Annotated in this window: 369 protein-coding genes, 11 pseudogenes, 3 riboswitches and 1 other annotated feature (2 of these 384 running past the window's edge); of the genes and pseudogenes, 288 read left to right on the top strand and 92 right to left on the bottom strand. The window is 45.3% G+C overall.

The window, feature by feature from the left end:
* Positions 1–725 carry the 3' portion of a dioxygenase family protein gene (locus tag ACU1JV_RS09225; RefSeq protein WP_013369511.1) on the top strand. It extends 67 nt beyond the left edge of the window, so only the last 725 of its 792 coding nucleotides appear in the window; its start codon lies off the left edge, out of view; it ends in the stop codon at positions 723–725.
* 72 nt (positions 726–797) lie between these two features.
* Here ACU1JV_RS09225 and ACU1JV_RS09220 read toward each other — a convergent pair whose 3' ends face one another.
* Both ACU1JV_RS09220 and ACU1JV_RS09215 read right to left on the bottom strand, forming a co-directional pair.
* Positions 798–1,721: a hypothetical protein gene (locus tag ACU1JV_RS09220; protein ID WP_413985596.1), complete on the bottom strand. Its 924-nt coding sequence runs from the start codon at positions 1,719–1,721 to the stop codon at positions 798–800.
* A gap of 263 nt (positions 1,722–1,984) precedes the next feature.
* The gene (locus ACU1JV_RS09215) at positions 1,985–2,503 is read right to left on the bottom strand and encodes a DoxX family membrane protein (RefSeq protein ID WP_013369513.1); all 519 of its coding nucleotides are present in this window, start codon (positions 2,501–2,503) and stop codon (positions 1,985–1,987) included.
* A gap of 251 nt (positions 2,504–2,754) precedes the next feature.
* Between ACU1JV_RS09215 and ACU1JV_RS09210 the strand changes: the two genes are divergently transcribed.
* From ACU1JV_RS09210 to corA, 7 genes are all read left to right on the top strand, one after another.
* A complete protein-coding gene (locus ACU1JV_RS09210) occupies positions 2,755–3,849 on the top strand; it encodes a DUF3048 domain-containing protein (protein ID WP_413985597.1) in 1,095 nt (364 codons plus the stop codon).
* A 188-nt stretch (positions 3,850–4,037) separates the two neighbouring features.
* The gene (locus ACU1JV_RS09205; RefSeq protein ID WP_007428879.1) at positions 4,038–4,652 is read left to right on the top strand and encodes a DUF47 domain-containing protein; all 615 of its coding nucleotides are present in this window, start codon (positions 4,038–4,040) and stop codon (positions 4,650–4,652) included.
* A 14-nt stretch (positions 4,653–4,666) separates the two neighbouring features.
* The gene (locus ACU1JV_RS09200; RefSeq protein WP_013369516.1) at positions 4,667–5,656 is read left to right on the top strand and encodes an inorganic phosphate transporter; all 990 of its coding nucleotides are present in this window, start codon (positions 4,667–4,669) and stop codon (positions 5,654–5,656) included.
* 241 nt (positions 5,657–5,897) lie between these two features.
* A complete protein-coding gene (locus ACU1JV_RS09195) occupies positions 5,898–7,346 on the top strand; it encodes an amino acid ABC transporter substrate-binding protein/permease (protein ID WP_064962574.1) in 1,449 nt (482 codons plus the stop codon).
* Positions 7,339–8,067, top strand: a complete 729-nt coding sequence (locus ACU1JV_RS09190; RefSeq protein ID WP_013369518.1) for an amino acid ABC transporter ATP-binding protein — start codon at positions 7,339–7,341, stop codon at positions 8,065–8,067. The genes ACU1JV_RS09195 and ACU1JV_RS09190 overlap by 8 nt, the downstream gene beginning before the upstream one ends.
* A 20-nt stretch (positions 8,068–8,087) precedes the next feature.
* Entirely contained in the window at positions 8,088–8,258 is a 171-nt protein-coding gene (locus ACU1JV_RS09185; RefSeq protein ID WP_434954072.1) for a hypothetical protein, read from the top strand.
* A gap of 373 nt (positions 8,259–8,631) precedes the next feature.
* Positions 8,632–9,591, top strand: a complete 960-nt coding sequence (corA, locus tag ACU1JV_RS09180) for a magnesium/cobalt transporter CorA (protein WP_413985598.1) — start codon at positions 8,632–8,634, stop codon at positions 9,589–9,591.
* A gap of 6 nt (positions 9,592–9,597) precedes the next feature.
* On the opposite strand, the gene ACU1JV_RS09175 is transcribed toward corA, so the two are convergent.
* Positions 9,598–10,104 (bottom strand): hypothetical protein, encoded by a 507-nt coding sequence (locus ACU1JV_RS09175; protein WP_064962572.1) that lies wholly within the window; start codon positions 10,102–10,104, stop codon positions 9,598–9,600.
* A gap of 229 nt (positions 10,105–10,333) precedes the next feature.
* Here ACU1JV_RS09175 and ACU1JV_RS09170 point away from each other — a divergent pair, with 229 nt between their 5' ends.
* The 8 genes and pseudogenes from ACU1JV_RS09170 (at position 10,334) to ACU1JV_RS09135 (ending at position 17,171) form a co-directional block, all read left to right on the top strand.
* Positions 10,334–10,624 (top strand): YerC/YecD family TrpR-related protein, encoded by a 291-nt coding sequence (locus tag ACU1JV_RS09170; RefSeq protein WP_007428885.1) that lies wholly within the window; start codon positions 10,334–10,336, stop codon positions 10,622–10,624.
* Positions 10,624–11,412, top strand: coding sequence for a sirohydrochlorin chelatase (locus tag ACU1JV_RS09165; RefSeq protein WP_413985599.1), 789 nt, complete (start codon positions 10,624–10,626; stop codon positions 11,410–11,412). The genes ACU1JV_RS09170 and ACU1JV_RS09165 overlap by 1 nt, the downstream gene beginning before the upstream one ends.
* 172 nt (positions 11,413–11,584) lie before the next feature.
* Positions 11,585–12,466, top strand: a complete 882-nt coding sequence (locus tag ACU1JV_RS09160) for a diacylglycerol kinase (protein ID WP_264216743.1) — start codon at positions 11,585–11,587, stop codon at positions 12,464–12,466.
* 224 nt (positions 12,467–12,690) lie between these two features.
* Entirely contained in the window at positions 12,691–14,448 is a 1,758-nt protein-coding gene (gene rlmD, locus ACU1JV_RS09155; RefSeq protein ID WP_413985600.1) for a 23S rRNA (uracil(1939)-C(5))-methyltransferase RlmD, read from the top strand.
* A 19-nt stretch (positions 14,449–14,467) separates the two neighbouring features.
* Positions 14,468–14,665, top strand: a pseudogene (locus ACU1JV_RS09150) (N-6 DNA methylase); the annotation flags it as partial.
* A gap of 345 nt (positions 14,666–15,010) precedes the next feature.
* On the top strand, positions 15,011–16,000 hold the full coding sequence (locus ACU1JV_RS09145; RefSeq protein WP_413985601.1) for a tRNA dihydrouridine synthase: 990 nt from the start codon (positions 15,011–15,013) through the stop codon (positions 15,998–16,000).
* 53 nt (positions 16,001–16,053) lie between these two features.
* Positions 16,054–16,623, top strand: a complete 570-nt coding sequence (locus tag ACU1JV_RS09140; RefSeq protein WP_413985602.1) for an SF0329 family protein — start codon at positions 16,054–16,056, stop codon at positions 16,621–16,623.
* A gap of 158 nt (positions 16,624–16,781) precedes the next feature.
* Positions 16,782–17,171, top strand: a pseudogene (locus ACU1JV_RS09135) (DUF1259 domain-containing protein).
* A gap of 370 nt (positions 17,172–17,541) precedes the next feature.
* Here ACU1JV_RS09135 and ACU1JV_RS09130 read toward each other — a convergent pair.
* The gene (locus ACU1JV_RS09130) at positions 17,542–17,616 is read right to left on the bottom strand and encodes a putative holin-like toxin (protein WP_434954074.1); all 75 of its coding nucleotides are present in this window, start codon (positions 17,614–17,616) and stop codon (positions 17,542–17,544) included.
* Between the two features lie 294 nt (positions 17,617–17,910).
* On the opposite strand from ACU1JV_RS09130, the pseudogene ACU1JV_RS09125 reads away from it, so the two are divergent.
* The 8 genes and pseudogenes from ACU1JV_RS09125 to ACU1JV_RS09090 form a co-directional block, all read left to right on the top strand.
* Positions 17,911–18,192 (top strand): annotated as a pseudogene (locus ACU1JV_RS09125) (hypothetical protein); the annotation flags it as partial.
* A gap of 241 nt (positions 18,193–18,433) precedes the next feature.
* Positions 18,434–21,679 carry a type I restriction-modification system endonuclease gene (gene hsdR / locus ACU1JV_RS09120; protein WP_413985603.1) on the top strand — a complete coding sequence of 1,082 codons (3,246 nt, stop codon included), beginning with the start codon at positions 18,434–18,436 and terminating at the stop codon, positions 21,677–21,679.
* Positions 21,679–23,178, top strand: coding sequence for a class I SAM-dependent DNA methyltransferase (locus ACU1JV_RS09115; protein WP_025364072.1), 1,500 nt, complete (start codon positions 21,679–21,681; stop codon positions 23,176–23,178). The genes hsdR and ACU1JV_RS09115 overlap by 1 nt, the downstream gene beginning before the upstream one ends.
* On the top strand, positions 23,175–24,602 hold the full coding sequence (locus ACU1JV_RS09110; RefSeq protein WP_413985604.1) for a restriction endonuclease subunit S: 1,428 nt from the start codon (positions 23,175–23,177) through the stop codon (positions 24,600–24,602). The genes ACU1JV_RS09115 and ACU1JV_RS09110 overlap by 4 nt, the downstream gene beginning before the upstream one ends.
* Positions 24,603–24,672: 70 nt before the next feature.
* Positions 24,673–25,653 (top strand): annotated as a pseudogene (locus tag ACU1JV_RS09105) (N-6 DNA methylase).
* Positions 25,654–26,263: 610 nt separating this feature from the next.
* Entirely contained in the window at positions 26,264–28,489 is a 2,226-nt protein-coding gene (locus tag ACU1JV_RS09100; protein WP_413985605.1) for an MrcB family domain-containing protein, read from the top strand.
* A complete protein-coding gene (locus ACU1JV_RS09095) occupies positions 28,461–30,872 on the top strand; it encodes a DUF2357 domain-containing protein (protein ID WP_413985606.1) in 2,412 nt (803 codons plus the stop codon). The genes ACU1JV_RS09100 and ACU1JV_RS09095 overlap by 29 nt, the downstream gene beginning before the upstream one ends.
* 30 nt (positions 30,873–30,902) lie before the next feature.
* On the top strand, positions 30,903–31,985 hold the full coding sequence (locus ACU1JV_RS09090; RefSeq protein WP_413985607.1) for an endonuclease NucS domain-containing protein: 1,083 nt from the start codon (positions 30,903–30,905) through the stop codon (positions 31,983–31,985).
* Positions 31,986–32,127: 142 nt separating this feature from the next.
* Here the strand turns inward: ACU1JV_RS09090 and ACU1JV_RS09085 are convergent, their stop codons facing one another.
* Positions 32,128–33,069: an AraC family transcriptional regulator gene (locus ACU1JV_RS09085; RefSeq protein ID WP_413985608.1), complete on the bottom strand. Its 942-nt coding sequence runs from the start codon at positions 33,067–33,069 to the stop codon at positions 32,128–32,130.
* A gap of 229 nt (positions 33,070–33,298) precedes the next feature.
* On the opposite strand from ACU1JV_RS09085, the gene ACU1JV_RS09080 reads away from it, so the two are divergent.
* The 3 genes from ACU1JV_RS09080 (at position 33,299) to ACU1JV_RS09070 (ending at position 37,027) form a co-directional block, all read left to right on the top strand.
* Positions 33,299–34,318 carry a glycoside hydrolase family 88/105 protein gene (locus ACU1JV_RS09080; RefSeq protein ID WP_413987547.1) on the top strand — a complete coding sequence of 340 codons (1,020 nt, stop codon included), beginning with the start codon at positions 33,299–33,301 and terminating at the stop codon, positions 34,316–34,318.
* A gap of 12 nt (positions 34,319–34,330) precedes the next feature.
* A complete protein-coding gene (gnpA, locus tag ACU1JV_RS09075) occupies positions 34,331–36,505 on the top strand; it encodes a 1,3-beta-galactosyl-N-acetylhexosamine phosphorylase (protein ID WP_413985609.1) in 2,175 nt (724 codons plus the stop codon).
* A 150-nt stretch (positions 36,506–36,655) separates the two neighbouring features.
* Positions 36,656–37,027: a hypothetical protein gene (locus ACU1JV_RS09070; protein ID WP_225683773.1), complete on the top strand. Its 372-nt coding sequence runs from the start codon at positions 36,656–36,658 to the stop codon at positions 37,025–37,027.
* A gap of 90 nt (positions 37,028–37,117) precedes the next feature.
* Here ACU1JV_RS09070 and ACU1JV_RS09065 read toward each other — a convergent pair whose 3' ends face one another.
* Positions 37,118–38,056: a helix-turn-helix transcriptional regulator gene (locus ACU1JV_RS09065; protein ID WP_413985610.1), complete on the bottom strand. Its 939-nt coding sequence runs from the start codon at positions 38,054–38,056 to the stop codon at positions 37,118–37,120.
* Between the two features lie 124 nt (positions 38,057–38,180).
* Here ACU1JV_RS09065 and ACU1JV_RS09060 point away from each other — a divergent pair, with 124 nt between their 5' ends.
* Complete coding sequence (locus ACU1JV_RS09060; protein ID WP_413985611.1) at positions 38,181–38,630, top strand: VOC family protein; 450 nt, start codon at positions 38,181–38,183, stop codon at positions 38,628–38,630.
* 108 nt (positions 38,631–38,738) lie between these two features.
* The gene (locus ACU1JV_RS09055; RefSeq protein WP_413985612.1) at positions 38,739–40,217 is read left to right on the top strand and encodes a protein adenylyltransferase SelO; all 1,479 of its coding nucleotides are present in this window, start codon (positions 38,739–38,741) and stop codon (positions 40,215–40,217) included.
* A gap of 109 nt (positions 40,218–40,326) precedes the next feature.
* Here the strand turns inward: ACU1JV_RS09055 and ACU1JV_RS09050 are convergent, their stop codons facing one another.
* Positions 40,327–41,091: an SDR family oxidoreductase gene (locus tag ACU1JV_RS09050; RefSeq protein ID WP_064962559.1), complete on the bottom strand. Its 765-nt coding sequence runs from the start codon at positions 41,089–41,091 to the stop codon at positions 40,327–40,329.
* A gap of 487 nt (positions 41,092–41,578) precedes the next feature.
* Here ACU1JV_RS09050 and ACU1JV_RS09045 point away from each other — a divergent pair, with 487 nt between their 5' ends.
* The gene (locus ACU1JV_RS09045) at positions 41,579–42,961 is read left to right on the top strand and encodes an amino acid permease (protein ID WP_025677367.1); all 1,383 of its coding nucleotides are present in this window, start codon (positions 41,579–41,581) and stop codon (positions 42,959–42,961) included.
* A 124-nt stretch (positions 42,962–43,085) separates the two neighbouring features.
* Here the strand turns inward: ACU1JV_RS09045 and ACU1JV_RS09040 are convergent, their stop codons facing one another.
* Entirely contained in the window at positions 43,086–43,292 is a 207-nt protein-coding gene (locus tag ACU1JV_RS09040) for a DUF3953 domain-containing protein (protein WP_446724543.1), read from the bottom strand.
* A 529-nt stretch (positions 43,293–43,821) separates the two neighbouring features.
* On the opposite strand from ACU1JV_RS09040, the gene ACU1JV_RS09035 reads away from it, so the two are divergent.
* The 3 genes from ACU1JV_RS09035 to ACU1JV_RS09025 all read left to right on the top strand — a co-directional run bounded on the left by ACU1JV_RS09035 (position 43,822) and on the right by ACU1JV_RS09025 (position 48,899).
* Complete coding sequence (locus ACU1JV_RS09035) at positions 43,822–44,778, top strand: hypothetical protein (RefSeq protein WP_264216724.1); 957 nt, start codon at positions 43,822–43,824, stop codon at positions 44,776–44,778.
* 113 nt (positions 44,779–44,891) lie between these two features.
* Entirely contained in the window at positions 44,892–45,599 is a 708-nt protein-coding gene (locus ACU1JV_RS09030) for a hypothetical protein (RefSeq protein ID WP_264216723.1), read from the top strand.
* A gap of 417 nt (positions 45,600–46,016) precedes the next feature.
* Positions 46,017–48,899, top strand: coding sequence for an S-layer homology domain-containing protein (locus ACU1JV_RS09025; protein WP_413985614.1), 2,883 nt, complete (start codon positions 46,017–46,019; stop codon positions 48,897–48,899).
* Between the two features lie 112 nt (positions 48,900–49,011).
* Here the strand turns inward: ACU1JV_RS09025 and ACU1JV_RS09020 are convergent, their stop codons facing one another.
* Entirely contained in the window at positions 49,012–49,686 is a 675-nt protein-coding gene (locus tag ACU1JV_RS09020; protein ID WP_413985615.1) for an NAD(P)H-dependent oxidoreductase, read from the bottom strand.
* A gap of 142 nt (positions 49,687–49,828) precedes the next feature.
* Between ACU1JV_RS09020 and ACU1JV_RS09015 the strand changes: the two genes are divergently transcribed.
* The 3 genes from ACU1JV_RS09015 to ACU1JV_RS09005 all read left to right on the top strand — a co-directional run bounded on the left by ACU1JV_RS09015 (position 49,829) and on the right by ACU1JV_RS09005 (position 52,555).
* Positions 49,829–50,221: a winged helix-turn-helix transcriptional regulator gene (locus tag ACU1JV_RS09015; RefSeq protein ID WP_013369546.1), complete on the top strand. Its 393-nt coding sequence runs from the start codon at positions 49,829–49,831 to the stop codon at positions 50,219–50,221.
* Between the two features lie 189 nt (positions 50,222–50,410).
* Positions 50,411–51,403, top strand: a complete 993-nt coding sequence (locus ACU1JV_RS09010; protein ID WP_413985616.1) for an ABC transporter substrate-binding protein — start codon at positions 50,411–50,413, stop codon at positions 51,401–51,403.
* 168 nt (positions 51,404–51,571) lie between these two features.
* A complete protein-coding gene (locus ACU1JV_RS09005; RefSeq protein ID WP_126666039.1) occupies positions 51,572–52,555 on the top strand; it encodes a phosphotransferase in 984 nt (327 codons plus the stop codon).
* Positions 52,556–52,679: 124 nt separating this feature from the next.
* Here the strand turns inward: ACU1JV_RS09005 and ACU1JV_RS09000 are convergent, their stop codons facing one another.
* The 3 genes from ACU1JV_RS09000 to ACU1JV_RS08990 form a co-directional block, all read right to left on the bottom strand.
* Complete coding sequence (locus ACU1JV_RS09000; protein ID WP_413985617.1) at positions 52,680–54,182, bottom strand: stalk domain-containing protein; 1,503 nt, start codon at positions 54,180–54,182, stop codon at positions 52,680–52,682.
* 225 nt (positions 54,183–54,407) lie between these two features.
* Positions 54,408–55,043: a cyclodeaminase/cyclohydrolase family protein gene (locus ACU1JV_RS08995; protein ID WP_413985618.1), complete on the bottom strand. Its 636-nt coding sequence runs from the start codon at positions 55,041–55,043 to the stop codon at positions 54,408–54,410.
* The gene (locus tag ACU1JV_RS08990; RefSeq protein WP_413985619.1) at positions 55,040–55,906 is read right to left on the bottom strand and encodes a bifunctional 5,10-methylenetetrahydrofolate dehydrogenase/5,10-methenyltetrahydrofolate cyclohydrolase; all 867 of its coding nucleotides are present in this window, start codon (positions 55,904–55,906) and stop codon (positions 55,040–55,042) included. The genes ACU1JV_RS08995 and ACU1JV_RS08990 overlap by 4 nt, the downstream gene beginning before the upstream one ends.
* A gap of 113 nt (positions 55,907–56,019) precedes the next feature.
* A riboswitch (ZMP/ZTP riboswitch) is annotated at positions 56,020–56,104 on the bottom strand.
* 212 nt (positions 56,105–56,316) lie between these two features.
* On the opposite strand from ACU1JV_RS08990, the gene ACU1JV_RS08985 reads away from it, so the two are divergent.
* The 8 genes from ACU1JV_RS08985 to ACU1JV_RS08950 all read left to right on the top strand — a co-directional run bounded on the left by ACU1JV_RS08985 (position 56,317) and on the right by ACU1JV_RS08950 (position 64,979).
* Entirely contained in the window at positions 56,317–57,378 is a 1,062-nt protein-coding gene (locus ACU1JV_RS08985; protein WP_413985620.1) for a fatty acid desaturase, read from the top strand.
* A 60-nt stretch (positions 57,379–57,438) separates the two neighbouring features.
* Positions 57,439–58,572 (top strand): sensor histidine kinase, encoded by a 1,134-nt coding sequence (locus ACU1JV_RS08980; protein ID WP_040102072.1) that lies wholly within the window; start codon positions 57,439–57,441, stop codon positions 58,570–58,572.
* Positions 58,569–59,168 carry a response regulator transcription factor gene (locus ACU1JV_RS08975; protein WP_013369555.1) on the top strand — a complete coding sequence of 200 codons (600 nt, stop codon included), beginning with the start codon at positions 58,569–58,571 and terminating at the stop codon, positions 59,166–59,168. The genes ACU1JV_RS08980 and ACU1JV_RS08975 overlap by 4 nt, the downstream gene beginning before the upstream one ends.
* A gap of 169 nt (positions 59,169–59,337) precedes the next feature.
* Positions 59,338–59,958, top strand: coding sequence for a deoxynucleoside kinase (locus ACU1JV_RS08970; protein ID WP_014599501.1), 621 nt, complete (start codon positions 59,338–59,340; stop codon positions 59,956–59,958).
* A complete protein-coding gene (locus ACU1JV_RS08965; RefSeq protein WP_058828977.1) occupies positions 59,958–60,599 on the top strand; it encodes a deoxynucleoside kinase in 642 nt (213 codons plus the stop codon). Before ACU1JV_RS08970 ends, ACU1JV_RS08965 begins: the two co-directional genes overlap by 1 nt.
* 191 nt (positions 60,600–60,790) lie before the next feature.
* Positions 60,791–61,792: a Gfo/Idh/MocA family protein gene (locus tag ACU1JV_RS08960; protein WP_013369558.1), complete on the top strand. Its 1,002-nt coding sequence runs from the start codon at positions 60,791–60,793 to the stop codon at positions 61,790–61,792.
* Between the two features lie 277 nt (positions 61,793–62,069).
* Complete coding sequence (locus ACU1JV_RS08955) at positions 62,070–63,506, top strand: metallophosphoesterase (RefSeq protein WP_413985622.1); 1,437 nt, start codon at positions 62,070–62,072, stop codon at positions 63,504–63,506.
* Positions 63,507–63,752: 246 nt separating this feature from the next.
* Positions 63,753–64,979 carry an RtcB family protein gene (locus ACU1JV_RS08950; RefSeq protein WP_413985623.1) on the top strand — a complete coding sequence of 409 codons (1,227 nt, stop codon included), beginning with the start codon at positions 63,753–63,755 and terminating at the stop codon, positions 64,977–64,979.
* 148 nt (positions 64,980–65,127) lie between these two features.
* Here the strand turns inward: ACU1JV_RS08950 and ACU1JV_RS08945 are convergent, their stop codons facing one another.
* Both ACU1JV_RS08945 and ACU1JV_RS08940 read right to left on the bottom strand, forming a co-directional pair.
* Entirely contained in the window at positions 65,128–66,018 is an 891-nt protein-coding gene (locus ACU1JV_RS08945) for a shikimate dehydrogenase (protein ID WP_013369561.1), read from the bottom strand.
* A gap of 27 nt (positions 66,019–66,045) precedes the next feature.
* On the bottom strand, positions 66,046–67,236 hold the full coding sequence (locus tag ACU1JV_RS08940) for an MFS transporter (protein WP_413985624.1): 1,191 nt from the start codon (positions 67,234–67,236) through the stop codon (positions 66,046–66,048).
* Between the two features lie 216 nt (positions 67,237–67,452).
* Here ACU1JV_RS08940 and ACU1JV_RS08935 point away from each other — a divergent pair, with 216 nt between their 5' ends.
* From ACU1JV_RS08935 to aroD, 3 genes are all read left to right on the top strand, one after another.
* The gene (locus tag ACU1JV_RS08935; protein WP_413985625.1) at positions 67,453–68,364 is read left to right on the top strand and encodes a LysR family transcriptional regulator; all 912 of its coding nucleotides are present in this window, start codon (positions 67,453–67,455) and stop codon (positions 68,362–68,364) included.
* Between the two features lie 132 nt (positions 68,365–68,496).
* Positions 68,497–69,747 (top strand): MFS transporter, encoded by a 1,251-nt coding sequence (locus ACU1JV_RS08930; protein ID WP_446724542.1) that lies wholly within the window; start codon positions 68,497–68,499, stop codon positions 69,745–69,747.
* Positions 69,748–69,850: 103 nt separating this feature from the next.
* Positions 69,851–70,615, top strand: a complete 765-nt coding sequence (gene aroD / locus ACU1JV_RS08925) for a type I 3-dehydroquinate dehydratase (protein ID WP_137077914.1) — start codon at positions 69,851–69,853, stop codon at positions 70,613–70,615.
* A gap of 100 nt (positions 70,616–70,715) precedes the next feature.
* Here aroD and ACU1JV_RS08920 read toward each other — a convergent pair whose 3' ends face one another.
* Positions 70,716–71,288 carry a shikimate kinase gene (locus ACU1JV_RS08920; protein ID WP_025677396.1) on the bottom strand — a complete coding sequence of 191 codons (573 nt, stop codon included), beginning with the start codon at positions 71,286–71,288 and terminating at the stop codon, positions 70,716–70,718.
* Positions 71,289–71,821: 533 nt separating this feature from the next.
* Between ACU1JV_RS08920 and ACU1JV_RS08915 the strand changes: the two genes are divergently transcribed.
* From ACU1JV_RS08915 to ACU1JV_RS08905, 3 genes are all read left to right on the top strand, one after another.
* The gene (locus tag ACU1JV_RS08915; protein ID WP_153794755.1) at positions 71,822–72,514 is read left to right on the top strand and encodes a pectate lyase; all 693 of its coding nucleotides are present in this window, start codon (positions 71,822–71,824) and stop codon (positions 72,512–72,514) included.
* 187 nt (positions 72,515–72,701) lie between these two features.
* Entirely contained in the window at positions 72,702–73,706 is a 1,005-nt protein-coding gene (locus ACU1JV_RS08910) for an aminoglycoside phosphotransferase family protein (protein WP_413985626.1), read from the top strand.
* 56 nt (positions 73,707–73,762) lie between these two features.
* On the top strand, positions 73,763–74,761 hold the full coding sequence (locus ACU1JV_RS08905) for a glycosyltransferase (protein WP_025721310.1): 999 nt from the start codon (positions 73,763–73,765) through the stop codon (positions 74,759–74,761).
* Positions 74,762–74,834: 73 nt separating this feature from the next.
* Here ACU1JV_RS08905 and ACU1JV_RS08900 read toward each other — a convergent pair whose 3' ends face one another.
* The gene (locus tag ACU1JV_RS08900) at positions 74,835–76,043 is read right to left on the bottom strand and encodes an MFS transporter (protein WP_413985627.1); all 1,209 of its coding nucleotides are present in this window, start codon (positions 76,041–76,043) and stop codon (positions 74,835–74,837) included.
* Between the two features lie 216 nt (positions 76,044–76,259).
* Here ACU1JV_RS08900 and cysK point away from each other — a divergent pair, with 216 nt between their 5' ends.
* Positions 76,260–77,183, top strand: coding sequence for a cysteine synthase A (gene cysK / locus ACU1JV_RS08895; RefSeq protein ID WP_058828983.1), 924 nt, complete (start codon positions 76,260–76,262; stop codon positions 77,181–77,183).
* Positions 77,184–77,560: 377 nt separating this feature from the next.
* Here the strand turns inward: cysK and ACU1JV_RS08890 are convergent, their stop codons facing one another.
* Positions 77,561–77,686 carry a hypothetical protein gene (locus ACU1JV_RS08890; protein ID WP_269203440.1) on the bottom strand — a complete coding sequence of 42 codons (126 nt, stop codon included), beginning with the start codon at positions 77,684–77,686 and terminating at the stop codon, positions 77,561–77,563.
* Between the two features lie 316 nt (positions 77,687–78,002).
* Here ACU1JV_RS08890 and ACU1JV_RS08885 point away from each other — a divergent pair, with 316 nt between their 5' ends.
* The 11 genes from ACU1JV_RS08885 to ACU1JV_RS08835 all read left to right on the top strand — a co-directional run bounded on the left by ACU1JV_RS08885 (position 78,003) and on the right by ACU1JV_RS08835 (position 90,692).
* Positions 78,003–78,164, top strand: a complete 162-nt coding sequence (locus tag ACU1JV_RS08885) for an epilancin family lantibiotic (RefSeq protein WP_080561132.1) — start codon at positions 78,003–78,005, stop codon at positions 78,162–78,164.
* A 66-nt stretch (positions 78,165–78,230) separates the two neighbouring features.
* Entirely contained in the window at positions 78,231–79,172 is a 942-nt protein-coding gene (locus tag ACU1JV_RS08880) for a S8 family peptidase (RefSeq protein WP_249507247.1), read from the top strand.
* A gap of 4 nt (positions 79,173–79,176) precedes the next feature.
* Complete coding sequence (locus tag ACU1JV_RS08875; RefSeq protein WP_064962539.1) at positions 79,177–82,260, top strand: lantibiotic dehydratase; 3,084 nt, start codon at positions 79,177–79,179, stop codon at positions 82,258–82,260.
* A 10-nt stretch (positions 82,261–82,270) separates the two neighbouring features.
* Entirely contained in the window at positions 82,271–83,542 is a 1,272-nt protein-coding gene (locus ACU1JV_RS08870) for a lanthionine synthetase C family protein (RefSeq protein ID WP_017426262.1), read from the top strand.
* Between the two features lie 15 nt (positions 83,543–83,557).
* Positions 83,558–84,115 (top strand): DUF5823 family protein, encoded by a 558-nt coding sequence (locus tag ACU1JV_RS08865; protein ID WP_017426263.1) that lies wholly within the window; start codon positions 83,558–83,560, stop codon positions 84,113–84,115.
* A 14-nt stretch (positions 84,116–84,129) separates the two neighbouring features.
* Positions 84,130–85,923, top strand: coding sequence for an ABC transporter ATP-binding protein (locus ACU1JV_RS08860; protein ID WP_017426264.1), 1,794 nt, complete (start codon positions 84,130–84,132; stop codon positions 85,921–85,923).
* A gap of 15 nt (positions 85,924–85,938) precedes the next feature.
* Positions 85,939–86,529, top strand: coding sequence for an accessory gene regulator AgrB (locus tag ACU1JV_RS08855; RefSeq protein ID WP_064962538.1), 591 nt, complete (start codon positions 85,939–85,941; stop codon positions 86,527–86,529).
* Positions 86,530–86,667: 138 nt separating this feature from the next.
* A complete protein-coding gene (locus tag ACU1JV_RS08850; RefSeq protein WP_090736710.1) occupies positions 86,668–87,996 on the top strand; it encodes a sensor histidine kinase in 1,329 nt (442 codons plus the stop codon).
* Positions 87,993–88,772, top strand: coding sequence for a LytR/AlgR family response regulator transcription factor (locus ACU1JV_RS08845; protein WP_017426267.1), 780 nt, complete (start codon positions 87,993–87,995; stop codon positions 88,770–88,772). The genes ACU1JV_RS08850 and ACU1JV_RS08845 overlap by 4 nt, the downstream gene beginning before the upstream one ends.
* A gap of 46 nt (positions 88,773–88,818) precedes the next feature.
* Entirely contained in the window at positions 88,819–89,577 is a 759-nt protein-coding gene (locus ACU1JV_RS08840) for a TraX family protein (RefSeq protein ID WP_017426268.1), read from the top strand.
* A 137-nt stretch (positions 89,578–89,714) separates the two neighbouring features.
* Complete coding sequence (locus ACU1JV_RS08835) at positions 89,715–90,692, top strand: aldo/keto reductase (protein WP_413985628.1); 978 nt, start codon at positions 89,715–89,717, stop codon at positions 90,690–90,692.
* Positions 90,693–90,775: 83 nt separating this feature from the next.
* Here the strand turns inward: ACU1JV_RS08835 and ACU1JV_RS08830 are convergent, their stop codons facing one another.
* Together ACU1JV_RS08830 and ACU1JV_RS08825 are read right to left on the bottom strand one after the other, a co-directional pair.
* Complete coding sequence (locus ACU1JV_RS08830; protein ID WP_413985629.1) at positions 90,776–91,576, bottom strand: WYL domain-containing protein; 801 nt, start codon at positions 91,574–91,576, stop codon at positions 90,776–90,778.
* On the bottom strand, positions 91,551–92,876 hold the full coding sequence (locus tag ACU1JV_RS08825; protein ID WP_040102059.1) for a helix-turn-helix transcriptional regulator: 1,326 nt from the start codon (positions 92,874–92,876) through the stop codon (positions 91,551–91,553). Before ACU1JV_RS08825 ends, ACU1JV_RS08830 begins: the two co-directional genes overlap by 26 nt.
* 198 nt (positions 92,877–93,074) lie before the next feature.
* Between ACU1JV_RS08825 and ACU1JV_RS08820 the strand changes: the two genes are divergently transcribed.
* The 19 genes from ACU1JV_RS08820 (at position 93,075) to ACU1JV_RS08730 (ending at position 120,169) form a co-directional block, all read left to right on the top strand.
* Positions 93,075–94,643, top strand: coding sequence for a limonene hydroxylase (locus tag ACU1JV_RS08820; RefSeq protein ID WP_413985630.1), 1,569 nt, complete (start codon positions 93,075–93,077; stop codon positions 94,641–94,643).
* A 19-nt stretch (positions 94,644–94,662) separates the two neighbouring features.
* Positions 94,663–95,481, top strand: coding sequence for a nucleotidyltransferase domain-containing protein (locus ACU1JV_RS08815; protein WP_413985631.1), 819 nt, complete (start codon positions 94,663–94,665; stop codon positions 95,479–95,481).
* A gap of 21 nt (positions 95,482–95,502) precedes the next feature.
* On the top strand, positions 95,503–96,942 hold the full coding sequence (locus tag ACU1JV_RS08810) for a 3' terminal RNA ribose 2'-O-methyltransferase Hen1 (protein ID WP_413985632.1): 1,440 nt from the start codon (positions 95,503–95,505) through the stop codon (positions 96,940–96,942).
* Positions 96,939–99,548, top strand: a complete 2,610-nt coding sequence (locus ACU1JV_RS08805) for a polynucleotide kinase-phosphatase (protein WP_413985633.1) — start codon at positions 96,939–96,941, stop codon at positions 99,546–99,548. The genes ACU1JV_RS08810 and ACU1JV_RS08805 overlap by 4 nt, the downstream gene beginning before the upstream one ends.
* A 20-nt stretch (positions 99,549–99,568) precedes the next feature.
* Positions 99,569–100,366 (top strand): TatD family hydrolase, encoded by a 798-nt coding sequence (locus ACU1JV_RS08800; RefSeq protein WP_413985634.1) that lies wholly within the window; start codon positions 99,569–99,571, stop codon positions 100,364–100,366.
* Between the two features lie 452 nt (positions 100,367–100,818).
* A complete protein-coding gene (locus ACU1JV_RS08795) occupies positions 100,819–101,415 on the top strand; it encodes an ECF transporter S component (protein WP_413985635.1) in 597 nt (198 codons plus the stop codon).
* The gene (locus tag ACU1JV_RS08790; protein WP_413985636.1) at positions 101,415–102,899 is read left to right on the top strand and encodes an ABC transporter ATP-binding protein; all 1,485 of its coding nucleotides are present in this window, start codon (positions 101,415–101,417) and stop codon (positions 102,897–102,899) included. The genes ACU1JV_RS08795 and ACU1JV_RS08790 overlap by 1 nt, the downstream gene beginning before the upstream one ends.
* Positions 102,874–103,665 (top strand): energy-coupling factor transporter transmembrane component T family protein, encoded by a 792-nt coding sequence (locus tag ACU1JV_RS08785; protein WP_013369582.1) that lies wholly within the window; start codon positions 102,874–102,876, stop codon positions 103,663–103,665. The genes ACU1JV_RS08790 and ACU1JV_RS08785 overlap by 26 nt, the downstream gene beginning before the upstream one ends.
* A 137-nt stretch (positions 103,666–103,802) precedes the next feature.
* On the top strand, positions 103,803–104,528 hold the full coding sequence (locus ACU1JV_RS08780; protein ID WP_058828989.1) for a methionine ABC transporter ATP-binding protein: 726 nt from the start codon (positions 103,803–103,805) through the stop codon (positions 104,526–104,528).
* On the top strand, positions 104,521–105,192 hold the full coding sequence (locus tag ACU1JV_RS08775) for a methionine ABC transporter permease (protein ID WP_013369584.1): 672 nt from the start codon (positions 104,521–104,523) through the stop codon (positions 105,190–105,192). The genes ACU1JV_RS08780 and ACU1JV_RS08775 overlap by 8 nt, the downstream gene beginning before the upstream one ends.
* A gap of 142 nt (positions 105,193–105,334) precedes the next feature.
* The gene (locus tag ACU1JV_RS08770) at positions 105,335–106,192 is read left to right on the top strand and encodes a MetQ/NlpA family ABC transporter substrate-binding protein (protein WP_413985637.1); all 858 of its coding nucleotides are present in this window, start codon (positions 105,335–105,337) and stop codon (positions 106,190–106,192) included.
* 346 nt (positions 106,193–106,538) lie between these two features.
* The gene (locus tag ACU1JV_RS08765) at positions 106,539–106,958 is read left to right on the top strand and encodes a hypothetical protein (RefSeq protein WP_413985638.1); all 420 of its coding nucleotides are present in this window, start codon (positions 106,539–106,541) and stop codon (positions 106,956–106,958) included.
* Positions 106,959–106,973: 15 nt separating this feature from the next.
* Positions 106,974–111,941: a DUF4132 domain-containing protein gene (locus ACU1JV_RS08760; RefSeq protein WP_413985639.1), complete on the top strand. Its 4,968-nt coding sequence runs from the start codon at positions 106,974–106,976 to the stop codon at positions 111,939–111,941.
* 236 nt (positions 111,942–112,177) lie between these two features.
* Complete coding sequence (locus ACU1JV_RS08755; protein WP_058828993.1) at positions 112,178–112,672, top strand: GNAT family N-acetyltransferase; 495 nt, start codon at positions 112,178–112,180, stop codon at positions 112,670–112,672.
* Positions 112,673–112,866: 194 nt separating this feature from the next.
* Positions 112,867–113,850, top strand: coding sequence for a Gfo/Idh/MocA family protein (locus tag ACU1JV_RS08750; RefSeq protein WP_413985640.1), 984 nt, complete (start codon positions 112,867–112,869; stop codon positions 113,848–113,850).
* A 494-nt stretch (positions 113,851–114,344) separates the two neighbouring features.
* A complete protein-coding gene (locus ACU1JV_RS08745; RefSeq protein WP_413985641.1) occupies positions 114,345–117,074 on the top strand; it encodes a glycoside hydrolase family 3 C-terminal domain-containing protein in 2,730 nt (909 codons plus the stop codon).
* Positions 117,075–117,251: 177 nt separating this feature from the next.
* The gene (locus ACU1JV_RS08740) at positions 117,252–118,769 is read left to right on the top strand and encodes a glycoside hydrolase family 30 protein (RefSeq protein WP_413985642.1); all 1,518 of its coding nucleotides are present in this window, start codon (positions 117,252–117,254) and stop codon (positions 118,767–118,769) included.
* Positions 118,770–118,979: 210 nt separating this feature from the next.
* Positions 118,980–119,579, top strand: coding sequence for an S-layer homology domain-containing protein (locus ACU1JV_RS08735; RefSeq protein ID WP_413985643.1), 600 nt, complete (start codon positions 118,980–118,982; stop codon positions 119,577–119,579).
* A gap of 221 nt (positions 119,580–119,800) precedes the next feature.
* Positions 119,801–120,169 (top strand): RTX toxin, encoded by a 369-nt coding sequence (locus ACU1JV_RS08730; protein WP_413985644.1) that lies wholly within the window; start codon positions 119,801–119,803, stop codon positions 120,167–120,169.
* Positions 120,170–120,535: 366 nt separating this feature from the next.
* On the opposite strand, the gene ACU1JV_RS08725 is transcribed toward ACU1JV_RS08730, so the two are convergent.
* The gene (locus ACU1JV_RS08725; protein ID WP_058829602.1) at positions 120,536–121,330 is read right to left on the bottom strand and encodes a tyrosine-protein phosphatase; all 795 of its coding nucleotides are present in this window, start codon (positions 121,328–121,330) and stop codon (positions 120,536–120,538) included.
* 308 nt (positions 121,331–121,638) lie between these two features.
* On the opposite strand from ACU1JV_RS08725, the gene ACU1JV_RS08720 reads away from it, so the two are divergent.
* The 3 genes from ACU1JV_RS08720 to ACU1JV_RS08710 all read left to right on the top strand — a co-directional run bounded on the left by ACU1JV_RS08720 (position 121,639) and on the right by ACU1JV_RS08710 (position 123,552).
* Positions 121,639–122,199 (top strand): MFS transporter, encoded by a 561-nt coding sequence (locus ACU1JV_RS08720; protein WP_264216686.1) that lies wholly within the window; start codon positions 121,639–121,641, stop codon positions 122,197–122,199.
* A 24-nt stretch (positions 122,200–122,223) separates the two neighbouring features.
* The gene (locus tag ACU1JV_RS08715) at positions 122,224–122,502 is read left to right on the top strand and encodes a DUF1648 domain-containing protein (protein ID WP_040102041.1); all 279 of its coding nucleotides are present in this window, start codon (positions 122,224–122,226) and stop codon (positions 122,500–122,502) included.
* Positions 122,503–122,655: 153 nt separating this feature from the next.
* Positions 122,656–123,552, top strand: coding sequence for a TetR/AcrR family transcriptional regulator (locus ACU1JV_RS08710; RefSeq protein WP_165082695.1), 897 nt, complete (start codon positions 122,656–122,658; stop codon positions 123,550–123,552).
* Between the two features lie 576 nt (positions 123,553–124,128).
* Here ACU1JV_RS08710 and ACU1JV_RS08705 read toward each other — a convergent pair.
* Positions 124,129–124,283: pseudogene (locus tag ACU1JV_RS08705) on the bottom strand (cupin domain-containing protein); the annotation flags it as partial.
* A gap of 145 nt (positions 124,284–124,428) precedes the next feature.
* On the opposite strand from ACU1JV_RS08705, the pseudogene ACU1JV_RS08700 reads away from it, so the two are divergent.
* Positions 124,429–124,650 (top strand): annotated as a pseudogene (locus ACU1JV_RS08700) (IS5/IS1182 family transposase); the annotation flags it as partial.
* Between the two features lie 70 nt (positions 124,651–124,720).
* Entirely contained in the window at positions 124,721–125,200 is a 480-nt protein-coding gene (locus tag ACU1JV_RS08695; RefSeq protein ID WP_165082691.1) for a GNAT family N-acetyltransferase, read from the top strand.
* A gap of 169 nt (positions 125,201–125,369) precedes the next feature.
* Here the strand turns inward: ACU1JV_RS08695 and ACU1JV_RS08690 are convergent, their stop codons facing one another.
* Positions 125,370–125,876, bottom strand: coding sequence for a hypothetical protein (locus tag ACU1JV_RS08690; RefSeq protein WP_413985645.1), 507 nt, complete (start codon positions 125,874–125,876; stop codon positions 125,370–125,372).
* A gap of 75 nt (positions 125,877–125,951) precedes the next feature.
* On the opposite strand from ACU1JV_RS08690, the gene ACU1JV_RS08685 reads away from it, so the two are divergent.
* The 7 genes from ACU1JV_RS08685 (at position 125,952) to ACU1JV_RS08655 (ending at position 131,738) form a co-directional block, all read left to right on the top strand.
* On the top strand, positions 125,952–126,782 hold the full coding sequence (locus ACU1JV_RS08685) for a hypothetical protein (protein WP_264216683.1): 831 nt from the start codon (positions 125,952–125,954) through the stop codon (positions 126,780–126,782).
* A 247-nt stretch (positions 126,783–127,029) separates the two neighbouring features.
* Complete coding sequence (locus ACU1JV_RS08680) at positions 127,030–127,368, top strand: iron-sulfur cluster biosynthesis family protein (protein ID WP_107734970.1); 339 nt, start codon at positions 127,030–127,032, stop codon at positions 127,366–127,368.
* Between the two features lie 145 nt (positions 127,369–127,513).
* Positions 127,514–128,074 (top strand): SLOG family protein, encoded by a 561-nt coding sequence (locus ACU1JV_RS08675; RefSeq protein ID WP_025679708.1) that lies wholly within the window; start codon positions 127,514–127,516, stop codon positions 128,072–128,074.
* Positions 128,075–128,230: 156 nt separating this feature from the next.
* Positions 128,231–130,096: a rhamnogalacturonan lyase gene (locus tag ACU1JV_RS08670; RefSeq protein ID WP_413985646.1), complete on the top strand. Its 1,866-nt coding sequence runs from the start codon at positions 128,231–128,233 to the stop codon at positions 130,094–130,096.
* Positions 130,097–130,270: 174 nt separating this feature from the next.
* Positions 130,271–130,504, top strand: coding sequence for a hypothetical protein (locus tag ACU1JV_RS08665; RefSeq protein ID WP_013369600.1), 234 nt, complete (start codon positions 130,271–130,273; stop codon positions 130,502–130,504).
* Positions 130,505–130,615: 111 nt separating this feature from the next.
* Positions 130,616–131,401: a DL-endopeptidase inhibitor IseA family protein gene (locus ACU1JV_RS08660; protein ID WP_413985647.1), complete on the top strand. Its 786-nt coding sequence runs from the start codon at positions 130,616–130,618 to the stop codon at positions 131,399–131,401.
* Positions 131,402–131,492: 91 nt separating this feature from the next.
* Entirely contained in the window at positions 131,493–131,738 is a 246-nt protein-coding gene (locus tag ACU1JV_RS08655; RefSeq protein WP_016819915.1) for an HPr family phosphocarrier protein, read from the top strand.
* 90 nt (positions 131,739–131,828) lie between these two features.
* Here ACU1JV_RS08655 and ACU1JV_RS08650 read toward each other — a convergent pair whose 3' ends face one another.
* The gene (locus ACU1JV_RS08650) at positions 131,829–132,617 is read right to left on the bottom strand and encodes a formate/nitrite transporter family protein (RefSeq protein ID WP_013369604.1); all 789 of its coding nucleotides are present in this window, start codon (positions 132,615–132,617) and stop codon (positions 131,829–131,831) included.
* 88 nt (positions 132,618–132,705) lie between these two features.
* Positions 132,706–133,488 carry a Cof-type HAD-IIB family hydrolase gene (locus tag ACU1JV_RS08645; RefSeq protein ID WP_413985648.1) on the bottom strand — a complete coding sequence of 261 codons (783 nt, stop codon included), beginning with the start codon at positions 133,486–133,488 and terminating at the stop codon, positions 132,706–132,708.
* A 198-nt stretch (positions 133,489–133,686) separates the two neighbouring features.
* Here ACU1JV_RS08645 and ACU1JV_RS08640 point away from each other — a divergent pair, with 198 nt between their 5' ends.
* The 6 genes from ACU1JV_RS08640 (at position 133,687) to ACU1JV_RS08615 (ending at position 174,241) form a co-directional block, all read left to right on the top strand.
* Positions 133,687–134,706, top strand: a complete 1,020-nt coding sequence (locus ACU1JV_RS08640) for a WXG100 family type VII secretion target (protein WP_434954054.1) — start codon at positions 133,687–133,689, stop codon at positions 134,704–134,706.
* Positions 134,707–135,505: 799 nt separating this feature from the next.
* Entirely contained in the window at positions 135,506–136,738 is a 1,233-nt protein-coding gene (gene fabD, locus ACU1JV_RS08635) for an ACP S-malonyltransferase (RefSeq protein WP_413985650.1), read from the top strand.
* Positions 136,739–136,818: 80 nt separating this feature from the next.
* Complete coding sequence (locus tag ACU1JV_RS08630; RefSeq protein WP_413985651.1) at positions 136,819–152,568, top strand: amino acid adenylation domain-containing protein; 15,750 nt, start codon at positions 136,819–136,821, stop codon at positions 152,566–152,568.
* 16 nt (positions 152,569–152,584) lie between these two features.
* On the top strand, positions 152,585–160,351 hold the full coding sequence (locus ACU1JV_RS08625; RefSeq protein WP_413985652.1) for an amino acid adenylation domain-containing protein: 7,767 nt from the start codon (positions 152,585–152,587) through the stop codon (positions 160,349–160,351).
* A gap of 10 nt (positions 160,352–160,361) precedes the next feature.
* The gene (locus tag ACU1JV_RS08620) at positions 160,362–172,904 is read left to right on the top strand and encodes an amino acid adenylation domain-containing protein (protein WP_413985653.1); all 12,543 of its coding nucleotides are present in this window, start codon (positions 160,362–160,364) and stop codon (positions 172,902–172,904) included.
* A gap of 29 nt (positions 172,905–172,933) precedes the next feature.
* A complete protein-coding gene (locus ACU1JV_RS08615; protein ID WP_165080192.1) occupies positions 172,934–174,241 on the top strand; it encodes an MFS transporter in 1,308 nt (435 codons plus the stop codon).
* 81 nt (positions 174,242–174,322) lie between these two features.
* On the opposite strand, the gene ACU1JV_RS08610 is transcribed toward ACU1JV_RS08615, so the two are convergent.
* Genes ACU1JV_RS08610 through ACU1JV_RS08600 form a run of 3 tightly spaced genes read right to left on the bottom strand, consistent with a single transcriptional unit; the run spans position 174,323 to position 176,900 of the window.
* Positions 174,323–175,021, bottom strand: a complete 699-nt coding sequence (locus ACU1JV_RS08610) for a DUF4097 family beta strand repeat-containing protein (RefSeq protein WP_040102028.1) — start codon at positions 175,019–175,021, stop codon at positions 174,323–174,325.
* 35 nt (positions 175,022–175,056) lie between these two features.
* Positions 175,057–175,992, bottom strand: coding sequence for an ABC transporter permease (locus tag ACU1JV_RS08605; protein WP_016821476.1), 936 nt, complete (start codon positions 175,990–175,992; stop codon positions 175,057–175,059).
* Entirely contained in the window at positions 175,989–176,900 is a 912-nt protein-coding gene (locus tag ACU1JV_RS08600; RefSeq protein WP_025679827.1) for an ABC transporter ATP-binding protein, read from the bottom strand. The genes ACU1JV_RS08605 and ACU1JV_RS08600 overlap by 4 nt, the downstream gene beginning before the upstream one ends.
* Positions 176,901–177,046: 146 nt before the next feature.
* Between ACU1JV_RS08600 and ACU1JV_RS08595 the strand changes: the two genes are divergently transcribed.
* The 16 genes from ACU1JV_RS08595 to ACU1JV_RS08520 all read left to right on the top strand — a co-directional run bounded on the left by ACU1JV_RS08595 (position 177,047) and on the right by ACU1JV_RS08520 (position 193,072).
* Positions 177,047–178,831, top strand: coding sequence for a hybrid sensor histidine kinase/response regulator transcription factor (locus ACU1JV_RS08595; RefSeq protein ID WP_025679829.1), 1,785 nt, complete (start codon positions 177,047–177,049; stop codon positions 178,829–178,831).
* A gap of 485 nt (positions 178,832–179,316) precedes the next feature.
* The gene (locus tag ACU1JV_RS08590) at positions 179,317–179,763 is read left to right on the top strand and encodes a tellurite resistance TerB family protein (protein ID WP_013369616.1); all 447 of its coding nucleotides are present in this window, start codon (positions 179,317–179,319) and stop codon (positions 179,761–179,763) included.
* A 28-nt stretch (positions 179,764–179,791) separates the two neighbouring features.
* Positions 179,792–180,385, top strand: a complete 594-nt coding sequence (locus ACU1JV_RS08585; protein ID WP_013369617.1) for a TerD family protein — start codon at positions 179,792–179,794, stop codon at positions 180,383–180,385.
* Positions 180,386–180,430: 45 nt separating this feature from the next.
* The gene (locus ACU1JV_RS08580; RefSeq protein WP_013369618.1) at positions 180,431–181,006 is read left to right on the top strand and encodes a TerD family protein; all 576 of its coding nucleotides are present in this window, start codon (positions 180,431–180,433) and stop codon (positions 181,004–181,006) included.
* Positions 181,007–181,038: 32 nt separating this feature from the next.
* On the top strand, positions 181,039–181,620 hold the full coding sequence (locus ACU1JV_RS08575; RefSeq protein WP_013369619.1) for a TerD family protein: 582 nt from the start codon (positions 181,039–181,041) through the stop codon (positions 181,618–181,620).
* A 101-nt stretch (positions 181,621–181,721) separates the two neighbouring features.
* The gene (locus tag ACU1JV_RS08570; RefSeq protein WP_413985654.1) at positions 181,722–182,987 is read left to right on the top strand and encodes a TerD family protein; all 1,266 of its coding nucleotides are present in this window, start codon (positions 181,722–181,724) and stop codon (positions 182,985–182,987) included.
* 26 nt (positions 182,988–183,013) lie between these two features.
* The gene (locus ACU1JV_RS08565) at positions 183,014–183,748 is read left to right on the top strand and encodes a TerC family protein (RefSeq protein WP_013369621.1); all 735 of its coding nucleotides are present in this window, start codon (positions 183,014–183,016) and stop codon (positions 183,746–183,748) included.
* A gap of 167 nt (positions 183,749–183,915) precedes the next feature.
* On the top strand, positions 183,916–185,103 hold the full coding sequence (locus ACU1JV_RS08560) for an HpcH/HpaI aldolase/citrate lyase family protein (protein WP_165080197.1): 1,188 nt from the start codon (positions 183,916–183,918) through the stop codon (positions 185,101–185,103).
* Between the two features lie 52 nt (positions 185,104–185,155).
* On the top strand, positions 185,156–186,499 hold the full coding sequence (locus ACU1JV_RS08555) for a phosphoribosyltransferase family protein (RefSeq protein WP_165080565.1): 1,344 nt from the start codon (positions 185,156–185,158) through the stop codon (positions 186,497–186,499).
* Complete coding sequence (locus tag ACU1JV_RS08550) at positions 186,496–187,647, top strand: cysteine protease StiP family protein (protein ID WP_165080199.1); 1,152 nt, start codon at positions 186,496–186,498, stop codon at positions 187,645–187,647. The genes ACU1JV_RS08555 and ACU1JV_RS08550 overlap by 4 nt, the downstream gene beginning before the upstream one ends.
* Complete coding sequence (locus tag ACU1JV_RS08545; protein WP_165080201.1) at positions 187,644–188,471, top strand: HAD family hydrolase; 828 nt, start codon at positions 187,644–187,646, stop codon at positions 188,469–188,471. Before ACU1JV_RS08550 ends, ACU1JV_RS08545 begins: the two co-directional genes overlap by 4 nt.
* 25 nt (positions 188,472–188,496) lie before the next feature.
* Positions 188,497–189,528, top strand: coding sequence for an ATP-grasp domain-containing protein (locus ACU1JV_RS08540; RefSeq protein ID WP_165080203.1), 1,032 nt, complete (start codon positions 188,497–188,499; stop codon positions 189,526–189,528).
* A gap of 58 nt (positions 189,529–189,586) precedes the next feature.
* Positions 189,587–190,267 carry a hypothetical protein gene (locus ACU1JV_RS08535; protein ID WP_413985655.1) on the top strand — a complete coding sequence of 227 codons (681 nt, stop codon included), beginning with the start codon at positions 189,587–189,589 and terminating at the stop codon, positions 190,265–190,267.
* Between the two features lie 95 nt (positions 190,268–190,362).
* Positions 190,363–191,463, top strand: coding sequence for a toxic anion resistance protein (locus ACU1JV_RS08530; protein WP_058711024.1), 1,101 nt, complete (start codon positions 190,363–190,365; stop codon positions 191,461–191,463).
* A 339-nt stretch (positions 191,464–191,802) separates the two neighbouring features.
* Positions 191,803–192,351 (top strand): hypothetical protein, encoded by a 549-nt coding sequence (locus ACU1JV_RS08525; protein ID WP_013369629.1) that lies wholly within the window; start codon positions 191,803–191,805, stop codon positions 192,349–192,351.
* 43 nt (positions 192,352–192,394) lie between these two features.
* Complete coding sequence (locus ACU1JV_RS08520) at positions 192,395–193,072, top strand: vWA domain-containing protein (protein ID WP_025676162.1); 678 nt, start codon at positions 192,395–192,397, stop codon at positions 193,070–193,072.
* Positions 193,073–193,317: 245 nt separating this feature from the next.
* Here ACU1JV_RS08520 and ACU1JV_RS08515 read toward each other — a convergent pair whose 3' ends face one another.
* The 4 genes from ACU1JV_RS08515 to ACU1JV_RS08500 all read right to left on the bottom strand — a co-directional run bounded on the left by ACU1JV_RS08515 (position 193,318) and on the right by ACU1JV_RS08500 (position 197,402).
* Positions 193,318–193,698 carry a DUF3899 domain-containing protein gene (locus ACU1JV_RS08515; RefSeq protein ID WP_090736593.1) on the bottom strand — a complete coding sequence of 127 codons (381 nt, stop codon included), beginning with the start codon at positions 193,696–193,698 and terminating at the stop codon, positions 193,318–193,320.
* The gene (locus tag ACU1JV_RS08510; RefSeq protein WP_413985656.1) at positions 193,698–195,341 is read right to left on the bottom strand and encodes a peptide ABC transporter substrate-binding protein; all 1,644 of its coding nucleotides are present in this window, start codon (positions 195,339–195,341) and stop codon (positions 193,698–193,700) included. The genes ACU1JV_RS08515 and ACU1JV_RS08510 overlap by 1 nt, the downstream gene beginning before the upstream one ends.
* Before the next feature lie 182 nt (positions 195,342–195,523).
* A complete protein-coding gene (locus tag ACU1JV_RS08505; RefSeq protein ID WP_264216666.1) occupies positions 195,524–196,474 on the bottom strand; it encodes an ABC transporter permease in 951 nt (316 codons plus the stop codon).
* Between the two features lies 1 nt (position 196,475).
* Complete coding sequence (locus tag ACU1JV_RS08500; RefSeq protein ID WP_013369634.1) at positions 196,476–197,402, bottom strand: ABC transporter permease; 927 nt, start codon at positions 197,400–197,402, stop codon at positions 196,476–196,478.
* Positions 197,403–197,720: 318 nt separating this feature from the next.
* On the opposite strand from ACU1JV_RS08500, the gene ACU1JV_RS08495 reads away from it, so the two are divergent.
* The 3 genes from ACU1JV_RS08495 to ACU1JV_RS08485 are packed head-to-tail and all read left to right on the top strand — an operon-like array spanning position 197,721 to position 199,956.
* Entirely contained in the window at positions 197,721–198,488 is a 768-nt protein-coding gene (locus ACU1JV_RS08495; RefSeq protein WP_058829018.1) for an amino acid ABC transporter substrate-binding protein, read from the top strand.
* Positions 198,489–198,528: 40 nt separating this feature from the next.
* Positions 198,529–199,188 (top strand): amino acid ABC transporter permease, encoded by a 660-nt coding sequence (locus ACU1JV_RS08490; protein ID WP_013369636.1) that lies wholly within the window; start codon positions 198,529–198,531, stop codon positions 199,186–199,188.
* Positions 199,189–199,203: 15 nt separating this feature from the next.
* A complete protein-coding gene (locus tag ACU1JV_RS08485) occupies positions 199,204–199,956 on the top strand; it encodes an amino acid ABC transporter ATP-binding protein (protein ID WP_013369637.1) in 753 nt (250 codons plus the stop codon).
* Positions 199,957–200,185: 229 nt separating this feature from the next.
* Here the strand turns inward: ACU1JV_RS08485 and ACU1JV_RS08480 are convergent, their stop codons facing one another.
* Complete coding sequence (locus tag ACU1JV_RS08480) at positions 200,186–201,085, bottom strand: AraC family transcriptional regulator (RefSeq protein WP_413985657.1); 900 nt, start codon at positions 201,083–201,085, stop codon at positions 200,186–200,188.
* Between the two features lie 158 nt (positions 201,086–201,243).
* Here ACU1JV_RS08480 and ACU1JV_RS08475 point away from each other — a divergent pair, with 158 nt between their 5' ends.
* Both ACU1JV_RS08475 and csaA read left to right on the top strand, forming a co-directional pair.
* Entirely contained in the window at positions 201,244–202,146 is a 903-nt protein-coding gene (locus tag ACU1JV_RS08475) for a DMT family transporter (RefSeq protein WP_058829020.1), read from the top strand.
* A gap of 59 nt (positions 202,147–202,205) precedes the next feature.
* Positions 202,206–202,538, top strand: a complete 333-nt coding sequence (csaA, locus tag ACU1JV_RS08470) for a chaperone CsaA (protein ID WP_040102014.1) — start codon at positions 202,206–202,208, stop codon at positions 202,536–202,538.
* Positions 202,539–202,651: 113 nt separating this feature from the next.
* Here the strand turns inward: csaA and ACU1JV_RS08465 are convergent, their stop codons facing one another.
* Positions 202,652–203,200 (bottom strand): TetR/AcrR family transcriptional regulator, encoded by a 549-nt coding sequence (locus ACU1JV_RS08465; RefSeq protein WP_013369642.1) that lies wholly within the window; start codon positions 203,198–203,200, stop codon positions 202,652–202,654.
* A 200-nt stretch (positions 203,201–203,400) separates the two neighbouring features.
* Here ACU1JV_RS08465 and ACU1JV_RS08460 point away from each other — a divergent pair, with 200 nt between their 5' ends.
* Both ACU1JV_RS08460 and ACU1JV_RS08455 read left to right on the top strand, forming a co-directional pair.
* Positions 203,401–204,570: an MFS transporter gene (locus tag ACU1JV_RS08460; protein WP_413985658.1), complete on the top strand. Its 1,170-nt coding sequence runs from the start codon at positions 203,401–203,403 to the stop codon at positions 204,568–204,570.
* 82 nt (positions 204,571–204,652) lie between these two features.
* On the top strand, positions 204,653–205,702 hold the full coding sequence (locus ACU1JV_RS08455) for an NAD(P)-dependent alcohol dehydrogenase (protein WP_413985659.1): 1,050 nt from the start codon (positions 204,653–204,655) through the stop codon (positions 205,700–205,702).
* A 145-nt stretch (positions 205,703–205,847) separates the two neighbouring features.
* Here the strand turns inward: ACU1JV_RS08455 and ACU1JV_RS08450 are convergent, their stop codons facing one another.
* Positions 205,848–206,750 carry an EamA family transporter gene (locus ACU1JV_RS08450; protein WP_413985660.1) on the bottom strand — a complete coding sequence of 301 codons (903 nt, stop codon included), beginning with the start codon at positions 206,748–206,750 and terminating at the stop codon, positions 205,848–205,850.
* 109 nt (positions 206,751–206,859) lie between these two features.
* On the opposite strand from ACU1JV_RS08450, the gene ACU1JV_RS08445 reads away from it, so the two are divergent.
* The 7 genes from ACU1JV_RS08445 (at position 206,860) to ACU1JV_RS08415 (ending at position 211,351) form a co-directional block, all read left to right on the top strand.
* Entirely contained in the window at positions 206,860–207,747 is an 888-nt protein-coding gene (locus ACU1JV_RS08445) for an AraC family transcriptional regulator (protein WP_413985661.1), read from the top strand.
* 388 nt (positions 207,748–208,135) lie between these two features.
* Entirely contained in the window at positions 208,136–208,591 is a 456-nt protein-coding gene (locus ACU1JV_RS08440) for a DinB family protein (RefSeq protein ID WP_337681954.1), read from the top strand.
* A 143-nt stretch (positions 208,592–208,734) separates the two neighbouring features.
* Positions 208,735–209,040, top strand: coding sequence for a hypothetical protein (locus ACU1JV_RS08435; RefSeq protein ID WP_337681955.1), 306 nt, complete (start codon positions 208,735–208,737; stop codon positions 209,038–209,040).
* The gene (locus ACU1JV_RS08430; protein WP_413985662.1) at positions 208,994–209,278 is read left to right on the top strand and encodes a hypothetical protein; all 285 of its coding nucleotides are present in this window, start codon (positions 208,994–208,996) and stop codon (positions 209,276–209,278) included. The genes ACU1JV_RS08435 and ACU1JV_RS08430 overlap by 47 nt, the downstream gene beginning before the upstream one ends.
* Positions 209,279–209,456: 178 nt before the next feature.
* The gene (locus ACU1JV_RS08425; RefSeq protein WP_446724538.1) at positions 209,457–210,044 is read left to right on the top strand and encodes an HAD-IA family hydrolase; all 588 of its coding nucleotides are present in this window, start codon (positions 209,457–209,459) and stop codon (positions 210,042–210,044) included.
* Between the two features lie 53 nt (positions 210,045–210,097).
* On the top strand, positions 210,098–210,844 hold the full coding sequence (locus tag ACU1JV_RS08420) for an SDR family NAD(P)-dependent oxidoreductase (protein ID WP_025676179.1): 747 nt from the start codon (positions 210,098–210,100) through the stop codon (positions 210,842–210,844).
* A gap of 159 nt (positions 210,845–211,003) precedes the next feature.
* On the top strand, positions 211,004–211,351 hold the full coding sequence (locus ACU1JV_RS08415) for a winged helix-turn-helix transcriptional regulator (RefSeq protein ID WP_019685981.1): 348 nt from the start codon (positions 211,004–211,006) through the stop codon (positions 211,349–211,351).
* Between the two features lie 502 nt (positions 211,352–211,853).
* On the opposite strand, the gene ACU1JV_RS08410 is transcribed toward ACU1JV_RS08415, so the two are convergent.
* On the bottom strand, positions 211,854–212,681 hold the full coding sequence (locus tag ACU1JV_RS08410; RefSeq protein WP_413985664.1) for an HAD-IIB family hydrolase: 828 nt from the start codon (positions 212,679–212,681) through the stop codon (positions 211,854–211,856).
* An 85-nt stretch (positions 212,682–212,766) separates the two neighbouring features.
* Here ACU1JV_RS08410 and ACU1JV_RS08405 point away from each other — a divergent pair, with 85 nt between their 5' ends.
* Both ACU1JV_RS08405 and ACU1JV_RS08400 read left to right on the top strand, forming a co-directional pair.
* Positions 212,767–213,750: a LacI family DNA-binding transcriptional regulator gene (locus ACU1JV_RS08405; protein WP_434954079.1), complete on the top strand. Its 984-nt coding sequence runs from the start codon at positions 212,767–212,769 to the stop codon at positions 213,748–213,750.
* A gap of 632 nt (positions 213,751–214,382) precedes the next feature.
* Positions 214,383–215,465: a collagen-like protein gene (locus ACU1JV_RS08400; RefSeq protein ID WP_413987549.1), complete on the top strand. Its 1,083-nt coding sequence runs from the start codon at positions 214,383–214,385 to the stop codon at positions 215,463–215,465.
* A gap of 409 nt (positions 215,466–215,874) precedes the next feature.
* On the opposite strand, the pseudogene ACU1JV_RS08395 reads toward ACU1JV_RS08400, so the two are convergent.
* Positions 215,875–217,191, bottom strand: a pseudogene (locus ACU1JV_RS08395) (erythromycin esterase family protein).
* Between the two features lie 276 nt (positions 217,192–217,467).
* On the opposite strand from ACU1JV_RS08395, the gene ACU1JV_RS08390 reads away from it, so the two are divergent.
* From ACU1JV_RS08390 to ACU1JV_RS08375, 4 genes are all read left to right on the top strand, one after another.
* The gene (locus ACU1JV_RS08390; protein ID WP_413985666.1) at positions 217,468–221,493 is read left to right on the top strand and encodes a DUF5695 domain-containing protein; all 4,026 of its coding nucleotides are present in this window, start codon (positions 217,468–217,470) and stop codon (positions 221,491–221,493) included.
* 135 nt (positions 221,494–221,628) lie between these two features.
* Positions 221,629–222,927, top strand: coding sequence for an alpha-glucosidase/alpha-galactosidase (gene melA / locus ACU1JV_RS08385; RefSeq protein WP_413987550.1), 1,299 nt, complete (start codon positions 221,629–221,631; stop codon positions 222,925–222,927).
* A 472-nt stretch (positions 222,928–223,399) separates the two neighbouring features.
* On the top strand, positions 223,400–224,344 hold the full coding sequence (locus tag ACU1JV_RS08380) for a copper amine oxidase N-terminal domain-containing protein (RefSeq protein ID WP_025676185.1): 945 nt from the start codon (positions 223,400–223,402) through the stop codon (positions 224,342–224,344).
* A 4-nt stretch (positions 224,345–224,348) separates the two neighbouring features.
* Positions 224,349–227,624 (top strand): DUF5704 domain-containing protein, encoded by a 3,276-nt coding sequence (locus ACU1JV_RS08375; RefSeq protein WP_413985667.1) that lies wholly within the window; start codon positions 224,349–224,351, stop codon positions 227,622–227,624.
* A 277-nt stretch (positions 227,625–227,901) separates the two neighbouring features.
* Here ACU1JV_RS08375 and ACU1JV_RS08370 read toward each other — a convergent pair whose 3' ends face one another.
* From ACU1JV_RS08370 to ACU1JV_RS08360, 3 genes are read right to left on the bottom strand one after another with little or no spacing between them, the layout of a single operon-like run.
* Positions 227,902–228,903 (bottom strand): DUF5643 domain-containing protein, encoded by a 1,002-nt coding sequence (locus ACU1JV_RS08370; protein WP_413985668.1) that lies wholly within the window; start codon positions 228,901–228,903, stop codon positions 227,902–227,904.
* 53 nt (positions 228,904–228,956) lie between these two features.
* A complete protein-coding gene (locus ACU1JV_RS08365) occupies positions 228,957–230,156 on the bottom strand; it encodes a DUF4179 domain-containing protein (RefSeq protein WP_413985669.1) in 1,200 nt (399 codons plus the stop codon).
* Positions 230,128–230,712, bottom strand: a complete 585-nt coding sequence (locus ACU1JV_RS08360; protein ID WP_013369662.1) for an RNA polymerase sigma factor — start codon at positions 230,710–230,712, stop codon at positions 230,128–230,130. Before ACU1JV_RS08360 ends, ACU1JV_RS08365 begins: the two co-directional genes overlap by 29 nt.
* A 369-nt stretch (positions 230,713–231,081) precedes the next feature.
* Between ACU1JV_RS08360 and ACU1JV_RS08355 the strand changes: the two genes are divergently transcribed.
* Positions 231,082–233,520, top strand: a complete 2,439-nt coding sequence (locus ACU1JV_RS08355; protein WP_413985670.1) for a rhamnogalacturonan lyase — start codon at positions 231,082–231,084, stop codon at positions 233,518–233,520.
* Between the two features lie 300 nt (positions 233,521–233,820).
* Here the strand turns inward: ACU1JV_RS08355 and ACU1JV_RS08350 are convergent, their stop codons facing one another.
* Positions 233,821–234,858, bottom strand: a complete 1,038-nt coding sequence (locus ACU1JV_RS08350; RefSeq protein ID WP_413985671.1) for a substrate-binding domain-containing protein — start codon at positions 234,856–234,858, stop codon at positions 233,821–233,823.
* Positions 234,859–235,371: 513 nt separating this feature from the next.
* Between ACU1JV_RS08350 and ACU1JV_RS08345 the strand changes: the two genes are divergently transcribed.
* From ACU1JV_RS08345 to ACU1JV_RS08295, 11 genes are all read left to right on the top strand, one after another.
* Positions 235,372–236,334: an ABC transporter permease gene (locus tag ACU1JV_RS08345; RefSeq protein WP_013369665.1), complete on the top strand. Its 963-nt coding sequence runs from the start codon at positions 235,372–235,374 to the stop codon at positions 236,332–236,334.
* A 15-nt stretch (positions 236,335–236,349) separates the two neighbouring features.
* On the top strand, positions 236,350–237,231 hold the full coding sequence (locus ACU1JV_RS08340) for a carbohydrate ABC transporter permease (protein ID WP_013369666.1): 882 nt from the start codon (positions 236,350–236,352) through the stop codon (positions 237,229–237,231).
* Between the two features lie 62 nt (positions 237,232–237,293).
* A complete protein-coding gene (locus ACU1JV_RS08335) occupies positions 237,294–238,883 on the top strand; it encodes an ABC transporter substrate-binding protein (RefSeq protein ID WP_058829037.1) in 1,590 nt (529 codons plus the stop codon).
* A gap of 26 nt (positions 238,884–238,909) precedes the next feature.
* Positions 238,910–240,367 carry a glycoside hydrolase family 32 protein gene (locus tag ACU1JV_RS08330; RefSeq protein WP_337681977.1) on the top strand — a complete coding sequence of 486 codons (1,458 nt, stop codon included), beginning with the start codon at positions 238,910–238,912 and terminating at the stop codon, positions 240,365–240,367.
* 41 nt (positions 240,368–240,408) lie between these two features.
* Positions 240,409–243,666 carry a GH32 C-terminal domain-containing protein gene (locus ACU1JV_RS08325; RefSeq protein ID WP_413985672.1) on the top strand — a complete coding sequence of 1,086 codons (3,258 nt, stop codon included), beginning with the start codon at positions 240,409–240,411 and terminating at the stop codon, positions 243,664–243,666.
* 232 nt (positions 243,667–243,898) lie between these two features.
* The gene (locus ACU1JV_RS08320) at positions 243,899–245,635 is read left to right on the top strand and encodes an ABC transporter ATP-binding protein (protein ID WP_081317844.1); all 1,737 of its coding nucleotides are present in this window, start codon (positions 243,899–243,901) and stop codon (positions 245,633–245,635) included.
* Positions 245,616–247,454: an ABC transporter ATP-binding protein gene (locus ACU1JV_RS08315; protein WP_058829041.1), complete on the top strand. Its 1,839-nt coding sequence runs from the start codon at positions 245,616–245,618 to the stop codon at positions 247,452–247,454. Before ACU1JV_RS08320 ends, ACU1JV_RS08315 begins: the two co-directional genes overlap by 20 nt.
* 172 nt (positions 247,455–247,626) lie before the next feature.
* A complete protein-coding gene (locus tag ACU1JV_RS08310) occupies positions 247,627–248,283 on the top strand; it encodes a DJ-1/PfpI family protein (protein WP_346835299.1) in 657 nt (218 codons plus the stop codon).
* Positions 248,284–248,426: 143 nt separating this feature from the next.
* Complete coding sequence (locus ACU1JV_RS08305; RefSeq protein ID WP_025675781.1) at positions 248,427–249,626, top strand: MFS transporter; 1,200 nt, start codon at positions 248,427–248,429, stop codon at positions 249,624–249,626.
* Complete coding sequence (locus tag ACU1JV_RS08300) at positions 249,619–250,263, top strand: TetR/AcrR family transcriptional regulator (protein ID WP_413985673.1); 645 nt, start codon at positions 249,619–249,621, stop codon at positions 250,261–250,263. The genes ACU1JV_RS08305 and ACU1JV_RS08300 overlap by 8 nt, the downstream gene beginning before the upstream one ends.
* A 146-nt stretch (positions 250,264–250,409) precedes the next feature.
* The gene (locus ACU1JV_RS08295; protein ID WP_413985674.1) at positions 250,410–251,321 is read left to right on the top strand and encodes a helix-turn-helix domain-containing protein; all 912 of its coding nucleotides are present in this window, start codon (positions 250,410–250,412) and stop codon (positions 251,319–251,321) included.
* A gap of 107 nt (positions 251,322–251,428) precedes the next feature.
* On the opposite strand, the gene ACU1JV_RS08290 is transcribed toward ACU1JV_RS08295, so the two are convergent.
* The 5 genes from ACU1JV_RS08290 to ACU1JV_RS08270 all read right to left on the bottom strand — a co-directional run bounded on the left by ACU1JV_RS08290 (position 251,429) and on the right by ACU1JV_RS08270 (position 257,972).
* On the bottom strand, positions 251,429–252,829 hold the full coding sequence (locus ACU1JV_RS08290; RefSeq protein ID WP_025675784.1) for a sugar porter family MFS transporter: 1,401 nt from the start codon (positions 252,827–252,829) through the stop codon (positions 251,429–251,431).
* A gap of 225 nt (positions 252,830–253,054) precedes the next feature.
* A complete protein-coding gene (locus tag ACU1JV_RS08285) occupies positions 253,055–254,392 on the bottom strand; it encodes a response regulator (RefSeq protein ID WP_064962466.1) in 1,338 nt (445 codons plus the stop codon).
* The gene (locus ACU1JV_RS08280; protein WP_413985675.1) at positions 254,367–255,818 is read right to left on the bottom strand and encodes a sensor histidine kinase; all 1,452 of its coding nucleotides are present in this window, start codon (positions 255,816–255,818) and stop codon (positions 254,367–254,369) included. The genes ACU1JV_RS08285 and ACU1JV_RS08280 overlap by 26 nt, the downstream gene beginning before the upstream one ends.
* A complete protein-coding gene (locus ACU1JV_RS08275; protein ID WP_413985676.1) occupies positions 255,815–256,813 on the bottom strand; it encodes a substrate-binding domain-containing protein in 999 nt (332 codons plus the stop codon). The genes ACU1JV_RS08280 and ACU1JV_RS08275 overlap by 4 nt, the downstream gene beginning before the upstream one ends.
* 313 nt (positions 256,814–257,126) lie before the next feature.
* The gene (locus ACU1JV_RS08270) at positions 257,127–257,972 is read right to left on the bottom strand and encodes a Cof-type HAD-IIB family hydrolase (protein ID WP_413985677.1); all 846 of its coding nucleotides are present in this window, start codon (positions 257,970–257,972) and stop codon (positions 257,127–257,129) included.
* Between the two features lie 264 nt (positions 257,973–258,236).
* Between ACU1JV_RS08270 and melA (ACU1JV_RS08265) the strand changes: the two genes are divergently transcribed.
* The 12 genes from melA (ACU1JV_RS08265) to ACU1JV_RS08210 all read left to right on the top strand — a co-directional run bounded on the left by melA (ACU1JV_RS08265) (position 258,237) and on the right by ACU1JV_RS08210 (position 275,390).
* Positions 258,237–259,751, top strand: coding sequence for an alpha-glucosidase/alpha-galactosidase (melA, locus tag ACU1JV_RS08265; RefSeq protein ID WP_413985678.1), 1,515 nt, complete (start codon positions 258,237–258,239; stop codon positions 259,749–259,751).
* Positions 259,752–260,336: 585 nt separating this feature from the next.
* Positions 260,337–262,490 (top strand): glycoside hydrolase family 6 protein, encoded by a 2,154-nt coding sequence (locus ACU1JV_RS08260; RefSeq protein ID WP_413985679.1) that lies wholly within the window; start codon positions 260,337–260,339, stop codon positions 262,488–262,490.
* 175 nt (positions 262,491–262,665) lie between these two features.
* Complete coding sequence (locus ACU1JV_RS08255; protein ID WP_129548808.1) at positions 262,666–263,601, top strand: nucleoside hydrolase; 936 nt, start codon at positions 262,666–262,668, stop codon at positions 263,599–263,601.
* 165 nt (positions 263,602–263,766) lie between these two features.
* Positions 263,767–266,442 (top strand): PAS domain S-box protein, encoded by a 2,676-nt coding sequence (locus ACU1JV_RS08250; protein WP_165080312.1) that lies wholly within the window; start codon positions 263,767–263,769, stop codon positions 266,440–266,442.
* Between the two features lie 163 nt (positions 266,443–266,605).
* Positions 266,606–266,995: a GntR family transcriptional regulator gene (locus tag ACU1JV_RS08245; RefSeq protein ID WP_016821396.1), complete on the top strand. Its 390-nt coding sequence runs from the start codon at positions 266,606–266,608 to the stop codon at positions 266,993–266,995.
* Complete coding sequence (locus ACU1JV_RS08240; protein ID WP_029516088.1) at positions 266,988–267,890, top strand: ABC transporter ATP-binding protein; 903 nt, start codon at positions 266,988–266,990, stop codon at positions 267,888–267,890. Before ACU1JV_RS08245 ends, ACU1JV_RS08240 begins: the two co-directional genes overlap by 8 nt.
* Positions 267,865–269,961: a multidrug ABC transporter permease gene (locus ACU1JV_RS08235; protein ID WP_413985680.1), complete on the top strand. Its 2,097-nt coding sequence runs from the start codon at positions 267,865–267,867 to the stop codon at positions 269,959–269,961. Before ACU1JV_RS08240 ends, ACU1JV_RS08235 begins: the two co-directional genes overlap by 26 nt.
* A gap of 176 nt (positions 269,962–270,137) precedes the next feature.
* Positions 270,138–270,902 (top strand): class I SAM-dependent methyltransferase, encoded by a 765-nt coding sequence (locus ACU1JV_RS08230; RefSeq protein ID WP_413985681.1) that lies wholly within the window; start codon positions 270,138–270,140, stop codon positions 270,900–270,902.
* A 152-nt stretch (positions 270,903–271,054) separates the two neighbouring features.
* Positions 271,055–272,509, top strand: coding sequence for a PstS family phosphate ABC transporter substrate-binding protein (locus ACU1JV_RS08225; protein ID WP_413985682.1), 1,455 nt, complete (start codon positions 271,055–271,057; stop codon positions 272,507–272,509).
* A 159-nt stretch (positions 272,510–272,668) separates the two neighbouring features.
* Positions 272,669–273,961, top strand: a complete 1,293-nt coding sequence (locus ACU1JV_RS08220; protein WP_064962457.1) for a WD40/YVTN/BNR-like repeat-containing protein — start codon at positions 272,669–272,671, stop codon at positions 273,959–273,961.
* 13 nt (positions 273,962–273,974) lie between these two features.
* Positions 273,975–274,838 carry an aldo/keto reductase gene (locus ACU1JV_RS08215; RefSeq protein ID WP_058829055.1) on the top strand — a complete coding sequence of 288 codons (864 nt, stop codon included), beginning with the start codon at positions 273,975–273,977 and terminating at the stop codon, positions 274,836–274,838.
* A 15-nt stretch (positions 274,839–274,853) separates the two neighbouring features.
* Positions 274,854–275,390: a mismatch-specific DNA-glycosylase gene (locus ACU1JV_RS08210; RefSeq protein ID WP_025675796.1), complete on the top strand. Its 537-nt coding sequence runs from the start codon at positions 274,854–274,856 to the stop codon at positions 275,388–275,390.
* Positions 275,391–275,485: 95 nt separating this feature from the next.
* Here the strand turns inward: ACU1JV_RS08210 and ald are convergent, their stop codons facing one another.
* A complete protein-coding gene (ald, locus tag ACU1JV_RS08205; RefSeq protein WP_064962454.1) occupies positions 275,486–276,616 on the bottom strand; it encodes an alanine dehydrogenase in 1,131 nt (376 codons plus the stop codon).
* A 382-nt stretch (positions 276,617–276,998) separates the two neighbouring features.
* Between ald and ACU1JV_RS08200 the strand changes: the two genes are divergently transcribed.
* The 7 genes from ACU1JV_RS08200 to ACU1JV_RS08170 all read left to right on the top strand — a co-directional run bounded on the left by ACU1JV_RS08200 (position 276,999) and on the right by ACU1JV_RS08170 (position 286,734).
* Positions 276,999–278,663 carry a PucR family transcriptional regulator gene (locus tag ACU1JV_RS08200; protein ID WP_013369694.1) on the top strand — a complete coding sequence of 555 codons (1,665 nt, stop codon included), beginning with the start codon at positions 276,999–277,001 and terminating at the stop codon, positions 278,661–278,663.
* Positions 278,664–278,764: 101 nt separating this feature from the next.
* On the top strand, positions 278,765–280,288 hold the full coding sequence (locus ACU1JV_RS08195) for a copper amine oxidase N-terminal domain-containing protein (RefSeq protein WP_413985683.1): 1,524 nt from the start codon (positions 278,765–278,767) through the stop codon (positions 280,286–280,288).
* Between the two features lie 245 nt (positions 280,289–280,533).
* On the top strand, positions 280,534–281,844 hold the full coding sequence (locus ACU1JV_RS08190; RefSeq protein ID WP_025675494.1) for a galactokinase: 1,311 nt from the start codon (positions 280,534–280,536) through the stop codon (positions 281,842–281,844).
* 113 nt (positions 281,845–281,957) lie between these two features.
* Positions 281,958–282,875 carry a RecB family exonuclease gene (locus tag ACU1JV_RS08185; protein WP_025675495.1) on the top strand — a complete coding sequence of 306 codons (918 nt, stop codon included), beginning with the start codon at positions 281,958–281,960 and terminating at the stop codon, positions 282,873–282,875.
* 177 nt (positions 282,876–283,052) lie between these two features.
* Positions 283,053–283,712 (top strand): SGNH/GDSL hydrolase family protein, encoded by a 660-nt coding sequence (locus tag ACU1JV_RS08180; RefSeq protein WP_040101980.1) that lies wholly within the window; start codon positions 283,053–283,055, stop codon positions 283,710–283,712.
* A gap of 141 nt (positions 283,713–283,853) precedes the next feature.
* Entirely contained in the window at positions 283,854–285,197 is a 1,344-nt protein-coding gene (locus ACU1JV_RS08175) for a hemolysin family protein (RefSeq protein WP_058711162.1), read from the top strand.
* Positions 285,198–285,459: 262 nt separating this feature from the next.
* Positions 285,460–286,734: a methyl-accepting chemotaxis protein gene (locus ACU1JV_RS08170; RefSeq protein ID WP_025675498.1), complete on the top strand. Its 1,275-nt coding sequence runs from the start codon at positions 285,460–285,462 to the stop codon at positions 286,732–286,734.
* Between the two features lie 89 nt (positions 286,735–286,823).
* On the opposite strand, the gene ACU1JV_RS08165 is transcribed toward ACU1JV_RS08170, so the two are convergent.
* Positions 286,824–287,036, bottom strand: coding sequence for a hypothetical protein (locus ACU1JV_RS08165; RefSeq protein WP_025675499.1), 213 nt, complete (start codon positions 287,034–287,036; stop codon positions 286,824–286,826).
* Positions 287,037–287,176: 140 nt separating this feature from the next.
* Between ACU1JV_RS08165 and ACU1JV_RS08160 the strand changes: the two genes are divergently transcribed.
* Entirely contained in the window at positions 287,177–287,959 is a 783-nt protein-coding gene (locus ACU1JV_RS08160; protein ID WP_413985684.1) for a YwaF family protein, read from the top strand.
* Positions 287,960–288,082: 123 nt separating this feature from the next.
* On the opposite strand, the gene ACU1JV_RS08155 is transcribed toward ACU1JV_RS08160, so the two are convergent.
* Complete coding sequence (locus ACU1JV_RS08155; RefSeq protein WP_413985685.1) at positions 288,083–288,874, bottom strand: SDR family oxidoreductase; 792 nt, start codon at positions 288,872–288,874, stop codon at positions 288,083–288,085.
* Between the two features lie 203 nt (positions 288,875–289,077).
* On the opposite strand from ACU1JV_RS08155, the gene ACU1JV_RS08150 reads away from it, so the two are divergent.
* Both ACU1JV_RS08150 and ACU1JV_RS08145 read left to right on the top strand, forming a co-directional pair.
* Positions 289,078–290,511 (top strand): N-acyl-D-glucosamine 2-epimerase, encoded by a 1,434-nt coding sequence (locus ACU1JV_RS08150; protein WP_413985686.1) that lies wholly within the window; start codon positions 289,078–289,080, stop codon positions 290,509–290,511.
* A 114-nt stretch (positions 290,512–290,625) separates the two neighbouring features.
* Positions 290,626–291,297, top strand: coding sequence for an MgtC/SapB family protein (locus tag ACU1JV_RS08145; RefSeq protein ID WP_025678842.1), 672 nt, complete (start codon positions 290,626–290,628; stop codon positions 291,295–291,297).
* Between the two features lie 217 nt (positions 291,298–291,514).
* Here ACU1JV_RS08145 and ACU1JV_RS08140 read toward each other — a convergent pair whose 3' ends face one another.
* Complete coding sequence (locus tag ACU1JV_RS08140) at positions 291,515–292,192, bottom strand: peptidylprolyl isomerase (protein ID WP_013369710.1); 678 nt, start codon at positions 292,190–292,192, stop codon at positions 291,515–291,517.
* A 330-nt stretch (positions 292,193–292,522) separates the two neighbouring features.
* A complete protein-coding gene (locus ACU1JV_RS08135; protein ID WP_013369713.1) occupies positions 292,523–292,780 on the bottom strand; it encodes a YqkE family protein in 258 nt (85 codons plus the stop codon).
* A 131-nt stretch (positions 292,781–292,911) separates the two neighbouring features.
* Here ACU1JV_RS08135 and ACU1JV_RS08130 point away from each other — a divergent pair, with 131 nt between their 5' ends.
* Together ACU1JV_RS08130 and ACU1JV_RS08125 are read left to right on the top strand one after the other, a co-directional pair.
* Complete coding sequence (locus ACU1JV_RS08130) at positions 292,912–294,144, top strand: MFS transporter (RefSeq protein ID WP_165080332.1); 1,233 nt, start codon at positions 292,912–292,914, stop codon at positions 294,142–294,144.
* A gap of 87 nt (positions 294,145–294,231) precedes the next feature.
* The gene (locus ACU1JV_RS08125) at positions 294,232–294,411 is read left to right on the top strand and encodes an aspartyl-phosphate phosphatase Spo0E family protein (RefSeq protein ID WP_013369715.1); all 180 of its coding nucleotides are present in this window, start codon (positions 294,232–294,234) and stop codon (positions 294,409–294,411) included.
* A 67-nt stretch (positions 294,412–294,478) separates the two neighbouring features.
* Here ACU1JV_RS08125 and ACU1JV_RS08120 read toward each other — a convergent pair whose 3' ends face one another.
* Positions 294,479–295,381: a DMT family transporter gene (locus ACU1JV_RS08120; protein ID WP_165080334.1), complete on the bottom strand. Its 903-nt coding sequence runs from the start codon at positions 295,379–295,381 to the stop codon at positions 294,479–294,481.
* A gap of 155 nt (positions 295,382–295,536) precedes the next feature.
* Between ACU1JV_RS08120 and ACU1JV_RS08115 the strand changes: the two genes are divergently transcribed.
* On the top strand, positions 295,537–296,397 hold the full coding sequence (locus ACU1JV_RS08115) for a TrmB family transcriptional regulator (protein ID WP_165080336.1): 861 nt from the start codon (positions 295,537–295,539) through the stop codon (positions 296,395–296,397).
* 139 nt (positions 296,398–296,536) lie between these two features.
* Here ACU1JV_RS08115 and ACU1JV_RS08110 read toward each other — a convergent pair whose 3' ends face one another.
* On the bottom strand, positions 296,537–297,619 hold the full coding sequence (locus tag ACU1JV_RS08110) for a bifunctional 3-deoxy-7-phosphoheptulonate synthase/chorismate mutase (protein WP_013369718.1): 1,083 nt from the start codon (positions 297,617–297,619) through the stop codon (positions 296,537–296,539).
* 83 nt (positions 297,620–297,702) lie between these two features.
* Positions 297,703–297,976 (bottom strand) — a binding site (T-box leader).
* A gap of 368 nt (positions 297,977–298,344) precedes the next feature.
* Positions 298,345–298,605 carry a hypothetical protein gene (locus ACU1JV_RS08105; RefSeq protein WP_013369720.1) on the bottom strand — a complete coding sequence of 87 codons (261 nt, stop codon included), beginning with the start codon at positions 298,603–298,605 and terminating at the stop codon, positions 298,345–298,347.
* 183 nt (positions 298,606–298,788) lie between these two features.
* Here ACU1JV_RS08105 and ACU1JV_RS08100 point away from each other — a divergent pair, with 183 nt between their 5' ends.
* Positions 298,789–299,076 (top strand): hypothetical protein, encoded by a 288-nt coding sequence (locus ACU1JV_RS08100; RefSeq protein ID WP_013369721.1) that lies wholly within the window; start codon positions 298,789–298,791, stop codon positions 299,074–299,076.
* 132 nt (positions 299,077–299,208) lie between these two features.
* On the top strand, positions 299,209–301,098 hold the full coding sequence (locus tag ACU1JV_RS08095) for an ATP-binding protein (protein ID WP_013369722.1): 1,890 nt from the start codon (positions 299,209–299,211) through the stop codon (positions 301,096–301,098).
* 99 nt (positions 301,099–301,197) lie between these two features.
* Here the strand turns inward: ACU1JV_RS08095 and ACU1JV_RS08090 are convergent, their stop codons facing one another.
* The 4 genes and pseudogenes from ACU1JV_RS08090 to ACU1JV_RS08075 form a co-directional block, all read right to left on the bottom strand.
* Complete coding sequence (locus ACU1JV_RS08090) at positions 301,198–301,434, bottom strand: NHLP leader peptide family RiPP precursor (protein WP_025678851.1); 237 nt, start codon at positions 301,432–301,434, stop codon at positions 301,198–301,200.
* Between the two features lie 75 nt (positions 301,435–301,509).
* Positions 301,510–302,445 (bottom strand): hypothetical protein, encoded by a 936-nt coding sequence (locus ACU1JV_RS08085; protein ID WP_165080340.1) that lies wholly within the window; start codon positions 302,443–302,445, stop codon positions 301,510–301,512.
* A gap of 178 nt (positions 302,446–302,623) precedes the next feature.
* A complete protein-coding gene (locus tag ACU1JV_RS08080; protein WP_413985688.1) occupies positions 302,624–303,661 on the bottom strand; it encodes a polysaccharide deacetylase family protein in 1,038 nt (345 codons plus the stop codon).
* 105 nt (positions 303,662–303,766) lie between these two features.
* Positions 303,767–304,251, bottom strand: a pseudogene (locus tag ACU1JV_RS08075) (glycoside hydrolase family 11 protein); the annotation flags it as partial.
* A 334-nt stretch (positions 304,252–304,585) separates the two neighbouring features.
* On the opposite strand from ACU1JV_RS08075, the gene ACU1JV_RS08070 reads away from it, so the two are divergent.
* Positions 304,586–305,080: a hypothetical protein gene (locus ACU1JV_RS08070; RefSeq protein ID WP_165080342.1), complete on the top strand. Its 495-nt coding sequence runs from the start codon at positions 304,586–304,588 to the stop codon at positions 305,078–305,080.
* Between the two features lie 50 nt (positions 305,081–305,130).
* Here ACU1JV_RS08070 and ACU1JV_RS08065 read toward each other — a convergent pair whose 3' ends face one another.
* The 3 genes from ACU1JV_RS08065 to ACU1JV_RS08055 form a co-directional block, all read right to left on the bottom strand.
* Positions 305,131–305,625 (bottom strand): hypothetical protein, encoded by a 495-nt coding sequence (locus tag ACU1JV_RS08065; protein WP_165080344.1) that lies wholly within the window; start codon positions 305,623–305,625, stop codon positions 305,131–305,133.
* An 86-nt stretch (positions 305,626–305,711) separates the two neighbouring features.
* Positions 305,712–306,218, bottom strand: a complete 507-nt coding sequence (locus ACU1JV_RS08060; protein ID WP_165080346.1) for a DJ-1/PfpI family protein — start codon at positions 306,216–306,218, stop codon at positions 305,712–305,714.
* A 246-nt stretch (positions 306,219–306,464) separates the two neighbouring features.
* A complete protein-coding gene (locus tag ACU1JV_RS08055; RefSeq protein WP_238791015.1) occupies positions 306,465–306,914 on the bottom strand; it encodes an AbrB/MazE/SpoVT family DNA-binding domain-containing protein in 450 nt (149 codons plus the stop codon).
* Positions 306,915–307,116: 202 nt separating this feature from the next.
* On the opposite strand from ACU1JV_RS08055, the gene ACU1JV_RS08050 reads away from it, so the two are divergent.
* Positions 307,117–308,517 (top strand): helix-turn-helix domain-containing protein, encoded by a 1,401-nt coding sequence (locus ACU1JV_RS08050; protein ID WP_025678864.1) that lies wholly within the window; start codon positions 307,117–307,119, stop codon positions 308,515–308,517.
* Between the two features lie 226 nt (positions 308,518–308,743).
* Positions 308,744–308,998, top strand: a complete 255-nt coding sequence (locus tag ACU1JV_RS08045) for an aspartyl-phosphate phosphatase Spo0E family protein (protein WP_025678866.1) — start codon at positions 308,744–308,746, stop codon at positions 308,996–308,998.
* 199 nt (positions 308,999–309,197) lie between these two features.
* On the opposite strand, the gene ACU1JV_RS08040 is transcribed toward ACU1JV_RS08045, so the two are convergent.
* A complete protein-coding gene (locus tag ACU1JV_RS08040) occupies positions 309,198–310,421 on the bottom strand; it encodes an acyltransferase (RefSeq protein ID WP_165080350.1) in 1,224 nt (407 codons plus the stop codon).
* Between the two features lie 218 nt (positions 310,422–310,639).
* Here ACU1JV_RS08040 and ACU1JV_RS08035 point away from each other — a divergent pair, with 218 nt between their 5' ends.
* The 4 genes from ACU1JV_RS08035 (at position 310,640) to hcp (ending at position 316,369) form a co-directional block, all read left to right on the top strand.
* Entirely contained in the window at positions 310,640–311,647 is a 1,008-nt protein-coding gene (locus ACU1JV_RS08035; RefSeq protein ID WP_165080352.1) for a substrate-binding domain-containing protein, read from the top strand.
* A gap of 34 nt (positions 311,648–311,681) precedes the next feature.
* Positions 311,682–313,682, top strand: a complete 2,001-nt coding sequence (locus tag ACU1JV_RS08030; RefSeq protein WP_413985689.1) for a cache domain-containing sensor histidine kinase — start codon at positions 311,682–311,684, stop codon at positions 313,680–313,682.
* Positions 313,633–314,934: a response regulator gene (locus ACU1JV_RS08025; protein WP_165080356.1), complete on the top strand. Its 1,302-nt coding sequence runs from the start codon at positions 313,633–313,635 to the stop codon at positions 314,932–314,934. The genes ACU1JV_RS08030 and ACU1JV_RS08025 overlap by 50 nt, the downstream gene beginning before the upstream one ends.
* 142 nt (positions 314,935–315,076) lie before the next feature.
* A complete protein-coding gene (gene hcp, locus ACU1JV_RS08020; RefSeq protein WP_058829076.1) occupies positions 315,077–316,369 on the top strand; it encodes a hydroxylamine reductase in 1,293 nt (430 codons plus the stop codon).
* A gap of 49 nt (positions 316,370–316,418) precedes the next feature.
* On the opposite strand, the gene ACU1JV_RS08015 is transcribed toward hcp, so the two are convergent.
* Positions 316,419–316,766, bottom strand: coding sequence for a helix-turn-helix domain-containing protein (locus ACU1JV_RS08015; protein ID WP_058829077.1), 348 nt, complete (start codon positions 316,764–316,766; stop codon positions 316,419–316,421).
* A 210-nt stretch (positions 316,767–316,976) separates the two neighbouring features.
* Between ACU1JV_RS08015 and ACU1JV_RS08010 the strand changes: the two genes are divergently transcribed.
* The 6 genes from ACU1JV_RS08010 (at position 316,977) to mmsB (ending at position 324,671) form a co-directional block, all read left to right on the top strand.
* The gene (locus ACU1JV_RS08010; RefSeq protein WP_058829078.1) at positions 316,977–317,480 is read left to right on the top strand and encodes a hypothetical protein; all 504 of its coding nucleotides are present in this window, start codon (positions 316,977–316,979) and stop codon (positions 317,478–317,480) included.
* Positions 317,481–317,834: 354 nt separating this feature from the next.
* Positions 317,835–318,737, top strand: a complete 903-nt coding sequence (locus ACU1JV_RS08005) for a Cthe_2314 family HEPN domain-containing protein (RefSeq protein ID WP_058829079.1) — start codon at positions 317,835–317,837, stop codon at positions 318,735–318,737.
* Between the two features lie 100 nt (positions 318,738–318,837).
* Positions 318,838–320,469 (top strand): reverse transcriptase domain-containing protein, encoded by a 1,632-nt coding sequence (locus ACU1JV_RS08000; protein ID WP_081317825.1) that lies wholly within the window; start codon positions 318,838–318,840, stop codon positions 320,467–320,469.
* Between the two features lie 386 nt (positions 320,470–320,855).
* On the top strand, positions 320,856–321,941 hold the full coding sequence (gene chvE, locus ACU1JV_RS07995; protein WP_413985690.1) for a multiple monosaccharide ABC transporter substrate-binding protein: 1,086 nt from the start codon (positions 320,856–320,858) through the stop codon (positions 321,939–321,941).
* A gap of 32 nt (positions 321,942–321,973) precedes the next feature.
* The gene (mmsA, locus tag ACU1JV_RS07990; RefSeq protein ID WP_025678894.1) at positions 321,974–323,524 is read left to right on the top strand and encodes a multiple monosaccharide ABC transporter ATP-binding protein; all 1,551 of its coding nucleotides are present in this window, start codon (positions 321,974–321,976) and stop codon (positions 323,522–323,524) included.
* Positions 323,508–324,671 carry a multiple monosaccharide ABC transporter permease gene (gene mmsB / locus ACU1JV_RS07985; protein WP_013369743.1) on the top strand — a complete coding sequence of 388 codons (1,164 nt, stop codon included), beginning with the start codon at positions 323,508–323,510 and terminating at the stop codon, positions 324,669–324,671. The genes mmsA and mmsB overlap by 17 nt, the downstream gene beginning before the upstream one ends.
* A gap of 105 nt (positions 324,672–324,776) precedes the next feature.
* Here the strand turns inward: mmsB and ACU1JV_RS07980 are convergent, their stop codons facing one another.
* Together ACU1JV_RS07980 and ACU1JV_RS07975 are read right to left on the bottom strand one after the other, a co-directional pair.
* On the bottom strand, positions 324,777–325,682 hold the full coding sequence (locus ACU1JV_RS07980; RefSeq protein ID WP_413985691.1) for an SDR family oxidoreductase: 906 nt from the start codon (positions 325,680–325,682) through the stop codon (positions 324,777–324,779).
* A 79-nt stretch (positions 325,683–325,761) separates the two neighbouring features.
* Positions 325,762–326,514 (bottom strand): MBL fold metallo-hydrolase, encoded by a 753-nt coding sequence (locus tag ACU1JV_RS07975; protein ID WP_413985692.1) that lies wholly within the window; start codon positions 326,512–326,514, stop codon positions 325,762–325,764.
* Positions 326,515–326,673: 159 nt separating this feature from the next.
* Between ACU1JV_RS07975 and ACU1JV_RS07970 the strand changes: the two genes are divergently transcribed.
* The gene (locus tag ACU1JV_RS07970) at positions 326,674–327,099 is read left to right on the top strand and encodes an Lrp/AsnC family transcriptional regulator (RefSeq protein WP_413985693.1); all 426 of its coding nucleotides are present in this window, start codon (positions 326,674–326,676) and stop codon (positions 327,097–327,099) included.
* A 62-nt stretch (positions 327,100–327,161) separates the two neighbouring features.
* On the opposite strand, the gene ACU1JV_RS07965 is transcribed toward ACU1JV_RS07970, so the two are convergent.
* Positions 327,162–327,638, bottom strand: coding sequence for a GNAT family N-acetyltransferase (locus ACU1JV_RS07965; RefSeq protein WP_413987551.1), 477 nt, complete (start codon positions 327,636–327,638; stop codon positions 327,162–327,164).
* Positions 327,639–327,771: 133 nt separating this feature from the next.
* Here ACU1JV_RS07965 and ACU1JV_RS07960 point away from each other — a divergent pair, with 133 nt between their 5' ends.
* Positions 327,772–328,695, top strand: coding sequence for an EcsC family protein (locus ACU1JV_RS07960; RefSeq protein WP_413985694.1), 924 nt, complete (start codon positions 327,772–327,774; stop codon positions 328,693–328,695).
* 112 nt (positions 328,696–328,807) lie between these two features.
* Here ACU1JV_RS07960 and ACU1JV_RS07955 read toward each other — a convergent pair whose 3' ends face one another.
* Positions 328,808–330,076 carry an MFS transporter gene (locus tag ACU1JV_RS07955; protein WP_040101949.1) on the bottom strand — a complete coding sequence of 423 codons (1,269 nt, stop codon included), beginning with the start codon at positions 330,074–330,076 and terminating at the stop codon, positions 328,808–328,810.
* Between the two features lie 376 nt (positions 330,077–330,452).
* On the bottom strand, positions 330,453–330,755 hold the full coding sequence (locus tag ACU1JV_RS07950; protein ID WP_413985695.1) for a hypothetical protein: 303 nt from the start codon (positions 330,753–330,755) through the stop codon (positions 330,453–330,455).
* A gap of 392 nt (positions 330,756–331,147) precedes the next feature.
* On the opposite strand from ACU1JV_RS07950, the gene ACU1JV_RS07945 reads away from it, so the two are divergent.
* The 5 genes from ACU1JV_RS07945 (at position 331,148) to ACU1JV_RS07925 (ending at position 339,311) form a co-directional block, all read left to right on the top strand.
* Positions 331,148–332,917 (top strand): acid phosphatase, encoded by a 1,770-nt coding sequence (locus ACU1JV_RS07945; RefSeq protein WP_413985696.1) that lies wholly within the window; start codon positions 331,148–331,150, stop codon positions 332,915–332,917.
* Between the two features lie 276 nt (positions 332,918–333,193).
* Complete coding sequence (locus ACU1JV_RS07940; RefSeq protein ID WP_413985697.1) at positions 333,194–334,600, top strand: sucrose-specific PTS transporter subunit IIBC; 1,407 nt, start codon at positions 333,194–333,196, stop codon at positions 334,598–334,600.
* Positions 334,601–334,618: 18 nt separating this feature from the next.
* Complete coding sequence (gene bglX / locus ACU1JV_RS07935) at positions 334,619–336,877, top strand: beta-glucosidase BglX (RefSeq protein WP_413985698.1); 2,259 nt, start codon at positions 334,619–334,621, stop codon at positions 336,875–336,877.
* A complete protein-coding gene (locus tag ACU1JV_RS07930; RefSeq protein ID WP_434954068.1) occupies positions 336,870–338,261 on the top strand; it encodes a glycoside hydrolase family 32 protein in 1,392 nt (463 codons plus the stop codon). Before bglX ends, ACU1JV_RS07930 begins: the two co-directional genes overlap by 8 nt.
* A 216-nt stretch (positions 338,262–338,477) precedes the next feature.
* Complete coding sequence (locus ACU1JV_RS07925; RefSeq protein ID WP_040101943.1) at positions 338,478–339,311, top strand: AraC family transcriptional regulator; 834 nt, start codon at positions 338,478–338,480, stop codon at positions 339,309–339,311.
* Between the two features lie 129 nt (positions 339,312–339,440).
* On the opposite strand, the gene queF is transcribed toward ACU1JV_RS07925, so the two are convergent.
* The 6 genes from queF to ACU1JV_RS07895 all read right to left on the bottom strand — a co-directional run bounded on the left by queF (position 339,441) and on the right by ACU1JV_RS07895 (position 343,704).
* Positions 339,441–339,938 carry a preQ(1) synthase gene (queF, locus tag ACU1JV_RS07920; protein ID WP_017426398.1) on the bottom strand — a complete coding sequence of 166 codons (498 nt, stop codon included), beginning with the start codon at positions 339,936–339,938 and terminating at the stop codon, positions 339,441–339,443.
* Positions 339,939–340,311: 373 nt separating this feature from the next.
* Positions 340,312–341,109, bottom strand: a complete 798-nt coding sequence (gene queE, locus ACU1JV_RS07915) for a 7-carboxy-7-deazaguanine synthase QueE (RefSeq protein WP_413985700.1) — start codon at positions 341,107–341,109, stop codon at positions 340,312–340,314.
* Positions 341,102–341,593 carry a 6-carboxytetrahydropterin synthase QueD gene (queD, locus tag ACU1JV_RS07910; protein ID WP_064962417.1) on the bottom strand — a complete coding sequence of 164 codons (492 nt, stop codon included), beginning with the start codon at positions 341,591–341,593 and terminating at the stop codon, positions 341,102–341,104. Before queD ends, queE begins: the two co-directional genes overlap by 8 nt.
* Positions 341,586–342,269, bottom strand: a complete 684-nt coding sequence (queC, locus tag ACU1JV_RS07905; protein WP_013369760.1) for a 7-cyano-7-deazaguanine synthase QueC — start codon at positions 342,267–342,269, stop codon at positions 341,586–341,588. The genes queD and queC overlap by 8 nt, the downstream gene beginning before the upstream one ends.
* A 135-nt stretch (positions 342,270–342,404) precedes the next feature.
* Positions 342,405–342,448, bottom strand: a riboswitch (PreQ1 riboswitch).
* An 85-nt stretch (positions 342,449–342,533) separates the two neighbouring features.
* Entirely contained in the window at positions 342,534–343,238 is a 705-nt protein-coding gene (locus ACU1JV_RS07900; protein ID WP_064962416.1) for an AIM24 family protein, read from the bottom strand.
* A gap of 25 nt (positions 343,239–343,263) precedes the next feature.
* Positions 343,264–343,704 carry a hypothetical protein gene (locus tag ACU1JV_RS07895; RefSeq protein WP_346835328.1) on the bottom strand — a complete coding sequence of 147 codons (441 nt, stop codon included), beginning with the start codon at positions 343,702–343,704 and terminating at the stop codon, positions 343,264–343,266.
* 312 nt (positions 343,705–344,016) lie between these two features.
* On the opposite strand from ACU1JV_RS07895, the gene ACU1JV_RS07890 reads away from it, so the two are divergent.
* The 3 genes from ACU1JV_RS07890 to ACU1JV_RS07880 all read left to right on the top strand — a co-directional run bounded on the left by ACU1JV_RS07890 (position 344,017) and on the right by ACU1JV_RS07880 (position 346,219).
* Positions 344,017–344,172, top strand: a complete 156-nt coding sequence (locus tag ACU1JV_RS07890) for a hypothetical protein (RefSeq protein WP_013369763.1) — start codon at positions 344,017–344,019, stop codon at positions 344,170–344,172.
* Positions 344,173–344,396: 224 nt separating this feature from the next.
* The gene (locus ACU1JV_RS07885) at positions 344,397–345,164 is read left to right on the top strand and encodes a hypothetical protein (protein WP_013369764.1); all 768 of its coding nucleotides are present in this window, start codon (positions 344,397–344,399) and stop codon (positions 345,162–345,164) included.
* 71 nt (positions 345,165–345,235) lie between these two features.
* On the top strand, positions 345,236–346,219 hold the full coding sequence (locus ACU1JV_RS07880; protein WP_013369765.1) for a helix-turn-helix transcriptional regulator: 984 nt from the start codon (positions 345,236–345,238) through the stop codon (positions 346,217–346,219).
* Between the two features lie 42 nt (positions 346,220–346,261).
* On the opposite strand, the gene ACU1JV_RS07875 is transcribed toward ACU1JV_RS07880, so the two are convergent.
* The 4 genes from ACU1JV_RS07875 to ACU1JV_RS07860 all read right to left on the bottom strand — a co-directional run bounded on the left by ACU1JV_RS07875 (position 346,262) and on the right by ACU1JV_RS07860 (position 350,187).
* Complete coding sequence (locus ACU1JV_RS07875; RefSeq protein WP_013369766.1) at positions 346,262–346,933, bottom strand: 3'-5' exonuclease; 672 nt, start codon at positions 346,931–346,933, stop codon at positions 346,262–346,264.
* A 245-nt stretch (positions 346,934–347,178) separates the two neighbouring features.
* The gene (locus ACU1JV_RS07870) at positions 347,179–349,080 is read right to left on the bottom strand and encodes a 5'-nucleotidase C-terminal domain-containing protein (protein ID WP_413985701.1); all 1,902 of its coding nucleotides are present in this window, start codon (positions 349,078–349,080) and stop codon (positions 347,179–347,181) included.
* A gap of 196 nt (positions 349,081–349,276) precedes the next feature.
* On the bottom strand, positions 349,277–349,702 hold the full coding sequence (locus ACU1JV_RS07865; protein ID WP_090736441.1) for an ImmA/IrrE family metallo-endopeptidase: 426 nt from the start codon (positions 349,700–349,702) through the stop codon (positions 349,277–349,279).
* 11 nt (positions 349,703–349,713) lie between these two features.
* Positions 349,714–350,187 carry a helix-turn-helix domain-containing protein gene (locus tag ACU1JV_RS07860; RefSeq protein WP_013369769.1) on the bottom strand — a complete coding sequence of 158 codons (474 nt, stop codon included), beginning with the start codon at positions 350,185–350,187 and terminating at the stop codon, positions 349,714–349,716.
* Between the two features lie 276 nt (positions 350,188–350,463).
* Here ACU1JV_RS07860 and ACU1JV_RS07855 point away from each other — a divergent pair, with 276 nt between their 5' ends.
* The 23 genes and pseudogenes from ACU1JV_RS07855 to nikC all read left to right on the top strand — a co-directional run bounded on the left by ACU1JV_RS07855 (position 350,464) and on the right by nikC (position 372,459).
* Positions 350,464–350,952 (top strand): ArpU family phage packaging/lysis transcriptional regulator, encoded by a 489-nt coding sequence (locus ACU1JV_RS07855; RefSeq protein ID WP_013369770.1) that lies wholly within the window; start codon positions 350,464–350,466, stop codon positions 350,950–350,952.
* 106 nt (positions 350,953–351,058) lie between these two features.
* A pseudogene (gene ant(6) / locus ACU1JV_RS07850) lies at positions 351,059–351,911 on the top strand (aminoglycoside 6-adenylyltransferase).
* A 345-nt stretch (positions 351,912–352,256) separates the two neighbouring features.
* On the top strand, positions 352,257–353,225 hold the full coding sequence (locus ACU1JV_RS07845; protein WP_413985702.1) for a hypothetical protein: 969 nt from the start codon (positions 352,257–352,259) through the stop codon (positions 353,223–353,225).
* Positions 353,226–353,235: 10 nt separating this feature from the next.
* Positions 353,236–353,454: a hypothetical protein gene (locus ACU1JV_RS07840; protein ID WP_413985703.1), complete on the top strand. Its 219-nt coding sequence runs from the start codon at positions 353,236–353,238 to the stop codon at positions 353,452–353,454.
* Between the two features lie 2 nt (positions 353,455–353,456).
* On the top strand, positions 353,457–354,923 hold the full coding sequence (locus tag ACU1JV_RS07835) for a phage tail sheath family protein (protein ID WP_413985704.1): 1,467 nt from the start codon (positions 353,457–353,459) through the stop codon (positions 354,921–354,923).
* Between the two features lie 122 nt (positions 354,924–355,045).
* Positions 355,046–355,453, top strand: coding sequence for a phage tail tube protein (locus tag ACU1JV_RS07830; protein ID WP_016821317.1), 408 nt, complete (start codon positions 355,046–355,048; stop codon positions 355,451–355,453).
* A 99-nt stretch (positions 355,454–355,552) separates the two neighbouring features.
* A complete protein-coding gene (locus ACU1JV_RS07825; RefSeq protein WP_007429164.1) occupies positions 355,553–355,987 on the top strand; it encodes a phage tail assembly chaperone in 435 nt (144 codons plus the stop codon).
* 23 nt (positions 355,988–356,010) lie between these two features.
* Entirely contained in the window at positions 356,011–356,142 is a 132-nt protein-coding gene (locus tag ACU1JV_RS07820) for a hypothetical protein (RefSeq protein WP_019686368.1), read from the top strand.
* Between the two features lie 21 nt (positions 356,143–356,163).
* Entirely contained in the window at positions 356,164–358,200 is a 2,037-nt protein-coding gene (locus tag ACU1JV_RS07815) for a hypothetical protein (protein WP_413985705.1), read from the top strand.
* A 36-nt stretch (positions 358,201–358,236) separates the two neighbouring features.
* On the top strand, positions 358,237–358,878 hold the full coding sequence (locus tag ACU1JV_RS07810; RefSeq protein ID WP_413985706.1) for a LysM peptidoglycan-binding domain-containing protein: 642 nt from the start codon (positions 358,237–358,239) through the stop codon (positions 358,876–358,878).
* A complete protein-coding gene (locus ACU1JV_RS07805) occupies positions 358,875–359,852 on the top strand; it encodes an XkdQ/YqbQ family protein (protein ID WP_058829097.1) in 978 nt (325 codons plus the stop codon). Before ACU1JV_RS07810 ends, ACU1JV_RS07805 begins: the two co-directional genes overlap by 4 nt.
* Positions 359,845–360,252 (top strand): hypothetical protein, encoded by a 408-nt coding sequence (locus ACU1JV_RS07800; protein WP_013369781.1) that lies wholly within the window; start codon positions 359,845–359,847, stop codon positions 360,250–360,252. Before ACU1JV_RS07805 ends, ACU1JV_RS07800 begins: the two co-directional genes overlap by 8 nt.
* Positions 360,239–360,709, top strand: a complete 471-nt coding sequence (locus ACU1JV_RS07795; RefSeq protein ID WP_013369782.1) for a DUF2634 domain-containing protein — start codon at positions 360,239–360,241, stop codon at positions 360,707–360,709. Before ACU1JV_RS07800 ends, ACU1JV_RS07795 begins: the two co-directional genes overlap by 14 nt.
* Entirely contained in the window at positions 360,709–361,860 is a 1,152-nt protein-coding gene (locus ACU1JV_RS07790; RefSeq protein ID WP_058829098.1) for a baseplate J/gp47 family protein, read from the top strand. Before ACU1JV_RS07795 ends, ACU1JV_RS07790 begins: the two co-directional genes overlap by 1 nt.
* Positions 361,853–362,527: a YmfQ family protein gene (locus tag ACU1JV_RS07785; protein WP_058829099.1), complete on the top strand. Its 675-nt coding sequence runs from the start codon at positions 361,853–361,855 to the stop codon at positions 362,525–362,527. Before ACU1JV_RS07790 ends, ACU1JV_RS07785 begins: the two co-directional genes overlap by 8 nt.
* Before the next feature lies 1 nt (position 362,528).
* Positions 362,529–365,111, top strand: a complete 2,583-nt coding sequence (locus ACU1JV_RS07780; RefSeq protein WP_058829100.1) for a hypothetical protein — start codon at positions 362,529–362,531, stop codon at positions 365,109–365,111.
* 13 nt (positions 365,112–365,124) lie between these two features.
* On the top strand, positions 365,125–365,736 hold the full coding sequence (locus ACU1JV_RS07775) for a hypothetical protein (protein WP_413985707.1): 612 nt from the start codon (positions 365,125–365,127) through the stop codon (positions 365,734–365,736).
* 59 nt (positions 365,737–365,795) lie between these two features.
* A complete protein-coding gene (locus ACU1JV_RS07770) occupies positions 365,796–366,062 on the top strand; it encodes a hypothetical protein (RefSeq protein WP_165080410.1) in 267 nt (88 codons plus the stop codon).
* An 86-nt stretch (positions 366,063–366,148) separates the two neighbouring features.
* The gene (locus ACU1JV_RS07765) at positions 366,149–366,595 is read left to right on the top strand and encodes a phage holin family protein (RefSeq protein WP_013369788.1); all 447 of its coding nucleotides are present in this window, start codon (positions 366,149–366,151) and stop codon (positions 366,593–366,595) included.
* A 152-nt stretch (positions 366,596–366,747) separates the two neighbouring features.
* A complete protein-coding gene (locus tag ACU1JV_RS07760) occupies positions 366,748–367,713 on the top strand; it encodes a glycoside hydrolase family 25 protein (protein WP_413985708.1) in 966 nt (321 codons plus the stop codon).
* A gap of 1,109 nt (positions 367,714–368,822) precedes the next feature.
* A complete protein-coding gene (locus tag ACU1JV_RS07755; RefSeq protein WP_413985709.1) occupies positions 368,823–370,478 on the top strand; it encodes an ABC transporter substrate-binding protein in 1,656 nt (551 codons plus the stop codon).
* 29 nt (positions 370,479–370,507) lie between these two features.
* Positions 370,508–371,512 (top strand): ABC transporter permease, encoded by a 1,005-nt coding sequence (locus ACU1JV_RS07750; protein WP_013369795.1) that lies wholly within the window; start codon positions 370,508–370,510, stop codon positions 371,510–371,512.
* A 35-nt stretch (positions 371,513–371,547) separates the two neighbouring features.
* Entirely contained in the window at positions 371,548–372,459 is a 912-nt protein-coding gene (nikC, locus tag ACU1JV_RS07745) for a nickel transporter permease (RefSeq protein WP_413985710.1), read from the top strand.
* A gap of 217 nt (positions 372,460–372,676) precedes the next feature.
* Here the strand turns inward: nikC and ACU1JV_RS07740 are convergent.
* A pseudogene (locus ACU1JV_RS07740) lies at positions 372,677–372,952 on the bottom strand (transposase); the annotation flags it as partial.
* Between ACU1JV_RS07740 and ACU1JV_RS07735 the strand changes: the two are divergent.
* Positions 372,953–373,087 (top strand): annotated as a pseudogene (locus ACU1JV_RS07735) (ISL3 family transposase); the annotation flags it as partial.
* 13 nt (positions 373,088–373,100) lie between these two features.
* Here the strand turns inward: ACU1JV_RS07735 and ACU1JV_RS07730 are convergent.
* Both ACU1JV_RS07730 and ACU1JV_RS07725 read right to left on the bottom strand, forming a co-directional pair.
* Positions 373,101–374,819: an ABC transporter ATP-binding protein gene (locus ACU1JV_RS07730; protein ID WP_413985711.1), complete on the bottom strand. Its 1,719-nt coding sequence runs from the start codon at positions 374,817–374,819 to the stop codon at positions 373,101–373,103.
* On the bottom strand, positions 374,819–375,382 hold the full coding sequence (locus tag ACU1JV_RS07725) for a GNAT family N-acetyltransferase (RefSeq protein ID WP_413985712.1): 564 nt from the start codon (positions 375,380–375,382) through the stop codon (positions 374,819–374,821). Before ACU1JV_RS07725 ends, ACU1JV_RS07730 begins: the two co-directional genes overlap by 1 nt.
* A 304-nt stretch (positions 375,383–375,686) precedes the next feature.
* Between ACU1JV_RS07725 and ACU1JV_RS07720 the strand changes: the two genes are divergently transcribed.
* The 4 genes from ACU1JV_RS07720 to ACU1JV_RS07705 all read left to right on the top strand — a co-directional run bounded on the left by ACU1JV_RS07720 (position 375,687) and on the right by ACU1JV_RS07705 (position 380,392).
* Complete coding sequence (locus ACU1JV_RS07720; RefSeq protein WP_413985713.1) at positions 375,687–376,529, top strand: MerR family transcriptional regulator; 843 nt, start codon at positions 375,687–375,689, stop codon at positions 376,527–376,529.
* 423 nt (positions 376,530–376,952) lie between these two features.
* Complete coding sequence (locus tag ACU1JV_RS07715; RefSeq protein ID WP_413985714.1) at positions 376,953–378,368, top strand: deoxyguanosinetriphosphate triphosphohydrolase family protein; 1,416 nt, start codon at positions 376,953–376,955, stop codon at positions 378,366–378,368.
* A gap of 71 nt (positions 378,369–378,439) precedes the next feature.
* On the top strand, positions 378,440–379,384 hold the full coding sequence (locus tag ACU1JV_RS07710) for an MsnO8 family LLM class oxidoreductase (RefSeq protein WP_013369802.1): 945 nt from the start codon (positions 378,440–378,442) through the stop codon (positions 379,382–379,384).
* Between the two features lie 21 nt (positions 379,385–379,405).
* Positions 379,406–380,392 carry an RNA methyltransferase gene (locus ACU1JV_RS07705; protein WP_413985715.1) on the top strand — a complete coding sequence of 329 codons (987 nt, stop codon included), beginning with the start codon at positions 379,406–379,408 and terminating at the stop codon, positions 380,390–380,392.
* A 4-nt stretch (positions 380,393–380,396) separates the two neighbouring features.
* Here the strand turns inward: ACU1JV_RS07705 and ACU1JV_RS07700 are convergent, their stop codons facing one another.
* On the bottom strand, positions 380,397–381,353 hold the full coding sequence (locus ACU1JV_RS07700; RefSeq protein ID WP_413985716.1) for a D-2-hydroxyacid dehydrogenase: 957 nt from the start codon (positions 381,351–381,353) through the stop codon (positions 380,397–380,399).
* A gap of 225 nt (positions 381,354–381,578) precedes the next feature.
* Here ACU1JV_RS07700 and thpR point away from each other — a divergent pair, with 225 nt between their 5' ends.
* The 24 genes from thpR to ACU1JV_RS07580 all read left to right on the top strand — a co-directional run bounded on the left by thpR (position 381,579) and on the right by ACU1JV_RS07580 (position 413,254).
* Positions 381,579–382,145 (top strand): RNA 2',3'-cyclic phosphodiesterase, encoded by a 567-nt coding sequence (gene thpR, locus ACU1JV_RS07695; protein ID WP_025678637.1) that lies wholly within the window; start codon positions 381,579–381,581, stop codon positions 382,143–382,145.
* Between the two features lie 111 nt (positions 382,146–382,256).
* A complete protein-coding gene (locus ACU1JV_RS07690; protein ID WP_058710832.1) occupies positions 382,257–383,069 on the top strand; it encodes a cell wall hydrolase in 813 nt (270 codons plus the stop codon).
* 169 nt (positions 383,070–383,238) lie between these two features.
* On the top strand, positions 383,239–383,922 hold the full coding sequence (locus ACU1JV_RS07685; RefSeq protein WP_413985717.1) for a metal-dependent hydrolase: 684 nt from the start codon (positions 383,239–383,241) through the stop codon (positions 383,920–383,922).
* A 460-nt stretch (positions 383,923–384,382) separates the two neighbouring features.
* On the top strand, positions 384,383–388,981 hold the full coding sequence (gene gltB / locus ACU1JV_RS07680; protein ID WP_413985718.1) for a glutamate synthase large subunit: 4,599 nt from the start codon (positions 384,383–384,385) through the stop codon (positions 388,979–388,981).
* A 321-nt stretch (positions 388,982–389,302) separates the two neighbouring features.
* Positions 389,303–390,940 (top strand): sensor histidine kinase, encoded by a 1,638-nt coding sequence (locus ACU1JV_RS07675; protein WP_413985719.1) that lies wholly within the window; start codon positions 389,303–389,305, stop codon positions 390,938–390,940.
* A 116-nt stretch (positions 390,941–391,056) separates the two neighbouring features.
* Complete coding sequence (locus ACU1JV_RS07670) at positions 391,057–391,701, top strand: response regulator (protein ID WP_013369811.1); 645 nt, start codon at positions 391,057–391,059, stop codon at positions 391,699–391,701.
* A 276-nt stretch (positions 391,702–391,977) separates the two neighbouring features.
* Complete coding sequence (locus ACU1JV_RS07665) at positions 391,978–392,721, top strand: YveK family protein (protein WP_013369812.1); 744 nt, start codon at positions 391,978–391,980, stop codon at positions 392,719–392,721.
* Positions 392,705–393,343 carry a CpsD/CapB family tyrosine-protein kinase gene (locus tag ACU1JV_RS07660; protein WP_413985720.1) on the top strand — a complete coding sequence of 213 codons (639 nt, stop codon included), beginning with the start codon at positions 392,705–392,707 and terminating at the stop codon, positions 393,341–393,343. The genes ACU1JV_RS07665 and ACU1JV_RS07660 overlap by 17 nt, the downstream gene beginning before the upstream one ends.
* A gap of 41 nt (positions 393,344–393,384) precedes the next feature.
* Positions 393,385–394,275: a UTP--glucose-1-phosphate uridylyltransferase GalU gene (gene galU, locus ACU1JV_RS07655; RefSeq protein ID WP_025364257.1), complete on the top strand. Its 891-nt coding sequence runs from the start codon at positions 393,385–393,387 to the stop codon at positions 394,273–394,275.
* Positions 394,276–394,291: 16 nt separating this feature from the next.
* On the top strand, positions 394,292–394,990 hold the full coding sequence (locus ACU1JV_RS07650) for a sugar transferase (protein WP_013369815.1): 699 nt from the start codon (positions 394,292–394,294) through the stop codon (positions 394,988–394,990).
* Positions 394,990–395,925: a glycosyltransferase gene (locus tag ACU1JV_RS07645; protein ID WP_413985721.1), complete on the top strand. Its 936-nt coding sequence runs from the start codon at positions 394,990–394,992 to the stop codon at positions 395,923–395,925. Before ACU1JV_RS07650 ends, ACU1JV_RS07645 begins: the two co-directional genes overlap by 1 nt.
* A 10-nt stretch (positions 395,926–395,935) precedes the next feature.
* Positions 395,936–397,273 (top strand): O-antigen ligase family protein, encoded by a 1,338-nt coding sequence (locus tag ACU1JV_RS07640; RefSeq protein WP_413985722.1) that lies wholly within the window; start codon positions 395,936–395,938, stop codon positions 397,271–397,273.
* Between the two features lie 4 nt (positions 397,274–397,277).
* Entirely contained in the window at positions 397,278–398,048 is a 771-nt protein-coding gene (locus tag ACU1JV_RS07635) for a WecB/TagA/CpsF family glycosyltransferase (protein WP_014599532.1), read from the top strand.
* 5 nt (positions 398,049–398,053) lie between these two features.
* On the top strand, positions 398,054–399,496 hold the full coding sequence (locus ACU1JV_RS07630) for an O-antigen ligase family protein (RefSeq protein WP_026065389.1): 1,443 nt from the start codon (positions 398,054–398,056) through the stop codon (positions 399,494–399,496).
* 5 nt (positions 399,497–399,501) lie between these two features.
* Positions 399,502–400,881, top strand: a complete 1,380-nt coding sequence (locus tag ACU1JV_RS07625; RefSeq protein WP_014599533.1) for a lipopolysaccharide biosynthesis protein — start codon at positions 399,502–399,504, stop codon at positions 400,879–400,881.
* Between the two features lie 22 nt (positions 400,882–400,903).
* Positions 400,904–401,743, top strand: a complete 840-nt coding sequence (locus ACU1JV_RS07620) for a glycosyltransferase family 2 protein (RefSeq protein WP_013369821.1) — start codon at positions 400,904–400,906, stop codon at positions 401,741–401,743.
* On the top strand, positions 401,730–402,917 hold the full coding sequence (locus tag ACU1JV_RS07615) for a glycosyltransferase family 4 protein (RefSeq protein ID WP_013369822.1): 1,188 nt from the start codon (positions 401,730–401,732) through the stop codon (positions 402,915–402,917). The genes ACU1JV_RS07620 and ACU1JV_RS07615 overlap by 14 nt, the downstream gene beginning before the upstream one ends.
* The gene (locus ACU1JV_RS07610; RefSeq protein WP_413985723.1) at positions 402,914–404,062 is read left to right on the top strand and encodes a glycosyltransferase family 4 protein; all 1,149 of its coding nucleotides are present in this window, start codon (positions 402,914–402,916) and stop codon (positions 404,060–404,062) included. Before ACU1JV_RS07615 ends, ACU1JV_RS07610 begins: the two co-directional genes overlap by 4 nt.
* A gap of 28 nt (positions 404,063–404,090) precedes the next feature.
* Entirely contained in the window at positions 404,091–405,191 is a 1,101-nt protein-coding gene (locus ACU1JV_RS07605; RefSeq protein WP_013369824.1) for a glycosyltransferase, read from the top strand.
* A gap of 5 nt (positions 405,192–405,196) precedes the next feature.
* Positions 405,197–406,525, top strand: coding sequence for a UDP-glucose dehydrogenase family protein (locus tag ACU1JV_RS07600; RefSeq protein ID WP_013369825.1), 1,329 nt, complete (start codon positions 405,197–405,199; stop codon positions 406,523–406,525).
* A gap of 665 nt (positions 406,526–407,190) precedes the next feature.
* Positions 407,191–408,567, top strand: a complete 1,377-nt coding sequence (locus tag ACU1JV_RS07595) for a sugar phosphate nucleotidyltransferase (RefSeq protein ID WP_025678054.1) — start codon at positions 407,191–407,193, stop codon at positions 408,565–408,567.
* A 155-nt stretch (positions 408,568–408,722) separates the two neighbouring features.
* A riboswitch (cyclic di-GMP riboswitch) is annotated at positions 408,723–408,804 on the top strand.
* Positions 408,805–408,817: 13 nt separating this feature from the next.
* The gene (locus ACU1JV_RS07590) at positions 408,818–410,419 is read left to right on the top strand and encodes a glycosyl hydrolase (protein ID WP_413985724.1); all 1,602 of its coding nucleotides are present in this window, start codon (positions 408,818–408,820) and stop codon (positions 410,417–410,419) included.
* A gap of 48 nt (positions 410,420–410,467) precedes the next feature.
* Positions 410,468–412,762, top strand: coding sequence for a hypothetical protein (locus tag ACU1JV_RS07585; RefSeq protein ID WP_413985725.1), 2,295 nt, complete (start codon positions 410,468–410,470; stop codon positions 412,760–412,762).
* A gap of 309 nt (positions 412,763–413,071) precedes the next feature.
* A complete protein-coding gene (locus ACU1JV_RS07580) occupies positions 413,072–413,254 on the top strand; it encodes a hypothetical protein (protein WP_013369830.1) in 183 nt (60 codons plus the stop codon).
* Positions 413,255–413,305: 51 nt separating this feature from the next.
* On the opposite strand, the gene ACU1JV_RS07575 is transcribed toward ACU1JV_RS07580, so the two are convergent.
* Positions 413,306–413,674: a helix-turn-helix domain-containing protein gene (locus ACU1JV_RS07575; RefSeq protein ID WP_013369831.1), complete on the bottom strand. Its 369-nt coding sequence runs from the start codon at positions 413,672–413,674 to the stop codon at positions 413,306–413,308.
* A gap of 328 nt (positions 413,675–414,002) precedes the next feature.
* On the opposite strand from ACU1JV_RS07575, the gene ACU1JV_RS07570 reads away from it, so the two are divergent.
* The 16 genes from ACU1JV_RS07570 (at position 414,003) to ACU1JV_RS07495 (ending at position 430,950) form a co-directional block, all read left to right on the top strand.
* Positions 414,003–414,752: a YveK family protein gene (locus ACU1JV_RS07570; RefSeq protein WP_013369832.1), complete on the top strand. Its 750-nt coding sequence runs from the start codon at positions 414,003–414,005 to the stop codon at positions 414,750–414,752.
* Positions 414,733–415,410, top strand: coding sequence for a CpsD/CapB family tyrosine-protein kinase (locus ACU1JV_RS07565; protein WP_025678062.1), 678 nt, complete (start codon positions 414,733–414,735; stop codon positions 415,408–415,410). Before ACU1JV_RS07570 ends, ACU1JV_RS07565 begins: the two co-directional genes overlap by 20 nt.
* An 84-nt stretch (positions 415,411–415,494) precedes the next feature.
* Positions 415,495–416,193, top strand: a complete 699-nt coding sequence (locus tag ACU1JV_RS07560; RefSeq protein ID WP_413985726.1) for a sugar transferase — start codon at positions 415,495–415,497, stop codon at positions 416,191–416,193.
* A gap of 33 nt (positions 416,194–416,226) precedes the next feature.
* On the top strand, positions 416,227–417,165 hold the full coding sequence (locus ACU1JV_RS07555; protein WP_025678064.1) for a GDP-L-fucose synthase family protein: 939 nt from the start codon (positions 416,227–416,229) through the stop codon (positions 417,163–417,165).
* Positions 417,166–417,185: 20 nt separating this feature from the next.
* Complete coding sequence (gene gmd / locus ACU1JV_RS07550; RefSeq protein WP_013369836.1) at positions 417,186–418,175, top strand: GDP-mannose 4,6-dehydratase; 990 nt, start codon at positions 417,186–417,188, stop codon at positions 418,173–418,175.
* A 121-nt stretch (positions 418,176–418,296) separates the two neighbouring features.
* Complete coding sequence (locus ACU1JV_RS07545) at positions 418,297–419,640, top strand: flippase (protein ID WP_013369837.1); 1,344 nt, start codon at positions 418,297–418,299, stop codon at positions 419,638–419,640.
* Entirely contained in the window at positions 419,627–420,895 is a 1,269-nt protein-coding gene (locus ACU1JV_RS07540) for a hypothetical protein (protein WP_413985727.1), read from the top strand. The genes ACU1JV_RS07545 and ACU1JV_RS07540 overlap by 14 nt, the downstream gene beginning before the upstream one ends.
* Positions 420,896–421,594: 699 nt before the next feature.
* Positions 421,595–422,809 carry a glycosyltransferase family 4 protein gene (locus ACU1JV_RS07535; protein WP_413987552.1) on the top strand — a complete coding sequence of 405 codons (1,215 nt, stop codon included), beginning with the start codon at positions 421,595–421,597 and terminating at the stop codon, positions 422,807–422,809.
* Positions 422,806–424,047 (top strand): glycosyltransferase family 4 protein, encoded by a 1,242-nt coding sequence (locus ACU1JV_RS07530; RefSeq protein ID WP_413985728.1) that lies wholly within the window; start codon positions 422,806–422,808, stop codon positions 424,045–424,047. Before ACU1JV_RS07535 ends, ACU1JV_RS07530 begins: the two co-directional genes overlap by 4 nt.
* Entirely contained in the window at positions 424,025–424,834 is an 810-nt protein-coding gene (locus ACU1JV_RS07525; RefSeq protein ID WP_413985729.1) for a WecB/TagA/CpsF family glycosyltransferase, read from the top strand. Before ACU1JV_RS07530 ends, ACU1JV_RS07525 begins: the two co-directional genes overlap by 23 nt.
* Before the next feature lie 53 nt (positions 424,835–424,887).
* Positions 424,888–426,228: a UDP-glucose dehydrogenase family protein gene (locus ACU1JV_RS07520; protein ID WP_413985730.1), complete on the top strand. Its 1,341-nt coding sequence runs from the start codon at positions 424,888–424,890 to the stop codon at positions 426,226–426,228.
* A gap of 13 nt (positions 426,229–426,241) precedes the next feature.
* Complete coding sequence (locus ACU1JV_RS07515; RefSeq protein WP_413985731.1) at positions 426,242–427,219, top strand: LCP family glycopolymer transferase; 978 nt, start codon at positions 426,242–426,244, stop codon at positions 427,217–427,219.
* 118 nt (positions 427,220–427,337) lie between these two features.
* Positions 427,338–427,835: a hypothetical protein gene (locus ACU1JV_RS07510; RefSeq protein WP_025678077.1), complete on the top strand. Its 498-nt coding sequence runs from the start codon at positions 427,338–427,340 to the stop codon at positions 427,833–427,835.
* 115 nt (positions 427,836–427,950) lie between these two features.
* Positions 427,951–428,871 (top strand): ABC transporter ATP-binding protein, encoded by a 921-nt coding sequence (locus ACU1JV_RS07505; protein WP_013369845.1) that lies wholly within the window; start codon positions 427,951–427,953, stop codon positions 428,869–428,871.
* Positions 428,864–429,646, top strand: a complete 783-nt coding sequence (locus tag ACU1JV_RS07500) for an ABC transporter permease (protein WP_090736341.1) — start codon at positions 428,864–428,866, stop codon at positions 429,644–429,646. The genes ACU1JV_RS07505 and ACU1JV_RS07500 overlap by 8 nt, the downstream gene beginning before the upstream one ends.
* Positions 429,647–429,864: 218 nt before the next feature.
* A complete protein-coding gene (locus tag ACU1JV_RS07495) occupies positions 429,865–430,950 on the top strand; it encodes an AI-2E family transporter (RefSeq protein ID WP_413985732.1) in 1,086 nt (361 codons plus the stop codon).
* Between the two features lie 39 nt (positions 430,951–430,989).
* Here ACU1JV_RS07495 and ACU1JV_RS07490 read toward each other — a convergent pair whose 3' ends face one another.
* Both ACU1JV_RS07490 and ACU1JV_RS07485 read right to left on the bottom strand, forming a co-directional pair.
* Complete coding sequence (locus ACU1JV_RS07490; RefSeq protein WP_137078044.1) at positions 430,990–431,451, bottom strand: bactofilin family protein; 462 nt, start codon at positions 431,449–431,451, stop codon at positions 430,990–430,992.
* Positions 431,452–431,496: 45 nt separating this feature from the next.
* A complete protein-coding gene (locus tag ACU1JV_RS07485; protein WP_014599540.1) occupies positions 431,497–432,528 on the bottom strand; it encodes a M23 family metallopeptidase in 1,032 nt (343 codons plus the stop codon).
* 122 nt (positions 432,529–432,650) lie between these two features.
* On the opposite strand from ACU1JV_RS07485, the gene cls reads away from it, so the two are divergent.
* Together cls and ACU1JV_RS07475 are read left to right on the top strand one after the other, a co-directional pair.
* Complete coding sequence (gene cls / locus ACU1JV_RS07480; RefSeq protein ID WP_413985733.1) at positions 432,651–434,081, top strand: cardiolipin synthase; 1,431 nt, start codon at positions 432,651–432,653, stop codon at positions 434,079–434,081.
* Between the two features lie 194 nt (positions 434,082–434,275).
* Positions 434,276–435,220: a YitT family protein gene (locus ACU1JV_RS07475; protein ID WP_013369852.1), complete on the top strand. Its 945-nt coding sequence runs from the start codon at positions 434,276–434,278 to the stop codon at positions 435,218–435,220.
* A 68-nt stretch (positions 435,221–435,288) separates the two neighbouring features.
* Here ACU1JV_RS07475 and ligD read toward each other — a convergent pair whose 3' ends face one another.
* On the bottom strand, positions 435,289–436,191 hold the full coding sequence (gene ligD, locus ACU1JV_RS07470) for a non-homologous end-joining DNA ligase (RefSeq protein WP_413985734.1): 903 nt from the start codon (positions 436,189–436,191) through the stop codon (positions 435,289–435,291).
* Between the two features lie 206 nt (positions 436,192–436,397).
* Here ligD and ACU1JV_RS07465 point away from each other — a divergent pair, with 206 nt between their 5' ends.
* The 8 genes from ACU1JV_RS07465 to ACU1JV_RS07430 all read left to right on the top strand — a co-directional run bounded on the left by ACU1JV_RS07465 (position 436,398) and on the right by ACU1JV_RS07430 (position 445,180).
* A complete protein-coding gene (locus tag ACU1JV_RS07465; protein ID WP_014599541.1) occupies positions 436,398–437,669 on the top strand; it encodes a sulfotransferase family protein in 1,272 nt (423 codons plus the stop codon).
* Positions 437,666–439,591: an asparagine synthase-related protein gene (locus ACU1JV_RS07460; protein WP_413985735.1), complete on the top strand. Its 1,926-nt coding sequence runs from the start codon at positions 437,666–437,668 to the stop codon at positions 439,589–439,591. The genes ACU1JV_RS07465 and ACU1JV_RS07460 overlap by 4 nt, the downstream gene beginning before the upstream one ends.
* 53 nt (positions 439,592–439,644) lie before the next feature.
* Positions 439,645–439,773 (top strand): paeninodin family lasso peptide, encoded by a 129-nt coding sequence (locus ACU1JV_RS07455; protein ID WP_013369856.1) that lies wholly within the window; start codon positions 439,645–439,647, stop codon positions 439,771–439,773.
* A 137-nt stretch (positions 439,774–439,910) separates the two neighbouring features.
* Positions 439,911–440,954, top strand: a complete 1,044-nt coding sequence (locus ACU1JV_RS07450; protein ID WP_413985736.1) for a serine kinase — start codon at positions 439,911–439,913, stop codon at positions 440,952–440,954.
* Positions 440,941–441,243: a lasso peptide biosynthesis PqqD family chaperone gene (locus ACU1JV_RS07445; protein WP_040101899.1), complete on the top strand. Its 303-nt coding sequence runs from the start codon at positions 440,941–440,943 to the stop codon at positions 441,241–441,243. The genes ACU1JV_RS07450 and ACU1JV_RS07445 overlap by 14 nt, the downstream gene beginning before the upstream one ends.
* 1 nt (position 441,244) lies before the next feature.
* On the top strand, positions 441,245–441,730 hold the full coding sequence (locus ACU1JV_RS07440) for a lasso peptide biosynthesis B2 protein (RefSeq protein ID WP_064962369.1): 486 nt from the start codon (positions 441,245–441,247) through the stop codon (positions 441,728–441,730).
* Positions 441,731–441,773: 43 nt separating this feature from the next.
* The gene (locus tag ACU1JV_RS07435; RefSeq protein ID WP_413985737.1) at positions 441,774–443,300 is read left to right on the top strand and encodes a nucleotidyltransferase domain-containing protein; all 1,527 of its coding nucleotides are present in this window, start codon (positions 441,774–441,776) and stop codon (positions 443,298–443,300) included.
* A 20-nt stretch (positions 443,301–443,320) separates the two neighbouring features.
* Positions 443,321–445,180 (top strand): ABC transporter ATP-binding protein, encoded by a 1,860-nt coding sequence (locus ACU1JV_RS07430; protein ID WP_413985738.1) that lies wholly within the window; start codon positions 443,321–443,323, stop codon positions 445,178–445,180.
* Between the two features lie 19 nt (positions 445,181–445,199).
* Here the strand turns inward: ACU1JV_RS07430 and ku are convergent, their stop codons facing one another.
* On the bottom strand, positions 445,200–446,114 hold the full coding sequence (ku, locus tag ACU1JV_RS07425) for a non-homologous end joining protein Ku (protein WP_064962366.1): 915 nt from the start codon (positions 446,112–446,114) through the stop codon (positions 445,200–445,202).
* A 208-nt stretch (positions 446,115–446,322) separates the two neighbouring features.
* On the opposite strand from ku, the gene ACU1JV_RS07420 reads away from it, so the two are divergent.
* Both ACU1JV_RS07420 and ACU1JV_RS07415 read left to right on the top strand, forming a co-directional pair.
* Entirely contained in the window at positions 446,323–446,562 is a 240-nt protein-coding gene (locus tag ACU1JV_RS07420) for a hypothetical protein (RefSeq protein WP_013369863.1), read from the top strand.
* A 51-nt stretch (positions 446,563–446,613) separates the two neighbouring features.
* Positions 446,614–446,793 carry an H-type small acid-soluble spore protein gene (locus tag ACU1JV_RS07415; RefSeq protein ID WP_013369864.1) on the top strand — a complete coding sequence of 60 codons (180 nt, stop codon included), beginning with the start codon at positions 446,614–446,616 and terminating at the stop codon, positions 446,791–446,793.
* A 132-nt stretch (positions 446,794–446,925) separates the two neighbouring features.
* On the opposite strand, the gene ACU1JV_RS07410 is transcribed toward ACU1JV_RS07415, so the two are convergent.
* From ACU1JV_RS07410 to ACU1JV_RS07390, 5 genes are all read right to left on the bottom strand, one after another.
* The gene (locus tag ACU1JV_RS07410) at positions 446,926–447,582 is read right to left on the bottom strand and encodes a 3-oxoacid CoA-transferase subunit B (protein ID WP_039276907.1); all 657 of its coding nucleotides are present in this window, start codon (positions 447,580–447,582) and stop codon (positions 446,926–446,928) included.
* A complete protein-coding gene (locus ACU1JV_RS07405) occupies positions 447,575–448,243 on the bottom strand; it encodes a CoA transferase subunit A (protein WP_013369866.1) in 669 nt (222 codons plus the stop codon). Before ACU1JV_RS07405 ends, ACU1JV_RS07410 begins: the two co-directional genes overlap by 8 nt.
* 37 nt (positions 448,244–448,280) lie before the next feature.
* Positions 448,281–449,021: an acetoacetate decarboxylase gene (locus tag ACU1JV_RS07400; protein ID WP_413985740.1), complete on the bottom strand. Its 741-nt coding sequence runs from the start codon at positions 449,019–449,021 to the stop codon at positions 448,281–448,283.
* 53 nt (positions 449,022–449,074) lie between these two features.
* Positions 449,075–450,259 carry an acetyl-CoA C-acetyltransferase gene (locus ACU1JV_RS07395; RefSeq protein WP_025674939.1) on the bottom strand — a complete coding sequence of 395 codons (1,185 nt, stop codon included), beginning with the start codon at positions 450,257–450,259 and terminating at the stop codon, positions 449,075–449,077.
* Between the two features lie 656 nt (positions 450,260–450,915).
* Entirely contained in the window at positions 450,916–451,446 is a 531-nt protein-coding gene (locus ACU1JV_RS07390; RefSeq protein WP_413985741.1) for a cysteine hydrolase family protein, read from the bottom strand.
* A 135-nt stretch (positions 451,447–451,581) separates the two neighbouring features.
* Here ACU1JV_RS07390 and tsaE point away from each other — a divergent pair, with 135 nt between their 5' ends.
* From tsaE to tsaD, 4 genes are read left to right on the top strand one after another with little or no spacing between them, the layout of a single operon-like run.
* Positions 451,582–452,061 (top strand): tRNA (adenosine(37)-N6)-threonylcarbamoyltransferase complex ATPase subunit type 1 TsaE, encoded by a 480-nt coding sequence (gene tsaE / locus ACU1JV_RS07385; protein WP_013369870.1) that lies wholly within the window; start codon positions 451,582–451,584, stop codon positions 452,059–452,061.
* 3 nt (positions 452,062–452,064) lie between these two features.
* Positions 452,065–452,901 carry a tRNA (adenosine(37)-N6)-threonylcarbamoyltransferase complex dimerization subunit type 1 TsaB gene (tsaB, locus tag ACU1JV_RS07380; RefSeq protein ID WP_413985742.1) on the top strand — a complete coding sequence of 279 codons (837 nt, stop codon included), beginning with the start codon at positions 452,065–452,067 and terminating at the stop codon, positions 452,899–452,901.
* Positions 452,902–452,917: 16 nt separating this feature from the next.
* Positions 452,918–453,433 carry a ribosomal protein S18-alanine N-acetyltransferase gene (rimI, locus tag ACU1JV_RS07375; RefSeq protein WP_413985743.1) on the top strand — a complete coding sequence of 172 codons (516 nt, stop codon included), beginning with the start codon at positions 452,918–452,920 and terminating at the stop codon, positions 453,431–453,433.
* Complete coding sequence (gene tsaD, locus ACU1JV_RS07370) at positions 453,430–454,494, top strand: tRNA (adenosine(37)-N6)-threonylcarbamoyltransferase complex transferase subunit TsaD (RefSeq protein ID WP_013369873.1); 1,065 nt, start codon at positions 453,430–453,432, stop codon at positions 454,492–454,494. Before rimI ends, tsaD begins: the two co-directional genes overlap by 4 nt.
* 547 nt (positions 454,495–455,041) lie before the next feature.
* On the opposite strand, the gene ACU1JV_RS07365 is transcribed toward tsaD, so the two are convergent.
* Entirely contained in the window at positions 455,042–457,006 is a 1,965-nt protein-coding gene (locus tag ACU1JV_RS07365; protein WP_413987553.1) for an ABC-F family ATP-binding cassette domain-containing protein, read from the bottom strand.
* A 269-nt stretch (positions 457,007–457,275) separates the two neighbouring features.
* On the opposite strand from ACU1JV_RS07365, the gene ACU1JV_RS07360 reads away from it, so the two are divergent.
* From ACU1JV_RS07360 to groL, 7 genes are all read left to right on the top strand, one after another.
* A complete protein-coding gene (locus tag ACU1JV_RS07360) occupies positions 457,276–457,929 on the top strand; it encodes a 5-formyltetrahydrofolate cyclo-ligase (protein ID WP_013369875.1) in 654 nt (217 codons plus the stop codon).
* A gap of 38 nt (positions 457,930–457,967) precedes the next feature.
* A complete protein-coding gene (moaC, locus tag ACU1JV_RS07355) occupies positions 457,968–458,456 on the top strand; it encodes a cyclic pyranopterin monophosphate synthase MoaC (protein WP_013369876.1) in 489 nt (162 codons plus the stop codon).
* 113 nt (positions 458,457–458,569) lie between these two features.
* Positions 458,570–459,052, top strand: a complete 483-nt coding sequence (locus tag ACU1JV_RS07350; RefSeq protein WP_013369877.1) for a MogA/MoaB family molybdenum cofactor biosynthesis protein — start codon at positions 458,570–458,572, stop codon at positions 459,050–459,052.
* 102 nt (positions 459,053–459,154) lie between these two features.
* On the top strand, positions 459,155–459,406 hold the full coding sequence (locus tag ACU1JV_RS07345) for a twin-arginine translocase TatA/TatE family subunit (RefSeq protein ID WP_025674943.1): 252 nt from the start codon (positions 459,155–459,157) through the stop codon (positions 459,404–459,406).
* A 112-nt stretch (positions 459,407–459,518) separates the two neighbouring features.
* Positions 459,519–460,286, top strand: a complete 768-nt coding sequence (gene tatC / locus ACU1JV_RS07340; protein WP_013369879.1) for a twin-arginine translocase subunit TatC — start codon at positions 459,519–459,521, stop codon at positions 460,284–460,286.
* A gap of 291 nt (positions 460,287–460,577) precedes the next feature.
* Positions 460,578–460,859, top strand: coding sequence for a co-chaperone GroES (gene groES / locus ACU1JV_RS07335; protein WP_007429271.1), 282 nt, complete (start codon positions 460,578–460,580; stop codon positions 460,857–460,859).
* Between the two features lie 73 nt (positions 460,860–460,932).
* Positions 460,933–461,373 carry the beginning of a chaperonin GroEL gene (gene groL, locus ACU1JV_RS07330; protein WP_013369880.1) on the top strand. Its footprint extends 1,188 nt past the window's final position, so only the first 441 of its 1,629 coding nucleotides appear in the window; the start codon lies at positions 460,933–460,935; its stop codon lies beyond the right edge, outside the window.

Genomic DNA, 461,373 nt, shown 5'->3' with positions numbered 1-461,373 from the left:
CCAGCTTTCTTGCAAAGCTGGGCGCGAGCCTGCCCCGACCCAAAGGAATCATCATTTTTTCCGCGCATTGGGATAGCCCCGATCAATGTATCGGCGCGGATGATCAGCATGCAGCGTTGCACGATTTCTACGGCTTTCCCGAAGAAATGTACTCACTTGATTACCCTGCACCAGGCGATCCCAAGCTGTATGAGGAGATAGGGCATCTGTTCAGTCAGCATAACCTGTTCCACCAGCCGGTTCGGAACCGGGGACTGGATCATGGAGCATGGGTGGTTTTGCGGCATATATATCCTGATGCGGACATACCGGTTGTACCCTTATCCATTGATTCACGGCGCGATCCTCAGGAGCAATATGAGATTGGACGGATGCTGGCGCCACTGCGTGAACAAGGGATTTTGATCCTTGGTAGTGGAGGCTTGGTCCACAACTTGCGTACACTCAAGCAGACGAGTGAGCCAGCCGATTGGGCCGTTCAATATGATGACTGGATCGCACAGCAGCTTCAAGACTGGAATTTGCGTCATCTATTCCAATATGACAAGAAGGCTCCATATGCCAAGCAGGCGGTCCCTTCGTATGGAATAGAGCACTTTTCGCCTTTGTTTTACGTGATGGGGGCTGCCGATCATGATCGCTCCGCGCGTAAGCTTTTTCAGTCGTATGTCCTTGGCTCATTGAGCCTCAATTGTTGGGCTTTTGGTCAAGAAAATGATCTGTAAATGTAAGAAAAAGAACTTCCGAAACCACATGGTGTGTGGGGTTGGAAGTTCTTTTGGTGTGTTCTTCTGTGATTAATTAGCAGGCACGTTCTTTTTTAGCCAGGCGGATACTTGCGGAGTTCGCTTATCTTCATTTTGATCCAATAGTGTCATAAATGCCTTCAGCTTTTGAATGTAGGTACTCTTCGAATCCCTGTTGCGTTGAACGACGAGCTGATACCCTTTTTTGGCATTGGGGCGAATCTTCCCGGTGTCATCATCGAATAGTGGTGTATTGTTCGTACCATAAAAAGTATAGAAGAAATAGAGATCATGTAATGATTTCACTGCCTGTGTACGATTGGAATGTGGATATTGGGTTATAAATGACTCTTGCGCCAGCGCCCTTCCGGCTAACTGTTGATAACCGATGTGTAATGCCGCATCCTTGGTAGCCGGCTGTCCAGATTCCGTCGCCATGATGTCAATATAGCTGCGGATATCTGCGGTAATGTCATTTCCGAATACTTTATATTTTTCATAGTTGATGACTGGGTAAAACATGCCTTCTGCGGTTTCAAGTTTGTAGCCGGCATCTCCGGGTTGAGTGAGTAATTTTTTCAGTTTTGCATCGTTTGTCCGACTGATTACATTAGTGAACGAATCACCGGGTTTATAGACTTGATTAATCTTAGTTTGAACAGAGGTCGGATATAAGGTCTGTGCATATGAATCCAATTGCTGTTTCTGTGCATTTTCCAAATGTAGCACTAGGATGGTAGCTTGAGAGGCAGGAATGGATTGGATATGTTTTTGCAAATAAGTGAATGCCTGAGGTAGCTTACCTGGTTGGCGAAGTAGCTGCTCGAAGGTTTTGGAAATATGTTGTACACCTTCTGCTTGAGATATTGTAGTAGATGTCGCTGCTTTGGCTGATGTCGTAGATCCCAATCCGATCGTCTGTACTGTGAAAGTTACTGCTGCGAGCATGAGATAGGCTTTGGTGATTTTTTCCATGGTATAACCCTCCATTAGGTTCTTTGATGTAACTGTAGTGTACAAGGTAAATGTATCGTGAACATTCCATGTTGTATCCAACTTGTAAACGTTTGGGGAGAAGATGAACCCGAAAAAGGAGTCTCCAAGTCAGGATGGACTTGAGGACTCCTTTGTTCACTTAAATAGAGGAGGGTGCAGCATAGCCACACATTAAAGAGAAGCAGCATGGCTGAACAAAAAAACAACCATTTTCCAGAGGATAACGGTTGTTTTTTGGATAGTTAAGCTATTTTTCGATTGGGGTCCGTTTGATAAGTGTCTTTATTTTTACCAAACAGTCCACGCAGGAAGGGCAGTACCCAACGGTCAAAGCCGATTCTTCCGGCATTTGCACCAGCAACGATAAGGAAGATTTCAACCAGCAGGTAGATTGCATTGGTGCTTACTGTACCCGAGAACAAGAACGAGAAGTTCATAACCATAGCCATCAAAGTAGCCAGTGTAGTCAATGTACCAAGCAGCAGGCCAACCCCGACTAAGAACTCACCCAATGGGATCAGTACGTTGAACAAACCGACATTCGGCAGGGCAAAGGCTTCAAGGAACGATCCCCACCAGCCTTGTACAGCGGGGTGATCTCCGCCTGTTTTAGCAATGGCCCCCGAAATAAATCCACCTGCATCGAATCCGCCAGTCAGCTTCTCAAGTCCGTGGGTCATCCATTCATAACCTAGATAAACCCGTACTACAGTCAGCAGCCACATTGCTACTTTGTTCTCACGTAACCAGTTGTTAAACATTCAAATCACTCCTCTTTCTTAATCTATAATGATGGGTTGTATTTCAATTTGTTTGGGATGATCATCTTTGCTACACCTTTATTGTATTAGGTTCAGTTACAGATATTTGTGATAAAAATCACAAAGTTCGAATATTTTTTAAATTTTAATGTCTTTAGATAAGTATTCTATAGAGAGGCCATGCTTCAATCAAGACAAAAACAGGAAGAAAAGCTTATAATGAGAAAAATAAACGAAGTGGAGGGATGAACTTGTCCGGGCCCATTTCTCAGCGAAATCATTGGTTGCGTGTGATGGCCTCAGCTCTGTTATGCATGACAATGATATCTTGTTCTGCTTTGTCCAATACGGGTGAATCTGAATCCGTTCCCCAACCGAACCAGCAAGAAACAGAGAAGAAGGTGCTTGAACCGCCTAAGGAGCCATCTGTTCCGGCATTTACAGCTCCGCTTACCGGGCTTCCGGTGGAGCAGCCTGTTTTGGAGCGGCCACTGGCTGTCATGATTAACAATGCCCCGGCTGCGCGTCCACAGGCAGGGCTTAGCGAGGCAGATATGGTATATGAGATTCTTGCAGAAGGCGGAATTACCCGTTTGGTAGCTTTTTTCCAAAGTCATGGTGGAGATGTGAAGATCGGTCCGGTCCGCAGTATTCGGCCATATTTGATTGAACTGGGCGAAACCTATGGTGCGTTGCCGATACATGCAGGGGGAAGTACAGATGCCTATGCGATTTTACAGCAGCAGCGGAAGGAACATCTGGATGAGATTTCAAATGGAGGGGCTTATTTTTGGCGAAGCAAAGACCGTCGTCCACCACATAATTTATACACAGATGTGAGCAGGCTACGTAAAGGAAGCGAAAGCAAAGGATATACCAAGCAGACGGAAGTTCCAGTGTATCCTTATCTCAAAACCGGCGAAACTCCAGTTATGGTGGACGAGAGTGCCGCATCTGTGCACATCCGGTTTTTGCTGAAAAGCTATCGCGTATCTTATACCTATGATCGAGCCGATCAACGATATAAACGTTTTGTGAACGAAAAGTCACATCTAGATCAAAATAATAACCAACAGCTCTCAGCGGCTAATGTTATTGTGATGAGCACGAGGCATCGAACGCTGGATGATGTAGGCAGACTAAGCGTTGAACTGGACGGTAGCGGAGAGGCCATGGTGTTTCAACAAGGACAGTTAATACGTGCTGAATGGCAGCATACATCTGGCGATGCGATTCGGTTTATGAAAAATGGGGTTGAAATCCCGTTAACACCAGGTACATCCTATATACATGTAGTACCTGCAGATACTTCACTAACGGAACATGTAACGTTTGAAGCGAATTAGAAAACGTAATACACCTATTTAGGAAAAAATTGTCGGATAATGACTCTCTATGTCGGGCATTGTATACGTATATCTAGAAATTTGCTTTTACAAACATTACAAAAACATTGATGAGTGTGATAAGATAGCAAAGGTTGTCTATTGCAGTCGAAACAGGTTGCGGATATTTTCGTAAAGGGGTAATCGTTATGAGATTGAAGAAAAAGGATATATTCTTCGAGACGTTGGAAAATATGGCAGATACGATCGTGCAAGCAGCCGATTATTTTGCCCAACATACTTCAAATTTACAAGATGTGACTTTGTTTACCAATGAGATGAAGAAGTATGAAAATAAGTGTGATGATTACACACACACGATTATTACTGAGTTGAACAAGACCTTCATTACGCCGCTGGAACGCGACGACATCATGGAACTGACAACGACCATGGATGATGTGCTGGACGGTCTTGAAGCGACAGCCTCTCGTTTTTATATGTACAACATTACAGAGCCGGACGAGTATATTGTGCAGTTCGCTGATATTTTGCGTCAATCAGCTTACGAAATTCAGAAGGCTGTACATTTGCTTTCACAGAAAAAATTATTGGCTATTCGTGAATACACCATTCGCCTAAATGATTTGGAAAATCAGGGGGATGAATTATTGCGTATTTGCATCAAAAACCTGTTTGCAACTGTAACTGATCCTATTGAACTGATTAAACGTAAAGAATTGTACGAACGCCTTGAAACGACAACGGATTCATGCGAGGATGTTGCAAATATGCTGGAATCCATCATTATGCGTAACTCGTAAGGGAGTCCTTTTACATGGATACAAGTTTACTGGTACTAGGTATTGTTATTTTTCTTGCTCTGGCATTTGATTTTATTAATGGATTTCATGATACGGCGAACGCGATTGCTACTTCGGTCTCGACCCGTGCATTGACGCCGCGACGTGCGATTATTATGGCTGCGGTTATGAACTTTCTCGGAGCTATCTTGTTTACCGGGGTTGCCAAGACCATTGGTGGAAGTGTCGCTGACCCTACCAAGCTTACAAACGGTATTGATATCGTTATTGCGACGCTGATCGCTGCGATTATCTGGAATCTTCTAACCTGGTGGTTTGGTATTCCTTCATCCTCCTCTCATGCATTGATTGGTGCGCTGGCAGGGGCGGTGTATGTAGGTGCGGGACAGGATAAATTAAATTGGAGCGGCTTCATCGGGATTGTGGAGGGGCTTATTTTCTCCCCGTTGATTGCTTTTGTTGTCGGTTACATTGTGATGATGATTTTGAAATACATCTTTGCTTATCGTAGTCCGCATACAGTGAACAAAGGTTTCCGCACCATGCAGGTCATTACGGCAGCTATCCAGTCGTTTACGCATGGTACGAATGATGCTCAGAAGGCGATGGGGATTATCACATTCGCACTCGTCTCTGCAGGTTATCAAGACCATTTGGAAGTACCCATGTGGGTGAAAATTTCAGCTGCAACCGCTATGGCACTGGGTACGTCTATTGGTGGTTGGAAGATCATCAAAACGATGGGAACCAAGATTTTTAAAATTGAGCCAATCAATGGATTCGCAGCCGACGTTTCGGGAGCTTCTGTTATTTTTACAGCTACCATGCTCCATTTACCAGTAAGTACCACTCATGCCATTACTTCGGCGATTCTGGGTGTTGGTTCTGCGAAGCGCTTTAGCGCAGTTCGCTGGTCATTAGCTGGTCGTATTGTAATAACCTGGGTAATAACGATTCCAATTTCTGCGCTGTTGTCAGGTTTAATTTTCAAAATTCTTTTCTAGTTTTCTTCATGAATCCCTGAAAAAGAACATACAATATAGGATACACAATAAGCTTCCGTCCGCTTTTTGCGGCAGGGGCTTATTGGCATTCTGGGGCAAAAATACATCTTCAGAGTTCACACATCCAGATAGTTCCATGAGATGTTTTTTAAAAAATACCTGACATCAAAGTAGTCAATTTTTAATAACTCCTGTAGAATAAACAGAAAACTTTGAACCGTTCAACTGACTGGAGGATCTTATGCAAAAACCAAGAAAACTAATAGCACTCATGATTTGTTTGTTTTCTGTGGTTGCCCTGGCCGGTAATTTCGGTGTAGTGGCTCACGCAGAAAATAAAACAAAGTATGATATCGGCACGGATACAACGTTCGCGCCTTTTGAGTTTGAAGATGTAAATGGGAAATTTGTCGGAATCGACATGGATTTACTGGCAGCTATTGCTAAGGATCAGAATTTTGAGTATACCATTAAGCCACTTGGCTTTAACGCGGCAGTGCAGGCCCTTGAAACGAATCAAGTGGATGGTGTCATTGCTGGGATGAGTATTACCGATGAACGCAAGCAAAAATTTGATTTTTCTGAACCCTATTTTGACTCAGGTGTTGTCATGGCGGTCCGTAAGGATAATGATACGATTAAACGCTATGAGGACTTGAAAGGACAGCGTGTCGCTGTCAAAACAGGAACAGAAGGCTACACGTTCGCGGAATCCATTAAGGCGAAATATGGCTTCACTACAGTTCCGTTCGACGATTCTTCTCAGATGTATGATGAAGTTAAAACAGGTAATTCGGTTGCCTGCTTTGATGATTATCCGGTACTGGCATACGGTGTGACTCAGAATAATGGTCTTAAGCTGGTGACTGATAAGGAAAAAGGCGGTTCTTACGGTTTTGCTGTCAACCAAGGCAAAAATGCGGAGCTGCTGGAGAAATTTAATGCAGGGCTTGTGAATCTTCGCAACAGCGGGGAATATGACAAGATTATGTCGAAATACCTTGGTGAATCTGGCAAAGGTGTGGCCCCTGTAGAACGTAGCCGCTGGGAGCTCATTTCCGCTTCGCTGCCTGCGTTGATTAAAGGGATGGGGAATACGCTGTTGTACACCCTGGTATCCTTGCTCGTAGCCTTTGTGCTGGGACTAGTGTTTGGCTTTATGAAAGTTAGCCATAACAAGGTGTTCCGCGGTATTGCAACTGTTTTCGTTGATGTATTCCGCGGTATTCCACTGATCGTACTTGCATTCTTTATTTACTTCGGTATCCCACAGGCACTCGATTTTAAAATGCCGCTTTTTGTCGCGGCGGTGTTGACGTTATCTCTAAACGCTGGTGCTTATGTGACCGAAATTATCCGCGGGGGTATTCAGTCCATTGATCCAGGACAAATGGAAGCAGCTCGTTCGCTTGGTTTGCCATACCGGACAGCCATGCTGAAGATCATTTTGCCACAAGCAGTGAAAATCATGATCCCGTCGTTTATCAATCAGTTGGTTATTACGTTGAAGGATACGTCGATTTTGTCAGTTATCGGTCTGGTTGAATTGACCCAATCGGGCAAAATCATTATTGCGCGGACGTTCCAATCCTTTGATATTTGGCTGGTCGTTGCGGTGATGTATCTTATCGTCATTACAGTCCTGACCAAAATTTCCAACCGTCTTGAAGGGAGAGTTCGCCGTGGGTAAAATTATCGTTAAAAACCTGAAAAAAAGCTATGGCAGTAACCAGGTGCTAAAAGGCATTGACATGCAAGTACGGGAAGGCGAAGTTGTATGCGTCATTGGCCCTTCTGGTTCAGGGAAAAGTACGTTTTTGCGTTGTATGAATATGCTGGAGGAAATTACAGCTGGTGAGGTCATCGTTGATGACTACAAATTGGGTGACAAAAACGTGGACATTAACAAGGTCCGTGAAAATATAGGTATGGTGTTTCAGCATTTCAATCTGTTCCCGCATATGACGGTGCTCAAGAACATTATGTTCGCACCGACTGAGCTGGGCAAACAGACGAAGACAGAGGCCCGCGAGACAGCTATGAAACTGCTGGATCGCGTAGGTTTGGCCGATAAGGCAGATGCATTGCCAGGACAGCTTTCCGGCGGTCAGAAGCAACGTGTGGCGATTGCACGTGCGCTGGCAATGAACCCAGACATTATGCTGTTCGATGAGCCAACCTCGGCGCTTGATCCTGAAATGGTGGGCGAAGTGCTCGGCGTAATGAAAGATCTGGCTCGCGAAGGCATGACGATGATGATCGTAACGCATGAGATGGGCTTTGCGCGAGAAGTAAGCGACCGTGTCGTATTTATGGACGGTGGCTACATCGTGGAAGAAGGAACACCGCAAGAGGTATTTGGTAATCCGAAAAACGAGCGGACCATTAGTTTCTTGGAGAAAGTATTGTAAGTGGGAGAGGGGGTGTGAATGTGAGTCGGGGTGCTCGTTGTGAGTCGCTCCACAATCCATTTGATCTTTCGATCGCTGTTGCCCTTGAATTTTTTGATTATATAAGACCTTATAAGGTGAAATTTCAAGGGCAAAGGCGAACGCTGGCGCTTCTACAGATTCAAATGGACCGCTACGCTACGATTTGCTGAACCTACTTCTTTCTTCGCAAAAGCCTGCCCCACTTTTAAATGAGTGGGTGCAGGCAGAGGGAATTGGCGCAGCGCTTTGCTTGCTGCGCCAAGGGAAATAGCGATACAAGCAACATATGACTATCGGGGTGAACGACTGAATGCACATTATTTTTATCGCCGATTAGGGTATGAAGCGACAAGCATAGATTTTTTGAAAAATATAATGCGTGGATTATTGTATAAGGATATCTTCGGGAGCGTGCTGGCCCGGAGATATCCTTTTCTTATTTAGTGTATGGGAATGTAGAGCGTGAGATTTGTATAATGTTGAATGGCTTATATAAAATATAAATAACATATTAGACGGCAGTATAAGCGAGGGGGACGTACGGTGATACGTACATTGGCTATAAGTCATGATCATCAGGTGACGGTGGGACAACCATTGGAGCAGATTGTCATGGAAGATTACATATGGATCTGGGCTGACTTTAACGAGCCTACAGATCAAGAGTCAGAGCTGCTGACGAGTTATTTTCATTTTCACCCGCTGGCTGTAGAGGATTGTATGCATGTTCTGCAACGTCCCAAGTTGGATTATTACGAGAATGTACAGTTTCTGGTGGTACATGCGCTTGATGTAGATACATTAGAGGCGGAAGAGGTAGATATGTTTATTAGCAGCCGTTTTTTGGTTACATATCACCATCATGAACTGGAGGAGCTGGATCAGGCCTGGGAGCGGATTGTCGAGCATGCGAACGAGCGCAAAATATGGTCTCGCGGACCGCTGGCTGCAGCTTATACGGTGATGGACAAGCTGGTAGACAACTATTTTCCGAGTCTTTTCATCATTGAGGATGAATTAGCTGAGCTTGAAGGTTTGGGTGCACACGAATCGGTAGAGGAATTAATGAAGCAGGTATTTGACCTGCGTGGCAGGTTGCTCAAGCTGCGTCGCACGATCGTACCGATGCGTGATCTGATGTACCGAGTTTTGAATTCACAGCATGTGCAGGGTCAGGGGGATCATATGGCTTATTTTACAGATATCTATGATCATTTATTGAAGCTGACGGACATGCTGGAGGCCGACCGCGAGATGACAGCCGACCTGAGAGACAGTTACATATCGCTTAATTCCAATCGCATGAATTCAATTATGAAGACGCTGACTGTAATTACGACCGTTTTTATGCCCTTGACGCTGATTGCAGGAATTTATGGTATGAATTTTTCGTATATGCCCGAACTGAGCTGGAAATATGGATATTTTGGCGTATTGTTCTTTATGTTCTTATTGATTGTTGCAATGGTGGTGTGGTTTATGCGCCGAGGTTGGTTTAAATAAAATAGCCTACTTTCTTGTGCGTTTGCGCGGACGTCTGCGTGGGGTATTGGTACTTTTGCGCTGTGTCTTTTTCCGGCGTCGACGTGGTGGAGTATATTCATCCAGTTCCTCAGTAATTGGTATTGTCGTTTTTTTGCTTGCGTTTTTGTTGAATGCTGGGAGCGAGCCCATAATCAGTTTTGCCATCGGAGCAAATTGCTGCACGCTAGACATAATCTTTTGTACCTTGCCGACCGTAGCAACAATCCCGTCAATACCGCCCATACGGTCAATAATACCTTTAATATCGTTGAGATTACCAAGACCGCCAAGCAGCCCTCCTTTGGCTGGGGCGGGGTCTGGCGTGACCACGGCGGAATCTGTTATACTCGCTGGTGCCTCATAAGGCACCACGGCGGAGGAATCGACTTGCGGAACCTCGCTGTATGGATCGAGTCCAGGATAAGGAGTTGAACTATACGGATCGGAAATGGAACGCGTTTGCGCCCTCCGATGATAGTAATGTCCAGGCATGAGATCACATTCCTTTGCAGATTGATACTCTACTGTATGTTACAAACGCACAGTGGGTTTAGGCGCGTGTCCCGAAATTAGGTATAAAAGCGGATTTGGGCATTCGCACAGTATGTTTCTGTAGTCATGTAATGTTGTTCTGTAATGCGTGAAACCGTTAATGCTTGAAAAACTGACTATTTGTCGAGTACAATGAGGAGAGATTGTAACCTTTGGGAGATGATAATCTATGCAGCTTAAAAAGCTTAATGATAAAAGTATTGATCAATTGTTTGAAGCTATTTTAACTCTTAAAAATTTGGAAGAGTGCTATGTATTTTTTGATGATCTGTGCACAATTAATGAAATTCAATCCCTCTCCCAACGTCTGGAAGTTGCCCGTATGCTTGGCAAAGGCAGCACATATAATCAGATTGAAGCTGAGACAGGCGCCAGTACAGCCACCATTTCACGTGTGAAGCGTTGTCTGAACTATGGGAATGACGGGTATAAAATGACTCTGGAACGTCTGGGTCGCTAATGCGGAGCCCTGGGATACTAGTCATCAGCCATGGCTCTAGAGAGCCATATTGGGTGGAACAGGTGGATCAGGCAGTTGCAAAGCTTCAATTGCTGGAAGAAATGCCGGTAGAGGTTTCATTTTTGGAAACGGTTAAAGGAAGATTGATTCAAAATGGGATTGACCGTCTGGAAGCCTTGGGGGTAACAGATTTACTGGTTATTCCTTTGTTCGTGTCGTCAGGCAGTACGCATGTAGATGAAATTAGCTATGCGCTGGGAGTCAAAGCTGCGCCAGACAAAGAAACAGATTTGGAGCCGTTTCGATTGAAGGCACGTGTGCATTTTGGCAGTCCATTGGATGACGGCGAAGATGTTGCCCGCATGGTGTGGGACAAGGTTCGCCCGTTGTCGGTCGATCCTGCGCGCGAGGTCATTTTACTCGTAGGACACGGCAGCGCGCACAACGGCTTTCTTCAGCGCTGGGAGCAAGGGATTTCCTCGTTGGCCCGTACGGTGCAAAATGTGAGTGGCATCATTACGGACCACGCTTTGCTAAATCCTGAGGGTGTGCATGATAAGGCGGCGTACTGGAATCAGGAACGGGGTCATGATGTTATTGTGGCACCGCTGTTTTTGAGTTCGGGATATTTTACAAGTCATATGATTCCTAAACGCTTACAGGGGCTGGATTACCGTTATTCAGGAGACCCTATATTGCCGCATCCTTTGCTCACAAGCTGGATGGACAGACAAATTCGTGAGCTGTTACAGAGCATGAAGACGCAAGCAAGGACCGATAATAATTAACCTGAATTTGGCGATAGTGTTTCCAACCTGAAATTCCCTTATTTGGATAGTGAATGGCTTCTTTTATTGTAAAAGAGGTCTTTTTCCAGTATGATGATATTTTGTACAGACTGAATGTGATGAACTGCGATGTGAATATAAATATCATTAAATATACGGGTGGCGTAACGGAATGAAAAGAGCTAGATTAATCTATAACCCGACCTCTGGGCGTGAGGAAATGAAGCGTCGCCTTGCGGATGTCTTGCAGCGCCTGGATGAAGGTGGTATTGAGGCCTCTTGTCATGCAACTACAGGGGAAGGGGACGCAACGCGTGCCGCAACAGAGGCCGTTGAGCGTGGCTATGATATGATTATTGCCGCTGGTGGCGATGGTACATTGTATGAGGTCATTAACGGGATGGCTGAAAGGGAAAACCGCCCGCCTCTGGGTGTGTTTCCTCTGGGAACGACGAATGATTTTGCCAGAGCACTGGGCATTCCCAAGCACTGGGAAGATTATTGTGACCTCGTTATTCGTCAAAATCCGAAGCCACTGGATATCGGAAAAGCCAATGACCGCTACTTTATCAACATCGCAGGCGGTGGAACTTTAACCGAGCTTACATATGAAGTTCCAAGCAAGCTCAAAACGATGATTGGCCAATTGGCCTATTATTTTAAAGGTATGGAGAAGATGGTCAGCCTTGCTCCACAGGAGCTGATCATCAAGGCATCGGGTCAGGAAGTGATCCACGACGAATTTATGCTTTTCCTGATCGCAAATACAAATTCGGTCGGCGGGTTTGAAAAGCTTGCTCCTGGGGCGACAATAGATGATGGACTGCTCGATGTCATCGCTGTGCGCAAATGCAATCTGGCGGAAATGATCCGCTTGGTTACACTTGCGCTGCGCGGAGAGCACTTGCAGGACAAGAAAATCGTTTATTTCAGAACCGATTACATGGAAGTGACCTCACCTGGCTATGTCCAGCTTAATCTGGATGGCGAATTAGGAGGCACACTGCCAGCGACCTTCCGAAATCTTCCGCATCATTTGAATGTGTTTCGGTAGGAAGAGGATCGGAAATGATTTTATTTCCGGTTGGTTGAGTAGTTCGATATACAGAACGCAGAGTGGATAGTTGTTTTTTGTAGGGAACATATCGGTCCTTGCCGTTCTCCGTGGGGAGTAACGGCATTTTCGAGTTGATGTTTAAACATCGTCTAGATGACGATTTGAATGATGTGGCTGAATGAAGATAAGCATGAAAAGAAGAACAGAAAGAAGTGACCATCATGACGAATAACCGTAGCGGACGTGGAAAAAGCCGCCGGAATACAGCAACAGCAACTCCAGTTCAAGGAAAGCAGCACCACAAGACCATACAGGCGAAAAAAGAGAGAGAACTGGAACAGTCACGAGTTGGAGCTGGGAATAGAAAGCTTCGGGCTGGAACCGAAAGCAAAAGTGGAAATATGGATAATTCGGATCGAAAAATGCGGGGGGATGAACGGAAATCTCGTCATTTTTCCAAAGGTGAACGGAGTAACGATAGACGGAATCAGGAAGCTTCCAATCGTAGCAGGTCTAATGCAGAGCGTAGCGATCTGCCTGTGCAAAAGAATGATGAGGCCGTGATAGACATCATCGGCATGAACCATGATGGCGAGGGTGTAGGGCGTGTCGAGGGTTTTACGCTGTTCGTTCCGGGCGCGTTACCGGGTGAAAAAGTACGGGTCAAGGTGCTGAAAACAAAAAAGCAATATGGCTATGCCAAGCTTCTGGATATCGCGCAATCTAGCCCTGACCGGATCGTAGCTCCGTGCGCCATCTACGATCAATGTGGCGGTTGTCAGATCCAGCATATGAGCTACGAAGCGCAGCTAGGCTGGAAGCGACAGCATGTGGTGGATGTGCTGGAACGTATCGGAAAGCTGAGTGTGGCTACGGAGTCCAGTGAGCATACTGCAGAGATTTTGGCTGACTCTGCGGATGGAAGTGCAGACCACATGTCGCGTGTACAAGGCGTAGTCGTGCATCCTACACTCGGTATGAGTGAGCCTTGGCGGTATCGCAACAAAGCCCAGGTGCCGATTGGTGTCACCGAAGGTGGGCTTGTCGGCGGCTTCTACGCACGCGGCAGCCATCGCATCGTGGATATGAACACTTGTCTCATTCAAGACGAGCGCAATGACGAAGTTGTCGCACGTGTGAAAGAGATTGGCCGAATGCTGGGCATCAGTGCATATAATGAAGAAACCGGACGCGGGCTATTGCGCCATGTCGTGGTGAAGACTGCTTTCCGCACAGGTGAAATGATGCTGGTGCTCGTCACGAATGGACGAGATATCCCGCACGCAGACGCGTGGATCGGAAGTATCCGTGAGCATATCCCACACGTGGCAAGCATATGCCAAAACGTGAACACGAAGCGAACGAACGTTATTTTCGGCGACGAGACTCGTGTACTGTGGGGACGTGATGTGATCTACGATTACATTGGAAACGTCCAGTTTGCGATTTCCGCGCGATCCTTTTATCAGGTGAATCCCGTACAAACGGAAGTACTGTATGGCAAAACCGTCGAATATGCCGGTCTCACGGGCAAAGAAACGGTAATTGATGCGTATTGCGGCATCGGTACGATTTCTTTGTTTCTCGCCCAGCATGCGGACCAGGTGTATGGGGTGGAGATCGTCAAAGAAGCCATCGACGATGCACGGAGTAATGCGCTATTGAACGAAATGCGTAATGTGAAATTTGAGGTAGGCGCGTCCGAAGATGTCATTCCTGCATGGAAAGAGCAAGGTATCACCGCCGACGTCATCGTCGTCGATCCACCCCGCAAGGGCTGCGATCCACGCCTGCTCGACACCATTCTGGAGATGAAGCCAGAGCGTGTAGTGTATGTATCCTGTAATCCAAGCACACTGGCGCGGGATTTAAGGATATTGGAGGATGGCGGATACAGTACAGTGGAAGTGCAACCCGTAGATATGTTTCCGCATACGGTTCATGTGGAAAGTGTTGCTCTGTTGGTCAGAAAAGACTAATAGTTGAGGTGTATTGGCGTTTGAAAAAGGTAAAAATCAAAACAAACTTACTGATAAAAACATCAATAAGATTATCGAAACGTACCGAAATCGTGTAGATGTTGATAAATATGCTCACGTGGCATCACTTGAAGAAATAGAGCAAGATAAACAAGAAATCGCTGAACTTGAAGCCAAAATCAATGGACAGCTGAAAATGTTGGGTATTCATGTGTAGAATTTGACGATAAGGGTCAAGGATATTATTCCTCGGCTCTTTTTTTAAATCTCTTGGGAACGGCGTAGGCTGGGGGAAGTTATGCCGTGCAGTATTTTTATGAACTGCGGCGCAGTACGGGCAAGGAGGGGAGAGGCTCTTCCTTTTTTTGTGAGTCTTTTGGGGAGTATGCTCCTCTATTGGGTATGGTATACTCATTTAGATGTCTATGCTTAACATATACTGCCGTTTGAACTACGTTGCTTAAACATATTATATGTGAAGAAGAAGCAAGGACATGAACAGGTTAGCTTTACCATTTTGGGACCAAAGATTTGTCCTGGTATTTATAGAGGAGTTTTTGATATGACGAATAATTTTTGGCGTGATTTGCCACGACCTTTTTTTATACTGGCACCGATGGAAGATGTGACGGATGTTGTGTTTCGCCATGTCGTAAGTGAAGCAGCCAGACCGGATGTGTTTTTTACGGAGTTTGCGAATACAGAGAGTTATTGTCACCCGGAGGGGAACAAAAGTGTACGCGGGCGTTTGACTTTTACAGAGGATGAACAGCCCATGGTGGCCCATATCTGGGGAGATAAGCAGGAATATTTCCGTGAAATGAGCATCGGTATGGCGAAAGAAGGCTTCAAAGGCATCGATATTAATATGGGATGTCCTGTAGCGAATGTAGCCGAGAATGGGAAGGGAAGCGGCCTGATCTGCCGTCCCGAAATCGCAGCGGATATCATTCAGGCCGCCAAAGCCGGGGGACTGCCCGTTAGTGTAAAAACAAGGCTCGGTTTCACTGCCGTAGATGAATGGCGCGACTGGTTAACCCATATTTTGAAACAAGACATTGTGAATTTGTCCATTCATCTGCGGACAAGAGAGGAAATGAGCAAAGTAGACGCTCACTGGGAACTGATTCCGGAGATTAAGAAACTTCGTGATGAGGTGGCGCCAGATACATTGCTGACCATTAACGGGGATATCCCTGACCGTCAGACCGGATTGAAGCTCGCTGAGCAATATGGAGTGGATGGCATTATGATTGGGCGTGGTATTTTCCAGAATCCATTTGCGTTTGAGAAGGAGCCGAAGGAACACAGCAGTGAAGAATTGCTTGAACTGCTGCGGCTTCATCTAGATCTCCATGATCATTATTCAGCACAGGAGCCACGTTCGTTCAGCCCTCTCGCCCGCTTCTTCAAAATATATGTCCGTGGATTCCGAGGGGCAAGTGAACTCAGAAACAGCTTAATGAACGCCAAATCAACAAGTGAAGTGCGTACAATGCTTGATGAGTTTGGAAGCAAGGATCATGATGAGGTAGAGGAACGTGGAAATTAAATTGCCAAGTTGGGGACGGGCTGTTAATAGGCATTAAAAACATAGGAGGATATATGTCCTGGAGTAAATTGAAGCAACAACTGGAGAGCTTCCTCTGTCCTGCGTTAGACGGTAGGGTCGAATACCGGGCAACCAGTTACCGTTATTTGCCTGATAAATCTGGAGTTTGTTATATTGCTGTAGATAAGAAGAACATACTCAATATGAATGATATCACTAGTCCAATCAAGTGGTATCAGACGGAGTTGGAAATCAAGAATGATTCCAATATCCAAGTTCCTATTAGCAATGAAGAAATTGAAACGATCAGAAAAGATACTAATGGGAACGTTCCGGAGGATCGTCTACAAGTAATTGCAAGAGGTAGAAAAATATCAGAGCATGCAAAGGAGCTTTTATCAGCACAGGCCTCATTAAGCAAGTCTAATTTTAATGTTGTAGCTAATAAGTTTTTAACTACTTCTATAGAGGACAGCTTAGAGAGTAATGATATCTTATTGAATATTCTAGCTTTAGTGGACAGACGAGTAGGAAAAAAGCGAATTTTAAACATGTCTGAGAAGATGAAGTTAAAGCATCCGATTGTGCGGTATTTTTATGAACTACGGCGTAGTACGTTATGAAAAAATAACTTTCAATGAAAAGTATTCTTTAGCCAAAACCGGATTCTCCCTGAAAATAAAGGTAGTATGATAAGAGGTTACGTAGTATTGGACAATAATCTCGATCAATCCTGTTTCTGTATTCATACCTTAAATGATAACAGGGGAGGGGAAGAAGTATGCCCAATAGTCTTTCGCTTTGTGAGAGATTTTCAAGGATTATCGGGAGGAATCAGGCCTTGCTGGCGGAAAATGTGTCTCGACAATAAATCGCAATCAAATAAGAGCTACAATTTTGAAAAAAAAGGTTTAGAGTAACATCTTCATTTTCGTTCGAATCATTAAATAAAAGAACTGGAAAAGCGCTTTATTTAGGAAGAGCGGTATTCTTAGAGAAGGAAGTCAATAAATTCATTAGGGCTATTCGTGATCAAGGTATAAAGGTGACGTTTGTTCGCAAGGAATGGCTATTCGAGCAGCCACGTTTAATTTATATCAATATTAAAGCAGTTTATAGACCACTTGTTTTCGCAAGAAAAGTCAGGATCGCATTGAATGCTGTTCGTTAGTGAGCAGTGACTGAAAAGATGGATTAAAGAATGCACTCTCCAACACGCTTTGTTCTGCTGTTTACTCAAGATATGTAGAGAGTGTGGCTTTGTTGTTCGTCATTAACAAAGATCAAAAAAAGGCGACCGAATCAGTTTAAGAAATATGGAAGCTACAACTGGTTTACGATTTTCGCGGTTAGCTTGAAAGAACATACGTCCGTGGATTGAAATTCACATCCATCGTGTTATAGTAAGGGCAGGAATATCTTACAATGCAAAGAGAGCCGTGTGCTAACACGACTTCCCGAGCAATAGCCGCTTTTAAGGGCGGTTGGCTTAACAAGAGGATATACGATCAAAGCAGACCGCGACCTTATGGGGGGGCGGTCTACTTGTGTTTATTGGATAGTAGAGCTACAATCAGCGAACCGAAGGTAAGCATCAGCATAACCGCTTCAAACACTGTCACAAGGCATCACCTCCCTTACGGGAGATTAGCCGACCGCTTATATCATCCTTTCTATTGCTTCTGCGGTTATATCATGTTGAAGATATTTTAGGAATATACTGACGCGAGTATACAATTGATACATTGATATAAATTTGATGTGAAATTAAAACAAGACCTAATATGATAGGAGATATGAAAACGACTGCTCCGGGAATAGTGGCAGGCGCGATGGCAAAGCTATTGGCTGCGTACCATCAAAGGCTTCATATATAGCTGGAAAATGTTTAATATTTCCGCTAATAATTTGAAAATATTCATCCGTTCCAGGATGGCAATGGCTGGGTTGGCAGGATCATCATGATTAAAGAATGTTTGCAGCATAATATTATGCCCTTTATTATTGACCATGAGCATAAGCTGTTTTATTATCGCGGTCTGAAGGAGTACCGTTCGGAAAAAGGATACTTGATGGATACCTGCCAGTCAGCTCAGGATCGCTATGAAGCGCAGGTAGATTATTTCTTCCCAGAGTTGAGAAACTCCGGGCACGAGCCGGAGACTCATCCGGGACCGAACCAATCGTTGTAGCTGCCTCGATAAACAACAATATTGGAGTTGTTTTTACCAAATGATGTCAATTATACTGAGCGCTTTTTGGCGCTTTTTCTTTTTCATGAAGCAGAGTTTGATTCATTTTCACAACTGGAAGTCCAGTCGTATGAGAATTTTTATGGTAAAATGATCCTAGTAATAAACTGTTATGTTTTTCAAGTGTTTGGTACATAAGTCTTATAGTCACATCCTAAAAAACAGAAGTAGGTGAACTGACATGGCATCGCAAAATTTTAACTTTTTGGCTCCACAATGGGAAGTACTTGATAAGGTAGCCGAAACAGCAGAACGTAATATCTATCAAGATCCGAATACGGCTATCTCCAAAATACGTACATTTGCTGAAACTATGGCAAAGTATATCTCTGCGTTTGAAGAAATTCGTGAGGCACACACGACAACACAAGACCATCGCTTGAAACAATTTAAATATCAGCAAATCGTACCGCGTGAAATGATCGATTTGTTTCATACCATTCGTCAGAAAGGGAATAATGCTGTTCATAATCCGGCATATGGTGATACGGATGAAGCCAAAGCCCTGCTACAGATGGCATTTCGATTGTCAGTATGGTTTATGGAGGTATATGGAGACTGGCAGTTTAAAGCACCGGCTTACCAAGAACCTACTGAAGGGAGTTTTATTTCAGAAGCTGAACTAGTAGAAATAACACAGACCTATGAAGACAAGCTTGCCCAAATGGAGGAAGAACTTGAAAGAGTTCGTTCTGAACAACTATATGTAAATGGAAAAGATAAGGAGCGAAGACGTAAACGTTCTATGAGGGCTGGTAGTAATATTCAGTTAACTGAAGAGGAAACGCGCATACTGATTGATCAACAGTTAACTGAGGCAGGCTGGGAAGTGGACTCCAAAAATCTGAGGTTTGCTCAAGGGGCACGGCCAGAGAAGGGTAAAAATCGTGCGATTGCGGAGTGGCCGCTTAAGAAAGGGTTTGCTGATTATGCTTTGTTTGTTGGTTTACAGTTTGTTGGTATCATTGAGGCCAAACGAGCAAGTAAAGATATCCCGTCAGATATCGAACAAGCTAAAAAGTATGCTCGACTTGTCGTTCCAAATGGAGATGAACAGATTTTCGAGCCTTGGGGTGATTATTTTGTCCCATTTCTGTTTGCCACCAATGGAAGACCATACTTAAAGCAGCTAGAGCAGAAGTCGGGCATTTGGTTTTTGGATGCCCGCCGCTCAACCAATCATCCACGAGCACTTCAGTACTGGTTCAAACCAGAAGAAATCAGCATTCTATTAACCCAAAATATTGAACAAGCACAGCAAGCACTCCGTGATGAGAAATTCGATTATTTACGCCTCCGTCCTTACCAGATTAAAGCCATTGAAAAGGTCGAGGAAGCTTTAGAATCCAATAAGAAAAGTGTGTTACTTGCCATGGCAACAGGAACGGGCAAGACACGAATGGCTATTGGATTAATTTATCGTTTGATCAAAGCGAAGAGATTTAACCGAATTCTTTTTTTGGTCGATCGAGAGGCGCTTGGTGAACAGGCAGAAGCTGCTTTTCGTGACAGTAAGCTTGAGAGCGCGCATTCATTTACGGAAATCTACGAATTGAAAGCCCTGAAGGACAAAAATCCAAATCCTGAGACAAAAGTTCATATTGCGACAGTTCAGGGAATGTTAAAACGTCTCTTTTACAGTCAGTCAAGTGATGACAAACCGGGTGTAGCGCAGTATGATTGTATCATTGTCGATGAAGCTCACCGGGGCTATACGCTCGATAAAGAGATGAGTGAGCTTGAAATCGAGATTCGTGACCATGCAGATTATGTGAGCAAATACCGGCAGGTACTTGAATATTTCGATGCTGCGAAGATTGGACTGACTGCAACGCCTGCGCTGCATACAACAGAGATTTTTGGTCCTCCCGTGTATACGTACACATATTCGGAAGCTGTTATTGAAGGCTATCTGATTGATCATGAGCCACCTTATCAATTTGATACGTTACTCAAGCACAATGGAATCACCTTTGACAAAGGAGCAGAAGTTGAAGTCTATGATTCTGTATCTGGTACTTTATCGCAAGAGTACTTGGAAGATGAATTGAGGATCGATATAACCGGATTTAACAAACGTGTGCTTACCGACAGTTTCAATGAAGTGGTAGTACAAGAATTGGCAAACTATATTGCACCCGATGATGATGGGAAAACGTTAATCTTCGCAGTAACCGATGATCATGCTGATAAATTGGTAAATATGTTGAAACATGAGTATGATCAACGTTATGGTAGTGTCGAAGATAGTGCGATTATGAAAATTACAGGCTCTATTGACGATCCGCTTGGTGCCATCAGACGTTTTAAAAACGAACATTATCCCAACATAGTGGTTACTGTTGACTTGCTCACAACAGGTATTGACGTGCCTAAAATTACAAACCTGGTATTTATGCGTAGAGTAAAATCCCGAATTTTGTATGAACAAATGCTTGGACGCGCTACTCGTAGATGTGACGAGATAGGCAAGGATCATTTCAAAATATTTGATGCGGTAGGTCTTTATGAGTCCTTGAAAGACTATACAGCAATGAAGCCGGTTGTCGTGAATCCGAAAATTCCAATTACACAGTTGGTTGATGAACTAGGGCATATTCCGGAGGAAAATGATCTCAAACGGTATAAAGAGCAAATATTGGCGAAAGTGCAACGTAAAAAACATCGTTTTACTGCTAGTCGTGAAGAAAATTTCAAAATGCTTGCTGACGGTCGTTCCATAGATGCATTTATCTCTTGGGTAGAGCAACTAGAGCCAAATGAATTGCAGGAAAACTTAGCCCCTTACGTGGCTCTGTTCAAATATCTGGATGAGAATCAAGATGGAGTAAATAAAGCCTATCGTTCGAACCATCAGGATGAATTTCTGGGTGTGACCCGTGGATATGGTAATGCTGACAAACCTGAGGACTACTTGCAAGGATTCGGAGATTATATCAGAGACAATCTGAATAAAATTCCAGCCCTGATGATTGTGTGTCAGCGTCCGACTGAATTGACAAGAGAAGAACTGAACAAATTGCGTGGTGAACTCGGGCAAGCGGGATATACGTTACAAAACTTGCAGACCGCCTGGCGGGAAGCGAAAAATGAAGATATTACGGCTGATATTATTGCGTTCATACGCCAGCAAGCGCTTGGTGATCCACTTGTCAGCCACGAGGAACGTGTGCGGAATGCCATGAAAAAGGTCTATGAGACGAAGGTCTGGCCACCGATTCAGAAGAAGTGGCTGGAACGGATTGAGAAACAATTGTTACAAGAACCTGTTCTTGGGCCTGATCCGGAACAAGCTTTCAACTACGAACCTTTCACAAGTCAGGGGGGATACAAGCAATTAGATCGTATCTTCAGTGGCCAGTTGAATGAAATTGTGAAAGAAATCAACACGAACTTATACAGCTATGTGAAGAAGGAGCAAGCTTAATGAATAACCGTGAAATTGTTCAAAAACTATGGAATCTGTGTAATGTCCTACGCGATGACGGAATTACGTATCACCAATACGTCACTGAATTAACTTATTTACTGTTCTTGAAAATGATGAAGGAGACGGGCCAGGATTATATTGTGACGGAAGGTTACCGTTGGGATGACCTTGTGTCCAAGGATGGCATTGAGCTGAAGAACTTCTATAAATTGTTGCTGATTGAACTCGGCGAAGCCGACAATGAACTACTCAAGGAAATTTATACAGATGCTACTTCCTATATTAGCGAGCCAAAGAATTTGGAGAAAGTCGTAAAGTCTATTGATGCACTTGATTGGTACAGTGCCAAGCAAGAAGGCCTTGGAGATTTGTATGAAGGATTGCTGGAGAAGAACGCTAGCGAATTGAAATCCGGGGCCGGGCAGTACTTTACCCCACGTGTGCTGATTGATATTATTGTACAACTCGTTAACCCGCAGGCTGGCGAGCGCTGTCATGATCCGGCGGCGGGTACTTACGGATTCATGATTGCTGCGGACCGTCATGTACGATCACAGAACGATGATTATTTTGAATTGCACGAAATCGATGTGAATTTCCAGAAGTATCAAGCCTTCTCAGGGGTGGAGCTTGTTAAAGATACCCATCGGCTTGCAACCATGAATGCACTGCTGCATGATATACACGGCCAGCTTGTACTTGGAGATACGTTATCTACCCTTGGCGAAGACATGAGAAATTATGATGTCATCATAACCAATCCGCCATTTGGAACGAAGAAGGGCGGCGAACGAATTACCCGGACCGACTTCACGTTCACAACTTCCAACAAACAGTTGAACTTTCTGCAGCACATTTACCGGGCGTTGAAGAGTAATGATAAAGCGAGGGCCGCTGTTGTGCTACCGGATAATGTGCTGTTCGAAGGCGGTACTGGTGCCGACATTCGTCGGGACTTGATGGACAAGTGTAACCTGCATACGATTTTGCGTCTGCCTACAGGGATTTTCTATGCACAGGGAGTGAAGACGAATGTATTGTTCTTTACCCGCGGTAAGTCAGATATAGGAAATACAAAGGAAGTATGGGTGTATGATCTACGGACAAACATGCCTTCCTTTGGGAAACGAAATCCATTGACCGAGAAGCATTTTGAGGGATTTGTTGCCGCCTACACAGCAGAGCACCGTAGTGAAGTTCAAGATGAGCGGTTTAATGTCTTTACTCGCGAAGAGATTGCGAAAAAAGGAGATAGCCTCGATATCGGCTTAATTGCGGATGAATCACTATCCATCTATGATAACTTGCCTGATCCGATTGAATCAGCGGAAGAAGCCGTAGGAAAGCTGGAACAAGCGATATTGCTATTGAATGAAGTGATCAATGAGCTGAAAGCAGCGGAAGGGACAGGAACGAAAGAAGATATGGTTTATTACAATGAACAGGAGCAAGAGCTTCTGCAAGTGGCTGAGGCTAGTGAGGGATATAAGGCATGAGCAAGACCAAGGAAAAGAGTATAGAAGAGTTGTTGGAAGAAGCGCTAGTACCCGAGGAAGAACAGCCTTATGAGGTGCCGGAGAATTGGATTTGGGTAAAACTGGAAAGTGTTCATGATATTATAACAGGATCAACTCCCTCAAAAAAAGTTCCACAATATTATGGTGGCAGTTTTCCAATCATTAAGCCGGGAGATCTTGACCAAGGGGATTCTGTTATTTTAGCGAGTGAATATTTAAGTGACGAAGGTAAAGCTAAAAGTAGAATTATACCAAGGAATTCTACTTTAGTTTGTTGTATCGGTTCAATAGGAAAGGCTGGATTTACCCTTGTTGATTGCACTACAAATCAACAAATAAATTCGCTTGTTGCAATTAAGAATACTGTTGTTCCAAAATATACCTATTATTTCTCGCTTAGTGAGTCCTTTAGACAAGCTCTAATTTCAAGATCATCATCTACAACTATTTCTATAATTAATAAATTTAAGATGGGCCAGATACCGTTTCCATTACCACCTTATTCTGAACAAAGAAAAATTTCCAAAGAAATTGATTCACTATTTGCGAAAATTGATGAAGCCAAGCGTCTTATTGATCAAGCGAAAGAGTCTTTTGAACTTCGGCGGGCGTCTATTTTGGATAAGGCTTTTCGGGGAGAGTTGACGAGGGAATGGCGTGAAAGTCGTCAGTGCTTTTTGGCCCAGCCTTTAAAAGATCATCTTTCCCTCATTACAAATGCACCGTATGTTCTACCACTCATATGGGATTGGGTTTATTTAGAAGATGTTTGTGATAAAATTACTGATGGAACTCACCACAGTCCTGAATCATTTCCAGTTGAAAAATATAAGTATATAACTGCGAAAAATATAAAAGAGTCAGGAATTAGTTTAGACGACATAACATATGTGCCAGAAGAAGTGCATCGAGAAATCTTTAAAAGATGTGACGTTAGATATAAAGATATTTTATATATTAAAGATGGGGCAACAACTGGAGTAGCAACTATAAACAATTTAAAAGAAGAATTTTCTTTGTTATCTTCTGTTGGTGTATTAAGAACTAAGAGCAGTATATTAAATCCCGAATACTTAGTGTATTGTCTTAATTCACCAAATATAAAAAAAATGATGCTTAATTTAATGACAGGAAGTGCAATAAAAAGATTAACTCTAACAAAAATAAAAAAGGGAATTATACCTTTACCACCAATAGAAGAGCAAAATAAGATTGTTGACATATTGAAAACACTATTCAAAAATGAAGAAGTACAAGCGAATAATATTCCAGATAAAGAGCTTGGGAGGATTAAACAATCAATTCTTATGAAGGCTTTTAGAGGTGAGCTTGGAACAAATAATTCTAGCGAGAAGAGTTCAATTGATCTCTTAATTCAGGAACTAAAAGAAAAATCTAACTGAATTCTAAAGGCATCCAATTGGTGCAAACCTGTTGGGTGCCTTAAATCTATTTGAAGGAGAGCCAGGAAGATTGACTGATCAAACACATGTTGAAGAATTATGGTCCTCGTGTAATACATTACGTGATGATGGCATTACATACCATCAATATATGAGTTAACTTATCTGTTATTTCTTAAAATATTGAAGGAAACTGAGCAGGATTATATTGTACGAGAAGGTTATCACTGGAATCAGTTAGTGCCCAAGACTGGAATCGAGCTGAAGAGCTTCTATAAATTGCTGCTACTCGAACTTGGCCAGGCAGACAATGAACTACTCAAAGAAATTTATTCAGATGCTACATCGCTTATTAGAGACCCGAGAAACTTGGAGAAAATCGTAAAGTCTATTGACGCGCTCGATTGGTATGATGTCAAGGAAGAGGGTCTAGGGAATCTTTATGAAGGTTTGTTAGAGAAATTTGCAAGTGAATTGAAGTCCGGTGGTGGGCAGTTTTTCACACCACGTGTGTTGATTGATGTTATCGTACAGTTGGTGAATCCGCAGCCTAGAGAGCGTTGTCATGATCCGGCAGTAGGGACATTCGGATTCATGATTGCTGCTAATCGGTATGTACGTGTACAAACTGATGATTATTTTACGTTGGCTGAAACTGATGTGAATTTTCAGAAGTATCATGCTTTCTCCGAGGTGGAACTTGTTAAAGATACTCACCGACTGGCAAGGATCAACGCGGTACTACATGATATACATGGTGAACCTGAACTTGGAGACATATTATCTTCATTTGACGAAGAAATGGAGGATTATGATGTTATAATGATTAATCCACCATTTGGACCAAAAAAATGGAGGTGAACGAACTAGTCGGAATGATTTTACATTCACGACTTCTAATAAACAACTTAACTACTTACAGCATATTTACAAGGATTTGAAAAATAATGGTAATTTTCGGGCGGCTGTTATTGTACCCGATACTGTGTTGTTTGAAGGGGGGAGCGGTACTCAAATTCATATGTATATGAAGAAACAGGCGGTAGGTTAGAGGATTGGGATCCGTTGTTACTTTCTTACTTCGAGCCAGGGAAAACAATAGGAATTATTTGCGAAGTAAAAACAGGTCTCAACTTTAACACCAATAAAATTTTTCAAGATTATAATGTGAATAAGTCTGTCCAAAGAATTGGATTTACGAGTAACGAGTTAGATTACCAAGAAATTTTTGATAACTCTATGGTTAGTTTTGGAGATTATCAGATAGCCAAGCTGCTAGTAACAAGAAAACTTGATAATCCCAAAAGTGATTGCTTACATATCAAAATGGTTCACATTAGAAGTTTCCTACGGGAAAGGATGCATAAATATATGGACCGGAAGTTGGGAGACCGTATGTTTTTTTCTTCTTCATTACTTCAATATTTAATATGGGATGAAAGTTTAAAAATGAATCGGTGAGATTCAAAAAGTGGTTCTTCTTCCGTGCTGAATACGAAAGATGTTTCAAAGGATATGCATAAAAGGAACGGTCTTGCTTTTTAGATGCTTCTTTAATCTGGAATTTAAAGTTTTCCCTATCATGCCGATAAAGAAAGGATAAAGTTACTTTTTCACGAACTATGTCTAATATAGCCAATGTACATTCTTGGAGGAATACCATGTTACCCAACGAACTTTCTAACATTTTCCGAAATAAACAAAAGTCTTATAAGATGGTTCTGATCCTGTCCCTCATCAACGAATATGAAGAGAACCACAATCTAGTATTTCCGCTCAACAAAATTGCTGAGCGTTTTTTGGCTTATTACCGACATCATAGCAGTCCAGAGAATCCAGTGGATGCCCCGCCGCAGAGAGAAGCTTCAAACTGGAATGATTATACGTTAGCTCAGACGAAGACACTGCTTAAAACACCGATAGATGCGTTATCATCGATACTTGAATTCAACAACGATCAGCAAGCCATTACTTTTAAGTCATTCATTACGAATGAGCTTAATGACAATGTAATTCAGGAATTAAAAGCATATGCGCAAAATGAGTTAGATAGCTACAATAATCAACTGACATCTAACGAGATAGGAGCCGCCTTTTCACTGCAAAATACTTTAACTGAAATTTTAAATAGTTACCTACACGCCAAAACACAAACTTTTGCTAATCATCCCTTAGGTGTGCTGTTTCGACAAACTATACCGGAGCAACTAAGGAAGCTGCCCTTTATTGATAATAACTATAAAATCCAAGGCTCTATTGGTCAGGGCAACTGGGCTAACATACCCTGGATTGCTATCATGGATAAGCGAATTACAGGAACAACACAGCAAGGGCAGTATATCGTTTATTTATTTTCAGAGGATATGAGGAATGTTTATCTGACTTTAGCCCAAGGGGTGACCCTTCCTATCAAGGAATGGGGCAGGAAAGAGGCCTACCAATATTTCGAGCAAAAGGTCACCGAAATGCGAGATCAGCTTCCACTTGAAAGCATGCAAAAGGATGATAACATCCACCTGACAACAAGCGGTTTAGGACGCGATTATCAAGTATCCACGGTGGCTTATATGCGTTATGATCAGGGCTCTATTCCGAATGATGAGCAATTATTGGCCGATTTAGAAAATGTAATGAATAACTATAAGCTTTACGTGGACAGCCTGACACAAGAGCCAGTAGAAGAGAATGAGCCTATTTTCGAATATGAGGAGCTAGGGCCATTGGATCCATTAACGGTATCGCCGCGAGTTGAGCAAATCAAAGCTTATATCGAGCAAAGAGGATTTCATTATCCAACGGGGCTAATTGAGAACCTGTATTTATCTCTGAAGACTAAACCATTCGTCATTCTAGCCGGAGTATCGGGTACAGGCAAAACGAAGCTTGTTAAGCTATTTGCTGAGGCACTTGGTGCGACTGGGAGTAATCATCAATTCACGTTGATTCCAGTAAGGCCGGATTGGAGTGATCCGTCTGATCTTTTGGGCTACAAAGATTTATCAGGAGTTTTTCGTCCGGGCCGTTTAGCGGAAGTGTTGGTAGAAGCCTCACAGCCAGAAAACCGACATAAGCCTTATTTTATATGTCTGGATGAGATGAATTTGGCTAGGGTAGAGTATTATTTTAGTGATTTGCTGAGTATCATCGAAACCCAAGAATGGAATAACAATCGAATTGTGACTTCACCGTTAATTAACCGAGATTCCTTAAGGTCAGAGGATCAGTCGATCTATGGGGGTCTATATTTGCCAGATAACATGTATTTGATTGGAACAGTCAATATGGATGAGACTACGCATCCTTTTAGCAAAAAGGTGTTAGATCGTGCCAATACGATTGAATTTAACTACATTAATTTACAGCAGTATCCAAACGATCATCGGACAGAGCAACAAGAAGTGATAGTGGCCGAAAATCAATTTTTACGCAGCGAGTATTTACAGTTAGTGGACGTGTACAGGGATTATAGTGATTTGGTACATAAAACGACAGAGAAACTCGTGAAGATCAACCATATCCTAGAAGAGATTCATGCCCAGGTCGGATTTCGGATTAGGGACTCCATTTGTTTTTATTTGGTGTATAATCAACGGTTTCAATTACTTACTGAGGATGAAGCATTTGATTTGCAGCTTCTTCAAAAAATACTTCCGCGTGTCCAGGGTAGTAGCTTATCTGTGAAACGGGTGTTACTGCAATTGATGCAAGGAGCGCTAGGGAAGTCTTTAGTAGTAAATGATCTTATTGAAGATGCTTCAGGCCTCTATCAGAAATGGAGCTCCAGTCAAGGAGAAGAAGATGCAAAGCATCCTCAAACTGCTAGAAAAATTGCCTTCATGTTACGGAGGTTGGATGAAGATGGATTTACCTCATATTGGCTCTCTTAGTCAGAGTGTTGAGCTTCTTCGTGTCGAGACGAATCTGTTTAATTTATATATTCAAGGCAAGCCGTTTCATCCGACCGTGGAGTTTTTACAGCTTCACCGCACCGAGGAAGGGAAATGGGTGGATACCTCATTGCAGGTGTCTACTCTGTCCGCGGTTCTATCTATTGAAAAGGTATCTGTATTTACTCCTCAATTAGGCGAATTGTCACCATGGCAAACAGGTGACCCAAGCTACCCGATCTTTTTCGAAACGCAGCCTTATGAGCTAATTATTGAGAAAAAGCAGGATATAGCGTTAACCTTTCACCATGAGAATGTAAACTTACGTCAAGCGATTAAGCCCCTGGGTAAAACTATTTTATCCGGTATTCTGAACTTTCAAAATGAAGTCGGACTATCCGATTTGGAGCTAAGATATAATGGGCAGCCGATTTGTCAGCTTCAGCTCGAGATATTTCCAGCAAAGATGGATTACAAAAGTGATTACCAAATGATCCTGAAAGATGTGAACCAGCAGATTTATAATCTATCCTTTGACTTTTTACGAAAAACCTACAATCTGACGGGTCTAAAAGAGACACGTAATCAAAGTCTAACTGAGTTTTTTACCATCCTTCAGCATGTGTTCAACCAGCTTGTTCAAGCTGTGGAGCGGATTAAGGCTTCTCCGCATACTAAGCTAGTGAAAGAGGAGCGAATTGTAGAAGCTGCTCGAGCGAAGAGGGGGGGCAAAGAGAACGTTCCTTTTATAACTAAACGTCCCCATCTGTTAGTGTCGGATGAGAGGCTTGGCTTTGTACTGTTAAACAACCAAGGCTATTACCCAAGTCATGTATTGGAGACGAAACGGCAAATTAGCTACAACACGATGGAGAATCGCTTTGTACGTTGGGTGCTGCTCCGTATTTCGAGCAAGTTGAAGGATATAAAAGCACGATTGATGAAAAAGGGTCGCTTACAAGATCCCTTGCTAGCGAAGCGGTTGGAATTTATGCAAACACAAATAAAGCGTCTATTGAACCTGGATTTTCTAAAGGTTGGTGAAATGAGGCAATTGTCGATCTCTTTGGTGTTACAAATGGCACCGGGGTATCGGGAAGTGTACCGAAATTATTTGATGCTTATGAAAGGCTTGTCCATTCAAAATGACCTCTTCCGTATTTCCATGAAGGACTTAGCACAGCTATATGAATATTGGTGTTTTCTTAAAATCCATGATCTTCTTAGCCGGAAGTATGAGCTTCTCACCCAAGATATGATTAGGGGTGATCGCAGGGGCTTGTTTGTAACCCTAGATAAAACACAGAAAGCCAAGATGGTATATCGAAACCCGGTCAATGGGGAGGTATTCACCCTTTACTACAATACATTACCTAAAGGCGATCATAGCGAAACACTGGGGCAACAGCCGGACAATGTTCTTACACTGAAGAAAAATGAAGCTGCAGTGGAATATAAGTATATCTTTGATGCCAAATATCGCTTGAATCCTGGGTATGAGGGGACGTCGTATTTCAGAAATTACAAGATGCCGGGTCCTGAGGAAGATGACATCAACACGATGCATCGCTATCGGGATGCTATAGTGTACACAGATGCACATAACCGGGAGCTGGAACGAAGCATGTTTGGTGCTTATGTGTTGTTCCCATATCATGATGAGGAGCGGTTTCAAAAACATAAATTTTACAAAAGCATTGAGTTAATTAATGTTGGGGCATTTCCATTTTTACCGAACTCAACAAAGCTGATGGAAGCTTTCTTGGATGAGATTATCATGGATAGTCCTGAGAAAGCCTATGAGCGTTCTACCCGGCCGCGGGGGACGAAGAGTTATTATCAGAATAGAATGAGCGGCAAAAATGTTATGGTTGGTTCGTTGCGGGAAAAGGTGCAGTTAGATTTAGCATTAAAGCACGGATTTTACCATATGCCCTTGGAAAATATCTCTGACCACAAAATATTAACACAGATAAAATATGTTGCTCTTTATCAATCACGAAGTAAGTTTTTATCCACAGGCGAAACCGGGATTCACTGGTATGGGAAAGTGGTTGACTGGAAGGTAATGCGGCGTAAAGAAATCACTGAACGTCCTTACAGGCGAGGTACGGAAGATAAACTATATGTGAAATTTACGGTGGAGAAATGGATGAAGAGGGACAAGCCGATTGTTTCTGGTGGACGAGGAATTTATACGGTGCTGTATACATCGAAGTATATGTTTGACCGTGCAGCGGAGATTGCTGAACTCAAATTGGAAACAGAAGAGGACCTGGTGCAGTGGCGCGAGCAGAGACGTTTAGGTACAGTTAAAGTGGATTTGAATCATGAGCAGGTAGACTTGGCTAGTAAGGTGTTGGGGGTCCGACTTAAGGAGTGAGGAAAGCATGCAAAAAAGGAGAGAACTGGAATGCCGATCGAACTAGGAATCTGGAAGATTAATGGAGCTGTCGAGAAAATTCATTTTTCTAGTATGGAGACCGAACGTAAGCTCGAAGATGTTATCACACATGATATTAGCATCATCGATCCTTCGTTATTGTTAATTGGGAGACAGATCAATACAGCCTTTGGTAAATTCATTGATATCCTTGCAATGAACTCGGAAGGGAATCTAGTCATTATCGAATTAAAACGTAATAAAACGCCACGAGAAGTAGTTGCACAGACACTGGATTATGCCTCGTGGGTTCAACAGTTGAATTATACGGATATCATTGAGATCTATAGTGAGAGAAATCCGGGAAAGCAATTGGAGCAAGATTTTGTAGACTATTTTCAAACCGACCTACCTGAAACTTTGAACGAACTCCATCAATTGATTATCGTGTCAGCAGAACTGGATCCAGCAACAGAACGGATCATTAACTACTTAACGAACTTCGGTGTCCCGATTAATGCACTCTTTTTTCATTATTTTAAAGACGGAGATAATGAATATCTGGCCAGAAACTGGCTCATTGATCCCCACAAAGTTGAGGTTAAAACATCTAATGTGACGACGAATAAAACAGGAAAGGCTCCATGGAACGGGAAAGATTTTTATATCTCTTTGGGAGACGGAGATTATCGGAACTGGGAGGATTGCAGACGATACGGTTTTATTTCGGCTGGCCAAGGAAAATGGTACAGCAGATCGCTGAATCTTCTAAAGCCAGGTGCCAGGATTTTTGCATGTATTCCTAAGGTGGGGTATGTTGGTGTCGGAATCGTGCAAGAGGAAGTGGTACCCATCAAGGAGTTTCAAGTGATGATAAATGGAGTAAATATACCACTGCTTGATGCTGATATACATGTAAAGATGGATACAGATATCGATGACCCCGACTTATGCGAATACGTTGTACGAGTGGAATGGGTTAAGACTGTTTCTAAACAGGAGGCGATCTGGGAGAAAGGGATGTTTGCGAATCAGCATTCTGCCTGTAAATTGAGAAACCAGTTTACGATTGAACGCCTTACGGAGCATTTTCGACTGGAGGAAGAGAACTGATAGTAAATATGTCTCTTTCATTAAAAATGGAATTGATTAGTTATTATTATTCAAGGGTCTTTCCTAGTTGCCGCAATGTCCTACGTCACCCACTATGATATTAGCTGGAAGTGGACGCGCTGCTGGATTCAGTTTGGTAAAATTAAACCCACCCCGTAAACTCCAGTATAGACGCTTTCGCGGATTGTGCTTCGGATTGCGCTCCTTTACGCCATTCTTTAGGCGGCTCTCCCATAAGCTTGGAGAAGCATCGATTGAAGCTGGAAATGGAACGATAACCGACTTGCTCGGAGATGGAAAGAATGGAGTTATCTGTACTTTTTAACTGCTTGCAGGCCTCTTCGATTCGGGTGCTGTTTAGGAAATCAAGAGGCGACGTTCCCATAATCTCATGAAATTTTCGGCGAAAATGAGTTGTACTTAAATGGCATAGATCAGCCAAAAAATCAATGTTAACAGGTGTCATATAATTTTTAGTGATGTATTCCAAAGCCGGAGAAATGGCAAAATCGCTTTTCCGGCTATGTACTGTTTCTGCATCTTTCAATGATTCATTCCTGGAGTGAATTCTGAGAAGTTCTATATAAAGGGATAGCAATAAGCCGTAGGCGCTTTCCTGATAGTAAGGATTCTGTTGTTGTAATTCCTCTACGATCGAAGTCGCAAGTGTATACACCTTGGGATGCTGCTCCTTGTTCAATATGCAGTTTATTCCCTTTACGACCCACAAATTGGGCTCAAAGTTGCTGTAAGCGCTTTTAAAAGTATGTTGAAAAAGATCCTCTGGCGAAAAAAAGATATAAGACCAAAGGCTGGCTGTATTTGGCGAACTGTACGTGGTATGAGGAAGATACCTGGGAATGAAAGTTACATCCCCGGATTTGAAGGGGACAGATTCTCCTTTGATCTCCATGAAGCCGCTATCCGAATAGCAAATACCAATCTCCAAATGGTTATGAAAATGGAGATGCTCACTTTTAATATCTGAAATCTTCCAACGTTCACCGCTTAACAGCAAGACAGGGAAGTTTATAGGCAAGCTGTAATGTCGGTATTCTATAATGGGCTTCTTTTTTCTGGGCATATTCGATACTCCCACACTTGGATTTGAGTTGATTCTAGGTGAACGCTATGTCAAGTTTAGCCAGCAGGTATACATATAAATGATTGGAATTGCGCAGTTTTGTTGCGAATGTGCTTAGATTGAGACTATTTTACTGCGTACAATGGAATAAGTAAAGCGTTTCCAAAATAGTGACGAACAGCTCTCAAGCGCCTTTGGGGGCGTGTGCGCTAATGAGAGGGGAATAATGATGCTTCAATTAACTTATGACAAGGAAGAAATATTAAAAGTTATCGACAAAGTCGTCAGAAAAACCATGGCGATGGATTTAACGTGGGATTGGCCCTGCGGTGTGGCTTATTATGGTGTATCCAGAGCCTATACGAAAACAGGGAATAAAGAGTATCTAAATATGCTTGCCCAGTGGGCAGATGAATACATCGAGCTGGGTCTGCCGCACTGGACGGTAAACACATGTGCCATGGGCCATATGCTGATCACATTGTATGAAGAAACAGGGGACCAGAAATATTGGGATATTGTGATGAGTAAGGTGGATTACATCCAAAACCATGCTCTCAGGTTCGGAGACCATGTTCTGCAGCATACGGTATCCGTTGCTAATGATTTTCCAGAACAGGCATGGGCAGACACGTTGTTTATGGCGGCATTCTTTCTGCTGCGTGTAGGAACCAAATTAAAGGACGAGAAAATGATCCAGGATGCCTTAAATCAATATTACTGGCATATCAAATACCTGCAAGACCCTAGTAGCGGCTTCTGGTACCATGGCTACAATAATGTCAAACAGGATCACATGTCCGGCTTTTTCTGGGGAAGAGCGAATGCTTGGGGAGCATATACCATGTCGCAAGTCAAAATTCATTTGAAAGACTGGTATTTGTATCCGCCGTGTATGGACGTGGAATGTTCCCTTCGGGATCAACTGGCTGCATTGAAGGGTGTTCAAACAGAGAATGGCTTGTGGCGGACGGTACTGGATGACGAGGAGTCCTATGAAGAAGTATCTGCATCTTGCGGTATTGCGGCGGCCATGATCAATAACGGCAATCCGCTGCATACCAAATGCGTGCAAAAGGCATTGGAGGGCATCTTGAACCATATTAGCGAAGACGGACGGGTATTGGGTGTATCGGGCGGCACGGCGGTTATGAAAGATCGTGAAGGGTATCGCAATATTCCAAAAGACTGGATTCAGGGCTGGGGACAAGGCTTAGCGTTGGCTTTTCTATCCGATATGTTGAATTAGGAGGGATCGAAGTTGTCTAAACAAACAACGGGGGCCTTTACGCTACCAGGAGAATCTGGTTATGAGGCGCTGACCCTGAAATTAGCTGAACGATGGGGCGCTGATGTCATCCGTGACAGTGACGGCACGCAGTTGTCCGATGAGATTATAAACGCTGGATACGGCATTTATTCTACAATCTGTATCATCAGAGATCATAACGAGTGGGCGTCCCGCAACCTGGATAAGCTGCAACAGTGTTTTTTAATTACGAATCCGAAGGTAGCTGTACAGGATTATGTATCCATCTATCTGATGGAGGATTTTTTTGTTGAACAATTCAAAGTGAATGATTCTAAACAGGCGCTTAACTACTGGCAGGTTTTTGACAGAACGACCGGGGAAGAAGTTCCAAGAGAACAATGGAATTATGAAAGGGAATCCGGAAATGTGGTCATTACCGGAATTGCTCCTTGGCATAAATACACGGTAAGCTTCATGGTCTACCGGATCTGGGAAGAGATTTCCATGTACAATCACACCACGAATCATTGGGACAAAGAGCATTTAATGCAGATTGATCCCATGTATACAGAAACGCAACAGTATCTGCTGGATTGGATGGAGGATTGGTGTCTTCATCATAAGGAAACCACGGTTGTCCGGTTTACCTCCTTATTTTATAACTTCGCCTGGATTTGGGGCAGCAATGAGCGCAATCGCCATCTGTTCTCGGATTGGGGGTCATACGATTTTACGGTAAGCTCAAGAGCGCTTGATCTATTTGCCAAGAGATATGGGTATTCGATGACTGCCGAGGATTTTGTGAATGGCGGGAAGTACCGCGTCACACATATCCCGGCTGAGCAACGCAAGCTGGACTGGATGGCATTTATCAATGATTTTGTAATCGAATTTGGCAAGAAATTAATTGATATTGTGCATAGGCACGACAAGCTGGCCTACGTGTTTTATGATGACAGTTGGGTTGGGATGGAGCCTTATAATGACCGTTTTCAAGAGTTTGGATTTGACGGGTTGATTAAATGTGTGTTCTCAGGCTATGAGGCGAGGCTGTGTTCAGGTGTAAAAGTGAATACGCATGAGATTCGGCTGCATCCATACTTATTTCCGGTTGGCTTAGGCGGACTTCCTACCTTTATGGAGGGGGGCGACCCCACGCTGGATGCCAAAAAGTATTGGATTAATATCCGGCGCGCACTGTTGAGGGAGCCTATTGACCGAATTGGACTGGGTGGATATTTGCATCTTGTAGAGCCTTACCCGGATTTTTGCGATTACATCGAAAAGATTGCCAATGAGTTCAGAGAAATCAAAGAACTGCATTATGAAGGCAAACCCTATCACATGAAGACGAAAGTAGCTATTTTGCATAGCTGGGGAAAATTGAGATCGTGGACCTTGTCTGGCCATTTCCACGAAACGTATATGCATGATTTGATTCATATCAATGAGGCTTTATCCGGATTGCCGGTTGAAGTTGAGTTCATTGATTTTGACGATATCCGTCAGGGAATACTACAGGATTGTGATGTAGTGATTAATGCGGGCTCTGCTGGTACAGCATGGAGTGGCGGAAAGCACTGGAATGACAACCAGTGTGTGGACTTACTGACCCAATGGGTTTATGAAGGTGGTACCTTTATTGGCATCAATCAGCCTTCGGCGGTAGAAGGTCACGACAGCTTTTTTAGAATGGCACATGTTCTCGGTTTGGATGAGGATACAGGCTCCAGGGTAGGTCATGGAAGATGGACATATGAGGTTAGGGATGAGCATGGTTTGGTTCCTGAAGGGGCAAGTATAACGCCAAAGAATAGGATTTATCTTACGGATGGGTCAGCTGCAATAGCGGGTGAAACGAATGGAATGATAACACTATCCACTCATGCCTTCGGTAAAGGAAAGGGAATTTACCTTCCTTCATTCGAATTCAGCTGGGAAAACACAAGACTGCTGCTGAATATAATCCGTTTTGCGGACAATGAGTTAAATGAAACGAAGTACATTACGGATAACCTATACACGGAGTGTGCTTATTATCCAGAAAGTAAAATGTTGGTTGTTATTAACAATAGTGATCAACTGCAAAGAACAACGATTGAAACGGACTATGGCAAACAAACCATGGAATTAGAGCCATATGACACCATGATAACCCATATCGGCTTAACAAAATCGGTATAGGAAATAAGAAGTAGCGGTATCAAGCCCTCCTTTTTTTAAGGAAGGGCTTTTTGTTTCAACATCTCCAAAAAATCCAGCCAATTTACCGGGGATTTTGTCCATTCAAAAGCATTTAGTCCTTCATTAACTATAAGTATAACAATGAAGGAGATGATTTTTTTGCGAAAGGCAACTTTAGTGAAAATTAGAAAAGCGGAAGCAAAATTGGGAAAAAAACTGAAAAAAAGAAGCCATGTGGTTATGAATGTTAGAAAAGCCATTCGTGTAACTCAACTTGGAGATGGATTCGCACGTTTCACTTTCGCTCCGGTCACTCTTTCTCCCAATAGCTTTAGAAGCACTACGATTAACGGTAACGACTACAACCTGATTAGCGGCTCATGGACTTTCTCTGGAAATGAACAAGGTTTTCTTCTCAATAATTATTCCGCAGCCGAAGACAGATGGGTATTTACTGCATGGAATCCAAGTGGATTCACAAGAACGGTATCCTATGCTGTTATCGCCAAACGGAAGCCATAATTCCAATGTCATCGTTAGCAGGGAAAAGGAGCTTGAGGCTTCTTTTTCTTGCTAAATGTAGAAAAAATTTTGAACAAATCTTCGATGATCTTATAATTTTTGATAGTGGTTTAAGAGGTGCTCAACTCTCTCCTTTATAATTTGTTTTAAAGATTCAGGCTTTACTGATCGTACATAATGACCATATCTCATAAAATAATGAGCGATAAACTCCTCCTCTCCAGGATTATAGAATCCTTTGATGACTGTTTTATGACCCTGCTGTATTTTCATAGAGGGATAATGTTCTTTATAAAAAATATCCTTGGCTTGTTCTACAATCTCTACTTCAAAGTCGATACTCTTCTCAGTTTGATACATCTCTAATGAACGGCTAAGAAGTTCGTCTATAGAAAAGTGAGAATTGATTTCCTCCTCTTCTACCAAGGTGATTCGATCACATCGGAAAACCCTATACTTATTCGTATTTAACTCTATTCCAGTAGCGTACCATTGGCCAAACTTAGCGGAAATTTTGAAAAATTGAACATGGTAACTTTTGTTCTGGTTATTTTTTGAATATTGAACCTTACAATACGTCTCATTAAGAATACTGGTTAGAATTTTGTCCAAATAGCGACTAACATGATTATGCTGATATATTTCAAATTGTAGAACCTTTTTCATTTTATGAATCTGGTTTATTTGAATTTTAGAAAGACAGTGTTCAAACTTTTCATTGAGTTTATTAACACTTAAATGAAATGGTGTAGATTGATAAGCTTCTAACGTCAACATTGCAAAGTACAGAGCATACACTTCATCCAGCGTAAAAATAATAGGGGATAACAGTCTATTTTTTAAGATACCATATCGTCCATGTCGGCCATGTTCCGAATAAATAGGCATACCTAATTGTTCTAATGAACTAATATCACGTAAGGCCGTACTTTTTGAAATATGGTATTTATCCATGAGATCATTTAAATTAAAGTACTCTCGACTGTTTAAGTACCTGATCATGTCATTTAATCTTTCGGATTTCTTCATACATAAATCTCCTTATAAAAGGTGTCATGTTTTGATATCTTTACATATGATAATAGGTTCAAGGTGATATATCAAATCTATAAGATATCTACCTAAAAGCATGATATAAAAGGAGATCGAACCCATGAGTACAACACTGGAAATAGCTATTTTCTTATCCATGAACGGAAAAGCAAAGGAAGCTATAGCTTTTTACAAAAAACATTTTAACGCCGAGGAACGATTTCTCGTTACTTATCAAGACATGGCCAAACGTGACAGCTCAATACAGCTTACTGCTGAAAATAAAGATTATATTTCTCATTCTGTCTTATCGATCGGAAGAACAAAGGTTATGATAGCAGAAGAACCCATGAATCCCAATGAGGAATATATCGTAGGGAATAACACTTCATTATGTATTCAAAGTGCTGACAGAGAAGAAATTGAACATTTTTATCATAGTCTAATAACAGATGATCGAGTGAAAATCATTGTACCTTTATCAAGTAACGTGTTTAGCCAAGCCTATGGTATTATTGAAGATCCATTCGGTATCCAAATACAATTCATGTTTGATCATCGGTTACAATAAAAAAGTAGGTTAAAAAGCACAACAGCATGGTGAAAAGTGGATAATAAATGGATAGAAGTAAAAACTAAAACGGAAAATCCAAGATACCATAGCAGAAAAGGAGACACTATGACGGAGAAAAAAGAAATAGCAGACAAAATAGGATGGAACTTCGACAACAGTTATTCTCGTCTGCCGGAATCCATGTTTACGAAGCTCAATCCAAATCCTGTCCGTTCACCAAAGCTGATCATTTTAAATCATCCGTTGGCAGTCTCACTGGGGTTGAACGAAAATGCGCTGCAAAAAGATGATGGCGTAGCAATGTTGGCCGGCAATCAGGTTCCCGAAGGTGCTACGCCTCTTGCTCAAGCTTACGCAGGACATCAATTCGGGCATTTTAACATGCTAGGAGACGGTCGTGCTCTACTGCTCGGCGAGCAGATCACTCCCTTGGGTAAACGGGTTGATATTCAGCTTAAGGGCTCAGGCAGAACGCCGTACTCTCGTCGTGGTGATGGCCGAGCGGCGCTTGGGCCGATGCTCCGCGAATACATCATCAGCGAAGCGATGCATGCGCTAGGTATCGCTACCACCCGCAGCTTGGCGGTGGTAACTACAGGTGAGGCGATCATCCGGGAAACTGAGCAGCCCGGCGCCATTCTGACTCGTGTGGCTGCCAGTCATCTTCGTGTCGGCACCTTTCAATATGTCTCAGCATGGGGCACGTCCCAAGATCTGCGTACTCTGGCTGATTACACATTGGAACGACACTATCCGGAAGTTGCCAATGACGAAAACCGTTACCTTTCACTGCTTCAGGAAGTGATTAAGCGTCAGGCGAAGCTGATCGCCCAATGGCAGCTAGTGGGTTTTATTCATGGAGTGATGAACACCGACAATATGACCCTTAGCGGAGAAACCATTGATTATGGTCCTTGCGCCTTTATGGATACCTATAATCCTGAGACGGTGTTCAGTTCCATCGACATGCAGGGCCGCTATGCTTATGTCAATCAGCCGCATATTGCTGCGTGGAATCTCGCGAGATTTGCAGAGACCCTCTTGCCGCTGCTACATGACAACAGAGAGCAGGCTGTCCAACTGGCCGAGGATGCAATTTCAGATTTTGCAAACATGTTTCGCCATCATTGGCTTACGGGAATGCGGGCCAAATTGGGGATCTTTAACGAAGAGCCGCAAGATGAATCCCTGATTGAGGATCTTCTTAAAATCATGCAGAAGCATCGCGCGGACTACACCAATACCTTCCGTGCTCTAACTTTAAACAAACTGGAGGATGCGGATTTGTTCAGCACTGCGGATTTTACCCAGTGGAACAAGCAGTGGCAGGCGAGGCTGGACAGACAACAGGAATCCGAAGCCTCCTCGCATCAGTTGATGCGCAGCAGCAATCCTGCAATCATCCCGCGCAACCATCGGGTAGAAGAAGCACTGGAAGCTGCGGTGGAACGAGAAGATTACCGTGTGATGGAGAAACTTCTTGAAGTTTTTTCGGACCCTTATGCTTATTCTACTGAACAGGAAGTTTACTCTACATTGCCTGAGGAACCCACTTGTCCTTACCGAACCTTCTGTGGTACCTGATCTGTAGTAGTCATGTTGAACAACTGGCTGATAATCTATTTCATGCGTTGGTGGAGAAGAACGACTTTCTCTCACCAACGCATTTTGCTTTTATTTTGAACCTGTTCATTTACAGATGAGATCCACCACTTGCATCAATCAATTGACCAGTGATCCAACGGCTATCCGATGAGGCAAGAAAGGCAGCTATATCTGCAACATCCTCAGGCTCGCCCCAGCGTTTAAACGTCGAAAGGCCAGCGGCAAATTTCTGCCCGTTGGGATCTTGTAATGTTCCGCTATTCATCTCTGTATTGATAATGCCAGGTTGGATGGCGTTGACTGTAATATGACGGCTCCCAAGTTGATGAGCCAAAACGCGTGTCAGTGTGTCGATTGCCCCCTTTGACATGCTATATGCGAAAACACTAGGGGAGGCCACGCGTGTAACAAACGATGAGAGATTGATAATGCGGCCTCCATTTTTTAGACGCGGCAAAGCTTGCTGGGTAACAAAAAGAGGTGCTTTGACATTCATGTTCATGACTTCGTCAAAAGATTCTTCTGTTGTCTCTTCTAGGGGGACAATTTGACCCATTCCAGCGTTATTGACGAGAATATCAAACCGATTATCGCCTGTACGTTCCCGAAGCGCTTTATCCAATTTCGCATATAAATCATAAACGCCGTTCAGGGCACTGAAATCAGCACCGATCGTAAATGCAGCCCCTCCAAGTTGCTCAATTTGATGAACCACCTCATCTGCTTCTTTATGCCTTCTTCTGTAATGCACTGCGACAATGGCCCCCTCCCGAGCCAGACGTAATGCAATGCCACGACCGATTCCTCGACTTGCACCTGTTACTAAAGCGATTTGACCTTTTAACTTACTCATGTCTTCATCTCCTTGTTTGGAATTCATGCATAGTTATAGCACAAGGTAATGTTTGAAATGTTGCTCTTTCATTCGGAGTTCATGTTTTGCACTGTAGGGATACAGCTTTTAAATAAGCTTAATATCGTGATATTTATCATTGAAAAAATATGCATGTTTAACGCTCTAATGCATTACATTGAATTGACCAATGTTCAGAAAAATGAATCTCCTTCCTTTCCATTTCATGTCTAAAAATGTCTGCTAATTAGCAGTTGTATTTAGACGTTTTTTGTCATACAATGCATCTAATGCTACGGACTCGGTCTTAGAAACAGTAAGGTTTTAGACGGTAAATAGGACGTGGTTTCTTTGTATATTTACGAATCGTGGAACTACTGTGTAGTCGTTCGATCAACCACGTCAGTCTGAAAATTAATAATGTTTGGGGGCAGTTTTCCGGATCATTAGCATTTGATGACGAACATATACGAAGGGGAGCGTTCTTTTGGAATCGAAACAATTAACGAGAGGGCTGAAGCCACGACACGTTGAGTTGATTGCGCTTGGGGGCACGATTGGCGTTGGCTTGTTTATGGGATCGGCAAGTACGATAAAATGGGCAGGTCCTTCGGTGCTGTTGGCTTATCTCTTAGCTGGGATTATTATGTTTTTTGTCATGCGGATCATGGGGGAAATGCTGATTCTTGAACCGGTGACGGGCTCATTTGCTACCTTTGCTCATAAATACATCAGCCCTTTGGCTGGTTTCTTGACCGCTTGGAGCTATTGGTTCTTATGGGTTACTGTAGGGATGGCGGAGGTCACTGCGATTGGGGTATATGTGGGCTACTGGTTCCCGGATATCCCGCAATGGTTGCCGGCTTTGGCAGGTGTAATTATTATTGCGCTGGCCAATTTGGCGGCTGTGAAATTTTATGGAGAATTTGAATTCTGGTTTGCGATGATTAAGATTATCGCTATTATCTTCATGCTAGTGGTTGGTACGGGGATTATCTTTTTTGGCCTCGGTAACGGCGGACAGCCGATAGGTCTATCCAATCTAGTCAGCCATGGTGGTTTTTTTGCAGGAGGGCTAAAAGGGTTCCTATTTGCACTCTGTATTGTAACGGCGGCTTATCAGGGGATTGAGATGGTGGGCATTACAGCGGGTGAAGCAGAAAATCCGAAAATGACCCTGCGAAAAGCCATTAAAAACATCATCTGGCGTATTCTGATTTTTTACGTAGGGGCAATCTTTGTCATTGTTACGATTTATCCTTGGAACCAAATTGGCGAGATTGGCAGCCCGTTTGTTCTGACTTTTGCCAAGGTAGGAATTGTGGCTGCTGCGGGTATTATTAACTTTGTTGTACTCACAGCTGCGATGTCAGGTTGCAACAGTGGTATTTATAGTGCGGGCAGAATGTTATATACATTGGCTAAGAATGGACAAGCTCCTAAGTTCTTCGGAAAAGTTTCGGCAAGCGGCGTCCCTAGAAATAGTATAATAACGACCATTTCCTTGCTGCTGGTAGGGGTATTATTTAACTACTTAATGCCTGATTCCAAACTATTTCTGTATATTTACAGCGCCAGTGTTCTCCCAGGTATGGTACCCTGGTTTGCATTAGCCATTAGTCAATTTAAATTCCGGAAAAAGTGGAAAAACGAAATGGAAGGTCATAACTTTAAGTCTCGGTTTTTCCCGATTAGTAATTACATTACGATTATTTTTCTGTTGCTCGTAATTGTTGGAATGTGGTTTAACCCGGACACACGCTTATCGTTGATTGTCGGGGCAACATTCATGGCGATCGTCGTTGTTGGATATTTTATCTTTGGTATAGGAAAGCGGCAGAGAATTGAAGAGTTAGAAAAAAACGAATAGGCTGCTCAAGATGTAGTATTTGCCGAGCGTAATTCAGATTACCTGAGTTGCGCTCGGCTTTTCTTTTTATATGAAGAGGAATAGAGCAATGGAAAGGCTGTAAGTGAGGTGAAAAAGTGTGTGGCTAACCTGTTCGCACTACAAGGGTGAATATAAATACAAAGAAAGTGAGAAGGGAAACGGAGAAGTTCATTATTGCCATACTCTTACGATGAGCCTTAAATTCTGAAATGCCGGACAATAAAAACACAAGTCCTATAAAAAATTGTGCGATGGTGTATGCGTGCTTATAAGTATCCGGGTATGCGAGGGATAAAAGGGACGAACCCATAGCAATTACAGCAAATATTACAGTGAGAATTCGGTAGATATCCATTTTCTTGAACATAGATAAGTTCACCCTTCCTTAAATAACGCCAATTGTATTATCTATTCTAAAGGTCAGACCGTGGGACTTCAAATAAATAGAAAAAAAGGAGTAGGCGGAATGTTGCAAGATAAAACAAGGACCATTCGGATGAGTGTGAAGTTCCTAGGTCATGAGCTTCGTTTTTCGCTTTCGGGTTAGAAATTATAAGCGTGCAGGAGTAGTACCGAGGATCGCAGTATTCTAAAAGTCAACAGGAAATTTGCCCATTTTCAGCGTGATAATCACGTCTTTAGTTCAGAAAACAACGTATTACTATAAAATAAACCAAGCGTAATCAGGAGGATGGTCCAGTATTCCCTCATTTTTATTTCTGATAAGATGAATTCCATATTATTGAAGATACCATTGGCCTACGAGGATACATGTGAAGCTTAGTCTATCGTAGGTATGGATGACAGAATGATACACCAAGAAATGAGGAAAACATCAGATGAAGGTGAAAAAGTACATTATTTTGATGACTGCTGTCATGAGTTTATCTGCTATGCTGGCAGCATGCGGTGACTCTAAGAAACAAAATGAAGGCGAGGCTACAACTGGAGCGACTACGTCTACAGTTGCCACAGCTACACAGACACCCAAAGTGGATCGTGATGTTGCGGGACAAGCGAGTGCGGAAGCTACTGCGAGCAGTACAGTGGACAAAGCGGCAAAAGCTGAGACCAACACAAAAACGTATGCAGACATGGCTAAAGAAGCAACGAAACCAGACCAGCAAGCAGGCCAAATAGGACTAAATACAACACAAGAGCAGCTCCTTTCCTTTGCAGATCGTTATGGGCTGGTACGGGTGCCAAACCATCCCATTCGGCGGGTTTCCGATCCAACCGGAAAACATATCAACATCGCAAATTACAGCGACTCTGTTGTCAATTTATATACAGAAAAGCCAATTCACCCGAATACGGATGAGTTTATTCATGAGGCTTATACTTATTTTACAGAGGGAGTTGCTCCGGGAGAGACCTACAAGAAATGGGAGGAAACTTCTAATACAGAAAGAGGGCTCATCAAAATGCTCTACCTGTCACGCGAGGGACTTCTTATTTTAGAAGAAGCGATGAAGACGCATGATTACTCTACTCCATCAGTCCAAAATACGCTGGGCTTCTTTAAGGTTGCTTCGAAATTTGAGTCTATGATACCTGTTGCACAGACGCCCACAGACATTAGTTTGTACAATATGTATGATCAACAAGTTAAACCAGAGTGGAAGAAACTGAGTGATATTAAAAACCCTGCGGCGAATGAAAAGGCCTTTGCTGCCGCCTATCAAAAAGCAAGAAACGAGACCAATAATCTCATGGGGTTGTTGAACATTATGGTGTCTACGGAAATGGAAAAACGTCTCAAAGCAGCAACTGATCCGCAGAAGACAGAAAAATAGAAAAGACATAATTTATCCACAATTCCTTCTAATATTTAACTGTTAGTAGAATTATTGAAAAGCTATAATTCTAATGATGATTTGATTGTACTTGAAGAAAAGAGGTTGTGGGTATGATGTTGAAAAAATGGCCAGTAGTATTCATGATAGGTATTATCATGCTGGTATCCGTAGGGTGGAACAGTGGAATATCTTATGCAAAATATTATTACGAATACTCTTGGGATCAGTACAAGGGGACTGAAATCAAGACCTACAGGCTGACACCGGTAGCTGGTAGAGCTGGATTTATGGATCAGGAAAAGGCCTTTGCAGCGATTAGCAAAACCCCGAATGTGTATGGAAAGTTCAGTGGCTACCGAACAGAGAAAACAACTGAATTTGCAACCAAGAGTGTAACGGATGAGGTTTATAAATATGCAGTTGTTGATTTTAATACCGACAAGGAGCCAGAAACTGTAGAATATGTTAATCCAAAAGACGGAATTTCTCATACATGGAACGGAACCGATGAGATTCGAATTTTTATGAGAGGATCTGAGGCAGCTTCGTTGGCTGAGCTGTTTTATGAGGGAACTCCAAGTGAAGGACGCTATCATTTTAATGCTGACGATGTATACTTAGTTGCATTCTGGTCCAGCGCAGCAAAACCAATCACTGGAATGTCTGCTGAAGCACTAGTTGAGGAAGGCCCCTCTACGCTTATAAACCGAGAGTGGGTAGCTCAAATAAAAGACAAAGATCCTGCTGCTTATCCACAAAACGGATCTTTAAAGGGCTACTTTTATATTTATAAGGGCTCTGAGTTGAAAAAGGATTAAAAGAGAAGACAGAATTTAATAAGTGCATCTTACACAAAAAATGAGATAACATTTTGTATTCAGACGAATGCGGATACAGGTGTCATCTCTTTTTTTGTTTGTATACATGAATAAAATGATAACCCAAAGGTGATAAATATTTAATTACCAATGAAAACCATTGTTTAGTGATAGGGAATTACGGCTTAAAAAAACATGCTGAATGAGCAGGACAGCAGATTGCTCAAACCACTTTTTTTGCTGGCTTTATTCAATCCTAGGGAGATTATTCCGATAAACCAAGTATATACAGTTTGGTGTTAACAGTAATGAAAAACCGTTTGAAAACAAAAGAGATTTATTTTCAAAGTTGATATGAAGGTACAGGTGAAAGTGGCCCAGTGCCATCTCGTAAAGGAGGTGTAATGATCTCAAATAATGAACTGTGAAAAAAGGTTGAAACAAATTAGGCATTACATGGCTGGTTTACTGGCTGTCTGGTTGTTCTGTATACATAGTGCGCCTGTTTTTGCGAACAGAGCCTTTAACGATATCGAACATTCCTATGCAGCTGATGCGATTGAGGCCATGGCTGCTCAAGGTTATGTTACAGGTTATCAGGATGGGAGCTTTCGACCTTTACATTTTATCTCGCGTCAGGAATGGGCAAGCATTTTTGCTAAAACCTTAAAGCGAACATCGAATAACAGAGGCGTAACTTCTTTTCGGGATGTGTCACCATGGGCCTTACCTTATGTACAGGCCTTGCAGGAAGAGAGCATTACGAAAGGGATTAGCGATCAATTATTTGGTGCCAAGCACAATATGACCCGTCAGGATATGGCCGTTTGGTATGCCCGGTATTTTGGTGTTACTGATGATACCCGATCTGCTGGAATATCCAGTTTTGTGGATCAACCTAATATATCAAATTATGCACAAACGAGCGTATGGCTGATGGAACGGTTGGAACTGATTGAGGGGGATACAAATCATTATTTCCACCCTAAAGAGTCTGTGAGTCGGCAGGACGCCACGCTGGTTGCTTATCGGATATGGTTAGGCGGTGACGTTCTGAAAGAACGTGCCAAGCGTTTGCTGGAGTCATTAGGAAATGGAGCTGCAACGCTGCCTCAGACGGCCAGCCAACAAGAATCGCAGAAGATTGCGGTCGATTTGACACCGGAAATTAGGCAACAACCTGTGAATTCGGAAATTGAGGAGCCTAAAAGGCATCGCCCAAGACCTGATTCACCAGTCTCCCCGGTGACACCAATAGAGCCGAAACCGGAACCGCCGGTGATACCACCGAAACCGAGACCGGACTCGCCAGTCACACCACCGGTGCCTAATCCCAAACCACCAGTAATTCCAGTAGATCCATCGGATCATTCTTCGGATTTTCTGGTAGATGAAGTCGTAATCAAGGCGGAGGAGCTGGTAAATCAGCCAGAAACGTACCCTTCGTATCAGCTATCCTTTCAGCTCTACCATGAAGGGCGACCAGTAAGCATTCCTGCTGTCAGCGTCACAAATGTTACGTACACATTTAGTGATGAGTTAGGTGTGTTTGATATACAAGGGAAAATCGCACATCCTGAAAATATTCCGGCTGCGGACAGCTTCATTCCTGTAGAGATGAAGGTCACTATTGCCAAACCTTATCAGGTCCTTACAGCTCAGACCAAGCTGATCGTGAAAGGGAAGACTCCGCCGGCAGAGCCACCGAACGTAATCAGGTCCGTATACTTGTCTACGTATACCATTTCAGAGGTTGCTGCTTTAGATCCCGCTGCTTGGAAAATGTCCTACGTATTTCATAATGCTAAAGGAGAGGTTGTAGCTCCTGAAATGCTGCCGTCCGACTTGATACTTCGGGTAGAGGATTCCAGAGGAATATTTGACGAGGATGGAAAGATTGCCAATCTGCATTTGATTCCGGTAGTAAACTCGGTTATTCCATTAAAGATCACGGTTGAGTCACCATCCCAAGGGATTCTCTTCACATCTGATGCGGAATTAACGGTAGAACCCGGAGAACGCAAGAAGCAATATTTTGCTGTCTCCATCATGCTGCAGGGAAGCGTGACTACCGTAGACCAAATCAAGCAATCTCGTCAATTGCTGATGGATCACTTTGGTCCCAACATCAAAGTGACGTGGGCGATGGAAAACGGATTTGTTTTTGTGGAATCGAACCGACCGCAGCTTAAACAGGTTCTGGATTACGTCGATCAGTATGGAGATGAAGTCGGGATACTGGCCGGGTATCCGAACCAGCAGAAGTTTCCTGTTTGGGAAGTAAAGATGGATGAGTGGCTGTATATGTACCGTTACAATGCATTCAATGAAATACACCAATCTGGTTCGATGGGATCACCATCTGTGTTTGAAAGCATGGATACAGACCAATATCGGAAGTACCTCCCGAAATCATTGACCAGTTTCACGGTGAATCCTGAACAGACTCAATGGTTAAAAGATCACTATCGAATTACATCCGCGATGGGATGGTCGGCTACACAATATAATGTCAACGGCATGTATGGTGAGGGCTCACCTTTGATGCCTTACTGGTCTAATAAAGACAATCCGATTGTTCCCGCACAAGGAATTGCTGATAATAGCGGTACCGTATTCATGAACTCGGTTACGATTGATCCGATTGGATCACGCTATACCAAAGATTCCTCACGCTGGACTCTTCATCCGGGTGACCCCTATGTGACGGAGACGGATGCGGCACCACAACTGTATATAGTACAGCAATATTTGGATAACCCTTATCAACGTATAAATACGGTAAACTACTTGTCCATTATTTTGGACATTAACGCACTTGCCAACACCCATAACATGGGTCCAATATGGGAGAACTTTGTGAATCATTTCCCGCTTGATCGCAAGGTCGAGATTGTGGGTGTGGACGGGCTGAAACAGGTTTATGAATCGGTAGCAGGATCCAATAATGATCATACCGAGTTTACGCTCATGTTTAGAGGCTCAGGTATTAAGACGGCTATGGATTCCAATAATTCACCAGCAAATCTGCGCTATTTGTGGACTGAAAATGCGTCGCAGCGGATTATTTTATCCAAAGAGGATGGAGATGCGGCATGGTCCATTATTGACTTTACCGATTATACCCAAAAACCGATTCCGAAGATGGATTACAACCTGGATGGTCACACGGACGTAAGCTATGTCACCGGAAGGAACTTCAAGCTATGTCCAACGGCTCCTTTAACAGCAGATGAAATTCAGCGCGTGAAAGCTCGTTTGAAGGACATCTATTTCGTGGAAGAAGTGAACTATCAGTAAGTGTATGAAGTGATAAAACTTGTAGGACCTGAGTTTTATGAAAAGAGGGCGCCCCATAGCCATGGAAATGGCTGTGGGGCGCCCTTTGCTTTAAAGAAGGATATTCCGCGTTTTACACCCACTCCACAATCTGATCTACAGGTCGACGAGTTTTGTCGCGCGGCTCGTTCAGGCGGTAGCCAAAAGCCACCATGCAAGAAATACCGAAATGCTCGGCATCCATAATGCCTTCTTCGGAAAGGATGCGTTCAATTTCTTGTTTATTAAAACCCTCGATCGGGCAGGAATCAATGCCGATTTGAGCTGCGGCAGTCATCATATTGCCCAGAGCGATATAGGTTTGTCGGCATGCCCACTCGAACATAGCTCTTTCATTTTCCTCAAGCGCAAAATCTGATTTTAGGAAGGCATCATATACCTTCTCTTTGCCTTGCATCACTTCAACAGGTAATTGCTGCACGTTTTCCATCATATTCTTGATATAATCGGATGAAGCTACCATATCTTTAGGCAATCTGGAGAGAATAAGTACGAAATGGCTTGCTGTTGGTAGCTGTTTTGTGGCCCCCCAAGAATAGGGTAGCAGTTTCTCACGCATCTCTTTACTTTGGACGACAACAAATTTCCAGGGTTCAAAGCCAAACGAGCTTGGGGATAAACGACCGGTTTCAAGAATAAACTCAAAATCGGAATCGCTAATTTTCTTATGACTATCAAATTCCTTTGTAGCATGTCTGAACTTGTATGCAGCTAAAATTTGATCTTTAGTGGTTGTTAGGGTTTTCATCGTGATTCCACTCCTTATGGATGTGATTGAAATTGACGCTTATCAAGTGCATGACTAATATTAGAATATATATAATCGTTTTGGAAGTACGCACATTAATGTGCTGTAGTATATAAAATGATACCAAGGAGGAGAAGGGCCAATGCGCAATCGGAAAGGCGGCTTTGGTGAGTGTACCGCTGGGAATGATCAGGCGTGTCCTGTTGAGTACACGTTGGATGTGATTGGGGGCAAGTGGAAAGGGATTATTTTATACCATCTCATGTATGGGACTAAGCGATTTAGTGATTTTCGGCGGATCTGTCCGGGAATTACCCAGCGTATGCTGACACTTCAATTGCGCGAGCTGGAAGAGGATGGTGTCGTTCACCGTGAAGTCTACCAACAGGTTCCGCCTAAGGTCGAATACTCTCTCACCGAATTTGGAGAAACACTGATCCCGATTATTAACTTGATGAAGGATTGGGGAGAAGAATATAAAACAAAACAGCGATCACCAGCAAGCAGCCTCCAGCAACCTAGCCCCAATGTGTAGGTTTTTGAGACGGCTTCACGAAAAGACCTGGCCAATATTTTGGCAGGTCTTTTTATTTTAGTAGTGAAATAATACAAAGTTCGCTTTTTAGTTGACAGCAAGGATGGCACTTGATATATTTCTTACGATATTGATAATCATTATCATGTTGGGATAAGGCTATTCCATATTACATAGGGGGCTAATAGGTTGAGGAACAAATCGATTTTTATGCTGGCTACTTTGATGCTTGTATTGGCTGTATTTATCAGCGCATGCGGCGGAAATAACACTGGAAATAATCCCGCTTCAACTTCAGGAGATAAGCAAGAGTCGGCTTCTACTGGAGAAACAAGAAGCTTTAAAACGGTTAAAGGGGATATTCAAATTCCCGCTAAGCCGCAGCGTATTGTAACGGATTTTTACGGCGGAGAGTTGCTGTCCGTGGGTGCTAACGTGGTGGGTGTAGAGCCGACTGCGTTTCAAAATCCTTTTTTGACCGATTTGCTAAAGGAAAAAGGAACCAAAGAGGTGGGGGATCCGACCAATTTGGAAAAGACACTGGAACTCAAACCCGATCTGATCGTGGTTATGAAGGATACCAATTATGAGGCTTTGTCTAAAATTGCACCTACCCTGTACATTCCGTACGGTACGACGACTAATATCTATGATACGGTCAAGCTGTTCGGCGATATCACTGGGGGGAAGGAGAAGGCTGAGCAATTTATTGCTGCATTTGATAAAAAGGCTGCTGAAGGCCGTGCTCGTCTGAAGGGTGTTATTGACGAAAAGGCAACTTTCGGTTTGTATGAGCTGACAGACAAGAACGCACTTTGGATCTTTGGCGACAATGCGGGACGAGGCGGACAAGCCGTATACAATGCGCTCAAACTGAACATGCCGAAAAAGACAGCAAATTCCAAGGAACAAACCATACAGCTTTCAATGGAGGTACTGCCGCAGTATGACGCAGATTACATGTTCCTGACTACGTATGATCCAGACAAGAAGGGAACCGCGCTTAAGCAACTGAAATCGTCCGCTGTGTGGGGAAATCTGCCTGCGGTGAAGAATAATAAAGTGTTCTTTAATGATTTTGATACGTACTATCGCTACGATCCGATCGCTATTACCGGACAGATTGATATGGTTGTGGATATGCTGGTTGAAAGAGAGAAAGAGAATAAAGCTAAAAAATAGGTGTGAGATTCACCTGGAATAAGCACTTCACTACACGGACAACAGACCGCGGTGAGGTGCTTTTTTTGTTGAATTACTGAATAACGAAAAATGACAACACAAAGTATAATAAGCAAATATGTGATCTTTCAAGGAGTAATATACGCAAATTAGAAAGGAGGGAGTCTATTGGAAACATTCTCAACAAATGAAATCATTCAGGCTGATCTAATGGAAACATTTCATCGATTTTTCGGTTTAAATATAATTGAATCTGTGCCCATCCAACGAGGGTGGTTAAATCTAAAATGGAAAATCGCCACGAACAATGGGACTTTTTTATTAAAACAATATAATAAACAAAGATATAAATATTATAATTTTGATGATCTTTTGAGGGCGTTTTCTCAACAAAAAAGATTGCACGGGCTTGGTCTGGCCTGTCCACGGTTATTAAATCATGAGGGGCAGGTTTTTATGGAATCTGAACGGAGAGAACGCTTCCTAGTGATGGAATTTTGTCCAGGTACACTGGTTGCACCAGGGAAGGCTAATGTTTACCAATTATATGAGCTAGGCAAGGCAACTGGAAAAATGCACTGCTTGTTAAACGACGGTACGCTTAGGAGCAAAAATACCCCGAAACTTGTGCTTTCCAGCCGTAAGGAACGTTTAGCACATTGGGATTCAGTATGGAAACAAGCGAAGGAAGCTGATAAAAAAGAGCTTTTGGCTGATATCGAAACCCAGCGTAAAGCAACAGAAATGGTTAATATCGAGATGATAGATGCACTTACGCCCGGTTGGGCCCATCGTGACCTTTGGGCGGACAACGTCCTGTTTAACAATGATATGCTCAGTGCAATTCTGGATTTTGATCGACTAGATTATGACTATCCACAGTTGGATATTGCCCGAGCAGTCATGTCTTTTGCTTGGGATAAGCAGTTAAAACTTCCCCTTGTTTCAGCATTTATGGCGGGGTACAGGGAAGAGCGTACGATGATAGAGGGCAGTTTAACAAGATCATTACAATGGCTGTGGTATATGGAAAGTGTTTGGTGGATCAACGTCAATATAGACGAACATTCTGTGCCTATCCGATTCGCTAAAGAAATGAACTGGCTTGCTAGAAATTATAAAGTTCTGCCTGACTTATTAGCAGATATGTAGAGCTTACAGAGATAGAAAACAAAGCGTCAAACAAAACGAGTAAGACTTCCTGCATACTATACGCAGTATATAGAAGCAAAAGACCAGTCCAACATGAATCATGTTCGGACTGGTCTTTTATTTACTACTTCGTCGTAATTACGATAGTATCTTCTTTTTGTATCCAATCTACCTTGGCTCCCAGTGTTTCGCTGATGAGCCTCAATGGAAGATAACCAATACCGTTCACCATGAAGGGCGGATTGGTGAGTTCTACAGATTTACCGTTCACTTTTGTTTGGCTGGTTTTGAAATTTATTTCTAGAGAGACGGGATGGTCTCCTGCCTTGGACTGATTCATTTTCGCTATTTTGCTGTTGTAATCATATGTGACCTCTGCCCCTAGTTTGTCAAATACGGAGCGGAGGGGAATAAATGCCTGGCCGTTGCGGGTAATCACACCGTTACTTAGAGGGACAGGTGTACCATTGAGACGGACGAGAATCGGCTTTTGCACAGGAACTGGCGTACTATAAAGAAATTCATAGTCGCCTATACCGAGTTGCGCGTGTTTGTTAACGCCCCACCCCCACAGGTCGCCGTTTGTTTTTTGCATGATGATGTGCCGTGGGCCTGCTTTGATGCTTTGAATATTTTTGGCAAGTAATGTAAAGGAGACATTGGAGGATAACTTTTCGCCATCTAGAGATGCAACATATACATTACCAGATGTGGTTAGAGCAAGGATGGAGCGTTCAACGAAAAAGGCGTCTTTAACATCCTTTACTCCTGTTAGCAGTATAGGAGTATTAGCATTGTGGTAGGTTGTATTGTCTAAGGCACCTGTAACGGTAGCCCCCCAGAACCATAGCCGACCTTGCTGATCAATCGCGAGATTGGAATACCTATTGGCCTTGATTGTCTTGATGCCTGATAAGGCATGAATTTGTGATACGGATAGAGTTTCGGACGGAGCTACATTTTTATCAAATTCTTTGGGCCACGTCCACACGGTACCATCTTTTTTTAAAGCTATGTTTTTAGCAATTGCCGTAATATCCTTTAATGATGAAATAGGTTCGAAGCCCTGCAATGCTTTTGTGTTTTTCCATACACTTCCGTCTTTTCTTAGGAATATCCAGCGTTCCTCATAATCCGGTCTTTCCTCATAGTAACTATCTATATGGGCAACCTCGCCGATGCCAGACAGGGGTTGAAAACGACTAAAGATATTTTTATCTCCGAGTTGATCAGCTGAAAATACATTCCCTTCGTTGCTAAGAGCGAGCATATGATCACCCAAACTACTTACAGTTGCGAGGTTCTGTAGTCCTTCCAGAGGAACAAATTTCACGGATTCAGAAATATTGTTTCTAGGCACATACCATGCAGAGTGGTCTTGCAAGGTAAATACTAGATCGCCTTCGTTGATAATATTAGAGAATGTTTTTACAACGTTCGGCTTGCCCTCTATACGAGTCGGTACGGATTGATTATAGCCCCACAGCCACAAGCTTCCATCGGATTGAATCAGACTTCCGGAATCATAGGAGCGAATATGGGATGTGAAATCATCTCCGGCCGCCCATACCCTGGGACTGAGCAGCAATAACGTGATTATACTGAGTAATAGAGTACGTCTTTTCATCCGATTTTCCTCATTTCTTGATCAATGTGTATAAGAGAAAAAATGTTCTTAAAGAATATCTCTTATCCATAGACGAAGAAAGGATAGAAAAGTTTTCCATAAGTAATAAATTGCAATAAAATAACCTCCAAACCCAACGATTAAAGATGGGTTTGGAGGTTATTTGTAATCACCAAATAGGCAGAATATTTTGGTTATTACAACTTGCGCACAGTTATAAGCTGATTAATTAGCAATTCGACTGCGCACAGTCAATAAGGTTTGCTCTTTAATTTGTCCGATTTCACGGAGGAGTACGGCTGTTTTGGCTTCGTAGGATTGTTTGACATCCAAGTCCTTGAGCGAGGCAAGGTTAATATCAATGGTAAGCAGGGCCGATTGAGCGGCTGCTTCAAACAAAATCGCGCCGATGCCCAGATCAGAAATCACATTTTTATTGGATATTTCAACAATGTTGTAGGCTTGTGATAGTCCGTCCCGGCATACTTCGAGCAGGCGCATAGGGACCTCAATGGCAGCAATCACCGCTGTTTGTAAGGAATGGGTACGATAGCGCTTTTCTTCGTCTGTTTCTTTGGGCAAACGCAACGCGGTCATGTACTGTTCAAAGGATTGGATGTCTGCGGCCATCAGTTCCTCACAATGTGTAGACAATCTTTCCATACTGCTAATGACTTGCGCGATTTGTTCACAGAAGTGCGCGTATTTCTCCCCTTGTGAAAGGTTGGCGGTCATGGAGGTCATAGCTGCGCCTAGTGCCGCAGCCAGCGCGGATACACTTCCTCCGCCGGGGGTAGGCGCTGCACTTGCAGCTTCTTTCAGAAAATGTGCGATGGACTGATTCCACGACAGTTCACTCATGAATAAACCACCTCTCTGGAGTAATGTTGCAGACGTATCGCTTTGAGCAGATTTTTGTACAAAATGGCAGTCGTTAAGGTACCCACACCGCCGGGAACGGGAGAAATGGCATGAACCTTTTCTACCACATCCGGAGCAGCGTCACCCACGATTTTTCCCTCCAGCGTCTCATTAATCCCTGCATCCACGAGAATTAGACCTGGATGCACCATATCCTGCGTAATCACATCAGGGCATCCAACTGCGACGAAGGCAATATCTGCATGGTTCAGATGCTCTGCAATATCACGTGTACCTGCATGACAGGCGGTGACGGTGGCATTTTCTCTTTGCAGCATGTGGAAAAGGGGAAGTCCCACCGTCTGCCCAATGCCCACGAGCGTGACATTTTTGCCTGCCAAGGAGTGCCCGTAATGCTTCAACAGTTCAATACAGGCTTGAGGTGTAGCGGGGTACAACCCTGCGTCACCCGTAACGGTAGCCAGCTTGTTATCAGGTGTAATTCCATCAATATCCTTGTAGGGGGCGATGGATTGTTTAATAACGGAGGCGGAAAGATGTTGAGGAAGCGGGAGTTCCAGCATAATGCCATGTACATGGGATGCATCATTTAGGGTACCGATCACGTGCAGAAGTTCGGCTTCGCTTACATGACGATTAAAAGTATGGAGATGAAATGAGATGCCCAGCTTCTCTGCTATTTTTTGCTTGGTCCGTGCATAGTATGCAGATGCCGGATCACCTTCTACCAACAGGGTTGCCAGATGGGGACGGTGTCCTTGCTGTTTCATTTGCTCTACTTGGGAACGGATCGTTGCATACACTTGCTCAGCTGCTTCTTTGGATTTCATGATAATAGCCATAGTCCGAGCCTCCTCTGAATTTATCGCATAATAGAATCAACAGGGTGTCATGGTCTTAAAAAACGAAAAAAAGTATTTGCACAAGGTCGTCAAGACAGACGAATCCTCTGCAAATACTTCTCCCAGGCGAACGGTACGCTTTGTTTGTATGCTCCCTCGTGGTTGATTCCACTGACTTCGCCAGTCACATACAGCGTTATATATCTTACATTTTAACAAAAAAACAGCAGAAAGGAAACCCGCGAACATTTGGCAAACAGGTTTGGTTAGTTGTCTATATGACAAATGTCATATGCCCGAACTGACGTTTATGACTACAGCAGATCCAGCGGTCTCCTTATACTGAGCTTAGATCAACATGTACGCCTGACAGGATCAAGGTATGGGCTGCATTTTAAAGGAGGATCATAATGGGTATGACACAACTCCCGTTAGCTCAATTGAAAAAAAATATGGCTCCCTACGAGAAAATAAACACGAAATCCAGCGTTCTGCAACTTATCAATACCTTGGGACCGCTGATCCTATTGTGGTATGCCGCTTATCTTAGCCTGGCGATTTCTTACTGGCTTACGCTTCCAATTACCATGATTGCGGCAGGCTTTGTGGTACGGACGTTTATTATCTTTCATGATTGTGGTCATCAATCTTTTTTCAAAAGTCGCAAGCTGAACGATATTGTGGGAACGATTACAGGGATTATTACGCTCTGCCCTTATCACCAATGGAAAAATAGTCACGCGATCCACCATGCAACCAGCAGTAATCTGGATAAAAGAGGCACAGGTGATATGTGGGTGCTCACGGTAGAAGAGTACACAGCGGCTTCCACATGGACACGGCTGGCCTATCGTATATATCGAAATCCTTGGGTTATGTTCGGGCTAGGTCCGATCTATACTTTTTTGATTTCCTATCGGTTTAATGTCAAGACAGCCAAACGTAAGGAAAAAATAAACACTTATGTGACGAATATATCCATCGTTGCATTGTATGCACTGTTGTGCTGGGCTATTGGCTGGCAGGCATTCCTTCTGGTACAGACGCCTATCTTTTTTGTCTCTGGTATGTTGGGAATCTGGCTGTTCTATGTGCAACACCAGTTTGAGGATTCGTATTTTGAGCATGATGAAGAGTGGAGTTATATTAATGCGGCTGTAGAAGGCAGCTCTTACTACAAGCTCCCTAAAGTATTGCAATGGATTACGGGCAATATTGGTTTTCATCACGTTCATCACCTGAGCCCGAAAGTACCAAATTACAATTTGGAGAAAGCTCATGAAGCCACACCGTTGCTGCAAAAGGCGACCACGATCACAGTGAGTAGCAGTCTGCAATCTTTGAAATTCCGACTGTGGGATGAAAGTACCAAAACCTTTCTGACCTTTAAACAAGTAAAGCCGCTGCTTAGCAAACGTGTTGGCGCTTCAAAACCCATCCCCACACCTGTTGTAGGCACGGATAGAAAATAGACGTTGTACGGAAATTGGTATGTTAAGATAGGGATATCTAAAGTAGAAAAGGGTGGTAGGATGCAAAAGTGGTATCAGATTTTCCAAAGAAATACGGGACTTAGCCCTTATGTGTGGGTCGTCTTTTACATCCTGCCCTTTTACTATTTTAGCTCTTCATCTACAAGTCATATTATTCTGGGTACCGCGATTATTTTGGTGTTTTTTGCTTGTTATGTACTGGCTTTTGTCTCTCAAGGCTGGCTCATATACTTCTGGACCAGTGTGCAGATTGCTATATCGATTACGATGACGCTGCTATTTAGCTATATGTATTTTTCCATATTTATCGCTTATCTGATCGGTAATATTAAAAGTAAGGCTGCATTTACGACGCTGTATATTATTTTAATGGTTATTACGATTGGATTAATCAATTATGGGTTTGTTTCTCAGAATCCTGTTTTTATTAAGCAGATTCCTTTTATCTTGCTCAATCTGATCGGTGTGATCCTCCTTCCGATTACAAATTTTAATCGCAACAAGAGTGATCGGCTTCAGGTCCAATTAGAGGATGCCAATAAGAAAATATCGGAATTGATCAAGCTGGAGGAACGGCAAAGAATTGCGCGTGACCTGCACGATACCTTGGGTCAGAAGCTGTCACTCATTGGGCTGAAGAGTGATTTGGCAGGCAAGCTACTGGACCAGTACCCGGAACGGGCTCATGTCGAAATTAACGATGTTCGTCTCACGGCAAGAAGTGCGTTAAAAGAAGTACGGGAAATGGTTACTCAAATGCGCGGCATGAGACTAGAGGATGAACTGCTACGTATTCGGCAAATTTTAAAGGCTGCTCACATCGAACTGACCTTGGAGGGCGACCCGAAGCTGGAGCATACGTCATTAATGAATGAAAATGTGCTGAGCATGTGTATGAAGGAAGCCGTAACCAATGTAGTGAAGCACAGTGGAGCTACCGCTTGCTCCATCACCATTGAGCCGTCTCGTAAGGAATTGACCCTGCGGATTCAGGATAATGGAGTTGGTATTATGGGAGAAAATGCAGTCTTTCGGGGACATGGTCTGCAAGGCATGAAGGAAAGGCTCGAATTCGTGAACGGATGTATGGAACTGCGTTCCGATCAGGGAACGACCCTGGTCATTAAGGTGCCCAACATCACTGAAAAGCCGAATGAGGAGGTGGGGCCATGATTCGAATCGTTATCGCAGAAGACCAGCGTATGTTGCTGGGTGCTCTAGCCTCCCTGTTGGACTTGGAAGAAGACATGAAAGTAGTCGGAAAAGCAAGCAACGGGGAAGAAGCTATAGAGCTGGTGAAGCAACATCAGCCAGACATATGCATTATGGACATCGAAATGCCGATAAAAAGCGGATTGGATGCTGCAGAGGAACTCAGAGGCTTGAATTGCAAGGTGCTTATTTTAACAACGTTTGCTCGCCCTGGGTATTTTGAACGAGCGATCAAGGCGGGCACACACGGTTATTTACTCAAGGACAGTCCTAGTGAAGAACTGGCTTCCTCCATTCGCAGTATTATGGCAGGCCGACGTATTTACGCTCCAGAACTGGTTGATGATGCTTATGCCGAGGTCAACCCGCTAACGGAGCGTGAAAAGACCGTGTTAGCGCTTATTGCTGACGGAAAGAACACCAAAGAGATTGCTGGTGAACTGTTTTTAACAACAGGGACGGTGCGAAATTATATTTCAGTCATTCTCGATAAGCTGGGTGTCAGCAACCGAATTGAGGCGATTACACGTTTTAATGAAAAAGGTTGGTTCAAATGAGAGACAGGCAAAAATATTAAGCAGAACAGGGACGCTATGAAGCCAAACATAGTTGCTCTGTTTTTTTGTTTTATCCATAGATTTGCTATGCCTCTAGTGTAGTTCCTTGTGATACAATAGGATAGTTGTCCATAGGATGGACCTGGAGTACAAGGAGGAGCAGAACCGCATGAAACAAGCCCCATTTATAGCCGTTGAAGGGCCGATCGGAGCAGGCAAAACGACGTTGGCTTCGATGCTTTCAACCGAGCTACATTTGCCGATGATCAAAGAGATTGTCGAGGAAAACCCGTTTCTCGATAAATTCTATCAAAATATAGATGAGTGGAGTTTTCAGTTGGAAATGTTCTTTCTCTGCAATCGGTATAAGCAGCTAGAGGATACTGGTCTGCAATACATCGAGAAAGCCCAGCCTGTAATTTCAGATTACCATATCTATAAAAATCTGATTTTTGCTGAACGTACGCTTAAGGGTGTGAAGCTCGAAAAATATCGCCAAATCTATCATTTGCTCACAGATGACATGCCCAAGCCTGACATTATCGTTTATATTAGAGCAGATTTGGATACCTTGCTGGGCAGAATTCGTAAGCGCGGACGCTCCTTTGAACAGGAGATGGACCCTGCCTATCTGGAGCAATTGATTACGGATTATGATAAAGGTATTCAGTTTCTCGCCGAACAGTCACCTGCCCCTCGTATATTGACCGTAAACGGGAATGAAATTGATTTTGTAGAAAACCAGGCACAATTTGAACAAATTGTTTCCGATGTAAAGGAGCTTATATAGTGAATAATTACAACATTCCTGCAAATGCCCTGATTACGGTAGCGGGTACGGTGGGTGTAGGTAAGTCTACGTTAACGGGCGCTTTGGCCAGTCGTCTTGGTTTTAAAACCTCGTTAGAGCAAGTTGATCATAATCCGTATCTTGAGAAGTTTTATCACGATTTCGAAAGATGGAGCTTTCATCTGCAGATCTATTTTCTCGCGGAACGCTTCAAGGAGCAAAAGAACATTTTCTTGTCTGGTGGAGGTTTTGTGCAGGATCGTTCCATTTATGAGGACACAGGCATTTTTGCGAAAATGCATGCCGATCAGGGTACAATGAACCCTACCGATTATCAAACATATACTAGCCTATTTGAGGCGATGGTCATGACCCCGTTCTTTCCGCACCCTGATGTGCTGATCTATCTGGAAGGCAGCCTGCCCTCCATACTGAGTCGGATCGAAGAACGCGGCCGCGAAATGGAGATTCAGACCGAGCGATCCTATTGGGAGCAAATGCATCGTAGATATTCCGATTGGATCAACGATTTTGATGCCTGTCCTGTACTGCGTCTCAACATTGATGAGTACGATGTACACGACCCTGCTTCCATGGATGCCATTTTGGCAGAAGTGGGCAAGGTGATCTCCAAAAAGTAGAGATATAACCTCAAAAAGCATACAAGGACTGTGGTACAATCAGTATAAATTAAGCTGATAGACCGCAGTCCTTTTTAATATGTGGAAGCATGGGAGATGACAAGCGGTATAGTGGACAAGTCTTGGCTGGAATGCGAGAATAGGAACATATATTAATTGTAATGACTCACGGGAAAGGATGGGATACAGTGATGCGTTTTGGTATCGTTGGAACGAATTGGATAACGGAAAGATTTATTCAAGCTGCGATAGAGACAGACGAATTTTCCCTGACCGCGGTGTACTCACGAACAGAGGAGAAAGGCCAAGCCTTTGCTGCCAAATATAACAGCCAGCCGGAGGTTTTTACAGATCTGGCACAAATGGCTGCAAGTGATCAGGTGGATGCCGTATATATTGCCAGTCCCAATTCTTTACATGCGGAGCAAGCGATCTTATGTATGAACCATGGAAAGCATGTGCTGTGTGAGAAGCCTTTTGCTTCTAATGCAGCAGAGGTGCAGAGCATGATCGAAGCCGCGCGCAACAATGATGTTCTGTTGATGGAGGCCGTTAAATCCACACTTATGCCCAACTTTAAAATTATAAAGGATCATATGTATAAAATAGGCCGGGTTCGGCGTTATTTTGCAAGCTACTGTCAATACTCTTCACGCTTTGATGCTTTTAAGCAGGGCAAGGTGCTGAATGCCTTTAATCCGGCTTTTTCGAATGGTTCCTTGATGGATCTGGGAGTGTATTGTTTGTATCCAATGGTGGCATTGTTCGGCAAACCGGATGAGATCCGGGCGGTGGGTGTACTGTTATCCTCTGGTGTCGACGGCGAGGGCAGTATTGTGATGAAGTATCCGGATATGGATGCTATCGTTATGCATTCCAAAATTACAGATTCCTATTTGCCTGCCGAAATTCAGGGTGAGTATGGAACGATGGTGATCGACAAAATCAGCCAGCCCTATGAGGTGAAAATTCATTATCGGGACGGCACGATTGAGGATTTGACCAAGGCTCAGACGCGTGAGCCCATGTATTATGAAATTCAGGAATTTATTGATCTGATCAAGAGTGGGGAACGCAACAGTTCCATTAACTCTTTGGAGTGTTCGCTGACAGTCGCTGAAGTGATGGAGGAGGCAAGACAACAATTTGGTCTTCGTTATGAAGCGGATTTGAAAAATACCTCTGCACATTAGTTGGCTAGTGATTTAACAAAACCCTTACTAGCTTTCCAAGACTCCGCGACTGCTTCTTATATGGGGGCAGTCTAGTTTTATGTGTCAAGAGTACCTAGAACATGAATAAGGCCTACCGGTTTCGCAAATTTTGCAAACATCCGGTAGGCCTTTTTTGGTTTATATACCTAACCTCATTTTTACAAAGCACTACATCTCAGCAAATAACGTATTAACAATTGATTGTTATGATCATATTTATAACTTTTACATATTAACTGCACAGAGGAGTGTACACATGTTTAAGAAGTTTCAAAAGTGGTCAGTAACATCTATGTCTGTTGCTCTTGCGCTAGGTTTAATTACGGGCCTGTCAGCCTTACCTGTTCATGCTGAGTCACCAGTGAACACAGATCAAGGTATTAGTAAAGTTACAGCTACATTTTATGGAGACACCAAAGCCTCCAAAGGATTTACCTGGTATACTTCAAAGCTTTTCACGAAGAGCACTGTTCAAGTAACCAAGAAAACGGCTTCTGAAGCTGATTTTACGAATGCTCTTACATTTGAAGGCACTTCCTCTCCATCGACCAATTCTCCAGAAGAGCTTGTCCATAAAGCTGTAGCTACAGGTCTTCAAGCGGACACAGCTTATTATTATCGTGTGGGTGATGCAGCGCGCGGGATATGGAGCGAAACAGGTACGTTTCAAACGGCTCCTAAGAACGGTGAATTTACCTTCATTGATTTAGCTGATACACAAGCGAAAAGCGAAGATGAAGCCATATTGTCCTCACAGACGCTCGAAAAAGCACTTCAAACCGTAAATAATGCTCAGTTTGTAGTTCACAACGGAGATATCGTAGATACCGGTACCAAAGAAGAGCAGTGGAACTGGTTGTTGGGACATTCACAAAAAAGTCTTTTGAATACAACCATTGTTCCTTCAGCAGGTAATCACGAGGATGAGAACTACGCTTTTTATGATCACTTTAATATTAATCAACCAGCGGGTTCTGCTACTAAAACAGGAGCGTACTACTCCTTCGATTACAGCAATGCTCACTTTATCGTACTGAACTCCAATGAGGACTCAGAGAAATATGCCAATTTTTCTGAAGATCAAGTTGAATGGTTAAAGAAAGATGCTGCGGCAGCCAAAAAGGCGGGTGCAAAGTGGATCATTGTTAATATTCACAAAGGTCCCTACACTACCTCTAACCATGCAACAGATGCTGACATCATGGATAACAATGGAGTTCGTAACCAAATCGCTCCACTCATGGACAAACTTGATATCGACTTTGTCGTGCAGGGGCATGATCATATTTATGCTCGGACGAAACCAATCAACCAAGAGGGTAAAGCAACAACGCCAACCAAATTAAAAGATAGATTAAATGAAAAGACGATTGAATATAGTGTGAATCCGGATGGAAGTATCTATGTCATCCCAGCAACTGCTGGCCCTAAAGTTTACTACAAGAACCCGAGTGAAAAGCTTGGAGATAAGTACTATAACCTCTTTGAATTAGCTGAAGAGAATCATGCGGCAGTATATGGCCCAGATCCGAGTGACAATCGTAGACCTGTACGAGGACAGGTGCAGAATTTTGTTGGCATCACTGTCGACGAAAATAAACTTACAGCCGTAACGTACGAAATTGATCAAAACAAAAATGATGCCAAACCTTTTATTGTGGATCAATTCGGAATCATCAAAAAATATCAGTAAAATTGATTAATGGTTTCTAAATGATCATAAAAGGATATCCTACAGTCTGTTTGGCTGCATGGATATCCTTTTTCATTTTCTTAGGGACTTTCTTATAGAGACGTCTGATGTTGTGCTTGTAATACTTACGCCCTGTTCGGAAGCGGGTAAACCGTACATAATGCTATTAAGAGATCCAAAGTTTAAAAATAGAATGCTCACTTTTACATATAGAAATTTTCTTGCAAAATATGGAGGGATAAAACGATGGCTTATCAAGAAATCAATGGAGTACGCGTATGGGGAGCACCTGATCCGGGGGCATTATCTCAAGCCCGCACATGTGCCGAAAATGGTAATGTGATTCAGGCGCTACTGATGGCAGATCATCATAAAGGCTACAGTCAGCCCATTGGCGGTGTGATGGTGTATGACGGACAAATTTCACCTTCAGGTGTAGGGTATGATATCGGCTGCGGAAATAAGGCGGTAAGAACCAAGCTGTTTGCCGCTGACATTATGCCGCGTATTTCAACCGTGATGGATGAGATTGCACGTCAAATTTCATTTGGCGTAGGTCGTGTGAATGAGATTCAGGTGGACCATGAGCTGTTTGATGACCCGGATTGGGCGGTATATGCAGCGATTGGGAAGCAAGAGCATGACAAACTGAAGTCCTTGGCGAGAGAACAGCTGGGTACAGTAGGAAGTGGCAATCATTTTGTTGATGTATTTGTGGAGGAAGCGACAGGACAGGTCTGGATTGCCAATCATTTCGGCAGCCGGGGCTTTGGGCACAAAACAGCAAGCGGGTTTCTAAATTTGGCCGCAGGACGGGAGTTTCTCGGAAAGGCGCCGGGAGAACATATGGATCAGCCGCCTGTACTACTGGATATGAACAGTGAGCTGGGGGATATGTACTATCGTGCAATGCGCCTTGCCGGACGTTATGCTTATGCAGGACGTGACCATGTGATAGAACAAGTGCTTGGTATTATGGGGACCGAAGCGGACTTTACGGTGCATAATCACCATAATTACGCGTGGAAAGAACAGCATGATGGACGCGACACCATTGTGGTCCGCAAAGGCGCAACCCCCTCGGCCCCTGGTCAAGTGGGCTTTATTGGAGGAAGCATGGGGGATATCTCGGTGATTGTGCGTGGGAAAGATTCGGTAGAAAATCGGGATTCCTACTATAGTACAGTCCATGGCGCAGGTCGTATTATGAGTCGTACCCAGGCAGCCGGTAAAATGAATTGGAAAACCCGTACGCGTAGCGGTGGTCAGATTACGGACCTACAGATGAAGGAGGCTGTTCGAAACTACGGTGTCGAGCTGCGCGGAGCAGGTACAGACGAAAGCCCGTTCGTCTACCGCAAACTGCGTGAGGTGCTGGACGCTCATTCCGAGACTGTTGAAGTTATGCATGTGCTGAAGCCAATCGGGGTATGCATGGCTGGGGCCAATGAGTTTGACCCATATAAGGATTAATGAAAAGAGAAGGAAGAATGGTGTGTACCCATAAAAAAGACGATGCCCGGCAGAAGTTTCATTCGCCGAGCATCGTCTTTAAAGTACATATATGCATATATAATAGAAGGAACTCATGGCTTGATGTGTTTGTTAGTATCTCTAAGTCTTACAGTTGATCAGCAAAAAGCTGTTCTTTAATATAAGCGACAGGCATTTCTTGCCCTGTCCATAATTCGAAGGCAAGTGCGCCCTGCCACAGCATCATGCCCAGACCGTTAATGGCGGTTGCACCTACGGACTCAGCTTGTTCCATCAGCTTGGATTTAGCTGGGCTGTACACTACATCGGTCACGATCAGGTCGGAACGAAGCATGGACACATCCTCAATGACACTTTTGCCTTCCAGCGGTTTCATACCCACACCTGTACCATTAGCGAAAATATGACTTGTAAGAATCTCTTCACGCAGCTTCTCCTGATCCTCTAATGCATAGATGTTCGCCTTGACTTGAGCATGTTTCATCTCTTCATTAATAATACGAACATTCTCTTCCGCCCGGGCAAAGAACTGGTCATTACGAGCGAAAATTGAAATTTCAGCAAGGCCAGCTCGAGCGGCTTCAATAGCAATCGGTGTTGCAGCACCGCCTGAGCCGACGAGTGTCATTTTCTTACCTTTCAGATCAATGCCGTGCTCCTGCAAATTGCGAACATAACCAGATCCATCTGTACTGTAGCCTTTCAGCTTACCATCCGTATTCACGACAGTGTTGACGGCACCTGTAAATTTAGCGCTGTCGTCCAGCTCGTCAAGGTACTGTAAGATGGCTGTTTTGTTGGGCATGGACACGTTGTAGCCGCGTATGTTTAGAGCGCGCATCCCACGTACTACTTCTTCAAGTTGTTCATTGCCTACTTCAAAGGCCATATATGCGTTGTTTAGCCCCAGTTTCTCAAACGCAAGATTATGCATAGCCGGGGACAAAGAGTGTCCGATCGGTGTAGCTAGCAGTCCGATTAATTGCGTTCTTCCGTCAATACGTCCAGCGTTTTTCATAATAAGCCTCCAAGTTATTTGTGTAGTTTAATGAAACACTTTTTTATATCGATAAGCAACAAACACGGCCAGCAAAATACTGACTACGGCAATCGCAATATCTAGAATGAATACCGAGGTAATTCCCAGACTTTTGGACATGCTCCCGGTAGCTAAAGGCATCAGGATGAACGATAGGCTGGCTGCTATGTTTACGAGAGAAGTCGTAGTTCCTTTGTTCTTGCGGAAAAATTCTGTCATGACTGTAAGGGCAATTTGGAAGATACCCGCAGTAGACAAGCCGATTAAGAATGAACTGATCAAGGTAGCGACAGGATTGTGCCATACAATTAAAGCCAGCAAAGAAAGCAGGGCAATAAGCGGATACACAATCATGACGGTAATAGGCTTAATGAATCTACCAAGTACCACAGCCAACAAAATAACGGAAACTAGTGAACCTATACTATAGTAGCTAAGCAGCTTAATGGCGCTGGCTTTGTCCATGCCAAGAGCCTCTTCTCCAAAGGTAGGAAGCCATAGCTGCACGATCATGAACAATACAGTTGAAGTAAAACCGATAATAATCAGAGACAGACCTTCTTGCCAAAACTTAGGCTCGCTGTGGAACGAATCCGTTGATTGATCAGCCTCGGCTGGAGCCTTTTGTTCCTCTGCTTTGTGGTTGGGGAAAGCGGTCATCGACAAGAAAATCCCGTTCAGCAGATAAATTCCTGCTGGAATAAAGAAGGAATATCCATAGAACATATCGTGATTAATAAAAAATGCAATCATGAACGGAATAACAATGGCACCGATCGAGATGGATGCTTTGACCAGGACGGTTGCAGACCCGGCTTTTTTTCCGAACCCTTCAATGAGTGCGGGATAAGTCCCCGCATCCATCATTGAGTTGCAGAGCCCTGCGATAATGGCAAACACGAATGCCAACGTGTAGTTAGGTGCAAGCGGAATACCGATTAGGAAGATTAAATAAGCAAATGATGCAATAACAATGAGTGGTTTCCTTCCGTATTTATCTGACATTTTTCCGGCTACTCCGAGAGCGAGCAGTTTACCGATTCCAATCGCTGACACCAGATAGCCGATGGCTGCTTTATCCGTGTTCAATTGCACGGTCAGAAAGCTCATATTCGACGAGAGAATAACATTAATCATACCCAGAAGAAAATAGTTGATATAAAGCCCTGTTGCCATTCTGATATAAGGATTTTTCATAAGTGTAACTCCCAACTTAAATTTTAGATCAATGGCCTAGATAGGCATCGTCCAGGTCTATTAAAGTACGCCCACAAACAAGTGAAAATATTCACATAATGTCTATGTTTTAATTATATAAGGGGTGTTATTATAAATCCAATGCATATTTTTAACGTTTTTCATAGTTTAAATCTATAATTTAAAATATGAATTAAAGAGGGAGCGTACATTCTTATGAATCTGAAGCACTTACAATATTTTCGTGTACTTGCAGAGATGGAGCATTTTACCCAGGCAGCTGCGCGGCTATGTATCACTCAACCCAGTTTAAGTCATGCGATTTCAGAATTAGAAAAGGATTTGGGTGTTCATCTGTTTGAAAAGCAGGGGAGAAATATTCGACTAAACAAATACGGGCGATTTTTTCTGAAATATGTGGAGCACGCGATGGATGAATTGGAAAAGGGGGAGCATAACTTACGGGAATTAGTGAGTCCAAGACATGGGAATATAGATTTGGCGTTCATTTACACGTTAGGTTCACACTTCATTCCAGCGATAATCCAAGCTTTTTCAGCTCAAGATGCCCGTAAAGACATTTCCTTTTCGTTTCACCAAGGGAATACGAACGATATTATTCAAGGTCTGAAGCAGGAACACTATGACGTGGCGTTCTGCTCTCACGTGGAAAATGAACCAGAAGTGGAGTTTATTCCGCTGGCTCAGCAGGAACTGGTGGTCATTGTTTCCCCTGATCATCCGCTGGCTTCTCTGGACCAAATTGATCTTAAGGATACAGCGGATTACCCGGTGATCTTCTTCAACAAAAAGAGTGGGGTTCGGCCCATTATTGAAAATTTGTTCGCCAAGGCAGACGTTACGCCACAGATTATTTGCGAGATTGAAGAAGATACGGCAATGGCAGGACTGGTGTCTATCAATTACGGGATCGGAGTTATGCCCCGCATTTCATCGTTAGATTATTTTAACGTCAAAACATTGCCTATTGTAAATCCAGAATACGAGCGTTTTATCTACCTAGCCAGCATTAAAAATAGATACTTATCCCCGGCAGTAGTAGAGTTTCGGAACTTTGCCCTAAGTTATGGCAAGGAGTTTTATCTGAAAACGCATCAGCGTGTCTAAGCCGGAGTCTCGCAATTTTTAAACTTGATAAATTTTAAATTGTGTTCTATACTTCATCATCGACACAAGCAATGTGAAATGATTCACGTTTTGATACTACAAAACTTACTTACAAAAGCAGGTGAATTCATGATGAAACGTTCTTCTATTCCAGTGGCGACAGGCCTTTATGTGAACTATCTTTTGTTCGGCATGTTTAATATTATGCTGGCGTCACACATGTCCTTTTTAACAGAGCATTTGCATACAGATCAGGCAGGCATCAGTCTCTTGGTTTCCGCGATGGGGTTTGGCAGACTGTTTACGCTGTATATATCCGGAGTGCTCTCCGACCGCTATGGTCGCAAACCGTTTATTGTGGCCGCAGGGCTGCTGATGACCGTATTCTTGGTCGGTATACCGCTGAGTCCCACCTTTGAGATGGCGATGGTACTGGCTGTGCTGGCAGGTGTAGCGAATTCTTTTCTTGATTCAGGTACTTATCCAGCTCTGATCGAGGCTTTTCCCCAATCCTCTGGTTCGGCTACAGTGTTGGTGAGAGGTTTTATATCCATTGGGGCGGCATTTTTACCGCTAATGATTATCTTTTTTATGAATCACGATATTTTTTACGGGTTCTCTTTCTTTATACCAGCACTGATATTTGCATTGAATGCGATCTACTTGTTCAGAATGAAGTTTCCAGACATGCGCGTACAGCCCGCCAAGGGGCAAAGTGGCGGTACTTCTGTATCTAGCGCCAAGCAGACGGGGAATTTAAAGGCAAATGATCCGAGTAAACCGCGGTTTTGGCAGGAAGGTGTGTGTCTTATCTTGCTTGGATTTACAGGACCTACCTTGCTGTATATTGTGCAGTTATGGCTGCCTACTTTTGGGCAACAGTTTATCGGCATGACGGAATCAGAGTCTCTGAGGCTATTAGTTTATTACAATATGGGTTCGCTGGTTTCCGTGTTTGTATTGGTCATTGTATTGAGAAAATGGGTTAAACCTGTTCATATCATCCTTATTTATCCTTGCATTTCCTTATTGGCTTTTGGAGCGCTTCTTCTTTTCAAATCTGGGGCTGCCGCCATTATCTGTGCGAGTGTCATCGGGTCGGGTGTACTTCAGCTGACGTTAACCGTAATGAGTGAATTTTTTAGTCAACGAAAAGGACAGATTACCGGGTTTATTTATACCGCAACTTCGCTGTCCTATACGCTCATTCCCGTGTTTACAGGCTTTCTTTTGAAGCATTCTCAGATTTCCAGTGTGTTTATGCTGGCTATTATCGTGAATGTACTTGGAATCGCACTGGCGGTATTTGTTAATTTTCGCTACAGTGCCGTTTTTCCTGCAAAACGAGAATTGTCTCCTCAAATCGTACTGGATACGAAATAACTAGCGACTGAACCTAATCGTCTGCATGCTTATTCATAATGCGTTATACTATGAATTATTGTGAATGTTCGACTTGAAACTGTAATTGGGGAGTGAGATAGATATGGGAAAAATCGTAAAGATAAATGATGTACGGATCGGTGAAGGAGCGCCTAAAATATGTGTTCCCATGGTGGGAGAAACGTTGGAGCAGTTGAAGGAAGAGGCTGCCCATTTACGAACACTCGACCTGGATATCGTAGAGTGGAGAGTCGATTTTTTCGAGCATGTGGAGGATCTGGAAAAGGTAAAGGCTGCCTTACATGAAATTCGGTCTATTTTAGCCAATATTCCACTCGTATTTACGTTCCGTAGCGCCCGAGAAGGTGGAGAAAAGGAAATCAGTGCGGCAAGTTATGTGGAATTGAATCGTACAATAGCCGCAACGGGGCAAGTCGAACTTATTGATGTAGAGCTTTTTAATGAGGAAGCTGATGTGAAGACACTGGTAGAAGCAGCACATAAGCATAACGTGTATGTGATTATTTCTAATCACGATTTTCAAAAGACGCCGCCGAAGGAGGAAATTGTGTCCCGGTTATGTAAGGCACAGGAATTGGGCGGCGATCTGCCTAAAATAGCGGTGATGCCAACCAATACAGCCGATGTACTGACCTTACTGGACGCCACACGCACTATGGCAGAAGAGTATGCGGATCGGCCAATTATCACAATGTCGATGGCGGGAAAAGGTGTCGTGAGCCGTCTGACCGGAGAACTCTTTGGTTCAGCGTTGACTTTTGGTGCTGCCAAGAAAGCTTCCGCGCCGGGACAGATTCCTGTCACTGAACTGAGAGAAATATTGCAGGTGCTGCATAGCCATTCTTAAAAGACGCAGGTATTGCTCGCTAGTGAGCAAGTTATCCGCAATGAACACAAAAGGAGGACCCCAAGCGATAAGCATGCTGGGGCCCTCCTTTTTGTAACGCTTAATTCAATCCCCGAGTAGGTTCATACAATTCCCAACCCAGATTCAGCGTTTGAATAATATAGTCTGCGACTTCTTCCGCATCCAACTGATCGGTATCGATCTTGGAGTGATTCACCGCGTAAATGTCCTGTCTGGAACGGAAAAGATTTTCAATTTCCTCCAACGTCTTGTTTTGCAGATTAGGGCGGGTGTCAATCAGCATCTTGAGCCGATCTTTCCAGGAATCCCAATTTAAATCCAAGAAGAACACAATGGAGGAAGCCAAACAAGCCTGCTTCACCTCTTCCTGTAAAAACGCACCACCGCCAACAGAAATGATTTTGAGGCGTGTATTGCTGCACAACTTCAAAATATGTTCTTTTTCAATCTCGCGGAAACGCTTCTCTCCGTAAGTTTTGAAAATTTCTGTGGTAGGCATGTTGTACTCTTGTTCAATCTCCTGATCAATATCGACAAAATCGCGATACAGTTTGCGCGCTAGATGGGAACCGATCGTTGTTTTGCCTACGCCCATAAAGCCGATGAGCACAATATTTTGTTCTTTTAATGGAATCTCACTATTGTTTTGCACGATAACCACTCTTTTCTCACCAGTAATGTTGAGATGTAACGCTTCAAAGCACTAAATACATTATACGTTCATCAACCGTGTCATTCAATAGTATAGAGCACATCAGCAATGAGGTATACGATAAAAGAGGCAAACGAAACTAGGTATTCAAGTATTATTTAATGCGTAAATTGAAGAATAACAAACTTATACAAGTATAAAAGAGGCAATTTTGTATACTTAATTAAAAAAAAGGACATATTTTGCCGAAAACGTATTGAAATTATTGGAAGTTGGAATATAATAGAATTATGCAAATTGTAAATGTAATCGCTCTATTTACAATTTGTGATTGATTGAATTTATAATAATGAAGCTACTTTGAACCAAAAACCAAGTATACATATGCAAATAGTTAAATATCACTTTACGGACATGTGTCGGTCAATGGGTTCATTGTACGAAGGTGGTGATACGGTCTACGCGCTTGCGCTCTAGTCAACGGAGAATTGGAGATAAGAATAAAAAACAATCTATGAGAGGGATGAATTGAAATGAAAACAAACACAGCTAAAGTATTGAAAAAGGGAATGAGTATTGCTTTATCCGGTATGTTGATCGCATTATTTGTCGGCAATTATTCTGCTCATGCAGCTCCAGAGGTCGTTCATAAGACCATACTTGTAAAAGCAGGAGAAGTATACGATGGTAAAGGCAAGACCGTAGTGGCTGACCCCGATACCTTGGGAGATGGAAGCCAAAAGGAGGCTCAAAAGCCTATCTTCAAGCTTGAAAATAATGCAACGCTGAAAAACGTGATCATCGCCGCGCCTGCTGCGGATGGTGTGCATGTATATGGCAATGGCACCATTTCCAACGTAACGTGGGAGGATGTCGGTGAAGATGCATTGACGCTTAAAGAACCAGGCACAGTGAATATTACAGGCGGTGGAGCATACCATGCATATGATAAAGTGTTCCAAATCAATGCCGAAGGCACAATTAACATTAAAAACTTTAGAGCCGATGATATCGGTAAGCTGGTTCGCCAACTTGGGGGCTCTACTTTTAGAGTGAATATGACTTTGGATAACTCGGATATTTCCAACGTGAAGGATTCGATCCTGAGATCCGACGGTCCTAACAGCAAAGCTAAAATTACGAATACTCGTTATCATAATGTAAAACAATTGTTCAAAGGCTTTAAATCTAGCAACACGAGCGAGTCCGGCAATACTCAATATTAATCGGTATAGAATAGAGTAAGGATAGGAGTATGGATGTGATAAGGGGCTGCCAACAGGTCGCGTGATCTGCTGGGCAAGCCCCTTTTTGGGTGCAGTGAGTTACCCCAAGATGATCTGGGCTTCGTTCGGAACGAGGACTATGATATGATCGTGCTATTACATTTTATACAAAAAGAGTTGGGTGGCTATGAATCTATTTCATCAATATGTGAATGTAGACGGTACTTTGAATGATACGCTGGTGCGCGATCGTGAAATTTTATATACAGGTACGAATGGCCGGCATGTGGAACGTTTTTACGTGTCCTCCTCTGAAAGTTATATATTTAAACCACTAACCAATGACGATCAGAAGGGGCACGAGAGATGGGTGTACGAGCATGTGCTTCCCGCATTACCACCCATCTATCCCCAATTGCTAGCTTGGTCTGATGCAGACGCAGATGACGGAGGAGAATGGATGGTATTTGAGGACCTTGGTCCGTTACATCATGTTCACGCAGACAAAACCCTATTGCAAGCTGTAGGACTTGTTGCAAGGTGGCATGCTTTGCCACTGGACTATTTTGCAGGAATGCCGCTACGGGGACCAAAGCCACTTATTCAGGAGATGGTTTCTGAGCTATACACGCGCAAGCCGGATGTGTTAAAGCTTTGCAGCTCACTGCGTTTATCTAAGCAACAGATGCAGCGTATGTATGTACAGCTGGAGCATGTATCTTTTTCACACCAGCTTGTACTGTCCCATGGTGATCTTCATCCGGGAAACTATGCGCTGAGTGGGGAACGGTTAAAGGTATTGGATTGGGAGCATGCTCATCTAAACACACCGCTGTGGGATGTATATCACCTGATCGACATGTCCCATCCGTTATTCCCCCGACACATGACGTCTGAATTGCGTATTCGTATGTTGGACAGCTATCTGGAACAGCTGGAGCTGTTGGGGATAAAGGTAGATCGAACGGCATTTATACAGGAATATGGTATGTTTGCTGTGATATTTTCGCTTTGGATGCTATTACTAATCACAAGTGATTTGCAAAGGATTGAAAAGGAGCTGCATAGAAATAGCAACAAATGGTCAAAAGAGCAATTAGAGTCCCAGTTGGATGAAACGTTAGCTTGTTTAAACCAATGTACAGCGATGATGGATTGGGGACAAGTCCAACCATGTAAGCAGTGGCTTTAGTGGGCTTAAGGCATAGATTCTATATAGTTAGCCAAAGAAGGTAGGGAAATAAATCCATGAAAAAAGTCGGTTTGGTCATGAGAAAAATACAATTTGCTGAAGCGCAGGGTCCTCGTATTTTTGCAGAACGTCTGAAGCAGATCGGATTGGAACTGGGGGTGGATATCGTATTTGTATCACCGGAGCGCCATGTAAGCAGCCATGACTGGCTTCCGGGCTATGAGCACGAAAAGGGTGACCTGGTCAATTATGACGTCGTGCTGGACCAACTCCATGAGCAGCAGATTGAGCACGTTATTTATACGGTATCTGGCTTTACCTATTTGAATATGTTTTTTAAAAACAGCGTGCTTTTTCCGCATAGTTTTCCAGACCCGGCACTGACAGGCTATGAGATGATGAAGCCTTTTTATCAGATCGTGGACAAGGCTATCGTACAGACTGCCTTTCTCAAGCAGGAGATGGCCTCGAAGTTTGGTGTAACCGATGTGACAGTCATCCCGATCGGATTTAATGAGCGGTTGGTGGAAAAGCATTTTGATCCCTCACAAGTGGTGGAGAACCGGGTGATGTGGATTGGTAGAGATGAAGAGAATCGGCGTCCGGATCTGGTACTGGAGTATGCGCGGCATAATCCTGATAAGGATGTCTATATGGTATTTGGCGGTGAACGCTACAAGGAAAGCATGAAGAAGTACGACATCCCGGACAATGTAAAACTTCAATTTGCATTAACGCAAGACGAGGTGTTTGCACTGATGAATACGGCGAAGGTGTATTGGAGCTGCTCTAAATTCGACACGTTCGCGATGCCGCTGACCGAAGCGCTAGCCATGGGGAAAATCGTCGTCAAGCCGGAGCATCCTTGCTATGGGCACATCAGCTCTACACATTCATTTTCGGGGAATGAGAAGAACTGGTTCGAACTGGTCAATATGGCTGCGGCTTCACCTCGCCGGGTTTCTACAGAAAACCAGGCATACGCCATGGAACAGTTTTCAAGTCAGGTGATGAAGCAGGGATATAGGGATTTTTTCGATCACTGGTTAAGCTGAACAGCGAGACAGGTTGCGTGGATTTAGACCTTAAAAAAGGGACTTTCGCTCTAATGAACGAAAGTCCCTTTTCTTATGACTGTATCTCTGCTATCGCTTCAGTATGAGCCGTCTTGCGATCCATCATGTAGCTGACCAGCATCAGCAGCAGACCGCCGACAGTAATGAGTGATGCAACCCATGGAATGGCGGACAGTCCCATTTGGTTAATCACGACTCCCCCGATAAAAGCACCACCTGCGTTACCCAGATTCAATGCGGAATGGCTGGAGGTAGAGGCTAGCAAAGGAGCCTCATAGGCCAGATTCATGATGCGAACCTGAATACCCGGCATGATGCCGAATGCAGCAATCCCCCAGATGAATACAGTGATAACGGCCAGTACCTGGCTTTGAAGTGTAAACGTCAGAATGGCCAGAATAATGGCCAGTACAGCATAGTTTGCAATCAAGGAAGGAAGCAGCTTCCAATCTGCGAGCTTGCCGCCAACGATGTTCCCAATTGTGACGCCTAGGCCGAACAGGACAAGAATCCAGGTAATGCTGTGTTCGGCAAAGCCGCTAATGTCCGTAAGCAGAGGCGTAATGTACGTAAAGACAGTGAACAGGCTACCACAGCCGACTGCACCTGTGAGCAGCATCAGCAGCACTTTTGGATTAAACAGGCTTTTGACTTCTTGCTTGAGACTGGAAGGCTTGTCCTGCTGAATCACCGGAATGTAACGAATAATACCGAAGAGAGAAATCAAGCCGATCACAACAATGGCTCCAAAGGAAGCGCGCCAGCCGAGCTGCTGCCCGATAAAGGTGCCAAAGGGCACGCCAATAATATTCGCCACGGTCAATCCGGTCAGCACCATAGAGATGGCTCCTGCCCGCTTATCAGCACGAACCAGGCGGGCAGCGATCAGGGAACCTGCTCCCAAGAAGGTTCCGTGCGATAACGCAGTAGCCATACGGGCCGCAATCAGCAGTTCGTAGTTAGGAGCAATGACCGAAAAAAGATTGCCTAAAATGAATATAGACATCAGCAGACACAACAGCTTTTTTTGCGGAACTTTATGGGTTAATACAGTAAGCACAGGTGCGCCAATGGCCACACCAAGCGCGTAACTGGTGATTAATTGCCCGGCTTGCGGAATCGTAACTTGAAGATCATGGGCTACATTGGGGAGAAGTCCCATAATGACGAATTCGGTCATGCCGATGGCGAAGGCACCAAGGGTTAACCATAGCAAGGAGGGGGGGAAGCGATTAGCTGTCATATTTTCTTGAGTACTCATAAGTTTCTTGTATCCTCCTGAAAAAATAGTAATGCGAGTATATCATTCCAGGCAACATCTGGCGACCCATTTTGCAAGAATTTTACATACTAAGTTGATAAGGTTTGTGTAATTTACAAAAGCGACAGGTTGGAAGGAGCCAATTATGTTATTTTGGTAGTATGATATGAAGATAGGAAATGACGTTGTAAGGAATGATCCGGGGAGGATATAACAATGACACTTAAAGTGGTACATAGTATTACGGACTTAATCGGAGATACGCCTTGTGTGCGGCTGCAACGGCTCACAGGACCGCAGGATGCGGAAGTGTATGTGAAGCTGGAGTATTTTAATCCAAGCGGCAGTGTTAAAGATCGGGCGGCGGGCAATCTGATTGCCGAGGCGGAAAAGGCGGGACATCTCAAGCCGGGAGGCACCATTATTGAGCCAACCAGTGGCAACACGGGGATTGGTCTTGCGATGAATGCGGCAGCTCGAGGTTACCGTGCGATTTTGGTAATGCCTTCGAATATGACGAAGGAACGGATCAATATTTTAAAAGCCTATGGGGCTGAGGTCGTACTGACACCAGCGGAAGAACGGATGCCAGGAGCGATTCGTAAAGCTCTCGAACTGGGGGCAGAAATTGAAGGGAGTTTTATCCCGCATCAGTTTGAAAATGAAGCAAATCCCGATATCCATCGTACAACCACGGCACTTGAAATTTTGGAGCAGACGGAGGGGCGGTTGGATGTGTTCGTCGCTTCTTCGGGAACGGGTGGTACCATTACGGGTACAGGTGAAGTGCTGCGCCAGCATTTGCCGGATCTGCGGATTGTTGTGGTCGAGCCCAAAGGTTCGCCCGTACTGTCTGGGGGAAAACCCGGTCCGCATAAGCTGGTGGGAACGAGTCCGGGCTTTGTTCCCACCGTGCTGAATACGGAAGTATATGATGAAATCATACAGGTTTCCGATGAGGATGCGATTGCGATGACACGGGCGATTGCTGCTCAGGAAGGGATTCTCGTCGGGCCCTCCAGTGGGGCTACAATATGGACGGCCCTTCAGGAAGCCCGGCGTTTGGGAGCAGGCAAACGGGTACTCTGTATTGCCCCGGATACCGGAGAGCGTTATCTGAGCATGGGGATATTCGGATAAAAAGATGGGGATCGGGTCAAAGGGATTCGACTCATTTATATGTAAGCTCCAGCCTCATTAATCGAAGTTACAAAAGTGAATTGGCGATATGGTAGATTCTTTTTCAATGGAGGAACATAAACATTGAATACATCTTGCCATAATTCATAGGTTAATTTCACTCCTGACAAATCAATAAGCCACAATTCATAAGGTTATGGCTTATTAATTGTCGATTATAGCTTATATTCGTGAGAATTTTAAAAGTCTCACGATTCATGTTCCGTTCTTCGACCTTATTTGTTTCTTCAGGATCCTCTTGAAAAACCCAAGTAATCAGAGAAGGAAACACCAAGCCTATTCTCCATTTCAGCAAGAGCTGCCTCAAACGGGTCAACTTATGAGATGCCGTGTACACGTAGTGCGTCGGTCAATTCCTTTACAGTCATGTCCTGTTTGAATCGCAGTTCGTCCACAAGATCCAGCATATCGTAAACATAGGGCGAGCGCTTTTTGCTAAGCATCTCTTCTTCAGCCGACTTATATGAGACACCTGTATAGGAACATACCGGATTCTTGCAAGCATACGTCATGCTCTAAGCGTCAATCGTTCCGCTCTGTGTCGGTATTTTTTTTGTCATGCTGCATGGGAAGCAAATTGACTGCAATTTAGGAGGTTTGGAATACCTTTTAGGAATAAAGTATAAAAAACGGGAGAATTAGATATATTCTTTATTCATCGACAGCAAGATATGACATACAGTCACTCACAATAAACGTGATTTAGGGGTACCACTGAAATCATGTTTATTAGAATTAAATTCAGAGAGGAAGAGGAAAATGAAAGTAGATCAAATGTTTGACCTTGATTTAAGAAAGAGCTATGAGGCCAGTGAGCTTAGCCCACAAGCTTCAATCATCAAGACAACCATTAAGGTATCCAAAGCAGTATGTAAAACTCTTACCTGTATCTGTACCGGTTCTTGTTCCAATTGTAAATAATTCATAAGCGATTCGTAAGTCAGGGGTAGTGAAATGGGCTACCCCTACTTACATTATGGAGATTGTATGATAAAACCTAATATATACAATTGGCATGTAGCCCGGCTGACCGATCATTTTAGTTGTGGTGCAACTGTTGGTCAGCCGCTTACTATCCTGTTTATTGATACAGGCGTCGATAAATCCCACTCAGAGATCCAAGGTAATCTAGTTGAGGCAGAATGCAAGTCATTTGTACCTTATGAGCCTTGTCTAAGCGATTACGTCGGGCATGGTACAAAAATGGTTAGCTCTGTTACTGGCAAATATATATTGAAGGGGATATGCCCTTTCGCTCCGGTTGTTGTCTACAAAATTACGGACAAAAAAGGAATAAGCAAGCTTGAATGGTTGTATAGAGCGCTGGAAGAAGGTATTGCTAAAGGATATCTAATTATCAACATCAGCTATCGTACAGAATATGAGGTCGACTTATTCGAGTTCAATCGGTTTCAGGCTTTGGTTGACTGCGCTAATGCGCAAGGCATCTGGGTAGTCTGTTCCGCAGGAAACGATGGACGCGATATTACGCAGGAGTACAGAGTGCCTGCGAATTTAAAGGGAGTATACCCAATTGGATCAACTAATAAGAACGGGGATATCTCCGGGTTCAGTAATACGCTCAGCGGCCAATTTTTTGCGCCGAGTGGTGATGAGTATGAAATCAATTACAACAATGATTGGGTAATGGTTGCCAAATCAAGCTTCGACACAGAGGATTATTTATACGAAGTGCTGGGATTTGACAAAGCATACACAGTAGGTATCGGTACGAGTATTGCCAGCGCCTTATTCAGCGGAGTTGTTGCCTCTCTTAGCGGAGAGCTTATCGCGCAGGGGATGAATGCCGGGCGCACAGAAATGGAGTGTCTGCTCCGTCAAGGCGCGAGACCGATTGATGTTCAGCGGAATTATTATGAAGTAAGCCTTGCCGGTTCAATTCGTGCTTTAAGACAGATGAGAGGTTGATTGCATGTTGGAAAACTTTGAAATCTCGGAAAATTACATGTACCGGAAGACGTTGCTTGGCATGGAGTATTATACGCGGATATTTGATCATGAACAACTAGACGATGATGAATATCTTGACAGACTTGCACGGTTCGTTCAGAAGCAGGGGTTGATGGATTCCATTTATGTCTCCAGCCCCTCGACCTACGCTGCGCTGCAAAGCCTGGAACAAGGCAGAACATTGAAGTCCAAAAAAAAGCGGAATCTTATCCTTAGTCTAAGCAAGTTCATTTCGCGGGCAATTTGTAGACCAACACCGTTTGGACTGTTCGCGGGGGTAGGCATTTCCCGATTCGGAAACACGGGAGGCGCCGGAGAACATGTCGTCTGGGCAACTCCGGATTATAGCCTAATTTACCGCTTAATAGGGCTTTTCCATGGGGATGCGGATGTCCGCAATGAATTGAGACTGAGTGTAAATAACACCTCTTACATTGACCATCACAGGCTCGTCATCTCTTATCAGACTCTGTTTGCAGCAGATCAGGAGGAACGAAGCACTGAAAATATATCTATTCTCAAAACCCCGGTCATAGATTTCATCATGAAGATCCTTGATAAAGAGCAGCAGACTTTTCTGCAGCTTATGCAAGCTATAAAAGATGCCTTCGGCGTGGATGACACGATCAGCACAGATTTTTTGCAGCAATTGATAGAACAAGGCTTTTTGGTAAGTGAGATGATTCCCAATCCTCGGGATAGCGCTCCTTTGGGGCATCTGATCCGTACACTAAAGATGCTCGCTGCTCCCAAGGCAGCATATTACGCAGATATTTTGGAGAGAGTTGGACATGCCATTCAGGACATCACAGTTGCTGCGGTCAAACGCGAAGGCATTGAGGCTGTTCGAAAACTAGTCCAGCTTATCCTTCCCGATTATCAGGGCGACTTGGTCAAAATAGACGTAAGGCTGAATCAAGCAAATGAAATTCACTTATCGGACAGCGATAGGCAAGCGTTGGCCCAAGTAGCTTCAATATTGAGCATGCTTTCTACGTACAGGAAAGAGGATACACTTTCCGACTATCGTCAGCAATTTACTGAGAAGTACGGAGTATATGAAGAAGTGCCCTTATTGCAGTTGTTCAGTAAGACGTTGGGGCTCGGCAAACCTGAAGAGTACAAGAGCCACTACCAGAACGGAGATAAGTACAGGCATAAGGATGAAGGCAGGTTCCGACAGCTCAAGGCGCTAATTGCGGAGTGGCAGACTGAAGCGCTTGCCAATCATTCGGATATCGTGCTTGACGAGGCCAAAATCCAACAGCTGTCTGAATTGAGTCTGGAGAATGTCCATGTCTCGTTCGATTTGTATTATTCCTGCATGGAGAATGAACAAGGTGAAGTTACGTTTTATTTAAACAACAGAGCCGGATCATTGGAAGCGTGTCAAAGCTTCGGAAGATTTGCCTACATGTTTGACAAAGATAGCCGTGATGAAATCTTCCGTTTTGTCAGGAACCCGAAGGATCAGAAAGCAGGGGAGAGCGCCGCTGAAATCTCATTTTACCCATTCAGCCCCAAAATAACTAATATTATGACGGCAGGCCCAACACCGGATCAATCCATGGATATGGCCACGTTCCCCGAGAATCGGAATTTGGATATTTCCCAACTACTGGTAGGGGTGGAGGATTCGGGATACTTTTATCTAAAGCACAGGGAAACAGGCGAACTGGTATTTCCCAAACTCAGCAGTATGTACAATACAGAGCTGGCGCCTTATCTGATCCGGTTTCTGAATGATATTAATCTGCAGTATCAGACCGGATGGTCCCATCTGGAGGAGTATCTCTATGATTCTTCTTTTACACCGAGAGTAACCTATAAAAATATCATCATCTGCCCTAAAAAATGGACATTATATGCGGATAAACGGCTCCAGAGCGAAGAACAGTTTTTGGCCTTTTTGGAGGATTGGATCATAAAGTATAACATTCCGCGATATGTATATTTGGTGGAGCTGGACAATAAGCTATTGCTGGATTTGGATCGCCATCATCATCGAAAGCTTTTGCACAAAGAATATACGCGGAATCCGGAAGGCAAGGCGGCTGTTATTATGGAGACGGAGAAAGAATTGTTCGCTTCCGTTAACCGGTATATGGAGGAGTGCGTATTTTTTTGCAAAAGCCCGATGTTTCAGTACTTGCCGATAGACAGATTGTCTGCACAGGCTACCGATAAAAGCTTAAATAAAGTGCTGAGTTCTTCGGTGAATGCCGTTTATTATCCAGGTTCGGATTGGATATCCCTGCAGGTATATTACAATCAGGAACTGCTAACCGATTTGCTGGGCAGTGCATTTAAGACATTCATGGACAATAGCGCCGAGTACTTCATTGACCAGGTTTTTTTTGTCCAGTATGCAGATAAGGAGCCGCATATCAGGCTAAGGTGCAAAATGTCGGGAAGCGTAGAGCATCAGCGTTTCACGGCCTTGAACTATGTTTTTGATTTTCTGAATACTGTAACCTCGTCCGGATTGGTTAGTTCCTATTCGGTTGTTCCTTACCGGCCTGAAATTTTGCGGTATGGCGGCGCAGCCTTCATTGAACAAGCGGAGAGGTTATTTGCTATCGATTCTTATCTAGTTTCAGGCTATTATGCAGGCAAGAGGTCAATTAATGCAACCGATCAGATGTTATTTTGCTGCACCGGACTTTTTGAGGTTGTGAACTGCGCGTATCCGCTGGCAGAAGATCAATTGAAGGCTATGGCTGCGATTATTGATCCGAAGAAATTCAGACAGGAGTACCGGGAACACAAAGAAGCGCTATTCGAAAGGATTCAACAGACCCGTTCCATATCCTTGCCAGCAAGCGATAAAGACGACAGGTTGCGGCAATACGCTGCATATTTCACGGCTATCCGGGAAGCTGACGACAGAACCAATTACTACGATGATATTATGTTCAGCATCATGCACATGTTCTGCAACAGAGTGTTCGGCCTGGACCGGGAAAAAGAAGAGCTTGCCCTACACCTATGCTACTACAGTTTGGAAGATTATCTACAGGTAAGCAAATATCATGTTGCCTATTGAGGAGGAGCTTATGGCGGTCAAACAAGTCCCGGGAAATTTATCTGAAATAGTCAGGCAAAGCGCAGAAATTTACAAAGATATAGATACTGTAACCCTGCTAATCAAGAAGCACGCCATGCATGATTACCCTGAAATGGAGCTGATATCGCTGGCTTCAGGATACCCCGGGATCAGCCTTCTTCTGGATAAGCTAGATGAAGTTTACCCGGGGGAAGGGTGGGCTGCGCTTGCTTTCAAGTACAATCAGGAGATTGTGCGTTTAATCGGTAATATACCGTTCCATTCATTGTCACTGTATACCGGATTAGCAGGCGTTATTTATCTGTTCAACGAGTGTTCAAGAGGTTCAACAAGATATACGAATGTGCTCTCGCAGACGCTGGATATGTTTCTTAGCAGCTACGGGGAGTTCTATGAGGAGACAAGAGGGAAATTGGAAGACTCTTTGATTGAGGATAGCGACTTGGATTTGATTTCAGGCTGGACGGGGATTGCAGCTACATTAATGGAGGTTAAGGAACGCCAGGACAGATACGTTGGGAAGCTGGATGCAGTGCTCCTTAAGATACTTCAACTGATTACGGATGCTGTAGGCAAGCTGAGACATTTCGAGGAACTTCCCGAACAGACCATTTATTATAATCTTGGCATGGCGCACGGAATTACAGGAGCCATTAATCTGCTGGCCGTTGCACATCTCCGCCGCTACCCGTTAACTGGATTGAGAGAAGTACTGGAAGTTGCCAAGACTTTTCTACACGGAAGTATCAGGGAGTGGAACGGCACCCTTGTCATACCTAATATGTTCACACCGGATGAATCCGCAGAGACTAGTCGGAATCCAGGTTATCACAGAGATGCATGGTGTTACGGCACACCGGGAGCTTCTGTGGCTATGTTCCGGCTGGGATTGGCCCTGGAGGACAAAGCACTGCAGCAGCAGGCTCTGCAATTGTTCAATACCGTCTACTCCAGACCAGATTCGCTAAGAAAGGTAATTTCACCGACGATCTGTCACGGCTATGCAGGCTTGGTCCTGATTCAGCACCATTTCAGCCGTGCGGCAGCCATGCCGTTTAAGGATGAATTTTTGCATCGTTTGTTATCATATCGAAATACTGGTGAGGGAGTACCTTTTATAGACCTTGAGGGAAGCGTCGATGATCCGTTATCTCTCGATAAAGTTGGGCTGCTCGATGGATGTGCAGGTGTATTGCTGACACTGCTGACCTGTGATAATGAGAACTTGAGTACATGGAAGCAGATGCTGGTATTTAGCTAACAGGAGGAGACGGTAATGTTCATTTTATTAAAAGAAATTATTACAGTCATGGTGGGACTGATTACCGATTTTCTCTCTTTTCAACTGGATGCATATTTTTATATTTGGTTTCTGGTCCTGTTTATTTCAAGCTTGGCAGCGACCCTGGTTCAACGAAGCGAAGGGACTATTACCTACAGCACAGCCGAATGTGTCGGAATAAATGTGCTAGTTGTCGTATTATACCTAGTAATCGGTACAATTTTGGCCAGATACTTTGCAAGTTTTGAGGATCAGCAGATTGTTGCTGAAGATAAGATTATGCTGTATAAAATTTCTTTTATGCTTACATCCGCTGTAATTATAGTGGATATTATACTAGATAGGTTGAAGAGAGGGCGGAAATTCTCCTACTCTTTGGAGTTTCTTGCCGGAAGCGCCGTGTGCTTCTTACTGTTCCAGTTAAGCAACCAAACGGACTGGATAGGAACCAAGCTGTCGCTCTCCTATATTGTCATGGTAGCGATAGCCGCAGGTGTCTATACAATGGCAATGAAGTTTTTGCTAGAATACGAAAATCACAAAGAGAAATAGGTGATTAAGCCATAATGGAATTGAATATGGAGAGCACGGCATATAAAAAGATCGGTGAAGAAAAACAAACGGCCCATTCCTTGCTGAAGTTAATCAAAATTGCGAGATGGCCCAAGCTTGCGCTTGCTTGGAGCATAGTATTTACACTGATTTCCGCCGCTTTTTCATTAGTATTGCCGATCATGACAGGCAAGCTTGTCGATAAGATCTCAGCTATGGAGCTGACGATCCAGACCGCAGCTGTGCTTATTTCGCTGTTTCTGGCCGGAGGGATTTTAAACGCCGTGTCTTCTCTGCTCCTCAGATATGTGGGGAGCAAGTTTTTTCAGGAACTGCGACTGAAAATTTGGGAAAAAATTATCCATTTGCCGGTTAATTATTTTGATAACAACGAGAACGGCAAAATCATCAGCAGAATGACGAACGACCTTGCTATTGTAAGTAATTTTCTAGCTATCACTCTGCCTTCTATTCTGGCTGATGTCCTGATGGTCACTGGTTGCATCATCATGTTATTTGTGTTGGATTGGAGATTAATGAGTGTACTCGTTGCTCTGATTCCTATAACGGCGCTACTAATCTATCCCATTGGAAGAAGGATGAATAGGGTAGCGGTTGAGGCACAGGATGCAGCCGCAGACTTTTCCGGTGAGTTATCCAAAATTCTCTATAACATCAGATTCATTAAAGCGACGACGTCGGAAAAGCTTGAAATGAAATATACTCGGGAGATACTTGGACGTATCTTTCGATTGAACATCAAAGAGGGAATATTGTCAGCTGTCATTGAGCCGATTGTCACAATTATCATCATGCTAGCTTTGGTAGGAATGTTTTGGTATGGAAGCGCCGGCATTGCCGCTGGACATATCACTACAGGTACTCTGGTATCCATGATCTTTTATTTGTTTACAATGGTTTCGCCTCTGACCCAGCTCAGCAGTTTTTTCTCGCAGTATCAAAAGGCCAAGGGAGCAAGTAAGGAAATTTATACCATATATAACCAGCGAGATGAGAAGCAAGAAAAGTTAGGCAGTGTGCCGGACATGAAAAGTCATGATCAGAATTCGGATATCCTGCATTTTGCCAATGTTTCTTTCTCGTACAACCAGGGCCAACCGGTATTATCCAACGTGGAGTTAACCTTCAGAGGCTGTACCACTACAGCGATCGTAGGGCCTTCCGGCTCGGGAAAAACAACAATATTTTCTTTAATAGAGAAATTTTACTCAGAATATAATGGAGAAATCTATTACAATAATGTATATTTGGATAAGATTAGGACGGAAGAATGGCGTCGCAAAATATCCTATGTTATGCAGGATAGTGACTTACTGGTAGGATCAGTGAGAGACAATCTGGTATATGGCCTAAACAGAGACGCGGATGACCATGAGATTTATGCGGCTCTTGATACAGTAGGCTTGAAGGAGGTAATTTATCAATTACCGGATGGTTTGGATACCTTTGTTGGAGAAAGGGGAGTCAAATTATCGGGGGGACAGAAGCAGCGAATCCAGATTGCCAGATGCTTGCTTTCAGACCATGAGATCCTGCTGTTTGATGAAGCTACCGCCAACCTGGATAGCGAGTCAGAGCAGCTCGTCCATGATGTAATCAAGCTTCTCTCCAAGAATAAAATGACCATTGTTATCGCTCATCGTTTGTCAACCATCTACAAAGCGGACCAGATAATCTTTTTGGATAAAGGAGAAGTAACGGGGGTAGGCACGCATCACGAATTAATGAGTTGGCATGATAAATATCGTGATTATGTTCAATTCCAGCTTCCCGCACAATTAAGTTAGGGAGGGGCGGTGGCGTTGTATCATCAATTGTCAACGTGGATCGTTGATAAATACTTTCAAGACGAAGAATTGGAAGCGGAGAAGCGTGCTTATGTGCTTTATTATCTGGAGAACATACTGGCTGGCACAGAAAAAATACTTCTTGTATTGGTCAGTGCCTGTTTGCTCGGTGTATTAGCCGAAACGGCTGCGATGCTGCTTTCCTATACAGTGGTCCGGCGAAAGTCCTTTGGCTGGCATGCTCGCAAGTCGCATCATTGCACCTGGGTCAGTCTACTGACCTTTGTGTTTGTTCCCTGGCTCTTAAAGGAAGTAGAATGGAACCGCTTTTTTTTGGCGACGCTCTGTCTGCTTTCTATCATTCTGATTGTCAGATACGCTCCGGCCGATACGGAGTGCAATCCATTGGTAGATCCGAAGTTCAGAAGAGCATGCAGATTACAAGCTATCTTTTTAAGTATAGTGTTTGTTTTCGTGGCCATCGCACTAGATTTTTATCCTTGGTTAATATTTGGGCTGTTTCTTGAAGCAGTTGTCATCACACCAGTATTCTATTCCATAATGAGAAGGAGTTATGCCAATTATGAACAATATCAAGAATATTAAAGAATACAGAAACAACCATACCCAGAGACTCAAGGCTAAGCTACTGGAGCATATGAGTAAAAGAGGTGAAGGAGGAGGGATTTGTTTCGGATTGTTCTATGAACCAGTCAACCCAAAAGTTTGGAAATTGAACAAAAAATGATTACATCCGGCATTTATTTTTTGCAATACACCAGCTATCTTGTAATATATCATATGGTCAGCGGCAATGGTCTAAGCGTTTTCCGTATGAATTATAAGCTGCTGCTGTTTTTAGTCATGTATTATTTTATCGGAATAACAGCTCTGAATAACTTCGGACTGATTGTTTACCTATTTCTATTTGTGCTACTGGCAGTATACGGGTGGTTGACCGACAAATATGAATCCTTGTGGGTCATAGGCTTCTACGCCATCCTTACCATCTTCATTACGACACTGCTGGGTTATTTCATAACGGTAATCAGCTATGCGGTTCCTTATGAATATAAAAACAAATGGACGGCGCCCTTCCTAACCGCTTGTTCACCTCCGCTGATCTACTTGGCGCTCCGAAAGCTTGTGTCTTATTTGTTTCCTACTCCGGCGGTCAGGCTTTTGAAGATATATCGGATTAAGCTTATCGTCGGAGCTTCTTTAATCTTAGTCTTGGGGATCATCGGACTAGGACTCATTATCTATTCGGAGTGTGAAAGCAACAATCCGTATCCAAGCAGATTAAAGATTGTGTTGATGCTGATCGGCTTGACCTCCATCTTCCTGATGACGATCAATTGGCTGTATCGCTTCCTGCGTGAACGTGAGCTAGAGAAGAACAAGACGGAACAATACCTGCAGCTGGAGGCTTATATTATGGAGATTGAAAAAATGTACGAAGACATCCGCGGCTTCAGACATGACTATACCAATATCCTGTTAATGCTGGACGAGGGGATCAGAACTGGGGATTTAGCGATGATCAAGCGGATATATGAGAGTTCTATCCAACCTACTGCTTCACAGTTGAACGGATATTCCTATAGTCTGGATAACCTGATTAATCTGGACGTGAGTGAGCTCAAGAGTATTATTACATCCAAGGTGCTGGTGGCAAAGAAGCGTGGAGTTGACGTAAAACTGGAAATTGATAGCGGTATCAGTGAAATGTATATGGATATTATAGACCTTTGCAGAGTAATCTCTTGTTTCTTGGACAATGCAATCGATGCGGCACTAGAGACCTGCAATCCGTCCATAAATATTGTGCTGATCCATGAAGACGATATTCAGACGGTGACGATACGAAACTCTTATAATCATTCTGCACTTGACGGGATTAAGGTGAATGATCTCTACAAACGGAACTTTTCAACGAAAGCGGACAATCGAGGTCTTGGCTTGTACAATATAGCAAAGGTGCTGCGCAGCAACAAGTATGTAACTTTGGATACCAAAAAGGAACCGGATTTTTTCACGCAAACATTAATTATAAAGAGAGCGACATCATGAATATTTTTATTCTGGAAGATCAGTTTATCCAGCAGCGCATAATGGAAAAGATGGTCCGTAAAAGCTGCGAGGAACTTGGCATCTGCTGCAGCAATCTCATTGCCACCAGTAAGCCGGATCTCCTGCTTTTTGAATCTAAAGCTTGTGCGAATAACTTGTATTTCCTTGATATTGAAATCTCTGGTTGTCAGATGAAGGGACTGGAAGTTGCCCAGGAAATCAGAAAATATGATATGTATGGGCATATTGTCTTTGTAACTACCCACGGTCATCTGTCTCCGCTTACCTTCCAATATAAGGTAGCAGCTCTTGATTTCATTATCAAGGATGCTACTCAGGATGAAATGGAAAAAAAGGTCAGAGAAGTTCTTGTTGTTGCCCATCAAAGAAAGCCTGTGTTGGATGTCAATGATTGGTTTATACTCGACAATAAATTTACGAAATTTCAAATTTCCTTCTCCAGCATTTATTACTTTGAAACAACCGGTGTTCCCCACAAAATCCGTCTGGTTTCCGAAAACAGAACTCTTGAGTTTTACGGCGATCTGAAAGATATTGAGGCTAAGGACCCAAGGTTGTTCCGGTGTCATCGGGCATTTATCGTAAACCTGATGAAGGTGGAATCTATAGATAAGAGCAAGAAGGAGATCATTTTTCAAACCAATCAGAATTCCGGAGAAGCAAGGCGCATTATTCCCGTTTCCCGCCAATTGTTGAAGCACCTCTTAGATAAGATGGGAGACCGGAGCCTCCTGAACAGACCTGTTTACGAATAGAATAGATACGGAGGGCATAGTCCTTCGGGAAGAAAAGGGGAGGAATATGGAACAAAGATTATCCGTTCAAGCAGAGGTGAAAGGCATTGATGCCACCAGTTTAAAATTAATTGCAGTATTGGCAATGCTAATTGATCATATTGGAGGGCTATTTTTTGCCGATTTTTTGGGCTTTCAGGTGGTAGGCAGAATTACATTGCCTATCATGGCTTTTTTTGTAGCCGAAGGATATATCCATACCAGAAGCTTCAAAAAATATACAATGCGCCTTGCTCTAACCGGGCTAGCCAGTGTGGTGCCTTACGGATTGGTATTTAAAGATTGGTATACTTCGGGAAACATCATGCTAACGTTGTTGATGGGCCTACTGGCAATATGGTTCTATGACAACACGACCAATCCTGTGCTTAAATACTTGGCGATTTCGGCTCTTTGCGTAGTCTCTCTTTTGGGAGACTGGAGTGTGATTGGAGTGTTCCTGGTTCTGGCTTTCTATGTGGCTCGCAAACAACAGAAGATTTACAACGGATGGATTATTGCAATAATTGCGCTTATGTTCATTTTCGGAGTCATCATTATATGGGCTGTTCCCGATTCGCTCAGCATCATGGGCATCAACGCCAGCACAATGAACGAATATCTTTATCCGTTTGCGATCGGCGGGGCCTGTATTTTTGCACTCCCTTTGCTATCCCGATATAACGGAGAGAGGGGAAAAGGCCCACGAACCTTCTTCTATTTGTTTTATCCGCTGCATTTGCTCGCGCTTTATCTGCTGAAGTTGGCTATTGATTATTACATATAAGAAGGGCTGTCTAATAAGTAACTAAAATAAAAAATCAGACGGGAAACGGCATGTTTTCCGTCTGATTTTTGCGGTTTGACGAACTATTCGAATGTTGATGAAGCAAGGAATACTTTGAGGGTTCAAGGAGGAGCAGCATGAAAATTATGCCTTTACAGAAACGTGGAATCTCCGATAGTCGGCTGGTACTTGGCTGCATGCCTTTTGGTGGAGAATGGAGCCATGCACCGTATACACAGGAGCATGTCGTTGAAGCGGAGAGAGCTGTAGAAGCTGCACAATCTATCGGGATTACGATGTTTGATCATGCGGATATCTATCGTATGGGAAAAGCGGAAGAAATTTTCGGTCGGATTTTAAAGGGACAGCCCGGATTGCGTGAACAAATCGTAATTCAGTCCAAATGCGGTATTTTTTTGCCGGATGGCACGCTCCCAGGCCGTTTTGATTTCTCATATGATCATATTATGGAGTCCGTAGATGGTATCTTGAAGCGTCTGGGTACTGAGTATTTAGACATCCTGCTGCTGCACCGTCCCGATCCGCTGGTAGAGCCGGAAGAAGTAACGAAGGCGTTCAGCGAGCTTAGGACATCCGGCAAAGTCAGGCATTTTGGCGTTTCCAATATGAATGTAAGCCAAATTCGTTTTCTGGAACGTAGCCTAACGGAGCCGCTGATTGTTAATCAGCTGGAGATGAGCTTGGCACATCTACATTTTATAGATCAGACCGTACACGTGAACCAGCATGCAGGGACAAATGTACATTTTGGCGAAGGATTGCTGGAATATTGCCAAACTAAGGATATTCAGCTCCAGGCCTGGGGACCGCTGGCGCAGGGACGTTTTAGCGGAGGTTCTCTGGAAGGAGAGCCTGAGCACATCCGTAAGACGGCAGAACTGGTGCAGAAGCTGGCTTCTGAAAAGGGGACGACACGTGAAGCGATCGTCCTGGGCTGGCTGATGAAGCATCCGGCACGGATTCAGCCTGTCATTGGCAGCGCCAATCCTGAACGAATCAAAGCATGTCAGGATGCAGAACGCCAGAGCGAGCTGATGACCCGTGAGGAATGGTATCAATTGTATGTCAGTGCACGCGGACAAGCCTTGCCATAACTCGTTTAAAAGCCCTTCCCCTCGTCTCATTAACAGACGGAGGGAGGGCCTTTACGTGGATATATCCTATATGTCTTCAGCAGCTATTCCTCTTCGTATCGGGCGAGGGCCTTGGCTGTTGTTTCCTTCATTCGCGAAATTAATCGAGAGCCTTGAACGACCTTGACACGTTTGCCGAGGAAGCGGATTTTGGATAACACATATTCACATTCGTCTGCCTGGAAAGTGAGCGTAATACGATAGGTATCTGCTTCCTGATCATATTCGACCTCCTTTTCAAAACAGGAAAAAGCATATAAAATACGAGACATTTCACCGTTATATACAGGAATAATTTCGATGATGCCCTGTTCTTTGCGTGACTCCAGTATACCGAGTATTCGTTGGGTAAACGTCTCGGCTTCTTCAGGTAGGATCTCATCCTCCGTAACGGTTACGATGTTGGACAGTTTAGTGGACATAAATGCGCGGTGGCGACGATTATACCACAGCAGACTCCATTCTTTTTTGACCATGGAAAACTCCAGCTTGTATGGAAATCCGGACATTCGCTCATGCAGGCGTCCGTTGCGCAGTTTGTAGGTCATACAGATGCCTGAACGGGATCGCAGAATGGAACGCAATTCACGCAGGAGTGGATGATAAACCGAAGCAGCAGGAACCCCTGCTTTTTCGCGCAGGCTGCTATCAGCCTCCAGAGGCTCGTCGTCTGCAAGTAATTGCCGAAGCTTATCAAGTGTAGAGGGGGTAAAAGCCTCTGTCGCTGCCGAGTCTGCAAGCATGGACTTAAGCCAGACTCTTTCCTGCGATGTGGTAGCAAAAGCGCCCGATTCATCCAGTCGTGAGACGATCTGATAGTTAAATATTTTCTCGAACAGGCTCATAATAGGCTTGCAGCTCCTTCCATTCCTGTCTGAATTCCTTACGCAGCCGCTGGGGTTCCAATACCTCACAGCTTGATCCGAAGCTGCGAATCCATGGTTTGATCTCAGTGATTCCATTCACTGTGATTTCATAGATAAAGGATTCACTTTCTTCCTCCGTAATCGCACCCCATTGTCCCTGTGACAGTACACGTTCCCGGATAAAGTTGCGCTTTGCACCCTCAGGATTAAAAAAACGTACCCGTACCTTCACGGGACGACCCGTATCAACAAGCCAGCTGTACCGCATTTTTTCTTCCAACACGGCTAACAGGTCGGCATAAAGCTGCTCTGGGACAGGCTTGCCCTCCACCAATTGAGTCATGCCCTCCATACGAAACTTCATGATTCCTTTGCCGCCTACATGACCAAGCACATACCAACGTCCGTATTGATGATCATAGATGACTTGCAGGGGCAGAATGGTATGTTCACGGCCTTCGGTCTCTTTTTCAAACCGTGGGTTTGTGTTCTGTGACCCGTACATGCTTCGTTTGGACGCCGAGAAATATAAAAAGCTTACACAGCGACGTTGCCGAATGGCATGCAGAAGCGGATGAATATGGGCTTCGTCCAGAATGCGTGAATAATAATGGTATTTATATAAAAAAGGCTCTGCCATCTCACGATCTCCGAGCTGACGGCGCATGGCTTTTTTAAGATGATCTCGTAACAGATATCCCTGCACAGAGGGGAGCTGGGTGTTGGCCATAATGTCCACAAAATCATATAAGTCCAGTAATTCCTCGTCCGTCAGTTCTGTCACCAGATCATTGCGGACAGCATAGCGATAGGGCCTGCCGCCAGGCTCCTTACGAATCACGCCGACTTCGACCAGATATTTCAGATCAGAACGAATTGTTTTCTCATCTGGCAGTGAACTGTCGGAAGGCAGGCCATTGCAGCAAGCATCCAACAGTTCCATGGTAGTCATAGACTGTGACTGTAGCGCTGTCAGCAGAAGGGATAAGCGGACACTTTCCGATTCCTTGAGCGATTTGGCCCGAAACAGGAATAACAGCAATGGATCAGCGGATTCGTAATAATTAAAGCGCAGCATCTCATTAAAATCATGTCCCTGTTCCGCAGGCAGCTGCTGTTGTACGGATTGGACGATTTCCTTGAGGCGGCGGATCGTTTTATCAAAGGTATGTACCGAAATGCCAAGTCTGTCTGCAAATTGCTGCCGATTATAAGCGCCGCTTGTTAGTGTGAGCATACGCAGGAATTGAATTTCTTTATCAAAACTCTCTCTCGCCATGATGCATTCCCCGTTTCTGTAGCCGTTCTCCGAAAATAAGTATCCCTTTATTCTAACAGGGAAGGGATGCAGGAAAAAGGTAATTTATTCATCTTTGTAATACTTTCACCATGTTCATGACTTCCAAAATAAAGGATTATAGGGATATAAGGTAGCACGATAAGTAAGAAGCAATACATAACGGAAGGGTGATGCAACATGTTTGGACGATTCAAAAATGAAGTGTTATATCCATGGGTAGGTAAGCTTTCGATTTATGAAACGATTAAGCAGGGACTGGACCCTCAGGGTAGGCTTACGGATGATCATTTGCCAGATGATGAAGAATACTGGGCAGGTCACAAGATGCGTTGGGTGGCAGGAGGGCTGGATGGAGCGTTTGGGCATCACGGCGCTGGCGGAGATGGAGAGACTGACAAAATTAAGGATCTGGCGCAGTTGTTGTCCAGACAATGCCGGAAGCCAGGGATGAAAACGAGACGTGAGACGTATGTACGCTTGATGGAGGAAAATGCACTCAGCCTGATTGATCCGCTGCTAGATGCGGTGCGGGAGCATCCAGCAATTCAGCCGGATCGATTGTATGAGGAAGCACGTTGGCTGGCTGAACACGGAGCACATCGTAATGTGGTGAAGTTTGGCATTGCATTGCTTGGATTGCTGGAGACGGATCAGCACCACGAGCTTATTTTAACACTAGCCAAGCATGATGAATTCACGCTATATGCGGCTGTAGCTATCCGTAATATTTCGGAGCAGGCCAACGAGCAGTTGTATAGGTTAGCATCACAGGTACATGGCTGGGGACGTATTCACGTAGTAGAACGGCTGGAGCCGACACGGCAGGAAATACGTGATTGGTTATTACGGGAAGGATTCCGCAACAATGTCATGTATGAGTATCTTGCTTATGAGTGCGCTCATAAAGGCGAACTGCATACAGCCATCGCTGTACCGCACATTGATCAGGAGTTGTTTGACGGGGCGGGTGATATTCTATCAGCTTTGCTGGCAGTAGGCGGACCTGCGGAAAGTATAGATGATTATGAGCATGCCGCTATGGTCATAGGCAACTACCTTCGCCATGCTAAGGCCATGTGTACGACTGTGAAGCATTTTACGATCATCATGGATATTGCGGATTTTCTGGGTGAAGAAGACGATTCATGGGAGGCACGTTATGAGCATGAATGGACGCCGGAATTGCGTAAACGTTACGCGTCGATATGCCAGCAGACGATGGACGATCCACAGTGGGTAAAGCCGGTAGAACAGGAGCTACAGCATGCAAATTCACCGCATCTCCACTATGCCATTCGTGTAGCTCGAATGCTAGCACTAGATGTATGGCCCGTGCTATTTGATCAATTAAGCCAATACCCAGTCAAGCCTAATCTGTACTTTGAACTCATCAGGACAGAGGATGAACAACGGGCTCGTAAGCTGGCGGCTTTTGCAGAAAAGCGCTTGCCTCTGGAAGAGATTGCTTCTGGTCCTGCTGATGTGCCAGGCTTTGGACCGGAGTATGAAGCGCATCAGTGTCTGGGTATTTTGCTTCAGCTATTGTCTTCTTACGAAGGAATGGGGCAAGAGCTAGTTGCTGCCGGACTCTGGAGTCCGGTGACCTCCAATCGTCATGCAGCGCTTCATGTACTCAAGGAATGGCCTTCTGAGATGTGGGGTGAGGAAACGACAGAGCGTCTTCGCCGCTTATCGGTAGCTGAAACGGAGGAGTCGATTAGAGAACAGATTCGGGAATTACTTTAATGATAAGGGAGGGAACAACATGACAGATGTGAAGCATGGGCAGGGTTTCATTCAACCGGAAATGCGCGAAACGATTTTGCGTGAGCTGCGGGCGTTGGAGCAGGAGGAACAGGTGCGCATTGTATACGCCTGTGAATCAGGCAGTCGGGCATGGGGGTTTCCTTCACAGGACAGTGACTATGATGTACGATTTATCTATGTAAGACCCATAGAATGGTATTTATCTATTTTTGATAAGCGGGATGTGATTGAACGGCCAATCAGCGATTTGCTGGATATAAACGGCTGGGATTTGAAAAAGGCGCTCAATTTGTTTCGCAAATCCAATCCGCCTTTGCTGGAATGGCTGCAATCTCCGATTCCCTATCTGGAGCAGTATTCAGTGGCTGATCAGATTCGTGCGATCTCGCCGTTAACCTTCTCTCCGAAGTCCTGTATGTACCATTATCTGAATATGGCGCGGGGAAATTATCGGGATTATTTGCAAGGTGAACAGGTGAAGATTAAAAAGTATTTTTACGTGCTGCGCCCGCTGCTGGCCTGTGGCTGGATTGAACGATACAACAGCATGCCACCGATGGAATTCGTAGACTTGCTGGAGGAATTCATTCCGGCTGATACCGAACTTTATCAGGTGATCGAACATTTGCTGGAACGTAAAAAAGCGGGCGAGGAGCTGGATGTGGAGCCACAGCTATCGGTGGTGAATGATTTTATCGAGCAGCAAATGGCTTACTTTGAACAGAAGGCGCCTTTGCTTCAGCATATGGAGGGCGGACGGGATCAGCAGTTGGATGATATGTTCCGCGCTGCGGTGAATGAAGTATGGAAAACATAAGTTGGGAGGGAGAAGTAGAGTATGCATATCACGCTAAAAGCAACCGGAAATAATGCCGGGATGATTTCGCATTTGCTTGCCAAAAATCCCTATAATACGTATGATCGCACGGAAAAGGGTGCGCGTGTACGCATGGTGTACACCGTGTTTACCGAGGAAGAGGCAGAAATCGTCATTCAGGCTTCGCCAGATTCGATAGATTTGGTCAAAAACAGTCCAGATAGCTATGATATTACACAGTATATTAATGACCGGGAGTTTGTAACCAGTAGCTTGTTCTGTACCTATATTCGCGGCGCGCTTGGCACGGCCCTGAACGGCAAACCCAAGGAAGACTATGCAGCATGGGTGAAGCATCCTTTTGCATTGGAGTTATCGTTTGGGCCTGTTGCGTCGGATTTGCCAGATGCTGTGGTGGAGGGACTATTTGCGCCGCTGGGCTATCAAGTGACCATAGAACGAGGGGAAGCGGATTATTCTTTTCAGCTGAAAAATCGAAGCACCGTCAGATATGTCACGCTAAGTGGTCATCAGACGGTGCAATATGCGCTGCGTCAGTTATTGCTGTTGATTCCAGTGTTGGATAATTATAAGCACTACTATATTAGCGAAGAAGAGTTTGATAAGCTGAGACGTTACGGTGAAGGCTGGTTGTCAGCGCATCCGCTACGCGAGCTCATCATTCGACGCACACTTCATTTTACCAATCTGATTGAGCAATTTGAGCAATCTGATTCTGCTGCTACACGGACTGAAAAACATGCGATCCAAGAACAAAAGCATAATCACGAACAGGATCAGCAGCAAGAACAGTCACTGGAGGAAGGGACGCAACAGCCTACTGTACGGCTCAATGAGCTGCGGTATCAAGCCATTATGGATGTGATTCGCAAGCTGCCCCGAAGACAGAAAATCGTAGATTTTGGTTCAGGGGAAGGGAAGCTTTCGGCTCGCTTGGCCCGAATGAAGGGCATTGAAGAGATTTGGGCGGTGGAGCCGTCTGCTTATGCACAGGTGAGGGCTGTGGAGCGTTTTGCCAAGCTGGAAAGGCATGCCGACGCAATTCGCCCTACACCTATGATAGGCTCTCTCTTTTATTATGATGAACAATTGCGAGGGAAAGATGTGATGATCCTGTGTGAAGTCATTGAGCACGTGGATGAGCATCGTCTGAACCGGGTGATGAATACGATTGTGACAGAATATCAGCCGGGTGTGCTGATCGTGACGACTCCCAATCGCGAATATAACGAAGTGTATCGTATGGATCAGCAAGAGCTGCGGCATGGCGATCACCGATTTGAATGGAGCAGAAGTGAGTTTCGTGAACGATGCGAGCAATGGATTGAGGAAGCTCCTTATTCATTAGCGCTGGAAGGGATCGGAGAAGAGGTCGAAGGCTTTGGACAACCGACCCAAATGGCTGTATTTACGCGCAGAAAGGAGCCGAAGAATTCATGAGCATTTCATCCGAACGAACGATTGATTTACCGCATGCTGGACTGGTTGTATTGGTAGGGGCCTCGAATAGTGGTAAAACCACTTTACTGGACAGGCTGGTGAGCGAAGGGGTTCTACTGGAAACGGAAGTGGTATCCTCGGATCATTTTCGCCAGCTGGTCGGAGATACGGAATTTATTGACTGGCGCGGACTTCCAAGGCTGGAATCGGACGTGCTGTTTTATGAGTATCAGCAGATGTCAGCCAAGGCGTTTGAGGCGATGGATACCATTCTGGCTATGCGCTGTCGTCTGAATAAGCTGACAGTTGTGGATGCCACCCATCTGTATGCTGAGGACCGCCAGAAATATGTACAGCTGGCAACCAAGGCACATGTACCTGTGATGGCTTTGGTGCTGGATGTACCCGAATCTGTGCTACTGGAACGTGATTCAGGCCGGGCGCATCCGCGTGGCCGCCAACGGGTCAAGCAGCAGACGCAGCTGTTAAAGCGGAACCTGCGCGGTATCCGGGAAGAAGGTTTTAACGCTTGCTATGTCCTCAAGGATGTAGAAAAGGTTAACTTTGCCCGTTGTGCTCAGCCGCTGTTTCATGATATGGGTGCAGGCATTGATATCATTGGTGACATTCACGGGTGCTACCGTGAGATGCTGGAAGTGATAGAGCGGCTCGGATATATGGAAGATACGGAAGGACTATACCATCATCCAGAAGGCAGAAGACTGGTGTCTGTCGGAGATGTGATGAGCCGTGGCCCAGAATCGTTATTAGCAGTGCAGTTCTGGAAAAAGCACGTGGACGCTGGACTCGCCTACATGATTGACAGCAATCATGGCTGGAAAATCGGTCGTTACCTTGATGGAAGAAAGGTAACTCTCAATCATGGAGATGAACGATTCGCAGAGGAAATGGTTCAATATGAACAAAAAGCGGGCAAGGTTGCAGCGGAACAACTTAGAGGCGAGCTGAGGGATTTTCTACTACATGCACCCTCTCATCTTATTTTCGGCAGAAACGGGTTGCGGCACGTAGTTGTGACTCATGCGGGGATCAAGGATCATTTTATTGGCAAACAGTCGGCGCGTATTTCTGATTACTGTCGTTATGGAGATACGGAAGGTCAGGATGCAGACGGAAAACCAATCCGCAAAGATTGGTTCGTAGACCATGAATCGGGAGAAATAGTAGTATGGGGACATGATCCGAGACCGCAGCCTACCCTTGTCAATCAGACGGTGAATATTGATCAAGGTGTGGTATTTGGTGGTATGCTGACCGCTTATCGTTATCCGGAAAAGGAATTTGTCAGCGTTCCGGCTCATGAGAATTATGCGAATGATCCCGATAGCCCACTTGTCCGGTGGCAGAGAAAACGGTTTTCCCCGCCGAATTTACGTAAGCTCATCGCTGGTTACAGTGTGCTGACGGAATCGTATGGCGAAGTGCGCGTACAAGGAGAATCGGTCAAAACCGCTATAGATACCGTGTCACATGTGACGGTACCGATGGAGGAACTGGTGTACATTCCGCCCACGATGAGTCCTGCCCCCAAGGTTTCCGGAGAGGAAGGTTATCTGGAGCATCCGCGTGAAGCGCTAGCTTATTATCGCAGTCAAGGCGTACAAACGATGGTAGCGGAGAAAAAGCATATGGGTAGTCGGGCGATTTTGCTATTATTCAAAAACGAACTGGCTGCTGTTGAATATGTAGGCTACCCGACATTGGGCACGATCTACACCCGAAGCGGACGACCCTTCTTTGAGTCAGGCTTTGGGAAGCAGGTGCTGGAGAAGCTGAATGCGGATCTAGTGGATGCCGGATATTTTGAACAGAACCAGACGGATTTTGTGTTGCTGGATGCGGAAATTGTACCGTGGAATCTCAAGGCTCGGGAACTGATTGCTGCACAGTATGCGCATGTGGGTGAAGCAGCTCTGCTGGATCGCAGTAAGCTGGTAGACAAGCTGGAGCAGGCGAAGGTTGCAGGCCGAGAGGTTGGAGACTGGCTGGAGGAAATGGAACGGAAATATGGCAATGCCGTAACGTTCCAAGAGGCTTTTCAAAAATATTGCTGGGATGTGGACGGTCTGGATGAAATTCGTATTGCACCGTTTCATACACTGGCCCACAGCAGACAGACGTTTTTTGACCAATCTCATATTTGGCATATGAAGCACAACCGGGAGCTGGCAGGACTGTCCTCTCTGTTTATGGAGACAGAGTATCGTGTCATCACGGATGAAACAAGCGAGGAAGAGGTCATTCGCTGGTGGAATGAGATGACAGAGGATGGTCATGAGGGCATTGTGATCAAGCCGGAACGCTTTTTGATGAAAAATCGGGACAAGATGATTCAGCCTGCAATCAAGGTGAGAGGCCGGAAGTACTTGCACATCATTTACGGTATGGATTATCTTGTCCCTGAGAATTTAAAACGTTTGAAGCAGCGTCGAACGAACAAAAAGGAGCGTCATGCCTTGATGGAAGGAGCGCTTGGCATGGAGGGCGTGGAACGTTTTGTCCAGAAGGATACGGTGGAGCGTATTCATGAATGCGTCCTTGCCGCGCTATCTCTGGAATCGGAGCCGATTGATCCGAGATTGTAGTTTGCGAAGGAGGGATTGAGATGGATAGGAGTACACCGTTGATTGATATTGGTGTGAACTTGATGCACCGTTCGTTTCATGCAGATCGGGAACAGGTGGTCGAGAGAGCAGCGGCTGTAGAGATTACACCGTTGATTATTACTGGAACCAGTGTTCGCAGTAGTCGAGAGGCTGCTCAGTATGCAGCGCGTTATCCTGGTCAGCTGTATGCTACAGCTGGCGTGCATCCCCATGATGCCAAAAGTTGCAGCACAGATACGATTCAACAGCTCCGCCAACTCGCGATTCAGCCGCAGGTCGTATCCATAGGAGAATGCGGGTTGGACTATAACCGTGATTTTTCTCCGCGTGATGTACAGCGCCGATGGTTTGGAGAGCAGATTCAACTGGCGGGGGAGCTGCATATGCCTTTATTCCTGCATGAACGAGATGCGCATGAGGACTTTGTCGCTATGTTGCGAGAGCATCAGGGGCTTGTTGATAAAGCGGTGGTGCATTGTTTTACCGGTACTGCACAGGAATTGCATACGTATGTGGAGATGGGACTGTATATCGGTATTACGGGCTGGATCTGTGATGAACGGCGCGGCAAGCATCTGCGTGAGTTGGTGAGGAATATTCCGCTCGACCGGTTGATGATTGAAACGGACGCTCCATTTTTGACCCCGCGTAATTTGCCCGTGAAGCCCAAAGAAGGGCGTAATGAGCCAATGTATCTCGCACACATCGCCACTGCGATTGCCGAGTGCACAGGCCGTAGCATGATGGAGATCGAAATTGCGACGACGGAAACGGCCAAACGTTTCTTCGGATTATAGGATTGTCAAAGCCTTGGATGTGGTATATATTATAGTGAATTAAAAGCATTGTCGGGAGCTTGAGATAGTCAGGCTGAGAGGGTGGCCCTAGCCACCGACCGTGAAATCTGATCTGGGTAATGCCAGCGTAGAGAAACCTAGAACACTATACAAGAAACAGAATACCGCCTATTAGCGGCGGCTAGTCGATGGATACGTTTCATATCAAATATCAAGTTAATGAGCTACAGTCTGTAAAAAGTTGCAGGCGGACAAGCGTGTCTTGTTCTGTACCTGACTTTGGCTTGGGTTCAGTACAGTAGACTGCTGTGCTATATGAGATATGTCGACAACTGATAATGTATGGTGATCATTTTATGACTGCGCATAAAGCTTGCCTGGAGATTCAGCTCCGGACAGGCTTTTTTTATGCCAGATGACCTATTTTAAAGAAAAAGAGGAGCGTATCAACAATGAGTACGAATGTAAGAGCGTCCAAAGGGCTGAAGCTGACTGATATTTTGGTCACGATTGTAATTTCCGTGGTGTTTGGGCTGGTCTACAAAATATGGGGACCTGCCTATGATTTAATGAAACCATTCGGTCTACACGCTGAGCAACTGATGTATGGGATGTGGTTTATGGCTGGCACGTTCGCTTATCTTATCATTCGCAAGCCGGGAGTTGCGATTTTGGCAGAAGTGGCCGCGGCCACAGTCAGTGCTTTTTTGGGAAGCGAATGGGGCATGTCCACCTTGTACTATGGTCTGCTGCAAGGCTTGGGAGCGGAGCTGTTCTTTGCGGCTTTTCTGTATCGGAACGCAAACCTGTGGGTCGCTTCATTAGCTGCGGCAGGGGCGGCTGTCACTTCTTTGATTTTAGACTTCAGCTATGGGTATATTGATCAGCTATCGACCTGGAACTATGTTTTGTATATTGGATTTCGGATGATTGGCAGTATTGTGATTGCTGGGGTATTCGCTTTCTATCTGGCTAAGGCGCTGGAGGTAACCGGAGTTACGCGAAGTTTGAGACCGGCAACGGAACAAGATTATAAGGGGCTGGATTGATGAGCGCGGCCAACGAAGATATGGTGGCTTCGATCACCCGTCTTCGTTTGAAATTTCCCGGTGAGCAAGAGCTGCTTTTCCACAATATGTCCTTATCTGTCCGCAAAGGGGAAAAGCTACTGCTGCTGGGTCCAAGCGGATGCGGCAAATCAACGCTGCTTCAGGTGCTGAGCGGACTGATTCCACGCACGATAGAAGTGCCTATGAAATACGATGCTGCTGTGATCCCGAGTCTCTCTGGTATTGTATTTCAAGATCCTGACACGCAGTTTTGTATGTCGTATGTAGACGAGGAATTGGCTTTTGTGTTGGAGAATAAACAGGTTCCAAGGGAGCAGATGCCATCCCGTATTCGCGAGCTGCTAATGCAGGTTGGTCTATCGACGGATGATATACACTTGCCCATTGCCAGCATGTCACAGGGAATGAAACAGCGGCTGGCGATTGCATCTGTGCTGGCTATGGAGCCGGAAGTGCTTTTTCTGGATGAGCCGACAGCTTTGTTGGACGAGGAGGGCACGACACAGGTGTGGGATACCATTCGCAACATTTCGGCAGACCAGACGCTGGTGATTGTAGAGCATAAAATCAATGAAATTGTCCAGGATGTGGATCGGATTGTGGTGCTTTCTGATCAAGGAGAAATGATTGCGGACGGAAGGGCGGAAGAAGTGTTTCATGTGCATCGGCAGGCATTATCCGAGTATGGCGTGTGGTATCCGGGGATATGGGATGAATCGTCTTCGCCGCGTTGGAGAGAGTCTGTGACGCAGCAGAAAGATGGAGGGCATACGGATAGTCCGTCCACCTCAGCACCTACAACGGATTTGCTGGAGCTAGAACATTTTAGCGGACTCCGGGGTTTGAGCTCAGTCATTTATGTGGAGCAAGCACAGGTGCAGCCTGGCGACTGGATTGGCGTGGTCGGTGAAAACGGGGCTGGCAAAAGCTCGCTTCTGCTCTCTATGATGCGTTTACTTCACACGCAGGGTCGTTATTGCTTGTGCGGAGCTGAGGCAGGCAATACGGAGCAACTGGCTGAGCGTATTGGGTTTGCATTTCAAAATCCAGAGCTGCAATTTGTAGCGAACACCGTACGAAGGGAACTGGAATATTCGTTACCCAAGAGCCTGTTTACAGCTGAACAGCGTAGGGAAAGAGTGGATCGAATGCTTATACAGTTCGGACTGGAACGGCTGGATGAACGCCATCCGTATCAGCTTTCGTTGGGCCAAAAAAGGCGGTTGAGTATTGCTACCGCTATGATCCGTGAGCCGGAAGTGCTGCTGCTGGACGAACCGACTTTTGGGCAGGATGCGCGTAATACCTTTGTCATGCTGGATATGTTGGAGCAGCTGAGAGCGGCAGGCACGGCCATTGTGATGGTTACGCATGACCCGGAAATTGTCCGTCGATATTGTACCGATGTATGGCGGATTCAGAAAGGGGAACTACAGTATGAGCCTGTCCTTTCCTCATCATGAAACATGGCTGCATCGTGTAAACCCGGGCCTAAAGCTCGTGATGTTTTCCCTGCTGTTTGTGATCGTTATAGTCATCCATGATCCGAACGTTATGTTTAATGTTGCATGTGCTATGCTGCTGTTGCTTGTCTGGTCAGGCCATCCATGGAAGCGGCTGCTCCTGTACGGATCTCCCTTTATATTGGTGTTTATTTCAACCTCAACAGGCATGATGATGTTTGGCAAAGGAGTGACGACCTGGTGGACATGGGGCCTGATCCATATTACGCAGGAAAGCTTTTTCCGAGGCATGCATCTGGGCTTTCGTGCACTGAGTATGGCCGCGGCAGGGTTGCTGTTTGGTTTAACGACTCGTCCGGTGAGCCTTTTTTATTCACTGATGCAGCAATGGAAGCTCCCTCCCAAGTATGCATACAGCTTTTTGGCAGCTATGCGGTTGATGCCGATGATGCTGGAGGAATTTCAGGCTTTGAGACATGCCCACCGTATTCGAGGTTTACACCAGCATGTGTCCAAATGGAATATGTACGCCACGCTCCGCAGGTACGCAATTCCGCTACTCGCTCAAAGTATCCGGCGTGCACAGCGCATTGCTATTGCCATGGAAGCGAAGGGTTTTGCTAATGAAACCAAGCGCACGTATTATTATGCGATCGGCTATTCGGCTGTAGATATTATATTTATTTTTTATTTTGTGGTGCTGCTGATGCTGGCTTGGGGACTTGGTACCTGCTTTCCTTATGTAGGGGTATGGGATGTACGTTAATTGTTGCAAAAGGCTTTGCCCGATTTCTGCTCTGTGGTATATTAATGCAATGGGAATTGACGGCTCGTACAGACCCGCCTGGGCTGGCGGGCTTATTACATTTTCCGCAGTAATGGATCATCAGGAGGCCAAGTTACATGATTACGCTGCATCAGGTAAACAAGCATTATACCACCTCAAGCGGCCCATTTCATGCGGTTCAATCCGTGTCCCTTCAAGTGGAGGAGGGGGAAATTCACGGTATCATAGGTGCCAGCGGTGCCGGCAAATCTACGTTGCTACGGTTGATGAATGTATTGGAAAGACCGGATGAGGGAAACGTGGTTGTGAACGGGGAAGATCTGACTCGCATGCCGGAAAAACGTCTCCGTGAAGCTCGGCGATCCATAGGGATGATTTTTCAGCATTATCATCTTGTTCACAATCGGACGGTAAGTGGAAATGTAGCAATGCCGTTGGAACTGGCAGGTGTCGCGAAAAAAGAGAGAGCAGAACGCGTGCGCGAATGCCTGCAATTCGTCGGTTTAGCGGATAAGGCAGAACAGTATCCGGCACAACTGAGCGGAGGCCAAAAGCAACGTGTGGCGATTGCCAGAGCACTGGCGAATCGACCTGCGGTGCTGCTTTGTGATGAGCCGACCTCAGCCCTTGATCCGCAGACGACTGCGGATATTCTAGGCGTGTTACGGGAGATCAACCGTGAACTGGGAGTTACCATTGTAATCGTCACGCATGATATGGACGTGGTACGCAACATTTGTACCCATGTATCAGAAATGCGGGATGGACAGCTGCTTTCAACGCAACGTGTAGCTGACGCTGCGGTAGGTTCAACAGCGAAAGCAGGTGAAGCTGATGAATGAGATGCTAAGCATCATTGCGCAATATCAGTCTGAGATATGGAAAGCCATCGGAGAGACGTTTATCATGGTGGGGATTTCCATCGCAGCAGCTGTACTGTTAGGGCTTCCGGCAGGAACGATTTTATATTTGTGCGGCAAAGGGCAAAAATATGAAAACCGACTGCTCTTCACCATTCTGAACAGTGTGGTCAATGTCATCCGCTCATTCCCGTTTTTGCTGCTCGTCGTGTTTATGATCCCATTTACACGTCTGGTCGTAGGGACGGCGCTGGGCACGATGGCTGCTACAGTGCCCTTGTCAGTGGTGGCCATCGCCTATTATTCGAGGCTGGTGGAGCAGTCATTGCTTGAGGTGCCCAAGGGTGTGATTGAAGCCGCTACGTCTATGGGAGCATCCACCCTCCAGCTTATTTTTAAATTTCTATACGTGGAAGCCCGTTCCGGGCTAGTACTGGGTTTGACCACGTCCACCATAAGCTTCATCTCCTACTCCACGGTGATGGGCATTGTGGGCGGCGGCGGGGTAGGCGATTTTGCCATTCGCTATGGTTACCAGCGGTTCGAAACAGGCTTGATGGCGTTCACCATCGTCGTTATGATTATTTTCGTACAAACGATCCAGTTCACCGGAAGCACCATATCCCGACGGATCGACAAGCGATAGGGCAGAATTGTAACTTTTCGCTACACTTGCACCACTCACTATGGGAAAGAGAAATGACTTTACAGTGCCTCAAAAGCGGAGCGGCTATACTGTAATCATTAACATCTTCCCAATCACAACTAATTTGGAGGTTCATCATCGAATGAGTCGGAAAAACAACATGAAAACGAACTTGAAATTACTTACACTATTTGCAGTCGTTATGCTGCTGGTTGCCGGATGCGGTGGTCAAAAGCAGGCTACACAAGAAACAACAACTAAAGAAGCAGCTTCCCAAAAAGAAGTAACCTTGAAAGTAGCAACGCTAATCCCACCGATGACAGATGTGCTGGATATCGTGAAGCCACTGCTTAAACAGGACGGAGTCAATCTGGAAATCGTCGTGCTGTCAGACAATATCCAACCGAACAATGCATTGGCAAGCCACGAAGTGGATGCTAACTTCTTTCAGCATGCACCGTTTATGCAACAATATAATGAAAGCAACAAATCTGATTTGGTAGCAGTAAAACCAATTTATAACGCCATTTATGGCGCGTACTCCAAAAAATACAAGAACGTTAAAGACCTGCCCGAAGGTGCGACGATTGCCATTGCCAATGATCCGGCCAATACGGGACGTTCTTTGGTAATGATGGAGCAAAACGGTTTGATCAAGCTTAAAGAAGGCGTAGGCTATAATGCTACACAGGCTGATATTATTGAGAATAAGAAAAAGTTTGTGTTTAGAGAAGTGGATTTGTTGATGCTGGCGCGGTCGCTGGATGATGTGGACATGGCTGCCATGTATCCCGCATATGCCAAACCGCTCGGTCTGACACCGAAGAAGGACGCGCTGATTACCGAAAAAGATGATACGCACTTTGCCATTAATTTGGTAGCGCGTAAGGATAATGCAGATTCTGATGCCATTCAAAAGCTGGCAAAACGAATGACCGGACCGGAAGTACGTAAATTTTTTGAGGAAAATTACAAGGATAGCGTTGTTCCAGCATTTTAAATAAATAAGTATTGAAACATTATTTTTGATGATATTTGACCTGTATAATGGAGTGAAGTCTGTGAAAAGCAGATGGTCTCCCTTGTGCAGGTCTTTTTCTTTTTCACCCTTAATATGGATAAATTCCATCGAAATCAGGGTACAAAGTCTTATTCTTTAAGATTTGGGGTGTTACAACGTTGTGAATTTTGGTCATTAAGGGCGATAGAGTAATGATAAGGAACATATTAAAATAATTATACGAACAAACATTCGTCTTTCATTTTATTAATGATGTTTGTATGAGGGTCGAGAAATTCAGCTGACAACGGGCCAAAAGTGTGAATAAACAAGGAAGGGAAACGATATGAAGCTGTTTGTAACTGTAAAAAGTTTGGGAAAGCGCAAGCCCGCACTTGCACGACACGAAATAGAGCTGAACCCTACTCCAGAAACATTGCGAGATTTGATTACTGCAACCGTTGCCCTGAATGTTCAGAAACTACGGGAAAAGCAGGAGAGTGTCGCGCTGATTCCGTTCCTCACGGGAGAGGAAATTCAGGCACAAGGCGAGATAGGCAAAGTAGGATTTGGTTCCATATATAATGACGGTGTTCCTGATATTGAGGATGCCGTGAACACGGCGATGCAGGTCTTTGAAGATGGATTATACAGAGTTTTTGTATGTGATGAGGAAGCGATTGAACTGGATGCTCCTTTGTCACTTCATGCAGGGAATGAGATTGTATTTATACGCTTCACAATGTTGGCTGGAGGCCTATGGTAGAGGAGGAGACGAAATATGCATCAGGAGAACAATGAGCAAGAATATTTCGCCACACTGAAAGAGCGCGCAGCGCAACTGGGTGAACAGCAACAGGAGTTGGCTCAGTATGTTGTGGAACTGGGTAAGCTTCATTACATACAAGAGGTCGAGGAGTCATTTATCGAATGTCAGCGAATATTGAAAGAACGGGCGGTAGAAAGCGGAGAACGGCTGTTCAAGCCACTGGCAGAGGTACTGCGTGCTCTAATTGGACAAACAGCTGGCAATGTGTTCGCACATCTAACAGAACATGTGACTGAATATCCATACAGCACCGGATATGAGCGCAGACCGTTTCGCACTTCGGATATTACCGCTCATACTTCCCGAATTTATAAAAAAATGGTGCAGTTGATCCGAATGGACTGTATCGGATTCTCTATAGTGGATTATTTAACGAAAAAAGACTATGAACCAGGCAGGGATTACCGAATTCAGGAGACGATTGGTGATTGGATTGCTTACGAGCTAGACAATGGCAATTCACAGGTGCTTGAGGCGCTAAAAGCTATTATTTATGGGGATAATCAGGCGGCGCTACTTACGCGCAATATGATTAAAGGCATGCTGCTGAGCCATCAAGAAGAGAATTATCATATGATTGGCGAGCTGCTGGCAGCGGCCAAGCTTCAGGAGGGATTGCGCCAAAGCATTGTGGAGCAAATGGATGAAGGAACTCCAGAGGCTCTCATTTATCTGTTAAAGGTGATCATCGACCAAGGCTTCATTCGTTACAGTTCGGTGGTGCGGGCGCTTGCAGTCTGGACGGGCATGGGCTTGGAATCCGCGAATCAGCGGGTCGTTCGCCAACTGATCGAGCAGGCATATGAAGCATTGACTCGCAGTGAATTGCGCCAGGAATGGCTGACCAGCTCAAATGCTAATGAACTGTATATGAGTTTGTGGGCTACAGCAGTACATGAGGAACGTGACTTGTATGGACAGGTTCGCCAACTTATGGAGCAGGGAGCAGCTTACCAGAAGATCGTAGCACAATATGTACTGTCTAATACTAAAAACAAGGATCTGCGCCTCGGAATTGCTAGAGAATATCTGGATGAGACGGATCCGGAGCTTCGTTATTGGATACTCACGAACTATACAACTGATTATTTTTATGAATGGGTAGAAGGCGGGACGGTCGCGGATCGAATCGTTAAAGTGGCGCGCACTCCTTTGTTGGAGAGCAAAGAGGAGCGTCGTAAGGATTTTGAACGACTTCATAACCTGTTTGTACATATGAAAAAGGGAGAGTCTACCGAGCCCTCCAAGGTACTGGATTATGTAAATCTGTATCACCGCTCGGATGCAGCTATTCAAAAAATGCTGTATCTCGCTGGTTATGATATGGACGCTTCCTGGATTGGGGAAATTATAGCCTTAAAGGATCAGATTAGCCCTAATCTGCGCGGCGAGATATTGAATCATTTTGTGCAGAATCCTGAGGATGCGGTACAGCGTGACTTTATTTTTTCCAGCTTGTCTGACAAAAGTATGAGTATCCGTGAGTTCGCTGTGGCTAAGGCGCGTAAGCTGACGCTGTCGGAACCAGAAATGCAGCAAATGGAAGCCTTATTAAAGCTCAAGACAGGCTCGTTGCGACAAAGTGTCATCGGTGTGTTGCTTTCACAATCGGAAGAGCCGCTAGCTGGCTCTTTGGAACGCTTGCTTCGTGCTAAGGCGGAACTGCAACGATTGGGTGGCCTGGAAATTTTGACGAAGATATATGCAGATCCTGATCGTGCCGAGCAGTATGAAAGCCTGCGGTCTTTGGCGGATATCATTCAGCAACCCACCGCCAAAGAGGAGCAACTGCTGTCCAAGTTGGGACAGGAGGATGCTTATACAGGGACAAACGGGTTTGGCCTGTACGATCCGAATGTCAAGGAAGCTTGGTTGGAAGAGAAAGTTGATCTGGGTGATTTCCGAATGGCCGATGTTTTTGTTAGCCCATTGGAGAAGCTCAAGCAGTTCTTGAATGGACTGGATGAACTGGTTCATCATCATCGTGATGTGGAATATACTGCGGAGTATTATTCAGGCTACAAAGATACATTGCTTATTGGGACGAACCTTCGCCCTCTACGGATGATTCAGGTCGATGAAGAAGTAGATTCTAGGCTGTCTTTATATCCTCTTTACGAGGAATGGGACCGTTATTTGCAGGAAAGCGGCATAGAAGCGCGTGATCTGCTGGAGCTTGTTTTTTATGATCGATTGGAGCCTATGGACCGAACGTTGGATCGTTACTATCGATATTTCTCATTTAACTTTGGCTATTCAGAACAAAGCAAGCACAAGCTGTTGGAAGGATGGCGTAAAGACTTCGCCGAGCAAATGTATCCTTTAGAGCGGATTAACGAGGTTCAAAAGTGGATGGCAGAGCTGACCTATACTGATCAGGTAAGCACATTAATTAATGCCTATTTTATGGACACAGCCGGAGCCGAGACATTTGACGTAATCGACCTTGCCTTAAATTTACTAATGCAGAGCATGCCTAAGGATAGACCTGCAGAGGATATGGGAATGTTTCATCTATTGTCCAGTCCGTGGGTGGCATTGGAGAAGGGACGAATTCATGATAGTGAGTCCTTTAAGCGCTTTTTCCATACCTTTGTGAACTACGCAGAATGGCCAGGAATGGAAAATCGTTTTTATTCTCCGCTGGATCTGGAGGATTACTTCAAAGCCTATGAAAAAGGGCTGATTGGTGTAGGTGAAGTGTATCGGGAGCTGTTGGCCAGTAGTGATAGCAGAAGCCATATGAGCACCTTAACCAATGCCCGTAATACATGGATTTCCAGCAAACCAGAATTTTTGGAGATACGTCGTACGGTTATTGATCGACTGCTGGAGGTTGAATTGGTTCGAGGCGACTTGCCTACCGAGGCCACACCAAAGGTGATGGGTCTGAGCCGGATTGAAGGCATGGATTATTTTATCCGTATTCTGGAGGGTCTCGACAAGGAAACGTTCGTGCGTGGTTATGTGTACGGCTACGGTGATCGTATTACCAAAAAGGAATCGTTCAGCCACTTACTCAAGGCGTGTTATCCAAGTGATGGCGAGGATGCTGCATTGCTCAAGGAAAAGCTGAAACACACTAAAATTACAGATAAACGCCTGCTGGAGGCGGCAATGTATGCCCCGCAATGGATTGAGATTGTAGCAGGTTATCTCGGATGGGAAGGACTTCGCAGTGCGGCATGGTACTTCCATGCGCATATCAATGAAGGCTTTTCGGCTGAGAAAGAAACGATTGTAGCTCATTACTCACCGATAGCTCCGCAGGATTTTAATGACGGTGCCTTCGATATTCACTGGTTTCATGAGGCCTATGAGACGCTGGGCGAGGAACGATTTGATCTGCTGTACGATTGTGCCAAGTATATTTCGGCTGGAGCCAATCATCGTCGCTCCCAGTTGTTTGCGGATGCAACGCTGGGTAAGCTGAAACGGAGTGAAATGGAAAAATCAGTGGAAGACAAGCGAAATAAAGACCATTTGTTGACCTACAGTCTGATTCCACTTGCAGAGCCGCCTGAATCAGATGTCCGCGAACGTTATGATTTTATCCAGAAGTTTCTGGAACAAAGCAAAAAATTCGGGGCACAGCGTAAGGCTAGTGAGGCACTGGTTTCACGGATTGCGCTCGGGAATTTGGCACGTAACGCAGGTTATGATGACGTAACCCGTCTCGTCTGGGACATGGAAGCTCGCAAGCTGGATGATCTCCGCTCTTATTTTGAGCCTCAGGCCTTGGATGAGGCTACAACGATACAACTCGTTATTGATGATGAAGGAGCAGCAGATATTGAAATTGTCAGCAAAGGGAAGACGCTGAAATCCATTCCGGCTCGTTTCAAGAAGGATGAGTATGTTACGTCGTTGAAAGAGCTTAAAGGAGATCTGGTAGACCAATATCGCAGAGCTCGCAAAGAATTGGAGCGCTCTATGGAGTATGGTACGACCTTTATGGTAAAGGAATTGAGAGGACTGCTAGGCAATCCTGTGCTTGCTCCGCTGGTGCGGACACTGGTTTTCAAGGCTGGCGATCACCTTGGATATTTTAACGGGGATACGTTAGCGTTGACTGCTCCTTCTGCTGAACAGCATACTATTGGAGAAGAAGATAAGCTGATTATCGCACATCCACTTCATTTGTACGAAAGTGGTCGTTGGAGTGAATTCCAGAAGGACCTATTCGACCGTCAGATACGCCAGCCATTTAAACAGGTGTTCCGTGAGCTGTATCTGCTGAATGCTGATGAACGTGCTAACGCGACAGTTTCCCGTCGGTATGCGGGACACCAGGTACAGCCGAATAAAACGGTATCTCTACTAAAAGGTCGCCAATGGACGGTCAGCTATGAGGACGGACTCCAAAAGGTGTTCTATGCCGATAATCTGATTGCGAACCTGTATGCCATGGCCGACTGGTTCTCACCAGCGGACACTGAGGCTCCTACACTGGAGACCGTGCAGTTCTTTGATCGGACAACATATAAGAGCGTGCCTTTGGAGGAGGTCCCCCCTGTTCTGTTCTCTGAAGTTATGCGGGACGTGGATTTGGTTGTCAGTGTTGCTCATGTAGGCGGCGTTGATCCAGAGGCTAGTCTGACGACCGTTGAAATGCGTAAGGTCATTGTACAGGAATCTCTTCGTCTGCTGAAAATTAGCAATGTACGCTTAGATGGGAATTATGCACGTATAGATGGGAATCTTGGCGAGTATGCGGTCCACCTCGGAAGCGGTGGGGTCTACAAGCAAGCGAAGGGAGCACTGCACATTATTCCGGTGCATTCGCAGCATCGTGGGCGCATCTTCTTACCATTTCTGGATGAGGATCCAAGAACAGCCGAGATTCTATCCAAAATAGCATTGCTGGCTGAGGATCAGAAGATCAAGGATCCGCAAATTCTTGCACAGCTTCAAGCGTAGGATAGATATTGTAATATAGAGAAAAATAGAGAAAATCATAATTAACTCAACGTTCGTACTTAGACATGGGTTTCAATCGACTATACAGGTGGAAGCTCAGTTTAGCTGCGGAGGTTGAGTTATTTAATACAAGGTACGAATCAAGCACGAACAAGGAGATATACATAAAAGGTTGTCTCTGTGTTTTGGCGGGAAGCTTACGACATCACAATTGACGATAATAGGAGAATACAGCGATGGTAAATAGCATCCTTTTAAAGGAGTACGCAACTGAGTATCAATCGCAAGTTGTCGATTTAATTTTACATATTCAACAAAACGAATATAATATCGCCATCACTAAAGAAGATCAGCCTGATCTGCTTGACATTGAAAACTTTTATCAGCATGGCAACGGTAACTTCTGGGTGGCTCTTCGCGGAGGAAGCGTAGTAGGAACGGTTGCCTTGCTAGATATCGGAAGCCATAAGACAGCACTCAGAAAGATGTTTGTAAAACAAAACTATAGAGGCAAAGCCTTTAATGTTTCGAATCAATTACTACAGCATGCCATAGAATGGGCCAAGAAACGGTCTGTTGAAGGAATCTATCTTGGAACAACACCGCAATTCGTTGCAGCTCATCGATTTTATGAGAAGAATGGATTTGTTAGTATTGCTCCTGATGAATTGCCAATGGGCTTTCCAGTTATGAAAGTGGATAAAAAGTTTTACAAATACACCATTCAATAAATAGCCTGAACCAAGACGATCCTGAAGGAAATTCCTGCTCAAAACTGACTTCGTGCTCGCCTCGCTGCCTTTCTGCCGAGCTGCAATACAAACTGTCGGCGAACAGGAATTTCTTTTGTTTAGGGCAGGTGTTTGCTAGAATGAAGAAGATCGTGTAAGTCTACGTTAACTATACAACTGGGAGGGATACAAGTATGAGCAAAAAGATAAAATGGGGAATTGTCGGTACGGGATGGATCTCAGATCAGTTTGTTGCTGATTTGCAGCATGTTACGAGTGGAGAAGGATACGCCGTTGGATCACGCAATATTGAAAGCGCTACCGAATTTGCAACCAAACATCAAATAGCACAGGCATACGGTAGCTATGAGGAATTAGTGCAAGATTCCGAAGTCGATGCGATTTACATTGGAACCCCTCATCCTTTTCATAAAGAGAATGTTCTAGCGGCTCTTCGAGCGGGCAAAGCCGTCTTGTGTGAGAAACCCTTCACCGTCAACAGCAAAGAGCTGGAGGAACTAGTCAGCTATGCGCGTGATCATAAACTATTCCTGATGGAAGCAATGTGGACACGTTTTTTGCCACCGATTCGCCAAGTGCGGGAGTGGATACATGAGGGACGTATTGGCGAAGTGAAGTTGGTGAAGGCGGAATTCGGCTTTCGTATAGACTGGAACCCAGAGGGAAGATTATTGAATCCCGAGCTGGGCGGAGGCGCATTATTAGATGCAGGAATTTACCCCGTTTCTTTTGCTTCGATGATCTTTGGCCCCGAGCCAGAGCATGTATGGAGTACCGCCCATATCGGGGAAACGGGCGTTGATGAGACATTTTCGATCATGCTGGATTATGGAAAAGGACGCACGGCTATGCTTAACGGGGCGGTTCGTCTCGGGCTGACGAATGAGGCTTATATCCATGGAACCAAGGGCTATATCCATATTCCGTCATTCTTGAATAGTACATCGGCTACTTTAGTTGTGGACGGTGAAGAGGCACAGAAATTTCAGGATGACCGCTCCTCTACAGGCTATGCCTTTGAAGCAGAAGAAGTCGGGCGCTGCTTGAACGAAGGTTTACTCGAAAGTTCTACTATTTCTTTGGATGAATCATTAGGAATTATGAAATTGATGGATCAAATTCGTTCACAGTGGGGGCTCCGTTATCCATTTGAATAATCACATTGAATCCACATTGCCTCCAGGGACCTTTCAGGTCTCTGTTTTTTATTATCCTTTCTTTTTTATACATAAGTATTTCCAATTTCCTAAAATAGAGGCTTTGGTCGCACGCTAAAAAAGATCATAGATGCATGTCAAAGCGTGGGACATATGAATCATTTTTTAGGATTATAAATAGTTAAAAAACAGTCATTAAAAAGTTACAAAAGTGTAATCTTATAATCAGTTAACTGAATTGTTAGCGCTCTCTTTATACGAGAAAGAATGAAGGTCCTAGTATTCTTCTTCCAAAAACTTTTAATGAAATTTCCGAAAATGTGCGGTAGGGTGGTAAACGTGTCACTTGAGCCATTGCGGTTTTTGCTGACTTGCTTGCTTACCCCGTGGCTCTGGATTCTTGTTGGAGCTCGCAGGGTCGAGAGCCTTTGCAAGCCTGTGAGCGTTGAATAGGCATTCACCTCATGACCAAACATCAAGGAGGAATTACAAACGTGAAAGTAAAATCAACATGGTTGTTCCGTATGGTGATGATGACAGTCATTGCGGCTGTTGTGATCGGACCTATGCATATTGCAGGAGCGGCAGGAAGCCGGACAGATCGACCTTGGATGAACACATCCCTGTCGGCTGAGAAACGGACAGCATTGCTGTTACAAGAAATGACGCTGGAAGAAAAAATAGATCTGGTGACTGGTAAGGTCAACAATTATTATGGATTTTATAATAATTCGATGGAACGGTTGGGTATTCCGGCGTTAAAGATGGCAGATGGACCTGCGGGTGTTCGGATCGCCAATCCGGATGTGCAGGACAAGCAATCAACTGCGTTGCCGGCCCCTATTGCATTGGCTGCAACGTGGGATACCCAGGCTGCCAAACAGTATGGAGATTTGATTGGAGACGAGGCTTTTAATACGACTCATAATGTGGTGCTTGGACCGGGGATGGATATTGCCCGTATTCCATGGGGATCGAGGAACTTTGAATCTATGGGCGAGGACCCGCTACTGCAATCGCAAATGGCGACCGCTTATGTCAAAGGTGTGCAAAGCCACCCTGTCTTGGCGACTGCGAAACATTACCTTATGAATAATCAGGAGACGGAGCGTTTCACGACAAATGTCAAAGTCAGTGACCGTGCGCTACATGAAATTTACATACGCCCGTTTCAGGAGGCTATTGCCAAGGCAGACTTGGGCGGAGCTATGTGCTCCTTTAACAAGGTCAACGGCGAATCGGCATGTGAGAACAAGACCATCCTGACAGACCTTTTGAAAAAGGAAATGCAATTCAAAGGCTTCGTGATGAGTGATTATGGCGCAAATCTGAGTACAGTCGAATCGGCAAATAGCGGCTTGGACCTGGAAACACCCGGAACACCTTATGGTAAATGGGGAGACCAGCTGCTGGATGCTGTCAAGAATGGCAAGGTAAGTGAACAAACGATTGATGATAAGGCTAAGCGCATTCTGATGCAAATGTTCAGTAAAGGTTTGTTTGATCACCCGGCTCAAAATAATCAAATTGATGCCCGTGACCATGGTAAAACAGCCCGTCAATTGGCTGAGGAAAGTATGGTACTGCTTCAGAATAAAAACAACGTATTACCGTTATCTCAAGATAAACTCAAATCCATTGCTGTGATTGGTCCAGATGCAGATAGCGGCACAGTGGCAGGCGGAGGTAGTTCGTTGGTAAACCCGACGTACACGGTGAGTCCGCTGGAAGGCATCCGTAATCGTGTAGGCAAAGGAGTTACCGTCAAGTATGCACCGGGCACGGACCCTATTTCTGCGGGAGACATTATGCCAGGTCCATCAGCTGTTCCGTCTTCGTTGCTGACCACATCCGATCAGAAAGAGAATGTCAGTGTTGGATATGCGACTTATGGCGATGCTGAGCAGGGACTGCGAGGCGAATACTGGACGAATAACAAGATGGAAGGCAATCCGGTTCTTGTGCGTAATGATGATCAAGTCAATATGAATCTTGGCTTTTATAATTATCAGGGCTTCAATGCGAAGTCCCCTAAAGTTCCTAATACCCCAACAACACTAAATGGTTTGATATCTGCACGCTGGACAGGGGCCATTGCAGCTCCCAAGGATGGTGACTATGCATTGTCATTAACCAGTTTGGGATCAAGCAAGCTGTATCTTGATGACAAGCTATTTGTAGATAATCAAGGTACGAAGCTGGGAACAACGAAGAAAAACATCTCGCTCAAAGCGGGGGAAAAGCATAAGATACGAATTGAATATCGTGCCGATTATCCAACGAATGGTCGCGATTCTGGTGGTATGGTTCGTCTGGGCTGGGAGCCTCCGGCAGATACGACAGACAAGCTGATTGATAATGCTGTAAAGCTGGCTAAAAAATCGGATGTTGCGATTGTGGTCACACGTACGTATGAGAGTGAAGGCTATGTGGAGCGTTCCGATATGGAGCTGCCGAACAATCAGGATCGGCTGATCCGTGCGGTTGCCGCTACCAACCCGAAAACCATTGTGGTACAAATGAGCGGCAGAGCTGTGCAAATGGACACCTGGCAGGACAAAGTTCCAGCGATCGTACAGGCATGGTTTGCTGGTCAAGAGCAAGGGAATGCCATTGCGCGCGTCTTGTTTGGGGATGTGAATCCTTCTGGCAAGCTGCCAGTAACCTTCCCGGTTAACGAGCAGTCTACACCTGTATCCTCACCGGAGAAATTTCCGGGTGTCAATGGAGTCGGTGACTATTCAGACGGTATTTTTGTAGGCTACCGTGGATATGAGAAATCGGGTATTCAACCTGCATTTTCCTTTGGACACGGTTTATCCTATACAACTTTCGGGTACAGTGATTTGAAGGTAAAACAGCATGCGAGTGGAAAGAAATCCGATCGTACAAGTTCTGTCGAGGTTTCGCTTAAATTAAAAAACACTGGCAAAACAGCCGGAGCTGAGGTTGTGCAGGTATACAGCGGTAAGCTTCCGACCAATGTAGAGACTCCATCACGTCAATTGGCAGGTTGGGCCAAGGTAGAGTTAAAGCCGGGCCAAGAGAAGAAGGTTCGCATTGAGCTCGACCCGAAAGCTCTCTCTTATTGGGATGAAAAATCCAAAGCATGGGTTATGCCATCTGGTGAAGTTCCGATTTATGTAGGCAGCTCCTCTCAGGATACAAGACTGACAGGAAGTGTTACGATTCCGGCAGCCTCTACAGAAAAGGCAAAAAAGTAATCCCGTTATATTCCTTTTAAAGTGGTTAAATTTCAAGAGAGCGCGGGCACTAGCACCGGCTCTCTTTTTGCTATAGATATGTAACATTCAGTAGGTATGCAAAGGGAAACCCAAGTGAAAGCTGAAATAGAAGGAAATATAGGGGACAGTCTGATTATGGAGAGAGGAGGACCTTAGATGAAGAAACTCCCAAAACAACGACGTTCTGACTTCTTCCTGCTTATAGTTGCAGCTATCATCTTGATTGGTGCTATTCTGATCAGTCTGGCTATGCAGAATGGTGTGAACACGGCAGGCGAAAGGAATGTCAGTATGTGGCTAACCACACCAGACCCGGCGAATCGTCTGACACAGCAAGCCCCAATCCCATGGAGAAAAGACAACAGTAACGAAGTTGCAGCGAATGCGGATACACTGACGGTTGAGATTAGACCAGATATTCGTTACCAGACGATGGAAGGGTTTGGCGCAGCAGTTTCCGGTTCGTCCGCATATCTGATGAATCATGGCATGTCTGCCAATCAGCGTGATCAGTTGCTAAATGACTTGTTTACAGCCGGCGGTATTCAATTAAGCTATATTCGCCATACCATTGGAGCATCAGATTATTCAGTGGATGAACAGGGACAGCCTAGCAACTATACCTACGATGATGTGGCCACAGGCAAGGACTATGAGCTAAATCATTTCTCCATTGCCAAGGATCGGGATGTGATCGATGTGCTGAAGCAAATTCTGAGAAGAAACCAGGATTTACGGATTATGGGGACTCCATGGACGGCCCCGCCCTGGATGAAATATGGTGAGCAGATATATAACGGTTGGTATTTGGACTATACCGATCCGCGTGTCTATCAGGCGTATGCTGACTATTTTGTTCGTTATATACAGGCCTATGCGAATGAGGGGATTCCCATTCAGGCGATTTCCATTCAAAATGAGCCGGAATTCACCACGTCCAAGTATCCCAGCATGAGTATGGGAGCAGTAGAGCAGGCGAAATTTATTAAGCAATATTTAGGCCCTGCTTTAAGTCGAAACGATTTGTCTACCCATATTATTGCCTTTGACCATAACTGGGATACTGGGAGTGAATATGCCAAGACCGTGCTGGGAGACGAACAGGCTCGAAGCTACACGCACGGAACGGCCTTTCATTGCTACAAAGGAGAGCCGACAGCGATGTCAGACGTGCGCAATGCTTTTCCGGATAAGCCTGTTTATATGACAGAATGCAGCGGAGGGGCATGGAGTCCGGGCTTTGGAGATGATTTAAGCTGGGATATGTCCACGCTGATTATTGGCGCACCCCGAAACTGGTCGCAAAATATCCTCTTTTGGAATATTGCACTTGACCCGTCCGGCGGTCCGACCAATGGTGGATGTACCAACTGTAGAGGTGTAGTGACCATCGACCCGTTAAGCGGTGCCGTTACGAAAAATGTAGAATATTATGCGATTGGACATGCCAGCAAATTTGTCCGTCCTGGTGCAGTACGTATTGATTCTACTCATTATAGTGGAAGTATTGAAACGGTCGCTTATCGTAACCCCGACGGTACGCTGATCCTGATTGCCGCCAATACGGGAGAGAACACAAAGACATTTAAGGTTCGGCAGGGGAATCAAGTTTTCAAATCAACCCTTCCATCTAAGTCAGCAGCTACCTTTCAATGGAAGCCTACAACTTCCTGAGAGGGCCTGTACATCCATGTTTATAAAAATTTTAGAGTGCTTAGCCCTATCTGGTTAAGTGCTCTTTTTTTCTCTACCAAGTTCCAACTACGAATAAATAAAATTTTAAGATTGTTCAGAATCGGTTCAGAAGTGGATGATAAGATCTTTTCCTAACAAAAGAATGAACCACGTACGGGGAGAAACTGGTGAATTAAGAACAAATAAAGAATGGTAGAAAGCGCTATCGAGACGTTGCTGGCAGGTATAGCATGGGACCACAGCTTTGTTCATGTGGAAAAGAAAGGGGACACATCAGCAATTATGACTAAAGCGAATACAGTATCTTTTACCGATCAATCCAAAAATATGTCGTCCGAGGCGTTACAGGCAGTACAGGAGGCTGTGAAGCAAGGGCTGATCACTGATTATCCGGATGGCTCATTTCGCCCAGATGAACCACTGACGCATTGCGGCGGTGGCAGTTCTACAACGAATCCAACACCAACGTCCACACCCACACCTAACCATGTACCTGTCACAGCCACAGTTCCTCCCGATCAATATGGCATTGTAGGTTCTGGAGATACACTAGTGGATTTAAAAAATGTATTTTTTGGTGGTGATCAGGATGAGCTATCGTATTATGTGATCACTTCAGATGTATACGTAGTAGAAGCAGAAGTAGCAAGTCAACAGCTTACGTTAAAGCCCAAATCAGCAGGAAGCACACAGGTGTTTGTGACAGCAGAGGATGGAAAAGGTGGTAGAGCGAGCGTGTTTTTCACCTATACAGTCACTGGCTCTACTTATAGCTCAACTTTGACGTAATTAAGATGTTACAAAGTTGGACATTCACGTTGTATTTAGTGGTACCGCCTGGCAGAGCGACTATATTCCAGGTTTATCAGGAACCACAGGAGGTATTTCTTTTGTTCTTTTCACAATATGTCGATGGTGGAGACGGTCGCATCGTGCTGTAATTGTTTTACAACCGAGAATGTGACCTCTCTCATAAAATAGAAGGATATGAGCTGGAGGTTCACCAATTCATGAAAAATACGAACCGCATGAACGTGTCCAGCATAGCGCTATATCCGGTTAATCCATTAATACCGTATCTGATCATAAACAGCATCTTTTACGATTTTATGGATGTTACAAATGTTTCCTGTTTTAATCAAGAGGGTCATTTCTATAACCCAAGCGAATTTAATACGGTCGCATATGTACTAAAATATCATGGAACTGTGGTAGATGTGCTTGGAGAGCCTCATTCGCAGGATCAATTGTTTCCTCAAGGCGGGACATTTGTCCGTAAACAAGGTATAACATGCGGCTCGCTCGTTTTTAATCAGCAAGATGAGTGGCTTGTTTACCCGAAGGGTACTTATCAATATGTGGGCAGGCATACACTTTAATTGTGTATATTGTCTGAGACCTCTACTCTTTGTAGTGAAAGCCAGTTGGGAGACAAATTCCTCATCTCCGACCGTGTTCCCAGAAACAATTCTTTCATCAAGCTTGCCTTCGAGCATTCCCGGACAAAGGCTCATTTCCTCTGCAGGAGATGTTCCGTCTTACAGCTCTCACGCCACGTATATCATTTAAAATCCCCTCACTAAATCTTTTCTTGTTGTTTCGCGTCACCAATTATAAACATTATAGTTAAGTATAGAGTCAATTTTATCTTCCATCGGTGAATGTACATATAGTTTCCCTTGATCAGTCCTCGGTTAAATACCAGAATACCCCATAGTAGATTGGACAAGGTAACTTCAATTTCGTTACTCTAGAGCGAGCTCTTTGAAGCGTTCCAGGTGCTGCTGCGAAACGCCGCATTCGTTTTTCAAGTATCCTTCAATGTTCGCATGCCGGCTCATAATTCCCTGTAGCACGTCCTCCAGATAATCACGCTTCACCTCCAGCATGGGCCTGATTCGCTCTGCAGGCACTCGGTAAAAGCTCATCAGTCGGATCATTTTCTCGGCTTTTTTCATACGTGGCCCGATGCATATATTGGAATGCAAGTAGTCCTCAAGCACGCTTTCGTAGGGAATTCCCAGAAACAGCTGAATAATCGCCACGATGAATCCAGTTCGATCCTTGCCCCCAGTGCAATGAATCAGGACAGGAAACTTCTCTTTTTCGGACAACAGAGTGAAAAGTTTCTGTAACGTAGACTTAGAGCCAGTTCCCATATGATCATACATGTCTTTCATCGTTTGCTCAAAATCGATATCCTTGCCATGTCTAATTAAATACCTTATAAATTCGAGACGGGTAAATTCCTGACTTTTATCCTGCATGGCCAAATTCTTTACTTCGACTCCCTGATTCAGCATGCGGCTCTTGTTCGATTTCTGCTCCGTTTCCGTTCTTAAGTCGCAAATCAGCTTAAGGCCGATTTGATCCATTCGTGCCATGTCGGCTCTCGATAACTTTGACAATTCGTCGGAGCGGAACAGGATTCCCTTTCTTACTCTCTTCCCATCCGTGGTGGCATAGCCTCCGAAATCCCTGAAGTTGGTCAAGCCATCAAAATAGAGTGCAGCGGTGTGCTCATGATTGTTTTTTTGCATATTCTTTTCCTTCCGTTCATTTATAAATCCCTGTTTTTTCATGACTAAATCAATGCTGTATATTTCGACCCCTGACATTTATCTTATTTTGACTATTTAGTTTTGTAAAGAACTAATAGTTCATAATCCGAATAAATCTTTTTATATCGAGGATTGACACACCTGGCTCTCAAGGATATGATGAATTGAAAACCAAAAAGTTTTTAATAAAACTAATTGGTCGAATAGGATCTTGACGGGCTAGACTGAAGCAGGCTTAGCTTAGTCCTCAACCTTCGTTCATTTCTAGAGAAAGCAGGTATTTGTATATGTCTCATCATGCAGTTATTGACGAATCTTCTAAGGAAGGGTCATTTATATTCCGTCTATATTTTTTACCAACGCTTGCGATCGTCATTGGGACGTTTATGGTGATTTTGAACAGCACAGCTCTTAACCTGGCCCTCGCGACCTGGGTTCAGGAATTTGGTGTTTCGCTCCAGACCACTCAATGGTCGGTAAACGCCTATACACTTTCACTTTCTGCGGTCATTCCGTTGGCAGGATGGCTTTCGGACAAATGCGGTGCTAGGAAGGTGTTTCTTTGTTCTATTGGATTATTCATGTTAGGTTCCATATTATCTGCATTCGCGCAAAATTCTGGACAACTGATTTTTTTTCGGATCATTCAAGGTTTAGGGGGAGACATGGTTTCCCCGATTGGAATGGCCATGCTATATCCCCTTGCTTCACCTGACAAGCGAGGGGCAATCATCAGTTTACTTGGGATTCCAATGCTTCTCGCTCCCGCGCTAAGTATGGTACTATCCGGCCGGTTGGGTGAATTCGTAGACTGGCACTGGACTTTCTGGCTTACTACTCCCAAATAAGATAGAACAAAAGGAGGCAACGCATTGATTAAGATTCTCTTTCATCCTAAAACTCCCGTTTTTGTCACGGTGCTTGCGTGGCTTGCCGCCATGATAGTGGTCTGGTCTGCTCCTCTGGAGATCCCTGTTCATTTCATGAATGGACAAGCCGACAGGTTCGTCAGTCGATGGGGCGGTCTTTTTGGTTTTCCAGCCTTGATGACCGTGTTGCTCATAATCCGAAATTGGCTTGACACTGTTGTGAGGCTTATTTATGTGCTGGTCTTACTCCATATTTGTATGCTATGTATCGCTCTAATGTAAGGGAGAACGCTTTTACTGAGTACCATGGAGTGGACCGGACACCTCATTTTGGCACGACGCCTTCTTTTTTGCTCGCTGGATATTGGCTATACTTGATCAAGGAACTTTGAAAAAATCACATCTGTCCGTAACAAGTGATAAGGAGACATAAGCATGAGTTTAATAAAGGAAAAAATCGTCCAATCTGCTATCCGCCTTTTTATGGAGAAAGGCTATAGAGCAACCTCAATTCAGGATATCGCCGACGATTGCAGTATCGCCAAAGGTTCCTTGTATAAATTTTTTGAGTCCAAGGAAGAGTTGTTCGTCAGTATATTGAAGCAACGCCAGCAGTACATGATGGATGAGGTGGAGCGAATTCGGGAAATGGCATTACCGCGTCGGGAAACGTATCTGGCCGAAATTATGGGTTTATTCCAATTTTTTGGCCGTCACGGCTACTATATTTCCCGAGATTACAATGAATTTCCCTCGGCGAGCAACGACAACATCTCTACCCTCATTCATCAGATTCAGATTCAGATGTTCAGCTATTACCAAAACCTGCTGATGCGCCAATACGGCTCTGCCATATTGGATTGGAAATGGGACGTAACTGCCATGTTTAGCGGCATGATCCGGGAGTATACTTTTCATCTGCTATTTGCCTACAAACCAATCACCGTCGAAAAAATAGCAGGATTTATCGCGGAACGTATGGATGATTTGGTTCAAGGTTTGAGTAAATGTTCACCTCAGCCTCTGCTAACCTATGAGTTCATGAAAGAGTATGAGGAAGTGGATTTAGAGTCACTTGTCCCGACAAGCTCAGCGAGGATTTCCGTTTTGTTTCAAGCGATCTTGTCGATCATTCCTGATCTATATATCCCAAATGCCAGAAAGAAGGAACTTCAGCAAGTGACCGTGTTGCTTGAGGAAGAGTTGGAAAATAAGGCACCTAGATCGTTTTTGATCCAGGCATTGCTGCGGGATTTGGCCGCTGAAGCAGAACTATCGTTCTATGCCCACCAGTTGCAACAGCGGCTAGGCGAGCTTCTTATTAAAGATTGATTTCGATATGAGTAAAAGGCGGTTTTCTCTCAAGTATGATTTCGTATTATTAGGTCAACCCAAAATTTGGGCGGCCTATTTTAATAGGTGTTTTAAGATGATGATAGCCGGGGGAGAACTAGGTGGTTTTAGGGGAATAAAAAACCCGTCAAGAAAACTGTCCCACTCCGCCTCTACTTCACGGGAAATGGTTGATTTCGAACCAACAAGATAGGCGTTCATTTTCTGGTGTTCCATCAAAAAACGTAAGACAACAGGTGGGAGTTCCGTTTTCTCGTTAGCAGAACTGGAAGTCCTTCATGCATGGCATAGTTTGGTACAAACATGTTTTCAGAGAAGGTTTCTTCCTTGTTCTGACATAGGGGGATACGTCAGCCGATAGTTCGATACGGCTACCGATGTTTCGTATGGGCTACCGTCGTTCGTGGAAATCCGGGATAGGCCAGCTGAATTTGTTGATCATGACAGCAAGATCATGATCTCCCTAAATTCGTGCAGTGTCTATCGTATTTGAGCTAAACAATTGAATCACCTCATCCCCATCTTATGTGCAAATGTCTAATTAATTGGATTTATCTATCTCTCAGTAGACATGGCCATTTCTTTTGTTTGATGAACTGTACCAAATGGATGCTCAGGCGGTGCGTAGATAACATATATTTCAAGAGTTGTATTTCCTGTTTAGTTACATTATTCCATTTACCAACAGGTAACATCAGTGCATAGTCACAAAAAATATACCATATTAAACGATCATACCGTTCAGTTTTTAGAGAAACACGACCATGTCCTTGGCGTGTTTTTCTATTAGTATGTTAGTTGTGTTGAAAGAAAATAAAGTGTTTTCTTTGGATACGTGCCCTATTTGTCGCTTTTGACCGCCAGCAAAAACGCTTTGAATTTAAGGTCGAAGCCGTAGCACTTGATTCGGGTTATTTAACAACGTCAATTTGCAAAGGACTTCAAAGCTGGAAGACCTTTGCGGTGATTGCTCACCGGAGATTTCATCCCAAGCAAGGATTGTTTCCAAAGTGGAAATTCACCTTTGACGCCGAGCGAAGTATGTTCGTTTGTCCGGCGAATCACGAACTGAAATACTGAACCACAGACCGAAAGGACTACCGGCAGTATGCTCCCGAATTTTAGATTTAATTGAAGGAGATCGTATATGGTTATTCGAGAAATGAAAAAAGAAGACAATGCAAAAGTAAAAGAAATTATACAAGATTCATTAAAATCACTTGGATTAGCGATTCCTGGAACAGCTTATTTTGACCCTCAACTTAATGACCTATACCAATACTATAATAATTTAAAACATGCGAACTATTGGGTAGTAGAAATGGAAGGAGAGATTGTTGGTGGAATTGGTATAGCACCGTTTAACGAACATGATAAAGTTTGCGAATTACAAAAGCTATACTTAAGTCCAAAAGCTCAAGGTTTAGGGCTTTCCAAGAAACTTATGGAAACAGCTTCGTCTTTTGCCTCTAAACATTATGAAAAATGCTATTTAGAAACAATGCATGAATTAAAAACTGCATGTTTATTATATGAAAAGTTTGGATTTACACTTTTACATGAACCTCTACCAGGTTCTGAACACTCTGCTATGGATGCTTGGTATATAAAAGCTTTTCAAAGTTAGGTGTGCCAGTCTAATGTTTTATTTTCCCTGTACAAGTGGACCCTCATGACAAACATTAGCTGGTTTTCTTGTGTACGCTTCTTGCTGCAGAACTTATTCAAATAAATTTTAAAGAAGAGAAGACGCTCTGATTTTATCAGTACGTCTTCTCTTCGATTCGAATGATTAATCAGTCAATGGAAACAATTGTCCATACACTATCTTTATCCTTTTCAAAATAGAAGGTATACCGTATATCGGGAGAGAAGCCTTCTTCTTTATTAAGTCGTTCGCCTACAATGGGAACCAATACCCGATCATTTTCTTGTAGAGCTTCAGCAATACCAGTAAACTTCACCGGATAGTCGAAGAGATAATCGTGAGCTGTTCCAACCCTTGGACTGAGGGCAGCATGGAATTGATCCAAATCGTTTGATACGAAGGCGGATATTGCCGCTTTGAGTTTCGTTATCATTCCATACTCAATTAGTGGATCTTTAATTTCATTCCATTTGATCTCGTCCAAGCTTTGGTGTGCGGTTGATAACTCTGGTCCTTCTTGAATTGCTGATTCTGAGGCTGCCGGTACTGTTTCATTAGTGGAGGTTCCTGTTGTCTCCTGCTTTCCACAACCAGCAAACACACTTACACTTATAGAAAGTATAAGAATAGAAATAAATTGAGCAGGTTTGTTCATATTTAGATTCACCTATCCTTTCTCTTTCAATAACGACTCCTAAGAACAATAAACTTTTTGCAAAGGAGCATTAAAATGAAAAATCTAAGATTAAAATACGCTATTGCTTTCCTGTCGAGTATAGTGTTGGTGGGAAGTATAAGTGGCTTTTCTATCACTAACGCTAATAGTACATTACAGCCTAATACCTATGTTCAAAGTTCAGTTAATACTGTAAATCCATCTGTATATCAGTCCATAACTAAGTTTAAAAAGAACGAGACTCCAGATCAAGTAATGTGGAAGGAAAAAAACATTACGTTATTGGCAAAAAAAGTCGAGCTGGAAAATGTTCCGAGTTCTGAGAAAAGTGTCATTACATCCATAACGATCAAAAAAGGAGAAAAGAGTTACACCCTTAAAACAGATGGATATAATGATAAACTGCGTGATATATCGAGTGCAGTATTATCTCCTTCTAATACATGGTTGGCTATACAGGCACAGCGTAGTGCAGGCGATACGTTATTACTAATCAATCTTACAACCGGAAAATCTACCATTGTAAATGATCTATTAAAGGCTAAAGGCAAAAAAAATGTAGAATCCATTACTGCTTATAATTGGTCACCAAAAGAAGATCAAATTGTCTTTTCGTTCGGTGATACATCAAGCAGCTCCCTAGCCATTTATAATACGAAGAAGGATGGCTTTATATATCTTCCTAGAGAAACGGATTATATTAGCACTGGCCTGATTTTATGGCATAAAGATGGAAAAAGTTTAGACTATATAAGTGAGTATCCATCTGATCAAAAGAAATTATACAGATACTCCATGGACAGAAAAAAGGTGAAATCTGTTAAAAAAATTAGCCAGAGTGAATTTCAAAAATGGTTCAAACTTGATAAATACCAAACAAATTAATACAAATACAAATGTAAGGGTGGATTTGAATCGTTGGGCACAAAGGAACCAAGTTAGAGATATGCATTCAGCAGAATCTCCGCGAAGAAACAAACGGTCTCTTTTATAAATGCCATCATTAATGATCTCCTTGTACTTAAAGTTTTGAGATGATTATAATGAAAATATAGTTTATATTTAGACTTTTTGAAGTTGTTGAGTCCAAATATGTCCAAACATCTCAATTACAAAGGAGAGAGTTCATTTCATGAGTATACATTTAGAGTTGGATTCCTTGTCGGTTGAAAGGCTAGCGATGGTCCTTTCAGGACGGCCAGGCATGTTCAAGTTGTTTTATGATACAGAAGATTGTGGATGCAACGGCGTACTTGTTATCTTGGTGATCGATGCACCGAATGCAACCGATATAGCAGTTCAGTCCGATTCTTATTCTTTTTGGGTAGATCGGCAGCAGGAGCAGCAGTTCGATAGCAAAATGCGGCTAGAGGCAGATCCTAGTTACCCGTCGTTCAAAATAAGTAGCGATGCTGGTGTGTTGAGTAGCAATGTTAGAATTCAAGATCGGCGTGTAAACTCCAAGGGGTGATATGCGGGCTTGATAGGAATTCATTAAGCATCATAAAGTAATTTTGATTGAATACTAAATTCCCAAAAGACGAACCTTCTTTAGCCCATAGGGCAGAGGTTCGCTTTTACAATAACTTTTATGATAATTTCAGAAGGACGATGAGATGATGAAAAACTTGCTCGTTTCTGGCTATCGTGCCCATGAGCTGAATATTTTCAGTCAAAAGCACGAAGGCATTCCATACATTAAAAAGGCGATTACAAGCAGGCTGATTCCCCTGATCGAAGATGGGCTGGAATGGGTGATTACCCCCGGCCAATACGGGGTGGACTTGTGGGCTTGCGAGGTCGTCATTGCATTAAAACAGCAATACCCCGACCTAAAATGCTCTATTATGATGGCTTATCAAAATATGGAGGAAAAATGGAAGGAGGATAAAAAGGAATATTTTCAGCAGATTTGTGCCGAAGTTGACTATGTGGGAGTGGTTAGCCGCCAGCCGTATCAGGGAATATGGCAACTCAAGGCACGGGATGAACTCCTTTTCCGCAAAACAGACGGTTTATTGCTTGTGTATGACGAGGATGCCGGAGAGGGTAGCCCACGTTTTATGAAGGAACTGGCATTGAAAAAACAACAGGCAGAAGGCTACCAATATATCAGTATTAGCTCAGAGGATATCCAAAGTATAGCTGACGAGGAACGATTATTCATGGACCTCTGATTTTTAAAGTATTAGCCCGGATTTTTGAACAAAAAGGACGAATTCGTCCCTTTACATTTATGTAAGCGCTATCATAAGATTTAAACAACAATAACTTATCAGTCAGATAAAATAAATTTATTGAAAATACAAACCATGAAAGGAGCTAATGATCAGATGAACAAAAGGTTTCGGCATGCTGTATTGCTCTGTCTCGGTGTCATGTTGTGTGGACTGGTCACTCCGATGGATAGCCCAATCTCAGCTGCCTCTACAAGGCAAATGGAGAAGCTGAACAGGGGAACTGTCGCAGTGAAGGTACCAGAGGGTGTACTGGTGAGCTGGCGTTTATTGGGTACGGAAACGGATTCGGTTGGCTTCAATCTGTACAGAGGGGCAAGCAAGGTGAACGATGCGCCGATTACATCGAGAACCAACTTTCTGGACAAGGCAGGTACGACATCATCTTCGTATACCGTTCGTGCCGTGGTTAACGGAGCAGAGCAGGCCGCTTCTCCAGCGGTAAAGGCATGGAACAGCAACTATCTGGACGTTCCCATACAGCAGCCTGCGGGAGGTACAACCCCGGATCATGTGAACTACACGTATAATGCCAATGATGCCAGTGTGGGGGATCTTGATGGGGATGGCGAGTATGAGATTGTGCTGAAATGGGACCCTTCCAATTCTAAGGATAATTCGCAATCCGGGTATACGGGAAATGTATTTTTGGACGGATATGAGCTCGATGGAACACGCAAATGGCGAATCGATCTGGGACGGAACATTCGGGCTGGTGCACACTATACGCAATTTCTCGTCTATGATTTTGATGGAGATGGTAAAGCAGAGGTCGTATGTAAGACAGCAGACGGCACGGTAGATGGTACAGGTGTAAAGATTGGCGACGCTTCGGCTGATCATCGCAACACGAGTGGATATATTTTGAAGGGCCCCGAGTTTCTAACTGTGTTCTCAGGTGATACAGGCAAGGCTCTTAGTACGATTGACTATGTGCCACCGCGCGGAACGGTGTCCAGCTGGGGAGATAATTATGGTAACCGTGTGGATCGTTTTCTCGCCGGGGTTGCTTATCTGGATGGCGTGAGACCCAGCATAGTAATGGCACGTGGTTACTACACGCGTACCGTTCTAGTCGCATATGATTGGCGGAACGGCAATCTAAGCCGCCGCTGGACCTTTGACAGCAACAGCTCCACCAATGCCGGGACGGCTGGACAGGGGAATCACAGTTTGAGTGTGGCAGATGTGGATGGAGATGATAAGGATGAGATCGTGTATGGCTCACTGGTTGTAGACGATAACGGAGCGAAGCTGGCTAACACGGGAATGGGACATGGAGATGCGCTTCATGTCGGGGATTTGGACCCGGACCGTTCAGGATATGAAGTATTTAAGGTGAACGAGGATAAAAATGCCACCTACGGAGCAGCCATGTACGATCCGCGCAATGGCAACATTTTATGGGGCGTAAAAACAGGCAAGGATACCGGACGAGGTATGTCGGCAGACATTGATCCGCGTACGAAGGGGAATGAGCAATGGGCACCAGGCATCGGATTACGTTCAGCCCAGGGGCAGCTCATTACCAACACGACGCCGTCTTCTATTAATTTTGGTATCTGGTGGGATGGGGATCTGCTCCGTGAACTGCTGGATCATACCTCCTCAAGCGCTGGTAAAATCGACAAGTGGAACTATACGAACTCGACGACTTCCAACTTGCTTACGGCCACAGGGACGAGTTCCAATAACGGAACCAAAGGAACACCGTCGTTGCAGGCTGATCTGTTCGGTGACTGGCGGGAGGAAGTCATTTGGCGCAAAAGTGATAATTCGGCGCTGCGTATCTACACAACACCTTACGAGTCAGAACACCGATTCTACACGCTTATGCATGATCCGGTGTATCGCCTGAGTGTGGCCTGGCAAAACGTAGCCTATAATCAGCCCCCGCACACCGGATTTTATCTGGGAGAAGGGATGTCCAAGCCCCCGCAGCCGAACATATACACTCCTTGATATGCAGCTCGGTAGTGGGTTGAATGCTGGTTAAATGAATATAATCAGAAAGGGCTCCATGCTAATCGGGGCTCTTTTTGGTATGGGTGCAGAGGGGAACGTATGTTTTCCATATAAATGGGAACGCTAGCTCCTACAAAGGTAATATATGTGTATATAAAGGAGGCGGGATCTGTGAGTTCTTTAACGACTGAAAGCATGATCGAGCTCGTAACTAATGTCGGATTCCCTGCAGCATTAAGCCTGATTCTGTTAAAATACATTCTCGTCACCCTTAACCGTAGATTGGAGCAGCTGGACCGTTCTGTGAAGCAAATGTCACGATCCTTGGAAGAGATCGAGGCAAAGCAGAAGAAACGGTCAGAACCTACGCTCCCGGCAAATACGGACAAACTTCGTGCAGAATGAACAAAAAAAGGCAAATAGAAACAATTTAGCAACCTAATCGAGCACCGAAATTCTTATAATAGAAACGTGTGCAGTTTATGCAGACATATGATTATGGAGGTGTATTTGAGTATGAAAATAAATACGAAACTATCCGCACTATGTGTTGCGGCCACACTTTTGAGCGCGGCACAGGTCGCCGCTGCTGCACCCGCTGTGACCAGTCCCGCGAATGCGGCGCAACCGAACGTTGCTAGTCCGTCAGCAACTGTACCGACCCAGGTGCCTGCACCAGCAGCTCCGTCTGCACCAGCAGCTCCGTCTGCACCAGCATCGCGCCCATCCGCGTCGGTAGCACCAGCGGCAGCTCCGTCTGTACCATCGACTGCCAAGCCGTCCAAGCCGCAGCAGCCATCTACTTCGGCGCCAGCCGCAGCTACAGCTACTAGCGTGAATCCAACCCAGCTGGACAAGCTGAACCATGAGAGTGCGATTCCGCTTGTGCTGGAGGCGCAGTCTCGTTATCAGTATGCCATCAGCGGTGGCAAATCGTTGGGCCAAGCGTTCCAGTTGAACGGTAAAAGCTACCGCTATTTGTCCGAGGACATCGGTACGAAGACCAAATTAATCAACTATCTAACGCAGGCTTATACGAAACAGGCCAGTGAGCAATTTGTCGGCAAATTTTTCGTTGAAGTCAACGGCAGATTAGCTCAGTTGAACGCAGATGGCGGCAATTTGCTAGAGTTCAGCCGGGCTACGGCGAAAATGATAACCATGACTCCGGTGAAGCGCAGCTACCTGCTGACCGTGCCTTATCCGGCAGAAACCAAGCAGGCGAACGAGAAAATCACCGTGAATTTTGAAAAGGTCGGTAGCTACTGGAAGATCAGCTCCGCGCCGCATGTCATTTTCTAAATAAGTTTGTGCAACGTTCTTTATAAATAGGGTATAGTGATGTTAAGGCTTGTTTCGTAAGCCCCAATTCAACGCAGGGGAGTGCTGTGCAATGATGACACCCATCAAGGTAAAAAACGTTAAGGATATTGAGAAGATCAATCAAATCGTATCCAATTATACGTATGACATCTGGATTCATGGCAAAAGCGGCATGGCAGATGCCAAATCCATTTTAGGCATGTATGTGCTCAAGCTGGATGAGCCGCTAACTCTGGTTGTACCTGACAACGTCAATCCCAAAAAGCTGTTCAAGGAGTTGGAGGAATTTATTCATTTTCCTGCTCAAGCAGAATAAACAGCAAAGAAGCATCTGCAGACACTGCATACGCAATTTTTCGAAATTAATGCAAAGAAGCCATGGAACTTAGGTTCCACGGCTTCTTTTTTAGTGTTCCTCCTCGTCCAAAAACGGGAGATTGACCGAATAGTACATAACCCCCATAAGCAGCACGCCACCCACCAGATTCCCAAGCGTAACCGGAACGAGATTATGGATGACGCCAGCGACAGAGACCGTACCCGGATGATCCAGCACGAGCGCAATGGCGAAAGTACACATATTAGCTATACTATGCTCATATCCCGAAATGAAAAAGCAGAATACAAACAGCATCATAGCGAACATCTTTGCACCATTTTCTTTCATAAACATCGGCACAAAAAAGGCGAGGCAGACCAGCCAATTACACAAAATAGCGCGGAAGAATAGCTGCATTGCAGGCGCTTCCATTTTATGCTCAACCACGCTCAGCAGAAAGCTGTTCACGCTGGAGGAGTCAAACAGCCCTGTCAGGTATATAAGGAGTGCGAAAACCCCAGCACCTAACAAGTTGCCTCCATAGCTGGCAGTCCATAGCCGCAGCACCTGACCCCAGCGCAGCTTTTTACGGAGTGCAGCATAGGTATAATAGAAGGTGTTGCCAGTAAACAAATCCCCGCCGCCGTACGCGATCAGAATGATGGCTGCCCCGAACGTGAGCGCCGCCATGGGATAAGTGAATGGAGAATGCTCCATGTAAAAAAAGTTGCCCGTCTTGAAGGCGACAATGACGCCGAATCCGATAAACATACTCGCCAGCATGGAACGCGCCAAATACCGGAGCAGGCTTTGCTTGTAAATTTTGTATTTCTTCAGGGCTAGCTGTTCGACATTGCGTAAGCCTTCCGTTTCCATACCAACGACAACCTCCTATTTTCTCATATCTAAGTCATTAAACCGACTTAATTTTTCCTGAAACATGCCCAGTCCGTCAGCAATCCAGTTAGCTTAATAAACCAAGCTTTTGCAGTCCGTATAAAATTCCATCTTCATCTGCGCGTTTTGTGACCATTTTAGCAGCGGCTTTGGCTTCATCACAACCGTTCCCCATCGCGACACTGTTATGTATAGTTGTTAGCATCTCCACATCGTTTAATCCATCGCCAAAAGCGTATTGATTCTCATCGGCAATGCCCAGTCTGGACGTAATTTCGCGGATTCCCTTTGCTTTAGAGCCAGCGTGAGGAACAACGTCCACTGAACTTGGATGCCAGCGTACAAAGTCAAATGCTTTGAACACCGCTTCATAGTAAGGCTCTTCTTCTGCCGTACACATCAACAGCGTCTGATAAATATCTCTTCCCTGGAAGTAAAGCGGATCGTATCCGACTGAAATCTTGGCTTTAAGCGTTTGGATCGATTTTTCTACAAGCTCATCGTTAGGAATATTGGCCTTCATGTCCATATGATCCATATATACGAGAGCATGATTATGGGTGAGTGCCAGATCGGTCATCGTTTGCAGGGCTTCTCGATTCAGCGGATTGGTAGCGACGACTTCCCCACGAAGCACGACATATTGCCCATTAAAGCTAACGTAGGAATCAATTTCTAGCTGCTCACGGATATCCTTGAACATAAAAGGTGCACGTCCTGTTGCGATGGCTACCTCATGTCCTTGCTCTTTCAAAGCAAAGACAGCCTTTTTGGTGGTTAACGGCATTTTCTTGTCATCGTCCAGTAATGTACCGTCGATATCGAAAAAAATAATTTTTTTATCTGACATGTCCTTACACCTGACTTTCAATAATATATTGTCGAAATAAACTCATATGGATTCATTATATCAAAGGAACTGCTTCTGAATACACAAATACGTATAAATCCTCATGAATGTCCGACTTCTATAGCTTACAATATGAAATAAGGATTACTGTAAACTATAATGTCTATCTCCTATTTTCGAAGATGGGATGTGATCACCATGACAAAAATCCAAGTCACACCGGAGCAGCTGGATAACGTGGCCTCCCAATTTGCCAATGCCCACGGCATACTGTATAACCAGCTAAACGGTCTGGATAGCACAATGAACCACCTTCACAGCCAGTGGGATGGTATGGAGAGAAATCGTTTTTATAATGACTATCGTACAGCTAAATATACGCTTTCTTCTATATTAAATAAGGTTCAATCCATTGAAATTGAGCTAAAAAGTATTGCTTTGAAGTTTAGAAATGCGGATGGTGGGAGCACACGTGGCTTCTGGTCAGCCTTGGCAGCAGCGATGAACGCCAGTGCAGCGCTGGCGGGCAGCGGAGAGGGTGGAAAGCATACTGGAGATATCGTGGATTCACCCCAAAATATAGACGAGTGGGAGCAGGCAGACGCGGATAAATATCATCAATATGAGGAACTATTGAAAAACGCAGAGACCATCGGCGACAAGAAGGTCATGCAGAAGATCCACGACCAGATGAATGTCCTGCGGCTGCAATACGAGGACTCGGTTATCCGTACAGATTACAATACAGGAGTGACCTCCAAGATCACATCCGATTCCCTTGTTGCCGTCACTGAACTGACAGGTAAAGACGGAAGCAAAACGGATATATCTATAGATAAAAAAGGAAATATTATAAGTTATGAGCAAAATACGGACAAATACGATTACTGGGTCCAAAAGCATACTCAATCAGCTGGAGAGCACGCTCTAGGTAAAACGGCCCAGACCGTTACCGGTTATGGAATGGGTCTTATTTTGTCGCGCGGGACTGGCGTCAGTGGAGCAGGTTCGGGCGCAGCCTCCGGCTGGGGAGAACACGTTGTCGGCATTGGTAGCGGCATGATCAGTGACAAGGTGCTGTTCTCTGTCCCCGATGAGGGAGAAACCCGTACCATGATCTACCGAACAAATAAAGAAACTGGGCATGTGGAGAACATGATCATCGTCACCAAAGGTGAAAATGAAATGAAGTATCGCTATTGGGAGGATTATAACTAGAACTTGAGTGGGAAATGATTTTAGTAAAGCGAATAGCAATATCTATCACATCTACAGACTTTTTCAAGACTAAGCGAGCGGCAGTGGAAGACTGCAAACTCACCAGTTGGTAAAATCTGTAGATTTTTTCGTGCGCATATTTCTAAAATTATATTTGAGTTATTTAATTGTTACATCGTATTTATGATTTAAGCAGTAACTTTATGGAATAAAGGACATCTGACTCATATCGTGTCTTTAATTTTTTTTTCAAATGTAGAGTAATCTGAGCTTAAGATCAAGCTTCAAAAAAAGATTGTATTATCATAATTTGGATAAATAAGAAAATGTAATAAGAATGTATTTATATCAATCTTTTAAAAATATTTAACAATTGCATAATTTAATTTTATTTATTTTTATGTAGTGAAAATAATGAAAAGAGCTATTCTTTCAGGAAAACGACTTTATGTAATGACAATCAACAAAATTATACATTTTACGACTTTTTATTTACAAAAATGTAACATTTGGAGGTTGACTTATTCATTGACTTTGTTGAAATAAATCGTTATTTTAATTCGTAAAAGGAGTAGAACATGGGTTGGAATAACGATTTATAAATTATTAATACAAGCTGATTAAATGCTAGTACACGGTGATTACATATGATTTAATTTGTTTTAAAATAATTCCTTTTTTCATTAATTATGTCGATCATAAATTTCTGCTTTAATACTACAAAGGTTATAACTTGCAACAGAAGTTAAATTTAAAAAGTACACATATTCAGGAAGCTCACTGGAGAAGAGGTTTTCAGATGAATGGTTTTCAGATGAATAAAGTATCTTTTATTTTTCCTGGGCAGGGTTCGCAATATGTAGGAATGAGTAAAGAACTATGGGATAATTTTAATGTGGTAAAGCGTTTATTCGAAGAAGCGGATGATACTTTAGGTGTAAAACTCTCAAAACTTTGTTTTGAGGGAGATTCCCAAGAGCTTCTTCAGACCATGAATGCCCAGCCAGCCTTACTTACTGCCAGCCTTGCTGCATATTATGCTAGCAGAGAAATACTGGAACTGGAACCTCAACTGTTGGCCGGGCATAGTTTAGGAGAATATTCAGCATTGGTGTGCAGCGGTTTTTTCTCTTTTCAAGATGGACTTCAAATCGTGAGAAAACGAGGAATGCTCATGCAGCAGACTACAGCTAACGGGGTAGGGACTATGGTTGCTGTTGCGAATGTTTCTGCTTCTATTCTGGAGAGCTTATGTCAAGAGATATCTACGGATCGTGATGTTATATCTATTGCATGTCACAATTCGGACAATCAGTACGTGCTATCGGGACATACAGAACCTATGGCTCGAATAGTGGAGCAAATCAAACGTCTAGAACATAGTAAGGTTAACTATTTAACAGTAAGCGGGCCTTTTCACAGTACTCTAATGAAGCCTGCAGCAGATAAGCTTGCCGTAGAACTAAAGAAATTCCCGCTACACAAGGGAAGGTGGCCGGTTGTTTCCAATGTAACAGCCTTACCACATGATGAATTTTCGATTTATGACTTGCTATACAAGCAAATGATAAGCCCCGTACGCTGGACAGATACGATGGATTATTTATATCAGAACGGTATTACCGTTGCGTTAGAATTAGGTCCGAGAAAAGTACTTGGACAGCTGATGAAAGAAAGATATCCGAGTATCTCCACTTTTTCTGTTAATACCAGTTCTTCTTTAAAAGAGGTGGACAAGTGGCTAAGTAAGCAGCAAAGTACACGCAAAGTTACACTTGAGCGTCTGGAGGAAGGCTTTGCAGCAGCGCTTATTGCACGAAATCGAAATGGGGATTACAAACAACATATGGAGGGGGTTGTTTACCCTAGTCAGCAGATTCGAAATCGGATCAATCAACTTCAACTTCAAAGTCATAAAAATGACACCGTTTATAATGCGGTTAATACAGAGGTGTTAGAGCTAATTCGTACTATTCTCACTACCAAGCAAGTGCCCGAGCAAGAACAACAGACGATTCTTAATATGTTCTGAATAAGATTCATCAATGATGTTGGAGATTGTAAATTTATTAACTGGAAGCTAATAAATCTTACGATATACGGGGGAATAGCATGTATACAAATAGGTTCAAAACACTGGTTGAGGTTATTACAGAACGGGGAAAGTGTGATCATAAATTTATTACTTTTATTGAATCGGATCAAAACGAAACAACACTTACTTATAAAGATTTATATTGGGAAGCTCTAGCATTTCTGGGGAATCTTCAGGATGCAGGAGTTAGGCAGGGACAGGAAATTGTATTTCAAATAGAAAATAATCGCCATTTTGTAAAAGCGTTTTGGGCTTGTATTCTTGGTGGCATGATTCCGGTACCTGTCAGCATCGGTAACAATGATGAGCATAGAATGAAACTTTTTAAAATTTGGGATGTTCTTAACGATCCTTTTTTACTCATCGAGCCCAAAATATTAAAAGACCTTGAGAAATATACATTGAAAAGCAACCAAGATGACCTATTCGAAAATATCCGCCATCGTCATCAATTACTTCTTCAAGACCATGAACAACCCAAGCAATCCTTTGCAAAGATACACACCCCTCAGATGGAGGATATAGCATTTATTCAGTTCTCCTCCGGTTCCACAGGTGATCCTAAGGGAGTCATCCTTACACATCATAATCTCATTCATAACACAAGTGGAATTATAAATAGGACAGTCGTCACAGAGCAAGATTCGTTCTTGCAGTGGATGCCTCTAACCCATGATATGGGTTTAATTTACAATCATATTACCCCATTAGTTGCTGGAGTGAATCAGTTCATTATGCCGACTTCGCTGTTCATTCGTCAGCCAGTACTTTGGATAAAAAAAGCTAGTGAACATCAAGTAAGCATTATTTCATCGCCAAACTTCGGATATAAGTATTTCATGCAATTTTTCAAACCTGAAAAAGTGAAGAACTGGAACCTGTCCAAGATCCGTGCCATCATCAATGGTGCTGAACCTATCTCTCCTGAATTGTGTGACACCTTTCTTGACAAATTAGCTCCTTTTGGATTAAAAAGAACGACTATGCGAACATCATATGGTTTAGCAGAAGCATCGGTTGCAGTTGCTATCCCGCCAATCGATACTGAATATATAACCGTTTATGTTGATCGTAAGCACTTAAATATTGGAGAGTCCGTCTTGGAGGTAGACAAGACTTTTCATAATGCTCTGCCATTTGTTGTGGTCGGTCAGTCGTTAGATTATTGTGAAATCAGAATATGCGATGACGAGGATGCAGAAGTCGCGGATCGCGTTATTGGGCACATACAAATCAAAGGTGAAAATGTTACAAAAGGATACTATAACAACGAAGATTCGACATCCAAACTTTTGACGTTAGATGGATGGGTGAGAACTGGCGATCTGGGGTTCTTCCGTGAAGGTCAATTAGTCGTCACAGGGAGAGCAAAGGATATCATATTTGTAAATGGACAGAACGTTTACCCTCATGACATCGAGCGTATCGCTGAGGAAGTAGAAGGAGTCGAACTTAATCGTGTGGCGGCGTGTGGAGTTCGTGTAAATGGGATGGAATCAGAGGAAATTGTGGTATTTGTCGTATCCAAAAAGACGATAGAAAAATTTTCTCCAATTGCATCTCAATTAAAAAAACATTTGTATCATCATGGAGGATGGGCGGTTCACGATATTATACCTATTAAGCAAATGCCCAAAACGACCAGTGGGAAGTTACAGAGGTATAAGCTTGCGGCTCAGTATGAAGCGGGACATTATCAGGAGACTTCGATAGTTTTAAAAGGGATCATGGAGCAAGAAAACAAAAATCAAAAATTGCCTACACTTTCGTTTGAGATCGAAAAAGTACTTCACGATATTTGCTGCGAGGTATTACTTAGGGAAGAGGTTGATACGAGAGATAGCTATTTTGATTTAGGAGCCAATTCCCTACAACTGGTTCAGATTACAGACAAAATTGAAAATCAGCTGGGGATTAAGCTTGCAGTTACCGATTTGTTTGATCACCCCTCAATAGCTCACTTGGCAGAATTTTTGGCGAGCCCCGCCGATTCTGAACAACAGCATATTCCTACAGATGATACGGATCACAACCATAGCAAGGACGTGGCTATTATTGGGCTTTCTTTGGACTTACCTGGTTCTTCATCTGTGTCACAGTATTGGGATCATATTGTTCAGGGCGATGACTGTATCGGGAACTTAAGCTCTCAACGTAAGCAAGACGCCATCGATTATTTATCAGTTGTGGATCAAAGGAAGGGAGAAGAAGAGTTTATAGAAGGTGGCTTCCTAGAAGAAATTGACAAATTTGATTATGCGTTCTTCAAGCTGAGTCCTGTGGAAGCAAGCTATATGGACCCAAATCAGAGATTATTCCTTCAGACCGCATGGCATGCACTTGAGGATGGGGGCTATGCAGGGGATCGGATTCACGGACAAAAGGTAGGAGTTTACGTCGGCTTCTCAAAAGTGGGCTACGATTATGAGCGGATGCTCTCTAAAGGAGAACCGGACAAATTTCACCAGTATATTGTTGGGAATTTACCGTCAGTGCTGGCAAGTCGAATTTCTTACTTTCTTAATTTGAAAGGTCCAGCAGTAACAGTGGATACGGCGTGCTCCTCTTCACTTGTCGCGATTCATATGGCTTGTAAGGCGTTAGCGACGGGCGATTGTAAGATGGCAATTGCCGGAGGAATCCGAACGATGCTATTACCAGTGAAGCTGGGACTAGATATGGAATCGCCAAATTACAGAGCTCGTACCTTTGGTGCAGAGGCAGATGGAACAGGTGTGGGAGAAGGGGTTGCAGCGGTCCTGTTGAAGCCTCTCGATCAAGCATTGCAAGACGGAGATCGTATTTATGCTGTGATTAAAGGAAGTGCGGTGAATCAGGATGGTACAACGGTAGGTATTACTGCACCTAGTCCTTCCGCACAGGCAGAAGTGGTAGAGGCCGCTTGGAATGATGCGGCTATTCACCCGGAAACTCTATCATTTATCGAAGCTCATGGAACGGGAACTAAACTAGGGGACCCTATTGAGATCGCGGGATTGACACAAGCCTTTGAAAAATATACGGATAAAAAACAATTTTGTGCAATCGGTTCTGTTAAACCCAATATTGGTCACTTATTTGAAGCAGCAGGAATATCCAGTCTTATTAAAGCAGTTCTGATGCTGCAAACGAGGAAGAATCCTCCGTTGGTTCATTTTAAGAGGCCTAGTTCCCGTATTAATTTTGAATTGTCGCCGTTTTATTTAACGACAGAAGTAGCGGATTTAAGTTCAAATGATGCCCCACTTCGCTGCGGAGTAAGTTCTTTTGGTTTCAGTGGAACAAATGCTCATGTTGTTATGGAAGAGTTTATAGAAACGCGAACAGATGATGATTCTGTAAACACGCCGGATGGCATTCATCTTTTTACGGTTTCTGCAAAAAATGAGCGAAGTCTGCATCATTTGGTTGAGGGATATGTGGACTATTTACGCCAAAATCCAGCGGTTTCCTTGGAGCAGATGTGCTATACCACACATATCGGCAGAGCTCATATGGAACATAAATTAGCAGTTATTACTTCCAGTCCAGAGGATTTATTACACAAGTTGGAGCGATGGACTTCCGGGAACAAACGAGAGAATGCACCTGATATGTATATAGGTTCTCATAAACAGAGCGTTGATCATAAACGGGAAAAAGATGATACGGTAGGTCGATTGATTACAGCCATTAGAGCAAGTGCACATACAGATGTTCACGCTCTACGCCAATTGGGTGAACTGTACGTCAAAGGTATGGCTATTCCGTGGCAAGCGCTTTATGCGGATGATATCAAAATAATCCAGTCGCTGCCTTTGTACCCTTTTGAACGAAATCGTTGCTGGTTTACTCCAAAAGTAGTGCAGATAAGTAACGTAGGCAGGGAGGAGAAAAGTATGGAGTCCGCGTATCCAAAAGAACTGCAAGCTACAGACCAGCTAGACTACACAGCGAAGATTTCCAAAGTATTAAAAGATGTAATCAGTAAAGTTTCCGGTTTTACGGTGGAACAACTGGATGAGCAGATGCATTTTCTCGAAATGGGCTTGGATTCAATTATGCTAGTTCAAGTTCAAAAAGAAATTAGAGAACAATTTAATGTGGATGTTCCCATGAACCACTTCTTTGAAAGTGTTACAAACCTGGATCGTCTAACAACGTTTATTTCAGATTTGACATATACCACCCAATCGGTAGCGGCTGCTGATGCTCTAAGTACGGTCGATGATCGGACAGAAGTCAATCCAGAAAATACGGTTGCTGCAAAGTCTTCGTCCGAGTTTGGTGGCCTGGAAAAGTTACTCTCTCAACAAATTGAATTACTGAACAACCAACAGCTTGGACTTACTCAAGTGTTGACCAAACAACTAGAGATGCTTAGTGGCGGTCAAGGGGGAACTATTCAGGCTGCACCGTTAACAACAAACAAAGATACAGTCAGTGCTCAGCCTACATCTCTGCATGCTGTGGCAACTGACGTGCCTATCACTTCTACAATTAAAGTGAATACAACTACTGAATCCAAACCCTTTGTACCCTATCAACCTCTACTAATCGGTGAGGAAAGTGGATACAGTGCGCGGCAAAATGATTTCTTACAGCGTTTTATTAAACGATATACTCAACGAACCCTCGGGTCCAAGAAATACACCCAGGATAGTCGATTGGTTCATGCTAATAATCGTCATGTGTCTGGGTTCCGGTCCTATTGGAAAGAAATCGTATATCCTATCATTTCAGAGAGCGCTTCGGGCTCAAGGATATGGGATGTGGATGGGAATGAGTACATTGATTTAACTATGGGCTTCGGGGTTCATTTACTGGGTCATAACCCAGCTTGGCTAACCGATACTTTGCGGAGCAATGTGCACGACCGTACGCCTTCGATCGGCCCTATGTCAAATACAGCAGGTGAGGTTGCTGCCTTGATTAGCGAGCTGACAGGTGTGGAGCGGGTTGCCTTTTATAATTCGGGGTCAGAAGCTGTTATGGTCGCTTTACGTTTGGCTAGAGCGGCTACAGGACGCTCCAAAATAGTGCTGTTTGCTGGTTCTTACCATGGAACGTTCGATGGTGTACTGGCTGTGTCCGATCCGAACTCAAGCGGGGGAGAGGCGTTACCCATGGCACCGGGAATTCCTTCGAGCATGATGGAGGATGTAATTGTACTCCCTTATAATCACCCGGATTCTATAAAAGCTATCAAACATTATGCACATGAACTTGCTGCCGTATTGGTGGAGCCTGTACAGAGTCGCAGACCGGATTTGCAACCAAAGGAGTTCTTGAAGCAAATTCGCGAGATCACAGCAAATTCGGGAACGGCACTTATTTTTGATGAAGTAATTACAGGATTTAGAATTCATCCAGGAGGTGCTCAGGCCTGGTTTGGAATTAAAGCTGATCTAGTTACTTACGGAAAAGTGGCGGGTGGAGGTATGCCTGTTGGCATTGTCGCCGGAAGCTCAGAGTTTATGGACACTGTAGATGGAGGTGTGTGGTCGTTCGGAGACGACTCCTATCCGGAAAATACGAATATTAAAACATTCGTAGGCGGTACTTTCTGCACACATCCGCTGACCATGCACACGGCTCTAGCGACTTTGAAATATTTGAAGTCTGAAGGGCCGAATCTTCAGGAACAACTGAACCGAAGAACCAACGAATGGGTAGCAGAGCTGAATACTTATTTTAAACAAAATAGTGTACCTATCCACATGGTGAACTATGGCTCACTATTCCGGTTTGTTTCGTTTGGCGACATTGAGCTCTTTTTCCATCTGCTGATTGACAAGGGAATTTACATTTGGGAAGGTCGCAATTGCTTTTTATCGACTGCTCATACAGATGGGGACCTTCAACAAATTACACAGGCTGTAAAGGAAAGCGTGGAGGAATTGAGAAAAGGGGGATTCTTACCTGACAATACGCCATCACCGGATGGAAATGGAAACCGAAAAAATAATGTGGTTCCCATCGAATCCTCATCGTTCCCTTTAACAAAGGAGCAGCAGCAAATTTGGTTTGCTACGCAATCCAGAAGTGATTCATCCACTGCATTCAATGAAATAGCAGCCTTGCGGATGCAGGGTCAACTGCAGCTTGATACTGTAAAACGTTCAGTTCAAGCAATTGTGAACCGGCATGATTCGCTACGGACGGTTATTGACCTCGATGGCGAAGAACAGCATGTTCTTGACAACGTGAATGTGGTCATCTCACTGAGTGATTTCTCAGGATCTCCTCCATCAGAGCACGAAGAAAAGGTCAAGCAATGGTTTGAGGAAGAGGGAAAAAGGGCGTTTGATTTGACGTCCAAAGATCCGCTGTTCCGAACTCACATTTTACGCTTACAACCGGAAGAACATATTGTGGTGTTCACATTTCATCATATTGTTGCTGATGGTTGGTCGATGGCAGTGTTTATCCGTGAATGGGAGCAAGCCTACACTTCTTTCTGCAAAGGTGAAAATATAGTCACGTTGCCTGTACCGCCAAAATTCAGAGAATTTCAAGCTTGGCAACAGTTGGAGCTAGAACATGCAGGAGTGAGTGAGGCAGTTTCTTACTGGGCACGGACATTGGATTCCGTCCCTGTCGCCATGGACATTCCGTCTGAGGACGGTGGCATGAAGAAAGCATCGTATAGAGGAAGAAGAATAAATATTCGGGCAGACAGTACGCTGGCGAGAAAGTTGAAAAAGCTTAGCATTAAAGCGGGTAACAGCTTGTTTGTTACACTGCTGAGTGCATATAAGGTGTTTCTGCACCGCTTAACTGGAAACACAACGATAGTAGTAGGGATTCCTACCTCTGGACAGTCTAGAATGGAACAAATTAATTTGATCGGTAACTGTGTTAACATGCTGCCGATTGTGAGCCATATTACCAGTAAAGATTCTTTATTTAAGTATATGGCACAAGTTAAGCAAGTCATGCAGGAGGTCGAACCGCTTCAAAGCTACTCTTTTGCTGATCTGATTGAGCGTATTGAGAACATACGGATACCTGAGATGAATGTCATCTTCAATATGGATCGACCAATGCAGAATTTTCATTTTCATGGACTGGACGTCGAATTGATACCGACGCCGATCCTGTACTCCAAATATGACATGTTTCTCAATGTGATGGAGGTCGAGGGAGAGCTTTGGTTTGATTTTGATATTAAAGCCAGCTTGGCCGGACCGGAAACAATGCAGATTTGGGCAGAGTATTTTTTACACATCCTGAATACGATTGCTGATGGGCAGGAACGGGATTTTGTAGATATCTCCCTCTTAAATCAGGATGAACTGAAATATGGGGTTAAAAACTACAGGGACTATGTGGAACTCGAATCCAGCGGCATCACGGACAACGATTCACCAAGAGCCATCTATTTACTGGATCATTATCTGCAACCTGCGCCTGTGGGGACGATCGGGGAACTGCATGTAGTACAGGAAAACGAATCTCCTTCCGAAAATTCAGTGTATTTACCGACAGGAATCCTGGCTTTGCGAACCGCAAACGGTGAATTGCGACTGTTGGGACCTGTTCAGAAGCGAGCCTATATAAAAGGACATGCCATATATACTGAACAGCTTGAACGATTTATTACCTCTATTCCACAAATTAGCGAGTGCCAAGTGATAGTTCAGAGTACAGAGGACAGAGCAGACACCCATCTGGTTGTATATGTTACGAGTCTTAATGATGGAATAGAGGAAATCCTACGCAAGCAATTGCGAAATCATTTGCAAGACCAATGGGTACCTCAACAGATCATTCAGCTTGAAAACATGCCCTTAAATTCACAGGGATATGTAGATTTGTCGCAACTTTCTACTATGAAACAAGCTGTTAGCAAAGAACCTGTTGAGGCAGTTAGTAGCACGGAGAGAAAAGTAGAGGGAATTTGGGGAACGGTGCTGGGATTGAATCGTGTTAGATCTGATGACAATTTCTTTGATCTAGGAGGAGATTCGTTGAAGGCGACTCTCTTGCTTGCCCGAGTTCATCAAGAGTTTGGCAAACGAATCCCCTTGAATGTACTTTTTCATTCACCGACAGTTTCGGCCTTGACCAAGGTGATCGAAGGAGCCAAACAAGGTACAGCCGTTTCTATTAAAAAGCTCGAAGAATGTACGCATTATGCAGTATCCGATGCCCAAAGACGTATGTTTGTCTTGCAGGATATGGGGATAGGTACAGCTTACAATATTACGGGCCAGGTGCGTATTGAGGGGGATCTAGACATCCCCCGTCTTCAGAAGGCTTGCCTGGATTTGATTCGGCGTCATGAATCATTTCGTACTTCTTTTAATATCGTGGATGGCGAAATTGTACAAGTCATTCATGATGAGCCGGCTTTTGAAATCAAAGTCACAGAAATATTGGAGAAAGATGCAGACGAGATGAGTCGATTGTTTGTCCGTCCGTTTGATCTGCGCCAATGGCCACTCTTCAGAGCAGAATTGTTTCGCTTTGAAGCTAATAAACATATGTTGGTCATGGATATGCATCACAGTATTGCAGATGGGCTTTCGTTATCCATTTTCCTTAATGAACTCGTACAGCTGTATCGGAGTGAAATGTTAGCTCCGATCCAAATTCAATATAAAGATTTTGTTGCATGGCAAAAGAAACAATATACCAGCAACCGTTTGTTTGAACAGGAACATTATTGGAAAAATGTTTTGAACGGAGAATTACCTGTACTGGCAATGCCTACGGACTTCCCTAGACCATTAGATCAAAGCTACGAAGGGGCTGTATTGTCGTATAACATCACTTCAGCAATGACAGAGGAATTAAAGAAACTTGCCAAAAATACGGGGACTACGGCCTTTATGATCCTGCTTGCGGCTTACAATATACTGCTCGCAAAGTATACGGGTCAGGAAGATATTATTGTAGGAACAGCGGTGGCAGGACGCCAGCATCCGGACACGGAAACGATGATAGGAATGTTTGTTAACACGTTAGCTTTGCGGAACCGTCCGTCTCCTCAGCGGAGTTTTCATTCGTTTTTGCAAGAGGTCAAGGAAACGACTCTGCGAGCTATGGATTATCAAGACTATCCTTTTGAAGCATTGATTGAGAGACTGGATATCCGCCGTGACCAAGGACGCAATCCTTTGTTTGATACGATGTTTGTCATGCAGAATTTTGAAATGAGTTCTCTTGAAGCCAATGGAGTAAAATTTCATCCAAGTGAATTCAATCCAGGGATTTCCCAATTCGATTTGGTACTAAGTGCTGACGAATGGCAGGAGGGTCTAGCCTTACGCTTCAATTATTGTACCCAATTGTTCCGATCAGAAACGATTGATCGCCTTGCTAGCCTCTATATACAAATATTACGCTCCATTTTAGAACAACCTTGGAGCGAGATTGGGAAGTTGGAATGGTTACCTGAGGAAGAGAAGTTGCAGCTAATACACGGCTTTAACACTATTGATCTGCCCTCTTCATCGATAGTGGAGAAACAAGAAACGTTGCACTTGCAATTCGAAGAGCAAGCTCTCAAAAGTCCGGATCATGTAGCTGTAGTTCATCAGGGACATGTGATTACTTATAAAGAGCTGAACGAGAAATCAAATCAGCTGGCGAGGGCATTAATGAAGCGGGGAGTAGGGGCAGAAACTGTAGTCGGCTTAATGGCGGGCCGTTCATTAGATTTGGCCGTTGGTATGTTGGCTATTTTAAAAGCCGGTGGCGCCTATCTTCCAATCGACAGTTCTTATCCAGAAGAACGAATTCACTTTATGCTTGAGGATAGCGGGGCTGCTCTCCTGTTGTTGAATGACTCATCTAATTACAATGCTACAACTTATGAAGGTTTAGTCCTAAATATGGACGATGATGAGTGGTATAAAACAGAAAGCAAGTTGTCTTCAAAGTGGGAATCGGATTCAAGTCATTTGGCATATGTGATCTATACATCAGGCTCAACCGGTACTCCTAAAGGAGTTTGTATTGAGCATCGAGCGATATTAAATACGTTGTCTTGGAGAATAAATGAATATGCACTAGAAGCAGCAGACCGTATCCTGCCAATGCTGTCTAGCTCATTTGATGCTTTTGTGGGTGCCTTTTTTACTCCGCTGCTGTCTGGAAGTACGGTAGTGCTGCCTACGAATGAGGAACTGAGTGAATTATCGGCTCTGAAGACCTTAATTTTATCAAATCATATTACACATCTCGTGTGTACTCCTTCCATGTACATGTCTATTATAGAGGGTCTGACTCCAGATGAAGCCAAGTCTCTCAAGGTTGTAACGTTAGGCGGTGAGAAAGCAACGAAACGGTTGATAGAAGCCAGCCAAGCCAAACATCCTGGCATTCAATTGTTCAATGAGTATGGTCCAACAGAAAATAGTGTAGTTACAACGATGTTACGAGATATGGGGCCTGAAGAAGTGGGGTGTATTGGAAAGCCGATTCCTAATACGGGCGTTCTCATTCTGGATCAATACTTGCAGTTGCGGCCAATAGGGCTTTCAGGAGAATTATGCGTTTGGGGTAAAGGAATTGCGCGAGAATATCGTAATCGTCCTGAGCTTACGGCGCAGAAATTTATCCCACACCCTTATTTGGACAATATGAAGCTCTACAGAACAGGAGATTTAGCGAGATGGTTACCTGACGGAACGCTAGAGTATCTTGGCCGCGCAGATCAACAAGTAAAAATCAGGGGCTACCGGATTGAGCCAGGTGAAATTGAAAACACATTGTTGGCTCATAGAGCGGTAAAAGAGGCAGCAGTAGTGATTAAAGGAACAGATGACAATCCGTATTTATGCGCTTATGCCGTTTTGCGGGAATCGGTTACAGTAGATGTTTTGAAAGACTATCTGTCGTCAAGCCTGCCTCATTATATGGTACCAGCCCATGTATTCTTGTTGGATGCGATGCCGCTGACAGCAAACGGCAAAGTTAGTAAAAGTGCATTACCTGAACCAGGGGAGCATTCTAGCAAAGAATTACAGCATGTTGGGCCCAATAATGAAACGGAGCAGCTATTGATCGAAATGTGGCAGGATCTGCTGGAGATTTCTCCGATTGGTATACACGATCATTTTTTTGAAATAGGTGGGCACTCGATGAAAGCGACCCTGTTGACTGCGAAAATCAACGAGGTCTTTCATATCGAAATTTCAACTCAAGATATATTTGGGGCACCAACAATCGAAGCGCTCTCCAAGAAGATTCTTGCTGCCAAACCCACAGATTACCAACGAATTGAGGCAGTGACTGAGGGAGCTTATTATGAGGTTTCTCCAGCACAATCCAGATTGTTGGCCGTGCTACCGCTAGATGAGACGGGTGTGGCTTACAACATGTCGGCAGCATTGATGATCGAAGGTCATGTAGATCGAAGAAGAGTGGAGCGTACCTTTGAACAATTATTAGCCCGGCACGAAGCATTTCGGACCTCGTTCGGATACGTGGATGATAGAGCGGTGCAATTTGTACAACCAGAGGTAAGCTTTGAACTTGGCTTTGCCCGGGCTGCTGGTGATATTACGACAAAGGGCATAGATACATTGATCCATAATTTCATCCGTCCTTTTGATGTTGGTAAAGCCCCACTATTTCGGGCGGAGCTTCTTCAAATGGATCGTGATAAGTTTATGCTTCTTATTGATATGCATCATTTGATAGCTGATGGTACTTCTATCGACACTATTATTGACGAATGGAACAAGCTGTACAAGGGAGAAGAACTTCCCGCTTTACCGCTTCAATACAAAGATTACTCTGCTTGGCTCAGATCGAATACAGAAATTCATACAAAGCAAGAACAGTATTGGCTTGATCAATATAAAGGAGAACTTCCCGTTCTAGATCTGCCTACAGACTATCAGCGGCCACAGTTGCAGAGTTTTGTTGGAGATATGGTGAAAGTCGAACTGTCCGAAAAGCTTATAGAACAGTTGAATCTCACGTGTATTCAAACAGATAGCACACTCTTTATGCTTCTATTTGCTGCCTATAATGTGCTGCTGGGGAAATATGCGGGACAGGAAGATATCGTAATCGGCATTCCAACATCTGGACGGACGCATGCAGATACCAATGGGATCGTAGGGTTATTCGTTAATACACTGGCTATTCGAAACCATCCGGCTAGTCATAAGAGCTTCAAAACCTTTTTGAACGAAGTAAAAGAAAACACGCTGCAAGCTCTGCAAAATCAATCGTATTCATTTGCCGAACTGGTTGATAAGCTGTCCATCAAGAGAGACCTGAGTCGAAATCCGTTGTTTGACACAATGTTCTCCTTTATGAATACGGATGCACAGCAGTGGCAAGCCGATAACCTTTATTTTGAGCTATATCCGTTTAAAACGGGGATTTCCAAATTCGATCTTGTACTGAATGCCGAACAAAAGGCTGGGAGAGTTCATCTGGAATTTGAGTACAGTACAAAACTGTATAAAAAAGAAACAATTGAGCTTCTCGTCGAGCATTACCTGAATGTATTGGAGGAAGTAGTCCAAAACGCTGATATGGCATTGACTGATATTAATCTTCTAAGCGCAACAGAAGCGGCTGCTATGGAGGAACGGTATAACAGCACTCATATAGCTTATCCACAGCCAAGACCCATACATCATTATATTGAGGAGCAGGCTGATAGAAGACCGGATGCTAAAGCTGTTATCTATCAAGATCAGGTGCTGACCTACAAGGAGTTAAATGATCAGGCGAACGCGATAGCAAGCAATTTGTTGGCTAAAGGAATTGGACTTGGAAGTTATGTGCCTATACTCATGGAACGGAGCCTGGAACTGGTAGTATCCATGCTGGCTGTTATGAAAACAGGTGCTGCTTTTTCGCCTCTTGATACAGAGTGGCCTATTGACCGCTTACAGAGCGCCCTGCAGGATTTGGGAAGTTCTACCCTATTGGTCAATTCAAGTACACCTATCAGCTCAGAAATAAATGCTGAAGAGTATCTAGTTATAGACTGCTCTGTAGTCGAAAAGAGGAGTAACGCTATCAGTAACCCGGCAGTAGATGTAGATATGGAATCACCAATCTATGTAATCTTCACTTCGGGTTCAACCGGCAAACCCAAAGGAGTTATTGCTGCCCATAAAGGAATCACCAATCGTTTTCTATGGATGAACGACTATTTTGGAACATCGGCTGCACAAAGTGTTCTCCAGACGACTCATCATGTATACGACAGCGCGGTATGGCAATTGTTTTGGCCATTAATGAACGGCGGAACGACCGTGTTGCCGGAAACAGGCATGACCGTGGATGCTACGTACATGACGAATATCATTGAACAGGAGCGTATTTCTTTTACAGACTTCGTTCCATCCGTATTTAATGCTATTGTCAACCAGTTGGACCAAAATTCAACTCGAACCAAGCAATTGGATTCTCTTCAACAAGTTATTCTTGGTGGTGAAGAAATTACGCCATCGACGGTTCATACGTTTTTAACCATTTTTCCTCATGTTCAAATCACGAACCTGTATGGTCCAACGGAGGCAAGTATAGGCTGTGTTGCTTATCGAGTGACAGGAGATGAAGACAGAATTCCTATCGGAAAGCCAATTGCCAATACTAAGATTTATATATTGGACCCTGGACTAAAAAGGGTTCCCGTAGGAATCGCGGGAGAAATGTATATTGCAGGTACACCACTTGGGATTGGATATTTGAATGATCCGACTAAAACGAAGGCCAGCTTTATAGATAATCCTTATTCAATGCCTGGCTATGAAAAGCTCTATAAAACAGGAGATTTAGCTAAATACTTGCCTGACGGTAACATTGCTTTCCTGGGCAGATCCGATTTTCAGGTCAAAATTCGCGGCTATAGGATTGAGCTTAGTGAAATTGAATATCATCTTTTAGGCATAGCTGATATTCAGGAAACTGTCGTAATGGTCAAAGAGAATAAGGGAAGTTCTTATTTATGCGCGTATGTGGTTTCAGCTAATCGATTAGATACGGATCATATCAAAATGCAGTTGGCTAAGGAGCTTCCTGATTACATGATACCTTCGGTGTATGTTCCGCTTGACGTGATCCCCATTACACCTGGCGGAAAGATTAACCGTAAAGCATTACCTGAACCTGACTGGAGCGGTGCCTTAGAAGTGGAGTATGTGGAACCAACAGGTGAGACTGAAGTATTGCTGGCCCAAATATGGGAGGAAGTGCTTGCCGTAACAGGCGTGAGTGCAACTCACAACTTCTTTGATTTGGGCGGAGACTCTATTAAGGGTCTGCAAATCGTCTCGCGTTTGAACACACATGGCTACAAGCTAAGCATTAAAGAATTATTTTTGTACCCTCAGATTAGACAATTGAGCCCATTCGTTAAGGTGATCCGTCGGAAAATTAGTCAGGAAGCTATTGAGGGGGAGCTGCCTTTAACGCCAATACAGCAGCGATTCTTCCATCTACAGAAGATAAGTCCTCAGCATTTTAATCAGTCCGTCATGCTATTTTCTGAAGACGGTTTTGATGAGCAAGGGATTGTGGCTGCATTTGACTGCATCATTAAACAGCATGATGCCTTAAGAATGACATTCTGTCAGAGAGAAGATCGCATCGTTCAATACAATGAAGGGCTAAACAATCAACCACTATCCTTGGCGATAAAATCACTGCCTGAAGGTCTACCAGCAGAAGCATGGATTGAGCAAGAAGCAACGGCTATTCAAAGTAGCTTCGATCTCACAACCGGCCCTTTAATGAAGCTGGGATTATTCCGGACTGTTGAGGGAGATCACCTGCTCATTGCGGTTCATCACCTGGTAGTTGATGGGGTTTCGTGGAGAATTATTTTACAAGATTTTACGTCCCTTTATCAGCAATATCAGCAGGGGGCAGCACTACTCTTGCCAGACAAAACAGATTCGTACCGCTCTTGGGCACAAGAAATAAGCCAATATGCAACAAGCGAGGAACTGGCACAAGAACTGGAATACTGGACACAGCTGGAGCAAACCGAGTCTGGAACGTTACCTAAAGATAACTCCTATGAAACCAATATGTTGCGTGATAGCGAAAATGTAAGTGTCTCACTTGATAATGAGAACACTAGTAAATTATTAAGACAGGTGCACCAGGCCTACAATACTGAAATTAATGACATTTTGCTCACTGCTCTTGGATTAAGTATCAAAGAATGGACTCAGCAGTCTCGTGTGTTGATTTATCTTGAAGGGCATGGGCGAGAAGAAGTGTTTCAGGAAATGAACATTTCCAGAACCGTTGGTTGGTTCACAACAATGTATCCATTTTTACTGGATGTGGACAATGCGCATGATCTTTCATATCAGATTAAGAACATCAAAGATAGCCTTAGAAGGATACCGAACAAGGGCTTTGGGTATGGGGTATTAAACTATGCTCAAGTGAATGAGTCTGGTGTGACTGCATTTCAAGCCGCTCCTGAAATTGCCTTTAATTATATGGGGCGTTTTGATACGGAACTAGATACAGATGTATTTACACTTTCTAAATTTTCCTCAGGAGAAGAGGCTAGTCCCTTTACGGAAAGATCCGTAGCGTTAGATATCAACTGCATTATTAATGAGAATGAACAGTTAATTATTACATGCAACTATAACAAGCAAGAATACCAGCAACAAACCATTGAACGAATATTGTTTTTATTCCAAAAACATTTGACGAATCTAATCGACCATTGCTGCAGCAAACAAGTAACGGAACAAAGTCCAACTGATTTTCTCTATGACAAATTGTCAATCGATGAGTTTCAGAACCTGTCCCAACTTTTAAGTAACAAACTAAACTTGTAGCAAAGTGGTGAGCCGTATGAGAAACGCACTCATTCAAAACATTTATCCATTGACACCCATGCAGGAGGGGCTTCTATATCACTCCATTTTAGACGAGCACTCAGAAGCATATTTTGATCAAACGGTCATTACCTTAAATGAACGGTTGAATGTAGAGACGCTGAAAGAAAGCTTCCAAACCCTAATTGACCGTTATGATGTGTTACGGACTGTGTTTGTTTATAAAGAAACAGACCAACCGTTACAAGTCGTGCTGGCTAATAAAGAGGCAACGATTGATTATAGAGACATTACGGAATTAAATGAAGCAGAACAACGTTTATATGTTGATAATTTTACGATTAATGATCGGAAAATGCGTTTTGATCTGGAAAAGGATCTCCTTATTCGGATAAGTGTTCTTGCATTAAGTGATACAAGCTGCAAAATGGTTCTAAGCTTTCATCACATCATTATGGATGGCTGGTGTATTGGTACAATTGCGAAGGATCTGTTCCAAATTTACAGAGCTTATTCCCTCGGGAAGAAGCCAGAATTGGATGTAGTATTTCCATATAGCCGGTATATCAGTTGGTTAGGTCAGCAAAATAAGAAGACAGCTCTTGCTTATTGGGAACAACAATTATCAGGTGTGGAAGAGCAAAGTGGCTTACCTCTTAGCAGTAAGTCAACTGAGGATGGAAGCTACAAGCTGAACAACCATATTTTTACCTTGGACGAGCAGTTAACCCGTGGTTTGGAAATGATAGCACAACAAAATCAGGTAACCTTAAGTTCTGTATTTCATGGGATTTGGGGTCTGTTGCTACAAAGATACAATAACACCAAAGATGTGGTATTTGGTTCCGTTGTTTCCGGCCGTCCAGCTGAGCTGGAAGGGTCGGAGGAAATGGTTGGATTATTTATTAATACGATTCCTGTACGTATTTGTCATAAAGAAGCACAAACATTTTCCCAGATAATCAAGCAATTTCAGCAGAATATGATGGAATCGGGGAAGTACCATTTTCTATCCTTGGCTGATATTCAGATGCTAACCCCACTGGGTAAAAGCTTGATCCACCATATCATAGCGTTCGAGAACTATCCAATTACTGAAGAGCTTGCTGGTGGTGAAGGAGAACAGCTTGTTTCAATTGTGGAAACCGAGGGCTTTGAGCAAACGAATTATGATTTTAATATTGGAGTCATTCCTGGTAAGGAATTGAAGGTTAAGTTTGGCTATAACAGTATTGCTTATCAAGCTTCAGATATTGAAAGAATTGAACTGCACCTAAAACAAATAGCTGAACAGGTAGTTTCTAATCCGCATATGAATGTGGATGATATTGATTTGCTTTCTGGCGAGGAAAAACACAGAATCCTGCGAGATTTTAATGATACAGATGCCTTATATCCTCAAAGCCAAACGATTCAACAGCTATTCGAAGAGCAGGTGGCACTGACGCCGAATCGTTTGGCAGCAGCATTCGCTGATGGGCGGTTAACTTATCTGGAATTGAACGAACGGGCTAATCGATTGGCTCGCGTCTTGAGGATGAAAGGGGTGCAAACTGGCCAGATTGTTGGGATTGCAGCCTATCGCTCACCGGAGATGCTAGTCGGGATCATGGCTATTCTTAAGGCAGGGGGGGCTTACTTGCCAATCAATCCAGAGGATCCTCTGGAACGAATTCAATATATAGCGGGTAACAGCGGAGCTTCCATCCTGCTGGTGCAGCAGGAAATCCAAACTACATTGAAGGATATTTCAGCGAATATCAGCGTGCTTGCGATCGGAGCAGACTGGCCAACTGAAAAAACTAATCTTGAACCTTACAGTGGGCCGGAAGATTTAGCTTACGTAATTTATACATCCGGTTCTACAGGTAAGCCTAAAGGAGTTATGATTCGTCACACCTCTATAGTGAATCGGCTTCATTGGATGCAAAAAAAGTATCCGATTGGTGTGGACGATATCATTTTACAGAAAACGCCTTACACCTTTGATGTTTCTGTATGGGAACTATTTTGGTGGGCTATAGCCGGAGCTTCAGTCTACTTTCTTCCGCCTGATGGGGAGAAGGATCCCAAGCTACTGGTGGACACGGTGGCAGAACAGAAAATTACAACCCTTCATTTTGTGCCTTCCATGTTGTCTGTTTTTTTGGAGTATGTTGAGCAGCACCAAGCAGAGGGGAAACTCAGCAGTATTAAACGAGTTTTCGCTAGCGGGGAGGCACTAACAGTAAAGCAAGCCAGACGGTTTAATACTTTGCTTCGAAAGCCGAATGGCACAACTCTGCATAATTTATACGGACCAACGGAGGCAACAGTGGATGCAACATGGTTTGATTGCCCGGATGGAGATGATTTGCAGAGTATTCCAATTGGTAAGCCTATTGACAATACCCGGTTGTACATTTTGGATCAGGAGGGGAGATTGCTTCCTGTTGGTATTCCAGGCGAACTTTATATTGCTGGTACAGGAGTAGCCCTAGGCTACATTAATCAACCCGATCTAACGGACGAAAGATTCACGGATAGTCCCTTCGTTTTCGGAGAGCGTATGTATAAGACAGGGGACTTGGCGAAGTGGCTCCCCGACGGCAATGTGGAGTATCTCGGAAGAACAGACCACCAGGTGAAAATCCGTGGATATCGTATTGAGACTGGAGAAATCGAGAAGGTCCTGCTCTCTCATCATGACATCAGAGAAGCCGTTGTTCTATCTAGAAAAGACCAAGAGGACGAAACGTATTTATGCGCTTATATTGTTTCGGACCATGAACTCTTAACACAGGAAATACGATCTTTTTTGAAAGCGTCTCTGCCCTTGTATATGGTACCTGCTCATCTGATACAGATGGAAACGATACCTCTTACGTCTAATGGAAAGGTGAACCGAGGAGCGCTTCCTGAGCCCCATCATGTGATTCGGGAGCAGGGGGTTGTAGCTCCTCGAACAGATACAGAAACTCGTCTAGTACGTTTGTGGGAGGATATTCTGCATGTGAGCCCCATAGGTGTACACAGCCATTTTTTTGAACTGGGTGGACATTCGCTGAAGGCTACAATACTGATCGGGAAAATTATTCGAGAATTCCAGGTCGAGTTGCCTATGCGTGAAATATTTGAGTACCCAACTGTGGAAAGCATGAGCAAACTCATTGAACGTACAATCGGGAGAGGGGCAGGTACATTTACCGAAATTGCTCTACTTTCTGATCAAACCTATTATCCAGTTTCCTCCTCGCAAAGACGTCAGATGATATTGCATCAACTTGAAGGAGCGGAACTGGTTTACAATATGCCTTCTGTCATGCTCGTTCAAGGCCATCTGGATCAGGAACGGTTGAAAATGGCTTTCAACACTCTGATTCACAGGCATGAAGCATTGCGCACTTCTTTCTCATGGATCAACGGAGAGCCGGTTCAAAGCGTACATGACGAAGTAGAATTTGAGTTGAAAATTCATAGTCTGACCAGCAAAGAGGATTCAGAGGAACAGCATATAGAAACGGTGCTAAGTGAATTCGTCCAACCGTTTGACCTGAGTCGTGCCCCTTTATTAAGAGGCGAGCTGATCCCGTTGGCAGAGAACAAAAATATGCTGCTGGTTGATTTACACCATATTATTTCGGACGGCGTTTCTATGTCTATTATTATGGATGAATTTGTAAAAGCATATGATGGACAGGCGCTTCCGCCTCTATCCGTTCAGTACAAAGATTATGCTAACTGGCATAATGAGCAAATAAATCATGGATTTATTAAAGAGCAGGAATCCTACTGGCTTGATCTCTTTAAACATGAGCCGCCTGTACTGGAGCTACCAACGGATTTCCCAAGACCGTCTATTCAAAGCTATGAAGGTAACACGGTATCCCGAATCCTGGGCGATGATATAACAGAGCCACTTCACAAACTTGCAGCTGAAACTCAAAGTACATTGTTCATGATTTTACTGGCTGTATATAACGTTGTTTTGTCCAAGCATGCACGACAAGACGACATTGTCATCGGTACACCGGTTGCTGGGAGAAGACATCCAGATACAGAAAAGATCGTCGGCATGTTTGTTAATACGTTGGCACTACGTACTAGCCCTTCAGCGGAGAAGAGTCTTTCAGCTTTTCTGGACGAAGTTAAGGAAACGGTTTTATCTGCTTTTGAGCATCAGGAATATCCCTTTGAGCAATTGGTCGAAAAGCTTGCGCTGCGGAGAGATGTGAGCCGAAGCCCGATCTTCGACACCATGTTTGTCATGCAAAATACAAAAGGACAGCCGCTACAATCTAGTGGGTTGGAATTCAAACCGTTTCCGTTCAATCCAGGTGTATCCCGATTTGATTTAACCTTGAGTGCGGAAGAAACAGGCAGCTACCTTCATTTGAATTTGGAGTATAACAGTGCTTTGTTCCAAAAGGACACTGTCGAACGCTTCTTGGATCATATGGTGGTGGTGCTAAGGTCGTTTGTAGCTAATAGCACACAAACCATAGGTGATACCGATTTGTTAACAGCGGTAGAAAAAGAATTAATTTTGAAGAAATTCAACGGGACGGCTGCGCCTTATCCAAGGGAGAAGACGATTCATCAATTGTTTGAGGAGCAGGTGGAGCGAACACCGGAACATCCGGCAGCCCTATACAAAGATCGGCAATTGACGTACCGGGAGCTGAATGCCCAAGCGAATCGGGTGGCTCACGTCCTGCGGAAGAAAGGGATCGGGCCCGACCAGATGGTGGGCATCGCAGTTCATCGATCGCTGGAGATGATCGTCGGCCTGCTGGGGATTTTGAAGGCAGGCGGGGCGTATCTGCCGCTACATCCAGAGGACCCGGAAGAACGGCTGGGATTCATGCTGGAGGATAGCGGGGCATCTATCCTGCTGACCCAGCGGGATCAGTTGGACCGCCTTCATCCGCACGGAGCCAATCGCGAGCTGATCGCTATCGAAGATCTGCTGATGGAGGGGATGGAGCTTACAGGAGAAGAGTGCGAGAAGAACCCGGAACCCGTTAACCGCTCAACCGATTTGGTGTACGTGATCTATACGTCAGGCTCCACCGGCAAGCCGAAGGGGGTCATGATTGAGCACGCATCGCTGATCAACCGTCTGCACTGGATGGAAAAACGAATTCCGTTTGGAGCGGAGGATGTGATCCTGCAAAAAACGCCATACACCTTTGACGTATCGTTGTGGGAGCTGTTTTCGTGGGCGATTCAGGGAGCGACGGTATGCTTTCTGGAGCCGGGAGGCGAGAAAGACCCGGCAACGATAGCCGAAACGGTGGAGGCCAACGGGGTAACAGCGATCCATTTTGTACCATCCATGCTGGGAGCATTCCTGGAGTATATCGAGCATAGCGGAGCCGCCGGAAAAATGCGTAGTGTCCGGCGAGTATTTGCCAGCGGGGAAGCGCTGATGACAGAACATGTCCGCCGGTTTAACCGTTTGCTGGGAGCCGAAGGAGCCACGCTACACAACCTGTATGGACCGACAGAGGCAACGGTAGAGGTGGCGTATTACGACTGTCCTGCCGAGCAGGAACCAGAGAGCATTCCGATTGGGAAGCCGATTGATAACGTAAAATTGTATATTTTGGACCATAAAGACCGATTGCAGCCGATAGGTGTACCGGGCGAGCTGCACATTGGAGGGGACTGCGTAGCCCGAGGATATGTGAATCGGAAAGAACTGACGGAGGAGAAGTTCGTAGCGGACCCCTATGCGGCAGGGGGACGGATGTACCGGACGGGAGACTTGGCGAGGTGGCTACCGGATGGAAACATTGAATATATGGGTCGGATCGACCATCAGGTGAAAATTCGGGGCTACCGGATCGAACTGGGTGAGATTGAAGCGGCAATACTGGCCTACGAAGGGGTACAGACGGCAGTAGTGCTTGCTCGTGATGACCGTTCTGGGGGAAGTTATTTATGCGCCTATGTTGAACATGCCCAGGAATTCAATGTACAAGCATTAAAGGCTCGTATTAAAGAAGTCCTTCCCGAGTATATGGTGCCTGCTTATATCGTATCTATGGAAGCTATGCCTTATCTATCGAGCGGTAAGATCGACAGAAAAGCATTGCCTGAGCCTGATCACAGTCTGTCGATTGAGGTAGATTATATTCCTCCATCCAATAAGGTTGAAACGTTGATGGCGGAAATCTGGCAAGAGGTTCTTGGCTATGCTCCTATCGGAACGAATCATAACTTTTTTGAATTGGGCGGGGATTCGATTAAAGCTATTCAAATTTCCACACGTCTAAGTAAGCACGGATATCGCATGGAAATTAAGGACCTTTTCCGTCATCAAACGATAGGTAGCCTGACTCCAGATCTAAGAGCAGTCAGTGTTCAAGCCGAGCAAGGGATTATTGAAGGAGAGGCTGAGCTATCCCCTATCCAACGATGGTTTTTTGAACAAAAGTTCACGGAATCCAACTATTGGAACCAGGCCGTTATGTTGTATAGCCAAAATGGGTGGGAGGAAGAACTGGTCGATCAGGTGTTGTGTAAGCTGACTGAGCATCATGATGCCTTACGAATGACATATACAGCGAATCAGGACAAAATTATTCCCATCATTCATGGTACGAATCGAAAGGCATATGCTCTTACTGCTCTGGATGTAAGCCATGAGTCATCCATTGAAGAAGCAATCCAGACCCTCAGCGAAGCGATTCAGCGGCGCATGAATTTAGAAAACGGTCCGCTTGTGCAAGCGGGGTTGTTTCACACCGCTCAAGGTGATCACTTACTACTCGCGATTCATCATTTGGTGGTAGATGGAGTTTCTTGGAGAATTCTATTGGAAGATTTGGAGCAGGGGTATATGCAGGCACTTAATAATGAAGAAATCCTCTTTCAGGCGAAGACCCATTCATGGAAGGATTGGACCCATCGCCTTGGTGATGATGCAAAGGGTGGGCGTCCAGCTCGTTACAAACGTTATTGGGAGAATGTAATCCGTCATTCCAGTAAACCGCTTCATAAAGACTATCCGGCCGCTGACAGAAGAGGGAAAGACCTGGAAATCTGCAACGTAAGGCTTTCCAAGCAACAAACAGATCGTCTACAGAAGGATGTACACAAGGCTTATAGTACGAATGTAAACGATCTACTGTTGACAGCCTTTGGGCTGGCATTGAGAGACTGGACTGATGATGACGAATTTACCATTTTGTTGGAAGGGCACGGACGGGAACAGATTTTTGATGATATAGATATAACCAGAACGGTCGGCTGGTTTACTACGATGTATCCTATTCATCTGGATATGAAGCATAATACCGATTTAGCTTACCAAATTAAGCTGACCAAGGAAGCGTTGCGACGTGTTCCTAATAAGGGCATTGACTTCGGAATTCTGGAATATATGACCCTACACGATTTGAAAAGTACTAGCCAGGGACATTTTGCACCTGAAATTCGCTTTAATTATCACGGCCAGATTGATTCAGGCTCCGTTGCGCCTTTATTTGTCGAATCAAAGTATTCTGCGGGTCGAACAGTAAGTGAGGAGACCGAGACACCATTTGTGCTTGATATTAATGGAAGTATCGAACAGGGGATATTAACCCTCGGGATTGAGTATAGCAGTCGTGAATATGCTGAATCGAGTATTCAAAAATTGGGAAATTTCTTGCAAAGTCGTTTGCTAGAAATTATTGAGCATTGCTCTGAAAAGAAGGAGAAGGAATGGACTCCCGCAGATGTGAGCGATGAGAATCTTTCAATTAACGATTTGGATGAGATTATGGCCTACTATAAAAATAATACATCTTCCTAGGCGGTGGATTATGAGTAAAGATCTGCAAATTCAAAGTATATTCCGATTAACTCCGATGCAACAAGGAATCTTGTTCCATAGCCTGCTAGATCAAACTTCGTACGCCTATTTTGAACAAGTGAGTCTTACCCTGAACGGCTTACTCGAGGTAGAGCTTCTGGACCGAAGTCTTTCTGTTCTATTTGAGCGCCATGAGATATTGCGCAGCAATGTTTTTCACGTCAATATTGAAGAGCCTAAATTGATCGTATTCCGGCAGAAGCATCCATCCATTCACTTTGAAGACATTTCTTCACTAACGCAATCTGACCAGGTGGCCTATATAGAACAGTTTGTTCAACGTGATAAGGCCAACGGATTTGATATCACCCGGGATGAGTTATTCCGGGTCTCCATATTGCAGTGTGCGTCTGATGTATACAAGCTGATCGTTAGCTTCCATCACATCATTATGGATGGATGGTGCTTAGAAATCGTTCTGAAAGAATGGTTCCAGATCTACACATCATTGAAAAAAAATGAGCCAGTTCAGCTAGGTGAAGCTCCTTCTTATGAAAAATACCTCAAATGGCTGGACAAGCAGGATACAGATACAGCGCTTATGTTTTGGGAGCGATATTTGGATGGTTTTGAACAGCAAAGCATCTTGCCTACGAGTGGTAAAGGGAGCCACGTTGATTACGATCCACAGCAGCAAATCTTTAGCTTTGATTCGCAATTAACAGGTCAGTTGGAATCACTGGCCAAAGAACTCAAGGTTACTTTGAGTACATTGTTTCACTCCATCTGGGGTCTGCTATTGATGAAATACAACAACATCCGCGACGTGGTATTTGGCTCTGTCGTTTCCGGTCGTCCGTCAGATATTCCGGGAGCAGAAAATATGGTGGGCCTATTTATCAATACTATTCCAGTGCGTATATCAAGTGAAGAGGATCATCTTGCTTTTTCGGAATTCGTCCAGCATGTACAACATTCGGTTATGGAGGCGGGAGAGCACCATTATGTGCCTCTTGCTGATATTCAGGCGGGGAGTTTGTTGAAGAGTAATCTGATACACCATATTTTGGCTTTTGAAAACTTTCCGGGTATGGAGGAAGCCCCCGATCACGCGGACGAAAACAGTTTAGCGGTTTCGGAGATGGCTGGCTTTGAACAAACTAATTATTCCTTCAACCTTAACGTTGTCCCCGGTGAGAAACTGCGGATGAAATTCAGCTATAACGGTCTATTATACGAACCAGCATATATAGATCGATTAGGTCGACATGTTGAAGAAATCGCCCGCACTGTGGTTTCATCTGCTGATGTAGTTTTGAACGAAATAGATATTATTCTGCCAGAAGAAAAAGAATTGATTTTGAATAAATTCAACGGGACGGCTGCGCCTTATCCAAGGGAGAAGACGATTCATCAATTGTTTGAGGAGCAGGTGGAGCGAACACCGGAACATCCGGCAGCCCTATACAAAGATCGGCAATTGACGTACCGGGAGCTGAATGCCCAAGCGAATCGGGTGGCTCACGTCCTGCGGAAGAAAGGGATCGGGCCCGACCAAATGGTGGGCATCGCAGTTCATCGATCGCTGGAGATGATCGTCGGCCTGCTGGGGATTTTGAAGGCAGGCGGGGCGTATCTGCCGCTACATCCAGAGGACCCGGAAGAACGGCTGGGATTCATGCTGGAGGATAGCGAGGCATCTATCCTGCTGACCCAGCGGGATCAGTTGGACCGCCTTCGTCCACACGGAGTCGATCGCGAGCTAATCGCTATCGAAGATCTGCTGATGGAGGGGATGGAGCTTACAGGAGAAGAGTGCGAGAAGAACCCGGAACCCGTTAACTGCTCAACCGATTTGGTGTACGTGATTTATACGTCAGGCTCCACCGGCAAGCCGAAGGGGGTTATGATTGAGCACGCTTCACTGATCAACCGTCTGCACTGGATGGAAAAACGAATTCCGTTTGGAGCAGAGGATGTGATCCTGCAAAAAACGCCATACACCTTTGACGTATCGTTGTGGGAGCTGTTTTCATGGGCGATTCAGGGATCGACAGTATGCTTTTTGGAGCCGGGAGGCGAGAAAGACCCGGCAACGATAGCCGAAACGGTGGAGGCCAACGGGGTAACAGCGATCCATTTTGTACCATCCATGCTGGGAGCATTCCTGGAGTACATCGAGCACAGCGGAGCCGCTAGGAAAATGCGCAGTGTCCGGCGAGTATTTGCCAGCGGGGAAGCGCTGATGACAGAACATGTCCGCCGGTTTAACCGTTTGCTGGGAGCCGAAGGAGCCACGTTGCACAACCTGTATGGACCGACAGAGGCAACGGTAGAGGTGGCGTATTACGACTGTCCTGCCGAGCAGGAACCAGAGAGCATTCCGATCGGGAAGCCGATTGATAATGTGAAATTGTATATTTTGGACCGTAAAGACCGATTGCAGCCGATAGGTGTACCGGGCGAGCTGCACATTGGAGGGCACTGCGTAGCCCGAGGATATGTGAATCGGAAAGAACTGACGGAGGAGAAATTCGTAGCGGACCCCTATGCAGCAGGGGGACGGATGTACCGGACGGGAGACTTGGCGAGATGGCTGCCGGATGGAAACATTGAATATATGGGTCGGATCGACCATCAGGTGAAAATTCGGGGCTACCGGATCGAACTGGGTGAGATTGAAGCGGCCTTACTCGCGTACGAAGGTGTCAAGGCGGCTACAGTACTTGCCCTTGATGATCGAGATGGTGGTAAATATTTATGCGCATATTTCGAAAGCGGAGAAGGTTTGAACACATCTATTTTAAGGGCGCACTTGAAGGCACTCATACCGGATTACATGGTGCCAAGTCATTTCGTTCGGCTAGATGTTATGCCGCACCTGTCCAGTGGCAAGGTTAACCGTAAAGCGTTACCCGAACCAGATCATGGGATGCGAGCCACCAGCTATGTTGCACCAAGAAACGAAACGGAAAGAAAACTAGCCGAGATTTGGGAGAAGTTGCTGGACATATCCTCCATCGGTATACATGACAACTTTTTTGAACTGGGTGGACATTCACTAACGGCGACTCGACTTATGTCTCGAATCAATAAGTTGCTGCAAGTTGAAATTCCACTCCGTGATATTTTTGCACATCCGACCATCGAAGAAATGAGTGTTTTGATCTGCGGACCAGAGGTTGCAGCTGGGACGATGATGGATATTGCTCCTGCCGAGCTACGCGATTCTTATCCAGTGACATCCGTTCAAAAGAGACAAATGATTTTACATCAGTTTGAAGGAGCAGAAACAGCATACAATATGCCCTTTGCCTTACTGATGGAGGGAGAACTGGACATCCAGCGGCTGGAGCGAGTGTTCAGGGATCTAATAGATAGGCATGAGGCATTGCGGACATCATTTGAGTGGGGCACAGAGGAGCCAGTACAAAAAATTCATAGTGAGGTTCCATTTCAACTAAGTTTCCAACAGGCTGATGATATCGAAATAGAAGCACAGGACAAACAGATTCAAGCGATATTCAAATCGTTCGTAAGACCGTTTAACTTAGGTCAGGCTCCATTATTGCGGGCGAAGCTGGTGCGTATTTCGGACAATAGGCATATTTTGATGGTAGATATGCACCATATTGTTGCAGATGGTGTTTCCATGAGCGTTTTGGCTAATGATTTCACGATATTGTATCACGGGAACTCGCTGCCACCATTGCGTATTCAATATAAAGACTACGCCGTTTGGAACAGTGAGTGGATCAAAGAAGGACACTTGATGAAGCAGGAACAGTACTGGTTAGACTTGTTTTCGGATGAGCTTCCTGTCCTTAATCTACCAACTGATTTCACGAGGCCTCAAGTACAAAGCTTTGAAGGTGACCGGTATTCTTTTCAAGCTGACAAGACACTTCGTGAAAGTCTACAGCAATTTGTTGCAGCAAATCGGACCACTTTATTTATGGTACTGTTATCGGCTTACAACGTGTTGCTGCATAAGTATTCAGGCCAGGAAGATATCGTGGTAGGGTCTCCAATAGCAGGTCGTAATCATACAGATTTAGAAAATATTATGGGGATGTTCGTTAACACACTAGTGCTGCGCAACCGTCCAGCTGCTGACAAAACGCTCAAGCAATTTTTACTGGAGGTGCAAAGAAGCAGCCTGGAAGCTTTCGAACATCAGGATTATCCAATAGAAGATCTTGTAGATAAGCTCGAACTTCACAGGGATTTAAGCCGAAATCCTCTGTTTGATACGATGTTCTCTCTAGAAAATACCGATTCGGTAAGCCTGCAAGCTGACGGGATATCCATATCACCGTATTCTGTTGAAGCTGGCATTGCCAAAGTTGATTTAACGTTAACAGCAGAAGCGGATCAAGAGGGACTCTCTTTTCGAATTGATTATTGTAACAAGCTGTTTCACAAAGAAAGTATTGAGAGAATGTCGAAGCATTATTTGCAGATTTTGCAGACTATTGTGGACTCTGCGGATCTCCGGATTAGCGACGTAAACATGGTAACTGCATCCGAAGAAGAGATCCTGTTAACGAAATTTAATACGGTACCCGCTTCTAACGAGAAAGAGAACCGAAAATTGCTGCATCAGCTCTTTGAAGAGCAGGTAGCGAAGACGCCGGAGCGTGTCGCAGTATCGTTCGAGGAACAACAATGGACTTACAGCGAGTTAAACGATAAAGCGAATCAGCTTGCCAGAGTGCTTAGAGAAAAAGGAGTACAGGCCAATACGCTTGTTGGCATTATGGTAGAGCGATCTTTTGAAATGATAGTCGGAATCCTAGGGATTTTAAAGGCTGGGGGTGCATATGTTCCTCTGGCACCAGATTATCCTGCGGAGCGAATTAGTCTGATGCTATACGATTGCAAGATAACACTATTATTGGCTTCCCATCATGTTCTGACTGAATCAACTTTCATAAAAGAGGCAGGAGCAGATGGATTTGCAGGGGAAATCCTTGATTTGGATCAGCTCGATATGATCGTTAAGGATTCAGATTCTAGTAACTTACCTTATGTGAATGAACCGGATGATTTGGCATATGTGCTATATACCTCTGGCTCAACAGGTAAACCAAAAGGGAATCTGACCATGCATTATAACGTGGGAAGATTGATTAAAAACTCCAATTATATCGATCTTACAGAACAGGATATTCTCTTGCAGTTATCTAACTATGCCTTTGATGGGTCAGTCTTCGATATATTCGGCGCTCTGGTCAATGGTTCTAAGCTGGTTCTCTTACGTAAAGAGAATATGCTGAATCCAGAAAAACTGTCTTTCTTAATTCGAAATGAAAATGTCTCGGTATTTTTTATTACTACCGCCTTGTTTAACACGTTGATAGAAACCAATATTGAATGTTTTACTACAATTCGCAAAGTACTTTTTGGTGGAGAGCGGGTTTCACTTCCGCATGTGAGTAAGTTGTTTGAACATATCGGACCCCATAAAATGCTGCATATGTACGGTCCTACCGAAAGCACGGTCTTTGCTACCTGTTATGGTGTAGATCAGATTCATGAACGGAAAGGTACAATTCCGATTGGAGCCCCGATTACAGGTACTACTGTGTATATTCTGGATAAAAATCTTAAATTGCAGCCTATTGGTATTCCGGGAGAGCTTTGTATAGCAGGCGATGCACTTTCCCAGGGCTATTTGAACCTACCTGATTTTACAAAAGAAAAGTTTATAGACAATCCATTTAATCCAGGCGAGAAAATGTACAAAACAGGTGACATTGCAAAATGGCTTCCAGATGGAAATATTGAATTTGTAGGCCGCCAAGATCATCTGGTGAAAATTAGGGGGTTCCGTATAGAGCTTGGAGAAATTGAAAATCAACTACTATCCCATGAACGCATTAAAGAGGCAATAGTTGTAGCTAAACCGGATCAATCCGGCCAAAATCGTATTTCTGCATATATGGTGACAGACGGGGGATTAAATACTTCAGCTATTCGCCGTTACTTGGCGAAGTATTTACCAGATTACATGTTGCCATCCAGCTTAATACTGCTAGACAGTTTGCCGCTGAACGCTAATGGCAAGGTGGATCAGAAGAAATTGCCAGAGCCTCATATCAACTTAGACTTAAGCACGCTGTATGAACCACCGACAAGCCCTACGGAAGAGAAGTTGATCAAAATTTGGGAAGGCGTACTGGGACAAGAGGGAATTGGAATTAGTCACAGTTTTTTTGACCTTGGAGGAGACTCTATTAAGGCCATTCAAGTTATCGCAAGGTTGAGTCAAGAGGGATTAAAGCTGGATATGAAGGACATATTTCAGCACCCTACTGTTCAGCAAGTAGCACCATATGTCCAACGTCGTTCCAGAATCATTGACCAGAAGGCAGTAACAGGTGAGGTACAGCTAACTCCAATCCAAAAATGGTTCTTCGAAAATGTACAGGATGATCGGAACCATTTTAATCAAGCGGTTATGTTGTTTACTAGTGGTGTGTTTGATGAAGAAGCCCTAAAAACTGCTTTGGAGAATATTATTATTCACCATGATGCCCTACGAATGGTGTATGAGATCGGTCAGAGTTCTGTTAGCCAATACCATATGGAAACGCAGTTAAAGCCTCTTCATTTAAATATTTATAATCTACAAGGAAATAACGATGCTGAAAGCAAGATTGAGGAAGAGGCTAGTCGGCAACAGGCTACCATGGACTTAAGAGCAGGCGAGATTATCCGGGTTGGCTTGTTCCAAACAGATCAAGGTCAGCATTTGCTGATTGCTATTCACCATTTAGTTATTGATGGAGTCTCCTGGCGAATCTTATTAGAGGATTTGGAGAGCGCATATACCCAGGCATTACAAGGTGAGACTATCACTTTGCCGGATAAAACGGACTCTTTTCAGTATTGGTCCGACCGGCTTGCAGAGTATTCGAATAGTCGGGCTTTACTAAAGGAGAAGGCATATTGGCAGCAAATTGAAGGAGTCCAATGTGAGTCTCCATTTCCTCAGAAGAGAGCAGTTACTGAAGAGGGTGGAGTGAAAAAAGAAAGAACGAGTATAGCTGTCCGGTTGGATAAGCAAGATACACAGCTACTGCTTGGAACTGCTCATCAGGCCTATAATACCGAAATTAATGACTTATTGTTATCAGCACTTGGATTGGCTATTAAGCAATGGGCGGGTAGTAAAATCTTCGCTATTAATCTTGAAGGACATGGCAGGGAAGAGATTATGGAGGAGATTGATGTTACTCGAACCATAGGCTGGTTTACTTCGATGTTTCCTGTTGTGCTGGATATGAGGGATAGTGAAGATATTTCATCTGTTATTCGGCGGACTAAGGAAATGATTCGCCATATCCCTAATCGAGGGATTGGATACGGAGTTCTGAAGTATTTGACCGATGTGGAGCATATTCAAGATTTAGATTTTAACATACAGCCACAAATCAGTTTTAATTATCTGGGACAATTTATGGATGGTACGCAAGAGGGAAGCTTTGAATCGTCACCGTTATCTCCGGGACGTTCTGTTGGTGAAGGGGCAGAAAGCCATTTTACACTGGACATCAACAGTATTGTTTCCCAAGACCAACTGTTACTTGAATTTGGATATATTCGCGGCGAGCATGAAGACCATGCTATTGAACAATTATCCCTTATGTATATAGAGCATTTAAAAATGTTAATTAATCACTGTACAAGCATTTCACAGAAGGTTCTCACACCATCTGATTACCAAGACCATACTCTCTCTATTCCTGAATTAGATCAGATTCTCACACAGTTTGGTGGGACTGAACAGGTAGAGCATATTTACCCGTTAACACCTATGCAGCAGGGAATGCTGTTCCATTACATGATGGAGCCGGAAACTACAGCTTATGTGGAACAAGTCGCGATTGAAATGGAAGGTGAACTACAGCAGGAGCTTCTGGAACAGAGTTTTCAAGAATTGTTGGCAAAATATGAAGTATTGCGTACGAATTTTGTGTTTACCGGTATACATGAACCTCGGCAAATCGTGCGTAAACATCAACATGCAGAGTTTCAGTTTTATGACCTTACCGGGATGAATGAGCAAGAAATTACCGCTTATCTAGAGGATTACAAAAAACAAGATCTTCTGCGTGGATTTGATTTATCCAATGAGGCACTAATACGTATAAATGTATTAAAAACAACTCCTGATAAGTTCCTTATGATGTGGACTTTCCATCATATGATTATGGATGGATGGTGCGTAGGAATTGTCTACCACGATTTTATGAGCATGTATCTAGAATTGAAAGATGGTAGACCGCTTAAGTCTGAAACAGCCCCTGCTTATTCAACTTATATTCGTTGGCTGGAAAAGCAGGACAAAGAGGAGTCCATGCAATATTGGAAACAGGCTTTGGATGGATATACGCAATGTGCAGTTATACCAAAGACGTCCAAATTGCAGGCTAAAGAAAGTGGTTACCAGACGAGTCAGCTGGAATTTTCGTTAGACCAAACACTGACACGACGATTAACAGAGATTGCATCTCATAATCGGATTACGGTCAACACATTGTTCCAATCCATATGGGGGGCATTGCTTCAAAGATATAACAATACCAACGATGTAGTATTTGGAGCAGTCGTTTCAGGGCGACCGCCAGTAATCCCGGACATTGAGAGCATGGTAGGTATTTTCATTAATACGATTCCCGTGCGAATTTATGGCGAGGAGAATGAAAGCTTCATTGAAATGGCCAAGAGAGCTCAACAAAGCTCCATTGAATCGGTTAAGTATGAGTACACATCGTTAGCAGACATTCAATCCATATCTACACTGAAACAAAGCCTGTTAGATCATATTATTGTGTTTGAAAATTACCCTGAGTATGGCGAAGAAGAGGCGCTGCAGAAGCACAATCTGAAAATTCACGTGCGAGATATGGCTTTTTATGAACAGACAAACTATGACTTTAATCTTATTGTTTCCCTAAAAGAAGAACTGAACATTAAATTTCTGTACAACGCTGATACCTTAAGTAGAGAATTTGTGGAACGTATAAAAAATCATTTAAATGGCGTGGTCCGACAAATCGTGGATAATCCGGAGATGAGTATATCCTCAATTGAAGTAACTTCTTTACCAGAGAAAGAAGTGATTTTGAATGAATTTAACAATACGACGGCGATCTATCCGCGAGAGAAGACAATCCATGAATTGTTTGAGGAGCAGGTGGAGCGAACACCGGAACATCCGGCAGCCCTTTATAAAGGACGGCAACTAACGTATCAGGAGCTGAATGCCCAAGCGAATCGGTTGGCTCATGTGCTGCGGGAAAAAGGAGTAGGACCTGATCGTGTGGTGGGGATCGCGGTTCACCGGTCGTTGGAGATGATTATCGGACTACTAGGAATCTTGAAAGCAGGTGGAGCCTATCTGCCGCTGAATCCAGAGGACCCTGAAGAACGACTGGCGTTCATGCTGGAGGACAGTGGAGCATCCATTTTATTGACCCAGCAAGAGTTAGCGGAGCAGCTTCGTTGTCATGGAACAACCCGGGAACTGATCGCTATCGAAGATATGCTGGTACAGAAAAAGGAGCAAACAGGAAGAGAAAAGAATCCGGAATCGATCAATCGCTCGACGGATTTGGTGTATGTGATTTACACCTCGGGATCTACGGGTAAGCCCAAAGGAGTCATGATTGAGCATGCCTCGCTGATCAATCGTCTGCACTGGATGCAAAAGCGGATTCCGTTTGGAGCGGAGGATGTGATCCTGCAAAAGACACCGTATACCTTTGATGTATCGTTGTGGGAATTATTCTCGTGGGCCATCCAAGGGGCAACGGTATGCTTTTTGGAGCCAGGAGGAGAGAAGGACCCGGCAACAATAGCTGAAACGGTTGAGGCTAACCGGGTAACGGCATTGCATTTTGTGCCGTCGATGCTGGGAGCGTTTCTGGAATACATGGAACACAGCGGAGCTGCGGGGAAAATGCACAGTGTAAGACGTGTATTTGCCAGCGGAGAAGCGCTGATGACAGAGCATGTTCGTCGGTTTAACCGCCTGATAGGAGGCGGCGGTGCCACGCTGCATAATTTGTATGGCCCAACGGAAGCGACCGTGGAGGTGGCGTATTATGACTGTCCTGCCGAGCATGAACCGGAGAGCATTCCGATCGGGAAGCCGATTGATAACGTAAAATTGTACGTTTTGGACAAGAAGGACTGTTTGCAACCGATAGGGATACCGGGGGAACTGCATATTGGGGGCGACTGTGTAGCGCGAGGATATGTCAACCGGGAGGAATTGACGGGAGAGAAATTCGTAGAAGATCCATACGAGCCGGGAGGACGGATGTACCGAACAGGAGATCTGGCCAGATGGTTGCCGGATGGAAATATCGAATATATGGGCAGAATCGATCATCAGGTAAAAATCCGCGGGTATCGGATCGAACTGGGTGAGATTGAGGCGGCTTTGCTTGCACATGATGGAGTTCGGGCAGCGGCAGTGCTTGCCCGTGCTGATGACCGAACGGGGACGCCTAGTTTGGGTGCATATCTTGTTGCCGAACCCCATGTGACAACGGCAATGTTGCGACAAAATCTATCTGTCTCAGTTCCAGAGTATATGATTCCAGCTTATTTTGTATTCTTGGATCAGATGCCGCTCACGTCGAGTGGTAAGATTAATCGTCGTATGCTATTAGAAATTGAGCTGGAGTTTGGTACCGGAACAGAATATGTAGAGCCCAGCAACGAGCTGGAAAAGGAATTAGTCGAGATCTGGATGAGTGTACTCGGTGTTGAACATGTGGGTATCGACGACAATTTCTTTGAACTGGGAGGACATTCTTTAACGGCTATTCAGCTTGCATCTCGGTTACAGGGGATTTTGAGTAGTGAATTACGGTTGAGCAGTATCTATCAATACCCTACGGTCAGAGAGTTGGCACTACATGTGGAAAGAATGGAAGAGAAACATTCTGCACTTGCCCAACAATTTGATCAGATTATAGCGTTGCTGCATCAAAAGCTGAACGTTAAGGGTTGGATACAACAAGAGCAATTCAATGGAAAATCTTATATTGTTCTGCATTTAGAAGAGGGAGCCATTTCTTTCGAAAAAGAGATTATGGAACTGTTGGACATGAATTGCGATGAATCGATCCAGCCTCATTACATCACTTGGCATGGAGAAGAAACCCTGAGACTAGAAAAGGTCAATCTTGAAGACATTAAGAGCATATGGACAGAAAGAATTGACAATGATTTGGACATTTTCTCCAAAGCTATTCTAAGCCCAGGAGTGATCGAGAGACTGCCAGTTTCTCCAACACAACGCTACCATCTCCAACACAGTGATATTTCTGGCACGATTATTCCGCTAGAAAAACATATGAACATGGAGTATGTGGGAGAAGCGATTCTGCAGATTATTCGAGATCAAGATTTGATGAGAAGTACGCTGTGTGAAGAAAACGGAGAATTGCAATGGCAAGTAAGGGAAGCACCGGATCATCTTCCTGTACCACTGGTGGATATCTCTATGTATGACGAAGATGCACAGCAAGTGATTCTGAATAATATCATCTGGCCTTATTTTTACAAAAAGCATGAATTGAGCAATTCACTTTTATATCGGATATTGATTGTGAAAAAGAATCTGAAAGACTACCTGCTTATATTACCTTTTTCGCACTCGATCTTTGACTTTATGAGCAGTGAGATTATTAAGCACCAGTTCAACACTTATTATGAATGTGTTCGAGCTGGAAAGGAAACGCCTGAAGGGAGCAAAAATCGTTACTCTGATTTTACAGCTCATATTATGGAAGGACCTCAGGGTGTTGACGATCTGGAACTAGTAACTACCTATAGTCTAGATAAGTTTGATCGTGCAATGGGTCGTATAACCAATTTTGTCGATCAAAAAGCAGTACTTGAAGGGCATACAACCGTTATGTGGGATTTAAAATCTTCCGAGAGAGCAGTTCACTTGGACAACACTAGTCATTGGGAGATCGCATTCTTTACGTTTACTGCTTTTTGTAAAATGTATTTCGAGCTTAGTCAGGTACCCATTTGGGTAACGCAGTATGGCCGAAGCTTTGGAGAGAAGCGTTACTATGATGTTATTGGTGAATTTGTGGATCATATCCCGATACTAACAAATTTAGACCAAAACCTGGTATCTCTAGAACAGCAGGTTCGCCAAAGTGTTCAATGGGCAGCTGAACATAATATCAGCTTTGCTAACTTAATGTATAACCCGGATGTACAGAACGATTATCCTTTATCTGGAGGATACTTGCAGCAGGCTTTGGATAGAATGCCAATTGTATTTAATTTCCTTGGTGAGCTGAGAAGTGAGCATCAACTCCTACAAACGGTGGATCTGGGTAATGTCAATGTTGAAGGAAGATCACGAATCTTATGCGAAGTTTGGCATGATAGCGAGTCTAATCTGTTTATGGCACTAACTCTACCTTTTCCAGAAGACGAAAGTATAGTACGGAATCATTTACAAAGTGCCTTGGAGCAATTGGAAAGACGCTGGGCAACCGTTCTGTAACTCTTGCCCTAACCGAATAGGGGGATCTCATGAATCAGCCAAAGGAATTCTCGTTTTATGCTCGCCGGAATCTATTTATTTTTTCTGTGACCAGGCTTATATCCGAGCTAGGAAGTTCGATTTTTAAGTTTGCTTTAAGTCTATATATTTTGGACATCACCGGATCGGCCACTGTATTTTCAATGGTGTTAGGCTTGTCCATTCTGCCCGGAGTATTTGTCAATATTTTTGCAGGTGTAGTTATAGACCGGAGTAATAAGAAAAAAGTGCTTGTCATAACCGAAATATTAAGCGGCATAGCGCTACTAATCTTTTTACCCATTTTCTTGTTGGACTCAACCAATGTTATGTTGCTTGCTGTGTTTTCCGTTATATTAAGCTTAATTCAATCATTTACGTTCCTAACGCTGAATGCGTCAATTCCTAACTTAGTGGAAAGGGAAAAAGTTCATAGCGCAAACTCTTCTTATCAAAGCATAGGAGCAATCATAAATGTACTTGGCCCGATCCTGGGTGCAATTACTTATCGAGCTTGGGGCTTGGAAACGATTGTAATGATTAACGGAATAACATTTATTTCGGCTGGATTAATGCAACTATGGTTACAATTCAGGAAATCTGATGAACAAACGGTATCCTCAAGTTATTTAGACAGCGTAAAAGACGTGTTTGCGTATATAAACAAGCAAAAAGCCATCATGTATTTACTTGTCATCTTTGTTGGCATCAATTTTATGCTGGCTCCGTTAATCCAGGTTGTACTGCCGTATGTGACTTATCAGGAACTTCAACTTTCAGCTCAACAACTGTCTGTTATTCAAGGAGCCTGGTTCGTAGGAGTCATTGCAGGAGCCATTGTGGTTTCACGTCGGAAAGTACATCAATTTGTTATTACCAAAATATTTATGCTGTTTCAGCTTCAAGCCATCTTATTCCTAACATGGTGTTTCCCATTGTTGTTTCCCTCAACAGCAGGAAGCCTGATACAGATGACGTTCATCTTCATTATGATTTTGGCAGTAACCGGATTTTTTAATTCGATGAGTAATGTCCCCATGATATCTTATGTGCAACTGTATACTCCAGAACATATTAGAGCCGGGGTGTTTGGTGTAATCAGCTCGATCACTATGCTAGCAACTCCGCTCGGAATCGGGTTGTACGGAATACTATTGGATAGAATCCATTGGGTATACCTTCCTCTGGCTTCGGGAATAGTTGCTCTGGTGATGGGTATCATGGCTCATAAGAACAAAGAATTACGTAACTTTTTCAGTCAAAATGCCGAACCAGTCCTTAATAGCGTAGGTGAAAAAGAACGGGTATCAGCATTATAAACTGAATTTCTGCTTATGATGTGATTGAAGGACCTGATGTTAATGGAAAGGCCAACTTAAGTTGGCCTTTTGGTCTTTCAGTTATTTTTTGCTTTGAGTTACTTTCCCCTTCACATCACCGATGCTTACTTTTCCATTGCCGCTCTGAATAATGACAACATCTTTTGCAACTTGATCAATATCCAGAGAGCCGTCACCTAACTCAATATATGCAGTACCCCCTATTTTATCTGCTTGAATATGTCCGTTTACATTCTCAATATTGACGTCGGATGAGCTATTTTGAATAGTAATTCCCCCATCTCTGTTGGTTAAATCAATGGCTCCACCGATTTCTTTAAGCGTGATATTACCATTCACATTTTCAATGCTTACATCCGAGGCTAAATTGGTTACTTGAATATCTCCATCTCTATGCGGATGTTTAATTTCTAGTTTCATTTGTTCCGGAATGGTGAGCTTGACATCAACCGTTTGGGGACCTGTTGACATGAATTGGCCTTCGAAAAAAGTATTAAGCGTAGCTACACCATCTTTTCCCTCCAGACTTAATTTTAGCTTATCCATGTTGCTGCCATTAGCAACGACACTGGCTTGTATTTTATCTGTATTGTTTTTTCCGACAACTTCAATTTGACCGTTGCTATTATCTAAAACTAAGCTGGAAATACCGGCAGATGATAGTTCAAGTTCCTTGTTTAAAGATGTTGCAGGTTTGGATGAACAGGCCGCAGTTAACAGTAACATTGAGATCATCACTAAAGTAGTGAGCCATTTCATTTCAATCACTCCATTTCAGAATAGTTAGTATAGATTTAGATTACATCCCGTTTTGTAAAAATAGGATATGAAACGAGATGCATAGCGACCAGATGAAGTAGAAGGAGGAACAGTGAGAAGCCCAGGGTCATTCCTTCCACTGGCGTCGTTCCAAAAAAATAAGGATTGAGATCTGTGCTGGAAAACACAAAATATTTTGTCCAAGGCCATCCATTCATGGTGATACTCAAGACGAATCCTGCTATAGCTGCCAGCATAGAGAATACAATAGAAAATGTAACACTGCGAAATGCTGCAGAAATCATGAATGCAAATGTCAACACGATAACCATAAAAGGTATATTAAATAAAAAACCACCTAACAAGGCTTGAATCATATCTGCCTGCTGAATGGTTTGATCCTTGACGAATAAGTAGGGATCGCCGATCCCCTTAAAGCCAAACATTAAACCGCCGAAAAATATGGCAGCCAGAAAAGTGAGCAGAACCAAAAATATCCCAAACAAGAGAGTTGCAATATATTTAGAAAAATAAATTTTCGAGCGTGTAGCTGAACGTGTCAGTAAAAATTTGATTGTACCGGCAGAAAACTCAGAGGCTACAATATCGCCAGCCACGATAAGAGCTAAAAGAGAGATACCTACAATTAAATTTCTGGATTGACTCACTGTAAAACTCCAAGCATTGGATTGAGGAGCGATGTTATGGTCCAAATAATACTGATTCATCAAAATTTTTTCTGCTGCCATTTTTTTCTCAATGGGTAGAGCGTCTGACTTTGCTGCATCTCTCGTTAGCTTCGAATTTTCATGCTGTAAAAGTGTTTTCCAGCCTTCATTGTACTCAGTCATACCAGAACTTTTTAAATTGGCCATCTGGATTAATACATACAAAATAAGCAGTATGATGATAAACCAGGTGCGTTTACGCTTATAAATCTTCATGTTTTCATTGCGAATTAACTGAATCACTTTTCAATTCCCCCTGTGATTTCAATAAATTTATCCTCTAGTGTCTGTTTCGTGATCTGAACGCTGTATATGTTCACCCCCGTATCCATAAGTTTTTTTGTAATACCCGGAATTTGATCCTTTGTAATGTCAACTTGTAGAGTTTGTTGATCTGCAATAATTTCTTTCCCCGCCAGCATGGACTGGAATACCGGAAGAGCCAATTCGGGTCTATCTACTTCAAACCGAACAGGAGCAAGCCGATTATCCATCATCTCAGCTACATTATGGATACCAATCAGTTTTCCCTTATTTAAAATCGCTACCTGATCACACATCAGTTCCATTTCAGCCATAAGATGGCTAGAAATAAGAACACCAACGCCTTCTTTTTGAGACAGATTGATTAAATGTTCCCGAAGCTCTCTTATTCCTGCTGGGTCTAAACCATTGGTAGGCTCGTCAAGCACAAGTAAGGAAGGTTTGTGGGCCAGTACAACGGCTAATCCCAGTCGCTGCTTCATGCCAAGAGAATAAGTTCCCACTTTCTTATCAATGCTGTCCTCAAGTCCAACGAGCGAGATTACTTCCTGAATACGTTCCGAAGAAACCCCTGGAGACATTCTTGAGAAATGAATCAGATTGTCATAGCCGGATAGATATTTGTACAGATCTGGATTTTCGACGATAACCCCTACATGTCTCATTGCCTTTTCGAAGGAGCGATCGATATCTTGGCCGTGGATAAATACCTGGCCTCCTGATTTTGAACTTAAACCTACGATCATCCGAATAGTGGTCGTCTTGCCCGCTCCATTTGGGCCAACAAGACCCATGATTTCTCCCGCCTTCACATCCAAGGACAATCCTTCAACAATGGTTCTCTTCCCAATCTTTTTACTTAAATTACGAATCTGTAATAGTGACAACAACGATTCCCTCCCCGCCAGCAGTTTGATTGTCTATAAAGTATCAGGAGTGCAGTCATACTCCCTAGTGACAAAATGTCATGACCTTGTTATGATGTGAAAAGATTGAAAAAATTACCTTAATTTAAGAAGAATGGGGTACTTACATGTTTGGATGCAATATGCGCTGGTCTTGGCAGGAATGGATTGTTGCTGTATTCCGAATCTTGTGGTTGATTTGCTTTGTTTTGCTATCGTATCAAGACCGCCCATCTTTCCCTTTCACTGTTGTATTTATCACTGTTCTCGTTTGCTATTCACTACCTTTGTTCATTGATCGAAGCCATTATCTCTGGTATTTGTTGGCTGAAGTATTTCTAGTGGGTGGAATTTCTTTGCTATTTGCTCATCAATATGAGCTTGTCCGGCTATTTTTGCCAGCTGTTTTTACGATTGCGTTTTATAGCCGCGGCCGTTCACATGCGGTAACTTTTCCTCTTGCGTTGTTGATGTTTTGTCTGGGAGGAAGAGGGGCGTTTCATTGGACGATAGAGGACGTATTCCAGAACTTAGTGGATGCTTCGTTTGTATACGGTATTGGTTTCGGATTACAAATGGCATTTCGTTCTATAGATCGGATCAAACAAAAACTCGAATTAATAAAAAAGCAGTATCAGACTCTTGAGCAGTATTCAACTCAGGTTGAACAGATGACACTATTGGAAGAAAGATATCGCATGTCACGCGAGCTTCATGACTCGATTGGTCATACATTCACTTCCATTATCTTAAGTATGGAAACATTACGTCCTTATATCTCTTCTGAAGAGGGGATAGAAAGATTGCAATCTGTTCTTCAACTTGGTCGAACAGGGCTCGAAGATATCCGAAAGCAAGTTCATCAGATGGACCCTATGGAGGAAGATCCCTCTTTGGATTTATCCTTGCTCAATATAATTAATGAATTCAAAAAAAATACTGCCATTCGTGTTGTGTTCAGAACGATGGGGGAGCCGCTTCCTGTACTAAAACAGTCAAAACTGACCTTGTACCGCTGTTTACAAGAATTATTGACTAATGCCAGCCGACATGGGCATGCCAATTCTATTCAGGTGCTTCTTCACTACGACCATAACCAGATCATTTTGCAGGTGCAGGACAATGGGAAGGGAAGTGACGAAATTAAGTTCGGGTTTGGTCTTTCAGGAATGAAAGAGCGGCTTTCGTCCCTTCAAGGCAAGCTATACCTTCATTCCAAAGAAGGCGAAGGAACGATTGTGACCTGTTCTATACCATTACTTCAGGATACAGATGTTAGTAATCCAGAGATCAAGGTATTGTTGGTGGATGATCAATTACTCATTCGGGACAGTTTAGGCCTGTTGCTCAAAAACGAACCTGATTTTCGAATTCAAACGGCAGAAGACGGGAACGTTGCTGTAGATCGATGTGCCAGCGATCCCCCAGACGTTGTATTAATGGATGTACATATGCCCCAGATGGACGGTATTACTGCGACGAAGTTAATTAAAGAAAGCTGGCCTAACATACGTGTAATTATGATCACAACCTTTGATGACATTTCGTATGCTACGAAATCACTTGCTTTGGGTGCTGAAGGTTATGTACTAAAAACAATTGATCCAAGAGAGCTGGCTAATACGATACGGCTAGTGCATCACGGAGGAACGATGATTACCCAAGAAGTAGCAGGTACACTGTTTCAGCAAATGACGGGGACGATGAAGAATCCTTATGGACTGACAGAGCGGGAGTTGGAAATTCTACATTGTTTAACTGAAGGACACCGTTATAAAGCAATTGCAAGCAAGGTTCACTTGTCTGAAGGAACTGTTCGAAACTACATTTCGACCATATACTCAAAAATGCAAGTGCAGAGCCGTGACGAAGCAATTGAAAAAGCTAAAACAGAGTTGCTTACAGACTCTTAATAAAATGTGTAGACAGCGTGTGTCACTTGTTTAAACAACGTGAAAGAGATATCCTGCATTAGACAGAGTTTTTCAGCTTCGGAATTAAAAGAGTAGCTATAGTACCACCGAACCTAATAAATTGAAGTGAAAATAGCGTCGTCCTAAATTTGGTCGACGCTATTTTTGTATGCTGTTGATCCGCAAGTATGCGCAACGTTTACCTTAGCAAAACCGTATATGTAGAACAGCAATTGTATTTTGTTGCATATCCATAGAAGTCTACCATTCTACAAACTTGCAATTGCACTATCTAATGGGGGATAATGGAAGGGATACTTTCGACAGAAAATAGGGCTAAAGATAGAGAGTATACCTATAAAAGGTAGATCAGATTTACCGCATTTTTGTATATTATTGTAGAATAAGATCGTAATTCAGGTTATAGTAAAGGAAGAAATTAACTAGGATAGATTATACCCAAATACGTAATTGTGGAGGGAAATATGAGTACATTTAAAAATTGGTTGAATACAACTAAAAAAGGACTTGGAGACCAGGTTAAGAAATTTAAGAATAAAGATTTTATGGAAGCTGTTGTTGCAGGTTGTGCATTAGTAGCATTTGCCGACGGTACTATTAGTCCGGAAGAGAAAACAAAAATGGCCGGATACATAAATATTAGTGAAGAATTGAAAGTGTTTGATATGGGTGAGGTCATCAACCGTTTCAATCACTATGTAGCGAACTTTGAATTTTCACCTGAAATCGGCAAACAGGAAGCATTGAAAGCGATTGGTAAATTGAAAGGCAAGCCTGAAGTAGGTCGACTTGTCGTCGGCGTATGCAGTGCGATTGGTGCAGCTGACGGTGACTTTGATGCCAATGAGCAACGGATTGTTGCTGAGATTTGTGGCGCGCTTGGTTTGAATCCGTCTGAATTTAGTCTGTAAATTTTACGGAAGGGAGGTGTGTTAATCAGTGGCTGTAATTAATCTGGTCAAGGGCCAGAAAATTGATTTAACCAAGGGAAACACAGGACTAACCAAGGTTATAGCCGGATTGGGATGGGACCCAGTGCAGTCCAAAGGATTTTTTGGCTTCAAGAAGCAACCCAATATTGATTGTGATGCTTCTGCCATTTTGCTGGATGCTAACGGGAAACTAACTCAGTCTGACAATGTAGTATGCTTCCATAATAAAAAAAGCCCGTGCGGCTCAGTCGTGCATTCCGGTGATAATCTGACCGGACAAGGTGACGGCGATGATGAACAAATTATGATTGACCTGGCACGGATTCCGGCCAATGTCGATAAAGTGCTTGTTGTTGTGAATATATATGATTGCGTAAACCGGAAACAGGATTTCGGCATGATCGAGAAAGCGTATATCCGCATTCTGGACGGTGCCAACTCCAAGGAACTGGTGACGTTTAATTTATCTGATAATTTTGAGGGAATGACTGCGCTGATCTGCGGGGAGCTCTATCGCCACAATGACGAATGGAAGTTTGCTGCAATCGGTGCAGGCACCCATGCCGTACATATTGATGTGCTGGCTGAGCGTTACATGTAATTTAGGTTGCTCATACAAAACTAATGAGAAACGGGGTACTTACTCATGGCAATTAACTTATCTAAAGGTCAAAAAATTGATTTGACGAAAACAAACCCAGGTTTGTCCAAAATTATGGTTGGTCTCGGCTGGGACACCAATAAGTACGATGGTGGTAAGGATTTTGACTTGGACGTATCCGTATTTCTGGCGAATGCGGACGGCAAAGTAGAAACGGAAAAGAACTTCGTTTTCTTTAATAATCCACAAAACGAGAACGGTTCTGTCGTTCATACCGGAGATAACCGCACAGGTGAAGGTGACGGAGATGACGAGCAAATTAAAGTTGATCTGAGCAATGTACCTGCTAACGTAGAAAAGATCGCTTTTACGATTACGATCTATGATGCACAAGAACGCAGCCAAAACTTTGGACAAGTGTCCCGTGCTTATGCGCGTATTGTAAATGAAGCAAACAACGAAGAATTGGTTCGCTTTGATCTGGGAGAAGATTTCTCGATCGAAACAGGCGTCGTGGTAGGCGAGCTGTATCGCCATAGCGGTGAGTGGAAGTTTAATGCCATTGGTAGCGGCTACCAGGATGGTCTTGCAGGGTTGACACGTGATTACGGCTTAGCTTAAAAAAATCTACACGAAGAAGGCAGGTATGCAGTATGACGATTAGTCTTTCTAAGGGACAACGGATTGATCTGACCAAAACGAATCCAGGCTTGACTCGTGTGGTCGTAGGTCTTGGCTGGGATACCAATAAATACAGTGGTGGCGCTGAATTTGACTTGGATGCTTCGGCTTTCCTGCTATATGAGGATGGTAAAGCGAAGGCAGCTGACGATTTTGTATTCTACAATAACCCGACAGGTGGTGCGGGTGCTGTTACTCATACAGGCGATAATCGCACAGGTGAGGGCGACGGGGATGACGAGCAAATTATTATTGATTTTGCAAAGATTCCTGCAAACATCCATCGTATCGGTATTACAGTTACGATTTATGACTATGAGGCCCGTGCGCAAAACTTTGGACAAGTGTCCAATGCTTTTGTACGGGTGGTAGATGCGGCAACGGATCGTGAAGTGTTGCGCTACGATTTGGGAGAAGATTTCTCCACCGAAACAGCTGTGGTATTCTGTGAATTTTACCGTCACAATGCGGACTGGAAATTCCAGGCTATCGGTAGTGGCTTTGCTGGTGGATTGGGTGCGCTTGCTAAAAACTATGGCTTGGACGCTCAATAATATCCACTTGGGGTGGTGTCCAAAGGGCGCTACCCCTTTCTTTTTAAGCCATTGAAGAACGTACGCTGAACACGACAAACGGACAGAAAGGTGACACAATCATGGCTGTTATCGTAGTAAAAGGACAGAAGGTGGATTTGACCAAAACGAATCCGGGCCTGAGCCATGTCAACATAGGGATCGGTTGGGAGTGCTCAGCGGCTCTGGAACTCGATACTTCTGCATTTTTGTTAGGCCCTGGAGGGAAGGTATCGGGCGATGAGGATCTGATCTTCTACAATAATCCGACCACACCCTTTATCACCTATTCAGATGGACAACAGTTTGGTGACAAGAAACAGTTTTCGCTGGAGCTAACCAGAATACCTTCCCATATCGAGAAGATTGCGTTTACGCTGACCATTTATGATGCGGATCAGAAACGGCAAAATTTTGGACAGGTTCAAGGCGGATTTATACGTTTTGTTCATCCGGTTAATGGAGAGGTTTTACGATTTAATTTGGATAGTGGCTTTACAGTCGAGACGGCCATTGTGATAGGCGAGCTGTACCGCCATAACGGTGAATGGAAGTTTAACGCGATAGGCGCAGGCTTTTCCGGTGGATTGGATGCGTTGTGTGAAAATTTCGGCATTGAAGTGGAAAATAATCCGGCTCCTCCGGCGCCAGGGCCTACACCACCTCCAGCGCCTCGGCCAGCACCAACACCGCCACCTGCACCTCCTGTTCCAAAGCCAGAGCCATCTGCAACTCCGGTGAATCTGAATCTGCGGAAAATTGAGCTGAAGAAAAAGGGCGACACCATTATCCTGAAAAAAGGCTCAGGCGGATTAGGTGAAATCCTAATCAATCTGAACTGGAATCAGGTACAGCAGAGTAAGGGCTTTTTCAGTCGTGGCTCCAAGGGTGTCGATCTGGACCTGGGCTGCTTGTATGAGATGAAGAACGGGGATAAAGGTGTCGTTCAGGCGCTTGGGGAAGTTTTCGGTTCTCTGAATCGCTTCCCGTACATTGCTCTGGATGGTGACGACCGTACAGGCTCTGTGAAAACAGGGGAGAATCTTCGTATTAACGGTGCCAAAATTTCTGAAATTAAGCGAATTTTGGTGTTTACCTTCATTTATGAAGGAGTCACGAACTGGTCACAAGCAGACGGGGTAGTCACGCTGTACCAGAAGGACGGGCCAGACATTATCGTTCATATGAATGAACATGACAATCGCAAAGGGATGTGTGCGATTGCAATGATCCAAAATGTGAACGATGAAACGTTTAGTATTGAGAGACTCGTACAGTTTTATGGCGGTCATCGTGAAATGGATCAGGCATATAACTGGGGCATGCGCTGGACGCAGGGGAGTAAATAAATTGAATTATCGGAGGCACTCTTTTCATGTTGAATGATTTATTTAAAAATATCAGCGAGAACTACGGCCATTTCTTTTCATGGAGTGATGTGGTAGGTACGCTTACTGACCCGGTGAGTTGGGGGATTATTGGAACTCTCATTTTGCTGGAAGGTCTTTTGTCGGCGGATAACGCCTTGGTTCTCGCAGTTATGGTTAAGCATTTACCGAAGGAGCAGCAAAAGAGAGCCTTATTTTACGGGATTTTAGGTGCGTATATATTCAGATTCCTGGCCATCGGCTTGGGTACATTCCTGATTAAGTTCACGCTGATTAAGGTACTGGGTGCGGCTTATCTGCTCTACATCGCTTATAAGGGCTTATTCAAGTCCGAGGGTGATGGAGAAGTGAAGAACAAACCTACTTCTTTCTGGAAAACCGTATTAATGGTCGAACTGATGGATATTGCCTTCAGTATTGACAGTGTCATTGCCGCTTTTGGTGTGAGCGAGAAAGTATGGGTTCTGTTCCTGGGTGGTATACTCGGCGTTCTGATGATGCGTGGTGTTGCACAAGTGTTCCTCAAGCTCATTGATAAATTTCCGGAACTGGAACAGACAGCCTTTATTATGATCGCCATTATCGGGGGTAAAATGCTGGCTGCTGCTTTTGGCTTTCACATGTCGCAAGTATTATTCTTCGGCATTTTGATTGCCGTCTTTGTAGGCACAATGATTCTTAGCTCGGCGAAAAGAAAGAAAAAGGCCGACAAAGAGGCTTAATGTACAAAGTATAGCGAAATCCCTCCTGAAACTAAGGGGGGATTTCTTTTATACCCGAGGCACAGGGCTTCAGTCAGGCAAGAAAGAGCAAGAGGAGGGGAAGGGCCCTGAAATATTTTAATGATTTAACCTCTGAGGAAGTAGAAGCGATCTTTTGTACTCCACCGATGGAGTTTCATAACCGTTCACCCAAAAGTATATTGGCTTATGCCATAGGAGCGGCTTTGTACATGCCGGCGACTCGCTTGGAAGTAGCGGAAGAGATCAAGAATGGAAAGCATGAAGGACTAACAACGGTCATTCTGGATTTGGAGGATGCTATAGGGGATCAGCAGGTCGGACAGGCTGAAGAATCGCTGGCACAGCAACTGTTTCAACTATTGTCCTATGTACGGACAGGGATGATGAGTGAACAGCAATTACCTTTGCTGTTTGTACGTGTGCGATCTGTGGAACAGCTGGAACGACTGCTGAACAGTTTGGGAGAAACCCTGGAGCTGCTTACGGGCTTTGTCCTCCCCAAGTTCTCCTCTGATAATGGACGGGCGTATTTTGCACTCATTGCTGAGTATAACCGGACTATGCATACAGGGGCAGGAGACGCAAGCCGCACGCCTGTGTTGTATGGATTGCCGATTCTTGAAAGCTCTAAAATTATTTATCGGGAAACCCGTTGGAAAGAGCTGCTGGCGATAAAAGAAATTTTGGACGAGGTTCAGGAATATGTGCTGAATGTACGAATTGGGGCCACTGATTTCTCCAGTCTGTATGGGCTGAGACGCAGCCCGGATATTACGATTTATGAGATTGCCGTCATTCGGGACTGCATCGCAGATATTATTAACTTGTTCGGACGCGTGGACTCGGACTATGTCATTTCCGGTCCTGTATGGGAATATTTCTCTCACCGGGAACGTATCTTTAAACCTCAATTAAGAGTGTCGCCTTTTGAAGACGCATTTGGGAAGCCGGGGCGCTACTTGCGAATGGACTTCATCTCAGATGCAGTGGATGGGCTGATTCGCGAAGTTATGATGGATAAAGAGAATGGGATTATCGGCAAAACGATCATTCATCCGTCCCACATTAAGCCGGTACAGGCCATGTATGCGGTGACTCATGAAGAGTATATGGATGCACTTGAGATTGTTGAACGTAACGACGGTAGTCTGGGTGTATTCAAGAGCACCTATGCCAACAAAATGAATGAAATTAAGCCTCATTTGAATTGGGCTTATCGTATTATAAATAGATCTAAAGTATACGGGGTGTTACATGAACAACAACATTTTGTCAGTCTCTTACCCAACCACGAAAACACATCTGCTGCCAATTCTGGAGCAGTTCAGCGTTGAAATTAGGGAGACTCATAATCCATTCCGTCTTCCTGTGGATAAGCTGTTTGCGATGGCGGCACGGGTCAACAAAAAGCGTTCGTTTTTGTTTGTCAGCAAGGTGCTGGGTAAGCATATTCCGGTAAATCCATACACCTCTCTGTTAAGTGGGGCAGCACTGGCAATCCTGCTATATAAAGAGCTTGTCCCACAGTCAGGACAACAGATGGATAAACTGATTAGAGAGGCCGTGAGAGGACTTCTTGATTCGAATTATGCGAAAGAGGCCTATGAAAAGCTGATGGATGAACGTTTGGCTTTTGCTTTTCCAGAGCCAATTAAGTTTGTAGGTTTTGCCGAGACGGCTACAGCACTGGGGCACAGCATGTATCGGTTGTTTGATGACGGTGCTACATATATTCATACGACACGCGAGGATATTCCGGGCCTTCGGCCTATTATTCGGTTTGAAGAAGAGCATTCGCACGCTGTTGATCATCGTTGTTATGCACTGAATGAGGATGCTTTTGCCGGAGATGGACCCATTGTGCTGGTAGATGATGAGATTACGACAGGAAAAACAACGCTTAATATTATACGGGATATTCAGGAGCATTTTCCGCGCAAACAATATGTGATAGCTTCGTTATTGGACTGGCGGACAGACAGCGATGAGCAGGCTTTTGCCGATCTGGAAGCAGAGCTAGGTATTAGGATTACACCTCTAAGTTTACTCAAAGGAAAGATAGAAATACAGGGAGCACCGATACTGGACCACACAGAATATGCCGGACAGACTGGAAACGCTGAGCATGCAGCCACTAGCACCGTAGAGATTAACAAAGATTTTTCAGTAGATGACCACTGTCTTGAAAAGGATGCTTCCGCTTTTGAGCGAGTATCACATAGCTCCCTATCAACTGACGGGTATGCCAATACAACTCCTTATCTTAAATATACAGGTCGTTTTGGTCTACAATCCGCTGATAACTCAGCGCTGGATGCAGAAATCACGCGTACAGCTGCACGACTGAACCAACTTCGTTCAGGGCAACGCACACTGGTAATGGGTACGGGTGAATTCATGTACATTCCTATGCGCATTGCTGCGGAGTTAGGCCCGGATGTTTATTACCAATCGACGACACGCAGCCCGGTGTATCCCCACCGGGAAGAAGAGTATGGCGTCGCTTGTGGTGTGACCTATCCCTCGCCTGAGGACAGTACGGTAGGCAATTTTATTTATAATGTAGAGCCCGGTCAGTATGACGAAATATTCGTTTTGCTGGAAAGAGAGTCGGACCCAGAGCGAATGAAGCCCATGCTGGATGCATTGAGCTGTCTGGGCTGTGATAAAGTGCATGTCGTTTATTTTAACAGTTTAACTAAGCAGGAGAGTAAAGGAGCGCGGATATGAAGCAAGCACTCATGGAGCAAATACAGCAGAAGAACATTCATCCGCCCGTACCGCTAGGCAGTTATCCTGCCTCGGATGTCACTTTTTTATTGAAGGATTTGAGCCGGGTTGCGTTGGAAAAAGGGACAGAGGATCGGGAAGAGGCGATACAGTCTGGAGTCCATTATTCAGAAATGCTGCCTGTGGAATACCAGCCCACAGCAGAGTATATTGGATTGTTTCACGAAACGCTTGCCCAATCTGCCCAAAAGGTTGCATTAGCGGCAGCTTCTGTGGCTGAGATGATTGTGAGAAAAAGAGGTCTGAACACGGCGATTGTTTCTCTTGCCAGAGCGGGAACGCCCATTGGCATCCTGACCAAGCGTTATATTGACTGGAAGTATGGCGTATCCTTGCCGCATTACAGTATTTCTATTATTCGTGGCAAAGGTATTGACCGGAATGCTATTTTGTACATTTTACAGCAGCATGGACTGGGGATTGAACTTCAGTTTGTCGATGGCTGGACGGGGAAAGGCGCCATTCGTCAGGTGTTGATCGAGGCCTGCCGTGAAATGAATGCAGATTACGGGCTACGCCTAAATGATGATCTGGCAGTGCTGGCTGATCCAGGCAGCTGCTCGGAGACCTTTGGTACACGAGAAGATTATTTGATCCCGAGCGCTTGTCTGAATTCAACGGTATCGGGTCTGATGAGCCGGACGGTATTACGCGACGATCTGATAGGTCCGGACGATTTTCATGGGGCTAAATTTTATGAATCCTGGCGGTCGGTGGATCAGTCCAATACGTTTGTGGATACGGTATCCGGTTACTTTCAAGCCGTGGCTGAAACGGCGGCTGCATATGCGGAACAGATGACATTGAATCCGCCTGTAGTGACGTGGCAGGGCTTACGGGATATTGAGGCGATTCAGCAGGCATTTGGTATTCGGGATATCAATCTGGTCAAGCCGGGAGTGGGGGAGACGACTCGCGTATTGCTCCGCAGGGTGCCGTGGAAAATTCTGATTGACCGTGAAGATAATCCGAATCTTCAGCATATTATGCTGCTGGCCAAAGATCGTGGAGTGCCTGTAGAGGTATTTAAAGGATTGACCTATTCCTGTTGCGGGATCATCAAACCGCTTAAAGGGGGACAAGAATGATCTACGCAAGTGATCTGGATCAGACACTAATTTATTCCAAACGTTCGCTTGGCGTGCCACTGGAGTCCTCTGGTCTGCTGCCTGCGGAACAGATCGAAGGGGCGACGTCGGCCTTTATTTCTGCACAAGCTTTGCAATGGCTCAAGACACTACCGGCAGATGTCATGTTTATGCCTGTGACGACTCGGACCATGGAACAGTATAGACGAATCACCGTGTTTCAGACGGAGCTGATTCCCGCATATGCCGTGACGAGTAATGGCGGAAACATCATCGTCGGAGGCGAGGTGGACCGAGAGTGGAATCGGCGTATTCACGAACAAGTACGCCGCGATGGTGCTCATGCGGAAGAAGCACGTCAGGTGTTCGGACAGGTGCTGCATGAGGACTGGGTCGTAAGCGAACGTTTTTGCGATGAACTATTTTATGCTTTCGTGATTGAACGGGATCGTATGCCGCTGGAACAGGTGCTGGAGAAGGCGCGGATGATGCATGAAATGGGCTGGGAGGTATCCATTCAAGGCCGTAAAGTATATCTGGTGCCTGCGGCCGTGAATAAACAGGCAGCTGTGGAGCATATCCGCAACCTTACCAATGGGGGAGATGTGGTTGCATCCGGTGACTCTTTACTGGACCGTTGTCTGCTGGATTATGCCGACTATGCGATTGCTCCGCGTCATGGTGAATTGTATCGGGAACAGCTGCGGGATAAGCTAGAGGTCAACTACCGATTTACGGAAGTGTCGGGGGTTTATGCAGCGGATGAAATTATGGAATATGTCTATGAAGTGCACGGGAGCATATCAGCGGCTCGTACTTCATGATTAAAATAGTAGGGGACGTGGCGCTGTGAAGAAGGTCAAAGTGTATTTTAACCGCTGGTTTTCGGTGGTGTATCATTATATGAACGCTATTCGTAACAATGAGGACGGTATTCCGTTCGAGATCTATACCACACATTCGGATCCGCAGCACATGGCACTACAGGCCAGTGATGTAGCTGAAGTTGAGCCGCGCACGAGCGGTGTCGAGTATGCACAGTTTTGTGCTGATTTTTGCAGGCGACATGAAATTGATGTCTTTATTCCACGGTGGAATATGCTCGATATTAGCAAGCATCTTTATTTGTTCGACGATATTGGTACAGAAGTAATGGTGTGCCGGGATACCGAACTGCTGGAGCAATTGATGGAGAAGGACCTATTTTATGAATCCATTCGTCAAAAAGATATTGTCACCATTCCCGATTATGCCATTGCCAGTAATGCCGAGCAGTTTAGACAGGCGTATGAGTCATTAATAGCGCTTGGGCACAAGGTATGCTTCAAGCCATGTAATGCAGAAGGCGGTATGGGCTTTCGTATCATCGATAATGAACGCAATCCACTGGAGGAACTGTTCGGTCATGCGCTGAATCATATTTCGTTCGAGGAGGCCTATCGCGTATTGTCTTCCACAGAGACGTTTCCCAATTTGATGGTGATGGAACTGCTGGAGGGATACGAATACAGTATCGACTGCTTGGCTGACCGAAACGGAAAATTGTTAGCAGCAGTTCCGCGTAGGAAGGCAGGAGGGCGATTACGGCTACTGGAGCAGCATCCTGAGCTGTTGAAGGTGGCAGAGAAGGTCGCTGAGGCGTATCACATTCCGTACAATTATAACATTCAAGTGAAATATAACGGCGAGCGGGCTAAGCTGTTAGAGATCAATCCACGGATGTCGGGAGGTCTTCATGTATCATGCTTGTCAGGTATCAATTTTCCTTACCTGGCGGTGAAATCGGCTTTGGGTCATGAAATCGGTTCACTGCACCCGCAATACGACATTCTAGCCAGTCATATCGAGCAGCCAATCACGATACGCCAATCCTTACATTGACATAGGCAAATATTGTTTTCTACAATATGGTAAGGGTTTACGTCAGGAGGTACAAGCTATGACTTCTAAAATGTGGGGTGCCACGATTGCTGTGGTCAGCTACCTGATTGCGCTTTTACTAAGTTCTTGGTTGCCGTTGTTTGTGTGTTTGGCGATTCCGATCATTGGTCTGGGAGGATACAGCCTTATCATGGCTGTTCGCCATCCTCGACCTAATCTGACTGGTTCCGTGATTCCGGTGGTGCAGGAGCAGGTCGGTGAGACACAGCAGCATGAAAAGGAAGATGCCGTTCGACCGGAGTCTATAACAGGACAAGTACGTCAACCAGATCAGGTGAGCAGTGAATTTGCTCAGGTGATGGAGTATTTGGAGGTACTGGAGGATATGGTGATCTCCGAGGGACAGAAAGATGCGCTAGATAACGAGATTGTCGAGAAGGCGCTGGCTCTATTTGCACGTTTGCAGCGGGTCATCCCGCTTTTGCATGAATTGAACAACAGTGAAGTGAATCACACGGTTCGGAGATTGATTTTGAAGGACTTGAACGGACTGATTAACCCGTTTCTTCGGCTTAGTGGCGATGCGAAACGGACCAACCGGAGGACGCTACTAAACGGATTGCGAGATGTGGATAGCAAAATATCTGTGATTGTATCCACGGTGGAGCATAAGGATCTGATGGAATTACAGAGCAAAGCAGAGCTTATTCACCAGCGATACAGCAGTTCCGAACCGTAGGTTACTTTAAAGAATAAAAATCAGCAGCATAGCTGCTCTGAACAATAACTATTAGCTCTCAGCAACAGTTGTTTTCAGAATAGGAGGTTAGCATGATGGCGACCCCATGGGCTGAATTGAGAAAAGAAGATGAACAAAAGGTGACTGAGGAGGCTTCGCAGCTGATTCAAAAGGTATCGCAAAGCGATGTTATGAGTCTGGATACCTTAATGGATGACATTGGTAAGCTGGGGGTTAAAACGCAGGAACGGGCGGGACAAACCCTTAAAATGTTGGATCGTCCGGTAAACGATCTCATGTCCGGTGATCGGGCTGAGGTCTCGAATATGATCTTAAAACTCCGAGATGAATGCGAAACGCTTCAGCAGAGTAAAGATGTAGGTTTTTTTGGCAAGCTCCTGCGTAAAAGTCCGTTGAAAAACTACATTTATAAGTATCAGTCGGTGAAGACCAACATCGAAAAAATCATTACTGCCTTGAGAGATGGCAAGGATAATTTGGAAGAAAACATCGTCAGCATGAGACAGTTGAAGAAGGCTTCCATTGAAGAAATCTACAATTTGCAGACGAAGATTGCCTTTGGTAATCGCTTGAAAGAGCTGTTCGAAGCCGAGATTGCCAAGCCGGAAAATGAAAATCGCAAGCCTCATCTGGAACGGGGATTGCGCAAAGTAGTTACTCGTACACAGTCGATGACTGAAATGATCCTGTTATACAATCAGGCCATTGCAGCAACGGATATTATTAATGATAACAATGATAAACTGATTGATTCTGTCAATAATGCGATTGATAAAACATCGAATCTAATCACCGTATCGGCTATGATCGCGATGGCACTGGCCGATCAAGATAAAATTATTTCAGCCGTTGATGCGACTAACCGTACGATTGAGGATCAATTCAAGGAAAATGCGAAGCTTCTCAAAACGACGACCGAAAGAACGACAGATCTGCTTAGCAAGCCATCGATGTCATTGGAAGCTGTGAATCAGGCGATTGGCGATTTGGTATCTGCTTTGGATCTGTCTGAAAAATCAAACCGTCGGATTATTGAAAGCTGCCATGATTATACAAGTAAAATGACAGCAATCAATGCCAACCTTAGCCAACGTTTGGGCATCGAAGGGAAAGAACAATCCAAACCACTGAAGGATAACCATTCTTCTGAGGGTCTAAGTTCGTTTTTGAACTGATAGCTAATATACAATAATATAATAATCTATGAAAAAAGACGCCAGGGTGAGTCCCAAGGGCGTCTTTCTTTGGTTTGGCAGTGGACAATAAAGGACATGATGAACATATATAGCATTCTCGTGCATAAACTCTTAAAAAGTGAAATGACAAAGGAGAGAATGAGCGTATGATGTCCTTTATTTTAGGGTGTGTGATTGTCTTTTTACTCGTGGCTGCCAGTAGCGAAAAAGCAGACTCTATTGTGGAGTTAAATGAAACTGTGAAATAAAATTTTTTATTGAAAATCATGCATTTTCTGATAGGATAGAGTTAAATATTGGAATCCCAAAGGAGAATGCATGCTGGAATTTTCATTTGAAATCATCGATGAATCGAAAATCAACATTGTATATCAGTATGGGAGCAGTAGCTTCAATTTTAATTTATTTTTTAATTACGGTGTGTGGACGCTGCATCCCTTTGATGGGATTCTGTTGCAGAACAAGGAAATGTGCCGTCTGATCGTTACAGATCTGTTTAAGAACAAAGATTTTCATGTCATGCTGGCACGCGAAAATATTTTATTGTCAACCCTGCGTACCTCTATTGACCTCAATCCCGAAACTCGGGGAGAGCGATATCAGGAACAGGAATTTGATGAGCTGTCTGAATTTGCTGAGACACACAGCTTTGAAGATGTGCTGCAAATCGAGCAGGATTCTGTCCGCGAACGTATCGATTTTTTCCAAAACATCATCCAAAGGATGTATATGGAAGGATTCGGACCGGAAGACAATGATTTTAACAAGGTGCAAGCTATCCTCCGCATTTATAAGGCTGCACATGACCAACTCGGAGAATTGAGCGACTTTCCCCTAAGTGGCGACGAGCGACGACGCAGATGGTAGATTAAATGGACTAGTGAAAACATCATAGAGGAGCGTGGGGAACATGAGCGGTATTTCTTTACTTAAAAAGAATGCGCAATTGGTACTGACTAAAAAGAATCTAACGAATGTGACCGCGAGAGTTGGATTAGTGCTCGATATTTCAGGATCTATGAGAAGTTTGTACAAAAATGGTACCGTTCAAAAAGTGTTGGAGCGAATTGTTGCGGTAGCAAGTTCTTTGGATGATGATGGTGTACTGGATGTATGGGTGTATGATCACCGTTTTTCACGGTTGCCATCCGTTACCGAAAATGACGTTGACAACTATGTTGAAAAACATATTTTGTCCAATGATTATTTGCCCAAGTTTGGTCGAAATGATGAGCCTCCAGTGATGCGTGATGTCATCGCCAAGTACACCAAGGAAGAACCCTCTTCAGATCCGGCTTTTGTTATTTTTATTAATGATGGCGGTGTGAAGCGTGGAAAAGGGGACAATATTGACAACGCAGTCATTGATTCATCAGGAGAGCCAATTTTCTGGCAATTTATCGGTGTGGGTGAATCCGATTTTGGCGTATTAAAGAAGCTCGACAACATAGAAGGTCGTGTGGTAGATAACGCCAATTTCTTTCAAATACAAGATATCGAATCTATGGAAGACAATCAACTGTACGAACTATTACTTAACGAGTTCCCGTCATGGCTGCAAGAAGCGAAGGAAAAGCATATTTATTAAGGCTAATAAGTCTTGTACTATGAGAAACTTTTCAAAGTTTAATATAAAAAATGAAAAAAGAGAGAGCTCTGCTAGCATACGCTTTGCGGAACTCTCTCTTTTCATTTTACCAATCACTAAAACATGTAGAAGCTCTATTGGCGGTTGCTAGCGGAGCGGGCAGAATTGTTCTGGAGAAGCGAAGCGTTCGGAAGAACAATCTGCACGCGCAGCGTCCACCAACCGCAAGAAAGCTTCTCATTTCCTTAACTCATCCCCATTAATACTATCGAGCAAAGTAAAAGTCCCGTCCCGCACCCCGAAGTATATACCTTGAGGTGGCGGAACATGGATGTTTTCCAGGCAGACAGAGATTCATCGGAACGCAAACGTTCATTTTCCTCCTGTAATGCCTTGGATTGACGAATGAATAACTGCCCGATGTCGGCAAATCCCCGCAGAAAGAGGGTGAGAAAGCCACTTTGCAGAACATGGAAGATCGCACTGATCACCAAGCCCAGCAATCCTAACAGAAATAGCAGATTTGCGGTAGCCAGGTTTTCACGACCATACATGAGATGGGGTGCGGCGTATAAAAATCCTAAGGTACCGACAATCAGGGCAGTGATCCCGAAACGTAAAATCATTATTTTTCAACCCGTTTTGCAAAACGTAGATCTGGGTTCGAACGAGCGTCAAATACGATGCCTTGAATTTTAGGGCTGATTAATGCGGTATCCGCAGAGAACTGGATCGGAATAATCGGCAGATCTTCCATCAATACGTCTTCTGCCTGATGAAGCTGTTCAAAGCGTTTTGCCGGATCAAGCTCAAAGGTTGAGGATTCGATCAGCTTGTCATACTCCGGGTTGCTCCAGTTGGTAAAGTTGTTCGAATTTTTGGAAGTATAGTGTCCCAATACGCCAAGCGGATCAAGGAAGTTTCCTTCCCAACCCATACGGGCGATCTGGAAGTTCTTTTGTTTAAAGGTATCAATATATGTTTTCCATTCCTGATTTTCCAGCGTCACTTCAACGCCCAGGTTCGTTTTTAGCATTTCTTGAATGGCTTCAGCTACTTTTTTATGCTTGTCCGACGTGTTGTACTTGAAGGTGATCGGTGGCAGCTTGGTCAAACTTTCTTCTTTCAGTCCTTCAGCCAGCAATTGTTTTGCTTTTGCTGCATCAAACTCATAGTATTTTTTCGGCGCTTCATCACGGAAGTCTTTGCCAGACGGTGTTGTCGTTCCGTATGGAACATAGCCGTATGCAGGAGTTTCGCCACCTTTGGTTACGTTGGTAGCCAGTGCTTCACGGTCAATGGCGTAGGCAATGGCCTGTCTGATTTTTTTATTGTCAAACGGCTTTTGTTTTACGTTGAAAGAATACGTGTACACACTGAAGGATGGGTGCGACAGGAATTCCTTGCTGCTCTTTTCCTGATCCAGTGTATCCACAGGGAGGCTCAAGATCAGATCCAGATCGCCTGTTTTGTACATTTGATAATAGGTTGTGGAGTCTTGAACCATTTTTAAGTTAATCGTTGCCATTGTAATGGCATCTTTGTTCCAGTATTGATCGTTTTTCGTCAGCGTAATTTGCTCGTTATGTTTCCATTCCTTGGCTACATACGCGCCGTTGCCGACAATCGTGTTAGCTTCTGCTGCCCATTTGTCGCTTTTCTCCACAACAGCTTGGTTCACGGGTAAATAGGCGTGACCGACAGCAATCGTTGGGAAGAAGCTCAGCGGTGATTTTAGCTCAACGACAAGCGTTTTATCATCTTTAGCTGTAACACCTACATCTTCAATTTTACCTTTGCCTGTGTTGTACGCTTCGGCACCTTTGATATAGTAGAGGGCAGAAGGATCGTAGGCAGCCGTTTTCGGATTCAGGACTCGTTTCCAGGAGTATTCAAAATCCTTAGCTGTCAGCGGGTCACCATTCGACCATTTTGCGCCGTCACGAATGGTAAAGGTGTATGTTTTGCCGTCAGAAGACACGTCTACTTTGCTGGCAGCACCTTCTACGATTTTACCGGCTTTGTCGTATGTATACAGCCCTTCATACAGGTTATCAATGACAAAATAGGACGTTGTATCTGATGCGAAAGCAGGGTCCAGCGTATAAGGCTCGCCACCTGCCAGATTGGCTGTAATTTCTTGCGGGACATCTGCTTGAGACGCAGCGGACGAGTCGTTGCTTGCTGTCTTGTCTGCAGTGCCAGAGCATCCTGCCAAAGCCGTTACGGCTAAAAGTAAGATGATCGTCATCCAATGCATTTTTTTCATCGTGGTTTTCCTCCATTATTATGGTTAGTTAAACGATCAGCCGGGATTTATTCAACCTCCTTTCCGGCAGGTATGCCGCGTGTGCGCACTTCCATAAAGGAACTGCCGTTTTTTCTGCGGTTAGGCAAGAAGCTGCGGATCATGGTGACACCCCTCCTTGTCCAATTTGGATATCTGTGTTGTTAATGCTGTGAACGCGGGTCAAGTGCATCCTGAAGCCCGTCTCCAAGTGTGTTGAACGCCAGCATGGTGAGCGATATCATCAGACCGGGGAAGAATAAGCGCCACCATTGACCGCTTAAAATAACGCCGAGCGAGTCGTTGGCCATTGTTCCCCAGCTTGCTGAAGGTGACTGAATCCCCAGACCGAGAAAACTCAGGAACGATTCGGCAAAGATAGCCGACGGGATAGTGAACGTCAGGTTCACGATTATGATGGCCGCTGCATTCGGCAGCAGGTGCCTGAAAATAATGCGTGAATGAGATGTCCCCAAGCTGCGGGCGGCCAGCACATATTCCTGCTGCTTGAGCTGTAGGATTTGCCCACGCACCACCCGAGCCATGCCGACCCATCCGGTAATTGATAAAGCAATAATCATCGTGAGCAGGCCGGGCTTCATAATGACGAGCAGCAGAATGATGACCAGCAGATAAGGAATGCTGTACAAAATTTCAATAATACGCATCAGGACATTGTCGATTCGGTCGCCCGTTTTACCATGTCCCGCACAATAACCAGCTACACAGCCGACGAGAATGCCAAGCACCAAATCAATGGCAGCAGCAGCAAAACCAATCATAAGTGAAATTCTAGCTCCGGCCCATGTCCGTGCCCATATGTCTCTCCCCAGATCATCCGTGCCAAACCAATGCTCTTTCGAAGGAGAGAGGTTCGTTTTCAAAAGGGATTGATCACTGGGTGCATAAGGAACCATGGAAGGTCCGACAATCGCTAGCACAATAATAATGATAAGTAGAGAAAACCCCAACAGAGCAAGCTTGTTGTTAAAAAGTCTGCGAAGCCGATCCCGCCATGGTGACTCTTGGGGTCTGGTCAACGTGGGGGTGGGTATCTGGCTGCGGTCTACAAGACTAAACAGACTGTCCTTTTCGACAGTAGGTGCTGCTTTCATGTTAATCTCCTTTGCTGACTAATTTGATTCGCGGATCGACAAGGCGATAGGATATATCAATTAGAAATAAGGTAACGACCAGAATGGCACTGTAGAAAATGGTCGTACCCATAATGACTGGATAATCCCGGTTAAAGATACTGTCTACGAAATATTTACCGATGCCGGGAATGGCGAATATTTTTTCGACGACAAAGGTACCTGTAATCACAGAAGCGAATAGCGGTCCGATAAAGGACAGCACCGGAATTAATGCATTGCGTAGTCCGTGACGAATGACTATTGCCCAAGAGGACAACCCTTTCGCTTTGGCGGTGCGTATGTATTCCTCATGCATGACTTCCAGCATACTTGTCCGCATAAAACGGGCGATAACAGCAAGAGGTGAAACAGCGAGAGCTAGCGATGGAAGCACCGTGTGCTGCCAGGTTCCCCATGAGGCGACCGGAAGCAGATGCCATTTGACGGCAACATACTTGATTAACAATGGCGCTAATATGAAGCTGGGGACGGAAATACCCACAATGGCGATAAACATTGAAATATAATCCAGTGGTCGATTATGGTGTAAAGCAGCCAATGTTCCGAGTGAAATACCGGCTATAATCGCAACCACGATGGATTGAATACCCAGCAGTGCAGAAGGTGGAAAGCCTCTGGCGATAAGCATATTTACGTCGGTTGTTTTCGATTGAATAGACGGCCCCATATCCAGCACGAGCAGATTTTTGAGATACAATACATACTGCACAGCGAGCGGCTTGTCCAGATTGTACCTGGCACGCATGTTTTGCAATACAGCCTCCGGAATAGTCTTGGAATCGTTCGAGAACGGATCACCCGGAATGATGTGCATGATAATAAACGTTAAAGTGACGATAATCCATAACGTAATGAGCATCGTGAAAAGACGTTTTAAAATGTACATGGGACTATATTTCTCCTGTCTATCAAGCTGATTTTCATTCTATTGTTGTTGAATTTTTAAAATAAATAAAAGTATATAAGAATACTAGGAAATGATAAAACGGATAAGGTAACATGTCAAGGTAAGGTTTTACATTATAGAACACAGGTCAAATTTTCGTCACAAGTTTTCCATTTTTATAAGGCTAAGAATCCGCTGATTCCTCTCGACGAGTATCCTGCGGTATGTTATGATGATACTCTGATAACGTGTTAACGAACTAAAGCGTTTGCCACCTGTTCTTGAATATGGGGGTCACCATTGTTGGAGGGGAATAAGATGAGAAAAGCAGCCATGTTTACGATGATGATTGGTTTGATTATGATCGTGTTGGCCGGATGTTCCGGCGGTAAAGATAACAGCAAGTTGATTATTGGAATTGATGATAAATTCGCGCCGATGGGCTTTAGAGATGAAAATAATGAGCTGACCGGTTTTGATATTGATTATGCGAAGGCGGCCGGGGAACAAATGGGCAAGCAAGTGGAATTCCAGCCGATCGACTGGTCTGCCAAAGAATCCGAGCTGAACAGTGGACGTATTGATCTCATTTGGAATGGATACACCATTACAGATGAGCGTAAGGAAAAGGTGCTGTTCACAAAACCATATCTGAAAAATAGTCAGGTCATTGTCGTTCCAGCTACCTCCAGTCTTTCCAAGCTGGCTGATCTGGCGGGCAAAACGGTGGGCCTCCAAACGTTGTCCTCAGCAGCCGACGCACTAGATGCGAATCCGATCAAAAGTAAATTGAAGTCAGTGTCGGAGTACCCGGATAACGTTCTTGCTTTGACAGATCTGAAAACTGGTCGCCTGGATGCAGTTGTCATTGATGAAGTTGTTGCCAAGTATTATATGTCCAAGGAACAAGGGACGTATAAGCTGCTTGATGAATCACTGGCTCCTGAGGAATATGGCATCGGCGTGAAAAAGGGGAATGAAGAGCTGTTGACGCAACTGCAATCTGCTTTGGATAAGCTGCACAAGAACGGAAAAGCGGCTGAGATTTCAAAAAAATGGTTCGGTGAAGATAAAGTATTAAATTAATACGTAATGTAATGAACTAAGGATTTAGGAGTCGAAGGTTATGAGTATGGAATATATTTTACGAATTATGAAGCCTATGCTTGAAGGGGCACAGATGACGATTATTTTATTTTTCATTACGCTCATCTTGTCTATTCCGCTCGGGTTTATCGTTACGCTGCTGGCCAAAAGTCGGTTTAAGCCTATTGCCTGGCTGATGCACACGTACATTTATGTTATAAGAGGCACGCCGCTTTTGCTGCAATTATTGTTCTTTTGTTTTGGTCTGCCGATGTTGCCTGTCATTGGGGAATATCTGGTACTGGACCGGACAACGGCTGCGGTACTGGCATTTGTACTGAATTATGCGGCTTATTTTGCAGAGATTTTTAGAGGCGGGATGTTGTCGATTGATAAAGGGCAATACGAGGCTTCGCAAGTGCTGGGCTTAAGCAAGTCGCAGACGTTGATTAGAGTTATTGTGCCGCAAATGGTACGGATTGCTTTGCCTGCGGTAACCAATGAGGCGACGACCCTGGTGAAAGATACGGCTTTGCTGTATGCGGTAGCAGTACCGGAACTTTTGCATTTTGCCAATACGGCTGTAAACCGTGATTTCTCGATTGTGCCTTATGTTGTAGCGGCAGTTATTTATTTATTGATGGCTTTGGTGCTTACAATATTCTTCAGAGCACTGGAAAAACGTTTTAAATTCGAGTAAAAGGAATGTCGGGATATGAACACTAACGCAATAGAAGTAACCGATTTGAAAAAATCATTCGGCCAGCTCGACGTTCTGAAAAGAGTGAGCTTTAACGTGAAGTCGGGCGAGGTTGTAGCTGTCATCGGTCCTTCAGGTTCAGGGAAAAGTACCATGCTTCGCAGCTTGGTGCATCTGGAGGATGTGACAGGCGGGACGATTCGCATCCATGATAAAGCCCTGGTGGAAAACGGTCACTATGCTCCGGCAGGCGACATTAAGAGCATTACTACCGGAATGGGCATGGTGTTTCAGCATTTTAATCTCTTTCCTCATTTGACGGTGCAGGATAATCTGGAACTGGCTCCAAAGCTGGTGAAAAAGGTGAGCAAGGCTGAGTTGCGACGCCAGAGCGCCGAGTTGCTCGCTAAAGTCGGCTTGGCGGACAAAGCGGATGCGTATCCGTCCCGATTGTCGGGGGGACAGAAGCAGCGGGTGGCGATTGCCCGGGCAATGATGATGAACCCTGATATTTTACTGTTTGACGAGCCAACCTCGGCCCTTGACCCCGAGCTGACAGGTGAGGTACTGCGAGTGATCAAAAAGCTGGCTGAGGAGCATATGACGATGGTCATCGTGACCCACGAAATGAATTTCGCGAGGGATGTGGCAGATCGCGTCATTTTTATGGACAATGGAGAAATTGCAGAATCCGGTACACCGGAGCAGATTTTTGGCAATCCGCAGTTGGAGCGGACGAAGGTGTTTTTGAATCGGGTGGGGGATTAAAAACATAGTTGTTTGTTTGGGAGTATGTCGGGGAGGCGCTACGCGTGCAGATCATTCTTCCGATCGCTGTTGTAACGGCGAACGCTCCGCTTCTTCAGAACAATTCTGCCCGCTCCGCTCACCGACCACCTGTGTAAGTACTATGTTTTTAAGCAGGAAGTGTAAGTAGGAAGAGCAAGGGAGAGGGCGAGCGCTATCTCCTTTTTTGCAGTTCAAAATACTGGCTACTTCATTCCTTAATCATAAAATCATTTCTGAATTTCTGGAATTCTTTGGGTGTTTTTTTATAGTGTTTTTTAAAAGACTGAATGAAGTGATTTACATGATTGAAGCCCACTTTGTGGGCTATTTCAGTTATGGTATATTGTGTGGAGGTTAATAACTCGCTGCTTTTCTTGATGCGATATTTGATCAAATAATCATAAGGTGTCATATGAATGGTTCGCTTAAAACTACGAGTGCATTCTGAAACACTTAAATGTGCTATAGCGGCAATTTCTTGTAGTGTTATGTTGTTTGTGTAGTTTTGATGGATAAAGCTAAGCATCAATTGAAGTCTTTCCTGTTGTATTTTCACGTATTTAGGTGCTTCCTCAGAAGAAAGAGAAATATTAGATATTAAGATTAACCATAATTGTGCCGTTTTGATGGATACCTCATATTCCCAACCCCACTTTTTTTTCATATCAAACTTCTGTTTCATATCCCAAAGCATTTGCAGTATTTGAATTTGCCATTGAACATCTCCCTTAATTACTAGTGACACTAAGGAAGAGTTTGTATAAGGCAGTACATAATTTTTTTCCATCGCGCTATCTGCATAAAAGGCCAGCAGCTTCTCCGGGAAATTAAAGCTGACATATTGACCGTTGTGTGAAAGTTGTGTAGTAACGTGAAGAACACCTTTATTAATTAAAATGGCCTGACCTGTGTCTAATTCATGATCAATTCCGTTAACTTGTATAACTAGTTTTCCTTTAGTAACCAAAGTGATCTGTAGTTCTTCATGCCAATGTAAATCGTTAAATCCTCTACCTTTAGGAATACTTTCGTGGATCGTATGGGTGTACATGATGTATGGAAATGAAACATCGGGATAGAGAATGGTCTCGTGCAATTGTTTTTCCATTAAAATGAAAGTCCTTTCTTATGACGATATTCCTATATAAATAAAAGATATAATTACACAAAATAAATAAAAGCGGTGATATTATTATACACAGTTCAGTTTATTATTCAAATTTTCTGTGCACAGAGAATTGCTCAAAAACAACTGAGAGGATCATTATGAAAATAAATAAAACGTCTCTACCCTTGCATCCATACTTTTTGCTGTTCATCAGTATTTTGTCGGTTTCCATCTCTTCCATCATGATAAAATCCTCAGACACTCCAACCTCCGTGGCTGGAATGTATAGATTGTATATGTCAGTCATACTAATGCTTCCTTTCGTACCCTGGAAAATGCTCCGTTCCATAAAAATGACCCAAAAAGATTGGGGTACCGTTTTTATGGCTGGTCTTTTTCTCGGATTACATTTCTTATTCTGGATGGAATCTTTGGTGTATACCTCAGTTGCGAGCTCCATGGTCATCTTATCCTTACAGCCTTTATTTGTAATGATTGGTTCCTACTTTATGTTTAGAGAACGAGCAAGCCTATTCACTATTTTTTGTTTGATCGCTGCTCTTATCGGTTCAATCATTATAGCTTGGGGAGACATTGGGACTTCGAAAGAGGCACTAATCGGAGATGGGTTGTCTTTATTAGGAACAATCTTGATTTCAGCTTATATGCTGGCAGGACAGAAGGTAAGTCACAAAATAAATGCAAATTTTTATAGTGTGATTGTTTTTTTTCTTGGCGGCAGTGTCCTGCTAGTCTACAATTTGGTGAATCATTATTCCTTGACCGAATATGACTCGTCGGAATGGACGTATTTTTTATTACTTGCAGTAATTCCAACTATTTTTGGTCAATATATTTTTAATCTGCTGTTGAAGTCAATGGGGGCAACTACTGTGTCAGTGGGTATTATTGGAGAGCCGGTTCTCGCCATACTTCTCGCCTACTTATTTTTAGGAGAAATCATGTCTGCATTTCAATTCATAGGTGGAATCATGACTTTATTCGGTATGGGGATGTATTTTTGGGCAAAATCCTTAAAGTATACAGTTGCAAAATATTAAAATTGTTTGCTGATTATCGCGAAATTTTTAAGAATACAATCGATGAGGAGAATGTTTACATGGCAACGATTGATGATTTTTTGAAACTCGATATTCGGGTTGGAACTATAATTAAAGCTGAGTTTTTTGCAGAAGCGAAAGTTCCTGCTATTAAACTTGAAATCGATTTTGGACAAGATATTGGAATAAAAACATCGAGTGCACAAATTACAAAAAGATATGTGGCTGAAGAGATTATAGGGGAACAAATCATAGCTGTAGTCAACTTTCCTCCTCGACGGATAGCAGGCTTTGATTCAGAAGTATTAGTCCTTGGAGGAATCCCCGAAAAGGGGGACGTGGTTCTATTGAAACCAGATATTAAACTGCCTGATGGAACACCTATTGGGTGATAAATCGATCCTGTTTAATCCATCAAGCTGGGTTGAATTGCAGCTGAATGGAAAAATATGATTAAAGTTCAAGAGCGTACTGGCAAAGTTATGCAGTACGCTCTTGTTATAAACTATAGACTTCTCTCTAACAAAACCCCGACTTGTTTGGCCATAACTTGCGGCGGATATGGCATCCCATTCCGAATCCACCACTCAATTATCCCTACATAGGCGTTTCCAGCATATTGCAACATAACATCTTCACTTAATTCAGTATTCCTGCTGCTTTCTCTGTCGATCTCACCTTTAAATCCTTCAATAAAAGAGGCAAAAAGCCGAGTTCTAAAAGATGATGGTGTCCCTTTACTTGCTAACATGGTCGAAAAAAATAAATAATTTTCCTTAAAATATTCAAAGTAAGGTACAAGAGCATCGGTCCAATCCAACTCACATGCCCACTTATCCATCTCCCCTAATTCGTTAAGGTGTGTCTCTATGAGTTTATCCAATAAATCATATTTGTCCTGATAATGAAGATAAATGGTTCCGCGGTTTACATTTGCCCGGTCCGCAATATCCTGAATGGTAATCTCATCAAAGTTTTTTTCAGTCATCAGTTCAATAACAGCTTTTTTCAAGGATTCTTGAGTTTTAAGAATTCTCCGATCCACTTTGGTCATCGAAAATGTCACCTAGCCTTCTGCGATAATTAACACTTTTGATTCATGTGTTGATATATCAACATATCGCGGATTTTTAACCATTGTTTTTACGCTTCTTAATCATATAATAATAGACATGAGTTGATTAAACAATCTGCTTTGCTTATCAACTTCGTGTTGTATAGGTAATTTCAAAAGTGAAGAGAGGAACCTTGATTTTGGTTAATCAGAAAAATTTACTTGTATTTATATTAACCATAGGAGTCTTCGGCATTTTAAATACCGAAATGGGGGTGATCGGCTTATTGCCCTCCATTGCTGAACACTTTCATGTGAGTGCATCAACAGCAGGATGGTTGGTAAGTTCTTTTGCACTTGCGGTTGCAGTGTCTGGGCCCATCTTACCTTTATTGTTTTCGGGTATAAATCGGAAAAAGGTCATGTTACTTGTGCTTGGTGTTTTCGTTTTAGGGAATGTCGTCTCAATTTTTACGACTAATTTTACGATTGCACTTGTTGCTCGTGCAGTACCTGCACTTTTTCATCCTGTATATTGTTCATTGGCATTTACTGTAGCTGCGGCCTCGGTTAGTCAGGAAGAAGCTCCAAAAGCTGTTTCGAAAGTTTTTATTGGAGTATCTGCCGGTATGGTAATCGGTGTACCAATCGCAAGTTTGATTGCAAGTGCTGCTTCTTTACAGATGTCGATGGTATTCTTTGCTGCCGTAAACATTATGGTATTTATCGCTACATTACTATTTGTACCATCGATGCCCGTTGAGGAAAGACTTTCTTACGGAGCACAATTATCTGTATTAAAAAAACCAGCTACTTGGCTTTCCATTGTGACTGTTATTTTAATGAACTCAGCAATATTCGGTGTTTACAGTTATTTTGCTGAATATTTGAAAACTGTTACGAATATGTCTTCGAATACAATTAGCTTAATGTTGTTTATATACGGTGGAGCCAACATTATTGGAAATGTAGTCGCAGGAAAGCTACTTATTAATAGTGCGATCAAATCTGTCGTGTCTTTCCCTTTTGTACTGGGAGCTATTTACATCATTATGTTCTTCACAGGACAGCTTAGCGTACCCATGGCGATCATAACATTAATTTGGGGAATATTAGCCGGTTTCGGGGGGAATATGAATCAATATCTGATGACGTCTTCTACTCCTGAAGCGCCTGATTTCGCTAATGGATTATTTTTAACATCTGCTAACTTGGGAGTAACATTTGGTGCCACAGTCGGTGGATTCTTTATAGCAGAAATGGGTACACAATACGTCATATTTGTGGGACTACTATCATTGGTTTTAGGTTTTGTAGCCATTTTACTAAGAAACTACATGTTTACTCTCACTCGATCACTTTCAAGATAAGGAATTGTCTCCATGTTTAAATAGGCTAAGTAACACGATTAAAATAACCAATAATTCATGAATTGCAGGAGGTTATACGATAATGATAACTACTAATGCACGCGCTACATTCAGTCCAGAAGGTCCATTCAAACTGACCACGATAGAACGCAGGTATCTCCAACCGCATGATGTTCTCATTGAGATTAAGTACGCTGGTATTTGCCACTCTGATATTCATACAGCTCGCGGCGAGTGGGGACCGGTGAACTATCCGCTCGTTCCAGGGCACGAGATTGCCGGAATTGTCACCCAGGTTGGTTCGGAGGTCAGAAAGTTTGCCGTTGGCGACCGAGTAGGGGTAGGCTGTATGGTTGACTCCTGCGGAGAGTGCGTTAACTGTCATCAGGGAGAAGAGCAGTATTGTCTAAATGGTAATACGGGCACCTATGGAGCCTACGACAGATACGGGCAATATACGCAAGGTGGTTACTCCTCTCACATCGTCGTAACTGAAGACTTCGTAGTTAGCATTCCTGATGGTATAGAGCTTGATGTCGCTGCTCCTTTGCTGTGTGCCGGCATTACAACGTATTCGCCGCTGCGCCATTGGGGAGCCGCTCCTGGCAAAAAGATAGCTGTTGTTGGACTTGGCGGGCTTGGACACATGGCTGTAAAGCTTGCTCATGCCATGGGGGCAGAGGTTACGGTTTTATCACAAACATTGAATAAGAAAGAAGACGGTTTGCGGCTTGGTGCGGATCATTATTATGCCACGAACGATCCGGAAACGTTTAAGAAACTGGCCGGTTCGTTCGACCTGATTGTGAATACGGTCAGCGCGAAAATCGACATTAACGCCTACCTTTCATTGCTGGCACTGGACGGTACATTGGTCAATGTTGGTGCGCCAGCGGAGCCATTGCCTGTTCAAGTCTTATCTCTTATCGGTCATCGTCGGTCGTTTGCTGGATCGATGATTGGCGGTATCCGCGAAACGCAGGAAATGCTTAACTTTTGCGCTGAACACTCTATCACTCCAGAGATCGAGGTTATTTCGGCTAACCAGATTGATGAAGCCTGGGAGCGAGTACTAGCTTCAGACATACGGTATCGATTTGTGATCGACATCAGCACGATGGAGAATGAATAACGAATGATTCTAGGCAAAATGAGAGAGGCACATCTACACTGATGTGCCTCTTTTACTTAATGGGAGAAACCATATTCAAGATTGAGGCTAGTAGCCTTGATTCAGCCTGAGGGACCGGTGCATAACGTACACATGAAGGCAGGATTTATGAAGAAGACTTTTTATTGAATGCCAGTAACAATATCAGTCCGATGATACATAATACACCAATCCATTGGAAAAAACCAAAGGGTTCTTTTAACCAAAATACAGTTGTTAAAACAGCAGCTAGTGGTTCCAAACTACTTAGAAAGCTTGTTTCTTTAGGTGAAAGGCTTTGTAAACTTTCTATATAGAACCAAAATGCTATCATTGTGCCGAATATAATAACGAATGCTAGATATAAATAGGTTTCTAGGGTCAAGCTTTTAAAATCGATCTGCCAGGGTGGATGAATCAAGCTTAGTCCAAAACCGCCGATGACCATCGCCCAACCCACAATAACCAGGGAATCGTATTGCTTCAAAAGAGGAATTGCGTATAAGGTATAAAAAGCCAGGGCTACTGCTGATAAAAGACCCCACACGATTGCGATCTTCGGAACGGATAGTTGAGAAATAGAGCCATTTGTTAACAAGAAAAAACAACCCACTAAAGCCAGAAAAATAGCTGACAGATCCTTTCGTGTGAAGACCAGGTGCTTTCGCAGAACTAAATAGATAATAATCATTACAGGTGCTAAATACTGTAATAATGTCGCAACAGCGGCATTACCACTCTGAATGGATGCCATATACGTATATTGAACCGCTAGCATACCAACCAAACCGTAGACAATGAGTTGGAAAGCGGTCTTTCTATTTTTCCATACACCCCATATTTGTGTACGGTCTTTTATTAAAAATTGAAGGGCCAAGAGTAAAACACCAGCTATGAGCAAGCGTGTTGTTACAAGCCAATTTACATCGATTTGTAGAAAAAGTTTTTTTGCAACGGTCCCACTGATCCCCCAGAATATAGCTCCTGTGATAACAAGAAATAATCCTGTTCTTCTAGTTGATTTATCCATGAATATTCTCCACCTTGAAATATAATAATAGTGTTATAATAGGTGAAAAATATTTTAAATTATACTTGAATTTGATGATAAAATATAAATATATTGAGGTTGTGGTGATTTGCAAATAAAAAATTTTATGATTGACCAAAACCTAAAAGAACTAACTGAGCATCGGACGGTCGTATTACCGGTGGCGTGTTATGAAACAACAATTAACCAAAATATACATGGATATGTACCACTTCATTGGCATGATGAAATTCAATTTGTTTTGGTTGAAAAAGGGGAAGCGATCTTTCAAATAAATGAGGATAAACGAATCGTACGACAAGGTGATGGGTTGTTTATAAATAGTGGCTGCCTACACATGGCGGAAGATAAGAATGAATCGGGTTGCGTCTATATCTGTCTAAATGTTTCTCCTCATTTCGTTTTATCACAAGAGCTTTACACACCCTACGTAGCTCCTTATATTCAAGCGACTAATTTACCTTATGTATACATAGATTCGGACGAGCTTTGGGGTAAAAACATTTTAGATGCCATTTTGAAAATGAATCAATATATTCAACAAAAATCACCATACTTTGAGATGGATATTACCATGCATTTAACACTGATTTGGAAAAACTTAGTCATTAATGGCTTTCAATTAGAATACGACCAGATGGAAATGGTAAAGAGTCAACGGATCAAGCAAATGTTAAATTGGATCTATTTGCATTATGCTGAAAAAGTCACATTAGATGATATTGCAAAAGCGGGTCAATTGAGCCGTTCGGAGTGCTGCTTATATTTCAAACGAATTTTAAAGGTAACTCCGTTGAATTATGTAATGGATTATCGGATTCAAAAAAGTTTAGTCTTACTGCAACAAGCAGAATCCAACGTTACAGAAGTTGCCTATAAGGTCGGATTTAACAGTACGAGCTATTTTATAGAAAGATTCAGAAAAGCGATGAATATGACACCACTAGCCTACAAAAGATCAAAAATGGATGATTGATAATTAGGGCTTCGATACCCATGGATGAACGCTGCTGCGGAGTGTAGGGAAGTTGACTCGCTTATCTTCAGCACCTCCATATACTCACTGATTTTTTGATTCACTTTTTGAGACTCAGGATCGGTTGACTTTATTTGTTCGCTGGGACGCCAATTCCCATCGCTATCGCTTGTACAACACCATTCAGACCACTTCGTTCTTGTTCCACTTGGTGCCGACTTTTTTTACAAATCTCACAAACAACCTTATCCTAAACGTTACAGGTAAGTCTGTAACTTCATTGGCAAATCTGTATGGCGTGTGATAAGTATTTAAAAGTTTGAAGTCGCTAAACTAACGAGATACACTAGGTTCAAGTAATCGATGAAAAGAAGAGGGGGAGACCGAATTGAAGACAATCAAGTGCATGATGGACCACCTATACTGGGCGGACGGACGCATCTTGGACGCGCTCGAGGAGAGTAAGACGAAGAACAAGGACCTTCTGAAGCTGGTTCGGCACGTTTCGGTCGCGGAACGAGTCTGGCTGGACCGATTGCAGGGCAAGGGTAGCGCGCAATATTCGTTGTGGGAGGAAACGGAAGACCTGACGGCGATCCGGACGATGTTCGAAGAAAACGCTGAGCAATATCGCGTCTATATCGAAGGGCTCAAGGAATTCGAGCTGGATGAGATGATTGACTATGGGAACCAGAGCGGGGTTCCGTTCCGAACGTCCGCCCGGGACATCCTGTCGCAGGTCCTCTTACATGGGCAATATCACCGGGGACAGATCAACCGGGCACTTCGGATCGAATCGGCAGAGCCTGCCCAAGTCGATTACATCACGTTCACGAGACTCTAACGGGGAACGATAGCTCAATTGGTTTGAGGCTTACTCAGCAGAAAACTACGGGATACCGTGGCTTTTTTGTTGTCACTTCTTCCAGTATCTATGGTTTATAATGGAGAGTTATAAAAGAGAACCGGGTAGAGGAGAAATGGAATATGACAGATTCAAACTTCATTGGCATGCTTCCCGACCTCGAGGTGAGCAGACGTATATTTCAAGCTGCAGCCATCCTGGACGCTATCCTTATGCCGGAGTGGGAATACCGATATTATTCGTACAACGCCCATTGGGATGAGAATGAACAGATGGCATCGATGAGGGACGGCGAAGGGGATCACTATTTTGCGCTGTTTCAGCCAAACGGACTGATCATCAAAGGGTTTGACCAGCGGTTCAATCAGGTGCATGGGCCACATGATGTTATGGAAGTTGCAAGGCAGCCAGGCATGGTCCGCAAGTAAGGAACTGGATGCCGAAGCCTACAAACTGTTGCATGTTTTAAACGGCAAAGCGGATTATTACTATGCTTGGGCAACGGAGTATTACGAGATTTCACTGGACCGGTCGCTCGTACAGCGAATATTCGATATAGAGCCTTTGGATTGGGAAATGCTTAAAGGTCTAGATAAAGAATTAGAACTCGTTGATCTTGAAGAGGATATCCAGGAAATAGGCTATCCGGTAAAAAGGGAAGATTGAAAATAGTATGTACATAGACATTTCCTATTGAAAGTCGCTATTTAAGCGGCTTTTTTTATTATATCGGTGTCAGAAGAAAATAAAATTCTAGACTGATGACGAATCATTAAGCTAACGGGCAGGATAGTTCAAATACGTGGTATCATGTGGTGAGTAATTAATGGAGCCCTCTTTTACAATGTTGAGAATGGGGGAAATCGTGGTCGGCTTGGAATGGGAAGGTTTGTATAGAGAATTGTTGGGAGATGGAAACCAATTGCTTATGGAAGGCGCAATGGATGTCTGTCATCGCTTATCAAAGACCCATCGAATGTTCGTAATCACGAATGGTATCACTCACACGCAAATCAAACGCTTGAAGCAGTTTGGGCTATATAAGTTTTTCGAGGATATCTTTGATTCGCAAAGCATTGGTTATCAAAAACCGAAGGAAGAATTTTTCAATTACGTCATAAGTCATATTTCAGAATTTAATAGAAAGGATGCGCTTGTCATTGGAGATTCATTAAATACGGATATCAAAGGTGGTCTTCAGTCGGGCATTGACACCTGTTGGGTCAACAGAACCGGACAAATAAGTCCGGCAGAAATTAAAAGCACATATACAATCTCAAACTTAATGGAGCTCACTTCCATCCTGTTAGGCTGTAAAAACAAACGCTTGTGCCGCCTCAATTATCACTTTTTGGTGACTATATCACAAAAAAGTGGGTACTGTTTTTCTTGTAACTTTTCCCCCATACTATCGTTCATAGGAGGTTCATGAAGCAGACAGAGCATCCTATACCATATAAATCATTATAAAAGGAGTGTAATAGAATGGGGAAATTTGACGGGAAGGTAGCAGTTGTAACCGGAGGTACAAGCGGCATCGGTCTCGCGTCAGCACAACAGTTCGTAAAAGAAGGGGCTTACGTTTTTATCACGGGACGCAGACAACGTGAACTGGATGAAGCAGTAAAGCAGATCGGAAAGAATGTTACAGGTGTCCGAGGTGACATATCTAAATCGGAAGATCTAGATATATTATTCGAAACAGTTAAGCGAGAAAAGGGACACTTGGACATTCTCTTTGCAAATGCCGGACTAGGGTCATTTCTTCCATTAGGAGAAATTACAGAAGCACAATACTACAAGACTTTCGATGTCAACGTGAAAGGAACCATCTTTACAGTACAAAAGGCATTAGCTTTGTTTCCAAACAAAAGAGGTTCGATTATTCTAACGGGATCCACTGCTGGCTCGATGGGGATGCCAGCGTTTAGTATCTATGGTGCATCCAAGGCAGCGATCAGACAGCTCGTCCGCAGCTGGATTCTTGATATGAGAGGGACCGAAATTCGTATAAACATCCTTAGTCCGGGAACAATCGTAACGCCGGCGTACGATGAGTTATTTGGCTCTGAACTAGATCATTTACTGGAACAGGCAAAAAATGATATTCCGCTCGGCAGAGTGGGGCAGGTTGAAGAGATCTCCAATGCTGTCATGTTCCTAGCCTCTAATGAAAGCAGCTATATGAACGGCGTTGAATTATTCGTAGATGGCGGAGTAGCTCAAGTTTAACCAGGACATAATAATTTTCAAACGACAAAGATTTTTAAATCAACTTAAATGCGATTGTATTATCCCCTCCATGTAACGTTCAATTTTTCCTTCAGTGATCCTTGAAGGATCAAGCGATACATGAAGGGGATATTCTTAGATCGGGAGATGGTGCATTATATGAAAACATTTTTCTGTGAACTGGAAGTTACACTAGAGGTTATCGGAGGAAAGTGGAAGGGGCTTGTTCTGTACTATTTAATAAAAGGACCTAAACGGACGGGAGAGCTTAAGCGACTCGTTCATAATATATCGCAAAAGATGCTGATTCAAACTCTTCGGGAACTGGAAACAGACGGATTAATTCGCAGAAAGATGTACAATCAGGTACCGCCTAAGGTGGAATATTCAACGACGGAACTGGGTCAATCACTTGAACCCATTTTGAGATCGCTTTGTGATTGGGGGGGGAATTACGCAGAGCAATCCTTCGCTCCGGGCGAGATTGAGATTTTGTATCTGGATTAACTGTCGGGGGACAAGAGCATAGTCCCATTTGAAGTCGCTATTTTAGCGGCTTTTTTGTTTTATCGTTTTACGTTGATGTTTTCGAGTGATGAGCAATATTCTAGTACAGGTTACTTCGTAATTAACAAGGTGCACTACAAAACTAAGGACACAAAACTTGTCTCAGAGATTAATAAGTACGTCTTGGATTATGGCAAAAGCATCATGCCCCAGCTGTTGCCAGGAGTCTGAGCAAACAGGTAAGCGGTTGAGGCTAATGACAATGAACCCATTACGCTAACGGGATACGATAGTTCAATACAAACAAGAAGGCAGCCGATCAAAGTGATTGGCTGCCTTTGTTTAACTAATGGGCAGGATGGAGTGACTTTTGTGTAGAAAATTAAAAACGAACGAATCAAGTTCGTGCGCAAGATCTAGCGATGCTCTTTGAGTGCCGGTTCGCACGATTTACCGGGACTTAGATCGGCTAAATATAGCTGGGCAAACGCCATAATATGAATTACTCCCTAAAGAAATTTCTGCATACATGCAAAATTCCCTCGGCGTAAGCATAAGGGGCAACGTTGTTGTGGAATGACTTTGCCTCTGCTGTTGCATTCTGGAGAAGATAGCCATGGGCAACCATCTGAAGCATCTCGATGTCATTTCCACTGTCACCGAAAGCCAATGTTTTGGACAGGGGTACCTGACTATAATCCATCAGGAATTGCACAGCCGCTTTCTTTCCAGTTCCTGCGGGGATAAAATCGACATCATATGCGTGCTCCGGATCACCCGCCTTGGGATTGCAAATATTGATATTAATTCCGATCCCATGATTTGCAGCCAGATGCCTGATGATACTTATATCATATTGGGTTTTGACTGCTGATACCGGATAATAATAGTAGTTCATTTTGTATCGCGATTGACCCAATTGAGTCTGTTCGTGAAGAACAATGTTGAATGTTGATTTTAATTCGCTAATTAAATCTTCTACATCTCTTCGAGAGAATCCGGAGGCCCTTATGATCTTTGCCCATGAAGGAACAGTGACCAGTTGTCCGTCAGGCTCGACTTCCCACAACTCTGTGCCCAGATTGCTCGCTATAAAATGGGGGAGCTGCGTCATACCGGCTATATTCATTTTTGCTTGTATTTGCTGAACACTACTTCCGGTGACCCAAGCTATCTTTACCTGATGATTTCTGGCAAGCTGCTGGAGGTATTGTTCCAGTTCGTACACCATTTTGAGTTGTTCAGGCAAACATTCATGCGGATAATAAGTTTCGTCAAAATCAAACAATATCAGATATTCGGTTACAGCGGGGGTATATATGACTTTCATGAGTGTAGCTCCTCCTATAGTTTGTTAACGATATCATAGTTGCAGGGAACGTTCCCAGGTCAATACTTTAGATGAGGTGTTAATTTTGCCCACCATAATTGATATTTCACGTGTAAGCGGTCTCTCCAAGTCGACGGTGTCACGTGTGTTAAATGACCATCCTCATGTATCTATTGAAAGCAGACAAAAAGTACAGAAAGCCATTACGGAGCTGGGATATGTCCGCAATACGCAGGGGGTTCAGTTGCGTCTACAGGCAAGCAATCATATCGGTGTGCTTGTCCCGGATGTGGAACATCCCTATTTCAGTCAGCTTGTTAGTACATTAAGTCGATCTTTAGGCTCAATGGGGTATCAACTTGTCATCTATCAGACTGAATTATCCCGGGAGTATGAACGTGATGTGTATGCCCGATTGGCACGTCGAGAAATGGATGCCGTGGTTATTGCTCATTCCCATTTCTCGGAGAGAGAAATTAAAGAATATATAGGTTCTCACATAGGAATCATATGCAACGAAGCGATGGATGGAGAGTTTCTTGATGTCTTTCGATTGGATGAAGAAGATGCGGTCTTTCAAGCGACAGCATATTTGCTGTCCAAGGGGCGCCGTCATCTGGTTTTCTGTATGGATCACCTGACACAATTGCAAGAGAAAAGATGGAATGGGTTTCAAATGGCTCACCAACAATTCGGTCTTGCCTGTACAAAATCACAATGTTATACGGGTCTGATGACTATGGAAGATGGTTATGCCTTGGGAGAACAATTATTTACTTCTGATCAATTACCGGATGGAATGATAACAGGTAGTGACTTTGTAGCTACTGGTTTATTGAAAGCAGCAAAGCAAAGGGGGATATCCGTGCCTCAAGAAATGTCCGTCATCGGATTTGATAACCATTCTGTAGGATTAATGACTAATCCGGAACTGACCACATTAACCAATTGTATTCCTGATATGGTAAGGGATGTTACGGAATGTCTTACTCGGCGATTGAAGGGGATGCGATCTGCTCCTATAACGAAAATCTACAAGACTTCGTTGATTATACGTAATTCTACTTAAAAAAAGTGAAGTGAGAGACAAAGAAAAAAAGGATAGTGAAATCCTTCTATCGGTCAAGAACGAAACATGTCTGAAGAGGAATTGAAGCGTTACTAGATCTCTCGTTGTGTTAATTGAATTTCTAGACAAAATGGAGCATTTAGTTAAATCTATGCGGTATTCGATATAGTCGTGAGACGATGTTTGTTGTATTTATCACAGAAATGATTCAACTAACGGGAAACGATACACTGTCGCGGCAAATGTTCCCTCTTTCATTGAAGTAACGGGCAGAATAGTTTAATCATTAAGGTTTTCTTGGCTCTTCTCGGATGTTGGGAACTGTGAGGTACAAAAAAAGACCCAAATGTGATTTTGGTTGACGCAGTGAAGGATGATTTAAATTATGTAATCATACTGAAAGAGTGTTGTGGTTTGTGGTATAACATCACCCTACTAAACACCCAATATTCTAAAAATGGTTTTTAGTCTAGCGAATAACCGGCCATTCGTCCATGCCTAAAATAAACAACTCACGTACACTGAACTATATTTATAGGGAGGTGTCGTTGTTGAGTTGTCTGGATAAAAAAAATCGTGCAAAAAGAAAACCACATTTGTTTGTCATCCAAAAGAAAAGAAAAAAGAAACTGTTGAGTTTTCTGGATAAAAAAAAATCGTGCAAAAAGAAAACCGCAATTGTTTGCCATCCAAAAGGTAAGAAAATGAAACGACGTCTTCTAGTTATTAAAAAAATAGTGCGGGTACCGTGTCCCCCACCTAAAGGTCAGCAATTACTTCAAGGACTTGCGGGAGCAATTGCAGAAGCTGGACCTCAAGGACTTGCAGGAGCACTTGGCCCCCAAGGATTGGCAGGGCTTGCAGGAGCAATAGGGGCACTCGGACCCGAAGGACTTGCAGGAGCACTTGGCCCCCAAGGATTGGCAGGGATTGCAGGAGCGATAGGCGCACTTGGTCCCGAAGGACTTGCAGGAGCACTTGGCCCCCAAGGACTTGCAGGAGCACTTGGCCCCCAAGGATTGGCAGGGATTGCAGGAGCGATAGGGGCACTCGGACCCGAAGGACTTGCAGGAGCACTTGGTCCCCAAGGATTGGCAGGGATTGCAGGAGCAATTGGCGCAGCTGGGTTGGCGGGACCAGCAGGACCAGCGGGACCAGCAGGACCAGCGGGACCAGCAGGAGCAGCAGGACCAGCAGGACCGGTAGGACCAGCGGGACCAGTAGGAGCAACAGGACTAACAGGACCAGCAGGAGCAACAGGCCCAGCGGGACCCGCAGGGCCGGCAGGTGGAGTATTAGGCTTTGCAGACTTTTTTGCCTTGATGCCTCCTGATAATGCAGCAACTGTTGCTCCCGACACGGACGTAAGTTTTCCGCAAGATGGTCCAATCAGTGGGACTGAAATTACGCGTGTAAATGCGAGCTCATTTAACCTGGCTGCAATTGGTACTTATCAGGTTCTGTTTCAGGTAGGTGTAAATGAACCGGGTCAACTCATTTTAACACTCAACGGCGCTGACCTGGCTTATACGGTGGTCGGGCGTGCAACAGGTACTTCTCAAATAGTAGGAATGGCTCTTGTGCAAACAACGGTCATAAATTCAGTGCTCACAGTTCGAAATCCTGCTGGTAATGCCGCGGCACTCACGATCACTCCATTAGCTGGAGGAACAAGGCCAGTTTCCGCACACCTTGTTATTACGCAAATTGCATAAAGGAAAAGAAATGCCGTGTTTTTTGATAATAATACCAATATCAAATAGAGGCCTACGACATAAATGTATTGCGTTTTAGCGATCACTTCCCAAGACCGACAGGACCGAATATTGTGGAATGAGCAAGGAATCAGGCACATCCGTCCGGCCGCCATATGCACCAGACGGAAAGCCAGGAGATAGGGGGGGGTTCTCCAGATTTCCGTGATGGGGACATCCCTTTTTTGATAGATGCATAAAAACTAACGGACCGTTTAGTTCAATAAAAAAGCAGCAGGCCCAGACAAATAAAAATAAAGTCCGTGCCTTCCACTTTTTGTATTGGAGCCAGTCTCATAGTTATTATCTGAAGCTTGACGGTAAATGTAACCCCGCCATCCAGCATCCCACAGACGTTTCTTGCGAGCTGTTATTCTGAAAATAAAGCATCCGTTGCAACCGGCTGAAGGATAGGCAGTGGCTGAAGGGCGGTGGTCCGATCGAGATGAACAAACGCATTATAACGATCCGCCATGCTGGAAGGCACGTAATTGCCGAACCGCTCATGAGCAGGCTCATATACCACACCGATGGCACGGTGGCCAATGGTCGTATGCAGCATGGAAGATGCATCGGAGAGCATTATCATGCCATTTCGGCCGCCTCCCGCCTGGTGCATGTAATACTCCCAGCTTTCTGGCTGTCCGGGCGGGACGGTCATTTTCTCAACCGGAGATCCCCAAGCTCTTCCAGCCAGTACCTCGCCCTGATAGGTCCCGAAGCCAATGGCAAACACCCGATGTTCTGGATCCTCCCGCAGCAGCTGACCCACATTAACCATGCCATCCGCCATCATATCCGTTGCCCGCGCATCACCGATATGCGTATTATGCTCCCAGACAATGGCTTTTGCCGAGGCCCCGTAATAGGACATGATTCGCTTGAGGGATTCAACCATATGTTTGTCCCGTATATTCCAGGACTGTGGGCCGCCCCGGACCATCGTACGATAGTAGGCCTCCGAGCTGGAGGTGACGAGCATGTTCACCTCTGCATTCAGCTCTTCCTCACTTCCCGGATACGCCATGCGCCGGCTCTGCATCTACTGTAGCAGCTCAACCACTTCTTTCTCACAGCTCTCCGAGAGCAGTCCTGCCGCAATGCCATAAGACTGATGGTCCCTGCTATATGGATCGAAACAGGCGTATGTCCTGCGGGCCTGTTTCAGTTGGGGAGAATTGGTCTCCTCCAAATAACCGATAATCGCTTCCATCGATTCCCATAACGAGTACATATCAATGCCATAAAATCCAACCTTCGCACGGACACTGCCGCCGCCGTGATTCGCCTCATTGTACTCCTTGAGCCACTCCGCGAAATCACGAATGTCCGTATTTGCCCACATCCATGTCGGCCAGCGGGTAAAATCACCCAGTGCATCGGCTGCCGAGGAATCGGCCCCCTCCATCCCTTTAACATACCGGTTCACCCGATAAGCAGAGGGCCAGTCTCCTTCCACACCGATAATGTTAAAACCCTTGCTTGTAATTAGCTTCTTCGAAAGCTCGGCCCGAACTCGGTAGAAATCAGAAGTCCCATGGCTCGCCTCACCGAGCAGCACAATATCTGCATCTCCGATGGCCTTAACCATGCGGTCCAGATTCTCCATTCCATCCAATGGGATAAATAATGCATTCAGCTCTTTCAAATAAGCGTTTTGCTCTGGTGGATTATCATTCGAATTCATGAAGTTGTTCCCTCCTACAGACGGTATGAGTGAATTATTTCCGATTTGTCCATTCATTAATCCAAAACATGGTGTCTGTTGGTATGAATGATTCATCCCACGATTAGGTTGAAATCCTATATAAATCGGTTGAAAATGTTGATTTTACCAATGGACAAGGATTTGTACAATAGAGTTGTAGCGCTTACATTTCCAAGGAGGTTGCGGCGAAATGAAGAGAGATCAGCTGATTGACAAGCAAATCAGGACCCCGAGATCGAAAAGGAGGCCGTGTTGATGAAATTTAAGGGAATATTGGCGGCGTTTTTGTTATTAACCACAGCGTCTGTGTTGTTTGGGACGCATACAGCAGAAGCACATGAACTATCTAATGACAAGCTAACGATTCAGACAGGAGAGCATGGGGAAATTTCGTCTATTCGTATCAAAGGAGATGCTTTTCCGACTGAATATGTCATGAATGCAACGGTGACACCTGAGCAGAATACGGCTGATCATCAGTGGCTAGGAGAGCTGATGTTCACGTACCGACTGGATGGAGGTAGCTGGACGAAGGCATGGACGAATAAATCGGCAGACGCGCGTAAGATCACGACCAGCGGCAACCGCGTTACTGTCACGTATGAGAACTCAAGTAATGCAGAAGGCATACGCAATTTTAAAGTCATTGAAACCTATTCCGCGGAGTCGAATGGTTCGGTACTGTGGAATATACAGGTACAGAATACCAGCGGCAAAAAATTGGAGATTGGCGATTTTGGATTGCCCCTACCTTTTAATGAGCAGTGGACCTATGGTGATGCGATTTACGAAACGAGAGTCGTGACGCATTCCTTTGTCGGCAATAACAGCTCCTATATTACAGCTGGGCGCCCCAGCGGCATTGGTTCTTCCCTGCTATTGATCCCTGATTCCACAACAGGCGCTGGGTTTGAGTATCAGGATCACTGGCGGGATGAAGAGCATCCGGGCAGCAAGTGGGCCTGGAACCCGGCCAACGAAGGCAAATGGCTGGAGGGATTGAATGTATTTTATATTCATTCCAATGTCATCAAGTCTACCAACCGTGGGTATTTGCCCAATACAAGCCTGATCCTGAATCCAGGACAAAGCAAAAACTATGGCTTCAAGTTCCTGGCCGTAAAGGACGAGCATGATGTAAAAGATACGTTGTATCAAGAAAACTTGGTGGATACTACAGTTGTACCAGGCATGATTGTGCCTACGAATCAAAAGGCGAAGGTGGATCTGCGTACCAAGCAAACGATCAACAAGGTGACCTATCCAGACGGAACCGTTATTCCGCAGACGGATAGCAAGGCTGGAGGACATCAGATTTATGAACTGAAATTTACTAAGCTGGGCCCGAACTTCATAACGGTAGAATACGGCAATGGCAACAAAACGGTTTTACAATTCTATGCCATTGAGCCGATTGATCAGGCGCTGCAACGGCACGCTACTTTTATGGTAGACAAAACCCAGTGGAACGTGCCAGGTGATCTGCGTGATAAGGTATTTGACGATTGGATGATGCATACCAAATCCAAACGCAACATTTTCAATGGCTATTGGGGCTGGGGGGACGATTGGGGTCTGACCCACGGACAGTTCCTGGCTGAAAAAAACACGCTCTCTCCAGTCGCCAAAGAGGTGCGGGCTGTAGACGATTATTTGGAGACGGCGATTTGGACGAATCTGATGAATGGACATCATGAGGATTATTTAATTCATGATTTCCTGATGCCGGAACCGAATGATACACCGACCTATCGGGGATATGCATACCCGCATGTATACAATACGTATTTCAGCATGTATAAGATTGCCAAGGAATACCCGGACCTCGTCACTTACAAGCATCCGAAGGAAACCTATTTGCTGCGGGCTTATAACATTTTCAAAGCTTTGTATGAAGGGCCCGTTGCGTACAACTGGGAAACAGGTCTGATGGGCGAGCTGACCACGCCGGATATTATTCAGGCCCTTCATGATGAAGGCTACGATGATGAAGCGAACGATCTCAAGGAAAAAATGGATCGCAAATATAACAATTTTAAAAATACAAAGTATCCTTACGGTTCCGAATATAGCTACGACAATACAGGGGAAGAGGCTGTATATACGTTAGCCAAGCAGAATATAGATACAGAAGGCGAACAAAGTAAAGCCCTGGAGATGATGGGTAAAATCAATGCCAAAACTCGTGCATCACGCGGCCATATGCCTGTATGGTACTACTATACCGATCCGGTGACGATTACCGGGGAGAACTGGTTTAACTTCCAGTACACGACTTCACTTGCGGGATATGCGATGGATGACTGGATTCGTCATCATGAGGACAATCATCGCGAGGAGCAACAACGGCTGTCCTATGCTGCCAAAATTGCCAATGTCGGAGCGATTAACTCCGGGCAAATCAGCTCGGACCCTGAGAACATCGGGGCGGTTGCATGGACGTATCAAGCAGAAAAAGGCAATAACGGAACAAACGGTACTGGCGGCGGTAAAAATGTTCCGCTCTTTAACGGCTGGCGCGGCATGAGCGGTGAGGCTGACCTCGGATTGTTTGGTGCACTTAAAACCTTAAGCGCGGATATCGCGATTGATCCAATTTTTGGATTGACGGGCTACGGTGCAGAGGTGAGTAAAAGCGGTAACGTGTATACGATCAAGCCGCTAGACGGTTTGTTCAAACGAGTCAACCTGATTACGGAAAAGCTGTATATCGAGCTGGAAAAGGACCAGTATACAGAAGCCAAGCTGGCAACATCCAAGGATTATGTATGGCTCCAATTGAAAAATCAAACGCCGGGCCAAGCCCATTCTACGTACGTTACATTTGACGGTTTAAAGAAAGGAACGTACCTGGTTAAAGTGGGTGGTCAATCACAGGGCAAGTTTAATGCGTATGCACCAACTAATAAGCTTAAGCTGGAAATGGGTACAGCATCATCCTATACGGTAGAGCTGACACCAACCACACCTGATCCCAACAAAGCACCTGTCGTTGATGCAGGCAAAAATTCCAAGGTGAAGCTGCCGGATCAGATTATCTTGAAGGGTGCGGCTACAGATGATGGGCTTCCGCAAGGAAAGGTGACTAGCGAGTGGAGTCTGGTTGAAGGACCACAGAACGCGAAGGTCACATTCAGCAGCAAAACATCAATACGTACGAAAGTGGATGTTTCCGAGCCAGGAACGTATATATTCAAGCTGACAGCCAGCGACTCCCAGTTATCAGGAGAGGCTAAAGTAACTGTGATAGCTGAACCGGCGGCACCGTTACCTGAACAGCTTGCCGTTTACAAGTTCGACGAAACCAGCGGTACTGTTGCTGCGGATTCATCGGAAAGCGGCAATGATGCTACCGTTAAGGGAACTGCGGCATGGGCTGCGGGGAAAAGAGGCAACGCTGTCAGCCTGAACGGCAAGGACAGCTATGTGCAGCTTCCGGCGGGGATTGTCAGCCGGGCACAGCAATTGACCGTATCCGGCTGGGTCAAAGCGAACAGCCTGAGCGACTATGTGCGGATTTTTGACTTTGGCTCCGGGACCAATGAATATATGTTCCTGACTCCTAAAGCCGGGAACCGGATGCTATTTGCCATTACGAATCAAGGTAACGGGCAAGGACAGGAGCAGACGATTGATGCCCCTGTATTGCCGACAGGCGTATGGAAGCATGTTGCAGTCACGCTTTCGGGCTCCACAGGTATTTTGTACGTCGATGGGAAAGAAGTGGGACGCAATACCAACCTGACCTTGAATCCAACCAGTCTGGGACAGACGAAAAATAATTTTATCGGTAAGTCCCAGTACCCTGATCCGTATTTCAATGGTCTGGTGGATGAATTCCGGATCTATAGCCGTGCTTTGAATGCAAACGAGGTGGCAGGTCTGGCCTCCGGTACAGCACAGAGTCTGACGGCAACTGAGAACATCACTGCGTTAAAAGAGGTGAATGTAACAACTCATGTCGGTGAAAAACCTGGACTGCCAAGCGTAGTGGAAGCTACGTATGGAGAAGGCTCCACCAAATGGGTGGCTGTGGAATGGGAGGAGATAGACCCTGCACAATATGCTGCTCCAGGTTCGTTTGAATTGAAGGGCAAAGTGGAAGGGACAGAGTTGAAGGCATTGGCCAAGGTAACTGTGATTGAGGCAGGGGCAGTGGCTTCACCGGTAACTCCGATTAGCCCGGAGACTTCAGTAACCCCGCCAACTACGACATCCCAGGCAACATCTGTCTTACCGTCTCGGCTTATCAGCCCAGCTAAATCAGTGGGAGTATCCTGAATGAGAGGCAACAACGCATAGTCATGGCTAATCTTTCCCATCGTCACTTTCTTCCTGCAAAGGGGGAGAGGGGCGATGGGTATCCTTGCATTTGAGGTGCAAAGCTGCGAACAAAATGTGAATGGGGGACAAAGTATGAGCAAGATTACATTTTTGGGTGCAGGCAGTACGGTGTTTGCTAAAAATGTGCTTGGCGATTGTATGTTGACACCTGCTTTGCAGGGCTTTGAACTGGCGTTGTTCGATATTGACCCTGTTAGGCTGAAGGATTCGGAAAATATTTTATCCAATTTGAAAAAAACAACGGGGAGTACCTGTGTGATCCGCTCCTACACTGACCGCAAGGAAGCACTGTGTGGAGCGGCCTATGTAGTAAATGCCATCCAGGTGGGCGGTTATGATCCGTGTACGATTACAGATTTTGAGATTCCCAAAAAATACGGACTGCGCCAAACGATTGCTGATACGGTTGGTATTGGCGGTATTTTCCGCAATTTAAGAACGATTCCGGTGATGCTTGATTTTGCGGCAGACGTTCGCGAGGTGTGCCCGGATGCACTGTTTCTCAACTATACCAATCCGATGGCTGTGTTGACGAACGTGATGAACGTACACGGTGGTGTCCGTACAGTAGGGCTGTGTCATAGCGTACAGGCGTGTATACCCGAGTTGTTCAAAAGCCTCGGCTTGGAGCAGGAAGGTGTAAAGGCAAAGATCGCAGGCATCAATCATATGGCGTGGCTGCTCGAAGTGAGCAAGGATGGGGTGGATTTGTATCCTGAGATTAAAAAACGGGCTGCCGCCAAGCAGCGGGAAAAGCATCATGATATGGTACGCTTTGAAATGATGCTGAAATTCGGCTATTACATTACGGAATCGTCCGAGCATAATGCAGAGTATCATCCGTATTTTATCAAACGGGCATATCCTGAGCTAATTGAACGCTTCAATATTCCCTTGGATGAATACCCGCGCCGCTGCGTGAGCCAGATTGAACGCTGGGAGACAATGCGTGAGGAACTTTTGGGCGATCAGGATCTGCGCCATGAACGGTCGAACGAATATGCTTCTTATATATTTGAGGCAATCGAAACCAATCAGCCCTTTGCCATTGGCGGGAATGTGATGAATACAGGTTTGATTACCAATCTGCCGAAGGAAGCCTGTGTAGAGGTACCTTGTCTAGTCAATCGTAATGGGGTTACACCGACCTTTGTCGGGGATTTGCCGCCTCAATGTGCTGCACTGAACCGGACGAATATTAATACCCAGCTGTTAACGATTGAAGCTGCAATGACGGGGAAAAAAGAACACATTTACCACGCCGCTATGCTGGACCCGCACACCTCGGCTGAATTATCCATGGATGATATCGTTTCTCTGTGCGACGACCTGATTGCAGCGCACGGGACATGGCTCCCAGCTTATGTGTAAGGGAGGCAGATGAATGGGGGGCCGGGGTCGTCAAAAGCTCGCCAGGATTCCTGCTTTGTGAGAAAAAAGTAACGTTTGATTTTTAGTCTGTTATGATTTATGATATAAGAAATATTGGATGATGCTGGAACAATTTATATGGTATGAACTGATATATTCATAGTTTTTGCGCGTGAAGCACACGGGCTGTTTTTTCCTTTTTAGGGAGAGGCAGCCCTTTTTTGTTGAGATTTTGCGGAAGATATAAGTTAAATAAGGAGGCAATTCTATGATTTAGAGGGATAGGTTTCTCATAGGAAATGATTTTTAGAGTAGTTATATTAGTTATTTTTCTTATAGATTTTGTAATTGGGAAACCCTATAATATATAAGTTGTATCCAGTATTTTCCGAAAGTGGGGATGCGATAAGTTTATGAGGTTAGAGATGATATACATAGTTTGAAAGTTTAAGCAGACAAAGGGGATCGAGAGATGAGTATAAAAAAATGGGTGTTGAGTTTGACCGCAGTCGCGTTGCTATGGAGCGGGACAAGTACGATTCCAACGACGGAGGCGGCAAGTAGCACCAAACCAATTGAAGTCTTATTAAATGCGAAAAAAATACAGTTCCCGGATGCCAAACCTTTTCAGGATGGGAACGATTATGTAATGGTTCCAATCCGGTTTGTATCCGAGGCATTGGGTGCTAAGGTGGGCTGGGAGAAAACTGGCGGCCAATTAGCCGTGTCGATAAAAAATGATGCACATGCCGTTAATATGACAGTGGGGCAAAACACCGCTACCGTGGATGGGCAAACCAAAACGTATGAAACGAAGATTATCTTGAAGCAAAACCGTACTTTTGTACCACTGCGGTTAGTGAGTGAGGGTTTGGGACAGTCGGTAGAATGGGATAAGGTCAGCCGCTGGGTCTGGATTGGGAAGAAGGAAATCGCCGCATTGGAGGATACAGGGCATCAGGCGGTGAGTATTGAGCCGTATAAAAAGGCGATTGGGACCACACCAGGGCTTCTAAAAAATATTATTGGTCAGCCTTACAACAAAGTGGTAATTTTTGAACAATATGATTTGCCTGTCAAGATGCTGCGCGACATTTATTCAATTGAGCCTTACACAACCTCAAAGGGGGTACCCTACCTACAGATTAGAGTGAAAACGAACTCTACTGCAGGGGGCATTTTTTTCCTAACAAAGAATAAAGACGCACGTCTTCGTCCAGCACTAGAACAAATGAAGAAAGACAACGGAGATGGTACGAAAATGGTTTATTATCCGATCTATTCATCTGCTGATGAGCTTTACTTAGGCATTAAAAACTATAAATCTTTTAAGTTGAAAGACATTGAGTACATTGGTTTTGATCTCGCATCGAAGGACTATATTCCAATGATGGTTAATCCTTGGAAAGGAAATTAACCATATGAGTAATACCAAACGCATTTTAGCCGTATTTCTGGTGGGGGTACTGCTACTATTGCAGCTCCCACCTTTTTATTTTCCCATCGATAAGGCGGTAGCCGATACGGAAATCACACCTTTGTCTTATTATGCGGACAAAAATGAACGCTATTTTGTTGGCATGATGTATTTTGACATGTGGAAGAACACAGCTGGGGAATGGGTGACCCAAAAGAAGCAGCCTGGAAAAGGGATGCAGGGGGAAGCGACCTTCACCTACAAGTTTCAGTTTCCAGGCCGTAAAATCAAGAACGTTACTGCTCGCTTATATACGATAGCTGATTATATGAGTCATGGTGACTATTTTATAAAATCTCGGTCTGATAATTATGAGGAATATGCGAGACATATGAGTAAGGGCACAAAAGATTCAGATATCCATCCCTTTCAGAAACAGGGAATCGGCTCAGACACTACTATTATCCCAATCACTGTGAATATGAAACTTGATCCGGTAGATCAGGCTCGAAACATCAAGGAAGAGAGCTGCCCTACCTGTGCCAAAGAAGTAGAAGCTTGGCGCATCTACCAGCCCATTTTATTTAAAATCGAACTAGAGAGCGCACTCATCGTCAAGCATTTTACAACTGAAGGAAAGTCTCTTAACAACGTATTTACACCAATAGAAGATGAGCTAAAACCTAATCAACCATATGACTTCATCCCGCCAACCAACCCGAAATATGAATATGTGGGTTACAAGAAGAGCACGACAGGTAAACCGCCAAGCGGAGATATTTTGCCGGGAATTGTACCCGGGTTTACCTATGACGGTTCTTTTGAGCAGTTTACCGCTTATTTGTATTACAAAGAAGCTCAGGGCTGTCCTAAGCCTGGAGAAAGCCAAGAGGGAGCGCCCTCAGATTGCCAAGATCATGAACAGCCAACGAAAGGTGTTGTCTGCTCCCGTCCCGTTCCAGGTCTGCGCTTGGAAACTGCCGAGTTGGACCCAGTAGTATCTGCCGTGATCAAAGCGGACCAGCGTGGTCGGGAACGATTTGACGTATCCAAAGGTATTCCTACCTCTGAAAGCCTGTACGGTCATGTGCAAGCCAAGAGATACCTTTTTCAACATAAGTTTGTGAACATGACGGGTCAGTGTACATATACGGTGAACGTAAAACGGGAATATCGGTTGACCTGGCGGCCTAAGAAAAAATCTCGCCGGAATGAGACGGTGAAGCGAACTTATACTTACCAAATCGTCTGTCCGTACTCCTATTGGAAAATAGACAATTTGGAGGTATATGGTATCAAAGAGGCTACGCTCCGAAACTATGCGTTACCCAATGAAGCAATCACCCTGCGTCCGCAATCCTATACTCCCCCTTCTTATATTGCGGCGACCCAGGGTAACTTTTATCCGCCCCCTGCACCAGGGACAGTGGATGGAGGTAGTCGTAGCAAAAACGGCGGCAGCAGCAAGCCCAGTGTGCCTGATGATCGCAGTGTACTGAAATCTAAGGCAGAGGAGGCAGTTAAGGAAATTGAAGTGGAGAACGATACTTTGACCTTTGAAAACAAGGTCATTATGAATCCAGAGCGCGTCAAGGTAAATGGCCCTAAACCAGGTGTGATTCCCTCTTCTGGAGCGATTGGGGCCGATGTGCTGTACAGTCCGAATCATGTGATTGATAAGCATAAGATGAATAAGCCCGACACGCCCAGCAGTGGTGACATAACTTACGCTATTCTCAAAGGAAATATCAATGGAGGTGCGGATAAAACGTTGCCGATACAGGGGATCAATACAGTGACTGTCCACACTCCCGTAGTGAATCTGTCTACAGTGTCGGATGATGCTGCTCATAATCAGAAAACCCAACCTACGAAGGGACGATCCGCACTTATTTTGGAGCGTCCTTTCCGGGTGACGATTTCGACAGCAGGTCCGCATTTGAATATTCCCGGCTATGGTGATCGGGAGTATGCCAAATATGTACGAACCAAGCAGGTGCGCTTTCCATTCGATGTGTACGACAAAGGAAAGACGCATTTTTATCCGCGAGGTACCTGGATTGAGATTCCGGTACTACAGCTGGACACAGACTTTTATTTGCCTGTATGGGTCGATGAAGGCAATTATACAGTCGAGTTCCGCACCATTGCCGAAAATGCACCGGATGGATTCACCGAGCAGCGCCATGCCAACACGGATCTCGCCCATCATGTTGCCAATGATGTGGTGAATATTGAGGTCATCGGACGGATGTATGATTTTCATATCACGGATATTGCAGATTACCATTGGGAGCGTGTATTTCGACTGCAAAAAGGAAGCCCAATGCATAGCGGCCTGTCCTATTGGACAGGGCTTGGCAATATTGACGGGTTGCCTAGAGGGAACCCGGAGCCCTTCACATTGCCTGTTCGTCCTGGCAGTCATCCATTTGAAGGTTACGCAAATGTGGCGGTCAAGACAGGCTATCATTTCAAGTTTGACCTCAAAACCAAAGGCAATATGTTCAGCGCCCGGGATGGAATTCGCATTACCCCTTCATTTTATTGGGTGAGCAAAGATGGGCGACAGCGGGAAGAGGTAGATCTGTATACACATGCAGGCAGTCGAAAATTTATCCGCGTAGGATCGGCGGAGGACCGGGAGAAGCGATATATTATTTTGAATGAACGGCTACGCAATGTCCCTATGGAGGAAATGCAGGATACAGCAGCCTACCAATATCAACATGGACTGAGTGAGGCAGAGCGGAGTCAGTTAACGCTGGAACGTTATGTGGCGCTGTATGCCCAGCGCATTGCACGCAGCAAGACATGGATTGGGCGCTACGACTGGCTGGTGCTGCCTGCGGCTGTACGTACCTTGATCGGTCCAAAGACAGACCTGCCGGAGGGGGTTGATGCCGATCGTGCGAATGCGGCGATTCAGCGCTGGTATGGCGAGTATAGTCTGCCTGCCGATGTGTACGCGGTCACCAAAGGAACGGATTTACGTAATGTAAGCCGAGAAAGGGAGCTAAACGAACATACAGATCTATTCAAGAAGACAGGCTTTATAGTGGTTCGTTTTAATTTGGAATCGCTCCGTCAGGGGGACACCGAGCATCCACATTTGCAATATATCAATGGCCCGCTTTTGAACCAATGGCAACTGGAAGGATATCGCAGAGAGATAAAGGACCCATACGGGCACACCTTTCATTTACAGGATGGGGATATAGTATTTTATCATGCAGACCAGTCTAGTCGGGACGACTTCAATTCCTTTGTCCCTCACTAATTGGGGTATACAAATTAAGGATAATCTAAACTTATCTTTGACGATGTTGTACAAGCTTGACAAGCTCCTGTGTAGAGCGCTCGGTCGCTTTCCAGCTTTTTTACCGATGCTCCCTTACTGTGCAGGTGCAATGTGAGCGGATAATTGAAGCCACTTCAGCACTAGTATAATCAGTAGAACCAGTAAAGTAAGCAGGGGAAGGAATGGCTTAACGTAAAGTAAACAAAACGAGCAAGCCTGGATTCTCTTTCAGGCTTGCTCGCTTCTTGCATCGATGTTATTGGGCTGGCACGGGAATGGTCATTTCGAGTTCCTTAATGTATGTTTTATCTCCGTTTTTATATTTCCCGTCGGCTCCCTTGCCTTGACCGACAACACTCCAATTAGAGGGATCGACTGTAAATGTATACGGTTTGATCGTCACATATTGGGGTTTGCCGCCTATAGCACTGTACAGCTCATCAATATGATACTTCGTTCTAGGCTTGCTATGATAGAAGCCGACTTTCCGTTGCTGAAGCGTTTTCCCCTGATCATCTACGATGTCATAATACATCATGGATGGAGCGTACTTTCCTGTCTGCTTGGTAGATGCAGGCACTTGACCTTCGCTGTCTAGCACCAGCCGGGTTGTACGGGAGGCAATATCGAGCTGTTTGACTGTATAACTGAAATCCCCACTCTTTTGGGTTTTATTTGGCTTGATACTCACCATATTACCGTCCTTTTTAACAGGGACTTTAAACTCAAAAGGCTTGCTGATTCTGGTAACCCCTACCTGGATAGTCATTTCAAACTCGTCTGGAAGTGTATCCAACTGATTGTATTCAGCTTCTACGGCGTTCTTTTGAGATACTTTGTCTCCGAACGAGCCAAGGCCTTTAAATGCCTTCCCATCAATCAGAATTTGAGGCCTCTTGATATAGCCCTTCTTTTGATCTTTCTCAGGAACCATATACTTCTTGAGGCTTTTACTGGCCTTGGCATCTACTGGGAGGTACAGGCTCATGACTCCCTCAGGTAAATTTTTGCCTTCACGTTCGATGGAGAAGGACAAGCGTGTGCCATCATAAAACACATCGCCAAGCTTCAGTGTAACCCCGTCCTGCGTTAGGCTCAGATTGGAAGAAGCGGCTTGCGCGGATTTCGCGTCACTAGTGGCTGCTGCAATGGGGGATATGTTTTTTGGTATGGCTGCTCCTGTTCCTATTATCGCGAAAGCCGAAGTTGTAAGTAATACCCGTTTTAGGAATGTTAATTTTAAGTTTGTTTGTTTCATTAGATATGTTCTCCTCTCATGAAATGAAATTCATGTATTGAAAAAATTGGTGATTAGTTATTCAGGGGAATCTTCATTTCGAGTTCCTTGATGTACGTTTTATCTCCTCTTTTATGCTTGCCGTCAGATCCCATGCCTTCACCGACAATACTCCAATCAGCCGGCTTGACGGTCAAGGTGAAAGGCTTAATCGTCACGTATTTTGTATTTGGCTTAAGTGCATTATACAGCTCATCCACATGGTATTTTGTTCTAGGCTTACTGTAGAAATAACCGAATTGGCGTTGCTCAATAACGTTGCCCTGATCATCCACAATATCGTAATACATCATCGTTGGCGCATACTCTCCCGTTTGCTCCGAGGAAGCAGGCACTTCACCTATACTGTCTAGCACTAGACGAGTCGTTGTTGAGGTGGATTTAAGTTCCTTCACGGTATAACTGAAGCTACCAATGGTTTTTGTCTCATTCGGCTGGACAGCAATCATGGTGTTGTCCACTTTTACCGGAACCTTAAATTCATACGACCCGTCAACACCTGTAACTGAAGTTCTGACCGTCAAATCAAATTCATCTGGCAGGGAGTCCAATTGCATGTATTCCCCTATAACTGAATTATTTTTGCGTGGATCATCCCCAAACATGAATCGCCGAGAGTCCACTTTTTTGTCATTTATCAGTACTTCTGGACGTTTAAGGTAGCCCTTAAGCTGATCCTTCTCAGGCACTTTATGTGCCTTTACCCATTCGTCATCGCTATTTTCAGTTTTGGCATCCATAGGTATATAAGGATTCATAGAGGTTTCCGGCATATTCTCGCCTTGACGCTCAATGGAGAAAGACAGGCGTGTACCGTCATACAGAACATCGCTTAATGTCAACGTAATTCCGTCATGAGTCACACTTTCATTAGGATGACTGAGAATGCCCTTATCTACAGCAGTCTGAATTTCATCCGAGCTCAATCCATAAAAAATACTGCCAATTCCGGGAATTTGCTTGAGTGTGGCCGCCATCGTGGGTGATACAAACCCGGCGCCTACCACTCCTGTCCCTAATATGCCAACTACGGATGCCGCCAGAACAGCCCGTTTTGCAAATTTCGATTTCGTCGTCTTTCTTTGCATGGCTCTTTTTTCAATCTCCTTCATAATTTGATCACTCATACTGCCTCTGGGCATGACTGATTCATTGATCCAATCCTCCAACTGGTCCATTTCGCGTTCATAAGGTGGTGTTGGGCGTTTGTCCATTAACAAGTCCTCCTTTGCTTCTGTGGTCCAGCAGCTTGCGCCGAAGCCGCTCATATTTTTTGCGGATGGTTGCCGACTTCAAACCCATGATGTTGCTAATCTCCTCAAAGCTGTATTGCTCAACAGCCTTCAGTAGCAGAATATGACGCTCTTCCGGTGTAAGATAAGTTAGCAGTTCTTCAATTACGCTTTTATAAGGTGATACTTGGACGATTGGATCTTGTTCCTTGACTTGTTGAACCAGTCTGAGCCAGCGGCTGTGCTTCTTTTTGATGTTCATTAAGTGATGGTAGGCCATTTTGTATAGCCATGCCGAGAAGCTGGTTTGTCTGCTGTATTGATGAAGATTCTCATAGGCTCTGATGAAAATGTCCTGAACAGCGTCCTCTGTGGCTTCATGATTCTTCAAAATATAGAAGCAGTAGGTGTACATCTGCCGCTCGAATTGTCGAATAATGATTTCGTAAGCCTGCTGTTCACCAGCCTTGACGCGCTCTACGGCCAGCTCAATCTGGCTGTGTTTATCCTGTTGATCCCCGGGGATGGTTGCCTGCAAGAGCTCACCTCCTTGTATTTATGTCTATATAACAATCGCAACGGGGCGTTTTGTGACATCATTTTTGTGAAACCTTGATAGGTATGTATGTTTTGATCACAGCTCGTCCATTTTATCATCTTATGATATTCGGATATGCCCACTTCAACTAACATGGTCGTTTCACGAAATGAACCGTTAGTACGGGGGCTAATGGGGACATTTCAATGGAAACGAACAATAACACGGATTTGTGTAGAGAAATGCACGGATATTTAAACGCGTTTGGAGGAACAGCAAAACTATAATAATAAGGAATTTAAATTATGTAAGCGCAATCATTTTGGGTGTTTGCTTGTCATCACAATACAATTGAGGAGGACGAATTGGATGGCTCAAAGGAAAGGCGCATGGCGAAAGGGAACCTTGACCGCCGCGTTGGCAGCAATGCTGGCGATGACGGGTACGACTGGGGGAGTGGCTGCGGAAGACTTGTCCGAACCCACGCTGCAGGCAGAATCATCAATCGCAGTAGAACAGAATCGTAACGGCAGCATTCAGTTGGAAAAGCTGGATCGCGGACTGGTGGCTGCGGCGACGCAAGAGGGTATATTTTTAAGCTGGCGGTTATTGGCCCAAGAAGTGAACGGCTACAGTTCAACAGGGCTGACAGGAGCGGACTTTAACGTATACCGTGATGGCAAGAAAATCGCAACGGTGACGGACAGCACCAATTATCTGGATAAGGAAGGAACCGGAAATGCGGTGTACAGGGTCGCTTCAGTCGTTAAAGGGAAAGAGAAGGATCGCAGTGCCAAAGTGAAGCCATGGCAGCAGGGTTATTATGAGCTTCCTCTGCAAAAGCCTGCTGATGGCGTAACACCTGCAGGTGAATCCTATACGTATTCGGCCAACGATATGAGTGTGGGGGATGTGGACGGAGACGGCCAATATGAATTTTTTGTAAAATGGGACCCATCCAACTCCAAAGATGTATCTCAGAAGGGTTATACCGGAAATACGTATGTCGATGCGTATACGTTCGAGGGCAAGCTACTGTATCGAATTGACCTCGGTGTGAATATTCGCTCAGGTGCGCACTATACACAGATGATGGTGTATGATTTTGACGGCGATGGCAAAGCCGAGCTGATGTTCAAGACGGCTCCAGGGACCAAAACGATTATTTTTGATAAAAAGGGCAAACCCAAGAAAGAAAAATATATTACCCTGCCCCGTGAGGATCGCAAAGCTGGAATTACACATAAGGATGATTATCGTTTGAGCCGCACGGATTATTATGAGCATGTGGTGAACATGTTTATGAACTGGACGAAGCATGAAGAAGTGGTCAAGGGGCAGTGGCCTGCTACGCTGGAGGAGTGTTTTGGTATTGCTCCAAAGTACAGCTACCCGTTATCCCGAAAGGATGCGGAAAGCCTGACGGATTACTTTATGGATGTGTATGCTCCTGCGCGGAGCGACAAAAACAAGCTGAGAGAATTTGAAGGCTTCATTGTGGATGGGCCGGAGTATTTGACCATTTTCAAAGGAAAAACGGGGACTGAGCTGGAGACGATTCGCTATGAGCCAGAGCGCCATGACGACGGTCTTATGTGGGGAGACTATGCTATGGCCCGGATTGAACCTGCTAATCGCGTGGATCGGTTTCTGGCAGGGGGAGCATATCTGGACGGACGTAAACCATATGCCGTATTTGCACGTGGCTATTATACGCGTTCCACCTTGGTCACTTACACGTGGGATGGTCGTCATCTCCAAAAACATTGGATGGTGGACAGTGGTTGGGCACCGATGACCAATCCGTTTAATGATAGCCCACACGGACGGGATGGAACGGACCCGAAATTCGGCACCTTGACTACACAAGGAGCACATTCGCTGAGTGCGGCAGACGTGGATGGAGATGGCAAAGACGAAATTGTATATGGCTCCGCCACGATTGACCATGATGGTAGCCTACTGTACAGTTCATTTGATGTTATGCCTCCTGAAAGTGCAATTCCGGGCCAAACCGCCAGATTGGGACACGGTGATGCACTGCATGTGACCGATATTGACCCTGATCGGCCAGGAAAAGAAATCTTTATGGTGCATGAAGGCGGCACCTATGCCCCTTATGGTTATTCACTGCGGGATGCCAAAACGGGCAAAGTCATCTACGGTGGATATTCCGGCAAAGATACAGGCCGGGGGATGGTCGGTGACGTAGACCCTGAACAGAGAGGACTGGAGACTTGGGCCATAGGCTTGTGGACCGCTGCGGGTAAACAATTGGATACGAAGATGCCGGGTACCAATATGAGTATCAAATGGGCGGCTGATATGACCACACAAATCGTGAACGGGGCGATCGACGTAACCCCAACCATTGAAGATTGGAAACGAGGCACATTACTAACCGCATCAGGCACCAAAACGAACAATTATACCAAAGGAACGCCATCGTTGGTCGCTGACATTTTCGGAGATTGGCGTGAGGAAATGCTTGTCCGTACAGCGGATAGCTCGGCGATTCGTATCTATTTGAGCACCGAGCCCACAACGCATAAATTGTACACGTTGATGCATGACCCGCAGTATCGTGCGGATGTGGCGCGTCAAAATACCGGCTATAACCAGCCGTCCTACACAAGCTTTTACTTTGCATCCGATATGGATTGGGCGAACGTGCCCATTCCCAAGCTCTACACACCAAGAGCCTTGATGAATGAAGAGAGCAGTGACGAAGCGGATGGGGTAGAGGCAACGGAGGTAGATGAAAAAGAAGTCGATGAAATGAAGGTATCTCCGCATCCATCAGTTTAATAGACTTAGAAAAATGGCAAGTCTCTGATGATTTAGAGGCTTGCCATTTTGTATTATTAAAGTTTAAGAGTATAGACGGTTTATCTAAGGTCTGTATGGATGGTTTTTAGAACATCTTCAAAATAGCAATCTGCTGAAAGCAGCGGAGAGGACGGAACGATTGCGAAAAAGCGTCAGGGTCGCCTTTGTATCCAGATTTTTACCACTAAGCTATTCAATAAAATCCAGATACAACAGCGATTGGAGCAACGTTCCGTTCGCGGAGCCCCGCAAGAATACCTCTTTTACACTCACCATCTACTACAATGTCGGAGTCGATTCTCTAAATATCGGCTCTGTTCTGATATGCGTTATCTGATAAGGTCTGGAAGGATCTTTGACCCGTGCCAATAGCATCTCAGCCGCCGTAATCCCCATTTCGTTGTTGTAGATATGCACGGTGGATAAATGAGGCTCCACAATCCGGGATTCAGGAGCGTTATCAAACCCAAACACAGCAATATCTTCAGGGATTTTTAAGTTTTTATTTTTGAGCGCTTTCATGACACTGACGGCGATAAAATCATTGGCGCATACGAATGCGGACGGAAGCGCGCTCATACCTTCTAATTGTTTATCCATCCAATCCGATTCGGAGAAAAAATTTCGGTCCTGATCAACGATGCAGCAAGATAAATCCACACTTAGGCCGGCTTCGATTAAAGCACGGTTATATCCAACCCACCGCTCGTTGAAGCTTTTGCAATGTTTATAATCCCCAGCAAAACCGATCCGCGCAAATCCACGATCAATCAGGCTTTTGGTAACAAAATAAACGCTATGTTCATTTTCCATCAACAATAAATCCGCTTTCAAATCAGGACAAAAAATGTCCACCGAGCAATCAATAAAGATTGTGGGCAATCCCAAACTCGTAACGAGCTCACTATACTGTGGATCGAACATTTCAATACAAATGATTCCGTCAACCTTGGAGGCTTCAAAATTATTAGGAAGTGTTCCCGCTTGGGTTTCGTTTTCCCGCACAATATGAATCGACAAATTATACCCTTCTGCACTTATTCTTTTTTCCAGCCCACTGATCAGAAAGGAGCCAAAATGCGAGCTGTTCGGCAGATTGCATGTAAATAGGGCAATGTTACCTTGGTTCTTAGGGATGATGCTGTCTGTTTCCACATAGGCAAATTGCTTATATTTGAGTTCGATCGCTTTTTTAATGACCTTGTTCCGAGTATCAACCGGGATGCTGTCACTACCGTTAATCGCTTTGGAGGCGGTATTTCGGGAGATTCCCAAAGCGTCAGCAATGTCTTGAATGGTGACTTTTTCTTTCTTCATAGACTGGTTCCACCTTCACTTAATAAATGGATTGCCTGAGAGGTACAGTTGCCTCTGCCAGCTCTCCGTTCAGACCTAAAATGTATCCTAAATGTATAATAGTTCGCATAAAATAGCAATGTTAACATTGCAAATGACTAAATTATTTTTACATTTGTGAAGTTTGCTTAATAGCCTATATTTATCTTCATCGGATCAAAAAATGAACTGAAATTCAAATTTATATAAGCTGGATAAAAAAAATGCTCATTGAAACAGAGAGGGGAGATTAGTGCCGTATAAGTGAAGCGGTCATTGTGAATGGGGAACTTTCATATTTGGATTATTGGGTATGATTATTTTATTTTTTGTTACAAAGATTCAAATTGACAATATTATTTTGGTCAAATGTAAATAATTTATTTTACAAAAGTTATTGACGGATGATAATTTGATTTGGTAAATTGAAGATGAAAATTGTAAGCCTTTTCAAATGTGTTATACAGACGGCTATTACAGATGGGGGGAAGGCAAATGGCCAACTTGGCTAAGGCAGCTCAGAGAAATGTCGCACTGGGGGAGCAAAGGACCATTCGCAGTAAATTAGACTATATTCGTAAGAACTATTTTCTTTACGTACTGTTGGCGCCTGCGCTGATTCTTACGATTCTTTTCAAGTATGTTCCGATGTACGGGGCGATTATTGCTTTCAAGGATTTTAGCCCGCTTAAGGGGATTTGGGGAAGTGACTGGGTTGGACTGAAATACTTCACTAAATTTTTAGACTCGCCTAATTTTACAGATATTTTCTTTAATACGCTGAAACTGAGCTTCTACGGGCTTGTACTCGGATTTCCTGTACCGATCCTGTTGGCGGTCATGCTGAATCAAATCCGCAAGGCGGGGTTGAAAAAGAATATCCAGCTTGTTTTGTACGCCCCTAATTTTATTTCGGTCGTTGTCATCGTGGGTATGCTGTTTATTTTCTTGTCCCCGACAGGACCCCTGAATCAAATCATTGCATCGGTGACCGGCAACCCTGTGATCTTTATGACAGAGCCTGAATATTTCCGCTGGATTTATATCCTGTCTGGAATTTGGCAGGGGGCGGGGTGGTCTTCAATCATTTATGTAGCTGCGCTAGCTAATGTTGATCCCGAGCTGCATAATGCAGCAAGTCTGGACGGAGCCAACCTGCTTCAGCGCATATGGCATATTGATTTGCCGACGATTAAACCCATTATGGCGATTGTTTTTATCTTGGCAGCAGGAGGAATCATGTCGATCGGGTTTGAGAAGGCGTATCTCATGCAGACATCCATGAATTTGCCTACTTCTGAAATCATTCCTACCTATGTGTATAAAGTCGGCTTGCAATCCGGTAATTACGCCTATTCTGCAGCGGTCGGGCTGTTCAATTCGGTGATTAATGTGGTTTTGCTGCTGACCGTTAACTTTATCGTCAAGAAGCTCAATGAGGGAGAAGGGCTTTATTAGGAAAGGAGCCTCTTTATGCATGTCAAACATTCTAATCTGGACCGCTTCATCCTAGGTGTGAATTATATTGTGCTCACTCTAGCTGTATTGATTATCGTAGTTCCCTTAGGTTATATCGTCATAGCATCGTTTATGGACCCGACCGTTTTGTTAAGCAAAGGGCTATCCTTCCGTATTTCGGATTGGAGTGTGGAGGGATATCGGAAAATTTTGTCCAACCCGGCGATGCTCCGTGGATTTGCCAATTCGGTGTTCTATTCTTCATGCTTCGCCTTGATCTCTGTGACGGTTTCGATTTGTGCTGGCTATGCCTTATCGGTGAACAGCTTGGTAGGGCGGAATTTCTTTATGACATTGTTTATCATCACCATGTTTTTCAGTGGAGGGCTGATTCCAACTTACCTGCTGGTCAAAAATTTAGGGATGCTGGATACCGTATGGGCCATTCTTCTTCCCGGTGCGATCAATGTGTGGGATCTGATTTTGGCACGAACGTTCTTTAAAGGTGTACCCAATGAATTAAAAGAAGCTGCCAACGTGGACGGAGCCTCGGACTGGACAATATTTTTCAGAATCGTGCTCCCGCTGTCCAAACCCATTATTTTTGTCATTGCGCTATATGCCTTTGTCGGTCAGTGGAATTCTTATTTTGATGCCATGATTTATCTGGATAACGCACAGCTGCATCCGCTTCAATTGGTGCTGAGATCGATCCTGATCCAAAATCAGACGATGCCTGGCATGATTAGTGATCAATTGGCAATGGCAGAACTGAAACGTCTTTCGGAAATGATCAAATATTCATCAATTGTCATCTCCAGTCTTCCGCTACTTGTGATGTATCCCTTTTTCCAAAAGTATTTTGAAAAGGGCGTTATGGTCGGCTCCTTAAAATAAAAGATGCCGCGCACTTCATTGCTACACGTGCATTTTACCTTTATCCGATGGAGGTCATCCAGATGAAAACAGTCAAAACTGCCTCATTTGCCGCACTGGCGGCGATCTTAGTTCTTTCCGGCTGCGGCAGCAGCAATTCCTCTAATGAGAGCGATGCAACAGATGTGAATGGAAAAGTGACGCTCAACTTTTTAACCCAAAGCTCTCCACTCGCTCCGGCAGACCCGAACGACAAGCTGATCAACAAACGGCTGGAAGAAAAAACAGGCATTCATATTCGTTGGAAGAATTTTACGAGTGATCAGTTTGTGGAAAAAAGGAATCTGGCTATTGCCAGCGGTGATTTACCGGATGCAGTGTTCGATGCGGGCTACTCGGATTACGATTTGCTCAAGCTGGCCAAAGACGGTGTCATTATTCCGGTGGAGGATTTGATTGAACAACATATGCCGAATTTTAAAAAGGTATTGGAGCAATCCCCGGAATATAAAGCGATGTTGACTGCGCCAGATGGACATATTTATTCCTTTCCGTGGATTGAAGAATTGGGAACAGGAAAAGAAGCGATCCAGTCCGTAGATGATTTGCCATGGATTAATGTAGAGTGGCTGAACAAGCTGGGCTTGTCCATGCCAACAACGACCGAAGAGCTGAAGCAGGTCTTGATTGCCTTTAAAACAAAGGACCCCAACGGCAACGGGCAGGCGGATGAGATTCCGTTATCGTTTATAGATAAACCCGGCGGCGAGGATTTGGCCTTTTTATACGGGGCGTTTGGGCTTGGAGAGAACTGGGATCATACAGTAGTGACGAACGATGGGAAAGTCGTTTTTACGGCAGCGGATAACGGATATAAGGAAGCCATCAAATATATTCATGATTTATACAAGGAAGGGCTGGTGGACATAGAGTCTTCCCAGCAGGATTGGAACACTTATCTGGCCAAAGGGAAGGATCACCGCTATGGTCTGTACTTTACATGGGATAAGGCTAATATTACAGGCCCGAATAAAAAATACGATCTCATGCCGCCGCTGGCTGGACCGGATGGACATGTGAATGTTACACGGACGAATGGCATTGGCTTCGATCGCGGGCGCATGGTGATCACCAGTGCCAATAAGAAGCTGGAAGCGACCGCCAAGTGGATTGACCAGCTGTATGATCCGATCCAGTCCATACAGAACAACTGGGGAACTTATGGGGATACGAAGCAGAAAAATATCTTTGAGTATGATGAGGCAAAGGGAATGTTGAAGCATCTGCCGCTGGAAGGCTCGGCTCCGGTGGAAATCAGACAAAAGACGAACATTGGCGGACCGTTAGCTGTATTGGATGAATACTACGGAAAATACACAACCCAGCCAGAAGATGCCACATGGCGATTGGGTTTGCTCAAAAAGGTGATGGTTCCCCATATGCAAGCAGATCATAATTACCCTAAGGTGTTTTTCTCTATAGATGAGCTGGACCGCTTATCGACCATTGAAACCGATCTATTCGCCTACGTTCTCCGCAAACGTACGGAATGGTACCAGAATGGCAAGGTCGAAGAGGAGTGGCCGGAATATTTGCAGGAACTGAACAGTCTGGGATTACAGGAATGGTTGCAAATCAAACAGGCGGGCTATGACAGAAACGCAAGTAAATGATTCTTTTTTCGAGGGAGATGGAATATATGAACGTTGTTAGGCAAGAGAAATACCGCCCATCCTATCACTTTTCACCGAAAAACGGATGGATGAATGATCCGAACGGAATGGTTTATTTTGAAGGACGTTATCATTTGTTTTATCAGCATCATCCATTCGGCACAACGTGGGGTCCTATGCATTGGGGGCATGCGGTCAGTACTGATTTGGTGAACTGGGAGGAGCGGCCGATTGCTTTGGAGCCGGATGGGCTAGGAACGATTTTTTCCGGGAGCGCCGTGGTGGATGAGCAGGATACGTCCGGTTTTTTTGAAGGCAAGCCGGGTTTGGTAGCTATTTTCACTCATCATTATTCGCTTCCAAACACGGATCAGATACGCCAATACCAGAGCCTCGCCTATAGTACAGATTCAGGTGAAAGCTGGATTAAATATGCGGGCAACCCGGTACTGGAGGATGAGCATTGCATTGATTTTCGTGACCCCAAAGTGTTCTGGCATGAGCCTACAGAGCAGTGGGTGATGGTGCTGGCCTGCGGTCAGACGGTTCGAATCTATCATTCTCCGAATCTGAAGGAATGGGTGTTTGCCAGTGAATTTGGACACGGCATCGGTAGCCATGACGGGGTGTGGGAATGTCCGGATTTATTTCCGTTATGGGTTGATGGGGAGAGGTCACAGGTAAAGTGGGTTATGCTCGTAAGTATCGGTGATCATCCGGAGATTCGGGAAGGGTCCAGAACACAGTATTTTACGGGTGAATTTGATGGGACGACATTTGTGGCAGATGTGGAAAGTGAAAAAGTCCGCTGGCTCGATTATGGCAGAGATAACTACGCAGGTGTGTGCTGGTCGGATATCCCGGCAGAGGACGGACGACGCCTGTTTATGGGCTGGATGAGCAACTGGAGATATGCCAATCAGACCCCGACGGAACGCTGGAGAGGTGCCATGTCCATTCCGCGTGAACTCGCACTGGAAACGAGAAAGGGCACAGTGGCACTTATTCAGCGCCCTGTTCGGGAACTGGAGGGATTAAGAACTCCTGTCCTGTCACTCACAGAGCCATCTTGGGAGGAAGTGCGGAACGCATTGTCTGCCCTGCAACTGGATTGCTACGAACTTGTGGCTGAATTTGCAACTACCGGAGACTTTGGCTTTAAGGTGCGGGTATCGGATGAACAAGAGACACTCGTCGGTTATACTTCCGCCACGCAGGAAGTATACGTCGACCGGACACGGTCAGGCTGTTCGGATTTTCATGAAGACTTTGCAGTCAGACATGGGACCTCACTAGGAATCTTACCAGATCGAATGGACATCCGCCTCTATGTGGATCGCTCGTCTATTGAAGTGTTTTTCGATCGCGGACAGGTAGCCATTACCGATTTAATATTTCCTGACGCAGAAGCTAAGGGGCTTGAAATATTCCCATCGGAAGAGCAGGTAACTTTATTTTCGCTGGAGCTTTATACGCTGAAATGAGATTTTCTTCATAATCCATACTGGAAGGTAGGAAATTGGCGATGAGGATAAAGCTCACAAACACGCGAACGAACCTGACGGACTGGCAGATTAAAGGACAGGGACATATTGAAGATAACGTTCAGGGACTGTTGCTAAGATCGGAGCCACAGGAAAATGTGATGGCTATGTCTGCAACCATGTCTGAGGATTTTATTTTTGAAGCAGATGTAATGGTCACAGACCTACAGGCGGATGCTGCCCTAGTATTTCGTTCCAGTAGGGATGGATTGTTTTCCTATATGCTTCAAATTGTGCCGTCCGCCGGGTTGGTGCGGCTACGGGATGCTGCTGGAGATATCGAAAGGCTCAAAGAGGAACGGCCAATAGAATTACAAAAAGGAGATATTTATCATCTCAAGGTGAAGGTGGAAGGTCCTCATCTTAAAGTGTACTGGGATGAAGGCTATCACCCGATTATAGATGTGGTCGATATGACGTATGCATCAGGATATTTGGGACTGAATGTCTGGAATGGGTCGGCATTATTTCAGAACATTCAAGTCAGTGATATGGATACGAATGTAGGTGAACTGCTTTTAATCCGTGGGAAATGGCAACCGGACCTAAAAGGGCAGAGAGCCGAGGGAACAAGTACTGGAGATGCGCTTAAAATATACGGTACCGCAACTGCCGACCTGGTCATGGAAGGCAGTGTGACGCTGAATCCTTCTCAACCAGGAATGGAAGCGGGACTATTTTTCAGAGGGAATCAGAAGGGAACAAAGGGTTATGTTGCTTCTGTGCAAGGTGAGGATCATCAGGTTCGGGTACATCTGAAAAAGGCGAACGGAACGTTGGTTGCAAGCTCGGCGATGACGTATCTGGATACATCGGGCAGTAAACACAGTTTGGAAATCATCGCACATGGAGAGCGGATTCGCGTGTTTGTAGATGGCTACACGCCTGCGGCGATTGACATCGTGGATAACAGTTATTCCAGTGGTTTTATAGGTATAAAGGCAACTGGGGGAACGGCTTATTTTCAGGATCTCTACCTTACCCCTGTCTCGAATTACTATACCGAAAAATATCGTCCGCAGTATCATTATTCTCCTGCCAGAGGTTCAGCCAGTGATCCGAACGGATTGGTTTATTTTGAGGGGGAATATCACCTGTTCCATCAGGATGGTGGACAGTGGGCACATGCGGTCAGTCTGGATTTGCTGGATTGGAAAAGGCTTCCCTTGGCATTAAAGTGGAATGATTTGGGCCATATCTGGTCCGGCTCGGCTGTAGCTGATCTCACCAATACTTCCGGCTTGTTCAGCGACTATGGCGGGAAAGGGCTGGTTGCTTATTACACCTCCTATAATCCCGATCAGCCCAGGGGAAACCAGAGAATTGGCCTTGCTTACAGCACAGACCGGGGACGGACATGGCAATACCCAGTAGACCGTTCGATTGTAATAGAAAATCCGGGCCAAAATGAAAACGATCCCGGCAACTGGGATTTTCGTGATCCGAAAGTAGTATGGGATGAAGCGCATCAGCGCTGGATTATGGTCGTGTCGGGAGGTGACCATATTCGTTTCTTTACCTCCGCCAATTTATTAGATTGGAGCTGGACGGATAACTTTGGCTACGGTGCTTATATACGGGGTGGGGTATGGGAGTGCCCTGATTTATTCCCGCTTCCGGTAGACAAAGGCAACACCTCTAAATGGGTACTGATGATTAGCACTGGAGCCAGCACGAACACTCAAGGCTCGGATGCGGAATATTTTATCGGTGAACTGACATCTGATGGAAAATTTCAAAATGATCTTCCGCCGGGGAAGGTGCTGAAAACCGATTGGGGCAAGGAATTCTATGCCTCGATGTCCTTCACCAATGTACCTGGCGGGCGGCGTATCATGCTGGCATGGATGACGAATTGGGACTACCCGTTCAGCTTTCCGACTTCGCCCTGGAAGGGGCAGTTCAGCATCGCGAGAGAGTTATCGCTAAAAACGACCCGTGAAGGTATCCGCTTGATACAGCATCCGATATCCGAACTGACTTCGCTGCGTTCCCATTTATTTTCACTAGACCATGAGAGTATCACGGAATCTTCTCCGAATATACTGGAAGGCTTGAATGCGGGGGCCTATGAGATTGAAGCAGAGTTCGAATTCCCTTCCGTTGGGATGGCATCGACTTTTGGATTTTACGTACGGGAAGGCGGTGAGCAAAGAACTGCAGTCGGCTATAAAACAGATGTACAACAGATGTTTGTAAACCGTGCTGATTCAGGGCTTGCCGATTTCTCTCCCCTGTTTTCAACGTTTCATGAAGCATCGCTGGCACCCGTCGGGAATCGGATTCAAATGCGTATATTTGTGGACGAATCCTCAGTTGAGGTGTTTGGTAATCATGGGGAAGTCGTATTTTCTGATCTCATTTTTCCAGATTCGGCGCGTAGAGGGATGAGCTTCTATACCCAAGGTGGTGAAGTAAAAGTTGTTTCTCTTCGAGTGTATGTGCTACGCAATAGCTGGAGGGTTACAGAGGCTTCACCCATCAGACTGATGATGGATTACACTCAGTTGGAGCTTGCGGAAGGACAGTCCAAACGTTTGTATGCGAGTGTGGAGGACCATTCCGGGAGAAAAGGACATTTGCTGAATTGGGAATCCAGCAATCCCGCAGTCGTCAAGGTGATCGTGTCAAATGAGGGTAGCGCGATCGTTGAGGCACTTTCCCTTGGAGAAGCTGTTGTTACAGCCTCCATCCCGGGAGATACGGTAAGAGCAAGTACCTCTGTTACCGTACACGGCGGGATGTTTTATACCAACCTTTCAGGTTGGAAGCCGGATGTCTCTGCATCCCGCTGGATGGTGACGGCAGATGGTATGCGCGGAAGCTATATCAGCGATGCGAATTATATGGCTTCTGAACAGGCGAAAGATTTTACGTATGAGGCTGATATGAAGCTGCATGGAAATGGGAGTGCTGGTTCCATGATTTTCCGTGCCAACGCGGACGGGTCGAGTGGCTATTATTTGAATTTGGATCCGAACATGAAATCCATTCGCCTTTTTTATAAAAAAGAAGGGCGATTCGAGGAACAACAGGTGCTGACCAAGGTTCCAAGATTTGTACTTCCGGGAGTAACCTATCATATCAAAATCCAAGCAAAAGGATTACGCCTTCGTATAGAGATAGACGATGAACAGGTAATCGACTTGGAAGATGGTACGTTTGCCGCAGGGCATTTTGGCATTAATGTATTTGGAGGGCAAGCTTTTTACCAAAATGTAAGGGTCGAAAAAGTCTGATTTGAATTTCGTATTTTTGAAAGAGAGCTGTATTTTACGAGCTCTCTTTTTTGCGTCTTTTTTAGCCGGAGCCTGCAAATTGCTGGTTAAACGAAGACCTGCAGGAGGGTATAATAAAATATAGTGCTATATAAAGTGCGTATATATGGTGTTACAGCAGGTTTTGATTGATATAACCATTAGACGCTGATCTGGAAGGACGGCTAAGGCAATTGGAGGAATGCTTGTGGGGATGATGTTCTCTTTTCTAAAAAAATATCGGGTTCCAGCCATCGCGGCGCTCGTGATGATGTTGCTGGAATTGACGGTAGAGTTATCGCAGCCGTATTTGATCTCCAAAATCATAGATGAGGGCATTCGGCAGCAGAATTTGCCTGTCGTCTGGTTATGGGGCGGTGTACTGGTGGGCAGTGCCATTATCGCTTTTATGGCAGGGATATCGAGCTCCTTTTTTGCTTCGCATGCAAGTCAGGGTTTTGGCTATGATGTGCGGGAAAAGCTGTATCAAAAGGTGCAGTCCTTTTCTTATCCGGTATTCAAACGGTTTGCTACTTCGTCGTTGATTACGCGCCTGACGGGAGATGTCACGCAAGTACAAGATACGGTGTTTATGAGCTTGCGATTTATGACACGGGTTCCGCTGGTGGTCATCGGCAGTATTGTGATGGCCTTGGTTGTACATTTTAGGCTTGGGCTGCTACTGGCGGTTATGGCCCCGGTGCTGTTCGTATTTGTGCTGGTGACGATGCGGAGGACTGTCACTTTGTTTAAGGGTGTCCAGCGGCGTTTGGATGATGTTAATGGAGTAATTCAGGAGAATCTGACAGGCATTCGGCTTATCCGGGTTTTTGTGCGGATGCGGCATGAAATTGAACGCTTTGCCCATTATGGAAGCGAATTGATGAAAGGGACGGTGTCCGCTTTACGCTGGACAGAAACGACGATGCCGTTCATTTTGTTTACGATGAATGCAGGGATCATTGCAGTACTTTGGTTTGGGCGCGGTCAAATTTTCACTGGAGATGCCAGTGTAGGACAGGTGGTGGCAGTCGTCAATTATTCCCTGCGGACGATTGGAGCTTTGTCTGCCTTGTCCGGTATCGTTGTGGTATTTTCCCGGGCTACTGCATCCACAGGACGGATTCGAGAGGTTCTGGAAACACCTAATGTAGAGGGGCGAGAGCTGGAGGCTGTTCCAACACAGAACACACGAATGGAGGGACAGGTGGAAATGGATCGGGTGAGCTTTCATTATCCGGGCAGTGATTTGGCTGTATTAAAGGATATATCCTTTAAGGCACGACCGGGTGAGCGAATCGCTATTATGGGAGCTACTGGTTCGGGCAAATCCTCACTTGTACAGTTGATTACACGTCTGTATGAAGAAGTTGAAGGTCATGTGCGCTTTGACGGAAAGGACGCTCGTGAATTGGATAGTTCCATACTACGTGAGGCGATTGGCTATGTCCCTCAAGAGGTACTGCTATTCACCGGCTCGATTCGGGATAATATTGCCTGGGGGCTGGAGCATGCCAGTCTGGAGCAGATTCAGGAAGCCGCGCGCATGGCGCAAATCCATCATATGATTGAACGCTTGCCACAAGGCTATGACACCATGCTCGGACAGCGTGGCGTTAATCTGTCTGGCGGACAGAAGCAGCGGCTTTCGATTGCCCGCGCACTGGTGCGCCAGCCGTCAGTGCTTATTCTGGACGATAGCACAAGTGCGCTGGATGTGGGGACGGAAACAGCATTGCTGAATGCACTTGATGGCCTGTCCTGCACGACATTTCTCATCACGCAGAAGATCAGCTCAACTGCATCAGCAGATCAGATTTTACTGCTGGATGAGGGGCGTCTGATCGCAAGTGGAAGTCATAAGCATCTCATGGATAGCTCGGATCTGTACCGGCGTATCTATGAATCACAATACGGAAAGGAGGAGTCGCATGTTCAAGGAACTCATTGAACCGTTCCGTCAGTCTACACCAGAATCCGGTGTGTTGCGAAACCCGGCAGGTGCTGAGGGACGAAGCAAGGCCAAAGCGAAGAACTGGTCTGGCACGGTAGGGCGAATATGGGCTTATCTGGCCCGTCGCAAGGCCAAGCTAATGCTGGTACTGTTCATGGTGTTGCTCAGCTCCGGGCTGTCGCTGCTGGGACCATATTTGGTTGGCGTAGCGGTGGATGATTTTCTCGAAGGTCCGGGTGGACGCACGTGGATTTATTTTCTCATAGGTTTAGGGGCTGTATATTTACTGAACTCGCTGACCTCCTGGCTGCAAAATATCTGGATGATTGAGATTGCCCAAGAGACGGTATACCGCATGCGTTTCGATCTGTTTTCACATTTGCATCGACTCCCCATTCCTTTCTACGGCAAACGTCAGCAGGGAGAAATTATGAGTCGTCTGACCAATGATATCGAAAATGTCAGTTCTACGCTGAACAGCTCGGCCATTCAGATTTTTTCAAGCATATTGACGCTCATCGGTACACTCACAGTGATGCTGTGGTTAAGCCCGTTGATGACTCTGCTAACCTTTATCGTGGTGCCGTTAATGGCAGCCGGGATGCGCTGGATTACACGCCGCACCGGGCCTTTATATAAGGAACGACAGAAGAACTTGGGCGAACTGAACGGATACATCGAAGAAACGCTGTCCGGTCAGCAGATTATTAAGGCATTTTCACAGGAGAAGAGGGTTATTCGTGATTTTCGTGAGCGTAATGACCGTATTCGGCTGTCAGGTTTCTGGGCACAAACGATTTCAGGCTTTATCCCTAAGCTGATGAACGGACTGAATAATCTCAGCTTTGCTATTGTAGCAGGGATCGGTGGCATTTTGGCCATTCACGGCTCGATTACGATAGGGACGATTATCGTATTTGTAGAATATGCTCGCCAGTTCACTAGGCCGCTGAACGATTTGGCTAACCAGTGGAATACACTGTTGTCCGCCATTGCCGGAGCTGAGCGCGTATTTGAAATATTGGACGAAGATGAAGAGTCCAAGGATGAACGTGGCGCAGTAAAGCTGAAGCATGTAGAGGGAGCTGTGCGGTTTACGGATGTTTCCTTTGGTTATGATGAGGGAAGCGCTACGCTAGAAGCGATCTCTTTTGAAGCTAAACCTGGTGAGATGATCGCGCTCGTCGGTCCGACCGGGGCTGGAAAAACGACACTGATCCAGCTCCTTTCCAGGTTCTATAGCCCACACAAGGGAACGATTACACTGGACGGGCGTGACATTACGACCATAGAGCGTGAAAGCTTGCGCTCCCGTATGGCGTTTGTGCTACAGGACACCTTCCTGTTTCAAGGGACCATTCGTGAAAATATCCGCTTCGGCAGGCTGGATGCCACTGATGAGGAGGTTGAACAAGCATCGAAGCTGGCCAACGCCCACTCCTTTATCATGCGGATGAAGGACGGGTACGACAAGGTGCTGGAAGCGAACGGCAGCGGTATCAGCCAAGGTCAAAAGCAGCTGCTGGCGATTGCCCGTGCGATTTTGGCCAACCCTTCCATCCTGGTACTCGACGAGGCGACCAGCAGTATCGACACCATTACCGAGATGAAAATCCAGGAAGGACTGGAACGGCTCATGCAGGGCCGAACAAGTTTCGTTATTGCGCATCGGTTGAATACCATTCGTCAGGCTGACCGGATTTTGGTCTTAAAGGACGGCCGTCTGGACGAGCAAGGCTCCCATGAGGAGTTGCTGGCTCACAAAGGCTTTTATAGTGATTTATATTATGGTCAGTTGAGAAAACAAAGCTCATAAGCTGGCTTGATCAACAGATTTACAGGCATATTTAGAAAGGACTACTCTGGGGCTCCTTTTCTAAGTATGCCTTTTTTACAGCTACGTAACGTTAAATATACCCATACCCCGTATATGTATGTTAGTATTGAGGTGTAAAAATAAAATACTACACCAAAGGAGAGATATCATCATGAAAGTCGCAATCATGCTTTTCGATGGAATCACAGCATTAGATGCCATAGGTCCCTATGATGTATTTGCTGCTACACTGAAATGTGAAGTGAAGTTTGTCGCTAAGAAAAAAGGGTTAGTCAAACTGGACTCAAACATGGGTTATTTGCATGCCGATTACAGTTTTTCTGAAGTACCTTCAGCTGACATTCTTGTTGTTCCAGGTTGCAGTCCGCCAAATTATAAAACTCCAATGAATGACGAAGAAACGCTAAATTGGATTCGTCAAATACATGAAACTACAAGATGGACCACGTCGGTTTGTAATGGCTCTCTGATTTTAAGCGCCGCAGGCTTGTTAGATGGAATCATAGCCACAAGTCATTGGGGTTCCTTAGACCTGCTCCAATACCTTGGAGCCATTCCAACAGATGAGAGAGTAGTTCGTCAGGGCAAAATCGTTACAGCAGCCGGTGTCTCCTCTGGTATCGATATGGCACTCCAGCTAATCGCATGGGAACTGGGAGAAGATATGAGTAAGGGAGTCCAGTTGATTTTGGAATACGATCCTCAGCCTCCGTTTGACACAGGTTCACCCAAGAAAGCATCTGCTATATTGGTAGAACAAATAAGAGGTATATTACAAGAGTTCGCAAAAAGGGAGCCTCATGTGTAAGTCCTGCATAAAAAGGTCTCTTTCCGTATTAGCTTGGCTCAATTAGGTTTGTATTTTTATTTACAATGGCTCCTATTTCAACTAAGATGGTTTACACGTAGTAAAGGATTACATAGTGTAAATAGTTGAAGGGGGTTACAAATATGAGCAGCTTACCTAAGTCTGCTAAATTTCCACTTTTCATTTTGATGCTGAATCTGTTTATTGCTTTATTGGGTCAAGGCATGGTAATTCCCATTTTGCCTGAATATCTGAAACAATTTAATGCGGCAGGAGCTGCTGCGGGGTATCTTATTGCCGCTTTTGGAGCAGCACAGTTTATTTTTTCACCTCTAGGTGGTCAGCTTTCGGATAGATACGGGCGAAAATCGATGATTATTATTGGTCTGTTTTTAACCGTCATTTCGGATTTGATGTTTGCGGTATCTACGACATTGCCCCTTCTATATATTGCTAGGTTTATTGGGGGGATGGGTATTGGATTAATGGTACCTTCCAATATGGCCTATGTCGCTGATATTACCACTCCTGAAACCCGCGCTAAAGGAATGGGGTACTTGGGTGCTTCCATGAATTTGGGGATGGTGCTTGGTCCGGGGTTAGGCGGTATGATTGCTGAGTTTGGTATAAGGGTGCCCTATTTTTTTGCTGGTGGACTTGGACTTGTAGCAACGCTGCTTAGCTTATATATGCCAGAGACACTGCCTAAGGAACAACGAAAATCAGTTGACCAATGGGTCCGACGGGAGCCCATTCGAAAGCAAATTCTAAATTCATTTCGGACGTCCTATTTTCGTTATCTTCTCCTCATATTGATCATGACATTAGGTTTGATGAATTATGAAACGGTGTATGCTCTTTTTGTGGAACGAAAATACGGTTTTGATGCCACTAAAATCTCAATGATCATTACGGTTGGTGCCATAATAGGCATCGTGGTGCAAGTATGGCTACTTGATTATCTCATCAAGAGACTTGGCGAGATGAAGCTCATACGCCTCTCTTTGATTATGACAGCCATTGCTTTACTGTTCATGCTCATTAAGATCAATTTAGGTTATCTGCTGGTGGTATCGGCTCTGTTTTTTGCCTTTAATGCTTTCTTAAGGCCAACAGTAAGTACAATGATCGCCAACTCGGCTGGTGATCGTCAAGGATATGCCGCCGGACTGAATACGACGTATACCAGCCTAGGCAATATATTGGGACCCATTTTAGCAGGTTTATTGTTTGACAAACACATTCAAATTCCTTATATTTTTGGTGCACTAATCCTTGCATCTGCCCTTTTCTTAACCTTTCAAAAATCAAAAAATGAGAAACGGATGGTTGCTAATGACTGAGAACTGGCACCAGAATTTGAAAAACAAAAATCGGGAAGAACTCATTGCGGCTGCGAAGGAACTTTTTATGAAGCAGAGCTTTCTCAAAGTTAATATTAAGGATGTATGCCATGTGGCCGGTGTAAGTCGGGTTACATTTTATAAGCACTTTCAGTCCATGAACGAACTGATTTTTGAGGTCCAAATGGAAATCCTTGAGCGTATGACCGAATTTGTTAGAAGAGCACCTTCAGCCGAAATGAATGGTAAGCAGATGCTTACTTCGATGCTTGATGCATGGATTGATTATGCTTGGCAACATCCAGATTACATCAAGTTTATTCTATTATTCGATCTACATTACGAAGCTTATGATTCAAATCAAGAACTCAAAGAACAGTACAAAAATTTTGTTAGCCGGGAAAAGGAACAACATTTCCTGATAGATGCTCTGGAAGCTGGAATCCAGGATGGATCATTAAAGTCGGATGCTGAACCCTTAAAGACTGCGTATTTTATCTTTACGTCTATGATGGGTTTACTCCAGAAAATGAGCCTAACTTCCAAGGAAGATTGGAATAGTGAATTTCAGGATGTACAAATTGCAAACCGATTTGTAGGGATGTTGGTTCAGTATTTAAGTCCAGAAAGTGATTAGGTAGGAGTCGCTCACCGTATTCCAAGGGATTTCAGTGTCCGATAAAGCGAAATAGAATACCATGGCTCAGTCTGTTAAACTGTGAAAATAGAACGGGTACATATACGTCGCCATATTAGCTTGATCTATTTCGCGGAGGTGCGGGGATGAACGGAAGTCTGTTTGAGCCAAGACTGCGGGACGGGGATTATATTCCCCGTTTTTTTGCTTACTATTACAAGCAATGGCGTGACTATACGATGTCTTACCACGATCATTATTCCACTGAAATTATGTATATGATCTCTGGTTTGTGCAGGGTAGATGTACAAACCGGAGAAGATACGGAAGAAAGCATTACGCTGCGCAAAGGCGAGTTTATTATGCTGGATGCAGGCATCCCACATCGGTTGGTGGTGGAAGGTGAACAACCGTGCCGTATGCTGAATGTAGAGTTTGGCTTTAAGGAAGGGGTGAGGGTAGGCCCATCTATCCAACAAATAGCAGCGGAGGAACAGGAGGTCACGGCCTTTATGTCGCGTCCATTCCCGTATCTGGTGCTATCGGACCCGGAAGAGGTATATTATGCGCTGAAAAGTCTCGTGCTGGAGCTGGATCAAAGAAAAGAACAGCCGGGTGCCATGGCAGAAATGCTTTTTATGCAATTGCTAGTACGAATTGCACGTCTGCGGGAAGAGGCAGAGCGCAGCAATACGCAGCAAACAGATGTGTACATCAAGCGATGCATTGAATTTCTCCATCTGAACTATGACCGGGATATTGCAGTCAAGGACATGGCCGCAGCCGTCAATCTGCACCCGGGGTATTTGCATCGAATTTTCAAAAAACATACGGGGCTAACGCTTACCACGTATTTAACGATGTTGCGAATGGACAAGGCCCGTATGCTGCTTCAGCAAACGGACATTCCCATTCAAGAGATTGCCGATTATGTTGGCGTGGCCAGCAGACAGTATTTTCACATGTTGTTCAAAAAGCACACTGGTCAAACCCCTGTTGAATACCGCTCTGCTGTGGAGCGCGATGTGAGGAACTACGCGGAGGAGGGTGGGAGCTGATCATAAAAAACCTCTGAACCATTGCCGATTTAGGTCGGTATGGCTTCAGAGGTGTATATTTTGAAGCATTATAACAGGTGCTGGGCTTCTTGAGAGCTAAAGTTGGATTATTTTCCGAGCCACATATTTTCCATCTGTTCAAGTGATCTCCCCTTGGTTTCGGGAACCTTGCGCCATATAAAGACTACGACGAACAACGAGATGGCTCCGAATATCCAGAAGGTATTGGACGGACCAGCTGAACTCAGCAGAGGAGGGAATGCTTGGGATACCAGATAATCGCCGGCCCATAATGCCATCGAAGCAATGGCGACAGCTTTACCGCGAATGCGGTTCGGAAAGATCTCAGAGATCATGACCCATACGATTGGCCCAAGCGATATAGCGTAGGAGGCCACGTAGATCAATATCATGATCAGCACGAGCGGTCCGGTAGTTAAACCCATTTTGAATGCGGCTCCAATAATGACCAAGCAGAGGGTCATCAACGAGGTACCGATCATCAGCAGAACTTTTCGTCCCGCTTTGTCGATCAGCCATACGGATACGATGGTAAACAACACATTGATCAACCCGATCCAGATGGTCTGGGTCAAAGACGCGTCCGTACCGAGCCCCATTCCTTTAAAGATAACCGGCGCATAATACAAAATGGCATTGATGCCGGTAATATGCTGCATAATGGCGAGCATAATACCGATAAAGAGAGCGACCCGAATACCGGGAGCGAACAATTGTTTTAATGAGTCGTTCTCATTTTTGAACGATTCCTTGATATCAAGTACTTCCTGTTTAGCGGCTTCTTCACCGTGAATTTTCAGCAGAATTGGCAGCGCTTCATAAGGCCGATTCTTTTTGATAAGCCATCTCGGGCTTTCGGGTATGAAGAGCATCAGGAGCATAAAGATCAGTCCCGGAACAGCTCCCACACCGAACATCCAGCGCCAGGCTGTTGAGACACCCCAAGCTTCATCTCCCAGGCTGACGATCCACGAATTTTGAAAATAAACCAGGAAAATACCTGTTACGATCGCCAGCTGATTTAAAGCAACCAAACGGCCTCGGTATTTGGCAGGAGCGATCTCCGCGTTATATACCGGACAAATGGTGGAAGTGATTCCTATGCCGACGCCGCCGATCATGCGAAAGATAACATACCCGGTGAACGTATCTTGAATTGCAGAGCAGATCGAGCCGACGACGAATAAAAATCCGGCAGCCAGCAATACCTTTTTTCTGCCGATCCTTTCACTCATGTAGCCGGAGAGAGCTGCTCCCGTGATACTCCCTACAATCAGACTCGACACCGCCCAACCAACCTGAAATTCGCTCAGCGAAAAACGCTGCTGTAGGAATTCAACTGCTCCCGAAACTACCGCGATATCAAAACCGAACAGTATGCCTCCAAGCGCGGCTACGATGGATACCAGCGTCACAAACAGCATACTGGGTTTTTCTGATTGAAGCGCTTTCTGTTGAGCGCTTTCATTATGGATGATTACTCCCATATGATCATCTCCCCTCAGATTCCAGAACCTCATTCCGTTCTTCGAGGAGAAGTATAACATGCACCTGTAAAAGAAAGGTCGGTGATCGTCTTCAATAAACGGACCTTTTCATGCACGATTTTGACTTCGATTCCCGAATTGGTGATGAAGGGTCTAAACCTAGCATTACCTTGTCATTCGAGCTTAAAAAAATCCATGTCGATGGTCGACATGGATGAATCTCTGCTATTTTTGGCCTTTGAACTCTGTGGGAGGAACGCCCGTGATCTTCTTAAAGACGCGGCTAAAATAGTTCGGGTCCTTATAACCCACTTCAAAGCTGATTTCCTTCAGAGCAAGGTTGCCCTCCTTGATCAGAGAAATAGCTTTATTAATCCTTAGCCGGGTTACGAAGTCGATGAACGTTTCTCCGTATTCCTGTTTGAAGATTTTGCTGAAGTAGTGGGGATTCAAATGGACGAAATCAGCCACCTCTTCCAACGAAAGTTCATCGTTGAAGCGTTCCTCGATATACATTTTTGCTCTGCCTAGCATAGTCAGTGTTTGAACCTCCCGCTGTTCGCGTATCCGTTGCAGTGCTGATATGACGTACGTCTGCTGAAGCATTCCATTCTCCGCTTTGACGGCAAGCTCAGAGGCGTTTCCAGCCTCTGACGACTTCAGTTCGTCAAAGTGGCAGTAACCTCCATCACGCTTGCGTAGGGTGGAGGCAAAAACGGCTTCAAAATAGGACTTGCGAAGTCCTTCCTCGCCGCTATGCAGTGAGCCGATTCCAATAGCCGTCTTCATGCCAAATTGCTGCTGGGACAGCTCGGAGAGCTGCTGAACAAGGTGTTTAATCAGTTGGCGCCAGTCGTTTTCGCTGGTGGCAGCTGGCTTTTGTAAAAAAGTAGCCATGTGATGGTCGATCAGGGAGCTCACAATGGAATTGGGACCATGTGTTTTTACATAGCTTCGGAAATGATCGTAAATTTTCTTTTTGTCCTGCTCGTCTGCATATCCTTCAAAGGCAGCAATGATGGCGCTTCCCTGATCAAGAGGAAAGTCCAGCCATTCCGACAGTTGGGAAGCGCTCGAATCCACCGTCTGGTCGACCATAAGCATTAAAGCCAGCTCATTTTCTGCGAGCGGCATCAGCTGTGAGATTTTGTGCCTAAGCTCCAATTCTTCCGTGCGTGCCCGCTTCTCGCATTCAATTTCTTCAATCAGTCGTTTCAGTGTACCGATGATGAGTTCCCGCTTCGCCGGCTTCAGAATATATTCTTTTACACCCAAAGAGAGCGCCTCACGTGCATAAGCAAAATAATCATATGCGGTGACAAGCACAAAGCGGGTATCGGGAAGACGCTCCTTTAATTCACGAAGCGCTTCAAGTCCATCGATTCCGGGCATATTGATATCCAGAATGGCAATATGGGGACGGTGCTCTTCTGCGCATTCGATCGCCATGCGGCCGTTGTCAGCATGAATAAACCGAAATACCCCCGGCATCGCCCGTTCCACTATCAATTCCAGTCCTTCCCTCTCCAAAGCTTCGTCATCCGCGATCAACAACCGATACATTCGTCTGCTCACTCTCCTTCTTGACTGGGATTCGTATTGTTATGGTAGTACCTAGTCCGGTATGGCTACGGATTTCAACCATTCCTTCCTTTTCGTAGAACAACTGCAGCCGCCTAAACACGTTTTGCATTCCAAGTCCCGTTGAACTGCTGCTTTCAGCTCCGCCTTCAAGACGGAGCACGGACAGTCGGGTTTCTTCTGTCATGCCCTTTCCGTTGTCCGAAATTTCAATTTGCACATCCTCGCCCGCTCTCGACAGCGTCAATGTGATAATGGCCCCGTTTTCCATATCTGCTACACCATGAAGAAAGGCGTTTTCAATAAACGGCTGGATCGTCAAGGCCGGAATTTGCTGCTGAAGTACGGAAGCGTCAAAGTGAAGATCAAAGCGAATTCTGTCCCGGAAGCGCGCCTGCTGGATGGTCACGTATTCGCTTATATGATCCAGTTCCTCCTGAAGCGTTACGGGTTTGTCCAGCTTTTGCAGACTGTACCGTAGTAGATTGGACAACGAAACGATCAGGTCGCTGGTCTTCTCCGCTCCTTCCAAGATCGCCAGTTTGGAGAGCACATTTAAGGTATTGAATAAAAAGTGCGGGTTAATTTGATTTTGCAGAGCCAAAAGCTCTAGCTCTTTCACAAGCCGCCGCATTTCCAGACTCTGTTTATCTTTTTCGATAAGGATGCTCAAATCAGCAGACATTTGCGAAATGGCGTCCGCCAATACGCCTAGCTCGTCATCCCGTCGCGGTTGGGGTTGGGGCTCGATATTCAGATCACCTGTGGCGATTCGCTTCGCCAGTCTGACAAGTCTGCCGACAGGGCCAGTAATGCTGCGCGAGATCCAGATGGCAAGCAAAACACCCATCAGCGCGTTCATGCCGAACAACGCCACTCCCAATCCGTTCATTTGCTCATTTTTGTTCCGGATGTTCTCGATGATCGGTCGGTAATAAGCCAGTTCAGCATCGATCAGTCGCTGGCCCTCCTCATGAATATAGCTGACGGTTTTCTCCGCTTCAATATAATGTTCAAAAGCCGATTGAGGATCTTGTGCCTTTGCATCCAGAACTGCAGCTTGCTTCTGTTCAAGAAATGTGGCCAACAGATTCATGTAGTTCTCCTCGGCAAAAGAAGGATCGGTTGAGTCGGAGACTTCCTGGATTCTGTCTTTTAGCTGTTTCAACTGGTATTCTGTCATGCCCTGCACATCCTTATCGTCTCTTGGATTGAGCAGATAGGCATATAGGAGATTTAAGTTGCCCTCCGCCGATTCGGAGGTTTGCTCGATGAGGAGAATGCGGCCAAGCATTTCATCGTAGCTCTGTTGTACAACCTTTCCACTTTGGAATACGAAATAAGCGATGATATTGGCAAACACAACTAGAAGAGGGATGAACAGAAGCAGCTTCTTTCTGATCGTCATCGCCTGTCATCTCCAGACATGTCAGCGGGAGTGTCTGCATGCACTTCATAAACTCTGGTATATGTTAATTCCTGAGAATGACTCCCCTTGAGATAATCATTTAGCAATTTTATGGCCTTGGCCCCCATTTCCTCTGGCTGTTGCACAATGGTCAGTTCGATTTTGCGATCTTTAATAGCTTTCAACGTCTCGGCCATATCGTCAAAAGCGAAAATTTGCAAGTTCTGCGCTCCACGCCGTTCTGAAGCCTCCAGAATGCCAAGGCCGTCCAGCGCACTGAATCCGACCATGTAGCGAATCTGCGGATAATGGGTGAGCATGTTCTGAGCTTGCTGGGCTGCCTGAAGCCGTGAAATATTTGAGGAGCGAATCTCCACAATGCGGAGCTTGGGATAGCGGCTGATCACGGAACGAAATCCGGCAAGCCTGAGCCGCTGATTCTCGACGCGCTCGCTGCTGATCATCACTCCAATATCGCCACGCTCCCCAGAGGCCTTCGCCAACAGCATGCCCATCTGTTTTCCTGCTCCTTCGTTATCCGTTCCAACGTAAGCCAGTCTCCGGGAGTTCGGCTCATCCGTATCGATCGTGATGACAGGTATGCCAAGTCCGGCCGCTTTGTCGATTAATCGGCGATACTCCGGATCATTTATCCCTTGAACCAGAATCGCATCCGCCTTGGCGGCGATCGCTTTATCCAGCAGTTTGATCTGCTCGGACGGATTAATGCGGTCCGGTCCGATATAATCGAGCCGCATACCGTACTGCTCCGCTTCCTTTCGGGCTCCTTGTTCAATGGACCGCCAGTAATAATTGTCCAGCTCTTGCGATATCAATACCACTTTTGTATCGGAACCCCTGTCATTTGGTGAAACCGTCTTCAATTGTTCTGCAAATTGGTGAATTTGAAGAGAAGACAGAGTGAACTGAAAGAGCAGCCAGGCAAATAGCAGGAAGACGGGAATAAGGATAAATGTCCATTTACGGTTTGACATGTCTTGCTCCTTTGGGAATATTTAGAGACACAACTCATTATACAGTAAACAAAAGAAGCGCACGCAGCTATCGCCAGCATAAGCGCGGTTATTGAGGGATGGAAGTCGAGCGGGCACGAAGTGAATTCCGTGGAAAGATAGCATTGCTAATTCGGCAACATGGAGATAATTTAAAATGATGAAATAATTATGAAACAAATTGAGAAAATACAAAAATAAGAATACTGCAATTTAAATAGGCCCCTGCCAGTAGGATTAAGACATTTTAAGTCGAGAAACTGCTGCAGGGGCTTAAGTATAAAAAATAACATGGCTAAATCAGACTATGCTTTTTAAAGCTGTGAAACAGTCCATCTTCATCCACAGCATCTGTAATGTCATCTGCGATGGCTTTGAGGCCCGGTTTGGCATTTCCCATGGCAATTCCTAGCGCACAATATTCAATCATTTCAGCATCGTTCATCCCGTCTCCGATAGCAATGGTGTCTTCTTGGGATCTTCCCAAATGCTCAATAAGCTTTTCAATAGCTACGGCTTTATGAATACCGGGAATCATTAGCTCACCACTGTCTTGCCCGAAAGCAGATACAGTACATTGAATAACCTCAAATTTCCCTGCGAATTCCTTTTTGATTTGTTCGAAAGGAACATTTTTGTTTTCCAAAAAACATGCTTTGTTCACGTCACTACGGTATAGGTTGTCCTCGCCTATAGTTAGGCCGGTGATAAAAGGATGCGGGCGTTGTTCTTTTTTTTCTCTGGCTACGGGATCATTGTCCACATCTCCATAGATAAGCCGTTCTACATGGGGCAAAAAGTTTTTACTCGCAAACAACCCCCCGTTCGATTCCAAATAAAAGTCCAAATCATGCTCATCAAAGTAATCGACCATATGTCTAACATCTTCATCCGATACTTTGTGGTGATATAACATCTCACCTTCAATTTCTACAAAGCCTCCGCCAGCTCCGATGATCCCGTCAAAACCGACCTCCATGATAAAATCATAAATCTCCGCTTTGGATCGGCCAGTGCATAAATAAATCAGATGTCCGTTTTTTCTCGCTTCGATACATGCTGTTTTTGCAGATTCGGGAATCATACCGTCATCATCCACTAGCGTTCCATCTATATCTAAAAAGATAATCTTTTTGTTCATCTTAGGGCTGCTCCTTGCTCTCCAATGTTTTCTTTTATGTTACTACATTTACCGCACTTAAAGTACATACTGAACTGAAGAAACATTACACAGAAAGAGAGAGACGGGATGGAACGAGTGGAAAAAGGCAACCCTCTGCTAACGCGAAAGTTAGGATTTTTGACACTTAAGTACGAAACTGGTCATGATTTTGATAACGCTTTCTACAGGCATATTGTTAAAATGACGGTATATTACAATTCTAATTTCCGGAGGTTGAATGCCGTGTCATTTAAAGTAGCTTTTATTGGAGCAGGGAGCATCGGTTTTACCCGTGGAATTTTGCGAGATCTGTTATCGGTACCGGAGTTTAACGATATTGAAGTGGCTTTTACGGACATCAGTCAGCACAATCTGGATATGGTTACTGAACTGTGTCAACGGGATATTCGTGAGAATGGTTTGTCCATACAAATACAGTCCTCTACGGATCGAAAAGTAGCTTTGAAGGATGCCAAATACGTCATTTGTACAATCCGTGTCGGCGGTCTGGAAGCTTTTGCGACCGATGTGGATATTCCGCTAAAATACGGTGTGGATCAATGCGTGGGCGATACATTATGTGCAGGAGGCATCATGTATGGTCAGCGTGGTATCGCTGAAATGCTGGAGATTTGCAAGGATATCCGCGAGTTAAGTGCACCGGATGTGCTGCTGCTGAACTACTCGAACCCCATGGCGATGATGACCTGGGCCTGCAACAAGTACGGCGGCGTGCGCACGGTTGGTCTATGTCATGGCGTCCAGAATGGGCATCACCAAATTGCCGAGGCGTACGGTCTGGAGAAGCAGGATGTGGACATTGTATGCGCCGGAATAAATCACCAAACATGGTATATTCAAGCCTCACATAAGGGCAAGGATCTGACAGCCGGACTGCTGGAGGCATTTGAACAGCATCCTGAATTTAGCCGCACCGAAAAGGTACGCATCGATATGCTTCGTCGTTTTGGCTATTACAGCACAGAGTCGAATGGTCATCTCAGTGAATATGTGCCTTGGTATCGTAAGCGTCCGAATGAAATTCTGGACTGGATTGACCTGGGCAACTGGATCAACGGAGAAACAGGCGGCTATCTGCGTGTATGTACGGAAGGACGCAACTGGTTTGAAACAGATTTCCCCAACTGGATGAAGGAAGAGCCACTGGAGTACAAGGCAGAGAGTCGCGGTGAAGAGCACGGCTCATACATTATCGAAGGTCTGGAAACAGGACGTGTATACCGGGGACATTTTAATGTTATTAATAATGGGGTAATTTCCAACCTGCCGGACGATGCGATTATTGAAGCCCCTGGATATGTGGATCGGAATGGCCTTTCCATGCCGCATGTTGGAGAACTGCCGCTCGGTCCTGCTGCCGTGTGCAATGTTAGTATTTCCGTTCAGCGTTTGGCTGTCGAAGCGGCTGTACATGGAGACGATAAGCTGCTGCGCCAAGCGTTTATGATGGACCCGTTAGTGGGTGCGGTGTGTAATCCAAAAGAAATTTGGCAGATGGTCGATGAGATGCTAGTAGCGCAGGAAGCATGGTTACCGCAATACGGAGCAGCAATTGCCAAGGCGCGCCAACGTTTGGCTGCAGGCGATCTGATTCCAACCGGACCTTATGAGGGAGCAGCGCGGCTTAAGGTGAAGACGGTTGAAGAAATGCAGCTGGACCGGGATGCTGCCAATAAAAATGCAGGACAATCCGACAAAGGCAAGGATCGCGAAAAAGTGCAGAACAGCAAGGCGTAACAGCTACTTAGTACAATTGAAGTAACGCTCATTCTATGGCCTGTTAATAAACAGAGACGGATGGAACAGCAATAAGAGGGTGTTTTCATGACCATAGGTCTGGAACACCCTTTTTGCTGTCGATAGATTTAACGATTTGGCGTAGCTGGCAACCTGAGGTTTATCATTGTCGATTTGGGCTGGCGGAAATTAAAGAATACAGTCTTGTTTTTTATGAATCCACTCTTTTACTGTCGACTCTGAATCTCCTGAGAGCTTGTCATAGCAGGGAAGTTCAACAAGTGATAGAACCGATCTTAGAAAAAGAGGCACCCTGCCGGACCGTCGTTGTGGCAATTCAAATGCCTAATTAATAATTGTAGTCCTTAATTTATTCAATTTACAGCAGATTTCCAGCTCACTATAATCTAACATAGGAGGTGACAAGAAAGGGAAAATGTGAGCGCATGAACAAATGGAAAGCGCTTACCTTTCACAACTATGAACGCTACTTTTTCTAGGGAGAGAGTAGGCGTAACACACATTTAATCATATAACAATCAGGTGCCGACATAGGAAGATTCAATAAAATCTACGGAAAGATAGGTGAAGCAATTGAAAACAAAGCAAGTGCTTCGTAAAGGAATGAAGTATGCTTTTGCGCTATCACTCGTCGCAAGCAGCTTTCTACCAGGTGCAGGATTTACGGATAAAATACATGCAGAATCCCATGTCGATAATCCATACCAAGGAGCGACAAAATACGTTAACCCTGATTATGCGGCTAGTGTCGACACATCGATTGCCAAGGTTACGGATGCGAACCTGAAGGCAAAAATGCAAACGGTCAAAACGTTCCCGACAGCCGTATGGCTTGATCGTATTGCTGCTATTAACGGCGGTGGGGGCAAGCTTGGCTTGGAAGCACATTTGGACCAAGTATTGGCGCAAAAGAAAGGCAACACACCGATTACGGCGGAATTCATTGTGTATGATCTGCCCGGACGAGATTGTCATGCCTTGGCTTCCAATGGTGAATTGCCGTTGACCCAGGCAGGTCTGGAAACGTACAAAAAGGATTATATTGACAAAATTGCTTCAATTTTTTCGAATCCCAAATATAAGGATATTCGCATCGTAGCGATTATTGAACCGGACAGTTTGCCAAATCTGGTAACCAATCTGGATACTCCCCAATGTGGACAAGCCAAATCTACAGGAATTTATGAGGCTGGCGTTAAATACACAATGAATAAGCTGAACGAGATTCCGAATGTGTACAAATACGTGGATATCGGTCACTCTGGCTGGTTAGGTTGGGATAACAACCGTGCAGCAACGGTATCTCTGTTTACAACTATCTTCAAAGATACTAGCAAAGGTCTGGCCAGTGTGGATGGCTTTATCACGAATACAGCCAATACTTCACCGTTGACAGAACCGAATCTGCCTGATCCCAACCTGAATATTGGCGGGCAGCCGATCAAATCGTCCAAATTCTACGAATGGAATCCTAATTTCGATGAATCGGATTTCGCTGAGTCCTTGCATAGAGATTTTGTCAATGCAGGCTGGCCAAGCTCGCTTGGCATGTTAATTGATACCGGCCGTAATGGATGGGGAGGACCTAACCGTCCGACTTCCGCAGTCGGCAATGATATTAACTCCTATGTAAACTCAGGTCGTGTGGACAAACGTTCGCACCGTGGTAACTGGTGTAATAGCAGCGGAGCAGGGATGGGAACACCGCCACAAACGGCTCCAGCTGGCCATATCGATGCCTATGTCTGGGCGAAACCTCCGGGTGATTCCGATGGTTCCAGCTCACTCATTCCGAACGATGAGGGTAAAGGCTTTGATCGTATGTGTGATCCTACCTATACAACCAAGGATGGCACATTAACAGATGCTTTGCCGAATGCACCTATTTCAGGAGCATGGTTCCATGATCAGTTTGTGATGCTGGTACAAAATGCGTACCCTGCAATCGTGCCTTCCAGTGGTGGTGTGGACCCAGCGCCTACAGCTCCAGCTGTACCTTCAGGCTTAAAGGCTACTGTGGGTAATGCACAAGTAACGCTGACTTGGGATGCGTCTACGGGTGCCGACAGCTACACCGTAAAACGTGCCACTAGCGAAGCAGGTCCTTTTACAGCCGTGGCGCCTCTTGTAACAGCAAGAGAGTACACGGATAAGGGACTGACGAACGGAACAACGTACTTCTATGTTGTAAGTGCTACGAATGCGAAAGGAACAAGTAAGGATTCAGCAACGGTAAGCGCTGAACCAAAAGGTACGCCGACAGATCCAACCGACCCTACAGATCCAGCAGGTGATTTGGTTGTAATGTATCGTGCTGGGGACACGGATCCAGCGAATAACGCTGCCAAGCCTTTCTTTAACCTGAAAAATAAAGGTACAACACCCGTGAAGCTGAGCGAGCTGAAAATCCGCTATTACTTCACAAAAGATGGCAGCCAAGAGCTGCAATCTGCGGTAGACTGGGCGCAAGTAGGTAATGATAATGTGCTGCGCACCATTAAAGACAACTATATTGAAATTGGATTCAGTGCGGCAGCCGGCACGCTTGCTGCTGGAGCGCAAACAGGTGATATTCAGATCCGCATGAACAATAGCGACTGGTCTAATCTGAACGAATCCAATGACTATTCCTTCGATCCAACCAAAACCTCTTATGCTGAATGGAACAAAGTAACGTTGTTCCACAACGATAAGCTGGTATGGGGAATCGAGCCTTAGGATTTGGCCAGAACATGTGCCCTTGAGTGATTAAAAAGTGGTAAAAGAAGGCTACGGCATAACTGTCGTAGCCTTTTTTTTAACGTCTTCAAATAAAGAATTCGATGACCAAGGGAATAAGCATTCAAATTGTGTATAATGAAAAAAAGAATGCTGTTCTACTGTGGAGGTCATCATGAGCAAAAAGTTAATCTTAGATGTAGATACGGGCATTGACGACGCGCTTGCTATTGCGTACGCGGTCCATTCGCCGGAATTGGAACTACTCGGTATTACAACCACCTTTGGCAATATCTCGGTGGAGGAGGCAACACGTAACTCACTGATTCTGCTGGAAAAACTGGGGGTAGAGGCTCCGGTCGTGTCTGGGGCTTACAAGCCGTATGCTCGGGAGCTGTTCAAACCTTATTCTCGGCATATTCACGGTGAAGACGGTATTGGCAATCAGTTGAAAGGAGCGCCCTCCCGTCAGGCTGCGTCTGGGGATGCCGCTGATTTTATAATCGGACAGGCTCGTCGCTATGAGGGCAAACTGACCCTAGTAGCTGTGGGACCGCTGACCAATCTTGCGATTGCATTGGATCGCTGTCCCGAATTGCCCCAATTGCTTGAGCGCCTGATCATCATGGGCGGCGCGGTCACAGTGAAAGGGAATGTAACTCCAACGGCTGAAGCGAATATTTACGCCGATCCAGAAGCCGCAGCCTATGTGCTGGGAGCGAGCTTTTCGCTTACGCTCGTCGGGCTGGACGTCACGATGCAAACCCTGCTTCCCCAGCAGGATGTGGATAAATGGCGTGAGCAAGGGACCGAGCTGGGCGCGTTTATGGCAGATATGACAGACTTCTATATGGAAGCTTATCGCAATTTTAGACCTGGTATTGCAGGCTGTGCTTTGCATGATCCACTAGCCGTAGGGTTGGCTATTGACTCCAGTTTTGTGGAGACGCGTCCAATGCACATTGCCGTTGAGGTAGGGGATTCCACCGAGGTTGGTCGCACCCGAGAGGTACAAAATGAGACTGAAGCTCAAACGCTGACTACGATTGATGTGGCACTTAAAGTAGATGCGGAGCGATTTTTGCGTCATTTTCTTAGCCGGGTGGTATAAAAAAATAATCTAAAGATTGCCGATGAACCTGCATCGGCAATCTTTTGTGCATACATGTTTTAATGGCTTTCATCTAGAGGAGGGCTCTCCTCAATAAAAATCCCATATCATGTTAGAATAGGTATAGTTAGAAAAACTGCCGGACCACAGAGGAGGAGATTCATTGTGTTTTCTGCTGCTCAACGACTGCCTTTGCTGGAACATATGTATAATCATGCCCCGACAGGAATCGTGATTTTGTCGAGGGAGGGGAAGTGTCTGTATGTCAATCCCGCCTTTTGCAAAATGGTCGGATATGAGCAGGAGGAATTACTGGATATCCGATATTACCATCTCTTGTATAATGAGGCTCAGGATCAGCAAGGGCTGAGGGAGGCCTATGCAGGTTGGCTAAAGGCTACGGATCAAGTCTACAAGACAGAGCTGCGTTTAAAGCATAAACGGGGAACAACTGTCTGGCTATCGCTGGAATTAACCATATTTGATGATGAGGCTACCGAACAATCTTATTTGATTGCGTATGCAATGGATGTCACGGAGAAAAAGGACATGGAGCAGGTGCTTTCGGACAATGAGGATTTGTACATGTTGATTACCGAAAATACGCCGGATGTCATCTCTTACAGCACGGCAGACGGCATACTTCAATATATTTCTCCTTCGGTGGAAAAACTCCTTGGCTATACGAAGCAGGAAATGCTCGGCAAAAAACGGCTTCAATTTTACCATATCGAAGATGCCGATTACATGCGTGTACATGGAATGTTCAAGGAAACAGGCATCATGAAGCGGCGTGTACGTCATAAGGACGGGCATTATTTGTGGCTGGAAGTATCGTACCGTATTATTCGGGATGAACAGGGCAAGATCAAGCGAGTTCTATCCATCGGACGGAATATCACAGAGCGCCAGAAGAGCGAGGAGAACCTGGCAAAAGCTCAACAGTTGGCGATGTTCGGCTCATGGGACTGGGATCTGGTCAACAATGTTATGCATTTTTCCAAGGAATTTCGCAGCATATTTGGCTATCGTGTCAAGCCGGTTGAAACAAGTATTGACGCTTTCATGAAGGCAGTTCATCCCGAAGATACTGAACGGATGAAGCAAATTATCAACAACGTGATCTTAAAGGGAATTCACGAAGAAACCTTTTACCGGATTGTATTGCCCAATGGGGAACAGAAGGTACTGCGTTCGATCTGGGAAGCTGAGATGGACGAGCATGCAGGCAAGCCTGTTCAAGTAGTCGGGATGATACAGGATGTTACAGAGCACCGGGAAATCGAGCAGCGTCTTCGTGAAAGTGAAAACCGTTATAAGTCACTATTTCAGCATAATCCACTCGGGATATGCGCCATGAATATGGAAGGTCATATTTTGAGCGTGAATCCGAGTTTGGAGAAGCTTACGGGTTATACGAGGGATGAGCTGCTTGGAACTGAAATACTTGTAATGGCTTCCTCTGAGGAACAGGACAAAATCAAACGACATATCGAAATGGCCAAACAGGGGGAGACACAAACCTATGAATCGGAATTCATACATAAGGAGGGGGAGCGTCTATTCATCAAGATGACTAATATCCCGATTTTCGTGCAAGAAGAAATTGTAGGCTGCTACGGGATTATAGAAAATGTTACCCCTCTTAAAAACTACATTGCTCAGATTGAAAAGCTCAGTAACGAGCATTCGCTTATTTTGAATGCAGTATCCGAAGGAATTGTGGGTTTGAATACCGAAGGACATGTCCGCTTTATGAACCCAGCAGCTGTTGAGATGTTCGGCATAGGATCAGCCAACCCGCTGAACGGTTCATGTATAGACGTGATTCGCCATGCTGACGAAATAGGCAGCCATTTTCCGGACGAACAGGCTTCTATTCTCCAAGCGATTCGCAGCGGCGCTTCTTATCAGGCAGAGGAAGCTGTATTTTGGAAAAAAGACGGGTCCAGTTTTTTGGCCTCTTATCGAATCAGCCCTTTGATGGATAACGGCGAGCGAAAAGGAGCTGTGATGGTTTTTGTAGACAGGACGAATGAAAAGGAGATTATTCGGGCCAAGGAGTCTGCCGAACGCGCTGATCGGGCCAAGTCAGAATTCCTGTCTGTGATGAGTCATGAGCTCCGTACACCGATGAACGGCATTATAGGCATGGCCGGGTTACTGGCAGACACGGAATTAGATGAGGAGCAACGTAGCTATATCGATATTATTACCAGCAGTAGCAACGCTTTAATGCAGATATTGAATGAGATACTGGATTTGAGCAAAATCGAAGCTGGCAAAATGTCGTTGCTGCATGAGTCTTTTGTACTGGAGGATGTGGTTGGCAGTGTAGCTGACCTATTTATGACACAGGCTATGGAAAAAGGCATCCAGCTAGAATGGCATGTAGATCAGGAAATGCCAGGGATGCTGGTCGGTGATCATGTGCGTATCCGACAGATATTGGTGAACTTGGTGAGCAATGCGATCAAATTTACGGAGCGAGGGCATGTAAATATTTTTGTGGAGAGAAAGGCTTACAGCCGCCGTAAAAAGAAATGCCTGATTGAGTTTAGTGTAACTGATACTGGAATCGGCATCCCGGCAGACCGTCAGCATTTGTTGTTTCAGCCTTTTTCCCAGCTTCATCCGGCATTGAACCGGAAATATGGAGGGACAGGCCTAGGCTTGTCCATCTGCAAAAACCTGGTCAAGCTAATGGGAGGTTCCATTGGTGTGGATAGCGACGAGGCCAGAGGAGCAACATTCCGGTTCCAGCTGGATCTTAAACTGCCGGAAGGGCAAAAGCTTGCCAATATAAGCCGTGATCAGCCTTATGATTCAAAGGAAGGCTAAAAAGACATAGCCGTGATGCATCCTGCATCACGGCTATTTTTGTAAGAAATGTCCAAAGAAAAGATTGACAAACTGTTCTAACTGTACTATTAATGATAGTACAGTTAGAACAGTTGAACATGTATAAATGAATTTGAGCCAGTGTTGAAAGGAGGAAGTCCATGTGTTCGAGCTGGATATCCGCAGCCGTAAGCCGATCTACGAACAGCTTATGGAGAAGGTCAAGGAAATGATCGTGTACGGATCGCTTCAGCCGGATGAGCAATTGCCTTCTGTACGGGCATTGTCCGCTCAACTTACGGTGAATCCGAATACGATTCAGAAGGCGTACCGCGAGCTGGAACGCGAAGGATATATTTATTCCGTTCAGGGCAAAGGCAGCTTTGTCACGCCTACCCAGCAGCAGCCGCAACAAATAAAGCGGGATGAGATTCGGGCGGCATTGTTAAAACTGATGATCGAAGCTGTCCATTTCGGTTTTACACAGCAGGAAGTGGACGACATATACGTGGAAGCTATGCAAACAAAGGAAAGGGGGATGTCCCTTGATTGAATTAAGGGAAGTCACAAAGACATTTACAGAAGAAAAGGCTGTCGATCAGCTTGCCCTTACGGTAAAGAAGGGCTCCATTTTTGGACTGCTGGGCTCGAACGGGGCAGGGAAAACGACCTTGCTCAAAATCATTGCCGGGATTTACCGACCGGATACTGGCAAGGTGCTAATCGGTGGTCAGCCAGTGTATGAGCAGCCTGAAGTCAAGCAGCACATTCTGTTTTTACCGGATACCCCTTATTTTTTCCCGCAAGCGACAATTCGTCAGATGGCCCGGTTTTACCGCTCCATTTATCCAAGTTGGAGTGAGGAACGCTACACACAGCTTACGGATATTTTCAAGCTGGACCCGAAGCGCAAACTTCACCGTTTTTCCAAAGGGATGAAGCGCCAAGCCGCTTTTTTGCTTGCCTTGAGCTGCATGCCTGAGCTGCTGGTTTTGGATGAACCCATTGATGGTCTGGACCCGGTGATGCGTAGAATGATCAAAAATCTCTTGTTTCAAGAAACCGCTGCACGTGAGATGACCGTCGTGATCTCATCGCATAATTTGCGTGAGATTGAAGACATGTGTGATCATGTCGGCATTATGCACCAAGGTCGGATGCTATTGGAAAAAGAGGTAGACGACCTCAAATCCGATACGCATAAGGTACAGGTTGCTTTTCGGGACAGCATGCATGAGGAAGCTGTCTGTAGCCAACTTTCGGTCGTACATAAGGAGCGAAGGGGCAGTGTTCTGCTGCTTATTATCCGGGGTGAGCGAGAGCGGATTGCGGAGACGATTGAAGCGTATGAGCCGCATGTATTCGATTTGCTGCCGTTGACGCTTGAAGAAATTTTCATTTATGAAATGGAGGACGCAGGTTATGACATCCAACCGATTCTTCTGTAGCGGCGGCGTAATTCGCCAATGCCTGAGACAGCATGGCTGGATCGGTCTATTGTACTTGGTAGGATTGCTGTTTACAGTACTGCTGCCATTGTTTATGAGCATTGGTGATGAACAACCACGAGTGGTTTTAAAAAGCTTGTTTGATAGCACAAGCTCAGGTAATGAATTGCAAAAATTAATCTTAACGACCGTACCCGTGCTGGCAGGTGTGATGCTGCTTCGTTTTGTTCAGCGACAGGGGCCATCCGATTTGTATCACAGCCTACCTTTGCGTAGGGAGCATTTATTAACATCACATGTAATTAGCGGTCTTATTCTTTTACTTGTACCTGTATGGCTGACTGCGGGAGTAACTGCTTGGGTTAACACGTCAGTCGAACTGCCTTATATTTTTCATATTAATGATATTGGATCATGGGCACTGGTCGTATCTGTCCTTACGATTTTCCTGTTTACTTTTACTGTGTTTGTAGGGATTTGTGTGGGGCAATCGTTGCTACAGACCGTAGTAGTGTATGTTTTGCTGCTATTGCCTCAGTTTCTATCCATGATGATAGGGCGTTTTCTGGAACGTAATTTATACGGTTATGTGCAAGTGCGAGAAACCGTTGTTCAATATATTAATGGTGGAGAGTTTCGCAGCAGTAATAATGTTTGGGATAACTTATCGCCGTTTGTACGCATTATGGACAATTTGCCGCAGCGCGCCTTTTCCTACATGGAGCTACTTGCCTATTTAGGTGTCTCTCTGTTATTTGTTGCCTTGAGTTATGGTTTGTATCGTAAACGCTTGGTCGAGAAGGCGACTCAGGCCATAGCATTTCCTTTCTTACAGCCTTTGTTCAAGGCAGGAGTCACATTATGCGCCATGCTTGTAATAGGCGATTATTTTTATAATGCAGGTACAAGAGGAGCAAATTGGTCGATTTTTGGGTATGCACTTGGAGCTGTTCTAGGCTATATCGTTGTAGAGATGGTCGTCCGCAAGACGTGGCAAATTGTGCGTGTTCGTGTTTTGCTGGAAATGGTCGTTTACGGTGTGATCATGGGGCTAGTACTATATATCCCGATTTCAGGTTGGTTGGGTTATGAGGGACGGATTCCAACAGCACACTCCGTAGAAAAAGTTTATGTGGGGCAAGAGGAGCCTCTAGGGGGAGATGCAGAAAAAGAAGCTTATTACTCCCAAGACAGGGCCTATATCGCCTCTGTGCTGAATTTACATCGTGAACTCGTACGTGCACATGCAGCTGGCGAGAAATCGTTGTCCAAAAACCTGGCCGTTGAAAGGGCAGTCATAGTCTACCGTTTGGATGATGGTTCCACTATGACTAGGCGTTATACATTCCCGGAAAAGCCTTTCAGGACAGAACTTACTAAGGTGATGGAAGCAGAGCCTTATAAAACGGTAAGATATGAACTGGATAAGCTGCAAGGAAAAGCAGAGACGATTAATATCCAATCCATAGATGATAATGAAAGACGAGTGGTTTTGACCAATCCCAAAGAAACTCGTGAATTTGAAGATATACTCAGAGAAGAAGTATTAAATATGAGTTATAGCGAAATGCAATCACATCGATATCCTCTGGGGAATGTTTCTATTACAAATAAAGAGTCATCCTCTACCAATAACGAACCGAGCTGGAAGCGTGAAATTTCATTTAGTTGGCCGGCTTCCTATCACAAGCTTACAGGTTGGCTAGAGCAAAAAGGTTATGCGGATAAGGTCATCATTGATGCCAAGGATATTTTTTCGATACGGGCTGTTCCTATTATTACTGAAGAGCTTGAACCTTATCAACCCAATCAGTATATTGAAGACTATAAGCTATTTAGAAGAATCCAACAGAAGCACAAAGCAATAACGATTGAAGATCCGAAGCTCTGGAGTACTGTACTGGAAAAGCGTAGATCCTATAACTTTACTCCTAATATGGCGAAGGGTACTTACCTGCTTCAGGTCAAGATCAAACCTTTATTTAGCTCAGATCCCCACACAGGCTATTACTATTTAACTCCAAGCTACATGACACCGGAGCTTGCAAAGGCTTTACCGGCAATTCCTTAAGCTCTAACGAGGGAGAGCGTCTGGTTTAGATGGCAAATGGACGGAGGTAGATGAACATGGGATGGTTGGGACACGACATATAACAACCTGATCGACGGGCAAGAGCTCCTCCACATTAGAACTGATATAAATAGAGACCAATGCGTGTACAGTTCAATAGTGGAGGAGCAAAAAATATGAAATATACAGAAGATCATGAATTTCTACAGTTGTTGGAGCATCATAAACAGTCGTTTTCCGGATGGGATTTTTCATTCATCTCGGATACGGGACGAGTGGCGAGCGAGCCTTTGGACTGGTCTTATGCCAGCAAGGCTTTGGCGTTGATCCATTCCACCAAGGCGATGCTGGATATGGGAACAGGCGGGGGAGAGCTCTTGTCGCAGTTTCGCCCTTTTCCAGAGATCATATGTGCGACAGAGGCATATGCACCGAACATATCTATTGCCAAGCAAAGATTGGAGCCGCTGGGTGTGCACGTGATGGCTATACAGGATGACGATTCCCTTCCGTTTGGCGATGCCGGGTTCGATCTTGTGCTGAACAAGCATGAGTCATTTTCGCCAGCGGAAGTGCGCCGTATTTTGCGTCCTGGAGGTACGTTTTTGACTCAACAGGCGGGAGGCCTGGATTGTGCAGGCCTTAACGCTCGCTTGGGAGCACCTGATTACGTGTATGCGGACTGGACTCTTCCTCGGGCACTTGCAGGTTTGAAAAGCAATGGTTTTGAAATCGTAGAGCAGCGGGAACAGTTTCCGATACAGCGATTTTACGATATTGGAGCGATTGTCTATTACTTAAAAGTCATTGAATGGCAGATTGCAGACTTCCAGCCAGAGAAATATATAGAACAGCTGTATGGTCTGTATTTGGACATTAAACGTGATGGGTATTGGGACGTGAAGCAGCATCGTTTTTTGATCCATGCCAGAGCGATATAGAGAAGATTCGATACCAAAGAGGCCTTTCCTGTAGGGGAGGCCTTTTTGCCATGTTTACCATCCTTTCGTATACTAATCTTTACCATAATTGTACAATGAAGAAGCAATGGCTTACAGTCTCATTTTCATTTTTAAGATATAGGGGGATGTACATGTCTGAACCAAAGGAAGTTATAAGCAAGCCGAAAAAGGACGAGTCTGTGCGGTTCGCATGGTTTTGGCCATGGCTGGGCGGTACGTTTATGTTTGGATTGTTTTCAGTCATGTTTAATGTAGTTTGGAGTATGGTTGTGGCACCCCAAGTGCAGCTTCTGCTGAGGCATGAAGGTGTAACGGATACAACTGTGATTGTAATACTGCTTCTATATGCATGGATTATCGGTCTCATCTTTGCAGCTTATGGTGCCTTGAGTGCGCGTATGTCCAACATGGGCAAGCTTCCGTTGATGCTGACAGGGCTATTATCATTATTATGTGGGCTGTGGTTGTGGATTGTAGGAATACAAGGGTCAGGTGGTCAACCTGCTGAAGTGTCGGGAGGGGCGTGGGGGCTCTTTTCACTCTATCATGCTTGGGCGGAGCCTGTGTTAGAGGTATTGGGCCCATATACACAGCATGGTGAATTCTGGTTTCTACTGGCTGCACTGCTGCCGATAGTTGGCATGGTAGTAGGAGTTGGGGTGAATCGTTATCCAGCGCTAACCGACAAGAATGGTAAGGTGGATCATAGATGGCAATGGGTTGTTGCCGCGATATCTGCTGCGCTCATCATTGTGCTGACGATTACGCTCATGCTTCCTCAACGTCCGTACATTGCGGAAAGGGATTTCCCGGTAGTAGATGGAGCTACAGCGGCCATTCCATTCGCGCAGGATATGCTGCATGAATTGACCGGAATGAGCAAGGTTCGTGCGGCTCACGAACTGAGATTCAACACAACACATCAGGCTTATGTCAATCTGATTGAAAAGAAGGCGGATCTGATACTGGTGGCGGGTCCATCCGATGAGGAATTGCGCCTGGCGAAAAGTCGGGGAATTCAAATGAAGCTCACACCCATCGGGTGGGATGCGTTTATTTTTCTCGTTCATAAAGGCAATCCGGTTAACGGACTTTCTTCGGAGCAGGTACGCAGCATATATGAAGGATCTATTCGTAACTGGAGTGAAGTAGGGGGAAAGAATCAGCCGATCGTTGCTTATCAGCGAGAGGAAAATTCAGGAAGTCAAACCTATATGCAGAAGAAAGTGATGAAAGGTCATGACATGGCTGAACCACCTCGGGAACTCCGAATTGGTATAATGGGTGAAATGATTAATGCAGTTGCTGATTTTAACAAGGATCACAATGCGCTCGGTTATTCATTTTATTATTTCGCAAATGTGATGCATAATCGTCAAGAGGTCAAATTTTTATCTATTGATGGAGTGGAGCCTGACAAAGAACACATTCGTTCGAAACAATATCCATTCACAGCCCAACTGTTTGTAGTTACACGCGAAGGTGAGAAACCACGTGCTTCGATGCAACGATTACTTGAATGGCTGCAAAGCGAAGAAGGAACTCGGGCTATTGAAAAAGGCGGCTTTGTTCCTGTAAACTCGTAATCCTATAACGAGATTCGCATACAGGATTCGCATGCAGTCAGTATCGTATATTCACCGCAAGAGTGAAACCAATACAGCAGAGTAATACATAGAATATGCTTTGCTGTGAGTACCATACCCGCGCAGCAAGTATATCAACAACATAAGGGGATGAACAAAATGAAGAAAAAAACATCGGTTTGGGTGCTTTTGCTCGCCGTAGCCCTAGTAGCAGCGGGGTGTGAATCAAATTCACAAACAGGACAAACAGCTCAGAACAAACCAAAGGATTCTGCAGCGTCACAAGTCAATGGTTCGGGAGCCACTGTGGATACACCGGAACAGCAGACTACTTCTGACGGTAAAAATAGCACATCTCCGTCCAGCACTGACAAAGCAGTGGAGACAGGAGGGCAATCAACGACAGATGCTAGTATAGCGAACGTCCGCATGGACAATATTACCGCGCTGCGATTAATCGACGGCCAATCCGGCTGGATCGGCGGTAATGGATGGATTGCCCGAACAGATGCGGCTCCATCCGGTTCAGTCGGTTCAGCTTGGAATGTGCAGTATCAAGGAAAAGGTACGGTTCAACAGATTTTTGCCTTGAATGGACAGCAGGCCTGGGCTGTTATGGAAGATAGCGGTTCACTGCTGGCAACTCTCGATGGCGGCAAGCGTTGGGAAGTTGTCGGGACTGTGCCTGAGCAAGGACAAGCGGGCTTTTTACACTTTGTATCATCCAAGGAAGGATTCAGTGGCAATCAATATACCAAAGATGGTGGACAAAGCTGGTCTTCGCTTCCCGTACCTAGCCACATAGTAGGACAGCCATATTATCATGATCGGCAAAACGGCTGGGCGGTAACTCAGAGCACAGAACGCTCATTCCAGATTTTACACACCGTTAACGGGGGCCAAAATTGGACCCCTGTCATGTCACGAACAACCGAAGGGCCTCTGAACGGAGTAACTATTCGTTCGGTAGAACGGGGCAACGCATGGATTGAGCTGGTTGGAGACACGGGGATGAATCAGACGTCGTATTCGCTTTGGCATACGGCTGATAGTGGACAAAGCTGGCGCACTGTACTGGCAAATTCCACCGCTGGCGGCGGTCCGGCACCGGGTATTGGCCAGCAAGACAATCAGGTTCCCAAAAATGAAGGGACGGCACCAGGTATGCTCTATGCAGTTAACAGCAGTACCGCATTGATGGGAGGCTATTGTGCACCGTGCGACAAGCCTAATACGATTGGTTGGACAACTGACGGTGGCAAGACGTGGAACAATGGCAAGCAAGGCTTTGAGGGTTATGGCAATCAGCAAATCGGGATGGCCAATGCCAAGGAAGGCTGGGCTATTTTCTCGGATTCAGAGCAGGCCCCGATTCTATATACCACCTCGGATGGCGGTCAGCACTGGACGCAGAGTCATGTATTTGACAAGCCTGTGACACCAGGCTCCTAAGGAGGGAATGTAGTTGAGTCAACATAAGAAAAGTGCGATTACATGGACGGACGGTCGTGAAGTACCACTCATCGGGCAGGGGACGTGGAATATGGGCGAAAAAGCCTCACTTCGGCAGGAGGAGGTGCGTGCGCTTCAACTTGGCTTCGAGCTGGGTATGACGCTGGTGGACACGGCTGAAATGTATGCGGAGGGCGGCGCAGAAGAGATCGTCGGGGAGGCCATTCGGGGCCGCCGGGATAATGTGTATCTCGTCAGCAAAGCCTACCCTCATCATGCGGACCGTCAAGGATTGCTTCAAGCCTGCGAAGCGAGCCTAACCCGAATGGGAACCGAATACGTGGATATGTATCTGCTGCATTGGCGCGGAAATATTCCACTGCAAGAAACAATACAAGGCATGGAAAAACTGCGTGAGCAAGGCAAAATCCGTAGCTGGGGCGTGTCCAATCTGGACAAGTCTGATATGGAGGAGCTATGGAGCCTGAGTAATGGCGAAGCCTGTGCTGTCAACCAAGTGCTGTATCACGCGGCTTCGCGAGGTATCGAATATGATCTGCTTCCTTGGAGCCGTACGCATGGAGTACCTGTAATGGCCTATTGCCCGATTGCTCAAGGGGGACGCCTGCGTCGAGGACTGCTGGACCATCCTGTTATGGTAGACATTGCTGCCAGCCACGGAGTAACTCCATCGCAAATCGCACTCGCATGGGTCATACGGGACGGTGATGTATGGGCAATTCCCAAGGCGGTACAAGAATCGCATGTACGAGAAAATGCAGCGGTGGCGAGCATTCAGCTCACCCCTGAACAACTTCAACAAATAGACGAAGCTTTTCCTCCACCAACGAGGAAGCAGCCGCTGGATATGGTTTGAGGAAGGAGGGGCCCGATGACAGAACCAGAGACAGAACTACACGAGGTAGATGATCATCTCGACTATGGATTATCCGTTGTATTTATCGGCTTTAATCCCAGCTTGAAGTCAGGCGAGGTAGGACATCATTACGCTAATCCGCGCAACCGCTTTTGGCGCATACTGGAGGGGGCCGGCTTGACGCCTCGCTTATACGATCCATCGGAAGATCGGGAGCTGTTGAAACTGGGTTTCGGTTTTACAAACATTGTTTCCCGTCCCACCAGGGGAGTGGAGGACATTACCCGTGAGGAATACGCTGAAGGACGTCTGAAGCTGCATGCAAAGCTAATGGAATACCGCCCGAAGGTCGCTTGCTTTGTCGGCAAAGGTGTGTACACCGAATATAGTAAAAAATCCAAAGCGGATTGGGGATTCCAGCCTGAACCGCTAATCCCCGAAATGCATGAATTTGTGGCACCTTCGTCTAGTGGACTGGTGCGCATGTCGTTGGAAGAAATCACGGATATTTATCGGCGTCTCCAAATGTTCCTTTCGTCAGAAGCCATTTAAATGCGGTTAAATATGTTAGATGCAGTTAGCATACAAAGAACCATACACTTCAATCCCTACTGGGAAAAGTGTATGGTTCTTTGTGCTGCTTTTTTCTATTGTAAGGTTTTGGTCTGCCATGCCTGTTCCACAGGAACATAAGGATACCCCAGATCACGGGCGACTGCTTCGTAGGTAATATGTCCATTCAGGACATTGGCACCGCTAAGCAGCGGCTTGCTTCTGCGAAGCGCCTCTTGCACACCAAGATCTGCAAGTTGGAGAGCAAAGGGGAGCGTTGCGTTGGTCAGAGCGAGCGTAGAGGTTTGCGGTACCGCGCCTGGCATGTTCGCCACTGCATAGTGAATGACGCCATGCTTTACATAGGTTGGCTGATCATGTGTCGTGATGTGGTCAATCGTCTCAACAATGCCACCTTGGTCAATGGCGACATCGACGATCACTGAACCGGGTTGCATCGTCTGCACCATGGCCTCTGTGACAAGCCGCGGGGCTTTGGCACCGGTAATCAGGACAGCACCGATCAGCAAATCACTTTGCGCCACGGCTTCAGCAATGTTGGAGGGGGTGGACACCAGCGTATGGAGCTGATTGCCAAAAATATCGTCTAGTTGGCGCAATCTTGGCAGGCTTAGGTCGATTAGTGTCACATCTGCCCCGAGACCGATAGCGACCTTGGCAGCATTGGTGCCGACCACCCCTCCGCCAATAATAGTCACTTTACCGCGTTTGACCCCCGGCACACCTGCGAGTAGGATGCCTTTACCGCCTTTTGGTTTTTCCAACAGCTGTGCTCCGATTTGTACAGCCATTCGGCCTGCAACCTCGCTCATGGGGGTAAGTAGCGGCAGGCTTCCTTCCACATCTAGCGTCTCATAGGAAATGGCGGCTACGCCGTTGTCTGTTAAAGCCCGAGCCAGTGCGGGCTCGGCAGCCAGATGCAGATAGGTGAACAAAATCAAACCTGGCCGAAAATACCCGTATTCAGAGGGGAGCGGCTCTTTTACTTTAATAATCAGATCCGCCTGGGACCATACATCCGCAGCTTGCTGTACAAGGGTTGCACCCGCAGTGGCATAATCTCCGTCTGTAAAGCCGCTTTCAACCCCTGCATGGCTTTCTACAAACACTTGATGTCCGTGTTGAATCATTTGAGCAGCACCCGCAGGTGTCAGAGCGACACGATTTTCATTGTTTTTAATCTCTTTCGGAATCCCAATTCTCATTCGTCTCACCTCTCCTAAAAATAATTGTTATCCAACGGCAAATGATTGTTTTTAGGGCAGCTACGCTGCAGAATCAATGTTTGTTGATCGTGTTATCCAACAGCCAAGCATTGTTCTAGGGCAGCTATGCCTGCTATGTTTTAGTGTTGGATGCGACCAAACGAGTGCAGAAAATGGCACTATCATTTGTATGCAGTCTGCTGATTAGTTACATGGACTCAAGCCGATAAATGCAATTCGTGTTAGATTAGGTACAGTTTACAAGGGGAGCGACTCCTTCGCATCATACATTTTGTCGGATTATCTGACTTAAAGGCTCGACTTTTTGATGAATATATGTCATATAAAATGACATAGAAACATACACATAAGGAGAATGCCGATGAAAGGTAAAAAAACATTTACCATTGCGGATGTGCTGGAACGTCCTGTTTTCCGGCGGGCGAAGCTGGCAGCGGGGGAACAGGGCGTAAACCGCCGTGTGGGTTGGGTTCATGTGCTAGAAATCACAAATGTATCCCCCTTTGTGAGCCGTCATGACCTGATTTTGACGACCGGCCTGTGGTTAATCCGGAAGGGGGAAGAGCGCGCCGAGTATATGGAGCAGCTGATCCGCTCGGAAGCCGCGGGATTGTGTGTGGAGCTAGGCACGAGCATCTATGAGATCCCCCCTGAAATACTGGAGTTGGCGGAACAGCATCACTTCCCGGTCATCGTATTTGAGCAGCCGGTGCGTTTTGTTGAAATTACACAAGATATTCACTCTCTACTTATTAACCGACATCATGAACTATTAAAAGATCTGGAGCGATTTTCACGTCAGCTTCAGCAGGAAACCCTACGCAGTACCGATATGAACGCCCTCTTGCGTGTGCTTCATGACTATGCTGCCCGGCAGGTCATCTACATGTCCTCCATTGATACCAACCGATTCGTGCCCTCCGTCCAGCCGGATGTGGCAGACCATATTGCAGATTTTTATGCCCATGAAGTGGAAACAAGTATGACTGCCGATCGTGAAGGACACCTGCTGTTTCACCTAAATGAATCCACTGCCGTCTTGTTTCAGCCTGTTGTATGCTTCGGTCAGGTGTTTTCCGCTGTAGGTGTAGTACTGCATAATGAAATGCCGACGGAAGAAATGTCGCTGCTCATTGATTACACAGCCAAGGCGGCTGCTACATTGGTACTGAGAACACAGTTTCTTGAAGACCGATTGCTACGTAATCAAAATGAACTGATTCAGGATGTATTGAACGGCCAGCTTCCCAATGAAGAACAGGCCCAGACCCGGATGGGACTGCGATTGTTAACGAAGGGTCGGTATTTATTTTGGGCAGGGGTTATCGAGGTAGAGCATCAAGACAAAGACGCAAGTCAGGTGCGCAAGGAATCCATCAATCAGGATGTATTAGTGCTGCTTCGTTCTCTGTTGAAAAAAGAAGCGTTGCACAATCTGTTGATGATGAAGGGAAGTCAATGCTACATCCTTTGTGCAAAGGAGGAATTAACGCTGCGTTCCATAGCGCAGATGAAAAAAGTGCTGGCCCATACGGTTCAATATATTCAGAACTATGCCGCAGGACAGCTTGATAAAGTGCGCATTCATGCAGGCTTTGGTAAGGTAAGGCACCGCATGACAGGGACGGACCGCAGTTTTGAAGAGGCATATCAGGTCATTGAAGTCGCGCGAAGCGTTCCGGTCATGAAGGATCGGCTATTTTACGACAGCATCGGAATCTATCAATTGTTGAAGGCGGTGCCTCGAATTCCTTTTCTACAAGAATTTGTACAGGACCATTTGGGTGAGTTGATTGCGCATGATCGTGAGCATCATATGCAGCTTCTGGATACCCTGGATGCCTACTTTCAATGCCATGGCTCCAAGCGTGATACCGCCGGAATTTTGTATATTCATAGGCAGACTCTTTATAATCGACTAGATAAAATTAATGAAATCGTAGAAGGGAATTTGGCAGACTCTGACAAACGTCGCTGTCTGGAAATGGCACTTCTGGCTTACCGGATGCTTCAGGCTGAAAATTGATCCTAAATAACTAGCTCTATTTTCCATTCTACTCATTTACAATGCGTATCAACACTGAGATAATAGAAGAGATAACGGAAATATCTTGAAAGGGGATTAATATGAATATAAAAAAATGGATTGCCGTCCCTCTTATTCTGTTAATGGTAGCTTTGACAGGTTGCCAGGCAGTAGGCGGATTTGATGTAAGTAAAAATTTATTGGGAACACTTGATGTGAAATCCCAGCAGTCAACGGAGAAAATTTCTCTTAAGTTGACTCCAAAAGAAGGTATCACGCAAGGAGATCAACAAATCATAGATTTGATTAATTCGATTTCGGTGACTGTAGATGAAGCCAAGGTACAATCGGAGGAAGTTGCTTCCGCCAAGGGTACTTTGCATATTGATAAGTATAATTTGCCATTTGAGCTTGCTTTGGATCGCCAAGGTATGGCTATTCATCTGGAAGGTGCCAAAAAACCTTATTACATATCTTTGAACTCGCAAGAGAGTTTGAGTGGTCTGCCTGCCGGGTTTGATCCGTATGTATATTCCAAAGACGTGAGAGATCTGACCAAAACAGCCGCTGCACTTATGCTCAAGCATGCCCCTAACCCTTCGACCATTTCTGCAACGTCTGTAACCGAAGAAGTATACGGTGAAAAAGACAAGGTGAAACTGACTCGTCTCCATACAGAACTGCGCGGTGATGAACTGGTTGCATTGGTAAAACCATTCCTGGCGAATCTGGCCAAGGATGAAGCTGGCTTAAAAGAATTGATCGGTCAAGCTATTGATATGACTAAAACTATCGCTTCCAGCATAGCTATTGAGGGTAGTGATAAAGTAACAACAGAACTGAATGAAAACAAAGAAAAGCTGGTCAACGAGGCTTACACTGAGGTTAAAAAGTATTTGGATCTGGCTGTGGCACAGTATGATGTAGGAGTCAGCACTATGTATGCAGAGGCACCTGAAATCAAAACAGTTCTGAGTGCAAACACTGTGCTGAAAAGCGACATGTATTTTGATGAAAAAGGAAATGTTCGCAAAGCGCTGACAGACCTGACAGTTGCATTGCCAGATGTAGACGATCTTCCGGTGAAGTCCTTTACCGTTCTGACCGAGACCCAATCCTGGAACGTCAATGGTAGTGTAACGGCCGATAAAGTAGATCTTTCTAACGGCGTTATTGACTTGAATGCACAAGCTGAATTAACACCGGGAGCGACACTGCGCAATTTTGAAGCGAATTCTCCGATCTACAACATTTTAAAAAATGATTTGGAAATTACAAAAGTAGAAACAATTTTCGATCCTAAAGACGATTACTACGTATTGGAGAATCGTGGAGGTACGGCTTTCATCCCATTGCGTGAACTGACAGGCGAATTGAGCTCAGAATTAAAATGGGATGCGGCTGCCAAACAAACAACTGTAGTTGATGATATTACTGGTAAGACGATTAAGCTAAAAAGTGGCTCCAAGCAGGCTGTACTGGAAGGAAGCACATTGACGTTGCCGCAAGCTCCATATACGGATGAATATGGCACATTGTATGTTCCTTTCAAATCTGTTGCAGAGGCACTTGGCGCTACTGTAACTCGTAACAATGCTGGAGAATATGTGCTGAAACGCGATTAAAAAAGAAATCCAGAACACCCTTCTTCTTCTTAACGGTTAGTGTATGGAATGAATCAGGTGTAAATACAGGAACCAGCCCCGATTAGGGGCTGGTTCTTTTTTAGTTATATTGGTAAAATGCTCATAAAAGCGATTAAAATAAGCGCTTACAGATTAAAATTGTGCCATACTTTTACACACGGAAAATTGAGATAATTAAAGCATCATTCTGCGTGGAAACAGACATACAAGTAGGGGGATATACGATGAAAGATATGGAGCTATTGAATTCTAGCGAGGGACAGATTGTTCTCGCACGGATGTACGGCCAACAACAAATTTCCGAGCAAACCTCTCGATATCAATCACTTATACAGGCGTATCAGGAGCATTTTGGTGTAGGGGATATTGAACTGTTTAGTGCTCCGGGGCGCTGCGAAATTGGAGGGAATCATACAGACCACAACCACGGGAAGGTGCTGGCAGGCAGTATTACACTTGATACGATCGCTGTAGCTGCTAAAGTAGAGGAATCCGTTATAACATTCTTTTCTGAAGGCTACAAAACGAAATACGTCATTGATTTAAACGACTTGGCACCAAAACCGGAGGATGACGGTACGATGTTGCTGGTCCGTGGTATTGCAGCTGGTCTGCTTGAATTCGGGTATCGTATCGGAGGCTTCCAAGCTTATATATCAAGTAATGTATTCTCTGCTTCAGGATTAAGCTCTTCCGCTTCGTTTGAAATGTTGATATGCACGATATTAAATCATTTTTATAACGAGGGAGCGTTAGATACTGTTGCTAAATCCAAAATTGGTCAGTATGCGGAAAACGTCTATTGGAACAAGCCTTCAGGGCTGCTCGATCAGATGGCTTGCGCATATGGCGGTTTGATTTCCATTGATTTTGAAAATCCCAAGGAACCGATCATCAATCCAGTCCATTGGAATTTTGAACAAAACGGCTACTCCCTGGTTATTGTAAATACAGGTGGAAATCATGCTGATTTAACCGATGATTACGCAGCGGTGCCGAACGAAATGCGTGCAGTGGCTCAGTCTTTGGGCGCTTCGGTTTGCCGTGACTTATCGCCTGAGAATCTGTATGCCAATCTCAAGATGGTCAGGGAAAAAGCTGGGGATCGGGCAGTGCTTCGTGCTTTGCATTTTTTTGAAGAAAATAAGCGTGTGGATGAGCAGGTGAAATCGCTGGAGGAAGGGCGCTTTTCTGATTTCTTAAAGCTCATTACCGAATCCGGTAATTCTTCATGGAAATGGCTACAGAATGTATATAGAAGTGGGATTGATCGGGAACAAGACGTATCGGTTGCCCTGGCTTTAACGGAAATGTATTTAAAATCAATTGATAATAGCGCATGCAGGGTACATGGTGGTGGCTTTGCTGGTGTGATCTTGACGATTCTTCCCAATGATCATGTGGATGATTACAAGGAGTGGATCAGCGGAATGCTGGGAACTCCAGTACTCGTAGTCAACGTCCGTGAGGATGGTGCTGTTAATGTAAGTGAATTGATCAATGCTGAACGGACTCGTAGCGAGAATACTAACTAGTCAGTCAAAGACTTTAACCTATGGGTTAAAGTCTTTTGTCGTTTTTATGACCGATACAGCTTAGGCATGCGTTATAATAAAGAGATGGAAGTTCTAATGAAGGAGGGCCTGTCATGGCAATATATCCGTCCTGGTCCTATTCACAATCGAGGGCCCAAACGTTCGACGAATGCTTACGCAAATACTATTATCATTATTACGGCTCGCATAACGGATGGAATTCGGCACAGGGCACTGAAGAGCAAGTTACGTTGTATCGGCTTAAGCAACTGAGCAACTTATATATTTTATTCGGGAATATTACGCACCAAATGTGTGAATCGGTCATACGCGGGTGGATGGAAAAAGGGGCTGTCCCGCGCACAGCATTTCTGGAGACAGCTATGAAGAACATGTTGAATGACAGCTACAAGGAATCATTACACCGTGAGGTATGGCTGCAAGATCCCAAAAATCGGGTTATGCTGGCAGAGATTTATTACGACGATGAAGTGCTTCCGGAACGGATTGCCCGGATTAAGGAGCGACAGCACGCGGTGGTACACAATTTGTACCGTACTGCGGTTTGGCGTGAACTGCAACAGGGAAAGGCCCGAATTGTAGAAGTGGAGAAGTGGGATACGATGCTCCTTCATGAGACGAAAGTATATGTCAAAATGGATTTGCTCTACCGTAGAGACAATGGAGACATGGTCATCGTGGATTGGAAAACAGGTAAGGAAGGCGATTTTTCCGACCAACTTTTTTTGTATGCTTCCTATGTACAGGAGCACTATCAGCTTCCTTTGGAGAAGATCGAGGTACGTGTGGAGTATTTGATGACAGGAGAGCATGAAGTATATCGCCCCACACCAGAGGATATCGACAAGGTAGTTGGCAATGTAGGACGTTACATCGAGGAAATGAAGTCCTGCCTTGATGACGATTACTATAATCGACCCAAGCCCGAGTCTTTCTTCACACCGATGCCTTCTCGCAGAGTATGCGGGGGTTGTAATTTTCGCGAAGTGTGTAAGTACCGAGCGGTCTGAAATCGAAAAATCAATATAAAAACGGAGTAGGTGGAATGGTGCTGTACAAGCAATGGAAAGCACCATTCCACCTGCATAGTGGCTATAACTCTCCCAATTCCTGAAACCGCTTTCCAATTCGAAAAATAAGAGGTATGATAAGGGTATTATTGGAAATTACGAGGAGGACAATCGAAAATGTCGAGTACAGGACACACACGTATTCTTTTTCAAGGAGATTCCATTACAGACGGAGGAAGGGGACGGAATGAGGACGCGAACCATTGGCTGGGTCAGAGCTATGTGTATCTGATCGCTGGGGCACTTGGGAGTCGACTGGCTGATACACAGCCGGAATTTGTCAACCGGGGAGTTTCGGGGGATCGGGTTTCGGATTTGTATGCACGTTGGAATGAAGACACGTTTAGTCTACAGCCGAACTTGCTCAGTATTCTAATCGGAGTGAACGATGCCTGGCGGATCGTGGAGCAGGAGCCGTCCGGGGTGACGGACCGATTTGAACGAGCCTATTGCCACCTGCTGGAGGAGACACGTGAAGTGATGCCTGATACCGGGCTGGTGCTGTGTGAGCCGTTTATTTTGAAAACGGGAGCTACCGAGGCGCGCTGGGACATTTGGCAAGAAAAAATAACGGGTTACCAGCGTATTGTACGTCAACTTGCCGACAAATATGGGGCCGTATTTGTGCCGCTCCAGAGCATGTTGAACGAAGCTGCTACCAAGGCGGACGCCTCCTATTGGCTGCATGACGGGGTTCATCCGACAGCGGTTGGGCATCAGTTGATAGCTGATCAATGGATAGATATTGTGCAAAAGAGTCCACTGGCGATTCGTTAACCAAGTCGTACATAGTCTACTCCTTGTCATTTTTGGGTAATACACGATTATGGACATCATTATTCTTGTTATGATTCCATCCAAAAATGAATGTCAAAGGGGGTGCTTCTTGCTTCGTCATCAACGGAGTAAGAGAGGGCTATGGAAACGATAAATATCATTCTAGTTATTTTACTTATCACCTTAACTGCTTTTTTTGTGGCCTCAGAGTATTCCATTATTCGTGTGCGGGTATCTCGTATCAATCAATTGGCCTCAGAGGGCAATAAAAACGCGAAAGCCGTTAAAAATATTCTGTCTCGGCTTGATGAGTACTTATCCGCTTGTCAGCTTGGTACAACACTAACTTCAATGGCGCTAGGCTGGTTAGGGGAATCTACAGTTGAGAAGCTGCTACATCCCCTGTTTGTGTTGGCGCATATTCCGGCTGGACTAACGGGAGTACTCTCCTTTTTGCTGGCGTTTCTGATTTTGACCTATTTCGAGGTGGTCGTTGGGGAACTGGTACCCAAAACCTTTGCCATACAAATTGCCGAACCGATGGCATTGTTTTTTGCCCGTCCGATTACGGTATTCTATAAAATAACGTATCCCCTGAATTGGGTGCTCAGTCGTTCTTCACGTGTCATTACGGGGCTTTTTGGGCTGAAAAAGGTATCTGAAGAAGATGCAGCACTCAGTGAAGCTGAGCTTCGACTAGCGTTATCTGAAGGCTTTCGTAGTGGTGAAATTACACCGACAGAATATCGATACCTGAATAATGTATTTGATTTTGATGACCGTGCGGCGCAGGAAATTATGGTACCACGCATCCACATCCGTTCCATCTCTCATCAGGCAACGGTAGCCGAGTTTATGGAGCTGATCGAGGACAAGGTCTACAATTTTCTGCCTGTAGCTGAACATGGGGACCGGGATCGTATTATCGGGATGATTCGCGTTAAGGAAGCTCTGCATGATTTGGCCCGTGGGCATAGTACAGGAAATACAACGATGGCTTCTTACATTCATCCGGTACTTCAGGTGATTGAGACGGTACAGGCTCGGGATCTGCTGATTCAGATGCAAAAACGACGTATTCCAGTAGCGGTGCTGGTGGATGAATATGGTGGAACGTCTGGGCTTGTCACCCTAGAGGACATTATGGAAGAGATTGTTGGAGACATTCCTTCCTATACGGATACCGAAACCCCCGCAGCGCTAACACCACTCATTACAAAAACAGATGATCATCGTTACATACTCAAATCACAGGCGCTTATCCATGAGGTCAATCGGCGCTTGGAGACAGATATTGAGGCCGGGGACGTATATACGATTGGCGGTTGGATGCTTTCAGAACGTTTTGATATCCAGCAAGGAGACAAGCTGACCAGCGGATTATGGGAGTTTACTGTACTGGAAAAAAACAGTCACCAAATAGACACAATTGAAGCGGTTAAAAAGGCAGTTGTTGAACAAAAGGATGACAGTTATTCTCAATGATGGAAAATGGGATTGCGAAGAAATAGATTACTTTAGATGTGACGAATGGCCTGCAACGTAAGCGGCAGCGCGATTCGTCCACTTTTTTTGACGCAGTTTGCTGCCTGAATAGCATGTTGTTTTTGTAGTTAGGTCAGGGGACTTAAGGCTCTGCATCTTTATGCTTATAAATATAGGTGTCTGTGAAAAATACTACTAGAAATGTAGCAATTTTATGGTAAAATGGAATCAAATTTGAGTTTTTTGGGGTGGGCTACAGTACATGAAGATGTCACTAGGTACGAAAATGGTTACTGCATTTGTCTCAATTTCAGCAATAACCTATGGAACAAGCGCTTTTTTTATTTTTGTACTCAAGGACTGGCTTGCTCATGGTACACAGGAATGGGTATACACCTCGATCATTTTGTTATTGGGTGTCCTGTGGAGTGGCATTTTGGGCTGGTTGATCTCAAAATTACTTACACGGCCAATTGTTAGATTGGCCAAGGCGGCAGAGGAAGCTTCGTCGGGCAACCTGTCTGTCGTAATTCCAGAGCGCCGTTCAGATGATGAAATCAAAGTGTTGTACGATGCATTTCGGCATCTGATGCTGAACATTAAAGATATGTTCAATGAGATCTCGTATAGCACCAGAACAACTTCGCAAAGTGCAGAAAATCTGAGCTTGGCTATTGTACAAGCTACGGCGCAAATCGAGTCCATGTCTACGGTGGTAGAAGATATTTTGGATGGCGTGGAGCAGCAAAAGCAAGCATCTGCCCAATCAATTAAAACAGCGGATCGAATGCTGGGCGATTTTAAAATGATGCGTAACAAATCGGGACATATGCTGGAATTGTCAGGCCATATGGAGCATTCAGTGGATTCGACGCAGACTGTATTTTCATCCCTGATGGATGGAATGGGAGAGCTGACAGCTTCACATAGTCGTTCGCAGCAGGTGATTGCACGACTGGAAAAAGAAGCTTCACAAATTGAAGCGATTACAAGCACCGTTAAGGATATTGCCGAACAAACCCATCTGTTGGCGCTGAATGCTTCCATAGAAGCGGCACGTGCGGGAGAAGAAGGAAACGGCTTTGCTGTAGTAGCGCACCAAATTCGCGCACTTGCCGCCCAAAGTACGGAGTCTGTACAGCAAATTAATGCTATCGTTAGCCGTGTACAGTCACAAATCGTAGAGACCGTGGAGTTGATGCATCAGCAAACGTCTTTGGTCAGTGCTGAGGCGGAACGGACAAGCTCTGTCGATCAGACGCTGAACCGTTTGAACGCTATTGTACGTGAATTTGTCGAAAGCATTCGTACTATGGAAGAAGCTGTAACAGAGCAGACGAATCGGGTGGATCAAACCTTTGAGCAGATTCATCGTATTCAGCAAATGTCAGGGGCGTTCTCTGAAGGTGCTCACAAAATTTATACGGCTGCTCATGAGGAGACGGCTATTATGCAGGAAATTTCATCCTCTTCCGAGGACTTGAAAGTGCTTACGAATAAACTCATGATGAAAACACGTGGAATCAACTATAACTAAAACCGTCATGTAAGATATGACGAATACCCATAAAACTTAGCCGCTACACACCGGAAAACGAAGCAAACGGGTTCCCCGGTGCGTGGTGGCTATTTTTTAATTTCAAAAAACTCACATTGTTTTCTGGGATGGTAAGCCAGATCACTGACGCTAGACTGCACAACGATGGTTTGATCGTCAAAACGGATTATAGTCCCGCCTGAGCCAATCAATTGGTCATCTTGAAATACCCGGATACGAAGATGACGTTCCAGTGCCTCGCTGAAATCCTGATCTGTAATTAGTCGGCGATTAATCGGCATGAGTGTTCTCCTTTGAATATAATATCTTTTATCATAAAGGTTAAGGTATTGAACAAGCAAGAAAGATGGCTAGAACATATTCGACTATTTGGTATAAAATAGAAGGTGCGAAAAAAGAAAGAGATCGAAGGGGGCTTTCTATGGACTGGCTATGGTCAGGGTCTTGGTTCGATGCGTACGCGCCGGAAGGGTTCGAGGCTTTTACTCCGTCACATGGTTTGGCTATACTGGGACTCATTGTATGCGCTGTGCTGCTGTGGCTAACGCGGGGCTGGATTCGGTCGAATAAGCCTGTAAGTGAGGGAATTCGCTGGCTATTAATTACGGTCCTCGTTCTCTCAGAGGTGACTTTGAATATATGGTATGTGGCACAGCATATTTGGGATGTCCAGACATCATTGCCCTTAGAGCTGTGCAGTGTGACACTGCTGTTGTCCATCCTCATGCTTATTTTCCGCAGCCGCTGGTTATACCCGGTGGTCCTTTTTGCCGGAATTGGAGGAGCGCTTCAAGCCGTACTCACGCCTAATTTGGCTTATGCCTTTCCTCACTATCGTTTTATCCATTTTTTCGTAGCTCATAGTGCTATTATTTTGGCTGCCCTATATATGACCTGGATCGCAGGGCTCCGACCGACGTGGAAGGGTGTAGGGAAAGTTATGCTATTTCTCAATGGCTTGGCGTTGATGGTGTGGATTGTAGATCGTGCTCTCGGTGCCAACTACATGTTTCTGACCGGAAAGCCGTCGACACCATCGATACTGGATGTTTTGGGACCATACCCTGTTTATATTTTGGCAGAAGAGGCCATTGCACTGCTGTTCTTTTCTCTTCTGATGTTGTTGTTTGAGGTGCTGCCAGGAGGGAGATTGTATGTCCGCCTTCGCAAAGGAGCTGTGCATGGTGCTAACAGGGCGCTATAGAATTGTTGTGAAACGATGCACAAGTCATGCAAAAGCAGCCTTTTCCACTAGCAATGACTTGGGATAAGGTTGCTAGGAATGCCTAAACAGTAGTTTATATGGGGACAACGATCCCCTTTATGCTTAGCGCAGCAGCGATTCTGCTCCGTCTACATAGATCTCCGTACCCGATACATGAGATGATTCATCTGAGGCGAGAAACAGAACCAGATTGGCGACTTGCTCTGGCTCACCGGGAGCATCCTTCAGCGGATGCTCTCCGCCCTTCGGAAATTCGACTGGAATTTGTACCTTCTTCAAGTCTTCGGTAGGGTACGTGTTATCATCAATTTTCGTGTCGATGGCTCCTGGGCATATCGCGTTAACCCGAATTTTGTAACGTGCCAGCTCCAGCGCTGCCATTTTCATAAAAGCAACCTGAGCCGCTTTGGTGGAAGCGTAAGCTGAGAACCCAATACCCGAAAAGGTTCGGTTACCGTTGATGGAGCTGGTGATGATAATGCTGCCGCCGCGTTCCTTCAGGTATGGAACGGCATATTTAACGGTAGCGAAGGTGCCGCGTAGATTAATGTTCATCGTGCGGTCCCATTCTTCCAGCTCCATGGTCTCAATAGGGGCCATGGTGCCATTAATGCCTGCGTTGGCGAACACGATATCCAGCTTTCCGTATCTTTCTACGACTTTAGCGAACCCCTGCTGAATCATGTCTGGCTTGGAAATATCACATTCCAGCACAAGTGCTTCGCCGCCAGCCTGTTCAATGATTGCTTGGGTCTCCTCTGCATGCTCGGGTGTCCGATCCAGTAAGACCACCTTGGCGCCTTGTTCTGCAAAACGAATTGCAGTTGCTTTACCGATTCCTGAACCTCCACCACTGACCACTGCTATTTTTCCTTGCAATCTCTGCTCTGCCATTGACTATTCCTCCCATTCCGTTCATAAGCTAAACCTGACTCGTTATTCCAATACCTCTGAACGCTAATGATGAAACAGTAGCAGCTGCATTTCACCCCATTTGCGAAATATGGTAACATAGGCGAACCAGTAGGAACATATAGCCCAAACCTGTAGATTCTGAGCAAGTATCGGAAAAACGTGAGTGACGGAGGTGGATCGAATTGGACAATAAGAGAGATGAGCGATCCGAATCGACAGACTCTATAGCACAAATCGGAAAAATGAAACCATGGGCTCTGAACGGTCCCAGTATTCAAATTGATCCGTTGTTTCCCTATTACGCCAATCGGTCGCGGGATAGCATAGCGGATGAGATCGCCCTTGCGGGCTACCAGACCGTGCATTATTTTGTTGTACGTGAAAATGAAGTGGATGGAGCGCTTGTTGCTGCTTTTCAGCGCAGAGGCATCGCGGTGTGGGCGATGGTGCTGGGCAACGGTTCTTTTGGCGTGTCCCAGCTGCCGCCAGCGTGGAAGGAATGGCGTATGGAGTTGCTGCGCGAGCCCAACGACGGCTTTCAGCGGCTTTCGCATTTTGCCCAGGAATATGTGGAATGGAAAAAGAAAGCCGCTGCCCGGCTCGTCACCGATATTCCGTTTGACGGCTTTGAGGTGGCGGAGCCTTATTTCCCCGAATGGAACGGGCTGCGCAGTGGAGTGTACGGGGATATTGGACCACATGCACAGCGTGCTTTCCGTGCACGCTGCGGTGAGGACATTCCAAATTTCCGCGATAAGCATGCGCGGAATTACTACCGGAAGGTCCCCAAGCTGTACGCGCAGTGGGTCGATCTGCGCGTTGACGCCGTGAATGGGCTCATCAATGAGCTGGTGAACGGCGCAGGCGGTGTGCGTGATGTCCGGCCGGACATCTGCGTGGCGACATGGTCGCTCGCTGTGAGCGGGCGTGGCGATATTCCCGGTCAGCTGCGGGAATGGCAGGGCCTGGATGCGGTAGCCATGATCGGGAGCGTAGCTCCGGATATGCACGTACTCCAGACCCATTGGCCGGACTGGATGCGCCGCCGTCTTCCGCCACAGTATATTCACGGCTATGCTCGTATCGCGCAGTCCATACGCGCCGCTTATCCGGACCTGTCCCTCGGAGTGCAGGCAGATATCGGTTCACTTGCGCGGATGGTTCGAGACCGCAAGTGGACGCGACAGTTCGGGGTTACTGCCCTGGAGGGCGACTATACCGCCTGGACTGCCTATGAATATCATCTGGGAGGCTACATGTACGATGAGCCTCCAATACCTCTTAGGGCGGAACGTTCAGCCGAAGATGAGGTGGTTATTTCTTTCAGCAAGCGAATTACTACGCCGTCTTTAGATGAGCTGCGTATTTGGAGCCGTGAGGACAACGCAGATTCAACTCGCGCTTTGAACCGCAAGCTAACAAATGATTCACTAACACTGCTAGAGCTTGTGGATGCAGCAGCAGACGGAAACCGTCTATTGCTCCGTATACGCAATTTACCATCGAGGGCATTTAGTATGCGAGTAGATGGTGTACAGGATACACCAGAGTTGTGGCTACTCAAGGGGAGAAAGGCACATCGCAATCTTCCCGAACATGAAGTGAAGGTTCCTTAAAATTTGGGTAATAACAAAATAACAGCTGTATAACGGCTCATTTGCCGGAGCATCATGAATATATATTAAGGCAACATCTTTTCATAACTTAAACAATAGTGGAGTGAAAAAGGTATGTGGGATTGGGATTACCTGATTCGGGTCATGTTTGCCGGATTGTGCGGCGCGTTAATCGGCTATGAACGCAAAAGTCGGATGAAGGAGGCAGGCATTCGCACACATTTCATTGTCGGGATCGGGGCGTCACTTATGATGGTGGTATCCAAATACGGTTTTCAGGATCAGACTGTTTGGTCCAACCTGTCGCTGGACCCTTCCAGAATAGCAGCACAGGTTATAAGTGGAGTCGGCTTTATCGGCGCAGGAATGATTTTTACACAAAAAAATAGAATCAAAGGGCTTACCACCGCTGCGGGCATCTGGACTACCGCGGGGATTGGTATTGCTGTCGGTGCAGGAATGTATGGGCTTGGCGCGGGTGTAACGCTGTTTATTTTGGCGGCTCAGTCCTTGCTCCATAGTCGTTTTTATCAGATGGCTACCCCGTCCACACGGCAAGTGGTTGTTCAAGTTGAAAATGAGCCGGGCGTACTGAATCAAATTAAAGAACTGCTGGAGAACAAAAAGCTGACCATTCACAGCTTTCACGCCGAGCGTATCAATAACGGTGAGCAGTTGATGGTTCATATGCTTCTAAAGCTGTCCCGGTCAGAGGGAGTGGAGGAATTGTTGTCACTGCTGCAAGAGATGGAAGGTATCCGTTCAGTCGAGACCAAATCCAATTAGACGACTTTACGGCTCATTTAGTATCTTTTTTGTCGAACGCTGACAGACCCATTTAACAGTAAAATACTTTAAAAATAATGATTGAAAACGCTTCCTTTTGTGTATATACTCTTACTACATCACAGAGCCAGCAGCTTAGAAAGCATCAGGGGATAAGCAACAACGACCTCATGCGTATGCACAAGGTCGTTGCTGTTATCCCGTTTTGAAAAACAGGTTATTTTACTTTGACGGGTTCTGGATATTTTTTACCCAGCGTATCTACAGTAACTTTTTTCATTGTAGCTGGTTTGGTAGGTTTGTCATTGCTATCCCGTTTGGAGTTGACGATAGCGTCGACCACGTCCATTCCGGACGTTACTTTACCGAAAGCGGCATATTGACCGTCGAGGTAGTCCGCATCGGCAACCATGATAAAAAATTGCGATCCGGCCGAATCCAGATCCGCCGAGCGGGCCATGGATAATACGCCACGTGTATGTTTGAGTGTATTGTTAACGCCGTTGCTCTTGAATTCCCCTTTGATACTGTAGCCGGGGCCGCCTGTACCGTTACCTTGCGGATCACCACCCTGAATCATAAAGCCTGGGATGACGCGGTGGAAAATGGTACCGTTATAAGCTCCCTTTTGCACCAAGGAGATGAAATTGTTAACCGTGTTCGGTGCTACTTCCGGATACAGCTCAAGCTTGATTTTCTTGCCATCGTTCATGACAATCGTGACAACTGGATGTGAAACAGTCTTGCTTTTGTCTTTAGTTGCAGCGGGCGTTGTAGTGCTTGTCCGGCTTGCGGCTTCCACATCGGCCGCTTTTGTGCCACATCCGGCAACCAGCACGAGCATGATGGCTAGCAGGCACAATGTGTACCATGGGCGTATCGATTTTCGGTTCATTAATATTCCTCCTGAAAGGTTGGATGGTGTAACATCCTAATTTATAGTTTGGGGACAGCGCAGAACACTTTTCCATTTACTATCATACCTTTTTTGCTGGGGATAAGGAAATACGGGTTTGAAAGCCGTATTCTTGACCCATACTGCTGCTATTCCCAAGGAAAGGGGCAGGATCATGATGGAGGTAGACAAAAAACTGGCTAAAGGTCTCATATGGGGTATGGCGTTCAGTCTGCCGGTTTGGGTAGGGGTGCTGTATTCAGTACAACATATTCGTGACTGGCTATAACATAAAGTGTAAAGATAGGCCAAAACCGCAATGGTTTTGGCTTATTTATATTTGTGCCAGTCCAAATCGCTGTTATTCAACAGGTGTTCAAAGTTGTTGTCCAGCTTCTTTTGTTCAGCTTTTTTTGCTTCGAGGGCACGTTGCCGTTCGTCTTCTTTACGCTTGTCCTGTTCTGCTTGCGCTTCATTGGCTTGAGCCTTAAGCTTGTTCAGCACGTCCTGACTCAACAGATCCTTTAACGTAGCAGGTTTGTCCTGAGCCGCAGGAGCAGCGAAAGACGAATTTCTCTTTTTAGCCATGTCATCATCTCCATTCCATTCGATTATATCAGCTTCTTCGTGGTTGTTCCACGATGAAAGGCTAAGGTCTACGGTAGACTTTTCTAATTTAGAGGGTAATAATGGAATGAACAGAAGGGACGTGTGGCAGCATGCATCTATATTGGAAGCGAAACCTGATTGTTTTGTGGATCGGAGTATTGTTTTGCAGCATGGCCTATTCCGTGTCGATTCCGTTTTTACCTATTTTTCTGAATACGGAATTGGGTGTTAACGATCACCTGGAACTATGGTCGGGGATTGCCTTTGGAGTTACTTTTTTAGCGAGCGCGTTGATTGCTCCGTTTTGGGGTTCGCTGGCAGATAAGTATGGGCGTAAGCCGATGTTGATTCGATCAGGCTTCAGCCTGGCTGTATTGTATCTGGTATGTGCTTTGGTGACAGACCCATATGTATTTGTAGGAGTTCGCTTGTTTCAAGGACTCCTCTCCGGATTTATTCCTGCGGCGATTGCGCTGGTCGGGACGGGCTCGCCTGAAGAAAAAACGGGCTACGCCCTTGGCATTATGGCGACTGCTGCAGCGACGGGCAGCATTATAGGGCCGCTGATTGGCGGTGTGGTGAGCCATTATTATGGCAATCGGAATGCCTTTTATTTCTCTGCGGCACTTGTATTGGTATCTGCGTTCATCGCGACGTTTGGCGCTAGAGAGGATAGCTTCAAGGGCACCAGTACCCGCTCGCATGTTCGTGATGATATCAAAGAGGCTATTGCTAATCGTCCGTTGTACTTTTTGCTTATTCTGGCTGGATTAAGTACCTTTTCCGTCATGATCTTGGAACCGTTAATTACGGTGTATGTGCTTGAAATGGGTGTGGATCGCAGCCATGCGTCTTTAAGTTCCGGGATTGTATTCTCAGCTGTAGGCATTGCGGCGGTGCTGATGGCTCCCCGATGGGGCCGGATTGGAGGGGAAATCGGCTTTGCCCAAGTGCTGCTGATTGGACTGATCGGTTCGGGAATCGGGAACATCTTGCAGTTTTTTGTAACCAACTTTATTGGTTTTGGTGCGCTTCGGTTTGGATATGGATTGTTTTATGCGTCTGTCATGCCGGCGATCAATGCAATGACTGTGGAAGTCACCAAGCCGGAGTTTCGCGGACGAGCCTTTAGCCTGAATCAATCAGCTACCCAGCTCGCGACGATGGCGGGACCGCTGATTGGCGGCATGCTTGGTAGCTGGATGCCCATTCGCTGGATCTTCGTATTAAACGGTGGCATCTTGCTGGTTGCAGCGTTGTTGCTATGGGCGAAGGGAAAAAACGTTTTCCCGGTTTCAGCCAAAAATAACGCTACGGAGCAGAATATTCATTCTGCCGGTTAGGCCAATTAGATAATTATCCCAAACCCTTATTTTTAGTATATTATTCATAACCCTTTACACTGATCATATGACAGGGAGGGATATATTATGATAAGAGACGACATTTTGCGTCAACAGCTTGAGAATGCTCGTCAAAAGCTGTATATTTTGCAAGCAAAACATGGTTTTAATCATGCTAGTGTGCTCAAACAGTCTGTAATTATGGATAACCTCATCAATCAATATAACCACCTTTTTTATATAAAAGAAAAAAAGCCGACTGCCTAGATATAGCCGACTGGGCGAGAACTTTTAGAAAGGCCACTCGCCCTAGTATTGTAGGACTGCAATATCTTTAGGTACGGCTTGTTTGGTGTGCACTCATCAAGACCCCTAGAATAACGACCAAACCGCCAATGATTTGGCGCCATGTAATCGTTTCGTGCAATAGTAAGACAGAGAACAACACCCCAAATATCGGAACCAAGTTCATTAAAGAAACGGAACTGCTCGGTGACAGCTTGATTAATCCGTAATTATAAAGCAAAAATGCGATAACAGAGCAGAACACACCCAGATACATGAGCAACATAAATGATCCCGTTGTCGGAGCCTGCCAACTATCCTTTTCCAATAAGGCTAACGGTATGAAAAAGATACTACCTGCAACGGTTTGATAAAAAGATAACGTCACCGGCGGATATTTGTCCACAACCTTGCGCGTCATGAAAGTGTAAAACGCCCACGCAAATCCGGTTCCAATCAATATTAAATTTCCGATGAGTTGATTCTTACCATCCGAGCTTTCGCCAACTGAGGTTAAGAAATATACCCCGATCATGGCCAGTGCTATGCCGCAGATTTTAAATTTGGATAATTTGACTTTATACAAAATAAATTCAAGCAGCGATGTAATTGCCGGATACGATGCGACAATTAATGCTGCGTTGGAAGCGGTTGTCAGGCTAACCCCTATATTCTCCATTGAGAAATAAAGAGTGATTCCAAGAACCCCACTAAACGAAATCGTAGCCAAATCCTTTGGCTTTACTTTGACATGTTCTTTTTTGATTAGCAAAACGATACCTAGTACGATGGAAGCTATGATAAATCTGGATAGACCCAAGGTAAGAGGAGGGAACGTCGTATAGGCTGCTTTGGTGGCAATAAACGATGTGCTCCAGATCAATAGGGCTAGAATCGTAGAAGTATAGTAAATCCGGTTGCTTTCGCTGTGATGAGCTATGACTTTGTTCAAGTTGTATCCTCCCTGAGTTCATCCCCTATGAAAGTATCATAGTAGCTACTATAGTCACTACTATGAAAATACTACTAAAAAGATAATTTGTATATCAGTTTTTGTCAAGGGGAAGTGATATAGTAAGGAAGAACATGAATTGAGGAGAAGACGTCATGAAATCAAAACCAAACATATTAGAAATTCTACGTGATTTGAATTTTAGTGAATATGAAGCCAAGGCTTATGTGACCTTATTGGAAAGCTCTCCACTTTCGGGATATGCCGTTTCATTGAACTCTGGAGTACCGAGATCGAAAATTTATGAGGTTTTGTCGGGGATGGTCAACCGTGGGGACATCATGGTAAGTCAAGAAAATACACCTCTGTATGTGCCGCTTCCTCCACATGAATTGATTGCCCAGAGAAAACGCAAAGCAGAACAGATTTTTAATGTGGCGCAAGAGAGTTTGGAGCAGTACACAGCATCGTTTCAAAATAGAGAGAATATTTGGAATATTTCGGGTTATGAAGCCATTATCAATCGCATCAACGAAGGTGTGAAGGGAGCAAAACACCGAATTTTACTGGAAATTTGGAAAGAGGATGCCGAGGTGTTCCGGGATGCCTTAAAGCAAGCTGCTCAGCAAGGAATTGAGGTGATCATTGTAGCATATGGTGATCTTAACTTTGATTTTGCTACTGTTTACCGCCATGATATGAGTGAGGAGATTACATCCGAAATCGGTGGTCGGTGGATTGTGCTTAGTGTGGATGACCGGGAGGTTGTAGCTGGCATACTTTCACTTGGTGATGACAGCCGTGCTGCATGGACGCTACACCCGGGCCTTGTAATGCCGATTACGGAAGTGATTATTCATGATATTTATATCATGGAAATCCTATATGAGTTCCGTGAAGAATTGGAGGCAAAATTTGGCCCTAATCTAATCCATCTTCGCAATAAATTTGCTATGGGCCCGAATGGAAAAGGATATTATGTTCCTTTGACTGAAAAGAGCATTAAACGTGTATAGAGATTGTTTGAGGTCCGATATGCAAAAATAAAAAGGCCCATGGAGTATTTTCCATGAGCCTAATTTATTGAATGCTGTGTTTAGGATGATAACCACTATGGCATTCTTTTTATTGAAGGTTTTAGGCATAAAATTGATTTTACGCTTTGAATAAACCGGATTCTTTGACTTCAGACAGGAAGTTGTGGAACTCAGGTATGTTTAGCTGTTGCTGAGCGTCGGACAAAGCGACTGCCGGGTTCGGGTGAACTTCTACCATGATGCCGTCGGCACCAGCTGCCAGGGCAGCCTTGGCACAAGGAGCCAGGATGTCCTTACGTCCTGTAGAGTGAGTTACGTCCACCAGTACAGGCAGATGGCTTTCCTTTTTCAAAATCGGAACAGCGGAAATATCCAGCGTGTTACGTGTCCATTTTTCATACGTACGAATACCGCGTTCAATCAGCATGACTTGTGTATTGCCACGGGAAACGATGTATTCAGCAGCATGAAGGAACTCTTCCATTGTGGCAGCCAATCCGCGTTTGAGCAGAACCGGAGTTCTGGTTTCACCCGCAGCTTTAAGCAATTCAAAGTTGTGCATGTTGCGCGCGCCAATTTGAATGATATCGATGTATGGGATGGCTTCCTCCAAATGTCTTGGATCGACGATCTCACTGATTGTAGCCAGCCCGAACTCGTCGCCAACGCGTTTGAGAATTTGCAGGCCTTCAATACCCAGCCCTTGGAAATCATACGGAGATGTACGCGGTTTGAACGCGCCACCACGCAGAATCGGCACACCGGCTTCCTTGAGGGCCGCACCTACCTCGCGAGTTTGTTGGTAGCTTTCCACCGAGCAAGGACCTGCAACCATGATGGAGGCTTTGCCGCCCACCAGTGTATCTTTAACCTTGATAACCGTGCTATCCGGCTGATTTTTGCGGCTGACAATCAGATGTTTTTTGTGTTCTTCTTTTTGATAGTTCAGAGAAGCCTTGAAAATATTTTTGAATAGCTGGCGAATCGTAGCATCGTCGAAAGGTCCGCGATTAGCTGCGATCAGCTTGTCCAGCATTTGTTGCTCACGCACTGGATCAAAGTCAGGTACTCCTTGAGCTTCTTTCAATTTTCCTAGCTGTCCTGCCAGTTCAGCGCGTTGGGACAGCAGCTCCAGCAATTGCAAGTTTGTAGCATCGAGCTGTTCCCGCAACAGCTCCAAAGAATTTTCATTGGTTGACATACAGTACACCCTTCCCGATTTAAAAATTGTTTTTCTTTCAGCCCATAGACTTTTGCAGAAAATAACACAAAAAGGCACTCGTCGCAAGGGACGAATGCCGTGGTACCACCCTAATTACAGAAGTATACATGCAAGTCGTCAACGTCATTCAATCGACGGCAGTAACCTCTGAGCTTGATGCCCGTAACGGGGGCTTCCGGAAACCTCTACTGCGGTCAAAGGAATGAATCCTTCTGTCGTCGGTTCAAGGCTCGACTCGGGAGTGAATTTCAACGCGGGATTGCGGTACGCTCTCAGCAATACGTACCTTTCTGTGGGAATCCAATGACGCTTACTTGTCTCCGTCTATGTCTTTGTTCATGGTATTCAAAAGATTTGACCTTATTTTAAACAAAGTGGATGCAGAAGGCAAGCCCTGATTTCCGATTCTAGTTTTTGCATTCCCTATCTGTGCTATCATCTTGCTTGATCTCTGGGTTCGGGCTTCGCTGATGCGACTCCTCGTGGGTTATCTTCTATGCCATCGTCCGTATGAGTCTTGTCCGCAGTCCTGCGGTCATCCTCTTCTACAGGATTCAAGGTTTTATAGCGTTTGTACTCCATATCAGCTTGAGACATCGGATCTTTATACATAGGAGATTAGTCAACTCCTTTCGGTATATACACTTCATTACCCGCATAGCAAGATGAGAAACCGCTTTCTTATCTCCTATAACATGCAGTAATTAATCCAGAATATCGTCACTGTCCAGTTGCTCTTCTTCATCCCCATCGGTACCGTTCAGCAAATCTGTACCATGCAGGAATTCAGCAGGCGCAGAGGGATCAACAGGACTGTTCGGTGTCAGTTCATCGGCATCAGGTACGTCCTCCAGAGGAGTATCAGGCCCCTCGATCAGATTCTCCCAGTTTGTTTCTGCATTTTGCAGGGAAGGCTCAAAATCATGATCCTGTAGCTCAGTCTTTTGATTGTCGCGATTTGCCATCTAACTCAGCTCCTTTGCTTTTTGTTGCTTATTTCGACCTTACCCAAACCGCAGAACGGCTAAACTTAGAGTTAGTGTGTCTGTAAAAAGTTAAAATCATGCGAATAGGGATATGCTCTTTCCCAATAAGCGTTTTTTTGGTAACTGCTGTGATATGATAAAGAGGAGTTGGAGGGATATGAATTGGAATGGTACATGTTTGGTCCGATGATTAGCCGGATCCGAGTAGGTCAAAAGGCATCTACTCCAGGCTATTCGCGTACCGTTATTCGGCGTCCGGATGGTTTATACTGGACAGACGGCGGACAGGCCGGAAAAATAGTAGAAATACGCGATTATTTATTCTCCGATATTTGGACGATCTATGAGGATGAAGAATGTGAACCTTGGATAGGGCTTAGAGAGCAGATGGAGCAACGCGAACAGGAAATGATCATTAACCAATATGAAGATTTTACAAATAATGATTAAAAAGAACATGATACCCTTATTTTGAAGAAGGTATGAACATCATCGTATAGAATAATATAGTTTCAGGAAGATAAAAATGTTAAAACATATACAAATTTGTAAATCCTACTACGTAACTTTGAGGTGCTTAATATGAGGCATGTGCCCAAAGCTGTCGCCGCTCTGCTAGCGGTCATTGTGATACTATTGTCGCTGGACCACATCGGCTATGCGGCCAAAATGACCCCGGAAAGGGAGTATAAGATACCCTCCTGGGATATGAGATGGGGAGCAGAAGACGAGGATGGCTCTTTAGATGAGGTAACTGATCACAGTAAGGTCTGGATGCATATTGAAGATGATACACAGCTGCTCAAGCAGCCGGGCAATAGAGGCACCGCCTGGATTCGTATTAAGCTACCTTCGTTAAATGATGAAACACCAGCGGTGCTTTTTGAAAATATTTATGGCAGGCACATTACACTGTATAAGGATGGCACCAATTTTTATGAATCGTACCGTGGCTATAATTATGAGAATAATCGTATTCTGATTCCGCTGAAGCCAGAAGACAGTGGTAAAACATTATACATATGGACGGAAAGCAGTAAAAATAGACTGGGCATTATCGGAAATGTGATGACTGGTGATTATCGTGACTTGTTGGGAAACTTGGTCAGAATGGATGTCTTGGATATTGTACTGGGCAGTACATTTATCTTTATCGCCCTGGTGCTATTGATCTGCTCGTTTTTCCTGTTCCGTCCAAGTATGGCCATGTGGCTGTCCCTAAGCGCGATTGTATTGTCGATCGGTCTGATGATTGTAACGTATTCACCGTTTTTATATACGTTCTATCGCGGCTATGGCAAGCTGTATTTACAACTTTTTGATGTGGCGCTATTTATTCTGTTGCCTTCATTAGCCTTCTTTTTTGAGCAAAATATCAATTCAATTTTACTGATTCGGAAATTCAGAAAATTGTTAACCGCCTACTCTTTGTTCTGCTTCATCATCATGATTGTGAATTTAGGAGCACAGGAGCGACTCAACGATGTATATTATTTCTTCAGTGTCATCGTCCTCGGTATATTGCTTGTAGCTTTGATGGTACTTTTGGTATTTGCTTCGATTCGCATGGCGCTTAAGGGAGACCACGAAGCGATCATTTTATCGACAGGCTTTGCATTTTTTGCAGTCATCACGATCGCAGAACTCAGCTGGTTCTTTATCCGGGACGGACACTACAATATGTTTTTATGGAAATGGGGCGTGTTCGGTTTTGTCCTGGCATTGATTGCGATCTTGGGCAGAAGGCTGGCGGAAAAGCACAAGCAGGTGGTTCGGTATTCCAGAGAACTGGAGATGTTCAATAATGAGCTTCAACGTTCAGAGAAAATGGAGATTATTAGCGATTTGGCTGCATCTGTAGCTCATGAGGTACGCAATCCGCTTCAGGTTACACGTGGATTTCTTCAGTTGATGAGCAAGCAGGAGGATGGTAAGAACAAAGACTATCTGCATATCGCTCTGGAGGAGTTGGATCGAGCGTCCGCGATTATTACTGATTTTCTGACTTTCGCCAAACCGGAGTTTGACCATACCAAAACGTTGACCATATTGGATGAGTTCAAACATATAGAAGGAATTATCAGTCCAATGGCAAATCTGCAAGGTGGTAAAATTTCGCTGGATATTCCCCAGGAAATCAAAGTGCGCGGGAATTCCTCCAAATTCAAGCAGGCATTTATCAATATTATCAAAAACAGTATTGAAGCGTTGCGAGAACAGGGACATATTCATATATGGGCTTATGTGGACAATGGAGAAGCAGTCATTCATATTCGGGATAATGGTGAAGGGATGGATGCTCAGACCTTATCCAGACTAGGTGAGCCTTATTTTTCGAATAAGACTAAAGGCACGGGTTTGGGGATGATGGTGACCTTTCGGATTATTGAAACGATGAATGGTAAAATATCTTTTACAAGTGCAAAAGGGGTGGGAACAGAAGCGACCATCCGCTTCCCCGTAGCCGGATAACATCCGGCTTTTTTGCGTTCGGAGAAAACGGAGGGAAGCTTGCTGAGCCCACCCGCTTGAGATTAAAAAGTATAGATTAAATAAGCTACAAGAACCAATCTACCACATCGCGCGAGGTTTCTGGGATGCAGCGAGCACGCCTGAAGGGTTTGGAGGGATAACCAGATAAAATTGATCAGACGTTTCCTCTACCGTTTTGATTTGGATATGATCGGGGATCACGACTCCTAACACATCACGAATTGCAGATTTGGGATCTGCCATCAGTTTCTCTCTGAAACTGGCATCCTCCCAAGCTTTTTGAATGACTTGTGTTTGAAGAACTTCAGTAGCCATCAAAAATCACCCTCTCATTCAATTGGTTATAATTACCTAGTCAGTATACCACGTAAGACTCAGAAAAATCTAGCATTATTTCATATTTTTGGAGAGCCAATAATCAAGCCCGCCTCTTCGCAAATGTGAGCGTCCGCCTTCAATTTCTGCTGCCTCTTCGCTGAGCTCTGTTGCGATGGAATGTGCGAACCTATGCAGACCGTGGATGGAAGGCTCCATCGTCTCTAGCTCCTGGACTGCTTGATTCGCAATGTCCACATAGCTGGCGAGCGCCCCGCGTACATAAATCGCTTCCTGAATTTGTTGTGGTCCTAGTCCTTCACAGTACGCCGTCTTTTGTTCGGCGCTGATATGGGACAATAGGCAGTTATAGCTATGTTCCACCAAGTCTTCTGACCAATCTGCCCAATCATCCGACATTTGGAGCACGAGCAAGCTCAAATCTGTCATATGGGTAACAGTCTGGATCAGATCGGCATGACCTGCGAGCAATAAGGCACCCGTCCCGGCCATTTTTAATGGGCTGGCTTTTAGTGCGACCTTATTTCTTTCACCTTGAAAATAGTCCTCTGTTCCTTCGGATATCACACTAACGGCCCATTCGTCCACATACGTCCGGGCATATGACCAAAAAGGAGAGGTTGCCGGAAAAAGCTCCTGATAAATGTTTAGACACTCGGTATAGAAAAGCTGACTTAAGGCAAGTTGCGTTTTGCGGTTGTCTACTGTTGTGTCCATCACGTCGTCTTGAATTAAATAATGAGCCATGACGAACACGTTGCCGAGTGACAGCTTGCGACATGTTTCGGGAGACAGTCCGGTCAGTTCCTGCAGCCAAAATGGAAGCAAATAGCATATGTAATTACGCGTACTGTCTTCCCGCAACGGATTAAACCGCGCCAGGTAGTCTAACCCCTCTTGCTGAAAGGGAACCGGTAATGCCGCCGTCCGTTCCTCCGCTTGGCGGAATACCTTTTCCAATTCTTCTTTGTATGCAAAATACCATTCCATGGCTACCACCCGCATCTCTTATGAATGTTTTTGTAGCGACTTCTAGTTGTTACCCGCCATTATATAAGAGATTGCGATATTGCAATATTATGTTATTTTTACATTGAGAGTTATGTGAAAAAGATATCAACAAAAATCCCGGTCGGGAAGATCCCGCCGGGATTTTGTTTTTTTAAAATTAGATGATCTCCAAATAGTCAAGATAAGCATCCCATGTCCCATCATCGGCTGTTACAACAAGCTCAATCTTTTGATTTCCGGTGCCATGGTTGACATTTTTTAAAGTATAGACCGCAGGACTGCTCCCGCCGAAGTAGAAGGTACCCTTCGTTTGTCCACCAATTTTCAAGTCAACTTTGGCCATGTTGGAATTATTTGAAGCACCCCGGAGTGAAAAACTATGGGTACCGCTGGTGAAATTCTGTGTGAATTTCACCGAATCATTGTTCGTGTATAAAGCCACTCCGTTGAACGGCGAGCTGATATTTGAAGTGTACTGACCGCTCTTCGTCATATTTACTGCTTCGATTTTTGTGCTCGTGTTTGGCGGTGTTTCGTTGTTTTTGCCGTCAGGCGCTACCGCCCGGCCATTGCTTGGAGAGATCATACCAGAGCAAAGGTTGCGGTTTTTGAGATTCTGTGCGATTTGTGGGATCGCTTGGAGTGTAGTCTGATACTGATCATGCATAAGGATCACATCGCCGTTTTTAAGTCTGCTTGCGGCAGCTACGATCTGTGCGGTGGAGGCGCCGTTCCAGTCCTGGGAGTCAACGTTCCATAACACTTCGGTAAGACCGTTTTGGTTCTCAATGGATCTGAGGGTTCCATTGGTCTCGCCATACGGAGGACGGAACAACTTTGGTGCCGTGCCAGTAATAGACTGTATTGTTTGCTGTGTGCGTGTAATTTCCGATGACATCTGTGATGCGCTCAGTTGCGTCATATGCGGATGTGACCATGAATGGTTACCGATCCACATGCCTGCTGCTTGTTGTTCACGTACGAGCGAAGAATTATTTTGCGCGTTTTGTCCAAGATTAAAGAGCGTTGCGCGTAATCCGTTTTGCTTCAGGGCACTAAGCAGTGCTCTGGTATTAGAGGGATTGGGGCCATCGTCAAAGGTTAACGCTACATAACCGTTCGAGCAATCAGCCGCATGCGCCTGATTGTTGGAGATTACCAGCGACCCTGTGAATAAAGACACGGTGATTGACATAATCGCCGTCCATTTTCCTAATTTAGCTATAGACAAGGTTCTTCCTCCTAACAATTTTAATAAACAGTAAGGTTAGTTGATTTTAGAGTCGTTCCGCCCTTAGGATTATCTGTCGTTAATCGTAATGGTATTATTAGTTACATTGGCACTGCCGCTGCTTTGGTATCCCTCTACAGTAAGTGAAGTTTCATACATCATGCCCATTTTCATGCCCATGCTTTCCCACTTTTTGAAGTGCTCGCTGACCGATATGGTTCCACTTGTGCGTTTGGATGTCCGGACACTCCAATACTGTTGAAAAGTTGTAATGTCTCCTTTATAGAAGGCTGGTTAACCCGAGTGGTTTCATAAATATCATATGTTCCCCCGTCAACGGTAAAGGTGCCCTTTGGTGTTGCACCAGGTGGACGCCAGCTTCCCCAGCTATCGACGATGTAATATTCTACGAGCGGGTCAACTGCCCATCCATAGACGCATAAATAAGAATTACCATTTGGTTGGTAGTTGGCGCTGTAGTTTACAGAAATATTTCCGATTTGCTGGTGTGTCTTGGTTTCGTCGAATTTCTTGCCTTTACGGAATAATGCTGACTGTGATGCAATGCATTCTGTAGTAGCTTGATACAACATTTATTTCCAAAAAATATAGTTGTAATCGATTACAAATTAATATTATCATGTTACCCTTCATATTTAACCTGAAAAACTTCAAGTTATATTGTAGAAAGTTTAGTTGTTTATTTTTGCTCACTCTACACGATAGGGTTCTCAAGGAGCGCGTGAAGATCGAAGGTTGGGTGTAATTGTGATAGCAATGCTCATGGGCTCTTTTTCCCGTCTTATGGTTACTTAACAGGCGAAATACGAATAAAAAAAGCTGAAAGAGAAAATATAGATGAAAAAGGGTGAAAGGAGGGTCCACAACATGAAAAAACAATGGAAATTGACCGCTGCTATCCTATATGGAGGAGTAATGATGTTTGGTGCTACAAGTGCCGCAGGAGCATCCAGTATGGAATCAGAGCATTCGTTGCAAGCTCGCACTCCCAATAATTCAGTCCAAGGGGAAGCCCAACAGTGGAATGTTGAACCACAGGACGATCACGGGCACGGACATGTGCACAGACATAGACATGTGCACAGACATAGACATGGCAAAAGGCCTGGCGGCTTGAATCACCATCTCAACGAGAAAGTAGCTAGGCTGCTGGGCATCACTCCTGTCCAGTTAGAGAAAGAGCTGGGACAGGGGAAATCGTTGGCCGAGGTTGCTAAAAGCAAAGGAATTCAAGAGGATCAGCTCATTGATAAATTGAAGAACGAAATGACCGTGGATTTGAAAAGGCTTGTGAACCGTAAAGGCCCGATTACATTCGACCGTAAATCTGGAACTTCGAATGAAGCTCAATTGAAGCGATAGTCTGGGAGTAGGATCGTTTTACAATAAAAAAGGATGGGGAGAACCCATCCTTATATTTCAACTTCCTTATCATTTACGATGTCATATTTAGTTACTTTACCAGTGTATTTATCTACATAATAGAATCCATAAGTTGAAATGTGATCAGGAAAATCTTCGTAAGCTCTTAAAGAGTATTTTGTTCCTTCGATCCCTTCAACCATTACGTGTAAATTATATTTAGTAGCTTCGTTTTTTATTTTATCCAAAAGAATATCGAGTGCTTGATTTTCTGTAATAATATTTTGCTGTTTCCCTAAATACAGTTTATTACCCTTGATGCTGATTGGTCTGCTTTCGGCAGTTCCAATATCCTTAACAGAGATGTACGTGTTTCCATTGTAAATCAAGCCCTCGGCAGTATCTTTTTTTGTACCCTCTAAAAATACATCAAACTTTTTCACAACAGCATTTACACTTGTTCCAGATGCAGCCATTGCGGTTGCGCCCGTAATCATCATACCCACGGTTAAGCCCACGAATAGCCCCTTTAATTTGTCCTTCATTCTAATTACCCCTTTTATGTATGTAAATTTATTTATTAATAATATCCCAAATGCCACCATGCATAAAGTGATTGTTGTGAGGAGAATCAGCTATCTTTAAAGAGCTTAAAAAAATCGATGGTTTCATTAAAATCTTCATCATCCGTATAAATGTTCATGACCTTGCCTATTTCGATTGCAAAATCTACATACTTATTGGGTTTAGCAGATATGATATTCTTGTGTATCTCCAGACCCGATGGATGACTCACATGGTTTTTAGAAGATATATCTGCTAGCTCCAATAGTTCAGTGGCAGAACAAATGGTCGCGATTACTTTATGATCATTATTCAGTGCTTTAATGAGAGCTAGAAGTTGCTTGTTTGTCTTTAATTGAGTGTTATCTCCACCAGGTATAATCAGAAGTTGAATGTCCTCCGCAGACACTTCATCAAGGGCTACCGAAGGCGTAACTTTAAAATCCTCATAGGAAATGACAGGATCTTTGGTTACTCCAATCGTAATAATGTCCCCTTTGGTTTTCATAAAATAGGTTGCTAGCATAATTTCAAAACTAACATACCCATCATAAATTAGAACATGTGACTTCATTTATACACCCACTAACCATTTTTTTGTTTTAAGTCCGTTAAAGCGTTTTTAGGAAGTTTACATATAGTCAGAATATATCATCTTAAAGAGTTTAAATCCATATTTTATAGCAATATCATCTGGAAGTTTTGGAATCTAATTTGTTGAATTTTGGTCAGTACGGATTCAAAGTTAAAAAATAACCAGTCGCTTGAAATAAACAGCGACTGGTTATTGAGTTTTGCTGGGATGCGAGTGAAGCGATACCTATAATAGCTTTTTAAGCTGGGAAATACGGCTTTGTGACACGCCAAGCCATTCAGCATATTCGCCTTGCTGGGCTGTTGGATACTCACGCATAAGTCTTCTAAGATGTTCAACCAAATGTTGTGAAGACGATCGTTTTATGCTTTTCTCACTATCTCCAGCTTCCTTAACAGCAAGAGCAGGTATTGGACAATCCTCGATGTTTCCCTTCAAATCTTGTATACATTTTTTACATAAAAATGAATGTCTGAAATAGCTTAAATCCTGGACCGAATGGCATAAGTGGCAGCAGACTCCAATATACTTCCGCATACTTAACAATCCGGTTTCAACATCCAAATAAAATTCTAAAGACTCGCCAGCTTGAATACCCATAGAGGTTCGCAATTCCTTTGGAATAACAATCCGGCCTAACGTGTCCAAGGGACGTGTCATACCTGTATTTTTCAAGTGACCTTCTCCTATCATAATAATCTATCATCCAATGATCTCCTAATAAAAATATAAAAATCTATAAAGTAAAAGTATTTATCAATGTTCCAAAAGATGGTATTATCATGAATGAAAAAACAGTAATTATACTATTTGTTTCAAAACTATATGAATTATTGAAAATGGGAATCTATGAAGATGCTGAAAGGGTGGTTTATCCATGGAAATCACACCTACGATACAGGCAGAAGTTCAAACCTATCTGAAACGAAAAGGCTTAACCATGACCGAATTTGGTCACACGATCGATTTGAATGTAGGTACAGTTAGTGGTATTGTGACGGGCAACCGGTCTATGTCTGTTCACCAACTGGATAGTATTACTGCGGGAATGAATTTACCACCGGATTATTTTTACGAACGATACATTGAAGAATGCATTGAGGAATGTCCGCTCAACTGGAAAAAAATCAGTCCGTTCCTGTACCGATGCATTGAGCTAGGGCGATTGGACTGCTTGCAGCGAGTTGTCATTCTGTTATTGGATAACCCTAATTATCTGCCATCGCTCTTTGAAGTCGCCGAAAATGTATACAAAGACGGTTACAACGAAGCAGCCGCTTACTTATACAAAAAGGTAGCTGAAAGTGAGAAGCAGCAGCATTCAGAGCGATTGGCAATCTGCCAGTATCGCTTGTTCCAAATCAAAGTTGGACAGGATCGGGCTGTAAATCTTCAAGCTGCCATTGAATTTGCCCCCTTTGTGGATCGCTTAGACGAGATAGAGCAATTAGATGCTCTAAAAGATTTAGCGAATGTCTATAGGTCATTAAGCATGTGGGACAAGGTGTATGAATTTGCACATCGGATGGGTCAGTTAGGACAGCTTCAATATCATTTGGTTCACAATTCCAAGCGAAAAGGAACAGAGCCACGAAAAAAGCTAAGCAGACCATTGTTTGTATACATAGCCTACGCCGAATTGATGTGTGCTAATGCTTGTGATGCAAAAGGCGATCATGCACAAGCATTAGCACATCTTCGTGGTTATTCCGATCTAAGCTGGGTGAAGGAAAATGATCCAGATACACTCCATTGGCTAGAAAAATTTGAGCATTGGGCAAAAATTAATACCTGTGTTAATAAGCTTATGTCTGGAGATATTAGTGTGCTGCCAGATTACGTTGAACATATATCTGGAGAGCAACATATATTTGCAGAACTTTTAAATGTCATAGAAGTAGCTAATCGTTACAACATCGATATTGATCATATTCTTCAGCAGTTTGAACCCCAAATTACAGTTTATCGTGATCAAGAATATACGAGTACATTAACAGAGCAACAAGTCATACTCGAAGAAACTGTACGATTCTGGTATAAGTTAGCTAAATACAACCTATATAAAGGGAGATACCTTTATGGGTTTAAATGCTTAATAGAAGCTTTGAAAAAAGCTGGTATAATTAACCACGCACTACTTATTTCCAATTGTGCAGGCTTATTTTTCTGTTTCAGTGAGCTTGCTACTCCTGAAATGCAGGCACAATTTTATTCTGCTTATAAGGAGGTGTGGGAAAAAAATGATCAAGAAGACAGTTTTAATTTTGGCAACAATTAGCTTTTTACTGGTAGTTGGATTACCAGTTCCAACTGAAATCCCAAGCGCTAACACAGTCCAAGTTCAAGGACATATTGGCACAGCTTAGTCAATTTTTTTGTTTTTTTCATTGGCCAGCTTATTGCTGGTCTCTTTTTGTATTATTTTGTAATTTTTTGCTTCAAAATTGATCCTGACATATTTGTACATCCCTTCTTAAAATGAAATTCATGAGGAGGTATGTAGGATGAACAAGGATGAAAAGGTAACGTTAATTCAACAAATGGAACACGCCAGACAACACATGCATGATCTTTACGCAGAGTATGGCTTAGGACATGCTTGTGTACTGGAGCAGTCTATGCTTTTGGATGAACTGATTAATCAGTTCAACCGTATGTTTCAGACCAGGAAGCAGCCTCACCCAGTTTTGGACCAGATCCTTAACAACGACGATGGTATGTTCAGTTTATCCCCCCATTCTTTTTATGCAAAAATGTGACTTCTCCCACGTAATGCTTATAATTATTCTATATAATGACTTATTTTAAAATAAAATACATATCCATGTCATAAAATGTTAATCAGTTACGGACATGATTCAGCATGCTTAGACAAAAAAAAGCAGAGCTCAATACGTGAGCCCTGCGAAAGTCCTTGAGGGTGTTCGAATCCCCCATATTGAACGCTGAAGCAGAAGATTAGCCAAGCTCCTGTGTGCTTTTGGAAGCACGTTTGGAGGAGAGGAACTGAAAATTAAGTCGCCAGTTCAAGCGCTGTCTACCTTTGGAACCAACAATCCAGTTGCCGCCAGGCAGATGGGCAAAGAGCCAACTGATGCCCAGAGAAACACTTGCCACGACGACAAACGTAATGAGCGTAGCTGTAAAATGATGATCACCCAGTGCAAGCGGACGAGTGTAATAGGATATGAAGGATAGCACGAGTGCATGGGCCAGATATCCTCCGAAGGAGTAGCGTCCAATCCAGTTAAGCATACGGCGAAACGGCTCGGTACGCGGGTCTTTTTGCAAATGAAGCAGCAGTCCGTACAACAAAAGCAACTGCGAGACAATCAGCACGAAGGTGCTTGGCTTCAGATAAGTAGAAATATTGAGATTGATCGTATCGCCAGACTGGATCAGCATCGTGTGACCCATGAGCATGAACAGACCAATAAAGATAAATACATTCCACGGCAACGTCTGTTGGGCCAATCCCCGCCAGGTGTCCGTCATATAGGCGCATACTGCGCCCAGCATAAAATAGAAAAAGTACATAACAAAGTTATAAGTGCGGTAATCTAACAGGGTCTGTCCAAAGGATGGCAACCAAGCGCTCCATGCAGACATGTCATAGTAGGACCATTGTAACAGCAACGCATAAGCCACAGCAGCAATCAGCATCACAGCCAAAACAAGCTGCTTGCGCCTTTTGGTGCTAAAACGACGTAGAAGCGTCCGAATCCGTTCGGTTGCTTTTGCAAATAAAGGAAACCAAATATAAAACTGAAAGATCATGACCACAAACCATAGATGATATCCGCTGACGGGGATGATCATTTCTTCAAACATGCCTTTGTAAAAATATATATTTCCCCACTGCGCTGTTGACCAGTTCTGAGTACATACCCAATAAACAATGGTCCAGCAGAGAAAAGGAACATAAATATCTCGAAACCGTCTGCCAATATAACGGGAATAGCCAATCGGTTTGTTACCATTATAAAATAGCAGCGCCGCAGACAGGAAGACGAACGTGGGTGTGCCAAAACGTGTCAAATGGTACAGCATCGCGAGCATAACGGAATCCGGCTGTTGGATGTCGCTGCGATAAATATATTCGCCAATGCAATGCTGAAGCACGACAGCGAGGTAGGCAAGACCCCGTAGTTCTGTCCATTCCGCAATACGTGGCTTGCTCATCCATATCACTCCTTTTCCTCAAGATTCGCACATGTTTTCCCTAGCACAATTGTAGGTATTGTAACGTAGAAACATTAGTGCAGGATTAACGCCACCTGAAAGTAAGAAGAGCGAAGTAGTTCCAATTTAATATGATTGCGTTTACAATCTAAGTGAAACCAGAATAAATTAAAGTGAATTTATAACTTAAGGATACGCACAGGAAGAGGAGAGGAAGGATGAAGAAAACGCTGCTGGTGTACATGCTGCTGATTGCAGCCTTTGCTCTCTATGTGTTCAGATATGAACAAACCGGGCGGTTGAATGGAGCTTGGGAGGAAAAAGGGCTACGAGGCAGTATCGGAGAAACGTATATGATGATTACGTTCCAGTCCGGTTTGGAGTATTGGAAAAGCGGGCTCAAGGGCTTCGAGGATGCTGGGGATGCCTTGGGGGTGACAGTGGAGTATCGGGGGGCTACCCGGTATGATGCACAGGAGCAGACGACGGTCATTGAGCAGGCGATTGCCCGTAAACCCGCAGGCATTGCCATATCAGCGATTGATCCTCACTCCCTGATCCCGGTCATTAATAAGGCACTGGATGCCGACATCCCTGTAGTGCTGTTTGACGCCGGAGCGCCGGGGAGCCGGGCATATACTTTTTTGGGCACAGATAATTATAAGGCAGGCGTGACCGCTGCGGAAAAAATGGCAGAGCTGTTGGGACGTGAAGGCCAAGTCGCTGTTCTCACACTGCCTGGGCAGCAAAATCATGAGGAACGCTCGCGCGGCTTTCGCGATACCATTCAGCGGCAATATCCTGCCATGAAGGTGGTGGAAGTGGTAGATGGTCGTGCTGACGTGATGGTGTCTAGGGATGAATCGCAAAGGCTAATGAAAGCTTATCCGAAACTGGCGGGTATTTTTGTGACCGAAGCCACCGGAGGAACAGGTGTGGGTGAGGCAGCACTGAGCCAAAAAAGCAGTCATCCGCTGAAGATTATTTCTTTTGATACGAATAAAGCGACACTGGATATGATTCGTGATGGGACGATCTCGGCCACAATTGCCCAAGGGACATGGAATATGGGCTATTGGTCACTTCAATATCTGTTCCATCTGCATCATCATTTGACGATTCCTGCACCTTCATCCTCTGGAGACAATACTCCGCTGCCCGTGCGGGTAGATACTGGGATTTCCGTCGTCACCCAAGCGAATGTAGATGATTATTATGCAAAATAAATTTTGGAAGCGTTTCTACTTAGGATTGCACCAAATGATGCCACGGCTTCGCTTGCGTAATATGCCTTTACGTTATCAGCTCATGGTGCTGTTCTTGCTGTTTGGCATCGTGCCTTCGCTGGGACTAGGCCTGCTGGTGAATTGGACGGTGGAACGGATTATTGAGCGGCAGGTGGAAAATCATACGATGCAGTTGATTGGCAAGGTGAACGAAGCACTGGATACCAAAATGGAAAATTTGCAGAACATGACGTATCTGGTTGCCTTTAACCCTGATATTGGCGAGTTTTGGAAAGGGCGGACGCTGGCCGATGGCCACGCGGGTCATACAAGTGGTGCAACGCCAGAAAATCAAGGGAAGCAAGCACAGCAGCCTCTCCTTAACCAGGCTCCTGGCTCCAAGCAGGCAGTAAGTTCCGTACAGGAGCAGGATACGCTGTATAAAATGAAGCAATTTTTGCAGGGCTTTACCACCTTATATCCTGAAATTGCCGGGATTCTGATCGTGAACGAAAAAGGCGATTATATTAGCAATGAAATGTATGCTCGAAGCACGCGCAGCCTGACGGAAGAAGACTGGTACACACAGGCGGCGCAGCATGCAGGGATATTCACTGTGCTGGGACAGCCAAGTCACCGTAATGTGACCACTCATGTCCGGTATAAGGACAGTGAAATTGTCTCTGTCGTTCGCTCGGTCACGGACCCAGAGACAGGACATGTACTGGGTGTGATTATGATCGATCTCAAGCTGCGGGCTGTGTCGCAAGCCGCCAGAGATGTAACCTTGGGCAAAAGCGGGTATGTCATGGTGACAGATGCCAAGGGACGCAGTGTATATATGCCAGATATGCCTTTGATTGAGCGCATTCCGCCGCAATGGTTCGGGACAGAGGATAGCGGAATGTTTACCCGTGAAGCCGGAGGTAGGGAATTGCTCTTCATGTTCCAGGCTTCCGAGTTCACGGGCTGGAGAACAGTGGGAGTATTCCCGGCACGCGAATCTACACTGGAAGTGCGGCAAATTCAGTTCTACGTCGTCTGTTTTGTTTTCATTGTATGTCTGTTTGGTTTAACGGCATCCTTGCGATTGTCCAGTTCCATCGCGCAGCCGATTTTCCGGCTTATGTCTTATATGCGTAAGGCAGAGACAGGGGATCTTACGGTTCGTCAGTGGAGTGAGCGCGGGGATGAAATCGGAATGCTGGGCCGTAGCTTTAACCGGATGCTGGAGCAGATCCGCCGTCTCATGTTGCTTAGTGAACTGAGGGAACGGCAAAAACGGGATGCCGAACTGCGCAGTCTCCAAGAGCATATTAAGCCGCATTTTCTATACAATACGCTAGATACAATTCATTGGATGGCTCGGAAAAATGGAGCAGACGACGTATCCGACATGGTGGGGGCGTTATCGAGATTGTTCCGCCTTGGACTCAGCAAAGGGGATGACTTTATTCCGCTGCGCTCTGAGGTTGAGCATATCACGAGCTATATGCAAATCCAGCAAACCCGTTATCGTGATCGACTTCGCTGGGAATTGAATGTTCCCGACGAGCTGAAGGATCTGTTTGTATTGAAGCTGATGCTTCAACCTGTAGTGGAAAATGCGATTTACCATGGTATTAAGGCCAGACGCGGTTCAGGCACAATTTGGGTAGAAGCTAAAGCCGAGGACGGCAAGCTGCTGCTGTCGGTACGTGACGACGGTGCAGGGATGACGGCGGAACGTCTGTGTGAGCTGCGTGAATGGCTGGAAAGACCACTGGAGGCGATGGAAGGAAGACAGAAACAAAAGGGTGTTCGTACAAATGGCAGAAGTTACGGCATGCTGAATGTACAAGCGCGTATCCGATTGTCTTTTGGCGAGGAATATGGAATTACATTGGACAGTAAAGAAGGGACAGGTACCTGCGTTACAATCACTCATCCGTTGCTGCTGGATATGGCGCAACTGAAGAAGCCTTATGACAGAGGAGAGGGTCAGGATGACGAAATTCAAGGGAACAGACAACGCGACAACGGCGAGTCTGATTGACCAGGCCATACCAGAAGTAAGCATAGCCACGGCCAAATGTTATCAATTATTGATCGCAGATGATGAGCCGATCATTCGTGAGGGGATTCGGGATTGCCTGGACTGGGCAGCTCTGGGCATGGAGGTTGTAGCCGAGGCCGAGGACGGTGAAGAAGCGCTGGAGCTGGTTGATCAGCTTAGCATCGACATCTTGCTGGTCGATATGAATATGCCGTTCATGGATGGGATTGAACTGATTCGGCGGCTGCGGGAAGAACGTCCGGAATGCCGTTGCCTGATCATTTCCGGGCATGATGAGTTTGCTTATGCGCAGGAGGCTGTCCGACTTGGCGTAGAGGATTATATTCTGAAGCCGGTAAATGCAAATCAGCTTCACGCTGCGTTGTCGCGCCTTCGTCAGCGACTGGACGAGGAGTACAAACGTGCCGCCTATGTAGAACAAGCCGCCGGGCAGATTGAACGGAATATTCCGCTGCTGCGCCAGCGATTTTGCCTGGAATGGCTGGAAGGACAGCACACGGGAAAGGACGTTATGGAGCAATTGACGTTTTTACGTCTTCCATCCCGGCCACCTGCTCAGATCGGTGTGGTACGGTGGCCAGCGGCAGAGGCGCGGCAGACGATTATGCGCGAGAATGATCGCCAGTTGTTTCTTTTCGCCGCAGAAAATATTATTGGCGAATTGCTGGAGAACCTATCGCATGTGTTGTTCCGCGATGCGAACGGGCTGATCGGCATATGCCTGTGGCAGGAGGCACCCGAGACGATCGGTGCTTCCATAGAGCAGGCCATTGGACGCTATCTGAATATAGCGGTTCACACACATGTGGAGCCCAACACGGGTGGGCTGGAAGGCGCAATCGATGCGTACCGGGTGAGCCGGGATCGGGTATATGGTGAATCGCAGCTATCTCCCATCGTACGCCGGGCCCGGCAGCTTATTCAGGAAGGTTATGCCGATCGGGAGCTGACGCTGGAAGCTCTGGCCTCGCGTCTACAGGTGTCCGCTGTATATCTCAGCCGTGTGCTCAAAAAGGAGCTCAACGACAGCTTCGTGACCCTCGTCACGCGTGCCCGTATCCGTAAAGCAGCACAGCTGCTGGACTCTACGACGTTATCTGTGCTTGAAATAGCAGAACGTACGGGATACGACAGTCAGCATTATTTTAGCACTGCTTTTAAAAAGACCATGGGCGTGTCCCCTGTGCAGTACCGTAAGGGCGGGGGAATTCAGGAAAATTCGTCGGAATAGGAATGATTGGATTGCGAAGTGCCTGCACCGTCTCATTATAATCTGTACTAAAAAGTGTGTGTGTAATCACACCAGCACGTTCAGGGGTTTGTTACCCTGTAGATAACGAACAAATATCTATCAATATTTGGAGGAAAACGATATGTTTTGTTATCAGTGTGAACAGACGCCGAGCGGCGGGTGTAAAGTCATCGGAGTATGTGGGAAAAATGAGACGGTAGCAAGCTTGCAAGATACAATGATTTTTGCATTAAAAGGGATTGCTGCCTATGCGACACATGCTCGTCAGTTGGGATATACCGATCCTGAGGTGGATCGGATCACGCATGAAGCGTTATATATGACCTTAACCAATTCTAACTTTAATGTACAAGAGCATTTGGAGATGGCGATGAAGGTCGGAAATGCAGCTGTACGGATCATGGATGTGCTGGATCGTGCGCATACGGATCGTTTTGGCATTCCACAGCCGATTACCGTCAGCCAAAATAAAATCGAAGGTCAATGCATCGTCGTGACCGGACATAATTTGTACGCGCTGGAAGAATTACTGCGTCAGACCGAAGGAAAGGGCATCAATATCTACACTCACTCGGAGATGCTGCCTGCCCACGGTTATCCGGCGTTGAAAAAATATGCACATCTCAAGGGCAATATCGGCAAGGCCTGGTACGATCAACGCAGATTGTTTGAGGAATTCCCAGGGGCGATTCTTGCTACGACGAACTGTGTTATGCCGATTAAAGGCACCTATGCAAACCGCTTCTTCTCGTATGAAGTAGCAGGGCTGGAGGGTGTTGCCAAAATTGTGAACGACGATTTCTCTCCACTGATTGAACGCGCGTTGGCTCTGCCAGCCGCAGATGTAGACTCTGAACAGGTGCTTACGACAGGATACCATCATGAGACAGTCATTGGGCTGGCACCTGAGATCATTCAGGCAGTCAAAGATGGACATATCCGCCGTTTCTTCGTCATCGCAGGCTGCGACGCACCAGGCAAAGGCGGTAACTATTACCGCGAGCTGGCTACATCCTTGCCGAACGACACGGTCATTTTGACCACGTCTTGTGGTAAGTTCCGCTTTAATGATGTGGACTACGGCACCGTTGGAGATACTGGCATTCCGCGTTATATTGATTTGGGACAATGCAATAATTCCGGTTCTACTGTGAAAATCGCTCTGGCATTAGCCGATGCTTTCGGATGCACAGTGAATGAGCTGCCTGTCAGCATTGTGCTGTCCTGGTTTGAGCAAAAAGCGGTTGCCATCCTGCTAGGCTTGTTCAGTCTTGGCATCCAGGATATTCGCATTGGGCCGAAACCGCCTGAGTTTATTTCTTCTGGTGTACTGGATGTACTGGTGGAGATGTTTGGCTTGAAGCTCATTACGACCGCAGAGGAAGATATGAAAACGATGCTGGCGTTATCGTAAGGAATAGAGATGGTGGGGAACTGCAAAGCGCAGTTCCTTTTTTTCTGCTTCATCGTTCATCGATTCTAATAAAGATGTCCGTAAGAATCTTTAAGGCCAGCTCAGTATCTTTGGATTCACGAGTTCTTAGGAGAGACAAAATGGCTTTTATACTCGAATCTTCTTCGGTAAGCTCATCATTTTCCTTCACATATGTAAGCAATTGATAGACGCCCACGTTCAATGCCTTCGCTATTTTCTCCAGATTTTTCAAAGATATATTTCTCTCCGCACGCTCGATGAAACCAATATAACTCGAATTGAATCCTGCTTGTTCGGCTAAAGCTTCTTGCGAAAGCCCTTTGGACTTTCGAATATCTCGGATACGTGTACCGACTAATTCTAAAAGTTCTGACATGAATACACCTCTCTATAGTTAGAAGTGTAGAGAAAGAGTTACATCTAATTAATATGCGTTAGTAAGTAAATTGAATTAAAAACTACTATATAGTAATATTCATTATGAAGCTTGTCCGATAGCTAGAAAATTATACATTTTAGTGGTCCATTGATATGCTACGTTGCTCACACTGTTTATGAAATTCTAATTCAGGAGTTGATTCCCCCCATGAAACATTACTCCTTAAGCAACCAACTACATAGTGAAGCTGATTTTAAATTGCCTAAGTATAGTGACACCCACATATTGAATTGCATGCTGGATTTTCAAAAGCTTGCCCAATACCAAATGCAGCTTGCCCAGATGATGCGTGATCATGATCAATGGCTAAACTGCCTCATTCTTTGTGATCGCGCCATGTTTTCAATGGCGAAGGCCATTTATGTACATCGAAATCAAATCATACCTTTATCCATCAGCCTATCCATGAACGATCTGCTCAGACTAATTCGCTCGGATGCTGAGCCGTGTTTAGATATGGTGTTGTTTATGGGTACCATGCATTATCTGGTTTCCGGAGAGGAAGAAGCATCCAGGGAGACGATGAAGCTGGAGGAAGTAGACATGTTGCTTTATAAAACAGACTCTATTCTAGAGCGTCTGTCGCGGCGCATTGTAGCTAATCCATCGAAGCGGTATCCGTCTATTTTTAAAGAAACCTCGTTGCATTAAATTGTTAAATTTTTTAACCTCCTATCGGAAAGGGTGTTATTTGATATGCCTACATACAACAAGCTGGTGCGGGACCGGATTCCGCATATCATTATAAAACTCGGAAAATTACTTAGAGCGGGAATAGGATCATGACGTGCTGCTTTATTTTATTGCCATACTTTTGCCCTGTTCGTGAAATAATTGCTATGTAATAATTGATTGAAATAAAATCTACTATGCTCGGATCATTAAACGTAAATTACAAAATGCTAAATCAACAAATTTTTTTGTGTTTACTGTATGATTACTGGGAATCTGTAGATTAGTATTGAAATATATATGAAATTACTGAAATGGAAAGGAACCTTTAGTATGAAAAATGATGACGATATTTCTGAAGAGGAATATTTGAAATCTTTAAAAATTGATGGTATCAATACTTCTTCATTGCGGAAAAGTGTAAAATCAGTATCTGCCTTTCCATTATATTTAAATGACTTTCTTAAATTTATTGGTGAAACTAACGGATTAAAAGTCTTTGAAGTGATAAGGAGAATGAATGATGCTAATACATGGATAAAAAAATGCAATTATTTACTTGAGGGAATCAATAGAAGCTTCTTAATAGCTGCTGATTTGATTGATAAAAACGAAAATCTATTTGTCCCATTTCGCATTACTAATGAAGATCGTTTTGTTTTCTACTTTATAGAAAATGCAATATATCGTTTGTTTTCCCTATGGGATACTTTAGCCCATCTATATCACTTTTATTATGAACTTGATTTTAAAACGGAAAAGCTACATTACGTGAACATTTTTAATTCAGCAATAAAAAAAACTCTCATGAATAAGGCAAAAAAGAAAATTAAGGAGTTTGTGAATGAGCCTAATGATAGTTTCTTGGAAATTATAGAAGAAAAGTTTGTTGAGATATGTCGATATATTAATGAGAAAAATGAATTTGTTGATGGTCAGTGGAAAGGGAATCATAGGTATTTGAAAAAAATACGAAATCAATTTACTCATAGGGATAACCCTCATGATTTTGCATTGTTAAACTATACCCAGAAAAATTTTTCGATGCCAGACGCACCTCTTCTTGAATTAAAGAGATCTATTGATGATTATCTGGTTCTATACGAAAATATTTGTAATATTTTAAAACTTGTCACATTCGAAATGGCTCAATATGGCATATGGTTTGATGTAGATATAAAACGCTATAATCCAATGCGAAAATATTTAGATGATCTAAAGCAGCAGGAGTCGTAACTGTTTTTTTTTACAGTTTAATTTTGTCTTTTTCTGGAAAATAAAGCTGTCTTTATTTGTATGAATTTATTTGTTCATTATATATGATGGATGGGGATGTATGATGAGAGACGTGACAACTTTGTACGAATTTATAGAAAAGGATAACTATAAAACACTCTTTCCGACAAATTCAATTAAGGTTTTCTCCAAGTATGGTTTAGAAGAAATTATAAAATTCATAAATGAAGATATCTTAAAAAAGAAGGAAGAGATTTCTCAAGCATATTTTCTGGCACAGCCCTGGGTATACGCTTCCAAAGACAGGTTCCACCTTAGACAGACTTTTCAACTTGATCCGATTGCACAAATATTTTTGTATGATTTTGTTTTTAGAAACAAAAATCACTTCATTACTACAAAATTGAGTGGACGAGAAAGCTTCGGGTATTCTTTTAATGAAGATACAAATAATTCCCCTAGTGAAGACTATAAAAAATTTTCTGAAAAGTTGATTGAATTAAAAAGAAAGTATAATTTTTATGGAAAAATAGATATTTCTAATTGTTTTAATAATATTTATCACCATGATGTGGTAAGCTTTATTGCAAGGCTAATTAATCAAGTAGAATCTGCTAAACTTGGGACATTTCTTACACAAATTAATGAAGGCCGAAGTACGAGTTGTATGCCTCAGGGACTTTTTCCGGCTAAGGTTATAGGCAATTTCTTTCTTAGTTTTGTCGAGAGTTCTAGGGAATTGAACTCGGAATTCGTTATTAGATTTATGGATGATATCTATTTTTTTTCAGATTTTAGAGAAAAAATAGTTGATGATATTTTCATTATACAAAAACTCATTGGTGAAAAAGGCCTCTCATTAAACGAAGAAAAAACATTTATTCAAAAAATAGATGATAATGAAGAATATATTGGCGATATGAAGCAAACTCTTTTAGATAAAAGACGATCAATTATCAATACATACACTATTGATGAATTTGATGATGATGATTCCGAAAACAGGATAGTGTTATCTGACGACGAAATTGAATATTTAACTCAAATGTTACATGAAAAAAATCTTGAAGAAAAAGATATTGAGTTAATTTTAACACTGCTTAGCGCTGGTGAAGAAGATCTTCTTTATTTAATGGAGGTTGTATTAAACGACTCACCTCATTTGATGAATAAATTATACTTAAACCTAAGCAGAAATAATGTACTAAGTTTTAAAGCGATAGAATTAATTGAAAAATATTTAGATAATAACAACATACAAGAATTTGTATTATTTTGGCTATGTAAAATAGTTACTGATTTAACTGTAATAAATGAATATACAGCTGACATTTTGTTCAAAATTTATAAGCATACTTCTATTACTAATGTTGTTAAGTGTTTAATACTTGAGTTACAAGATAATAACTATGGTTTTCTTGAATTAAAAAGGAAGATAACTAGAGGACACTCCCCAGAACTGATAATTAGTGCTATGGTTGGTTTAATAAGCCATGAAAAAGGAAATCGCAATAAAATTTACGGATATGTAGGAAGAACACATCCTATGATGAGGACACTAACAAAAGTTCTATCAAGACTCGAGCCTCATGATGTAGAAAATTTATTTCGTAATGATGAGCAACGATTTGAGTACACTAATAATGGATCTGATGAATTAAATCCATTTATAATACACCAAGAGGAGACTAGTGGTGGTATTATTATTGATGATGACGATCTCCCCTTTTAAATCAATTGTCTTTATAGTATTATTTCTATTTAATACGTCTTTAATAAATTATTGACTAACGTTGGAAATTTCAAATAATAGTTTCAATTGATACCCTGAAACTTTGCCATCATTATAAACTGGCAAAGTTTTTGTGCTTTTCAATCTAATTAATTCTACCTTCCCCCACACAAAGGTTAAAATTTTATAAAAAAAGTTCAAAACCTGCAAAGACCTTTCCCGGCCTGGAATGATACCATGTGTTTGCACATAAAAAAAGGAGAGGTACTCATTGCCTCACTTATGTAAGCGCTATCTAATTTCTAGTCTAATTAGCACTGACTTGAGGATTTTGCAAAATCCTACCTTCAAATGACCTGCATCACATGAGGAAAGGGGAACTTCATATGAAAAAAGGAGCTGTTGTTGTTTGGCTTCTGGTTTTGGCCCTGATGCTTTCGGCCTGCAATCTGGCGGAGAGTGGAACGGGCAGCAAGGAAAAAGGCTATGTGGGTATTTCCATGCCGACCAAATCGTCCGAGCGTTGGGTAGGGGACGGGGAGAATATGGTTCGGTTGTTTCAGGAGCAAGGCTATAAAACGGATTTACAGTATGCCGAGGATGTGGTGGAAAATCAAATTTCCCAAATCGAAAATATGATCACCAAGGGCGTCAATGTCATGGTCATCGCTTCGGTTGATGGGAACACGCTGACGGATGTAATTCAGAAGGCACACGACCAAGGGATTCAAGTCATTTCTTACGACCGTCTGATTCGCAACACACCGTATCTGACGTATTATGCGACTTTTGATAACTTCAAGGTGGGCGTGTTACAGGCGGCATATATTGAGAAGAAGCTGGGCCTCAAAGAAGGCAAGGGCCCTTTCAATATCGAGCTGTTCGGCGGATCACCGGATGATAATAACGCATACTTCTTCTTTAATGGTGCGATGTCCGTACTTAAACCATACATTGATTCCGGCAAGCTGGTTGTGCGCAGCAAGCAGATGACGATGGCACAGATCGCTACGCTGCGATGGGACGGAGCTTTAGCACAGTCGCGGATGGATAATCTGCTGAGTGCCTACTATTCAGGGGCCAATCTGGACGCGGTGCTCTCCCCGTATGACGGCATTAGCATCGGTATCATTTCATCCCTCAAAGGGGTCGGATATGGATCTGCGAATAAGCCACTGCCGATCATCACGGGACAGGATGCAGAACTGGCTTCAATTAAATCTATTGTAGCTGGTGAGCAGACCCAAACCATATTTAAGGACACCCGCAAGCTGGCTGAGCAAACGGTCGTGATGGCCAACAGCATTTTACAGGGCAAGCAAGCGGAAGTGAATGACGTTAAATCCTATAACAACGGTAAAAAGGTAATTCCTGCGTACTTGCTTGATCCGATCTCGGTGGATCGGACGAATGTGGAGAAGGATATTGTCGGCAGTCACTATTACACCAAAGAGCAAATTGGTCTCAAATAAGAGTAAGAATCCAACCGAAAGGAGCGTATCCCATGACTGGAATCATTTTGGAAATGAAGGGAATTACCAAAACCTTTCCTGGCGTAAAGGCATTGGAAAATGTAAATCTCAAGGTCAAGGAAGGCGAGATTCACTCGCTGTGCGGCGAGAACGGGGCGGGCAAATCGACACTGATGAAGGTACTGAGTGGTGTATATCCACATGGAACCTACGAAGGGGATATTATTTTCCAGGGCAAAACGTGTGAGTTCAAGGATATCAAGCAGAGCGAGGAATTGGGCATCGTCATTATCCATCAGGAACTGGCATTGATCCCGTATCTCTCGATTGCAGAAAATATTTATCTGGGCAACGAACGCGCTAGCGGCGGCGTGATTGATTGGAAAGAGACTTTTGTGGGGACACGCGATCTGCTGTCTAAGGTCGGTTTGAGTGAAAATCCCAATACATTGGTTACGAACATCGGGGTCGGCAAGCAACAGCTGGTCGAAATTGCGAAAGCGCTCTCTAAAAAGGTAAAGCTGCTTATTCTGGATGAACCAACAGCGGCATTGAATGAGGATGATAGTGAAAATCTGCTTAATTTGATGCTGGAGTTTAAAAAACAGGGCATTTCCTGCATTCTCATCTCCCACAAGCTGAATGAGGTCGCAAAGGTGTCGGATTCGATTACGATTTTGCGAGATGGGAAGACGATTGAGACGCTGGATATGAAAAAGGATGAGGTCACAGAGGATCGGATCATTAGCGGGATGGTTGGACGCGATTTGACCAGCCGTTATCCAGAGCGTCATGCCAAGATTGGCAAAGTTGTGTTAGAAGTGAAGGACTGGACGGTGTATCACGAGCATCATGCAGACCGAAAGGTACTGGATCAGGTGAATCTGAATATTCGCAGCGGTGAAATTGTCGGTATTGCCGGGCTGATGGGAGCAGGACGGACCGAGCTGGCGATGAGTATCTTTGGCAAGTCATACGGACGCAATATCTCGGGTCAACTGATTAAGGACGGTAAGCCGATCCAGAACAACACGGTTACGGACGCGATTAACAACGGCTTTGCCTATGTGACGGAGGATCGCAAGGAGTATGGCCTCATTTTAATGGATGATATCAAGCGTAATATTTCGTTAACTGGTCTGAGCAAGCTGACGAAGGGCGCTGTGGTCAATGAGCAGGAGGAAGTCGTCGTTGCAGAGGAAATGAAAAAAAGCATGAACATCAAAGCGCCGAGCATTTTACAGAAAACCGGTAATCTGAGTGGCGGCAATCAGCAGAAGGTAGTACTGAGCAAATGGATTTTTGCCGGACCGGATATTCTGATTCTGGATGAACCGACGCGCGGCATAGATGTGGGTGCTAAATATGAAATCTACACGATCATTCATCGACTTGCCGCTGAGGGTAAGGGTGTGCTGGTGATTTCGTCTGAGCTGCCAGAGGTACTAGGCTTGTGTGACCGGATTTATGTCATGAATGCCGGGCGGATCACCGGAGAGGTTAGCCGTGAGGACGCATCGCAGGAAACGTTGATGAGATATATGACCAAGTCAGGAGGCGTGAAGCATGGAAACCATAACTAAACTATTTAAAAATAACATCCGCCAATATGGAATGATGATTGCGCTGGTCGTCATTATGATCTTGTTCGAGGTGCTGACAGGCGGCTTGCTGTTGAAGCCGATTAATATTACCAATTTGATTTTGCAAAACAGCTACATTCTCGTGCTGGCCATCGGGATGGTGCTGGTTATCATCACTGGGCATATTGACTTGTCCGTCGGCTCCATAGCCGCTTTTGTCGGTGCGGTTGCCGCCATTATGATGGTCGATTGGCAGCTTCCAGCTTGGATCGCTGTGATTGCAGCTTTGCTGGTCGGAGCGTTGATTGGGGCATGGCAAGGGTTCTGGGTCGCTTATGTACGGATTCCGGCATTTATCGTGACCTTGGCGGGGATGCTGCTCTTCCGCGGATTGACAATGATCGTGTTGGAAGGCCAGTCGATCTCTCCTTTCCCGGGAGGATTTCAGAAAATCAGTTCAGGTTTCCTGCCGGATTTTTCAGCTACCGGTTATAACCTAGTATCCATCATTGTCGGCATTGCTCTTACGGTATGGTTTATTGTGAATGAACTTCGTGAACGCCGTTCTCAGCTTAAATATGGATTTGAGGTTCCACCACAGGCGTTATTTGTACTCAAATTGATCGTAGTGGCTGCTGTGATTAATCTGTTCACCTTCATGCTCGCGAGCTATGCGGGGATACCGAACATTCTTGTCCTGCTGTTCATCCTGATCGTGGTATACTCCTTTGTCATGAACCGTACGATTATGGGTCGTCATGTGTATGCGCTGGGTGGAAATGAAAAGGCAGCAGGTCTGTCCGGTGTCAAAACGAAAAAAGTGACATTCTGGGTATTTGTCAACATGGGTGTACTGGCTGCCATTTCCGGTCTCATCTTTGCTGCACGTCTGAACGCGGCTACGCCGAGAGCGGGTACGAACTTTGAACTGGATGCCATCGCAGCTTGCTTTATTGGTGGAGCTTCGGCGTCAGGCGGGATCGGCACGGTTTTTGGAGCGATTATCGGTGGTTTGGTTATGGGCGTACTGAATAACGGTATGTCTCTGATCGGCCTCGGTATTGACTGGCAGCAAGGCATCAAGGGCTTGGTACTGCTGCTGGCGGTTGCCTTCGATATTTACAACAAAAACAAAAGATCAGTTTAAGATCATATTCAATATTGTAAAATAAACAAACCTCCAGTCCCACTTAACTTGTGGATGCTGGAGGTTTGCTTGTATGTTAGGCCTTATGGCTATCAGCCAACCCAACTAAGTCGTCACCATTTGTCCGCCATTCACATGCAGCGTCTGGCCGGTAATGTAGGAGCCATCATCCGAAGCCAGCAGGACATAGGCAGGAGCCAATTCATAAGGCTGCCCGGCCCGCTTCATCGGCGTATTGCTGCCAAAGGTGCGGATGACTTCGGTCGACTGTGTGGCCGGATTCAGCGGAGTCCAGATCGGACCGGGAGCAATGGCATTCACGCGAATACCCTGATCGACCAGATTATTAGCCAAAGCACGCGTGAAGCTGACAATAGCACCTTTGGTAGCTGAATAGTCAATCAGGTTCTTTTGTCCAACATAGGCTGTAACCGATGCTGTATTGACGATGCTGGCCCCAGCCGGCATATACGGCAATGCTTCTGTAGTCATATGGAAGAAGGAAATAATATTCGTGTCAAACGTATCACGAAGCTGCTGTTCACTGATATCCAGATACGATTCGCGCACAAACTGAACACCCATATTATTAATGAGGATATCAATACGACCGAAGGTTTCCATCGTTTTTTGAACAACCAGACAGCAGTTGCTTCTTAGCCTTAGATCACCCGGAATTAACAAACAACGTCGGCCAAGCCTGTGAATGACATCACGGGTTTCCATAGCATCTCGATGCTCATCGAGATAGGCAATGACCACATCGGCTCCTTCCTTGGCAAAAGCCACTGCAACCGCGCGACCAATGCCGCTGTCCCCGCCGCTAATAATAGCCACCCGATCCTGAAGCTTTCCCGTGCCGATATACTTTGGATTATCAAATATAGGGCGTGGAACCACCAGGTATTCCAACCCCGGCTGTCTATATTGATGCTGGGGAGGAAAAGCAATCGGAACTTCTTTACATTGGGTTTCTGTACCATAATAAGGATATTGATATTGCCAATTCATTTAATAATCCCTTCTTTTAGGCGTTTTGAAATCCAATATATTCGAAATGGGCGCAAACGGTGAATCGGGAGTTATCACCTTATGCCGAAATCGTTGCTCCATCTGCCGGAATATGGACACGCTTCTCCAGACCTTCACGATTGATATGTTCCGTAAGCTCGGAGCGAGTCAGTACACAATGGTTGATTGCTTCCATATGGACAGTAACGACTTGTGTGTAAGGGGCATGCTGTGCAACAGCCGTTACATCTTGGGCAGTCATAATAATGGGATCACCCACCGTAAACCGCGCTCCTCCAGCGTTCACGATCGTCCAGTCAGGGCGGAATTTATCCAGTGCCTCCGCGACTTCACTGCACCAAATGGTATCCCCGGCCACATAGATGACAGGCTCACCTGGAGCCTGAAATACAAAGCCAGATACGGGTCCCATCTGTTCCCCGATTTCTCCGGTACCGTGATGCCCGGTTGTACGGGTAATCTCGATTTTCCCGACTGAGCCAGCCACCGAAATCGGAGTAACCTGTGTAAAACCGTCAGCCATGATTTGTTCTTCATTTCCGGGCTGGCAGAAGACAGGAATTTGTTTGTCCAGCCAGCGTACTGCCGCCGGGTCCCAATGGTCTGGATGCAAATGCGTGACGATGACCACGTCAGGCTGTCCAAGCGTCTGCCATTGTGGTGGCAAGGGAACCAGCGGATTGCGGAAAGTGTTTTCCGTATTGGGAACTGGTGGATTTAGGCCAGCATCACTCAGCATCGGATCAATCAGAAATTTTACTCCAGCGTATTCGATCCATAAGGTTGCGTTGCGGATTAGTGTGATTTTCATATATAGAAGCTCCTTTAATCGTAAATGTTTTTTGACCGAGTGTATTTTCGGCCGTTCTTTGTTTCTGCTACAATCATATCTGACGCAAGAACATGCAGGCTACGGCCTGCTGAAAGGAAAACCAGCATTCTCGTTTCATCATGAAAGGAAAAAATAACTATGGAACTATTCGTACCTGATGAGACCGACCTGCGCATTCTTCATCATTTAATTGAAGACAGCTCTTTAACGCACAAGGAGATTGGTCAGCTTGTTCATTTGACAGGCCAAGCAGTAGGGGCACGTGTTCGAAAAATGCAGGATGCAGGTATTATTGAAGGCTATACACTGCGCTGGAACCCGGAGAAAATTGGGCAGACGATTCATGCCTTTATTACGGTTTTTCTGAATTCAGGAACGACTCACAGTGCTTTTCAGACTTTTGCACGGGAGCATCCCTCTATTGTCGAAATCCATCGGGTAAGTGGGGGAGGCTGTTATTGGATGCGGGTGCGCATGTCATCACAGTCAGAGTTAAATACCATGCTGGATGAACTTACGAAGTTTGGTAACTACAAATTGAGCTTTTCAATTGGCGTAATTTAATAATAAAAGCTTTCGGCATTTGTGCCGAAAGCTTTTATTTACGAGGGCAATTGAAGTCAGCGTTATAGGCTCATTTTAAAAATATGCTGTAAGCCGTGTTGTCCCATTTTAGTGTTACCTTCATTGATAAAGCCGCATTTGAGATACAGATTTTGGGCAGCTTGATTACGGGCATTGACGCCTAGTACAATCTCGCGAATATGTGGAAAGTGTCTAGAGATGAACTGTGGTAGCAGAAGCATCCCTTTTTTAGCGAACCCTTGTCCCTGATCTGCATAATGAATAGAAAACGCACGTAGCAACAGTGCCTCAGAAGTATTCGTATAGTCTGCTAATTCATCTCCATCGTATAAAATGAAAAATCCAACCGGCCTTCCAGTAGCCGTAATGACAACAGGATGGCGGTGTGGGTCTTCCTTGGCTAGTGCCAGCATTTCAGCTGGAATTCCAGTAAATTGCTTCTGCTCCTCAGGCAAATAAAAGGTATGTAAAATAGCATCATGCTCACAATGGTAAGGGACAAGCTCTACATTATTCATCATTACCCTCCGATCTGGACAAATTTTAATCTACTATATCAGTCTCGTTTACTAAAAAAAGAAACCTGAACTCGTCTTACTTACGTATTATCCATACATAAACTAGCATAGTCAAAAGGAGGCGTCTACGCTTATGAAGCCGCTTATAGAATATCGGGAAAGTCAGGATGTATTGCATCAAGAGCTGAAGCATATTGAGAAGTGGGAGAAGGAGCAGAAGGATATTTTTTTCTGGGAAAAAATCGGTAGATGGCCCTTTATGCTGCTGGATCGGCTGACGCCCAAAATCATTAAAGACAAGCTGGAGCAACTGCTTAATGAGATGGGCAGCTTCATTCAGAATGGTGGCAAATATTTGGTGAAAGAAGAAACGGTTCTGAGCAAGTTAAACAAGACGGCCCGTGAATATATAATTCAGCAAAATGGTGCAGATTTCGTCTCGGATCCGGAGGATCAGCTCCGTGCCGGGGAAAATGCAGATGCGGAGCATAGTGAGGAATCCACGTGGGATTTGAAGCAGGCGGCAGAGCTACCACTAACGATCATGGATCAGACTGCGGACGATATGACGTCGGGACGCATTACCTTTGCCACCGCTCAAGGAGCAACCACGGGGATTGGCGGTGTGTTTACGATTGCGGCGGATATCCCTATTTTGCTCGGCTTGTCACTCAAGGTGCTTCAGGAAATCGCTTTGTGCTATGGCTTTAACCCCCATGATAAGCAGGAACGCATTTTTATTATTAAATGTATGCAATTTGCTTCATCCGATATTGTGGGTAAAAAGGCTGTATTAGAGGAACTGGCCTTGTTCGATGATCCTTCACGTCAGGCACAGGTTTTTTCCCAGATGCAGGGATGGAAAGAGGTCATTAACACCTATCGCGATCAGTTTGGATGGAAAAAGCTGCTGCAAATGGTCCCGATTGCAGGCATTTTGTTTGGCTCCATTGCCAATCGAAGTGCGATTAGTGACGTAGCTGAAGCGGGGAAAATGCTGTATCGGAAGCGTCGTATTTTAAAGCGTTTAGCAGAAGTAGAGAATGGGTTGGAGTAGAAGTAAGGAATAGAGGAGAGATGAAGAGTGGGGTAGAAATGAGGAATGGAGCTTGAGTTAGTTGTTTATGAAGGTGTGCAGCGGCCAATGATGGCCGCCACACGGTTGCCTGTTACACTTCGGCTCCATTTTCTTCCGCCCAGCGATTCAGGGTTTTGTCTGTAGGAAGTAAGAAGGTTAAAATGCCGAGCAGTGGCAAAAAGCCGCACAGGAACATGATGTTGGTGATGCCTACTTTGTCGATCCAGTTGCCGAGCACGAGTGCGCCCACACCGCCCAGACCAAAAGCCAGGCCCGTAATGAGACCGGACACCGTCCCGATTTTGCCAGGCACGAGCATCTGTGCATATACGACTGTGACCGAAAAGCTGGACAACATAATAAATCCGATAATCGCCAGCAGGATCGCCGTCCAGAATTGGTTGGCATAAGGCAATAGCAGCGCCAGCGGTGCAGCTAATACCATGGACAGAAAAATCATATTGCGTTTACCAAAACGGTCTGCCAGCGGGCCGCCAAAAAAGGTGCCCAGCGCTCCAGCTCCGAGGAACAGGAAAATGTACAGCTGTGCGTCAGCCAATGGCATTTTAAATACTTCCATCAGGTAAAACGAATAGTAACTGCCGACCGAGGTCGAATACCACGAACGAACAAATACCAGCAGAATGAGGACAATCATGGCAAACATAATACGGCTGCGCACTTCGGGTTTCATGCGGCGTGTCGCCGTTTTTTTGCGTGCAATGCCTTCTGTACGCAGGACGTTACCGTACCAGCGGGCAATGAATGATTGCACTACAATTCCGGCTGCCGCAATACCCGTGAACCAGATGGCGCCAAATTGCCCCAACGGGATAAAAATCCAGCTTGTGAGCATCGGTGCCAGCGATTGACCTGCATTGCCGCCGACCTGGAAAATGGATTGTGCCAATCCCCGGCGTGATCCTGCCGCCATATGGGATACACGCGAGCCTTCGGGGTGAAAGGCAGCTGAGCCCAGACCCACGAAGATGACTGCGATTAGCACCGCTTTATAATCGGCTGCATAGGCGAGCAGCAGCATACCAGTGAGCGTAAAGCCCATACCGATAGGAAGGATAGCGGGCGTAGGCCGTTTGTCCGAAAACAAGCCAATTACAGGCTGCATAATTGAAGCTGTAAAGTTGATGGCGAATGAAATCCAGCCGATCTGCGTGTAGCTCAGGCTCATAGATTCCTTCAAGATCGGAAAGATCGCTGGAATGACCGATTGAATCGAGTCATTGAACAGATGGACGAAACTGATTGCAATCAAAATCGCAAAAACGGTGCCTTTCGCTTGCGGCCCGGGGAGGGGGAGCGATTGGCCCGTTTCTTTTTTTGTAGCAGATTTAGTAGTCATGGCAACCTCCGGATATGTATGTATATTTTAAGATATAGGAAGCAATCCGTTTGCAGCAAATGGCTGAAAGTGGGATAAAGTCCCCCTTTACTCATCGCTGCTTGCCCATTCTGCTGGATACTCTTTATTGCTCGATCCTCTAATTCACAATAGATTATCTTGCCTGAGTGCATTGTATCTGTATAAGATATCCTTTACTTATCATTTTACTCTCTAACATGCATAAATGGGTTCAACTCGTCTTCAGGGATTATTAGATTTCCACAGTAGAGAAGAATCCAATCCTTGTATTGAAACAGCTGAGCCTCTCCAAACATATGAAATGAATCCAAATAGCCTGTTCCATCACGGGGCGGCATTTCATTACATACATTTTTCAAAAAAAGGACTTGCTCCACTCTGACATGAATCCAAGCTCTTTTTTCATTTTTGGATATGATGTCTTCAAATCTACATTAATAAACGCAGAGAAGTTGATCTCATCAGGTTGTTCTTCCCAACCATTAAAATGTGAATAAGCAGGTCTGAATAAAGTCCAAAAAGTTTCTCCAACGGACATATGAAAAGGAAAATATACTTGTACTTTTCTTAAGTCACCTTTTGTGGGAGGTATCAATGCTCTTTCCCATATTTCACTATTTAGATCTGGAATATCATGTTTAAAATCTGCCCAGTCCATAGCATCTTAGATAGCTACAATCTCAAAATCTTTGTTTTCTAATAGGGGTTTGTCTGGTACCTGTTGACACGCTCCACACTTGAAAGCGATAGTTTCCTCGTTCATAAGACAACCTACCTTAATTAAATTTTATGCTCTACTGCTCCAACTATATTGATCATAAGGACATATCAACATGGTGGAAGTATTACAAACACCATAAAACTATTTCTATGTTGAATGTTGCTGATATTCCTTTTACATATAAATAAACAAGAAGAATTTAACAAAACTAAGCTCTTTATTTAACAAACTTAAGATATGATTCTTTATGTCATACAACTTGTTGTATAGACAATAGCTCCGTAGAAATAGTATGAAGAGCACAAGAGAAGAGAGGATCTGATTTGAGAATGAAATTGCTAAGGAAACCACTATCAGTTGCATTATTATCTTTACCTTTACTTCTAGGTTCTCTAGGTGGAAGTTATGCGAGTGCGGCCACGCTGCCAACGACAGTAACTCCAACAGAACCGTCATGGGGATATTTTGTAGATCATTATAAAAATAATAGTGCTGCTAATAAGACGGAAAGCTCCAATTCGACTCTCGGGCTGCTCTCTGAATTTAATAAGCTTTGGACTCCCGGTGCTACCTGGGACACGGGCACCAAATTAAACAGCAGTGTACTGGATGCTAATATTCAAAAGGTAATTGATATCGCTGCCCGTCGCACTTCCAGTGAGGCCGATGCGGCTTATTTGGATGATCGTCGAAATCAGAGCTACAGTGTAATCGACGGTCTGGGTTCGCTCACTGATGTATATCGAAAGAAGGCAGGCGCCACGACAACAATCAACGACGTCCCGGCCGATGCTACAACTAAAAAATATGAAGATGAGGGAACAAACGCAGGGGATACAAGCTCCAGTCTCGGCAACGTCGTGAATTTGGTCAATACCTTGCGCGGGGACTACTCTACGACGAACCCGGCTAAGTCTTACTTTAGTTATCCTCGTCCGTTTCGCTGGAGCGATAATTCAGTGGTTGTCCCGAGCCTGGTCCCTGCGCTCAAATCTGATGCTACTAATGATGGCGGCTTTCCAAGCGGTCATACCAATGCTGCGTATCTCAGTTCTATTGCTATGGCCTATGCCATGCCGGAGCGTTATCAGGAATTACTGACACGAGCTTCGGAGCTGGGCAATAATCGTGTTGTTGCTGGTATGCATTCCCCGCTTGATGTCATGGGAGGGCGTGTCATGGCAACAGCGATGGCTGCTGCCATCCTGTCTGATCCAGCCAATAGCAGCTTGAAGAAAGCAGCTTATCATGATGCTCATGAACAATTGCTGTCCCAAAAAGGTACGGCCCCAGATCGTTTCAGCAACTATGCTACAAACAAGAAAAATTATAATCAACGATTAACGTACGGATTCAGCCCGATTAATCCAACGACGAAGCCAATGACAGTGCCTAAGGGAGCGGAGGTGCTGTTGGAGACACGCCTACCTTACCTTGACAGCACACAACGCCGTTGGGTATTGGCTACCACGGGGATTCCTTCCGGCTATCCTGTGCTTGACGATGCCGAAGGATGGGGCCGATTGAACCTGTTTTCCGCCGCGGATGGCTACGGTGCTTTTGTCAATCATGTTACGGTGAATATGGATGCTTCCAAAGGCGGTTTCAATGCATTGGATCGCTGGCGCAACAATATTTCTGGTGTTGGAAAGCTGACTAAAAAGGGAACAGGTACGTTGAAGCTTATGGGTAGCAATATTTATTCCGGCGGTACACAGATCGATCAAGGCATACTCGAAGGTAATTCGGAGACAGCTTTCGGAAGTGGTGCAGTTACGAATAACGGGGGAACTCTTCTTAAAAACAATTCTGGAAAGCTGATTGTTGGCGGGAATTACAAACAAACTGCCAAGGGAAAACTTGAACTCAACCTAGGCAGTAAAAATGACGTGCTTAAAATTAAGGGAACAGCCCAACTTAACGGGAAATTACGCCTGAATTTTTCTAACAAATATGTACCAGCTAGCGGTGCCACCATTTTAACCTACGGTAAACGCAATGGGGCATTCTCTTCCATTGAAGCAGCAGGTCTACCAAGCAATTATAAAGTGAAGGTTGTCTATACAGCCAATAGTGTTCAGTTAAAAGTCACGAAGTAACCAAATAGGACAATTTAAGATGCACCTTTGGAATACACCGGATAAACCATGAAGTTATCCAGTGCCCATTCTTAAGGTGCATTTTTTGTTCCCGTAAAAAGTCCATTTCTCAGAGTTATTTATAGCCAAGGGTATAAAGAGGTCAAAATTTGACCTTAATGTAGTAAAATAATCGCGCTGTTTGAAAGCGCAGTCATGTTATTCTTAAGAAGCATATTAGTCCAAGTTTTAAAGGTACAGACTAACTAAGAGGAACAGAGGAAAGGAAGAAGACTGATGAGTCTTGAGAAAGAATACGTTAAAATAGCCCAGGATGTCATTAAAGGGCTTGGCGGAGAAGACAATATTATTTCTATGGCACATTGTGCTACACGGTTGAGATTGATTGTAAAAGACAGGGACATTATTGATGATGAATTTATTGAGAATATTGATAAGGCAAAAGGGGTGTTTTTTACCTCCGGACAATATCAAATTATTTTTGGAACCGGTACCGTGAACAAGGTTTACGAAGCAATGGTCGGCCAGAATGTATCTGCTACATCAAAGGCAGAGCTGAAAGAGAAGGCCTCAACACAAGATGATAACTTTTTCAAAAGAATGATCCGTGTTTTCGGAGATGTATTTGTTCCCATTATCCCAGCATTGGTAGCTACCGGATTGTTTATGGGAGTTAGGGGCTTGGTAACTCAGCCTGCACTGCTTCAATTATTTGGACTTACACCGGATGATATTTCTGCGAATTTCATATTATTTACACAAATACTGACCGATACCGCGTTTGCCTTTTTGCCTGTGCTGGTATGCTGGTCAGCGTTCAGAGTATTTGGCGGGTCGCCGATCTTGGGGATATTGCTCGGACTCATGCTGGTAAGTCCTTCTTTACCTACATCCTGGGATGTCGCTCAACATGTGAAGGAACCTCTTTTATTTTTGGGCTTCATCAAAATCGCAGGCTATCAGGGTTCAGTTCTGCCGGCGTTCATTATAGGGATCGTGGGAGCGATGATGGAGAAGAGAATCAGGAAATCCGTTCCCGAAGCACTGGACTTGATTTTGACACCGTTTCTGACATTGTTGCTCACACTGGTACTGGGCTTGTTCGTGATTGGTCCCATCTTCCATGAAGTAGAGGTTTTAATATTATCGGCAGTTACAGCTATTTTGAAGTTGCCGTTTGGCATTGGCGGATTTATTTATGGAGGCATTAATCAGATTATTGTCGTTACCGGACTGCACCATGCGTTGAACCTGATCGAAATACAGATGCTGGTGGATGGCGGCTGGAATATGGTTAACCCGATCAGTTCGGCATCTATTTGTGCACAAGCGGGTGCGGCGTTAGCTGTCGGCTTGAAATCCAAAAGATTAAAAACCAAATCTATTGCCTACCCGTCTGCCGTGTCTGCACTGCTCGGCATTACAGAACCCGCTATTTTTGGGGTGAACATTCGATATGGCAAACCATTCGCGATGGGCTTGATTGGGGGAGCGGTTGGAGGATTCTTCGCACGTATCTTTAATGTTCAAGCAACAGGCATGTCGATTACAGCTATACCTGGTTTGTTATTGTATCTGAATAATCAGATTTTTCTGTATGCTTTGGTTTGTGTAATCGGTTTTGGTGTAGCATTTGCGTTGACGTGGGTCTTTGGATTTAAAGAAAAAATAGAGAACAAATAAAATTTAGTGGAGAAAATCATGGACAACAAAACATTGCTTGAAAAATTGAACAGCCTATCAATAGAAGAGAAAATCGGCCAGCTCATCCAACTAACCGGTGATTTTTTTGAAGGTGACATGGATACGGTTGTGACGGGCCCTTTGAAAAAACTAGGGCTAAATACGGATTATAATATTTATAATACGGGCTCCATATTAAACATCACCAACCCGGAAAAAATAATCCGGTTGCAAACCGATTATTTGGAAAAATCGGTTCATAAAATTCCGCTGTTATTCATGGCAGATATTATCTACGGATACCGAACCATCTTCCCGATTCCGATTGCTCAAGCATGTAGCTGGAACTATGAGGAGATAGAGAATGCGGCTTCGATTGCTGCTCAGGAATGCTACGATGAAGGCATTCATGTAACCTTTTCTCCTATGGTAGATATGGTTAGAGATCCTCGCTGGGGGCGGGTGATGGAATCGCCCGGAGAGGATACATTGTTGGCAAAGAAATATGCCCAGAGCGTAGTTCTGGGAATCCAGGGCAGCAACTTGGAAAGCACAGCCGTGCCAGCCAATAAAATTGCCGCTTGCGTCAAACATTTTGCTGCTTATGGAGCGCCTGTCGCTGGACGTGAATACAATGCCGTGGATCTATCGGAGCATGCATTGCGAGAATATTATTTGCCTGGATATCAAGCTGCAATAGAAGCGGGTGCCAAGCTTGTTATGACGGCTTTTAATACGTTGAATGGTATCCCTGCGACTGGAAACGAGTGGCTTAACCGTAATGTATTAAGACAGGAAATGAACTTTGACGGTGTATTGATCTCGGATTACGCCGCTATTGAAGAGTTAATCATGCATGGTTATGCCGAAGACGAGGCTTCCGCTGCCAGGCTGGCACTGTTGGCAGGTGTAGATGTGGATATGAAGACGGCAGTGTACGCTAATCAATTGAAAGATGTAATTTCTAATAATGACTATATGTTGGAGCTTCTGAATGAAGCTGTATATCGTGTCTTAAAGCTGAAAAATGATTTGGGGCTGTTCGAGGACCCATACCGCGGATTACAGGAAATCGTTAAACGTTCAACAAGCAGTATTCTGTCAGACGAACATAAACAAGCGGCACTGTCCTTGGCAGAAGAATCCGTTGTGCTGCTGAAAAATGAAAATAATGTATTGCCGTTGTCAAAGGAAACGAAGGTGGCTTTGATTGGTCCCTATGCAGAAGAAAATTCTACCTTGGGCATGTGGGCGATTAAGGGAGAGCAGACAGACACTATAAATTTGAAAACAGGGTTGTTACAGCTTGTTGGCTGCGACAATCTCTCGGTATGCAGAGGCAGTTATCTGCTACCTCCTGATGCAAGGGAAACGTTCGATAAATATGCGGACAAGCTGGCTGTTGAAACAGGTTCCGAGGAAGTTCTACTGCAAGAAGCCATTAGGAATGCAAATGAAGCAGAAGTCATAGTCCTTGCCTTGGGAGAAAGTATTTATCAGAGCGGAGAAGGTGGATCACGAACGAATCCGACGCTTCCAGAGCCGCAATTGAGACTACTTCATGAATTAAGCTTATTGGGCAAAAGGATTGTTCTGATCATATATAGTGGAAGACCTCTGATCCTTACCGATGTTGCTGGAAAAGTGGACGCCATTGTTCAGGCCTGGTATCCGGGAACGATGGGGGGAGAAGCGCTGGCCAATATATTGTATGGGGAAGTAAATCCGTCTGGGAAATTAGCGATGACCTTTCCACGTAGCGTCGGACAAATTCCGGTATACTACAATGAGCTGAATACAGGAAGACCGAATTTAAAGGAAAATGGCTCTTATCGCTTTGCGTCCCGATATATAGATGAAGTGAACGAACCCTTGTATCCGTTTGGCTATGGCCTATCCTATACCTCATTTGAATACAGTCTGTTAACCGTCAGCCAAAAGGAAATGAAAACAAATGAGTCAGTGGATATCCGTATTTCTGTATCCAATACTGGAACGTATGCTGGGAAAGAAACGATTCAATTATATATTCGCGATAAATTTGCAAGTGTTGCAAGACCCGTTAAAGAATTAAAAGACTTTAAAAAAGTATTTTTACAAAGCGGCGAGACTACAATTGTGGAATTTTCAGTGGATGAGGACATGCTTAAATTTTATGGACGTGAAATGGAGTATAAGAGTGAGCCAGGTGAATTTGAGGTTTATATCGGTTCAAGCTCACAAGACATTTTGCTAAGCTTTAGTTTTACTTTGTTACCGGAGGATAAACATGAATAAAAGCGACGCTTATCATCTTAAATATCATATTACTCCTCCTTACGGACTATTAAATGATCCTAATGGACTTGCCTTTTTCAATCAACAATATCATGTCTTCTATCAGTGGAACCCCAAAGGAACCGAACATCGAAATAAATGCTGGGGCCATGTTGTTTCGAGCGATCTGGTGCATTGGCAAAGAAAGGGTGTAGCGCTGGAGCCTTCGGAATGGTATGACAAGGATGGCATTTATTCTGGAGGCGCTATAGTTCATGATGAAAAGCTGTATCTGTTTTACACAGGAAATGTAATCAGAAATGATGGAGTCAAGGAAAGCTATCAATGCGCAGCCATTTCGGAAGATGGAGATAATTTCCATAAAATAGGTCCTTTGTTTGAACATCCACAAGGCTATACCAGACATGTCCGAGACCCGAAAGTATGGAGAGACCGGAACGGAAGCTGGTGTCTGATCGTTGGCGCTCAAAGAGAGGATTTGACTGGAGATACGCTTATCTACAAATCTACAGATTTGTCTGATTGGAAATACCAAGGATCATTTTTGGATCATGATCATGAGTTCGGATATATGTGGGAATGTCCTGATCTACTTCAATTTGCGGAAAATGATATTTTTGTCTTCTCTCCTCAGGGTTTACCGGAAGCAGGCGAATATTATAGAAACCCTAACCAATCGGGATATATTGTTGGGAAATTCATGGATACAGGAAAATTTAGCGGGAATCTTGCCCATTTCAAAGAGCTTGATCGGGGGTTTGATTTCTACGCGCCACAATCATTTAAGGTGAATGATAGAACCATTATGTTCGGATGGATGAGCGCCATGAATGAAGAAGCAGAGAGGGCTGTTCCAACCATTCAGGAAGGCTGGATTCATGCGCTGACCCTTCCTAGAGAAATAGTGTTGTCTAACGGTGTGCTATACCAGAAACCATTACCGGAATTACAGTTGTTAAGATTGGATGGTGTGCATTCTAAGGAGAACATTCACAAAAATGGGGTTTGGATGCTGCCTTCCTTGCAGGTGGAATGCATTGTTCATTTTTCGAAGCTTACAGAGAACTTCAAAATGATAGTAAGAAATGCTGTGGAAATTGACTATGATTCAGAAGAAAACAGTATAACCGTATGGAGAACGAACTGGTTGACGAACCAGAGGGAGTACAGAAAAGCAACATTAGCCAATCAACTTGCAGACATGCAAATATTTATAGAAAGCTCAAGTCTGGAGATTTTTGTGAACGAAGGCGAGGAAGTATTTTCTCTGCGTTATTTCTTGGAAGATACGGAACAGCGCAGTGTGATGCTTGATGCAGGAGATAATGAAGGAGAAATTAAGATTTATCAGCTGCAGGAATGTGGAGCCATAATCAATCATTAAAACGATATTCTTTATCTTTTACCTGCAGAGCTACAAACAGGCAAGGAAAGGCTGTTCATTCTCCGTTTGCGAGAAGAACTGCCTTTTTTTGTTTTAGTCGGCTGAAGAGATTTCAGCTTGTGTAGGCATTTTACTATCGGTATAGTATGAGTATTAGAGTATATGACTGAATATAAATTACTGTTGATTACTCATAGCTGGTTGATGAGGTGTCGTATGAAAAAAATTTATGAACATATTGAAATAGACAGAAGAAAAATGATTAACCTCTTTATGTTTCAATCGACAGATACAGAAAGAGTCATCCCCATGCATTTTCACAGCAATATGGAATTAATCTATTGTACAAGTGGAAGCCTCAAAGTGTGGCATGAAGGAAAGATAACCATTTTGAAGGAAAAGGATGCACTTTTTATTAATAGCAATGTACCGCACTCCACACAAAGTATTACGGAAAACCAAGTTGTTGTATTGCAATTTCCAGCTACCTTTTTTGCCAATGAACAAGTATTCATCCAATTAAACACGCAAGAGAAACAAGTTGAACATACTATACTTTCTAAATTAAGAGAGTTATTTATGGATATATATAACCTGCATATTTCCAAAGGGAAATATGACTATATTTTAGAGCAAAGCCGAATTATTGAGCTTAAGTATTTGCTCGTTAATCATTTTAGTCAGGCAGCAGACATACAGCCAGAGGTATTTAGCGAAAAGCAGCGAAAGATAAAGACGATCATGGATTTTATAAAAGAGCATTACGCTGAAAATATTAGTCTGGCGAAAACAGCCCGAATTTGCGGCTATTCAGAGGCGTATTTGTCGAGAATGTTTCATGAATATACAGGTCAGACGTTTACGGAGTACAAGCAAATTCTTTGTCTGGAAAAAGCAATCGATTTATTGGAAACAACGAATAAGTCACTTACAGAAATCTCTTACGAGGCAGGCTTTCCAAATGAAAAATCGTTTAGAAAAGCTTTTAAGGAAGTTATGGGGAAAACCCCTTATGAATATAAAAAATCAAAATTTGATCTGAGTGTGTAAACGTCACAAGCGTAATCCTTTTATGGATTATTCAATAAACTAGAAAACAAGGGGCTGTCCCTGCGTCATTTTTTGACCTGTGGGACAGCCCTTTGTTTATTTGTATGCAAGTGCACAGAGAGGATCAGCCTATCGATTATCCACCGTCTCTGGATACATATCATGGTTCATCATACGATGCTCTGCGATTTGCTCATATTTCGTTCCCGGCTTGCCGTAGTTGGTGTACGGGTCGATCGAGATGCCGCCGCGTGGCGTGAATTTGCCCCATACTTCAATGTAGCGAGGGTCCATCAGCTTAATCAAGTCATTCATGATGATATTGACACAGTCTTCATGGAAATCACCGTGGTTGCGGAAGCTGAACAGGTACAGCTTAAGGGACTTGCTTTCAACCATTTTAATATCAGGAATGTAGCTGATGTAGATGGTTGCAAAATCAGGTTGTCCTGTGATCGGGCACAGGCTGGTGAACTCTGGACAATTGAATTTTACAAAATAATCGCGGTACGGGTGTTTATTATCAAAGCTTTCGAGAATGGCAGGATCATAGGCAAAAGTGTATTGTGTGCCTTGATTGCCAAGTAGGGTAACGTCGGTCATTTCTTCAGGTTTTCTTCCGGTCATGTTGAGTGAGGCTCCTTAAAGTTGGTTTAGTTTGGTAAAAGGGAGAGGGAGTTATGGTGGGGAGGTTCGGTTAGGCGACGCTTCGCGAAGGATTTGAGCTTCCGATCGCTAACGCTTCTCCAGCTTCAAATCCTCCGCTCCGCTGCGACCGCCGTCAACACCATAAAGTCCCTACCCGTTTACATGTGGGTTGGGCAGAAATGGAATTTCGCTCCTTATATTTAAGGAGCGATATTTTATTGTGAAACCCCGTCCTCGCGGACGAGCGTTTCTCTCTTTTTATATGGCTTTGGGTGTCGAGGGTGTACTTCGACTAATTTGGTGTATCTTGTGTATCACATACAGACCATATGGAATATATTGTATATGCATGTTATACACCGCGTTTGTTGCCCCATACGAGGGTGTGGAGCTGCGGGAGTACTCTTACATCGTTTAGTCTGGAATCGTCCATGACACGGTCGATAAGCCATTCATAACGATGGAGCAGAGACTCCGCGATCTGTCCGGTGTTCTCCGTGTTCACATCTGGATTACCCGTCTGGAGGAACAACGGTATATGTGGATAGCGCTCGTGAATGGTGCGGGCATAGGCAAGATCGGTGTCATCGAAGATGACGACCTTTAGGCTGCATGCTCCAGCCATCTTTTGGTTTGACAGACGGGTTACGATATCATCCAGCACCTCCCAGTTGGTCGTCATGCCAGAGCTGGGCGGCTTAGGGGATAAGGTCACTTCATCGATATCGTACAGCCATTCCTGCCAACGGGAGCCTTGTGTTTCGACAGCGGTGGCAATGCCTTGACTGCGTAGCAGGGTAATCAGCGTCCCGAGCTGTGGCAGCAGGGCAGGATTGCCTCCGGAAAGGGTCACATGCGAGAACCGTTCGCCGCCGATGGACTTTAGTTCCTGCCAAATATCTGTGGCACTCAGACGTCGAATTTGATCCTTGGCGCTGCCGTCCCAGGTAAAGGCGGAGTCGCACCATGAGCAATGGTAATCGCAACCTGCGGTACGAACAAACATCGTTTTACGACCAATGACCATACCTTCGCCCTGAACGGTGGGACCAAACACCTCAAGTACAGGAATAGGGGCTGCTTTAGCCCTATCGAGAGTTGTCGTAGGTTGGTGAGTAGTTACGGTATTAGCAGTTACAGTATTACTCATCGAACATCCACTCCCGTCGGAATTCGGCGTAGCTGGTAGGTGTCTCGAACAATCTTACAAATTCAGTACGTCCACCCTCAACACGATTGCTGTATGCATCCGAGGTCAAGGCTGACTCCATTTGTTCAAAGATCCAGACGACCATATTTTCCGCCGTTGTATTCATTGGAGGAAGCGTCTCATTCAAGTAACGGTGGTCCAGAAAAGGCTCAATTCGCTCTTTCCAGATCGTTTTGATATCACCAAAATCCAGCGTTAGACCTGTTTCGCCCGGTATACCGCTTATGCCAAATACGACGATATAAGTATGTCCGTGCAGATTTTTGCATTTGCCTTCGTAACAGTGCAAATGGTGTGCTGCATCGAACGTAAACTGTTTGCTAACAAGTACACGCTTGCGGTGATAGCGCAGCTGAGAGCGCTCAATGTCTGTCCCGAACTGCTGGAGCTTGTCGACAATGCGAAAGGTACCTGGCTCACGCATGACCTTCAACTCCTTGGGAGGAAGCTCCGCGCACCGCGAGATACTGCTCTAGTCCGGCACGACGGAGATTACAAGCAGGACATTCGCCACAGCCATCGCCAATGATGCCGTTATAGCACGTTAGTGTACGGGTTCTTACAAATTCAAAAGCTTTCAGCTCATCGGCCATTTGCCAGGTTTCGGCCTTGTTCAACCACATGAGCGGGGTATGAATCACAAAGGGATAGTCCATCGAAAGGTTCAGTGTGACGTTCAGCGATTTAATAAAGGAATCCCGGCAATCGGGATAGCCGCTGAAATCTGTCTCGCAAACGCCTGTAATGATGTGGCGCGCTCCTTTTTGCTTGGCGAGAACTGCTGCGAAGCTCAGGAACAATAGATTACGACCGTCTACAAATGTGCTAGGCAGTTCGCCTTCCTCTTGAGTAATGTCAATGTCGGTGCGTGTGAGGGCATTCGGGGCAAGTTGGTTGAGCAGGCTCATATCCAGTACCGTTTGCGGAACACCCAGCTCGCTGGCGATTCCGGCGGCAACTTCGATTTCCTGCTTGTGGCGTTGACCGTAATCGAACGTCACAGTTTCTACTTCGGCAAAATGTTTTTTTGCCCAAAATAAACAGGTTGTACTGTCTTGGCCGCCGCTGAATACGACGACTGCTTTTTCGTTTGTAAACATAAAAAAACCTCTCGATCTTCTTGGAATGGTGTAAGACACAGCGTCTTGTCACGTGGAAGAAAGAGAGTTCTTGAACCGGCTTCAACAAAAAACAGGCCTTGCCCCGCAAGTTCATTTTCATATGCGGAGGACAAAGCATCGTTAGTTTTTTATAGAGGGAGTTCGCGAACCTCTCCCATGCGTTATGCATGGATTTTCTTCATTAGCATCTGCCACGAGGACAGACAGCTTCATTAATAGCATTGCCATTATAGCATGGCAGGACTATTTGATAAACACTCCACCAAAGGGAATGATTTCCCTTAAAAGTCGTTTGATTACGCCATCGTCGTTCATATCCTGCTGAAGCCGCCGATGATGCTCACCGGCATGAAATAGTACAGTACCATGTCCAGTCATTTTAAAATGATAGTTCATATGCTGGCTGGCCAGATGGTTACCGTATACGGTTAACTCCAGCTTGGCATTTTCTGGATAGGCTATGACGCTGCTCGCATCGACATAGATCGGCTCCGATGGATGAAGCTGTTCTTGACATACCAATCCCTGTGTCAAAATACCAATGTGACCTATACCGTCAAATTTCATTTTAATGACATCACGGCTAAACAACATGTTTTTCATGCTTAGTAGCTTGGTACGCATTTGGATGCCGGCGCTGTACCAGAACAGGTTGCGGAAATCGTATAGCAAATCGTCGCTTCCTTCAAGCTTGATCATCTTCAGACTAAAGCCAGGAGGAAGTGCGGCAATTAGTCGGCAAGCCCCTGTGAAATCGGCCTGAATCAGTTTGTGCTTGCGGTACATGCCTTTAATATTCATCAGCTTATCACTACGGCCCGTACTGGGGCCGCGATAGGCGATAATTTGCTGCGGATGCAGAACGTGCAGCTTTTCCCCTTCAGTCAGGTCGAGCGTTACGACTGAACCGACGCTTTCATCATGGTGTTGTCCTGCTTGTATGTCCATTCAGACCTTTCATCCTTTCAGGCAGTTAGTATCTTCCCGAACGTCGACGCATCCCGTAACGCAACAGTCGGATACCGATAAAATAACCGGCCAGCAGAATGATAGCCGTGATGATGAGCATTTTATTTCGGTGTGAAGCCTGATCGCGCTGGGTTTGAAGATTTTTTAATTCTGTAACAGTGTCGTTCAGTTTGCGGTTTTGCTCCAGCAGTTGGGCGTTCTGCTTCTGATAGGTTTCAATGCTGGTGCGGGCCTTTTCCAGATCTTCCTGTGTTTGTCGGTAGCTTTCCTTGAGCTGGTACACATCGCCGGGCAACCGCGAAAACTGCTCAAAGCCTTGATATACATCATCCCAATAAGCAGCATGAACTTCGGGTACACGAGTTACCCCAAAAATAAACAAAAGTGCTATAGCAGCGCAGACAATGCGGCGGTACAAAGCAAAGCGACAAGTTGCTCGTGCCAAGAGATGTCCCCCTTTTGATAAACCAAGATGTTAGATGTTACAGATGATTACCCATATCACATGGTTACGTACAATATAATGATTTGGATGCAGGTTTTAGAATATACAGACGACAAATACGGGAAAAGATGATCAAAAAAACTCGATATATTAGTTTAAGTGTACCTTAAAACGGGTATATCAAGGAAGCGGCAACATTCCGGCAGTTTTCCCAACAAACGAGTAAAGAACAACCCGCACCTGATCAGGGCTTGAATAGGAATATATGAGCTGAAATATATTAAAAATAGATATAGAAGGAGATTTTGAAAGATGAACGACAGAGAGCAAAACTATACCATTTTAAAAATTACTGTTAATGGAAAGCCTTTATCAAAGGAGCTCATCGTGGACAGCACTACTTTTGCTCCTATATCCGATGTTTGCACAAAGACGAATGTTTCTTTAACGGAAACTTCAATTTCATAAGTTTAAATATATGAAGTAGACTATCATGTAGCCCGGCATACGCCGGGCTATTTTTGCGTATTTATGCAATTGGAAAGGATTAAAATGTTATTTCGCGAATTAGGTCCCCTTTCATAAAGATTACCATGTATAATTTTCACAATCAAACATATGTTCCCTGACAATATAGTGTCAGATAACACTGTTAATTTAGAGTTACATGTTCTTTTAGGGGGAATTTACCAGTGGTGAAGTCAATGCTCAATGTAACGTACACATGGGACAGAGAGTCTATATCGGCGAATGGGTCCAAACAAGTAAATCTACTGATAGAATGGGGCTATGGAGCTATACGTAAAAGAAAAGGGAACCTAATACCGAAGGCAGCGGGATGTGACCTTCAACTTCAGTTCAATCCAGAAAACGGGGTAAATCTATTAAAAGTTGAAGGGGTGAGACTCGGGTTTAAAGAATCAGAAAACGGTGATTGCATGTTTGTTCACTGTGGTGATGTATGGCGGGGCAAATATAGACAAGCTATTTTGACGTTTTCTATCCCTGCTCACGCGTCCGGAAGACATACGATTGGAATGATCGAGTGGAGCTGGCGCAAGCCATCGCAGGAAAAGCGAACGCTGATCCGGACGGACCAGCTCTATATCCATTACACGCATCATCTTGGTTTGCTGAGCATGCCATCCAACCCGAAGGTGGAAAAATACATAAAGCTGAATGAGACGTCCCCAATTGTGAAAAAGGCATTGCGTATGTACGAGAAAGGGGAACCTGAGCGAGGAGCGTTCATCCTTACGAGACAAGCAGATGAATTGCTTATATGTGCAGCCAGAAGCGAAGACATGGACTATCTGGAGGAAGCCGAGTTACTTTTGTCCCTACGCAATAAATGGAGTGGGCCTTTTGTATCGTTTAAAGCGTATAGCTCTAAGGTCTTTTTTAATAAGGAAATATCGATAGGAGATGTTCATTTTACGGAGAATGATAGGCTGAGATAGATAATTATGCTAGTTTATTTGAGCAAATTAGTGAGTCTAATTTACTATCTTTTTGTAAAGGAGAGACTTCCTTGACTGATCGGTTGATACGTTTAATGCGGATTATTACTATTGTTCAGGCAAATCCGGGGATATTGGCAAGAGAGCTTGCCGAACGTTGTGAAACATCAGAACGTACCATATACCGAGATATGGAGGCGCTAAGCGCTATGCATATTCCGATCGCGAATATGGGGCATGGCAAGGGATACATTTTTATTAGCAATTTTGCTTTGTATCCTCTGAATTGGACAGAAGAAGAGGCAGAGGCTTTTACCAAGCTGGGAGAGATGATGGAAACGATAAAGCCTCTTTTACCGCCAGCTTTTGAAAGTGCTTATGAGAAAGTGATGGCCTCTAGTCAGAAAAAAAAGATGGACCAGACGAGCTTCGCGCAGGAAATGAAAAATATCATCCGGCTCGGCTCGACACTTGATCGGGAAAACCAGCCCTATCTGCTCAGGCTGATTGTTTTGGCGAGTCTTACGCAGCAGACAATTGAAGCGGAATACAGCTCGCCTCAAAATGAAGATGTGTCATTGGTGCAAGTAGATCCTTATTGTTTGGTTCCTCAAGACCGGCGGTTCTATATGCTTGGTTTTTGTCATAAGCAATCCGCCATGAGAACCTTTCGGATCAGCCGCTTTCGGAATATGAGGATTTTGCCGTATACGTTTCAAAAAAATACATCTGAAATGGAAATGTTTTTTAAAGGCACCTGGTCGGTGACCAAAGGAAATCAAAATATTCGGTTTGTGGTACGTTTTTCTGCCGATTCTGTATATCGGGTCAAAGAAGAGGAACTGTTCATCAAGCCTCTTCTCAAGGATTTGCCGGATGGAAGTTTGTTGTTTGAGGTGACGGTCAATCATGACCGTGAATTTCTGGATTGGCTCACATCCTATGGAGCTGAAGCCGAGATTCTGGAACCTTTACGGTACCGCAAACGTATGCAAGAAATGCTGCGAACCTGGGGGGCGTTTTACTTCGATAAGAAGGCTGGAAATCAAGAATAACAGGGGGGAAGATCCCCCGGGACGGGCCGGGGAGCTATCTGCTTAACGGTCCTTAAACAGGTTGGCGAGATTGCCGAAGGGACTGTACTGCTCCTGTTCTTCTTCTGGCGAAGAGTAGACGAGCTTTGAGCCGCGACTTTCTTCATCATCGGCAGCATTATGAACTAATGTAAGACGATCAAAATGGTGCATGAAAACCTGAGCAGTATTCACGGCATCATCCAGTGCTCGATGCTGTTGACCGTCAAACTCAATGTTGCACAATTCCAACGCCTGAGACAGGCTCAACTGACGATACTTTCCATTGGAACTAAACAGACGGGAAATTTGCTTCTGTATATCATTTGTATTATGAATCCAACCGAGATCTACATGATGAGTACGACAATGGGATACCAGCTTCTGACGGTCATCCGGGCCCCATGCGCATAAATAATAGGTCGAATCCGTGCCTAGCCAGGCAATAAATTGCTTCACAGCTTCAGGAAAGAGTGGAGCGGCATCAATGTCTCGTTGAGTAATACCCGTAAATTGAACAGTATCTGTAGAGATTACAGGCCGATTTGATGGTCTCACAAAACTGTGAAACGTATCCGCCACGAATAGACCATCTTCTCCATGAATAACTTTGACGGCACCGATATCAATGATTTCGGAGGAATATCTGGCGTTACGGCTAACGGTAAATTCAAGATCATAAATAATGTATTGCATTTTAAAGGACTCCTTCCACACACATAACTGATCCCGATGGATACCGGGACAAATGTTCTCTGCCCGAATAACTCTTCTCCATCATACCTCTCGGTTCACAACTTGTCAGCGGTTAAAAGGCTTGCTTTCAAAAAAAATATGCGATGTCCAAATGGGCTTGGACTATCGCATATCTAAAAACTCCTAACATATAGCAGCATCCGAAAACACCTGGATTCCGAACGCTGCTGTTGCTAGCTATTGAATTAGGCCGGGAGGTCTAACTTTTGCCCCGGATAAATGCGGTGAGGATTCTTCAACTTATTCAACTGCTGAAGCTGTTGCCAGGTAGTGCCGTGTTTGCGGGAAATGTCATACAGTGTATCCCCAGATTTCACAACATACACATGGCTATTTGCAGCTTGTGCAGTGGTCGATGCCTGCTGTGGTTTGCTAGTTTGAGACTTTGCAGGTGCTGGTTTCGCAGCCGCTATGGAATCGGATTGCGGTATCTCCTGCAGAGGTGCTGGCGTCGTGGTCGGAGCAGACGGCACAGCTTGTGTGGCAGGGACAGAAGCTTTTCCGTCTGCCTTGGCTTCTTGAATACGGCCGGCCGCTTGTACTTGCAGGCTAGCAGAGCTCACTTTTTGCATATAGCGGATTAACGCTTCATCCAGCGATCCGAACATACCTGCCTGTGGGTATTTAGCGAACATCGTATATTGGTCACCGCCTACAGCAGTAAAATCATTGGTAGCCAGTGTGTATGTTGAATCAGGATCAAGGGCCTTTCCACCAATCAGGATGGAGTGAACACGGCTGCCTTTGGCTGCTGAGGTGTCTATTTTGAACGAGATGCCGGATACTTGTGGGAAGCCCCCGCTCGGTTCCGGGTAGGAGGCTGCCCCATTTTCCAGTGCGGCCTGAAGGTCAGAGCCTTTCACTTTTAGGGTAACGATTTGGTTGCCGAAAGGCAGTACGGTGATGATGTCTCCCTTGGTAACCGTGCCTGCTTTGATGGAAGCCCGGATGCCGCCACCGTTTGTTAAAGCCACGTCTGCTCCTGAAACGTCACGCATAGCATCGGTGAGCAGGTCGCCGAGATTGGTTTCACCCGCACGTACTTTTTCACGCGCTCCTTCCAGATCTACACTTGTTTGTGCTACAACCTCTTTAAGAATAGGTTCTTGTTCCTTTTGAATGGAGGCGATTAATGCAGCAATTTCAGCGTTGGGCTGAACGTCAGCAGCTTGAGTCGAATCGATCAGCTTCGCTTGCTTTTGGACAACCTTACCGCCGTCTACCCATAGATCCACTACACCCAGATACTTGGTGTATTCACCTGCACTAGCGATCAACGTGCCATTGTCACCGATCAAGCCTTTTTCCAACACGGTATGGCTGTGTCCGTCGATGAAAATATCAATGCCAGGCACTTCCTTCACGACCTTGAGGCTGGTGTCTTTACTGGACGCATCTTGTCCCAGGTGACCCAGAGCAACAACGACATCCACTTTGCTGCGGATTTCGTCTACGGCCGCTTTGGCTTCAGCCGCAGGGTCGGTGAATTGAATGCCTTCCACATTTTTAGGATTGGTTTTATATGCCGTTTCAGGCGTAGTTAGGCCGATAATACCGATTTTAACGCCATCCACTTCTTTAATAGTATACGGTTGGAACAAACGTGTTCCGTCCGTTTGCTTAATGTTGGCGCTCAGTACAGGGAACTGAATCTCTTTACTCAGCTCAACCAGATGCTTCCAGCCGTAATTAAACTCATGGTTACCCGGAACCATTGCATCATAGCGCAGCTTATTAATTACTTTTACGATACTTTCACCATTGACTAAAGTAGCGAAGGTCGTTCCATGAACGGTATCCCCATTATCCAGCAGTAATGTATTGGGATTGGCGGCGCGATATTGATCGATAATGCCCGCCAGCTTGGCGAAGCCCATTTCCTTGTCGTTGGCGACCACGTGGGCATGGGTATCATTCGTATGTAGGATGGTGATGTGTTTACCGCTGACTGGAGACGGTGTTGTTCCCGTTCCTGCTGTTCCCGCTGTTCCCGCATTAGCAACTGGGTCCGCTGCTGCTGTGCCGAGACAACCAAGTAGAAGCGCGGCGGTCGTCAAGATCGACGAGAGTTTTTTCCATGAGTTCATGTTGTTCCTTCAACCTCCCATAAAATGAATGAATTAGAGAAACCGCTTACGTCCACATTTTATCAGATGATTGTAAAAATAACTCTTATTTTATATCAAAGCACTACATTTTTTTTGAGATATCGGTTGTTAAATCCACCATCTAGTTACCTATATTATAGAGGAAGTAATAGACAATCAACTCATAGAATAGGAACTATTGTTCTGTTTTATGATTAAAAAAAAGGGCAGTCTCTTTGGGCAGCCCGATCCGGGGTAAATAGTGATCCAATGTTTCGTCAGCCAACGGTGGATTCCCTGCACTCAGCAACAGCACGGCAAAGCGATTAGCCTGTTGTTCGAATTTTCCTGGAGAAAAGTAGGAATGTTCCTCCATAAAAAAGCGGCTAATGCCTTTATGCAGTCGGTCATGTCCCAATTCATGCGCACAGACGAACCGTTCCCATTCTGGTGTAAGGCCGTTGTGAATGACGATAAATCTTCTGCGCAGCTTGTGGTAATACAACCCTTTGGTTGTGGAACCCAGATCGCAATATCGGATATGGATGCCTAGGGCTTTCGCAATATCGAAGGGACAATTGGTACGGTATTTTCGGACAAGTTTGTGAATGAGTTCGTTCATGCGTTCACCTGCTATCCCTGATCTTTGCTCGCCCCGGGATCTGCGGGCTTTTTATGTTTGTTCATTTGCTTGGCTTCCCAGAATAGGCCTGTCAGTACGTCCTTGATCCGTTGACGGTCTTTTTCATCGAGCGGAATGCCATCAAACATTAATTCGTCGTCTTCCTCCAGCATTTTTTTAAAATCCCGGCGGTCTTTGGAGTTTGCCCATTCTGGTACAGTAGAACGATAAAGCTCATGCGGATTTTGCTCTATAGAATCATCATCTGCCCAATATCCGGCGGCCTTCATCATTTCGGTATAGGATACGCTGAGCGCGTCCGCTATTTTACGGAGGGTGGAGGGTTTGGGAACTCCGCGCAGTCCATTTTCGATGCGGGAAATTTGTGAATTACTAATACCTGCGGCATCTGCCAATTGGTTGATGCTCAATTGCTTGTGCTCACGCTGCTGTTTTAGGTAGGTTCCGAATGCTGGCTGTTCCACAATGGAGCTCCTTTCTGCAATAGAATCATAGATTCAGCTCTATTATACCATTAGGTAAATAGTAAAAGCACGTAATATGCCAAAAGGCATAGAAAAGTAGAGCGAATATCCTGTTTTTGGGGCTATATTGCTTTTTTTCACGATGGATACCTATCCTAAATAATGTTATGTTATACTCAAGATACGAACAAAAGGGGAACAAAATGTAAACAAGTGCGTTTTTTATTTAAAAATACATCATTGTCAAAAGGCATAATATAAGGAGTGTTGCTTTTCATGAGAAATAACTTACCCGAATTAGACCGTCGCAAAACGCAGAATGCATTGGAGGGTGTATTTGAGAAATACCGGATTTATAAAACAATAACCTTTATGGATCGGGAAAGCTTTATTACTGCTGGCTATACGGACCGCCCGAACGGACCCACGAATGTGACAAGCGATCCAACGGCCCGGACTGCTGTATATAATGTAGATGCTCCTGCAGCCCGCTTGGCCTATTGCCAAATGGTGGATGCTGTAGTGAGCCGCTTGAATGAACGTGAACAGCTACTCATCCGTGAACGTTATTTAAAAGATGACGATGTGTTCGATTACAAGGTTTATAATTATGTGTTGGACCCACCAGTCAGCAAGGATACGTATACGAAGCTTCGCACGCGTGCTTTTTATAAAATGGCGCTAGCGCTGGCAGACCAAGGCGTTTTGAATTTGGCAAGCTTGCAGAAGGGCGCGGATCGAAGACTGGGTTCGGTAAATGCATAGGGGTCACAGTCTGTGGCTCTATTAACTTAGACAGCAAGGAGTATGAACCATAAAGGTGAATAAGAAGCATAGGTCTCAATTAGAATGGGAACGGAGGACGGATGTATTGAGAAGTGAACCAGAAATGATGAATATGCTTGTAAAGTTTGCTATGAACGATAAAAGAATACGATTGGTCACGATGGAAGGATCACGTACAAACTTCAATGTTCCTCCTGATTCATTTCAAGATTATGATATTTCTTACTTTGTAACAAATATGAATTCTTTCAAGGAAAGTGATCAATGGCTGAACGTGTTTGGGGATAGGCTTATGATGCAAAAACCCGAAGATATGGAGCTTTTTCCATCAGAACTAGGTAACTGGTTTTCATATATCATTCTTTTGGGATGGAAACAAATTAGATCTGACACTGATCCCTATAAACGAGGTAGAGGATTATTTTACGAATAGCGATGGTTTAGTTGAGGTTCTGCTCGACAAGGATGTGCTGATCCAAGAGGAAGTGATCGCAAACGATCATCAATATTGGATTAAAAAGCCCACTGCAGGGGAATTTGATGATTGCTGTAATGAATTTTGGATGGTTTCAACTTATATCGTAAAAGGATTGGCGAGAAAAGAAATCCTGTTTGCTATTGACCATTTGAACGAGATTGCACGACCTAATTTGTTGCGAATGATGGCTTGGAAGATTGGATCAGAGCAAGGGTACACCTTTAGTGTAGGAAAAAACTATAAATTTATAAATCAGTATCTTCCTAATGAAGATTGGAAAAGCCTACTATCGACTTACTCAGAGAACGGCTATCAAGAAATGTGGCAGTCTTTACTTACTTGTTATTCATTGTTTAGAACATACGCTAAGGCTGTGGCAAGCAGTTTGAAATATGAGTATCCAGAATACGATGAAGCCATTACTAGGTACACTGTAAATATTTATAATTCATTGAATTGAACGATATAATAACCGCCTTTTTAAAAGGCGGTTATTTTTTTGTGTACAGCATCAACAATCAGATTAAACGCATTTTTAAACATAAGAACGAACGTTCGCAAAATGCCGCCTAACTTCATCCCTAGTTTCTACTTTTATCGTCCATTTCTCCGGCAACGCATTCGTTATAAGGGTGTAAGATTATATCATCGGGAATCAAGACAAGAGGACATACCGAAGACACACACAGTCAAACGTTAGCCGGCCAATAGGGCCGGTTTTTTCATGCGGTGATCGTCTCTGTCACTTCCCGGGAATCCATTGATAGAAAGGAGGAGTCGTGTTGCCTAAGCAAGGGATGCTGCAATGCATGAGTACAAGGCTGCGCCGGATGAGAACATGGAAGTGGAAAAAAGCCTGGCTAAACAGTCACAACATGCGAGCGCAGGATACGCAAGGGTGGCATGCCACAGGATGAGACAAGCCTTTAAGCAAAAGCTCATTGACATTATTCCAGCATTGCAAGGGCGTGTATACGATGTTCAGCCACCGTCGCAGACGGCAGAGGAACCGTATGCTGTTATGGCGCTAGGCGAGGAAATCTGGAAGTCTTCCTGGGCCGGTTACCGGCAGGTTGTCCGCATCAAGCTGTACGCAGGACAAGCGGGGCTGGCGCAGGCCGATGTATGGGCGAATGCCCTGATTGCCGGACTGCACCGGGCATCGGTGACAGGCAAAGGTGAGGACACGTCGGCTTTTACCGCACACTATTTGGGCGTGCGGGATGCAGAAAAGCTGGACACGGTTACGGGCAAGGCCTATAGAACGCTGCGTTTTGGCGTGTATGTGCCTGAAACGGAAGGCGGTTCGCCTACTCCAGCACCTGGTGCAGCACAGCCAGAAGAATGGCTGGCAGCGCTGGTCCGCTGGACGCAGAAGCAACTGGGCGAATCGTGGTCGGTATACGCCGACGTATGGCCTCCACAGCCGGGAAGTTACGCGGTATTATGGCGGCTGAGCGGCTGCGAAACCCGGATGGCGGGAGCCTCCATGTATGAGCTCCGCAAACGGTTCATCGGGCATATCACCGCCCCGGATACAACCGAAGAGAATCGCGCAGCTTCCGCGCTGGTCGAAGGCTTTGCCGCTCAAATCCAGCTTCCTCTGGAACAGGACAAGGGCCGTTATATGTCTACGGCTGAAGTATCAGCCGATTTGCAGGCAGATGCCATTTTAGACGGTCAGCTTCGGCTAACGCTGGTACAGCGGCGTATGCGTCCGGCTGAGGAAGCGGCATTGATTCGCAGAGTGGAAATTCATCCTATTTTGAAATGAGGTGGTCCGAGTGACCTTGGAAAACCATGAGAAGAGCCTGCTAAATGCAGGGCAGGAAGCAAGTGACCCACGCTACACGCTGGAGGAACTAAACGAGCACGCAGAATCATTGTTTTCTGTAAAAGAAGAAGTGCTGGCAGGCGCCTTTTTTGGCACACAGGACAAGCTGTTTACAGTAGTAGAAGCACACACTAAAATCGAACAATTTATGAAAGTGAAGGTGGATTAATTATGGCAGGCGGAACATGGGAAAACACGAATAAACCGGTATTGCCGGGTTTGTATATGAATTTTCAGGCAGCAGCAGCTTCAGCGATTCAAGGTGGATCACGTGGTACGGTCGTTGTACCCGTCAAGACAAATTGGGGCCCTGTACGTGAGTTTGTAGAGGTTGGCAGTGAAACGGCTATTAGCCAAATCTTCTCCGGCGACAGTGAGAACGGTGCGACAGCATATTCCACATTGTATCTGGCTTTGCTGGGAGGTCCGAAAAAACTGCTCGCTTACCGGTTGGCAGATGACACGGCTGCTGAAGCGTCTGTAACGCTGAAAAGCGGTGGCGAGACCCCGACCGACGTGCTGCGTTTGAAGGCTTTGTACACAGGAAGCCGCGGTAATGGTTTTGCCGTAACGGTACAGCCGACTTTGGGTGACGAGCAAGCTCGTGAGGTGCGCCTTTATGAAGGAACCAAGCTGCTGGGTACGTACAAAGGCAGTGACGGTACGGCTGCTTCGATTGCCAAAGCGCTGAACGAAAATAGCGAAAACGTATGGGTGAAGGCCGAGGTTGTCGGCGAAGGTGGCATTCCAGCGGATGTTAGCGGCGTGCATCTGACAGGCGGCAATAGCGGCAATAGCAAGCTGGTTAATGCCGATTACATCGCCATGCAGGAAGCACTTGAAGGACAGGAGTTTAATGTGCTGGCCCTCGATTATGCAGCCGATCTGGCATTGCTGCAAAGCTTTGCTGCCTGGATCAAACGTGTGCGGAGCGAAGGCAAAGGCGTCATCGCTGTATTCGGCGGTTCTGCGGCAGACGATGTGTCCAAAACAGCTGTCAGCTTGGCCTCTGCACGTTCCCTGGCGCTGAACCATGAAGGCATCGTGAATGTGGGTACAGGTGTACGCCTGGCAGGTACGGACTACAGCTCCGCCCAAACGGCTGCCTATGTAGCCGGGCTGATTGCAGGCCAACGTTTGAACCAATCCGCAACGTACGCGGTTACACCTTTTGAGGATGTAACCCGCCGCTGGACACGTTCCGAGCAGGAACAGGCTGTCCGTAACGGGGTGTTCCTCCTGTTCTTCGACGGCCGTCAGGTCAAAGCGCTGCGTGGAATCAACAGCTTGGTGAACCCGTCTGCCGGACAAAACAACGCATGGAAGAAAATCCGTTCCATCCGTGTTATGGATGCCATTAACGCTGACTTGCAGCGTGCAGCCGAAGAGACTTACATTGGCAAAATCAACAACACGGTGGAAGGCCGTCTGGCACTCATCGGTGCGATCAAAGAATACCTGGCACAGCTGTCGCTGAGCAACGTGATCGAGGCAGATGGCTACGATGTCATTCTCGACCCAGCCTACTACGGTGATGCGCCAGTCATCAAACCGGAGCCGGATCAAGTGTTCCTGCAATGGAACGTGAAGCTCACCGACGTGATGGAGCAGCTGTTCGGCACATTTTACGTGCAATAAATAAGCATTTTACGTGTATAAGCATTTCGCATGTAATCAGCAGAAATAAAGTAGCTTTTTAACAACGAGGATTTTGTGAAATCCCGAACTATATTATGAATTATTTTGAGGAGGAAAAAGAAATGTTGGATGCTTCAAGAGTTATTTTAGGTACGTTTGGTCAGGCGCATGTGGATGGGGTGTGGCAGACGAACATCAATAAGCTGGAAGCCAGCGTGGAAATGGAAAAACGCGAATTGAATCTCGTCGGCAATGAGTGGAAGGTGCATAAGCGCGGTATCAAAAAGGGAACGGGAACGATGAGTGGCTACAAGGTTACGTCCGACATGATTCGTCGTGGCTTTAATCGTTTTGAGATTATTACCAAACTGGATGATCCAGAAGCCTTTGGACATGAAAGTATTCGTCTCATCCGTTGCACTGCTGACAAAATCCAGTTGGCCAACTGGACAGCAGGCGAGGAAGTACAGGAAGAAACGACCTTCACTTTCGAAGGCTATGAACTGCTGGATCCGATTGTAGCAAACTAAATTGGTTAACGGGGAATGGGATACTATCAGGTGTCCCGTTCCCCAAATACAAATAAGAATTTGCGAAATTCTGAAATTAACAATAAGGGAGAATGACTTATGAGCTTGAATGAGAATATGACAGAAGAACAAATTTTGGACAGTCTGTTTGAAGCCGCTGAAAAACTGCCCGAGGAAACCGTTCGTATCAAGCGCCTGGATATGAAAATTGTGCTGCATGGACTGACTTCCAGTAAGGTGGACAGCATTCGTGAACGTTGCACGATTCGTCGTACCGTGAAGGGTGCTGTGGATGAAAAGGTAGATACCGAGACGTTCAACGCCTTGTTGATTTCGGAAGCTACCGGAAAGTTGGAAGTGAAGGGCCTGTCTCTTAACGGTTGGGGAGATCCCCGGATTACAAGCCGCTTGAAGCTGTCCGGTGGCGAACAGTCTGTCCGCCGTATGCTGCTGGCGGGTGAACTGGACGCAGTAGGGGATAAGGTATTGGAACTGTCCGGTTTTGGAGTTGAGATTGCTGATCTAAAAAACTAATCGGCTCCGGGGGAATGACGACGATGCTGTACCACTTGTGGGTCCGGCACCACCTCCGTCCCGGAGACTTTTGGCGGCTTCCCCGCGGTGAGCGCATGCTGCTGCTGGCGTTTGCCGAACAGGAAATGGATAGCATAGCAGCTTCTAAAGCATAAACAAGGAGGTGAACATAATAAATGGCAGAAGCATTAAATTACCGCATGAACCTTGTGATCGATCCCAAAAACGTCATTAAGGCGAACAGAGAATTGCGTGCAATGGAACGCTATTTTGAGCGAATTCAAGGCCGTGCTTTGAAAATCGGACGTACCCGCATGGCTCCTGAGATTGTACTGAACGATATGGCCTCCAAAGGCTTGGATAATCTGTTGAACAAGATTAATCGGGTCAAATCCCAGATTATAAACGCCTCGGGGAATGTAGATTTAAAGGTGAAGAGCAGCAGTAGTGTTTCCATTGACGGCATTGCTGATCTTAAAAAGGCGCTAGAAGATAACACAAAAGCAGTTAAACTTAATGCTTTCTTTAAAGAAGACAAGCCTAAAGCAGAGGAGAAAAAGCTTCCTGATTGGGCTGAGGCGCTGCAAAAGTATAATGAACCAGCCAAGGTTGTACAGGAAGTATACAAAGGGGTGACAGGTGAGGATTTAAGTGCTCAAACCATCCTGAAAATTCCAGATACAATTTCAAAAGGAAAAGAGAAGTGGACAGCAACAAAAGAAAAGTGGACGGCAACAAAAGACGCCTGGAAAGAAGGTGGAGCAAAAGGTGCACTAAAAACTCTCTTTTCTTCAAAAAAAGAAGAAGCTGCAGAAGGTAACACGCAAGGTGCGACAGGTAACACGGACCTTTCGGAGATTAAAGAATTAATAAAGAAATTAATTCAAGTTACCTCTGATAAATCTACTGGCGGGTTTGGCGGTGGCGGCGGAAATAGCCCGGGAAGAAGGAACAAACGTTCAGGGGGCAGAAGGTCCGGAAATAGAGGCGGTGGTCGTCGATCCTCAGGTGGTCAAGGAGATTTTAATTCAAGAGCCGGAGAGATTGCAAGGATTAATACTGGAGATCGGAGCTCAACACCAGGAAACAGGAACGGACGACGAAGCGCAGGTTCTGCAGAATCCAATCCACGAATTAATCCTAACCGAAGAGTCCCAAGTCCAAGAAATAATCCGAGAAGTCCTCATGGTCGCCGCTCTTCCAAGTCGCGTGGCGTTCTTAGCTTTGCAGGCGACTTGCTAGCTGGTGGAACAGATATAGATGCTTCTTCTGTTCTGGATATGGTAAGTGATAGCGGATTAGTTGAAAAAGTGAGTAAAGGTCTTGGTGTAAGCAAAAAGTTCATTAGTGGGCCTCTTGGGGTTCTGGCAGATGCAGCAAGCATAGCTACAGCAGCTCCGGGCAAGGAACGTGCACAAGCGATTGGTTCCACCGTAGGTGGAGCGGTTGGGAGTACGGTAGGCGGAGCTATAGGAACATTCTTGCTTCCGGGTGTCGGTACTGCCGTTGGCTCATATGTAGGCGGTTTAGCGGGTGACTTTTTAGGGGGAAAAGTGGGCGGCTGGATATCAGACCATGGTTCTGAAATTAAGGAGAAGGCATCCAAAGTAACCGGTTGGCTTTCTGAGAAGAGCGAAGCCTTTGGTAAAAGCTTTTCTGATTTCTTTTCTTTCGGTAAAAAAGATGAACCTAAGAAAGAGCCAGCTAAGCCACCTGAAGCTCCTAAACCTGCCGTACCGCCTCAACCTGCTGTAGCTGTGGCTACCAAACCGTTAACACCTATGCCACCTTTTCCGGGGTTACCACCCGGCTCTCAAGTAATGTATGGACCTCCACAACTGGGTGCCAAAGGCGTCCCTAATCCTTATGGACCGATGGCTATCGCTAACCAGGGTGTAAACCCAAGTCCATTATTGAACACTGCGGCGCATGCGAACAATGGAGCCAAAGCTAAAGGTAAGGCCAACGGTAATCCCACTCCTCAAGTAGTACAGATCAGTCCTGAACAAATGGGAACATTGTCTGGCTTTTTGAAGGATTTTAAAACCGAAACTACTAACCAATTTAATCTTCCTGCGGGGGCTGTACAGGTCACTGTGCATGAGAACAAGCTGGATGTGGATGGGCTTATTACGCAAATTGGCTACCGTCTTAAAGCTGAAATTTTGCGTGCAACGCAGAACACCAAGCCAACGGGCGCTGGAGCTATGTAATGCAGTAGATGGTAGCAATAGGGAAGGAGGAGAAAGATGGAATTTAGTTTGACGGATGGTAAGGGAAAAAAGTTTCAGTTTCCAGTAAATCCTGAGGAAGTAACAATTTCACGGCAAAAAGGATTTGATACAACGACAATTTTGTCCTACGGGGAGTTTGACTTTCCGCAAGGGGAGAAGGTGAAGGAAATCTCCTTCTCTTCTTTTTTTCCGAAAGAATACAATCCAGCATATTGCACATACGAAGACATCCCTGATCCGCAGGAAGCCATGAACACGTTGAATGGATTTTTGTTATCCAAGAGCCCGCTACGCTTTATCATTACGGAGACAGCTGTGAATGTACCTGTAATTATCGCTTCTCATAATTCAACCTTTCGGGGCGGGGAATATGGGGATGTGAATTTTGATTTGTCACTGCGAACCTGGAGTGAAATGAAAGTGGCCAAAAAAGCCGGCAGTGGGGCGAAGTCTGCTACAGTGAACAAAAAGCCTCGCACGGATATGAAAGAAAAAAAGAAGACTTACACGGTTAAATCGGGAGATTCCTTGTCCAAAATTGCCAAGCTGGAGTTGGGGGACAGCTCGCAATGGAGTCGTATTTATCAGCTTAACAAAAAGGTCATTGGACAAAATCCAAATTCTATTAAACCGGGGCAAAAGCTGGTGCTATCATGAGCTATAAAGTCATTTTACAGGATAAATATGATCTGTCGTCGCTTGTGGAGAACATTAATTTGAGGGATTCGCTGGAGCAAATCGCCTATCAGGGCACGGTCAATTTGGTGGTTACGCCGGATATGCCGCCCATCTCTCCAGGGATGTCGATTCGGGTAAGTGGGATTCCTTATGGTAAAAAGGATTATGTCCCGTTGCTGTCTCCAGCCGTTATTTGGGAAGTAGAAACTTCGAACAACGGACTCAAGCGTATGACGCTCACGCTATATGACCGTACGGTATATTTGGACAAGTCCGAGGATGAATATTTACTCCCTGCCAAGCAGACGGCTACTCAGCGTTTTCAGAAGTATGCGAGGGACTGGAAACTAAAAATCGCTTCATTGCCAGATACGAAAAAGACGCTCGGACGCGCTGTATACCGAACACAGTCCATTTACTCCATGATGCTCGGAGATCTGCGGGAAACGGCAAAAGCGGGAGGCAAGCTGTATCATCCACGTATGATTTCTTCCGGCTTAGAGCTTTACGAACTGGGCACGAACAAAGATGTGTACGTCTTGGAGAGAGTGACCGATACGACACAATCCCGAACGTTGGAAGGCGCAGCCACGAGAGTAAAGGTGTTGGCTACGGCGGCCAGTGAAACAGGGAAAGAGGTTCCTTCCAAGGTGATGGCACTTGAGGAAAAGGACATTGCCAAATATGGAACACTTCAGGTGATCGTACAGGATGATGAGGTGAAATCGGGTGCGGCGGCACGTGAGTTGGCCAAAAGTAAGCTGAGAGGCATACAACAAACGATATCGGTAAATGCGCCAGATATGAACACGATTCGAGCAGGAGACGCGGTAATATTAGGGACCATGAAGCTGCTAGTAATTTCAGTAAGCAGGGAATTGGGCAACCCTGGCAGTATGTCGCTGGAGCTCGGAACGTATGACGATGTAAAAAGGAGGTTTTACCTTGAATAAAGACCCCTACGGGCATTTAGCCACTGCGCTGCAATCTTCATTTCATAAACATACCAAGCAAGCGTTGAGTGGAGTAGGTGCAGTATTAGGTACCATCACCTCCACAGGACTCAAGTTGGACGATTTTAAACATGAGCTTCAGGATTATCTAGTCGCCGAGCTGCCGGGACTGCTATCTGTACCACGCCATATGTACAAAGGTACCTCAACCTCGGTGGAATCAGAAAATTGGGAAGGCAAAGAGCTGAAAACTTCCTTTTATATCGGGGAAGATGAGCTGGAGGATGTAAATCTGAGTCTGAACAAAGGACTTAAGCCTGGGGATCGTGTACTGGCGGTGCGGGTGAATAGTGGCAACGATGTGGTGGTCGTGTGCAAGGTGGTGAATGGACGTGGCTAATTTGTTTCCAGAAACAGACGATATGATTTGGACAGACACAGATGTGACCGATCCAGATGTGCTGGAGGATAATCGTGCGGTATTTGGGCGAAGCTGGAGGTTTGATTTTGAAGCCGGCGAGTTTGTTATGAGCCCTAGCCGTAAAATCGTGACTACAGGCGAGAAAGAAGCCTGGGTACAGTGGTGTGAAAAAGCGATTCGCACTCCTCGCTACCGTCATGTGATCTATTCACCTGACTATGGAAGTGAGCTGGAGGAGCTGATTGGCAGCAGCTATGGGCACGCTGTGCAGGAAAGTGAAATTAAACGCATGGTCACAGAGGCGTTGCTAGCAGATGCACGTACGGCTAGTGTGGATCAATTCACGTTTCGCTGGGAAGGCGAGGCATGCTATTTTAGCTGCCAGATTACGAACGTGCGGGATGAAACGGAAATTGTGGAAAGTGTGGTGATCTAATGGCAGACTTGCCGGAATATTTGGTAGACCAGACGGAAGAAGAAATTTTAAATCGGATGCTGGAAAAAGTGCCCTCGGACATCGATAAGTCTGAGGGCTCTTTTATTTGGGATGCGCAGGCGCCGGTGGCATTTATGCTCTCTGAAGCCGCAATCTGGGCGCAGGAGCTGCTGCGTCGGGGGTTTGCCAGCACAGCAGCCAGCGATAACCCAGATTTTCGCTCGCCGGAGCTGGATTTGCGGACAGCAGAACATGGAGTGACACGGCGGGAAGCCGTTGCTGCTTCAGGTAAGGTCAGGTTCACAGGCACAGCGGGAACAACTGTCCCAGCGGGAACGTTGGTGGCGACTCCGGCAGATGATGTATCCGGGGAAGCCTCCATTGAGTATGCGACCACGGCATCGGTCACGCTGGATGAACAGGGTACAGGAGAAGCAGTCATTCGGGCGGTTAATCCCGGACGCCGCGGCAATGTTCCAGCAGGCGTCATCCAGGTGATGGCTACTCCGATTAGCGGGGTTTCCTCTGTGATCAATACGGAGGAAACCAAAAGCGGCACAGACGTTGAGAGCGACCAACTGTTGCTGGAGCGTTTTTATGCCAAGGTGCGGAATCAGGGCACAAGCGGTAACAAGGCACAGTATACCCAGTGGGCGAATGAGATAGCTGGCGTTGGTGGCGTGGAGGTTGTTCCGCTGTGGAAAGGGCCAGGAACAGTGGGGTTATATGTGCTGGATACGGATAAACGAGCAGCCAGCCCGGATATCGTGGCTGCAGTGCAGAAGTATATTGATCCGACCCAGGATGGGCAAGGCGAAGGGCTAGCACCAGCGGGCCCCGTGGTGACGGTTATGCCAGCGGCTGAAGTGGAAATAAACATTTCGGTCAAGGTACAGCGCACCAAAGAGAAGCCGTCCACACTGGATGAAATCAAAAAACTGATTGAAAACGGTGTGCGGACGTATTTGAAGCAGCTTGCTTTTTACAAGGCAGATCCGTTGGTACGGTACACCCGGATTTCCGCTGTGCTGCTGGACATTCCAATTATTATTGATTTCTCTGAACTGAAAATTAATGGACTGAGCAATCAGAATATTGAGATTGGATCAGGTCAGGTAGCCGTGCTGGGGACGGTGAGCGTCAGTGAGTAACAGCGGAATGAACAGTTTTGAAGAGATTTTGAATAACTCAGACGAGGGAAAACGTGCAAACCGTAGTGACACTTTTGTTAATCGAGTAACGAAAGCGGAAGATGCAATGGGTCAAATGAGCAGCGAGCGGGGACGCGAGCTGCTTTCCTATTTGCCAGCCTATTATGAAACCTCACGTGTGATGCGTTCTGATATGGATGCTAAAGGAAGCGAATTGGACGCTTTGTATCTGGCAATGGACGCAACGGTGGGACAGTTTTTCGTACGTACTGCCACCTGGGGGTTGGAACGCTGGGAAATGGAGCTGGGGATCGAAACCGACCTGGCGAAGCCATTGGATCAACGGCGTGCCGTGGTGGAATCGAAGCTGCGAGGGGCAGGAACTTTTTCCGGCCGGCTTGTTAAAAATGTAGCTGAAGCGTATGACGGAGGCACGGTAGAGGTTACTTTTCATCCTGCCGAATGGGGATTTACGGTCAAATTTATAGATACCATTGGGATTCCTCCCAACGTGGAGGACCTGAAAGCAGCCATTGAGGAGATCAAGCCCGCTCACATGGCAGTGGAGTATAAATTACGTTATCTGACCATTGCCGAAGTGGAGTCTATGACTCTCTATGAAAATGAACATACAACACAGGATAGATATTTAGGAGGTGGCGCATAACATGGCAAGCGAAAAAACACCGAATCTTGGTTTAAATCAAATTGACCGCACATCACCCAAAACCACGTATTTTGATTTGGAAAAGTATCTGGATCAAAACTGGCGGTCTGTAGATGAATTTGCAGGTGAGGTGAATGGCGGTGTAAATGAGATTAAGAAGCGCCTGGATACGACGGAACGTAAGGCGGTCACTTTGGAACCCGGAGCACAGATTATTCGTACGGAAAAGGCTGCGCCGTTTTCATTGACGGGGCTGAGCGGACGTACGTTGGTGAATATGTTAGGGCGGATGGGAAGCTGCGAGACCGTAAGCGATTGGTCCTCAAACATAGCTATTGCAATTGATAATAATAACAAGACCAACGGTAGTAGCTCGTTTAAAATTACGCTGGGTAGTGTGCCGGCAACCGCGTCTGCAAGTTTTTTGACCACACCTGGACGAAAATATATCGCAATAGCAGACGTAAAAAGTGGTAATACCAGCAAGGTGGCGATATCAATAAATGGTATTGCTGGTGCGGTGGGTAATGAGGTGACTTCTGGTTCTGTTTTTGCGCCGTCTGTTGTACGGTTCACGGCGAAGGAGTATTTTCACATCTTGACCATCACAGGCACGGGTGCGACTGGTAATACGTTTAATATGGATTGTGTGCGCATATACGAGATCAGCGATGCAGATTATGCAGTAGCCGCAAGCCTTACGCCAGTACAGGCAGCGGCAAAGTATCCATATGTTGATAGTGTAATGCCTGTGCGTAATCCCTATACGATTCGGTATGGTGAGAACTTACTTCCATCCGTCCGCGAGTGGGTTAATAACGGAGGTCTGACCGATGCCCGAGTCGTAATTAAAGGAGAGTATGAATTTTCTATAACGACTACCACCGAACCACAATGGAGGGCGGCAGCGTCGGTAAAAGTAGTCCCCAATACGCAGTATACTTTGTCCGCTACGCATGATGGACTTTTAGGGATATATGGGGTAAACCAGCAGGCAGTTATTATTAACGGTGTTACAGCGAGTTCAGTTAGTTTCAATTCAGGGAATAACACTTTTGTAGACATCTCATTGACAAACAGGTCAGGTGTAGCCGGGACGTTTACGGGTAAGAACTTCATGTTCAACATTGGAAACATAGCCCAACCGTTTAAACCGCGAGAAGATGTAATGTTGGCGCTCCAAACGGATCTGTACGCCGATCCAGTTACGGGAATCAATGCGGATACAGTATTTCAGCATGACGGTCAATACTTCAAGTATAAGAAGTGGCACAGGGTTACATTAGATGGCGCTGTTAACTGGAACGCTAGTTCACCTGGGCAATCATTTCCAGGTTTCAAAGTTGTCTATACTGCCCCGAATCAGTTTCCGGCGTGGATTAGCTATTCTGATAAATCCGTTAAGTATGATGGGAAAATATTAAATACAGCTAAGACGGGAGGGCAATGGTCTACGTTGGGGGCTGATGCAACAGAAACATCCATTGATGGGTCTATTTACGTTTCTGTCCCTGTCGCGGATAGTGGGTGGGCTGACGGTTACACGCCAACACAGGATGACATTAAAGCCTATTTCTATGGATACAAGGCATATGATGCTAACACCATAACGCCAGCCAACGCTCAAGCCTCCACCACGGCAACGTGGTCAGGTACAGGTACTAAATATTGGGTGCAACGCGTGGGCGCTCCTAACTTTACCCAATCCGTACCGCAACAGTCTTATACAGGGTACACACCATACCAACTTGTATATCAGCTTGCATCGCCTACCGTAGAGCCTATTGTATCCGAGGGGCAACTATCATTTGTTGAGGGAGATAATCAGGTTGAAGTAGGTACGGGGCTGATTGTTAGGGAGGAATCTAAACCTGCAATTTCCAGTAACCAATATTGGATTAATGGTTCTTTAAACGGTGTTAGTAAACTTCAGGAGAAGACCAATAAAATTATTGCCGTTTATAAAAACGGTAAGAAAGATAGTTGGGGAACAGTTAGTCACACCGATGATGTCAAAAACCTATATGGGCTTACCCAGGCTTATATATCAACCGCTAGGTTCGATCCATCAGCATCCTACAGCACAACATACTTGACGCTTGAAACCTCGCCAATCGTATCATTCGCAGGCTCTTATACAGCTAATGAAAAAACGCTGCTTGCGGACTTGGTAGACAGCGTACAACAAAACACGGCGCGTGTGAGTGTGCTTGAGAACAAGAAGGCTGACAAAGATAATCCTGTTTGGATTACGCCCACACTGCTAAATGGGTGGACTAACCACGATGGGGCATTAAGCCAGATATCGTACTTGAAAGACTCAGCAGGGTATGTCCACATAAAAGGAGTAGCTAAACCAGGAGCGATGACTACGAATGTGTTCCAGTTACCTGTGGGTTATAGACCTTCACGTACGCTTGTGGTAGGAGTGGCAGCGAATACGGACAGCGGACATGATGTTTTAGGACGCGTCAATATTCTACCTAATGGCACCGTTGCGATACTTGCTATAGCTGGCATTACGATAACTAATACGGGATGGGTTAGCTTGGACAGTGTGCCACCATTCCTTGCTGAACAATAAGGAGGTCTAACACATGAAAGCAGTACCTAAAGTAAATACAAACGGCCTCTATCTCGAGGACGAGCTGGTGGACGATGCCTTTTTAGGTATCCTTCCTTTTTATACTCCATCTTCGCCTACGCTATCTGATATAAACCAGCAACTAGACACCCATCGGCTTGCTGACAGTAGCACTGGTACCATAGATGCAACCAATTCAGAAAGCATCCCTGCTGGTTATACAGTAGGGATTCCAGTGCCACCTGGTTTATACCATCCTCGTTTTGACATCCAAGGTTGGCTGACCTATGAAGCGGAATATAATCAAAAGCTGAAAGAAGCACAAAAAGCCTTTGAACAGTTGAACAACGAATCCCAAGCTTTATTTCAGAAGCTGCATGATGAATGGCGAAATAAGCCGGAAAACGAACGCGGGGATGAACCTGTATATTCTGCACCCATTTTTAATACTCCAGAACGAAAAGACCTGACGACGTTCTGGAGTGAAGGGTTGAGTGATGAAGCAATTAAGGAACTGACACAAACATTAGAGCAACAGCCAAGCGAGACAGATCAACTGAAGCAGCGGATTGCAGATCTCGAAGTGACGTTGACCCAGCTCATGCTTAGTAACACTGGAAAATAACGTGTACTGACGATTATATGTAACAACAATCTTTATAAAAAAGAGGTGAAGTCATAACCATGGTAGCTTTAACAGAGGCTCAAATACGTATTTGTGCTCATGCTTGCATCACTCGCTATGAGCGCGGAGAAGGCGATATAGCAACGATCATGGGAAGCTACGCTTTAAATGAAGAAGAGCGTGAACAAGTAATGAAGATTATTTTATCCAAGCGTTCTGATCTAGTAGGGGGCAATGTAGATAACTCGTTATCAACCGATGCTCCGAATGAACAGGAAGAAACGGTTAAATGGTATAACTCTATTTTCCGTAAGAAAACAGTATAGAGAACAAAATAAAATTCATTGTTTTTATGCCCTTGGATCAACCAAGGGCATTCACTTTACACTTAGGTTCAAAAGGGGGAACAAACATGCATGAAAAGATCGATCAGATTTGGCTGGGGTTTTCCACGGGGACCTTGATCGGTTATTTTTTCGGGGGGTGGACTACAATGTTGACGTTGCTGTGGTGGATGGTCGTGATCGACTTTTTCACCGGATGGGCAGCGGCCTGGATTAATGGGGAGCTGAAAAGCCGCCAAGGGTATTACGGTATTTTTCGCAAGGTTACCGTGTTCTTGCTCATTACGGTAGCCCATCTAATCGACGGTATTCTCGGGGATGCACATTACTTCCGGGATGCCGTCGTTTTCTTTTATTTGGCGAACGAGCTGTTGTCCATTATAGAAAATGTGGGCAGAATGGGAGTGCCGATGCCGGATATTTTGCGGAATGCGGTAGCCATTTTTGAGTCCAAATCGAGTGGGAAAAAGATAAAGCCAACCGACCCCTCCGACAAAGAAAATAAAGCCTCATAAAGTGCTGACCATCGCCATTACAAAAAAGGAAGACTACCTTTTCGCCTTTTTTCGGCGTAAAAGTGGAAAAGCCCAGACCGTTTCCATGGTCCAAGCATATACAACAGAGACAGAGTGCTACAACATTATGAATGACAAGGAGGGAGCGCCTTATGCAAAATCGTAGCCCTAATGCTGCCGAAGGCATTGACGTATCCCGATATCAGGGAACAATTGATTGGAAACGTGTGCGAGCCGATGGTAAATCGTTTGCATTTATTAAAGCAAGTCAAGGACAGCGTTACGTTGATCCGACATTTATCACAAATGCAAAAGGGATCAGGGCTGCCGGGCTTCTGCTGGGAGCTTATCATTTTGTAGATGCGACCAGTGTAAACGCAGCCAAAGCGGAAGCCAGACATTTCGCCGAGGTGCTGGATCAGGTGGGTGGTGCGAAAGCGCTGGACTTGCCAGCGGTGATGGATTATGAAAATAATCCGGGAAAGCTTAATTCGGCCGCGATTCATGAGGTTGCGCTGGCATTTTTGACAGAATTTGAACGAGTAAGCGGCCGCAAGCCGATGGTATATACGGGCAATGCTTTTGCTGCCCATTTTAAAGCCCTACTGGGTAGTTATAAGCTGTGGATTGCACGTTATAGTACACGGGTACCCAGTGATACAACGGCATGGAGGCGCTGGGACTTCTGGCAATACAGCGACAGTGGACGGGTTGCTGGCATTCAAGGGCCTGTTGATCTGAATGTATATGCCGGAACAGAGGCTGAGCTACGCCAAGCATTTGCAGGAGAAGAGGGGGAAGAGCCAATGACAGCAGAGGAAAAAGCGGCATTTAAGGCCCTGCAGCAGCAGGTCGCTGCCCTTGAAAATAGCAGAGATGTGCTCAAGCAAATATTAAATGAACAGAGTGCTTATATTAAAAAGGTGGATCAGCGAGTAGCTGAACTTGAGGAGCGTCAGGCTATGCCTGTACCGGCCTGGGCCAAGGAAGCGATGGCTGCCGCCGTTACAGTTAATCCGGCAAGTCCGATTGTGGATGCGAAGCTGCCAAGCAGTTATGATTTTTATCGCTTACTGGTCGTGCTGAACCGTCTGGGTGCGTTTAAAACAACCAAGTAATCTTCGAAGGACCTCATCACTGCCCATCCCACTTTTAAATAAAGTGAGTAAAACAGCTACGTTCGAAGCCTAAATAAACAGGCGGTTAAATGCGGCCGCCTGCCCTTATGGCTAAGTGATGTTCTTCATGACCTCCAAATATGCTGAATCCCGAAAAAGGGTAAATGCAAAATGTACCTTTATTCGAAAAGCAACTCAATATCCTCCTGACTAATCTGAGCAGTTTCAAAGTCCGAAGGTGTGAAATGAACATTCTGCTGACGAACCGTAAAATCAATGATTTGAATTATAGCTTGGACATACATATTCGGAATGAGGACGATTGCTTTTGAAATGACCTGCCAATTGGAAGAGCAAGAAGAACGCGTTGAGCTTTTGGAAATTCTGAGACGCTGTCACTGCAGCATGTTTACCAGCCAGATCGAGCTGTAACAGCCCCTGTATGTTTGTTTATTTCAGAACATACCTGGGAATTAGGATATAAAGGATGGGAATTGTATTGTAAAGGGGAAATGTATACCCATAAAGTGCCTGGCGATCATTTTTCCATCGTAAAAAGTGCTCAAGCCGTATCTGTAGGTTTGGTGCTGAATACATTTTTGAGGTAAGAACATGCTCCTGCTTGGAGGTTGAGGACCACAAGCAGGAGCTTTTATTTGATATGAACGTGTGAGTTGATTTGTAACATTAATTAACATGATGTATAAAAACATATGGTAATGTATGAAAGACCCCCTTGTCTGCTTCCAGATTTTATAGTAAAGTATCCAATAATCAACTTTGTATGAAACTAATATTCACTATCTGTGAGTATTTATCACACATTCTCCATGACCTAACACAATCCTCTTCCCTTTTATGACATTACATCTATTCCATTACCCTACTGCACCTCTAACACCACTAGATTATGAATGCTGTCTGTGCCTGTATTCTTCAATAAAAGCCTGTCCAGAACCTTCATACCTTCCCTACTACTACACCTATTTGATGAACTCGGAACTTGGGGCTACAGCTTGAGGACAAGCTTGTCATGCCAATCCAAAGAATTGGTATTTATCCGGTATCAACGAATTAACAATATATAAGGTGTGAAAGGGGTTCGCTGCATGAGCAAAAAGTACGTAAAACACAAAATCTGGACCGTATTGCTGGTACTTGCGCTAGGAACTGTTTTGGTGCTTTCCGGTTGTGGGGGATCAGGTGAAGGAGCAAAACCAGAAGCAGGACAACCTTCAGGTGGAGCGGGAGAAGGCGCGCAGGACACGTTGATTTATGGGCGTGGCGGGGATTCCGTGGCGCTAGATCCTGCCATTGTGACTGAAAGTGAGTCGTTAAAAATCGGAATGCAGGTGTTTGATACACTACTGGAATACAAGGAAAGTACCACGGAGATTCAGCCGGGGCTCGCAGAGAGCTGGGAAGTATCACCGGACGGACTTGTCTATACGTTCAAGCTGCGTCAGGGCGTAAAATTCCATGACGGAAGTGACTTTAACGCAGAAGCGGTTGTGTTTAACTTTGACCGCTGGGTTGATCCGAAAAGTCCATACAAATTTGAGGGTGACTCGTTTGACTATTATGATTCTATGTTCGGGCCCGATGGAAGTAGAGTGATTAAGGAGGTTAAAGCGGTGGATGCGAATACCGTTCAGTTTACACTGAACAAGCCGCAGGCTCCTTTTTTACAAAATATCGCTATGCCATCCTTTAGTATTGCAAGTCCCAAGGCTATTAAGGAGAAAAAGGCTGATTTTAAGAGTAATCCGGTCGGCACAGGGCCGTTTGTATTTAAGGAATGGAAACGAAACGATACGATCACATTAGAAAAGAATCCAACTTATTGGAAAGAAGGACAGCCAAAGCTGGCTAAGGTGATTGTTCGTTCTATCCCAGACAACACTGCGCGATTTAATGCTCTGCAAAACGGGGAAATTGACCTGATGGAAGATTTGAATCCAGATGATGCGAAGCAGTTGGAAGGTAACAGCGAGTTGGTAAAAATCGAACGTCCCTCCTTTAATGTGGCATACATTGGATTTAATTTGAAGAAAAAGACATTTAATAATCCCAAGGTGCGGCAGGCGCTGAATCACGCAGTGAACAAACAGGCCATTATTGATGCATTGTTTGCGGGGGAGGCCAAGCCTGCGATCAATCCGATGCCACCTACGTTATGGGGATACGACGAAAGCATTGAGGACTACACTTATGATCTGAATAAGGCTAAATCTTTGCTAGCGGAAGCGGGTTTCCCTAACGGACTTCCAGAGCCGTTAACCTTCTATGCAATGCCTGTATCTCGTCCATACATGCCTGACGGCAAAAAGGTAGCAGAGGCCATTCAAGCTGATTTTGAAAAAATAGGAGTCAAAGTCAACATCCAATCTCCAGAATGGGCTACGTATCTGGATGATCTTAAAGCTGGAGAGAAGGATGATCTGTACATGTTGGGATGGAATGGGGACAATGGCGACCCGGATAATTTCCTTTACACATTGCTGGACAAGGATACGATCCCAGGCAATAACCGCAGTTTTTATGTGAATGAGGAACTTCACAAAATACTGGTGAAGGCGCAGGTTGAGGTTGATCAAGATAAGCGTGCGGAATTGTATAAACAAGCACAAGTCATTATTAAACAGGATGCACCTTGGATTCCCTTGGTTCACAGCACACCGTTGATGGCAGGCAAAGCCAATCTTAAGGGTTTTGTACCTTCTCCGGCAGGTATTGAAGCGTATAGTAATATTTATTTTGAATAGCCTAAACGCAAGCAGGCGGTGAATAGCATATGAATTCATATATTGTAAAAAGGCTGGCCATATTGATTCCCGTATTGCTGGGGATGACGCTTATCGTGTTTTCGATTATTCATGCTATTCCCGGTGATCCGGCAGAAACGATACTCGGGGACAAGGCCACGGAACAGTCCAAACAGGCGCTGCGTGAGCAATTAGGGCTGGATAAGCCGTGGTTACAGCAATATGGGACCTATCTAAGTGAACTGGCACGAGGGGACTTGGGCGATTCCATTCGCACCCGGCAGCCGATTGCCCGGGAAATGGTCCCTTATCTGGCGGCTACGCTGGAGTTGACGGTAGCAAGCATGTTTTTTGCCGTTGTTGTGGGTATGAATGCAGGCATCGTGAGTGCCTGGAAGCGAAATTCCTGGTTTGACTATGTCAGCATGGTCATTGCCCTGGTCGGAGTATCGATGCCGATTTTTTGGTTAGGCTTGATGGAGCAATGGATCTTTGCTAATAAGCTGCATTGGCTCCCTTCCATCGGACGCATGAATTCCCGTGATCCGGTGGAAGCTGTGACACATCTAGCCGTGATTGATGCGTTCATAGGTGGACGTATGGATCAGGTGTGGACCGTCATCAAGCATTTGATCCTGCCCAGTATCGCACTGGGGACGATTCCAATGGCGGTCATAGCGCGTATTACCCGTTCCAGCATGCTGGAGGTTATGGATGCGGACTATATCCGCACGGCTCGGGCGAAGGGGCTGGCATCTTTTCAAGTCGTGTACAAACATGCGCTTAAAAATGCTGCGATCCCTGTGCTTACTGTCATCGGTCTTCAGACTGGGTCGTTACTGGGAGGCGCCGTACTGACAGAGACCATATTTGCCTGGCCTGGCATCGGACGGTACATTTTTGAAGCGATCAGCTCGCGTGACTATCCGGTTATCCAAAGCGGAATTTTAATCATTGCGTTCCTGTTCGTCATCATTAATCTGATTGTCGATTTGCTGTACGCTGTTCTCGACCGGCGTATTCGTTATCAGTAGTCAAGTCGTCAATTGGTCAGAGGGGAGGTTGTCCGATGTCACAATTTTCAATGCAACCCAATAACATACCGACAACACGCAGTCCATTGGCATATTCGCCTGTCGTGTCAGGCCCTTGGAGAGATGCGTGGAGAGCTTTTCGCCACAACAAGATGGCTTTAGTCGGTCTGGGCATTATTATCTTCTTTGTCATCATTGCTTTGATCGCGCCCTGGATCGCTCCTTTTGACTATAAAGAGCAAAACTTGGTGAGCCGCTTGCAGTCTCCTTCCGCAGAGCATTGGTTCGGTACCGATGATCTTGGTCGTGATTTGCTGACTCGTACGCTGTATGGCGCCAGAATCTCGTTGTGGGTCGGTTTCTTGTCCGTTATTGGTTCAATGATTGTAGGAACGGCCTTAGGATTAATTGCCGGATTTTATGGAAAATGGGCTGATATGATCATTTCGCGCCTATTCGATATCTTGCTGGCATTTCCGGGTATTTTGCTGGCAATTGCTATTGTGGCCATTCTGGGGCCTTCGTTGGAAAATGCGTTATACGCCATTGCCATTGTCAATGTACCAACGTATGGGCGATTGGTTCGCTCCAAGGTGCTGAGTGTTAAAACGGAGGAGTATATTACTTCTGCGCGGGCGCTTGGGGCTAATAATCGGCGCATCATACTCCGTTATATTCTGCCTAATAGCCTGACACCGATCATCGTACAGGGAACATTGGGGATTGGAACGGCCATCATTGAAGCAGCAGCGCTCGGATTTCTCGGTTTGGGTGCACAACCTCCTGAGCCTGAGTGGGGCAAAATGTTGTCCGATTCGCGGCAATATATCCAAAATGCGCCGTGGACAGTTATTTTCCCAGGCATATCTATCATGCTGACCGTATTGGGCTTTAATCTGATGGGGGATGGCCTGCGGGATGTTTTGGACCCAAGAGCAAAGCGTTAGAGCAAAAGTGGTGAGGTATATAAAGTTGAGTAAAGAGGTGTTCTCTGGCCTGAATCAAATGGCTGGGGGACACCTTTTTACATGAGCATTTTGCATAATTCCGTTTTTGAAAATTAGGCATCAGTATCTTAAGCCTGAGCGAACAGCATTTTAGCTCGGTTTCTCCTTTGAATTCAAAAAATGGACAGACCTGCAGAATTTCTGTTGAATCAAAAATTTAAGCGGTAGCTTTCTTTAATGGACGGGCCATGGCTAACGCAGAAGCAAGCAACACAATGGCATTTAGGTATTGGTGAGTGGTCACCTTTTGAATCCCCCAGATGTGCATGGCATCTGCGGTCAAATAGGTTTTCATCCGAGAATTACAACGTTCCACGCTCGTTCTTTTGTTGTATAGTTCTTTCCAACGTTGCGTATCTCGGTGCGGACTTGAATAGCGGCGTACACCCCTTTTTATATCTACCTTGACGACCATCCCATAGTGGGAGGATGAAGGACTTACCTAAAAGCCCACCATCGCTTACTCAATCCGCCTGCGGAATCGCTGGTAGAGGAGAGCCGTACCCGACTGGAGACGCTACTAACCTTCTCCCCGCTGCTTCGCAGCGTATGGGAATGGAAGGAAGCAATGATCCTATAGTCTAATCTTCAGTCAAACGAACATTATGCCAAAGTTGTTGATAATACGGATGTGTTTTTTGTAATGCTTCATGTGTGCCTTGACCTGACAGGCGTCCTTCTTCAAAGACAAGGATTTGGTCTGCACTTGTAATCGTGGATAATCGATGGGCGATGATGATCGTCATCCGGTTTTTCGTTAACGCTTGAAGGGCAAGCTGCACTTCACGCTCTGATTCGTTATCTAAGTTCGATGTCGCCTCATCAAGTAATAAGATTCTCGGATTTCGTAAAATCGCACGAGCAATCGCAATACGCTGTTTTTGACCACCTGAAAGCTTAATACCTCCTTCACCAACCTCTGTATCGAGGCGTTTGTCCAGCTGCATGACAAAATCATAGGCATAGGCTGCTTTTAATGCGGCAAGTACCTCTTGTTCGCTTGCTCCATTCGTCCCGTACATGACGTTGTCACGAATCGTTCCATTTAATAACGGTGCATTTTGACTTACATAGCCAAACAGCCCACGCCACTCTGTTAAGTTAAATTGCTCAATGTTTTCGTTACCATACAGTATCGCACCTGATGTCACGTCATAAAATCGTTCAATAAGGGAGAATATCGTCGTTTTCCCACCACCACTTCGGCTGACAAAGGCGGTCGTTTCATTCGGTTCTAACGTAAATGTCATGTCATTTAATACATACTTTTCATTATATTTAAACGATACGTTTTGGAAGTGGATAGGTAGTGGTGTAGCAGATACTGGTTTCCCGTCTTGTACTTCACGCTTCACATTGAGTGCTTCAACAATACGCTCTGTCGCACCAAGTGTTTTTTGTAAATTGGTAAAGAACGTCGCCATTTGTGTAAATGGCATAATAATTTGCACTAAATAAATCATAATGGCAACAAGCTCGCCTGAAGTGATTGCTCCTGTTGCTACCTGTGAGCCGCCATAGCCGAAAATCGCAATCAATACGACCATCATGAGTAGCGTCATCAGTGGCGAAAGAATCGCAACAATCTTCGCTTCCTTTAAACCGTACTTGTACAGCTGCTGAATTTGCTTTTTACCGCCTGCTAGCTCCTGCTGCTCCGTTTGCGACGCTTTCACAAGACGAATATTCGATAAAATACGTCCTAATCGTCCGCCAAAGCCTGCTAGCTCATCCTGATTTTCTACTGAGATGGCATACATTTTTTCGCCTAATGGATACGTCACAAAAATTGTCAGTGGCACAGCAATCAGGAGTAGCAATGTCATTTTCCAGTCAATCCATAGTAAAACAACAACGGCACCGAGGATCGCAAATAGTCCTGACACAAAGGACACGAGCTGCTCGGTCACAAACTCCTTCACGACATTTGTATCCTGCGTAATGCGGCTCATCGTTTCGCCTGATTCATGCGCATCATAATACGATAAACGTAAATGTAGCATATGTTCCCATACTTCTGTCCTTAAATTCGCGACAACCTTTTCACCTAAACGGCGCATCAGATAAAACGCAATGGCACTTAACATCGCTTGCACAATTAAAATCGCAATGACTGGCAAGAGTGATGTTACGGCAAAACCCGCATCTGAAATTTGATTAATGAGCTTCATCGTTAACAGGGGAACAGCAAGCCCAGCTGCTACCTCCACTAAACTAATGAAAAATAAAAAGACTAATTGCCCCTTCGCCATTTGACTGCGATTCATCAATGCCCAAAGCTGTGAGACCTTTCCTTGCATTACGCTTCACTGCTTTCTTTTGTCATGACCTTTTCAAAACGGAAAAACTCATAATCTGTATCAGATTCAGGCTCTTCTCCTTCAATACTCGGTCCTGGATTGCCTCGGTGATAAAACTCCACAATTTTAAAGCCACATTTATTCACATAAAAATGGATGTTCCGCTTTTCAAAATACGGTGTATGTAACTCCCAAACCTTCGTCTTTGGGAACGCTGCTTCTATCGCTTCCCATGCCTTTGTACCAAGACCTTTGCCGTGTGCATTAGCCTTTGTATACAAGAAGTCCACTTCGTTTCGCTGTGTATCGGGATTAATTTTTAATACGATGCCACCGATTCTTTCGCCATTTAGTACAATTTGACGCACAATTGAATCTTTTGCAGTAAGTGAATGCTCGAAATCCTCATCGGATGGGATTGGTCCCATTTCTGTTGGATCCTCTGCTTCTTGAAAACTATCTTGTAACCCTTTCATAAATGCCTCTTGTAATTCTTCCTTAAATATTGCTAGCTCTTCCTGCGGTACAGGGGCTATCGTAATTTGTTCATTTTGTTTTGTCATCGCTAAAACACCTTTCTCTTAAACTGATTAAAATATTCGTCCGATTGTTAAAAATAGTAGACTCCAAAGTAAAGCACTCACCCCAGCATATAGCATGTACGATTTTAGAGGCATATATAAAAACCGCTGCGTACCCGTAGTTTTCAATTAATTGATCAATATACCCCAGGGCACTCTTCCTCATCAACCTAAGTGCGTTCAACACCTTAGTAATTGCTTGTCTCATTTATGTTTTCGTGTTATGTTCGCAAGGAATAGTGTAAGGTATGGAGTAACTCTAGAGTAAAGAAAGAAGTGAAAAGAGATGAAAAATACATTCGAAAAAACATATTTGACAGGTGAATTTGCCAAGTTACTTGAAATCAATAAAGATACACTGCTTTATTACGATAAAATCGATTTATTTAAGCCTGCAGGCACCTTTGATAATGGCTATCGCTACTACACATTTGAGCAGTTCGATCAATTTGTAGCGATTCAATCGCTTCGTGCAGTTGAGGTACCGATTAAAGAACTCAAAACGTATTTTGACGCGCCTAACGTACAAGCGTTACAACAATTAGCAATGGAACAGCAAGAAAAAGTGGCAATGGAAATTCAAAAGTTACAAGATATTCAGTTTTTCCTAGAACGAACGGTTGCCCTGACAAAAGAGATGGAAGAAGTATCATTTGGAGAAGTATTGATGAAGCAATTACCAGCCGAACCTGTTGTGTATAGCGACGAGAAAATAGATTGGTCGTCGTTATCAATGGAGGAACTTTACGAGCAAACTACGCCATTTTTAAAAAAGCTTGGGATTAAAAGTACAGCCGCATACGGTACTGTGTATACAAAAGAAGATTTTTTAAATAAGAAGTTTGAAGGCGTAAGCTACCTATTTTGTCGCCTAGATGACCCGTCAGCAAGAATGAAACCAGCTGGACACTACGCGGTCATTTATCATCAAGGACCTTATGATGAAATCTCACAGACTGAGACTTATAATACGCTACTCGCTTATTTAGAACAGGAGCAGTTGGCGTTAGATGGTGATATTTATGAGGAATATTTACTGCACTCGATTGCAGCAAAAGAGGAAAAAGATTATATTACAAAAATTAGTGTGAAAGTAAAAACGCGTGAGGCAAGTTATCAACCTCTTTAAAGCTTGTTATACTTTACGTCTATCTTGCTAGATAGGCGTTTTTAATTTTTCAAAATCTCTCTCAACAACAAGCCTGATAATTAGGTACATAATTAAAATGATAGCATTAGGGGGCAATTCAACAGGTCTTAGTTAATAAATAATCTTCAACAATCGGGCGCGTTTATGAAGTAACGCTGTAGAAAATTATCAAACTCAAAACCATTAAATATAAAGTCTAGTTTTATTTTATTATGCTATTTACCCTATATTAAGTTTTTTTGGACTTGTTTTTTTATTACTCATCGTCTGAACACTGGCTTGGCTTGATAGGCGATAATGCGCTAGTTTGACGCTTACATATAAATGAAACTCATGTGAGCTTTCCTGAGGCGTGAAAAAAATGTATAATCACTCCAATTGAGTACGTAGGGAGTGAGCTTTATGACATGGCAGGACAAGAGAGAGCATCGGCAATTCGCGGAACAGACACGAAGCGACGCTTCACGGGCAGCATATGAACGGGATTACTCCCGATTGATCCATTCACCGACTTTCCGTCGATTGCAGGGGAAATCACAAGTATTTGGCGCAGGCACAGGCGATTATTATCGCACACGGCTGACACATTCTTTGGAGGTAGCGCAAATTGCGCGTGAGGCAGCACGAAGCTTGCTGCGCCGTCATCCAGAGGTAGAGTTGGAACAGGCTGATAACGCAGGACTGATTATTGACCCTGAGGTGGTGGAGTGTGCATCGATAGCACATGACTTTGGCCATCCACCGTTCGGACATAAGGGAGAAGAGGTGCTGGACGGGATCTTGGATCAACTGATTGAGACGAAGGTAGAAAAGATATCATCCGCCGGAGGCTTCACGCCAGAGTCCAAGCGTGGACAGGAGGCCTATGCGCGTGAGCGACGAATTTATGAGCATTTTGAAGGGAACGCACACAATTTCCGGCTGATTATGTTTTTGGAGAAGCGTGAGAATGTGGATGGCTTGAATTTGTCTGACGCTGTGCTGCTCGGGATCAACAAATACCCGTACCCAGGAATTTTGAACAAAAAAGGGTTGTACCTGCATGAGTGGGAATATATACGTTCTATTCGCGAGGATTGGGGCATCCCTGACGGAAAAAAAACGCTGGAGGCCCAGCTCATGGATCTCTGCGACGATATTGCTTATTCCGCGCATGATCTGGAGGATGGGATTAAGGCAGGGAAAATTGAGGTACACGAGCATTTCTTATATGATCCATATTTGATTCGTCTGATTACGGAGAAAATTACCACGTTGGAGGATAGCTTCTGGCAAGGCTGGCAGCTGGCTGAGATTGAGCAGAAGGTAGCGGCAGTGCTGAGCGAATTTTTGAAGGTGTGGAATGGCAAGATGCCGATGTGTGAACACGATTATTCTCGCACCCGCCGTGAAGTGAAGGCATACTGGGTTAGCCTGTTTGTCAGCAGCTTAGGTGTAATTGATGATGGAAACTGGAAAAAGGTAACCTTCGTACGGGATGAAAGCGAAGATTTGGATATGCTACGCACGGTGAGTGTATTGAAAAGCTTTGCTTGGGTCACCATGATCCGCGATCTGCGCGTACAGCGTCTGCAAAAACGCAGTGAATGGATGCTCAGACGGTTATGGTTGGCTTTTCTGGACCCTGAGACATCCAAGTCCATTATTCCAAGCGACTGGCTCCAGCGCTATGAGCGCGACCAGGCCAAGGCGAAACCGATCTGGACATGGGAGCATATGGTCATTGACTATATTGCAGGCATGACCGATGCTTTTGCTGAAAAAATTTATAATGAGTTATATGGCCTGAAGGTAGGTTCTATCTATGACCTGGACTAACGTTTTAATTTAACCCTATATAGTAGAAGAAACTTGTTTAGAACGGATAGAAGGGAGAGAAAAAGGCGCATATGCAACCTCAGTCTTTAGCTACTAACTCGTTGAATCTCGGTGTGCTTGATATGGTACCGCTGCTGTCCGGCAATCGCCCGGAGCAAGCAGTTCAATGGGCGGTAAAGCTGGCGAAACAGGCGGAAGCATGGGGATATACACGCTACTGGACCTCCGAGCATCATGACATGGAGGGGCTGGCTTCTTCCAGTCCAGAAGTGCTGTTGTCTCATATCGGGGCGGTGACGACGACCATCCAACTGGGTGCGGGTGCTATTTTGCTCCCACATTATAGTCCAGTCAAGGTCGCCGAATGGTTCCATCTGCTGGCAGCTCTCTATCCGGGCAGAGTCGAATTGGGCCTGGGGAGGGCCCCTGGTGGGGGACCTCATGCTTCGATGGCACTAAGCGGCAATTTTCTTCAACATGTGACCGAGCTGCCACAGAAGATGGAAGCTCTATTGGCATTGTTGGAAGGCTCATATGAATATGAACAGACCCCCGTGTTTGCCCGTCCAATGCCAGAACAGCCGCCAGCGCTGTGGATGCTGGGTACCAATCGAAAAAGTGCCGAATATGCTGCGCAGTATTCAACGGGCTATGTATTCGGCCAATTTATGAGTGAACAACATACGGAAGAAATGCTAAGTATTTACCGCTCCAGCTTTCAGCCGTCCACACGGATGGACAAACCACGTACTATGGTTGCTGTAGGAGCAGTATGTGCCTCGACAGATGAGTTGGCGCAGCAATGGGCTGCTCAGATTTCATTAGGCGATCCGGCGATACGGGCCAGTTGGCTGGTAGGAACACCATCGCTTATTGCCGAACGGTTGCGTAGCTTGCAGGTCAAATATGATAATGATGAGTTTCTGTTGGTCACGCCCATTCCCGATTATGAGCAGCGGCTTCATTCCTACCAACTGATAGCGGAGACAGTGAATTGTAGTCTTGATTCCAAATGAAAAAATGAAAAGAGATCTGACATGAATAAACACAAAATTAATACAGATGAAATGAAACCAAGCTACATATATACCTATGCGTGTCATGAAACCGAGCGTGAGTTGTGTCTTTTGGAACTAAAATGCTTGTTCGGTCAGCAGCCTGTGCATAGTTCCATGCTGTTGTCCCATCTTCGGCTGGAGCCGGGGACCAGTCCGTTTATCCATCTTCGTCTGGATATCGTCACCGATGCGGACACGCTGGAAGAGCTATGCGAAGCGGCCTCCAGGTTACAGCTTGAGGAAGGAAAGACCTTTAAGGTCCTGTGCCTTAAAGAAGGGGACAATGAGGCTGACTATGACGAGCGGCGCGGGATAGAACGCCGGATTGGCGCACGTATTCAGGGGCAGGCGCAAATGAAGACACCGGATGTAATCCTAGGAGTCATACGAGTAGGAGAGCGATGGCTAATGGGCATATGCGAGTATAGCGACAGATCGTGGCAGGAACGTCGTCAGAAGCCGCAAAACTATTCTACTGGCCTACCCGTTCTGGTAGCTAGAGCACTTGTGAATTTGGCAGCAAATGATCGATCTGCATCTAAGGGAAAGTCAGACTCCTTGAAACTGCTGGACCCGTGTTGTGGTATGGGCAATGTGATGATTGAGGCATTGAGTATGGACAAGAATATTCGCGGCTGTGATATCAATCCGTTGGCGGTACGTGGGGCACGAGTAAATTTACGTCATTATGGGTATGAAGAAGATCTGGTGAAACTGGGGGATATGAATATGCTCGCAGGCACATACGATGCGGCTATCTTGGACATGCCCTATAACCTGTGCTCCGTGCTCCCTGCTGAAGAACAAAAAAAGATGCTGCGCAGTCTGAGACGCCTGGCCGCGCGGGCAGTGATCGTGAGCACGGAGCCGATGGCAACATTGCTATCCGAGTCAGGTTGGACCATTACGGAGCAATGCCGTATATATAAGACAGGTATGAGTCGGGAAATCTGGATCTGTAAGTAGCTTGTTAATACTGGGTTTTGTAGTTAACCAAATTCAGCGGCAGCTCCTGACCAGTAGCATAGGCTTTCAAATTAGTAAGAAAAATATCTACCGCTCGTTCAGCATATCGGTCTGTATCCCCTGCAATATGTGGCGTAATCAGGACATGCTCCAGGCCCCATAATTGATGTGACGCAGGTAGCGGTTCTTCCTCGAATACATCCAGTCCGGCAAACGCAATATGTTTTTGTTCCAACGAGCGTACCAGCGCATCTGTATGAACAGTCTTGCCGCGACCGACATTAATGAAGAAGGCTCCTTTACGCATCGCTGCAAATGCTTTTTCGTCAAAAAAGTGATGGGTCTCTTCAGTGAATGGTAAAATATTAACTACAATATCCGCAACGCCCAATGCTTCATGTAATTGTTCGTTTGTGTACATGTGTTCTACATGGGGAGCTTCCTTGCCGGAACGGCGAACCCCGATCACCCGCATGCCAAAGGCTTCTGCAATTCGAGCGGTTTCACGACCAATTTCGCCAACACCTGTAATCAATAGCGTTTTGCCACGTAATTCCGTCAGTTGACCTTCCGGTGGCTGCCATGTTTTCTGACGCTGCAAGAGAGCCGCTTGCTGTAAATAACGGGTATGCGATAGCAGCATTCCAAAGATCTGCTCTGTGATTGGAATCGCATGCACACCACTCGTATTCGTGAGTGCTATGTTGCGCTGTTCCAGTTCGGTAAGCGGGAGCTTGTCAATCCCAGCCGACCAGGTTTGTATCCACTTCAGCTTGCTGTCTGGATGTAATGCCTCCTCGGCAATATGCTTGGACCAGCCTAGAATAACCTCGGCCTCACGGATTTGTTCAGACTCCAATTCCTGGGCTTTGCCAATAATCAACTCGTAGCCCGGAGCCGCTGCACGAACCTGTTTTTTTTGATCTTCCGTCAGTTGATGTAAACTTAAAATGCTTCCCATGATTCATAGCCTCCTCGATGTTTGATTCCTTGGAGTTTCCAATATATTCTGGCGAACCATCCCTTCAAGGATAACAGATTGCCGGAAAATTTGCATAATAAGGGTAGAAACAAGCTCGCGGTGTCATTATATATAACAACAAGTGGCTTTACCCTGATTAGGGACCAACAAACAGCTACTTTTTGGGATAGGTACAGGATATTTATAAGAAAGGAGAAGAGGTTGATGAAAGATGAATCGCAAAGGCTCTTTACAGCGATCGCTCTCCCGGACGAGCACAAGAAGAAGTTACGTCATTGGGTGGAGCAGGATTTGAATCATTTGTCTTTTCGCAAATGGAGTGATTTCAGAGATTATCACGTGACACTTCAGTTTCTGGGTGATGTGGAGACCTCGGTTATTCCAAAACTTGAGCAGGCTTTAGTTCATGCTGCAGCTGAGCATCGCCCGTTCACGCTTGGCATGGGTGAAGCGGGCTTTTTTGGACGTGAAGACTTTCCGCGTGTACTGTGGAGGGGGGTGACCGGACAGCGAGAGTCGCTGGATCAGTTGCACCAGTCGATACTTCGAGCTACCGAGCCGCTGGGTTTTAAACCCGAGGAACGACCTTATCGACCCCATATCACCGTAGCACGTTCGTATACAGGAGGGGAGCCTGTTTCAGCATCTATGTGGCAGTCAAATGACCGAAGCGGCGAGCCTTGGGAAGTGGGGGAATTTGTGTTATATGCAACACGAATGGGGCAAAAACCAATGTACCAAATAATTCAAACATTCCCATTAATGAGGTGAAACCCTTGATCTATCAGCAAATTTAGTGATATAGTGTTTCAGCGTTATTCAAAAAGCGCATTTTGGGTTACATATCTGAGGAATGTGCTTAAAGTTAACGGGAGGAACATTATGGAAATCGTTAAAGAACATCGTTGGTTTGCACCTCTTTTGAGTGTGCTGCTTGTTTGTATATTGGGGATAGGCCTCTACGCTGAGGTTCAGCAAACACAGAATAATCATAAAAATGCACCTATGCAATCTCTGAGCTGGTCAGGGAACACTTCGATTCCTACATATGGCGACAGGATGGGGACCCATAACGGGTCAAATAGGACAAGCCCCATCTTTGTCGCTGCTCATGGGCAGCCAAGCTGGAAAGAAATCATGCCGACTCCGTTACCCGCTTCCCAGATGAAGCAGGTGGAACAAGCTCGGAATAACGCTGTTACAGGCAAGAAAAAGCCTGAGGTCCAGCATAGCAAGTCCGCAATCCTAACCCCTCCTACAACCATCTACTTTTCGAAGACAAAAATGCTCACTCAGGATGACAAGGCGTTGTCTACCTGGAGCTATCCTGTCTCCGCTAAAGAACTGCTCCTGCTGCAAAAAATAGTGATGGCAGAAGCAGAAGGCGAACCGTACGAAGGCAAAGTGGCAGTTGCCAACGTTGTCTTAAACCGGCTGCGGTCAGCCTCATTTCCCGATACGATTCAGGCAGTGATTTATCAAAAAGCGCAATTTAGTCCGGTTGCGAACGGGCGTCTTCGTCGTGTTCAGCCTAACCAGGACTGCATCCGTGCAGTTACGGCTGCTTTGAATGGTCATAAAGCCGTGCCTGATAACACCTGTTTTTTCCTTTCGCTTACGTTGGCCCAGGACCTTACGGTTCATCATTCGCGTACCAAGGTGAAGACAATCGGTCATCATACCTTTTATAAATGAGCACTTTGTATAAATCCCATGAGCGACAAATAACAGCCCTTTCTAAACAACAGGGTTCAGCTTTGTGAGCGTATTTTGTGTGCGCAGGTGAAGCCAGTATGCAAAAGAGGTATAATTGGTAAAGGAAAGTAACCTAAATAATGAAAGTGATAAAGGAGACGTAAATGTTATGAAAATCACATATTATGGACATTCAGTTGTGTTGGTGGAGGCAGAGGGGAAACGGATTATTATCGATCCTTTTTTGACGGGGAATCCTAAAGCAACCATACAGGCCGAAGATATTCAGGTGGATGCAGTGCTGTTGACACACGGTCACGCCGATCATTTTGGGGATGCAGTTGAAATTGCCAAGCGCAATGATTGCCCCGTGATCGCGGTGGCGGAACTGGCTGAATATTGTTCAACCTTGGGGACCAAAGCTCACGGTATGAACCTGGGTGGTGGTCACCAATTTGACGGTTTTCATGTGAAATTTACGCTGGCGTTCCACAGCTCCTCTTTGACAGTGAACGGACAAACCATCTACATGGGAGAGCCAGCGGGGATTTTATTGACCATGGGAGGCAAAACATTTTTCCATGCAGGGGATACTGGCTTGTTTGGCGATATGCGTCTCATTGGAGAAACCAACTCCATCGATGCCGCAGTATTGCCGATCGGAGATGGTTATACAATGGGACCGGAGGATGCTTTGCTGGCAGCGAAATGGCTGCGGGCAAGCCGCGTGATACCGGTGCATTACAATACTTTTCCCGGTATAGAGCAGGACGGAGATGGCTTCTGTGACCGTCTTCATAAAGAAGGTATTGAAGGGAAAGCATTGAAGCCCGGCGAAAGTCTCGAATTTTAATACGGTTTATCGCTTTGCGGGAATATACATGATGGTCCGTATGTACATCAGAATTCTTTGTCAGCCTTTTCTATTCTTTAAGGGATAGAAAAGGCTGACTTTTTAATGAATATTTATACATAAAAATGATATATTCTTGCATTGATACGTTGAAGCTGTAATGTAAAAGATTTATTATCACAATCATAAAAACTTTGAATTGCTAACACAATAGGTCAATGATAAAATGATAGAACTAATTAGATTCATCAGTGGAATCGACGTGTTTTTCAAGTCAAGCCATTGCATAATTATTGAAAAACATACGCATTCGGCGGACCGTACCGCCTTGAATACGTTTTATGTTTTTGTCCCCCATTCCTCGTAGTTGTTCTTTGATTTACCTCTTGTTGCCACTGTCTTCTATTCGGCCGCCTGTATTTCAGGCCAGCATGACTTTATAACAGAAAGGTTGCGTTCCATGAGACAGACAGGTTTACCACCCAAACAGGGACTATATGATCCCCAATTCGAAAAAGACGCCTGCGGCATGGGCTTTGTTGCCCACATCAAGGGAAAACCATCGCACGATATTGTAAGTCAGGCTTTGACCATGCTCGTAAACATGGAGCATCGGGGCGGTCAGGGAAGTGAACCAAACTCCGGTGACGGAGCAGGGATCATGATTCAGGTTCCTCATTTGTTTTTTCAAGAGGAAGCAGAGCGATTGGGCTTCAAATTGCCAAAGGCCGGACATTATGGCGTAGGCATGCTTTTTGTATCCAATGATTCAAAAGTTCGTGAGATGCATGAGCAGAAGCTCAGAGAAATCATTATGGACGAAGGTCAAAACTGTTTGGGCTTTCGCGATGTTCCAACTTATGACGAAATGCTGGGTAAATCGGCAAAAGCAGCTAAACCAGGTGTGCGTCAGGTGTTCATCGGCCGCAGTAGCGATTTGAAGGAAGAACTGGACTTTGAACGGAAACTGTATGTCATTCGTAAACGTGCAGAGCTTGCTATTCGCTATAACCAAGAGGATATGAATGGTGAGTCGTTCTATATTCCAAGTTTGTCATGTCGCAAGGTTGTATACAAAGGAATGTTGACAACCGAGCAGGTAGGCAAATTTTATCTGGATTTGCAGGATGAGCGAGTGACATCGGCGATTGCGCTGGTCCATTCCCGTTTTAGCACAAATACGTTCCCGAGCTGGGATCGTGCGCATCCTTATCGTTTTATGATTCACAATGGTGAAATTAATACCATGCGTGGCAACGTAAACTGGATGCATGCGCGTCAGGCACAGTTTGAAAGTGAAGCGTTTGGTAACGATATCAAGAAGGTAAAACCTGTCATCAACCCAGATGGCTCGGATACAGCCATGTTTGATAATACGCTGGAGTTTCTGTATCTGAGTGGCCGTTCGCTTCCTCATGTAGCCATGATGATGGTGCCTGAGCCTTGGAACAAGCATGAAACCATGGATCCGAAGAAGCGGGCATTTTATGAATATCACAGCACCATGATGGAACCGTGGGACGGACCTGCTGCGATGGCGTTTACAGACGGTATCCAAATCGGGGCGATTCTTGACCGCAACGGCCTGCGTCCTGCACGTTACTATGTGACCAAGGACGATCTGATCGCACTGTCATCTGAGGCGGGTGTATTGGATATTGCTCCTGAAAATGTGCTTTATAAGGATCGTCTCCGTCCAGGGCGTATGCTACTGGTGGATACCCAAGAAGGCCGCATCGTTTCTGATGAAGAGTTAAAGGAACGTATCGCATCCGAAGAACCCTATCAGCAGTGGCTGGATGAGCATTTGATTGATCTGGATGATCTACCTGAAGCACTGGAGCAGCCAGAGCCGAAGCATGAAAATGTAAATCAGTTGCAGCTCGCTTTTGGGTATACGTTTGAAGAACTGCGCAAACTTCTGGAGCCGATGGCACTTACAGGTGCGGAACCGATTGGCTCAATGGGGTATGATGCTCCACTGGCGGTATTGTCTGACCGTCCGCAACGTTTGTACAATTACTTTAAACAAATGTTTGCTCAGGTTACCAACCCGCCAATTGACGCCATTCGCGAAGAGATAGTGACGTCAACCGCAACGACGATTGGACCAGAGCGCAATTTACTACACCCAGAACCGGAAAGCTGTCGCCAGATTCGGTTGGATTCACCGGTGTTGTCTAATGAAGAGTTTGCTAAAATTCGTCACGTACACCGTCCAGGCTTCAAATCCATGACCATTCCGATCTTCTTTGAAGCAAAAGAAGGTGCTGAGGGCTTATACAAGGCGCTGGAAGGACTGTTTGAGGCAGCTGACCGTGTCATTGACAAAGGTCATAACATTCTGATTCTATCTGACCGTGGAGTGGATGCGGAAAATGCAGCCATTCCGGCGTTGCTAGCTGTATCCAGCTTGCATCACCATCTGATTAAGCAGGGTACACGCACACGTGTGAGCATTTTGCTGGAATCCGGAGAGCCAAGAGATATTCACCATTATGCGGTGCTTTTGGGCTACGGTGTGAGCGCGGTTAATCCGTACCTGGCGTTTGAAACGCTGGATGTCATGATTCAACAGGGCTTGCTGCGCGGCATCTCACACGAAAAGGCAGTTAAAAATTATATTAAAGCGGCAACCAAGGGCGTCGTTAAAATATTGTCCAAAATGGGTATTTCCACGATTCAGTCGTACCGTGGAGCGCAAATTTTCGAGGCTGTAGGTCTGAAGCAGGATTTTGTTGATCGTTATTTCACCTGGACACCTTCCCGCATTGGCGGTATTGGTCTGGAGGAAGTGACGATGGAAGCGCTGGCCCACCATAACCGTGCTTTCACTGATAAGGACGGCAATGACAAGGTGCTTGATTCGGGCGGTGAATACCAATGGCGCAACGATGGAGAAGAGCATTTGTTTAACCCGCAAACGGTACATTTGCTCCAGCAATCGGTTCGCTCTGGAGACTACGAGCTTTACAAGAAGTACACCAAGCTGGTACAGGGTGAATCTGAACAACATTTGACGATCCGTTCCATGCTTCAGTTGAAGCCTGCTGGTGAGCCTGTGCCGCTGGATGAAGTGGAATCTGCTGCATCGATTATGCGCCGCTTTAAAACAGGGGCTATGTCTTTCGGCTCCATTAGCCAAGAAGCGCATGAAGATTTGGCGATTGCAATGAATCGAATCGGTGGCAAAAGCAACACGGGTGAGGGCGGGGAGAACCCTGCGCGTTTTATCCCGGATGCTAATGGCGATTCACGTCGCAGTTCGATCAAGCAGGTGGCATCTGGCCGATTTGGTGTAACGTCGAACTACTTGGTGAATGCCGATGAAATTCAGATCAAAATGGCGCAAGGCGCGAAGCCGGGCGAAGGTGGACAACTGCCAGGACGCAAGGTGTATCCTTGGGTCGCCGAGGTACGCGGTTCCACGCCAGGAGTAGGCCTGATTTCGCCACCACCGCATCACGATATTTATTCTATCGAGGATTTGGCAGAGCTCATCTACGATCTCAAAAACGCCAATCCACGTGCTGACATCAACGTAAAGCTGGTATCAGAGGTAGGTGTAGGCACGATTGCTACAGGGGTAGCCAAAGGCCGTGCTGACATTATTCTGGTCAGCGGTTATGACGGTGGTACAGGCGCTTCCCCGCAAGGCTCCATCCGCCATGCGGGTATGCCTTGGGAGCTAGGGCTGGCTGAGACGCATCAGACGCTCATGCTGAACAACCTGCGCGACCGGGTGGTGCTGGAGACAGACGGCAAAATGCTGTCTGGACGTGATTTGGTAGTAGCTGCCCTGTTGGGTGCGGAAGAATACGGCTTCTCAACAGCGCCACTCGTAGCGTTGGGCTGTATTATGATGCGGGTATGCCAAATGGACACCTGTCCGGTTGGTGTGGCTACGCAGAATCCGGAGCTGCGCAAAAATTATATGGGTGATCCTGCCCATGTGGTGAATTTTATGCGTTTCATCGCAGAAGATGTCCGTGAAATTATGGCGGAGCTGGGATTCCGCACGATTCAGGAAATGATTGGCCGTACGGATTGTCTGGATACCGTGAACGCCGATTCGCATTGGAAGAAGAAGGGTGTAGACCTGAGCTTGCTGCTGCATGTTCCTGAGTTGGAAGACGGAAGTGTACGTTACCGCGTACAACGTCAAAACCACGGACTGGAAGAAACACTCGATATGCTGAAGCTTGTACCGATGGCTGCGGAGGCACTGGAGAGCGGAACGCCTGTAGAGGGTACCTTGCCTATTACAAACGTGAATCGGGCAGTAGGTACGATTCTGGGCAGCGAGGTCACACGTAAGTATGGGGCGGCAGGTCTGCCTGAGGATACGATTCGCTTTAACTTCATTGGATCGGCAGGTCAGAGCTTTGGAGCGTTTATTCCGAAAGGCATCACGCTGAGCGTGGAAGGCGATAGCAATGATTATGTCGGTAAAGGGCTATCTGGTGGTAAAGTTATTGTAAAGAAATCTCACAAAGCGACCTTTAAGGCAGAAGAGAACATTATTATCGGAAATACAGCCTTGTATGGAGCGACCAGCGGTGAAGCTTATATTAACGGAATCGCAGGCGAGCGCTTTGCCGTTCGGAACTCCGGCGCACGTATTGTTGTTGAGGGTGTTGGTGATCATGGCTGCGAATACATGACGGGCGGACGTGTAGCTGTATTGGGTGGAACCGGACGGAACTTTGGAGCCGGGATGTCCGGAGGTATTGCATACGTCTATGATCCTGAGGGGACGTTCCTGAGCCGTTGTAATCTGGAAATGGTGTTGCTAGAAGATGTGGAAGATCCTGCAGAAGCAGCGGATTTGCGCGGCTTGATCCAGCGCCATGTCACTTACACGGGTAGTGAAGCGGGACAACGTATTTTGGATGAATGGCAGACTGCGATTCAGCAATTTGTACGGGTGATTCCAAAGGATTACAAGCGTATGGTTGAACAGATTCAAAAAGAAGAGGCGACCGGTTTGAGCGGGGATGAAGCTCTACTGGCAGCATTTGAGGCCAATATGCGTGAATTGGCGCGTACCGGGGGCTAAAAAGCAGATCGCCAAATTCACTAAAAGGACTTGCTGAATACCGCTGTTATAGTCACGGCGGTACCAGCAAGTCCTTTTTTCAGGCTTACAAAAATGTGATTTATCACCTTGACAAACGTCATAAATTCTGACATTACCCCCAAAATGTTTTCCTGAAACGGTAAATATGTTATAAAAAGTACCAAATTTTTTGGAATGTAACCGTTTACGTAAGAGTTTATGTCTTGTTATTTATTTTTGGATTGGTTATGATTTTTTTAGAGTACGCAAACAAACCTAATATGCCCATCGTCCCTTCAAAACACAGAATAGGGTGACAGGATGAAGTTGAAGAAGTCAGCAGAAGACAAAATGATTTTTTTATACCGTTATGTATCATTATCTTTAACATCACTTGTTTTTCTGTTCGAAACATCTAAATTAATGGTATGGCAGAAGCTATTACTGATTGTTTTTCTATTTTTATCCGTTACAGCATTTACTTGGATTTACCGTAAATACAGACTTCATGATATGGTATTGAAATGCAGTATTGCGCTAGAAACCGCAGGGATCATTTTGCTGTTATTCCCAACCGGAGGGATAAATAGCCCGTTCAAATGGTATGTGATTACTCCCATGCTGGTAGCTTGTGCTCATCTATCCATGAGGTACAGCTGGACGCTCCTACTTTCTTATATCGGTTTGGTGCTCACATTTTGTTATATCTTTTTTACACCAGGTCAATATTTTTTGTGGGATCTTATACTGCAGAACATTAATTTGTTTCTGGTATTGATCGTAACCACAATGGCAATGCAGGTTATTCGCGTCATGAAGGACGAACTGAAGGTGGCTAAAGAACAAGCCAATGAGACGATGGATCATATCAAGTCGATTTATCACATCATGGAGACGACCAGCCATAATGAGGCATTAAATCTGGGTCAGGTCATCTCGGATTACACTGTCAAGCTAACCAAGCAGAGCCGTGCATTTTTCTGGCTGGATAGTCAGGAGGAAGATGCACCGGCAAGCAGCCAGACAGGCTGGACGGTAGAAGAAGAGGAGCAGCTATTCGAAGAACTGGAGAATTACCGGGAGGAGTTCAGGGAAGAGCGCGAACCATTTTTCAGACATCTGCCGGAATGGGGCGACTTTCTCATGATCACCGTACCGATGACGACCCGCTTTGTAGCGACGATTGGCCTCAAGCTGGGACCGGATCAGAGTTTGACAGGAAGACGCTGGCTTGTGCAACAACTGATATTCTTAGCTGAGCTGAGTGCTGTGTTTTTGGAACGCTATGAGCTGGAGCGCATTGAGAATCAGTTGATTGTGACGAATGAGCAGAACCGGATTGCAAATGAAATGCATGACAATGTTTCACAAAGTCTTTTTGGTATTGTGTACGCAACCCATTCTCTCCGGCAGACTTGGTGCCATCAGCCTAAGGAGCAGGTGGAGGAGCAAATTGATTTAATTCAGCAATCGGCCAATCAAGCAGTTAGAGAGCTGAAGGGGGCAATTCATAGCCTAAGCTCGAAAAAAAGCGGAGGCTCAACTTGGTTGGGTACGGTGAAAAGCCATCTGCATACACTCTCCAAGCTGAACCATGTACAAATTGATTTTGATATCCATGGTGATCATTATTCACTTCCGTATTTGTACCAAAAGGCTTTGTTCCGCATCATTTCCGAAGCGGCGGGGAACGCAATCCGTCATGGATTGGCCAAGCGAATTGATGTGAAGTTAAAATTGACGCCCCAAGTGATTAGACTGTCTATTCATGACGACGGAGTAGGGTTTGAGACGGCGAGAATGGTAGCAGGAGGTGAGGCGGTCAGTGCAGGCGGGGGCCTGGGCATGATGAATATGGAATATTTAGCTCAATCGATGGGAGGCGAATTTGATATTTCAAGTCGAATCGGAGAGGGAACACAGATCCGATTGTCCATTCCGGTAAATGCTTATGAATGAGGATTTTGCAAAATCCTTGAATACAATGTGTGAACATTCTGCAATACAAAATCTGCGGTAACAATCGGATACATAGGGATTATGCAAATCCTGAACTGTAGACAGGAGGCCGAATCATGAAAATTGTCATTGTCGATGATCATCCTTTAGTACGGAAAGGACTCGCTGCGGTTATATCCATGCAGCCTAATGTTCAGTTCGCGGGAGAGGCCCAGAATCAACAGGAAGCACTTGCAGTGATCGAGGAAACGGATCCAGATTTGGTGCTGCTGGATTTGAAATTAGCTGATGAATCAGGTCTGGATATTATCAAGATAGCGCGCGGACGCGGGTTCAGAAGCAAATTTATTTTGCTGACCTCTTCTGCAACACGTGAAGATTTTCTGAAAGCGGAGGAAGCCTCTGTGGACGGTTATGTGCTTAAGGAGGCTTTGCCTGAGGAATTAATTTACGCGATTCATCTTGTCAACAAAGGACGCAAATATTATGATCCGGCTATTCTCGAAAATAAGCTACGTGAAGATGCGGGCAATCTCACGGACGACCTGACACCAAAGGAAAAAGAAGTGCTGGTCGAGCTGGGGCAAGGGGCTTGCAATCGTGAAATAGCATCCCGTTTATTTATCAGTGAGTTCACCGTCAAAAAGCATGTCAGTCAGATCTTGGCCAAGCTGCGACTGGCAGATCGTACGCAGGCAGCATTATATGCCAATGCGATTGGTCTAGCGAAGTACGAGCCAACCAATATGATGATGCGCTAACCCCATAAGCTACGCAGTAGTTTCATATGCAAGTGGCATAGAGAAATCCTTAAAATCACCAACTTTGGTGGTTTTGAGGATTTTTTCATTTCTATTTACCATAATCGACAAAGTATGGTACAAAAGTATACCATGCCGTGTCCAAAAGTATACATCCCCCTTCCTCTGTAGTGAGGGAGAAAGTGCCGTTCGGTTCCATGTCGTCTATACAACGGATTGTTACAATTAGATCATACTTAAAATAAGAAGAGAAATTGTGTGGGAGGGAGGATTTTTGTGGAGAAAACCATTTTGGATTATCTAGTCCTAATCAAAAAAAGATTGTGGCTGATTGCGATTTTTGTCATTCTCTCATGCGTAACGACTTACATTGTGAGTGACAATGTCGTAAAGCCAGTCTACTCCGCTTCAAGCCAACTGCTGGTTAATCATATTTCCGCCAAGCAGGGGAGTAACAATCTGAATGACGTCAACACAAGTCTTAATTTGGTGGAAAGCTACAAGCAAATTCTCACTTCACCTAAAATTATGGACGCTGTGGTAGCGACTCATCCTGAGTTCAATTTGACGTCACAGAAATTGGCAGAGAAGCTGCAGATTAAATCCTCGGATAAAAGTCAGGTGATTGGCTTGACGTTTGAGGCAGGGAATTATCCTCAGGCCGCAGCGGTTGTAAACGCAGTAACCCAGAAATTCGTTCAGACGGTTCCTGGATTGATGGAATTAAATAATGTAAAAATTTTAAATGAAGCGGACCCGCAGGCCAATCCTGACCCGATTAATGGGAATCCGCTCATGAATATTGCGATTAGTTTTCTCGTATCGCTGATGATTGCGCTGGGCACGATTGTGTTCCTGGAAAGCATTAACGGCACGCTACGTACGGAAAAAGAAGCGGATGCAGACATCGGCATTCCTGTAATTGCATCGATTCCCGTCATTCGCAAGAAGGACATCGATGGAGTGGCCGGAAATTCCAAAGAACGGGTAGGGGAGCGTAAATATGCTGCGATTGAATGACATGTTGATTACAGAAAGTAATCCATCATCGTATATCTCGGAATCATTTCGATCCCTCCGTACATACATCCGGCAGCAGGTGATCGGGCAAAAGGACCGTGGGACGGTTCTTTTGTTAACCTCGCCGGAAAGCGGAGCGGGGAAAACAACAATGATCGCCAACATCGGAGTTTCCTTTGCTCAAGAAGGCAAGAAGGTGGCTCTGGTGGATTGCAATCTGCATAAACCAGCGCTGCACGAGATATTCGGAATGGAGAATACCGGAGGTCTATCGGCTTATTTGCGCGGTGGGGCTTCTTCCAAATCTATCGTTAGGCATGGTGGACTGGAGCTATCGGTTGTTCCTGGTGGGGACAGTCTGTATAACGCAGCAGATTTACTCGGTAGCGAACGTATGGCAGAGCTGATGGAAGAGCTTAAACGTGAATATGACATCATCTTACTTGATTCGGCGCCAGCGCTGAATTATACGGATGCTCGCCTGATTGCAGGCTTGACGGATGGTGTGATTCTCGTTGCCAAGCATGGCCGGACCAAACGGGAAGATCTACGCAAAACAAAGCAACTCATGGAGCAGGCTAGCGCGACGCTGGTTGGAATTGTGATGAATCAGGTGAAGTAAGCAACACCAAATTCAATGAAGCAAGGAGAATGAGTGCGATGATGAAAAAAGTGAAAAAGGCCATTATTCCAGCAGCAGGATTGGGAACGCGCTTCCTCCCTGCTACCAAAGCAATGCCTAAGGAAATGCTTCCGATTATCAATAAGCCTACGATTCAATATATCGTGGAAGAAGCGATTGCTTCTGGAATCGAGGACATTATTATCGTTACGGGTAAAGGTAAACGTGCCATTGAGGACCACTTTGACAACGCATTTGAGTTGGAATCAAAGCTGCTCGAGGACGGTAAGCTGAAGCTTCTGGAGGAAGTACAGCGTTCTTCGGGAGTGGAAATCCATTACATTCGCCAGAAAGAACCGAAAGGTCTGGGACATGCGGTGTGGTGCGCAAGACGCTTTATCGGGGACGAGCCATTTGGTGTGCTGTTGGGCGACGATATCGTAACAGGTCAAAAACCTTGCCTGCGCCAGCTGATGGATCAATATGAGGAAACACAAAATTCTGTGATTGGCGTGCAGCGGGTACCACAGGAATTCACGAACCGGTATGGCATCATTGAACCGGACCAACAGGACGGACGATTGTACCGAGTGAATAATTTTATTGAAAAACCGGCTCCAGGCACAGCCCCATCCGATCTGGCTATTATGGGTCGTTATGTGTTCTCACCAAAAATTTTCAAATATCTTGATCTTCAGGAAAAAGGAGCTGGCGGCGAAATTCAGTTGACGGATGCGATCCAAAAGCTGAATCAGAGTGAACGTGTATACGCCTATGACTTTGAAGGCACGCGTTATGACGTAGGTGAACGTCTTGGATATATTTTAACCACTCTTGAATTTGCACTTGCCAGCGATGATTTGAAGTATCCGGTTATGGAGGCCATGAATGAATGGCTGAAAAAGACCGAGAAAGCAACCACAGCGGGTTGAGAGGAGGTACGTCAGCATGAGCATGGAAAATTTACCGGAGGATGGCGAGGCTGTCATGTCAGGTAAAGCGTTTTACATGCCATACGGAAATACACAAATTCAGGATAAAACGTCCTACCTGGTCACAAAACGCCTCCTTGATATGCTGCTGTCTTTCGTGGGCTTAATCGTCTTGCTCCCGCTGTTTGCAGTGGTGGCCATTCTGATTAAGCTCGAAGACCCAAAGGGAAGTGTGTTTTTCAAGCAAACTCGGGTGGGCAAGAATGAGAAGTTATTCGATATGTATAAATTCCGTTCAATGGTGTCCAATGCCGAGGAACTGAAAAAGGACTTGATGGAGCTGAATGAAGTGAGCGGCGCCATGTTCAAAATTAAAAACGATCCTCGGATCACGAAAATTGGCAGTTTTCTACGCAAGACGAGTATTGATGAGATTCCGCAGCTGTGGAATGTGTTGGTGGGAGACATGACTTTAGTCGGTCCGCGCCCGCCGTTGCCCAGCGAGGTTGAGCAATACTCCGATTATGACAAGCAGCGTCTGATTGTAACGCCGGGATGTACGGGTTACTGGCAGGTGAGCGCACGTAACAGTGTAGGCTTCGAAGAAATGGTGCAAATGGATTTGAAGTATATTCATGTTCGCAATACGTGGCTCGATCTGAAAATCATCATGAAAACAGGCGTTAAAATGCTGTTCTCCAAGGATGCTTACTGATGGATGCATTTAAGCGATGTCCCGCAGTGTCCGTCGTTATTTGCACCTATAACCGGGCGGACCTGCTGGAGAAAACGTTGATGTCTCTACTGAAGCTGGAAGACCTTGCACTGGCTGAGATCATTGTGGTCGATAACCGATCCACCGATCACACTGCAGCGACGATCAAAAGATTCACCGTTGCGCATGGTCAGCATATTCATCTTCGGTATCATTATGAGCGCGAACAAGGACTGTCTGCCGCTCGTAATGCCGGCATTACGTTATCAAAAGCAGACGTCATTGCTTTTCTGGATGATGATGCAATTCCGTGTGTTACATGGCTGCAAACGATTATGTCGGCCTTTGGGAACAATCCCGAGCTGACGGCTATGGGTGGGAAAATTGATCCTAAGTTTGAGACGGAACGGCCGAACTGGTTGACAGGGCCGCTTGAACTGCCTTACACGATTATTGATCTGGGGAAATCCGTTCGTGAATATCCGGCGGGACTGAATCCATTTGGAGCGAATATGGCTATGCGCAAAACGGCTTTCGCCGCCGTCATGTTCCCGCTTCACCTGGGCAGAAAGGGAGATATCCTACTATCTGGTGAAGAATCGTGGGTATTCGAGCAAATCCGTAAAAATGGTGGAACGATTATGTATCATCCACACATGGCTGTAGAACATTTTGTTCCGGCTTCACGCTTAACGAGAGAATGGATTATGAATCGCTACTATTGTCAGGGTATGTCTAATGCTGCTCAGGCTGCAGGTCTGCGCGGCAACGCGATACTGATGGCGAAAGTGGCAGCCAAAGTGTTATACATCACGGTGGATTCCCTGCTGGCACGTACTGAGGGCAGGAAGCTGTTGAACCGGTGCAGGCTTGAAAATATCCGCGGAACGCTGGATACACTGCGCAACCGGAAAAGCGAGTCAGCTGCGGGGTGAAAGATTGAACATGAGTAACTATCCTTGGACTTCTAGAATAAACACCATACAGCATGTTTTTATTTTTCTACTAGGCGCTCTTGCTGTAGGAATTGCAGCTACCTATCAACCTGTGGTCAGTATTGCAGCGGTATGCTTACTGCTTTTGTTGGCTGTCTCTATCCATCATCCAGAGCGCATCAGCTATGCAGTTTTGCTAAGCACAGCGGTCTCGGTCGATTCTCTGTATCAGGGTGGCGTGTTCGGCATTGAGATATTGTCATTGTACAAATTGGGCATCTTGGCTCTGCTAGTGCCTTGCATGCTCGTATATGGCATTCGTCTCAAGTTCAGCTATCCAGTCTGGGCATTGGTGATCATGCTGGGGATTACATTTGGATTTTCAGCATGGCTGCCTTTGTTAACGACCTCGATTGCCGTCAAGGCGTTCGTGGGACTATCACTGCCCTTCTTTTTTTTACTGATCCAGTGGAAAAAGGATGTGGCGGAAAAGCATATTCGGTTGATCAGCCTGTTGCCGATTATTAGTGTGGTCATTGGATTAGGCTTGCAGGTTTTAGGGTTGCATTCATTTACGGATGTGGAATTTACGGGCGCAGTCAGAGTACAAGGAGCGAATATACCGCCGCATTTGGCAATGCTCTCCTTTCTCGGAATTGCCGTCTCGCTGATTGAGGTCAAGCGCAAACCTAGGCAAGCTGCCTTTTATTACACGGTGTTGGCACTGAACTTTTTAATCCTGATCGCCACCGGTACACGTGGGCCGATTCTGGCATTGTTATTAATGTTTGCTGTGTATCTGTTTGATATTGCCCATCAATACCTCAAGGGAAAAGTCAATTATTTGCTACCGCTGGCCGGATCGTTTTTGGTTGCTCTGGGGGCGGTGGCCCTGCAATGGAACAATTTAAAAAAACGCTCCTTCGAACGGGAGACCGACACAGGCATTGACCTATCGGGACGCTCGGAGGCATGGGAATATTTTTTGAACAGAGTACATGATTACCCTTGGTCAGGCAGAGGACTTGGCGCGGTAACGGTTGCGAACGACGGGACGTTATTCAATGGTTTTGTTGTACCGCATAACGAGTATATACGCTTTTATTTTGATACCGGATATATCGGTTGCGGGCTCTTAATGCTTTCATTACTGATCGTGTTCGCTCTTATTTACCGGTCACTTGCCAAGTCTATTAAACCTTATTTTGCAACTTTAATTGCAGGTTTTTTGATCTACTCGTTTTCAGATAATACGTTGTCGACGGTTCAGATGATTATTCCGTTTTGCTGGTATTTGAATGCATTATACCAAACATCTACTCAAACCGATTTTCGCAAAGAGAAGTGATACGATGAGCAGAGTGAACATGTTCGATGTCAACTTTGATAATTACGATTTTAATGATCTACTCGAATTTATAGATACTTCTATTGAGCATCAGCGTCATTCCTACATTTTGACCTGTAATGTCGATCATGTGATCAAGCTTCGCAAGGATGATGAATTCCGCAAGGTATATTCGGATGCCGGAGCTGTAGTGGCCGATGGAATGCCTATCATTTGGGCGTCTAAGTTACTGAAAAAGCCCCTCAAACAAAAGGTGTCAGGCTCCGATTTGTTCACCCGGCTGGGAGAGGCATTTGAGGATCGAGGCTATCGTTTATTTTTTCTGGGTGCAGCTGACGGTATTCCTGAGAAGGCTATGCTTAATCTCCAGGAATCCTATCCAAACATGAATGTGGTGGGCTGCTATTCTCCTTCTTATGGCTTTGAGAAAAACGAAGAGGAGAACAGATACATTATCCAGTTGCTTCAAGAGGCTCGCCCAGACATCGTTTTTGTAGGTGTAGGAGCACCGAAGCAGGAAAAATGGATTTACAGATATTATGAGACTTACCGCGCTCCAGTTTCGATTGGGGTGGGAGCGACCTTTGATTTCCTGTCGGGGAATGTAAAGAGAGCACCGGAGCTGATGCAGAAGACAGGATTTGAATGGTTTTGGAGGTTGTCTCAGGAGCCTAAACGATTGTGGAAAAGATATTTGATTGAGGATTCCCAGTTCCTCGTTCTGCTGTTTAAAGAGATGTTCAAGCGGAAGCGGATGAAGGGAGGCCAGGGGTGAGAAACATGAGTCGGTTGGCAGATCAGCAGATTTCCTTCTGGCTAGGAAGCCGGCGTGGAATCGGCATGATTGGTATGGGGGTGCTGGCTTGTATGCTGCCACTCGCCATTGGATTTGTCAGCGCCAAGATGAATCCCACCACGAGCCAGCAGGGAGCCATATTGCTGGCGATCGTTTTTCCGGCCTTCCTGCTGGCGATCTTGCAATCACGGTTACTGATTTCTTACACACTGGTGGTGTGGGCAGTAGGCCCGGAAATCCGCCGCATTGCAGATTGGTTGGAGGGAACGTATCACTCGGTTTCCTTGTTGAGCGTGGCGCCGCTGCTGGTAAGCAGCATGCTGATCATTCCTGTGCTGCGGGGTATTCATCTGGCGGAAAAGCCATTAACCCGAATTGCTGTATTTTTCGGCATAGAATTGGCCTACGGAAGTGTGGTCGGGTTATTCAAAAATGGTATTGTTTTTGCTTATGATTTGGCCAATTATGTGGTTCCATTGCTTCTATTGCCTTATCTTGCGATTAAGCCAATGAAAGCAAAGGAGCTGGACCGACTGCTGTATTCATACGCCAACATTGCTGTTCTTGTAGCGATATACGGCATTATTCAGTACTTGACGGTGCCTCCTTGGGATGCATTTTGGATGAATCATGTGGAAATGAATTCCATTGGGGTGCCAGAACCGCTTCAAATTAGAGTGTTTTCTTCCATGAACTCGCCCGGCCCATGCGCTATCTTCCTGGCAATGGCACTTGTACCGATGCTGATGGAGAAACGGTGGCGAGGCACTTTGGGATGGATTGGAGTCCTGCTAACAGTTGTTTGTCTCTTGGTCACGCTCGTACGTTCAGCCTGGCTGATTGCATTCGTCATGTTGCTGGCTTACATTCTCAGCTCATCCTCCAAAGGAAAGTGGAAGACCCTGTTTCAACTTGCTATCGTCGGCCTTCTTCTTTACATCATCGTTCCAAAACTTCCGGGGGCAGAAGGTTTGGTGGCTCGCATGCAGACGTTGACAGATATTCAACAGGATCATTCGTACAATGAACGTTTGGATCTACTGCATACAATGCTTCCGGCGATTACTAGCAATCCGGTCGGGCAGGGGATCGGGAGTGTAGGAATCGGAACCAAGCTTGATAACGGCGGCGATCTCGGTGAACTTGGGATTATGGATAATGGATATATTGCCATTTTCCTCACCTTCGGTATTTGCGGAGCATTCTTTTTCTTCGGTGGTCTGTTCGTTATCATCAAGCGCCTTCTCGTCCGTATTGCCGAACGGAATTCCAGTCAGCCTTATATCAGACTGGCGTTGGCTACATGGGCCGGAGCTGTAGCCAGTCTCATATCGGATAATGGTTTCCCCGGTATGCGCGGCTATTTGATCTGGATGATGATCGGAATAGGACTATGGGCAAAAGATGTCATCGCGGAAAGAAGGTAAAGGCTGTGCAAAACTTACAAGCATTATCCGCACCTGTCCGGACACTATGGTCCACGGTGATTCGGTTTGCCAAAAGCAAGGATAACAGCTCTGCAGCAGTAAAAACGATGATATTCAGTATGCTGATTCTCGTTGTGAATATGCTGACTGGTGTGCTGACGGCACGATTCTTGGGTCCTACTGGACGCGGGGAACAGACAGCGATGGTGAACTGGTCCCAATTTCTTGCCTTCTGCATGAGCTTCGGTGTTCCATCTGCATTGATTTACAATGCCAAAAGGAAACCTGAGGAAACGGGGAAGCTGTATGGTCTGGCCTTGCTGCTGGCTACGGTGTTCGGGGGGATGGCGACACTCATCGGAGTATTTCTAATTCCTTATTGGCTGCGCTCTTTTTCTTCATCGGTCATACTTTTCGCGCAGTGCTCCATGATGATGTGTCCACTCATAGCGATTTCACAGATCAATAATGCATTGCTTCAGGTTCGCTCGGAATATAAACAGTACAATTTATTTCGGTACCTGGTACCACTAAGTACGCTGCTTGGACTGGCGATTCTGATCCTGACGGGGACGATGAATCCGTACACCTCAGCATTGGCCTACTTACTGCCAGGCTTGCCAATCTATATTGGTGTAACGATACGAATGATTCGGCTGTACAAACCAAAGGTGAAGAACAGCTGGACGCAATTTAAAAATCTCTTTACCTACGGTATGGGTTCATACGGGAATGATCTCATGGGGCAGGTTTCCACTTACATTGACCAGATTTTGATTGCGGGTCTGCTCAGACCTGCAGATCTCGGTTTATATGCGGTAGCGGTCAGCCTGGCCCGGATGGTGAATGTATTTTCAACTTCGATCATTGTCGTGCTGTTTCCCAAAGCCTCCGGGCTGGATAAGGAAGAGGCGGTGGCCATAACATTTCGGGCATTTCGAGTGACTTCAACGGCAACCTTTTTGGCTGCGGTGATGTTAATGCTGGTTGCTCCGTTCGTATTCACATTGTTATATGGTCAAGAGTTTAAACAAGCGCTTACGGTATTCCGGTTTCTGGTGCTTGAGGTTGCTATCAGTGGAGGTACCATGGTGCTGGCACAACAATTTATGGCGTTGGGTAAGCCCAAACTGGTTACCATTCTACAGGGTGTCGGATTGGCGCTCGTCATTCCATTGCTGTCCATACTCGTGCCGAGATATGGATTGACGGGTGCAGGGATAGCAATGCTGTCTTCGGGGATTTTACGGTTCGTTTTCATTTTATGTAATGTTAAGTTCGTTCTGAAAATGAAAATTCCAAGACTGGTTATTTCCAAACAAGATTTTCAATGGCTCCGATCAACGATGTCACACTACATCCGGAAAAAGCCAGTTAACGGTTAGATAAAGAAGGAGGCACCCGCTAATGAACCACATGTCTAGCGTTCCCGCGGACAACCGGATATCCGTAGTTATTATCGCTCAGGATGATGGCATTCGAATTACTGCTGCCATTAAATCCTGCCAGCCCTTTGCGGACGATATCGTCGTCATTGACGGAGGGAGCAAGGACAATACGATTCAGGTAGCTGAATCATTGGGCTGTCGGGTGTTTTCCAACCCATGGCCCGGTTATGCCAAACAGCGCATGTTTGGTGTTGATAAAGCGGAATTTGATTGGATTTTCCTGATTGATACAGACGAAGTAGTGGATGCAGAGTTGCTTGGTGACTTATTGAAAGTAAAGGAAACGCTCCACGATCCGGCCAAAGCATATTCCGTATTTCGCATTGGCGATTTTCTCGGCAAATGGATGAACAAAGGCGAGTATTTGGTTCGTTTGTACAATCGGCGAATTTATGGCATTACGAATAGTCTTGTTCATGAAATGCCAGATGTAGCCTCTTCTCAGATCATCAATCTGGAGGGCGTGTTATGGCACTATGGATTCCGCAGCATCAGTGATCATATGACCCGTTTTAACAAATATACAGATCTGGAAGCAGAGACGGCATTTAACAAAGGAAGATCCTTTCGAATTACCAGACTGTTGTGGAGGCCCCCCGCCCGCTTTGTACAGAAGTATTTTGTTCAAGGCTTATACCGCAAGGGGTTAGCGGGTTTTGCTGTAGCCGTTTTCTGGGTGATGTATGAGTTTCTCGTCTGTTTCAAGCATTATGAGTTAACCAAGCGGCGAAAAAAGATAGAAGTCGTGGATGGCGGACAGACCGAGCAGAAAGGAGAAACCAGCTATGTCGTACAATAACGGATTTCGTATCGCGGCAACGGGGTTGAGCTGGCCGTCCTTACAGCCAGGAGGTCTCAACACATATTTCAAATCCATCTGTGAGCAGCTTACGCTAGAGCGCAATACGCTGGATGCTCTAATTTGTAGTGATGAGCAGCCTCAGGCGCCTGAACGTATTCGTATTCATTCGATTGGCAGCAAGCAGCAATCCATCTGGAAGCGCCGAGAGCTGATGCAAAAATATGCAGCAGAACTGTTCGACAAGCAACCGATCGATGTGCTGTATTCCCATTTTGCTCCCTATAGTGTCGGACCGGCACTGGAGGCGAAAAAAAGAGGAATCCCTGTCGTTACCACCTTCCACGGACCGTGGACGGAGGAAATGAAGATTGAAGGACAGGGAATTAAGCATTTTCTTAAAACGACGTTGGCCAAATCCATTGAAATGAAAGCTTATGGTCTGGCGGATAAATTTATAGTGCTAAGCGAGACTTTTCGGGATATTTTGCACGAGCACTATAAAGTACCACTTAGCAAAATTCATATTATTCCTGGTGCGGCGAATGTAGAAAGGTTTCATCCGGCAGAGGATCAGGAGGCCGTACGTAAGCGGCTGAATTTGCCGCAAAATGCGACGATTGTGCTAACCGTTCGTCGTCTTGTTAATCGCATGGGACTGCTACAGCTGCTCGAAGCATGGCGGCGAGTAACCGAGCGACACCCTGATCATCTGCTGCTGATTGGTGGAAAGGGGCCCTTGATGGAGGAATTGGCTTCCAAGGTGGCGGAATACAATCTTCATAACCATGTAAGGTTGCTTGGTTATGTGTCGGATGAGGAGCTGCCCCTGTACCATCAAGCCTCGAACTTGTTTGTTGTGCCAACACAGGCACTAGAGGGTTTCGGTCTGATCACAGTTGAGGCGATGGCCTCGGGCCTACCGGTGCTGGCCACTCCTGTAGGCGGCAACAAGGAAATCTTAAGAGGATTCCGTCCTGAGCTATTGTTCCAGGGGACGGACAGTGAAGCTATTGCTGCAGGGTTGCTGCGTGTGCTGGATCATCGTGAACTTCTACCGAATGCACGGGAATGCCGGGACCATGTCCTGAGCAGATATACATGGGGACATGTAGCGGAACAGGTAGAAGAGGTGTTCCGACAGGTCCTTGACAGAAAGGCGGCGGCGAAATGATGAGAGTAGCTTATATTGACCATACGGCAAGATGGAGCGGCGGCGAAGTTGCTTTGTATAACATACTGACGAATATCGGGGAACATATCGACCCGCTCGTTATTTTGGCGGAGGAGGGCGATTTGGCGGATCGGCTTCGGCAGCGTGATATTGATGTGCGCATTGTTCCACTAGATGATTCGATTCGTAATCGGGGACGAAATGCCGTCAATCTGGGTGCGCCTGCAGCAGCTTTTCGCTTGCTGGCTTACGGCAGGAAACTCGCACCATTGTTGCGCGAGGAAAAAGTCGTGTGTGTGCACACGAACTCACTCAAATCTGCACTGTATGGTGCAGTAGCCGCCAAATCGGCGAAGCTGCCGTTGATATGGCATATCCGTGACCACATCGGTCCGCCGTATCTGAAGCCGATTGTAGCCAAAGGGATTCGGCTCATGTCCCGCTTTTTGCCTAACGGTGTGATTGCCAATTCCAAATCCACGCTGAGTGCATTGGAATTACCCCCGGACAAAAAGACGCTCGTCGTCTACTCCGCTTTTGCCAAAGCGATTACGGCTCGTGATTCGGCTGCGCAATTGCGTAGCGATGACTCGTTTAACGTTGTTTTGGTCGGCAGATTGGCGGAATGGAAAGGACAACATATTTTACTGGAAGCGGCACGTTCTTTTTTACCAGATCAGCGTGTGAAATTCTGGCTGGCTGGAGATGCGTTGTTCGGAGAAGAGGAATATAAACAACGATTGGAATCCACGATGCGCGAATATGGGTTGACCAACGTCAATCTGATGGGACACGTCGACGACATTCAGGGTCTGATGCAGCGCTGTGATCTGCTCATTCATACTTCCATTACACCGGAACCATTCGGTCAGGTCATTATTGAGGGCATGGCTGCAGGTTTGCCAGTGATCGCTTCAAACGAAGGTGGTCCCAAGGAAACGGTGGTACCCAATGAAACCGGGCTGCTCATTGAACCGGGAGACCCTGCCAAGCTGGAAGAAGCCATCCGCTGGATGCTGGAGCATCCACAGGAACGTCAGCAGATGGGTGAGAGAGGGATGGAACGGGTCAAGAAGCATTTTGTCATCGAGAACACTGTTAAGGATATAGTTCATTACTATAAGGGTTTGTTGGCAGGAGTCTGACCGACATTCGCGTTAAAGGATGATTCAGATGAAAATAGCGATAGCACATGATTACTTAATCCAAATGGGCGGAGCGGAAAGGGTAGTAGAGGTATTCCATGATATGTATCCGGAGGCTCCCATCTTCACAACGGTGTTCAGCGACGAGCGTCTGTCGCGCAACTTGAAGGATGCGGATATTAGAGCCACTTGGCTACAAAACATCCCAGGAGTGAAGGCCAACTTCAAAGGAGTGCTGCCGCTGTATCCCATCGCTATCCGTGATTTTGATTTTAGGGATTTCGACATTGTTTTAAGCTCTAGCAGCGCATTTATGAAAAGCATCCAGGTACCCAAACATACGTTTCACATTTGTTACTGTCACACACCGATGCGGTTTGCCTGGGATTACGATACATATATGGCCCGGCAGTCCAAATCCAACCTGCTCAAAAATATGCTAAAGCTGTACATGAACAGGCTGAAAACATGGGATGCCAAAACTTCTCGCAACGTAGACCAGTTTGTCGCCAATTCTTCCGTCGTTAAGCGGAGAATTCTGCACTATTACCAACGGGAGGCAGATGTTATTTTTCCTCCTATCAATACATCCCGTTTTAAACGTGCTACAAGCATCGGTGACTATTATCTGATCGTATCTCGTTTGGTGTCCTACAAGCGCATTGATCTCGCGATTGAGGCATTCAAACGTAACGGTCTTAAGCTACGCATCGTTGGCGAAGGACCGGATCGTAAACGACTCGAAGCCATGGCTGCCCCGAACATTGAGTTCCTCGGCAGGCTTGAAGACGAAGAGGTTAACAAGCTGATGGCCGAATGCCGGGCACTTGTCTTTCCGGGGGAAGAGGACTTCGGTATTACGCCTTTGGAGGCGAATGCGGCCGGACGGCCAGTTATCGCTTTTCAGGGTGGGGGAGCGCTGGATACGATTGTTCCTCATGTGAACGGCGTATTTTTCCGCAAGCATCAAGTAGACGATGTGCTGGAGGCCGTCGCAAAGGTTGAGCAACATGCATGGAATGTGGACGATATCATTACCCATGCCCGCAAATTTGATGAAGATAACTTCAAGGATCAATTGAAAAAGTATGTAGAACAAGCCTATGTGAACTTTCTAAAAGGAGGATGAACGGAATGAAACTGGCTGTAATCGGTACTGGATACGTTGGACTCGTCTCAGGTGTATGTTTTGCGCAAAAAGGTAATGAGGTAATTTGTGTCGATCTGGAGCAGTACAAAATCGATATGTTGAACCGTGCGGAATCTCCGATTTATGAACCAGGTATTGAGGAATTGATCGCGTTGAATCTGGAAGCTGGTCGTTTAGAGTTCACCTCGGATTTGGCCGATGCGGTACGTCGCTCGGATATCGTCATTTTAGCGGTAGGTACGCCTTCACTGGCTAACGGCGAGGCGAATTTGTCCTACATTGAACAGGCGGCCGCCGATGTCGGGAAAGCCATGAACGGGTACAAGATTATTATGACTAAGAGTACCGTACCTGTCGGAACGAACGAAAAGATTAAGGACGTAGTCGCTCGTCATACGAGTTTGTCTTTTGATATTGTATCCGCGCCGGAGTTCCTGAGAGAAGGCTCAGCCATCAATGATACGCTTCATCCAGATCGCGTCATTATTGGTTTGGACAATACAGGTTTGCGTGAAACAATGGTCACTCTGCATCAGGTATTCACGGATAAAATCTATGTGACGGATATCCGCAGTGCTGAAATGATCAAATATGCCTCCAATGCGTTCCTGGCAACTAAAATTTCGTTTATTAACGAGATTGCTAATATTTGTGAAAAGGTTGGCGCGGACGTTACCTGTGTGGCTGAAGGTATGGGCATGGACAAACGGATTGGTTCCTCTTTCCTGCAAGCAGGGATCGGATATGGAGGCTCTTGCTTCCCGAAAGATACGAATGCGCTCATCCAAATTGCGGGTAATGTAGACTATGAATTTAAGTTGTTAAAATCGGTGGTAGAGGTAAATACCGACCAGCGCTTTATGATTGTATCCAAGCTGCGTGAATCGCTGGGTCAGCTAAACGGCGTATCGATTGGCATTTGGGGCCTCGCCTTCAAGCCCAATACAGATGATATCCGCGAAGCTCCAGCACTGGAAATCGTAGAAACGCTCATTCAGGCAGGTGCTATTGTCAAGCTGTATGATCCCATTGCGATGGATAAATTCAAGGAGCGCGTGGATCACCCGAATATTATATGGTGCTCCTCCCCGCAGCAAGCCGCCGAAAGAAGCGATGCTGTGTGCCTGCTGACGGATTGGGAAGAGTTCAAAGAAGTTGATCTCGTGCAATTGGGCTCCATTCTACACAAGCCAGTTCTGATTGATGGTCGCAACGTATTCACCGAGGAACAGATCCAAGGCTCTGGGCTGGAATACTACTCCGTGGGTCGTCCGCGGATGAGTGGGTGGAACAGAGATAAAGTGGAAGTTTAAAAAGTGACCGAATAAAAAGTGGCTGTGGCAGTGTGGGAGGCGCTAAAGGCGCTGCGCGTGCAGATTGTTCTTCCGATTACTGTTACCCCCGGATTTTCTGGATTGTATTAAACATTCCAAGGTTAAAATCCGGGGATAAAGGCAAACGCTGACGCTTCTTCAGAACAATTCTGCCCGCTCCGCTGCTTTTGCCGCACCAAGTCACGATGTTTAATCTCCCACCTTATGGGATGGGAGTAGAAAGGGCGTATCAGAAGGAGCGGCATAGTTGAGCCGCTCCTTCCGATTAAGACGTCATTGCGGTTGTCGCAGCAATCTTGGCAAGGCGTTACGAAACCTCGATTACTAGAAGCTTGCAAGCACAGCGGGCAAGGCCCGAAAGAGTGAGATTTTTACAGGCTGACCGGACTTAATAATGTCCGGTCGTGCCTTTTGCACCACAAGGTATGATCGATATGATGCATATTTGAGTAGCGAAGGGTTGGATTTGAATCTGGAGAAGCGATAGCGTTCGCCTTTGACTTGGGATTCTTACATATAAATGTCTTACACAATCCGAAGAATCCCACGGCAACAGCGATCGTAAGATCAAATCGAGCCCGTAGCGGGCTACTCAACCTTGCCCCATTCGATCACCAACCAATATAGAGAGGAAGTGGAGATTTATGAAGCTCGTACTTTTGTCTGGTGGTTCCGGTAAAAGATTATGGCCGTTATCCAACGATTCCCGTTCCAAACAATTTTTGAAGGTACTGGAGAGCCCGGAAGGGATTTCGGAATCCATGGTACAGCGGGTATGGAGACAATTGGGAGACAACGGATTATCCGAATCCTCGTTTATTGCGACAGGGAGAGCGCAGGTCGAAATGATCCAGAGTCAAATCGGATCGAATACGCGCATCATTGTTGAGCCGGAACGCAGAGATACTTTTCCTGCGATTGCGCTGACAGCGACTTATCTATATTCCATTGCGGGTGTTTCGCCTGATGAAATTATAGCTATATTGCCTGTAGATCCTTATGTAGAGGATGCATTCTTTGCTTCCGTAGCCCAACTCGAACATACACTTCAGGAGAGTGAAGGCAAGCTTGCATTAATCGGGGTTGTCCCTTCCTATCCTTCAGAGAAATACGGTTATATTATTCCGAAAAACGATGCCACTCAAGGTAGCACAGGCTACCGCGAAGTGAGCCATTTTCAAGAGAAACCCGACCGGGAGCAGGCGGAGCGTCTAATAGAACGCAATGCTCTATGGAACTGCGGGGTTTTTGCATTCAAATTAAGCTATTTGCTGGATATTTTGGCATCCAAGGGCCTGCCGCTGAATTATGAAGAAATGCAAAAACAATATGCATCTCTGGAAAAAATCAGCTTTGACTACGAAGTAGTCGAGAAGGAAAAAGACATCGTGGTGCTTCCGTACGATGGTTTTTGGAAGGATCTAGGAACCTGGAATACACTCACAGAAGAGATGTCTCATCAGCAAGTGGGTAGAGGGGTAGTAACGGAAGATTGCGTCAATACGAGTCTTATTAATGAGTTGGACATTCCTGTGGCGATCATTGGAACGAATGATCTGATTGTAGCCGCTAGCCCAGATGGCATTCTTGTGACCAATAAGGCAGAAAGTCCACGCATCAAGGAAGTGCTCAAGGCTCATGATCAGCGTCCAATGTATGAAGAACGTCGTTGGGGACAGTATCGGGTTGTAGACTATGTAAAGTATGACGAGGGTAATGAGGTACTGACCAAACGAATCCGCGTACACAAAGGTAAAAATATCAGCTACCAGCTTCACTTCAAACGAAGTGAAATCTGGACCATTATTAGCGGCGAAGCGGAAATTATTTTGAATGAGAAGCTGCATAAAGTAAAGGCCGGTGACGTAGTTCGCATCCCTGAAGGGACGAAGCATAGCATTTTGGCTGTAACCGATGTGGATTTGATTGAAGTTCAGACTGGCTCTGAGTTGGTTGAAGAGGATATTGTACGCTTTTGTATGGATTGGAATGAAATTTCTCGTCATCAATTTATCTCGTAATTATTTGCGTAAAAACGTAAAAAAGAAGATTTGATGAAAAATAATGGCCCAAACTGTCGAAATTGGGCGAAAACCTGTAAATTCATGAACATGACCTATTAAATTTTGGTAAAAAAAAGTCGATACTTAGGGTAAGAAGGAATCCAAACTCCTTCCAACGATAAACGCAGCCCTGTCGAAAGACTGGTACGCAAAGCTAAAGGGCCTTCCCGTAAGGATGGCAGCCTGGCTACCGAAAGGAAGAGCTAAAGTGAGATTCAATTTTATTCCTCTGTATCGACTGATACGTCATGTACTCCCCGTTGTTATACTTTTTTCTTTGTTTCCCGTCGGCTTTGGTGATTCTCTGTCTGTGGTGAATGCCGCTTCATTACAACCTGTTAATTCGGACGCTTCTACTCAGGCCCGTGAACTATACAATTATTTACTCAGCATCTCTGGAAAGAAAACAGTCACTGGTCAGCATGATTATTTGGAAAGTCCAGATGAATTAAGCAACAAGGTCCAAAAAATCAGCCAGGCGTATGTGGGTCTGCACGGCTATGAGATGGGAGCCATCTCTGGTCAATCCGACACTACAGAAGCAGCACAACGTAAAAATGTTGTCGATAGCGCTATTCGTTGGAGCAGAGCTGGTGGCATTGTGACGATGACTTTTCATGAAGCGTTGCCGGGTAGACCGCTGACTTGGGCCAATGTGCAGGCGAAAGTAAGTCAGGCGGAGTTCAATAAATACGTGACACCAGGCACTACGCAGTATAACCTCTTCATTGCCGATCTGGATAAGGTCGCTGTATCGTTAAAGCAGCTTCGTGATGCAGGTGTTCCAGTATTGTGGAGACCTTATCATGAAATGAATGGTGACTGGTTCTGGTGGGGAAACAAAAACAATTTCAATCAGCTATGGAATATCATGTACGACCGTTTTGTAAACACGCATCAGTTGAACAATCTGCTGTGGGTGTGGAGTCCCAATGCTCCCAATTCCTACACTGTCCCGTATACCCCGAAATATCCGGGGGATGACAAAGTGGATATTTTGGCAGTAGACATCTACAACAATGATTTTAAGCAAAGTCATTATGAAGGACTGCTCGGGTTGGCACGGAATAAGCCGATTGCCATTGGCGAGCATGGTGAGATGCCTAGCTCTGAGGTGTTGCAGGCACAGCCCAAATGGGTGTATTCCATGACTTGGGGCAAGATGCTGATTGAGAATAACACAACCAATCAAATACAGGATTATATGAACGATTCGAGGAGTTTGACACGGGATGATGTGAAAAATGGGCTGGCAGCAATCCAACAACCTGGGGCAGATGTGCCGACTTTACCGGATGAGGGACAAAGTGAGCCTATCCCGGTTCCGCCAGTAGTAATCGTACCTCCAGCTCCGACTCCTCCTTCTGTTCCTGATGTAGTATATGTGAACGGGCTGCGGGGCGAATATTTTAACAATATGAATGTGAACGGCAGTCCTGTTTTGATCCGTACAGACAGCAAGCTGGATTATAACTGGCGCGCCGTTGCTGCTGATCCCAAGGTAAATGCCGACCAGTTCTCGGTTCGCTGGACAGGTAAAATCAAACCACAATACAGCGAGACCTATACATTTACAACGATATCCGATGATGGTATTCGCGTATGGGTAGACGGCAAGCTGGTGATTGACAGTTGGTTCAAACAAAGCTGGACAGAGCGTAAAGGCAGTATTGCTTTGGAAGCAGGTAAAATGGTAGATCTAAAAGTGGAATACTATGATGAAAAAGGCGATGCGATGGCTCGTCTGATGTGGGAAAGTCAGCATGAAGCGAAAGCGGTGGTTCCCGGAAACGCTTTGTTTCTTCCTTGATAGATACTCTTTCCCGGTCATAAATTTTGAGGAGAGAGGGTGTATCATATGATGAAAAAATGGTTGACCCATAGGTATACGGTCGTATTATCCGGATTACTAGGTGTCGCAGCTCTAACCATGATCGCTTGGTTTATATACACGCCTTCAAAAAGTGCAGAATTGCAGACGGATAAGGTAGCGGCGGCCAGTCCAGTATGGAAGCTGGGCCAGAGGGATGACTCTTCAGCGGAATTTAAAGGAGTGGTCGGTAGGGATAATATCGAAATTTCTGCAGCAGCAGCTTCTACTGAATCCTCTGCTAAAGGAACATTCTCGGCGTTGTCGGAAGCAGAGAGTACAACAGTTCCGGTATTGCTCAGCAGTGGAGATATTCCTCCAGGTTTGAATGCATCCACGAATCCAGAACTGTCACTTCAGTATAAACTGAATCAGGTTCCTCCCAATGGTATGATATTCCGTGTTCGGATTTTGGATGCGGGCAAAGCGGTGCCGCAGATGGCTGTCTTTTCAAATCACCAGCTGTCTGGAATTATTCAGATTGCCGGGGTATCCGGTACTGGGAGTACGTATAACTTCAAAAATAACTACGAGCTGTATATCCCCAAAGAACAATTGCAAAGCGGTGTTAACGTACTCAAGCTAAAGACAGCGCGCTGCCTATACTGCTCCTCTGCAGAAGATAAAAATGTGTGGTGGACTTGGGATGACTTGAGCTTGGAGACGTTAGCTTCCCCTGCGGCCGAACCAGTACATGGGAAATATATACTGACCGGTACGAATGTGAATAATAAAGAATTTTATTATGATCAGGGTGCAGTTAAGCATCTACCTTACGTTCTCAAATGGCTGGGAATTGCTTATAGTGGCAACGTCATGAGGGTAACTTGTGCCAGTAATGTAGGCAAGGCATGCACAGATGTGGATGATTACTATCAAACGTTAAAGCAGTATAATATGCAATCGTCTGCTTTGTATCTATACACAGGTGATATCAAGCTGCAAAAAGATGGTACTCTGCCAGAGACGGCCAAGCAAAAGTTGCGTGATTATGTAAAAAAATACGGTTCATACCTTCAATATTATGAAGTAGATAACGAACCTGGATTGTTTAACCGTTCCAAGGCGGTAGACCTGGCTGTGGCTAAGTGGTTGAATACGGAAGGCAAGCAATTGGCACCGCATCTCAAAACCGTAGCGCCGGGTTGGGCCTACTGGCCGACATACTCTACCAAGGCGTGCAAAAATCAAACCGGAGGTACGCAAAAATGCGGTGATCCGGATGGATGGGAACGGGACCCGGCGCAGCGTAAACAGCTGGAAGAAGTCACCGACCTGACCAACGGACATGCCTACGGTGAATCGTATAATGAAGAGGGCGGGGGCAGCTTCGTTCAGAATTTGAAAACCTTCGGTGGTTCGAGCAACGGACTGGCGAAAAAGATGCTAAACACGGAGTTTGGTACTAACGATACGCATCGAGACAATCCTGATTACGGGGCTAGTCAGCCACAAGCAGCTGCATTCGATCGGATTATGCGATCGCAAATCGGGTTTGCCGATATGTTTATCCAGCACGCTGCTTTTTATAAGGATTATACGCTGTTTAAAACGGGCTTTGATCTGCAAAGTCACAACCCGGCTAACACGGAAATTTATCCGTTTGGGCAAGGACAGGACACTCGCGTTAAGATCATGAGACGCTTGAGTCTAGCGTATGCTACGCATGGTAAACCGCTGACTTATACCATACTGAATCCAGAGGAGACGAAGGATAAGATGGTCTATGTTCGCGCGGTGGATACATCCAAGCTTAAACCACTGTCAGGTAGCGGCGCTACCTCGAACAAATTGCTGGTGAACCTAGTGAATTTTGAATCCACAACGCAGACCGTTCGTGTGCGGGTAACGATGCCGAAAGCTGGCTTGTACACGGGGGAACGTTTCGGAGCGGGTTCCACCTACTCTCAGGCGCAGCGATCCATATCAGGTCTCAAGGCTTCTCCTGCCCTTGATTTCGAAGAAAAGCTGGGTCCTGGCGAATCGGTACAATATATTTTGGAACTAAAAAGTACAGATCAAACCACGGCCTCTGCCCCAACAGAGGTAAAAGCAGCCTCAATTCAGGATGGGGCGGTGAAGATTAATTGGCTTCAAGCAGAAGGCATATCATCCTATGATGTGCTGCGTGCTGACCGTACAGACGGTGCCTATCAGGTGATTGCCTCGCAAGTAGAAGGAAGCACGTATACGGACCGCACCGTAAAAGCTGGAAGTCATTACGTCTACAAAGTCCGAGCGACCGGAGGTACTCAGGTTTCTCAGGCAGCCGAGGTTGCTTAGTTACACCGGAATGCATATAGGACCTTACCTCATGAATATCTAACATCATTCCGAAAGAAAGCAAAAAAGAACCTATCAGGAGAAAATAGGACCTGACAGGTTCTTTTTTATTTGTAAATCGTTCTGAATTGCCAATACTTTACGTATAATGGAGAAAAAAATAAGAAAATCCTTTTATATTCTCGTCATAAGACGACAACATTGCAGGTATGTATTCATATATAATAGTTTTGTTCATGACTATACATACATGGTTTGTAGGGAATTTCTTTCCGGTGACCAAGACTAATAAAGTGAGGTTAGTGCTGAATGAACAAGGAAACAGAATTAGGGGGGAATGGCCCTCTTCTTCGAGACAACGCACGGAAAGCAGGCAAAGCAGCCATCCACTTGGACATCCGGAACATTTTGCTCCAATGTGGGATCACGACACCAGAATGGCTGGAGGGCGATGCTGATAGAACGAAGTACCGGAAAGACAAGCGCGTGTAATTTTCAGTTGCTGGTCCTACTTGAGCAAAACATCAAGCAGCGGCGCGTTCCTTATTCCATCATTCGTTCCATTCGAACAAACGCGATAAAACGTTTGGCTTCTTCCTCAGACAAGGTGCGTCCGTCAATCGTCAGGTTAAAACGTTGCAGGATATTCTCGTCGGACAGTTCAAGCTGATCCACAAATTCCCTCACATCTGAATCCAATATTGCTGTCGGGTGGCTCGTACGTCCCACCAAATAATCGATGGTTACCTCGAAAATATCAGCGAGCTTGGTCAGGGTCTCAAAGTCTGGCTTGCGTCTATTTTTTTCATAGTGAGAAAGAGCCGCCCGCGTAATTCCGAGGGATTGCGCTAATTCCTCTTGTTTTAGTCCCTTATGTTCTCGTAATTCAGCGATGCGGGTTCCATAATTCATCTGTTTTTCCTCCTGAAGGCAAGGTTAAGAGAGGTAAGAAAAGCAATTTTGCGCTTGACAAGATACAATTTGTATCATAAATTAATTATGTAAGTTACATAACGTATCTTTATTTCATAGTTTTCACTGATATCTTCATTTATATACCCTTAAGAGGCCAACGATGATTGAGCATTTTGTGCTTATTCGCTGGCTAGACCTTCTATGCGCTATTATACAACATTTTACTATAGATTAGAGGGTCATGCATCGTTCTTTTCCCCGTCATGCAGAGGATCAGTACAAGCGTTATTCATCGAAAACAAGTCAAGCAGGGAGGACTGGTCTTGTGCAGTTAAAAGAGTACATCCGTTTGATCCGCAAAAGAATGTGGTTGATTGGTAGCATTGTACTGCTGGTGTGTACTGTAGTAGGCATAAAAAATGTATATTTTACCCCGCAGGTTTATGAAGCTACCGCCAAGCTCATTATTAATCAGACGCCACGACCGGACCGTGCAGGTGTCGTCGATTACAGTGTGGTGCAAACCAACATAGCCTTAACGAACTCCTATAAGCAAATTATGATCTCCTCGGCGATTATGGACCAGGTGGTCGCCAGCTTCCCCGATCTTAAGGTTACTCCGTCAGCTTTGGCGCAAAAATTAAGAGTAAACACCGCAGGTGATTCACAGGTCATGGATGTTACAGTCCGCGACTTATCGTATACGAAGGCTGTGAAAACCGTCAATGCGGTAGCCAAAGTATTCAAACGGCAAATCCCCTCTATCATGAAAATGGACAATGTCACCATCCTAAGCGAAGCCAGCCTGAATGATCCAGCAGTTCCCGTGAACAATAATCCCGCTATACAGATTTTTATTGCTTTTGCCATTTCTTTATTGCTGGGAATAGGCTTGGCGTTTTTGCTGGAGGTATTGGATGATACATTTAAAAATGAGGAAGATATTGAAAAAGAACTTGGTCTGCCTACCCTATCCCTGATTACAAAAATGAAAAAAGAAGATAGACGCTCTGACAGCTCTACTACAACTCCTAAACAGGTAGGTGAGGGACAATATGCCGCGATTAATCAATAATCAGCTCGTTACATCCTTGCATGCTCAGTCTTCCGTGTCGGAGGAGTACCGCATGCTCCGCACTAACATCCAGTTTTCTTCTATAGACGAGCCGATTGAGGTGATGATGGTGGCGTCCGCTCAGGCGGGTGAAGGCAGAACAGTCACGATTAGCAATTTGGCTGTAACCTATGCACAAGAAGGAAAAAAGGTGCTGGTTATGGACATGGATTTGCGTCGGTCCTCCTTGCATCATATGTTTGGTTTGCGCAATCATACAGGGCTTACACGGGTACTTGCCAATCAACAGACATGGCAGGATGTGGTTCAGGAAACCGGGATTGATCATCTGCATGCGATCACGGCTGGACCGAATCCACCCAATCCGTCCGAGATGCTCAGTTCCCGTAGAATGAAGGCTCTACTAGTTGAGCTCAAAGAACATTATGATGTGATTCTGATGGATACGCCACCCCTGCTGTCTTTTCCGGATGGCCTCATTGTAAGTGCCATGTGTGATGGTGTCATTTTGGTAGTGCAGGCAGGGAAGGTCAAAAAGGATGTCGTTAAGAAGGCGAAGGCAAATTTGGAAAGAGTAAAGGCCCGCATTTTGGGTGTAGTGCTCAATAACGTGAAGCGCCGCGCCGAGCGTGGTATGGAGGAACGCAATCTGACATGAATAAATCGGGGGAAATAAGAGTATATAAAATTCTTTTAACAATGAATAAATAATATTTATCAATAAAGAGTGAGGTGATGAGACGTGTCTTCTTCCCGCTCGAACGAGGCCAAAGTGCTGAGCGCGTCAGTGGATGTATATTTGGTCGCTCATGGGCTTGAACGACGACAAGGATGGAGCGTATATCCGTTCGTGAAGCGAAGTATGGACATTATACTGTCTTTTATTGGAATCATCGTACTGTGCCCGGTATTTCTGCTCGTCATTTTGTTGATCAAGCTGGAGGACCCCAAAGGAAGTGCATTATTTTATCAAATCCGTATTGGTAAACATGAGCGACCGTTTCGCATGATCAAATTTCGTTCCATGGTGTCTGATGCCGAGGCCAGATTGTCTGCATTGCTGGTGGAAAATGAAATTGAGGGTGCGATGTTCAAAATGCGGGACGATCCCCGAATTACCCGTGTGGGCCGCTTTCTTCGCAGAACGAGCATCGACGAACTACCGCAACTCTTCAATGTACTGCGTGGGCATATGAGCCTTGTAGGACCCAGACCCCCATTGCCAAGAGAAGTTCATGATTACACCATGAGGGATAAGCTGCGTCTGACGGTCACACCGGGCTGCACCGGACTATGGCAGATCAGCGGTCGTAATCATCTAAGCTTTGACCAGATGGTAGAACTGGATTTGGAGTACATATCTAGACGCAGCTTCCGCACGGATATGATCATCATGCTGAAAACATTCCGTGTGCTGCTGGGCTCCAAGGATGCATATTAAAGTCATTTTAACAAAGAGGGGTAGGAGAGAAGGATGGAGCTTCATTCCAACATTTATGTAGCAGGGCACAATGGACTGGTAGGTTCCGCTATTGTCCGAGCGCTTCAGAAAGCGGGATATCGTAATATTATTACTCGCACAAGCCGTGAACTGGATCTGCGCAATAAAGAGGCCGTAGATCATTTTTTTGATACAGAGCCCGTGGATTATGTATTTCTGGCAGCAGCCAAGGTGGGCGGGATTTTGGCCAATAACGAATATCCGGCTGATTTTATCCGTGACAATCTGCTTATACAAACCAATGTGATTGATGCGGCATACCGGAAGAATGTAAGCAAGCTGTTATTCCTAGGCTCTACATGTATCTATCCCAAATTTGCTCCACAGCCGTTGCGAGAAGAATATCTGCTTACAGGTGAGCTTGAGCCTACCAACGAGGCCTATGCGGTTGCTAAAATTGCCGGGATCACAATGTGTCAGTCCTACAACCGTCAGTATGGAACCCGTTTTATTTCGGTGATGCCTACGAATTTATATGGTCCGGGCGACAATTTTGATCTCCAAACCTCTCATGTGCTACCTGCGCTGATCCGCAAGTTTCATGAGGCTAAGCTGAATCAATCTCCGACTGTAGAAGTATGGGGCTCCGGTACGCCTCGGCGAGAATTTCTTCATTCGGATGATTTGGCTGATGCCTGTCTATTCCTGATGAATAACTATGAGGGAAATGAGATTGTAAATATTGGTGTGGGTGAGGATATTTCCATCCGTGAGCTAGCTGAACGAGTCAAAAATGTAGTCGGCTATGAGGGCGAAATTACTTTTAATACTTCCGTTCCTGACGGAACGCCGCGCAAGTTGGTAGATGTATCTCGGATTTCCGGGCTGGGCTGGTCGGCGCGTATTTCACTAGAAGAAGGATTAAGGTCTGTATACCAGGCATTTCAAGGTCTGGATCTGGTTGAACAATAAATAACGGTGGGGGAATTGGAATGAAAAAAGCGCTGATCACTGGGATTACCGGACAAGACGGGTCTTATCTGGCTGAGTTGCTGCTGTCCAAGGATTATGAGGTGTACGGGGTGCGCAGACGAACCAGCACACCGAACTTTGAAAATGTAGCGCATATCCAAAATGACATTCACTGGCTTTCTGGTGATATGACCGATCTGGCTTCGCTGATCGAAGCCGTCCGTCAGTCCAACCCGGATGAAGTCTACAACTTGGCTGCTCAATCCTTTGTAGCGGCCTCATGGCCGCAGCCCTTGGCTACAGGGCAAATTACAGCATTATCTGTCACCAATATGCTGGAGGCCGTTCGAATTGCCAAGCCGGAGGCGCGCTTTTATCAGGCTTCAAGCAGCGAGATGTTCGGTAAGGTACTGGAGACGCCGCAGACAGAAATGACCCCGTTTTACCCACGTAGTCCTTATGGTGTCGCCAAGGTGTACGGCCATTGGATTACAGTCAACTACCGCGAAAGCTTTGATATGTTTGCTTGCTCCGGTATTTTGTTCAATCACGAATCGCCCCGCCGAGGGTTGGAGTTTGTAACACGCAAAGTGTCGGATGCAGTAGCTCGTATCAAGCTGGGATTGCAGCAGGAGCTGCGTATGGGGAATTTGGATTCCCTGCGAGACTGGGGTTTTGCAGGGGATTATGTAAAGGCGATGTGGCTGATGCTTCAGCAGGATCGACCAGATGATTACGTGATTTCCACGGGAGAAATGCATTCTGTGCGTGAACTGCTGCAAATTGCTTTTTCTCATGTAGGTTTAAATTACGAGGATTACGTCGTGATTGATCCGCAATTTGTTCGACCGGCAGAGGTAGATCTATTGCTTGGCGATTGTGCCAAGGCGAAGGAAAAGCTGGGCTGGCGATTGGAAGTCGGCTTCGAGCAGCTTGTTCGTATGATGGTGGATGCAGACTTGGAGCGTGTAAAAAGGCAGGCTGCAGTCGAAGCTTCTGTCGTCGTGTAAGAGGTGGAGAGGCCACCCGCCTGGCCGGGGGGTCTCTTCGTTGTACATGATTTCAGCTGTATGACAGCTCAACAGACATAAAGCAATGCTTAAGGTCATTTTTCAAGATGGAGTAGAACATATGACATTAGTCAAGAAACGTGCCAAACCGCGCAGAAGTTTGCTGGTGAATACATCCTGGCTGTTCGGTGACAAAATGATTCGCATGGTATTCGGGCTGGCGGTTAGCATCATCATGGCGAGAGTGTTGGGACCAGAGGAACTGGGAAAATGGAATTATGCGGAATCCTTTTTCGGGATGTTCCTGATTTTCACGACCCTTGGCTTTGATTCTATATTAGTACGCGATCTTGTCAAACACCCTAAGGATGAGCACGAGCTATTGGGTACGGCGGTTCTGCTGAAGTTGTTAGGTACTTTGGTAGCCATTGTACTGTCCTATTCCTTTATTTCACTGCTCAGACCGGAAGACAGCTCAGTACGGTTAATTAATCTGATTCTGGCTACGGCCTCGGTCTTTCAGTTGTTTGATATTATCGACTACTGGTTTCGTGCACAGATGTTGTCCAAATATACGGTTGTTGCCAAGAATACCGCCTTTGTCCTCGGTTCCACCGTCAAAATCATTCTATTGTTGTCCGGTATTCCAATATGGGCAGTGGCGTTGTGTGCTCATGGAGAGTTTCTGCTGGGAAGCCTGCTGCTGCTGTATTTCTTCCATAAGGAAGGACGGCGTGTGAACAAGTGGACGTTCCGCTTCACAACTGCTCGGCGAATCATGAATCACAGCTGGCCGCTTATTTTGTCCTCCTCCGCTGTATATGTACAGGCACGGATTGATCAGGTCATTATCGGTGAATTGTTGGGAAACGAAGCAGTCGGGCAATACTCCGTTGCACTCCGACTCATCGAGGTGCTGGGCTTTATCCCGGTGGTGCTAACGACAGCCTATGCCCCGGTGGTGACGCGTTCCAAGCAGAAAGGAAGCGACGAATACAGACGGACGTTGTCTAACGTGTATCGGCTGATGTTTATATGCTTTCTTGTGACATCAGTCCCCTTATTTTTTCTATCCCAATGGGTAGTAGTTGTGCTGTATGGGAGAGAGTTTGCTGAAGCAGGCTCGCTGTTGTCATTGTTTGCGATTCGTCTATTTTTCACCAACTTTAGTGTCGCCAAAAGCTTGTTTATCACCAATGAAAATTTGTTCAAATACACGTTGCTGACCTCGGTAATAGGTGCGGTTACGAATATCGCCTTCAATTACGCGCTGATCCCATGGCTTGGGGTTCGAGGGTCCTTAGTGGCGACGATATTGTCCTTTACGATATCTGTATTTCTAATGGATTTGTTGTTTAAGGAAGTCAAAGCCAATTTGGGTTGGATGATGAAGTCAATCCTGACCTTCTGGCATGTTCATATTACAGTACCGAAAGTTGGAGAGAACAATCATGATACCGATTAAACCATTTGTTCGGCATGAGGAACAGTGCCCGCATTGTGGAGACACGTTACGTGGGGGAGAGGTACTGTGGCAGGGAATCCACGTATGTGTCAGTACTAAGTGTGAGGGTTGCGGACGTGAATATCTTGAGGATATGAGGGTCGGTCATGCGACGTATTCACCTTATCGTGTAGAAATGCCTGACTATATCCTGACCGGTGATGCGAAGTCAAGAAAATGGCTCGGAGAGCCTTTGCGGCAATCCTTGATGAATCCTTCCTATGATTTAGCAGTCGGTATGACCGTGCATAAAAAGAAAGCTTCTTCGCGTGTGATCATTGTCAACACCATAGATTATTTGTATGGTCATGCGTTGCTTAAGCTGCTGAATGTTCAGCGCGAATACGAGCAATCACCGGAAATGGGGATCATCGTTATTGTGCAAAAGTCGCTGGAGTGGATGGTGCCGGCATATGTGTCTGAAATTTGGACGGTCGATGTGCCGTTCAGCAAGGCACGAAACTTTTATCCTCTGCTACATCATCGGATGATTGAGGAATTGATACGTTTTGATGAGGTGTATGTCAGCCCGGCATATTCACATCCCAGCCAGTTTGAAATTGAGCAATTTACAGGGGTCTCCCGTTATGACGAGGAAGTTGAGTCGGATCCACGCATCACCTTTGTATGGAGGGAAGACCGTTTGTGGAGCGGTAGCTATCATATTGCCAGAGCGGTGCAAAAATTCCCACAGCTCAAACGTGGCCTGAAACCGCTAATTTATCACCAACGCAGCAAAATCATTGGACTGTTCCGCAGACTGAGAGAAAGCTTTCCTGATCATCGTTTTACAGTTGCGGGACTTGGACGCACGGGAAGCTTCCCGGCATGGATTTCTGACGAGCGCGTCTCACGCTTCGATCGGGATAGTGAAATGCGGGTATGTGAGGTGTACGCAGCCAGCCGATTAGTCATTGGCATTCACGGCTCCAATATGCTGCTGCCTTCTGCACATGCAGGTATGACGATTGATTTGATGCCTAAGGACCGATGGGGCAATTATGCCCAGGACATTTTATTTCACGAAACGGATCATCGGCTTACAGCCTACAAATATCGCTTTGTACCGATGGAATCGAGCGTGACTTTGGTAGCGGATATGGCAGCCGCCCAGCTTAAAGGGGCAGACCATTTTAGTATGCAGATGATGGAGGAAAGACAGCGGCAGGGGGAACATTCAAGTTGGAGGGGAAAGGCCGCTACGGGACGGGTTTGATCTTCCGATCGCTGTTGACGTGGGATTCCTTGGTTTGAATAAGCCCTATAGAGGGCGGAATCCCACGTCAAAGGCGAACGCTGACGCTTCTCCAGATTCAAACCCTTACCCTCCGCTATCCACCGCCGCCCAAAAGAATTTCCCCCAGCCTATAAGGTGGGGGAGGTAAGAGCCGCCTGGCGATAGCTGCGCCCTATCGCCGCGGACTTCACACCGAGCATGCAACCGGTGTAATTAATGCTCTGCTTAGTTCTCTCTCAAGGCGAAAGAACTTGGTGAATAGTACTCACGGCAAGCGACAGTCAAGCCTAGTTAAAGCATCTTGCTCAGCTTAGCGGTAGTATAGCCATGCTTGCTTGTGAGCGTGCCATAACGTGCCAAGCTTACAAGTTGTTTGACGAAACAACGCCCTGTATGTATTCGCACGCGTATATCGCGCAGCGATGGCACTTTATGCCAGCATCCCCTTTTTTAAGATGGGTGACTTTATGGAAACAGGGCTCAGCAGCGGAGTGGATGGAATCGTTCTGAAGAAGCGATAGCGTTCGCCTTTATCCCCGGATTTTAACCTTTAAAGGGGTATATAAATCAGATGAAATCCGGGGGTAACAGCGATCGGAAGAATGATCCATCCACGCAGCGGGCTCTAAACCCCGCATGCCATAACTCACCCAATATGAAATGGCAGGAGTACTGATGATGATTCCAAAAATATTGTATCTTCGCAACTTTGCCAGCAAGGTGAATGGAGCCTCATACAATTTGCAGGAAGTCGGCTTGGGTAAAGCGCTCGTCCGTAAAGGCTACGATTGCGATATTGTTTACTACAATGATCGTAAGGAGACCCATCTGGAACAGGTCTACCGCCACGCAGGCTGCACCTTGCGCATTATCTGGCTGCACGGGTTCAAGTTCTTAAGCAACAGCATCTACAGAGATGTTCTCAAAGATTCTTTTCTGGCAGCTTATGATCTGGTCATTACTACAGAATACAACCAGATCATGACCTACCTGCTTTCCCGCAAATGTCCCGAAAAGCTGGCGCTGTATCACGGTCCATACCGAGATAATACGCATGCGCTGATCCGCAAACTGTACGATGTTATGCTGCTGCCTAAGGTGACAAAGTCTCTACGCCGAACCTATGTCAAATCCGATCTTGCCAAGCGCTATCTGGAGAATAAAGGCTTTGACAACGTGATAACGATTGGGGTCGGACTGGATCGCAGCAATGTAGAGAGAGGATTCAACAGTGACGACAACAGTGGAGCGCGTGAGGAAAACCGTGAGGTTGCGAATGAGCTGCGTCGGATCGGAGATCGCCCGGTGCTGCTGTATGTCGGTGTGCTGGAGGAACGGAGAAATATACGTTTTATGCTGAGTACGTTCAAAAGAGTACTCCAAAAGCATCCTGGCTGCCTTTTGTTAATGGTTGGGAATGGACGGAAGATAGATACGGATCGTTATTGGGCATATGCCCAGCAACTGGGGTTGACAGATAGAATTATACATTTTCCAATAGTGGAGCAACGTCATCTGTGGCAGATTTACGGAGCAGCGGATGTGATGCTGTTTCCGACCCAATACGATATTTTTGGCATGGTACTGCTGGAAAGCATGTTGTTCCGCGTCCCGATTATTTCTTCGGTGAACGGTGGCTCGGTTACCTTGATTGAGGACGGAGTAAGCGGAGTGATGCTGAGAAGCTTTTCGGAAGAGGAATGGGCTGGCCGTATAGGCACGTTGCTGGAGGATGCTGAGCTTAGACAAAGCCTAGCCGAGAAAGCATTTCTTACGATCGAGCGTATGTCGTGGGATCGGATTGCAGATGAAATCGTAAGCCAGCAACGGATCAAACCCATGAGCTCCAATCACGCTATGCAATCAACACAGGAAAGTGGGGCGGCCACGTGAGTCAACAGGTTAGCAGACGAATGACCCCGCCTGTAAGCAAAGTACTGATCATCCATAACTTTTATCAGCAAAGTGGGGGAGAAGACAAGGTTGTCGAGCAGGAATCGGCTATGCTGCGTTCCAGAGGAATAGAGACGGAGCATTACTATGTGCATAACGACAGCATTCAAAGCAAAGGATTGGCCAACATGGCAAAGCTGGCGGTAGAGGCAACCTGGTCCTTCCCAGAATTCAAAAGGATCAAAGAGCTGCTTTTGCGAGTGAAACCGGATGTGGTACATGTGCACAATTTTTTCCCGGTCATATCCCCTTCGGTCTATCATGCCTGTGAACGGCTGGGGATTCCGGTTGTCCAGACCCTGCATAATTACAGGCTGATCTGTCCGGCGGCAACCTTTATGCGAGGGAATGAAGTTTGTGAAAAATGCCTGCACGGCACGCTGTTGCACTCCATCCGTCATGGATGTTACCGAGGCTCGCAGCTGCAGACGATTCCGGTGGCGGCGATGATTAAGTTCAACGAGCTGATCGGCACATGGCAGCACAAGGTAAGTCGCTATATTGCGCTGACGGAGTTTGCACGGGACAAATTTGCCGAAAGCGGCATTCCGCTGGACCGCATCGCAGTAAAACCGAATTTTGTCCATCATCAAACGGTGAAAGCCAAGTATGATCCCAATGATCGTTATTTGTTGTTCGTGGGGCGGATTTCAGCTGAAAAAGGGGTTCGCAATCTACTGCAAGCCTGGTCACAGCTGGAAGATCGGGGCGGATTGAGACTGGTCATCATTGGAGATGGTCCGGAAAAGGCTGAACTGGCGGCTGCTCATCAGCAGGAAGATATTCGGTTTCTCGGCAAGCAAGATGGAGACACGGTGCTGGACTGCATGAGCCGGGCCATGTATGTGATGGTGCCTTCTATTTGGTATGAAGGTTTTCCGATGACGATTGTAGAGTCCTATTCCGTGGGAACGCCGGTATTGTGCAGCCGAATCGGCGCATTGGAGGAAGTTGTGGAGGACGGGGTGACGGGTTTCCATTTTCAACATGATGATCTGGAAAATATAAAGACCGTGATTCGCCGTGCAGTAGCCTATGAGAACTATGCAGCTATGAGACAGAAGGTGGCGCAAAACTATGCTGCACACTATACGGAAGAAGTGAATGTGAAGCAACTGCTGGCGATATATAGCGAGGCCATGGAGGAATGTGATTATGAAGCAGCTGCCCCAGTATAGAGTCGGAAGGATTGCGAGCACAGATGTTGCAGCGCTGACGTTTCAGGAGACGGTACATACGCTGGAACAATGGGCAGTCGGACGAAAGGACAGCTATGTATGTATTTGCAACACCCATTCCATTGTCACGGCCGGGAATCAGCCCGAGTTCCACGAAGCGCTCACTCAAGCTGATTTGTGTACTCCAGACGGTATGCCACTTGTATGGGCGCTCAAGCTGTACGGGTTTGAGCGTCAGGATCGGGTGGATGGTCCCAGTTTGATGCTCAAGTTGTGCGAACGTGCGCCACAGACGGAGGTGAGCGTATATTTTTACGGCAGTACGCCGGATACGCTGGATAGCTTAAAAGACAGGATAGGACAGGATTACCCTGGAATTCGTATCGCGGGCAGCTTTTCACCGCCATTTCGTGAACTTCAGCCAGATGAGGAGAAGCGGATCATTGAGGAAATCAATGCCTCAGGTGCGCATATCATATTCGTCAGTCTGGGCTGTCCGAAGCAGGAAATCTGGATGCATCGCAACAAGGATCGTATCCGTGGCGTGATGATTGGAGTAGGGGCTGCCTTTGACTATATTACAGGTAAGGTTCGCAGGCCACCGCTAATGATACAAAGATTGGGACTGGAATGGCTGTACCGTCTGATCTGTGAGCCAAAGCGTTTGTGGAAGAGGTATGCCTATAACAATCCAATGTATATCTATCGTTTTCTCAAATCCTATCGACATAATAAAAGGCTCACGCTCTATCATAATCGGCATAGAGGGAGAGGCATAGAGAAGTAAAGCGGGGCAAAAGTACAGTGAAATAAGACAGCATGTAAAAAGGGGGAATTGCTTTGAAGCTATGTGTAATAGGTGCCGGGTATGTCGGACTGGTGTCAGGGGTCTGTTTTGCCGCGCTTGGCAATACCGTCGTCTGTATCGATCAGAATGAAGATAAAATTCGGCAATTGCGTGCAGGCGGGGTACCGATTTATGAACCAGGCTTAAAGGCTCTAATTAAAGATAATGTGGAGCAGGGTCGGCTGAGCTTTACAACAGATACCGCAGCTTCGGTGCAGGCAGCTGATATTGTTATTTTGGCGGTAGGTACGCCTTCATTGCCGAGTGGTGAAGCCAACTTGTCCTATATTGAAGAAGCAGCGTGCGAGGTGGCAGATGCCATGAATGGCTACAAGATCATTGTTACCAAAAGCACGGTTCCTGTCGGAACGAACGAGCGTATTCAAAATTGGATTGCTAGTCGCACGAACTATCCTTTTGGTGTTGCTTCGGTTCCTGAATTTTTACGAGAAGGCTCGGCGGTCATGGATACCCTACAGCCAGATCGAATCGTCATTGGAGCTTCCGATCCGCATGTATCCGCAGTACTAACTACTCTGCATGAGCCGCTGACCACGAATATCTTAACCACGGATATCCATTCGGCCGAGATGATCAAGTACGCGTCGAATGCTTTTTTGGCGACCAAAATTTCGTTTATTAATGAGATTGCAAATATTTGTGAAAAGGTGGGTGCAGACGTTACACGCGTGGCACACGGTATGGGGCTGGATCAGCGGATCGGTTCCTCCTTTTTGTCTGCTGGCATCGGTTATGGTGGTTCGTGTTTTCCCAAGGATACGCAGGCTTTAATTCAAATTGCAGGCAACGTGGACTATGAATTTAAGCTGCTGAAATCCGTGGTGGAGGTGAATCAGGGACAACGTTTTAACGTGATTCGCAAGCTGAAAGAGGCACTAGGTGAGCTGGAAGGAGCTACGATTGGCATATGGGGGCTGGCATTCAAACCGAACACAGATGATGTAAGAGATGCCCCGGCGCTGGATATTATGCAGTCGCTGTTGGAGGCAGGGGCGCATATTCGTGCATATGACCCGATTGCTACTGCTAACTTCCGCCGATTGCTGGACAGCCCGGAAATAAAGTGGGCCGATAGCGCGCGGGAAGCAGCAGAAGGATGCGATGCATTGTGTCTTTTGACGGAATGGGAGGAGTTTGGTGAGGTCGGACTGGGTGAACTGAATGAGCTGATGAAGTATCCCATTATGATTGACGGGCGCAATGTGTATAGGGAAGAACAAATTAGACAATCTGCCTTTGCATACTATTCTGTTGGCAGACCACAGATGAACAATCTGGATATAGATCGTCATCATTCTGTAGTGAATCCGTAAAGGGAGGATGACTATGAAACGATGGCTGAAGATGACATTGGGGACTGTGGCGTTATTGGTTGTAGGAGGTGCTGCCTATACCGTCTATGTGTATCATTCCTTTAAAACAGCGGCTGATGCGATGTATCATCCGCGCAGCATCGTGCAGCCCGGAGCGGTCTCTACCCTTGCGACAGGCGGAGCAGGGCACTCCGCAGGAACAAACACTGGAACAAGTACACCCAATCCGGCAGCCATCTCTCAGTTTAAGCCGTTCACCGTGCTGGTGCTGGGTATAGATCGGCGACCGCACGATCCAGGACGATCCGATACGATGATCGTTCTATCTATGAATCCCGCCAAGGGTTCGATATTAATGTTCAACATTCCGCGTGATACGCGAACAGAGTTGATCGGTAGAGGGCGTGAGGACAAAATCAATCACGCGTTTGCTTTTGGGGGCGTGGATATGTCGATCCGTACGGTAGAGCATTTTTTGAACCATCCGATAGATTACTATGTACAAATAAATATGGAAGGGTTTGCGAAAATGGTGGATCTTGTGGGGGGAGTGGAGGTCTACAATCCACTTGATTTTCAGTATGAGGGGCATCATTTTGCGCAGGGGAATTTGAACTTGAACGGAGTAGAAGCATTGGCCTATGCCCGTATGCGATTTGATGATCCGCGTGGGGATCTCGGGAGAAATGCTCGCCAGCGAGAACTGCTCAAGCAAATTCTTGCCCAGTCCATCAGCAAGGAAGGGCTGTTGCGAGTAAAACCGATACTGGAGGCAGCGGGGGAGCAGATTCGCACAGACATTACCTTTGATGATATGACGACCTTTCTGACCCGGATCGGCCCGTCCCTTAAGCAGATGGATACCGTTGAGGTGAAGGGACATGGGAGCAAAATCAACGGCGTGTATTATTACATCGTAGATGAGCAGGAACGCCAACGTATCCATGGAGTGCTGGAGAAACATTTGGTCACCACTTCTGCATCGCCTTAGACATCCCTTATGCAGGCAAATGTCCTATAGGGAGGACCCGCTATTCTCTTCTAAACTCACCTTGTCCTACATACATCTGTAGAGTATTCGGTATAGTCCAACAGAGGGAGGGACATATGTGCTGCTTAGAAGGAGAGCGGCTTCGGCGTTCGTCCGTAAGCTACTGTATTTTGCAATCCTATGTGGATTGCTATGGCTGCTGTGGATGGGTCTGCGTGGGGTGATGTCTACGGGGGAAGGGGATCAAGCCGTAGAAGCGCTGAACGAGTTCTACACGATGGAGCAATCGGGGAATTTTGGCGGCTCCTGGGAGCTTTTTCATTCACAAATGAAGAAGAAATTCGAGAAGTCCACGTATGTACAGCAGCGTGCGCACGTTTTTATGCAGGATATGGGGACGGATACGTTTACGTTTGAACTGGGGGAGCCGCAGGTAGAATATGACATTCGTACCGATCCAAATGGGGAAGATTTAGGGAAGGTTTACCGTATTACGGTCACTCAGCATTACAAGACCCGATTCGGTAATTTTGATATCGTACAGCCTTGTTATGTGACGCAGGAAGATGAGGAGTGGAGGGTGCTTTGGATATACAAGGAAAAGGAACAGACGTGATATGGTGTTCCCAAAGGTGTTTCTGAAAGGATAAATATGGTACAATACTTCCAAAACCGGAAATGTACAGTAAAATGGATGACAGCTTCACTCCGGATGGAAGGAGTTTCATAGCATGCAGCAAGCGACAGGGCAGGTTCCCGTCATACGTATGGAGGGTGTGAGTAAAATCATTTCCTCAAAAGCGATCGTGGACAATCTGACACTGGAGGTTCCGGCCGGACAGGTATTTGGTTTTCTCGGACCCAACGGTGCGGGAAAAACGACCACCATTCGTATGATGGTTGGCCTGATTTCGATCAGCAAGGGTGATATTCATATTTGCGGAGACAGCATCAATACCGATTTTGAAAAGGCTGTTTCCCATGTCGGTGCGATTGTTGAGAACCCGGAGATGTACAAGTTTTTGACAGGCTATCAAAATTTGCAGCATTTTGCGCGCATGTCTCCAGGGGTGACCCAAGAGCGTATAGATGAAGCGATTCGTCTGGTGGGACTCGGAAACCGAATTCACGATAAAGTCAAAACCTACTCGCTCGGGATGCGACAGCGACTCGGAGTAGCTCAGGCGATTTTGCATCGTCCGAAGCTGCTCGTGCTGGATGAGCCGACCAATGGCTTGGACCCGCAGGGTATTCGTGAACTGCGGGATTATTTGCGTCAATTAACCCGTACGGAAGGAATTACGGTGTTTGTATCGAGTCATTTATTGTCCGAAATGGAGCTGATGTGCGACCGCGTGGCCATTATTCAAAGCGGGCGGTTGGTAGATATCAAGCAGTTGAAGAATACAGAGGGAGAAGTGCAGACGGCGGAAATTGCTTTTGAAGTCAATGATGCCGAGCAAGCTTATACGCTTGCTGGAGCAGGGCGCGTCGAAGGCAATCAACTACTGCTTCACCTGGAGCGGGAACAGATTGCAGAGATGAACAGTCTGCTGGCTGCAAATGGAGTCAAAGTGTACGCCATTAGCCCGGTTGCCCGTACGTTGGAAGATCAATTTTTGGAAGTGACGGGAGGCGGGTCCATTGGCTGATTTCTTCAAGCTGGTACATAATGAAAATCTCAAAATCTACTTGCGTGTGCGCACATGGATCATGCTGGGGCTGCTGGCAGTCATCACCGCTGTGATTCCGATGCTGATTTCTCTGGTTTCCGATCAGGTCAGTGTGTGGGATGGCATCGCATTGACAACGTTATTTACATTTTTCCTCAATACGACGTTTACGGTCATTGTAGCTGCTGATTCGGTGGCTGGTGAATTTACATGGGGAACGATTAAGCTACTGCTCATTCGCCCTTGGACTCGCAGCAAAATTCTGTTGTCCAAGTATATATCGGTGATTTTGTTCAGCTTGCTCGGAACGATCGTTTTGGTTTTGATGGTTACGCTGTCCTCCTGGCTGATGTTATCGAAGGACGCACCAGCGGGCTCTGTTCCGCTGTTCAGTGATCCGGTATCTTACGTAACGCTGAACTTTTTGTATAGCTATATCGCCCTATTCGTGACCATGGCTTTTGCATTTATGTTATCTGCGGTGTTTCGTTCGAGCGCTTTGGCGATTGGTTTGTCTTTGTTTATGATGTTCACCAAAACAGTGTATAACTCAATTGGTTTGTTCAGCACAGATCGTTTTGAATGGACCAAATACGTACTCTTTACGCATATGGATCTGAAAAAATATCTAGATATGCCGCCGGGTACAGTAACTTCCGATCTAACCTTTTCGCTCACTGTGTTGGCTGCTTATTATGTGGTTTTTATCGCAATTGCCTGGGTGGTTTTCGTAAAACGCGATGTTTCAACCTAAACACGTATCTCTTAGAATGTGTGATTTAATCATACGAGGATTTTGGCAAAATGCTAAGATCACAAAAAGGAAGTCCAATGCCTAGCCATTTGGACTTCCTTTTTTGCTATATATTCTGTAAGTGGGGGTATATTGTAATCTATTTTCAGCAAGAATCAATCAATAGGGTCGGTTTGCGTTTAAAGAAGTAGAGAGAAACAGAACAGGGGGCGCATGATATGCTGCAAAATAATCGTTTTTTTCGTCTGACTTCAGGAATCGTCATGCTATTGCTCATCATTTACTTGGGCACCAAAGTAAGCTTTATATTCAGTCCTCTCGTATCCTTGGTCAGCTTACTGGTTGTACCGCTGATGCTATCTTTTTTCCTCTATTATTTATTGAGACCGATCGTAGATGTCATGGAACGTAGAAAAATCAAACGATCGATTTCCATATTACTGATTTATTTGGTCATTGGCGTGTTACTGTTCCTCTTCTCATGGGGAGTATGGCCTACGCTCCGTGATCAGGTGACCAATTTATTTGAGAATGCGCCGAAGCTCATTAAAAGTCTGGTTGATCAATTAAGCCAATGGCGGCATAATCAATCCTTGAGACAAGTGCTGCCTCCGGGTGAAGACCCGCTGTCACAACTGTCAGATACGTTAAACGAAGCTTTTTCAACGCTGTCAGATTATTCGGTAAAGCTGGTATCGTTCGTATCCTACTTTTTTATCGTATTGGCTACCTTTCCCATATTGCTCTACTACATGCTGAAGGAAGGAAGCAAGTTTGGTCCTAAAATGCTCAACTTCTTTCCTAAAAAATATCATAAGGACGCGCTGGAAGTGATGGAGGATATTGATAGTGCACTCAGCAGCTTTATCGTCAGTCGAGTGCTGATCAATGTCGCGTTGGGCTTGATGATGTTCCTTGGATTTTTGATTATTGGTTTGCCTTATGCTTTGCTACTTGCCGTTATTTCGATTTTCCTTAATTTTATTCCCTATGTGGGGGCAGTAGCTGCTTCTATACCTGTGGTTATCATTGGATTTCTCGAATCGCCTTCCATGGCGCTCTGGTCGCTGGTGGTGGTGATCGTTGCACAGCAAATTCAGGATAATTGGCTGTCACCGATTGTCTTTGGCAAGCAACTGGACATTCATCCGTTGACTGTCGTCATTTTATTGCTAGTTGGTGGCGATCTACTTGGGATCTTGGGTATCATTTTGGTTATTCCATTGTATATGTGTGGCAAAATCGTCATGCGCAAGGTATACCATTTATTTTTGGAACGCAGAGTGGAGGATATTATGGAGTAAATGGAGGCTTTGCTGGAAATATAAGGAGTGTGAGCCGCCCTATCCCGCTTCGGGTTGTAGGGAGGCTTGGCTGTCCTCATTGTCTTGGCTGAAACTGGATTGATTTTCATCATCTGATTTCTCTATAGCAGCTGGCGACTCTGCCTCCATAGTTTGGTTCATTTGACTCGTGCCGTTCAGTATGCCGCCTTCAGAAATGACCAATGTAGGGGTCGCCGTATTTCCATATAGTTCGCCTGTCGGTGTAATGGTCAGCCGTCCTTCCGCGGTGATGCTGCCGAATACCTTGCCGGCAAGAATGACGTCCCGTGCAATGATGTCCGAACGTACAACTGCTGATTCTCCAATGACGACAGTACGAGTGCTATAGATATCGCCCTGGAAATGACCGTCAATGCGAATATTGGCCTCTGCCTCAATCGTACCTTCAAAGCTAGTGCCGTTAGCGAGCAGTGTATCCGTCGCCGGGGTGGAGAGCTTTTTTTTGGATTCCTTGAACATGAACGTTTTCCTCCAATCCTTTATGGTAAGTATTTTGCAAAATCCTTATTGTACATACAGCAATGGATCGACAGGTTGGTTATGCTTGACGATCTGAAAATGAAGATGAGGTCCCGTGCTTCTCCCTGTACTTCCCAGCAGGCCAATGGTCTGTCCTTTGTGAACACGGTCCCCGGGAGCTACCTGCATCCCGCTTAGGTGCATATACCAGCTTTGGAGTCCGTCAGGATGCTGAATGATGATGCAATTGCCACGGGCTCCGCTGGAAGCGGCCTCCAGCACAGTGCCTGCCCCTGCCGCATAGACAGGATCACCGGATTGACCGGCAATGTCCACGCCAGAGTGAAAAGCGGATCTACCTGTAAATGGGTCGCTGCGGTAGCCGAAGCTGGAGGTCATGCGCCGCGAACCAACAGGCCAAATGGAGGGCCTCCCTTGTTCAGCAAGTGCCAGTCTGCGGGTCTGGAGCAGCTGTGCGGCTTGTTGGCGCTCCAGGTTCTGCTGGACGGCGTTTGCCTGTTGAATAGAGCGCGGAACCGTACGCTCCACAGTGTCTAGCAGAGCTTCGATTTCCTGAAAATCATCCATGACCTGGCGGGCTAGAAGAGCTGTATTTTCATGCACTGCGATCAATTCACCCCCGGTATGGCCGGAAGTATCCCAGGAGAGCGGAGTTATGGTTGATTTATTGCTGCTTGCGCTGGAGGAATTTCCGTGTTTACGAATGAATTGCTGCATTTGTTGTTCCAGCTCTGTTACACGCTGGAGACGTTCGCGAATACTGGTGGCTTGATTCGTCAGCTCCATGACTTCCTGCCGCAGTCGCCCAATGGCTGCGTCTTTGTCTGCTACTGTGACCTCCATCTGCAAACTCTGGACAGCAAGATTGGTTTCCATTTGGGAAATAATATGGGAAGAACGGATTTGCAGCCCGATCACGAGCGTAGAGATTGATGCGATCACAAGGGTCGGGACGAGAATGACAGCGGCTGCGGAGCATTGTAGCTGCTTGGGCGGTTGCTGTGCATCCCGAATGACAAGCAGGGTCATCCGGCGATTTAGGCTTCCTTTTTTCATAATCGCTCCTTTCCGGACATCGCTCCTATAGTGCTTGGTTACTATCTATTCAGCTTAAGAGGCAAACATGTCAAAAAAATTGGAGCTTTGTATAAAACGTAGATATATAAGGAGGCTTAGACATGCTGTGGTTGCTGTTGGTTTTAATTATTTTTATTTTTCAGACCGGGACGATTCTGCTCTTTGAATTTCGCAAGCCGTCCAAAGCGGTAGCCTGGCTCTTTATTTTGTTTTGCTTCCCGCTCATTGGTTTTGTGGTGTACTATTTTGTTGCACAGGATTACCAGAAGCGCAAAGTGGTTCGTAAAGCAGGATCGCAGCTATTTCGTGAATTCCGTGAACGTCTGTGGGCGCAAACCAAGGTGATTGAAAATGTAGAGCAAATGCACAATCCCCATTTTAAGCATCAGGAGCGTCTGTTTAACCAGTTAATTCGTATGTCGGAAAACCCGTTGACAGGCTGCAACCGTACACGTGTGCTGACGAACGGGGAAGAAACCTTTGAGGCTATGCTGACAGCGATGGAACAGGCACAACATCATATCCATGTGGAGTTTTACATATTTCGAGCAGACGAAATCGGAAAAAAATTTCAGGAGGTCATGATCCGTAAGGCACGCGAGGGAGTTAAGGTACGATTCATTGTGGACGGCGTAGGGAGCTACAATTTACCCTATTCATTTATTCGTACCTGTAATGAGGCTGGGGTCGAATTTCATTATTTTCTACCGCCGTTTTTCGCCACGCTGGACCGCCGGATTAACTATCGTAATCACCGGAAAATCGTAGTGGTGGACGGCACGATCGGATTAGTGGGGGGAATCAATGTAGGCGACGATTATCTCGGAAAGTACCCCAAAGTGGGGTTTTGGAGGGATACGCATTTGCAGATTGAAGGAGATGGTGTCTATTTTCTGCAAAATGTGTTTCTTAGCGATTGGAAGCTGGCTTCGGGAGAGAGGCTGATGGACGTGAATTTATTTCCTCCACATACCTGCACAGGGGATGAGGAAGTACAGATTTTGAGCAGTGGTCCCGATCAGGTATGGGACACGATTCAGGAATTGTGCTTTGGAGCGCTCACGGTTGCCAAAAAGCGGATTTGGATAACGACGCCGTATTTTATTCCCGATCCGGGGATTTATGAGGCGCTGAAGCTGGCGGCCGTCAGTGGCATAGATGTGAAAATTATTATTCCCTACCAATCAGATTCAAAACTGGTTCACCTGGCGTCACTGTCCTATGTACAAGAATTGCTGGAGGCGGGAGTGGAGTTCTACCAATATCGAAAGGGATTTATCCATGCCAAAGTGGTGATTGTGGACGATTTGCTTGGCTCGGTTGGGACCGCCAATATGGACATGCGAAGCTTTTTCTATAATTTTGAGTTGACCGCTGTACTTTTTGCGACTTCTGCGTTAAAACGGCTTTCGGCAGATTTTGTAGAGGACATTTCCAACTCTTCAAAAATAGATTTGAACGTGTTCCGCAGACGTCCTCGATCTCAAAAAATAGCTGAAATTCTAACTCGCATGCTCTCTCCCCTCCTTTAGAGGCGGTTTTCGACGTTTTTATCAATATAATCCCGCTTTATTGTGATTTATGTGCTCTTTGCTAACTTTTTTGCGCAAAATCACAGTTTTATGATATACTAATCATATAACTAAGCGCCGTAAAGGAGAGGGGACTGCGGAGAGCAGCCCCTTTTTCGGTCTAATATACCATACTGTAACGGGGGGATTTATATATGAGTGTAGTGAGCAAGGAAGTCCAAAATCTGTCTGAGATCACAGATGTAACCGGAGAGTTGACCAAGATCAGCAAAATTCCAGCTAATCCAAAGAACAAAGTAAAACGCTTATTACAGCGTGCAGCCATGATCGTGGTTGGTGCAGCGCTGATGGCAGTGGGATTGGAAATATTCCTGGTTCCTAACGGCGTTATTGACGGAGGCGTTACAGGTATCTCCATTATGGCCTCCAAGATTACTGGTTATCCGCTCGGTATTTTCCTGACCCTGTTGAACCTTCCATTTTTACTTATCGGTTACAAACAAATCGGTAAAACCTTCGCTTTATCCACACTATTCGGCATCGTCGTTATGTCCATCGGAACTGCGTTACTTCACAATGTAAGTGCATTGACTCCTGGGGAACCGCTGCTTGGCGCTATCTTTGGGGGTGTCATTCTCGGCGTTGGGGTGGGTCTTGTGATTCGGTCCGGCGGCTCGCTGGATGGGACAGAGATCGTAGCTATTCTCGTCAGTGAAAAAACTCCTTTTTCGGTCGGTGAGATCGTACTGTTTGTTAATATTTTCATTCTGGGAAGTGCGGGTTTTGTGTTCGGTTGGCCGAATGCCCTGTATTCCATGATTGCTTATTATATTGCTATGAAAATGATTGATATTACGATTGAGGGTCTGGATCAGTCCAAATCGGTTTGGATTATTAGTGATAAATACCGTGATATCGGAGATGCCCTGACGGACCGTCTTGGACGGGGTGTAACTTATCTGGAAGGTGAAGGCGGCTTTACAGGCGAGAGCAAGAAAGTAATTTTCGTCGTCATTACCCGACTGGAGGAAGCGAAGCTCAAGAGCATCGTTGAGGATTGGGACCCGCACGCCTTCATTGCGATTGGTAATATTCACGATGTGAAGGGCGGACGTTTTAAGAAAAAAGGAATACACTAGCGCAAGGGGACAATTTCTCAGCCTATGGCTGCGGGGTTCGTCCCCTTTTTTGTGCTTCAAAGCATTGATCAGGTTGGGTGTGTTTTGGAACGCATATGCTTGAGGAGGTCCTCTACAGGCTGGGGAGGAACCTTGTCGATCAAGTCGCCTATCTGGTTTAACCGTTCTTCAATATTCAGCAAATGGTAATCCAGTGGTGACACATCCTGCCGTACCTCTTCCCAGGTTAGTGGAGTGGAGACCGTAGCGCCGGGACGTGCCCGTGGAGTATAAGGAGCGGCTAAGGTTTTTCCCTGATAATGCTGCAAATAATCAAAATAAATGGCTGTTCCGCGATCCTTCTTTAATCGTTCCAGTGTGAATAGATGCGGGTGCTTTTCCGTTACAAATTGTCCAACCAACAGTCCGATGCTGCGAAGCTCGTCAAAGGTTATGCCTGGACGGATCGGGACGATAATTTGTACACCCGTGGCCCCGGAGGTTTTGGGGACAGAGTCCAACCCAAGCGAAGCTAATACTTCGCCTACAATGGAGGCAGCCTCCATAATGCGTGGCTCGACCTCTCTGGATGGATCAAGATCAATCATCCATTCACAGGGCAGTTGGCTTCCTGATAGGTGCAGAGAGGGATGAAATTCCAACGCAGCTTGATTACCAAGCCAGAGTAGTTGGGGCAGCTTGCCAAGCACGATATACTCAATGCCATCATGCAGAGCGGTTTCAATGTAGTCTGGCCGAGGATGTGGGGCATTTTTCTGATAAAAAAAGTCCCCATGAATCCCATGTGGCCAACGGATGACAGTCAGTAGACGCTGATGGCAATATTTGAGCAGGAAGGGGGCCAATACCGCAAGCTTGCGAAGATATAGCGCCTTAGTTACACCTGCTTCGGGCCACAGCGGTTTATCCGGGTTTGTGATCGCAATTTCGTGACCTTCAATCGTAATCGTACCTTTAACAGCTCGTCCCATAGTGCTATGCTCCTTTGGCTAACATGCAGCAAGATCATTATTTACAGACAGCTGGCTGCACTTCTAAATCTACATAAGGTTTAACATGAACGTGCAGCACAGAATTTATCCATTAAAGGGATTGACAAGATACGCTATGTATCATAAATTATAATAAAAATACGATGTGTATCTATTAAAACGTCTTGAGCAGAGGTAGAGGAGGAATGTGCTTGATTGAAAAGCAAGGCGGAAAGCTAGTATTTTTGTTGAGTGTCCCTCGAAGTGGAAGCTCGCTGCTAACCGCCATTTTGCAAAACCATTCCCGTCTGTTTGCCACGCAGGAAATGTGGTTTCTGCTCAGTTTATATGATCTTCCTCAGTCACATGCCCGGCCATATGGAGGAACAGGAATACTCCGGCAATTTTTTAAAGGCATGGTTCCTCCACAGGTATTGGAGCAGGCCTCTCGTTCGTATGCACTTGAAATATATAATGGCCTGCTTGAAGGGACGACCGCTGATATGCTTATCGACAAATCACCGCGTTACTATACAGTGCTTGAATTTTTAGACCGTTTGTTCCCGGCTGCCCGCCGAGTATGGCTTATCCGCAATCCTTTAGCCATCGTGGCCTCGTTTAAAAAGGTTAATCAGCTCCGGGGCGGACACTTTCACCTGCTGAAGGAACTGGGGAGTCCGCATTTTAATATGAAAATGACAGATATTACGGTTGGTTTGTTCCGTTACGCTCATTATTTTGCCACACCTCATCCACTTGCATACCCGCTGATGTATGAACAGCTCGTAGCCAATCCAAGGATGGAGATCGAGAAGCTGTGTCATTTTCTGGGGATCCATTATGAGTCGGGAATGGAAAGGTACGGGAACTTTGCGAATACGCCTCAATCCAGTCTTTTTTATAGCATGGGAGCGGGTGATCCGTTTGTCATGGAGCATGAACAGGCGCATCAGAATTCGGTACATAGCTGGCAACATCTGTTGAGTACATTGGAAATTGAACTGTATTGCAGAAGTATTGGAGCTCGCTTGTTTAGGCAGCTTGGTTACGGGGAGGCGCTGGAACAGGCTGAGCAGATGACTGGAGTCCGTTTTGAAGATGATCCGGATGTAGAGCTGTTGAGTCGACGTACACACCAATTCCTCCAACAAAGTGGCTTTGAATGGAAGGCAGCTTATCGGATGCTGGAAGAACATGATGCAGATAACAGAGTATTCATGACAAATGCAACCCGTCATGCAGCACCTCACAACCTGGCAAGGATGGATATATCACAGGTCGTGAGTGATAGACGAATTCAATCGCTGGAAAACAGACTGGCACATAGCTTTGAAGAGCGGAACCGGCTTATCGAGCAGCTCCAAAGCTATCAGCGCCCTAGCCAAGGTATCGGATCCCGCCTATTTGCCCGTAAGCTCGGGCGCTGGGCGTCTGTAGTATTATCAAGTATCGGAAAAGAAAAAGGGGGGAGAACGTGAGTGCAATTGCCGGAATCTATAGATTTGGGCATGAGTCTGTATATGCTGAAGAAGGCGAGAGAATGATGCAAACTCTGCAAAAATATCCCGCTGACCGCGTGTGCACTTGGTGTGAAGGTTCCATTTTTTTGGGATGTCATGCCCAGCATGTGACCCCCGAATCTGTCCATGAGCGTCTTCCCTTCTATGATGAGCTGAGAGATTTGGCCATTACGGCCGATGCGATCATTGACAATCGTTCTGAGCTGTTTGAACGGCTAGCAGTTGAGCAGGGGCGGCGACAAGGTATCACGGACAGCGAGCTGATTTTGCTGGCATATGACAAATGGGGTGTAGATGCAGCAAGCTATCTGATAGGTGATTTTGCCTTTGTCATTTGGGATGCTAAGAAACATCGGTTATATGGTGCTAGAGATATGACAGGCAATCGTACGCTGTACACCTACCAATATGACGGAGGATTTGCGTTTAGCACGGTAGTCGCTCCGCTATGGGTTCTGTCCTCTCTGCGAAAAGAACTGCATGAACCTTGGCTGGCCGAATTCTTATCGATCCGTGCAATGCAGGAATCCGTCGATATTGGAACGACTGCCTACAAGCATATCAATCAGTTGCCTCCTGCACATTGGTTCACCATGGAAGAGGGAAAGCAATTGCTCCGTAAATATGCATGTCTGGATGAGGTAGAGCCGCTGCGGTTCAAAACAGGGGGCGAATACATAGAAGCTTTCCGCGAGGTGTTCTCACAGGCGGTAACTGCCCGATTACGGACGCATCGCGCCGTAGGGGCTGCCTTGAGTGGGGGATTGGATTCTGGAGCGGTTGCCAGCTTTGCCGCACCAGCGTTGCACTTACAACACAAGCCGCTACATGCCTACAGCTATGTACCTGTTCAAGATTTTACAGATTGGACACCGCCTACATTGCTGGCGAACGAACGCAGCTATATACAGTCCACAGCTCGCTATGTGGGCAACATTCATGAAAATTATATGGATTTTGAAGGGAAAAGTCCGTTTTCTGAAATTGATATTTGGCTGGAGTTGATGGAGGCTCCCTACAAATATTTTGAAAACTCCTTTTGGATCAGAGGTTTTTATGATAAAGCACAGGAACATAATGTCGGTGTTCTGTTGACTGGGGCACGTGGTAATTTTACCGTATCGTGGGGACCTGCAATGGATTATTACGCCCGTCAGTTTCGTCGTTTACATTGGCTGCAATCCTTGCAGGGAGTGTGGCGATACAGCAAGCTTACGGGCAATCGTATGTCTCATCTATTACCTGTGATGTTGAAAAAAGCCACTTCACTTGAAGCCCGTACATGGTTGCGACGCGGCAATCGAAGTCCGATTCCTTCACTGATTCACCCGGAGTTTGCCAAACGGATGAATGTAGAAGATATTCCTGTATTGAGTGGAACAGGTTGGAGGAAAAATGCCGATCAGACAAGAAAAGAGAAGTTTTCGAATTTGGCGATTGCCAACAAAAATGGTGTTATGGCGACCAAACTTTCACTTCGTTATGGCCTGTGGGAACGTGATCCGACCGGGGACAGCCGTGTAATTCGCTTTTGCTTATCGGTGCCTTTTGAACAATATGTACAAAACGGTCGGGACCGTGCTCTCATTCGTAAAGCTATGCGTGATCATCTCCCTGATGATGTTCGGTTGAACCAGCGGGTACGCGGCGTACAGCCTGCTGATTGGCTACATCGTATGCTCCCTTGCTGGGACACGTTTATGGGAGAACTGCAAGTGATGTGTCATGATTTGCGAGCTACCGAATATCTCAATATGGACTACATTAAGACGGCTATAGCGAAATACCGACATCCCCGTCCGGAGCAGGCATCTGATCCGAATATACGACTGTTTATGCACAGCCTGATCGTGTACCGTTTTCTCTGCGGTTTGAACTGATTTGGATCTATCCGATCGGACGGTGTGCCATTCGTGGGAGGGGAGGTGATGAGATGAGTAAAAAAGAATGGCAGGAACCGACGATTGAGGTGCTGGATATTAACCAGACTATGGCGGGTAAAGGCTGGAAACAGATTGATTGGGTGTCAGATCATGATGCCGATCTGTATAATCCTAGCTAATCGATCATTATACATGGGCCGATGCTGGACTGAGAGCCGAATAGCTTTATGATCACGAGCCGTCTTTATTTCTTTGGGGGTAGGTTGGACCCAAAGAAATAAAGACGGGATTTTAAGAACAGGGGAGTGGTTCTAGCGTGCATGACAGGAGTACCCATATCCGTCGGGTGAAATATACAGCCTTTGGACTCAGGATTGCCAGTGAGCTGACTCTGCCTGAGCTGATCCCGGCAGAACCGGGATTGGTAGAGGATGTGGTCATTCGACAGGTTGATTTGTCAGCATGGAGGGACCAACTGGAGCAGACCAATTTTGTAATGCAGGGTGAACGCTTTATGTTCCTAATACCGGGCACGGCCATTTATGCCATCAGGGGAGGCCAGGAAATCGAGGTAAGTATGTTACCTGGGGCTGATCCTGACACCGTGCGGCTGTTTGTACTGGGCACATGCATGGGTGTTCTACTGTTGCAAAAACGGATTTTACCTATTCACGGAAGTGCGGTTGCCATCGGAGGTCGGGCCTACGCATTTGTAGGTGAATCCGGCACGGGAAAATCGACTCTGGCTGCTGCCTTTAGACAGGCTGGCTATCAGATGATCAGTGATGACGTGATTGCTATAAACGTTACAGCTTCCGCAGCCATCGTATATCCGGCATATCCGCAGCAGAAGCTGGGGCTGGAAAGCTTGCTTCAACTGGAGGCATTACGGGAGAACAGGCATGTACGACAAAGAAAGCACGTTCTTTCCCTAACTGACGACAATCCTGTAAGGGCACAATACCGAGATTTGCGTAGGATCGCAGGTGAGTTCAATAAATATGCCGTGCCTGCTGCGGACAAATTTTATAACGATCCGCTTCCCCTGGGCGGCGTATTCGAGCTTGTGAGCGATTCTCCCAACCGTGAGTTGATGCGGGAAGGGGAGCCAGTGGCCGTTACGGAACAGCCCTTGAACAAACTGGAGTGCTTGCATACTTTACTACAGCATACATATCGTAGGGTGATCATTCCGCGAATGGGTTTGGGTGAATGGTATTTTGATACAGCGGCCCGGATGGCTCCGAAAGTGGAAGGCTGGCGACTGCTGAGGGATAGCTCCTTTTTTACGGCGTCCGAGGTTGTACAACGGGTACTTGAACTCATTCATAAGGAGGAAAAGAGTTATGGCAGCCACTGATCCAGCTAAGGATCATTATCGCGTCACGTATGGTGAAGAGGTCTATGTAAGTGATATGGACGGAGAAAAAGTGATGATGAGTATTCATACTGGAAAGTATTATAATTTGGGCTTCACAGGAGGACGGATCTGGGAACTGGCAGAATCCAGTCCTTCACTTGGAGATATTGTAACTGTCCTGATGAATGAATATGAAGTGGACGAGGAACAGTGCAGACAGCAGGTACATACCTTTGTAGCTGAATTGGAGCGGGAAGGATTGCTGAGACTCCTGCGGGAGTTGGACTAACATGTGGATACAACGGCTTCTTCTCTTGCCTCCAGAGGTCAGGAGATTGTTCCCGGAAGCCTGGCTGGAGCTGGGATGCGCGAGATTTCGCCAGCGTCGTTCTTTTGGAGATTACTCGGGGGCTTGGGGAAAATGCATGGAAGAAACTCCCTGGCAGTGTGAGATCGGGCAGGAGAAATCTATCCGTCACATTTCACAAGCTGTGGATTTGGCCAGCCGTTATACTCCTTGGCGCAGTAGCTGTCTTGTACAAGCCGCTGCCGCTATGACGTTGCTGGTACGCAGAAAACTGGACTGCACACTGTATCTGGGCACAGCCAAAAATGCTGCGGGACAACTGGCTGCACATGCATGGGTACGCAGTGGGCCGATCTATGTTACGGGAGAACGGGAGATGGGGGCGTTTACCGTGGTGGGAATATTCGGGAGACGTGCTGGGACAGCTACAAATACGAAGACAGCGGATAAAGGCAGTTCTTTGTTTTAGTGTGAGAAAAAAGAGTGTTCAAAGAATCGAAGGAGAAGAATCCATGACTACCAAGTCTATTTTGGAACTTGCGAATTGGAATGAGGATCGAGAATTCACGTTATTACTCTCTCTACTTCGTAAAGACGTCAATCTATGGCAGGATACGACGACTGCTTTCCAGCTGCAGGAGATGGATTGGTCCCGCTTGCTGCGTCTGACAGAACACCATCGTGTGGTACCTACAGTGTATCTCCAGCTGAAAACGTTGAATCACCCGTTCATCCCCGCAGAATTGATGCGAAACCTTCAGGCACAATATCAACGAAACACGCTGCGCATGCTCCAGCTTCAAGCAGAAGCCGAGCGTCTGACTAGGCTGCTCACAGCTCATGGAATCCGTGTGCTGATGCTGAAGGGTCCTGCTCTGGCGCAGCAATTATACGGGGATGTTTCCCTGCGTACCTCTAAAGACATTGATTTACTTATTGCCCCGGATGACATGGATGAAGCGGAGCATTGGATGAAGGAAGCCGGATATGCGTCCAAAAGCGGAGAAGTACGCGTCCTTGGTAGCTGGAAGTGGAAGGATCATCATGCCTCCTTCCTACATCCGCAAAAGAGGGTAGAAATCGAGTTGCACTGGCGGCTTCACCCGGATGGAGGGCGGGAGCCCTCCTTTGACGAGCTTTGGCACTGTCGGCAAATGGGGAAGGCTGCAGGAGTTCGAGCCAGTCAGATGGCACCGGCGACTTTTGTCGACAACAGGAATGTGATGACATCCTGTATGTATACGCTTGGCAGCGAACATCAATTTCTATACTTGAGCGCACACGGAGCGCGTCACGGCTGGTTCAGGCTGCGCTGGTTAGTGGACATCGACAGGCTTGCGGTACGCGCTGTCGATTGGGGGGTGCTACTGCCGCTAATGCGCCGTTACGGGGGCCTGCCTGCGGGCGGGCAGGCTTGGGCGCTGGCTGCTGCGCTGTTGGGTACGCCGATCCCGGAGCAGATGCGTCCGATATCGGCTACCCGGCAGGCGCACAGGCTTGCGCTGAGCGCGCTGGCCTTTATACAGGCCAGCGTCCCCGCGCCGTACCCGGTTGCCAATCGGGCGGGTACAGGCAGACTCGTTCGGTCAGAGCTGTTGCCCAGCGTAGCTTTGACCGAGTCGATGAATACCGCCCCTTTGAGTGGCGGTATTTCAGCCAGTGGAGCCGCAGGCGAAGCTGTTCTGTACGCCGTCAGTGACGCTGCTGATATATCGAAAGATGCCAGCAGTATCCTTGGTGACCCGGTGAATACAGTGAACACTGCTGTAAGCAGCCTTTCCAAGCCTGTAGGTGCTACTACAGTCGCCCCCAGTCCAGCCATTGCTGGAGCTACAACAACAGCGTTTACCCCTCAGCCGGTTAGTCGCGCTTACTTGCTTTCCTTAAAGGAGCCAAGGCACAGACTATGGTATCTCATCAGCCGTTTGTTTCCTTCTACGAGGGATTCAGTCGTTTTTCCACTGCCTCGCCAGCTGCATTTTTTGTATATTCCTTTACGTCCATTTCTTTGGCTGAAGCGGCGATTTACAAAGCACTGACCCGATAAGGAGTGTACATTATGACTCACCTGCGAATATATATGACCAAGCTGTATGCTGTGAACGGCGGGGCGTTAATTCTTAATATTGGATGTATGATCATCGTCAGCTTACTGGAAGGTGTCGGCATTTATATGCTTATTCCTATGCTGGCGGCCATCGGTGTATTTGGTGGTCATTCAGAAATGCCATTTCTGTCGGATGGATTTGATTATTTTTTGCCGTACATTCCTAAAAGCTGGCTGTTGCCGGGGATGTTAATGCTTTTCGTAGTGCTGCTTACAGGGCAGGCTTGGCTTCAGCGTTACCAGTCCATTCTCAGCTCGCGGATTCAGCAGCGTTTTATGCGTTGCCTTCGCATAGACGTATACACTTCCTTTATGAAGGCGCAGTGGGCTTTTTATTTGCGTCAGCGTAAATCTGATTTTAGCCACGTGATGACGACCGAGCTGGCGCGTGTCAGTCAGGGAACGAATTTGCTCCTTCAACTGACCACAGCCGTCATGTTTACGCTAATCCAGATTGCGCTGGCTTTTTGGTTGTCCCCTTCTTTAACCGGGCTGGTGTTTTTGAGTGGACTGGTGTTGTTTGTCGTGTTCCGTCGCTCCATCCGAAATGCCAAACAATTAGGTGATCGTACCACTGAACTGTCACAGGTTTATTTTGCCGGAATTACGGATCATATGAACGGGATGAAAGATATTAAAAGCAATCTGCTGGAAGCGGCGAATATCCATTGGTTTCGCTCTCTGACACAGCGTATGGAGGATAATACGACTCAGTTTGTTCGACAAAATGCGACCACGCAGTTTTTTCATCGCATAGCGGCAGCTGTTTTTGTCGTTAGTGTCCTATTTGTGTCGCTCCAGTGGCTGCATGTTACACCTGAAAGATTGATTGTGCTCATCCTTATATTTTCCCGCTTATGGCCAAGGTTTGCCCTTATTCAAGCGAGCCTGGAATACATCATGTCTATGATCTCTGCTTTTGAGAGTGTAACCAAAGTGCAACAAGAATGCGAGGCTTTCTCAGACCCCTCGTTGATCGGGCTTACATCTTCTAAGGCTCATGTCCCATTCGATTCATCGGTATATCATCTACCATCTATATCTGCACGGCAACCCCTATCCCTTCGTAATGGAATAGAATGCAGCCATTTGGATTATTGTTACGAGGGTGCGGCAGAACCTACACTACGTCATATTAATTTGTTCATACCCGCCCGGGGAATGACCGCCATTGTAGGCAAATCAGGAGCAGGCAAAAGCACCTTGGTTGATGTCCTGATGGGTTTTTTACGCCCAACTGAGGGACAGATTAAAATCGATGGTCATGTGCTGGATGACGAATTGCTGCCGCTGTGGCGGCAGTCGTTTGGTTACGTGTCACAGGACCCATTTCTGTTCCATGCGACCGTCCGCGAAAATTTGAAGCTGGCTGATGAGGATGCCAGTGAACAGCAGCTATGGGAGGCGCTACATTTTGCAGCCGCAGACAACTTTGTATCCAGACTGCCTGAAGGGCTGGACACGGTCATTGGTGATCGCGGGATCCGTCTGTCCGGGGGAGAGCGTCAACGGCTGGTATTAGCGAGGGCCATTTTGCATCATCCTCCTGTACTTATTTTGGATGAAGCGACAAGTGCGCTGGATGGTGAGCATGAGGCTGCAATTCAGGCAGCATTGGAACGGATGAAAGGTCAAATGACGTTGATCGTGATCGCTCACCGTCTGTCAACGATCAGACATGCGGATCAAATTGTTGTAATGGATCAAGGTAAGGTCATACAGCAGGGAAACTACCGCCAATTGGAAGAAGAGGAGCGGGGGGCGTTTAGTCAGCTACTATCGTATCAAAGCAGTATCAGCGCCGCCCCTTAATCAGACTTTTCTGTAAAGCTCAAGTTTCTTTGCGTTTGGTGGTGCTTCTTCTCTTTTTGACTGGAGTCGGAGAGAGGGTGTCGCCTGCCACAGCCTGCTGTGCTGTCACGGCTGCTGGTTTACGCGTAGGACGTTTTTTCGCAGCAGGACCAGGATCGGTAACGACAGGCTTCACTGCCTCAATACTGGCTTGAAGGGCAGCCATTAAGTCAACCACATTGGTCTGAGGCTGTGTTGGGGCAATTCGCACCTCTTCACCAGCCACTTTATGCTGGATAAGATCCAGCAGACGCTCGCGATACTGATCCGTATACTTTGCTGCATCAAAAGGGGTAGACAGCTGCTCAATCAGCATTTTTGCCATGGTCAGCTCTTTCTCTTTAACCTCCTCCTGTCCAGGTAAGTTGGGAACTTGAGCAATGGGACGGATTTCGTCCGGGTAAAACATGGTCTCCACCGCCAAGCATTCATCCAGCACGCGAATGGCTGCCAGACTACTTTTCGAGCGGATGGAGATTTGGGCAATCCCGATTTTTCCGGTATCCTTCATTGCATTCATGAGCAGCTTATACGCATTCGAGCCAGCCTGATCCGGGGACAAATAATATGTTTTTTGAAAGTAGATCGGATCAATTTCCTGTAAATCCACAAAGTCCAAAATTACGATATTTTTATCGGCTTGTCCGCTAACTTGCTCCAGTTCTTCCTTGTCGAACATGACAAATTTTCCTTTTTCATATTCGTACCCTTTTCCAATTTCCTCCCATTCAACCTCCTTATCACAAACAGGGCACTTCCGTACATAGCTTAGTGGACTCCCACACTCCTTGTGAATATAACGCATGGAAATGTCCTTGTCCTCAGTTGCTGAGAACATTTTAACTGGCACATGAACCAGCCCGAAGCTGATCGCGCCTTTCCAGACCGTATGCATACCGCCAGTCCTCCTTTTTTTAATCCGCATATTTCATATTCGATTCCGGGCACCCGGGCTGTGAGCATTTCATTTTTCACTTAGTATGCTTCGTACAAAAGATTGTATGAGATGCAAATGAAGGCTGCGAATTGCTTTCACTTGCGCATGGTTTCGGTTTTTTTGGTGAATGTTAAGCCATATCCGATTCAAAGGAGGTATACAACTGATGCCTAGAAAACCCTATCCTCAGCAGATCAGTCATCGTGTGGGGCAAAGTCACATTGCCTTTCGAGGGCCTGCTGGAGGCGAACAGGATGCATTGCCGCCCGAGTTTGCTCTTTCACATGGAACGCCGCCGCCTTTTCCCGTAGCTGTCGCTCATGTAGATATGGAGGCTGTAGTTTCAACATCGCCTTCTCATAGCTTTCCTTCATTGGATGTGGAACGGATTATAGACGAAGACTAGGTGACCTATATTTTAAATTTTGCACAAAAAAATGAGTAGGAGGAGAACAGCATGAACGTGGAACGAGCAAAAGCCATTTATGATTCATCCGAAACGATTGCCGTCCAATTGGATGGCAAACCGATTTGGATTGAGCATGTAGATGAAGCGAATGGTATGGCAACGGTACAGATCGGCAGCAGACCTGGCGATACACAAACCGTTCGTGTAGATCGATTGGAAGAACAATAGAAGAGAGACTCCAACCTAAAAAGGCTCGCAATTGCTCAATGAGCAATTAGCGAACCTTATTTTATATAATGAATGCGATTATGAAGACAAGTTAAACGCCAGACAAGTTAATTTGAAGGTGGAACTGATTTTTTACACTGCAATGGTCTTCAAATGTGGAGAAACCATCAACTCAGCCTCTGTTGCCATTTGAACATCTTCCACCGACAAACCTGGAGCAATTTCCTTGAGCATCAGCCCTTTACCCGGAATAACATCGATGACACCCTTTTCGGTTACGATGGTCTTTACCACATTTACAGCGGTTAGGGGCAGCTTGCATTGTTTCAGTATTTTCGGCGCCCCATTTTTGTTCACATGCTCCATGGCTACAATCACTCTCTTGGCTCCAACCACCAAATCCATGGCTCCGCCCATGCCTGGCACCTTCTTCCCTGGGATCATCCAGTTTGCAAGGTTGCCTTTCTCATCGACCTCCAGGGCACCCAGAACGGTAACGTCCACATGCCCTCCACGTATAATGGAAAATGAAAGCGCACTGTCAATATAGCAGGCTCCTTTCACGGTTGTAACGTAGTTTCCGCCTGAATCGATACAATCGAGTCTTTCTTTTCCCGGAGCTGCTTTGGGGCCAACGCCGACGATTCCGTTCTCCGCCTGCAGCATAATATTAACGTTTTCGGGGATGTAGTCCACCGCCATTGTAGGCAATCCAATACCAAGATTAACCACTTCACCATCTTTGAATTCTTGGGCTATTCTTCTAATAATCAATTCTCTATTATTCATTATCTCCACCCACCTTTACAATCGCGTCGACAAATATTCCGGGAACGTTGATATGATTGGGGTCGATTTCCCCCGCTTTCACGTATTCGTCTGTCTGAGCAACTACATACTCGGCTGCGGTAGCCATCACCAAATTGAAGTTGCGTGAAGAGCCGTTGATGACAAGGTTCCCTGCTTCATCAGCTTTGTGGGCTCTGATAAGCGCCACATCGGCTTTGAGCGGTAGTTCGAGCAGATATTCTCTTTCGTCAATTTTGATTTTCTTTTTTCCTTCCTCTACAATGGTGCCTACACCTACGGGGGTTAAAATACCACCCAAACCAGCTCCGCCTGCGCGTATTTTTTCAGCGAGCGTCCCTTGCGGGAAGAGTTGAACATCCGCTTCTTTCGTCATCAGGAGTCTTCCCGTTTCCGGATTGGAGCCGATATAGGATGCAAAAATCCGCTTGACTCTGCCACTTTTCACAAGTCTATAAATAGATAATTCCGGTGTGCCTGTGTCATTGGAAATGATCGTAAGATTATCAGCGGAATTTGAGTCGACAAGCGCACGCACCAGCTCCTCCGGAATGCCTCCTTGCATAAAACCTCCAACCATCACCGTGTCTCCGTCTTTAATTTTCTTAATTGCTTCTTCAGCGGAGTTTACTTTTTTATTCATGGTTCCGTCTCCTTATCTATTTTTAGGAAAGCAAACTTTATTGGAGATAATCGTATAGGACTCTTCCATATGGAAGCGTTAAATCGGCAATAAAATGTTTTCCGCCAACATAAGTTTTAACCGGCAAATCTGCCACAGGAGCATTGACATGGGGGATCAAGCTTAATCTGGCAGGCCCTGACCAGGCTCCTTTTACATTAATATTTTCAAGATTATATGCCACTAGCTGAGCAATTTTAGGAGTGCCGTCCACATCAGGAATTAATTTTAAATTAACTTGCGTTTTTGCGATGGCTTTAGCCGTTTCCTTTTCATCAAGCACGTTATATTTGAAAGGGGTGGTTCCCATAGCTACCAGGACGTTATTGTAATGCAATGTACCCGTCAGCGTCTCTGTATCCTCAACGACCAGGCGAGGCTTCGCCCATTTTTTCGGAAATCCCCAGATTTCACGTCCCCCCAGAATAGCAGGTGCATTATCCAAATACATTTGGGCAACAAAATTACACGGTTCTCCCTGAAAAGTACACGGAATGACAATACCGCTTTCCTCATAGCTTCCCAAACCGGATGAATCGGGCATTTTGATCCATTCATAGGAGACCGTATTACTTCCATCTGGCTGAAGTGGTTCCGGGACCGCCTGTCTTATCGCAGCGGGATCGGATTCATAGGTAATAATGAAGAATTCCCGGTTGATGAAGCGGCATGGCGGGCGTCCATAACTGCCGCTGGCCGCAGGCATGGATTGAAGTGAAAGTACATCTTTTTGATTCATAGCGATCTCCCTTCCTTTTTAAGAGGTATTTCAACAATCATTGAAAACGAACTTTAAATGAGTGCATTTTCAACCAGCATTGCTATTCCCATTCCCGTTCCGATGCATAACGAGACTACGCCGTAACGTGAAGATCTGCGCACCATTTCATGAACTAACGTAACCAATACCCTAGCACCGCTTGCACCAACAGGATGACCGATTGCGATCGCGCCGCCATTGACATTGACCTTTTCCGGACTGACTCCCAGCTCTTTTTGCACCGCTAGTGCTTGTGCAGCGAACGCTTCATTAATTTCAAAGAGATCAATGTCATCAATCGACATTCCCTGTTTCTTAAGCAGTGACGAAATGGCTTTTACCGGTCCCATTCCCATATATGCAGGGTCAACACCAACAAGCGAGTAACCTTTGATATATGCCAACGGCTTTAACGCATGTTCCTTACATTTGTCTTCCGACACGACTAACATAGCCGCCGCACCATCATTGATTCCCGAAGCATTTCCGGCAGTAACTGTTCCGTTCTCTTTAAACGCAGGTTTCAAGTTTGAAAGTTTTTCTTTCGTCGTATTTCCTCTTATGTGTTCGTCTTCTGTGAAATAAGTAGTTTCTTTTTTGTTTTTAATCATGACCGGAACAATTTGCTCTTCAAAAAACTTGTTGTTTTTTGCTTCGAAAGCCTTTATCTGGCTTTCATAGGCGAATGAATCTTGCTCCAGTCTTGAGATTCCATATTTTTCGGCAACATTTTCGGCGGTAATTCCCATATGGTAATGGTTGATCGGGCATGTTAGGCCGTCGGCCACCAGGGAGTCTACCAATTCACCGTTGCCAAGCTTGTAGCCGTTTCTTGCATTTTTTAGCAGATAAGGGGCGTTCGACATGCTCTCCATGCCTCCAGCCAAGACGATGTTTCCTTGCTCCGCCAATATTGAATCGTAAGCTAACGCGACGGCATGAAGTCCTGAACCGCAAACCGTGTTTATCGTTGATTCGGGTACATCAATGGGGATACCCGCTTTTAGTGCCGCCTGTCTGGCAGGATTTTGACCATTGCCCGCTTGAAGAACATTTCCCATAAAAATTTGATCAATCAAAGAAGGCTCCAATTTACTTTGCTGCAGGCATGCTGTCATCACGGTTGCTCCCAATTCAGGAGCGCTTAGAGGCGCAAGGGTTTTGTTAAAAGAACCGACCGCTGTTCTCAACGGGCTTACTATAGCTACTTTTTTCATAAAAACTCACATTCCTTTCGCTGTGTTCGAGACACAATACATCCATGACTGCACTTCAATTCATACTTTCCGGTCCTAACCTACGAAACGTAGAAACTGCAAGATACATTTACATGCGGGCATATCATGGTGCCTAAGACAGTGAGTATAATGGTCCGATCGCCTTCTTTCGTTGCTGGAAATTAAAACCAGAATTATCATAGTTCTAATACAGATTTTGCTCAATGTTCAAATCTTTACATATATCCAAATATAGAGCCATATCTTCCACAATAAATAGGCCATCCTAATGTTTTCTGTTAATTTCTTGATCTTTCTGAAAATTGTGATCAAAAATTGAATTTTATGTTAAATATGAAATTTCAAATCAACCTGTGAAAATAATTTCTTAGCAAATCATTTAGATCATCGCAGGGGAGGAAATCCCTTTATATGTAAATTTGTAACTGACTTATAGCATCTAAAAAAGCTAGGCAAGTTGCCAATCAAAATGAATACATTTGGAATTCGGATAAACATAAATCCATATAAGCCTGAGCCACCTATAGCATTGACGTTATAACGTCAGTGTTTTTTATTTGCTCGCGTGAACAAAAAAAGAAGCCGACCTGCTTGAAAGCAATCGGCTTGGAACGTAAAAAATTCACTTCTACATTTCACGAAAAATGTACATCTGCCGTTGTGAGCAAACGTGCAAAACGATTACCTAGCACGGCATTGTGATGAGCTACGATTTGTTCGCCGCTCAGTACCTCGCTATCAAATGTACTATGCGCATCCGATACGAGCACGTTGTTCTGGTATCCCAGACTATAGGCGCTTCGGCAAGTCGTGTCGAGACAAAATTCAGTCTGCATCCCAGCAATAATCAGCTGTTCCGCCCCCAATTCCTGGAGCACATCACGTAATTCAGTTTGGTAGAAGCTGTCCCAGGATGATTTTCGGACAATTCGTTCATGAGGAAGAGGACGCACCACGTCGGCGATGGCCCAGCCTACACTGTTTTCCCGGAAATCCTCATCCGCTTCATCGGTATGCTGCACGAAAATTACTGGTGTGCCGATAGCTCTGGCTTCGGTCAAAAGCTGCTGCAAATGCGCTACAACTTCCTGCTCACGATACAGCTTCTCATCATACATGAACATTGCCTGCTGAACATCAATCAAGAGTAAAACGGTTTGTCCCATCAGTTTGATTCCCTCCTTGTGTGTAACACTTAACTTACAATAGCATGTCTTCATGCCTTGCGGCGACATAAGGTGAACTATATAATAAAGAACAAGTTGGAACGGTCCGATTCGGACGAAAGGTGATTAAAAGATATGACAATTTCGCAGGAACAGTTTGTATTCCGTTCTGTCTCAGAGGCACAGACTGGGACATTAGCAGGTTTTTTGGCAGCCCAAGCGGTTCCCGGAACCGTGATTGTGCTGGATGGAGATCTGGGAGCGGGCAAGACTGCTTTTTCCAAGGCTTTTGCCAGCCATTTAGGTGTACCGGGTATCGTAAATAGTCCAACCTTTACTCTCATTAAGGAGTACGAGGGCCGATTGCCTTTGTATCATATGGATGTATACCGGATTTCCCAAGACGAGGCGGAGGATCTTGGACTGGACGAATATTTTTATGGGACAGGAGTATGTCTGGTGGAATGGGGTAGTATTATACCGGATATGTTGCCGGATCAGCGGCTTCACATGTATATAGAAACAACGGATGTAGGGGAGCGCTTGATTCACCTGACAGGGTACGGCGAGCCTTATGAACAATGGTGCCGCATTTTGCGGGAGAATGGAGTTTGAACCATGCAAAGAGAGCATACAGATGTAAATGAAAAGCCGCGTGAGCGGTTTTTGACGTTAGATACAGCGACGACCGTAATGGCGGCCGCCCTAATGAACGGAAAAGAGCTGCTGGGAGAAAGTAACGTTTATGGCGAACGCAATCACTCGGTGCATGTCATTACCGAGCTGGAACGGCTCTTGAGCGAAGCAGGACTGACACGCGATGATGTGGACGGTCTTGCAGTAGGGGTTGGACCGGGATCTTACACCGGTATCCGAATCGCGGTGACCGCAGCCAAAACACTAGCTTGGGCCTGGGGCGTTCCGGTGACATCCATTTCCACTTTGCACGCTTTGGCGTGGGGTGGTTGGAACCGTGGTATCGAGCTGAAGGGGCAAGAAGGTAAACATGAGTCTGTGAATAACGACTCGCCCGGGGCGCAGGCAGCAGATTGGATTGTACCTGTGCTGGATGCGCGCCGCGGTCAGGTGTACACGGGGCTGTTCGTCGCAAATACAGTTAAAGACATCGGTAGCCCGCAGCGGTTAGAGCCGGATGCCATCCGGTTGATGACTGCGTGGACCGATGATTTGCTGCAACGTTTGGAGGTTTTGCCTGCCGAGGAGCGTCCTGCGGTTATTTGGCTCGTCGGTGAAACGGCGGTTCACGCCGAAACAGCCGAGCGCTTGCGTGCATGGAGCGAGCTTCGTATCGTGCCTTATGAACTGGAAGGAAAATGGGTTGGCCGCCTTGGGGCGGATAAGCTGCTTCGTCAGGAATATGACGAGCTACATACGCTGGTTCCGAATTATACCCAGCTGGCGGAGGCGGAAGCCAATCTGCTTCGTCAGCGCTGAAGAGGCGGTGAGCAACATGGCAAAGAACATACAGCGGGAAGAGAAACTTGAGTTTCGCTTAATGCAACTGGATGACATCCCCGATGTGCTGGAGATTGAGCATGAAGCGTTCACGTTGCCGTGGACGGAGGAAGCCTTCCGCAATGAGCTGACAATGAATCATTTTGCTAAATATATGATTATGGAACTTAATGGACGAGCTATTGGTTACGCAGGTATGTGGACGATTATGGATGAGGCCCATATTACGAATATTGCGGTTCGTGAGGCTTATCGTGGACGCAAGCTTGGACACAAGCTGTTGGATGAGCTGATGCAGACCGCATCTTATTTAGGGATGGAGCGTATGACCCTAGAGGTACGGGTAACGAACCGGATCGCTCAGGGCTTGTATGAGAAAAAGGGCTTTAAGCCCGCGGGTGTGCGCAAGGGCTATTATTCGGATAATAACGAGGATGCCGTGATCATGTGGGCGGATCTTCCCGCACACGGGGCATCCGGTGAACAGGAAGGAAGCGTGCAGGAGCAATGACGCAAGCGGAAAAAGCAGGTACAGGCTCTGCCTCTGGCGAGCCTTGCTATATACTGGCAGTGGAAACGAGTTGTGATGAAACGGCAGTTTCTGTCGTGAAAAATGGCACAGAGGTGCTTTCGAATCTGATTTCCAGTCAGATTGAAACACACAAAGCCTTTGGCGGTGTTGTGCCAGAGGTAGCATCACGTAAACATGTGGAAAGCATTACCTACATGCTGGATGAGGCTATGCAAACATCGGGAATCAGTCCCCGCGAGATTTCAGCGGTTGCCGTGACACAAGGACCAGGACTGGTTGGCGCATTGCTGGTTGGTATTGTCGCCGCTAAGAGCGCTGCTATGGCGTTCGGCAAACCGCTAATCGGAACGCATCATATTGCGGGACATATTTATGCCAATCAGTTGGAGCATGATATTGTATATCCGTGCATTGCTCTTGTGGTGTCAGGGGGGCATACCGAGCTGGTGCTGATGGAATCCGAAGGGCAATTTCAGCTTATTGGTCGTACGAGGGATGATGCGGTTGGAGAAGCCTACGACAAAGTAGCGCGAGCCATCGGATTTCCGTATCCCGGCGGTCCGCATGTGGATCGTGTAGCTCATGAATCGGAGGAAGTGGTTACTTTGCCGCGTGCATGGCTGGAGCCGGATTCTTATGATTTTAGCTTTAGCGGCTTGAAATCGGCGGTGCTGAATGTAATTAACCAGACGAAAATGCGCGGAGAAACCGTTCATGCGGGAGCGATTGCAAGAGGCTTTCAAGAGTCGGTCGTAGAGGTGCTGGTAGAAAAAGCGATTCGCGCTATGCGTGAATACGGTGCGAAGCAGCTGCTGCTTTGCGGCGGAGTTGCTGCCAATCGTGGACTACGTACAGCATTGCGGGAACGCTGTGAGCGTGAAGGCATCAAACTGCTTGTACCATCCATGAAATACTGTACAGATAATGCAGCGATGATCGGTGCCGCAGCATACGCCAAGTGGAAGCGCGGAGAATTCACCTCATTGGACATGAAAGCTGATCCAGGGCTGTCTCTGGAAGAGTGGTCTGTTCAAACTTAATTGAACGAATAGGAAGGACACGACACATCTTTGGGGTCGTGTCTTTTCTGTTTCGCGCTATACATATATATAAATAGAGTTTCAAGAGGATAAAATACAGGAGTTTGAGCGTATGAATGCCGGTATCTTATTTCCTCGCATGATTCGTCACAATGGTTCACGATTTTTCATGTTCCACCAAAAAAATTATCAAAATTTTATACTGCCCGAATAATGATGTGATTTGTCAAGTTGTGAACAAAGTTATCCACATATACCGTTAAAAATGTGGATAAATAGGCTCAAAGCAAGCAGGATAAGACTTTTAGCAGATAGCTGGATGGGGGATATATCATAGCTATAGTGATTGTGAAATCTGTGGATAATGTGGATAAAATGGTGGATAAATTTGGTTTTCATTTGAAGTTGGCGGTTTATCAATAAAAAAATGGCCTAAAAGGCCATTTTCCAATATCGTCCATGCACAAAATCTGTGGATATTCTTGTGTACAAAAAATAGAAGAGGGAAATGTGAAATTTTTATGGCTAAGATTTTATGCAGCAGCTTTTATGCCTCAAGCAGTTCCTCCCAGGATGCATAGGTTTCAGTCAATTCCTGTTTATGGGTGTCGAGTTGTGCCTGAATATTCTGAAGTGCTGTGTAATCCTGATAAATCTCAGGCAGGGTCATTTGTTCTTCCAACCCTACAATTTGTTCTTCCAGCGTTTTGATCTTGTTTTCCAATGTCTCCAGCTTGCGTTGACGGCTGCGTTCCTCGCTTTTGGCTTGTTTGTCTGCCGCATAGGTGGCCGCGCGTGATTTGGGAGTGGTCTCGTCTGTTACAGATGCAGAGGCAGACGATGTTTTGCCACGAGTGGACTGACTTGCCTCGAGAGCTTCCTGTGCGATTTCCTCCAACTCTTGTTTTTTAGCTACATAGTCATCATAATTCCCCAGGAAATGTTCTATCCCTTCAGGATGAAGCTCAATGACACGTTCAGCCATTTTGTTAAGGAAATAACGGTCATGGGAGATGAACAACAGTGTACCGTCATAGTCCATCAGAGCCGCTTCCAGCACTTCCTTGCTAAACAGATCCAGATGGTTGGTAGGCTCATCGAGAATTAATACGTTGGCTTCACGCAGCATTAGCTTGGCCAGTGATACGCGGGCTTTTTCTCCTCCGCTTAATGAAGCTACCTTTTTCAGTACATCGTCACCGCTAAATAGGAAATTACCCAGCACTGTCCGAATCCGTGCTTCTTCCATATGAGGGTACTCGCTCCATAACTCCTCCAGTACGGTATTGGCGGGGTTCAGGTTTGTCTGCTCCTGGTCATACAGACCGATTTTGATCTTCGTACCCCAGTGGATGGACCCAGCAGCAGGTTTAAGTGAGCCGGTCAGGCATTTGAGTAAAGTCGATTTTCCGATCCCGTTCGGACCAATCAGTGCCACCGTATCTCCTCGTTTTAAGTCAAAGGAGGCATGCTGAAATAAAGGCTTTTTCCCCTCATACGCTACGGAAAGGTCGCGTACCTCTAATACTTCCTTACCCGACATATAGGCGGTTTCAAACGAAAAGTGGGCTTTTTTCAAATCGCCCATAGGTCGATCCATACGATCCATTTTATCTAGCTGCTTGCGGCGGCTTTGGGCACGTTTGGTTGTAGAGGCTCGCACGATGTTGCGTTGTATAAATGCCTCCATCCGTGCGATCTCCTCTTGCTGCTTTTCGTAATGCTTGAGGTTTGTTTCGTACTCGGCAGCCTTTAGTTCCATATAGCGGCTGTAATTGCCTGTATAGCGAGTGGAGCGATGGCGTTCGATTTCAACAATCGTCGTCACCAGTCGATCCAGAAAATATCGGTCATGTGATACGACCAGCAGGGAGCCGGAGTAGCCACGCAAATAGTCTTCCAGCCAGGTCAATGTCTGAATATCCAGATAGTTGGTAGGCTCATCGAGCATAAGGACATCTGGAGCGAGCAGTAGGATGCGTGCTAGCGCAAGCCTGGTTTTTTGACCTCCGCTCAGGGTGACTACAGGCGTCTCGGGTGCAAATGAACCAAAGCCCATGCCGTGTAGCACGCTGCGAACACGGGTCTCCATTTCATAACCGCCGTGATCCTTGAACCAGTCTGAGCGTCGTGCATAGCGTTCAAGCAGATCGGCATAACGCTTTTCGTTCTGCGCATTGGCCGGATCAGCGATTTCCTGCTCCATCTGCCGAAGTTCCCTTTCTGCTGCAATCAGCGGTTCGAACACCAGCATCATCTCATCCCAGATCGAACGATCAGAATCCAAACCGCTGTTTTGCGCCAAATAACCGATGCTGGTTTCCTTTGCTTTAAAGATTTGTCCACTGTCATAGGATATTTCACCAGCAATGATTTTGAGCAGGGTCGATTTGCCTGCACCGTTCACACCTACCAGTCCAATACGTTCACGTTCCAATATTTGAAGGTTAATCCCGTCCAGAACGGGCTCAATTCCATAGGATTTAGTAATTCCGGTTACTTGCAATAGCATAGCGTATCGTTCCTCCATTACATTTTGCACAGTTCTTCCTGCCTTTTTCGCAGGTACCTTCCTTCCAGTTTACATGAAATTACCCACTATTGCACTGCTTTCACCCCCTAAACCCTTGAGCCGTGTGTAGTCAATTTGTATAAACAATGATAAACTTAAACGAGAAGTGAAAAAGAATGAAAAAAACTTGCAACGTACAGCACTTACTGACAAATGGGACAATTGTAACGTTTTGATGATTATCGACGATTGTGCGGGAGGGCGGATGTGTGGACGTCTGTAATGTGAAGAACGCGCTACGTGTACAGCAACGGGAAGCGCGTGACTCCATGGACCCGCTGACAAGGCAGAAGGCATCGGCTGTGGCCTGTCGGCATGCAATCGAGGCATGGGAGCAGCTTAGAATAGACAGAAACGGGGATAAGCTAACCTTATTTAGTTATCTCTCTTTTGGCAGCGAGATTTCTACGACTCCCCTCATTGAGCATTGTTGGTCACAGGGAGATCGTGTCCTGGCCCCGAGAGTGGATTCGGTAACCCGAACCATGGAGCTGAGGGAGATGGATCAGTATGGAAATATGGTACCCGGCGTATGGAACATTCCTGAGCCTGCATTGACATGCAAGGAATGGTTGCCTGAAATGTGGACGGGAATCGACTGGGTTGTTGTGCCCGGCTTGGCCTTTGATCGTCGTGGAGGCAGGATCGGCTATGGCGGAGGCTACTATGATCGCTTTACCGCACAGGTAGAGGCAGTGAAGCGTAATAATGGTTCCGTAGGTCCGCTTTATGTCTCGCTGCTGTTGCCGGGACAATTGTTGGCACAAGTACCCATGGAGCCGGGAGATTTGCGAGTGGACGTGCTGTTTACACCGGAAGGACGCTTAGATTGTAATCATGCAAAATCCACAAAAGATGAATGAAGTAAAGTTGGGTATGTGAAAGGAGCTGTGAGGGAGTCATGGATTCCTTTACTCATTTTAACGAACAGGGACGGGCTCGTATGGTAGATATTTCGGGCAAAACGTCTACGGTTCGTACAGCAGTCGCCGTGACTCAGATTACGATGAACCCGGCTACATTGACGGCTGTAAAAGAAGGAAGAATCGGCAAGGGTGATGTACTTGCTGTAGCTCAGGTCGCAGGGATTCAAGGTGCGAAAAAAACGTCAGACTGGATACCGATGTGTCATCCGCTGGCGCTGACAGGCGTGAACATTACTTTTTCCGATAATGGACATGATGTGCTTCATATTGAAGTTGAAGTGAAGACCGAGGGTAAGACAGGTGTAGAAATGGAAGCTTTGACAGCGGCTTCAGCCGCAGCGTTAACCGTGTATGATATGTGCAAGGCGCTGCAAAAAGATATGATCATCGGCCCTACCATGCTGCAATCCAAAACGGGTGGCAAGCATGGTGATTTTCAAAGGGAGGACCACCAGAAACCTTGACATAGACAACATTGTCGCCGAGAGGGTACTGTGATGTGATGGAGGATGCAGCGTGGCTGTTTCTGATTTTCAGAAGAGAAAGTATTCTTTCATGATAGGAGAAGGGTGATCTTATGGTGTGGAAAACGGCGATCCTAACAGCCAGTGATAAAGGGGCAAGGGGAGAGCGTGAGGATACAAGCGCACAGGTCATCCGGGAACTCGTCGAAGAAGAACTGGGCGGAGAGATTGTGGAATACCGGATCGTTCCCGATGAACCGGATGAGATTATTGCGGCTTTAATCGAAATGACCGATTATTTTCATGCAGACTTGGTGCTTACTACAGGCGGAACCGAACTGGCGATCCGTGATGTGACACCTGAGGCGACCAGACGGGTCGTGGAACGGGAAGTGCCAGGTATGGCGGAAGCCATGAGAATGATCGTGATGCAGAAAAATCCGGCGGCCATGCTTTTTCGTGGAATCGTGGGGATACGTGGACGTACGTTGATTGTCAATTTACCAGGAACGCCCAAAGGCGTGCATGAAAATTTGGCAGCGATTATGGATCAACTCCCGGAAGCGTTGCTTATGGTGACAGGTCAGTTTCGGTAGAAGGCAGCCCGTGTGTGTGGTATGATACCTGTAAGAATTTATAAGGCCGTATACGGACAGAGGTTCTCATTTTGTCCGTCAACATAAGGAGGATTACTACACATGCCCAATATTGGAGCACCGGGTTATATTTTGTTAATTATTCTGGCGCTGCTGCTATTTGGTCCGAACAAGCTGCCTGAGCTGGGCCGAGCTGTAGGGCGTACATTCCGTGAATTTAAAAACGGGGCACGCGATATTTTATCTGAAGATGAACGGACTGGGCGGAAAGAAAGCAAAGATAGTGTGGTCCAAGCATCACAGACAACGCCTTCAGAAGTTCAAACTCAGCCTGAGGATAAACGCTTGTCATAGATTTAGTTATTTATTTTTGCTGCTTGTATAATGAACATGAGCCTCTTCTTTAGTGAAGGGCTTTATTTTTTAGGAGGCGCTGCTGCGTTCCGTTCAGAAAGGAGGAAAGGACTTGACCCCATCAGAGCATGAAATGCCGCTAATGGAACATCTGGGTGAGCTCCGCCGACGAATAATTTATGTGCTGATTGTATTTGTATTGGCACTGGCTGGTGGATTGTTCGCGGCGGGTTCTGTCTATAACTGGCTTATTCGCTCCGGTTCGGCGAAAGCTTTTCAGTTAAATGCATTTTCCTTTTGGGACGGAATCGGCATCTACATGAAAATCGCCATGATCATTGGGATTGCAGTGGCGTTACCGTTTGCATGCTACCAATTGTGGAAGTTTGTCAGCCCGGGATTAAGGCCGCAAGAACGGAGCGCAACCTTGCGATATGTGCCTTATGTGCTGCTTTTGTTTATGATTGGCGCAGCTTTTGCTTATTTCATTATTTTCCCGATGGCGATTCAGTTTACATCGTCCGTCACTAAAAGTATGGGATTGCAGGAAACGTACGGTATTGCGCAATATTTCACCTTTATGTTTAATATTGTGTTGCCTGTAGCGTTGCTGTTTGAACTCCCCCTGCTGATCATGTTTCTGACAGGGATTCGTGTATTAACCCCGATGAGGCTTCGCAAATGGCGGAAGATTTCTTATTTCCTGCTTGTTTTTGTTGCCGTTGTTATCACTCCGCCGGATTTTATATCCGATTTTTTGGTGGCGATTCCGTTGCTGGTGCTGTATGAAGCGAGTGTATATTTGTCATCAGTCGTGTATCGCAAGCAATTGCGTGCACAGGAGGAACGGGAGGCCCAATTGCGTGTAGCTGCGGAATAATAAGACAGGACCTGAATGGCTCAACAACTAATATCTCTAAAATTGATCAGTATAGCTATCTTAAAAATAACCATTAGCCTTGAGTTAACGGTTATTTTTAAGATAGGTGGATATAATCGAGAATGGTTGCCCATAAAAATTCCCATAAAAAATACATTAGGGACTTGAAATTCAATCTCAAGTTGAGTATCATAAAGTTGGTTGTTAGCACTGACCACTGTTGAGTGCTAATACATACAACATAACAACCAAATTACAGGATAAAACACTTAATAAGGAGGCTATTTTTTCATGATCAAACCTTTGGGTGAACGCGTATTGGTGGAAGCAATTGAGCAAGAAACAACGACTTCCTTCGGAATCGTACTTCCTGACTCTGCCAAGGAAAAGCCGCAAGAAGGCAAAATTATCGCGGTTGGCGCAGGCGCATTGAAAGACGGTGCCCGTATTCCTCTGGAAGTAAAAGAAGGCGACCGTGTCATTTTCTCCAAATACGCTGGAACGGAAATCAAATATGAAGGTAAAGAATATTTGATTATGAAAGAAAGCGATATCCACGCGATCATCGGTTAACCGGAACCCGGACAAGACCTAAATATAGGAATTGAAACAAATCATTCATAATCCATAGGGAGGTTTATCACAAATGGCTAAAGACATTAAATTCAGTGAAGACGCTCGCCGCTCCATGCTGCGCGGGGTAGATGCATTGGCTAACGCTGTTAAAGTAACACTCGGACCGAAAGGTCGTAATGTTGTACTGGAGAAAAAATTCGGTAGCCCGCTCATCACTAATGACGGTGTAACGATTGCAAAAGAAATCGAGCTGGAAGACGCGTTCGAAAACATGGGCGCTCAACTGGTTAAAGAAGTAGCAACCAAAACGAACGATGTAGCTGGTGACGGTACTACTACGGCTACTGTTTTGGCTCAAGCCCTCATCACTGAAGGTTTGAAAAACGTAACTGCTGGCGCAAGCCCAATCGGTATCCGTAAAGGGATCGACAAAGCAGTTAAAGCAGCTGTTGCTGAACTGCAAGCTATCTCCAAACCAATCGAAAGCAAACAATCCATTGCTCAAGTAGCT

The organism is Paenibacillus sp. T2-29 (assembly GCF_052921365.1).
Note: the sequence above shows the minus strand (reverse complement) of the source record. Positions and strands in the feature narration are given on the sequence as shown.

Excerpts from the sequence above, each read along its gene's own strand:
- ACU1JV_RS08970 (WP_014599501.1), top strand. The coding sequence starts at position 59,338 with ATGAAACAAGCCCCATTTATAGCCGTTGAAGGGCCGATCGGAGCAGGC.
- ACU1JV_RS07980 (WP_413985691.1), bottom strand. The coding sequence starts at position 325,682 with ATGAATTGGCAATATCAATATCCTTATTATGGTACAGAAACCCAATGT.
- ACU1JV_RS09115 (WP_025364072.1), top strand. The coding sequence starts at position 21,679 with ATGAATAACCGTGAAATTGTTCAAAAACTATGGAATCTGTGTAATGTC.
- ACU1JV_RS08390 (WP_413985666.1), top strand. The coding sequence starts at position 217,468 with ATGAAATTTAAGGGAATATTGGCGGCGTTTTTGTTATTAACCACAGCG.
- ACU1JV_RS08320 (WP_081317844.1), top strand. The coding sequence starts at position 243,899 with ATGATGTTCTCTTTTCTAAAAAAATATCGGGTTCCAGCCATCGCGGCG.
- mmsB (WP_013369743.1), top strand. The coding sequence starts at position 323,508 with ATGGAAACCATAACTAAACTATTTAAAAATAACATCCGCCAATATGGA.
- ACU1JV_RS07690 (WP_058710832.1), top strand. The coding sequence starts at position 382,257 with ATGGAAATCGTTAAAGAACATCGTTGGTTTGCACCTCTTTTGAGTGTG.
- ACU1JV_RS08110 (WP_013369718.1), bottom strand. The coding sequence starts at position 297,619 with ATGTCAACCAATGAAAATTCTTTGGAGCTGTTGCGGGAACAGCTCGAT.
- ACU1JV_RS07575 (WP_013369831.1), bottom strand. The coding sequence starts at position 413,674 with ATGAATTATGGAACCCGCATCGCTGAATTACGAGAACATAAGGGACTA.
- aroD (WP_137077914.1), top strand. The coding sequence starts at position 69,851 with ATGGGAAAAATCGTAAAGATAAATGATGTACGGATCGGTGAAGGAGCG.
- ACU1JV_RS08650 (WP_013369604.1), bottom strand. The coding sequence starts at position 132,617 with ATGGAAACGGAAGGCTTACGCAATGTCGAACAGCTAGCCCTGAAGAAA.
- ACU1JV_RS07835 (WP_413985704.1), top strand. The coding sequence starts at position 353,457 with ATGGCAGGCGGAACATGGGAAAACACGAATAAACCGGTATTGCCGGGT.
- ACU1JV_RS08285 (WP_064962466.1), bottom strand. The coding sequence starts at position 254,392 with ATGTATCGGTTGTTGATCGCGGATGACGAAGCTTTGGAGAGGGAAGGA.
- ACU1JV_RS08180 (WP_040101980.1), top strand. The coding sequence starts at position 283,053 with ATGTCGAGTACAGGACACACACGTATTCTTTTTCAAGGAGATTCCATT.
- ACU1JV_RS08010 (WP_058829078.1), top strand. The coding sequence starts at position 316,977 with ATGAAACATTACTCCTTAAGCAACCAACTACATAGTGAAGCTGATTTT.
- ACU1JV_RS08365 (WP_413985669.1), bottom strand. The coding sequence starts at position 230,156 with ATGGACAAACGCCCAACACCACCTTATGAACGCGAAATGGACCAGTTG.
- ACU1JV_RS08340 (WP_013369666.1), top strand. The coding sequence starts at position 236,350 with ATGCATGTCAAACATTCTAATCTGGACCGCTTCATCCTAGGTGTGAAT.
- ACU1JV_RS08220 (WP_064962457.1), top strand. The coding sequence starts at position 272,669 with ATGAAGAAAAAAACATCGGTTTGGGTGCTTTTGCTCGCCGTAGCCCTA.
- ACU1JV_RS08795 (WP_413985635.1), top strand. The coding sequence starts at position 100,819 with ATGAGTACGAATGTAAGAGCGTCCAAAGGGCTGAAGCTGACTGATATT.
- ACU1JV_RS07855 (WP_013369770.1), top strand. The coding sequence starts at position 350,464 with ATGAGAAATAACTTACCCGAATTAGACCGTCGCAAAACGCAGAATGCA.
- ACU1JV_RS08170 (WP_025675498.1), top strand. The coding sequence starts at position 285,460 with ATGAAGATGTCACTAGGTACGAAAATGGTTACTGCATTTGTCTCAATT.
- ACU1JV_RS07525 (WP_413985729.1), top strand. The coding sequence starts at position 424,025 with ATGAAGCAGCTGCCCCAGTATAGAGTCGGAAGGATTGCGAGCACAGAT.
- ACU1JV_RS07700 (WP_413985716.1), bottom strand. The coding sequence starts at position 381,353 with ATGGGAAGCATTTTAAGTTTACATCAACTGACGGAAGATCAAAAAAAA.
- ACU1JV_RS08990 (WP_413985619.1), bottom strand. The coding sequence starts at position 55,906 with ATGGCTATTATCATGAAATCCAAAGAAGCAGCTGAGCAAGTGTATGCA.
- tsaE (WP_013369870.1), top strand. The coding sequence starts at position 451,582 with ATGACAATTTCGCAGGAACAGTTTGTATTCCGTTCTGTCTCAGAGGCA.
- ACU1JV_RS07845 (WP_413985702.1), top strand. The coding sequence starts at position 352,257 with ATGCATGAGTACAAGGCTGCGCCGGATGAGAACATGGAAGTGGAAAAA.
- ACU1JV_RS07430 (WP_413985738.1), top strand. The coding sequence starts at position 443,321 with ATGACTCACCTGCGAATATATATGACCAAGCTGTATGCTGTGAACGGC.
- ACU1JV_RS09140 (WP_413985602.1), top strand. The coding sequence starts at position 16,054 with ATGTCCTGGAGTAAATTGAAGCAACAACTGGAGAGCTTCCTCTGTCCT.
- ACU1JV_RS07830 (WP_016821317.1), top strand. The coding sequence starts at position 355,046 with ATGTTGGATGCTTCAAGAGTTATTTTAGGTACGTTTGGTCAGGCGCAT.
- ACU1JV_RS09100 (WP_413985605.1), top strand. The coding sequence starts at position 26,264 with ATGTTACCCAACGAACTTTCTAACATTTTCCGAAATAAACAAAAGTCT.
- ACU1JV_RS09065 (WP_413985610.1), bottom strand. The coding sequence starts at position 38,056 with ATGAAGAAATCCGAAAGATTAAATGACATGATCAGGTACTTAAACAGT.
- ACU1JV_RS07865 (WP_090736441.1), bottom strand. The coding sequence starts at position 349,702 with ATGAACGAACTCATTCACAAACTTGTCCGAAAATACCGTACCAATTGT.
- ACU1JV_RS07960 (WP_413985694.1), top strand. The coding sequence starts at position 327,772 with ATGAAGCCGCTTATAGAATATCGGGAAAGTCAGGATGTATTGCATCAA.
- ACU1JV_RS07490 (WP_137078044.1), bottom strand. The coding sequence starts at position 431,451 with ATGTTCAAGGAATCCAAAAAAAAGCTCTCCACCCCGGCGACGGATACA.
- ACU1JV_RS08535 (WP_413985655.1), top strand. The coding sequence starts at position 189,587 with ATGACTTCTAAAATGTGGGGTGCCACGATTGCTGTGGTCAGCTACCTG.
- mmsA (WP_025678894.1), top strand. The coding sequence starts at position 321,974 with ATGACTGGAATCATTTTGGAAATGAAGGGAATTACCAAAACCTTTCCT.
- ACU1JV_RS07975 (WP_413985692.1), bottom strand. The coding sequence starts at position 326,514 with ATGAAAATCACACTAATCCGCAACGCAACCTTATGGATCGAATACGCT.
- cls (WP_413985733.1), top strand. The coding sequence starts at position 432,651 with ATGCTGTGGTTGCTGTTGGTTTTAATTATTTTTATTTTTCAGACCGGG.
- ACU1JV_RS08490 (WP_013369636.1), top strand. The coding sequence starts at position 198,529 with ATGAGTATGGAATATATTTTACGAATTATGAAGCCTATGCTTGAAGGG.
- ACU1JV_RS08930 (WP_446724542.1), top strand. The coding sequence starts at position 68,497 with ATGAAACGTTCTTCTATTCCAGTGGCGACAGGCCTTTATGTGAACTAT.
- ACU1JV_RS07955 (WP_040101949.1), bottom strand. The coding sequence starts at position 330,076 with ATGACTACTAAATCTGCTACAAAAAAAGAAACGGGCCAATCGCTCCCC.
- ACU1JV_RS08765 (WP_413985638.1), top strand. The coding sequence starts at position 106,539 with ATGAAGCTGTTTGTAACTGTAAAAAGTTTGGGAAAGCGCAAGCCCGCA.
- ACU1JV_RS07900 (WP_064962416.1), bottom strand. The coding sequence starts at position 343,238 with ATGGACATACAAGCAGGACAACACCATGATGAAAGCGTCGGTTCAGTC.
- ACU1JV_RS07685 (WP_413985717.1), top strand. The coding sequence starts at position 383,239 with ATGAAAATCACATATTATGGACATTCAGTTGTGTTGGTGGAGGCAGAG.
- ACU1JV_RS08550 (WP_165080199.1), top strand. The coding sequence starts at position 186,496 with ATGAAGCAAGCACTCATGGAGCAAATACAGCAGAAGAACATTCATCCG.
- ACU1JV_RS07565 (WP_025678062.1), top strand. The coding sequence starts at position 414,733 with ATGCCGCGATTAATCAATAATCAGCTCGTTACATCCTTGCATGCTCAG.
- ACU1JV_RS08455 (WP_413985659.1), top strand. The coding sequence starts at position 204,653 with ATGATAACTACTAATGCACGCGCTACATTCAGTCCAGAAGGTCCATTC.
- ACU1JV_RS07580 (WP_013369830.1), top strand. The coding sequence starts at position 413,072 with ATGAACAAGGAAACAGAATTAGGGGGGAATGGCCCTCTTCTTCGAGAC.
- galU (WP_025364257.1), top strand. The coding sequence starts at position 393,385 with ATGAAAAAAGTGAAAAAGGCCATTATTCCAGCAGCAGGATTGGGAACG.
- ACU1JV_RS07780 (WP_058829100.1), top strand. The coding sequence starts at position 362,529 with ATGGCAAGCGAAAAAACACCGAATCTTGGTTTAAATCAAATTGACCGC.
- ACU1JV_RS07815 (WP_413985705.1), top strand. The coding sequence starts at position 356,164 with ATGGCAGAAGCATTAAATTACCGCATGAACCTTGTGATCGATCCCAAA.
- ACU1JV_RS09170 (WP_007428885.1), top strand. The coding sequence starts at position 10,334 with ATGCAGCTTAAAAAGCTTAATGATAAAAGTATTGATCAATTGTTTGAA.
- ACU1JV_RS08595 (WP_025679829.1), top strand. The coding sequence starts at position 177,047 with ATGTTTGGATGCAATATGCGCTGGTCTTGGCAGGAATGGATTGTTGCT.
- ACU1JV_RS08370 (WP_413985668.1), bottom strand. The coding sequence starts at position 228,903 with ATGAAACAAACAAACTTAAAATTAACATTCCTAAAACGGGTATTACTT.
- ACU1JV_RS07585 (WP_413985725.1), top strand. The coding sequence starts at position 410,468 with ATGATGAAAAAATGGTTGACCCATAGGTATACGGTCGTATTATCCGGA.
- ACU1JV_RS08625 (WP_413985652.1), top strand. The coding sequence starts at position 152,585 with ATGAGAAACGCACTCATTCAAAACATTTATCCATTGACACCCATGCAG.
- tsaD (WP_013369873.1), top strand. The coding sequence starts at position 453,430 with ATGACGCAAGCGGAAAAAGCAGGTACAGGCTCTGCCTCTGGCGAGCCT.
- melA (WP_413987550.1), top strand. The coding sequence starts at position 221,629 with ATGAGCAAGATTACATTTTTGGGTGCAGGCAGTACGGTGTTTGCTAAA.
- ACU1JV_RS08095 (WP_013369722.1), top strand. The coding sequence starts at position 299,209 with ATGAGGCATGTGCCCAAAGCTGTCGCCGCTCTGCTAGCGGTCATTGTG.
- ACU1JV_RS08840 (WP_017426268.1), top strand. The coding sequence starts at position 88,819 with ATGGAACAAAGATTATCCGTTCAAGCAGAGGTGAAAGGCATTGATGCC.
- ACU1JV_RS08865 (WP_017426263.1), top strand. The coding sequence starts at position 83,558 with ATGTTCATTTTATTAAAAGAAATTATTACAGTCATGGTGGGACTGATT.
- ACU1JV_RS08125 (WP_013369715.1), top strand. The coding sequence starts at position 294,232 with ATGATAAGAGACGACATTTTGCGTCAACAGCTTGAGAATGCTCGTCAA.
- ACU1JV_RS08190 (WP_025675494.1), top strand. The coding sequence starts at position 280,534 with ATGAAAGATATGGAGCTATTGAATTCTAGCGAGGGACAGATTGTTCTC.
- gmd (WP_013369836.1), top strand. The coding sequence starts at position 417,186 with ATGAAAAAAGCGCTGATCACTGGGATTACCGGACAAGACGGGTCTTAT.
- ACU1JV_RS09145 (WP_413985601.1), top strand. The coding sequence starts at position 15,011 with ATGACGAATAATTTTTGGCGTGATTTGCCACGACCTTTTTTTATACTG.
- ACU1JV_RS07660 (WP_413985720.1), top strand. The coding sequence starts at position 392,705 with ATGCTGCGATTGAATGACATGTTGATTACAGAAAGTAATCCATCATCG.
- ACU1JV_RS07485 (WP_014599540.1), bottom strand. The coding sequence starts at position 432,528 with ATGAAAAAAGGAAGCCTAAATCGCCGGATGACCCTGCTTGTCATTCGG.
- ACU1JV_RS08905 (WP_025721310.1), top strand. The coding sequence starts at position 73,763 with ATGAAAAAAGTCGGTTTGGTCATGAGAAAAATACAATTTGCTGAAGCG.
- ACU1JV_RS07810 (WP_413985706.1), top strand. The coding sequence starts at position 358,237 with ATGGAATTTAGTTTGACGGATGGTAAGGGAAAAAAGTTTCAGTTTCCA.
- ACU1JV_RS08270 (WP_413985677.1), bottom strand. The coding sequence starts at position 257,972 with ATGAACAAAAAGATTATCTTTTTAGATATAGATGGAACGCTAGTGGAT.
- ACU1JV_RS08045 (WP_025678866.1), top strand. The coding sequence starts at position 308,744 with ATGAACAAGGATGAAAAGGTAACGTTAATTCAACAAATGGAACACGCC.
- ACU1JV_RS07750 (WP_013369795.1), top strand. The coding sequence starts at position 370,508 with ATGAATTCATATATTGTAAAAAGGCTGGCCATATTGATTCCCGTATTG.
- ACU1JV_RS08225 (WP_413985682.1), top strand. The coding sequence starts at position 271,055 with ATGTCTGAACCAAAGGAAGTTATAAGCAAGCCGAAAAAGGACGAGTCT.
- ACU1JV_RS08350 (WP_413985671.1), bottom strand. The coding sequence starts at position 234,858 with ATGAAGAAAGAAAAAGTCACCATTCAAGACATTGCTGACGCTTTGGGA.
- ACU1JV_RS09015 (WP_013369546.1), top strand. The coding sequence starts at position 49,829 with ATGCGCAATCGGAAAGGCGGCTTTGGTGAGTGTACCGCTGGGAATGAT.
- ACU1JV_RS08730 (WP_413985644.1), top strand. The coding sequence starts at position 119,801 with ATGAAAAATACGAACCGCATGAACGTGTCCAGCATAGCGCTATATCCG.
- ACU1JV_RS08005 (WP_058829079.1), top strand. The coding sequence starts at position 317,835 with ATGAAAAATGATGACGATATTTCTGAAGAGGAATATTTGAAATCTTTA.
- ACU1JV_RS07945 (WP_413985696.1), top strand. The coding sequence starts at position 331,148 with ATGAAATTGCTAAGGAAACCACTATCAGTTGCATTATTATCTTTACCT.
- ACU1JV_RS08580 (WP_013369618.1), top strand. The coding sequence starts at position 180,431 with ATGGCAATTAACTTATCTAAAGGTCAAAAAATTGATTTGACGAAAACA.
- ACU1JV_RS08510 (WP_413985656.1), bottom strand. The coding sequence starts at position 195,341 with ATGAAAAAAATGCATTGGATGACGATCATCTTACTTTTAGCCGTAACG.
- ACU1JV_RS07505 (WP_013369845.1), top strand. The coding sequence starts at position 427,951 with ATGCAGCAAGCGACAGGGCAGGTTCCCGTCATACGTATGGAGGGTGTG.
- ACU1JV_RS07400 (WP_413985740.1), bottom strand. The coding sequence starts at position 449,021 with ATGAATCAAAAAGATGTACTTTCACTTCAATCCATGCCTGCGGCCAGC.
- ACU1JV_RS08295 (WP_413985674.1), top strand. The coding sequence starts at position 250,410 with ATGAACGGAAGTCTGTTTGAGCCAAGACTGCGGGACGGGGATTATATT.
- ACU1JV_RS07925 (WP_040101943.1), top strand. The coding sequence starts at position 338,478 with ATGAAAAAAATTTATGAACATATTGAAATAGACAGAAGAAAAATGATT.
- ACU1JV_RS08305 (WP_025675781.1), top strand. The coding sequence starts at position 248,427 with ATGAGCAGCTTACCTAAGTCTGCTAAATTTCCACTTTTCATTTTGATG.
- ACU1JV_RS08040 (WP_165080350.1), bottom strand. The coding sequence starts at position 310,421 with ATGAGCAAGCCACGTATTGCGGAATGGACAGAACTACGGGGTCTTGCC.
- ACU1JV_RS08080 (WP_413985688.1), bottom strand. The coding sequence starts at position 303,661 with ATGTCAATCACCGTGTCTTTATTCACAGGGTCGCTGGTAATCTCCAAC.
- nikC (WP_413985710.1), top strand. The coding sequence starts at position 371,548 with ATGTCACAATTTTCAATGCAACCCAATAACATACCGACAACACGCAGT.
- bglX (WP_413985698.1), top strand. The coding sequence starts at position 334,619 with ATGGACAACAAAACATTGCTTGAAAAATTGAACAGCCTATCAATAGAA.
- ACU1JV_RS07720 (WP_413985713.1), top strand. The coding sequence starts at position 375,687 with ATGAAAAATACATTCGAAAAAACATATTTGACAGGTGAATTTGCCAAG.
- ACU1JV_RS08945 (WP_013369561.1), bottom strand. The coding sequence starts at position 66,018 with ATGAAAAACGCTGGACGTATTGACGGAAGAACGCAATTAATCGGACTG.
- ACU1JV_RS08325 (WP_413985672.1), top strand. The coding sequence starts at position 240,409 with ATGAGGATAAAGCTCACAAACACGCGAACGAACCTGACGGACTGGCAG.
- ACU1JV_RS08415 (WP_019685981.1), top strand. The coding sequence starts at position 211,004 with ATGAAAACATTTTTCTGTGAACTGGAAGTTACACTAGAGGTTATCGGA.
- ACU1JV_RS08960 (WP_013369558.1), top strand. The coding sequence starts at position 60,791 with ATGCGTTTTGGTATCGTTGGAACGAATTGGATAACGGAAAGATTTATT.
- ACU1JV_RS08975 (WP_013369555.1), top strand. The coding sequence starts at position 58,569 with ATGATTCGAATCGTTATCGCAGAAGACCAGCGTATGTTGCTGGGTGCT.
- gltB (WP_413985718.1), top strand. The coding sequence starts at position 384,383 with ATGAGACAGACAGGTTTACCACCCAAACAGGGACTATATGATCCCCAA.
- fabD (WP_413985650.1), top strand. The coding sequence starts at position 135,506 with ATGAATGGTTTTCAGATGAATAAAGTATCTTTTATTTTTCCTGGGCAG.
- ACU1JV_RS08940 (WP_413985624.1), bottom strand. The coding sequence starts at position 67,236 with ATGAAAAATCCTTATATCAGAATGGCAACAGGGCTTTATATCAACTAT.
- ACU1JV_RS08790 (WP_413985636.1), top strand. The coding sequence starts at position 101,415 with ATGAGCGCGGCCAACGAAGATATGGTGGCTTCGATCACCCGTCTTCGT.
- ACU1JV_RS08645 (WP_413985648.1), bottom strand. The coding sequence starts at position 133,488 with ATGTCAGATAAAAAAATTATTTTTTTCGATATCGACGGTACATTACTG.
- ACU1JV_RS07440 (WP_064962369.1), top strand. The coding sequence starts at position 441,245 with ATGTGGATACAACGGCTTCTTCTCTTGCCTCCAGAGGTCAGGAGATTG.
- ACU1JV_RS08640 (WP_434954054.1), top strand. The coding sequence starts at position 133,687 with ATGACAAAAATCCAAGTCACACCGGAGCAGCTGGATAACGTGGCCTCC.
- ACU1JV_RS08335 (WP_058829037.1), top strand. The coding sequence starts at position 237,294 with ATGAAAACAGTCAAAACTGCCTCATTTGCCGCACTGGCGGCGATCTTA.
- ACU1JV_RS08140 (WP_013369710.1), bottom strand. The coding sequence starts at position 292,192 with ATGAACCGAAAATCGATACGCCCATGGTACACATTGTGCCTGCTAGCC.
- ACU1JV_RS08785 (WP_013369582.1), top strand. The coding sequence starts at position 102,874 with ATGAGCCTGTCCTTTCCTCATCATGAAACATGGCTGCATCGTGTAAAC.
- cysK (WP_058828983.1), top strand. The coding sequence starts at position 76,260 with ATGACACTTAAAGTGGTACATAGTATTACGGACTTAATCGGAGATACG.
- ACU1JV_RS08520 (WP_025676162.1), top strand. The coding sequence starts at position 192,395 with ATGAGCGGTATTTCTTTACTTAAAAAGAATGCGCAATTGGTACTGACT.
- ACU1JV_RS08130 (WP_165080332.1), top strand. The coding sequence starts at position 292,912 with ATGCATCTATATTGGAAGCGAAACCTGATTGTTTTGTGGATCGGAGTA.
- ACU1JV_RS08135 (WP_013369713.1), bottom strand. The coding sequence starts at position 292,780 with ATGGCTAAAAAGAGAAATTCGTCTTTCGCTGCTCCTGCGGCTCAGGAC.
- ACU1JV_RS07435 (WP_413985737.1), top strand. The coding sequence starts at position 441,774 with ATGACTACCAAGTCTATTTTGGAACTTGCGAATTGGAATGAGGATCGA.
- ACU1JV_RS07600 (WP_013369825.1), top strand. The coding sequence starts at position 405,197 with ATGAAACTGGCTGTAATCGGTACTGGATACGTTGGACTCGTCTCAGGT.
- ACU1JV_RS07390 (WP_413985741.1), bottom strand. The coding sequence starts at position 451,446 with ATGGGACAAACCGTTTTACTCTTGATTGATGTTCAGCAGGCAATGTTC.
- ACU1JV_RS08530 (WP_058711024.1), top strand. The coding sequence starts at position 190,363 with ATGGCGACCCCATGGGCTGAATTGAGAAAAGAAGATGAACAAAAGGTG.
- ACU1JV_RS08480 (WP_413985657.1), bottom strand. The coding sequence starts at position 201,085 with ATGGAAAAACAATTGCACGAGACCATTCTCTATCCCGATGTTTCATTT.
- ACU1JV_RS08675 (WP_025679708.1), top strand. The coding sequence starts at position 127,514 with ATGATGAAAAACTTGCTCGTTTCTGGCTATCGTGCCCATGAGCTGAAT.
- ACU1JV_RS07420 (WP_013369863.1), top strand. The coding sequence starts at position 446,323 with ATGCCTAGAAAACCCTATCCTCAGCAGATCAGTCATCGTGTGGGGCAA.
- ACU1JV_RS08145 (WP_025678842.1), top strand. The coding sequence starts at position 290,626 with ATGTGGGATTGGGATTACCTGATTCGGGTCATGTTTGCCGGATTGTGC.
- csaA (WP_040102014.1), top strand. The coding sequence starts at position 202,206 with ATGGCAACGATTGATGATTTTTTGAAACTCGATATTCGGGTTGGAACT.
- ACU1JV_RS08525 (WP_013369629.1), top strand. The coding sequence starts at position 191,803 with ATGCTGGAATTTTCATTTGAAATCATCGATGAATCGAAAATCAACATT.
- ACU1JV_RS07875 (WP_013369766.1), bottom strand. The coding sequence starts at position 346,933 with ATGCAATACATTATTTATGATCTTGAATTTACCGTTAGCCGTAACGCC.
- ACU1JV_RS07820 (WP_019686368.1), top strand. The coding sequence starts at position 356,011 with ATGCTGTACCACTTGTGGGTCCGGCACCACCTCCGTCCCGGAGACTTT.
- ACU1JV_RS08835 (WP_413985628.1), top strand. The coding sequence starts at position 89,715 with ATGAAAATTATGCCTTTACAGAAACGTGGAATCTCCGATAGTCGGCTG.
- ACU1JV_RS08885 (WP_080561132.1), top strand. The coding sequence starts at position 78,003 with ATGAAAGTAGATCAAATGTTTGACCTTGATTTAAGAAAGAGCTATGAG.
- ACU1JV_RS08485 (WP_013369637.1), top strand. The coding sequence starts at position 199,204 with ATGAACACTAACGCAATAGAAGTAACCGATTTGAAAAAATCATTCGGC.
- ACU1JV_RS09070 (WP_225683773.1), top strand. The coding sequence starts at position 36,656 with ATGATTTTTTTGCGAAAGGCAACTTTAGTGAAAATTAGAAAAGCGGAA.
- ACU1JV_RS08760 (WP_413985639.1), top strand. The coding sequence starts at position 106,974 with ATGCATCAGGAGAACAATGAGCAAGAATATTTCGCCACACTGAAAGAG.
- ACU1JV_RS08870 (WP_017426262.1), top strand. The coding sequence starts at position 82,271 with ATGGCGGTCAAACAAGTCCCGGGAAATTTATCTGAAATAGTCAGGCAA.
- ACU1JV_RS09040 (WP_446724543.1), bottom strand. The coding sequence starts at position 43,292 with ATGGGTTCGTCCCTTTTATCCCTCGCATACCCGGATACTTATAAGCAC.
- ACU1JV_RS07405 (WP_013369866.1), bottom strand. The coding sequence starts at position 448,243 with ATGAATAAAAAAGTAAACTCCGCTGAAGAAGCAATTAAGAAAATTAAA.
- ACU1JV_RS09215 (WP_013369513.1), bottom strand. The coding sequence starts at position 2,503 with ATGTTTAACAACTGGTTACGTGAGAACAAAGTAGCAATGTGGCTGCTG.
- ACU1JV_RS09175 (WP_064962572.1), bottom strand. The coding sequence starts at position 10,104 with ATGCCTGGACATTACTATCATCGGAGGGCGCAAACGCGTTCCATTTCC.
- ACU1JV_RS08475 (WP_058829020.1), top strand. The coding sequence starts at position 201,244 with ATGAAAATAAATAAAACGTCTCTACCCTTGCATCCATACTTTTTGCTG.
- ACU1JV_RS08620 (WP_413985653.1), top strand. The coding sequence starts at position 160,362 with ATGAGTAAAGATCTGCAAATTCAAAGTATATTCCGATTAACTCCGATG.
- ACU1JV_RS07615 (WP_013369822.1), top strand. The coding sequence starts at position 401,730 with ATGTCGTACAATAACGGATTTCGTATCGCGGCAACGGGGTTGAGCTGG.
- ACU1JV_RS07395 (WP_025674939.1), bottom strand. The coding sequence starts at position 450,259 with ATGAAAAAAGTAGCTATAGTAAGCCCGTTGAGAACAGCGGTCGGTTCT.
- moaC (WP_013369876.1), top strand. The coding sequence starts at position 457,968 with ATGGATTCCTTTACTCATTTTAACGAACAGGGACGGGCTCGTATGGTA.
- ACU1JV_RS08430 (WP_413985662.1), top strand. The coding sequence starts at position 208,994 with ATGATGTTATGGAAGTTGCAAGGCAGCCAGGCATGGTCCGCAAGTAAG.
- ACU1JV_RS08560 (WP_165080197.1), top strand. The coding sequence starts at position 183,916 with ATGGAGTTTCATAACCGTTCACCCAAAAGTATATTGGCTTATGCCATA.
- ACU1JV_RS08755 (WP_058828993.1), top strand. The coding sequence starts at position 112,178 with ATGGTAAATAGCATCCTTTTAAAGGAGTACGCAACTGAGTATCAATCG.
- ACU1JV_RS08830 (WP_413985629.1), bottom strand. The coding sequence starts at position 91,576 with ATGAGCCTGTTCGAGAAAATATTTAACTATCAGATCGTCTCACGACTG.
- ACU1JV_RS08575 (WP_013369619.1), top strand. The coding sequence starts at position 181,039 with ATGACGATTAGTCTTTCTAAGGGACAACGGATTGATCTGACCAAAACG.
- ACU1JV_RS08590 (WP_013369616.1), top strand. The coding sequence starts at position 179,317 with ATGAGTACATTTAAAAATTGGTTGAATACAACTAAAAAAGGACTTGGA.
- ACU1JV_RS08420 (WP_025676179.1), top strand. The coding sequence starts at position 210,098 with ATGGGGAAATTTGACGGGAAGGTAGCAGTTGTAACCGGAGGTACAAGC.
- ACU1JV_RS08030 (WP_413985689.1), top strand. The coding sequence starts at position 311,682 with ATGATGCCACGGCTTCGCTTGCGTAATATGCCTTTACGTTATCAGCTC.
- ACU1JV_RS07350 (WP_013369877.1), top strand. The coding sequence starts at position 458,570 with ATGGTGTGGAAAACGGCGATCCTAACAGCCAGTGATAAAGGGGCAAGG.
- ACU1JV_RS07605 (WP_013369824.1), top strand. The coding sequence starts at position 404,091 with ATGAAAATAGCGATAGCACATGATTACTTAATCCAAATGGGCGGAGCG.
- ACU1JV_RS09165 (WP_413985599.1), top strand. The coding sequence starts at position 10,624 with ATGCGGAGCCCTGGGATACTAGTCATCAGCCATGGCTCTAGAGAGCCA.
- ACU1JV_RS08890 (WP_269203440.1), bottom strand. The coding sequence starts at position 77,686 with ATGCTTAGCAAAAAGCGCTCGCCCTATGTTTACGATATGCTGGATCTT.
- ACU1JV_RS09110 (WP_413985604.1), top strand. The coding sequence starts at position 23,175 with ATGAGCAAGACCAAGGAAAAGAGTATAGAAGAGTTGTTGGAAGAAGCG.
- ACU1JV_RS07675 (WP_413985719.1), top strand. The coding sequence starts at position 389,303 with ATGAAGTTGAAGAAGTCAGCAGAAGACAAAATGATTTTTTTATACCGT.
- ACU1JV_RS08845 (WP_017426267.1), top strand. The coding sequence starts at position 87,993 with ATGAATATTTTTATTCTGGAAGATCAGTTTATCCAGCAGCGCATAATG.
- ACU1JV_RS07635 (WP_014599532.1), top strand. The coding sequence starts at position 397,278 with ATGAGCAGAGTGAACATGTTCGATGTCAACTTTGATAATTACGATTTT.
- ACU1JV_RS08050 (WP_025678864.1), top strand. The coding sequence starts at position 307,117 with ATGGAAATCACACCTACGATACAGGCAGAAGTTCAAACCTATCTGAAA.
- ACU1JV_RS08070 (WP_165080342.1), top strand. The coding sequence starts at position 304,586 with ATGAAAAAACAATGGAAATTGACCGCTGCTATCCTATATGGAGGAGTA.
- queC (WP_013369760.1), bottom strand. The coding sequence starts at position 342,269 with ATGTTTACAAACGAAAAAGCAGTCGTCGTATTCAGCGGCGGCCAAGAC.
- ACU1JV_RS08255 (WP_129548808.1), top strand. The coding sequence starts at position 262,666 with ATGAGCAAAAAGTTAATCTTAGATGTAGATACGGGCATTGACGACGCG.
- ACU1JV_RS08610 (WP_040102028.1), bottom strand. The coding sequence starts at position 175,021 with ATGAAATGGCTCACTACTTTAGTGATGATCTCAATGTTACTGTTAACT.
- ACU1JV_RS07465 (WP_014599541.1), top strand. The coding sequence starts at position 436,398 with ATGTGCTTGATTGAAAAGCAAGGCGGAAAGCTAGTATTTTTGTTGAGT.
- ACU1JV_RS08300 (WP_413985673.1), top strand. The coding sequence starts at position 249,619 with ATGACTGAGAACTGGCACCAGAATTTGAAAAACAAAAATCGGGAAGAA.
- ACU1JV_RS08515 (WP_090736593.1), bottom strand. The coding sequence starts at position 193,698 with ATGATTTTACGTTTCGGGATCACTGCCCTGATTGTCGGTACCTTAGGA.
- ACU1JV_RS08880 (WP_249507247.1), top strand. The coding sequence starts at position 78,231 with ATGATAAAACCTAATATATACAATTGGCATGTAGCCCGGCTGACCGAT.
- ACU1JV_RS08315 (WP_058829041.1), top strand. The coding sequence starts at position 245,616 with ATGTTCAAGGAACTCATTGAACCGTTCCGTCAGTCTACACCAGAATCC.
- ACU1JV_RS08345 (WP_013369665.1), top strand. The coding sequence starts at position 235,372 with ATGGCCAACTTGGCTAAGGCAGCTCAGAGAAATGTCGCACTGGGGGAG.
- ACU1JV_RS08985 (WP_413985620.1), top strand. The coding sequence starts at position 56,317 with ATGGGTATGACACAACTCCCGTTAGCTCAATTGAAAAAAAATATGGCT.
- ACU1JV_RS09020 (WP_413985615.1), bottom strand. The coding sequence starts at position 49,686 with ATGAAAACCCTAACAACCACTAAAGATCAAATTTTAGCTGCATACAAG.
- ACU1JV_RS08155 (WP_413985685.1), bottom strand. The coding sequence starts at position 288,874 with ATGGCAGAGCAGAGATTGCAAGGAAAAATAGCAGTGGTCAGTGGTGGA.
- rimI (WP_413985743.1), top strand. The coding sequence starts at position 452,918 with ATGGCAAAGAACATACAGCGGGAAGAGAAACTTGAGTTTCGCTTAATG.
- ACU1JV_RS08410 (WP_413985664.1), bottom strand. The coding sequence starts at position 212,681 with ATGAAAGTCATATATACCCCCGCTGTAACCGAATATCTGATATTGTTT.
- ACU1JV_RS08570 (WP_413985654.1), top strand. The coding sequence starts at position 181,722 with ATGGCTGTTATCGTAGTAAAAGGACAGAAGGTGGATTTGACCAAAACG.
- ACU1JV_RS08355 (WP_413985670.1), top strand. The coding sequence starts at position 231,082 with ATGGCTCAAAGGAAAGGCGCATGGCGAAAGGGAACCTTGACCGCCGCG.
- ACU1JV_RS07950 (WP_413985695.1), bottom strand. The coding sequence starts at position 330,755 with ATGGACTGGGCAGATTTTAAACATGATATTCCAGATCTAAATAGTGAA.
- ACU1JV_RS08995 (WP_413985618.1), bottom strand. The coding sequence starts at position 55,043 with ATGAGTGAACTGTCGTGGAATCAGTCCATCGCACATTTTCTGAAAGAA.
- ACU1JV_RS08025 (WP_165080356.1), top strand. The coding sequence starts at position 313,633 with ATGACGAAATTCAAGGGAACAGACAACGCGACAACGGCGAGTCTGATT.
- ACU1JV_RS08375 (WP_413985667.1), top strand. The coding sequence starts at position 224,349 with ATGAGTAATACCAAACGCATTTTAGCCGTATTTCTGGTGGGGGTACTG.
- ACU1JV_RS08435 (WP_337681955.1), top strand. The coding sequence starts at position 208,735 with ATGACAGATTCAAACTTCATTGGCATGCTTCCCGACCTCGAGGTGAGC.
- ACU1JV_RS08770 (WP_413985637.1), top strand. The coding sequence starts at position 105,335 with ATGAGTCGGAAAAACAACATGAAAACGAACTTGAAATTACTTACACTA.
- ACU1JV_RS07515 (WP_413985731.1), top strand. The coding sequence starts at position 426,242 with ATGAAACGATGGCTGAAGATGACATTGGGGACTGTGGCGTTATTGGTT.
- ACU1JV_RS08280 (WP_413985675.1), bottom strand. The coding sequence starts at position 255,818 with ATGACGATCAGAAAGAAGCTGCTTCTGTTCATCCCTCTTCTAGTTGTG.
- ku (WP_064962366.1), bottom strand. The coding sequence starts at position 446,114 with ATGCATACGGTCTGGAAAGGCGCGATCAGCTTCGGGCTGGTTCATGTG.
- hsdR (WP_413985603.1), top strand. The coding sequence starts at position 18,434 with ATGGCATCGCAAAATTTTAACTTTTTGGCTCCACAATGGGAAGTACTT.
- ACU1JV_RS07870 (WP_413985701.1), bottom strand. The coding sequence starts at position 349,080 with ATGAACTCATGGAAAAAACTCTCGTCGATCTTGACGACCGCCGCGCTT.
- ACU1JV_RS07345 (WP_025674943.1), top strand. The coding sequence starts at position 459,155 with ATGCCCAATATTGGAGCACCGGGTTATATTTTGTTAATTATTCTGGCG.
- ACU1JV_RS07775 (WP_413985707.1), top strand. The coding sequence starts at position 365,125 with ATGAAAGCAGTACCTAAAGTAAATACAAACGGCCTCTATCTCGAGGAC.
- ACU1JV_RS09025 (WP_413985614.1), top strand. The coding sequence starts at position 46,017 with ATGAACTGTGAAAAAAGGTTGAAACAAATTAGGCATTACATGGCTGGT.
- ACU1JV_RS08165 (WP_025675499.1), bottom strand. The coding sequence starts at position 287,036 with ATGCCGATTAATCGCCGACTAATTACAGATCAGGATTTCAGCGAGGCA.
- ACU1JV_RS07730 (WP_413985711.1), bottom strand. The coding sequence starts at position 374,819 with ATGCAAGGAAAGGTCTCACAGCTTTGGGCATTGATGAATCGCAGTCAA.
- queF (WP_017426398.1), bottom strand. The coding sequence starts at position 339,938 with ATGACCGGAAGAAAACCTGAAGAAATGACCGACGTTACCCTACTTGGC.
- ACU1JV_RS08955 (WP_413985622.1), top strand. The coding sequence starts at position 62,070 with ATGTTTAAGAAGTTTCAAAAGTGGTCAGTAACATCTATGTCTGTTGCT.
- ACU1JV_RS08630 (WP_413985651.1), top strand. The coding sequence starts at position 136,819 with ATGTATACAAATAGGTTCAAAACACTGGTTGAGGTTATTACAGAACGG.
- ACU1JV_RS07620 (WP_013369821.1), top strand. The coding sequence starts at position 400,904 with ATGAACCACATGTCTAGCGTTCCCGCGGACAACCGGATATCCGTAGTT.
- ACU1JV_RS08780 (WP_058828989.1), top strand. The coding sequence starts at position 103,803 with ATGATTACGCTGCATCAGGTAAACAAGCATTATACCACCTCAAGCGGC.
- tsaB (WP_413985742.1), top strand. The coding sequence starts at position 452,065 with ATGCAAAGAGAGCATACAGATGTAAATGAAAAGCCGCGTGAGCGGTTT.
- ACU1JV_RS08910 (WP_413985626.1), top strand. The coding sequence starts at position 72,702 with ATGAATCTATTTCATCAATATGTGAATGTAGACGGTACTTTGAATGAT.
- ACU1JV_RS08065 (WP_165080344.1), bottom strand. The coding sequence starts at position 305,625 with ATGAAGGACAAATTAAAGGGGCTATTCGTGGGCTTAACCGTGGGTATG.
- ACU1JV_RS07725 (WP_413985712.1), bottom strand. The coding sequence starts at position 375,382 with ATGACAAAACAAAATGAACAAATTACGATAGCCCCTGTACCGCAGGAA.
- ACU1JV_RS08815 (WP_413985631.1), top strand. The coding sequence starts at position 94,663 with ATGACAGATGTGAAGCATGGGCAGGGTTTCATTCAACCGGAAATGCGC.
- ACU1JV_RS08275 (WP_413985676.1), bottom strand. The coding sequence starts at position 256,813 with ATGTCAAACCGTAAATGGACATTTATCCTTATTCCCGTCTTCCTGCTA.
- ACU1JV_RS08545 (WP_165080201.1), top strand. The coding sequence starts at position 187,644 with ATGATCTACGCAAGTGATCTGGATCAGACACTAATTTATTCCAAACGT.
- ACU1JV_RS08875 (WP_064962539.1), top strand. The coding sequence starts at position 79,177 with ATGTTGGAAAACTTTGAAATCTCGGAAAATTACATGTACCGGAAGACG.
- ACU1JV_RS08810 (WP_413985632.1), top strand. The coding sequence starts at position 95,503 with ATGCATATCACGCTAAAAGCAACCGGAAATAATGCCGGGATGATTTCG.
- ACU1JV_RS07495 (WP_413985732.1), top strand. The coding sequence starts at position 429,865 with ATGCTGCAAAATAATCGTTTTTTTCGTCTGACTTCAGGAATCGTCATG.
- ACU1JV_RS08235 (WP_413985680.1), top strand. The coding sequence starts at position 267,865 with ATGACATCCAACCGATTCTTCTGTAGCGGCGGCGTAATTCGCCAATGC.
- ACU1JV_RS08465 (WP_013369642.1), bottom strand. The coding sequence starts at position 203,200 with ATGACCAAAGTGGATCGGAGAATTCTTAAAACTCAAGAATCCTTGAAA.
- ACU1JV_RS07805 (WP_058829097.1), top strand. The coding sequence starts at position 358,875 with ATGAGCTATAAAGTCATTTTACAGGATAAATATGATCTGTCGTCGCTT.
- groES (WP_007429271.1), top strand. The coding sequence starts at position 460,578 with ATGATCAAACCTTTGGGTGAACGCGTATTGGTGGAAGCAATTGAGCAA.
- ACU1JV_RS07630 (WP_026065389.1), top strand. The coding sequence starts at position 398,054 with ATGAGTCGGTTGGCAGATCAGCAGATTTCCTTCTGGCTAGGAAGCCGG.
- ACU1JV_RS08565 (WP_013369621.1), top strand. The coding sequence starts at position 183,014 with ATGTTGAATGATTTATTTAAAAATATCAGCGAGAACTACGGCCATTTC.
- ACU1JV_RS08900 (WP_413985627.1), bottom strand. The coding sequence starts at position 76,043 with ATGAGTACTCAAGAAAATATGACAGCTAATCGCTTCCCCCCCTCCTTG.
- ACU1JV_RS08725 (WP_058829602.1), bottom strand. The coding sequence starts at position 121,330 with ATGCAAAAAAACAATCATGAGCACACCGCTGCACTCTATTTTGATGGC.
- ACU1JV_RS08750 (WP_413985640.1), top strand. The coding sequence starts at position 112,867 with ATGAGCAAAAAGATAAAATGGGGAATTGTCGGTACGGGATGGATCTCA.
- ACU1JV_RS09035 (WP_264216724.1), top strand. The coding sequence starts at position 43,822 with ATGAAGGTGAAAAAGTACATTATTTTGATGACTGCTGTCATGAGTTTA.
- ACU1JV_RS08660 (WP_413985647.1), top strand. The coding sequence starts at position 130,616 with ATGAAAATAAATACGAAACTATCCGCACTATGTGTTGCGGCCACACTT.
- ACU1JV_RS07890 (WP_013369763.1), top strand. The coding sequence starts at position 344,017 with ATGAACGACAGAGAGCAAAACTATACCATTTTAAAAATTACTGTTAAT.
- ACU1JV_RS07930 (WP_434954068.1), top strand. The coding sequence starts at position 336,870 with ATGAATAAAAGCGACGCTTATCATCTTAAATATCATATTACTCCTCCT.
- ACU1JV_RS08115 (WP_165080336.1), top strand. The coding sequence starts at position 295,537 with ATGAAATCAAAACCAAACATATTAGAAATTCTACGTGATTTGAATTTT.
- ACU1JV_RS08185 (WP_025675495.1), top strand. The coding sequence starts at position 281,958 with ATGGCAATATATCCGTCCTGGTCCTATTCACAATCGAGGGCCCAAACG.
- ACU1JV_RS07970 (WP_413985693.1), top strand. The coding sequence starts at position 326,674 with ATGGAACTATTCGTACCTGATGAGACCGACCTGCGCATTCTTCATCAT.
- ACU1JV_RS07645 (WP_413985721.1), top strand. The coding sequence starts at position 394,990 with ATGGATGCATTTAAGCGATGTCCCGCAGTGTCCGTCGTTATTTGCACC.
- ACU1JV_RS08950 (WP_413985623.1), top strand. The coding sequence starts at position 63,753 with ATGGCTTATCAAGAAATCAATGGAGTACGCGTATGGGGAGCACCTGAT.
- ACU1JV_RS07415 (WP_013369864.1), top strand. The coding sequence starts at position 446,614 with ATGAACGTGGAACGAGCAAAAGCCATTTATGATTCATCCGAAACGATT.
- ACU1JV_RS08000 (WP_081317825.1), top strand. The coding sequence starts at position 318,838 with ATGATGAGAGACGTGACAACTTTGTACGAATTTATAGAAAAGGATAAC.
- ACU1JV_RS07365 (WP_413987553.1), bottom strand. The coding sequence starts at position 457,006 with ATGCTATTGCAAGTAACCGGAATTACTAAATCCTATGGAATTGAGCCC.
- ACU1JV_RS07545 (WP_013369837.1), top strand. The coding sequence starts at position 418,297 with ATGACATTAGTCAAGAAACGTGCCAAACCGCGCAGAAGTTTGCTGGTG.
- ACU1JV_RS09160 (WP_264216743.1), top strand. The coding sequence starts at position 11,585 with ATGAAAAGAGCTAGATTAATCTATAACCCGACCTCTGGGCGTGAGGAA.
- ACU1JV_RS08740 (WP_413985642.1), top strand. The coding sequence starts at position 117,252 with ATGAAGAAACTCCCAAAACAACGACGTTCTGACTTCTTCCTGCTTATA.
- ACU1JV_RS07825 (WP_007429164.1), top strand. The coding sequence starts at position 355,553 with ATGAGCTTGAATGAGAATATGACAGAAGAACAAATTTTGGACAGTCTG.
- ACU1JV_RS08670 (WP_413985646.1), top strand. The coding sequence starts at position 128,231 with ATGAACAAAAGGTTTCGGCATGCTGTATTGCTCTGTCTCGGTGTCATG.
- ACU1JV_RS07555 (WP_025678064.1), top strand. The coding sequence starts at position 416,227 with ATGGAGCTTCATTCCAACATTTATGTAGCAGGGCACAATGGACTGGTA.
- ACU1JV_RS07940 (WP_413985697.1), top strand. The coding sequence starts at position 333,194 with ATGAGTCTTGAGAAAGAATACGTTAAAATAGCCCAGGATGTCATTAAA.
- ACU1JV_RS08980 (WP_040102072.1), top strand. The coding sequence starts at position 57,439 with ATGCAAAAGTGGTATCAGATTTTCCAAAGAAATACGGGACTTAGCCCT.
- ACU1JV_RS08290 (WP_025675784.1), bottom strand. The coding sequence starts at position 252,829 with ATGGGAGTAATCATCCATAATGAAAGCGCTCAACAGAAAGCGCTTCAA.
- ACU1JV_RS09085 (WP_413985608.1), bottom strand. The coding sequence starts at position 33,069 with ATGCCCAGAAAAAAGAAGCCCATTATAGAATACCGACATTACAGCTTG.
- hcp (WP_058829076.1), top strand. The coding sequence starts at position 315,077 with ATGTTTTGTTATCAGTGTGAACAGACGCCGAGCGGCGGGTGTAAAGTC.
- ACU1JV_RS09050 (WP_064962559.1), bottom strand. The coding sequence starts at position 41,091 with ATGAGTAAGTTAAAAGGTCAAATCGCTTTAGTAACAGGTGCAAGTCGA.
- ACU1JV_RS08775 (WP_013369584.1), top strand. The coding sequence starts at position 104,521 with ATGAATGAGATGCTAAGCATCATTGCGCAATATCAGTCTGAGATATGG.
- ACU1JV_RS07595 (WP_025678054.1), top strand. The coding sequence starts at position 407,191 with ATGAAGCTCGTACTTTTGTCTGGTGGTTCCGGTAAAAGATTATGGCCG.
- ACU1JV_RS08680 (WP_107734970.1), top strand. The coding sequence starts at position 127,030 with ATGAGTATACATTTAGAGTTGGATTCCTTGTCGGTTGAAAGGCTAGCG.
- ACU1JV_RS08210 (WP_025675796.1), top strand. The coding sequence starts at position 274,854 with ATGACAGAACCAGAGACAGAACTACACGAGGTAGATGATCATCTCGAC.
- ACU1JV_RS08695 (WP_165082691.1), top strand. The coding sequence starts at position 124,721 with ATGGTTATTCGAGAAATGAAAAAAGAAGACAATGCAAAAGTAAAAGAA.
- ACU1JV_RS08085 (WP_165080340.1), bottom strand. The coding sequence starts at position 302,445 with ATGGAATGGTATTTTGCATACAAAGAAGAATTGGAAAAGGTATTCCGC.
- ACU1JV_RS08160 (WP_413985684.1), top strand. The coding sequence starts at position 287,177 with ATGGACTGGCTATGGTCAGGGTCTTGGTTCGATGCGTACGCGCCGGAA.
- ACU1JV_RS09220 (WP_413985596.1), bottom strand. The coding sequence starts at position 1,721 with ATGGAAAAAATCACCAAAGCCTATCTCATGCTCGCAGCAGTAACTTTC.
- ACU1JV_RS07755 (WP_413985709.1), top strand. The coding sequence starts at position 368,823 with ATGAGCAAAAAGTACGTAAAACACAAAATCTGGACCGTATTGCTGGTA.
- ACU1JV_RS08800 (WP_413985634.1), top strand. The coding sequence starts at position 99,569 with ATGGATAGGAGTACACCGTTGATTGATATTGGTGTGAACTTGATGCAC.
- ACU1JV_RS08230 (WP_413985681.1), top strand. The coding sequence starts at position 270,138 with ATGAAATATACAGAAGATCATGAATTTCTACAGTTGTTGGAGCATCAT.
- ACU1JV_RS08860 (WP_017426264.1), top strand. The coding sequence starts at position 84,130 with ATGGAATTGAATATGGAGAGCACGGCATATAAAAAGATCGGTGAAGAA.
- ACU1JV_RS08615 (WP_165080192.1), top strand. The coding sequence starts at position 172,934 with ATGAATCAGCCAAAGGAATTCTCGTTTTATGCTCGCCGGAATCTATTT.
- ACU1JV_RS08200 (WP_013369694.1), top strand. The coding sequence starts at position 276,999 with ATGAAAGGTAAAAAAACATTTACCATTGCGGATGTGCTGGAACGTCCT.
- ACU1JV_RS08690 (WP_413985645.1), bottom strand. The coding sequence starts at position 125,876 with ATGAACAAACCTGCTCAATTTATTTCTATTCTTATACTTTCTATAAGT.
- ACU1JV_RS08015 (WP_058829077.1), bottom strand. The coding sequence starts at position 316,766 with ATGTCAGAACTTTTAGAATTAGTCGGTACACGTATCCGAGATATTCGA.
- ACU1JV_RS07710 (WP_013369802.1), top strand. The coding sequence starts at position 378,440 with ATGCAACCTCAGTCTTTAGCTACTAACTCGTTGAATCTCGGTGTGCTT.
- ACU1JV_RS08380 (WP_025676185.1), top strand. The coding sequence starts at position 223,400 with ATGAGTATAAAAAAATGGGTGTTGAGTTTGACCGCAGTCGCGTTGCTA.
- ACU1JV_RS08450 (WP_413985660.1), bottom strand. The coding sequence starts at position 206,750 with ATGGATAAATCAACTAGAAGAACAGGATTATTTCTTGTTATCACAGGA.
- ACU1JV_RS08330 (WP_337681977.1), top strand. The coding sequence starts at position 238,910 with ATGAACGTTGTTAGGCAAGAGAAATACCGCCCATCCTATCACTTTTCA.
- ACU1JV_RS07475 (WP_013369852.1), top strand. The coding sequence starts at position 434,276 with ATGAGTGTAGTGAGCAAGGAAGTCCAAAATCTGTCTGAGATCACAGAT.
- ACU1JV_RS08915 (WP_153794755.1), top strand. The coding sequence starts at position 71,822 with ATGAAAACAAACACAGCTAAAGTATTGAAAAAGGGAATGAGTATTGCT.
- ACU1JV_RS08820 (WP_413985630.1), top strand. The coding sequence starts at position 93,075 with ATGTTTGGACGATTCAAAAATGAAGTGTTATATCCATGGGTAGGTAAG.
- ACU1JV_RS08425 (WP_446724538.1), top strand. The coding sequence starts at position 209,457 with ATGTTGAGAATGGGGGAAATCGTGGTCGGCTTGGAATGGGAAGGTTTG.
- ACU1JV_RS09200 (WP_013369516.1), top strand. The coding sequence starts at position 4,667 with ATGGATACAAGTTTACTGGTACTAGGTATTGTTATTTTTCTTGCTCTG.
- ACU1JV_RS08090 (WP_025678851.1), bottom strand. The coding sequence starts at position 301,434 with ATGGCTACTGAAGTTCTTCAAACACAAGTCATTCAAAAAGCTTGGGAG.
- ACU1JV_RS08850 (WP_090736710.1), top strand. The coding sequence starts at position 86,668 with ATGATTACATCCGGCATTTATTTTTTGCAATACACCAGCTATCTTGTA.
- ACU1JV_RS09060 (WP_413985611.1), top strand. The coding sequence starts at position 38,181 with ATGAGTACAACACTGGAAATAGCTATTTTCTTATCCATGAACGGAAAA.
- queE (WP_413985700.1), bottom strand. The coding sequence starts at position 341,109 with ATGAGTAATACTGTAACTGCTAATACCGTAACTACTCACCAACCTACG.
- ACU1JV_RS07760 (WP_413985708.1), top strand. The coding sequence starts at position 366,748 with ATGCAAAATCGTAGCCCTAATGCTGCCGAAGGCATTGACGTATCCCGA.
- ACU1JV_RS07795 (WP_013369782.1), top strand. The coding sequence starts at position 360,239 with ATGGACGTGGCTAATTTGTTTCCAGAAACAGACGATATGATTTGGACA.
- ACU1JV_RS08720 (WP_264216686.1), top strand. The coding sequence starts at position 121,639 with ATGTCTCATCATGCAGTTATTGACGAATCTTCTAAGGAAGGGTCATTT.
- ACU1JV_RS08505 (WP_264216666.1), bottom strand. The coding sequence starts at position 196,474 with ATGAAAGCAGCACCTACTGTCGAAAAGGACAGTCTGTTTAGTCTTGTA.
- ACU1JV_RS07765 (WP_013369788.1), top strand. The coding sequence starts at position 366,149 with ATGCATGAAAAGATCGATCAGATTTGGCTGGGGTTTTCCACGGGGACC.
- ACU1JV_RS07535 (WP_413987552.1), top strand. The coding sequence starts at position 421,595 with ATGATTCCAAAAATATTGTATCTTCGCAACTTTGCCAGCAAGGTGAAT.
- chvE (WP_413985690.1), top strand. The coding sequence starts at position 320,856 with ATGAAAAAAGGAGCTGTTGTTGTTTGGCTTCTGGTTTTGGCCCTGATG.
- ACU1JV_RS07410 (WP_039276907.1), bottom strand. The coding sequence starts at position 447,582 with ATGAATAATAGAGAATTGATTATTAGAAGAATAGCCCAAGAATTCAAA.
- ACU1JV_RS09030 (WP_264216723.1), top strand. The coding sequence starts at position 44,892 with ATGATGTTGAAAAAATGGCCAGTAGTATTCATGATAGGTATTATCATG.
- ligD (WP_413985734.1), bottom strand. The coding sequence starts at position 436,191 with ATGGGACGAGCTGTTAAAGGTACGATTACGATTGAAGGTCACGAAATT.
- ACU1JV_RS08555 (WP_165080565.1), top strand. The coding sequence starts at position 185,156 with ATGGCGGCACGGGTCAACAAAAAGCGTTCGTTTTTGTTTGTCAGCAAG.
- rlmD (WP_413985600.1), top strand. The coding sequence starts at position 12,691 with ATGACGAATAACCGTAGCGGACGTGGAAAAAGCCGCCGGAATACAGCA.
- thpR (WP_025678637.1), top strand. The coding sequence starts at position 381,579 with ATGAAAGATGAATCGCAAAGGCTCTTTACAGCGATCGCTCTCCCGGAC.
- ald (WP_064962454.1), bottom strand. The coding sequence starts at position 276,616 with ATGAGAATTGGGATTCCGAAAGAGATTAAAAACAATGAAAATCGTGTC.
- ACU1JV_RS08685 (WP_264216683.1), top strand. The coding sequence starts at position 125,952 with ATGAAAAATCTAAGATTAAAATACGCTATTGCTTTCCTGTCGAGTATA.
- ACU1JV_RS08935 (WP_413985625.1), top strand. The coding sequence starts at position 67,453 with ATGAATCTGAAGCACTTACAATATTTTCGTGTACTTGCAGAGATGGAG.
- ACU1JV_RS07650 (WP_013369815.1), top strand. The coding sequence starts at position 394,292 with ATGAGCATGGAAAATTTACCGGAGGATGGCGAGGCTGTCATGTCAGGT.
- queD (WP_064962417.1), bottom strand. The coding sequence starts at position 341,593 with ATGCGTGAGCCAGGTACCTTTCGCATTGTCGACAAGCTCCAGCAGTTC.
- ACU1JV_RS07705 (WP_413985715.1), top strand. The coding sequence starts at position 379,406 with ATGAATAAACACAAAATTAATACAGATGAAATGAAACCAAGCTACATA.
- ACU1JV_RS08175 (WP_058711162.1), top strand. The coding sequence starts at position 283,854 with ATGGAAACGATAAATATCATTCTAGTTATTTTACTTATCACCTTAACT.
- ACU1JV_RS09090 (WP_413985607.1), top strand. The coding sequence starts at position 30,903 with ATGCCGATCGAACTAGGAATCTGGAAGATTAATGGAGCTGTCGAGAAA.
- ACU1JV_RS08060 (WP_165080346.1), bottom strand. The coding sequence starts at position 306,218 with ATGAAGTCACATGTTCTAATTTATGATGGGTATGTTAGTTTTGAAATT.
- ACU1JV_RS07445 (WP_040101899.1), top strand. The coding sequence starts at position 440,941 with ATGGCAGCCACTGATCCAGCTAAGGATCATTATCGCGTCACGTATGGT.
- ACU1JV_RS09095 (WP_413985606.1), top strand. The coding sequence starts at position 28,461 with ATGGATTTACCTCATATTGGCTCTCTTAGTCAGAGTGTTGAGCTTCTT.
- ACU1JV_RS08825 (WP_040102059.1), bottom strand. The coding sequence starts at position 92,876 with ATGGCGAGAGAGAGTTTTGATAAAGAAATTCAATTCCTGCGTATGCTC.
- ACU1JV_RS08195 (WP_413985683.1), top strand. The coding sequence starts at position 278,765 with ATGAATATAAAAAAATGGATTGCCGTCCCTCTTATTCTGTTAATGGTA.
- ACU1JV_RS07670 (WP_013369811.1), top strand. The coding sequence starts at position 391,057 with ATGAAAATTGTCATTGTCGATGATCATCCTTTAGTACGGAAAGGACTC.
- ACU1JV_RS08495 (WP_058829018.1), top strand. The coding sequence starts at position 197,721 with ATGAGAAAAGCAGCCATGTTTACGATGATGATTGGTTTGATTATGATC.
- ACU1JV_RS08805 (WP_413985633.1), top strand. The coding sequence starts at position 96,939 with ATGAGCATTTCATCCGAACGAACGATTGATTTACCGCATGCTGGACTG.
- ACU1JV_RS07715 (WP_413985714.1), top strand. The coding sequence starts at position 376,953 with ATGACATGGCAGGACAAGAGAGAGCATCGGCAATTCGCGGAACAGACA.
- ACU1JV_RS07790 (WP_058829098.1), top strand. The coding sequence starts at position 360,709 with ATGGCAGACTTGCCGGAATATTTGGTAGACCAGACGGAAGAAGAAATT.
- ACU1JV_RS08310 (WP_346835299.1), top strand. The coding sequence starts at position 247,627 with ATGAAAGTCGCAATCATGCTTTTCGATGGAATCACAGCATTAGATGCC.
- ACU1JV_RS07965 (WP_413987551.1), bottom strand. The coding sequence starts at position 327,638 with ATGAATAATGTAGAGCTTGTCCCTTACCATTGTGAGCATGATGCTATT.
- ACU1JV_RS08105 (WP_013369720.1), bottom strand. The coding sequence starts at position 298,605 with ATGGCAAATCGCGACAATCAAAAGACTGAGCTACAGGATCATGATTTT.
- ACU1JV_RS09080 (WP_413987547.1), top strand. The coding sequence starts at position 33,299 with ATGCTTCAATTAACTTATGACAAGGAAGAAATATTAAAAGTTATCGAC.
- ACU1JV_RS07640 (WP_413985722.1), top strand. The coding sequence starts at position 395,936 with ATGAGTAACTATCCTTGGACTTCTAGAATAAACACCATACAGCATGTT.
- ACU1JV_RS07610 (WP_413985723.1), top strand. The coding sequence starts at position 402,914 with ATGATGAGAGTAGCTTATATTGACCATACGGCAAGATGGAGCGGCGGC.
- ACU1JV_RS08500 (WP_013369634.1), bottom strand. The coding sequence starts at position 197,402 with ATGTACATTTTAAAACGTCTTTTCACGATGCTCATTACGTTATGGATT.
- ACU1JV_RS08735 (WP_413985643.1), top strand. The coding sequence starts at position 118,980 with ATGGTAGAAAGCGCTATCGAGACGTTGCTGGCAGGTATAGCATGGGAC.
- ACU1JV_RS09195 (WP_064962574.1), top strand. The coding sequence starts at position 5,898 with ATGCAAAAACCAAGAAAACTAATAGCACTCATGATTTGTTTGTTTTCT.
- ACU1JV_RS09055 (WP_413985612.1), top strand. The coding sequence starts at position 38,739 with ATGACGGAGAAAAAAGAAATAGCAGACAAAATAGGATGGAACTTCGAC.
- ACU1JV_RS07540 (WP_413985727.1), top strand. The coding sequence starts at position 419,627 with ATGATACCGATTAAACCATTTGTTCGGCATGAGGAACAGTGCCCGCAT.
- ACU1JV_RS07770 (WP_165080410.1), top strand. The coding sequence starts at position 365,796 with ATGGTAGCTTTAACAGAGGCTCAAATACGTATTTGTGCTCATGCTTGC.
- ACU1JV_RS07455 (WP_013369856.1), top strand. The coding sequence starts at position 439,645 with ATGAGTAAAAAAGAATGGCAGGAACCGACGATTGAGGTGCTGGATATT.
- ACU1JV_RS09205 (WP_007428879.1), top strand. The coding sequence starts at position 4,038 with ATGAGATTGAAGAAAAAGGATATATTCTTCGAGACGTTGGAAAATATG.
- ACU1JV_RS09000 (WP_413985617.1), bottom strand. The coding sequence starts at position 54,182 with ATGAAAAGACGTACTCTATTACTCAGTATAATCACGTTATTGCTGCTC.
- ACU1JV_RS08655 (WP_016819915.1), top strand. The coding sequence starts at position 131,493 with ATGATGACACCCATCAAGGTAAAAAACGTTAAGGATATTGAGAAGATC.
- ACU1JV_RS08710 (WP_165082695.1), top strand. The coding sequence starts at position 122,656 with ATGAGTTTAATAAAGGAAAAAATCGTCCAATCTGCTATCCGCCTTTTT.
- ACU1JV_RS08035 (WP_165080352.1), top strand. The coding sequence starts at position 310,640 with ATGAAGAAAACGCTGCTGGTGTACATGCTGCTGATTGCAGCCTTTGCT.